Genomic DNA, 446,768 nt, shown 5'->3' on the forward strand with positions numbered 1-446,768 from the left:
GCGGCGTCCATATCCCTGACCAGAAAACCGTTGCGCTCGGCGCCGAACGGGTACGGGATCGGCGTTTTGAAATCGAACACCGAGAAGCTGCCGGCCGGCGTCAGTATCAGCTGGGAGTAAGTTTCGCTGGGGGTGGGCGTGACGTTGACCAGCACGCGTTCGGTACTGGTGCCGCCGAAGGTTTTCAGGATGCTGTCGACAAAGGCGTCCATTTTGCCGCGTTCGACGTAGACATGGGTGGTGTCATATTGCGGCCCCACGGCAAGAGACGCCGTATCGGCCGCCCATGATACGGCAGGGAGCAGCAGCGCAAGGGCCGATATCCTCAGCCGACGAGAAGAAATACCGATAGTATGTTGCATGTTGACCTCCAGGTAGCGGTTATTTTCCTGAGTGAAACGTCATTTCCTATGAGCTTTCCCGTCGGCTGAAAAATAAAAGCTAAAAACGCAACGTGCGCCGTGAAACATTAACGAAGGGCGAACGTCAGACGCCTGAACGAATATCGCGCAGGTGCAGATCATCTATTTTTATGGCGTAAAACGATAGGGCGCCTTTGCCGGCCAAACCCGCTGCCGCTAAGGAATGGCGATGGTCATTAGGCCCGCCTCGCCGCGTGTTGAGGTGAGTCGAGGATAATCCATAACGGTGTTCTCCTTGATGGGATATATCGTATTAGCGCGCTGAAGTTACGTTCTTCATTGCCCTCTAAATATAAATACAGCATTAAAAGAATTGCCGCCCATCAAATTTTTATATGACTTGTTGAGTAAATGCGAATAAGCGGGAAAAGAGAATATCGCAGCGCCTGACAGGGCTCGCCGAAGCAGGCCGTTGAGGAGGCTTACGCCAGGTTTGGGCGATCGTCGTAAGGGTTATTGATGTTCTTAGCAGGAAGGAACAGCGCGAAGATCAGCATTACATAGGGTGTGAAGCAGAACCAGGTCAGGCACCAACCACCGGAGTAACCCGCATCATGCAAACGGCGCACATTGGCCGCTAGCAAAGGCAGCAAAAACGCCGCAAGCGCGAAAATGGAAATCTCATTCATCTTGCTGGCGATAACGGCGAGATAAAGCAGAAACCAAACGTGCTGGCACAAAAGCAGCATTGAATAAGGCCCACGGCTTTCGCGGCCTGAGTAGGTGAAGGTCTTTTTGTAACAGTTGAGTAGACTATTCAGGATTCTCGGTTGTTTAGACATTGCGTTCTGATTGTCCTGACTTGTTGACGAGCCATAGCGACGAACAGGTTAAAACCAGAGAAATAAGCGCTGGGCCAGCAAGGTTAAACTGTTCAAGAGCAATTGCATCCATCGGGATTTTGTTGAGAGGTTCCAGGAACTTGCTCTTAAGTATCAAGATGAAGAGAAGGTAGACGAAGTGGATACCCACCCAAGTGCTATAGATAACGGCATATCGTCCAAGGGATTTTGATTTTTTTGTCAGTACGATCTGCGTCAGGATGATGACACCGCACAAAATGAAAATCCCGGCAGTCTTGAACTGGGTAACGACCGTTGCTGCAACGTCAGAAACAAACAATGCTTTCCCGGCAAAGTAGAGCTTTGCCATTGGGAGGTGCAGAAAATAACCAATAAAACCATAAATGACTATCAGACTAATGAACAGCATCGTTTTCTTCATTTTTTTAGCTCCTTGGCGCTGCTCAAGGATAACATCAAATTTTTCATTTCTAGTTCAGTACGAATCATTATCAGATTCTTGGTCGTCTTGTTGTATTTTGCCATTGCAGTAGGGGCTGATTGTCCACCGTTGCTCATAATGAATGAGACGTCTTTCCTGCCATAGAGCTTCATCTCTGGGATAGGATCTTGGCCATAAATGTAAGGTGTGGGTACGTTAATCTTATAGGATTTCCCTAAAAAGTCGGGAAGGGGTGCTTTTGCTCCATCCAGAGGCGTTACTCTTGTTTCAAATCCGGCGAACTCCAGTGAATAGAGCGTGCTGCCCCCTTGTTTGTCTCTACTGACCAAGTCGTTGCCCATCAGTATCTTAAATTTTTCCCAAATGCCGAGCTGTGTATAGTCGATCTTTCGCCCCTCCCAAAAAACCTCTTGTTCCTTACGCAATTGGTAGACGTAGCGCTGGATTTGTACAGCAGAAGGAGAGAAGTGTCCTATGGACGGGAGTCCATTTTTGCTGAAAATTTGTTCTTTAATGATAAATATTCCTGTTTCTCCGTAAACATTAATATCGTCCATGATTACTCCTATTTAATTGATTTTTAATATTTTTAAATTGTCTTTGTATGCATTTAATCGCCTAAACTATCATGGGGTTATAAATTTTATCAATCAGTTAGTCATTTTTATGTGTTGTGTCGTCGGTTTTTTTACCCTCAAATAAAAAAGCCCGCCGACTTACCGTGGCGGGCTTTGTGCTGTCGCTAAGTTACGCCAGATCGAAGCGATCGAGGTTCATCACTTTGTTCCAGGCGGCGACGAAGTCGTGGGCGAACTTCTCCTGCGCGTCGGCGCTGCCGTAGACCTCGGCCAACGCGCGCAGCTGCGCGTGCGAACCGAACACCAGATCGACGCGGGTGCCGGTCCACTTGACCGCGCCGCTGCGGCGATCGCGGCCTTCGAACAGGCCGTCTTCACCGACCGGGTGCCAGGTGGTGCCCATGTCGAGCAGGTTGACGAAGAAGTCGTTGGTCAGCGCCTGCGGCCGCTGGGTGAACACGCCGTGCTGCGTGCCGCCGACGTTGGCGCCGAGCACGCGCAGCCCGCCGACCAGCACCGTCATTTCCGGCGCGGTCAGGGTCAACAGCTGCGCCTTGTCGACCAGCAGCGTTTCGGCCGGCACGCGGTATTTGCCCTTCAGGAAGTTGCGGAAACCGTCGGCGAGCGGCTCCATCGCCTCGAAGGAGTCCACGTCGGTCTGTTCCTGCGAAGCGTCCATGCGGCCCGGCGCGAACGGCACCGTCAGGGCGAAACCGGCGTTCTTCGCCGCCTGTTCCACGCCCGCCGCGCCGGCCAGCACGATCAGATCCGCCAGCGAGATGCGCTTGCCGCCGGTCTGCGCGTCGTTGAAGGCGCGTTGGATGCTCTCCAGCTTGGCCAGCGTCGCGGCGAGCTGCGCAGGTTGGTTGACCGCCCAGTCCTTTTGCGGCGCCAGGCGAATGCGCGCGCCGTTGGCGCCGCCGCGTTTGTCTGAACCGCGGAAGCTGGAAGCCGAAGCCCAGGCGGTGGAGACCAGCGCGGACACCGACAGGCCGGAAGCCAGCACGGCGTTTTTCAGCGCGGCGATGTCCTGCTCGTCGATCAGCGGATGATCGACGGCCGGGATCGGATCCTGCCAAATCAGCTCTTCCTGCGGCACTTCCGGGCCGAGGTAGCGCGCGCGTGGCCCCATGTCGCGGTGGGTCAGCTTGAACCAGGCGCGGGCGAAGGCGTCGGCCAGTTCCTCCGGGTGTTCATAGAAGCGGCGCGAAATCTTCTCGTAGGCCGGATCGAAACGCAGCGACAGATCGGTGGTCAGCATGGTCGGGCGGCGCTTCTTGTTCGGATCGAAGGCGTCGGGAATGGTTTCACCGATGTCTTTCGCCACCCACTGGTGCGCGCCGGCCGGGCTTTGGCTCAGCTCCCATTCGTATTCGAACAGGTGGCGGAAGAAGTCGTGGTTCCACTGGGTCGGGGTGGTGGTCCAGGTGACCTCCAGGCCGCTGGTGATGGCGTCTTTGCCGACGCCGGTGCCGAAGGTGCTGTGCCAGCCGAGGCCCTGCGCTTCCAGCCCGGCCGCTTCCGGATCGGCGCCGACGTGAGACGCCGGGCCGGCGCCGTGGGTCTTGCCGAAGGTGTGGCCGCCGGCGATCAGCGCCACGGTTTCTTCGTCGTTCATCGCCATGCGGGCGAAAGTTTCACGGATGTCGCGCGCGGCGGCTACCGGATCGGGATTGCCGTCCGGGCCTTCCGGGTTAACATAGATCAGGCCCATCTGCACCGCCGCCAGCGGGTTTTCCAGATCGCGGTCGCCCGAGTAACGGCTGTTCGGCCCGCCGCTCAGTTCCAGCCAGATCTTCTCAGAACCCCAGTAGACGTCGTCCGGCTCCCAGGTGTCGGCGCGGCCACCGGCGTAGCCGAAGGTTTTGAAGCCCATCGATTCCAGCGCCACGTTGCCGGTCAGGATCAGCAGATCGGCCCAGGAGATGTTGCGGCCGTATTTCTGCTTGATTGGCCACAGCAAGCGGCGCGCCTTGTCGAGGCTGACGTTGTCCGGCCAGCTGTTGAGCGGGGCGAAGCGCTGCTGGCCTTCGCCCGCGCCGCCGCGGCCGTCGCCGATGCGGTAGGTGCCGGCGCTGTGCCAGGCCATGCGGATGAATAGGCCGCCGTAGTGGCCGAAGTCCGCCGGCCACCATTCCTGCGAGTCGGTCATCAGGGCGTGCAGATCCTGTTTGACCGCCGCCAGATCGAGGCTGTTGAAGGCATCGGCGTAGTTGAAGTCTTTATCCATCGGATCGGACAGGGGGGAATGCTGATGCAGCGGTTTCAGGCTGAGCTGATTAGGCCACCAATCCTGATTGGTGGGGCCGTTCTGCGGTGCGGGCTGCTTGCCGCCCGAAAACGGGCATTTGCTTTCAGTTGTCATAATGCGCTCTCTGCTTCCGTAAAGATGCTCCAGCCGCCGGGCGTGGAGCGGTTAACAAGGCATGCGGGTAAGGCTTGCGTCGGGTATTGCGCTAAATAACTGAACTCAATCGATTTACGTCATCCTCGCCGCCAACGGGCAAAGGGTGACTCATGGCTAAGCTTAGTCAGCGGCGGCGGAGAGATAAAATAGGAATGAGTGAATATTGTGATAGCTTGCGGCGATTTATGGGTGTGCTATTGATAGTCAACACGCCGCGTTATCGGCGCCGCAGCATGAACGCGAGCACCGCGTCCGCCAGCTTGCCGAACGGCGCGCGCAGCAGGTCGGTAAAGCGCCAGCGGCTCTGGATGAAAACGCCCTTGGCGTGGCTCAGCGCCCGAAATCCCTCTATGCCGTGACAGGCTCCCATGCCGCTGGGGCCGATGCCGCCGAACGGCAGGTCGTCCTGAGCGAAGTGCAGCAGGGTGGCGTTGATGCTGACGTTGCCGGAGGCGGTGCGCGCCAGCAGCCGATCCTGCTGCGCGTCTGCCGGGCCAAAGTAGTACAGCGCCAGCGGGCGCGGCCCGGCGTTGATAATGTCGATCGTTTCATCAAAGGCGGCGTAGGTGCGCACCGGCAGCAGCGGCCCGAAGATCTCTTCTTGCATGATCCGGCTGTCGTCGGGGGCGCCGACGACCAGCGTGGGGGCCAGGGTTTTCGGCCGTTCAGACGCCGAGTCCGGGCGATGGCCGACCGGAATGATTTGCGCGCCTCGCGCCTGGGCATCGGCGAGCAGATCGTGCAAGCGGTGGTAGTGCCTGTCGTTGATGATGGCGCCGTAGTCGTCGCCGGTTGGCCCGTCGGGATAAAAGGTTTTGACCGCCGCGTCGTAGAGCGCCATGAAGCTTGCCAGATCGTCCTGATGGATCAGCAGGTAATCGGGCGCGATGCAGGTTTGGCCCGCGTTCGACAGCTTGCCGAACGCCACGCTCTGGACGTTTCTGGCGTTAACCGCGCCGCGCGCCATGACGGCGGGGCTTTTGCCGCCCAGTTCGAGCGTTAACGGCACCAGATGTTTGCCGGCCGCCTGCATGACCTGACGGCCGATCGCCGTGCTGCCGGTGAACACCAGATGGTCGAACGCCAGCTCGCTGAATCTGGCCCCGACGTCCGGCCCGCCGGTCACGACGGCGACCTCATCGGCGGGAAACCGCGCCGCCAGCATCGTTTCGATGAGCTGGCTGGTATGCGGCGTGAGCTCCGAAGGTTTCAGCATCACGCGGTTGCCGGCGGCCAGGGCGGTGGCCAGCGGGATGAAGGTCAACGATAAAGGGTAGTTCCACGGCGCCATGACGCCAATCACGCCCTTGGGCTGATATTGCACATAGGCGCGCGCGGCCTGATACGGCAGGGCGACGTGGCGGCGCTCCGGCTGCATGAAGCGTTTCAGGTTGCGCAGCAGGTAATCGATCGCCTGCACGGTGACCAGAATCTCCAGAATGTCGGTTTCGTAAGGCGAACGGTGGCCGAAGTCCGCGCTGACGGCCGCCGCCAGCGCGGCGCGCTGGGCCAGAATGGCGCTCCGCAAGCGGCGCAGGGCGGCCTTGCGCTGTTGCATCGTCGGCGCGCCGTCGCGCAGGAAGGCGTGGCGCTGGGCGGCAAGCCGCGGCTCCATCGTCATGAGGATGTCATCTCCCTGCACTTGAATTCTCCTGATGCCGAGTGAAAGCGGGAATGCGGTTTGCCGAATTGGGTTTGACCTTAAAGTGAACTTTAAACCTATACTCGTTAAACGATCAACGCAAGATCGTCGGCCAACCGGGATGAGGGAGCCAGAGATCCCGGCGCCGTGCGCAGTATAAACCTTCTTTTTTAACCAGAGTGTAAATGGGAGAAACGACATGGGTTATGTAACGACCAGCGATGGCGTCGAGATTTTCTACAAGGATTGGGGCCCCAAAAACGGCAAGGTTATCTATTTCCACCACGGCTGGCCGCTGTCGAGCGATGACTGGGATGCCCAGATGCTGTTCTTCGTGAACAAAGGATTCCGCGTGGTTGCGCACGATCGCCGCGGCCACGGCCGCTCCAGCCAGGTATGGGAAGGGCACGACATGGATCACTATGCCGATGACGTCGCCGCGGTGGTAAAACACCTCGGCGTACAGGGCGCCATGCACGTGGGCCACTCGACCGGCGGCGGCGAGGTGGTGCGCTATATCGTGCGCCACGGCGAGGACAAGGTGTCCAAAGCGGTGTTGATCAGCGCGGTGCCGCCGCTGATGGTAAAAACCGACGCCAATCCGCAGGGCACCCCAAAATCGGTATTCGATGATTTCCAGGCGCAGCTGGCCGCCAACCGGGCGCAGTTCTATTACGACGTGCCGGCCGGCCCGTTCTACGGCTATAACCGCCCGGGCGCCAAGCCGTCGGAGGCGATTATCTGGAACTGGTGGCGCCAGGGCATGATGGGCGGCGCCAAGGCGCACTATGACGGCATCGTCGCCTTCTCGCAGACCGATTTCACCGAAGATCTCAAGAAGATCGCCATTCCGGTGCTGGTGATCCACGGCGACGACGATCAGGTGGTGCCTTATCAGGATTCCGGTGTGCTCTCGGCCAAGCTGGTGCAAAACGGCACGCTCCATACCTATAAGGGCGCGCCGCACGGCATCCCGACCACCCATGCCGATCAGGTCAACGCCGATCTGTTGGCGTTCGTGAACAGCTAAGCGCGAAAAAGCACCTTTGCTCCGCCCTGAGTGGGTGGAGCTTTTTTCATTGCGATGAGGAACGCCAATGCAAACGATCCTGGGCGCCAGTGGCCAGATCGCCCAAGAGCTGGCGCGTGAACTGAAGCGCGCGCACACCGATGATTTAAGATTGGTCAGCCGCCACCCGAAGAAGATCAACGACAGCGATACGCTGGTTGCGGCCGACCTGCTCGACGCGCAGCAGACCCTGGCGGCGGTGAAGGGCAGCGAGGTGGTGTATTTCGCCGCCGGCTTGCCGCCGGATTCGGCGCTGTGGGAGCGACAATTTCCGACCATGCTGCAGAATGCGCTGGACGCCAGCCGTACCGCGGGCGTGCCCTTTGTCTATTTCGACAATACCTATATGTATCCGCAGAACGGCGAGACGCAGACGGAATCGACGCCGTTCGCGCCTCGGGGGCGCAAGGGACGGGTGCGCGCTCTGATGACCGAGAAGGTGCTCGACGAGATGAAGCGCAAGCAGATCCCCGTGCTGATCGGCCGTGCGCCCGAGTTTTATGGGCCGGGGAAAACGCAGAGCTTCACCAATGCGTTGATCGTCGACAGGTTGAAAGCGGGGGAAAAACCGCGCGTGCCGGTTCGCGATGACAGGCTGCGCACGCTGATTTGGACGCCCGACGCCAGCCGCGGGTTAGCCCGGCTCGGCAATACGCCCGACGCGTTCGGCCAGACGTGGCATCTCCCGTGCTGCGACGAGCGGCTCACCTATGCGCAGTTCGCCGCGTTGGCCTGCGAGGTGTTTGGGAAGGACATTTCATATTCCGTTATCGGCAAATGGGCGTTGATCGCCGCAGGGCTGTTTTCATCCGGGGCGCGAGAGATGCGCGAGCTGCTGCCGCGCTACGAGCACGATAACCTGTTCGACTCGACCAAGTTCAAACAGCGTTTTCCCGACTTCGCCGTCACGACGTATCGCGCCGGGCTGGAAACGATTTGGCGGGAGTGGAAGAACGCGCAAGCGCGGCGTTAAGATACTCACCGCGCCAGGGCTAGCCATAGCGCGCTACGCTGGGCTGCCGGCCCACTCGAGCCATTAAGCGAGCCTCGCCCCTCACCGGGCGGGGCTTTTTATTGGCTGCGCGAAAGCGGATCACCAGTGATAGCTGATGCCCATATCGAGCTTGTCCGACGCATCGACGCCGGCCGCGTGCTGCGAAAGGTTATTGAATTCATAGTTAATAAACACCTGCATGTTGCTGTTGAGCAACCAGGTCACCCCCAGCTCCTCGTAGTTCAATAAGTCGGTGTTGCGGCCTGCCCGGGCCTGTATTAAACGGGTATAGCCGATGTTGGGCTGAATATGGTCCGTCAGCCGGTATTTGACGAGCGCTTCATAACTTGACGCCGAGCCGCGGTTAGCGGTTTGTTGTGGGCTGATGGCGTTGTCGCTTTGGGTGAACACGGCCGCAAGATAGATTTTTTTCGACGCATAGAGAACCCCTTCGGCCAGCGTATCGATGCGTCGGCGATAGCCGGCGGCGTGTTGCTGCCGCTGCGTGGTTTGAGACGCCGAGGCGGCGGCGATGAGGCTGAGCGTCGGCGTCAACGCATAACGAAAGGAGGCGCCGAAACCGTTGCCGTTTTGTTTACCCGTCGCTTGCCGATCGTCGCCGTCTTTGAATTGATATTGCAACGCGAGGGCGGCGCGCCGCTGAAACAGGCTGAAAGTTTGGCGGTAAGTGAGCAGGTTATGCGCCCGGCCGCGCATAAAGTTATCGATGTAGTTGTACGCTATTTCCCTAAACAGCGGGGAGCGATCGGTCAGGGCGGTCACATCATAAAGCACGCCCCAGTTGCGGCCGATATCGAGGCTGCCCAGGGTGGCGTTTTGCACGCCGATATAGGCGAGCCGGGTGCTGTTTCGGCTCGCGTCGGCGAAGCTGACGGTATATTCCCAGTGGGCGTAAGCCTGCCAGCGCGGCGCGATCTTTTTTTTGCCTATCAGGCCGAAATAGAGGTAGCTGCGGTCGCCGTCGTCGCGTTCGTTTTGGCCGCTGTAGCGTCTGGCGATAATCGTGCCGTAGAAATTCAGGCTGTTTTGCTGCGATCCCATCAACGACACGGCGAAGGCGCCGCGCGGCAACAGGGCCAGCAGCGGGAACAGCATGCCCGCCGAAAAATAACGAGGATTGCGTTTTATCATGATGGCACCGTCCCTGTGCGCGGCAAACCCGTGTGCTTGCCGCCCCGGCGAAGCTTAAGCGTGCGTTTCGCGTTTAAAGTAACTGACGATCCCCTGAGCGATCGCCGTGGCAATTTTATTTCGGAAGGCGGGGGTGCCGAGCAGCCTTTCTTCCTCAGGGTTGGTGATGAAAGAGGTTTCCACCAAGACGGAAGGAATATACGGGGACTTTAAGACCACGAAGGCCGCCTGTTCGGTATTTTTGGCATGCAAATGATGGATGGGCGCAATATGCTGAATCAGGTGCGAGCCCAGCGCCAGGCTCTCTTTGATTGTTTCCGTCTGCTCCAAATCAAACAGTATCTTCTGCAAATAGCGATCTTTCTTGATGACGTTGGGGCCGGCGAGATCGTCCGCCGCGTTTTCACTGTTCGATAAGTATTTCGCCATCGCGCTGCTGGCGCCTTTATTGGAAAGCGCAAAAACCGACGCGCCGCAGGCACTGGGGCAGGTAAAGCCGTCGGCGTGGATGGACATGAAAAGATCGGCGCCATGCCGGTGCGCGATCTCCACCCGATCGTACAGCGGAATAAAAACGTCGCTGTCGCGCGTCAGGCGGGCATCGATGCCGTGTCGATCAAGCTGTGCACGCACATTTCTGGCGATCTCCAGAACGACATGTTTTTCCCGCGAACCGGTGTGGCCAATGGCGCCGGAGTCGATGCCGCCATGACCGGGATCCAACATGACCAGGAATCTTTTTCGCGCCCCCTGAGGGCCGTTCTGCTTTTTGGGACGTGGCAGGCCGTGGGCGTGAGCCAGCGGGGAAACGGCGCCGTTCAGCGCCAGGGCCGCCAACCCTGCCAACATCATTCTGCGGCGAGATAACCGGGTGTTCAAAAGGTCCGTCTTAGCCATAAGGTTAACCAGCATAAAAGGAAAGGGTGTTTTTGTTATAACATAACAATTTCACGCGCCGGCGGGGTTGTCTGTTAGCGGCTGTTACTTTTAATGTCATTCCTTAAATTCACTGGTTTTTTATACTGCATTTATTTTGTTTATTGAATGTTTATATTGATATAAATTTGTTTTGCATTTGTTAATTCTTATTTTGACACACTATTTAATCTAATATTTCAAATGAGATTTATTCTCCTCTTTAATTGATATGTTATAACGTAAATATTAAAACGGATAAAAAGCGGGGTCTTTGCCGCCGGCATGAAGCTACTCACGTTTTTGGAGCGTTAACATGACTTTTAAACACCAGGAAAAAGAGACACTAAATATATTCGCCGTTCTCGCGGTCTCGTTAAGCACGGTCATCGCCATGCTCGACAGTACCATCGCCAACGTGGCATTGCCGGTGATCGCCAAAGATTTCGGCGTTTCCGAATCGGCCTCCATCATGATTATTAATGCCTACCAGTTTGCCGTTGTCGCCTCTTTGATGCCCTTCGCGGCGCTGGGCCGCGCGGTGGGCAATAAAAAGATCTTTATAGCCGGGGTGGTGCTGTTCGCTTTTTCATCCTTGGGCTGCGCGCTGTCCACGACGCTGTCGATGCTGACGGCATTCAGGGTGATACAGGGCTTCGGTGCGGCGGCGGTGCTCAGCGTCAATGCGGCGCTGATCAAGGAGATATACCCGGAAAGGCTGCTGGGGCGCGGCCTGGGGATCAATGTGATGGTGGTGTCGGTTTCCGCCGCCGCCGGGCCGTCCATCGCCTCGGCGATACTTTCTCAGACGAGCTGGAACTGGCTGTTTACCATCAATGTTCCCATCGCCTGCCTGTCGCTGCTGCTGAGCCTGATCTTCCTGGCCCCCCGCGAGCGGCGCAGCGTTGGATTCGACAGCGGGGGGGCTCTGTTGGTGTTTGTGCTGTTTATCGCTTTCTCGCTCAGCACGATGAGCATGACCACCCACCATCTGCCGGCGGCGGCGCTCAGCTTTGCGGTATTCGCCGGGCTGGCCGGGTGGCTGTACATCAATCAGAAAAGAAAGGCCAACGCCGCGCTGATCCCGATCGCGATGCTGCATAACCCGACGCTGTCATTGTCTTTGCTGATGTCGATGCTGTCTTACAGCACCCAGCTTTTGGCTTTTGTATCGCTGCCTTTCTATTTCCACAATGTCCTGCAAAGAAACGTGGTGGACATCGGTCTGCTGCTGACCGCCTGGCCGCTGGCCACCATGGCGTCTTCGCTAATTTCCGGCGATTTGGCCAAGAAATACGATCCCAATCTCGTCGCCCTGTCAGGCCTCGCCTGCTTGTTGGCCGGCATGCTGCTGATGGCCAATTTGCCGAGCGATCCGTCGAATGGGGCGATCGTATGGCGCGTGGCGCTGTGCGGCATCGGTTTCGGCCTGTTTCAATCACCGAACAACCTGCTGATCATGACCTCGGTCTCGCACGAAAACAGCAGCATCGCCAGCGGCCTGTTGGGCAGCTCCCGGTTGATCGGGCAAATCGTCGGTTCGGCGTTAGTGGCGATTTTCTGCAATATGCGCGGCGCGCAAGCGACGAATATCAGTTTAATGGCGGGGGCGGCATTCTCGTTCCTTTCTCTGGTCGTGAGCTATATGCGCTTCAAGTCCGCCGTTACGTTAAAAACCAGCAAATAGAAGCACGAGGTTTCCCATGCGATTTATCCCATTAGTGCCGTTGGTTATCGGGATGGCGGCGTTTTCCCTTGCCGGTTGCACGACCTACCACGACGTGGCGTTGCAACAAAAAGAGGCGGGGCTCAATAGCCCGTATTACCTGCTGCAGCCGCCGGTCTATGTCGGCGACCAGTTGAAATATGGCCTGAAGGACGGCAGCGGCGGCGAGCTGAAGGTGGCGAAGGTGGAACCTAAAGACATCGTCGCCGACAGCGGAAAAATCATTCCCCTGGCAGAGCTTTCTTTCCTGCAACGAAAAGACCTTTCCACGGAAAAAACCGCCGCGTTGGTTGGCGGCGGCGCGGTAGCCACCACGGCAATCGTCTTTGTGGCCGGGATAACCATTATGGCAGCAGGCATCGCCGCGTCGGCCTAATACAGCCCATCGACGCGCGCCGCCGAGCGTGCGCGCAGGAGGCACCATGTGCGTAACAGTGAAATTTATCGCCACCGCGCTGCTGGCCCTATTTGCCTTGCCGACGGTGCCTTGCGCCGGCGCCAGTCTGCCGGCGGCGGCCGAGCCGTTGCAAAGCGCGGCGACGCAAACGCTGCCCGGCAGCTACCCGCGGATCGTCATCACCGGCAACTGCCCCTTCGGCGTGATCCTGGCGAACGAGGCGGCCTATCGGCACGTCGTCGGCGTGGGGCCCTGGGCGTTCATGCATGCCGATAGGCATGTGTTGAAGGACATGAAGCCGGATATCGGCAGGATCACGTCCGATTTCATCAATAAAGACTATCGGGTCAACATGGAGTCGTTAATGAATCTGCGGCCCGACATCATTTATTACTACGGCAAAAGCCAGGACGATCGGCTGGAAAGGGCGGGCGTGATGACGGTCGATCTGGACGCCGGCGGGAAGACCAAATACCAGCCGATGGTCACCCAGGTGTATTGGGAAAATACCTTCGCCGACACCCTCGGCCTGCCGCGTACGCATAAATTCAAAGACGCCTGGGAAAAGACCCTGAAGCAGATCCGCCCCTATGCCGCCGCCATCCGCGCGCAGCACGTCAGGGCGTTATATCTGGAAGAAAGCGACGGCAGGCAGCTGAAGGTGAGCGGCCCGCACACCTACGGCGACACCTATCTGAAAATGGCCGGCATGGACAACGTCGCCGGGGATTTGCCGGTGAAAGGGGATGCCGGCAGGTACATCAACGTTTCGATGGAGCAAATCATGGCCTGGGATCCTGATGTGATTTTCGTGGTGTTCGGCAGCGCCAAAGCGCTGCTGCACGGGGGGATCCCCGGCCAGGCGTGGGAGACGCTCAGGGCGGTGAAAAACGGCAAGGTTTTCTCGACGCCGGTGGGCATTCACAACTGGGGGGGCCTGTCGGCGGAAACGTCACTGCTGCCGCTGTTTATGATCAACCGGTATGCCCCTGAAGACATTAGCGACAAAACGCTGCGGCAGGAGACGCGCCGCTATTATCAGACGATGTTCTCTTATGCGATCCCGGACCGGTTGCTGGATGAGGTGCTGGCACAGCGCTAGTGCCACGGTTGAATAGCGTGAGTTCGTTGGAGGAGCTTGGGGATGCCGGGCAGAGGAAAATATGTGGCGATCATGGCGGGATTGTTTATTTCGCTTTGTGTGGTCGCCTTCGCATCACTGTTTGCCGGCCGCTATGCCTTGTCGGCCCATGACGTGGTGCAGATTTTATGGCGGGGGAACATGCCGGGGGAAAACCAGGCCCGCTATTCGGTGATTTTTAACCTGCGCGCGCCGCGGGTGGTGGCGGTGATGCTGGTGGGCGGCGGGTTGGCGGTTGCCGGCGCGACCTTTCAGGCGGTGCTGAAAAACGCGCTGGCCAGCCCGGACGTGCTGGGCACCTCTTCCGCCTCCGCTTTTGGCGCTGCGCTGGGCATTTTGTTGAGTTTGCCTTTTGCCCTGAGTTCCCTGCTGTCGTTTCTTTTCGGCGTGGTGAGCTTGCTGCTGGTGCTGGGCATCTGCCGCCTCAAACGCCGGCAGGATGCACTCACCACGATTTTGTCCGGCATGATTATCGCGTCGCTGTTTATCGCGTTTGTCTCGGTCATAAAATATGTCGCCGATCCGCAGGATACCTTGCCGGCGATCGTCTTCTGGCTGATGGGCAGTTTCGCTTCGGTAGCGAAAGCGCAGGTTTATTGGCTGATCCCGCTGTTTGCGGCGTGTTACCTGACTATCTACCGGCTCAGGTGGAATATGAACATTCTCTCTCTTGGGGACGACGAGGCGCGCATCGCCGGCCTGAATCCGCCTCGGCTGAAGATCCTGTTGCTGATCGCCGCCTCTCTGCTGGTTTCCGCCTCGGTGAGCTTGGCCGGCGTGGTGGGGTGGGTCGGCTTGGTGATCCCGCATTTGGTGAGAAGCGTGTTGGGGTATAACCACGGCCGCCTGATCCCCGCTTCGGCGCTGAGCGGGGCGCTGTTTTTGCTGGTGATCGACAATATCGCCAGAGGGGCCACCTATGCTGAAATCCCGATCGGCATCCTGACCGCGCTGATCGGCGCGCCGCTTTTCGCTCTCCTTTTTATTACGAGCAGCAAACATGATCACAGTTAACCAGCTGACCCTGGGTTTCAAGGGGCGAGAACCCCTTCTCGACAACGTCAGTTTTCATCTGGCGCGGGGCGAGATCCTCAGCGTGCTCGGGCCGAACGGCGCCGGTAAAACCACGTTGCTGAGACACATCGCGGGCCTGTGCCGGCCCCTGTCTGGCGGGTGCAAGATCGGCCTGGTCGACAATCGGCCCGCCCGGTTGGCCTATGTGCCGCAGGCGAAAACGCCGCATTTCGCTTATGGGGTACTCGATTTTGTCACTTTCGGCTGTGCCCGCCAGGCGGGGTGGTTCGCCAGGCCGCGGCGGCAAGATGTCGCCAAGGCGCAGGCGGTGTTGCATGCGCTGGAGATCGCGCCGCTGGCGCAGAAAAATATCAACCAGATCAGCGGCGGGGAACTGCAGATGTGTTATTTCGCCAAGGCGCTGGCGGCGGATCCCGACGTCATGATCCTCGACGAACCGGAATCGAACCTGGATTTTTACAATCAGGCTAAAATGATCGAGATGCTCTGGCGCCTCGCCAAAGAGCGGCAGATGACGATCGTGCTGAATACGCATTTTCTGCATTATGCCGATCGCATCTCCGACAAGTGCCTGCTGATAAATAAGCGACAGTGCATGTTTGGCGATAAAAACGCCTTGCTGCAAGAGGATATCCTGGAGCGCTACTTCCAGGTACCGGTGAGAAAGTGCCGGTACGAATATGCCGGCGTCAGCGAAGAAACGTTCATTGTCGCGCTACGGCATCATGCTTGAGCGCCGCCAGCGCGAGGGTGATTGAGGGATATCCCTCATTGCGGCCCCGCTGGCGGTTATTTAAGCTGAAAGAGAAATGCAACGGTGAATATGGAGATAATCATGACTGATTCAGTGTCCAACGATCGTAATCCCACCCCGGATGTGGCGGAAGACAACGCGTTCTTCCCATCACCTTACTCCCTCAGCCAGTACACCTCGTCCAAAACCGACTTCACGGGCGCCAGCTACCCGAACGCCTATCGCGGCGGCAAGTGGAAGGTGCTGATGATCGCCTCGCAGGAGCGCTACCTGCTGATGCAAAACGGCAAGTTCTTCTCCACCGGCAACCATCCGGTCGAGATGCTGCTGCCGATGTATCACCTGGATCTGGCCGGTTTCGAGATCGACATCGCCACGCCGTCCGGCGATCCGGTGAAGCTGGAGATGTGGGCGTTCCCGCATGAAGACCCAGCGGTCAAGGCCACCTACGAGAAGTACCGCAGCCAACTCAAGCAGCCGAAAAAGCTGGCGGAAGTGGTGAAGGATCTGGATGGCGGCAACTATCTCGGCGTTTTCATCCCCGGCGGCCACGGCGTGCTCAACGACATCCCGTTCAGCGAAGAGGTGAAAAAGACCTTGCACTGGGCACATGACCACGATCGCTACGTGATTTCGCTGTGTCACGGGCCGGCCGGTTTGCTGGCGGCGGGCATCGGCGAGAGCAAAGACGATTTCCTCTATCGCGGCTATGAGATGTGCGTGTTCCCGGATGCTCTCGATACCGGCGCCAACATCGACATCGGCTATATCCCCGGCCCGATGCCCTGGCTGGTGGGCGAACGCCTGCGTGAGCTGGGCGTGAAGATCGTCAATGCCGACATCACCGGCAAGGTGCATAAAGATCGGCGCCTGCTGACCGGCGACAGCCCGCTGGCTTCCAACAACCTCGGCAAACTGGCGGCGGAGACGCTGCTGGCCGACGTCGCCGCGCGATGAGCGATGAGATCGCGCAGCGCGCTTTCCAGACGGCGTTGGCGATGGACCACGAGCGAACCCTGTCCGCCATTCAGGAACGGGTTCGCGCCTTCGCCGCGCCGTTCGGTTTCGATCGCTTTGTGCTGTATTCCGCTTCCGCCGCGGCGGAGGCGGGGATCGAGCATATCTATTGGGTCGAGGGCGACTGGTTCGGTGAGGGGGAGGCGGTCGATGCGCTGACCTACGTGCGGCACTGCCCGGTGACGCGGCACATGCTGCGGGCTACCGAGCCGTTCTTCTGGACCAAGACCCGGGCGCGCCAAGGCGAGCGCTACAGGATTGTGCGCACGCCGCGCGGCGCGGGCCTGCACGGCGTGCAGATCCCGGTGTTCGGCCCCGCAGGCCTGGAGGGCGCCGTCAGCCTGGGAGGCGAGCGCATCGACGCCTCGCCGCCGGTGCGGTTGGCGCTGTCGCTCGTGGGCTCGGCGGCCTTTCTGGCGGCGCGGCGGCTGTTCGAACCGGCAGCCGGCAAAGAAGAAGGCCGCCTGTCGGCGCGCGAGCGCGAGGTGCTGAGCTGGACCGCCATCGGCCGGCGGCAGGCGGATATCGCCGCGATGCTCGGCCTGTCTGAACGCACGGTGGAAAACCACCTGCGCCGCATTCGCCAGCGTCTCGGCGCCGCCACCACCGCGCAGGCGATCAGCGTAGCGATCCGCCTGGGCGAAATCGCCCCCGAGAGCCGTTAGCCCGCCGCCATTTGCCGCAGCAGCCACGCGCGCAGCGCCATGATATCGGGACGCTGTGCGGTCTCCTCGGTGGTCATCAGATAGTAGTTGGCGCCGGGCAACGACATCTCGAACGGCGCGGCCAGCACGCCGCGCTGCAACAAATCGCGCGCCAGCAGCCGGCTGGCGATCACCACCCCCTGGCCCGCCACCGCCGCCTGCAGCGCATGGGTTTCGTCACTGAAGGTCAGCCCGGCTTCCACGTTCAATCCTTCCGGCCCGTAGCGCCGTCGCCAGTTCTCCCAGGTCGGCGAGTCGGCGGGCACCTGCCGATGCTCCACGTGAAACAGCGTCACCCGCTGTAAATCCTCGATGTGCGCCAGCGCCAGCGCCGGGCTAGCCACCACGATAAAACGATCCTCATGCAGCAGGGTGCAGTGCAGATCGCTTTCCGGCATTTCGCGGTAGCGGATGGCGACGTCCACGGTGCGCTGGCTGAGATCGACGCGCTCGACGCTGGTGTGCAGGCGCAGATCGATGGCGGGAAACTCCGCCTTGAAATCCGCCAGGCGAGGCACCAGCCAGTGGGTGAGAAAGTTGGAGGTGGTGGTGACGGTCAGCGCCGGCGGCTGCCGGGCGCGGGTGATTTGGGCGACGGACTGCGCCAGCGCGGCAAAGGCGCGCTGGGTGCCGGCATACAGGATCTCGCCGGTCTCGGTCAGGCTGACGCCCTGCGCGCTGCGCTCGCACACCCGGCATTCCAGCACCGACTCCAGCAGCTTGATCTGGTGGCTGACTGCCGTCGCGCTGACGCCCAGCTCCTCGGCGGCATGTTTAAAGCTGCGGCAGCCGGCCACGGCGTGGAAAGCGCGCAGCGCGCCCAGCGGCGGCAAACGGGTTTTTCTCATGGCTGAATTATTCTCATCCAAGGCTGAAAACTATGAGTTTGTCTGACCGATTATACAAGAGATAGGCTACTGACATGTGAACAGGGAAATGAATTTATTTCATCATTTCCATCATGTCGGAGTGAACGATGAGCCTCTATATCAACAACGGCGCCCCGGGCGCCATGGAACACCCGGGAACGGCGGCGAGCGCCCTGGCGCTCAGCATGCCGGTCGCGGCGGGCGCTTTGCTGCTGAAGACCGAAAATCTGCTGGGCATCGGCGCGACCCTGATGCTGCTGACGGCATTGGCGCTGGCGTTTCTCGGCGGCGCCGCACTGGTCCGTCTACGGCCGCTGCGGAACCGGCCTGCGCTGGCGATTCTCCGCTACGGCTTTTTACTGGCAGCGGTGGGGTGGCTATTGACGCTGCTGATGCTGTTCGGTGGCCATGATTGGCCGGCCCTGCTGCCGGGCATCGTCCTCGGCGGTCTGGGGCAGGGCGTCGCCTACCGCACGGCAGTGGGGGAGAAAGCGGCGTTCGCTGTGGCGTGCCGGGTGACGACGGTGGTGACTATCGTGGCCGTAGTAGTTGCCGCTTCGCTGGTGCAAACCTATGCCGCACCGGGGATAAAGGGAGCCTGTTTCGCCTTGGCGCTGCTGGTCGATTTGGCCTTGTTGGGGGCGTTGATGGCGCGGATTGCGGAGCGGGATGGGGGCTGAGAAATGGCTGAAGGTTAAAGGCCTGCGTGGGGGACGGTGTAAGTATCCCGGTAACCGTACCATTCATATTAGAGAGTATACAGTAATCCAAGGTCCGCTCCTCGCTCATAGCAGACTTGACTGTTATCCAGTCTGTCCGCTTAGTGCCAAAAGCGGACTCTGGGTTAGTAGGGTGAGATCTGCTCTTCACCCTTATTGGAAACATTCTCAAAGGGTATTGAGTTGACGTTGAATCATCAGTGTCACATAACGTGCAGTAATTATACATGCAGCTTCATGATAACTATCACCCTTATTATTGTCCCCTAAATCAACCACTGCTTTGGCACCAAAGTAAAGAGGTTGGCATAGAGATTGTGCCGCCGCTTCATAAAGAGAATACATCTCCATTTCGAGAGCTGCCATTTTTCTATGTTGCATACCAATTGTTTCCATAATTTTTTCATCGGCGATAACTGCCGAACCAGAGGAAACAGGTGCAAGGATGATTCGCATGGATGATAACTCATCTTTAAAGAGATTTTTCCTTATAAGTTCGCGTATTTCGCTATCCTCCGTAGATTGTTCTAAATCCACTTCTAAGTTGCGTGACAATGGAGATTGATAAGGTTCTTGCTTGAAAGTTCCATCCTTCCATTTACCTGTTTGATATTCCCAGCAAGATTTTCCAATAACTATATCTAAATAGTTTGATTCACCTTTTACGCCAGCACAAATACCACTCATAGACACAATTTTGGGTTGAAATAGCTCAATTGCTTTGGCCGCGATGATTGCCATATTCACCAACCCCATATTATGAGGTTTTATGATAAATCCACTATGATTTCCGATTGATACCTCTAAACAGTTCATGCCGAAAATATTTTTTGGATTTCCTAATTTGCATTCAGTATGCACATAAGCCGTTCTCTCCTTACTCAAAGCACAAAATATCAAAAAATCACATTTAATTTTTTGTGATGCACGGATTACTTTCTGAGTGAGGGCAGAGACCCAATTTGAACTAGAATTAAAGTGCACTACTGTAATGCCAGCACTATTAAAAGACTGAAAGTTATCAATTTCACTGATTTCAAATTGTGTTAGTGCAATTGCTTCTGTTTGATAGTTTTTACTTAATGAAAACTCGGAGATTAATTCTTCCGAGCAGTCTACTTCTTTATCTGAATTGATGTTTAAAGGTAAAAACATATCAAATATTATAAGGTCATAAACTTGCGTTTGTAGATGCCTACGTGCAAAGACCAAGTTTTCAGCATAGGTGTATGAGGGTTTATTGCTACTTTTATAAATCTCTGAGTTAATTACTTTCTCAATTTCACAGCGTTTATCAAAATTATCTTCGATTATCAAAATGTTCATTTTTTTTCCAGAAATTGTTTTGTTACAGCCATCCATTTTGCACCTGGTAAATGCTCGTAATAGCAGGCTTGCACTGATGTAAAACCATATGTATCATTTAAGGCTAAAGCTGACTTTTCAACTGGGATTGAATCTCCCTCTATTTCTATCTCGTGATATTGAGTCAGTATTAAAACAGGTAGAGTATTTAATTTTTTCTTTTTTAGTTCAAATAGGATTTCTATGCCGCCATTGGGCATGGGAACCGGAGTGCCTTGACCAGGAAGAGCTTTATGGCTAGGTAGAGACATATCGAGTACAATCATATCAGGAACAAATTCCAATAAATACCTAACGGCATCACGGACATTATCCACAGTTACTCGCTGTTCCTTAGAAATATGGACCTGATCACAAATATCTAAAATCTGTGAAGATTTATGTTCATCATCTTCAACTATCAAGATCATAATCACCTCGACTATTTAACTCAAATAAATATTCAAAACATAAAGTCAAGTCATTCTCATTGGATATAAATCTAATGTTGCTAATGCTACCTTCCCTCTCTAGTTTTTTCAGTTTTTTGATGCCACTGTTTCCCTCGACTACATGTGCATCATCATCATTTTCATGTAGTAAAGATAATACTCTTTCTTTAGCTTTATTTAAATCATATACACTTGAAACTTCTGTTTTAAGGTTGATTTTCAATGCGTTTCTATCACTGTAAGGTGAAACATGAAAATGAATTTGCCCATTGGGTTTTCCATGAATCGCAGCATTATGAATAAGAACGTATAAAGAATCATAAATAACATAATAAGTACCACCATTTATTGAAAAACTACTCTCGCCTAAATCAACAAATGGGTCAAAATGGCTAACTCTATCTTTTACTTCCGAGACTACAGTGTTGAATAATAGATATATGTCTGTGCTTGGCGAAGCATAGTTCGGTTTGTTAAACCAAGAGGACATTAATCCAAACTTTTGTCCCGTCAACGAGTTTATTTCTTGGGTGAATTTAGAAATTGTTTTCCTCATGTTTTGTGAGTGATTTTTAGCATTAAAATTAAACACTCCATATGTGGATTTTTTCTCACTAAGTAATTTTTTTGTTTTATGTAAATCAGTCTCTGCAAGGCGCCATAGATAGTCAATTATTAAACTGGGTAACCTTAACACACCACTACGTTTAGAGTAAATGGCAAGTATGTTGACAACTAACTGTTTTGCAATAGCAACTTTCACTTGAGAATCAATTTCTGTAGTTATTAACCCCATGGGTTTTTTCTTGCTTTTTATCTGCAAAGAAGTTTTAACTAAATCTTCGATCATTCCTTCGTAACGACTCATCCATTCTTCGAACCTACGTTTGAATTCTTTATCTTCAAAAAGTGATTTATATTCTTCTCTCTTTGGTACATCATATAATTCAGTTATGGCCGTACCTTTGAACGTACCATGGCGAATTCTACGGCCAAGATAAGACGCTATACCAAAAACTCTATTTTCGCAAAACTCACTATAACATATCAGCAGGTTTTCTATTACATCATCACCAATGTTTGCTCCAAGGTTTTTATTGCCCCAGTCAAGTTTCATAGTGGATGAGTTACTTATTAATAGGCTATCTATGGACATTGTAAGCTTGCTTACCATATTATCCTCAAACCATTGTGAAAATTTCAGGGGGTCAACATAAATTCTAGAATCATCAATAGTCCCTCGTTCCTTGTTAATGGCAATATCAATTCGTAAGGTTTTGGCACGGTCTAAATATCGTTCTTCACCAGTGATTTCGCCGAACCAATGTAACATATCAGCTCGTGCCTGCAGGGCATCTACAGGTCTATCCATCAATATAAATAATGTACTTAAAAATGTCTCATTGCAAATTAAAATAAGATGCTCTGTTACAGCTGGTGATACCTCATAAAGATGTTCTAAAAGTTTTATTAGATCACCTTCATAATGAGAAATACAATATTCTTGAATAGTGGAGCGCAGTTGATACTCAGTATAGTGAGACTTGGTATTTATAGTAATAAGGCATTGAACAACTAGCTTTAGCAAGGAATCATTAGCTTCCTCAGAAATAGTCTCTAAATACTCAAATGGACATGCTTCGCCAACATCTCGAGAGTATGTCATTAGTTTTACAAATAGTGTTTGTTCTTTTTCATGAAGTCTTCCCTGTTTCTTACTGATTAAATGGAGTAATGCAGAGGAATTTTCCAACATGCCGCAACTTGAAGAATCATATTCCTTCCAATTTATTTGAACATTATCCATTTTTGAACATTTAAGTTGAGATAAATTGTCCAACCCCTCAAAATATTGATTTATTAATTTTTGAGAGTATTCAGGTAATATACGTTTTGTACTAAAATCTCCATAGTAATGGCCGTGAATAACCAGAAACTTCAAAGCGTTGGATTGCTCCGCAAACAAGAATGATTCACGGAGATAATAATACCCAGTGTCTTCATCTACTTCACTGTATATTACAGATGGGTCAAATTCAATTTGTGAAAATTCATTATAAATCAATTCAATGTCTTTATTGAATTTGAATTTTTTTACATATGGAAGATTTAGATTGCTTACAACTTGATAATATAAAAAAGCATCAATTAAAGATATGGAGTAATAAGAATTTAATGTCTTTATAAAGCTCTCATAGTCACGTGGAATAGGGTTTATAAAAGATTTGGCGATAAAACTAACGTATGAATCATCTTTTAATTCATTAATCCTTTTGCATATAGCTAAGTGCGAGGTTCTTAAATTACTTAATTGAACAACAACACCTTCTAACGAAGGGTTGTTTGAAATTACGATTCTATTCTTAAGGCCGTCAATCTTACCTAGAATTAGCTTATCATCCATATCAAAAATTTGGTATCTATTAGTTATAAACGACACCATTCTGATAATAAAAACTGACGCCCCTCGATTGTCAATCATTTCATCGCAAAATCCCAATGCGTCTTGTAATTTATTTTCACTGAGGCTTTTATATATTTGTATGCAACATTCTATTAGTATGCTTAACTCATTGGCATAGCTATCCATTTTCTTTAAAATATCACCCAATGAATATTCAACACTGTCTAGTAAACCCTTAGGTATTTTTGTGTTGAACAATTGCCCTATATCATTGGCTTCATAATCTGGACTGGCTTTAACATAGTCTACTGCTTTTTTAAAATCATTATATGAGCAGTTTAATTTTATTTTTTTTAAAGCATTATTCACCATGTTGTAGCTTGTTGAATCAACGCCACGTAAATAGTTTCTTGCTTGTTTGGAGTGTATGTCTTTGATCTGCACATACTGAGTGCTGTTACTTCTTGCCATAAGGGTCTGTAGAAACGTGACATCAATACTACTGTACATTATGTAATTCCTTATAAATCAAAGTGCAGCAAAATCTTCCGAAAATCTACAACGACATTAACCGATATGAGGAGTTCACGTAACGTAAAGAGTAACAAAGATATTATCTTCGTCTGTATGATGAGATTCTCCTCGATATGAGGTTAATTTAGCATAAGAAGTAGATGTAGTTACAACTGTAAAATCCTCCGCTGTGGAGATATAAATCTTACTTGATAGTCGCCTTGTCGAGGAGCAGACGGTTGGTTGCAATAACTTTCGTCGCCTAACTGTCGTTGAGCGCCACAAGGCTGGGCGTAAGTATGGTTTCCCCCTAGGAGTGGCAGCGCCTGCTCGGTGCTTATAGGTTTCTGTGGCACCGGCAAGACTAGTCGTAAGATGAAGATCGATAACGTCCTGAAGGATCCTGAGTCGCTTTATATCGTTCATTGAGGAAAACTCTGTTCCGTATGCCGTCATGAATCTCATCCTTTGAAAACAGCGATCGCTTTGCTGATATTGTAGCGCGGAAATATCTATTTTGTCGGAGACGAGCATCTCAATTTATTTACTACATAGTTTGTCAAAGTTAAGTTCAGATGTTCGGAGTGGGGCAAAGCTGAAATATCCGCGCCGTACCAGAAGCGAACACTCTATACCTCAAGGTAGAGTTTGCCAGACCAAATCAGCCTCAGTGCGATGAAACAAATACCGAGGCAGGCTGCGCGGGCGGAATGGCGAAGTGACGCTGCATGCGTTTTATCTCCTCCGCCGGTGGCAGGCCAAACAGACGCTTGAATTCGCGATTAAATTGCGATGGGCTTTCATAGCCAACGGCGTAACTCGCGGCAGCGGCGGTGATTTGTTGGCGCACCATCAGCATCCGTGCCTGGTGCAGGCGTACCGATTTCACATACTGCATCGGCGGCATCTGCGTTATCGCTTTGAAATGGCTATGAAAGGTCGGCACGCTCATGCCGGCCAGCATCGCCAGTTGCGTCAGCGTTAGCGGCTCCGCGTAAGTGGCGTGGATGTGCTGCAACGCTTTACCGATTTTGCCAAACTGGCCCTGTAAGGCTAGCGCGGCACGCATCGCGTTGCCCTGTGCGCCTGTCAGCACGCGGAAATAGAGCTCTCGTACCCGCGCCGGACCGAGGATCGCCGCCTCAAGCGGGTTGGCCAGGACGTCAAGTAAGCGAAGTACGGCCATTTTTACCGTGTCGTCCATGGGGCTCGACATCATGCTTTGCGGCGCGGCGGGAGGATGCGGGGCGCCATGTTGTTCAATCTGCAACATCAGTTCCGCGGCAAGCTGAAAATCCAGATGCATGTAAATCGCCAGCAGCGGATGCGCTGCCGACGCGTCGGTTTCCATCACAAACGGCACTGGCACCGAAACCGCCAGGTAGTGCTGCTCATCATATAAATAGGTCTGTTGACCGAAATAGCCGCGTTTGCTGCCCTGGCAGACAATCACGATCCCCGGATCGTACAGCACCGGCGTTCTGGCAAGCGGGCGATCGGAACGCAAAATTCGCACATCAGGTAGGGCAGTGAGGTTGTATCCCTCTTGCACCGCAAGTCTATTCATCAGGGCAATCATTTCGGACATCCCGACACCTCATAAAATCAGGCAAGAAAAAGAGAAGATACGGCCTAAAAATGCGGCAGAGCAGAGAATACCATGCAACCTTCATGGTTCATGGGAGTTCTTTTTATGGCATCTGCAAAAACGATTTTAATTACCGGCGTCAGCAGTGGCTTTGGTCAGGCGCTGGCGCGGGAAGCCCTCGCCGTGGGGCATCAGGTTATAGGGACGGTGCGCAACAGCGAAGCGCTACAGGCTTTCGGCGCGCTCGATACGCAGCGGGCTTTTGGCTATCTGCTTGATGTCACGGACGTTGAGCGTATTGATGAGGTGGTTGGAGAGATTGAGTCCGCCGTCGGTCCGATAGATGTGCTGGTGAACAATGCCGGTTACGGTCATGAAGGCATTCTGGAAGAATCTCCGCTCGCAGAGCTGCGCCGCCAGTTTGACGTCAATGTGTTTGGCGCGGTGGCGATGATCAAAGCCGCGCTGCCGGGCATGCGCCAGCGCCGTCGCGGCCACATTATCAATATCACCTCAATGGGCAGTTTCATTACCTTGCCCGGTATCAGCTATTACTGCGGCAGCAAATTTGCACTGGAAGGGATATCAGAAGCGTTAAGTCAGGAGCTTACCCCGTTCAACATACGCGTGACCGCAGTGGCGCCCGGTTCGTTTCGAACGGACTGGGCCGGGCGTTCAATGGTACGCAGCCCTCGCCGTCTCCCGGACTATGACGCGTTATTTGAACCTGTTCGTCAGGCGCGCCAGGAAAAAAGCGGCAAGCAACTCGGCGATCCGGTGAAGGCGGCTCACGCCATACTGGCATTGATCGAGAGCCAGACCCCACCCACGCATCTGTTGTTAGGCAGTGACGCATTAAGTTTGGTGCGGCAAAAGCTCGAGGCGTTAGGTCAGGAAATTGAACAATGGGAGAAACTGACCCGTTCAACGGATGGCTGAACGGTGTCGGGTAGGGAGGGTATGACCGCCTGACAGCAAAAAGCCCGCTTAAGTTTCCTTAAGCGGGCTTCTCTAAATATGGCTCCTCTGACTGGACTCGAACCAGTGACATACGGATTAACAGTCCGCCGTTCTACCGACTGAACTACAGAGGAATCGTGTGAACGGGGCGAATAATAGCGAGGCGCCGTCGGCATGTCAAAGGCGGATTACACATTCTGTGACTGTTTGCTTACAGAATGCGCAACCCGTTGAGTTTTTTGGCAGATTTAGCCCTCTGGCGCTCGCTGCAGGCGCAGCTGATAGCGGTAAACGCCGGCGGTGAGCAGGTAATCCCGGTGCACGCTCGGGCTCCAGGAGTCGTCGCCGCCCACTCCCATGTGGAAGCCGTCCAGGTGCAGCCAGGTGCCTGCTTCTGGCTGCAGCAGATGCTGGTGGCTGCAGGCCATCAGCTGTTGCAGGCCGTAACGGCTGAGCGAGAAGTGGAAGCGGCCGTCGATGCGCCAGCCGCCGTAGCGCAGGCTGCGGGTGTCACAGCGCAGGCCGTTCTCGCCGGGGAAAATATACGGCGTATGCAGGTCCGCCAGCGGCAGGCGCCAGCGCCCGTGCTGCGCGGCCAGGCGGCGATCCGGGTAGTTTTCGTGCGGGCCCAGGCCCAGCCATTCCGCCTGCGGCTGCACCGTCGCCAGTTGGCAGTGCAGGCCGATGCGCGCCGGCGGCGGCAGGGCGTCGGCCACCTCGACCTCCACGTTCACGCTCACCGCGCCCAGCGCGTCGAACAGCCACTGTTTGCGGCTGATCAGCAAAATCTCCCCGCCCACGCCGAACTGGTGTTCGCTCACCACCCGCACGCCGTTTTGCAGCGCATCCGCCTGCAGCCGCGTGCAGCGCTCTTCCAGCCGGTACAGGCCTGCCAGCTTCCAGCGTTCGACCCAGGCGTTGGGATCGATATGGTTCGCCTCGCTGACGCCGATGTCGTTATCGATCGGCGCGCGCGCAAAACCGTCGCGCAGCGGCGTCAGCAGCTGCGGCTGCTCATTCTGCCACCACTGCGTCAGATGGCCGCTGCTGCGCTCGAAGCGCCAGCGCTGGTCGCCGTGGGTAAGCGTCAGCCCTTCATCATTTTCAATAAGCGTTGGCGGCACGCCCTGCGCCGGCGGCGGCGCGGGATGCAGCGCGCGCGGCACCCGCCACTGATCCCAGGCGCAGCGGTGGTGCGCTTCAGACCAGTCGGTGGCCTGCGGTTGCACCACCTCCACGTTCAGCCACAGTTCGCCGGGCTGATGCAGCATCGGCAGCCGGTCGAGCAGGGTGAAGCTAGCGCTGCCCTGCGGCGGCAGCGCCAGATCGAGGCTGCCGCTGGCGCGCTCCACGCCGTCCAGCTCCAGCCGCCAGTTGAGCTGCTCGTTGTCGGTGTGGCGGAACAGGTAGTCGCTGGTGACGGTCAGCGTCAGCGAGGCAGCGTCGAAGGCGAAGCGGAACAGCTGCTGCGCCCGCTGCGCTTCGAACAGCGCCGGGTGCGGGGTGCGATCCGCGAACACCAGCCCGTTCAGGCAGAACTGGCGATCGTTGGGGGTGTCGCCGAAGTCGCCGCCGTAGGCCCAAAATTCTTCGCCGCGTTCGTCGCGCCGGATCAGCGCCTGATCGACCCAGTCCCAGACAAAGCCGCCCTGCAGGCGCGGATGTGCGTGGAACGCGCGCCAGTAGCGCTCAAAGCCGCCGAAGCTGTTGCCCATCGCATGGGCGTATTCGCACAGGATCAGCGGGCGCTGTTCCTCCGGCAGGCCGATCCACTTGCCGATCGCCCATTTGGGCACCGCCGGGAACGGCTGATCCTGATCCACCCGCGCATACATCGGGCAGATGATGTCGGTGGCGGCAGTATCGGCGCCGCCGCCTTCATATTGCACCGGGCGGGTCGGATCCTGGCTTTTCACCCAGCGGTACAGCGCGTCGTGGTTTACGCCGTGGCCGGACTCGTTGCCCAGCGACCAGATGATGATGCAAGGGTGGTTGCGATCGCGCTGCACCATGCGGGTGACGCGCTCGCTCATCGCGGGCAGCCACAGCGGATCGTCAGCCAGGCGGTTCATCGGCTGCATGCCGTGGGTCTCGATATTGGCTTCGTCCACCACGTACAGCCCGTAGCGGTCGCACAACCGATACCACAGCGGGTGGTTGGGATAGTGCGAGCAGCGCACCGCGTTGAAGTTGTGCTGCTTCATCAGCAGGATATCGTGGCGCATCGTCGCCTCGTCCATCACCTGGCCGTGGCGCGGATGATGCTCGTGGCGGTTAACGCCGCGGATCAGCAGCGGCTGCCCGTTGAGCTTCAACAGCCCGCCGCTGATTTCCACCTGGCGAAAGCCGACGTCATAGGCTTCCACCTCGATAATCTCCCCTTCGGGCGAGAGCAGGGCGACGGTAGCGCGATACAGCGCGGGCGTTTCGGCGCTCCACAGCGCCGGGCGTTCCACCGGCAGGCGCAGCGTGACGCGATCGTCATAGGCGCCGCGTTCGTCCACGATCTCGCTGCCGAGCGGCTGGGTGCGTTCGGCCACCCGCGCGCCATCGCGCCACAGCTGAACCTGCACCAGCAGCGGGCCGGGCCGGCTGGCGCGCGCCGTCACCACCAGTTCGCCGCGGGTAAAGCCGTCATGCATCGGGGTGGTGATGCGCACATCGCTCAGGTGCGCGGCGGGTTTGTGCAGCAGGCTGACGTCGCGGAAGATGCCGCTCATGCGCCACATGTCCTGATCTTCCAGATAGCTGCCGTCGCACCAGCGCAGCACCATCACCGCCAGCCGATTTTCACCCGGCTGCAGCCACGGGCCGAGATCGAACTCCGCCGGCAGGCGGCTGTCCTGCGAATAGCCGACCCAGTGGCCGTTGCACCATAAATAGAACGCCGAGTTGACGCCGTCGAAGATGACGCGCGTCTGGCCGGCGGCCAGCCAGGCCGGATCGACGTTGAAGGTGCGTGAATAGCAGCCGGTCGGATTGTCTTCCGGCACGCGCGGCGGATCGACCGGGAACGGGTAGCGCACGTTGGTGTAAATCGGCGCGTCGTAGCCGGCGAGCTGCCAGTTGCTCGGCACCGCCAGCGGGGCGGCGTCCGGCAGATCCTGCTGCAGCCAGCACTCCGGCGCCGCCTCTGGGCGCGGGAAATAGCTGAAGCGCCACTCGCCGTTCAGCGACCGGCGGCTGGCGCTGGGGGCGTCATCGCGCGCGTCTTCCACCGTGCGCCAGCTGGCGAACGGCGGGTGAGCGTCCAGTCGGCGGTAGTGGGTGCAGGCCGGGTTTTGCCAGTCACGGCGGGCGAGGATTTCGGTCAGGGAAGCATGGGGCGCAGCAGGCATCGGCGATCGTCCAGTCGTCTAGGTGATGCTCACCAAGATGCTGACCGGCGCATAAAAAGTAAAGCGGTTACACGCAACCTTGCAAGGGCGATCAAATAACCGTTAATGCGGTTCGCCGGCGCGGTAGATCCGCTGTGGGCGGCCGACCTTGCCGTAAATGATCTCGGCGCGCAGCTGCTGTGCGGCGGTGCAAAACTCCAGATAACGGCGCGCGGTGGTGCGGCTGAGCCCCATTTTTTGCGCAACGCTTTCAGCGGTGTGGCGCGCGGCGGGTTCGGCGAACAGCGCGCGGATCTTGCCCAGCGTCAGCTCGTCGATGCCGGCGGGCAGCGCCGCCTGCTGCTCGCCGCGGGCATAGGTGTTGAACATCTCGTCGATGCGGCGCTGGTTGAGGCGCGCTTTGTCCTTCAACGCTTCGCGGCGCTGGCTGAAGCGCTGCAATGTCTGGCTCAGCCGGTCATAGGCCAGCGGTTTGATCAGGTAGTCGAACACGCCGTAGCGCAACGCCTCGGCCACGGTGGCCATGTCGCTGGCGGCGGTGATGAACACGATGCCGCCGCGATACCCGCTCAGCGTCAGTTCGCGCAGCAGGGTGATGCCCTGGCCGTCGGGCAGAAAGTTGTCCAGCAGGATCAGGTCCGGCTTGAAGCGCTCGGTCATGGCGCGCGCCTGCGCCAGGGTGCCGGCCAGCCAAATCTGGCGGCAGCCGCCGTTCTGGCGGATAAACTCCGCGTGCATCTCCGCCAGCGGCGTTTCGTCTTCAACGATAAGGATGTTCAGCCATTCCATAATGAAACCTACTATTGCAATCAAGATGCTAAATGAATGTAAGTAAATTGCGGCGCTAAATAAAGATTATCTCAATAATAAACACCATAAGATTAATTAAGTAAATAAAGAACATTAAATAACTTATTAACCGGGAACGGTTTGTGAAATAGGTCAATAATTGGCGTTTTTTTTCTGTTTACCATTGATTTATCGAACGCGAAACGGCGTTTATCTTCATGGTTTTTAAGGTTTTAATTGCCGTCATTGATGTTAATTAAAATGCCTTTTTGTATTTAACTTGTTGTGTGCCAGTTAACCCAGAGAGCGTGTTATGTTAGGCGATGCCGTATTTAATCGGGTAAAGCGATCGGATCATAAAGCGATTTCGGAAATAAGTGCCTTCTTGCGCAGTAACGATCTGAATATCGACACCACGGTTGAAATATTTATTACTGTTACCCAGCACGACAAATTGGTCGCCTGCGGCGGCATCGCCGACAATATTATCAAATGCGTCGCCATCAGTCCGCTGATGCGCGGCGAAGGGTTGGCGCTGGCGCTGGCGACCGAGCTGGTGAACCTGGCCTACGAGCGCCACCACACCCAGCTGTTTATCTACACCAAGGTGCAGAACGAGCCGCTGTTCCGCCAGTGCGGTTTCTACCCGATCGCCACCGTGCCGGGCATCGTGGTGCTGATGGAAAACAGCCCGTGCCGCCTGAAGCGCTACGCCGCCCAGCTGGCGAGCCAGCGCCGGCCGGGCGAGACCATCGGCAGCATCGTGATGAACGCCAACCCCTTCACACGCGGGCATCAGTATTTAGTGCGTCAGGCGGCCAAACGCTGCGACTGGCTGCACCTGTTTCTGGTGAAGGAAAACACCTCGCGCTTCAGCTATGAAGACCGCCGCCGGCTGGTGCTGGCCGGCACCGCCGACATCCCCAACCTCACGGTACACGAAGGCTCGCAGTACGTGATCTCGCGCGCCACCTTCCCCTGTTACTTCATCAAGGATCAGGGCGTGGCCGACGACTGTTACACCGAAATCGATCTGAAGATCTTCCGCCAGTATCTGGCGCCCGCGCTGGGCATTACCCACCGTTTCGTCGGCAACGAGCCGTTCTGCGCGGTGACCGCGAAATACAACCGCGACATGCGCTACTGGCTGGAAACGCCGGCGCTGCCCAGCCCGCCGATCGCGCTGGTGGAAATCGAGCGTTTGCAATATCAGGGCACGGCGATCTCCGCCTCCTGGGTGCGCAAGCTGCTGGCGGCGGGGGACTTCCACGCCGCCGCGCCGCTGGTGCCGCCGGACACCCTGTACTACCTGCAGGATCTGCAAACGCAGCGCCGGGCCAAGGCGGCCCCGCATCCTTTTGAGTCCGCACAATCAGGTGAATGATGAAAATTATCCGAGAAGCAATGGCCGGCACGCTGGAATCCAGCGATGTCATGGTGCGCATCGCGCCCGCCGAGGGGCCGCAGCACGATCTGTTGATCGCCAGCAGCGTGGAAAAACAGTTCGGCACGGCGATCCGCCGCACCCTGCTGGAGGTGCTGCAGCGTTATGAGGTGGAGCCGGTGCAGGTGATCGTCGACGACAAAGGGGCGCTGGACTGCGTGCTGCGCGCCCGGCTGGAAACCGCGCTGATGCGCGCCTGCGAGAGCGGCCAACTGCCGTGGGAGGCGAAAGATGAAAACGCTGAATAAAACCCGGCTGCGCCGCAGCATGCTGTTCGTTCCCGGCGCCAACGCGGCGATGGTCAGCAACGCCTTTATCTATCAGGCCGATGCGCTGATGTTCGATCTGGAAGACTCGGTGATCCTGCGTGAAAAAGACGCGGCGCGCCGGCTGGTGTACCACGCGCTGCAGCACCCGCTGTACCAGGAGGTGGAAACCATCGTGCGCGTCAATGCGCTCGACTCCGCCTACGGCCTGGCGGACCTGCAGGCGGTGGTGCGCGGCGGCGCGGACATCGTGCGCCTGCCGAAGACCGACAGCGCGCAGGACGTTGTCGACATGGAGCGCGAGATCGCCGCCATCGAGGCGGCCTGCGGCCGGCCGGTCGGCAGCACCGGGCTGCTGGCGGCGATCGAATCGGCGCAGGGCATCACCAACGCGGTGGCGATCGCGCACGCTTCGCCGCGTCTTATCGGCATCGCGCTGGGGGCGGAAGACTATGTGCGCAACCTGCGCACCGAACGCTCGCCGGAGGGCATTGAGCTGCTGTTCGCCCGCTGCTCGCTGCTGCAGGCGGCGCGCGCCGCCGGCATTCAGGCGTTCGACACCGTCTACTCCGACGCCAACAACGAGGCCGGCTTCCTGCAGGAAGCGGCGCTGATCAAACAGCTCGGCTTCGACGGCAAATCGCTGATCAACCCGCGCCAGATTGAGCTGCTGCACAACCTGTACGCGCCGACCGCCAAAGAGGTGGCGCACGCGCAGCGGGTGGTGGACGCCGCCGAGGCGGCGGAGCGGGAAGGGCGCGGCGTGGTGTCGCTCAACGGAAAAATGGTCGACAGCCCGGTGATTGAACGCGCCCGGCTGGTGCTGGAGCGCGCCGCGCTGTCCGGCTTACGGGAAGAACCGGCGCAGCACGGGGAGGAAGCATGATGAACCGCCAACAACGATTGATGACCTTCGCCAACCCGGCGGATCTGCCGGGCTATCAGGACGTGTCCAAAGCCAACCTGCAGGCGCGCAAACCGCGCGATCTCAAGCTGTGCGACTCCTTGCAGGAAGCGGTGCGCCGCAGCGGGCTGCAGGACGGCATGACCATCTCCTTCCACCATGCGTTTCGCGGCGGCGATCTGGCGCTCAATCAGGTGATGGAGACGCTGGCGGCGATGGGGTTCCGCAACCTGACGCTGGCCTCCAGCTCGCTGACCGACTGCCATGCGCCGTTGGTTGAGCATATCCGTCACGGCGTGGTGAGCCGCATTTACACCTCCGGGCTGCGCGGCCCGCTGGCGGACGCCGTTTCGCGCGGCCTGCTGGCGGAGCCGGTGCAAATTCACTCGCACGGCGGCCGGGTCAACCTGATTGAATCCGGCGAGCTGAAGATAGACGTAGCCTTCCTCGGCGTGCCGGCCTGCGATGAGTTCGGCAACGCCAACGGCTACAGCGGTGAAGCCTGCTGCGGCTCGCTCGGCTATGCGCGGGTGGACGCCGAGGCGGCGGGCACCGTGGTGCTGCTGACCGAGCAGCTGGTGCCGTATCCGCATCATCCCGCCAGCCTGGCGCAGGATCGGGTGGATCTGATCGTGCAGCTGGAGCGGGTGGGCGACGCCGACAAGATCGGCGCTGACGCCACGCGCATGACCTCGAACCCGCGCGAGCTGCTGATCGCCCGCCGCGCCGCCGAGGTGATCGCCGGTTCAGGTTACTTCACCGAAGGGTTTTCGCTGCAAACCGGCACCGGCGGCGCCTCGCTGGCGGTGACCCGTTTCCTGGAGGACAAGATGCGCGCCCGCGGCATTCGCGCCGCGTTCGCCCTCGGCGGCATCACCTCGACCATGGTGGATCTGCACGAGAAAGGGTTGATCGGCAAGCTGCTGGACGTGCAGAGCTTCGATCGGGCGGCGGCGACCTCGCTGGCGCGCAACCCGCGCCATATCGAAATCAGCGCCAACCAGTACGCCAACTTCAGCTCCAAGGGCGCGTCGGTCGATCGGCTCGACGTGGTGGTGCTGAGCGCGCTGGAAATCGACACCGGCTTCAACGTTAACGTGCTGACCGGCTCCGACGGCGTGCTGCGCGGCGCGTCCGGCGGCCACTGCGACACCGCCGCCGCCGCGCGGCTGGCGATCATCGTCGCGCCGCTGGTGCGCGGGCGCATCCCGACGCTGGTGGAGCAGGTGACCACCTGCGTCACGCCGGGTTCCAGCATCGACATTCTGGTGACCGACCACGGCATCGCCGTCAACCCGGCGCGGCCGGAGCTGGCGCAGCGCCTGCGGGAGGCCGGGCTCGAGGTGGTGAGCATCGACTGGCTGCGCGCCCGCGCGCTGCAGCTGACCGGCGAACCGCAGCCGATCGCCTTTACCGACAAGGTGGTGGCGGTGGTGCGCTACCGCGACGGCTCGGTGATCGACGTGGTGCATCAGGTGGCGGAGTAACCGATGGCCGCCGTCGATCCTCAACTGGCCGCCGAACGCGCGGTCAGCCTGCCGGAGCTGCTCACCAGCCGCGAATGCCGCCAGGCGCGCCAGCAGGCGTGGCTGGCGCAGCACGAGTGCACGCTGCTGGTGCTGACGCTGGTCGTCCCCGGCCCGGTGAAGGACAGCGCGCTGACGCGCGGCATCTTCAACCTCGGGTGGGCGGCGCTGCTGCGGCTGTGCGCCGAGCAGGGCTGGCCCAGCCCGCAGGCCGAGGCGCTGGCGCTTTCCACCGGCTGCGAAGGGTTTGTGGCGCTGCGCGCCGACGCCCAGCGGGTGAAAGATTGCGCCATGCAGCTGGAGGTGAGTCGCCCGATCGGCCGGCTGTGGGATATCGACGTGCTGGATGCGCAGGGGCGCATTTTGTCGCGCCGCGACATCGGCCTGCCGGAACGGCGCTGCCTGCTGTGCGGCCAACCGGCCAAGATCTGCGCCCGCCAGCGGCGGCATGGCAGCGAGCAGCTGCTGCAAGAAATGGAAAGGATGTTCAACGATGCGATCTCTGCCGATTAATCCACCCGCCCGTCGCACCGAGCCGGCCTGCGACTTCGCCCGCGCCGCTTTCCGCGCGCTGCTGGTGGAGGTCAACCTCACGCCCAAACCGGGGCTGGTGGATCGTCATAACACCGGCGCCCACCGCGACATGGATCTCGGGCACTTCTACCGCAGCGCCCGCGCCATCGGCGTGTGGCTGCCGCGCTTTATCCAACGCGGACGGGAAGACGCGGCTTTGCCGGCAGAGCAGCAGCTGGCGCGGCTGCGGCCGCTCGGCATGGCCTGCGAAAACCAGATGTTTCGCGCCACCGGCGGCATTAACACCCACAAGGGCAGCGTGTTCTCACTCGGGTTGCTGTGCACCGCCTTCGGTCGCCTGCAGCAGCAGGGCCGTGACATCGGCGCGGAGGCGCTGTGCGGCGAGGTAGCGGCGATGTGTCGGGGGCTGGTGGACCGTGAACTGCGGCGCAACAACGCCGGGCAGACCGCCGGCCAGCGCTTGTTCGCTGCGTATGGCCTCAGCGGCGCGCGCGGCGAGGCGGAGTCCGGTTTTCGGTTGGTGCTTGACGGCGCGCTGCCGCTGTATCGGCAACGGCTGGCCGCCGGCGGCGACGAACAGCGGGCGCTGCTGGACAGCCTGCTGTGGCTGATGGCCCACAACGATGACACCAACGTCGCCTCGCGCGGCGGCCTGCGCGGGCTGCGCTGGCTGCGGTGCCGGGCGGCCTGGCTGCTGGCGCAGGGCGGCTCGGCGGGGGAAGCGGGCCTGGCGCGCCTGCGGCGCTTCGATGCCGACTGCATTGCCCGCAACCTCAGCCCCGGCGGCAGCGCCGACTTGTTGATAGTGACCTGGCTGCTGGCGCAGCTGGGTGCCCAAGAATAATAACCAAGCCTTCAGGAGAGTCCCTATGTCACAAACCCAGGAAAAGATCTGGAAAGCGATAGCGCCGCTGGCGGTGCTCGCGATCCTGTTATTGATACCGGTGCCCGACGGCATGCCGCCGCAGGCGTGGCACTATTTTGCCATCTTCGTGGCGATGATCGTCGGCATGATTCTGGAGCCGATCCCGGCCACCGCCATCAGCTTTATCGCGGTGACCGTCAGCGTGCTCAGCGCCAACTGGGTGCTGTTCGGCGCGCAGGAACTGGCGGAGCCAGGCTTCAAGGCCGGTAAAGAGGCGCTGAAATGGGGGCTGGCGGGCTTCTCCAGCACCACCGTCTGGCTGGTGTTCGGCGCCTTTATCTTCGCGCTGGGCTACGAGGCCACCGGGCTGGGGCGGCGCATCGCGCTGTTCCTGGTGAAGTTCATGGGCAAGCGCACGCTGACGCTGGGCTATGCGGTGGTGATCATCGATATTCTGCTGGCGCCATTCACGCCGTCCAACACCGCGCGCACCGGCGGCACGGTGTTCCCGGTGGTGAAAAACCTGCCGCCGCTGTTCGATTCCTTCCCTAACGATCCCTCTTCGCGCCGCATCGGCGGCTACCTGATGTGGATGATGGTGGTCGGCACCAGCATCAGCTCCTCGATGTTCGTCACCGGCGCCGCGCCGAACGTGCTGGGCATCGAGTTCGTCGGCAAGATAGCCGGGGTGCACATCAGCTGGATGCAGTGGTTCCTGGCGTTCCTGCCGGTCGGCCTGCTGCTGCTGATCATCGCGCCGCTGATCTCCTACTATCTGTACAAACCGGGCGTGACCCACAGCAGCGAAGTGGCCGCCTGGGCGAATACCGCGCTGGGGGAAATGGGCAAGCTGACGCGCAAGGAGTACACCCTGATCGGCCTGGTGCTGCTCAGCCTGTGCCTGTGGGTGTTCGGCGGCAAGGTGCTGGACGCCACCGCGGTGTGCCTGTTGGCGGTGTCGCTGATGCTGGCGCTGCACGTGGTGTCGTGGAAAGAGATCACCAAATACTCCAGCGCCTGGAATACGCTGGTTAACCTGGCGACGCTGGTGGTGATGGCCAACGGCCTGACGCGCTCCGGCTTTATCGACTGGTTCGCCCAGACCATGAGCACCCACCTAGACGGCTTCTCGCCGAACATGACGGTGGTGGCGCTGGTGCTGGTGTTCTACTTCGCCCACTACCTGTTCGCCAGCCTGTCGGCGCACACCGCCACCATGCTGCCGGTGATTCTGGCGGTCGGCAAAGGGTTGCCGGGCGTGCCGATGGAGCAGCTGTCGATGCTGCTGGTGCTGTCGATCGGCATCATGGGCGTGCTGACGCCGTACGCCACCGGGCCGGGGGTGATCATCTACGGCTGCGGCTATGTGAAATCGAAAGACTACTGGCGCCTGGGCGGCATTCTCGGCGTGGTGTACATCGCCGCGCTGCTGCTGATCGGCTGGCCGATCATGAGCCTGTGGTACTGAGTTGACGCACAGCGGCCGCCGCCCGGTGGCCGCTGGTACGATCTTTTCCCGTGAACCCTGTCACACACTTGTCACACTAACCCCGCCATCATACGCAGGCAAACGCTAACACCTTAAAAATAATCATTTTCCGGGAGCCTCTGCGGATGAGAAAAAAAACGTTATTGCTGTGCCTGCCCTTGTTATTCACCGGGAACGCGCTGGCGGACGCCGGCGGTTATCAACTGGAACAGGTGCTGGTGATGAGCCGCCATAACCTGCGCGCGCCGCTGGCCAACAACGGCAGCGTGCTGGCGCAGTCCACGCCGAAGGCCTGGCCGGCCTGGGAAACGCCGGGCGGCCAGTTGACCACCAAGGGCGGGGTGCTGGAAGTGTATATGGGGCACTATTTCAACGCCTGGCTGAAGCAGACCGGCCTGTTGCCGCAAGAGGGCTGCCCGACCGCCGGCAGCGTGTACGTCTACGCCAACAGCCTGCAGCGCACGGTGGCCACCGCGCAGTTCTTCAGCAACGGCGCGTTCCCCGGCTGCGACGTCAGCGTGCACCATCAGGACAAGATGGGCGAGATGGATCCGACCTTCAACCCGATCATCACCGATACCAGCGAAGCCTTCAACCAGCAGGCGCTGGCGGCGATGAATGCCGCGCTGGGATCGCTGAAGTTGGACGCCTCTTATCAGCAGTTGGCGAAGATCATCGACTACAAGGATTCCGCCGCCTGCAAGACCGACAAACACTGCGACCTGACCAAAGAAGCCAGCGTGATGAGCGCGGTGCCGGGCAAAGAGCCGGGCGTCTCCGGCCCGCTGCGGGTGGGCAACTCGCTGGTGGACGCCTTTATGCTGCAGTATTACGAAGGTTTCCCGATGAAAGAGGTGGCCTGGGGCAAAATCGTCACCCCGCAGCAGTGGAAGCAGCTGGCGCAGTTGAAAGACGGCTATCAGGATTCGCTGTTCACCTCGCCGGTGGTGGCGCAGAACGTCGCCAAACCGCTGCTGACCTACATCAACAACGCGCTGCTCGGCGAGCGCAAACCGGACGCGCCGAAGCTGACGGTGCTGGTCGGCCACGACTCCAATATCGCCTCGCTGCTGTCGGCCATGCAGTTCCAGCCGTATCAGCTGCCGCAGCAGTACGAGAAAACGCCGATAGGCGGCAAACTGGTGTTCCAGCGCTGGCGCGACGCGCAGAACAGCCGTGAATTGCTGAAGATTGAGTACGTCTATCAGTCGACCGAACAGCTGCGCAAGGCGACGCCGCTGACGCTGCAAACCCCGCCGCAGCGCGTGACGCTGGCGCTGAAAGGCTGCCCGATCGACAAAGACGGTTTCTGCGCCTGGAGCGATTTCGAAAAGACCATGAAAGGCATCTTGTAATGCCCAGCCTCTCTCCCGACCGCGGGGGAGAGGCCTCTCCCCATCCCGGCTAACGTGCCGCCGTACGAGCCTTAACGTCATTTATTTTGCCCAGGGTCATTGTTGCAGGCGGTTTCGGGGGCTAACATCATCAGCCTGCCTGCTTATCATGGATACTGCCGTTGCCCACTTTTATCCGCAATATCGAATTTTTCACGCCGGACGGCTATCCGGGCCAGGTGGCGCGCTGCCAGTTTGCGCTGGCGGAGTATCGCGACGAGAGTTTTCCCGAGGCGGGCTTTGCGCTGCCGGACCATCTGGCGCGCGCGGTGCCGAAACGCCGCGCGGAGTATCTGGCCGGGCGTGTGCTGGCGCGACAGCTGCTGGCGCCGCTCGGTTTCGCCGACTTCACCCTGGCGCGCGGCGAAGATCGCGCGCCGCAGTGGCCGCCGGGCATCGCCGGGGCGCTGAGCCATAATTCGGATACCGCGCTGTGCGCCGTACACCGCGAGAGCGGGCTGGGCGGCGTTGGGTTGGATGTGGAGACGCTGCTCTCCGACGTGCGGGCGGAGGAGCTGTGGGGGGCGATCGTTTCGGCGGGGGAGCGCGAGGCGTTGCTGCGCGAAACGCTGCCGTTCAACGAGCTGCTGACGCTGACGTTTTCCGCCAAAGAGAGCCTGTTCAAGGCGCTTTATCCGCAGGTGCGTTGTTACTTCGATTTTCTCGATGCGCGCATGGTCGCCGTGGATACGCAGCGGCAGACGTTCGTATTAGCGTTGCTTAAGACCTTGACGCCAAATTGCCCCGCCGGCCGCCGGTTCAGCGGGCATTTTTGGCGTGAAGGTGACGACGTCACGACCTTTATTTTTTGCTAAAATACAATAATAACAGTGTGTTATTTCTTGCTGCGCCGTAACGTGGATTTGCCGCAGCGAGCGGAAAGATTCATTCATCGGAGATTGACCCTCGGTGGGGAATCGGTGTAATTTATCCTCCTTTTACAGCTAATGATAATTATTCGCATAAACATTATCATTGGTGAGGCGCAACAAAGGAGTGGTCTGTGGCGACACTGACGACAGAAAACCAAACCTTCCCCGGGTTTGCGTACGCCGAACAATCGACCTTTTTGTACCGGTCCGAATTCCGTTCCCTCTCCGCCAGCGGCGTGTCCGAACGGATTGAGACGCCGGCGTTCGGCGGCGAGCAGGAAGGCAGCGCGCTGGCGCAGCATATTCGCCAGGCGCTGGCGCGAGCCAACGCCGCCGGCCAGGAGACGCCGGTGGTGGTGGGCGCCATTCCGTTCGACACGCGCCGGCCTTCCTGCCTATATGTGCCTGAAAGTTATGAGTTTGTCGCCAACGACAGCTTTACCCGCGCCGCGCGCCCGATGCTGCAACAGCCGCATCGCCTGGCCGCCTGCACCAGCATTCCGGACGAGCCGCGCTTCAAGCACGCGGTGGCGGAAGCGGTCAGCCGCTTTAAACAAGGCAAGCTGGACAAGGCGGTGCTGTCGCGCATCCTCGACATCGAGCTGGAGCAGCCGGTGGCGGGCCACCAGATCCTCAATAACCTGATGGTGCAGAACCCGACCGGTTACCACTTTTCCCTGCCACTGGCCGATGGCGGCGTGTTGATCGGCGCTAGCCCGGAACTGCTGATCCGCAAGCAGGGCGGCGAGATCCACACCAACCCGCTGGCGGGCTCGGCGCGCCGTCAGGACGATCCGCAGCAGGATCGCCTCGGCAGCGAGCGCCTGATGCGCTCGACCAAAGACAAATACGAACACAAGCTGGTGATCGACGACATCCGTCGGCACCTGGCGCCGCTGTGCGCCAGCCTGAGCGTGCCCAGCGGCCCGTCGCTGCTCAGTACCGGCACCATGTGGCATTTGTCCACCCGCATTCGCGGCGAGCTGCTGAACCCGAATCTCAACGTGATGCAGCTGGCCTGCCTGCTGCATCCGACGCCGGCGCTGTGCGGTTTCCCGACCGAGAGCGCCCGCCAGCTGATCGCCGATCTGGAGCCGCACGATCGCGGCCTGTTCAGCGGCATCGTCGGCTGGTGCGACGCCAACGGCGACGGCGAGTGGGCGATCGTCATCCGCAGCGGCCTGCTGCGCGGCAACCGGGTGCGGCTGTTCGCCGGCGCGGGGATCGTCGCCGCCTCGACGCCGCAGTCCGAGTGGCTGGAAACCGCCGCCAAACTGGGCACCATGCTCAACGCTTTCGGCCTGAACAGCGGTGCGCTGTAGGGCCACTTTGCGGCGCAGCGCGCGCCGCATCCTATCCTTTTCGCAGGAGACAATGATGAACAACAACATGACCCGGCTGTGCGCCCGGATGGCGGTGCGCGCATGAGCATTCAGATGGATTTCACCGGCAAACGCGTGTGGGTGACCGGCGCGGCGCGCGGCATCGGCGAGCAGATCGCCCGGCATTTTTTGACGCAGGGCGCCGAGGTGGTGGGGTTTGACCGCGAGTTCGCCAACCCGGATTTGCCTTACCCTTGCGTGACGCTGGACATCAGCCGGCCGGAGCAGGTGGAGGCGGTGTGCCGCCAACAGCTGGCGGAAAACCCGCAACTGGACGTGTTGGTCAACGCCGCCGGCATTCTGCGCATGGGCAATACCGAAGATCTGAGCGTGGATGACTGGCACCAGTGCATCAACGTCAACGCCTCGGGGGCGTTTTACCTGTTCCGCGCCGTGCTGCCGCACTTCAAGGCGCAGCGCAGCGGGGCGATCGTCAGCATCGGTTCCAACGCCGCGCACGTACCGCGCGCGCAGATGGCGGCCTACTGCGCCTCCAAGGCGGCGCTGACCAGCCTGAACCACTGCGTGGGGTTGGAGATGGCGCCGTTCGGCGTGCGGTGCAATCTGGTGTCGCCGGGCTCGACCGACACGCCGATGCAGCGCGGCATGTGGCAGACCGATGATGCGCAGCAACGCACCATCGCCGGCTTCCCCGAGATGTTCAAGTTGGGGATCCCGCTGGGCAAAATCGCTCGCCCGGACGAGATCGCCAACGCGGTGTTGTTCCTGGCCTCCGACTTGGCCAGCCACATCACCATGCAGGACATCGTGATCGACGGCGGCGCGACGCTGGCCGCCTGAGTCAGACCCGCTGGCGGCGCAGCAGGTGCCGCGCGCCTTCCGCCGCCAGCAGCAGCACCGCCAGCCAGATCGCCAGATAGGTCGGCCATTCGCTTTGGCCGATGCTTTCGCCGAGCAGCAGCGCGACGATCACCAGCAGCACCGGTTCCACATAGCTCAGCAGGCCGAACAGGCTGAACGGCAGCAGGCGGCTGGCGAGGATGTAACACACCAATGCCACGGCGCTGATGACGCCGAGCAGCGGAATGCGCCAATACAGCTCGGCATTGATCGGCAGCGCCGCCGCGCCGCCGTCGCCGAAGGCGAACCAGGCCGCCGCCGGCAGCATCAGCGCCAGCTCGCACCACAGCCCGCCGAGATTGTCGGTGCCGAAACGCCGCCGCAAAATAAAGTAGAGCGGATAACCCAGCGCCACCACCAGCGTCGGCCACGACACGCCGCCCGCCTGATACAGCTCATTGCCTACCCCCACCATGGCGCATGCCACCGCCAGCTTTTGCAGCAGCGACAGCCGGTCGCGGTAGATCAAACGGCCCGCCAGCACCATGGTCAGCGGCAGCAGAAAATAGCCGAGCGACACGTCGAGCGCCTTGCCGTGCAGCGGCGCCCACAGGAACAGCCACAGCTGCACCCCCAGCAGCGCCGAGGTGAGCAGCAGGCCCAGCAGACGCGGCGGCCGTTGGCCGATCCCGACCAGCGTGTCGCTCACCTTGCGCCAATCGCCGGACAGCGCCATGAACAGCGTCAGGAACGGCAGCGTCAGCAGCGTGCGCCAGCCGTAGACCTGTTCGCCGTTCAGCGGGGTGAGGGTAGAGGTGAAGTAATACATCGCGCCGAACAAGATGGAGGCGACGACCGAAAGAGTGATGCCCTTAATCACACGCATTCCTGGTGAGTGATTGATTTTATGGCGGCTACTGTAGAGAAATTTGCCGCCAACGACAATGGCGCCGCCGGGCGCTGGACAATCGGCGGCGGCGGGTTACAATGGATACTGTGTATTCATACAGGCTTTGGCGATGACAATCGATCTTTTTGAAGACGCGCTGCCGCCGCCGTGGCGCGAAGAGATCGCCCCCGGCGCGGTGGTGATGCACGGCTTTGTGCGCGATCACGGGCCGGCACTGCTGGCGGCGGTGCAGGGCGTGGTGGCCCAGGTGCCGTGGCGGCATTTGACCACCCCCGGCGGGCACGTGATGTCGGTGGCGATGAGCTGGTGCGGCAACGGCTGGACCAGCGACAGCCGGGGCTACCGCTATTCGGAACGCGACGCGCGCAGCGGCAAACGCTGGCCGGCCATTCCGCCGATCCTGATGGCGCTGGCGGACGAAGCTGCGCAGCAGGCGGGCTTCGGCCCCTTCGTGCCGGATTCCTGTCTGATGAACCGTTACGATCCGGGCAGCAAGCTGTCGCTGCATCAGGATAAAGACGAACACGACTTCGGCGCGCCGATCGTCTCGGTGTCGCTCGGGCTGCCGGCGGTGTTTCAGTTCGGCGGCCTGCAACGCAGCGACCGGGCGCGGCGCATTCCGCTGGCGCACGGCGATGTGGTGGTGTGGGGCGGCCCATCGCGGCTCTGTTTTCACGGCATCCTGCCGGTCAAGGAAGGCTATCACTCGCTGGTGGGGCCGCACCGCATCAACATCACGCTACGCAAGGCGCTTTAACTGCGGCTCCTGCGCCAGGCAGGCGACGAGATAGTCGATAAACACCCGCAGTTTGGGCGGCAGATACTGGTTGGGCGCATAGAGCAGCCACAGGCCGCCGTGATAGCTGCTGAGGAAATCCCATTCTGGCAACACCTGCACGATCTCGCCCTCGTCGAGCGCCTGGCGGGCGGTAAAGTACGGCAGGCTGCCGATGCCGATATGCCGTTTCACCGCGTCCAGCCGCACGCCGGTGTGGTTGGCGGCGTAGCGGCCGCGCACGCTGACCGTCACCGTTTTGCCGCTGCGGCGGAATTTCCATTGCGCGTCGCTCGGCGTTTCTCCCAGATAGATGCAGCTGTGCGCCGCCAGATCGTGCGGGTGCAGCGGCGTGCCGTGTTGCGCCAGGTAGTGCGGCGTGGCGCACAGCAGATGGTCTATTCTCATCAACTGGCGGCCGACCAACCCGGGCGACGGGCGATCGGTAATGCGCAGCGCCAGATCGACCCGATCGTCGATCAAATCCATGTAACGATCTTCCAGCCGCAGCCTCACGTCCACCTTCGGGTAGCGGCGCAGGAACTCCGGCATGTGCGGATGCAGCACGAAGCGGCCCACCGCTTTGGGTACGCTGACGCTGATCAGCCCTTCGGGCTCCGCGGCGCCGCGCCCGCCGATCGCCATGACCGCGTCGGCCGCCGCCAGCAGGGTGCGGCAGTGCGCAAACGCCTCTTCGCCGCTTTCGCTCAGCCGCAGTTTGCGGGTGGTGCGGTGCAGCAGCTGCAGCGCCAGCGCCTGCTCGAGCTTCGCCACGCTGCGGCTGACGGCGGAAGGCGAAGCGCCCAGCTTGCGGGCGGCGGCGGAAAAACTGCCGCTCTCTACCACCTGAACGAAAACGGCCATTTCGGCCAACAGCGCGTAAGAAAGATTTGTGCTCATGACGCAAAGGTCCATTGTGATGGCGGCGGATTATGCTCCGATTATGACATGAATATAATGGCTCTTCGAACCGAGGAGAAAAATGATGACCGAACGACGTTATTACTACAGCGACGATTTACAGGGCCAGGCGCAGGTGTTGAGCTGTGCGCCGGCCGAGGCGGGCGCTTACGCCGTGGAGCTGGACGCCACGCTGTTCCACCCGCAGGGCGGCGGCCAGCCGTCCGATGTGGGTTCGTTAGGCGGCGTCACCGTGCTGCGGGTGCAGCAGCAGGGGGATACCGTGGTGCACTTTACCGCCGCGCCGCTGCCGAACGGGCCGGTTACGATGCAAATCGATGAAGCGCAGCGCCGGCTGCACGCCCGCTGGCACTCCGCTGGGCATCTGATCGGCTGGTTGGGCGAAACCCGGGGCTGGCGGCCGGTCAAGGCGCACCATTGGCCGGGGGAAGGGCGCATCACTTTCGCGCCGGGGCCGGATGCGCAGACGATAGAAGCGGATTTTTTGCAGGCGGAGCTGGCGCGCTTGATCGCCGCCGATCTGCCGCGCCGCCAGCAGGCGGTGGACGGTTTGCGCTAGGTCGGTTTCGGCGAGTTGCCCGCCTACGGCTGTGGCGGCACCCATGTCGCCGCGCTGGGCGAGGTGGGCGCGATCGCGATTACCGGCCTAAAGATGAAGAAAGGGCAGTTGAACGTGCAATATGAGCTGGGTTGAATGAGGGGGGCGGCTCAGCGCCCGGCCTGCCGCAGCTGGGTGCAGAACGCGCATTGGCATCCCGCTACCGGCACCGCCGCGCAACTGCCGATGCTCACCGGCTGGGCGTCCATGGCGTGAAAGCCGTAAAACAGATTCTCGATGTTTTGTTCCGCCGCCCGCGCCTGCTCCGGGCGCGGTTCGGGCACTTTCGACTGAAACGCTGCGGCCTTGCCGGCCAGCAGGCTGAGAAACAACAGCGACAGCTGGATTTTCATCGTCGTCTTCCCTTTACTTGTTTTTTGATACGTTATAACAAAACCAAGGCGCCGCCAAGCGCCGCGCTCGCGCTCGGCGCCCGCCAGCGCGTGAGCCGGTGCGGTGAACGCCCGCGTTTAATCCGCCTTTCTATTTGATTTCATTGAAATTGATGAAATAGTCAGATGCCATCATCCGGGGCATGACAGGGCAGCCAATATTCTAAATACTTAATCGAAGAGGCGCTCGGGGCAGGAGAAGCGCTTTGGGATCGCGCTTTTGCACGGCGCGCCCGCCGTTTTGGCATGGACTGCATTTTTTCAGTGTCGTGGAATGTAAAATGGATTTTTGTAACCGGATTTCCGTGTGTTTATTGACGTTTAATTCATCGCGCTTGCTGCGTGACGTGTTGCAACCTGTGGCGGCGTTCGCCGATGAAATCATCGTGGTGGATTCGGGCAGTACTGACGGCACGTTGGCCATTTGCGACGACTTCAATATCAAGCCTCTTTATCACCCGTTTGAAACCCATGGCCGGCAAATGAATTACGCCATATCCTGCGCGCGGCATGACTGGGTTTTGTGCCTGGACAGCGATGAGATCATGGATGATGAAGCGGTCGACGCGATGCGGCTTTTCAAGCGCACCCCAGGCCCTGACAAAAACAACGCCTATCGCATTCGTCGCGATTGGTTTGTGTTGGGACAGGCGGTCAGAACGCTTTATCCCGTCTCGTCACCGGATTACCCCATTCGCTTTTTTCATCGCCAGGTGGTGAAGTTCAATGATGCGCCGGTAGATGATGCGGCGGAAGGGGGCGCATCCACCTTGATACTGGCCGGGCACGTTAAACACGACACTTTTTTCTCAATCGAGGAAGTGTTTGCCAAGCTGAACAGCTATACGGCGCGCGTGGTGAAATACAAGGCGATAAGGCCATCGATTCTCCGAGGGGTGATTAGCGCCATCGGCGCATTTTTCAAGTGGTACATTTTCAGCGGCGCCTGGAAAGCGGGCCGGGTCGGGGCCGTGACCGGCGTTTACGCGGTGTCCTACAGCTTTTTGAAGTATTTCAAGGCGTGGTACCACAGATAGCCGAAGGCGGGGGGCGAACCGCCTTCATCTCCTTGTTTAAACGCTGTCTTCAGCGATCAGCACCTCAGTGATATCAATGCGATGCAGCAGCTTTCTCTGTTTCTCATGGCTGATTTTCTTCATGCGGCGCAGCCGGTACAGCTCTTCTCTTTCCGCGTGCAACGAGGCTAAGTACAGCTGCTTTTCCAGCCGCTTCAGCGCCACGATATTCTTAACGTCTTCTTTGGTCAGAATTTTACGTTGCAGCACGTCCAGCATCCGCCGCGTCGTTTCTTCAATCAGCTCCGGCGTGGCGTCGTCCGGCGGGGCGACGAGCAGCTTTTCTTTGGTTTCGTTGACGGCCTTGGTCGCCGCGCTCGCCAAGGCTTCTGAAACGGAGAAAGCCTCTTCCTGATCTTCTTCCGGCGGCAGATTGCCGCGCAACAGGAAGGGCAGCGTGACGATGCCGACGACGATCGACAGCAGGATGACCCCCGAGGCGATAAACACCAGTTGATACCGGCCCGGGAATGGCGAACCATCCAATAAAAACAGCGGAATTGACAGCACGCCCGCCAGGGTCACCGCCCCTCGCACCCCGGCAAAGGCGGCGACGAACAGATCGCGCGTGCTGAATTTCGAAAATAACAACGGATCTTTGCGCATCAGGGTCGCGCTGCCGACCTTCATCAGCCACAGCCAAATCAAACGCACGGCGATCAAACTAAAATAGATGATCACCACGTAAGCCAGCAGCGTCTCCAGGCTGATGGAATGATCGATACCGGTTTGCGCCACGGTGAAGTTCAAGATGCCCGGCAGCTGCAGCCCAAGCAGAATAAACACCATGCCGTTAAACACGAACTCGAGCATTTCCCAAATATTATTGGTGCGTAAACGCACCAGCGGCATGCTGCGATTCACTTTGGATTGGCCAATCATCATGCCGGCGCTGACGGCGGCCAGGATGCCGGATACGCCGATTCTTTCCGCAATCAGATAGCAGGAAAAGGGCAGTAACAGCGAGAAAATAATCTGAGTGGCGGAATCGTTATACATCCATTTATGGATGAACTTAACCATTTGATTATAGAGAAAAACAATAATGATGCCGCACAGCACCCCACCAATCGATACCTGCAGAAAGGTCAGAAAGGCACTCTCCAGGGTAAACGCCATCGCGCCGAGCGCGACAGCGATGGAGAAGTTGAGGGAAACCAACCCGGAGGCGTCGTTCATCAACGCCTCCCCTTCGATCACGCTCATCACGGGTTTGGGCATGCGTCCTTTACCGACGATGCCGGACAGCGCCACGGCGTCCGTTGGCGACAGAACGGCGGCCAGGGCGAACGCGGCGGCGAGGGGGATTGACGGGAGCAGGAAGTGAATCAGATAACCCACCCCGACGACCGTGATGATCACCAGCACCAGGGCCAGACAAAGGATTTCTCTGCCGTAATGGATGAACTCTTGCGCCGGCGTTTTCCAACCGTCGGCGAACAGCAGCGGGGGAATAAACAGCATCAAGAAAAGCTCGGGATTGAAGTCGATATGCAACCCAAACTGCGGCCAGGCCAACACGGCGCCAACGATGATTTGCATCAGCGGAAGCGGGATCTGGAAGGGCAAGATGCGCGTCACGACGCCGGACAACGAGACGGTGAGCAATAAGATCAATATGGTGAAGAATGTTTCCATCGTGAACCTTTTGTGGATTTAATTTTTCTCGCCGTTATCAAACGGTTTTTCTGCATGCCGCCCCTCAGGCGGGCTCGTCGGCCAAGGCTGAACAGCGGCCACGGCGGCCGCTGTCGATAAAGAAAGCGCAGTTGAGCAAGGCCGGTCTTCGCCCCGTTTGCCTGTGGGATGGCGCAGTCAAACGGGGCAACGGGTTAAGGCAGCGCAAACGCCATCACGTAATCGCCGGTTTCTGTCGAATGCGCGGCGCCGCCGACCACAATAACGATGTATTGCTTGCCGGTTTTAGGCGAAACGTAGCTCATTGGCGTCGCGCTCGCGCCGACCGGCAGCGCATATTTCCAGACTTCTTTGCCGGTGCTGCTGTCGTAGGCGCGCAGATAATAGTCCTGGAAGCCGGCGAAGAAGACCAGGCCGCCGGCGGTCGTCATGGTGCCCGCGTAGGTGGGCATGCCAACCGGCATCGGCAGGTGCGATCTGATGCCCAGTGGCCCCATTTTTTCGGCGGTGCCGGCCGGTATCTGCCAGGCGATCTTTTTGTTTTTGTAATCGACGGCGGTGATCGTGCCGTAAGGGGGTTGGTTGCAAGGCACTTCGAGCGGCGACATCCACATCAACGTGATCATGCCGTATGGCGTGCCGATCATGGGGGAAGGCCCGTGGCCATCGATCACTTTTTGCGGGTACTGTTTCGCGACGCGTTCATAGCTGTCGCGCGCCACTAACCAAAACACGTTCGGAATGCGCACATCGTTCATGTAAGCCATATGGTTCACAGGATCAATCGACATGCTCCCCCAGTTGAGTCCGCCTAAATTGCCGGGCTGCTCAAGCGTTGGGCGGGTGCCGATCGGGGTCATGTCGCCCTGGTAATTCATCTGTTTGAACAGGATGCGGCAGGCCATCTGGTCAAACAGGGTGGTGCCCCACATTTTTTCTTCGGTCAGGCGTTCGGCGCCAATGGTCGGCATGCCGACGGAGAACGGCTGGGTTGGCGAGAGGCGCTCTTCCTCTGCGGCGCCTTGGGTCGGCACGGCTTTCTCTTCAACCTGCGCCAGCGGTTTGCCGGTCTCCCGGTTCAGGTAGAAAATCTGCCCCCGTTTGGTGCCGAGCAAAAGGGCGGGCACCGGGCGATGTTGCTCATCAAAACCGTCCACCAGCGCGGGTTGGGATGCGAGGTCATAATCCCAGATGTCGTGATGCGTGGTTTGGAACTTCCAGCGCTCACGGCCTGTTTCAATATCAATGGCGACCAGGGCAGAGTTGTACTCATCCGAATTTTCCGGGCGATTCATGCCGTAATAGTCGGGCGTTGCATTGCCAAGCGGCGCATACAACAAGCCTAATTTGTCGTCATAGGCGGCGGTGGTCCACATATTCGGCGTACCGCGCGTATAGGTGCTTCCGGCCGGCGGAGCCTTGGTGATGCCCGGGTTGCCTAAGTCCCACGCCCAGTCCAATTCGCCGGTTTTGGCGTCGAACGCCCTGATGACGCCGGAAGGCTCGCCTTTCATCACGTTATCGATAACCCAGCCGCCGACGATAATCTTCCCTCTGGCGATGGTCGGCGCCGAGGTTTGGAAGTAATAACCCGGTTTCACTTCCCCCATATGCTGACCGAGATTCACCTCACCGTTTTGACCGAAGGCGGGACATTTCTGGCCCGTTTTGGCATCCAGCGCAATGAGGCGGGCATCGATCGTGGTGTGAACGATCGCTTTCTCGCACAGAGCGCCTGGCGCAACATCCTCATTTTTGTAGTAGCCAAGCCCGCGGCAGCGTTGCCAAACGGGGGAGGTGGAATGCGAGTCAAATTTCCAGCGCGCTTTACCCGTATCGGCATCGATAGCGGTGATAAGACCGTTGGGCGTACAGCTATACACCAAATCATCGATCGCGAGCGGGGTATTTTGGTCCACGCCCGGCCGGAAATCGCCGGTGCGATAAACCCAGGCGAGTTTCAGGTCTTTGACGGTTGAACGGTTCACCTGATTGAACGGCGCGTAGCGCGTTCCTTCCGTCGTGCGGCCATAGGCGCTCCAATCGGCTGGCGCATTGTCGCTTTTGCTCTCGATAAACGTCACGTCGCCAGAAGGGGTAATTTCGCCATGGGGAAAGAAGGCGCCGATAAAGAAAGCGACAAATGTCACGGATAATACCGAACCGGCGATGTAAGCCTGCTTTTGACTCTTGGCGCTGTGCAGGTACGAGGGAAGTAAAAACGCGGCGATAATAGAGAGGCCGGCGGGCACCAGCAGGCGAGGGAACAATGCCCAGTAGTTAAGCCCCGACTCCCAAAGCGCCCACGGCACCGTCATCAAAAACAGCAGGCCGGTTAAGTAACAAGCTGATTTGCTGCGCTTGAGGACCAGCACTGCGGCGGCGATGTAGCCTATCCCGGTAATGGCATAGTAGAACGATCCGCCGAGGGCGATAAGCCAAACTCCCCCCACGGTTAACGCGACGCCAGAAAAAACCAGCAAGCAAAAGAACGTAATTATAGCGGTTCTCTTACCAAACGATGTTCTAATCATATGTTTTCCTTTGACTTTTAAATCCACATTGGATCACCATCCCATCGCTGCCAACGCGTGAAAATGCCGGCGCGAAAGGCAAGGCATTTCCCGCCTTGAGACTTTTTATTCTTTAACGCTTTAGGGGCATTGAGTTGTCGTTTTGATATCCATTTCAACAGTGGCCATTGCGGTTTGGATCAGTCGCCGGACCAAGATAAGGGGATTTTATTGGGCGATGACAGAACGCGCGCGATAAAAATAACCATCAATGTTTTTATTTAATACCGGGTTGTAACCGTTTCGCAGAGATACGGTTTTGGGTATGTTGGGCAATCCGATATTCTATTGCAGTGATAAACGCATCGAATGAAAGAGCCTCTCTGGACTAATTATTTAGAGTGATGATGAATGCGGAATCGCTTTTAATCACGAGGTTGCGTAGAGGTTTACCCTGCGTTGAGTTCAGAGTGAAACGTCATTCTTTATCAAGCCGGTGTCGGTAGAAGCGGCGAAAAAAATGATTTAATGCCATTCTTTCTCCATCGACATAGACAATATAACCTTTCCCGCGTTCGCCGACGGTGACTTTTTCAACATTAACATTAGGATAGTGTTTTTTTAGGTTTTTAGACCATAATTGAATACTCATAACTCTATTTTCCTGACGCGCTTTATTCTTGTTTAAGGCATATTGATAGCACCCGTAAAAATAAGTCTCGTGGAAATAAAATATCGTCACTATCTGGGGATGTCTACAAGCGTGCGGGCGGGATAAAGCGAAAAATGTCGGCTGCGCTCAGGCGAGAGATTTAGAAAAAACGAAATAAAAACAATAAGTTATCCAATCGACCGCACAAAAAGTAAATATGGGTAACGTATTGATATTTAAGGTTTTGGTACGTAAGTCATATCGGAGAGAACGCTTGACGGATAAGCGGTTATTCCTTGTGGGAGCGAGAAGATCCCATCTTGGCGCGATTTTCAGGGAGATGTTAATGTGTTTTCCAATTAGATAAGTCTTAAAGTTGGTGCTTTTTGGCGAGTGGATAATGCGTGGTTTTGAGCCTAAACTCATCATAATTATAAATCATTACCATTTTTAATAAATAGCAACGCCGATCGTGACAGGGTTACCGCTCTGGCCCTGGCGCTACCTCTTTCTCTCTGTGTTTGATCGGGAAGACAATGGGGATATAGGTCTTCATCTCTATTCTATCGCCGCCTTTGGGGGTGATAATTTCAATGAGAAAGCGATCGATCATGCCAACTTTATTTATCGGGAATGATTTGGTGTAGATGCTTTGCGTGAATTTTTGCGCCTCATCGCTTGCGCCATCAAAACTGAACTCTGCAAAAAGTTGCATGTCTTTTTTTCCCTGGGCGTCGGCCAGGGAGGCAAGCACGTTGCCAAGACAGTCTTCTTCAGAAATATAGAGGGTCTTCAAATAGATGCTGACGTAATTCTCTTTCCTGATGCTCGCGCCAAAATTGAAAAAATTAATCACGCCGCTATCCGTTTTTTTCATGTTATCAATTGCCGCCAATCGCAGCGCGGAAACCGCAGGATGGAAGTGATATATCTCTGCATCAACGCCATCCCCTGAATCGTCGAAAAATTTTGGCAGGTGCACATAGCGATGCTCGGGAATGCCGTCGAGAAACAGCAATGGGATGGCGGAGGACACGTCCCACGATTTACTTTTTCGATACTGCATCGGCGAGGTTCTGAATTGCTTGCGAAAGGCCCGTTCAAAGGATTGATATGACTGAAAGTTCAGCGCTTTAACGATATCGGAAATAGAGAGGTTCGTCGCTTTCAACATAAATGCGGCGCGAATGAGTTTTCTGCCCCTCACATAGCTTCCGAAAGTCATCCCTGTTTCATCTTTAAACGCTTTTTGGATATGCCCGCGTGAATATCCGCTTTTTTCTGACAGCATCTCAACGGTAAGCTTCTCATTGAACCCACTTTCTTCCACCCAGGCGAGCAGCTCCTCAATGACTTTGGTTATAAACATGCAGGAGCTCCCTTTTAGTTATCTGCCTAATGGTTGCGTTGGGGAAAATAACGCGATATCGGTATTCAGCGATAAGCCCCAATTCATCCGATCTTTTAGGCAATATCCTGAGTATAGAACGCGTGCAATATTAACGCGGTAAATTAAAAAAAATGTACTTAAAAGTGTCATTTATCAAATAGCAGCGTATGGCGAAGAAGTAGAAAGTGTATGGATACATTTTAAGTATATTAATTTGTTGATTTTTATTAATTTATATGAATGAACCAAGCTGATGGGAGCACAATTTTTGCTCATTGATAGATAAAAACACTATATGGCTGCCAATTTATTGACAGTAACATCTTTTCGAATCGAAATAATTAACTATTCTATGTTTAAGAGTAGGGGGGAAGCGGAAAATAGGCCCGGCAGGGGATTGTGAAATTAAATAATGGTTAATTCAAGGGGGTATCAAGGATAATGACATTCAGGGAGGAATATGGGGGGGTACTTTCGCGAAAAATAGTGATTGCTATTTATCTTCTGGCTGTGGCCTGCGTTTTTCTGTCTTGGCGCTCGTGGTTTATCAGCGTTTTTCCACACGACTTCTTTGCGAATCTCATCTTGTGCGAGAGGTGAATCGGCATCTTTCACCCTGGAAATGATTTTTGTGCAACGTGATACGTGGATATATTTGAACGGGTATGGGAATGCCATTCTTCGAAAGAAAGCAAGTCGGACAGCTTTTGATTCTGCAAGAAGAGGGATGCATTCAATAATAAAAATAGCAAGATGACAGGCTTTACTATGGATTGTTCTAACAAGTTCAGACGCAATATTTTAGATGAGATAATCGCTATCATTGAAAAAGCCATTGATACACAAAGCCATGTATCAATAAGGGCGTTATCCATTAAGTCAGGGTATTCCATCGGGCATTTACAACGGATGTTCTATTTGTATGAAGGGATGAAGATAGGGACCTATATCAGAAAGCGCAGACTAAGCCGCTCGACGTTATTGCTGAAATGTACCGATATGAAGATCTATGAAATCGCGTTGCTCTCTGGATTTAGTTCTCAGCAATCATTTAGCCGTGCGTTTTCAAATCAGTTCGGTTGCCCGCCGAGAACATTCAGAACCCTGCGCGATTGGCCTTTTCTCAATTACCAACCGATTATTGGCTTCGATAAAGAGCCTTTCCCCAGCAGCATCGTGTACTTGAATTTGCATGAGTATTACGAGAAAAAAAGGATCGTGCAACTGCTTTCGCCAGTAATCAGCCGGGGGCAGATGAAGGTAAACGTAAAGAATCCAATAACCTGTAGCCTGTACAACGCATCGGCAAAGTACATTGCGATCAGGCGAAAAGAAAAAAAGATGAGTGAAAACGAGTTCATCCTATCGCTCTATGAGGGGGTGTTGGCTTCTCTGGATATCTTCATCACGCAAAGCGTAATCTTTAAAATCCACGATCACTGTCCAGGTGAAAAGGAAAACGTCAGCATGTGGTATTTCATCCCGATAAAATGAGCTTTGTTTATCGCACGCGGCAGAGGGTTGCCTGATTACAACGGAAAGCTTTGGTTATGCCATCGATATTTTGATGGCGTCCACCTGTCAACGCCCCATAAGCCTGCTTCAACCAACGGAACGGTTGGCGAGGAAGAAAAAAAACCGACCGCGAGGGTCGGTAAGCATGGGGTATTCAATAGGTATGACAACACTACAATTAAATAATAGCGCGCGTTGGGGGGGTTATTTACCGAAAAGTGTTATCTCACGGAACAATAGACCCGGCGTGCGCGCATCCTCTCTGGCAATAAGACGGGGGGCCTGCGCAACGCAGGCGTCATAAAATGAAGATAAAAAAAGCCGGCGATTAACGCCGGCCAATGAAACATCGACAATCTCTCTGAGATGCACGACCCCTATACGGGAAATAAGGTCATGCAGTTCCTATGTAACCCTACCTGGCGCGCTTTTGTTTACCAAAAAGCGATATTTTTTGGCCGGTGAGACGGAGAAATAAAAAAGCCGGTCATGACGACCGGCGAATGCGAAAATAACAGGGTAACGTTAATTGAAAGTGCACATAAAATGATAGCGAATTAATCCTAGCACTGACATCGGCGGTATATTTTACCTAAAAATGTCTTTGCGGCATTGGCCTTACCGCTCGGTTCCGGCGGCGGTATGGGGTTGCGTGGAGAGGCGAAAGGGCGGCCGATGCTGCTCCCCCTCGAAGCCAGGCTAAGATCCCCGCGGCCAGACCGCCTCGCGCACGGCGATCGCTCTGGGCAGCAGCCCGAGGGCGTAGAAGCGGTCGGCGATGCTTTGCTGCTGACGGATCACCTGTAAATCCATGGCGCGAACCTCATGGCTGCGGCGCGACAGCGCGAGTTCCAGTGAGGCGCTCGCCAGCCCCAGTTCGTTGGAAAGGTGACGAGCGGCTTCTCTTGGCTGCGCGGCGATGTAACGGCCGGTGTGCTGCAGCGCCTGCATCAGCGGCCGCAACAGATCGTCCGAACGCTCGGCGAAGCCGCGGCGCGCCAGGTAGAATTGCTGATTGAGCACCCGCTGGGTGCCGTCGGCGATCACGCGCAGTTCCCCGTTGCGCTGCGCGTCGCTGAGCAGCGGATCCCACATCATCCAGGCGTCCACCGCCTGCAGGTCGGTCGCCGACAGCGGATACTTCGGCGGCGCGTAGACGATACGCACGTCGTTCAACGTCAATCCCTGTTCGTCCAGCATCTGCAGCAATAAATAGTGCACGTTGGAGCCTTTGTTAAGCGCGATGCGTTTGCCGCGCAGATCGGCGGCGCTGCGTATCGGGCTGTCTTGCGGCACCACCATCGCCACGCTCTGCGGCGCCGGCGGCTCAAAACCGACGTACACCAGCGCATTGCCCTGTGCCTGGGCGAAGATCGGCGGCACTTCGCCGGTGGTGCCGAAGTCTATCTCATCGCCGTCGAGCGCGTGCAGCAGCTGCGGCCCGGCGGGAAACTCGCTCCACAACACGCTGATGCGCTGTGTGGCGAAGAGCTGTTCCAGGCTTTGCCGCGCCTTGAGCACCCCGAGGTTGCCGAACTTTTGATAGCCGATGCGCAGTTCGCGTTCGGGCAGAGACGCTGCGGCGATGGCCGGTGAATGTGCGGGTGCGCCGGCGCTGCGACGGCGCGGTTTGATCAGACCAAGATGTGCCAAATGGGTGCGCAGGGTATTGCGGCTGACGCCGAGCAACGACGCCGCTTGCAGCTGGTTGCCGCCGCTGCGTTCGAAGGCGTTGCGCACCAGCGCATCCAGCACCCGTTGGTAAAGCTGTGCGCTGTCGCCTTGCAACTGCCGCTGCACAAAGCGGTCGATGGCGTCGTCGCCGCCGTCGTTATCCGTCAGGCGATGGGTGAGCTGCAGTTGCTGCGGTGCGATCGCCCCCTCCTGGCTCAGCAAGACCGCATTATGCAGCGTGTTCTCCAGCTCGCGCACGTTGCCAGGCCAAGGGTAGTCCAGCAGCGCCTGCTGCGCTTCCTCCGTCAACCGCGGCAGTGGCCGTTCCAAACGGCGGGCGTACAGCGCAAGAAAATGTCTGGCCAGCACCGGAATATCGTCCGGCCGCTGGCGCAAGGGCGGTAACGTCACCGCCGCCACGTTCAGGCGGTAATAGAGATCTTCACGGAACCGCCGTTGGCGAATCGCGCCGGCCAGATCGACGTGGGTGGCGGCGATGACCCGCACATCGATCTTCAGCGGTTTGCGCGAACCGACGCGGGTGATCTCCCGCTCTTGCAGCACGCGCAGCAGCTTGACCTGCAGCGACAGGTTCAGCTCGCCGATCTCGTCCAGCAGCAGGGTGCCGCCTTCCGCCGCTTCGAACCAGCCCTGATGAGTGCCGACGGCGCCGGTGAAGGCGCCTTTCTCATGGCCGAACAGTTCGGCTTCCGCCAGGCTTTCCGTCAGCGCGCCGCAGTTGACCGCCAGGAAAGGTTGATGGCGGCGCGCGCTGTGGTGGTGCAGATAGCGCGCCACCACTTCTTTGCCGGTGCCGGTTTCACCGACGATCAGCACGGTGGCATCGGTGGGAGCCAGCCGATCGAGCACGCTTTGCAGAGCGAGCGACGCCGGATCGATCAGCACCGGCTTGTCGGCGGCGAACGGTTGGGGATCGTACATGGGCGTCTCCTGTCTACGACGATGGGAAAAAAATCTTATCCCAGCCAATGGGCAGCCGCGAGAGGATAAAAGGCGCACGGTGCTGCATTGGCAACAGCCTTCCGCCGCCGCCTGCTGCCAATGCAGCAGTGTTTTTACGTCGATATCTCATCAATATATTGATATTTATTGGTTTTTTAAAATCTGCAATGTGGCATGCATCCTGCTTTTCTTTTTATAACCAAGCAAAGTTTTTCTATCGATAAATACTGAAAATAGTTATATAGGAAAGGCATAAATGACTGAGTCAGTGAAAGATCGCATCAACGTTTTCTGGTTTCTGCCGACCCACGGCGACGGCCGCTATCTGGGCACGGCGCAGGGCGGGCGCCCGGTGGACCTGCCTTATTTGCAGCAGGTAGCGCTGGCCGCCGACAACCTCGGCTATTACGGCGTGCTGATCCCAACCGGTAAAAGCTGCGAGGATTCCTGGCTGGTGGCGGCGGCGCTGGCGCCGATCACCCGCCGGTTGCGCTACCTGGTGGCGGTGCGCCCCGGTCTGCAGCCGCCGAGCCTGGCGGCGCGCATGGCGGCGACGCTGGATCGGCTGTCGGACGGACGCCTGCTGATCAATGTGGTAACCGGCGGCGATCCGGTGGAAAACAAAGGGGATGGCATCTTCCTCAGCCATGCCGAACGCTACGAGGTGACACAGGAATTTCTCACGGTGTATCAACGGCTGTTGAAAGGAGAGAAGGTGGACTTCAGCGGTAAGCATATTCGCGTCGAAGGCGCCGAATTGCTGTTCCCGCCGGTGCAGGAAAACGGCCCGCCGCTCTATTTCGGCGGCTCATCGCCGGAAGCGATCGATATCGCCGCCGGGCAGATCGACACCTACCTGACCTGGGGCGAGCCGCTGGCTCAGGTGGCGGAAAAGCTGGCGGCGGTGCGCCAGCGCGCCGAGCGGCAGGGGCGTAAACTCAGCTATGGCATTCGCCTGCACGTTATCGTGCGCGAAACTGAAGACGAAGCCTGGGCGGCGGCCGAGCGACTGATCGCGCATCTGGATGACGACACCATCGCGGCGGCGCAGCAGATCTTTGCTCGCATGGACTCCACCGGCCAGCGCCGCATGAGCGAGCTGCACGGCGGCTCGCGCGAGAGTCTGCGCATCGGCCCCAACCTGTGGGCCGGCGTCGGCCTGGTGCGCGGCGGCGCCGGCACCGCATTGGTGGGCAACCCGCAGCAGGTGGCGGCGCGCATACGCGAGTATCAGGCGCTGGGCATCGACAATTTCATCCTTTCCGGCTATCCGCATCTGGAAGAGGCTCACCGCTTCGCCGAGCTGGTGATGCCGCTGCTGCCGCTGGCGCAGTCGGCTCATCAGACGGCTCGCACGATCAATACCGGCCCGTTTGGCGAAACCATCGGCGGCGATCGTCGTCCCGGCCCGGCGCAGCGGGAGGGCTGATGGCGAAGCGTGCCCATATTATCGTTATCGGCGGCGGTTTCACCGGCGCGGCGCTGGCGATCCAGCTGGCGCGCGGAGCGGTGGATGTCACGGTGATCGAACCGCGCGCCGCGCCGGGCTATGGCGTGGCGTATTCGACCACCGAGCCGACTCACCGCATCAACGTCCCGGCCGATAGGATGCAGCTGGCGGATGAACCGGCGGGGGATTTTGACCGCTGGTTCCGCGAGAGCGGCGGGCTGGCGGCCGATCCGCAGGCGTTGTGGCGCGACGGTAAAGCCTATCCGCAGCGCGGCGCCTTCGGCCGCTACGTCGAGGAACGTTTTCATCAGGCGGCGCAGTCGGGCCAGGCCCGCTTGCGGCACCTGCGCGATCGGGCGCAGCACCTGCAGCCGCAGGCGCAGGGCGCGTCCGTCATCACCGCCGGCGGCGAACGGCTGTGGGGCGACTATGTGGTGTTGGCGACCAGCCATCCGCCGCCCGCGCTGCCGCGGCAGATCGCCCCGGAACTGGCGCGCGACGCGCGTTTGATCGCCAATCCCTGGGCGGAGGGGGCGCTGGATGAGATTGAACCCGATGAATCGTTGGCGATCGTCGGCAGCGGGCTGACGATGGCCGATGCGGTGGCGGCGTTGCACCGCCGCGGGCATCGCGGGCCGATTACCGCGTTCTCTCGTCACGGCCTGTTGCCGCGTGCCAATGCCGAAGGGGAGTACCCGACGTGGTCGTTTACCCCGCCATCCGGACTGCGTGACGGGGTGCGGCAGGTGCGCCTTGAGGTGGCGCGCGCCGCTGGGCAACGGGTGCCGTGGCAGGCGGTGTTGGACGCGGTGCGCGCCCAGGGCCAGCGTCTGTGGCAAGCATTGACGCTGACCGAACAGCAGCGCTTTCTGCGGCATCTGCGCGCCTATTGGGACGTGCACCGCTATCGCATTGCGCCGCAGGTGAGCACGCTGCTGGCGGAGCAACAGGCGGCGGGCACGCTGCAGGTATTGGCCGCTCGTCTGCGGCGGGCGGAACCCTCACCGCAGGGCGTGCGCTTGACGATTCTGCCGCGCCAGGGCGCAGAGCGGGCGCTGCAGGCGCAGCGGCTGCTGATCGCTACGGGTCCGGCTCATGCCGGCCTGATCGCCGCCAGCCCGTTGCTCAGCTCGCTGGCTGAGCAGGGGGCGCTGCGCGCCGATCCGCTGGGATTGGGGCTGTGGGTCAATGCCGACAGCCAGGCGATCGGCGGCGACGGCCTTGCCAACCCGCGGCTGCTGGTGGCCGGCCCGGCGGCGCGCGGCCGCTTCGGCGAACTGATGGGGCTGCCGCAGGTGGCGGAACACGCCCAAAGCGTCGCGCAATACCTGTTGGCGCGATGTCCGGCTGCAAACTGATCGTCCATTCCCGTTTTTAACACCCTAAGACCCCCCATCCGGCCCGGCTTCGCCCGTGGCCGGCAGATAATTGTGGAGCTCGCTATGTCATCGCAACGTGAAATTCGTCTTAACGCTTTTGATATGAACAGCGTCGGCCATCAGTCGCCGGGGCTGTGGGCGCACCCGCGCGACCGTTCCTGGCAGTATAAGGATCTCGAATATTGGACCGATCTGGCGCGCCTGCTGGAACGCGGCAAGTTCGATGGATTGTTTATCGCCGACGTGCTGGGGATTTACGACGTGCTTAACGGCAGCGGCGACGCGGCGATCCGCCAGGCGACGCAGGTGCCGGTTAACGATCCGCTGGCGCTGGTGACGCCGATGGCGCTGGTTACCGAACATCTCGGCTTCGGGCTGACCGCCTCGCTGTCATTCGAGCACCCTTATCCTTTCGCCCGCAGATTGTCGACGCTTGATCACCTGACCAAGGGGCGCATCGGTTGGAATATCGTCACCTCTTACCTAGAGAGCGGCGCGCGCAATATTGGCCACCGGGCGCAGACCGATCACGATGCGCGCTACGACTACGCCGATGAATACCTGCAGGTGGTTTACAAGCTGCTGGAGGGCAGTTGGGAAGACGGCGCGATTTTGCGCGATCGTCAGCGGCGCATCTTCAGCGATCCGGCGAAAATTCATCCGATCAACCACAAAGGCGAGTTCTTCCAGGTGCCGGGCATTCACCTGAGCGAGCCTTCGCCGCAGCGCACGCCGGTGCTGTATCAGGCCGGCGCTTCCAGCCGCGGCAAGCAGTTTGCCGCGGAGCACGCCGAATGCGTGTTTGTCGCTTCTCCTTCGAAAACATTGCTGAAAAAAACCGTGGCCGATATCCGCCGCCGCGCCGCCGAGGCCGGGCGCGACCCGCGCAGCATCCTGATCTTCAACCTGCAGACGGTGATCGTCGGTGAAACTGACCGACAGGCGCAGGAAAAATGGCGGGAATACAAATCCTATACCAGCTACGAAGGCGCGCTGGCGCTGGTGTCTGGCTGGACCGGCATCGATTTCGGTCAGTATCAGCCGGATCAGGTGCTGAAGCATCTGCACACCAATGCCATTCAGTCGGCGGTGGAAACTTTCTCCAGCGCCGATCCCAGCCGTGAATGGACCGTACAGGGCATCGCCGAATGGGTCGGCATCGGCGGTTTCGGCCCGCTGTTGGTGGGCGGCCCGCAAACCGTGGCCGACGAACTGCAGGCGTGGGTGGAGGAAACGGATGTTGACGGTTTCAATTTGGCCTACGCCGTTACCCATGAAACCTTCACCGACGTGGTGGAACTGCTTATCCCCGAGCTGCAAAAACGCGGAGCGTACAAGCGCGACTACACGGCAGGCACTCTGCGAGAAAAATTGTTCAATCAGGGGCCGCGCCTGGCGGAGCCGCACCCGGCGGTGGGCTACCGCTGGCCGGCCGGCGCGCCCTTGGCCGATGCACTGAGCGTCAAGTGAGGATGCGATGATAGAGATTGAAGGATTGCACAAGGCTTACCGCGCGCCGGACGGGCGACGGATTGAGGTGCTGAAGGGCGTTTCGCTGCAGGTGCCGGCCGGATCGATTACCGCCGTGGTCGGCCCCAGCGGGGCGGGCAAATCGACGCTGGCGAAATGCATCAGCCTGCTGGAACGGCCGAGCAGCGGCAGTATCCGGGTGAACGGCCAGGACTTGTCGCGGCTTGCGGGCGAGGCGCTGCGCAGGGAGCGGCGGGCGATAGGCACGGTGTTCCAGTCTTCCGCGCTGCTGCAGCGCAAAACCGCCTGGCAGAATGTGGCGCTGCCGTTGACCTATCTGGGCGTGGTGCCGCGCGATATCGACAAGCGGGTAAAGAGCCTGCTGGCGGCGGTGGGGTTGGCGGACAAGGCGGCGTTTTACCCGGCGCAGCTGTCCGGCGGCCAGCGCCAAAGGGTCGGCATCGCCCGCGCGCTGGCGCTGAATCCGTCGGTGCTGCTGGCGGATGAGGCCACCTCCGGGCTGGATCCGGACGCCACCGGGGCCATTCTCAGCCTGCTTAAACAGCTGCGCGATCGGTATGGCCTGTCGATCATCCTGATCACCCACGAGATGGATGCGGTGCGCGACGCCGCCGACGCGGTGGCCGAGATCCGCGACGGCGTGATTGTGCAGCAAGGGCCGGTGCGCGAGCTGTTGGCGGCGCCCGATTCCTCGCTGGGCCGCCGGTTGTTCCCGCTGAAGACGCTGGCGTCCGACGCCGCGCTGCGGCTGCAGGTAACCTATTCCGCCCGTCAGCCGGCGGCCTCCGACTGGATCAGCCGCATCAGCCGCCAACTCGACCTGCAGATCGATCTGCTGGGCGGCCACGTTGAAGTGGTGGGCGGCAGCCTGGCCGGGCGGTTGGAGATTGCGGTGCGTTTTGGCGGCATTTCGCGTTCGGCGGCTGAACTGCAGGGCGAGCTGCGGCGGTTGGGCATTCTTGCCGAGGTGCTGGAACAGCCGGCGGCCTTGCGGGAGGCGGTATGAAAAATCTGTCTGACAGCGTGATGAGCCAGGACACACCCTGGCGCGAGATCCATCGGTTGATGCTGCCGGCCTACGGCGAAACCTGGCTGATGGTCGGCATCGTGATGCTGTTTGTGGTGGCGATCGGCGGCGCCGTCGGCGTGGTGTTGTTCAACACCTCATCGCGCGGCTTGTTTCCGCGCCCGGCGCTGAATCGCGCGCTGAGCTGGTTGGTGAATATGGGCCGTTCGCTGCCGTTTCTGGTGCTGATGGCGGCGATTATTCCGTTCACCTTCTGGTTGACCGGCACCACCATCGGCATTCCGGCGGCGGTGATCCCGATGATCGTCGCCGGCATTCCGTTCTTCGGCCGGCTGGTGGAGAACGCGCTGCGCGAACTGCCGCCGGAGGTGACGGCGGTGGGGCTGGTGTCCGGCGGTTCGATCTGGCAGATAGTCACCCGCGCGCAGCTCAGCGAAGCGCTGCCGGCGATCGTCGCCGCCATCACGCTGAACGTCATCTCGATGATCGAGTATTCGGCCATCGCCGGCACCATTGGCGCGGGCGGCATCGGCTATCTGGCGGTGGTGTACGGCTACCAGCGTTTCGACAATCACATCATGATCGCCACCATTGTGGTGCTGATCGCCACGATTCAACTGATTCAGTTTATTGGTGACCGCTTGGTCGCCGCGTTGCGTCATCATCAGGAAACCTTTTAATCATGCCTAATCACGATTTTGAGATAGTGAAGAAGAAACGCTGGCCGTGGCCGGTGGGTATCGCGGCGGTGGCGATTATCGCCGCCGCGGTTTGGCACTTCAGCGCCCGCCAGCAGCAGACGGTGCAGTTCGGCAGCACGCTGAAAGTGCACTTTGAGCCGGCGATGGCCGGAGAGCAGCGGGTGATCGAGTACGTCGGCGAACATATCGCGCCGGATTACGGCCTCAGGCTGGAGGCGGTTGGCCTGCAGGATCCGGTGCAGGCCGATCGTGCGGTGGCGCAGGGGCAGTACGCCGCCACGATCTACCAGCACCAGTGGTGGCTAAAGCAGGTGGTGGATGCCAACGGTTTTAAGCTGACCCCGACGCTGCCGGTGTTTCAGTGGGCGTTTGGCATTTATTCCGACCGCTATACGTCGATCGCCGAGTTGCCGGACGGCGCGGAGATCGTGGTGCCCAACGACGGCGCCAATCAGGGGCAGGCGTTGTGGCTGCTGCAGCGCATTGGACTGATCGGGCTGGATCCGGCGATCGAGGCGCGCACCGCCAGGCTGAAAGACATTCGCGAGAACAAGCGCCATTTTAACTTCAAGGAGTTGGATTTGCTGACCATGCCGCGCGCGCTGAATTCGGTAGATGCGGCCATTGGCTATGTGTCGCAGTTCGACGCCGGCAAGGTGCCGCGTGAGAAGGGCATCTTGTTCCCACCGGCGCCGAAAACCTTCGCTTCGCAGCTGGTGATTGGCACGCCCTATCTGCAGGACGAAAATATTCGCAAGCTGCAGCGGGCGTTTGCCGATCCCAGGTTGCAGGCGTGGCTGAAAAGCACCGACGACCCGCGGGTGAAAGGCGTGCTGGTGCCGGTCTCGGCAGAATAATCCCCGCCCGAAATGACCGTGATAAAGACCGGATTAACGCGCGTTAATCCGGCGTTTTTGTTACGCCGTAACGGTGTTTAATTTATTGATATTAATGATATTTATAGAAGAAATTGTTGTTTGTCGGCGTAATTTTTTCACCCTATAAACGAGGTGTCACCTGCCAATTACAACGAGGAAGCTATGAGTACCTTAAATATCGATACCGCGCCGCCGTTATCTGCGCCCATCGGCTCGGCCAGCGATGTGGCGCGTTTGATTAACCAGCGCAGCGAGAAAAATACCCATGCGCGCATGATCGTGCTGTTGGCGCTGGGCGGTGTTTTTCTCGATGCCTATGACCTGACCACGCTGTCTTACGGCATCGATGACGTGGTGCGTGAATTCAGCCTCAGCCCGCTGCTGACCGGGGTGGTAACTTCTTCGATCATGGTCGGGACCATTCTCGGCAACCTGGTCGGCGGCTGGTTGACCGATAAGTACGGCCGCTATCAGGTGTTTATGGCCGATATGCTGTTTTTTGTGGTTTCCGCCATCGCCGCCGGGCTGGCGCCCAACGTCTGGGTGCTGATCGGCGCGCGCTTTTTGATGGGTATCGGCGTCGGCATTGATTTGCCGGTGGCGATGGCCTATCTGGCCGAATTCTCCAAATTCACCGGCAAGGCCAACAAGGCGTCGCGCCTGGCGGCCTGGTGCCCGATGTGGTACGCCGCTTCGTCGGTGTGTTTTCTGATCATCTTTGCGCTCTATTTTCTATTGCCGGCCGAATATGCGAACTGGCTGTGGCGCGCCTCGTTGATTTTCGGCGCCGTGCCGGCGTTGCTGATCATCATGGTGCGCAGCAAGTTTATGAACGAGTCGCCGCTGTGGGCCGCTAACCAGGGCGATCTGAAAGAGGCGGCGCGCATCCTGCGCGAGTCATACGGCATTGCCGCCCATGAGGCGGAGCCTGACGCCGCCCAACCGGCGGCGCCGCCGAAGGTCAGCTTCCGCGTGCTGTTCCGCAAGCCGTACCGCGAGCGCACTCTGGTCGCCAGCGTGATGAACGTTTGCATTTCCTTTGAATACACCGCCATCGCCTTCTTTCTGCCGTCGATTCTGGCGCAGTTTCTCGGCGCCGGGGTGTTTGAAACTATCTCCGCTTCGCTTGGGCTGAACGTGCTGTTCGCTTTTACCGGTGGCCTGCTCGGCATGCGTCTGGCATGGAAGTATCCGTCGCGCCACGTGGCGATCGCCGGATTCGCGCTGCAGTTTATCGCGCTGATTGCCCTGGCGTTGATCGGACATCCGCAGGCGGCGTTCGGCGTTGGGCTGGCGATCCTGATGTTGGGCCTATGGCTGTTTGCCGAAGGATTCGGCCCCGGCGCGCAGATGATGATTTACCCGGCGCTCTCTTACCCGACGGCGATCCGCGCCACCGGCGTCGGTTTCGGCCGTTCGCTGTCCGGTATCGGCAGCGCGCTGGCGCTGTTTATTCTGCCGATTTTGCAGGCGCGCTTCGGCACCGACATGTTTTGGATTGTTTCACTGGCGGCGGCGATCCCCATCGTCTTCCTGCTGATCATTCGCTTTGAACCGACGGCGCGCGATATCGACGATCTGGCCGATCGCGCTTAACCACAGAGGACACTGACATGACGCAACACCTGTTATCCACCGGAGCAGACTACGCACAGCTGGCCGCGCGTTTTCGGCCGATCTTCGCAGAAATCGCCGCCGGGGCGGTGGAGCGCGAGCTGTCGCGCACGCTGCCGCATGAACCGATCCGTTGGCTGAAAGAGGCGGGGTTTGGCAAGGTGCGCCTCCCGCGTGAAAAGGGCGGCGACGGCGCTTCGTTGCCGCAGCTGTTCGAACTGCTGGCCGAACTGGCGGAGGCGGACTCTAACCTGCCGCAGGCGCTGCGGGCGCATTTCGCCTTCGTGGAAGATCGGCTGAACGCGCCGGACGGCCCGGAGCGCGATCGCTGGTTCGAACGCTTTCTCGACGGCGAGCTGGTCGGCAGCGGTTGGACCGAGATCGGCGGCGTGAAGCTGGGGCAGGTCAATACCCGGGTAACGCCGCAGGCCGACGGCTGGTCGCTCAACGGCGAGAAATTTTACAGCACCGGCAGTCTGTTTGCCGATTGGATCGACGTGTATGCCGAGCGCAGCGACAGCGGCGGCCCGGTGATCGCTTTGGTGAACGTCGCCCAGCCGGGCGTAGAGCGCGACGACGACTGGGATGGATTTGGCCAACGCACTACCGGCAGCGGCACCACGCGTTTTATTGATGCGCGGGTCGAGCAGGCGCACGTCTATGACTTTGCCGAGCGCTTCCGCTACCAAACTGCGTTCTATCAGCATGTGTTGCTGGCGACGCTGGCGGGGATCGGCCGCGCGGTGCTGCGAGACGTCGGCGAGGGCGTGAGGCAACGTAAAAGGATCTATAGCCACGGCAACGCCGGTTGGGTGAAGGACGACGTGCAGATCCAGCAGGTGGTGGGGCAAATCAGCGCCTGGGCCTATGCGGTTGAGGCGACGGTGCTAAAAGCGACGTCCTCGCTGCAGCAGGCTTACGAGGCGCATCGATCCGGCGATGAAGCGCTGCTGCAGGCGCTTAACGTGACGGCGGAGCTGGACGCCGCCAGGGCGCAGGTCATCGCCGGGGAGTGGGTGCAGCGCGCCGCCGGTGAATTGTTCAATGCGCTCGGCGCTTCAGATACCCGTACCGGCAAGGCGTTGGATCGCCACTGGCGCAATGCGCGCACGCTCTCTTCACATAATCCGGTGATCTACAAGGCGCGCAATATCGGTGACTGGGAAATTAACCGCCATACGCCGACCTTTATCTGGCAAATCGGCAGTGGCGGTTGAGGCCGAGGCTATTCCGTCCAAACCTGCGTGCTGCGCGGGCTGTCCATCTGATAATCCGAGTAGGGGCGGGTGAAGAACTCGCGCCCCAACTCGCGGGCGGCCCGCAGCGGGTTGCGCGGATCGCGGGCGATCTCGCCGCGCTGGTTGCCGGCGCCGTGCACCAGCCCGACGAAGGCGGAATGGGTGTAGCGGCTGAACTCCTGGATCTGATGCACGATGCCCAGCGCCGCGCCGGGATAAGTTTCTTCCGACGCCACCGCCAGCCCGATGCGTTTGCCGCTCATGCGTTGGTGCACCTGTTCCGCCTGAGGGTAGGCGTTGGAATAAAAACTGAACGAGCGATCGAAAAAGGCCTTGGTTTGCGCCGACATGCCGTACCAGTAAATCGGCGTGCAAAATACCGCGCCGTCGGCCGGCAGGAAGTGCTCCAGGAACAGCTCGGCGTAGCGATCGGTCGGCGGCGGCGTATGGCGTTCATCGCTCAGGAAACCGCTCAGGTAATCGTCGAGAAAATGCAGGCTGGCGGAAGTGCCGACTTCGGCGGCGCCCGCCATGATCGCCTGCGCCAGCGTGGCGCTGTTGCCGTCGCGGCGCGGGCTGCCGACCAGCACCACCAGGCGTTTGGATTGATGAGTTGTATTCATGTCATGTTCCTTGGTGTGAAGTGAACTCAGCCTTAATCTAGAGGCAAACGTCCGCAGGCGACAAATGACGGTTTTTCTGCCAGGATGAATTCAACTCATCCCAAGAGGCTTCGCCATGTTCGCCACGCTGCCCGTCAACGCGTTACGCACCTTTGAATCCGCCGCTCGCCTGCGCAGCTTCAAGCTGGCGGCGGTCGAGCTGGCGGTGACGCCGACGGCGATTTCGCACCAAATCAAGGCGCTGGAACAGCAACTGGGCTTTGCGCTGTTCGAGCGGGTGCCGCGCGGCGTGCGGCTGACGGCGAAGGGCGAAACGCTGTTTGCCGGAGTGCATGGCGCGCTGCTGGACGTCGCCGCCACGCTTGAGGGTCTGCGGCCGCAGCCCAGCAGCGGCTCGCTGTGCGTCTCGGTGACGCACTCGTTCGCGGCGCTGTGGTTGGTGCCGCGCCTGGGGCGTTTCTACCAGGCGTACCCGCACTATCTGGTGCGCCTGGAGGCCTGCGCCGAGGTGATCGATCTGCAGCAGGACGCCAGCGTGGATGTGGCGGTGCGTTACAGCCGCGCGCATTATCCCGCGCTGCATCAGGCGGCGCGGCTGGAGGAAAGCTTTGGCGTTTACGCCGCGCCGGGGCTGGCCGCCGCCGAACCGGAAAACCCGGTGCTGATCACCGTCAAGTGGGGGGATTCGGCGCTGTACGACAGCGGCTGGCATGACTGGTGCCGGGCCGCCGGCGTGGACTGGTGGCAGCGCCATGCGGCGATGCGCAGCTATCACGAGGAGCATTACGCCCTGCAGGCGGCGGTGGCCGGGCAGGGATGGGTGCTCGCCAGCTCGGTGATGGTGTCCGAGATGGTGGACAACGGTCTGCTGGTGGCGTACCGGCCGGAGGTGCGCGTACCGGGCGCCGCATACAGCGTGCTGTGCGCGCCGGGGCGCGAGCGGCACCCGCCGGTCAGGGCGTTTCTCGCCTGGCTGCAGCGGGAACTGCCGCAAGGCAATGGCACGAAATAAAAGTTTTACCGTCCTAAGCTGTGGGAATATCAGCGAACTTTTGTTTTTACTTCACTGCGAGAACCTATCATGAGACAGCCAAGAATCTCCGATTACCCGATTGACGCGCAATTTATCGAGCGTTGGTCGCCGCGCGCGATGACCAACGACGCCATCGACGATCAAACGCTGCTGAGCTTCTTTGAAGCGGCGCGCTGGTCGCCTTCGGCCTACAACATTCAGCCGTGGCGCTTTGCCTACAGCAAGCACGGCTCCGACAGCTGGGAGAACTACCTGGAGTTCCTGATCGACTTCAACCGCGGCTGGGCGCAACACGCCTCGGCGCTGGTGGTGATCGTCTCCAAAACCACCAGCCTGAACGGCGAGCGGCTGGTGGACAACCCGACCCATGCGTTCGACACCGGCGCGGCCTGGGCCAACCTGGCGCATCAGGCGCATCTGAAAGGCTGGCTGACCCACTGCATGAGCGGCATTCACCACGACAAGATCAAAGCGGCGTTGCAGCTGCCGGACGACTATGCGGTGCACGCTATGGTGGCGATCGGCAAACCGGGCGACAAAGCCCGCCTGCCGGATTTCCTGCAGGAGAAAGAAGCGCCGTCGGGCCGTCTGCCGCTCGGCAAGACCGTCAGCGAAGGGCTGAATTTCACGCTGTGATTGCCCGCTTTCTCGCAGGCCCGCTTGGCGGGCCTTTTTTATGCGGCGAGTAAAACTTAGGGAGTATGTTCTCGTTCGCTCATTCGATATATATTTTGTTATATAGCGATTGCGTGGTGAGGAGGAACCCGTGGGAGATCATTTTGGCAAAGGGCTGTTGGCGGGGTTAAAGGCGGAGAACCTGAAGCCGGAGGCGGAGCTGTCGCGCTTTTGCTCCGACTACAAGCGCGGCTTCGTGCTCGGCTATGCCCACCATTTGGCGCAGCGCTGCGGCGACGAGAACCGGGCGGCGTTCGAGGCCGGGCAGCTCAGCCGCGCCTATGGCCTCGGCAGCGAGCCGATGAGCGAGTTCTTCTCCGGCGGCGACAGCCGGTTGGCGGAGAAGTTTTTCCACGCCGGCTATAACCAGCCGACGCAGGGGTAGCGCCGGCGAGCCGTCAGGCGGCGCTCAGCACCGCCACCAAATACACGCATGCCTCATCGCTTTGGTTTTCAAAGTGGCAGTCCGCCGGTGGGCCGAGCTCCAGGCAGTCGCCCTCGGCCATTTCATGGCGCGCGTCGCCCTCAAGAAAGACCAGCTCGCCGGATAAAACCCAGATCAGCTGACGCTTGAAGGCGTACACCGACGCCGGCATCGGGATCGCCGCGCCGGCCGGCAGTTCGATGCGCACCAGATCGAGCGGCAGATCGGTGCGCGGCGACACGTGGCGCCGCACGTAGCCGCTCTCAGGATCGACCCACACCGGTTGATCTTCCCGGCGCAGCAGCCGGCCTTCTTGCGTTTCCGCCCGGGCGATCAGTTTGGACATGCTGAGGCCGAACGCCCCCGCCAGTCTGCCCAACAGCATCGCCGTCGGGCTGCTCTCGCCGCGCTCGATCTTATGCACCATCGCCCGTGAGACGCCCGCCCGTTCGGCCAGATCGGACAGCGACCAGTGGCGCGCCTCGCGTTCGATGCGAATGCGCGCGCCGATCAGCTGATTTAGATTGTCTAATTTAATATTCATATCGTAGTATTATAGTGGACAATTGGCCGGGGTAAACCATGATTATACGAAATGCGACGCTCAACGATAGCGCGGCGATTGCCGCTATCTATAACGACGCGGTGTTGAACAGCACCGCCATCTGGAATGAACAAACCGTGGATGCGGCCAACCGTGCGGCGTGGATCGGCGAACGCCAGGCGGCGGGCTACCCGGTGCTGGTGGCGGTGAACGCCGCGGACGAGGCGATCGGCTATGCGTCGTTCGGCGACTGGCGCGCCTGGGATGGCTATCGCCATACCGTGGAACATTCGGTGTATGTTCATCAGGCGCATCGCGGCGCAGGGATTGGCAAGACGTTGCTGCTGGCGCTGATCGCACGGGCGCGGGAAATCGGCAAGCACGTGATGGTGGCCGGCATCGAATCCGGCAATCAGGCCTCGATTGAGCTGCATCTGGCGCTGGGGTTCCGCGAGGTGGGGCGCATGGAACAGGTGGGCGCCAAATTCGGCCAATGGCTGGATCTGACGTTCCTGCAGCTGACGCTCGACGAACGGGCGACGCCGCCCGCGCGCTGATCCCGGGAGACAGGGCGATGAATATGCTGTTACTGCTGATCGCGGCCGGGATGGGGCTGGTGGTGCAGAATCTGCTGATGGTGCGCATTACCGAAAGCGTTTCGACCATCCTCATTACGCTGGTGATCAACTCCAGCGTCGGTTTGTTGTTGCTGGTGGGGTTGCTGCTGGCCAAAAACGGCCTCGGCGCGATGGCGGAAGTGACCGGCGCCGCCAGGTGGTGGATGCTGTTGCCGGGGCTGCTGGGATCGCTGTTCGTGTTCGCCGGCATCCTGGGCTACCAAAAACTGGGCGCGGCGGCCACCATCTCGATCCTGGTCGCCAGCCAGCTGTGCATGGGGCTGTTGGCGGACGTCTACCGCGCCGGCCCGGCGGGGCTGCGCGAGAATCTGCCGGCGCTGGTCGGCGCTCTGCTGCTGGTGGCGGGCGCCTATCTGGTGGCGAAACGCAGCTTTTGACGGCAACTGAAAGGCAAAAAGCCCGCTCGGGTTTCCCTGAGCGGGCTTCTCTAAATATGGCTCCTCTGACTGGACTCGAACCAGTGACATACGGATTAACAGTCCGCCGTTCTACCGACTGAACTACAGAGGAATCGTGTGAACGGGGCGAATAATAGCGGGGCGGTTGCGGCTTGTAAAGCGTGAAGACGTCCGATGCGTTCGTTTGCTGCAAGATTGCCCAACCTGCTGCTTTTTCTCGCTTTTGTCGCTTATCCCGCGCGCAGCGTCGCCGAATTGCCCGTTGATCGGCGCCGTTGCCTGCCGATGGTGCAACGGTTGCCCTGTGCGGTGGCGCGCGCCGCCCGGCGAACGGCCATTTACCGCCTTGTACCCCGCTTCCACGGCCGTTTACCGACTCTGGCCTGGATCTTGCTGTGATTGCATGACCGGATTTCGGCATTCTCAATTTAGCGGCTCGCTGGAGGCACTATGAATTTCAGACGTCTGAAGTACTTCGTGAAAATCGTCGATATCGGCAGCCTGACCCAGGCGGCGGAGGTGTTGCACATCGCCCAACCGGCGCTCAGCCAGCAGTTGGCGACGCTGGAAGGAGAGCTGAAGCAACAGCTGCTGATCCGCACCAAGCGCGGGGTGCAGCCGACCGAGGCCGGCAACATTCTGTATGCCCACGCGCAGACCATTCTGCGCCAGTGCGAGCAGGCGCAGAGCGCGGTCAACAGCGCCGGACAGGCGATGAGCGGTCAGGTGTCGCTCGGGCTGGCGTCGGGCAGCACCGCGGCGCAGCTGGCGCTGCCGCTGTTGCAGACCCTGCGCGATCAGCAGCCGGGCATCTTGCTCAGCCTGCATGAAAACGGCGGCGCGGCGTTGGCCGGGCAGGTGGCTAACCAGACGCTGGACATGGCGATGGTCTACGGCGCCAAAATGCCCGCCGGGCTGCACGCCATCGCATTGATGCGGGAAGATCTTTATCTGGTGGCGACGCGCGCGGTGCCGCATCCCGGCAACAGCGTCGAGCTGCTGGACGTGGCGCGGCTGAACCTGTTCCTGCCGCGCGAGGGCGATGCGGTGCGCAACCAGCTGGAGGAGGCGATGGCGCTGCGCAAGCTGGCTGCCAACGTGGTGGGGGAGATCGAATCCTCGGGCGCGCTGAGCGCCGCGATCGCCAGCGGGTTAGGGGCGACCGTGCTGCCGGAATCGGTGGCGCGCGCGATGATCGGCCCGGCCAAGGCCTGGATGGCGCGCATCAATGCGCCGACGATGTCGGTGCCGCTGTCACTGTGCATGTCGAGCCAACAGGCGCTGTCCGCCCCGGCGCTGCTGGTGAAAGACCTGTTGCTGTCGATCGCCGGCGGCCGCAGCCAGGAGAAGCGCGCGTTGGCGCTGGTGCGTTGAGGAAAAAACGGCCCGCCGCAGCGGGCCTGAGCACCGTTACCGGAACGGCGGTTCGTTGAAGGTGCGCAGCTTGCGCGAGTGCAGACGATCGCCCTCGGCGCGCAACAAATCGATGGCGCAGATGCCGATCTGCAGGTGTTCGGAGATCGCCCCTTCGTAGAAGCGGTTGGCCTGGCCCGGCAGTTTGATCTCGCCGTGCAGCGGTTTGTCGGAGACGCACAGCAGCGTGCCGTACGGCACCCGGAAGCGATAACCCTGAGCGGCGATGGTGGCGCTCTCCATGTCGACCGCCACCGCGCGGCTGAGATTGAAGCGGCGCGCCGAAGCGGAGTAGCGCAGCTCCCAGTTGCGGTCGTCGGTGGTGACCACGGTGCCGGTGCGCAAACGCTGTTTAACCTCTTCGCCGGGCATGCCGCTGACCATCTTGGTGGCGTCGTACAGGGCGCGCTGCACCTCGGCGATGCTCGGGATCGGGATATCCGGCGGCAGCACCGCATCCAGCACGTGATCGTCGCGCAGATAGGCATGGGCCAGCACGTAATCGCCGATCTTCTGGCTTTCGCGCAGGCCGCCGCAGTGGCCGATCATCAGCCAGGCGCTCGGGCGCAGCACCGCCAGGTGATCGCAGATGGTTTTGGCGTTGGACGGGCCGACGCCGATGTTGATCAGCGTGATGCCCTGGCCGGTGCGCGAGATCAGGTGATAGGCCGGCATCTGGTGGTTTTTCCACGCCAGATCGGACACCGCTTGCTCGGGCGCGCTGGTTTCCGGCGTGATGTAGGTGCCGCCGGCGCTGGAGAGCGCGATGTACGGGCTGGCCGGATCGGCGATCTGGGCGCAGGCCCAGCGCACGAACTCATCCACATAGCGGGTGTAGTTGGTGAACAGCACGAACGGCTGGAAATGCTCCACCGGCGTGCCGGTGTAGTGTCGCAGACGCGCCAGCGAGAAATCCGCGCGCAGCGCATCGAAATGCGACAGCGGGAAATGGTTGTCGGTGGCGTGGTACAGGCCGTCGGCGGTCTCGTCACCGATCTGCGCCAGCTCGGTGGTGGGGAAATGCTGCGCGATGCCGGCGCTCATTGAACGATCGAGCGCCAGGCTGGAGCCGTCGATGACATAAGGGAACGGGATCTCCTGCTGCGACGGCGCCACTTCGATATGGGCGGCGTAGTCGTATTCCAGCATCGCCAGCTGTTCGGCCAGATAGTGGCGGAACAGCTGCGGCCGGGTCACGGTGGTGCTGTAGCTGCCGGGATGGGTAAAGCGGCCGAAGGCGCGGGTTTTGCTCGGGCCGGATTGCTGCCCGTCCCAGCTGACGCGCAGTTCGGGATACACGAACAGTCCGGTGGCGCGCGCTTGCGCATCCGGCAGGGTGCCGTGGCTGATAAAGTCACTGACCGCCTGCCGCAGCGCGTCTACCGCGGCGTCATACAGGGCTTCCAGTTGATCGAGTGCCTGATCGGCGCTGAGGCCGCTGCGAGGTGGGGCATAGCTCATACTTTCTCCTTCGATGTCCCGGCTCTGGCGGGATTGGCGGCGTTTCACCGTCACAGGTTAGCCGAAGAAGGGCGTAAAAGCTTGGTCGAAATGACGGGCGCGGCAAAGAAATTACCGCGCCCGTGAAGGCGGGGGGATCAGGAGGCGGGAGCGGCCGCTTCGACCTTCAGCGACACCAGGCCGATGCCCAGCTTCTTCGGCGTGAAGCCGCCGCTGGCGTTCTCTTTCGGCTCGGTCGGCGCCGGCGGGGTAATGCTGATCTTCTGCGCGCCGCGCGGGTTATCGAAGCGCAGGGTGACGGTGCTGTCCTGTTCGCCGAGCGACACGAAGCGCTCTTCGTCGCCGACGCGCACCGAAATCGGTTCGCCGACGTTGTTGCCGTAGGCGCGGGCGCGCAGCACCAGATCGAAGCTTTTCGGCAGCGGGTCGACGTAATCGATGTCGACCGCCGGCGCCAGATTGGCGTCGGACCAGCGGCCCCATTCCTCGACGGCGGAGACGCCGGTGATGGCCTTCACCTGTTCCGGCATGCCGGGCAGCATGAACTCGATGGCGTCCGCCCGGTATTTCACCGCCGCGTCGTCCACCTGCAGGCGGGCGACGGCGTTTTGGTAATCGGCGACGCTGTCCGCCGCCGGGCCGGTGAAGTTCACCTTGCCGTTGAAGCGTTCGCCGCTGGCCTGCGCGATCTGCGGCGGCGAGGCGAGGGTGCCGGAGGCCACGCAGATGTCGGTGCTCAGCGCCAGCTGCGGCGCCCAGACCCGGCCGATCTCGTAGCATTTATCGACCCAGACGAATTTCTCCCCCGCCCCCAGTCCGGCCAGCTGTTTGCGCAGCGGGGTGGAGAGGTAGACGTTGAACATCGGTTCGATGCGGTTATCGCCCACCCGCAGGATGAACGGCACCTTGTAGGTGACGCCGGAGAAGCTGAAGCTGCGCTGGCGCGTGTCCACGCTGTAGTCGCTGATGCGGTTCGGCAGGCCCCACTGGTTGATCACCGCCGGTTTCCAACCGTTGATCTTCTCTTCGATATTCAGGAACACCGTAGACAGCGACGGCGCCGACAGGCTGCTGCGGCCAAGGCCGATGTAATTGTCGCCGCCCATCACGTCCAGCACCGTGGCGCCGTTGTCCAGCGTGCTGCGTTTCTCGTTGCGCTGTTCCGCCAGCGGCCGGGTGCCGTCGATGATGAAGAACAGATTGCGGCGCTTCTGTTTGGTCAGGATGTCGTAGGCGGTGTTGTTCATCGCCAGATGATCGGAGGACACCACGATCACGGTGTTGCTGAAATAGGGCGAGCGTTTGATTTTGTCGATCAGCGCGGCGATGTGTTGCTGGCTGCAGGCTACCGCGCTCAGCGAGCGGTTTTCCTTGTTCTGCCAGGCGTAGCTTTTCTTGCTGCAGCCGGCGGAGATAAAACCGTCCGGGTGATGGGTATCGACGGTCAGGGTGAACAGCGAGAACGGCTGGCGCTGTTTGGACAGCTCGACGAACTTGCCGTACACCACGTCCAGCACGCTGTCGTCGTACCAGCCCCAGTCGTTTTTGTAGCTCGGATCGGCGACCTGTTCGCGCAGCTCTTTGAAGCCGTAAACGTGGTCGAAGCCGTGGGATTTCAGGAAGGTGTCTTTACCGGCGAACGCCAGCTCGGCGCCCTGATAGAAATAGTTGCTGTAGCCGGCGGCCTTCAGCACGTCGCCCAGGCAGACGTTCTCCGGGTAGAAGGTGGAGACCGCGCTGGAGGCGTTGCCGTCGAAGGGCGCGAACAGCGGAATGCCGCACTGTGAGGCGACCATGCCGGCGATGGTGTAGCCGGTGCCCGGCAATTGCTGGGTATTGCTGAAATCGATGCTGTCCGCGCGCAGGGCGTTCAGCTCGTCGGTCAGGCCGGGAAACAGCTCGGTATCGAAGTAGGTGCGTTCCAGGCTCTCGGCATAGATGTACACCAGGTTCGGCCGCTTGCCCTGTACGGTTTTTTTCGGCGCTTTGTAGTAAGTGGTGAAATCGGCGGTATCGCCGACGATCTGGCTCTTGACCAGCAGCGAGATGTCCTGAAATGCCGGGGTGGTGCCGACCGAAAACAGCGCCAGCAGCACGGCGACGAGGCTGTAGGCCACGCTGCTGCCTTTGGCTTTGCGGCGCAGCAGGCTGCGGGCGAGCACCGCGAAGATAAGCCCCAACGCCGCCAGCAGGCCGATGAAAGGCAGCACGTATTTGCTGATGCCCGCGCCTTTGAGGCTGCTGGTGACGGTGTAGATCACCGCATCGGTGATGCCGTCGCCGGTAAAGTAGTTGCTGGCGATCAGGATGACGTTCAGCACCAGATAGCTGCCGAGCAGCGTCAGCAGAATGGCGAACCACCAGCGGTTGGCGGCGGCCCGGGTGCGATAAATCAAAATCGACGCCAAAAAGAGAACAAAAGAAACGACTGCTAAAACCATCCGCCAAACCTTGTCTGATTGGAAAAAACGTTGCTGCCCTGGTCTGCGCCGCCGACCGTGCCGCGGCGCGAAAAGTGAAGGGTATAGCCTATTGCCGGCGGCGGAACAACGCGCGATCTCCCGCTACGGCCGACGAACGGCGGCTATTGTACATTTTTATGACAATAGTGTGACGTTAATCACGCCGACGGCGGCCGCGGCGGCGAAAGCTTGCTGGTCGGAGGTTTCGCTCTACGCTTAATGAGCGCCGGACGGTGCGCCCATCAGCCATTCAGGAGGAAGTATGCAGACAATCCCCGCAGCGGTACTCGACGATCTGGCCCCGCAAGGCGTGTTGCGCGCGGCGATCAACTACGGCAATCCGGTGCTGGCGCAGGCCGGGGCCGGCGGTAAACCGCAAGGCGCTTCGGTGGAGCTGGCCGCCGCGCTGGCTCGCGAACTGGGCGTGGCGCTCGAACTGGTCACCTATGACGCGGCGGGCAAGGTGTTCGCCGACCTGGACAGCGGCGCCTGGAACCTGGCGTTTATGGCTATCGAGCCGGTGCGCGCGGCGCAAATCGCTTTCAGCGAACCCTACGTGATCATCGAGGGGACTTACCTGGTGGCGAACGACGCGCCTTACTTTGAGGCGGCGCAGCTCGACCGGCCGGAGGTGCGCATCGCGGTCGGCCAGGGGGCGGCGTACGATCTGTTTTTATCGCGCACGCTGCAGCAGGCGCAGCTGGTGCGGGCGGCAACCTCCGCCGAGGCGATCGCGCTGTTTTTCGAACGGGGGCTGGAGGCGGCGGCCGGCGTGCGTCAACCGCTGTTGGCCGCCGCGGCCGCCCATCCCGGCTACCGGGTGCTGGACGGGCATTTTACCGCTATCCGCCAGGCGATGGCGGTGCCGCGGCAAAAAACGCAGGGCGCCGCCTACGTGAACGCGTTTATCGAACGCTGCAAGGCCAACGGGTTGGTGAAGGCGGCCTTGCAGCGCAGTGGCCAGGGCGAGGTGACGGTGGCGCCGCCGGCCGCCTCGGCATGATCAGTCGAGCTCCACCGCGTACTGTTCCACCGGGGTGATTTTCTTGATCAGCTTGTTGTCGAACAGGAACTGTTCGTAAGCCTGGTAGCGGGCGCGATCCAACTTGGCCGGATCGCGCGCGAACAGCGGCAGGCTGGCTTGCCACGCCTGTTTGTTCAGCTCGGTATTCAGCTCCGGGTGCGCCTTGGCGAACGCCAGCCAGGTGTCCTGCGGGTGCGCATGCAGGTAGTCGCTGCCTTGCTTCAACGCGGCGAGGAACTTGCGGATTTTCGGCTCGTTCACCGCATCGCGGTTGGCGACGATGATCAGCTCGTCATAGGCCGGCACGCCGTAATCTTCGACGTTGAACACCACCGGCGTCTTGCCCTGCAGCTTCAGCTCCAGCGCTTCGATGTTGCGGTAGCCGCCGATCACCGCATCGACCTGGCCCGCCAGCAGGGCGCTGGTCAGCTGGAAGTTGACGTTGATAAGCTTGATGTCCTGCGGCTTGAGGCGCTCGTGTTCGACCATGGTGGCCAGCGTCGCCTGTTCGATGCCGCTGACCGAGTAACCTACCGTTTTGCCCTTGAGATCCGCCGGCGAGGTGATGTTTTTATCCAGCGCGATCACCGTATTCAACGGCGTGTTGATCAGCGTGCCGACGCGCATCAGCGGCAGGCCCTGATCGACGAAGAAATGCAGCTGCGGTTGATAGGTGATGGCAAGGTCGGCCTGTTTGGCGGCCACCAGCCGCGGCGGCAGCGCCGGATCGGACGGCGGCACGATCTTGATGTCCAGCCCTGCGGCCTTGAAGGCGCCGATCTGCTCGGCCACCATAATCGGCGCGTGATCCGGGTTGATGTACCAGTCGAGCACCAGCGTCAGCTTTTCGGCCGCGCCTGCCTGGCCGGTGATGGCGGCGCCCAGCAGCAGCCCGCAAACGGTTTGTTTGATCATGGTCGTTCCTTTATCCCTGGTTATGGTTGCAATCATCAGTCGTTTTCCGGCGCCCAGGCGATCAGGCGCCGCAGCAGCGCATCCACCGCGGCCCACAGCAGCACGGTCATCAGCACCAAAATAAACAGCGCGGCGAAGCAGACGTCGGTCTGCATGCGCGCGTTGGCGTTCAGCATCACGTAGCCCAGCCCTTCGGCCGAGCCGACCCATTCGCCGATGATGGCGCCGATCGGCGCGACCGCGGCGGCCATGCGCAGGCCGGAGCCGAAGGCCGGCAGCGCCGCCATCAGCCGCACGTGCCGCAGCTGCGCCCAGCGCGAAGCGCGCATCGTGCGCGCCAGATCGAGATAGTCGTTGTTGACCCGGCGCAGCCCGTCGAAAAAGGCCGACACCACCGGGAAGAAAATCACCAGCACCGCCATCGCCACCTTGGCGCTCATGCCGAAGCCGAACCACAGCACCAGCAGTGGCGCCAGGGCGAACACCGGTATCGCCTGGCTGGTGAGCACCAGCGGCATCAGCCAGCGCTGCAGTCGCGGCGAGAAGATCATGCACAGCGCCAGCGCCGCGCCGAGCAGCACGCCCAGCACCAGCCCGCTGACGATCTCCGAAGCCGTGACCAGCGTGTGCCAGGCGAGATAGCCGCGCCCGTCCCACAGCGCCTGCGCCACCGCGCCCGGCGTGGGCAGCAGAAAGGCCGGAATGCCGCTTTGCGCCGCCAGCCACCACAGCAGCAGCAGGCCGGCAAACACCGTCAGCCCACGCCGCAGGCGGGTGAGGCCACGCTCTTTGGCAATCTTCATTGCGCGGCCCTCACCAGCTGTTGCAGCAGCTCGGCCTGGCTTTTCAGCAGGTCGGCGTCATCCGGCGCGCGCGGCGGTTGCCCGCTGATGCGGTGAGTATCGTCGAGGCCCAGCGGCCAGGGCGACAGCACCAGCAGCCGGTGGCTCAGGCGGCAGGCTTCCATCGGGTCGTGGGTGATCAGCAGCACGGTGTTTTGCGCCAGCAGCTCGGCGGCCAGGCTCTGGATCTCGGCGCGGGTGATGGCGTCCAGCGCGGAAAAGGGTTCGTCCATCAGTACGATTGGCTGGCGTTCGTAGAGCGTGCGGGCGATGGCGGCGCGCTGGCGCATGCCGCCGGACAGCGCGGCGGGCAGGCTGTGGCCATGCGCGGCCAGGCCTACGCGCTCCAGCAGATGCGCCACCCACGCCCGGTCCGGCGTCTCGCCGCGCAGCCGCGAGCCGAGGGCGACGTTCTCTTCGACGGTCAGCCACGGGTAGAGCAGGTCTTTTTGCCCCATGTAGGCGATGCGCCCGGCGATCGGCAAACCGTCGCTGCCGATCACCGTACCCGAACTGGCCTGCGCCAGGCCGGCGATGATCTTCAGCAGGCTGGTTTTGCCGGCGCCGCTGGCGCCGAGCAGGGCGACGAAGCTGCCGCCGGCGATGTCGAAGCTCAGCCGGTCGAAGACGATTTGCTGACCGAAATGCAGGCTGAGATCCCGCACCTGGATGCCAGGCGGGAGACGCGGGGAGGTCATGAGGCGTTCAGCCCCATTTGCCAAAATGCCGACTCCAGCTGGGTGGCGGTGGTGAAAATCTGCGCCAGCTCGGTGAAGCGGCCCTGTGCGCCGCGCTGCTGACCAACGGTTTCCAGCAGTTCGATGGCGGCGCGCACGCCGGCCAGATAGCCCTCGTCGCCGTAGTTGCGGATCCAGGAGGCGTAAGGATTGCCCTCCATCTGAGTGGCGGGATCGTGCAGCAGCCGCAGGCCGATTTCGGCATAGCCGGCCACGCAGGGCAGCAGGCCGGCCAGCAGATCGAGGGCGTCGCCGGCATGGCCGATATCCAGCACGTAACGGGTGTAGTTCATGGTTTCCGCCGCTTCCGGCTGGGCGGCGATCTGCGCTTCGTTCAGCCCCCATTCGGCGCAGTAGGCCACGTGCAGCGGCAGTTCGGCGACGATGCCGTTGAGCGAGGCGGTGGCGGCGCGCATCTCCGGCAGGGTGCGCAGCTTGCTGACCAGCAGCGCGTAGGCGCGGGCGAAGTGCAGCAGAAACAGATAGTCCTGGGTCAGGTAGCGGCGAAAAGCGCGTTCAGGCAAGGTGCCGGCGGCCAGCTGCTGCAGAAACGGATGATCGACGTAATCTTGCCAGTGGCTGCCGGCATGGTGGCGCAGCCGGCCGTAAAGACCGCTTTCGAACAGGGTAGTGATGGACATGGGACCTCCTTGAGTCAGTGGAGATCCGGGCACGCTGGGGTATGAACAGGCAACGGGTGATCGCGTTGTTGCCTAACCGTCCCTTCGCTGGCATGACCCAGATCAGGTTCAAAGGGTTCGGCTTGCGCCATCTCAGCCCGTAACAGGACACCCCTCGGAGCTGCTTGTTATACGACATTTGTTTTTTGATTACAATCGCCGGGCGGCGCGGCGGCAATCGGTTCGTTTAGTGCGATCGGGGGCGATTTTGCTGGCGCAGAGCGCGCGGTTTTTGTCACTGTAGGCCCATGTTTTGCCTCTGAGGATGATGCCCGATGAAAAAAATTGGTTTTCTCTCGTTTGGCCACTGGTCGCCTTCCGCCCAGTCCGGCACCCGTTCCGCAGCGGATGCGCTGCTGCAGTCCATCGATCTGGCGGTCGCCGCCGAAGATCTGGGGGCGGACGGCGCCTATTTTCGCGTGCACCACTTCGCGCGCCAGCTGGGATCGCCGTTCCCGCTGTTGGCCGCCATCGGCGCCAAAACCCAACGCATCGAGATCGGCACCGGTGTGATCGACATGCGTTATGAAAACCCGCTGTACATGGTGGAGGACGCCGGCGCGGCGGATCTGATCGCCGGCGGGCGGCTGCAGCTCGGCATCAGCCGCGGTTCGCCGGAGCAGGTGATCGACGGCTGGCGTTATTTCGGCTATGCCCCGGCCGACGGCGAGACCGACGCGGACATGGCCCGCCGCCATACCGAAGTGTTCCTGGAAGCGCTGCGCGGTGAAGGGTTCGCCGAACCCAATCCGCAGCCGATGTTCCCGAATCCGCCTGGGCTGCTGCGGCCGGAGCCGTTTTCCGCCGGGCTGCGCGATCGCATCTGGTGGGGCGCCGGTTCGAACGCCACCGCTGTCTGGGCGGCGAAGCTGGGCATGCATCTGCAAAGCTCGACGCTCAAGAACGACGAGACCGGCGAGCCCTTCCACATCCAGCAGGCCAAGCAGATCCGCGCCTATCGCGCGGCCTGGCAAGAGGCGGGCCATGCGCGCGAGCCGCGGGTTTCCGTGAGCCGCAGCATCTTCGCGCTGGTGGATCAGCGGGATCGCAACTACTTCGGCGGCGGCGGCAAGGAGGGCGATCAGCTGGGGTATATCGACGCGCAGACCCGGGCGATCTTCGGCCGCAGCTATGCCGCTGAGCCGGATGTGCTGATCGAGCAGCTGGCGCAGGACGAGGCCATCGCCGAAGCGGATACCTTGCTGCTGACCGTGCCTAACCAACTGGGCGTGGATTACAACGCGCACGTCATCGAATCGATTTTAACCCATGTCGCGCCGGCGCTCGGCTGGCGCTAAACGGAGGAGTGGCATGTCACGCATTTTCATTACCGGCTCGGTTGACGGGCTGGGCCGCGCCGCCGCGCAAACGCTGTTGGACGAAGGGCATCAGGTGATCCTGCATGCGCGTGAGCCTGGCCGTTTGGCCGCGGTGCGCGATTTGCTGGATCGGGGCGCGCAGGCGGCGATCGGCGATCTGTCCGATGTGCAGCAGATCCGGCAGCTTGCCGAGCAGGTCAATCGCCTCGGCCGCCCGGACGCGGTGATCCACAATGCCGGCATGTTTACCGGGCCGCAGGTGATGCCGGTGAACGTCATGGCGCCCTACCTGCTGACGGCCCTGATCGAACGCCCCAAGCGTGTCGTCTACCTGAGCAGCAGCATGCATTTTGACGGCGTGGCGGAACTGAACGGCGTGGATTGGCTTGGCGGCGCTGGCGGTTCTTATTCGGACAGCAAGCTGTTCGTCACCGCGCTGGCCGCCGCCGTGGCGCGCCTGTGGCCTGACGTGATCAGCAGCGCGGTCGATCCCGGTTGGGTGCCGACCAAAATGGGCGGCGCGGACGCGCCCGACGATCTGGCGCTGGGGCATGTGACGCAGGCGTGGTTGGTGACCAGCGATGAACCGCAGGCCCTGGCGTCCGGCGGCTATTGGCACCACCAGCAGCGGCTTGAACCTCACGCGGCGGTGCACGATGAGGCGTTTCAAACGGCGCTGTTGGCGCAATTGGCGCGCGCCGGCGGGGCGCACCTGCCGCAGGCTTGATGGCCGTTCCTTCCTGGCCCGCCGGTGATTATCGGCGGGCTTTTTTATGCCTGCAGGGTGAACCGACGGGGCTTTTCTTATACAGTGGTCGCCTGGCCTGTTTTGATTGTTATTTATATTATCGCCATGCACTCATTCCTGATTATCGTCCCTGAAGGGGGCATGCTGTTCGAAGCGGCGGGCATCGCCGATATCCTGATGCAGGCTAATCGCCTGAGCCCTGCCGAGACGCCGCTGTATCAGATCGCGGTCGCCACCACGCAATCTCACCGGGTGGTGCACGGCCTGTCCGGGCTGAGCCTGTTGGCCGATCATCGCCTGGCGGATCTCGATCCGGCCCAGCCGCGCGATACCGTGATCGTCGCCGGCAAGGGGGCGACCGAAGAAGAGGGCGCCCTGGTCGCCGATTGGCTGCGTCGCGCGGCGCCGCAGGCGCGCCGTATCGCTTCGGTTTGCGGCGGGGCTCTGCTGCTGGCCGAAGCTGGGTTGCTGGACGGGCGGCGGGCGACCACCCACTGGCGGCTGGCGGAGACGCTGCGGGCGCGCTTCCCGCGAGTGCAGGTCGAAAACGGCCCAATCTACGTGCAGGACGGGCCGATCTGGACCTCCGGCGGCGTCAGCTCCGGCTTCGATCTGACGCTGGCGCTGGTGGAGGATGATTACGGCTTCGTGCAGGCGCGCGAAGTGGCGCAGGATCTGGTGATGTTTCTGCGTCGCCCCGGCGGGCAGGCGCAGTTCAGCCGCTATCCGCTCAACCAGGCCAAATCGCCGGGGCCGATCCGTGACCTGCAATCCTGGATCCTGGAAAACCTCGCCGACGATCTCAGCGTCGATCGGTTGGCCGAGCGCGTGGCGATGAGCCCGCGCAACTTTACCCGGGTGTTCACCCGCGAGACGGGCATTTCTCCCGCCAAATTCGTCGAAGAGGGGCGGTTGCATACCGCCAGGCAGCGCCTCGAACAGAGCGCGGAAGGCATCGAGCAGATTGCCTTAGCCACCGGCTTCGGCAACGGCCTTAACCTGCGGCGGGTGTTTGAACGCAAACTGCAATTGACCCCGAGCGAATACCGCGAGCGCTTTCATGCGCGCAATTTGGCGTAAATTGATTGGTAAACGTCATTTACGCCGTTTCTGGTCGGCGCTAGATTTTAGGCAAAGCCCAAAAACGAGGAGTGCATCATGGTGAGAGTAGGCATTAACGGCTTCGGCAGGATCGGGCGCAACGTGCTGCGCGCGGCGCTGGGGCGCAGCGATTTTGAAGTGGTGGCGATCAACGATCTGACGGACAGCAAGACGCTGGCGCACCTGCTGAAATACGACACGCTTTCCGGCACGCTGGCGGCCAGGGTGGAAGCCGGCGACAACCAGCTGCTGCTGGACGGCCGGCCGATTCAGGTGTTTTCGCAGCGCGATCCCGCCGAGATCCCCTGGCGCAGCGCGGGCGTTGACGTGGTGATCGAAGCGACGGGCTTCTTTACCGACAAGGCCAAGGCGGAAGTGCACATCACGCACGGCGGCGCCAAGCGGGTGATTATCTCGGCGCCGGCCAAGAATGACGACATTACGCTGGTGATGGGGGTTAACGATCACCTCTACGATCCGGCTCTGCATAAGGTGGTCAGCAACGGCAGCTGCACCACCAACGGGCTGGCGCCCGCCGCGCAGGTATTGCATCAGGCGTTCGGCATCGAATACGGGTTGATGAATACCACGCATGCCTATACCAACAGCCAGGCGTTGCACGATCAGCCGGAAAAAGATCTGCGCGGCGCGCGGGCGGCGGCGGAATCGATCGTGCCTTACTCCAGCGGCGCGGCCAAGGCGCTCGGCAAGGTGATCCCCGAACTGGACGGCCGCCTGACCGGTTATTCGCTGCGGGTGCCGGTGCCGGTGGTTTCCATCGTCGATCTGACGGTGACGCTGAAACGCCCGGCTACGGTGGAGGAGATCAACGCCGCTTTCCGCGCGGCGGCGGCGTCCGGCCCGCTGAAAGGGATCCTGGGGTACAGCGATGAACCGCTGGTGTCGAGCGACTATCGGGGCGATGCGCGTTCGTCGATCATCGACGGCCTGTCCACGCTGGTGATCGGCGGCAACCTGGTGAAAGTGCTCGCCTGGTATGACAACGAGTGGGGCTTCTCCAACCGCTTGGTCGATCTGGCGCTGCTGATGGAACAACGCGGGCTGTAAACGCCCAACAGCAAAAAGCCCGCTTAAGTTTCCTTAAGCGGGCTTCTCTAAATATGGCTCCTCTGACTGGACTCGAACCAGTGACATACGGATTAACAGTCCGCCGTTCTACCGACTGAACTACAGAGGAATCGTGTGAACGGGGCGCATGATATCCAGCGGCCCCGGGTGTGTCAACGCTAAATTGCCCCGGGCGGTGCGACTGCTCGGTATCTGAGCAATAAGCTCGTCAATCAGCCCATTGCGCGTCGTTTTCCGCCTGGCCGCGCAGCAGGCGCGCCAGCGGATCCTGGCGGTAGAAGCGGCAAAAGTGCTGATACAGCGCCGGGAAGCGTTCGGCCAGCAGTTCGGGAGCGCTGAAGAAATACTCCGACAGCACGGCGAAGCACTCGGCCGCATCGGTGGCGGCGTAGGCATCCATGCTGGCGGCCTCTTCGCCGACCATGTCGATCTCGTCCTGCAGGCTTTCCATCGCGGCGTGCAGATCATGTTCCCAGGCGGCCACCTCGCGCAGCGGGATCGGCGGCACGCCGGTGGCGACGCCGCCGTTGCGCATATCCAGCTTGTGCACCGCTTCGTGGATCACCAGATTGAAACCGGAAAGGTCGAAAGAGTCCTGCACGTCTTGCCAGTTGAGCACGATCGGCCCCTGTTCCCAGCTTTGGCCCGACTGCACCACCGGCCCCGAGTGCACCAGACCGATCTCGTCCTGCCATTCGTCTTCCACCACGAACGGGGTGGGGTAGAGCAGAATTTCGTTGAAGCCGTCGAGACACTCCGCGCCGAGTTCCAGCACCGGCAAGGCGAACAGCAGGGCGATGCGCGCCTGCATTTGCGAGGTGAGCTGCAGCCCCTGCAGCGGCACGATGCGCTTTTGCTGCAAGATCTGCCCGGCGACGGCCACCAGCCGCTGCCGCTCCTGCTCATTCAGCGGCGAGAGCAGCGGGATCGCCAGCGCGTCCTGCCACTGGGCCTCGATGTCTGCCTGGGGTTGAGAGGGTTGAGTCGCTTTCCACGGCCATTTAATCATCAGGTTGCTCGTAAAGTCGTCACTTGAACGTTCAGCGGTATGCTAATGCTGTAAAAATGCCGCAAAAGCGGGCATGATAGCAAGCGTTGTCAGGAGAGATGCCGGAGCGGCTGAACGGACCAGTCTCGAAAACTGGAGTAGGGGCAACTCTACCGGGGGTTCAAATCCCCCTCTCTCCGCCACTATTCAATCACTTACGAATGAATCTTTCAACGATCCCCATCACAGTAAAATCTCAGCTCTGGCCGTTTGCCGTCTGTTTTCCTCTGTCCTGACTCTTTGCCGACGCTTATCAAAACGTCTTTTCGTCTTACTGTTGTCATGTTGCGAGCGAGAGGGCGGGTTTGACGCCGCCCGTTGGTTATGGGATTTACTCACACTGTAAACCCCGTGTTTGCCTGATATTTCTCATACCGAATTACTTGTCCGGTAGCGCATAAGCGATAATGTAGTCACCGCGCATCGGTGATTGGCGTGCGCCCCCCGCATTGATGACAATGTACTGTTTGCCGGTTTTCGGCGAGAGGTAAGTCATCGGGCCGGATTGGCTACCTACCGGCAAGCGCGACTTCCAAATCTCTTTACCGTTGGCGGTATCAAAGGCGCGTAAATAGAAATCCTGCGTGCCGGCGAAAAACAGGAGACCTGACTGTGTCGACAGCGACGCGCCCAGCGTTGGCATGCCGATAGGGATAGGCATCCGCATGCTGATGCCAAGCGGCCCAGTATCTTCGACTGTCCCTACAGGGACCTGCCACACCAATTTGCCGCTAGTCAGGTCTACGGCGGACATCGTGCCGAACGGCGGTTTCTGGCAGGGGATCCCCAACGGGGAGAGGAACCGTTCTCGCATGGCCCCGAACGGGGTGCCTTCCATCGGGACTATTCCCATTTCTATGCCGCTGGCGTTGGTTGGAACCTTATTCCTCGGCACCAGATAATGTGCCAATCCCAGGCGCATATCATTGACGAACATCAGGTTATTGTGTGGATCCACGGAGACGCTGCCCCAGTTCATCCCCCCCAGAGATCCTGGGTATTGAAGGGCGCGGTCTTCACCCGGTGGGGTGAAAATGCCCTGATAGCGCATTTCTTTAAACTGAATACGGCATAGCAGCAGGTCAATCAGCGTTGCGCCCCACATATCCGACTCTTTCAATTGTTCATTGCCCATCATTGGCATTCCCACTGAGTACGGCTGGGTGGGGGAATAGCGTTCACCCTTGATGATCCCCGCCGGTACAGGGCGTTCCTCAACTTGCGCGACGGGTTCGCCGTTTACACGGTTGAGCATGAAAATCATGCCCTGCTTGCTGGTTTGCACCAGAACCGGCGTAATGCCACCTTTGCCGTTCGGCAAATCGAACAAGAGTGGCTGTGATGGCAGATCGAAGTCCCACAAATCGTGGTGTGTGGTCTGGTAGTGCCAGCGCACTTTACCGGTAGCGGCGTCTATGGCGACAACGGCGGAGCTGTATTTATCGTCCAGTGCGCTACGAGTGCCACCGAAAAAGTCAGGTGTCGCGTTGCCTGTGGGTAAATAGATTAAGTTCAATTGTTTGTCATAGGACATGGCTGACCAGACATTCGGTGTACCGCGAGTATAGGTTTGCCCCTCCGGCGGCAGGCCGCGCAGTTCAGGATTGCCAGGATCCCAGGCCCACACGAGGTTGCCGGAGTGGACATCATAAGCTCGAACAACGCCGGGAGGTTCGTCAGTGGAAAAGTTATCCGCTACGCGTCCCCCCACGACGACGACGTCTCCGGCTACCAGCGGCGTGGAGGTTTGTTGATAATAGCCCGGTTTGATTTCGCCCATGCCACTACCGAGATCGACGGTACCGCGATCGCCAAAGGCGTCGCACAATTTCCCCGTGTCGGCATCAAGGGCGATGAGTCGGGCATCAATCGTGGGCAGGAACAAACGGCGCGAACAGAGCGCGGGTGGGCGACTCGGGGTTGTTACCGCTGGTGTGGCGTGATTCTCGTAGTAACCCAGGCCCCGGCAGCGCTGCCAGTTCGGCGAGGCGGCTTGCGGATCGAAACGCCATTTTTCTTTTCCGTTATCCACATCTAAAGCCAACACTTTACTGTATGGAGTACAGACATACAGCGTGTCGCCGATCTGCAAGGGTGTATTCTGATCTTCCGCACCAGAACCTTTGCTCGCGGGGATATCGCCGGTATGGGCTGTCCAGGCCACCTGCAATCGGGAAACGTTCTGCTTGTTTATTTGGTCAAGTGCGGCGAAGCGATCGCCGTAAGGGGTATTTCCCCAGTGTTCCCAATTCTTCTGTTGCTTGCCGGCGGTTACCGGAAACACGGGGATGGTTTTCGTCGCGCTGACCAGAGGTTGGAAACTGAACATCCATCCGAAGCTGACTCCCAGTCCGATGGCGAGGAACGCCGCTAAACTGAAAGCTGGGCCTTTGTTGATCGAATGACCGGGCATTAATGGCCAGGCGATAGCGCAAAGAAACGCTAAAACACCGAGGGTGAAAAGGCGCGAGAACAGCGGCCAGTAATGCCAGCCGGCATCGGCAATGGCCCAAAACAGGGAGACGGTGAAGGCGAGCGCGTACAGGATTATGCCGCTGCGACGACGGCGAGCAATCAGGCTGGCGGCTATAATCATCGCCAGACCCATCGCCAAGAAATAAAACGTTCCGCCGACGAAGGCCAATCTGGCGCCGAGAAGGCAGATAGCCAGACCGATGATGAACATCAGCCCGGCAAGAAACCACAGGAGGTATTTTTTCCCGTCCCGTGTCCTATGCGCTTTTTGCATATGAACTCCTTAGTGACTTTTCTCTGAGGTTGTCAAATTGGGGGAATGAGGTGGCGTTTTTAGTCAGATGGTAGGGTGTCTTCCGGCTCAGGCGTCGCGCGCTTGCAGCCGGAATGCGTGTGTTTCGAAGAAAGGACGTGAGGGAATGTCATCCTTGCTCTCCTATCTCTCGTTCTTCAAACGCGGCGCTAATCCGTGCGTTCAGCGAATGTCATTTGAACGCGCGTCAAAGCAGGCGGTATATTGATGCTCTGTCGCTTGACGCGCCTGATGACGCCGTTTAGCGACGATCATCGCCACCGTCAGCAGGGCGGGAAGCGCCAGGACGGCGAAAATGGTGCTGAAGCTCCAACCGAGCGCCAGCATTTCAGCCCCGGCCAGCGCGCTTAAGATAGCGCCCAAACGGCCGATGCCGTGCATCCAGCTGGAGCCGGTGGCTCGCGCTTCGGTGGGGTAAAAGCTGGCCGACAACGCGTTCATGCCGGTGTTGGCGCCCCCGATGCAGAACCCGATGGCCATCGCGCAGCCGCCCATCAGGAGGGGGTAACCCATTGCCATCCCCATCAGCAGAGTGAACAGCGCCCCCAACCCATAAATCGACGCCAACGCGCGATGTGGTTCGGATCTGTCCATCACCCACCCGGAAAATAGCGATCCTAATGTCCCGCCCGCCTGAAATAGCGCGGTGATGACCGCCGCTTGCGCGATGTTGAAACCGCTGTCTTTAATCAGCAGTGGCAGCCAACTGCCTAAGGTGTAGTACAGAAACAGCGCGCTAAAATACGCGCCCCACAGCATTAAACTGCCGAAGCGGTACCGTGCGCTCACTACCAGTTTAACCGGATGAGTGCAGACCTGGCCCGGCGGGGGCAGAACAACGGTAGAATGTCGAAAATCGCGATCGGGCGCCAGTTTCGCCAGAATGCGCTGAATGCCGCCCTGATCTGCCCGTTTCGCCACCAGGAAACACACCGATTCGGGTAACGCCGCCATCAGCACGGGCGCGAACAGCAGGGGCAAGATCCCGCCAAGCAGCAGCACGGCATGCCAGCCGAAGCGCGGCATCAGCCAGGACGCGGCGAATCCGCCCAAGGCGGCGCCAAAGGTGAAGCCGCAGAAAACCACGGTAATCAAGAAAGCGCGGCGTCGGGCGGGCGCGAACTCCGCCACCAGGGTGCCGACATTCGGCATGGCGGCGCCGAGCCCCAATCCGGTGAGCAGGCGAAATAACATCATCTGCTCCATATTTTGAGAAAACGCCGTCACCAGCGTCCAAACGCCAAAAAAGAATACGCTGTTGATGATGACGACTTTGCGGCCGAATCTGTCTGACAATGGTCCGGATAGCATCGCGCCCAGCGACAGGCCAATCAGCGCCGCGCTGATCACCAGCCCCAGTTCGCGGTTAGTGATTTGCCAATCCGCCTTAAGCTCTGGCGCAATAAATCCCATGATAACGATATCGAATCCATCCAGAGCAATGATGCAAAAGCCGAGCAGCACGATCATCTTTTGCCATTTGCCTAACGGGCGGTCGTCGATCAGCGCCCGAACATTGATTGCGTTGTTTCCCGACATGGGGGGCTCCCGGTGCAGTAGTTGAGTGTCATCACTATAAGCAGCCCCTGGGCGGACGTTAAACGGCGATAATCGAAAAAATGTGCGTTTATCGGACAATTGAGCCGGCGGTGAGTGACGAGGCAGTGTTAACTTTATGTTATGAAAAGGGATTGCCGTGAGAATGGCAGTGCCGGAGGCCACTGAGAGTGTGAGCGCGATCATTAACCTTTTCAGTAAGATGGAAGAACAGGCGGGCCTTGATGGCCCGCGCGATTAATGCATGGCGGTGAGCCGAACCGGGGCGTTGGCGGCCCCAAAGCCGCGGTAGCCGCCTCGGCGTTCCAGAAGTTCGAAGAAGAAGCGGCCTTTTTCATAGGGCACGGTGTAGACATGCAGCAATTCACCGCCCTGATCGTCTCGATCGTAGAGCACATTGCCCGCTTGCAGCTGTGAGAGGAAAGCGGGGTCGAGATCGAAACGCGCTCTGAGATCGTGATAGTAGTTATCGGGAATACGCAGCGTTTTTAATCCGCGCGCCTGCGCCGCTTTCACCATGCTGAACAGATCCTCGCAGCCAAAGGCGACGTGCTGCAAGCCTGCGCCCTGATAGGCGGTTAGCGCCTGGGCGATTTGCGTTTCCCTGCTCACCGACATATTCAGCGGCAGCCGGATGGCGTCGTTGGGGCTGCGCAAGACGCGGCTGCGAACCAAACCCAGCGGATCGGGCAATTCCCACTCGTTGTCCTGCACAAAACCCGGCACGCTGCGCAGGAACATGATCCAGTTGCCGCTCGATTCATCCGCCAGCGCAATCGCCAGGTGATCGATGCTTTGCAGCGCGGGCGGCGGCCGCGCTGCGATGAGTCAGATGAAAATCAGCGTGATAAATATCGTTCTTGGGATCTTCGTCCGCTTCCACCAGATAAATCAGGCTGCCGTCCGGTGCGCACAGCGCGGGGATTTGCCGCTCGTTGGGGCCGGTTTCTCCTTGCCAGATGGCGTACCCGTAGTCTTGCGCCCGTTGCAGTAAACGCGCTACGCCGCGCACCCGCCACGCCACGGCGCACAGGGAAATGCCGTGCAGGTGATAATAGCCGCTGGCCTGACTTTCCGGCTGGGCATTCAGAATGACATTCACTTTGCCGTTGCGATAGAGGGCGACGCTTTTGGAGCGGTGCTCGCCGGCGTGAACCAATCCCAGCTGCGTCAGCCATTGGCCCATCGCCAGCCCGTCGTTGTGCGAGACGGCAAATTCGATAAACTCCAGCGCCAGCAAGGGCGGATGCGGCTGCGAATGGAATAAGGAACGTTCCATGAGCGAGGCCATGGCGTTGGGCAGCAGAGGCTGTTTGGCCAACCAGTCATAGGTTTGCTCCTCCAGCCACAACAACGATCGGAAACCGTCCTGGGCCGTGGGGAGCACCGGCGAGGCGCGGAAACCATCGTTAAATATCTCCAGCGACCAGGCGCCGCGATAGCCATGCGCGGAAAGTTGGGTCATGAACTGGGTCAGATTCAGCTCCCCTTGGCCGGGGAAGCAGCGGAAATGGCGACTCCAGGCGAGCACATCCATCTTCAACAGCGGGGCGTCCGCCAGTTGGACAAACACGATTTTTTCGGGCGGCACGTCCTCGAGGCCATCGAGGTTATCGCCGCGCGACAGGATATGAAAACTATCGAGAATGATCCCCAACGCCGGATGATCTACGGCCTTCACGCGCGCCCAGGCGTCGCGCCACATATTCACGTGACGTCCCCAGGCCAGCGCTTCATAACCGACAGTAATATCATACTCGGCGGCCAACTCCGCCAACGCGCGCAAATCGCTCACTTGCGTGGCCATGTCTTCGCTGCTGTCGGGCGAGACATTGCTGCAGAGCAGCATGCGAGAACAGCCCAGTTGCTGCATGACTTCGAACTTGCGCGCCGCGCGGGAAAGGTTCTGCGCCAGCGTTTCGCGCGAGCCTCCTTCGAAGTCCCGAAACGGTTGGAACAGTAAAATTTCCAGGCCCAGTTCGGCGCACAACTCACGGATTTCCGCCGGTGAGCCGGGGTAGTAGACCAGATCGTTATCGAAAATTTCGACGCCATCAAAGCCTGCGGCGGCGATAGCCCGCAGTTTTTCCGGCAGCGAACCCGATACCGAGACCGTCGCGATAGAACGTTTCATCATTGCCTCCAGTTAAGCGGTCATGGATGACCTGAAAGCGACCATTCAGCAGCGAGGCGGACCACCGACGGGAATTGAATCATGTTATGGACCAAATGAAATGTTTCGTCAATTCAGAACATTCCATTACCTTTGGTTATATAAAGCGATCGGTTTTCTCACTTTACTTTTACATATTGCGCTTCCTACACTCTGTCGACATGTACCCTCAAATAATAAGGATACCGGGATGAAAAGTGATTGGATGGCGCGAGAACTGGTGCATCGCGATTACAGTCATCACCCGCCGGCGCTGGCGCCGCTGTATAAAACCAGCGTGCTGCGGTCGCCGCGCAATGCATTAATTTCATTGCAAAACTCGCTGTCTGAACTGACCGCCCCCGTCTTCACGCCAACGGATATCGGCCCGCTGGATCACGATCTGATTCTGAATTACGCCAAAGACGGCTTACCGATCGGCGAGCGGATCATCGTGCATGGATTTGTGCGGGATGCCTTCGGGGCGCCGGTGCGCAACGCCCTGGTCGAGGTATGGCAGGCCAATGCGGGAGGGCGCTATCGTCACAAGAAAGATCAGTATCTGGCGCCTATCGATCCCAACTTTGGCGGCTGCGGCAGGATGCTGACCGACGACAACGGGTATTACTGTTTTCGTACGATCAAGCCGGGCCCGTATCCCTGGCGCAATCAGGTCAGCGACTGGCGTCCGGCGCATATTCACTTCTCGCTCTCCGGCGAGGCGTTCGCGCAGCGCTTGATCACGCAGATGTATTTCGAAGGCGATCCGTTGCTCGTTCGCTGCCCCATCTTGCAGTCGGTAGGCAGTGACGATGCGATGCGCACGCTGATTGCCGAGCTGGATATGCACGCCGCCGTGCCGCTGGACAGTCTGGCTTACCGCTTCGATCTGGTGCTGCGAGGCCATCGAGCCACGTGGTTTGAGAACCGTACACAGGGAGCCGCGTGATGAAAAAGTATTTGTCTGAAACGGCCTCGCAAACCGCCGGGCCTTATGTGCACATCGGTTTGGCACCGCATGCCGCCGGCTTTGATATTTTCGAGCGTAATTTTACCCATGTGTTGACGCAACCGGAGACGCGTGGGGAGCGCATCGTGGTGGAAGGGCATGTCTATGACGGTTCCGGCACGCAGGTTCGAGACGCGCTGGTCGAAGTCTGGCAGGCCAATGCCGCCGGGCGATATCAGCACCCCGCCGACGGCCAGTTGGATAAGCCCGACGATCCGGCGTTTCGCGGCTGGGGGCGAACCTGTTCGGATTTCACCAGCGGCCTGTGGCAATTCGAGACGATTAAACCGGGGCGCGTGACGGGGCGCGACGGCCGGTTGATGGCGCCCCATCTCAATCTGTGGATAGTGGCCCGCGGCATCAACATCGGGTTGAACACGCGTCTCTACTTTGCCGACGAACAGGCGGCCAATGCCGAAGATCCGGTGTTGAATCTCATCGAGTGGGAAAAACGGCGCAGCACGTTATTGGCGCAAAGGCGGCAGCGCGGGGATCAGACGGTGTACCATTTCGACATCTGGTTACAGGGCGAGAACGAAACCGTTTTTTTTGATATTTGATCCTCCGCTCGCCCTGACAATGAGCTTGCCGCGCCGGCGGCAAGTTAATACTATAAATCATGAACATGACTTCTCGCTTTAGCCAACGCATCCGCCTTCGTCATCTGCACGCCTTTGTCGCTACCGCGCAACAGGGGACGTTGGTGCGCGCCGCACAGCAATTGGGCATCACGCAGCCCGCGCTCTCTAAAACGCTCAACGAACTGGAAAGCCTGGCCGGCGAGCGCCTTTTTTCGCGCAATCGGCAGGGGGCGGAACTGACCGCCGCCGGAACGCGTTTCCTGCAGGATGCCAGCCGCGTTTTGGATGCGCTGAATGTGTTGGGGCGCACGCTTGCCTCGGACAGCGAGGCGCTGCCGGCGCCGCTGCATATCGGCGCGCTGCCCACCACGCTGGTGAGCCTGGTCGCGCCGGTCGTGGTGGGGTTGCAGCAGCAATCCCCCGGCTGGCGCATGCAGGTTACGACGCTGGCCAACGATGCGCTGATGATGGCGGTGAGATCGGGGCAATTAACGTTAGGCATCGGGCGCATGTCAGACCCCTCCCGCATGGAAGGGCTCAACTTCGAGCTGCTGTATCATGAAACGCTGCGGCTGGTGGTTGCTCCTCATCATCCGCTGTTGCATTCGGATGTCTCGCTGGCGGAGGCGTTGAGCTGGCCATTGGTGCTCTCCCCGCGGGGTACGGTGCCGCGTCAGAATGCGGAGGCGCTCATTGTCAGCCACGGGCTGGCGGTGCCGGAAGGGTGCGTCGAGACGTTGTCGGTTACGCTGGCGCGCTGCCTGACGCTACAGTATGGCTATGTGTGGCTGGTGCCTTACGGCGCGGTGCGTGACGACTTGTTCAGCAATCACCTGCGTGCGCTGCCGTTGCCTACCCAGGGCATGGCCGAGCCGCTGGGCATCATTACCCGGCAAGAGGCGCTCTCGTCCCCTGAGCAGCAGCGCCTGATTGCTGCGCTGCGCCAAAGGGTGCTGGATGTACCGGTATAACCGCGTCTTCTAGTCGTCCGATCGCCGCCCGGCGTCGTGTTCGGCAAAGACGGACTGCGCCAGATGAAAAGCGGCGTTCGAGGCGGGTAAGCCGCAGTAAAGCGCCGCATGCATCAGAACTTCTTTGATCTCTTCACGCGTGACGCCGTTATTGAAGGCGGCCCGGATATGCATTTTCAGCTCAGCTTCGCGATTCAAGGCGATCAGCATCGCGATGGTGATCAGGCTGCGGGTATGGCGCGACAAGCCCGGACGCGTCCATATTTCTCCCCAGGCGTAGCGAGTGATGAAATGCTGAAACTCCTCGTTGAGCGGCGACAGCGCCGCGAGGGTATTATCGACATGCTCATCGCCCAACACCGCTCTGCGCACCGTCAGGCCTTGCTGATAACGTTGCCGCTGCGTGAGCTGCTCATCCAAAAAGGCCCGGAACGCGCGGTTAAATGCCCGCCAGGCTTCGATGCTGGACAGGTGGGCGGCGGGCAGGATGACGCATTGCGCGTCGGGAATGCCTGCCGCCAAGGCTTTTGCATCGTCGACGGTCGTTACCGCATCCTCATGTCCGGCGATAACCAGCGTCGGAACGCGGATGCCTGCCAGCTCGGCGCGTAAATCGGCGGTCGCCAGCGCGTCGCAGCAAGCGGCATAGCCCTCGGGATCGCAGGCGGTGAGCTGTTGCACGACGGTTTGCACCTTGACGGGGGCGGATTGGCAAAATGCCGGGGTGAACCAGCGCGCTGCCGCGCCATCGCTGACGGCGGACATGCCGCACTGGCGCACCTGCGCGGCGCGTTCTCGCCAATGCTCCGTCACCCCGATTTTCGCGGCGCTATTGGCGATCGTCAGCGTCAGCAAGCGATCGGCATGAAAGCGCGCCAGCCATAACCCCGTCAGCCCCCCCATGGAGATGCCGCAGAAATGCACCCGATCAATCGCCAGAGTGTCCAGCAGGGACAGCACCTGTTCGCCCAGTCGCGCCAGCGAGCCGGGCTGTTCATCGGGCGCAGAGTCGCCGTGGCCGGCAACGTCGTAGCGCAGAATGCGATAGTGGGCGATGAACGCGTCGCGCTGCGGCTGCCACATTGCCAATGAGGTGCCCAGCGAGTTGCCAAACAGAATAACCGGGGCGTTTTCAGGCCCCTCAAGGACATAATTCAACATGATTGCTCCCTCTCGGCCATCGCCAGGACTTGTTGAATGAAACGCTGCGTGCTGCCGGTGGCATTGGCCGGATCGAGCAAGGTTTCCAGGGTTTCCCGGCTGAGTCGGGAAGAGACTTCCGCATCGGCGCACAGGAGGGTTAACAGGGGTTGCTGGGTGGCCAGGGCTTGCCGGCAGCACCGTTCTATATGATGGTGCGCCTGTTGACGTCCGAGGGTGGGGGCCAAGGCCAGGGTAACCGATTCAGCCATGATCAGCCCTTGCGTCAGCGCCAGATTGCGCCGCATCGCCGCTTCATGCACCTCCAGACCGTTAATGAGATCCAGGCTTTGCGCCAATGCTGCCCCGCTCAGCACCAGGAGCTGCGGCAGGCTTTGCCACTCGGCCTGCCAGCCGCCCAGCGCGCGTTCGTGCTCCTGCACCAGGCCGGCATACAATCCGGACATCAACGCAGGCAGACGGTTGGCCGCGCTGAGGATGGCGGCGCAGAGCACCGGATTGCGCTTATGCGGCATCGTGGAAGAGCCGCCGCGTCCGGGGGCCGACGGTTCGCTGATTTCAGCGACTTCGGTCTGCATCAACAAAGACATGTCGCGCGCCAGCTTGCCGAGCGAGCCCGTCAGGCCGGCATACCAACTCGCCAGCTCCAACAACCGATCGCGTTGGGTATGCCACGGCGTGGCGCTGCGCGGCAGGGCCAGCGCTTGCGCCAGCGCCCGCTCAACGCGCTCGCCCTGTTCGCCGAGCGAGGCGAGCGTGCCGGCCGCGCCGCCGAATTGCAACGCGAGCACGCGTGGCCGCATTTCAGCCAGACGAGCCCGATAGCGCAGCAAGGCGTCCAGCGTGCCGGCCAGCTTCAGCCCCAGCGTCGTTGGCAAAGCGTGTTGCAGCCAGGTGCGGCCCACCATTAACGTTGCGCTATGGCGCCGGCATTGCGCCGTCAGCGCCGCAATCAGCTGATTGAGCAGCGCGTTGGTTTTATCGAGCGCGCTGCGCAGTTGCAGCACCAGCCCGCTGTCAATCGCATCCTGACTGGTCGCCCCCCAGTGAACGAAACGCGCCGCTTCCGGTGAGGTTTGCGCCACCAACGCCGTCAATTGTTTGACGAGGGGAATGGCTAAATTGCCCGCCAATCCGGCGGACTGCGTCAGCGCGGCGGCGTCGAGCTTTTCCGCCTGGCAGTGGCTGCGTATGATCCGCGCGGACGCGTCATCGGTAATCCCTGCAGACGCCAGGGCCTGCGCCAGACCGGCTTCGAAATCAAGCATGCCCTGCAGCAGCGCCGTGTCGCTGAAGCAGGGCGTTAATGGGGAAGCCATAAACATTGCGCTATAGAGAGACATTCGTTATATCCGTTCCAGAATCAAGGCGACGCCTTGCCCGACACCGACGCACATGGTGCACAGGGCAAAACGCCCGCCGGTGCGCCGCAGTTGATAAGCGGCGGTCATGGCCAACCTGCCGCCGGATGCCCCCAGGGGATGCCCCAGCGCGATAGCGCCGCCGTTAGGGTTGACCTGTTCCGCGTCATCCGGCAGTCCCAGGGCGCGCGTCACGGCCAGCGCCTGGGCGGCAAAGGCTTCATTCAACTCAATGACGTCCATTTGCGCCAGGCTCAAACCGGTTTGCGCCAGCACTTTGCGGACCGCGGGAACCGGCCCGTAACCCATGATGCGCGGCTCTACGCCGCAGGCGGACATGCCGACCACACGCGCCAGCGGGGCGAGTCCATACTGCACCGCCGCGCGTTCGCTGGCAATGAGCAGGGCGCTGGCCCCGTCGTTGATGCCCGAGGCGTTGCCGGCGGTGACGCTCCCCTCGGGGCGCACGACGCCTTTCAGGGCGGACAGCGCGGCCAAAGAGGTGCTGCGGGGATGTTCGTCGCGAACCAGGCTGAGCGGCTCGCCTTTGCGTTGCGGAATGCTGACGGCGATCAGTTCCTCATCAAACAGACCCAGCTCCTGAGCGCGGGCGGTGCGCTGTTGGCTGCGCAATGCAAAGGCGTCTTGATCGGCGCGGCTGACGGCGAAATCGCGAGCCACATTTTCGGCGGTTTCAGGCATGGTTTCGACACCGAACTGCGCGCGCATTTGCGGGTTGATAAAGCGCCATCCCATCGTCGTATCTTCCATTTTCAGCGATCGGCTGAAGGCGCTGTCCGCTTTGCCGGTGACAAAGGGCGCGCGCGACATGCTTTCCACGCCGCCCGCGATGATGACCTCCGCTTCGCCGCATTTAATGGCGCGCGCCGCCATGCCTACCGCGTCCAATCCCGAACCGCACAGGCGATTGAGGGTGGTGCCCGGCACGGTGTGGGGCAACCCGGCCAACAGCAGCGCCATTCGCGCCACGTTGCGGTTGTCTTCACCGGCCTGGTTGGCGCACCCCAGAATAACGTCATCAATGGCGTGGGGATCCAACTGCGGCAGTCGGGCAAGCAGCGCCTTCAGGGGCAGAGCGGCCAAATCGTCGGCGCGCAGCGCGGATAATGCGCCGCCGTAACGGCCGAATGGCGTACGAACGGCATCGCAGATAAAAGCCTGTTGCATGGCGATTTCCTCAAGCGGGGATCAAGTCAGATTGCAGTAAACGTATCGGGGTTAACGCTTGCAGCGCGTCAAAGGTGAGCCCCGGACACAGCTCCCGCACCTGCGGGCCGTCCGGGGTGATATCAATGATTGCCATATCCGAATAAATGCGGCTGACGCAGGCCAATCCGGTCAACGGATAGCTGCACTGTTCCACCAGCTTGCATTCGCCGGTCTTGGTCAGGTAGTCCATCATCACATAGACTTTGCGCGCGCCGATGGCCAGATCCATGGCGCCGCCCACCGCCGGGATCGCGTCTTCGGCGCCGGTGCTCCAGTTGGCCAGATCGCCGGCAGCCGAGACCTGATACGCCCCCATCACGCAGATATCGAGGTGGCCGCCGCGCATCATGGTAAAAGAGTCGGCGTGATGGAAATAACTGCCGCCGGGCAGCAAGGTCACCAGTTCTTTACCGGCGTTGATGAGTTCCGGATCTTCTTCGCCCGGCGCGGGTGACGGCCCCATGCCGAGCAGGCCGTTTTCGCTGTGCAGAATCACCTCTTTGTCGGCGGGCAGGTAGTTAGCGATGCGGGTCGGAAGCCCAATCCCGAGGTTGACGTAGGCGCCTTCCGGAATATCGCGCGCTACCCGTTGGGCTAATTGGTCGCGGGTTAATTTTTGCATGTTATGACTCCTCAGGCAGAGAGGGAAAAGGTCGCGGGGTGCGCCACCGCCACCAGGCGCTGGACGAAGATGCCCGGCGTTATCACGTTTTCCGGATCCAGTGCGCCCAGCGGCACCAATTCAGCGACCTGCGCTATCGTCGTGGCGGCGGCCATCGCCATCACCGGGCCAAAATTACGCGCCGCTTTGCGGTAAACCAGATTGCCCCAGCGGTCACCCCGATGGGCCTTTATCAAGGCGAAATCCGCCTTTAAGGGCGTTTCAAACACGTAATGCCGTCCGTCGATTTCACGCGTTTCTTTGCCTTGCGCCAGCGGCGTGCCAAAGGCGGTTGGGGTGAAAATGCCGCCCAATCCGCTGCCGGCGGCCTGCATGCGGGCGGCAAGGTTGCCCTGAGGCACCAGTTCCAGTTCGATCGCGCCGCGGCGATAAAGGTCGTCAAAGACCCACGAATCGGCCTGGCGCGGGAAGGAACAAATCATCTTTCGCACACAGCCGGTCTTGAGCAGCGCCGCGAGGCCGCTGTCGCCGTTGCCGGCGTTATTGCTGATTACCGTTAGCTCACGGGCACCGCGTTCAATCAGCGCATCGATCAGTTCCAGCGGCTGTCCCGCGGGGCCAAAGCCGCCAATCATGATGCTCGCACCGTCCGGAATGATGGACACGGCGTCTTCCAGAGTGGCCACACTTTTATCGATCATCTGTTGTTCCTTTCATTCGGCGCCCGCCGGGGGAGTGTTTATCGTCAATGGGAAAAGTAGATCGTCCCTTTCGGGCAAACAATACCGATTATCGAAAAAGTGTGCGATTATCGGCTATTCTTTGAGAGGCATTCGCAGGTTGTGATCGTCGGCACACCGATATTTCAGGCAGACAGCGGGGTAACGAGAATGGAAAAAGAACAGGAAATTACGCGCAGCAGCACCGATCCCTGGAAGGGGGATCCCGACTTTATGGCCTCTTTGGCGCGAGGATTGGAGGTCCTGCAGGCTTTTACGCCGCAGCGGCGGCTGATGTCGGTGTCGCAGATTAGCCAGCGTACCGGCATTCCGCGCGCGGCGGTGCGCCGCTGCCTTTACACCCTGAGTAAGCTGGGCTTTGTGTACGCGGAAGACGGTAAGAATTATGAGCTGCGCCCGCGCGTCTTGTCGCTGGGTCACAACTGGCTGGGGGCTTCGCCGTTGGCCAACGCCGCGCAGCCGGTGTTGAGGCAACTCAGCCAGACGCTCAATGAGTCCTGTTCCATGGCCATATTGGACGGCGATGACATTCTTTATATCGCCCGCGCATCAACTTCGCGGATCATGACCATCGATTTGCACGTCGGCAGTCGCTTACCCGCCAGCACGACGTCGATGGGGCGGGTGCTGCTCAGCGGGCTCGCCAGTGAGACGTTGAATGACTATTTGGCGCGATTGACTCAACTGCGTTACACCAGCCATACCCTGGTGAGCGTCAGCGCATTGCGGGAAGAGCTGGCGCGCGTGCGTCAGCAGGGATATGCCATCAACGATCAGGAACTGGAGATTGGCCTGCGTTCACTGGCGGTGCCGCTCACCACGCCGGACGGCCGCATCGCCGCGGCGTTGAACGTCGGCGTGCATGCCGGCCAGGTTTCCGCAGAGCGTTTGCATCAGCACCACCTGCCTTTGTTGCGCTCGGCCGCCGACGAGATATCGCTGCTGTTGCACGACTAACCGTGGGTGATCGCGCCGGGGTGCGTATACGGCCCGATTTTTCCGTATCCTGCAGCGCAATGCGGTGTTGTACTGTTGCCCGCGGGTAAGGTAATTTGCTGAGGGCATGATGACTGACGCAGGGGGCAACGGACATGAATGAAAGGATCGACTACCACATCGAGAAATACCACTTCGCGCCGCTGGATGAAGCCCCGCGGCTCGCGCGCCAGTGGAGCGAGGTGTTGAACGAGTGTCGCCAGACGCAGGCCGGGGCGGAGCAGCGTCTGCGCATTGCGCTGCTCAACGTGGACTATGTGACCAGTTTTGAATTGCCGTTTCGTTTATTGCTGGTGCGGGCGCCGCAGCTGATTGCCGGCCTGCGCGATGAGTTGTCGATCAGTCAAAAAAATGTGGTGTTCAACGGCAAGCGCTTTGGCTGCGTTTACAGCCTGAAAAGCGATTTAAGCGACGTGCCTGAGGCCTTCCAATACGGCCTGTCGACCCGTATTCACCGCACTTCGGCGTCGGGCGTAGACGCGCTGCCTTACCGGGAAATCGCCAAAGCGCTCAAGGCGCCGCGTGAGCGACTTAAGCTGGCGCTGGAGCAGGGGCTGCGGGTCACGGCGTTGGACGGACTGTTCTGGTTCGGCATACAGCGCATTGCCGCCGAGGTGCGCAGGCTAAGAAAAACCGGCATGGCGATCGTGACGGCGGAAACGGAGATCTTCGACACCCTGACCGGCACCACGCGCAAGGTTCCGGTATACCGCCTGGCCGAGAGTTGATGACCGATAGTCGGCGGTTCAGCTTATGAAGCGCGATTCCCGCCGGGCTCCTCTACGGTTCTTTTTTACCCGCATCTCCTTGCCGCTCAGCAAGAAAACCGACGTGACATATTCCTAAAATCTGACCTGTGTTCGTTCTGCCGTAGCACAACGCAAACGACGGGCCACCGCCGATAGCCGGTGCCACGATGGTGTTTCCGGTTGGCGGCGCCGTTTGCCGCCCACCTTTGGCTAACATCGACGAGGGTTTGAAGGAGAAGAGTATGTTGAAACGTTTCGCACTGTTGTGCTGGTGCCTGATCGGCGCCAATGCGCTGGCGGCGGGCCCCAACGCCAATATCAAGTATTACGGCTATGACTGGCTGGACTTTTATGAAACCGCCACGTCGTCTTTCAGCGCCACAGAGGCGCTTAAGGCGATTACCGGCACCGGCTTCAGTATGACCAATCTGAATGTGGTGCACACGTTGGCAAGTCTCAATCTGCCCGTTTGCGCCGGGGGGACTTGCGCCGTGAACATTCAGGCTGGTTCGGGGGCGGTATCGGGCTCGCCGTTTATCGATATCTGCCCTGGGGCGGTCTCGAACAGCAACTGCCAGGCCGCAGGTTCCTGGAACGCCATCTGGACGGTGGTCAAGAAGATCGCCGAAGCCAAATATAAGCCCGGCGCCATTTATTTTATCGATGAGCCGTTCGACGTTCCTGCCTTGCAGACCGGGGGAAAATATGACGCTTACCAATACTCCAGCTATGTTTGCACCCTGCGACAGGCCATGCAGGAGTTCGGGGTCGCGATCCCCGTCTACACCATCTTGTCCTACCGACATGCCAACAACGCCGAATGGATCCGTGAAATACAGCAGGGCGCGCCCGCGACCGCGTGTCCGACCAATGTAAAAAGCACGCCAGATTGGGTTGGAGTGGATAACTACAACTGGTCGGTGGCGGATATGTGGAGTACCTACAATCGCCTGGCGCCGATAAGCGCAGCCGGACAAAAGTGGGTGTTGGTACCGCCTTCTACGGCATCGTTAGGAATGAACGACCAGCAACTGCATGCGCAAATTCAACTGTATTGGGATTTTATTAATCAATATCCGACTGCGCCCGTGGTTTACATCATGAACTGGCGGTTTGATCGCGCGGTCACCGAGAATCGCGCGGCCTTCCCCGAATCGACCGCCTTATTGTCTTTCATGGCGAACACGCTGCTCACCCAACCTTAAGCGTGCAAAAAGGAGGTTCGCCATCAGGAACCTCCTTATGGATTGCACGGCTTACCGATAGGCTTCATTGCGCGCGATCGCGTATTTGCCGCTGCCCAGCAGCAGGATGGCGAGCCCGCCCATAAAGAACACCAGCTCGTTTTCAATGCCCCAGGCGCCGACGTCGGTGACGCTGAACACCTTGCCGGTGCCCACCATCAAAAACGCCACCACCAGCGTAAAGGCGTAAACCAGCGCTGCGGGGCGGGTGAACAGCCCCAAAATGATCAGTATCGGCGCCAGGATCTCCCCCACATACACGCCGTAGGCGATGAAGGCGGGCAGCCCGTGATCCTGCAACGCACCGGCGATCCAACCGACGCCGTGCTGAATCTTCGCCACGCCGTGAAACAGCATCAGCCCGCCGAAGGTCAGCCTGAGCGCCAACTTGCCGGCGTCCGGGCGATCAAAAAGGCGCGTGAATGCCGCATTCAATGACTTAACCATGGCCCTTCCTCCTGAATAGGAATGATTTTTAATCAATATATCTGCAAGATAAATACAAAAGATGTCCTGGATCAGTAAAACGGCGGGCTTTACGCCGAATCACCGGGTGAGGTTTAGCGGACGCTTCGCACGGCAACGCAGGCTGTCCCCGCAACCCAAATCGCGGTAAAATGCAGCAGTTCACCTTATCGCACGTCATCAGGCCGTCGTACTCGCTATGAAAATGCGCAAACCGCGCCGTCCGCCCGGGCGGTGGATCTATTACATCCTGCATGAAGACATGCTGTGGCCCTGCCCGGTCAAATGGGAGTGGGAGAGCGGCTATAACGCCTGGCTGCCATTTTACTATTCCCCCACGCTGGAATTTGTCGCCGGCAACCCCGCCCGCGCCACCAAGGTCAGCAGCGGCCGGCGCTAAGCGTGCTGCCCGCCTTGCCGCCCGGCATCCGCTCACCTAAGATCATTGCATCACCCACAGGTTTCCGGGAGCGTCCATGTCTACTCTGTTTCGCACGTCTCTTTGCGGCGCGGCGGCGTTGCTGCTGCTTGCGGGTTGTCAGCAGACGGCGCATCAACCGGCGCCGCCGCTGCAGGCGCAATTGGATCACATCGCTCTGATGCTGGCCGGCGGGCATTTCCTGCGCGTGGACTGCGGGCGCAGCGACGTGCCGGACGACGTGAAATTGCAACGCACTGCGATGCGTGCAGCGCAGCACCGCGGCTGGGATACGCATGCGGCAGGGTATCGGCAGTTGCCGGCGCTCACCCAGGCGCGTTACCTGACTCTGCAACAGGGTGATCAGCTGCTGACGGACAAATGCGCCACGCTCAGCCGCAGCACCGCGCGCTTTATTGCGGCGGCGCAGGCCGATCAGGAAGACTACATGGAGTAGCGCTACGGTGTGCCTGTCGGGCGCTCGCCACGGGCGCCCAAAAATTCTTTGCAGGATAACGATTTATCGCTCATCATTTGAAATGATGTTTCACTTTTATCCATCGAGCCCACCTTGAACCTGTATGCCGCACTGCGTCAGCGCGTGGAAAATACGCCTTGGTACGCCAAACGGAAAAGCTACCGCGTGCTGTTCTGGCGCGAAATCACGCCGCTGGCGGTGCCGATCTTTCTGGAGAACGCCTGCGTTCTGTTGATGGGGGTGCTGAGCACCTTTCTGGTGAGTTGGCTCGGCAAAGAGGCGATGGCCGGGGTGGGGCTGGCGGACAGCTTCAACATGGTGATCATCGCCTTTTTCGCCGCGGTGGATCTCGGCACCACCGTGGTGGTGGCCTTCAGCCTCGGCAAGCGGGATCGCCGGCGCGCGCGGGCGGCGGCGCGTCAGTCGCTGGTCCTGATGACCGGTGTGGCGTTGCTGTTGGCGGCGGGCATTCATCTGGCGGGTGAGCCTATCATTGATGTGATCGCCGGTGCGGCCTCGCCGGAAGTGAAAGCGCTGGCGCTCTCTTACCTGCAAACCACGGTGTGGAGCTACCCGGCGGCGGCGATTGCGCTGATTGGCAGCGGCGCGTTGCGCGGCGCGGGCAACACCAAGATCCCGCTGCTGATCAACGGCGGCATGAATATCCTCAATATCATCATCAGCAGCATCCTGATTTACGGCATGCTGGGCTGGCACGGGCTGGGCTTCGTCGGCGCCGGGCTGGGGCTGACGATTTCCCGCTATATCGGCGCCATTGCCATCCTCTATGTGTTGGCGATCGGTTTTAATCCGGCGCTGCACATCACGCTGAAAAGCTATTTCACGCCGCTGAAGATGAGCATCCTGTGGGAAGTGCTGGGGATCGGCATTCCCGCCAGCGTCGAATCGGTGCTGTTCAACGGCGGCAAACTGTTGACGCAGATGTTCGTCGCCGGCATGGGCACCAACGTGATCGCCGGTAACTTCATCGCCTTCTCCATCGCTTCCTTGATCAACTTGCCGGGCAACGCGCTGGGGTCGGCTTCGACCATCATCGTCGGCCGGCGGCTCGGCAAAGGCGAGATCGGTCAGGCGGAACGGCAGCTGCGCCATATTTTCTGGCTGTCTACCCTTGGGTTGACCGCTATCGCCTGGGGCACGGCGCCGTTGGCCGGGGTATTCGCCGCGTTTTATACCTCGCAGGATGACGTGAAAACGGTGGTGAAAACCCTGATTTGGCTCAACGCCGCCTTTATGCCGATCTGGGCCGCTTCCTGGGTGTTGCCCGCCGGGCTGAAAGGCGCGCGCGACGCCCGCTTTGCCATGTGGGTGACGATGCTCGGCATGTGGGGCTGCCGCGTGGTGGCGGGCTACGCGCTGGGTATCGAACTGGGCATGGGCGTGGTGGGGGTCTGGTTGGGGATGTTCCTCGATTGGGCGGTGCGCGGCGCCTTGTTCTACTGGCGCATGGTCAGCGGACGCTGGCTGTGGAAATATCCGCGGGCCAAACGCCGGGAGGCCGGGTAACCGGCCGCGGGGCGCCGGCGAGGTGGCCTCAGTATAAAAGCGTCATCGCGCTGAAGAACAACAGCGTCAAGGCGATGATGATGAGGTTTTGCGTGGCTTTGCGCACCAGTTTACTGGCGCTCAGGTGGCTGTCGATGATGTAGAGCAGCGGCACCATCAGCAGCACGTAGGCGAACATCAGCATGGCGGTAAAGGGTTGCAGGTTCATTCTCGCCCCTCCTGTGCGCCATCATGGCCGACCAGGTGCACCAGCACGGCCTTCGGCGGATGGGGCAACGCAATAAAGGGCGGGGTGGCTGGGGAGTCCGCCGCGAACGGCAGACCGGCGCGCCGCGTCCTCACCGCCGCTTGCAGAATTTTCTTTCGATGCTTCCGAGTATGGTCGACCATGCGCCTCCGAATAAGGCCGCCGGCAGGCGGCCGATCGCTGTATTGCAAGGATTACAGGCCGCTGCCGGGGCCATGCATTCATAATATTGCGAATGATAACCATTATCAATAGTGGGGGTGAAAAAATTAAGGGTATTGCAAGGGGGCATCGGGCGGTGGCGTAAAAAGAAAAAGCACGCCTTGCGGCGTGCTTTGCGGGGTACTAACGGTGGTAGTTACTTCTGATCGGGCAGAGCGTAAGCGACCACGTAGTCGCCCAGCTTGGTGCCGAAGGAACCGTGGCCGCCGGCGTAGATCAGCACGTACTGCTTGCCGTTGACCTCATAGGTCATCGGCGTCGCCTGGCCGCCGGCCGGCAAGCGCGCTTCCCACAGTTTTTCACCGTTGGTCACGCTGAAGGCGCGCAGGTAGTTGTCTGCGGTGGCGCCGATGAAGAACACGTTACCGGCGGTGGTCACCGGGCCGCCCAGCATTGGCATGCCCATTTTGAACGGCAGCGGCAACGGTGAGCTGTCGCGCACGGTGCCGATGCGTTTTTTCCACACGATGTCGTTGGTTTTCAGATCCACGGCGGAAATGTAACCCCAGGCCGGCTGTTTGCATGGCAGACCAAACGGTGACAGGAACGGGTTCAGGGTGACGCCGAACGGCACGCCATACTGCGGCTGTACGCCGGATTCGGTGCCGCTGCCGCCTTTGTCGCCTTCCGGCGGCTCAATCGGGTTGCCTGGGCCGCGCGGGATCAGTTTGGAGACGAACGGCAGCGCGATCGGGTTGGCGATGGCGATTTCGCGATCGGTATCGACGGCCAGGCCGCCCCACTCGAACATGCCCAGGTTGCCCGGGAACACCAGCGTGCCCTGCTCGGATGGCGGGGTGAAGGTGCCTTCGTAGCGCAGGCTGTGGAACATCACGCGGCAGACCAGCTGATCATAGATGGTCGCGCCCCACATGTCGGCGCCCGTCAGTTTCTTCTCAGGACGGAAGGTCAGCTCGGAGAACGGCTGGGTCGGTGACAGGCGATCGCCTTTGGCCGGGCCCTGCGGTACCGGTTTCTCCGGCGCCGGCACCACCAGTTCGCCGTTGGTGCGGTTCAGCACGAAGATGTTGCCGGTTTTGGTCGGCACGTAGATGACCGGCACTTTTTTACCGCTCTTGTCGGTAATGTCCGCCAGGGTCGGCTGCGCCGGCACGTCCATATCCCACAGGTCGTGGTGGACGGTCTGATAGAACCAGGCCAGTTTGCCGGTGGAGGCGTTCAGCGCCAACAGGCCGCTGGCGTAGCGTTCCATTTCCGGGGTGCGATCGCCGCCCCAGATGTCCGGAGTGGAAACGCCCATCGGCAGGTAAACGATATCCAGCTTGGCGTCATAGGCGGCAGGCGCCCAGGAGTTCGGCGAGTTCGGCACGAAGTGGTGCTCGTCCGCCGGGATGGCGTTCGGATCTTTCGCGCCCGGATCGAAGGCCCACAGCAGCTTGCCGCTGTTGACGTCGAAGCCGCGGATCACGCCGGAAGGCTCGCGGTTGGAGTAGTTGTCGGTCACGGCACCGGCGACGACGATCACTTTATCGGTGATCACCGGCGGCGAGGTCGGCTCGTAGTGGCCCGGCGTCGCATACGGCATATTGCTCTGCAGGTTCAGCTCACCGTTGTTGGCGAAGTCCGGGCAGGGTTTACCGGTTTCGGCGTCCAGCGCAAACAGGCGGCCGTCGTTGACCGGCAGAATGATGCGGCGTGCGCACATCGCCGGTGCGGCATCGCCGGCGGCGCCTGCGGCTGCGGCGGTTTCGTGGTAAGACACGCCGCGGCAGGTGATGTGCTGGAAGGTCGGGTTGTACTTCAGCTGCGGATCAAATTTCCACTTTTCTTTACCGGTGGCGGCATCCAGCGCAAACAGCTTCTGGTGCGGCGTACACATGTAAAGGGTATCGCGGATTTTGATCGGCGTGACTTCGTTGGTGATCTCACCCGGATCGTTGGCGGTCTTCAGATCGCCGGTCTGGAAGCGCCAGGCTTCTTGCAACTGGCCAACGTTTTTGTCGTTGATCTGGCTCAGCGGCGAGTAACGGGTGCCTTCCTGGGTGCGGCCATAGGCCGGCCAGTCGGACCCGGTGGCGTCTTTCGGCTGTACCTGAGCGGCGTCGAGCGTGCCGTTGATCTCTTGCGGATCGTTGAATACGGCATAGGCCAGCGCGATGACGGTGATCGCCAGCGCCGCGCTCAGCGCGCCGTAGGCGAACTTGCCGTTGGCCACCAGCTTACGGTAGATAAACGGCAGCACCAGCCACAGACCGAAGAAGAAGGTGATGTCCAGGCGCGGCGTCAGCGCCCAGAAGTCCGGGCCCACTTCCCACAGGGCCCAAATGGTGGTGCCCAGCAGGAATACCGCGTACAGCAGCAGCGCGGTGGCGCGGCGGCGGAACAGCAGCCAGGAGGTCGCCAGCAGCACCAGCCCGGCGATGATGTAATACAGCGAACCGCCCAACTTGGCCAGCCAGATGCCGCCGCCGAGCAGATAAAGCCCGCTCAGCGCGGCAAACAGCGCCGTTATGACGATAAGCGGCGATAGTGACGCTTTATTTTGCATAGCAATACCCTTACCAAAAATGAAAGTCCCCGATTTAGAGATTAAGCCAAATCGGAAAAAACACGCGGTTTCTCCCTACTATTTCAGCGAGAAGCCGCTAGGGTGACGTAAAACCCATCCCGTTTTTTAACCTTAAGGTGCTTTGCCTTATTCAAAGCGATAAGACAAGGTGGCGCCGCCACCCCAGTTGCGCCCCGGCGCCGGCTCGAAATAGCGGCCGTTGCCTTCGTTGACGATCACCGAACCGACGTATCGGCGATCGAAAACATTGTCCACCCGGCTGAACACGTCCAGCGCCCAGCGGTCCCAGGTAAAGCGATAGCCGGCGTTTACGCCGGCCACGGTGTAAGCGGGGGCCTGCGCGCTGTTGGCGTCATTGGCCTGAATGTCGCTCATGTAGCGCAGTTCCGCGCCGGCGTGCCAGCCTTCCGGCGGCGCAAACGCCAGCGAGGCGTAGCCCATGTTGCGGGCGATGCCCGGCAGGCGATTGCCGGCGGGGGTGCAGCCGGCTTTGCCGCACATTTCGCTGCGGTAGGTGGCGTCCAGCAGCGTCCAGGCCATATGCAGCCGCCAGTCCAGCGCAAACTCCTGATCCAGCGCCAGCTCCAGGCCGCGCCGCCGGGTTTTGCCGGCGTTGGCGTAGCTGGTGCGTCCGCCGCTGCTTTCCGCCACCACCAGCTCGTTGTCGGTATCGGTCTGGAACAGCGCAGCGCTCACCAGGCCGTTGCCGAGGCGCAGTTTGCTGCCCAGTTCGACGGTGTCGCTGGTGGATGGCTGCAGGCCGATATTAAGGCCCGCCTGGCCGTCGGGGCGGTAGGAGAGTTCGTTGATGGTCGGGGTTTCAAAGCCGCGGCCGGCGGAGAGATAAACGTTCCACGCCGGGTTGATCTTGTAGTTGAGCGAGCCCATCGGCAGCCACTGGTGGTAGCGTTTGCTGCCGCTGTCGTCGCCGTTGCGCGGCGTGATGTAGTAATCGGTCGAGTCGAAGCTGACCGTGCTGTAGCGCAGGCCGGCGTCCAGCGTCCAGTGTGGCGTCAGTTGCCAGGAGGTTTGCAGGTAAGGATCCAGGTTCCAGATGCGGTTCTTCTCGTTGCGCCGCTGGTCGCCTTTCTCGCCGTAGTCCACTGTGCCGTCTCGCAGAATAAAGTTTTCGAACCCCTGGCGGCGTTCGGTCATGGTTTCATAATCCAGACCGCCGATCAGTGTTACCGGTAACGATGCGAGAGTATCCTCATGCTTCCAGCGAGTGTCAATGCCCTGATATTTTCTTTCCAGCACGATCACCCCGCCGGCGTGGGTGGGGTTGAGCTGCGGCCCCATCGGGATCGATTGGTACTGCGTGGTGTGGCGTTCGCCGTGGTAAGCGGTCAGCGTCAGTTCGTCGCGCTCGCTCATCTGGCGCTGATAGCGCAGGCCGGCCTGGGTTTGATCGAGCGATTTGCGGGTGTTGTATTGATCCGCGCGCGGCGCCTGGCGCGGGTTTTCCTTCCATTCCGCTTCGGTCAGGCCGCCCGGATCGCCGGCGTCAATCGAGACGCTGTTGAACATCAGCGTCAGGGTGCTGACGTCGTCTAGCCGCACGCCGAGCTTGCCGTTGCCGAGGTTTTTCCGCGCGGCGCTGTGATCGCGGTAGCCCTGAGTGGTGAAGCGGGTACCCGAAATGGCGTAGTTGACGTCGCCGGCCTGGGTGCCGTCGCCGGTGGCGCCGGTCGCTTTCACCCCGTAGCGCCAGGTGTTGTCGCTGCCAAAATAGCCGCCGGCCTCCAGCGTAGGCGGCTGGGTGCCGGTAATCGTATCAACATTGATCACCCCGCCCGAGGCGTTGCCGTACAGCGCGGAATAGGGGCCGCGCAGCACCTCGATGCGTTCGACGGAATTGATGTCGATGTTGGAGGTTTGTCCCTGGCCGTCGGGCATGGTGGCGGGAATGCCGTCGACGTACATGCGCACGCCGCGCACGCCGAACATCGAACGGCTGCCGAACCCGCGTATCGACAGCTGCAGATCCTGCGCATAGTTTTGCCGGTTTTGAAGCTGCAGGCCCGGCACGCTGCCGAGGTTTTCCGACAGGTTAATCTGCGGGGCGGCGTTGCGCAGGTCCTGGCCGTCGATCACGCTGACGGACACCGGCGATCCCAGCTCGGTCAATCCGGTGGGTTGCGCCATCACCACCAGGGTGTCGCTTTTCTCTTTATTATTTTCTGCCGCCAGCGCCTGGCTGGCAAACATGGGATGTAGCAATAGCATTGCAGCCGGGGTCAGCACGGCGCTTTTCTTATTGGTCATGGGATAAATCTGCCACTGGTATTGAAAGGGAATCGCAGGTCGATTCAGAGTTAGCCATCTGTCGCTCCATCTACATGACGCTAAACGAAAAGGGTAAGGCATCCTGACATCAGTATAGAGTATCTCGGGCAGGAACGTTCCCGCAAAAACGCTGGTCCCAGCAACGGTTAACGGATTCATGAGCCTGGTTCATAAGCTCAAGCGTATTTTGCCCCATAGTCATGGCGGCAGCCGCCTTTTACAGTCACCACACCGGAGCGGCGCCGCGTCAGGCGGAGCCGGTATCATTCAGTGGGAGAGTGAAGATGCAAACACGCAAGTTAGGGCGAGAAGGGCTGGAAGTATCGGCGTTGGGTCTGGGCTGTATGGGGCTGAGTTTTGGCTACGGCCCGGCCACCGACAAACGGCAGGCGATCGATCTGATCCGCGCCGCGGTTGACGAGGGCGTGACGTTCTTCGATACCGCCGAGATTTATGGTCCGTTCACCAACGAGGAATTGTTGGGCGAAGCGCTGGCGCCGGTGCGCGATCGGGTCGTCATCGCCACCAAGTTCGGTTTCGATCTGCCGCAGCCGGCGGGGCAACAGGTGTTGAACAGCCGTCCGGAGCATATTCGCCGGGCGGTGGAAGGTTCGTTGAAGCGCCTGCGGGTAGAGACGATCGATTTGCTGTATCAACATCGCGTCGATCCCGAAGTGCCTATCGAGGAGGTGGCCGGTACGGTGCAGCAACTGATTCGCGAAGGGAAAGTGAAGTACTTCGGCTTGTCGGAAGCCGGAGCGCAAACCATCCGGCGAGCCCATGCGGTGCAGCCGATTACGGCGCTGCAAAGCGAATATTCGCTATGGTGGCGCGAGCCGGAGCGTGAAATCTTGCCGACGCTGGCGGAACTGGGCATCGGTCTGGTGCCGTTCAGCCCGCTCGGCAAGGGCTTTCTCACCGGCGCCATTACCGAAGACACCGCCTTTGACAGCGGCGATTTTCGCAACCTGGTGCCGCGCTTCAGCGCCGAAGCGCGCCGGGCCAATCAGGCGCTGGTGAGCGTGCTGGGGCAGATAGCGCAGCGCAAGGGCGTGACGTCGGCGCAGATCGCCTTGGCCTGGCTGTTGGCGCAACAGCCGTGGATCGTGCCAATCCCGGGAACCACCAAGCGTCATCGGCTGCAAGAGAACCTCGCGGCGGCGTCGGTGGTGTTGGCGGCGGACGAACTGGGCGAGATTGAGCGCGCGCTCTCCGCTATCGACGTGATCGGCGATCGTTACCCGGCGCATCTGCAGAAAAACGTCGGGCGTTAAGCCCCGCGCCGCAACGCCTCAATCAGCAGCGCAAAGGCGGTGGTGTGTTGCCTGCGGCTTGGATAATAGAGGTAATAACCGGGAAACGGCGGGCACCAGTCGTCCAGCGCCATCTGCAACCGCCCGTCGGCCAACGGCTCGGCGACGCTGTCTTCCGGCACAAAGGCGATACCGAGGCCGAGCTGCGCAGCGTCGATCCGCTGGCGCAGGCTGTTGAAGGTCAGTTGCCCCTCCACACGTACTTTGATCTCCCGGCCATCGCGGGCAAATTCCCAGGCGTACAGCCCGCCGAGGGTGGGCAAACGCATGTTGATGCAACGGTGGTTTTGCAATGCCTGCGGCGTGGCGGGGAGGCCGTGACGGGCGAAATAGGCGGGTGAGGCGACGGCCACCATGCGCATGTCCGGCCCGATGCGCACCGCGATCATGTCCTTCGCCACCTGTTCCCCCAGCCGGATGCCGGCGTCGAAACGCCCGACGACGATGTCGGCCAGACTATTGTCGACGGTGATTTCCACGTTGATGTCCGGGTAATCGATGAGGAAAGTGCGCAGCACCGGCCACAGCACCGCATCCACCGCATGTTCGCCGGCGGTAATGCGGATGTTGCCGGCCGGGCGATCGCGCATTTCACCCAGCGCGTTCAGCGCGTTTTCTATCTCCGCAAAGCGCGGACCGATGCTGTTGAGCAGCCGCTCACCGGCCTCGGTAGGGGCGACACTGCGGGTGGTGCGCGTGAGCAAGCGCAGCGCCAGGCGCTCTTCCAGCCCGCGTATAGCGTGGCTGAGCGCCGATTGGGAAACGCCAAGCTGCGCCGCCGCTTTGGTGAAGCTGCGTTCTCTGGCCACCATCAGGAAAGCGATCAGGTCGTTAACGTTTTCTTTCAACATATCGGCACCGAAGAGCAAGGTTAGGGCGCGGCCGCGCGTAGATTTATGAATTTAGCTCATAGCTCCTTGCGCATTTTACCCGCTAGTCGGCGGAAAAGCATGGCGCTATCTTGGCATCACTCACTTATGACTATCAGCGCCGGTTGTGAGAGCCGGCGCGGAGGATAAAACAGATGAAAATACAACGCAGCGGTTCGATCACATCACAGCGCGGTTCGGCGGATTATTTTACCGGGCAGGTGCGCATCGACGCGCCGTTCGCTGGCGAAGCGCCGGCCAGAGTGGGCGGCGCAACCGTCACCTTTGAGCCCGGCGCCCGCACGGCCTGGCATACGCATCCGCTCGGCCAGACGCTGATCGTCACTCAGGGACGCGGTTGGATCCAGATGTGGGGCGAGGCCACGCAGGAAATGCACCCCGGCGATATCGTCTGGATCCCGGCTGGCGTCAAACACTGGCACGGTGCGACGCCGGACACCGCCATGACTCATATCGCCATCGCCGAAGCGCTGGACGGCACTCCGGTGACCTGGCTGGAGCCGGTCAGCGAGGCGGAGTACCGGCAATAACGGCGCTCAGGACCTGCGGTTCTGTTCGCAGAACCGCAGGCGGTTGCCGAACGGATCGGTGAGGTTCAGTTCCTTGCCCCAATCGACAATCTCCAGGCCCGGCCGTGCATAGCGGTAGTTTTTGGCCGTGAGCTCCCGGTGCAGCGCATCGATGTCCTGCATCGGAATGAAAATGGCGGCGCCGGGCGTGCTGTCGCCGTAGTGTTCGCTCAGGTGCAGCGTCAGCCCGGCGCGGGCAATCTGCATGTACAGCGGCAGGTCTTCGCTGAAACGGTGCTCCCATTCCAGCGTGAAACCGAGAAAATCCAGGTAAAACTCTTTGGCCTTGTCGACCGAAAAGATACGCAGGATCGGAATGGCGGGCGAGAAGGCGATCATCGTTGACCTCATTGTCGCGTTAGCGGCAGCCGATGTGGATATCGACCGCGTCGGGGCCGGTATAGGCTTCGAAGTCGGTCAGGAAGCGGCGTTCGATCTCAGGGTGTTGTTCGAAGTAGGCCCAGATGCGCTGCCAGCTTGCGATGACCGCCGCCGGCATCGCGCCACGGGCGGGGAAGACCAGATAGCGGCCGGGTTGGATGTGTAAACCGCTCTGTGCCTCACTGCCGGCGGTGACGTCAAACGGCCCGCTGGCGTCGGAAGCGTAATTGGAATAGACCCCGTATACCGGCAGGGCGGGTGAGGTAGCGAAAAAATCCGACCACAGCGCGGGAATCTTTGCCGTTTCGGCTTGGGTTTCGTTCTGGTTGGTGGTTCTGACTGTTTGGCCGGCGACGTAAAAGCCGGGCAGATGTACCGAGATGGGCCGCATAGAGACAATCCCTTTTAACCGCAGAAAGATGCCTAAAGGTAGCAAACGCCAGGCAGGGCCCCCGCAGGCGCGGGGGCCCCTCACATCAGGCATCCACGCCGCCAAGGCACAGGTATTTGATTTCGAGATAGTCCTCGATGCCGTATTTTGAGCCTTCGCGGCCCAAACCGGAGTGTTTCATGCCGCCGAACGGCGCCACCTCGGTGGAGATCAACCCTTCGTTGATGCCGACGATACCGTACTCCAGCGCTTCGGCCACGCGCATCACCCGGCCGATGTCGCGGCTGTAGAAGTAAGCGGCCAGGCCGAACGGCGTGTCGTTGGCCATCTCGACGGCGTCGGCCTCCTGGCTGAAGCGGATCAGGGGCGCCACCGGGCCGAAGGTTTCCTCGCGGAAGATTTTTGCCGTGCGCGGCACGTCGGTCAGGATGGTCGGGGTGAAGAAATTGCCGCCCAGCGCGTCAGGCTTGCCGCCCAGCAGCACCGAGGCGCCGTGCTCGACGGCGTCGGCGATATGCTCGCGCACTTTCTCCACCGCGTCCGGGTTAATCAACGGGCCGATGGTGACGCCGTCATCCAGGCCGTTGCCGACTTTCAGCTTGGCGACGGCGGCTTTCAGTTTGGCGGCGAAGGCGTCGTACACGCCGTCCTGCACCAGAAAACGGTTGGTGCAGACGCAGGTCTGGCCGGCATTGCGGTATTTCGAGGCGACCGCGCCGGCCACGGCGGCGTCCAGATCGGCGTCGTCGAACACGATAAACGGCGCGTTGCCACCCAGCTCCATGCTGGTTTTCTTGATGGTGGGCGCACACTGGGCCAGCAGCTGCGCGCCGACTTCGGTGCTGCCGGTGAAGGAGAGTTTACGCACGTCCGGGTTGGCGGTGAGCTCGCCGCCGATGCCTTTGCTGGGGCCGGTGATCACGTTGCACACCCCGGCGGGCAGCCCGGCGCGCTCCGCCAGCACGGCGATCGCCAGCGCCGAGAACGGGGTCTGGCTGGCGGGGCGGATCACCCCGGTACAGCCCGCCGCCCAGCCGGGGCCGGCTTTGCGGGTGATCATCGCCGCCGGGAAGTTCCACGGGGTGATGGCGGCGAACACGCCGATCGGCTCTTTTTGCACGATGATGCGACGACCGGCCTGCGGTTGTGGAATGGTGTCGCCGTAGACCCGCTTGCCTTCCTCGGCGAACCATTCGATAAAGGAGGCGGCATAGGCGATCTCACCGCGGCTTTCAGCCAGCGGTTTACCCTGTTCCGCCGTCATGATGCGCGCCAGATCCTCCTGATTTTCCATCATCAGCTCAAACAGCCGCCGCAGTTTGCCGGCGCGCTCTTTGGCGGTCAGCGCACGCCAGGCGGGCAGCGCCTTCTTGGCGGCGGCGATGGCGCGCGCGGTTTCTTCGGCGCCGAAGGCCGGCACATGGCCAACCAGCTCGCCGTTGGCGGGGTTATGGATGGCGATCGCGTGGCCTGCTTTGGCCGGCAACCATTGCCCGTCGATGTAATTGGCCTCGCGGAACAGCGTGGGGTCCTTGAGGGTAGCGCAGATGCTGGTGCTCATGAGTCTCTTCCTTCTTTGCTGAGTTCAACAGAGTGGTCTATCCCATACGGCTACTCTTTACCCTAGCAAATTTTGCCGCCGCCGTTTGCCCGCGCGGCAACAAGATGATCGTTTTCTTTATGCGCACCTTCTGTACAAAAAATATCCTCCGCCGGGCCGATACTGAAAGAGCAGGCATATGACCCTTTTCGATGTAATTAAAAGGAGTGTGCGAATGATGAAATCAGTGGACAGACATCTCGCGGCCTACGGCAGCGAAATGGATTTTTTGGCGTCGAGCATCGCTCTGATGGAATGGCAAGGGCGGCAGATTGACGCCGGGCAGGTGGCCGGCAATATGTCGGAGCAGCAAAGCCGCCTGTTCTTTGCGCGGTTGAATTATTTTCGTCAGCTTTATCAGGCCGCATCGGCGGCCGAACACAGCCTGTAATTTCCGATCCAGCCCCGCCGCAGCGGGGCTTTTCATTTCAGCGCTGCCACACCCCGGTCGCCAGCGTCGCCGGCGAATACTCCAGATTGCGCCCCCGCCACGGCAACGCTGCCGTAAAACGCCAGGCGCGACGAACGTCAAACCGCCAATAGCGTTCTGCGCCTTCAACGGCGGGATGCCCCTCCGCTTGCCAGAGGATTTGTGTTTCCCCCTGCAGATGCAGCACGTCGCCGCGTTCAAAATCGATGAACAGCAGCGCCGCCCGCGGTTCGGCCAGCAGATTGCCCAGCGTGTTCATATAGCGGTTGCCGCGAAAGTCCGGCATCCACAGCGTGTCACCTTCCAGGTGGATAAAGCCGGGGCGGCCGCCGCGATGAGAAATATCGACGCCGCCCTGCGTCAGTGCCAGGTGCGCGCAGCTGGCAACGAAGCTGGTATCCGCGGCGCGGATCAGCGCCTGTGCCGCCGCATCCAGCGAGGCTAAATGCTCAACCGGCTGTGGCCGGCTGTCCACCGGGTAGAGTTCGCGGCGCTGAATGTACTGCGGGCAGTTACCGAAGCTTTGTTGAACGACGATCTCCACCCGGTTTTTGTCGGTGCGGCCGACGGTGCCGTTGGCGCGGTTGCGTCGCCGGTTGCTGAAGTCGAGCCCGAGCGCGCCGATCGGTTTGCCGGGCAGCAACAGCGCCTGGGCGGGATCGTCGCTGCGACGCGGCGCGCTGATGCGTAAATGCGTGTCGTCCGGCGCGCGTAAAAATCCGGGCGGGCCGGTGAACAGGGTGGCGATCGGCCAGCCTTGTTCATCCAGCGTGGCGACGAACAGGTAGGGCAGCGCGGCGAAAAACGCGCGGTGCTGATCCGGCATCGCGGGATAGATGCCGCCGCCTACGCCGCCAAACCCGGCCAGCGTCTGCGCGCGCAGCTCGTCGGGATGGAACAGTTGCGGGATCATGGCGTCAGCTCCCCGCCGGCGCCGGCAGGGCCGGCATGGCGAAGAAACCGGGAAGCGCCGCGATGCGCGCCGTCCAGCGGCGTATCGCAGGGTAAGGCGCCAGCGAAATGCCGCCTTCGGCCGCGACCGCCACGTAGCTGTGGCAGGCCAGATCGGCGATGGTCGGGTGTTCGGTGGCCAGGTAGTCGCGCTCGCTCAGGTGCTGTTCCATCTGCGGCAGGAAACGATCGCTGATCGCCCGCGCCGCCTGATAATCCTCCGGCACGGCGAATTGGGCGATCAGTCGGCAAGAGGCCGGGCCGTAGCGAACTTCACCGGCGGCTTTGGAAAGCCAGGCTTGCACTCGCGCTGCCGCGGCCGGCTGTTCCGGCAGCCAGTGGCTGTCCGGCGCATAGCGTTTCACCAGATAGACCAGAATGGCGTTGCTGTCGGCCAGCGTCAGATCGCCGTCCTGCAAGACCGGGATCTGGCCTAACGGGTTGAGCCGGCGAAAGGCTGCGCTCTGCCGCACCTCCGCCGAGGCTTCGACCCATTCATAGGGCAGCGCCAGCATGCGCAGCAGCAACGCTACGCGGTGAACGTGGCCGGAAAGCGGGGTGCCGTAGAGAGTGATGGCGGACATGGCGTTTCTCCTCAGTGCTTTTTGTCAGCATACTCTTGCGCTGAGTGAGCGGAATACGGCAATGTGGAAATTGATAATTTCACTTTTCGGAAGAATCTATGGATCGGCTAGACGAGTTGGCCATCTTCGTGGCGGTGGTGCAGCAAGGCAGCCTAGCGGCGGCCGGGCGCAAACTGCGGCGTTCGGCGCCGGCGATCACCCGGGCCATCGCCGCGCTGGAACAGCGTTTTGGCACCCGGCTGGTGGAGCGCACCACCCGACGGCTGGCCCCCACCGAAGCGGGTATGCGGCTGTTGGAACGCGCGCAACAGCTGCTGCAGGATTATCAGGCGGTGGTGCAGGATACCGCCGAAGCGCAGCTGAGCGGTTTGCTGCGCGTTACTTCGCCGGTGCAGTTCGGCCGCCGCTACGTGGCGCCGGTGGTGATGGCGTTTCTCGATGACTACCCGCAGATGCAGATCGAAATGGTGTTGAACGATCGCAATCTCGATCTGATTGACGAAGGGTTGGATATCGCGGTGCGCATCGGTCATCTGCAGGACTCTTCCCGCGTGGCGCGGCGGCTGGGGCAGGTCAGCCGGGTGACGGTCGCCAGCCCGGATTACCTGGCGCGCTGCGGTGAACCGCGATCGCCGGCGCAGCTGGCGGAGCACGCCACCATCGTCGGCACCCAGCGGCCGTCGCTGCGCGAATGGCGCTTCGGCCCGCAGGAAAACGGCGAACGGGTGCGATTGGCTCCCCGGCTGTTGCTGAATGATGTGGAAGCGCAGCTGCTGGCGGTGCGCGCCGGCAAGGGCATCGCCCGGTTGCTCTCTTATCAGGTGGCGGACGATTTGGCCGCCGGTACGCTGGTGCGGCTGTTGACGGATCATGAGCCGTTGCCAATGCCGGTACAGCTGGTGGCGCAGCAGGCGCAACGCATGCCGCTGAAGGTGCGCGCCTTTTGGGATTATGCATTTGAACGGCTCAGCGCCTTGCCGCAAATTCAGCCGGACGGGCGGGGGAAATAAACGCAAAAAGTTTCATGGGTTAAACTTTTTCATTATTCTGCAGGTTTTATTTTACCGGGCGCGCATTGCTGGTGCGCCCGTCTTGACAATAATTTTGGCGGTGCTAATAGTTAATTTACATCTTAAATAATAAACGAAGTTTAATATATGAAACCACTTGCGGGGAGTTATGACAACGGCGCCACGGTGGATAATGAAGCGGCTATTTTGACTTCATTTCAAACTCGCAGCGCGGCTGTTTATAAACAGACGCGCCATGAAAATAATATTGCTTATGGCAACGGCGAACGCGAAACATTTGATTGGCTCTATTCTGCAAAGCAGCACCAGGGGACGTTAATTTTTATTCACGGCGGCTATTGGCAATTCTGCGATAAGGCGGATTTTGCCTTTATCGCCGCCGAACCGTTGGCGTTGGGTTTTGACGTGGTGCTGGTGGAATATGCGCTCGCGCCGGCGGTGGATCTTGACGAAATATGCCGACAGATCGGGGTGGCGTTGAATGCCATTCAGCGCCGCCTGCCGCCGCACTATGCCCATCCGGTTTATCTGTGCGGCCATTCCGCCGGCGGGCATCTGGCGGCGTTCTGGCAGCAGCATGCGTTGGTGGATGCTGTCTTTCCCATCAGCGGCCTGTTCGAGCTGGCGCCGCTGCAACAAAGCTATGTCAATCGGGCGCTGCAGCTGAGCGCGCGGCAAATTGAAACGCTCAGCCCGGCGCGCCGCCTGCCGACGCGCGGCAAGCCGCTTACGCTGTATTACGGCGCATTGGAGCTGCCGGAACTGAGAGGTCAGTCGCAACACTATCATGCGGCGCTGCGTCAACGCGGGCTGCCGGCCGACCTGGTCGCGGTACCCGGCGCCAATCATTTTACCATTCTGGATGCGTTGTTCGCCGCCGACGGCGCGCTGCTTCGCCAACTTAACCACCACGGGAACCACTGACATGCGCGAGATCGTAGAAACCGGGCTGCCGGAGATCGGCCAGCCTTTTTCCTGGGCCACCCGGGGCGGCGGCATGCTGTTTACCGCTCACGGCCCGGTGCGGGCGGACGGCAGCATCGACACCGGCGCGCCGGAGCGACAGATTACGCTGACCTTCGATAATCTGGCGCAGACGCTGAAGGCGGCGGGCAGCCACAGCGATAAGGTTCTGCAGGTGATCGTGTATCTCACCGACGTCAATGACGTTAAATTACTCGATGATATTTACCGGAAATACTTTAATTATCCTTATCCCAATCGCTCCACGGTCATTGTCGAAAAATTGGTGGTGCCGGGAATGAAAATAGAAATTACCGTCAGCGCCATCGCCTGATTTAATTTCTTCTTAAGTCAGTCTTAATATTAATTCAATAACGAGTTAAGGATGAGTCATGTTTAAACAGATTACACCTTCCGCCGCCGATCCTATTATGTCGCTCATGGAAGCCTATTTGCAGGATCCCAATCCGAAAAAAGTGAATTTAGGCATTGGGCTGTATTACGACCGACAGGGGAATATTCCGCTGATGCAGGCGGTTGAGGCCGCCGAGCAGCGGTTGCTGGCGCTGCGTCGCCCGCACGGTTATCCGCCGATCGAAGGTTCGCCGCAGTTCGCTCGCCAGGTGCAGACGCTGCTGTTTGGTGAGCAACAGGCGGCCGAGATCGCCACGGTGCAGACCGTCGGCGGCTCCGGCGCGTTGAAGCTGGCGGCGGATTTTTTGCGCCACTTTCTGGCGCGCGGTGAAATTTGGGTGTCCGATCCCACCTGGGCCAATCACTGGGCGATTTTCGAAGGCGCCGGGCTGCGGGTGAATACCTATCCCTACTTTGATGAAGCGGCGGGCGGCCTGCGTTTCGCCGCCATGCTCGACGCGTTGGACAGCCTGCCGCCCGGCAGCGTGGTCCTGTTGCATCCTTGTTGCCATAACCCGACCGGCACCGATCTGACGGCGGAGCAGTGGCGCGCCACGCTCGCCGTGCTGCAGCGACGCAACCTGCTGCCGCTGTTCGACATCGCCTATCAGGGCTTCGGCGACGGGCTGGAGGAGGACTGCTTTGCGTTGCGCGAAGCGCTGAAAACCGATCTGCCATTTTTGGTCTGCAACTCGTTTTCCAAAAACGTCGCGCTGTACGGCCAGCGTCTGGGCGCGCTGTCGGTGCGCTGCGCCGATGCGGAAAACGCCGTCAACGTCAAAGGGGCGTTAAAAACGCTGATCCGCCGCAGCTATTCCTGCCCGCCGACGCACGGCAGCCAGATCGTGGAAACCCTGCTTGGCGATGCCGAACTCGGCGAGCTTTGGCGCGATGAGCTGGCGGAAATGCGCGTGCGCATCAAGCAAATGCGTGAACAGCTGGCCGCCGGCCTGGCGCAGGGCGGTTCTTCGCTGGATCATCGGCGCATACGCGATCAGCGCGGCATGTTCAGCTATACCGGCCTGAATGAAGCGCAGCTGCAGACTCTGCGACAGCGCTACGCCATCTATCTGGTCTCACCCGGCCGCATGTGCTTGCCGGGGCTCAATCCCGGCAACATTGACTACGTGACCGCCGCCATTCTCGACGTCACCCGTACCGCCTAACTCCGCCCGGGAGCACAGCCATGCCACAGATGAATGATTTTGAGCATATCGCCCGCCGCCAGGGCGGGTTGAACAAGCATCTTACCGCCGGACAGATGTCGATGCTGGCGATCGGCGGCGCCATCGGCACCGGGCTGTTTCTTGGCAGCGCCTACGCCATTCAGATGGCGGGGCCGTCGGTATTGTTGAGCTACCTGATCGGCGGCGTCATTGCGCTGCTGCTGATGGGCAGCCTGGCGGAAATGACCTCCGAACACCCGACGCCCGGCTCGTTCGGCGACTATGCCGAATTTTATCTCGGCCCGCTGTTCGGTTTTCTGGTGCGTTATTCTTACTGGTCTTGCGTGGTGCTGGCGGTGGGCACCGAAGTCACCGCCATCGGCATGTACATGCAGTTCTGGTTCCCGGCGACGCCGACCTGGCCGTGGGTGCTGCTGTTCTCGGCGGCGGTGATCGTTGTTAACGTGATCGGCGTGAAATCGTTCGGCCAGGTGGAATACGCGCTGTCCACCGTCAAAGTGACGGCGATCGTGGCGTTTATTCTGATCGGCATCGGCATTTTGGCGTTCTCGGGCAACCCGGCCTACGGCCTGCGCAACCTGACCGCCGGCGGCTTTATGCCGTTTGGCGTCAAGGGCATGTGGTTCGCCGTGATCGTGTCCATCTTCAGCTACCTGAGCATTGAAATGATCGCGGTGGCCGCCGGCGAGGCCAAGAATCCGGTGATTGCGGTGAAGGCGGCGTTCAAGGGCACCATCGTGCGGCTGTTCATCTTCTACATGCTGTCGATCGCCCTGATGCTGGCCATCGTGCCCTGGCGCCAGTCCGGCACCGGCGAAAGCCCGTTCCTGATGGCGATGAACGTGATCCATCTGCCCGCCGCCGCCGGTATTTTCAACTTTATCGTGCTGGTGGCGGCGCTGTCGGCAATGAATAGCCAGCTGTATATCACCACTCGCATGATGTTCTCGCTGTCGCGCGCCGGGCAGGCGCCGGCGGCGTTGGGGCGCATCAGCCGGCGCGGTATTCCGGTCAATGCACTGGCGATGTCGTGCATCGGTATCGTGGTGTCTATCGTGCTGAGCCTGGTGGCGCCGGAAACCTCGTTCGCCGCCATGATGTCTATCTCGGTGTATGGCGCCTGCTTTACCTGGCTGATGATTTTCGTCACCCACCTGTTCTTCCGCCGCCGGCATCGGCAGACCCACCTGAAATTTCGCATGTGGGGCTTTCCCTATACCACCTTGCTGGGCGCCGGGCTGATGGCGGCGTTGATGATCTCGACCGCGTTTACCGAATTTTTCCGCATGACGTTGTGGTTCGGTATTCCGTTCACCCTGTTGCTGGTGGTGGCTTATCACTTCCAGAGCCGCCGCGCGGCTGAGCCGTCGCCGCTCAAGGCGCCGGAAGTGAAGTAATGCGGGGGAGGGGCTGAGGCGCGCCTTCAGCCCTTGTGACTACAGCTGGCTTTTCGGGATCAGGTGGTCGCCGAAACTCAGGCGTTGACGGCCCGGTTCGATTTCGGCCAGCGGCGCCACTTCGTGCAGCGAGGATTTGCAGCGCTGCACCAGATCCTGATACTCGCGGGTGCCGGCGATCTTCCAGGCCAGCTCCTGTTCGGTCAGATCGCGCAGCACGCGCGCCGGGCTGCCGACCACCAGCTTGTTGGCTTCGATCACCGCCGCGGCTTTGACGAACGCCATCGCGCCGACGATGGTGTTCTCGCCGATCTCCGCACCGTCCATCACCACCGCGTTCATGCCCACCATCGCGTTGCGGCGAATGCGGCAGCCGTGCAGGATGGCGCCGTGGCCGATATGGCCGTCTTCTTCCACCACCGTGTCCTGCTGCGGGAAGCCGTGCATCACGCAGTTGTCCTGAATGTTGGCGCCGTCGCAGATCACCAGGCGGCCAAAATCGCCGCGCAGGCTGGCGTTCGGGCCGATATACACGTGCTTGCCGACGATCACGTCGCCGATCAGCACCGCGGTCGGGTGCACGTAACTGCTGGGGTCAACGACCGGCGTCAGGCCGTCAATCTGATACACAGGCATAGCGTGAGTTCCTTAATATGCAGGGTCGCGCGGCAGGCCGCCGAAGCGCCGATAGTAGCCGGCGGCCGGCGCGGGCAGGGCGCCGATGGTGGTCTCCGCCAGCGCGCTGACGTATTCCGTCGCGGCGCGATCGACCTGCTGATAGAGATTGATGCACAGGTTGCGGGCGATCTGGCCCTCCCACTGCGCGGGCAGCAGCGCGTCCGGCAGCAACGGATCTTTCAACACCACGCGACGGAAGAAGTGAATCAATAATAGCTTAATCTGGAAGCAGCGCAGCGGCGTCAGCGCCGCCGGGTCGACTTCGCGCAGCAGCGCCATCAGCGGCCGGAAGGAGACGATAAACTCGTGATAGCCGGCCGCCACGTCGCTGAGCGACCAACAGTCGGCCACCAGTTTCTGCAGGGTTTGCTCGGAGCGGTTATAGGGGTAATCGGCGCGAAAGTAGATCACCTGCTCGCTGGCGTTCAGTTCGCCGAGCAGCGCCGTCACGTCGGTTTGCGCATGGGTGGGGGCGGCCATCAGATTGTTGGCGATTTGCCCGAACCCGAGCCAGCCCAGCTCTTTTTTCAGCCGCGCACGCGCGTTTTTTTCGGCGCATTCCAGCAGCAACAGCTCCCACTTGCCGTCCCAAGCGGGCTGCTCGCGCAGATAGATCTTCGATTCGGCGTGGCGGAACTGGCGCATTCCCTGCTCGGTCACGCGGTAGAAGCTGCGGCGGCCGATTTTCTCCACCGCCAGCCAACCTTCTTTTTGCAGGCGGAACACCGAGGTGCGCACGAAACGATCGCCGAAACCGAAGGCCTCCAGCAGCGCGCTCAGGCTGCCGAGCCACACTTCGCCGCCGCGGTGGCTGAGCGCGTCGCCGTACAGCGAAATGATCAGCGACGTGCCGCTGATCGGCTGGGCGTCGACGGCATGGCGAATGAACTCATCCAGTTTATGTTCCATATTTTTCCATGGGTTAGCCTTCGATGAGCCACAACATTAACATAATTTGGGGCGGCGTCATCCGTGACGCCGTGCGCCTCAGCGCGGCCGCAGATCGACCACGCGCTGCGCCTTGCCTTCCGAGCGCGGAATATCGCCGCAGTTGGCGATGCTGACGTCGGTGCTGACGCCCACGATCGATTTAATGTGATGGCGCAGCTGGTGGCAGATATCGCAACGCTGCTGATGGCTGAGGCTGAGCGCCGATTCTTTCAGCTCGACGCGCACCGCCAGCGTGTCCAGATGCCCGCTGCGGCTGACCTGCAGTTGATAGTGCGGCGACAGCTGCTCGAACTGCATGATCTGTTCTTCCACCTGCGACGGGAAGACGTTGACGCCGCGGATGATCAGCATGTCGTCGGAGCGGCCGGTGATCTTGCCCATGCGGCGCATCTGGCGCGCGTCGCCCGGCAGCAGCCGGGTGAGATCGCGGGTGCGGTAGCGGATCACCGGCAGCGCCTCTTTGGTCAGGGTGGTGAACACCAGTTCGCCGTGTTCGCCGTCCGGCAGGGCGATGCCGGTCTCCGGACAGATGATCTCCGGCAGGAAGTGGTCTTCCCAGATGGTGGGGCCGCCGCCGCTTTCCAGACACTCCATCGCCACGCCCGGCCCCATCACTTCCGACAGGCCGTAAATATCCAGCGCCTTGATGCCCATGCGGGTTTCGATTTCGTGGCGCAGGGCTTCGGTCCAGGGTTCGGCGCCGAACACGCCGAGCCGCAGCGAGCAGCCGCGTGCGTCGCCGCCCATTTTGCGTTCCAGTTCGTCGATCAGCGTCAGGCAATAGGACGGCGTCACCATGATGATGTCGGGTTTGAAGTCGAGGATCAGCTGCGCCTGGCGTTCCGTCTGGCCGCCGGACATCGGGATCACCGTCGCGCCGAGCCGCTCCGCGCCGTAGTGCGCGCCCAGGCCGCCGGTGAACAGGCCGTAGCCGTAGGCGACGTGCACCTTGTCTTTGGCGGTGGCGCCGCCGGCGCGCAGGCAGCGGGCGACGATATCGGCCCAATTATCGATGTCGCGCTGGGTGTAACCGACCACCGTCGGGCGGCCGGTGGTACCCGAGGAGGCGTGGATGCGCACCACCTGCTCCATCGGCACTGCGAAGGTGTCGAACGGGTAGTTGTCGCGCAGATCCTGCTTGGTGGTGTAGGGGAAGCGCGCCAGATCGCTCAGCTGTTTGAGATCGTCGGGGTGTACGCCGGCCTGGTCGAATTTGCGTTTGTACATCGGCACATTGTCGTAGGCGTGGTGCAGCGTCCACTTCAGACGCGCCAACTGCAACGCTTCAATCTCATCGCGCGAGGCGAATTCGATCGTTTCGAGGGGCTGTGGATTTATTGTCATGGTTAGCCTCAGGGGTCAGACACGCTCAATGATCATGGCGATGCCTTGGCCGACGCCGATGCACATGGTGCAAAGCGCATAGCGGCCGGCTCGCCGTTCCAGTTCAAACAGGGCGGCCAGCGCCAGGCGCGCGCCGCTCATGCCCAGCGGGTGCCCCAGAGCGATCGCGCCGCCGTTGGGGTTAACCTGCGGGGCATCGTCCGGCAGGCCAAGCTGGCGCATCACCGCCAACGCCTGGGCGGCGAACGCTTCGTTCAGTTCGATGACGTCCATCTGCGCCAGGCTCAGCCCGGCGATCTCCAGCACCTTGCGGGTGGCCGGCAGCGGGCCGATGCCCATCAGGCGCGGCTCCACGCCGCAGGTGGCGGTGGCAAGGATGCGCGCGCGCGGTGTCAGCCCCTGGCGCGCCGCCATCGCTTCGGAGGCGACGATCAGCGCCGCCGCGCCGTCGTTCAGGCCCGAGGCGTTGCCGGCGGTGACGCTGCCGGGCTGACGGAACGGGGTTTTCAGCGCCTGCAGTTGCTCGAAGGTGGTGTCGGCGCGCGGGTGTTCATCCTGGCTGAACAGGGTGACCGCGCCTTTTTTACCGGTGAGGCTGACCGGGGCTATCTCCTGCGCCAGGTGGCCCAGCGCCTGCGCCCGGGCGGCGCGCTGCTGGCTGCGCAGCGCAAAGGCGTCCTGATCGGCGCGGCTGATATTGAACTGCGCCGCGACGTTTTCGGCGGTCTCCGGCATCGAATCGGTGCCGAACTCGGCCTGCATCCGCGGATTGACGAAGCGCCAGCCGAGGGTGGTGTCGTACAGCTGCGCCTGGCGGCTGAAGGCGCTGTCGGCCTTGCCCATCACCAGCGGCGCGCGGGTCATCGATTCCGCGCCGCCGGCCAGCAGCAGCCCGGCGTCGCCGGCCCTGATGCTGCGCGCCGCCATCGCCAGCGCATCCAGGCCCGAACCGCACAGGCGGTTCACCGTAGTGCCGGAAACGCCGACCGGCAATCCGGCCAGCAGCAGCGCCATGCGCGCCAGATTGCGGTTGTCTTCCCCGGCCTGGTTGGCGCAGCCGAGGATCACATCGTCCAGCTGCGCCCAATCCACCTGTGGATAGCGCTCCAGCAGCACGCGCAGCGGCAGGGCGGCGAGGTCGTCGGCGCGCACCTGGGCCAGCGCGCCGCCATAGCGGCCGATCGGGGTGCGCACGCCGTCGCAGATAAATGCCTGATTCATGCCCGATCTCCTAAAATGCTGTGACCGAGGCGGTGCGCGCGGCCACGGAACCAGGCGACGGTTTTGCCCAGTTGGTTAACGATCTCGACGTCGTACAGCCCGGTGGCTTTGCCCTGGTGGCGCACCGCCGCGCTGGCGGTGAGGCGATCGCCGGCCAGCGCCGGGCGGACGAAGTCGATGCTGCAGCCGGAGGCCACCGCCGCCAACCCCTGGCTGTTGCAGGCGTAGGCGAAGGCGGTGTCCGCCAGGCTGAACAGCTGGCCGCCGTGGCAGGTCTGGTGGCCATTGAGCATCTGCGGGCCGACGGTCATGCTGACCTGAGCGTACCCGGCGTCGACGGCGTCGATATGCATCCCCATCGCCTGAGCGCAGGTATCTTGCTGGAACATCTGTTCGGCGCAGCGCTGAGCCAGCGCGCGCGGCGTATTGGCGTTCATCGTTCGGCTCCTGAGAAAGAGGCGGGGGAAGCGTAGCGGCGCAGCAGCGGCATCGGGCGATAGCGCGCTTCGCCGTAATAGCGTTGCAGGTTTTCCAGCGTTGTCAGAATGTGGCACCAGCCGAGTGCGGCGCCCCAGGCCAGCGGGCCGCGCGGATAGTTGACACCGCGCAGCATCGCCAGATCGGTATCTTCGGCGCCGGCGACGCCTTTGTTCACCACGTCGAGCGCTTCGTTGGCCAGCATGGCCAGAGTGCGCATCGTCAGCAGGCCGGGATAATCCGGCAGTTGAATGACCTGCTTGCCGAGGGACTGCAGCAGGCGAATCGCGTTGGCATTGTGTTGCGCGCCGTTTTGCGCCGCGCAGCTGATGGCGATGGCGGAGGCATGCGCATAGTCGGCACAGAGATCGAACAGCACCACGGGCGTTCCACGTTCGTCGGCCAGTTGGCCGGCGGTTTTACCATTGGTTAACATCAGTGTAACGTCGTCGATCGTGAGGTACGGGCTGGTCTGGCCAGGTTGTTTGATCGCCCCCGCATTTTCGATCAACAGTTCCGCCAAATCGGCCAGCGAAGACCAGTCGCCGTGCAGCGTGACGCGTTGCGGCGGCGCGGCCTGCGCCGGCGGCGCAAAGGCGATCATCTCTGCGGCGGGGCGTTGCGCGTCGTAGCGGTAGAAGCCGCGGCCGGATTTGCGGCCGAGATGTCCGGCGGCCACCAGCTCCTGCTGCACCAGTGAGGGGGTGAAGCGCGGATCCTGGTAGAAGGCCTGATACACCGAGTCGGTCACGGCGTAATTGACGTCCTGGCCGATCAGATCGGTCAACTGCAGCGGGCCCATGGCGAAGCCGCCGGCGTCGCGCATGACTGCATCCAGGGTGGCGGCGTCGGCCACCCGTTCCTCCAGCGCGCGCAGGGTTTCGGCGTAGAATGGCCGCGCCACGCGGTTGACGATGAATCCCGGCGTCGAGCGGCACACGACGCTCTGCTTACCCCAGCGCTGCGCCAGGGCCTGCAGCGCGGCGAGGGTCTCGGCCCCGGTTTCCAGACCGCTGACGATCTCCACCAGCTTCATCAGCGGCGCCGGGTTGAAGAAGTGCAGCCCGGCCATGCGCGCCGGGTGTTGCAAGGCGCCGGCGATGGCGGTGATTGACAGCGAGGAGGTATTGCTGGCGAACAGCGCCGTGGGCGAGCAGACCGCTTCCAGATCGCGGAACAGGCTCTGCTTGATCGCCAGATTTTCCGCCACCGCTTCAATCACCAGCGCGCAGTCGGCCAGTTGCTCGAGCGAGTCGGCGCGTTCGAGGCGCGCCAGCAGCGCCTCGGTGGCGTTTACGTCGGCCTTGCCGCCGTCGACCCGCTGCCGCAGGCGGCGAGCGAGTTCGTCGATCGCGCGCTGGGCGGCGGCGGGCGCGATATCGAACAGCCGTACCGGGTGGCCGGCGGCGGCGGCCACCTGGGCGATGCCGATGCCCATGGTGCCGGCGCCGATCACCGCCACCTGGCCATTAAGAAGGGGCGCGTTCATGGCTATTTCCCGCTGAAATTTGGCGTGCGTTTGGCGAAGAATGCGCTGACGCCTTCGCGATAGTCGTCGCTGCGGCCCCCCAATCGCTGCAGATCGCGTTCCAGATCGAGCTGTTGATCGAGGCTGTTGGTGGCCGAGCTGTAGATGGCTTTCTTGATTAGCCCCAAACCGTAGGTCGGCTGGGTGGCCAGATGGCGCGCCAGCGTTTGCGTGCGGTCGGCCAATTCATCCGCCGGCACCACCTGCCAGATCATGCCCCACTCCAGCGCCTGTTGAGCGCTGATTTTGTCACCCAGCAAGGCCATGCCCATCGCGCGGGCGTGGCCGGCCAGCCGCGGCAGGAACCAACTGCCGCCGGAATCAGGCACCAACCCCAGACGGCAGAACGACTGAATAAAGCCGGCGTTGTCGGCGGCGATGACGATATCGCACGCCAGGGCCAGCGCGGCGCCGGCGCCGGCCGCCACGCCGTTGACTGCGCATACCACCGGTTTCGGCAGGGCGGTCAGGCGGCGGATCAGGGGGTTGTAGAAACGTTCGACCGACAGGCCGAGATCCGGCGCCTGTTGATCGGCGCTGACGTTGCGATCGTTGAGATCCTGCCCGGCGCAGAAACCGCGCCCGGCACCGGCGATCAGCAGGCAGCGCACGCTGTCGTCGCGCTCGGCTTGCGTCAGCGCTTCGCTCAGCTGGCGATGCATCTCGTCGTTAAAGCTGTTGAGCCGATCCGGCCGGTTGAGGGTCAGCGTCAACACGCCGGCGTCGAGATGGCTGAGAATCAATGCGTTATCCATAAATCAGCGCCCCTGATAGTTTGGCGTACGTTTTTCGAAAAAGGCGGCGATGCCTTCGCGGCGATCGTCGGTGGCGGCCAGGGTGACAAATTGCTGACGCTCCATCGCCAGCCCCTGGCTAAGGCCGATTTCCTCGGCCTGTTTCAGCGCCTGTTTGGCGGCGCGCAGCGCCAGCGGCGCCTGGCGGCTGATGCGATCGGCAATCTGCTGCGTGCGCTCCAGCGTCAGGGCATCGACACATACTTCGCTGATCAGGCCGGCCTGCAGCGCGGTGCGGGCGTCGATGGCTTCGCCGGTCAGTACCATCTGGCTGGCGCGCGCCTTGCCGACGCAGCGGATCAGACGCTGGGTGCCCCCGGCGCCCGGCATCAGGCCGAGGGTGATCTCCGGCAGGCCGAAGCGGGCGCTTTCGCCGCCGATGACGATGTCGCAGGCCAGCGCCAGCTCGCAGCCGGCGCCCAGGGCATAACCGTTCACCGCCGCCAGCAGCGGTTTGCTGAACTGCGTCAGCCGTTGCCACAGCTGCGGACGGCGATCCGCCAGCGTGGCCGGCAGATCCTGCTGTTGCAGTTCGCGCAGATCGGCGCCGGCGGCGAAGAAGCGCGCCGCGCCGGCGATCACCACGGCGCCCACGCCGCTGTCGGCGTCGGCCTGCTCCAGCCGGGCAACCAGCTGTTCCAGACACGGCGTGCTCAGGGCATTACGCGCCTCCGGGCGATGCAGCGTCAGCGTGACCACGCGGTGTTGCTGCTGATGCAAAATAAAGGGGGTGTCCATCGCGGCTCCTAGACGTCGAAGTCCAACACCACGCCGTCGCCTTTCGGCCACGACTGGCAGCTCAATACATAGCCCGCCGCCAACTGATCCGGCTCCAGGCTGTAGTTGACGCCCATCTCCACCTGGCCGGCCTTGAGACGGCATTTGCAGGTGGCGCACACGCCGCCTTTGCAGGCGTAGGGCAGATCGGCACCCTGGCGCAGCGCGGCATCGAGAATGCTGTCGTCCTGTTCGCCGACCTCGATATCCAACCGGCGGCCGTCGAGCAGGATCGCCACCCGGGTGGCGTTGCGATCGCCGCTGTGGCGCGGGCGGGTGACCAGGCCGCTGGTGTTGAAGCGTTCGCTGTGGATGTGATTGGCCGGTACGCCGGCCTGCTCCAGCACGGTCTGCGCGTCGTCCATCATCGATTCCGGCCCGCAGATAAAGGCGTGGTCATAGTCGCGGAAATCCAGCAGCGCGCCGCCGATCGCCGCCAGGCGTTCACGGTCTATGCGGCCGCTGAGCAGCGGGCTGTCGAGGCTCTCTTGGCTGAACAGGTACAGCGGCTGAAAACGCTGCGGGTAGCGGTTTTTCAGATCCGACAGCGCCTCTTTGAACATCATCGAACGGCTGTTGCGGTTGCCGTAGATCAGGGTGAACCTGCTGCCCGGTTCGAACTGCAGCGTTGCCTTGATGATCGACAGCATCGGTGTGATGCCGGAGCCGGCGGCGATCGCCAGGTAGTTGCCGCGGCGCTCCGCCTGCGGCTGATAGCCGAAGCGCCCCTGCGGCACCATCACTTCCAGCGCATCGCCGACTTTCAGCATGCGGTTGACGAAGCCGGAGAAACGGCCCTGATCAATCGCTTTTACGCCGATCTGCAGCAGGCCTTCCTGCGGCGAACTGCAGATGGAATAGCAACGCCGCAGTTCTTCGCCGTTGACTAGCGCCTTGAGCGTCAGGTGCTGGCCGGGGGTATAGCGGTATTGGTTTTGCAGCTCTTCGGGCACCCGCAGGGTGATGGCTACGGCGTCCGGCGTTTCGCGCTCGATGGCGGCGACGCTCAGGCGATGAAAGACCGTCATGGTGTCAGCGCTCCTATATGCATTTGAAATAGTCGAACGGTTCCCGGCAGTCGCAACAGCGGTACAGCGCTTTACAGGCGGTGGAGCCGAACTCGCTGATCTTCTCGCTGTGGGTGCTGCCGCAGCGCGGGCAGGCTACCGGGCCGTGGGCATGCGGCCGATCGCAGGTGTGGCCCTGCGGCGGCGCTACGCCGTATTGCCGCAGCCGCTCGCGGGCGTCGGCGTTCATCCAATCAGTGGTCCAGGCCGGGCTGAGACGGATGTCCACCTGCACCGGGCTGAAGCCGGCGGCCGTCAGCCGCTGCTCAATGGCGTTGAGCAGAAATTCGGTGGCCGGGCAGCCGGAATAGGTTGGGGTGAAGGTCACGCGCCAGCCGCTGCCGTCGCGGGCCACGTTGCGCACCATGCCCAAATCGGTGATCGACAGCACCGGCAGCTCGGGATCGCTGATCTGTTGCAGACAGTGCCAAATCTGCGGGATTTCAGCGGGTTGCAAACGAGTGACGTTCATCGCAGCCTCCTACCATTGGCCGTTTGGATAGGCGCGTTGCAGGAACTGCATCTCCGCCAGCAGCGGGCCGAGGTGTTCACTGTGTCGGCCTTGTTTGCCGCCGTGCCGGAACGCCTGCTCGGCGGGCAGCGTCAACGTCGCCTGGCGCAGCGTCTCCTCCACCTGCGCTTGCCAGGGAGCCTGCAGCTGGCGCGGATCGACGGCGATGCCCTGTTCCGCCAGCTCAAGCTCCAGCGCGTCGGCGTGGAACAGCTCGGCGGTGAAGCGCCACAGGTTATCCAGCGACTGCTGGATCTTGCGGTGGCTGATGTCGTTGCCGTCGCCGAGGCGGATCATCCAGCCGCGGCTGAAGCGCAGGTGGTAATCGGCCTCCTTCAATGACTTGGCGGCGATGGCGGCGATCTGCGCATCGCCGCTGCGGCTCAACGCCTGATGCAGCTGCACGTGGTAGACGTCGAGCAGGAACTGGCGCACCAACGTGTCGTTGAAACCGCCGTTCGGCTGTTCCGCCAGCAACAGGTTATGAAACTGGCGTTCGTCGCGGCCGAAGGCCAGGCTGTCTTCGCTGCAGGGCGGCCCGGCCAGTTCGGCGGCGTAGCTCAGGAAGTTGCGCGCCTGGCCGAGCAGATCGAGCCCGATGTTGGCCAACGCCAGATCGATTTCCAGCTCGGGCGCGTGGCCGCACCAGGCGCACAGACGCTGGGCGAGGATCAAAGGCGTGTCGCCCTGGCGGAGCAAATAGCTGATGCGCGGATCGTTAACCGTCATGGTCGCCTCTACATGTTCTTGATGCCGTCGGGAATGGTGTAAAACGTCGGATGACGGTAGATCTTGTCTTCGGACGGATCGAAGAAGGCGCCGCGGTCTTCCGGCTGCGAGGCGATCAGATGGCGGGATTGCACCACCCAAATCGAGCAGCCTTCATTACGGCGCGTGTAGGCGTCGCGGGCGTTTTCCAGCGCCATTTGGTCGTCGGCGGCGTGCAGGCTGCCGACGTGGCGATGCGCCAGCCCTTGTTTGCTGCGGATAAACACTTCATACAGCGGCCATTCAACGTGGCTCATGATTTCGGTTCCTTATGTTGGCTATGCGGCGGAAGCGGCGTTTTTCGCGGCGTGGGCCATGGCGCCGTCACGCACCCAGGCACCGTCTTCCCAGGCGCGGCGTTTGGCCTGCAGGCGTTCGTGGTTGCATTGGCCACGCCCTTTGATCACCTCATGCAGCTCGCTCCAGTCGATCTCGCCGAAGCGATAGTGGCCGGCGGCGGCATCCCAGTGCAGATCCGGATCCGGCGCCGTCATGCCCAGCGCTTCCAGCTGCGGTACGGTGTTGTCGACGAACTTCTGCCGCAGCTCATCGTTGCTGTGGCGTTTGATCTTCCACGCCATGCTCTGGGCGCTGTGGGGGGAGTCGGCGTCGCTCGGGCCGAACATCATCAGCACCGGCCACCAGAAGCGATCGATGGCGTCCTGCAGCATGGCGCGCTGCGTGTCGCTGCCGTTGGCCATCGCCATTACCGCCTCATAGCCCTGGCGCTGGTGGAAGCTTTCCTCTTTGCAGATCTTCACCATCGCCCGCGCATAGGGGCCGTAGGACGCGCGGCACAGCGCCACCTGGTTGACGATGGCGGCGCCGTCGACCAGCCAGCCGATCACGCCGATATCCGCCCAGTTGAGCGTGGGGTAATTGAAGATAGAGGAGTACTTCATCTTGCCGTCGAGCATCTTTTGGTAGATGTCCTGGCGCGAACAGCCGAGGGTCTCGGCGGCGCTGTAGAGGTACAGACCGTGGCCGGCCTCATCCTGCACTTTGGCCAGCAGCACCGCCTTGCGGCGCAGCGTGGGGGCGCGCGTCAGCCAGTTGGCTTCCGGCAGCATGCCGATGACTTCCGAGTGGGCGTGTTGGCCGATTTGCCGAATCAGGTTCTGACGATAGGCGTCCGGCATCCAGTCTTTGGCCTCAATGGCGATATCCGCCGCGATCTTGTCGTCGAAATGCTGCTGATACTGTGCGTCAGTTGTCATGCTTGCCTCTTGGTGATTCGTATTTTTCACATTAAATATAAAAATGTGAATCACTTTAACTAACCATAAGGCTACAAATTGATAACAAAAAGATCAAACGAGATTTATGTGGTTTTGCGAGCTCACTCACAAGTGTTTGTGTTAATTTTTTGATTTTATTTAATAAATAAAAGCAATGACTCCGTATTAACGCCGGAAAATCGGCTTGAAAGCGCTTCTTGTTCTCTTTTTGTTAAAATTGAGTTTGGCGTCGACTAGCATTTATGTGATACGTAATTAAGCTGTATGGTGAAAATTTATGAATTCCGGAGGGCACATGCAGCAGTTACACAGTTATCTTTCTGGCGCCTGGGTGTACGGGCAGGGAGAGGCGCGCGAGATCCGTCACGCCGTGACCGGCGAAGCGTTGTACCAGGTCTGCTCCGACGGCCTGCCGTTAGCGGCGAGCCTGAGCTATGCGCGCAGCCACGGCGGCCCGGCGCTGGCGCACATGACATTCCAGCAGCGCGCCCAGATGCTGAAAGCGGTGGCGAAACACCTGCTGGCGCATAAAGAGGCGCTGTATCAGATTTCCTATCAAACCGGCGCGACGCGCGGCGACGGCTGGGTCGATATCGAAGGCGGCATCGCCACGCTGTTCGCCTATGCCGGCATGGCCGGCCGCGATCTGCCGGATGATACGCTGTGGCCGGAAGATGAGCTGATCCCGCTGTCGAAGCAGGCGCAGTTCGCCGCCCGCCACGTATTGACCTCGCGCCCCGGCGTGGCGCTGCATATCAACGCCTTCAACTTCCCTTGCTGGGGCATGCTGGAAAAACTGGCGCCGACCTGGCTGGCGGGCATGCCGGCCATCATCAAGCCGGCCACCGCCACCGCGCAACTGACGCAGGCGATGGTCAGGCTGATCGTCGACAGCGGGCTGGTGCCGGAAGGGGCGCTGCAGTTGGTATGCGGCGGCGTCGGCGACATGTTTGCGCACCTGGATTACCAGGATGCGGTGACCTTTACCGGCTCGGCGCAGACCGGGCAGCGGCTGCGGGCGCATCCGCGCCTGTTGGAAAAATCGATCGCGTTCACCATGGAGGCGGATTCGCTCAACTGCTGCGTGCTGGCGGAAGACGTGACGCCGGAGATGCCGGAATTTGCGCTGTTTATCAAAGAAGTGTGCCGTGAAATGACTGCCAAGGCGGGGCAGAAATGCACCGCGATCCGCCGCATCATCGTGCCGGCGGCGCAGGTGGCGGCGGTACGTCAGGCCTTGTTGCAGCGTCTGGCGGGAGTGACGGTGGGCGACCCGCAGTTGGAGCAGGTGCGCATGGGGGCGCTGGTCAGCCACGAGCAGCGTGATGATGTGCAAAGCAAGGTGGAGTTCCTGCTGCGCAACGGCTGCGAACCGCTGTGCGGCGCGTCGCTGGATAAGCTGGAAGTCATGGGCGACGGCGCGCGCGGCGGGGCGTTTTATCCGCCGACCCTGCTGTATTGCGCCGATCCGTTCACCCATCAGGCGGTGCACGGCACTGAGGCCTTCGGCCCGGTGGCGACGCTGATGCCGTATGCGGATACCGAGCAGGCGATCGCGTTGGCGTTGCTGGGGCAGGGCAGCCTGGCGGGATCGCTGGTGACCGCCGATCCGGCATTGGCCAAGCGATTCATTCGCGCGGCGGCGTGCGCCCATGGCCGCATGTTGATTTTGGATGAACAGGCGGCGGCGGAGTCCACCGGCCACGGTTCGCCGCTGCCGATGCTGGTGCACGGCGGCCCGGGGCGCGCCGGCGGCGGTGAAGAGCTGGGTGGACTGCGCGCGGTGAAGCACTATATGCAGCGTACGGCGATCCAGGGCAGCCCGGCGATGCTGGCGGCCATCGGCGGCGAATGGGTGCGCGGCGCGCCGGTCGCCGAACACCCGGTGCACCCGTTCCGGAAATACTTCGAGCAGCTGCAGCTGGGCGACAGCCTGTTGACCGCGCGCCGCACCGTGACCGAAGCGGATATCGTCAACTTCGCCTGCCTGAGCGGCGACCACTTTTACGCGCACATGGACAAGATCGGCGCTGCCGATTCGCTGTTCGGCGAGCGGGTGGCGCACGGTTACTTTGTGGTGTCCGCCGCGGCTGGGCTGTTTGTCGACGCCGCCGTCGGGCCGGTGATCGCCAACTATGGCATGGAGAATCTGCGCTTTATCGAACCGGTGAAGATCGGCGACACCATTCAGGTGCGGCTGACCTGCAAAAAGAAAATCCGCAAGCCGCAAAAAACCGCCGAAGATCGGCCGCACGGCGTGGTGGTGTGGGATGTTCAGGTGTTGAATCAGGAACAGCAACCGGTGGCGCTGTACAGCATCCTGACGCTGGTGGCGCGCCAGCAAGGGGACTTCGAGGCATAATGCGCGTTTCGCCGCCGCCGGCATCCCGGCGGCGGCGAGTCATTCAGATCAGCGGCTGCCCGCGCAGCTGTTCCAACACTTTCAGCGGCGAACGCTGCGGATCCTGCATCTTGTTCACCGGCAACAGGAAGGTCTGTTCCAACATAAACTGGCCGCCCATCGCGGCGTGCGGCGTTTGATCCGAGAAGCAAATCCAGCTGCTGCCTGGCGGGAATTCCAGCGCCAGCTGCGGACCCCGTTGCTGATAATCACCGTCGGCCTTCATGGCGTCATGCAACTGCAGCATCAGGTGGTCATAATGGCTGCGCCGGGTTTTGGTGATGCGCACCTGGTGCTGCAGCCAGCTGCTGAAGGCGGAATAGCGCGCGAGGCGCGGCATAAAGCGTTGCGCAAGTTCAGGAAACGGCTCGCCGACGCGCCATTGGCGACGCTCGCCGTGCGGGTTGATGTTGGTGAAAATGCGCAGAATGCGTTCGCCGTAGTTCGGGCGCGACGGGAAAGCGTCAACGTGCAGGCGGCTGTCGTCTTTGCGCCAGGAACTGGTCGCCCGCCAGGCGGAAACCGGGTGCAAACGCAGGCTGCCGGTGGGGTGGTGCAGCGCCTCCTGATACTCGGGCAACAGCCCGGCGATCAGCTGGCGGCAAGATTGATAATAGCGCTCCAGCAGTTGCTGAACCTGTTGCCGGCGTTCCGCGACGGCGACGCCGCTCAGCTTGCCGGACAGCGGTTGATAGCTGATGTTTTTGCGCTTCGGATCGACCAACGTCGGATCCAGCAGCGGCATTTCCTGCTCAGATAGAGTGAAGGCCAGCTCGGGCAGAAACAGCACCTTGCCCTGTTCCAGTTCGCTGACCGCGCTGGATGCTTCCGCTGCCGCCCATTGTCGCAACGGCAGCGTCAGGACGGCCTGTTCACGCATAATATCGCCAGTAGGCATGAGATCTCCTCGCAAATCTATATCGCTTTATTCCCGCTTTCAGGTTGCCGCGTGGTTGGCTGCACTGGCTTGCGCCGTGGCTGGCTGGAGCGGCGTCAACAGGCCGCCCAATTGCAACGTGAAATTTGTGGGTTCTATTATGGATGTATCAGCAGGGCGCAGTGCGCCGAAGCGTGCGATGGCTTCCTGATATAGAGAATAGTCCTGATAAGAGTATCACCGGCAATACCAATGAAAAGTAAACGAGGGCTAAACGGAGCTACGTGTAGGCACGAATAATCAAAAATGGCACGAATTGTCTGCGGAATGGTGAGTTTCTTATCTCATTGAATTTTAATAGAAATAAATATTGCGCTTATTATTGGCGTTATTTTATCCAGAGCGCAGGGTAAACCGGGGAAATAATGTTGCGGAGGGGAATTATTTCATTTGGGTTAGTAATAAATCGGGCCGCCAAATTTTGGTGGCCCGATTAATGATTAAGCGCCGTAAATGCAGTTTTTGCCTTTTTTCTTGGCCTGATACAACGCACTGTCCGCCTCATTGATAAAGCTGATCGGCGTATCGTTATACATATGCGGCACTTTGGCGCAGATACCGATGCTGATGGTGACGATGCCGTGCGGATTACCCTGATGCGGAATTTTCAGATCGCGCACCGCGTTGATGACGCGTTCGGCGAAAATCAGTGCTCCCTGGACGTCGGTATCCGGCAGGATAATCCCCATCTCTTCGCCGCCGTAACGCGCCAGAACGTCGTTGCTGCGGCACGCCAACCCTTTGAGCGTTTGGCCGATCTGCTGCAGGCATTGGTCACCGGCGACGTGGCCATAGCTGTCGTTGTACTGTTTGAAATAGTCGATATCCAGCATCAGCAGCGCCACGCTGCGGTAGTTGCGCGAAGCCCGCGCCAGCTCGTTCTTCAGCGCGATATCAAACTGGCGGCGGTTGGCCAGCCCGGTCAGGCCGTCCAGCAGCGCCAGCTCTTCGAGCATCTGGTTGATGCTGGTCAACTGATCGCGGGTACGCATCAGCTCAGCTTCGGTTTGCATGCTGTGCTTGATTTGCCGCAGCAGCACCATGCCCATCGCCAACAGGATCACCAGCAGCGAGAGGCCGCCGGCGGCGAATAGCCCGGCGTCGGTGCGCCAGTCCGCCAGCGCGTCGCGTTTCGACAGCCCGGCGGCGATCACCAGCGGAAAGCGGTTGACCCGCGAATAGCCGTAGATGCGCTCTACTTTATCGTACAGCGAGGTGATGGTGGCGTTACCGAATTCCGAATGCGGCAAAATTTCGCTGAACAGCACGCCCTTGGCGATGTTTTTACCGATCGACGCCGCCGAGTAAGGGCGGCGGTAAAGGATGGTGCCATCCGCCAGCAGCAGGTTCAGTGAGGCGTCGGTGTTGAGGGCGAAACTGTCGTAAAACTGGCGGAAATAATCGATGTACAACGTCGCCAGCACCACGCCGCCAAAGCTGCCGTCCGGGTTGTTGAAACGCCGCGAAACGGGAATGATCAGATCGCCGGTGGTGCGGCTGCGGATCACCTTGCCGATGTACAGGCCGCCGTCGTCGCGGTTTTGATGGTATATGAAGTAATCGCGATCGGCATTGTTGGCGTTCTTGATGAATTTGCCCGAGGAGGTCGCCAGCCAGCGGCCGCGCGCATCGTAGAGAAACAGCCCATGCAGCTGCGGCAGGTTGCCGACCTGCGTTTGCATCACCCGCTGCAGCCGGGTCAATTGCGAGGGCCCCAATCCGTCGTTCTGGAGACGTTCGGTCAGATCGAGCAGATTGCCGTCCACCTGCATGAAAGTATCGTCGGCATGCTGCGCCAGCGAGCGGGCGAGGTTGGCGGATTCATGCTCGGCGCTGCGCAGATCGCGCTGGTGTGCGTTCCAGATTTGCCAGCTGTTAAAGAGGATCAGCGTGGCGGCAACGATGATGACAAACACGCCGGCCTGAAATAATAATGGGGAGCTTTTAACGCTGCGCGCCGGCACGGCATCCTGTATGGGTTGCTGCTGAGTCATGTCACCCTTGTTGTGTGATTACTATTCAGTTTGAGTTAAGAGCAATCTTATATTTTATGCATAAATGCGCCAGACCTCTAGCCTTTAACGAGGCGATAAGGCGAAAGGTCGATCGCAGCCCGCATCAGCGGCGGTGTGAGCACCTCGGAGTGAAAGAGCAATGTCTGATTACATCATTATCGCTTTACTGACGCTGGCGGTGTATTACCCCCTTACGCTGGGAACGCTGGCGGTGATGATGTACTTCGCCTGGCGCCGCCGCCGGTCGCCCTATTGGCGGTTGGGATTGGCGCTGTTGGCGCTGCTGTTCGTGCTGTTCGCCAAAGCGGCGTATGACTGGCACCGCTACAGCTAGCGGCGCCATGCGGGGTTATTCGACGTTGATCATCCAGTTGACGCCGAATTTGTCGGTCAGCATGCCAAAACCTTTGGCCCAGAAGGTGGCTTGGTAAGGCATCGTCACCTGGCCGCCCTGCGCCAGATTGTCGAACAGTTTGCGTCCTTGTTCCGCATCGCTGGGATTCAGCGACAGCGAGAAACCTTTGTGGGAAGCACCGCCGCTGTCATCTTGCGGACAGCCGTCGGAGGCCATCAGTACGCCGTCGCCGATCAGCAGGCGCGCATGCATGATCGCTTCAGGATTGACGTCCTCCGGCCCGCCTTGGCGGGCTTCTTCGGGCATGTCTTTGAAGCGCATGACCATTTCAATTTTGGCATTCAACTGCTGTACATAGAAGTTAATCGCTTGCTCACAGTTGCCGCTGAAGAACAAATAGGGTTGTACCAGCATGACATTGACCTCGGTTGTGGCCCGACAGGCAACGACCGGCCCTCGGGCGGGAAGAAATGATTGCTGGCGGCAATAATTGCCGTCGGTGACTTATTAGTGTAGTCCCCCTGACGTAGAATGCTCGTGCGAGGTGAGCGCCTTCGCCGCCGGTAGGACGGGCAAAGGCGTGAACGCGGTTAATACAGCGACGGCTCGCCGGGTGGGCGGGTTTTAAAGCGGCGGTGCAACCACATGTATTGATCGGGCGCCAGCAGCACCTGTTCTTCCACCACGCGGTTCATCATGGCCGCCGCGCGCGTTTCATCATCCAGCGGGAAGTCCGTCAACGGCGGCTGCACGATCAGCTCATAGCCCTGAGCGTTTGGCAGGCGGCGCGGCACGAAAGGCACGATCGACGGCCGCCCCATGCGCGCCAGGATAAAGGTGCCGGTGGTCGTGGCGGCATTTTCCACGGCGAAGAACGGTGTGAATACGCTACTTTGCGGCCCATAATCGTGATCCGGCGCGTACCACAGGATTTCGCCCTGTTTCAGGTTGCGGATCATGCCTTTGATATCTTTACGATCGATCATGAATTTATTCGAGCGCAGCCGGCCGCGGGTCTGTACCCATTCCATCAGCTTGTTGTTGTGCGGGCGGTGCACGCCGATGCCGGGGTTTTGCATGCCGAAAATGCGCGCGCCCAGTTCCAGCGTCAGGAAATGCAGACCGATCAGCAGAACGCCTTTGCCGTCCTGACGCGCCAACCGCATGTTTTCCATGCCGCTCACCTTGAACCAGCGGGCGATGCGCCAGTCGGGCCAGAACCAGGCCATGCCGACTTCGAACAGCCCCATGCCGACGGACTCAAAATTTTTGACGATCAGCGCCTCGCGCTCGGCGGCGGGCATCGCGGGGAAGCAGAGTTCTAAATTGCGGCGCGCTATTTTTACCCGGCGTTTCATTAGGCGCATGGCTATTCTGCCAAGGCCGTGTCCGAGCCGATAAATGAGCGGGTAGGGCAGTAATACCAAGAGATAGAGTATTCCCAGTCCTATCCACAACAACCAATAACGAGGGCGCAAGAATTCGCGCTCAAAGCGTTGGTTAGAAAGCATTTTTCCTGTTATTCCTTTTCTTTCCCAATGGGACCTTAACCCAAATTTCCATAAGGAAGATGATAGAATATTTTGTGCTAAACAGGATTTTCCATTAATGCTTTTTTTACGCTTTATTTAAACGCAGGCGAAAAACGAAGCGAAATAGGATTTTTACCGAGGGAGGAGGGGATATTTTCCGCTATTTCAACTGGCTGGCGAAATTGAAAAATAAAGACACAATTAAGCGCATCGCAAAAGTGACAACGGCTATGTAACCTCAATGAAACAGTAACGCCGCGGAACCGTCCCAAGCGGCGGCCAGTGCGTACAGTAGCGCGAGGATCAGGACAACGGGGGCATTGAACATTGGCGTTTCCTCCAGGAGGATGTGTTTAAAGTTTAGCCTTGCAAGATGACAGCGGGATGAAATCAGATCGTTTTTTGTATGGTGAAATTCAGACGGACGGAAATGGGTAAACCGCTGATTTTTTACTATAGTCATAGTGTGAAGTTGTGCGTTTGCCGCCGGACGCCTCCGCATTGAGCGGCAGCGGGCAGATTGCCCAGAGCAAGATCGCGGAGCGGACGGCGCCTGGCGCGAAACATGTGACGAAATTCTCAGAGAGTTGGTCTGTAAGGGTTTGACATGTCATATGAAAATGACGATCTAAACGGTGTTGAGCAACCGAGCGACTACGTGAAAACCACCGCCTGCGAAGTGAGCAGCGGTGTAAAAGCAGCGCTCGAGCAATCATGTGCCTGCCTTAAGGATAACCCTTGGGCGGGGATAGGCGCCGGCGCCGTCGTGGGCCTGGTAATAGGATTTCTGTTAGGCAAAAGGTAATAGGGAGAGTAAAGATGGGCATCATTTCCTGGATCATTTTTGGTTTAATCGCCGGTATCCTGGCCAAGTGGATTATGCCGGGCAAAGACGGCGGCGGCTTTATTGTGACCGTTATATTGGGGATCGTGGGCGCCGTCGTCGGCGGCTATATCAGCACTTTCTTCGGTATGGGCCGCGTTGACGGTTTTAACCTGGGCAGCTTTGTGGTGGCGGTAATCGGTGCTCTGGTGGTGCTTTTTGTCTACAGGAAGATCAAAGGCTAAGCAGCCGTTGCTCAACAGGGTCGCCGCGGCGGCCCTTTTTCGTGAAATCAATCCGGCGGTGCGGCGCGGGCCGTACCCGCTGAAAGGGGAATATCATGGGTCTGTTCGATAGCGTATTGGGTAACATTCTGGGCGGCGGCGCCAACGGTGGTAAAGGTATCGACTACATCGCCATTATGCAGTGGGTCGAGCAACAAGGCGGCCTGCAGGCCATTTTGGACAAGTTCCGTCAGGGGCAGTTCGGCGATATCGTCGGTTCCTGGCTCGGCAATGGCGAAAATCAGTCGATTACCGGCGACCATGTGCAGCAGGCGTTAGGTAGCGACGCCATCAACCAACTGGCTGAAAAGCTGGGCATCGATCCGGCACAGGCGTCCAGCACCATTGCGCAGTTCTTGCCAACGGTCGCGGATGCCGCCTCACCAAACGGTGAAGTTCAGCAAGACAGCAACGAGCTGGGCGATATGGTCGGTAAACTGTTCAAATAATGATTAGGCTCCCGGCGCCTGGCCGGGAGCCTTCACTCCGCTAATTCCCTCGATCGCCGTCAACGCCTGCTGCAGATGCGCCACCCAGGCGCGCACTTTCTCCGGAATAAAACGTAAGGCGGGATAGACCGCGTGCAGCGCCATGGGCGGGTAGCGGTATTCCGGCAAAACGGGCACCAGCGCCCCCGTCGCCAGCTGCTCGGCGATTAACGGCCGTTGGGCGCCGCCGATACCGGCTCCAGCCTCAATGGCGGCCTGCAGCGATAGCGTATTGTTGGCGCGGAACGTGGGCCGCACTGCAACCATCTCGGGGCCGTGCGGCCCGAACAGAGTGAGCGTATCGCCGTCGTTCAAACCGCTGTAACGAATGTGCGCATGTTTAGCCAGCTCCGCCGGCGAACGGGGCGTGCCATGTTTGTCCAGATAGGCCGGTGACGCCACCAGCAGGCGTTGCAGCTCGCCCAAACGTTTCGCCACCATGCCGGGCGCATGCAGTTCACCGAAACGCAGCGCTACGTCGATGCCTTCGCCGATCACGTCGGCGCGACGATCGTCCAGCAGCAGCTCGATGGCGAGGCTCGGATGACGTTGCTGGAAAGCGATGGCCAGCGGCGTGACGTGCAACTGCCCGAACCCGGTCGGGGCATGAATGCGCAGATTGCCCTGTAACTGGTGGCGCTGGCCGCGCAGCGCTTCTTCCGCTTCGTCGACCGCCGCCAGAATCGGTTTGAGGCGCTGATAATAACTGCTGCCGGCATCGGTCAGGGTGACCGCCCGGGTGCTGCGAAACAGCAGTTGGGCCCCGAGTTGCTGCTCCAGGCCGGCGATTTGCTGACTGACCGCCGGCTGCGTCAAACGCAGATCGCGAGCGGCGGCCGACAGGCTGCCCAGCTCCGCCACCCGCATAAAGGTTTTCATGGCGTTCAGCTTATCCATGTCGATCTTGCCTCTAGATTTTTCTTATAAGTGTTAGTGGAAAGTCTCTTCTACCGCAAGCATTACTAATCAATGACACTCAGGGCATCGATAACCCGAGGAGTGACAAGATGAATGCAAAGCGGCAGGCATTGGTGATCGGCGCCAATGGCGTGATTGGGCGCCGATTGATTGAGGAACTGGCCGGACAGGGCTGGCAAGTGGTGGGGGTCTCGCGGCGGGGTGGGCAACCGGCGCCGGGAGTGCGCCACCTTCAGGTTGATCTGCTGGATGCGGCGGCGACGCGCGACGCGCTGCGGCCGCTGAGCGCGATTAGCCACGTTTTCTATGCCGCCTATCAGGATGCGCCGGACTGGGCGGGGCTGGTGGCGCCGAACCTGCAGATGCTGCAACACGTCGTCGAGGAACTGGAGCCGGTCGCGCCGGCGTTGGAACATATCAGCCTGATGCAGGGCTATAAGGTGTATGGCGCGCATTTGGGGCCGTTTAAAACGCCGGCGCGCGAAAGCGACGCCGGGCATATGCCGCCGGAGTTTAACGTGGCGCAGCAGCAGTATCTGGCGCAGCGGCAGGCCGGCAAGCGCTGGCGTTGGAGCGCCATCCGTCCAAGCGTGGTGGGGGGCTTCTCCCTCGGCAATCCGATGAATCTGGCGTTAAGCATCGCGGTTTACGCCTCGATCAGCAAAGCGCTCGGGCTGCCGTTGCGCTTCCCGGGTAAACCGGGCGCTTACCACAGCCTGCTGGAAATGACCGACGCCGGGCTGTTGGCGCGCGCCACGCTGTGGGCGGCGACCGAGCCGGCGGCGGCCAATCAGGCGTTTAATATCAACAACGGCGATCTGTTTCGCTGGAGCGAGATGTGGCCGAAAATCGCCGCTTACTTTGGGCTGGAATGTGCGCCGCCGCTGCCGATGCCGCTGGAGAGCATGATGGCGGACAAAGCGTCGCTGTGGCGGGAGTTGGCGCAGCGGCACCAATTGGCCGAACCGGACTATCGCGCGGTGGCCGGCTGGCGTTTCGCCGATTTCGTCTTTTCCTGGGACTATGACATGTTCGCGGATGGCAGCAAGGCGCGGCGCTTCGGTTTCCACCAGTTTGTCGAAACCGAAGCCATGTTTTTCTCGCTGTTCGATGAGTTCCGCCGCCGCGGCATCATTCCCTGAACGTGGCATTGGTTTCCCCGCAGCACCGGCCGCGGGGAATAGGCTCAGAACGTCAGCATGATCTTGCCGATGTGCTCGCTGGACTCCATCAGCGTATGCGCGGCCGCGGCCTGCTCAAGCGGGAAGGTTTTAAAAATTTGCGGTTTCAGCACGCCGCGCTCCAGCAGCGGCCAAACCTTTTCGCGCAGATCGGCGGCAATCTGCGCTTTGTCCGCCACGCTGCGCGAACGTAACGTCGACCCGGTATGGGTCAGGCGTTTCAGCAGCAGCGGCATCAGATTGAGCTCTTTCACCACGCCGTTTTGCGTGCCGATTTGCACGATGCGGCCTTCCATCGCTGCGGCCTGATAGTTTTTGGCGACATAATCGCCAGCGATCAGATCGACGATGACGTCGGCGCCTTTACCGTTGGTGGCGTCTTTGGTGCGTGCGACAAAGTCTTCGCTGCGGTAATTAATCGCCACGTCGGCGCCCAGCGCCAGGCTGGCCTGACGTTTCTCTTCGGAGCCGACGGTGGTGATCACCTGGGCGCAGAAGGCCTTCGCCAGCATGGTGGCGACCGTGCCGATGCCGGAGGTGCCGCCATGGATCAACACGGTTTCGCCGGCTTTGAGATGACCGCGCTGGAACACGTTGACCCAGACGGTGAAGAAGGTTTCTGGCAGCGCGGCGGCCTCGGTCAGGCTCAGCCCCGTCGGCACCGGCAACGCATTGCTTTCATGCACGGTGCAGTATTCCGCATAGCCACCGCCGGCGATAAGGGCGCAAACCCGATCGCCGAGCGCGAAGTGGGTCACGCCTTCACCGATGGCCACCACTTCGCCGGCAATTTCCAGGCCGGGGATATCCGAGGCGCCGGGCGGCGGGGCATAGTTCCCCTGGCGCTGCAGTACGTCGGGGCGGTTAACGCCGGCGGCGGCGATTTTCACCAGCAGTTCGCCCGCTTGCGGAACGGGCACCGGGCGTTCGGTAACGACCAGAACGTCGGGAGCGCCCGGTTGGCTGATTTCAATCGCTTTCATCGTGTCGGGCAGCGCTGCATTTGTTGACATGGTTACTCTCCTCATCGTGGCGGACGTGATTATCAGGCGAAACGTCCGCAATAAAGTCTGCTGTTAGCTTAGCGAAATCGAATGAGGCGCGCGTGGTTGAATAGAGCGGTTTTGCGAGGAAGGGGCGAAGCCGCCGCGATGGGCGGCAGGGCATTAATCGTTAGGCGGGATGCGGAACCCTTTCAACGAGACGATGAAGTGTTCTTTTCCTTTGGAGATTTTGGCGCCTTTATCGCACCACAGGCTGGCAAGCTGGAAGAAGTCGTCGCTGCCGATATCGTAGGCCAGTTCGATTTTCTTGGCGGTGCCGGCGCGGATGAGTTTTTCTGCTTCCTGATGGTTTGCAGCTTTAATTATGGTCATGGGCGAAATCCTTGGTGTTAAGCCAGAGCGGATAAACGCGAATCATCATATGGCCATAATGTGACAATTTTGTGATGAAAGCATGACAGCCCGCGAAGGCGCGGCGTGCGATGTACCGGGCCTTCGCGGTGAAAGCGCGTTGTCGGTTACCGATCGTGCGGGCGGACGAGTGTGCTTTTTTTCTGAGATTTTAAATGCTTGTAGAGGGCGAAGCCCGCAATGCCGGCCAAGACGGCCAGGAGGGCAAGGGATCCTGTGGCCATGAACGTTACCTCCGAATAAGAATGGCAAGGAGGTGTATTTGTGACATTCATCACTTTGTGGGGCAATGAGAGCAATCTGTAATCGGAAGACGCTTTGAGGGATAGGCCCCAAAAAAAAGCGCCTATAGGGAGGCGCATAAAGATTTGCAACACAGCTTGTTGTGTTCAACACCAGGAGGAGTGGTGAACTGAGGCATATTCTATGCAGCGGCAAAGGAGGCTGATATAGGCATTACTCCGAAAGCGCCACTACCACTCATAGCCCAACTGAATGTTGTAATCGGGATCCTGATTGGTGGAATAAGGATCAGACTGGCGGCGGCGATCGGTTTTCTTCACCGGGCCTTCATACGCGGGATAAGGTTTGGCGCGCGGTTTGCTGCAGCCAGGATGATCGCACTCAATATCGACGCGAAAACCGCTTTTATCTCTCGCCTCTGTCCAGGCGATCGGCGGTTTTCCCGTTTTGGGGGCCGGCTCAGAGGGGGCAGGCGGCTTGGGCGCGGGAGCCATGCTGGGGTCGGGGGCTTGATAATTGAGCTCCAGTGCACTCTGCGGAGCGCTGTAAGCGGCAAAGGCCAGCAGGGCGGCGGTACTGACAGCCGGTAATGTAAGCCATCTCGGCATGGTGAATCTCCCTGAATGATTTCGTCAGGCAACTATAAAACAGCAGAACGAGAATTACTATCATTTGCCTTGGGCGTTACGGGCGAGTCAGGCGGCGGCCCTATCGGCAGACAGGGTCAATTCCTGTGCGTTTAGCCGAGATTAGCGCCCCATTGCGGCGAAAAAGGTTGCTATTGCCGCTCGCTCATGAGTTAATGATGTCGGCCTGTGGTACAGACCTATTTATGCACGACATTTTGAGTAAAGTAGTTCAAATTTAAAGCGTTATCCCGGATAGCCCTTCTCTGACGAATTTCCTTTCCAGTGCCTCCATAAGTAACTGATGACCGGCTACCTCGCCCATGGCGGCTTACATTTATTATTGAAGGAAATTAGACATGTCTAACATGATCAAAGGTCAAGTGAAGTGGTTCAACGAAGCTAAAGGTTTTGGTTTCATCACCCCAGCAGACGGCAGCAAAGACGTATTCGTACACTTCTCTGCTATCCAGGATCAAGGCTTCAAGACCCTGGCTGAAGGCCAGAACGTACAGTTCTCTATCGAGAACGGTGCGAAAGGTCCATCTGCGGCTAACGTTACCGCTATCTAATTGGCGCCTGGCGCTGATTGAGAAAAACCCGCTGCGGCGGGTTTTTTTATGCCTGCAATTCAGCGGTGCGCAAAAAAAAGCCCGCAAGTCTGCGGGCAAAAGTTCCTTGTTACTTCTTCATTTGCGAGCGCTTCTCTGGGGGGGAAACGCCTGAAGACAGGCTACGCGAGACCGACTTAAGATTCTGCGGCTAAACCGTTAAGAAAGTGAAAATCCAGGCGGCTGCTACGCTGATAGCAGAGGCCGGCAGGGCTGGAGCGGTGTCCATCGCCGCCGGTTTTGTAATACACTGACGGCAATCGCAAATAATGGAGAAGGGTATGCAGGTTAACGATCGAGTGACGGTAAAAACAGACGGCGGCCCGCGGCGTGAAGGCGTCATTCTGGCCGTAGAGGTGTTCAACGAAGGCACCATGTATCTGGTTTCTCTTGACGACTACCCGGCGGGCGTCTGGTTTTTTAATGAAATCGACAGCCGTGACGGCACGTTTGTGGAGCCCTGTCGCGATCACGGGCAGTAACTTAGGCTAATCTCATTAATTTGCTAATGAAATTGTCCATTTTGAGATTATTTCATTGCGGTAAGATTTTTTTTATCGACGGCAAAAAAATACCCGTTGCGCTAGCGGGGGATAACGCAGCAGGTATTTTTTTGTGGTTCCAGCGGCGGCTATCCAGATGACATTATCACCGGGTATTTAACGGCTGGTAAAACAGAGCGGGGGCGTTCTCTGTGGTTCAGCGGCTATTGACGAATATTCCACTGGTCAATGTATCGGTCAAACGAACAACGTGATAAATGATCTGCTTGTTGTGCGTTTTTATTTTCCGCTTGATGTTTCCCTTGTGGGAAGAGACCGTTTTGGCCTTTATTTGCATCTGGTCTGATATCTGGATGGTGCCTTGACCGGACATCCACATGCGTAACATGTTTGATTCAGTCTGGCTCAGCGTTACCGGCGTTTGATCCAGAGAGGATTTCTCCGTACGCAGAGACGTTCTCTCGAGATAGTGACTAAGTAGCTGATTCATAGTCTCTGGCTTGATGGATTTTGACGATATGATGACGTTCTTGCGAACATATAAATAATCGTCGAAATGTACGTTGGTAATGGCCATGAAGATGAAGAATAACGTATCCGGGTGCAGTGAAATGACCCGTTTTATTCGCTCGGTGGCGTTTGCTTCGTGGATGAAGCAGTCCTCGTTAATAAACACCAGGCTCGGATTCAACTTGCTGCATTTTTCATGCAGGCTGTCAATGTCCTCGATGGCATTAATATGGCGCTTCTTCACGCCATGCGAAGTCAGATAGTCGGTTAACCCCAATCTGGTATAGCTACATGAATCCATGATAATCGTTGGCATATCGCACCCCCACTTAAATCCGTTTTACTGCGGTAATATGAGAAAAAGCCTAAAAAGCCGAAAGGCAAAATGGAGCAATAATTCAGTGTAGCGAGTGTTCTATCAATAAACACGGCGTCACTCAATGATATTTTCATACTAAACTTATTAATTGCATGAATCTATAAGTTTGGCTTAAGTCAGAGCGATCTGCTGCTCGTCCAGCTTCGGCATGTTGAGCCTGATCTGCGCTTGGCGCCCGTGCCTGTCTGCATTGCTTGCCGCGAATCTGTTCATCATGTCACGAAACAAAATTTTAGTTTGCTAGGAAAAGTCTTAAAAAAAATTCATGTGTCGTTTTTTTGACGTCTTTCAGCGCATTTTTTGAGTGGACAAAAAACGCTCTCCCTGGTGTTTTTGGTTTTTTTTATTTAAAAATCATTAAGTTATGGTGTTTTTCTGCTTTCCATGCTAATGATTAGCACTTCTTTTTTTATCATAACGGCAAACGAAAGTTAACATTATGGCCGGAATGTGTAGCTTATTTGTTGCTATAAATCACCGTTTTACAATGAGTTATCTGGATATTTATTTTACATGAAATAGTTTTCGTGAATGTTTAACGGTGATTCAGTGATTTCTCTAAACTATCATCCTGCGGCCCGATCCGCAGGGGAGGAATGGCAGGTCGGAGTTGTCTCTGGCTCGCGTTGGTTTTAACTTGCCTCTCCACCTTTCAAAAACAGGATGTCGCGGTGAGACGGAATCAGTATGGGCAGCCGATAGGCGAAGCCCTCCCTCATTGGCAGCCGGCAGGCATGCCCGGGCACTCGCCGCTACAAGGGCGGTTTTGCCGCCTCGAACCGCTTAACCTCGCGCGCTGGGGGGAGGCGCTTTATCAGGCTTATCAATCCGCCGAGGACGATCGCGACTGGACTTATCTGTTTTGGGAACGGCCGCAGTCGCGCGCAGATTTCCAGCGTTATCTTCAGGCTCAGGCGTCCAGCGCTGACAGAAACACGATGGTAGTGATCGATCAGTCAAACGGGTGCGCGGTGGGAAGCTGCGCTTTTTTGCGCATCGATCCTGCCAACGGCGTGGCCGAACTGGGCACCATCAACTGGTCGCCGCTGATGAAGCGCAGCGCGCTGGGCAGCGAGGCGATTTTCCTGATGCTGCGGCATCTGTTCGACGATCTTGGCTACCGGCGCTGCGAATGGAAATGCGATAGCCTCAATCTGCCTTCACGCCAGGCCGCCGAGCGCTTGGGTTTCCGCTATGAAGGCACGTTCCGCCAGGCCGTCGTCGTCAAAGGACGCACGCGCGACACCGACTGGCTGTCGATCGTCGACGGGGAATGGCCGGCGCGGCGCGCGGCGTTTGCCGCCTGGCTGTCGCCGGATAACATCGGCGATGACGGGCGGCAAGAACGGCGTTTGCAGGCCTTCCAACTCGGGTAATACGCCGCGCGCGCTAGGCCGTTTCCGCCAGGCAATGGCGCAGCGAGTCCAACGCCAGCCGGATGTCCTGTTCCTCCGTCATCCAGTTGACCAGCGCGGCGCGGATCCCCGGCTGACCGTTATAGCGCGTAGGGGTGCAGCGCACCACGCCGTGCCGGCTCAGGCGCTCGAGAAAGCGATCGCGCGCCGCCTCGCTGTCGCCCAGTGGATGGCTGAGTGCGAAGCACACCACGTTCAAATTCACCGGCGCCAGCAGCTGGAAACTGTCATCGGCTGCCAGCGCCGCCCCCAGCGCCTGCGCCAATCGGACGTTGCGCTCGACGATATCCCGTATGCCGCTGCGGCCATAGGCTTTCAGCGTCAGCCAAAGCGGCAGGGCGCGGAAGCGGCGCGAATTTTCCGGCGTCAGATGCAGATAGTTGTCTGGCCGCAATGTCGGTGCTTCCAGGTAGGCCGAATGGTTCTGAAATACCTGCATTTGCAGATCCAAATGGCGGGTAAATTGGATCGCGCTGTCATAAGGCACGTTCAGCCATTTGTGCGCGTCGACAGTGATGGAATCGGCATGCTGCCAGCCCTCAAGTCTTGGAGCGTAGAGCGGCGAGCAGGCCGCCACGCCGCCAAATGCCGCATCGACATGCAGCCAAAACGGATAACGCTCCCGCAGCGCCAGCAGACGCGGCAGGTCGTCGAAAGCGACGGTGTTGACCGTACCGGCGCTGGCCAGTACCAACGTTGGCTGGCCGGCGCCGGCGGCGAGCTGCCGTTCCAGTGCTTCCATATCCATGGCTTCAGACTCCGGCAGGCTGGCGACGGTCGTCAGCGCCTCGCGGCCGATACCGAGCATGCTGAGCGCCTTCACGCTGCTGGAATGTGGATTGGCCGACAATACCCGGATGGAACCCAGCGCCGCCAGGCCCTGTTGGGCGATATCCACGCCGTGCTGTTGTCCCAGCCACTGCCGGCCAATGGCCAGCCCGGTGAAATTGGCCATGGTCGCGCCGCTGACCAGGCTGCCGCTGAACGTTTCCGGCAGGTCCAGCAGGGATTTCAACTGCGTCACGGCCGCCAGCTCGATCGTGGCTGCGATGGTATCATGGCTGAGCAAGCTATTTTGGTCTGTCACGCTAACCAGCCAGTCCGCTGCGACCGCCGCCGGGGTGCCGCCGCCGGTGACGAAGCCGAAATAACGCGGGCCGGCGCTGGCGGAAATGCCGGCCTGATAACGTTGCCAAAAACGCTCCAGCGCCGCCAGGGCGCCTTCGCCGTTTTCATCTAGTCGATCGTCGCCCGGTTGCAGCTGCTGATGCTCGAGCGGCGGGCAGACCGAGCGTTGCTGCAGCCCGGTCAGGAAATCTTCCGCCAACTGGCGGGTGTGGTCGAGGATCTGCGGAAACTGCGCGAGATCCTGTTGTAAACGTGGGTGCATGGTGGCTCCGAAAGCGTCAGGGATGATGGGGTAAACATAGAACATTTGCCTGCCGGTCAAAATCGATGAAAAATAACCTTTTTGGATAGCCTGGTTAACCAATGATGAATGAACGCATTCCCCTGCATGTCTTGCCGACCTTTGCGATCGCCGCCAGGTTGGAAAATTTGCGCGCTACGGCGGAACAGGTGCATTTGACGCACGGTGCGGTCAGCCAGCAAATTCAGCTGCTGGAGCAGGCGGTCGGCTATCCGCTGTTTGAACGGCGCGGGCGCGGCGTGCGCCTGAATGCGGCCGGGAAAGAGATGCTGGCGGCGGTGGAACCGGCGCTGCAGGCGCTGCAGCAGGGCGTCGCCCGCGCCCGGCGTGCGGCGACAAGCCAGACGCTGCGCATCAGCGTGTTGCCGTCTTTTGCCCATTATTGGCTGTTGCCGCGTCTGCCTGCTTTTCATGAGGCCTGCGCCGATATTGCGCTGGATATCGATGCGTCGCTGGCGCTGCAGGATCTGTCGCAGCGAGGGTTCGATGCGGCGATCCGCATCGGCAGCGGTCAATGGGCGGGGCTGCAGGCGCAGCGTATCGCGTCGGGTGACGTGCTGCCTGTCGCTTCGCCGGATATGGCGCGAGAATGGGGGGCGGCGTTCGAGAACGGTGGCGATATTCCGTTGCTCGAGCACGACGTCAGTCCCTGGCGCGACTGGTTCAACGCGCAGGGGCGGCCGTTATGCGGGCGGCAACAGGCGTTGTTCAACGATGCCGGATTGTTGATTCGCGCGGCGGAGCAAGGGTTTGGCATCGCGTTGGCGAAAAAGCTGCTGGTCCAGGATGCTCTCGACGCGGGGAGACTGGTGGCGTTGGCCGCGCCCCGTCGTCTGAGCGATGACGACGTTTATCTGGTGTGGCCGCAGACCGCCGGGTTGACGCCGGCGGTCACCCGCTTGCTGCAGTGGCTGCAGCAACAGTTGGCGGCGATTTAGCGGCGTAGCCATTCCGGTTGCGAGGTGCCGAGCGTAGTCGCCGGCAGCGCCCATTGCAGCGCCGTGCCCTGCAGGCTTAACGGGGCGCGCAGGCGTTGCGCGGCCCCCCAGTAAGTCAATTCCGTTTCCGGGTTCTCGTCGGCGGTTCCGGCCGGTGCCAGCGGTTCCGGCCGGTAGTCTGCCGAACAGGGATGCGCCAGCAGCAACTGCGCCGTGCGCGCCAGCGACAGCCGCGCGTGGTAGCCGGTGCCGCGGCTCAGGCGCTGCGCCATACCGGTCAGCACCGCCGCCGCCATCAAATAGCCGGTGGCGTGATCCAGCGCCTGTACCGGCAACGGCACCGGCAAACTGGCGCTGCGCCAAACCATGCCCGCCTCCGCCAACCCGCAGCTCATCTGTACCAGGCTGTCGAAACCGCGCCGGGTGCGCCACGGCCCGCTCCAGCCGTAGGCATTTAGGCAGACGTCTATCAGGCCCGGCGCCAGCGCGCGTCTTTCCTCCGCGCCGTAGCCCAACTTCTCCAGCGCACCGGCACGGTAGCCGTGCACGATCACGTCGGTGTTTCTCAGCAGATGTTCAAACGTATGGCGATCGTGCGCATTGGTCAGGTTGAGGCGCGCGCTGCGTTTGCCCAGCATGACTTCATGTTCAACGCCGGGCTCATCCCAACCGTAGGGATCGATGCGCAGCACGTCGGCGCCCAAACCGGCAAGAAAACGCGTGGCGATCGGCCCGGCGAGAATGCGCGTCAGGTCCAGCACCCGCACGCCGTGCAGCGGCCGGGCGACGGGTAGCGCCCAGCACGGCGGTGGCGCTTCCGGCTGCAGCGAGGCGTGGATCAGCGGTTCGAGCGCCACGCTTTTGCCCTGAATATGTTGTCGCCACGCGGCCGCCGAGCGCATTTGGGCCGCGCAGCCGCCGGCCTCGATCACCGCTTCCTCCAGCTCGCTTTTTTTCCAGCCCAGCACGCGTTCCGCCAGCGTGCCTTTATCCGATGCCGAACCCAGCACCTGCTCCACCGCTCGCCGATGGTGCGGCGCATTGGTATGCAGGCGTATCCAGCCATCCGCCGTCGCATAGTCGCCGGCCAGTGCATCCCAGGCCGCAGGCAGCGTCCACCCCAGCGGACGCAGCGTCCAGCCGAACCAGAGCGAGGCCAGGCGTTGATCGATCCAGACCTGCGGCGCGTCGGCCGCCTCGCGGCGAAGCAACTCGGCGCAGGCCAAACCGGCGGCGCCCCAGGCGGCGGTAGCCAATTCGGTCACGGGAAACGCCGAAGGCAATGCGCCGGTGCCGCTTACGGTTAGCCGGTCGGCGGGGGCGGGGCGCTGCCCCAGGCTTTGCCAAATTTCGTCGAGCAGAGTGTGGATCAGAGGCGTCATCGGCCACTCCTTGCGGGTCGTCGGAAATATAGCCTAGCGTAGCCCACTGCCGGCGACCTTGCTAAGGCGCAACGTCGAACGTGCGGCCGTCGGCCAGTGTGGCGCGCAGGCTGTGGGCCGCGATGCCGGCGAAAGGCTGCGCGCTGAAATTGGCGGTCAGCGCTTTGTCCCATAGGGCCTGATGCAGCGGCCGGAAGGCGGCGTCGGCGCCCAATGTCGCCATCTTCTATTTGTGACATCGAAATATCATCGCCGTATTCCAGTTTATTTTTCGTTTAATAAATTAGCCTTTACTTCATTATCCGACGTCACTATACTCAGCCAAAATTTCGGTGGAGAAACCCAATTGGACAGTTGTAGTTGTAATAAAACAAATAAGGCAAGCTGACCAATTCTCTTCTGATTTGTTGCTTGCCGTTATCGGCGGGCAGCACCCCTCTCCAGTTATTTCTGAGCTGTGCATACCCGAGTAATAAACGTTTCCTGATGCCTGACGGTTTCAGGTGAATCGAGTTGGACGTTATTATGGTATTTTGCAGCCACAGCCTTTTCCCTCCAGGCACGACACGCTGATTCGCTGATTTATTTTCAGCGCGCTTTCGCGTGTGCTAAACAGCACATGATTTTATCTCCTGCGGTTATTAAGGGGACAGTCATGGCGATGACTCCTTTCGTTTTAAATTTATTGCTGGCGATGTGCCTGGGCGCGGTCATTGGCGCTGAGCGCCAGTGGCGCCAGCGCATGGCCGGCCTGCGCACCAATGCGCTGGTGGCGACCGGTGCGGCGGTCTTTATTCTCAGCGCCATGTCCACCGATCCGGCCAGCGCCGGCCGGGTGGCCGCGCAGATCGTATCCGGTATCGGTTTCCTCGGCGCCGGCGTTATCATGCGTGAAGGGCTGAACATTCGCGGCCTCAACACCGCCGCCACGCTGTGGTGTTCGGCGGGGATTGGCGTCCTGTGCGGCCTGGGCCAGCATTGGGATGCGGTGGTCGCTACGCTGGTGATCCTGTGCGCCAATATCCTGCTGCGCGAAGCCGCGCAGCGCATCAATCTGCAGCCGCATCAGCAGGCGACCGATCTGGAATTGTGCTACCGCATTCAGGTGACCTGCGGCGAGCAGGACGAAATTTTGGTGCGCACCCTGATCTTGCAGGCGCTGAACGGCGTCGCCTTGCGGCTGCAATCCTTGCGCAGCGCCGATATTTCCAGTCCGGGGCAATTGGAAGTGTGCGCGGAAATTACCGCCACTCCGGCCGCGCAAAAAGAAATCGAAGGTATTGTTTGCCGCGTCAGTCTGGAAAAAAGCGTGAGTGCCGTTCGCTGGCGCGTCGCGTCCGAATTACCGGTCTGAATAATAATATAAATATTGATTAACTTGGTTATATGTTCGGTTTTATTCATGAGCACCTTGAATAACGTGAGGCATTAAGGAGGCGTTATGGACGATGACCCCGGAAGGGAAATGATTCTTGCGTGGCTGACAGGGTAATTCCGCCATTTAGTCACGCTAATTAAAAATTCCATTCTGCGCAGAGTCACCTGTTTATCGGGCGGGATATCCCTGTGCGTAGAAAGAAAATAAGAGAATAGCGTTATGACTCAGATTAATGAAAGAATGCGTCGCCGTGATAAAGATGCGGCGGCCTACGCCATTGCGCAAGAGGCGACCAACAGCATCGCCCAAACGCTGGCGAACCTGAAGTGCAACCGCAACGGCTTGACCCAGGACGACGCCGATGAGCGGCTGGAGCAGTTCGGCGCCAACCAGGTCGCCCACGACAAGGCGCCGCATGCCTTGATTCAGCTGATCAAGGCCTTCAACAACCCGTTTATCTTCGTACTGATGGTGCTGGCTGCGATCAGTTTCTTTACCGATTATTGGCTGCCGCGCCAGAACGGTGAAGAAACTGAACTCACCGGCGTCATTATCATTCTGACCATGGTCACGCTGAGCGGGCTGCTGCGTTTTTGGCAGGAATACCGCACCAACAAAGCGGCGGAAGCGTTGAAGTCGATGGTGCGCACCACCGCCACGGTGCTGCGCCGCAGCAGCTACAGCGCGCATCCGCTGACGCTGGAAGTGCCGATCCGTGAACTGGTGCCGGGGGATATCATTCAGCTCTCCGCCGGTGACATGGTGCCGGCCGACGTGCGTCTTATCGCCTCGCGCGATCTGTTCATCAGCCAGGCGATTTTGACCGGCGAAGCGATCCCGATCGAGAAATACGATGCCATGGGCAACGTGGCGCAGAAGTCGAGCGAAGGGGAAGTATCCAGCGAGAATGCGCTGCTTGAGCTGTCCAATATCTGCCTGATGGGCACCAACGTCGCCAGCGGCACCGCCACGGCGGTGGTGGTGGCGACCGGCGGGCGCACTTACTTCGGCTCGCTGGCCAAGTCGATCGTCGGTTCGCGGGCGCAAACCGCGTTCGATCGCGGGGTGAACAGCGTCAGCTGGCTGCTGATTCGCTTCATGCTGGTGATGGTGCCGGTGGTGTTGCTGATCAACGGTTTCACCAAAGGCGACTGGAGCGAGGCGGCGCTGTTCGCACTGGCGGTGGCGGTCGGTCTGACGCCGGAAATGTTGCCGATGATCGTCAGCTCCAACCTGGCGAAAGGGGCGATCGCCATGTCGCGCCGCAAGGTGGTGGTGAAGCGCCTGAACGCCATTCAGAACTTCGGCGCCATGGACGTGCTCTGCACCGACAAGACCGGCACGCTGACCCAGGATCGCATCATTCTCGATCACCACATCGACGTCACTGGCGCCAGAGATAACGAGGTGCTGCACCTGGCCTGGCTGAACAGCTTCCATCAGAGCGGCATGAAGAACCTGATGGATCAGGCGGTGATCCGCTTTGGCCGCGGCAAACCGGGGATTGAAGCCCTGGGGCGTTTCAGCAAGGTGGATGAGCTGCCGTTCGATTTCGTGCGCCGCCGTTTGTCGATCGTGGTGGCGGACGAAAATGGCAAGCAGCAGCTGATCTGTAAGGGCGCGGTAGAGGAGATGCTTGAGATCGCCACCCACGTGCGCGAAGGCGACAAAACGCTGGAACTGGACGACGCGCGCCGTGCGGCGCTGCAGGCGTTGGCTCGCGATTATAACGAAGACGGTTTCCGCGTGCTGGTGCTGGCGACGCGCGAACTGGATGCGAAGCGCCCGGCCGAACCGTTGAGCGTGGCCGACGAGCGCGACATGGTGGTGCAAGGGCTGCTGACTTTCCTTGACCCGCCGAAGGAGAGCGCGCAGCAGGCGATCGCCGCGCTGCAGGAAAACGGTGTGACGGTGAAGGTGCTGACCGGCGACAACCCGGTGATCACCTGTAAGATTTGCCGCGATGTCGGCCTGGAGCCGGGCGAGCCGCTCTCCGGGCTGCAAATTGAACAGATGGATGACGAAGAGCTGGCGCGCGAAGTGGAACAGCGTACGGTCTTCACCAAGCTAACGCCGCTGCAGAAATCGCGGGTGCTGAAAATGTTGCAGAGCAACGGCCATACCGTCGGCTTCCTCGGCGACGGCATCAACGATGCGCCGGCGCTGCGCGACGCTGACGTCGGCATCTCGGTCGACACCGGCACCGACATCGCCAAGGAATCGGCGGACATCATCCTGTTGGAAAAGAACCTGATGGTGCTGGAAGAGGGGGTGATCAAAGGGCGCGAAACCTTCGGCAATATCATCAAGTACCTGAACATGACCGCCAGCTCCAACTTCGGCAACGTGTTCTCGGTGCTGGTGGCGAGCGCTTTCATCCCGTTCCTGCCGATGCTGGCGATCCACCTGTTGATTCAAAACCTGATGTACGACATTTCCCAGCTGTCGCTGCCGTGGGACAAGATGGACAAAGAGTTCCTGCGCAAGCCGCGCAAGTGGGATTCCAAAAACATCGGGCGCTTTATGCTGTGGATTGGGCCGACCTCGTCGATCTTCGATATTACGACCTATGCGCTGATGTGGTACGTCTTCGCCGCCAACAGCGTAGAACACCAGGCGCTGTTCCAGTCCGGCTGGTTCATTGAGGGGCTGCTGTCGCAAACGCTGGTGGTGCATATGCTGCGCACCCAGAAGATCCCGTTCATTCAGAGCACCGCGGCGCTGCCGGTGTTGCTGACCACCGGGTTGGTGATGGCGCTCGGCATCTACATTCCGTTCTCGCCGCTCGGCGCCCTGGTTGGCCTGCAGCCGCTGCCGTGGGAATACTTCCCGTGGTTGGCCGCTACGCTGGTCAGCTACTGCGTGGTCGCCCAGTTGATGAAGCGTTTCTATATCCGCCGCTTCGGCGAGTGGCTGTAAGCCGCCTCGGCGTTCGCTCCAGGGGCGAAATTCTTCGCCCCTGCACCGCTACAGCAGTTTGTTGACCAGCAGGCCGAGCATGATGGTCAGCGTGAAGGAAAACAACGTGCCGAGCAGCACATACTCGGTACGCATCTTATCGTCGCTCTGGCGCAGATCGCCGAAACGGAAGATAGATTTGGCCGCCAGCAAAAAGCCGATCGCCGGGATTTGCCCCAGCAGCACAAAGGTCAGGATCAGCGTTCTCTCCAGATAGCCAATCTGTTTGCCCGCGCGCAGCAGCGAGTCGTTGTCGGCCTTGGCCGAAGGCGGCATTTGCGGCGTCCAGTGCGCCAGCAGTTGCCCGATCAGCAGGCTCATCGGCAGATAAATCAGGCTGTAGGCCACCAGCACCAGCCCGGTTTGCCAACGCCCCAGCTGCCGCCCCAGCGCGGCGAGCAGTTCACCGGCGTTCGGCGTTAGCCCCAGCCACAGCAAGGCGATCACCGCCAGATGCAATCCCTGATCGAGCAGGAAACTGCGGGCCGGGCTCAGGCGGTTCATCGCGGTGACTTTCAGCAAATCGATCAGGTAGTGGCTGACGGCGATGACCAGCAGGCTGGCCAGCACCTGCAGTGAAGAAAGCCCGCCATGCAGCAGGCCGAAACCGGCCACCGCCCAGGCGGCCAGCACCCCGTGCAGCAACGCGTGCAACACCAGAAAACGCGAACGCGCGCGATGCCGAATTTTATCTTCCACCCAACTCAGCGGCTGCAGCGGAAAATCCGCCAGCAGATGGACGAGCAACAGCCAGGCCAGCAAAGGCGCATAGGTCAGATCCATGGTCAGACGATCCTGTTAATGGCGTGAATAAACCGCATGATTTCCTCGTAGGCCGCGCGTTTCAGCGCGGCGGAGACCGTGGAGGCGGCTTTTTGCAGCTGGTCCGCCACGGCGGCGCCGCTGTCGGCGAACATTCTCGCCTGAACGATGCGCGCTTCGGCCTGTGACAGGCGGCCAATCACATGATCTAACATCGGCAGCAGATCGCTGACAATGGCGTTTGTCCGATCGTTGTCGGTTTTCAGAGCCAGCCGGCAATTTTTTGCCATGGCGTCCAGCGCGCTGCCGGAGTTGATAAAGGCGCTGCCGTAACCGGCGGCGTCGGGCCGTTGGCTGCCCAGCCCGACGGCGATGCGCGCATCCCAGTGCGCGGCGCCCATCGCTCGCAGCGCGAGGCGAATGTACACCGCCAGCAACAGCCCGTCCTCCGGGGCGGCCTGCGCCTGGAAGGCATCGCCGCGAAAGATTTCCACCTGATGCAGCCGCCCGTCACGCCGCAGTCGATCGAGCAGGTTATGCAGCCCATTGAGGTAGTTGACGGTGTCTGATCGGCGGGAATCGACCAGATCGCCGCTGATTACGCTGATTGGCGTCGGCATGGCGCGTTCCATTGTTTGTGGAGAGATAACTATAAATTCGCACCTGGATACGAATATGTCAATAATTCGCCTCTGGGTACGAATTTACGGGGTTTTCGCCTGTGGGGACGAAACGAGGCAGGATGAGGAACGGGGAATGAACGGCCGGGAATGCGCGGGCCTGTCAGGATCGCCACCGGCGGCGTAGAGGGAAAATGGCCGGCAACCGGCTGTTCAGAAGCTTTTAACCAGCACGTCACGCGGCATTTCGCTGCCGTGTTTCAGCAGATGCTCAAACGATCGCTCGCTGCTTTTCAGCTGCTGCAAAAATTCCTGCGGCGACAGATCGTGTTTTTTGCCGCTCATGTAAGCCAGCGCCAGTTCTTTTGCCTGATAGCGGGAGAAGTTGTACATGGTGTCCTCGATACGGTGAATGTCAGTGCTCACGATTGTAGCGAAAGAGCACATAATGAACAGCGGCTTTGGCGTATGGAATCGATAGCCGAAACTTAACTTGCAGGCTGCAACAGCTCATCGCACAGGCGCTTGATCACCTGAGCTTGCGGCAGGCCGTTGTGCAACATCTGGCGGATATGCTCCGAATCGCTGATGCCCTGGCGGACATGGCGCTCGACGGCCTGCAGCAGGGCACGATCCTCCCGTCGCTCGGCAAAACCGCTCAGCGCTTCGAGAGTGTGCAGGATGTGGGCGGTCAGGCTGCTGCGGCGCAGCGTCGCGGGATCGACGTATTCGGCGGCAAAGCCGCTGCGATAGGCGTTGATCTTGTTGTAATTGGTGAAGGCATCGTATTCCGGCGCGATCGGCGAACGGCGCTGCAACAGAAAATCGGCCAGCAGGCGGCAGTAACCGACCAGCAGCACGGCGTGGGAGATCCGCAGCGGCGTATCGCAGATGCGGATCTCCACCGTGCCCAGCTCCGGTTTTGGCCGCGCATCCCAGTAAATATCCTTGACGCTTTCAATCACGCCGGCGGCATTCAACCGTTCGTAGTAGGCGTTGAATTCATGCCAGCTGTAGATGTGTTCCAGGCATCCGTAGTTGGGGAAGGAGTTCTGAGCGCTGAAGCGGGAACTGGCAAAGCGCGTGTCGACGCCCTGATACAGCGGCGACGAGGCGCTGAGCGCGATCAGCTGCGGAAAGTAGGGCGTCAGCGCATGGCACAGGTACATCGCCTCGTCCCCGTCGTTGACGCCGAGGTGAATGTGTTGGCCGAACACGCAGGCCAGCTTGGAGAGATAGCCAAAACGGCTGGCCAGCTGCCTGTAGCGCGCGTTGTCGCTGATGACCTGCTTGCGCCAGTCGTTGCTCAGGTGGCGGCCACCGCCGCAGACGTCACAGCCCAGGCGCTGCGCGCAGCGCCGGACGGTATGGGTCAGGGCGCGCAGCTCGGTGTGCAGCTCATCGAGATCGCGGTGCACCGAGCTGTTCAGCTCCACCATCGATTTGGTGAGCTCATGCTTGACGCGCCGGCGGTCGCCGACCGCGCTGACCACCCGATCGGCTCGATCCGTAAGATCGTAGTGCTCGGCATCGACCAGCTGTAACTCTATTTCGGTGCCGATGGAGAGCCTTTCCGAACGTTTGAATGTGAGCGGCATGGTACCTCCTTCCTGCAAGAACGGCATAAAGATAAGTATATGTCTCGGTGAGGAGGGCAACGTTTTGCATTTTATATTTGTTTTTTCGAATGTGAAGCTGGTATCTTCACGGGCGAGCTGTGATGAAGAGAAAGGTTAACGGGAGTGTGACATGCCGTCATTGACGCCGCTGAAGCTGTTTAAAAACCTGTCTGACGAGACGCGCCTGACCTTGGTGCTGCTGTTGCGCCACGCCGGTGAACTGTGCGTGTGCGAGTTGTCGGGCGCACTGGCGCTGCCGCAACCCAAGATTTCAAGGCATCTGGCGATGCTGCGTGAAAGCGGGCTGCTGCTCGATCGGCGCGATGGTAAATGGATACATTATCGCCTGTCGCCGCATATGCCGGCCTGGGCGGCGGCGATTATTGAGCAGGCTTATCAGTGCCGGCCAGAACAGATGTCGGAGTTAGCGCAACGCGTGGCGAAAGGTTGTCCGTAACGGTAAAAAATTTACGCAAACACATATGAAAAATCGAATATGTAAACTTAAAAGGGCGGAAGGGCAGCGATGATAGTGGCAGGGGCGATCTTTATTCTGACGTTGATCTTGGTCATCTGGCAACCGAAAGGGCTGGGTATTGGCTGGAGTGCGTCGATCGGGGCGGGATTGGCATTATTGAGCGGCGTGGTGCACGTCGGCGACATCCCCGTGGTATGGCAGATAGTCTGGAATGCGACTGCGACCTTTATCTCCGTCATCATCATCAGCCTGTTGCTGGATGAAAGCGGCTTTTTCGCCTGGGCCGCCTTGCACGTCGCGCGCTGGGGCAACGGCAGGGGCCGCTGGCTGTTTACCTATATGCTCCTGTTGGGCGCGGCTGTGGCGGCGCTGTTCGCCAATGATGGCGCCGCGTTAATCCTCACGCCGATCGTGATCGCCATGCTGTCGGCGCTCGGTTTTCGTCCTGCTGCGGTGCTGGCTTTCGTCATGGCGGCGGGCTTTATCGCCGATACCGCCAGCCTGCCGCTGGTGGTGTCCAACCTGGTGAATATCGTTTCGGCGGATTTCTTTCACTTGGGCTTTACGGAGTATGCGGCGGTGATGGTGCCGGTCAACCTCGTCGCCGTGGCGGCGACGCTGGTGATGTTGCATCTGTTCTTCCGCAAGGATATTCCGCCGAGCTATGCGCTGACGCGTTTACCGGCACCGCGGGAAGCGATTCGCGATCGCGCGACGTTTCGAGCCGGTTGGGCGGTATTGGCGCTGTTGCTGATTGGCTTTTTCGCCCTGGAACCGCTCGGCGTGTCGGTGAGTTTGGTCGCCGCCAGCGGCGCGCTGGTGCTGCTGGCGGTTGCGAAACGCGGGCGGGCGATCGATACCGGTAAAGTACTGCGCGGGGCGCCCTGGCAGATCGTGATTTTCTCGCTGGGCATGTATCTGGTGGTCTATGGGCTGCGCAATGCCGGCTTGACCGATCTGCTGTCCGGCGTGCTGGATGCGCTGGCGCGGCAGGGGCTGTGGGCGGCGACGCTCGGCACCGGCTTCCTGAGTGCGTTTCTCTCTTCCGTCATGAATAACATGCCGACGGTGCTGGTGGGGGCGCTGTCGATCGACGGCAGCGGCGCGGAAGGCGTCATCAGGCAGGCGATGATTTACGCTAACGTCATCGGCAGCGATCTCGGCCCTAAAATCACCCCGATCGGCAGCCTGGCCACGTTGCTGTGGCTGCATGTGTTGGCAAGGAAAGACATCGTCATTACCTGGGGCTATTATTTCCGCGCAGGACTGGTGATGACGCTGCCAATTCTGTTCGTCACCCTGGCAGCGCTGGCGCTGCGGCTGTCCGTTTTATCCTAACCGGAGAAACCGTCATGAGCAGTATCAAGATTTATCACAACCCGGCCTGCGGCACGTCGCGCAATACGTTGGCGCTGATCCGCAACAGCGGCGTTGAGCCGGAGGTGATTCTGTATCTGGAAACGCCTCCCAGCCGCGAACGGTTGATTGCGTTGCTGGCCGACATGAACATGCCGCCGCGCGCGTTGTTGCGAAAAAACGTCGAGCCTTACGCCGAGCTGCAGCTGGACGACAGCGCCTGGAGCGACGAACAACTGATCGACTTCATGGTGCAACAGCCGATCCTGATCAATCGCCCCATCGTGGTGACGCCGCTTGGCACGCGCCTATGCCGTCCGTCGGAGGCGGTGTTGGAGATTCTGCCGGATCCGCAGCGCGGCGCCTTCAGCAAAGAAGACGGCGAGCCGGTGATCGACGCGCAGGGCCGCAGGATAACCTAAGGCTGATCGCTGCGGCCCCGCATTTCGGCCAATCAGTGCAATTCGGCGCCGCTGCGATCGGCCAGCGCTTCCAGCAGCGGGGCGGAAGGCACGAAGAACAGGGTGCCGGTCACCGCGCGGCTAAAATCGAGCAGCCGATCGTAGTTGCCGGCCGGGCGGCCGATAAACATGTTTTCCAGCATCTGCTCGATCGGCTGCGGGGAGCGCGCATAGCCGATAAAGTAGGTGCCGAACTCGCGCAGGCCGGGGCGGCCGAACGGCATGTTGTCGCGCAGAATTTTCACCTCGTTGCCTTGCTCGTCGGTGATGGTGGTCAGCGAACTGTGCGACGACGACGGTTTGACCGCTTCATCCAGCTCGATGTTGGACTGCTTATGGCGGCCGATGATCTTCTCCTGCGTTTCCACGCTGAGCGAATTCCAGCCCTGCATGTCGTGCAGGTATTTCTGCACCAGCACATAGCTGCCGCCGCTGAACGCCGCGTCTTCGTCGCCGATCACCGTGTAGTCGAAGGCTTCGTGCCCTTCCGGGTTCTCCGTGCCGTCGACGAAGCCGATCATGGCGCGCTGATCGAAGTAACGGAAGCCGTGCACCTCCTCGATCACCGTCACGGCGTCGCCGAGCTTGGCGGTCAACTGAGAGGCCAGTTCAAAACACAGATCCATTTCATCGGCGCGGATATGCAGCAGGATGTCGCCAGGCGTGGCGACGGCGACGCGTTCCCCGCTGCCGATCGGGCTGAACGGATGCAGCTGGCGAGGGCGCGGTGCGCCGAACAGCGTATCCCAGGCCTCGGAGCCGAAGCCGCAGACGCAGGTGAGGTTGCCCGCCGGCGCGCGTTTGCCGACCGAACGCACCACGGCGGCGATGTCGCCGCACCAGGCGCGCACCGCCGCCAGATGGGCGGGAACGGGCGACAGGGTGGCGACGATAAAGATGGCATGGCGCGTCACCGGCGTGAATACGGCTTGCGGCAGGGGGGGATTTGCATTCATTGCATTCGGCTCCAGTGTGTTCGGGTGAAATAGCTCAGATCAAATTAAAGTGCTCGTCGGGTTTCATCGGCGGCGGCAGCGGGCTTTGGTCATTCATTTCCAGCAGGTTGCGCTCGATGGTGTTGCAGATGGCGTTTAACGGCAGATGGTTGGCCGACACGCCAAACGGATCCTCCAGCTCTTCGGCCAGTGAGTCCCAGGATAAGAAGGTATAGGAAATGAACACCGAAACAAACGGTGTCATGTAATGCAGGTCGGTCACCAGGGCAAAAGGCAACAGGCTGCAGAACAGGTAAACGGTGCGCTGCAGGATCAGGGTATAGGCGAACGGCACCGGCGTGCTGGCGAGCCGTTCGCAGCCGCCGAGGGCGTGGGACAGTTCGCTCAGCTTGTTGTCGAGCAGCTCGAAAGTGATGTCGCTCAGCAGCCCCTGTCGGCGCAGCTTGCCGATCTCCTGGCCCAGCATCAGCAGGATGCGGTTGGTCGGCATCGGGCTGGCGATCACCTCGGCCAGCTCTTTGCTGCTGAGATTGTGGTACAGATCGGCGGTGGGATCGGTGGCGCGCAGTTGATGCTTCAGGCTCCAGCTGAAGGCGATCAGCAGCTTGGCGACCTTTTGCTGCACCGCCGGTTCGTCCGGCAGCAGGCTTTTGATCTGTCGCAGCAGGGATCGCTCGGTAATCAGCAACGAGCCCCACAGGTTGCGCGCTTCGACAAAGCGGCTGTAGCCGGCATTATTGCGAAAGCCGAGAAAAATCGCGATGGCGATGCCCAGCAGGCTGAACGGCGCGATGGTTAAATGCACGCCGAGCTGTTCGTACCATTGGTAGCTGATCACCGCCACTATCGACATCAGCACGTTCAGCGACAGACGAAAGGTGATCTTTGACAGCACGGAACCGTGCCAGGCGAACAGGCGAAAAAACCAGTTCTGGTGCGGGCGAATTATCATGACGTGGATGCTTCCTGGTGTCCTGCTATTGAGAATAGTCGATTCTTATCCGGCGGCGTTAGGCCGCCGTTGTCGATTGCCAGAGCCGCTGCGGGTGCGTATAGACGGTGGCGCGCCCCGGCTTGCTGAAGCCCACCAGCGTCAGGTTGCTGCGCTCGGCCACCTCCACCGCCAGGCGGGTGGCGGCGGAAACGGCGAACAGGATCTCGACGCCGCACATGGCGGATTTTTGCACCATTTCATAGCTGGCGCGGCTCGACACGAGCGCCGCACCCTGCAGCCACGCCTGTTGGCTGCGGTAGCCCAGCAGCTTATCGAGCGCCACGTGGCGGCCGACGTCTTCACATCCGCCGCTGAGCGCGCCGTCCGGCTGGATCCAGGCCGCCGCGTGGGTGCAGCCGGTCAGTTTACCCACCGTTTGCACGTCCTGCAGCTGCGCCAATGCCCGGTCGAGCAGCGCCAAATCGAAACGTTGCGTGAAAGGCAGCGGCGCGATGGGCTGAGCAACCTCCTGCAGCTGTTCCACCCCGCAGACGCCGCAGCCGGTGCGGCCGGCCAGGCTGCGGCGCTTCTCTTTCAGCTGCATAAAGCGGCGGCTCGAGAGTTCCACATGCACTTCAATGCCGTTGCAGGCCGGTTGCTGGCGGATGTCGTAGATGTCGTCGGGGGAGGCGATGATGCCTTCGGACAGCGAAAAACCGATGGCGAAGGCCGCCAGATCTTTTGGCGTCGCCATCATCACCACGTGGGAAATACCGTTGTACACCAGGGCGACCGGCACTTCTTCCGCCAGCCAATCCTGCTGCGCCTGTGCCAGATCGTTGCGCTGCCAGACCGCGTGGCGCGACAGGCATTCCTGTTTGATATCGTCGGTTTCTGCGAAGAGTAGGTGCTTGTTCATAACGTTCTCGTGACCGTCGGTGACGAGGCGCCGACGAGGATGAATTCTTATTAGCAGGTGTGGGGATTATACAGGATTCTGATCCCGCTCGCGTAGGGAATCACGCCCTGCAGGTTATCCACAGTTTTGGTGGATAACGTGTGTGCAAGGGGCAGTGAAACACTTAGCAGGCGTAAAAAAAAATCGCTCAGAAAATTATTATATTACGCGACAAAGCGCGATCCGCAGGGGGATAGGGGGTTGCACGCGTTCGCGTTTTGTTTATGCTTTACTGTATAAATATACAGTTTGGTTATGATTATGCTGAGCAATTCAAGGTTGTATGCTTTTTCACCAGGTGAGCCCCTGACGTTACCGCTGTTTGCCGATCGCGTGGCCTGCGGTTTTCCCTCCCCGGCGCAGGACTATGTCGAGAGCCGGCTGGATATCGGCAAACTGCTGGTGCGGCATCCTAATGCCACTTATTCGTGCGCGCCAGCGGTGAGATGGAGCGAGCAGGATGGATCAGGCACTGAATTTTTCACTCAGCTATGCGCAGCTGATCCGGGAAGCAGAAGATGCGATTAAAAAATGCAATCTGAACCAGGGCGGGATGGGTTACACCCTAGAGTTGGGTAAGGCTTCTGTCATTCTGAGTTTCTGGTACGGTCTGGCGCTGCAGGGCTATCCGGGCACAATAATGGATGAACGTGTTGATGCCGACCGGCTGCGCCTGCATGTCCTCATCTATAAGAGAGAGGAGTGACATCGTGGCAACGGTTAACGTCCGCCGGCCGTCGCCGCTGTAGAGACGGATGCTGATTGTGCTGGCCGAACCTGCGCGCCCCCTGCCTGCTGCTGTGGCGCGCGGACGGAACGTTCATAAAGCTGGAAGGTGACGCGCTGCAGGTCGCCGGCGGGTATCAGGCCGCGTATGATGCCGGACTGCCGGTGCAGATCCAGGTGAATGACGGCCGTATCCGGGCAAAGGAATAGACGCTGGGGTTGGAGCCTGTCCTCATCGGCGCTATGCTGGAGACTGATGCGGAAGTATGCCGCCCCCAAACGGTAACTGATATTTTGCTGGTTGAGCAGATAGACCGCCTGACCCGTCTCAGCAACAGTGACTGGATGACGTTGAAAAAGCAGATTGAGCAGCATGAGTTACGGATTGTCAGCCTGGATGTCCCTACCTCATGGCAGGCGCTGTCAGAGAAAGATCCTTCACAGGCGGACCCGATCACCCGTGCAGTAATAACCGCTATCAATAACATGCTAATCGACCTGATGGCCGCGATGTCACATAAGGACTGGTTGAGTCGCCGCCAACGGCAAAAGCAGGGAATTGAACGGGCGCATACGTTGGGTAGATACCGGGGAAAGCAGGCAGATCAGGAACGACATCAGAAAGTCCTGTACTACCGACAGATTAAGAAACTGAGCATCCGAGAAACAGCAGACGCGACAGGCTACAGTACTTCCCAAGTTTGTCGCATTCAGGCCTTCTATAAAGAAGTTGAGACTGATTAAAAAGCAGCCTTAATGTACAATAATTTTCGATATCCAAACTGACCCCATGAACAATCAATGAGTTAGAGGTGAAAGATGATTTCATACAAAAAAATCATACCTGCTCTTGTCATATTCGCTTTATCTAATGCTGTGGCATATGCGAATGATTTCGACAAATCAAATGAAGCGATGGCAATTTCAGCAATAGGTTTTTCTGGCTCAAATGCTCGTGTTGCACATGATGTTTGTGGGGCAACCAATGAGAAAATTGATAAATATAAAAAACAAATAAAAGACTCATTAACTAGAACATTAAAGTATGAACAGTCAGGATTCGATACGCATTGGGATAATGGTTGGAAAAATGCTGATTTTTTGGTTAAGTCATTAAGTAATGATGAAGCCTATAAAAAAGAATATTGCCGAGAGGTTTTAGATGGAATTAATAATCCGGAAATGAATTAAGGATTATTCCTTATTCGGGGTTCTACGCCGGAACCCCAGATTTTTCCGTCCGCTAAAATTATCCCCGGTTGAGCAGCTTTATACCGTCAGCTCGCAGTGGACCATCAGGGGAAATGTGGCGGTACAGCGTTTGTCGGGTTATCCCAAGCTCCTGGCATAACGTACTGACTTTCGTCTCTGGCCGTCCCATTGATGCCATTGCCAGTCGCAATTTTATTGGCGTCATTTTGTAAGGCCGTCCGCCGTTCCTCCCGTGGGCTCTTGCTGAGGCAAGGCCTGCCGCTGTTCTTTGCGGCGCTGTACGCAGCAGAGACCGACGGCCGCGCGCGACTGGCTCGACACCCGCTTAGTCCCGCCCTCTGGTCAAATGCAGGCTGACGTGTACAGCCTGCAGGCAGAGGATTTCGTCTGGCAACCGGTATCGCCCGCCGTCGGCGCCGTTCGCAATGACAATCCCTCACTCATCCTGCCCATCGATACGCCAACGGTCTGAGTGCCGCATTATCCACAGTTTTGGTGGATATCATGTGTGCAAACACACGTGAAGAACGCCAAAAGCTGCAGGAAAAATCGCTCAGAAAATTATTATATTACGCGGGAAAGCGCGATCCGCAGGGGGATTGGGGGTTGCACGCGTTCGCGTTTTGTTTATGCTTAACTGTATAAATATACAGTTTGGTTATGATTATGCTGAGCAATTCAAGGTTGTATGCTTTTTCACCAGGTGAACCCCTAACGTTACCGCTGTTTGCCGATCGCGTGGCCTGCGGCTTTCCTTCCCCGGCGCAGGACTATGTCGAAGGCCGGCTGGACATCGGCAAGCTGTTGGTGCGGCACCCCAACGCCACCTATTTCGTGCGCGCCAGCGGCGAGTCGATGATCGACGGCAATATTCAGGATGGCGATCTGCTGATTGTCGACAGCGCCCTGACGCCGGAGCATGGCAATATCGTGATCGCCGCGGTGGATGGCGAATTCACCGTCAAAAAACTGCAGCGTCACCCCGACGTGCGGCTGTTGCCGATGAACCCCGCCTACGCGCCGATCGTGTTCGACGACGAAGCACAGCTGGAGATCTTCGGCGTGGTGACCTTTATCGTCTACGCGGCGCGGTAGCCATGTACGCCCTGGTAGACGTCAACAGTTTCTATGCTTCCTGCGAGACCATCTTTCGGCCCGACCTGCGGGGGCGACCGGTGATCGTGCTGTCCAACAACGACGGCTGCGTGATCGCCCGCAGCGCCGAGGCGAAGGCGTTGGGCGTGCCGATGGGCGCGCCTTATTTCAAAATCAAAGAGGAGATGCGCCGTCGCAACGTTGCGGTGTTCTCCTCCAACTACGCGCTGTACGCCGATATGTCCCGCCGGGTGATGGACACGCTGGAGGAGATGGCGCCGGCGGTGGAGATCTACTCGCTGGACGAAGCCTTTCTGCGGCTGGACGGCGTGGCGCATTGCGAAGCGCTGGAGCCGTTCGGCCAGCGGGTGCGCGATCGCATCCGGCGCGAGCTGCATTTGACGGTCGGGGTCGGCATTGCGCCGAGCAAAACGCTGGCCAAGCTGGCCAACTTCGCTGCCAAGAAATGGCGCGGCACCGGCGGCGTGGTGGATTTATCCGATCCGGTGCGCCAGCGTAAACTGCTGGCGCTGCTTCCGGTGGAAGAGGTGTGGGGCGTGGGGCGCCGCCTGACTCGCCAGCTGCAGGCGATGGGTATTCACACCGCGCTACAGCTGGCGGACTGCGATACCCGGCTGGCACGTAAAACCTTCAGCGTAGTGCTGGAGCGCACGATACGCGAGCTGCGCGGCGAATCGTGCCTGCAGTGGGAAGATGAGGCGGCGGCGAAAGAGCAGATCATCTGTTCCCGTTCGTTCGGCCAGCGGTTGACGCATTATCCGCACATGCGCGAGGCGATCTGCAGCTACGCCGAACGCGCCGCCGAAAAGCTGCGGCAGGAAAAGCGCTACTGCCGCAACGTCTCGGTGTTTATCAAAACCAGCCCGCATTCGGCGGGCGAAGGGTATTACAGCAATATGGGCACCGCCCGGCTGCAAACGCCGAGCAACGACAGCCGTGACATCATCGCCATGGCGGTGCGCGCGCTGGAGAGCATCTGGCAGGAAGGGCGGCGTTACCTGAAGGGCGGCGTGGTGCTGGGGGATTTCAGCGCCGCCGCCATGGCGCAGATCGACCTGTTCGACGACTGCCCGCCGCGCCGCAACAGCGAACGGCTGATGGCGACTCTCGATCGCCTGAATCAGGAAGGGCGCGGGCGCGTATGGTTCGCCGGGCAGGGGATCGTCAAGCCGTGGCAAATGAAGCGCGACATGCTGTCGCCGGCCTACACCACCCGGCTGGCGGATATTCCGGTGGCGCGGCTGGGGGAGCGGGCGCCGCGCACCGCTGAATCGAAGGAAGAAAAACGCCGCGGGTGACAACCGGCGGCGTGGGTAGGCAGAGTGTTACTTCACCGTCGCCGGATCCGGCTTATCGGGGGCGATGCCATACAGTACCATGGCGCGATTGACCTCGCTGCGGGCGATACGGCCTTCGTCAGCCAGCAGCTTCAACGCGGCGAGCGCGATGAAATGGCGGTTGACCTCGAAGAACTCACGCAGCGCCTCGCGGGTGTCCGAGCGGCCAAAGCCGTCGGTGCCCAAGGCGATAAAGGCGCGGTCGGGCAAGAACGGTTTGATCTGATCGCCGACGATCTTCATATAGTCCGTTACCACCACCACCGGGCCGGGATGCGCCGCCAGCAGGCTCTGAATATAAGGAACTTTCGGCGGATCTTCCGGATGCAGCAGGTTCCAGCGTTCGGCCGCCATGCCGTTGCGGCGCAGCTCGCTCAGGCTGGTGGCGCTCCAGATATCGCTGGCGACGCCAAAGTCCGCCGCCAACAGCTCCGCCGCCGCCAGCGCCTCGCGCATGATGGCGCCGCTGGCGACCAGTTGAGCGCGCGGGCTCTCTTGGTTTGCCGCTTCGTTCCGTTTGAGCAAATAGGCGCCCTGGATAATCCCGTCCTCCACGCCCGCCGGCATCGACGGCTGCGGGTAGCCCTCGTTGAGCAAGGTGATGTAGTAGTAAATATCCTCTTGTTCAACGAACATTCTGCGCATGCCGCTCTGGACGATCACCGCGAGTTCATAGGCATAGGTCGGATCGTAGGAGACGCAGCTGGGGATCACCGAAGACAGCACGTGGCTGTGGCCGTCGTCATGCTGCAAGCCTTCGCCCATCAGGGTGGTTCTGCCGGAGGTGGCGCCGAGCAGGAAACCCTTGGTGCGCGCGTCGGCCGCCGCCCAGGCGAGATCGCCCACCCGCTGCAGCCCGAACATGGAGTAGAAGATATAGAACGGGATCGTCGCGACATCGTGGTTGCTGTAGGCGGTGCCGGCGGCGATCCAGGTCGATATTGCGCCGGATTCGTTGATGCCTTCCTGCAAAATCTGGCCGTCTTTGGCCTCTTTGTAGTAGCTGAGCTGCCCGGCGTCTTGCGGGGTATACAGCTGGCCGAGCCAGGAATGGATGCCAATCTGGCGGAACAGGCCTTCCATGCCGAACGTGCGCGACTCGTCCGGCACGATGGGCACGATCAGTTTGCCGATGTTGGCGTCTTTGAGCAGCACGCCGAGGATATTGACGAAAGCCATGGTGGTCGACATGTTGCGTTCGCCGCTGCCTTTCAGGAGGCCGTCGAAGCGCGATAGTTCCGGTATCGCCAGCGGAGCGGATTGGCCGAAGCGGGCAGGGATGTAGCCGCCCAGCGCGGTGCGCGTCGCGGTGATGTACTTCGCCGCCGCGCTGTCGGGTTCGGGCTTCAGGTAAGGGATCTCTGCCAGTTGGGCGTCGGAGATGGTCAGCCCTAAACGGTCGCGGAAGGCTTTCACCGCATCCTGGCTCATTTTTTTCAGCTGGTGGTTGATGTTCTGCCCTTCACCGGCTTCCCCCATGCCAAACCCTTTGACGGTTTTGGCCAGCACCACCGTCGGCCTGCCCGTGGTATGTACCGCCTGATGGTAGGCGGCGTACACCTTTTGCGGATCGTGGCCGCCGCGGTGCAGCGCCCAGATCTCATCGTCGCTCAGGTCGGCGACCAGCTCGAGCAATTCCGGGTACTTGCCGAAGAAATGCTCCCGCACATAGGCGCCGCTTTGCGACTTGAAGGTTTGGTAATCACCGTCGACGCACTCCATCATGCGCTGCATCAGCAATCCGGAGCGGTCTTTTTGCAGCAGTTTGTCCCAGCCGCTGCCCCAAATTACCTTGATCACCTGCCAGCCGGCGGCTTTAAAGGTGCCTTCCAGCTCCTGAATAATCTTGCCGTTGCCGCGCACGGGGCCATCCAGCCGTTGCAGGTTGCAGTTCACGACGAAGATCAGGTTATCGAGTTTTTCTCGCCCGCCCAGCGCAATCGCCGCCAGTGATTCCGGCTGATCCATCTCGCCGTCGCCGAGAAACGCCCACACCTTTCTCCCCTGGTGCGGTTTCAGTTCGCGGTATTCCAGATAGCGCATGTAGCGCGCCTGGTAGGCGGCGGTCAGCGGCCCCAGACCCATCGAAACGGTGGGATATTGCCAGAAATCCGGCATCAGCCGCGGGTGCGGGTAGGAGGAGAGGCCGCGGCGTGTGGATTCGCGGCGAAAGTTGTCGAGCAGTTCCTCGTCGATGCGGCCTTCGAGATAGGCGCGGCCATAAATGCCGGGGGCGGAGTGGCCCTGGATATACACCATGTCGCCGGCAAACTCATCGGTGCGCCCGCGGAAAAAGTGCGTGAATCCCACATCGTAAAGCACCGCGGCCGACTGGTAGGTGGCGATATGCCCGCCGACGTTGGAATGTTTGCCGGCGCGCAGCACCATCGCCATGGCGTTCCAGCGAATAAACGCATTGATGCGCGCTTCAGCGGCCAGATCGCCGGGATACGTCGGTTGCTTATAGGCCGGGATCGTATTCACGTAGGGCGTGGTGACCAGGCTGAAGAAATCACCGTGTTTTCGCTGATCGGCTTCGGCCATTCTTTCCAACAAAAAATGCGCGCGTTCACGGCCGTCGATGTCAGTGACACCTTCAAATGCCTCAAGCCATTCAGCCGTCTCCTGTGGGTCAAGATCTGCTTTTACCGCGGGTTGGTTCATAAAGGCTCCAAATGTACTTACCTGATAAGGCGCTGAGCGATACAGGGATTTAGTGAGTTGCAAGTGCAAGAATTGCAAATGCAACAATGGCGAAAGCCACTCTATCCCTTTAAAATTGCAATTGCAACTCACCGGTTTTGACGAGAAAAATGACATGACAGATAAACAACCCGACCTGTGGTTCTCCTTTGTGCGTGCGCATCGGGCGATGATCAGAAAGATAGAGGCGAAGTTGTCGGAAGCGGGGCTGCCGGTTTACGCCTGGTATGACGTGTTATGGGGATTGGAAAGCGGGGAAAACGGCACACGCCGCATGCATGAGCTGGCGGACGTGTTGGTGATTGAGCGTTACAACCTGACCCGCCTGATGGATCGCCTGGAAAAAGAGCGGCTGGTCACGCGTTTTCGATCGGATGACGATCGCCGGGCCTCCTTCGCGACTATCACCGAGGAAGGCAAGGCCCTGCGGAAAAAGATGTGGGAGATCTACCGTTCGGTGGTCAACACCCACTTTCTCAACCAGTTCAGCGAAGAAGAGATCGCACGCTTCTCCGACGCGTTGAACAATGCGATGCAGCTGGCCAGAGAATGATCAGGCATCGGGCGTGATGTGCAGAACGCGCAGCGCATCGGCGATCAGCGCCGAAGGGATTTTCTGCTCGTCGGCCAGCAGTTTGAGGGCGCAGAGCGCAATCCATTCCGCCTGCGGATAGTGAATTTCGCCCCGGGTGCGAGAATCCGAACCCACCGCGGCAAAGCGTGCGGGAATGAACCGCTTGAGCTGGTTGGCGAGCAGATGCGAATAGTCGGTGACGGCGACGACGGGGGCATTCCCGGCGCCCAGACACGTTTTCAGATGGCATTCGCCGCCGCTGTCCTGGCGCTGCATGTCGGCGAGTTCGGCGTCCTGCGCCAACCGCGTGTAGCTGGGGCAGCTCCAGATTTCGGCCGCGATACCCCAATTTTTCAACACCTCAGCCGCCTGCTGAACGCGGGCGAGCGCACGGCCGGCGCCGCACAGGCGAACCTGCAACGGCGAGTCCGCCGCCGCCGCGACACGATACATCCCCTTGAACGCCTGTTCTGCGACAAACGGCTCCCCTGAAGAGAGGGGGCCATTGTCTACGTTGGTCGCGAGATACACCATCTTCCTCGTTCCCTCCAGATAGAGCGCGCGCAGGGCGTGATGGAGTATCGCGCCGGTTTCTCTTGCATTGGCCGGATCGAAAGGCAACCAGCCCGGCATGGCCGTGAGCTGAAGCGGGAACCAGGCCTGAACGCCTTTCGGCAAATCGGCACTGCCGGTATCTGCATCGCTGATGAAAATCCCCTTGCGATTGGTTTCCGGCTCAAGCCCGCGGAGCATGTCCACCGAGGGCGTGTTGACGCAGTAAAACAACGGCTTCTCATAACGCTCTGATTGATGGCCAAACCAGAGCGGCCAGGCGGTGGCATAGCGGGAACTCGGCGGCTCGGCGCGCCTTCTGCCGTCGATAAGCCAGATGTCGCCGCTGGCGTTGAGTTCGCTCAAGGCTTCCGCCGTCCAGGCGGTGGAAGAGGGAAGCGACGCGCCGGCGTTCTGGCTGACGGAGGCCATCTTGCGGATACAGGCTTCGGCTAGAGTTCTGGTCCTGGCGGAGGCGGCAGGCATTGTTATACGTTGAGGCGACATGCGGAGCATTCCCTTTAAGTTGCAAGTGCGATGATTGTAATTGCAATTCACGGCGTGTGCCAATGACTTCTGAACAGGTCGCAGCCATCCAGGCGTGACCCGCGGCGATATATTCAGGTTATGCAGACGCGATCCTATTTGTTTCACCGACCAGACAGCCGCCATCCGTTGTCCTTATTTCTGCGGTTTTTTATAAATGACGGGCAGCTAAAAACGGTTTGCCGATAGGGATAATGCGCGTGTCAATCCGCGTTAAACGAGAATATCGGCATCTTAAAAATAAAACGAAATAAGGATGAAAGCATATGCCTGGATTTAATTATGGTGGTAAAGGAGATGGAACTAACTGGAGTTCTGAACGCGGTACGGGCCCCGAGCCGGGGGGCGGCGATAAAGGCCATTCCGGCGATCGCGATCGCGGCGGCGCCGGCGTTGGCAACAGCCCGGAACAGCAACAGATAGCGGCGATCCAAAACGATCCGGCGCTGCGCATGAAACTGGAGGCGGTGATCAAGGCGGCGCGCAGAATTAACCCGGATGCGAAATTGCATATTGAAAGCGTCAGCCCATCCGGCACGTTGAGCCTTTCCGCCACCGGTTTGACGGCCGATCAGGCGAAGCACATTGGCCTGGGGGGGCTGGTGATGGGGGTCAACGCCAAGGGGGTGACAGTGGCGATCGGGGATATCGAAACCGGCCATGCGCGCAAGCCCTCACCCCCTGGCAAAGGCGGCAACAATGGCCTGAATGCCGGGCAGATCGGCGCCTCTTCCTTAGGCAGTTTCGTGACAGACTCGCATCGCGATCGGCCCGTCAGCGGCTGGCATGGCAACGGCAAAACCGGCGAATTCTCGACGACCCGCACGACCGGGAGTTACTACGGTTTTCATCATTTGAAGGTGGAAAAGCAAGACGGAGTGGCGACCTACAACCTCTACTATAAGGCCAATAAGAACCGGCCCGCGTTTATCGCCGTGGTGAGAGGGGATAACCTGAATGCCATGGAGGTGAAATATGCCAACGGCAAGCCGGTAAAATCGCCCGGCTCGGTAAAAACGATCGTTAAGGAGTTCGTCGAATATCAAAATGCGGAATTAAAAGCCATCAAGGATGGCGTCAGCCTGGCCGCAGGTATCAATAAAGATATCGCGGAAAAGATCGGCGCGAAATACGCCAAACTCGCCAAGGATTTGGAGGCGGGAATTCAAGGAAAATATATCCGCAACGTGCAAGATGCGGAGAAAACCTACGAGCAATTGACGAAGGGCCTGAACAAAAAGCTCAAGGCGCAGGACAAAGCGGCGATTGTCGCCTGGCTGAAAATGATCGATGCGGAACAGTATGCCCGCAATGCGCGGGTATTGGGCAAGGTCTTCACCGGGGTGGACTGGGCGATCAAGGGCGCGGATCTGGTAAACGCCGCGATTGAAGGTTTCTCTACCGGCAACTGGAAAGCGTTCCGCAACCAGCTCGAAGCGCTCGGGTTGTCGATCGGCGCAGGGTATACGCTTTCCGCTATCGCCGCGTTTTTCGCGCCGACGCTGGTGTCGTCGACGGTGGGCATTTTCGCCTTCGCTTACCTGTTTGGCTGGGCCACCAGCTATATCGATGCGGAACGTGCGGGGGAGCTGGAGAAGTGGGTCGCTGACCTGTAACGGCATGAGGGGGCTGGCCCCCTCATTTTACCCCTCACACCCTCTACCTCTTTCACACCACCGGCGCCACCGTCAGCAGCAGGTTGGCGAAACGGCGTTGTTCGCCGGAGGCGATCACCAGCAGCGTCCGATCCGATTTGACCGCGGCGTAAAATGCCTCGCGCGGCAGGTATTCTATCGGGCAATGCTCTGGCAGCAGCTGCCGGTATTCGGCTTCGATGGTGTTGGTGAAGTCCGGCGGGCAGGCCATCAGCGCCGCGCTTTCCACGTTGATGCAGGCCAGCAGTTTTTCCAGGATCGGCGGGGCGGCGAGCGTGCCGGGCGCCAGGTTCAGATAGACCACGGTGGCGTCTTTCGGCGCGTGGGTCACGCAGGCGTAGTTGCCGTCGGCGATCAATACCTGGGTTTTATGCCCGCATTGCGCCAGCGCGGCAAGCAGCGGCGGGTGAGTGATGGCGGATTTGATCATAAAGCGATTCCTGAATGGGCGGGCGGCAAGCGCGCCGCCCGCAGCTGAATTACATGCGGTAGATGCCGCCGTTGATGTCGAGAGTCGCGCCGGAGATGAAGCCGTCGTATTCCGCCGCCAGGAAGGCGATGGCGCGCGCCACGTCGTCCGGTGCGCCTGCGCGGCCCAGCGGGATGGCGCGAACGGTTTCCTCCGCCGATGCCTGGGTAGTGTGGCGATTGTGGAAACGGGTGCCGAGGATCAGGCCGGGCGCGACCGCATTCACCCGGATGCCGTGCTCGCCCAGCTCCGCCGCCAGCGAGCGCGTCCAGGTGAGTACCGCGCCCTTGGTGGCGGAATAGACCAGCGAGCCGGAGTGCCCGCCGGCGCGGCCCGCCTGTGAGGCCAGGTTAACGATGCTGGCGCCGTCCGGCGCCGCTTTCAGATGCGGCAGCGCGCTCTGGGTGACGTTCAGCATGGTGGTCATGTTCACGTCGATCACGGTTTGCCAGAAGGCGCGGTCGATCTCGCCCAGCCATTTGCGCCCGACGATGCCGCCGACGTTATTGATCAGGATATCGATGCCGCCGAGAAACTCGGCGCCGGCCGAGACGCAGCGCTGCGTCTCGTCGGTATCGATGAGATCGGCGTAGCCGTAGGCGGCCTTTTGCCTCAATGAATGGGCCAGCGCCACCAGCGCTTTGGGGCCGCTTTCGTCGCTGTGGTAGTGAAAATAGATGTCGCAACCGGCCTTGATCAGCCGCTCTGCGGTGGCGCGGCCGATGCCCTGTTCCGCCCCGGTGATAAAGACCTTTTTGCCCGCAAGATCGCCCATGATTGACTCCTTATTGGTTCGTTAAGAATTGATGACGCCTTCACGCTGTTTGGCGCAGTAGAAAATGCAGATCAGCCCGGTGGCCAGCAGGCACGAGGCCAGGAAAAACAGCCCCGGCGCGCTGCTGCCGGTCAGATCGTTCAGCACGCCCACCGCATAGGGGGCGACGAAACCGCCGATATTGCCGATGCAGCTGACCACCGCCAGCCCGGCGGCCGCGGCCGCGCCGGTGGAGATATTGGCGGGCATGGATAAAAACGGCGGCACGGCGGTGTAGATGCCGATGGCGGCGATGCACAGGAACGACAGCGCGACGAGCGGGTCGTATTTAAAAAACGTCACCGCCCCCATCAGGCCGATGGCGGCGACCACCATGCTGAGGCCGGCAAACACGCCGAGTTTTTTGGTTTTGCTGGCCCACAGGCTCCACGGATACACCAACAGCGCAGCCAGGCCGTAGGGAATGAGCGCCAGCAGGCTGACGCGGAAGATATCGCCGCCGGAGAGGGCGCTGATGATCGACGGCAGCCAGGTGCCGAAGCCGTAAATGCCGCACACCATGCCGAAGTTGAGCAGCGCGTAGAGCAGGTATTTCTTGTTTTTAATCCCTTTCAGGAAGTCGGCCAGCGTGATTTTAGAGCCGGATTTGGAGCGGCCGGCGTTGCTCATCAGCCAGGCCTTTTCCTCCACGTTCAGATAGCCGACATCTTTGGGCGAGTTCTTGATCAGGAACGGGATCAGCAGGCCGATGACGATCGGCGGCAACCCTTCGAGGATGAACAGCAACTGCCAGGGGGCGAAGCCGAACCAGTCATGCTGAATATTGAGAATAAAGCCGGAAATCGGCGAGCCGACGGCGTTGGACAGCGGCTGGACGATGATAAACATGCCGAGAATTTTAGTGCGGTACTTTTCCGGGAAGAAGACCGTGAAGTAATACACCACCGAGGGAAAGAAACCGGCTTCGCACACGCCCAGCATAAAACGGCAAATATACAGCTCCAGCGGCGTGCGCACAAAACCGAGCAGGGTCGCGAAGATGCCCCAGGAAATTAATATTCTGGCGAACCAGATGCGCGGGCCAAATTTAATGGTGCCGGCGTTGCTGGGTATTTCAAACAGGAAATAGCCGATAAAGAAAATTCCGGAGGCGAAGCCGAAAGCCGAGGCGGTCAATCCCAGATTATCTTCCAACGCTTTGGCGGCGTAGGCCATATTATTGCGGTCGAGAAAGGCCAGGAAATACAACAAGATCATGAGGGGGACAATATGCAGCGTCAATTTCCTGATGGCGCTGCGTTCAATATCCTTTGGCATTGTTTTTTTCATCATGGTTTTTCCCATGTGGTTAATCGGAATAATAGCGGCCCGGCCCAAAGCCATGAGGCGGAGAGCTGAATAACAACGTTGCGTGCATAAAAGCGTCGCGCCGTTTATTTATTGCGACGATTCTATTTTTTCTGCTTTTAGCTGTGGCGATCCGGACGATGCCGACTGCGCATCGTCTGGGAAAGTCGTTTTTACCGTATTAACCGGCGGCTTTGACCGAGCGCCGGCTGATGACCGTCGGCGGAAAGAGAAACTCGCCGGGCGGTTTCGAATCATTGTTGATGCGGCCGATCAGGCGTTCGACCATCAGCTGCGCCATCTCCGCCAGCGGCGGGCCAATCGACGTCAACCCCGGTTCGGCCAGGCCGGCCAGCGCGATATTGTCGATGCCGATCACCGAGATGTCTGCGGGCACCTGGACGCCGGCGGCGCGCAGGCCCACCATCAGGCCGATGCCCAACGCATCGTTAATCGCCACGATGCCGTCCGGGCGCGGTGCCAACGCGAGAACGCGCGGCGCCAGCGTCAGCCCCAATTCGAACATTTCCGTGTCGCCGTAGGCGCTGGTGGCTTTGCCTTCGATCACCCGTTGGCGTTCGCTTAGGCTGTGCCCCAGCGCGCTCAGAAAACCGTCGATCTTGTGGCTGCGCCCGACGGTCAGCGTCGCTTCGGTGGCGAACACGATGTGTCGGCAGCCGCGCTCGAGCAGGTGCTGCGCGGCCAGGCGCCCGGCGGCGATATTGTCCATCGACACGCTGTCGAACAACCGGGTATCGGTGGCCATCGGCTCGGCGAACGGGCTGTCGTAGCTGACAATCTTCATGCCTCGCTCGGCGGCCCGAACAAAATGAGTCTGGCGAATGTCGCTCGCCGCCACGATGATGCCGCGCACGCCGTGCAGGAACATATCGTCGATAAACGCGGCTTCTTCCTGTTCCTGGCGGTAGGCGTTGCCGAGCAAGACGCGGTAACGGTGAGCCCGCGCCGCGCCGTCGACCGCATGCGCCAGCGCCGAAAAGCTCGGGTTGACGATCGACGGCAGCAGCAGGCCGATGATCTTCGCCTGCGGCGCGGGCGCCGCCGCTCGGGCCGGCCGGTATCCCAGGGTTTCCATCGCCCGTTCGATGCGCTCACGGGTCTGCGCGCTCATCTGGTGGCTGCGATTGTTCAGCAGGTTCGACACGCTGCTGATGGACACGCCGGCCAACCGCGCCACATCACGAATATTTGCCATTTGCCGATACCTTGCTGCCTGCCGTTAGCCTGCAATCTATAAGGGAAGCCGGCCGCAGGCAAGCCGCAACCGGGGCGCCGCGCGCATGGGATTGCGCATTTGTGAGAGTCGTCAGGCGGCAGCCGTGTTGTTTACTAAACAACAAAGGGGCAGGGGGCATGTGTTAACGCAGATGAGTGAGATCTGCGAAGCACCTCTCGTTTATCGTCCTTCGGGGCGGCGGGTTCTGTACTATTGTTTTCTCTTTGCGGCACGTTCCAGGCCGATGGGGCGCTGGGCGCAACGGAGATCACAGATGAACAAACGGGACTTAGAAAGCGCGATTGTCACCGATTTTTCCAAACGCATGAGCTATGGCGACTACCTGTGCCTGGACTCGCTGCTGGACTGCCAGCACCCGCTCTCCAACCCGCCGCATCATGACGAAATGCTGTTCGTGATACAGCACCAAACCTCCGAACTGTGGATGAAGCTGATGCTGCACGAGCTGCAGGCGGCGTTGCGGCTGGTGCAGCAGGACAAACTCAGCCACTGTTTCAAAATCCTCGCGCGCGTCAAACAGATCCAGCGGCTGCTGTTCGAGCAGTGGGCGGTGCTGGAAACGCTGACGCCGTCGGAGTACGTCGAGTTTCGCGACGTGCTGGGCAGCTCATCGGGCTTCCAGTCGCACCAATACCGGTCGATCGAGTTCCTGCTCGGCAACAAGAATGCGGCGATGCTGGCGGTGTTCAGCAACGACGCGGAAAAGCACGCCGCGCTGAAGGCAATCCTCGAAGCGCCGAGCCTGTACGACGAATACTTGCTGTACCTGGCGCGCCACGGCCTGCCGATCCCGCAGGAGTGCCTCAAGCGCGACTGGACGCAGCCCTACCAGCGCAACCCGGATCTGCTGCCGGCGTTTAAAGTGATCTACGACAACCCGCAGACCTACTGGGAAGCCTATGAAATGGCGGAGAAGCTGGTGGATATCGAAGAGAGTTTTCACCTGTGGCGTTTCCGCCATATGAAAACGGTGGAGCGGATCATCGGCTTTAAGTCGGGCACCGGCGGTTCCAGCGGCGTCAGCTTCCTGAAAAAGGCGTTGGATCTGACCTTTTTCCCCGAGCTGCTGGATGTGCGCACCGAAATCGGCGCCTGAGATAACGAAAGAGGATAAGGGCGATGAGCGTGAGGATTATCGATAAGGTGGCGGAGAGGGTGGTGGGTGTCAGAGTCGTGGGGCCGTATCCGCAGACGATCCCGCAGGGCTCGCAGCAACTGCTGGCATGGCGGCAGCGCCACGGCGTGCCGTTTGGCAAATGGCTAGTGCTGTATTGGGACGATCCGGCGGAAGTGGCGCCGGAAAAGCTGCGCGCCGACGTGGTGATGAGCGTGGCGGACGATTTCGCGCTGCCGGCGGGCAGCGAGGGCGTTACCGTGCAGACGCTGCCCGCCGGGCAGTACGCGGTCTACCACGTGCGCATCAGCGATGGCGATTTCGAGCGGGTGTGGGGCGAGTTCTATCAGAAGCTGCTGCCGGCCAGCGGCTACCAGCCGGTTGAGGGGGTGAGCTACGAACACTATCTCAACGACTGCGAAGCCGACGGCTATTTCGACCTCGATATTTACCAGACGGTGAAGAAGTGGTGAAGGGGCTAACGGCGCGGTAGCGTATCAAAAGGCTCTTTGGGAGCCTTTTGATGGGGTATTTAAAGACTCATTTAAAAGTGGAAAGGTCATAAGAATAATTATTCCATGTCTATATCATAGAATGTATGTTTAAGGTTTTTTATAAAATCTATTGTTTGCAGTAAGCGAACTTAATAGAGTGCTAGTGAAAAATGAAACCCAGCAACTTTATCTTATATCTTGCTGGTTGTGATTCACCCGTCGCCGTGATTATTGTTATTCTTTTTTTGTGCATGTCCGACTCTACTGGTTGAACATAGATATCCAGATTTTCATTTTTATATGAAGGTATTGGGTCATATGGGTACTCTATGACTTTTATTCCGCTTATTTTTTCTGCGATCGCCTTCCTGATGTTTTCATCTATATCCCATATGGGTATCGCAGAGCTGTTATCATAAAGTACTTTTTCGTTAGAGTTAGGGATGGATACTTCTTTTTTAAATAAGTGAAACTGCTCTTCGTTACCATCAAACAGTTGCTTATCTTTCTTCACGCTAACGTATTTTTCGCTCATAATTCCTCAAATTGGCCGGATTCGGCCTTCTGCAAGAAGTTGACTGATGGATTTGGACAGTTCAAATTGTGTTCCTCCACCAGCTTGGTTAAACCACGGTATAGCAGGCCCCATATCTGCTTGGATTGGTTTAACCACCTCATATACTCGATACGGTTTTTCCAGTGTATCTAACGGTAATGCCCGGCTGCCAAAAGAGGCTCCAGCAGGAGAGACAAAGGTACCTCGGTCGTTGAATACGCCATTATTTGTCCAGCCACCGTATCTATCAATTTTTGCTCCAGGCATAAGAGTAGTAGGCGTTGCTTGTACAAAACCTCTATTGGGAGGCCATGAGCCATGCCCCATGAATTTTTCTAAGGCCGCCCAATCTTGTTTTTTCCACAGATTATAAGCTTTAGATGCCTGGCTTCTGGATGCAAAAACACCTTTCGACTTCGATTGAAAATTATTCCAGGAATTGCCGCAACTCAACCCCAACGGATCCACCCAACCCAGCGAGTTCGGCGCGTATTGGTACAGGTTGATCCCGCCGGCCAAACCTATCGGATCGTGCTGGGTAAATCTGCCGATATCCGGATCGTAATAGCGGAACAAATTGTAGTGCAATCCCGTTTCCCGATCCAGGTATTGACCCTGCAGGCGCAGGTTTTGGGAGTAATCCAGATCTTGCTGATTTTCCTCATACTTTATGCGGCCCCAGGCGCTGCTGTGGCTCTGCCAGCGCAGCGTTCCGTCGCTGTCGGTCAGGCTTTCCGGTTCGCCGTTCGGCGCCGTGTGGAAGTAAAATACTTGGGCCGGCGCGTGGCCGTCGATGCGCGCCAAAGGTTCATAGCTGCCCTGATCGGCATAGACATAGGTGAGGGGCATGCCGTCGCGAGTTTCCTGCAGCAGCCGGAAACCTTCCCACAAAAACGTGGTGGTTTGGCATTTGCCGGCCGGTTGGCGCAGATCCTGACTTTGCTGCCACACCCGCTTTTGCGTGCGCCGCCCGAGCGGATCATAGTGGAACTGCACATGCTGCTGTGCTTCGCTGCGATGCTGGCTGTAGCGCACCACCTCGCAGAGGCGATGATCGGCGTCGTAGAGATATTGCCAACGGTAGTGGCCTTTGCGTTTTTCCACCGTGCGGCCAAAGACATCGTACCGATAATCAACGCCCTGATAATGCAGTACGCGGTTGTGCCGCTGGCGGAATTGCCCCTCATCCAGCAGGTTGGATGCCGGATCGTACCGGTAGCGCTCGGTATCCGGCAGCGTGCCGTCCCGGTTCAGCAATCGACCGGAGGCATCGTACTGATAACGCTGGTAGGAGAACGGGTTGGCGTTGTGTTCTTCGCGCGTCAGGTTGTTTTGATAGTCGTAGGTCCATTGGCGCGAGCTGCTGGCCGGCGCCGGGCGCTGGCGGTTGTCATTGAAGATCTCCCGCCGGTCTTTGCGCCCCAGCCGGTCATAATGCACTCGGCTGGTCAGGCGACCCTGCGTACGGCTCAGCTCGCGGTGCAGATTGTCGCGTTCGAACTCGCTGAGGGTGATATCGTCCAGCGCCAGCTGCAGCAGGTGGCCGCTGCCATAGTACAGCGCGCGCAGCGCGCGTCCGTCGGGCAATGTGGTTTGCGTGCGGTTACCCATCGGATCGTAATCATAGCGCAGCGTACCGTTGGCACCTTGTTCACGGGTTACCCGCCCCAGCAAGTCATAGTCAAAACTGACCTCGCTCTGAGCCGTTGTCGGCTCGTCATGCCATGCGTTGCCGCGGTCACTGGCGGCATGCAGCAGTTGGCCGATCGGGCTGTAGCGGTAGCGGGTTTCTCCATCGGGCGTTTGTTTGCTCACCAGTTGGCCGGCGGCGTCATGGCTGAAATAGTGCGAGAAGGAGGCGGAGGTATTGGCGGCGAAGCGGCGCTCGACGACCCGGCGGCATTCGTCGTAACGATAACGGGTGCTGACGCCGTCCAATCCGATTTCTTCCTGCAACAAGTTGCAGGCCGTCCAATGGAACAGGTAGCTTTCGGCATTCTCGTTGCGCAGCGCCGTTAATCTGCCGCGGGCGTCGTAGTGGCGCACCACCTCGCCATCGAGCGGATTGCGCGTGGCCAGCAGGCGGCCGGCTGCGTCATAGCGATAATGCGTCAGGCGCCCATTGGCCCCCTGATAGCGATCCAACTGGCCCTGCGCGTTCCAGCTCAGCGTCTCTTGCCAGCCCTCGGCGCGCTGCAGCTGTGTCAGGCGACCGGCGGCATCGTAGCGGTAATGAACGCGTTCGCCGGCGGCGTCGGTTACCTCGCTGAGCCAGCCTTGAGCCGTATATTTGTAGAGGGTTTGTTTGCCGGAGCAATCGCGGGCGCGCAATAATTGCCCGTGCTCATCATAAGCGAAATGGCTGATGCCGCCGTTGGCGTCGACGGCTTGCACCACCTGGCCATAGCCATCGCGCAGGTAGCGCTGGGTATGGCCGAGCGCATCGATCTCGGCAATCAAGGCATGGCGCTCGTCGTAGTAGAAATGCTGTGTGGCGCCGTTGGGCTCCTTGACGCTGATCGGCAGCGCGCGCTGCGGTAGCCAACCGGTGAGGCGAATATGGCCGAGCGGATCCTCTTCCTCGACCAGATTGCCGGCTTCATCGTAGCGGAAATGCCAGCCGTGGCCGAGCGGATCGCGCGTGGCGATCAGCATGTCTTCGTCATTCCATTGATAATGCCAGACCTCACCACGCTCGTCGGTATATTCGACGATCAGCCGTTGGGCGTTCCAGCGGTGCTGGTGCCGCAAGCCGTCATACTCGGTGACCGTCGTTAACCCGGTGGCCAAATCGTAGTCGATTGTGCAGCCGCCGCCGGCGCTGTCGCGGTGTTCCACCACGCGCCAGTCGTCGAACATCGCCCAGCGATACTCGAAGCTGGGCCCACCGGCCTGTTGGTGGCGGGTCAACAGATGTTGGGCGTTATAGTGAAATTCACGCGTGACCAAGCCGCCGGCGTCGATCACCTGATGCAGATCGCCGCCGTCGTCATAACGGTAGCGTACGCGTGCTTCGTCGTTATGCCGCAAGGCGGTGACGCGATCGTCGAAGCGCGGATCGCCGTATTCCAGCCGCAATGTCATGGCGCCGGCGCTATCGGTGATACTGCTCAGGCGCTGTCGTTCGTCGTAGTTCAGCAGCAGCGCGTTATCGTACTCATCGCTCAACGACACTAGCCGCAGGCGGGAAGGGTTCTGCGGCAGCGGCACGAACAGGCGCCAGACGCTGCCGTCGGTGTCGGCGATCAGCAGCTGTCCCGCTTCACCGCGGCGGAACATCAGCCCTTCACCGGCGCTGAAGCTCGGCTGGTTCACCTCAGGCAGCGGGAAGCGTAGCTCACGACCGGTTTCATCATGCAGGCAACACTCAACGACGCCGTCCCGGTCGTTAAGATCGACCCAAATTTCAAAAGGCGTGCGCCAGCCGTGGCCAAACAGTCCCTGATAGCCATTGCGGCTGTTGTAATTGCGCTGCCAGACCAGCGGAAAGCGCGCCGGCAGCAACAGGTCCAGATCTTCTTCGCCGTTCAATACCTTGGCGCCGGTGGCGGCATGCACCGGGTTAAAGGCGGCGTGGATCGCTTCGCCGAGGGCGTTAACGCCCGCCGCCGCCAGACCGCCGCCGATCATGCAAGGCAGGTTCTTAACCAGCTTGGCCGGATTACCGAGCAGCAGCGGCAGCACGGTCAGCGCCAAACCGATACCCGGCAGCTTGCCGCTCTTGATGTCGCGTACCACCGCCGTGCCGCCGCCGATCTGCACATTTTTGGAGACGTCGGTCGAGACTTTCGCCTCGCAGGTTGAACGGTCATTGCTGCGTACGGCCGGTTGGCCGTTGATAAATACTTTACGGGAGCCTTCCGCCAGGTATTGCGGAAGCGGGTGTTTGTCGCAGCTGATTTTATCTTCTTCCAGCGGTTGGCTGGGCTGGCTGGGGCCGGCGACACCGGGCTGCCATAGCTGCGAGAGGATATTACCGCCGGCGGCCAGCAGCTCGGCGCCATAATCCCAGAAGCTTTGCGGCGGCTGTGGCGCCGGTAACGCTTTGATCTCTGCGGGCGTGAGTAAGCGACCGGCGGCGCGTGCCGCCGGTTTGGCGTTGGTGAAGACGTTGGGGGAGCCCGTGAGAATGACGCCGGAGACGGAAGGCGGGAAGAGCCAGTTGGCCACGGCGTCGCAGCCGTTGCTGATATGTTCTCCGACGCCGGTCAGGCTGGTGGCAAAACCGACGATTAGCCCGGCGCCGACGCAGCCGGAGGCCGCCGTCGCCGCTGCGCCGAGCACCGCCACCCCTGCCAATGCCGGCGCTGCGGCGGCTGCTGCTGCGGACACGGCGGCGGTCGCTACCGCATATACCGCGACTTCCGCGACGGCGCTGGCGATGTCCGCCAACGCGCTGGTGTGGATCAGTTCGTCATCCTTTCTTGCTGCCCAGATCTCAGCCATGGCTATCGTTCACTGTGTTCGGTCAAGACCAGCGACGCTTTCACCTGCTGCCAGTGAGCGTCATCCTCGGGGGTGAAGGGGCGCATGGCGGCATAGGTGACGATCAGTAACGTCTGGCTCTCGTCCGGCTGCACCGTCAACTGATGCTGATGATGGTGGTGTCCGGCGCGGATAAAGCGACTGGTGACTTCAATCGCCTTGAGATGGCCCTGCGGCCCGGCGCTGATGCGCCGGCGCGGCGACTGTTGCAAATCGCTGATCTGTGGCAGCAGTGCTTGCCACTGCTTCTCGAATTCGTCCTCCAGCGTGGCACCTTGTGGAATGATGCCGCGGGTGATGACCAGCGAGGCGCCGGTTTGCGGGTTTTTGAGAATATTGACCGTGCAGTCCTGCCAGGCGATGGCGGGTAGGGTGAAATAGCCTTCCTGGAAAAGGTAATCCATGGATGTCCTTGCAAGTAATCAGGGGGAAAGGACGCGGCGCAGGGCCGCGTCGGCATCAGGATTTCGGGAACAGCTGATCGACGGCGCTCTGGATTGCCGCCTGATGGCCGCCACCCGGTGCGGCGGTGCGCGCGGCGCCGCCAGGCTGGTTGAGATCCAGCTGGCCGCCGGTGTTGATCTCCCCGTCCTCTTTCACCGTGATATTGAAGCTGGTGCCGGTGATGTTGATTTGGCCGTTCGCCAGTAGCTCGATCACGCTTTCGCCGCACTCCAGCCGCAGCGATTCGCCGGAGCCGAGGGTAAAGGCGTTGACTACGGCGTCGCTGCGCGTTTTGCCGGTCAGCGCGGAGGATTCGCCTTTGACGCCGGTCGCCTGATTGAGCACCACCCGTTTGATCTGGTTACCGCCCACCAGATGCGTGTGGTCGTTAGCGATGGTGTGGCTTTCATCGTTTTTCACCTGGGTGTCCATGTTGCGTTCCGCCTGGATCCACACCTGTTCGGCGCCGGCCTTGTCTTCGAAACGCAGGGCGTTGGCGTTGTCGGCGGTGCCGTCCTTGGTGCGGCTCATAAAGCCCATCTGGGTGGCGGCGGCCGGCAGCGCCCACGGCGGCATGCTGGCTTCGTTATAGACGCGCCCGGTGACGATCGGCCGATCCGGATCGCCGTTGATAAAGTCCACCACCACTTCGTCGTTGACGCGCGGGATCTGCACGCCGCCGTAGCCCTGGCCGGCCCAGGCGCTGGAGACACGCACCCAGCAGGAGCTGCCGTCGTCTTTCGGCCCGAAGCGATCCCAGTGGAATTTCACCTTGATGCGGCCGTATTTATCGGTCCAGATCGATTCGCCGGCCGGACCGACCACCCGGGCGGTCTGCGGCCCGTGGGTTTTCGGCCAGCTGGCCTGCTGCGGCGGGTGCCAGGGCACGTCCGCCGGCAGCACGGTGAAGTCAATGCGGTGTTCACTGCTCTGATCGTCGCCGCTGGCGTAGCGGTTCTCTTTCAGATGGTAGTTGGCCTGCAGCGTCAGGTACTCGCGGTTGTCGTCGGCGTGCGGGGCGTTATACAACGTAAAGGTGCTGCCGGGAGCGATGCCCAGCGCGGTGGCGGTGCCCCGGATCTGCTGATGCTCGGCCTGCCAGGCCTCCTGGCGCACGCGGGCGTAGAACTCCCCCTGCTGATGCTCGGTGTAGCGGCCTGGCCAGTCGTAAACGTCGATCTGCCCCGGCGTGGGGGAGACCGGGTTTTGCCGCGCCTGGAACAGCCAGGCGTTCGGTTTGCGAAAATCGTAGTCGTCCAGGCTGTAGATGCCCGGCGTGACGCGATCGGACAACGTCCACTGGCTGATGCCTTCCTCGCTGGTGCTGCCGCCGGACGGCGTCAGGTGGTAGGGGATCATCTCGTAGCCGGGATAGGGCTGGTGGTGGTGGGGCGCATCCCCGAGCACCAGCGTGTGTTTGCCCATCTCGTGTTTGAAATAGTAATAGATGCCCTCCTGCTCCATCAGGCGGCTGATGAAGTTGAAGCTGCTTTCGTTGTACTGCACGCAGTAGCCCCACAGGCGATAGTCGCCGGTCAGCTGATCTTCCAGCTGCACGTTGTGCTCCGCCAGCAGGGTCTTGACGATCTGCGGCACCGTCTGTTCCTGGAAGATGCGGAAGTTGCGGTCTTTGGTCATCGGCCACAGATCCGGCTGCACGTGCAGGTTATACACCGCGTAGCGCGTGCCGCCGATCTCTTCGCTGCTGACGGCGATGGCGGTGATCTTGCCGTTCAGGTAGCGCGGGGCGCTGAGAAAGCCCTGGGTCGGGATCTCCAGCGTCAGCGGTTGGCCGAGCAGCGCTTTGCGATCGAGCCGCGCGTCGGTGCTCAGCAATTCAATAGAGAAGTCGAAAGGAGTGGAAAGCGCTTCGATGCCGTCCAGCGAGCGGAACAGCAGTTGCTCCTGGCCCAGCGGCGTGTGCGCAATAATGCGATCCAACATGAGAACGTCCTCTGTGATTGACGTCATGCCCTGCATACTCCGGCGTTGCAGCGGCTTTGCCGTGCGGCCAATGAGGATGGGCAGTGGTGCGCCAGTCTCATGAAATAGGGAAAACCCCGCCGCGGCGGCGTTTCAGAACGGGATTAACCGGCGGTGGCCGGGTTGACCAGCCAGGTTCCGGCGGTGTCGATGCTGAGCTGTTGGCGGCGCAGCCGATCGTTGTGGCGGATCTCCAACTGATAACGGCCCGGCGCCAGGTTCAGGCTGGCAAAGCCATTTTCGCCCGCAGTGACCTGCTGCGGCTTGCCGTCGAGGCTGACCTGCTCACCCGGTTGCAGTTTGAAGTACACCAGCGCCACCGGCTGCGGTGGCGGCGCCGCTTTTTCAGGTTCCGCCGCGGCAGGCTGCGCGGCTTGCGGCGCGCTCGGCTGCTCCGTCAGGGTTTTCTGCGCCGGTGACGCCACGGTGTTTTGGGCGACGGCCTGGGCGTCGTCCTTGCCGCCGCTCAGCCAGGCGACGGCGCCGATCACCAGCAGCGCCGCGACGCCTGCGCCGGCCATCATCGGGCGCGAGAATTGGGTGCCGCGCGCGGTAACGGCGCCGGCGGCGGCCGCAGCGGCGGCCGGGTTGGCGGCGACCAACAAGTTCTCCGGCGCGGCGGCCGGGGTGCTGATGATTTCGTTTTCATCGGCGATCGGCAGATGCAACAGCTCGGCCATTTCATCGATGGTCTGCGGGCGGTCTTCCGGCTTCAGCGCCAGCGCGCGATCGACGGTGCGCAACAGCTCCGGCGAGTAGCCGGCGGGGCGGCGCTCGGCCAGCGGCTGGTAGCTGTCTTCGATGCTGCGCACCACGCTGACCGGCGGCGGCGAACCGACGATCAGCGTGTGCAGCACGGCGCCCAGCGCATAGATATCGGTCCACGGCCCCTGTTCGCCGTCGCTGTTCTCGGTGTACTGCTCGATCGGCGCGAAGCCCGGTTTGAGCATGATTTCCGTTTCGTCCGACAGGTTGCCGATCTCTTTGCGCGCCGATCCAAAGTCCAGCAGCACCGGCAGCTGGCTCTCCTGGATCTGGATGTTATCCAGCGAAATGTCGCGGTGCAGATAGCCTTCCTGATGGATGGTGTTGATGGCGCTGAACAGCGGCGGCAGCAGCCGCCGGATCCACGCCTCGTCGATTTTCTCCGGCTGCTGCGCCTGCAGGTTTTTCAGCGTGGTGCCGCTGTAAAACTGGGTGCCCATGTAGGCGGTGCCGTTCTCTTCCCAGAAGCGCAACACGTGCAGCAGGCCGGGATGCGAGAAGCGCGCCAGCAGACGCGCCTCCTGAATAAAGCTGTTCAGCCCGGCCTGGAAGGTTTTGCCGAAGCGCTCGCCGCGCAGCCCGATGCTGAGATCGTCGTTGCGTTTCGCCAGCGAGGTCGGCATGTACTCCTTGATGGCGATGGTGCGTTCCAGTTGGTGATCGTAGGCGCGGTAGACGATGCCGAAGCCGCCTTCGCCGATCGCTTCCTGGATCTCGAATTCGTTGAATCGATAGCCGCTCGGCAGGCTGTTCGAATTCGGTTTGGTTATCCCGGTTCCCGACATAGTGATGACTCTCTGTATTCAAAGGGCCGCCGTCTCGGCGGCCGCGGCGTTATGCCTGAAATTGACAAATGAATTCGTGGTTCTGCAGCGCGATGTGCAGCTGGCGATAGCGCTGGTCGTTGGCGCTGCCGGTCAGCAGGGTGTGGCTGATCTGCGGCAGCAGGGTGTTGGTCAGGATGGCGTCGACCATGCGGCCGCCGGACTCCACTTCGGTGCAGCGGCTGACGATCTGCTCGATGACCGCGTCGTCGAAGGTGCAGACGATGTCGTGATTCTCCGCCAGGCGACGCTGGATGCGGCCCAGCTGCAGGCGCACGATGTTGCCCAGCGTGGCGTCGGTCAGCGGGTAATACGGCACCACCAGCAGACGGCCGAGCAAGGCGGCCGGAAACACCGACAGCAGCGGCTGGCGCAGCGCGCCGCTCAGCGCCTCCGGCTCCGGCAGCAGCTCCGGATCGCTGCACAGCCCGGCGATCAGATCGGTGCCGACGTTGGAGGTCAGGATGATGATGGTGTTGCGGAAATCGATATGGCGGCCTTCGCCGTCCTCCATCCAGCCCTTGTCGAACACCTGGAAGAAGATTTCATGCACGTCCGGGTGCGCCTTCTCGATCTCGTCCAACAGCACCACGCTGTATGGACGGCGGCGCACCGCCTCGGTCAGCACGCCGCCTTCGCCGTAGCCGACATAGCCGGGGGGCGCGCCTTTCAGCGTCGAAACGGTGTGCGACTCCTGGAATTCGCTCATGTTGATGGTGATGACGTTCTGCTCGCCGCCGTACAGGGTTTCCGCCAGCGCCAGCGCGGTTTCGGTCTTGCCGACGCCGGATGGCCCGGCCAGCAGGAACACCCCGACCGGCTTGTTCGGATCGTCCAGCCGCGCCCGCGAAGTGCGCACCCGACGGGCGATCAGATCCAGCGCATGGCGTTGGCCGATCACGCGCTGATTCAGGGTGTCGGAGAGCTGCAGCACCGCTTCAATCTCGTTTTTCACCATGCGGCCCAGCGGGATGCCGGTCCAGTCGGCCACCACCGCCGCCACGATGTTGGCGTCGACGGCGGCGAAGATCAGCGGCGCTTCGCCCTGCAGCGCGCTCAGCTGCTGCTGCAGTTCGCCCAGCTGGGTGCGCAGCGCGTCGGCGTCAGGGGCTGCCTGCGTTTCTTCGCCGGCAGGCTCCGCTTCCTGCCGGTGCAACTGCGCGCGCAGCGTGATGATCTCTTGGATCAGCGCCAGCTCCTGCTGCCAGCGGTCGGTCAGCTGTTCCAACTCCTGGCGCAGCGCGGTCAGCTGGGTTTCAATCTCCTGCGGGCGCAGGGGATCGCCAATGCCGACCTTGGCCTCGCGGCGGGCGATATCCAATTCGATCTGCAGCGCATCGATGCGGTGGCGGCAGTCTTCGACCTGGGCGGGCTCGGCGTGTTGGCTGACCGCCACGCGCGCACAGGCGGTATCCAGCAGCGCTACCGCCTTGTCCGGCAACTGGCGGGCTGGAATATAGCGATGGGACAGCCGCACCGCGGCGTCCACCGCTTCATCCAGCAGCAGCACGCGGTGGTGTTGCTCCAGCGGGCTGACGGTGCTGCGCAGCATCAACAGCGCTTTGTCTTCGCTCGGTTCGTGTACCTGCACCACCTGGAAACGGCGGGTGAGCGCCGGGTCTTTCTCGATGTATTTCTTGTATTCCGACCAGGTGGTGGCGCCAATGGTGCGCAGTTGGCCACGCGCCAGCGCCGGTTTCAGCAGGTTGGCCGCGTCGCCGGTGCCCTGGGCGCCGCCGGCGCCGATCAGGGTGTGAATTTCGTCGATAAATAGGATGATTGGCGTCGGGCTGGACTGCACTTCGTCGATCACCGCCTGCAGCCGTTTTTCAAACTCGCCCTTAACGCCGGCGCCGGCCTGCAGCATGCCGATGTCCAGCAGGCACAGCTTCACGTCGCGCAGCTGCGGCGGCACGTCGCCGGCCACGATGCGCAGCGCCAGGCCTTCCACCACCGCGGTTTTGCCGACGCCGGCCTCGCCGGTCAGCAGCGGGTTGTTCTGGCGGCGGCGCATCAGGATATCGATGATTTGCCGGATCTCCTCATCGCGGCCGGCCACCGGGTCGATCTCGCCGTCGCGCGCTCTGGCGGTCAGATCCTGGGCATACTGCGCCAGCACGCTTTCACCGCTGCGCGCCGCGCCGGAGGCGTTCTCGGCGCGGCTTTCCGCCGGCGCATCCTGGGCGTTTTCCGCCGAGTGAGCGGTAATGGCGGCGAACTGCTCCATCAACAGATCGGCGTTGATGCGCTCGAACTGCGGGGAAATGGCCTTCAGCAGATGGCGCAGGCTGTAGGTTTTCAGAATGCCGAGCAGCAGGTGGCCGCCGCGGATGCGCGACGCGCCGAATTTCAATGAGCCATAGACCCAGGCGCGCTCTACCGCGCTGTCGATGTGCTCGGACAGATCGGAGATGGCGCTGGCGCCGCGCGGCAGGCGATCGAGCGCCTCGACGATGTCGCGCGCCAGCTGCGCCTCGTCCAACGCGAAGTGGCGAACGATCTGCTGCAGATCGCCGTCCGGCGATTGCATCAGCTGATGCAGCCAGTGCGCCAATTCGACGTAGGGGTTACCGCGCAGCTTGCAAAACGCCGTCGCACTTTCCAGAGAGGTGAATAACAGGCTATCCAGTTTGCCAAATAATACCGAGCGGCTGATTTCAGACATGGTTTTCCTCAGGTCTCAGGGTGGCCTGACGCCACGGGGCGTCGGCCGAAATAGGGTCAGAACGGATTTTCCAGCGGTTCAGGGCTGAAGATCAGATCGTCGAGATCGCGCTGTCGCCGATGGTTGGCCAGCCAACTGCTCAGGCCCAATCGCTGCGCGCCGCCGAGCTGGGTGCCGTGCGCCTGTTCCTTCGCCAGGATCAGGCGCACTTCCCAGACGAACTCGATGCCCAGATATTGGCGCACCCAGTCGCGCAGTTGCCGGCACAGGTCTGCGCCCGGCAAGAAACGGTCATAGTCCTGCTGCGGCATCGGCCCCAGCTCGATGCGGAATTTGTGCTGAATATCGCGCACCGCGATGCCGAGAAAGGCCGACTCGCCGAGCCGCGGCGCACCGCGCCCGGCCTTGAGCCGCGCCTGCTCGCGCGGCTCCACCCGCAGCCAGTGCGGCACGTTTTCGACGATGCGCACCGGCACCTTGAAATACTGCTGCAAAATTTTGCTCAGGCCTTCCGGATCGCGGCTGTGGCGAATCAGATGACCGGCCATAAAATGCTTGGCGTGGGCGTTGATGCTGTCGCGCTCCTGCTGCGCCGGCTGGCCGATGCCGATCAGGCTCGACAGGTACTCGTCGAAGCGCCGGTTGTCCGGGCGATCCAGCGATACCGTCGGCTGTGCGTCGGCCCAGGCGCGATAAAACAGCAGCGTCAGGCGGTGATGGAACAGGTTGGTGAACGCCAGCAGGGTGGTGTCCTGATGGTGGTATACCCGTTCGCGCACGTATTCGGTCAGGTGCAGCGGCAGCGGCCCGTTGGGGCCGAACAGGCCGAAACTGAAGATCGAAACGTCGTGCAGCGGGCCGTTGGCGCGTGGCGTCACCTGCGCCAGCGTGGAGGGCGCGAACGACAGCGACGGCTCCTGGCCCAGGCGCAGCATCTCGTGGCGCGGCAGCGGCGCGCGCCCCAGCAGGTAGGGCTGGCCGCCCTGGGCGTCGATGCGGCGCAGCAGCTGAAACAGATCGTGCTTGTAAGGCGCGCTGCGCAGCCGCGGCCAGAAGTCGTCCGGCAGGCGATACAGCGCGTTGATCTGCGGCGGCGCCAGTTCGGTGGCGATCATCTCCGCGCTCATATCAGCGTCCTTTTGCCCATGCGCGCCTGCCAGTGGGCGATCTCGCCGCGCTGCTGGCTGGAGAGCGTCATCTCGGTGAAGGTGTTCATCGCCACCAGGCGCGAGAACAGGCGCTCCAGCACGCTGCCGAGCAGGTAAGGGCTGTTGCCGGAGAACGCCTGCTCATCGACCGTCAGATCGATGGCGATGCCGCGCGCGAATACGATGGGGCCGGGTTCAGGCACTCGCCGATAGACCGGCCGCAGGTTGCAGTGGCGCACGCCCTGGATCTGTTTGGCGATCGCCGGCTCGCTCAGGTTGCCGTACAGCCCCAGCAGCTGGCGCAGGCTGGCGGCGCCCTGTTCCGGATCGCCGTCCATCATGCTGAGGTAATTCAGCTGCAGCTGACTGATCAACCGCCAGGTCATCATCCCTTCGGCCAGCGCCGGGCGTGGCGGGGTGGGGCCTTTGCGCAGCGAGACCTGCTTGATCGGGATCGAATCGGGCATCACGAAGTTGCCCTGATCCTGCTGCAGCAACATCAATGGCAGGTCGCGGCTGGTGCACAGCACGTCGGCGGTGAGGTATTTCAGATCGCTGTGCCACGGCGATTGCCGCTCGTCCACCAGCGATACGAACACTTCCGAACCGGCGTAGCCGGTGCGGGTGCCGTAGCGGCGGGCGTGCTCCGACAGCGTGCGCTGTTCGCGCCGCAGCGAGAAGTAGGCGCCATAGTTGCCGTCGTCCGCGCTCAGGGTGCTGTAAAACGGCCGAAACTCTTGCTCGTAGCGTTTTTCGCTGGCGCTGCCGCCGAGCCGCTGCACTGAAAACACTTCGTAATCCAGCGGCCGGATATTGTCGACCACCAGATGGTATTCGTGGTTTTTTTCGTTGATCGCGATGCGTTCGGCGACCTTCGGAAACAGGTTGATCACCGGCGTGCAGTGCAGCGCCAAATGGGCGGCGTCGACCACCCGTTCCAGCGCGGCGTCGTGTCGATCCAGCAGCACCACGATCTCGAACTGGCGCAGCCCCTTTTTCCCTTCGCGCACGCTCTGCAGCAGCGGACGCAGGCCGTTGACGCTGAAGAACTGGAAGCGCGCCGGGAAGGCGAAATACTCCTGCAGCAGCCGGTAGCCTTCGAAGTTGCGCAGATCGTTGGGCAGCAGCGCCTGATCGGCAGCGAAGCCCTCCTGTCGCAGCCCGTCCAACGCCAGCGCCCGCCGCTGCGGCTGAGCCTCCACCGTTTGGCAGACAAGCCCGACGCTGTGCTGCATCAGCAACTCCAGCAGCTGCTGCGCCTGCATGTCCGGCCCGGCCAGGTAAAACATCAATTGATCCAGCTGCAGATTGTTGAGCGTCACGCTTTCGTAGCACTCAAGACGAATGCGCAGCGCGCTGACGCAGCCGCTGTGCTGCAGCCCCAGCGAGGCCAGCGGGATATCGGCCGGAATGCCGCCCAGCTCGACGCCGGCGATGCGCACCGGCTGCAGCGTGACGTCATGCGCCGTGGTGTAACTGCAGGTGATGCCGCTTTTCTTCAGCGTCTGGCTGTCCATCATGGTACCGCGCGGCACCACGAAGCCGTTGCTGATGTCGCCTTTGCTGCTGTCCGGCTGCAGCTCGGCGATCGCCATCGACGGCGTCGGTGACAGGTAGTTGGGGTAGATGATCTCCAGCAAGCGCTGAGAAAAGCGCGGGAACTCGGCGTCCATTTTCAGCTGCACGCGCGAGGTGAGGAAGGCAAAGCCTTCCATCAGGCGCTCGATATAAGGGTCCGCCACGTCGATGCCGCGCATGCCGAGGCGGCCCGCAACCTTCGGGTACTGTTCGGCGAACTCGGCGCCCATCTCACGCAGATAGGCCAGCTCGCGGTTGTAATAATCTAACAGTTTACTGTCCATCGCCTTACCCTATGTCTTTCAGATCGAAGTGGCCATTTTCCAGATCCACGTCGGTACGGAACAGAAACTCCAGCGGATAGGGCACGCACCACAGGCGGCCCTTGATTTCGATCGACAGCACGTTGTGCAGCTCCAGCGAGCCGGTATCCGAGATGCAGCGCACCTGGAGCCCCTCGGGCAAAATGCGCGGCTCGAAATGGAGAATGGATTCGGTCAGCGCGCGCTGAATGTCGAGCCATTCGATGTCCGACATGCGCTTACCCGCCAGCGAGGCGATGCCGTAATTCAGGGTGGAGCGCCGCACCTGCGGAAAATCGCCGAGATCCAGATTGGATTCGCTGTTGACGCAGTTGAACAGCCACTGCAGATCGCGCAATACCCGGCGGCGCAGCTCGCTGTGCGACACCAGGTTGCGCGCCTGCGCCTCCTGCTTTTTCTGCGGTTCGTCGTCGGTCAGCATATCGAGCAGCACCGGCTGCATTTTGTCGCGCGAGGTCAGGCGTTCGCTGTCCTGACGATAGCGATAGCCCTGGTGGCGCAGATCGCCGCCGTCGTAGTGGGGTGGGCGCTTATCGTTCATGGTCAGGCGCTCGCGTCGAAGCTCAGCTGCCGCAGGCTGTGCAGTGGGAATTCATCGCTTTCGCTGAGCCAGGTTTTCAGGCCCAGCCCCGCATAGTGGGTGCCGTCGCCCAGCGGTTGCCATTCGGTGCGCTTGCCGAGCAGCAGCGCGTCGTCGCTGCCTTCGGGCAGCGGGTAACGGGCGGGCAGTTGGCACACCTGTTCGCGGCCATCGGTCAGGCGCACCAGCGCATGGCTCCACACCAGGTCGATGGCGCTCTGCGGCGCCTGGAACTGGATCGCGGCGATGTCGGCAAACGGCAGCCAGTAGTAAACGCCGTTCAGCGCCAGTTCGCATACCGGCCCGAGGCGGCCGTCACCGTCGGTCAGCCAGTCGAAACGCAGCTGCCGTTCTTGGTCGCCTTCGGCCAGCGTTAACTGCCCGGCGCCGGCCGGGGCGGCCTCCAGCGCTTCATCGCGCAGCGCCTGGGCCTGTTCGGCCGCCCCTTGCGCATCCAGATGCAGCGCCTGCACCATCAGTTTCAGCCAAGGCTGATCCTGCCGCAGCAGCGCCGGTGCGGCCGTGCCGGCAAACACCGCCTGGCGTTGCAGCTCGGCGTCGACCGACTGCATCAGCAGCAGCGTGGTCGGTTGGGCGATCGGTTTCAGCGCCTGCCAGGATTTCAGCTGCGCGTTGGCGCGCGTCCAGTTGCCGCTCAGGCACAGCAGTTGCACCAGCGCGGCGCGCAGGTCGGCATCCGCCGGTTTCGCCTTGATATCGTTTTCGACGGTGGTGATGGCCGCGCCGATCGACTGGCCTTGCAGCATGCTTGCTAATGATTTCACAGGCTTTCCTTATAATCAGTGAGGGGCGCCGTTAACCGACAGGTAGCTGCCGCTGGCAGGATCAACGCGGTCTGTGGCCAGCTTTTCCACCAGCTTGAAAGTCAGCGGGGCGGGGGCGCTCAGCAGCGGCTGCCAGGCGGTTTGCGCCTGCTGCACGCGCTGTTTGATCTTGTTCTCATCGGCGGCGTCGACGCGCGGCATTTCAACGATCGCTTCACCGTTGAACGCCCAGGCGTGCAGCTTCGGTTCGAAGCTCAGCAGCAGGAAGCTGCCCGGCGCCTGCGGGTTGCCGCCCAGAACCAGCCGTTGGGCGTTGGCGCTGACGACGGTCAGCGCGCGATCGCCGCCGTTAACCTGCGCCAGCGGGTAACCTTGCAGGAACCACAGCGTCGGCGAGAGGGTTTGGCCGCCTTGTTGCAACGTGACCGCGCCACGGCCCTGCAGCCAGCCGTCCTCGCCGCAGCGCAGCGCAGCGCCGGCGGGAATGAACAGCGCGCCGCCGTTGGCCTCGTCACTCCAGTAGGTGCGGAAGTGGCAGCCCTGCGGCAGGCTGAAACGCTGAGCCGGCGCGCTGTCCGCCTGCGGAGACGTCACGGCCACCGCCGCAGGGATCGCCGGTTGCGGTGGGGTTTCCGGCGGCTCGGAGGCCTCTTGTTTGACCACCGGTTTCCAGCCGCGCGCTTTGGCGGCTTCGCCGCTGGCCAGTTTCTCTCCGCGCTTGTCGGTCAGCGTCCAGGGCAGGTGGCCGGCTTTCGGGCACTGCTTTTCCAACAGATTGCCGACGCGCGGCAGAAAGTCGTTCAGCACCGCCGGATCCTGGCTTTGCGCCGAGACGATACGCAGCGGGATACTTTTGCCGCACCAGCTTGCCGGATTGCTGTTTTTGACGTCATCGATAAACACTTCCAGCTTCTGGCTGGGGGAGTAAACCAGGCGATAGTTCATCGCCTGCGCGGTCGGCACCGCCATCAGGGCGACGAGCCCCGGCATCCAATATTTCATAGTGAACCTTGCTGTGAATGTGCGCTGCTCAGTCGCGGCTCAGAAACCGCTCCGCATCCGCCAGCGAATGCAGCAGGGTGGTTTCCTGCGGTGAGCCAATCCAGACGGCGATAGCGCTGTAGTTATCGCTGTTATTGTTTTTCTTCCATGCCTGCTGCATCAGGGCGATCCACTCGCTGGGGGAGTTGACCATGTGCAGCGACTGTTCCAGTTCGGTCTGGCTGAAGCTGTGCCAGAAGCCGTCGGTGCACAGCAGGAAAACGTCGCCGTCTTCCAGCTGCAGCACGTCGCTGTAGGTGGCGTCGCGCTCTTCGTTGAGCCCCAGCGCGAAATACAGCAGGTTGCTGTTGATGCCGTTGGTCTGATAGCCGGCGTCCTGCATCTGTTGGATCAGGCTGTGGTCGGTGGTGACGGCATGCAGGTAGCCGCGGCGGAACAGGTACAGGCGGCTGTCGCCGGCGTGCGCCCAGTAGGCCAGCTGGTAATCGCGATCGATAAACAGACTGACCAGCGTGGTGCCCATCTTGCTGTATTCGTCCGACTGCCGCTGCTGCTGGTGGATGGCGGCGTTGGCGCGCGTGATGTGCTGACGAATGCTCTGGGCGTTCAGGTGCTTTTCGCCGTCAAAGTTTTGCAAAATGGTGTCGCGCGCCAGTTTGGCGGCGATATCGCCGCCCGGAAAACCGGCGATGCCGTCGCACACCACGAAGCAGGCGGCGCGGTTGCCGAGCACCTCGCCGGTCTGATCCTGGTTGGAGGCGCGGCCGCCCTGGTTGGAAGTAGAGGCTATGGTGATATTCATTACGCGTCCGGTTTGGTCTGTGAGTCTTTGTATTGATTCACTTCAACGTCATAGGCGTGCAGGAAGGCTTCGCCAAACAGGGTGTGGAAATCGTCCTCGATCTCGCCGGAGGTTTGCTGATAGTTCTTCACGAAGTAGTCCCACAGCGCAGCCTTGCGGTTGGCGGGCAGCGACAGGCGCGGCGCCACGCCTTCCTTGCGCGCTTCCTCTTCGAGGCGCTCCGGGTTGAACGACTGCAGCATGGCGGCGATGATGGCGCGAATACCGGCGATCATCCCCAGCTGGTGCGCCTGCAGGTCGATCAGCGCGTCGCGCACCGCTTGCTCCGGCGGCATAAAGCCCGGCATCTGGCTGCCGAACATCTGCATCAGCACCGTTTTTCCCGAAGGCAGCAGCTTGAACGGGTTGTTGGCTTCGTCGAGGATCATGGTCATCTCGGCCTTCACGCCGCGCTTGAGGATCGAGCGGGATGAGAGCAGGGCGACGGTGCCTTGCGAGAACAGGCTCAGCAGGCGACCGGCCAGGCGGATCTGCTGTTCGTCAAAGTGCGGCTGCGGTTGCAGATCGTCGAGACCGATGCCTTGCAGCAGCGCCGCCAGCAACGGCCCCTCCAATGCGTCGCCACTCGGCGCGGCGGCGTGCTGCCGCTGAGCGGACTGGTAGGCGACCGGATCGATGCCCAGGCGGTTGCCCTGGCGCGGACGCGGCGGCTGCGCAGGCGGTTCCTGCTGGCTGAACTGCGGTGCAGGTTGGGGCTGTGGCTCAGGCGTCTGCACGGGTGGCGGCGTCGGCTGCGGGCGCGGCGCTTGTGGTTGTGCGGCCATCGGTGGCGGAGACGGCGGCGCGGGCGGCTGTACCGGCTCCTCAGGCTGTGCCAGTGGCACGGCGCCGCCCATCAGCAGACCCAGCGGATCGTTGCTGTTTAACGTCTCTGGCGAAGCGGGCGCGGATGAACCGCCGAACAGCGCCAGCGGATCCAACTCCTGCTCCGGTTGCTGCGCATTCCGGGCCGGAGTTGCCGGACGCGGCGGCGCAGCCTGCTCCGCCAGCAGCGCGCTGGGGGTGGTATCGGCCAGAATGTGTTCGCGTTCAAAAGTGGTGTCGGTGTTGAACAGCGCCGCCGGATCGGTTTGTTGCTGTTGCAGCTGGCGCAGATCGACCTCGCCCGCCAGCTGCGCTAGCGGATCGGCCGGGTTCAGCTCGCGAGCGGGGGTGTCCAACAGCGGATGGCTGTCTGGATTGGCGGCCGGCGGCGGCGTGACGGCGGCCGGCGCATTCGGCGTAAATTCTTCCACCAGGCTGTCCCAGATTTCGTTGGGGATTGGCGCGGCGGATTTTTCTTTGGCGGCGGCAGGGGGCACAGCAGAGGCAACAGCCTTGGCCACCGGTTGAGCCTGTGGCGCGGCGTGCTGGTGCAGCGCGCTGACTTCAATCTGGTAATCGTCGATGCCGAGCACGTCGCCGTCCTGCAGTTCAACCTGGCGGCCACGTTCCAGCGGAATGTCATTCAGCAGCACGCGGGTAACGTTGCCGCGGTTGGTGATGCGGCATTCGCCGTCAGCGGAAATATGCACGATCGCCTGCAGGCGGGAAATGGCGCGCTCTTCGTCCGGCAGCACCAGGTTGTTGTCCACGCTGCGGCCGATGGTGCCGCCCGGCGGCAGAAAATCGCAACTGCTCTGCGGCGGAACCTGGCCGCTTTTGTTTTTTACAATGGAAAATCGCATAAGGCATTCCTGCTGATAAGATCTTATGGCTAGACAGTGGAACTCAATAACGGGATGAATTCGACTTTATTTCTTTCCTAAGAGAGATCTTTGAAAGTGAGTGACTAAATTTTTTTTGGTTAACGCATTATATGGTCGAAAACTTCAATGTAATAACGTGAGGCTGTATGTGTCAGGTGATGCCTTTGCTATTGCTATCATTATTCTTACCCTTTTTCTTGTAATAGAGATTAGTCGGTAGTTGAGACAAATAAATCAGGGCGAATATAATACTGGCGTACCATACCTCGTCATAATCTTGGAATTTTATATTGAGCATTGAATCCAGTATCTCAGAACCATAGTTAAATATTAAACCTTGGGTGATGCTTGCAAATAGATTTACTATGGTAACTATCACAAAAAGAGAGTAATATTTTTTATTGTTAACTTTCTGTTTTAGGTGATACAGCCCGACAAAAACTACAACTGACAGGAAAAAGTATAAAAACACAAATGAGTAAGAGTAGGTGGAAAGCGTGACGTCATCGCTCACTGTTTTTTCCTTATCCCAATGCTCTAAAATTCCATATGGTTTGTACTGAGTAATAGAAAGCCAAGGAATATTTTTCCAATGACTGATGATTAATGGTGCTGGTATATTTTCAAGTAATAAATTATAAGTGATAAAATGTAATTAATTTGAGGATGATGGCTGCAAAAAAATGAATTCTATCACTGCGGCTATTACTTTGAGTAACGTTCAAAAATGGTTTCAGCTTCACTGGCGTTCTGCAGTGAAAGACAATCTAAAGTATGGTAAGTCCCTTGAACTGAGCCTTGGCTGTTTTTATTTGCGTACTGTTCAGCCAGTTTTTCACCTTGTTCAAATGCATCCATCGGCAGTTTACTCAATTCTAAATAGGCGGAAGCGGAACGGAAGGCGTCTTGTTTGGTTTTTTCTAAGTCAGTGGACTTCCCAATGCAACGGCTGACTAACCAATTTTTATATAGTGCCTCTTGCGATAAAGCATTGAGCGAGTTTTCAGCAAGGACTACATGGCTTCCGAGCAGCAGAGACATTAAAAAGTACGTGTATCTTCTCATCCGAGATAACCTTTGATATGAGCCGTCGTTTGAGCAACTCTGATATCAGTTGTCGTCTTTCCCTTGGTATTTCTTGATGATAGCTTGCAACGCTTGGCTATGTACAAGATCGATGCACTTGGCCATCGTCATCGGCTCTCCAGACATGCTGTCATAGGGCTTTGCCAGAAATTCTTTTGCCAGCGCCTTGACAGCGGTATGCGCTTCCAGAGAATAATCGCCGAACTCCATGTAACCCCGAGCGGCGGCGGCGGCATCGTTTTTGACTTCTTTTGCTGAGTACCCCTCGGCGATGCAAACGCTAAGCGCGTAGTTTTTGAGGTACTCAGCAGGGGAATACTTTCCGTTGGCGGAAGCTTCAGTATTCAATACCGCCAACATGAGTAGGAACGCAGTTTTAATCGTGTGACGTAAGTGCATCGATTCGTTTTTGCATCGTATCGGCCAGGCAATCTTTGTCATCTCGGCATTTATCCCTTTGCAGTAACCAAGATCTTTGCGTGCTGTTTAAAGAAGCCGCCAGTTTTTTATCCCCTACATCGGTCGCCTGCTTTTTTGCCAACAGCCAAGCTTGGGAAACGCTTTTGTCATAGGCGGATAAATTGAAGTCTGAGCAGATAGTTTTTTCAACAACGCTTGTAGATTTGGCACAGTCGAAAGACGCTGCAGGTTTAGGATCTTTCGGTAACCGTTCTAATTGCAGTAGCGAACCATCGTACCAATTAACCAGCATTTTTTTTGGATTGAGAGCGGCAAAGCTGGAGCCTGCACCATTATCGGATGGGCCGAATGATCCGGAGTGACAAGCGATCTTGAAAAGAGAGACTTCTGCTTGGCCGTTTTCATTCAATGCATAGTTTTTAGCCGAGATGCTTTTATCTCCGCCCATCGACTTACCGATGAATTGATTTAGCGTGCTTCTCTCAATACTTAAGGTTGGCGCTGTGCAGACGTCTTTTTCCGGCAGATTGTTTTCTATTGATTTAGTGGAAATATTGATTACCCTTCCTAGTAATCGAGGGTCGTTAAGTTGATAGCTAAGCGTGCGGGTAGTCTCATTGTCTATGTTGACCTGAGTCACTTGCCATAAGCCATCAATAGTTGATGATGTTGGGGTATTAACGTTTTTTTCTGCTGCACATGCAGTAAGTGAGAAAAATACGCTACTAATTAAAAATGCAGATAATTTCATTGTGGCGAATTCCTTAGCGATAGTTTCCATTTAAATAGAGCTCGACTTCGTAATTTCTTCTGTTTATCAGCCCTTTCATCACTTTTCCACCTGAGGTAATGGCACGTTTTATTTCTGTCATTGCATCAGATATTTTGCTCTGATTAATGAATGCTGCGACGTTGTTGAGTCGACCACCTGGATTATAAGCAAAGGAGACTAACGCATCAAACTCTTGTTGTGTGAGTGGAACAAGAATTTTATTCCTAACAGCTCTTTCATAGGCAGGTACTATAAATTTAAGTAGTTCCGTTTCCTGTGTGTCGGTTAAAACCACTAAATTGTGATTTTCTTTCGCGAAGTCTTTAGCTTGCTGATGATGTAACCCGGCGGCTGCACTGATTTTATCTGCAGTTGCGCTGTCTAATCCAATCGCGATCATGGTATTTTTTATTGATTCTATAGAGCGAGCTTTCATATCATAACCCGGCCCCAGAGTGACCCCGCTTGCACCGCCAGGCCAATGTAGGTGGTTACTTACTCCGCGCCATGCTTCAATATTAAAGATAAACCTTAAACCGCTTTGTGAAATGCCCATAGCTCCGGGACCTTGACGACCTGCACTACCACCGATAGGAGGTTGTGGTGCTCGAGTTTCGACGTGTGAACCCAGGGCTAAGAATGTTTTTCGACCAGCGATGCCGTCAACATGCAGACCTTTTTTACGTTGCACTTTTTTTACTGCTAATTCAGTCTTTAGACCGAATATGCCATCAGAGTTAAGAATAGCCCCCTGTTTATTAAGCAATTCTTGCAATGATTTTACGTGATTTCCTCTGTCACCTTTTCTAATCGCTTTCATCATGATTTCCTTATCTAAAATACATCGCTTGCCAAACCAACCTCCCCATAACGGGGAGGTTGTATAACAATTAAGCTTCGCGGTTTTCCTTGATGTTCCAACCTGCGCTGCTTTCGGCGCCTTTGCCGCCTTTATCGCTCTGCTCCCAGTACTGCTGTTTCACTTTCGCCGCCTGGAAGGAGTAGGTGACGCCCACGGTGTCTTCGCCGCCTGCACCAGTGTACTGCACGGCGGTGACCAGTACGTCGTCCAGGGTGATTTTAACGTACTCAACCTGAGTACCGCCCGCCTTGCAGACAGACAACTCAACCTTGGTCAGGTGCTTACCGCTGGAGCAGTGCTTCAGCAGCGCCGGGGTTGACTTGTCGACCAGCGCGTTGACGTGCAGATCGTTGAAGCACACTTTACCGGCGCCACCGCCGCCGCCAACGCCCATATTGCCCGGTTGAGAAGCGCCCCAGGAGAAAGAAGTAATGTCGGTCCAGCCTTTGTGATTCGAATCTTTAGATTCGCCGCTGGCACCTTCAACTTTCAGGAACATATCAATAGCCATAGTTTCTTCACTCTTTATTAAGGGTTAACAGTAGTATTAACGTTACGTTGAAAAACTCAGGTAATAGCAGCAGGAATTGCAAGTGTGGTAATGCATTACCAATTTATATCCTTGTGCCATGCACCTTCTTAAATACCGAAAACTATCGGTATGGGTTACCGAGCCACTATTAAGTGCTAATGGCTCAATGCTTAATTATTTCGCGTTATCTTGATTCCACGTGCGATCCGGGTTTTCTGCGATAGGCTGACGACGAGGTTGATACATCAGCCAGGCCGCACTACCGCGGCCTGACTTCAGCCCATCAGGACGCGTCGTTTTGTTTCAGCGAAGGCAGCTTCGACACCAGGCGCAGGGAGACGGTCAGGCCTTCCAGCTGGTAGTGCGGGCGCAGGAAGAACTTGGCGCTGTAATAGCCCGGGTTGTCTTCGATCTCTTCCACCTGCACTTCCGCCGCGGCCAGCGGTTTGCGCGACTTGGTTTCCTGCGAGGAGTTGGCCGGATCGCCGTCCACGTAGTTCATGATCCAGTCGTTCAGCCAGCGCTCCATGTCGTCGCGCTCGCGGAAGGAACCAATTTTATCGCGCACGATGCACTTCAGGTAATGCGCGAAGCGGCAGCAGGCGAACAGATACGGCAGGCGCGCGGAAAGCTGGGCGTTGGCGGAGGCGTCGGCGTCGTAGTATTCCGCCGGTTTCTGCAGCGACTGCGCGCCGATAAAGGCGGCGAAGTCGGAGTTTTTGCGGTGCACCAGCGGCATAAAGCCGTTTTTGGCCAGCTCGGCTTCGCGGCGGTCGCTGATGGCGATCTCGGTCGGGCACTTCATGTCCACGCCGCCGTCGTCGCTCGGGAAGGTGTGGCACGGCAGGTTTTCCACCGCGCCGCCGGACTCCACCCCGCGAATGGCGGTGCACCAGCCGAACTCTTTGAACGAACGGTTGATGTTGGCGGCCATGGCGTAGGCGGCGTTGGTCCAGGTGTAGTTGCCGTGGGTCGCGCCGTCGGTGTCTTCTTCGAAGTCAAACTCGTCCACCGGGTTGGTGCGGATGCCGTACGGCAGGCGCGCCAGGAAGCGCGGCATCACCAGCCCCAGGTAGCGCGCGTCTTCCGACTCACGCAGGCTGCGCCAGGCGGCGTACTCGGTGTTCTGGAAAATCTTGGTCAGATCGCGCGGGTTGGAGAGCTCCTGCCAGGACTCCATCTGCATCACGCTCGGCGCGGTGCCGGCGATGAACGGGCAGTGCGAGGCGGCGCCGATCTTGGCCATTTCGCCCAGCAGCTCCACGTCCTGCGGGCTGTGATCGAAGTAGTAGTCGCCCACCAGGCAGCCGAACGGTTCGCCGCCGAACTGGCCATACTCTTCTTCGTAGACTTTCTTGAAGATCGGGCTCTGATCCCAGCCCACACCTTTATAGCGCTTCAGCGTGCGGCCCAGCTCCTGCTTGGAAATGCTCATGAAGCGGATCTTCAGCATCTCGTCGGTTTCAGAGTTGTTGACCAGGTAGTGCAGGCCGTGCCACGCGCCTTCCAGCTTCTGGAAATCGTCGTGGTGAATGATCTGGTTGATCTGCTGCGACAGCTTTTCGTCGATTTCCGCGATCAGCGCCTGGATGGTGCGGTAGGCGTCGGAAGAAACGGTGACGGTATTTTCCAGCGCCTGCTGCGCCAGGGTTTTCACCGCGTTCTCGACTGCTTCTTTGGCCTGGTCGGTCTTTGGCCGGAACTCTTTGTTCAACAGCGCGCTGAATTCATCGCTGGAAAAAGTCTCGGTGGTTTGCAACGCATTCTGTTGCTGAGGCGAGTTGCTCATCGATTAATCCTCACGCTCGTTGTTGTCATCGTTAACCGCCGGCTTCGGCGCGTCGGTCAGGGATTGCAGCAGCGCCGGGTTTTGCAGGATCTTGGAGATCAGCTCTTCGGCGCCGTTCTTGCCGTCCATGTAGGACAGCAGGTTGGAAAGCTGGGTGCGCGCATCCAGCAGATTGTCCAGCGCGTCGACCTTGCGGGCGATAGCGGCGGGGGAGAAGTCTTCCATGCTTTCGAAGGTCAGATCGATGTTCAGCTTGCCTTCGCCGGTCAGGGTGTTGTCAACCTGGTAAGCGACGCGCGGTTTCAGCGACTTCATACGCTCGTCGAAGTTGTCGACGTCGATTTCCATGAACTTGCGTTCTTCCACGCTGGCTTGCGGATCGACCGCTTTCCCCACCAGATCCGCCATCACGCCCATCACGAACGGCAGCTGGATTTTGCGCTCTGCGCCATAAATTTCGACATCGTATTCAATCTGTACGCGCGGCGCGCGGTTGCGGGCGATGAATTTTTGCCCGCTGCGGGATTTCGAGTTTGACATGATTTACTCCATCTAATGGCGATTGGGAACGCGCCTCGTCCGGCTGGGAGAGTCAGGTTCTGATTCGGGTCTGCGCAGGGGCAGACGGTATCGGATGCGTCAAGAGAACAAAGGTCGGCGGCTAGCTGTTCTCCTCGTTGTCGGGGCGACCGAGAATGGTCTCCAGTTGGTTAAGCCCATCGGGCGCCAAATCGCGGACGATTTGCATAAAGTCCAGCGTAATCAACCGCTGAACCCGATCGATCATCAGCGGCGCCGGGTGGCTCGGCTCATGAAGACGAAAATAATTTTTCACCTTATCCAGCATCAACTGGGCATCGTCGCGCGACTGGATCTGCGCGCTGCGCCAGTTGAGCGGGGCAGTGGCGCTCTGTACGGCGGCCGGTTGCTGCATGGCCGCCGTTTCAGGCGTCGCGTCCGCTTCGGCGGCGGCGGGCGCCTCGCTCTGGCCGGCGAGCGCCACCAGAGAAAACACCTTGGTCAGCGCGCTCATTTCCGGCAGCGCGCTTTCCCCCAGATGGCGGGTCACTTCGCTGCGGATGGCGCTCAGGGTGTTGGCGATGCGCGTCACCAAGGCGCCCTCGGGGCGATCCTGCTGCGCCAGTTCATCCTGCAGCCGCGCGCGGCCGCCGGGAAAGTTGGGGCACTCCTGCTTGCTGCCGTCGAGCAAGGCGCCGGCATCGCGCAGCGAGATTTCTCCGGCGGCGCTTTTCAGCAGCGGGGCGGCGCGCACGCTGGCGGCCAGCGCGGCCTTGTCGCCAAGGTCGGCCAGCGCGTTGATGCGAAACAGCGGGTCGGCTTCCCCATCGAACTCCAGCGGCGGCTGCAGGGTGTCCCAGTAACGGGTCATCGACTGGTGGACCAGCGTCAGCCCGTCGGCGTAGCCCGGCAACCCGCGCAGCTGGGTCCAGGCGCGGGTGAGATACAGCATGACGCGCAGGTCTTTGGTGCGCGTCAGCAGCGAGGTCGCGAGGCGTTCGACCTGCACCCAGTCCGGCGCTTCTTCCGGAATGATGGTGCTGCCGAACTGTTGTTCGGCCTTGCCGGTGGCGGCTTGTTCCATCGCCAGAAAGTCGGCGTCGTATTCCAGGTTGTCGCCGCAGGGATTGTCCGCGTCAACCGGGGCCAGCAGGGTATCGGTATCGATAGCCATAAAATTTCCTTCAACGAACGATGTTAATCAAACATTTGCGGGTACTGGCCGCCGCGGCCGGGGCGCGCCCAGCCGTTGGGCTCGAACAGCAGTGAAAACAGCTGCACGGTGAGGTTGCCGCTGTGCACGTGGGTGTAGAGCGGGTGTCCGTCTGCCTGATTGGTCCACCAGAAGCTGGTGTACTGCGCCGGATCGAAGCAGTCGGCGGCCTGTTGCCAGCCGAGGCCCGGCACGTCCGGATGCTGGAAACCGATAATCGACAATATTTCGGAATCCGCTTCCGCCGGCGGGCTGGGCAGCGCCGGGATCGCCTGCAACGCGCGGTCGATCTGCTCGGCGGAGAAACCGTTGCGCACGCCGTTCAGCAGGGTATGACCGAGCTGTTGGTACCAACTCGCCGCCATGTTCAACTGTTGCGATCGCCAATCCTGCTGGCTGAACAGGCGCAGCGCGCAGATCGGGTAGCGCCGCCCGACACGGTCGCGCGCCGGCAACAGGCAGCCCATCTGCACGTACTGGCTGCCGAGCGTGGCGGGGATCACGAAGTTCCACACCGGCGCGTTGCTGAATGGGTGATCGTTAGGCCCTTGCGCATCGCGCTGCAAATTCACCAGCCCGTTATGGAACCAGTGGGCCCAGTTGTTGACCACCGGATCGGGCAAGCGGCGTTGCAGGAAATCGCCGGCGGAGGGGAGTTTGCCGTACCAGCCAATGCTCGTCGGGGCGCTTGAATCAGTGCTCATGGTCATGTCCTTTCGGGGCTACGGGCACGAGAAGGCCGGCAGTTGGAACGGATTGCGGATGCTGTTGGGCGTAAACTCCAGCGTGACGCGGTGGCCGTCGAGATTGAAGGTCGCCTGACGGCCGAGGCCGGCGGTGCCCGACGATTGCGCCATGTCCACCAGACGGTTCAGCGCCCACGGCCCGCTGGTCACCAGACTGGCCGTGGTGCCGTTGGCCAGCGCCAGCTGCAGATGCACCTGGTTGGTATTGCGGGTGCCCGGCCAACTGACCACCAGCGGCACCTGTGGGCCGTGGCTGTATTTGAACAGCTGCCCGTCGATATCCAGCGTCAGGTTGAGGATGTCGTTATCCATCCGCACCGGCCGCACGGTCACGCGGTAAGAGGGCGTCGCGGTGCCGTTGGCGAAAAAGGCGTCGCGGATGCGCTGCGCCTGCTGGAACGAGCGCAGGATACCTTCGCCACCGGGCAGCGTCTTGCCGTCCACGCCGGGGGTGAAACGCCAGTTGGCGCGGGTGGTGTCGACCTTGCCCTGCAGGTTGTCGCGGAAGAAGCTGTCCATCAGCCCGCTGTTCGGTGCGAACATGCGCGCCAGATCGTCCGGCGTCACTTCCTGGCGCGCCCGGGCCACCAGCGGATAACGCCCGGCGATCGCCTGGCGGCAGAAGCTGCCGACCTCGAAGCTGATGCGTTTTTTCACGTTCTCCATCTCTTTGCGCTGGGTGTCGCTGCTGGCGCCGATCGCCAGCGACAGCAGCATCTGTTTGAACGGCACCGGCAAGCGGCCGGACTCGGCCTGCAGGCGCGGGATGATGTCGCTCGGCGGCGCCGACATGCCGCTGTTGGCCGCGCCCTGAACCGCCGTCAGATAGCTGTACAGCTCATCGACCTGCTTCAGCACGCTGTCGAAAGGGATCGCCTTATTGCCTTCGCCCTGGCTTTGCGCCAGCTCCAGCAGCGGCGCGAAGTGCGCCATCACCAGCTGTTCCGGCTGGGCCGACACGTCGCCGTCGGCGTTGGCCGGCCGGTTGGTGAACAGCGCCTCCAGCGTGCGGTTGGCGTTTTGGTTCAGCCTGTCTTCGGTTTTGGCCAGCAGCGAGCGGGAGTCGGCGTCGCTTTTCTCGTCGCGCAGGGTGACGTTTTTGCTGACGTTGACCAGCAGGTTGCGCATCGGCGACGGATTGCCGGACAACAGGCGCGCGCTGCTGATGCGCTGGGTCAGGTTGCCGATGTTGGCCAGTTGGATATCCCCCAGCAGCTCATCCCAGGCGCTGATGAAGTCCTGCATGTACAGCTGGCGGATGGTCTTGGTCAAATCGGCGCTCTTCTGCTCCGGCGTCTGGCTGTTCAACACCCAGACGTCTTCCTTACGCAGGGTGTCGGTCACCGGGTCGATGTTGTCGTTGAACGCTTTCCAGTACCCTTGTGAGGTGAACAGGCCCGGCACGCCGTCGGTGACCGGTTTGCCGCTTTTGCGGCTGAACGCCAGCTCGGTTTGCGGGCCGGCCAAATCGACCAGGCTGACCGGCTTGATGTCGGTCTGTTTCAGCAGCAGGCGCTTGAGGCGGCCATAGACGCGCTGCGACAGCGGCGCCCGGTTGATGGCGGCCTGCGCCTGCGCCACCAGCTGTTCGTCTTTGGCGTAGGGCGAGGCCTGGATCTGCGCATCCAGCAGTTGGCTCAGGTGCCATTCGATCTGTTGCAGCTGTTTTTGGGTGCTGCCCTGCGGCAGGTTGCGCTGCAGGTTGAGCATCACCCAGGCGCGCAGGAATTTGCCGTCGTACTGCTTCGGCAGATACAGCATCTGGTAGGCCTTCAATGCTTCATAGCTGAAGTCCGCGTCGCCGTGGTTATCGTTGCGCAGCGTGGTGGCGATCTGTTGCGCCACCTGCGGCAGCAGCAGCTCTTTCAGCGCTTTTTGGTACAGGGCATTGCCGGCGTCACCGACCTGATCGCCGCGGAACAGCCCCATGCGGTAGGTGAACGGCGGATCGTCCAGCGAAAAGTTCTGGCTGTCCGGCAGGTGCAGCAGGCTGTTGAGGAACGGCAGCAGCGAGAACATGTCGCCGTTGCCCACCTGCGTCAGGCTTTGCCCCTGGCGCTCGACGCCGGGCACCTTGGCGGCCACTTCCGTCAGATAGGCCTTGTTGTTGCCATAGCTGGTGAACCAGAGCATCGCCAGCACCGCCAGGACCACCGCCAGCGCGATGTAACCCGCCCAGTGCAGGGCGCGGTTGCGATATTCCCACCAGCGGTTGCTGCCCGCCAGCCCGGACTCCTGGAAGACCACCGATTCCAGCGTCTCTTTCAGGAAGAAGCTCTGGCCCTTGGCCGCCGGGATTGGCGTTTCTTGGCCCACGCTGTCCCAGGCGGTGTTGGTCTGCGCCCCTGAGTTTGCCGTTGGCAGCTGCAGGTAGCGGTTCAGCTCGCCCATCACTCGGTCGAACGGTAGGCCTTCCTGGGTGCCGCTGGTGAAATAGATGCCGCGCGGGGTAAAGCGGGTTTCAAAACTGGAGGTAGCGAACACCTGATCCAGATAGTGGCTCAGCAGCGGGCGCAGCGCGGCGAATTCTTGCGGGAACAGGTAGCTTTCGGCGCGCTGGCGCGCGTCGTGTTCCATCAGCAGCGTATCCGGCAGCGCCGCGTCCAACCGCTGTTGCAACAGGGCGTAGTGCTGTTCGAAGGCGGCGTTCAGGTTGAAGTCCGGCTGCCGCGAGCGCTCGTAAGGGAAGGTGAACCCCCAGATCTGGTCGCGCTGCGCTTTGTCGAAGCTGCCGAAATAGGCCATAAAGCCGTTGAGCAGGTCGGTTTTGGTCACCAGCACATAGACCGGGAAGTGAATGCCCAGCTGTTCATGCAGTTCGATCAGGCGTTTGCGCAGCGCGCTGGCCTGGGCGGCGCGCGCTTCGGCGCTGTCGCTCAGCAGATCGGCGACGCTGATGGTGACCATCACGCCGTTGATTGGCTGGCGGGTGCGATATTTTTTCAGCAGCGCGACAAAGCTTTGCCATTCGCCGGCGTCTTCTTCGCGCTGGCTTTCCTGGGTGGTGTAGCGGCCGGCGGTGTCGAGCAGCACGGCGTCGTTGGTAAACCACCAGTCGCAGTTGCGGGTGCCGCCCACGCCGCGCAGCGCGGATTTGCCGAAGCGATCCGCCAGCGGGAAGTGCAGGCCGGAATTGACCAGCGCGGTGGTTTTGCCGGCGCCGGGCGCGCCGATGATCACATACCACGGCAGCTGGTAGAGGTATTGGCGGCTAAAGCGGGTCATCCAGCGGTGTTTGCCGTCGCCCTGGCCCGGTGCGAAGCGCGCCTTTTTCAGCAGCTGCGCCGCTTCATCGAAGCGCTGCGCCAGCTGATCGTCTTGTTTAACCTCGGGCTTGCCGTCTTCCGCCGGCACCGTTTCGGCGGTGCGCAGGTTGCTCAGCAGGCGGCTGTTGAACCAGGCGCTGTAGAGGCGCGGGATCAGGCGGCACAGGAACCAGATCAGGTAGATGACGCCAATGGCGATCTGGCGGTTGAGTTCCGGCTCCAGCGGGCGATAGTCGCCGATGGCCACCAGCGGGCCGATCATCCAGATGATGAACGCCAGCGCGGTAATGCCGACAAAGCCCCACAGCAGGCGGCTGGTGATGATGGAGAATAACGTACTGAGCATTACTTTCCGGTTCCTTGCGGCAAGCCGTTGATTTCCGCCTGGGTGTTTTCCGGGGCGACCAACAGCGTAATTTCTACCCGGCGGTTCAACGCGCGGTTCACTTTGTTATCGTTCGGCGCGACGGGGTTGCTCTCGCCGCGGCCCTCGGCCTTGACCCGCTGCGGGTTGGCGAGGTGTTTTTGCAAGCGGGCGCTGACCGCTTCGGCGCGCGCCAGCGACAGCTCCCAGTTGGAGGCGAAACGGGCGCTGCGGATCGGCACGTTGTCGCTGTAGCCGGTGACCAGGATTTTGCCGCTGACGCCGTTCATGGCGGCGGCGATGCGGTCGATGACCGGGATATAGTTGGCGCGCACCGTGGTGGCGGCGGAGTCGAACAGCCCGTCGCCTTTGAGGATCACCACGCTTTGCTGCGCTTCGTCGCGCACCACCACCAATCCTTCGGCGATCTCCTTGCGCAGGAAGCTTTTCAGGCTCAGCGTCGGCGGCGCGGCCGGCGCCGGGTTACCGATCGCCACCTGCGGCAGATTGGTTTGGTAAATCGCCGCCAGCACCGGGCTGGTGTTGTCGCCCAGCCGCCAGTTGAGGGCGATAAACAGCAGCGAAGCCAGGAAGCCGGTCAGCGCCACGCAGGCCCACAGCGGCACCAGCGGGCGCCACAGTTTTTGCTGTACCGGCAGATCCAGCGCATGAGGCGACAGGGGAGGGGCGTAGCCGCCGCGCACCGTCCGGATCAGCTGCAGCAGACGCTGTTTCATGGTTTCCAGCTGAGAACGGCCGTTTTCCATGACCCGATAGCGGCCTTCAAAGCCCAGCAGCAGGCAATAATTGATCAGCTCCAGCAGGTTGATGTGCTCACGCGGGCTCTGCGACAGCTTGGCCAGCAGCTGGAAAAACTTTTCGCCGCCCCAGGTTTCGTTATGGAAGGTCACCAGCAGCCCGCTGCCGGACCACACGCTGTTGCTGCCCCACGGGGTCAGCGCCGCCGCTTCATCCAGCGCGGTGCACAGGCAATAACGCGCGCCGATGATCACTTCGTACGGCAGATTGGCGCGTTGGCCGCGGATCTCGAAGCGGCGCATTTCGTCGATCAGCTGTTGGCGCAGCTGCGCCGGGTTGGCGTGCGTAGCCGACTGGCGGATCTGCGAAATGGCGTTCAGCAGCGGGTTGGCGGCGTCCACCAGCGGATTGGCCGCCGGCGCCATGCTATTTTCCTGAGTCATAGGTTACCGGTCCGTATGGCTGCGAATCGCCCAAAATTCCATGTCCAGCCCCGGGAACTCGCCGGCCAGGTGCAGGGCGAAGGCGCTGGATTTTTCCATCTGTTTCCACAGGTCGCCGCCTTTTTCCAGCTCGAAATAGGTGTAGCCGGCGTGATAGGGGATCTGACGCGGCGCGGCGGGCATGGTGCGCAGGCCGATGCCCGGCAGCTGCAGCTGCACCAGATCGCGGATGCGCGTGACCGGGGCGATCTTCATCTGCGCCGGGAAGTGGGTCAGCAACACCTCGGCGGCCACGTCGGCGCGCACCGCCAACACGAAGCCGAAGTCGCGCATCATTTTGGCGTCCTGCACGGTGGCGACGTTCAGCCCGTGGGATCGTTCGACCAGGGTCAGCTGAATGGCGTTGTCTTCCAGCACCACCGACAATCCTTGACGCAGCAACAGCATCAGCTTGCCGAAGCACAGCGCCAGGTTGTCGTGGTCGTACACCGGCAGGCGGCCTTCCGGGGTGCGCTGCGCCGAGAAGCTGGCGAGCTCGGTGGCGAACTGCAGCCAATCGGCGAACAGGCGCTCCGGGTGCAGATGGTCGAGGTGATAGGCATGGCTCACCTGGCCAAGATGGCGGTTGATCAGCTGCAGCAGCATGAAATCGACCATTTCGGAACTGCCGCCGCGCCCCGGCTGCAGCAGGCGCTGGCTCATCTGCTGGCTGCGCTGTTGCAGCAGGCCCTGCAGATCGTTGATGAAGGTCTTCAGTACCGGGTTGCCCTGGCAGTTCAGCATCGGCGGGATCTGTGCGGTATCGAGACGCAGGCTGTTGTCGCCGCGCTTTTCCAGCACGCGGGTAACGCCGAGCGCCGTCCATTCGGCGTTGAGTTCACTCTCCAGCATCAGCCGCAGGCGCAGGCGGCCAAATTGCAGCGCCGCGCTGCCCACCGAGACGGCATTAAGATCGTCGACTTCGTTCTCGTAAGCCAGATAGCGCGCCAGCGCCTCCGGGCTTTCCTGAAAGATCACGTCTTCACGCCCTGCGCGGTAAGTCGGCAGGGCCAGCACCACGTTTTCACCGGTCTTGTTTTCGGCGATGCTCAGCGGCGCGGGCGCCTGCTGGGCGCCGGCAAAGCGAAACGGCGTGCCGTCCGGCATGATGCCGCTGGCGGCGTTGAGCGCAATCTTGCCCTGGCGCAGCAGCGTTTGGTCCAGATCCAGGGTGAGGAACCCCCAGAAACAGCCGCTGTGGGCCTGACCCCAGTTGCGCATATAGCCTTCGAGATAGTTTTCCGCCTGCTGGAAATGGTGAGGGCGCAAAAACATCCCCTCAGTCCAGACAACCTTATGAGCATCTTTCATCATCACACCTATAGTTACTTCGCTTCAGCGCAGCGGTAGGTCAGTCGACCTTTTTTACGGGACGCAGGCCATTCACGCCCGCGACGATATGCGCTTCCAGCTCATCCGGCGAGAATTGCCATACCTTGTAGAAATTGGTTTCGGTGGGCTCCGGCAGCGGCAGCGAAATGCGCCAGGTCTTGCCGTCCAGGTTTTGATACTCGGCGATTACGCCGATGTAACGTGCGTCCAACGCGCTTTGCCCGCCGAGCGTCTTGCCGGTCTGGCCCGGCGTCAGGAAGAACTGATCGCTGTCCAGCAGGCTATTGCCGAGCACGCTTTTGGCGTCGTTTTGCAGACTGAAGAAGTCGGCATCCATGAATTCCGCATCCGAACGCAGCAGCAGCACGCGAATTTTTATCGGCGCCGGTTGCGCGCCGGCGGCGGCGTTGACCTGGCGATCGGCATCGAACACCAGGCTGTAGCGCGACGGCACGCTTTTGGCGGAAGACATGCAGCCGCCGAGCGCCAACGCGCCCAGCAGCAGAAACAGCATCCCGCACCAGCGGGAAGCGATAGGGGTCGTCATCATGGGAATCTCGTCGCCCGCAGGCGTACTGACTACTGGAGGATCCAGGTGGCTGAGCCGGCGTTTTTACACGCCTTGCTGTCGCCGCCGACTTTGACGCAGTCCTGTTTGGCGGCGCGCGCGCGGCGCGGCAGATCTTTGCGCAGCGTCGATTTGTAGCGCGCTTCCGGCACGCCGGCGTTGGCCTGGATATAACCCACCAGATCGCCGCCGCGGATGGCGGAGATCGCCAGCCAATTGTTTTCCACTTCGCCCAGCGCGTAGAACGCGGCGGCGTTGTCCAGGCTGCCGACGGCGGTGCCGGTATAATCGGGGCTGCTCATGATGCTGGCGGCGTACAGACTGCGGTATTCCTCACCGATCGGTTTGAACTGTTTCGGCGCGCTCACCGCGGCGCGGTGCTTTAGCGTGACGCCATTGACTTCACTGCTGACGATGGCGTCGTTATTGAGCGCCGGCGGCGGTGGCGGCGGGGTAGAGCAACCGGCAAGCGTCAGGGCGGTCAGCAGCGTCAGGGTAATCCGTGTTTTCACAATGTCCTCTTCTTCTTGATTGAATGGCTGTGTAATAAGGCGCCGTCATCAGGGCGCAAGCAGCAACACTTTTAATTGGCTCGGCACGATGCGCATGCCGAGCGCGTTGGTGGAATTCTGCAGGCTGAGGCTGGTCAGCCGGGTGGCCGGGGTGCCTTTGAGCAGCACGGTAAAGGCGCCGGTCAGGTGGCGGGACGGCCCCATCACCGTCCCGGAAGCGACCCCGGTGGCCACGCCGGGGTTGTCGCCGTTGGTCAGCGGCGTCACCGTCGCCATGTTGTGCGCCGGGGTGCCGACGAACAGAATATTGAATGCGTTCGGGATGGCGGTCGGCGCGAGGGCGATATCCGGGTAGGGCACGGGCACCGGCGCCGGGCTTGGCGTCAGACAGACGTCGGGAAACGCCAGGTCCACGCCGATCATTTGGCTGTTGGCAAACATAAAAGGCCTCCGCAGGTTATCCGACGTGGATTTGTTCCGAATCCAGCTTGGTGATGTCTTTCGAGGTAATCAGCGTGTTGCGGGCATGAATGCGGGCGTAATCTTCCGCCTGGTAATCCAGCTGCCCGGCGCGAACGTGCTCGGTTTGGCGCACTTTGCGGAACAGCGAATGGCTGATCTGGCTGACTGAATGCCACAGCGACTCGCAGCGTTTGCCGACCAGGCGGCTGAGGCTGACGAAGGCCGACAGCTCTTCGCCGCTGTATTTCATCTTGTCGACGTGGCAGTCGCCGCTGTTCGCCTGCAGCGTCATGGCGTCGCCGCTCAGGTTCAGCGCCTGCGCGCCGTGCAGCGACAGCGAACCGTTCGGCGTTTCAATCTGCAGATCGCCTGCGACGCAGAGCCGCGCCGCGTTTTGCGGTTCCGCACGTTCGAGGACGGCGATCGCCCACAGCTGGTGGCCGCAGCCGGCGACCAGCACGTTATCGCCGAGGGCCGGCGTCAGCAGGCAGCTCGCCGCCCGGCGGCAATGCCAGCCGCGGCCTTCGCACTCCACCACCAGGCTGCCGTCCGGCAACAGATTGACGATCTGGCCGGCGGCCTGCTGGGGCGGTGCGATGTTGACGGCGCGAGTTGTGTTGGCAACGCTCATGGTGATCCCCTCGTGAAGTGGTCAATGCATTCAGATTCGGCTCTGGCGCTGTGCGCTCCAGGTTTCAGCGGCGTACAGCTCTTCGTCGCTCTCGAGGATCCCGCTGCGATCGCCCCAGCGTGTTTGCTGCTGGTGGGCGCGGTGCATGCGGGTGCGCATAAAACGCGCGCGCCGGAAATCGGCGCCGCCGATGTCGGCGTAACAGAAGTCGGCGTAGGTCAGGTCGCTGTCGCTGAAATCACAGCGCGCCGCGCGGCTGCGCTGGAACACGCATTGATACAGGCGCGCCTGGCTAAAGTTGGCGGCGTCCAGCGTCGCTTCGCTGAAGATCGCCTGATCGAACTGCCCGCTGCGGCACTGTGCGTGGGTCAGATTGGCCTCCAGCCACAGTGACTGCTGCGCTTGCACACCCGTCAGGTTGGCGCGCCGCAGCGAAGCGCCCTTGAAATTGCTCTGGCGCAACGTCGCCTGGCTGAAATCGACGTCGTCCAGTTGGTTATCGGTAAACTGGCAGGCGATGAGGCGCTGCCCGGCGTAACTTTTGCCGCGGTGGTCACATTCGAAAAACGTGACGCGGTCGAAATCAACCCCTTCAAACCTTGTTTCACAGAGATTTAATCGAAAGAATGTGACAAGTGACAGCCTCGTATGGCTTAAATCTGCGCCGTCGAGCGGGCTTTCGTAAAAGGTGGTGCGATCGTGCTGAGTGGCGGAAAAATTCGCGCCGGCCAATTGGCATGACATCCAGTGGCTTTGGTTGAGCGACAGCCGGCTGAAGTCACTCTGTTCAAGCCGGCAGTCGTTGAACATCGTCAGTTCGATATGGCTCTCGCTGAAGCGGCCGCCCGCCATGACGCACTGATTGAAGGCCGTTTGCTTCAGGTTCGCCCGCGCAAATTGAGCGTGTTCGAGCCGGCAATCGCTGAAGACGCTGTCGCGCAGATCGCAATCGGAGAAGTTCACGCCGTTCAGGTTCAGTTCGTTGAACATGCCGCCGGCCAAATCCATACCGGCGAATGACAGGCCGTGCAAATCCTCACCGGCAATCAGCTCGCCGCGTTTCACGCGCTGGCGTATCTGCTCAGGTTTTGACGTCATACTTCCTTCCCGTTATGGCGAGGCAATGTTTTCACCCTGGCGGTATAGGCACCGTCGAGCCGTGTCGCCTGATCCACTTGCGACTGCGACAAATCGGCCCGGAACAGATTGGCGCCCTGCAGGTCGGCGCCTGACAGCACGCATTTTTGCAGGATCGCCGCGATGAAATTGGCGTCGCGCAGGTTGGCCTGGGACAGATCGCAGCGAATGAACAGGCTGTCGCTGCCGTTGGCCTGACGGAAATCGGCCTCGTTCAGCCGGGCTTCCGACAGGTCGCAGTTGTCGAGGCGCGCGCGGTTGAAATTCGCCCGCTGCAACGGCATCTGGCGCAAATTGCACTGGTTCAGCGTCGCGTCGCTGAAATCCGCCTGCGGCAACAGCGTCTTGGCCGCGAAGGCGCAGGCGGTGAGGCGTGCGGCGCGGAAGCTGAGGCTTTGCGTCTCGGTATCAACCCAGGCGCAGCTCTCTAGCCGCGCCCGATCGAAGTTCACCGCCAGCAGCCGGCATTTGACGAAGCTGACTTTGTCGAGCCGGGCGTGGCTGAATGTCAGCTGCTCCAGTTGCAGCTCCATCAGCGTAATGTTGGCCAGCATGGCGCGGTTGAAGTCACACTGCCCGAGCAGGGTTTCGTATCCCAGCAAGTCGCGTAACGACGCCATCGTGAAATCGCAGCGTTGAAACAACGTTTGCTGAATGTTGGTTTCGTGCAACCGCGCGCCGCCGAAATCCGTCGCTTCGCATTTCGCCAGGGCCAAGGAGGCGTGGCTCAAATCGGCCTGCTGTAAGACGGCGCCGCTGAGATCGGCGCGCGCCAACATCGCCTCGCGAAGATCGCAACCCACCAATTGGGTTTGGCGCAGATCGGCGTTTTCCAGCAAAGCGCCGCGCAAGTTAGCCTGGCAGAGATCCATGCCAGACAGATCGGCGCCGGTGAGATCAAGACCGCTGAGATCCTTATCGCGCAGCATGGCGGCGGCGACGCGTTGGCGAATGATTTGCGCCAGATCGCCACGCAAACGCAGTGCAGGGCTTTGCGCCTGCGCCGACATTAAATACATTTGATGCAGCGCGCGCTCGCTTTCCCCACGCTGTTTAGCGCTAAACGCGTCGGGATGGCGGCGCGCCTCCTGGAACAGCAGATCGCGTTGCTGCTGGTAGCTTTCCGCACCGGATGGCGGCACGTGATCCCCACCGGGGTTGAGCGGGTCGATGCCCTCGGCTTGCGTCAGCTTGAGCATGTCCTGATACTGCGCCTCGGCCTGGTTTTCCAGACGCTCGACGAATTCGGCGAGCTGGTCAAGCTTCGGCGGCGCCTCTTGCGACGGGCGCGGGAAAAGTTCATCGATGTCTTGCCCCTCGCGCAGCAGACGCTGGCGATGCTCTTCGCGTTGCTGGTGCTCGTAGGCGGCGATATTTTCCGCCATCGGGCTTTGCTGCGTCGGCGTTTCCGTATCCAGCCAGGCGCCGATGCACGCCTCCGGCAGCAACTCTTGTTCACGAAAAGCGTGCAGAGCACCCCGTTCTTTATCCAGCCGCAGGGCCAACACCTGCCGATAATGCGCGGCGGAGCGGGGCTCGCCTTCGGTTTCCAGGGCCGGCATCAGCTGCATCACGTCGGCGGCATCGTCTTCATTGATGCGTGTGCTGCCCTGATAAATCAGCAGCATCTGTTCCCGATGTGGGAAGAACCAGACGGTGGTGTGGCGCATCGCGATCTCTTCGAAATGCGTTTCGCCGCCGCGCAGCCGGTTGATGAAGCAGCGCGCGCGCCACGGCGGCAAATGCCCTTGCTGCACCGGTTCTGAAGGGTGCATGTTCCAAATCCGATAGGCGGCCCGGGGCGGCAAGCTGTCGCGTTGAGGAAACTGCTGATCGCTTTCCGCCATGTTGAACAGGCGCCAGTCGATATCGTTGGCGAAGCCGGGAAAGCCGTTTTTCAACCAGTCGGCGTCGTAGTTTTTGCCGATGCGGGAGAAGCGGCGCGGCCAGGTGATATCCAACGCGTCAAAGCTTGCCGGTTGCGCGCTTTGCCGAGAAGACGCAAGGCGCCCCTGCAGGGGTTCAACATTGGGTAGGCGATGGATGCGGCCTTGCGGAAATGTTTCTGGGGTGGCGCCGATGCCGTGCGGATTATCGGCGAACTGTGCGCCGCCGTAAGCCCGGCGCCAGTCCAGACGCATCTCTGCAAAAGGGAGGGGAGTAGAGGGGCGATCGTTGATCCAATGGCGATCGCCGAAAACCACCAGCGTTTTTTCCAGCGAATCAAGCTGGATCTTCACGGCGCAAGCGGTTTTGTCTTGTTGATGATGGGTGTAGGCGTTGCCGGTGGCGAGAAACTCCGCGCAGGCTTTTGGGATAGCCAAATCGAGCACGCCGCCGCTCAACGTGAGTTCGTCGGCGGCCAACTGCCACAACTCCGGTTCGGGACGCAGGCGCGGGGCTGCCCCCATGTCGGCCAAGGCCAAAACGGAAACGCCCAGATGGTTTTGCCCTTGCCAAGAGAAGGGTCGATGAAGCGCGCTGAGGCGCAGAGGTTTTACGACTTTCATTGTGTGTGTAAAGCTTCCTGTGGATATCAGCCGGCAGCCAGGCTGCTTGCTCAAAAACAATCCGTTTTTCGGTTTAATAGATATCAGGCTATGTCACAACAGATGAAGAAAACGATGCGGCGTTCAGAGCCGATCGCCAATGCGGGGAGCGCCCCGCTTCGAAATGGATGATCAAGAGGACAGTGCGTTGTCCTTTCCGCTTATTCCACGAGCCAGCAGCACGGCCGCCACGGACAACGCCGCGGCGATCGCCTTGGCGATCAATTGGCCGGCGCTCTCCAGGTGATAGGGCGCAAAGAAGCCGACGTCGGCGGTGCCCAGGATCAGCAGCGCGGCGAGCGCCGCAAAACAGGGCAGCTCTATCGCCAGCGCCAGGCGGCCGGTGGGCGCCGCACCCAGGTAACTCATCAAAAAGCCGGGAAAAATCAGCAATCCGATCAGTTCTGCGGGGGCATTCACCGCAGACATCACCTGCTGGTTGTATTTCAGGAGCGCCAGCATCAGCGCGACAAAGATCAGCAGCCGCAAAGGCAACGTGGCCGCTCGGTTGGCCGACAAGAAGGTTTTGCCGATCGCAGCGAGCAATACGCAGCCAACCAGGATGCCAAAGAAGGTAAACAGGATTTGTCCCCAGAGGCTGTCCTGCGTCGAAAAGGCAATGAACGTGCCCATCGTGACACTTCCTTATGCAAGGTTATTTCGCGAACTGATGAACGATAAGCCGTTTCGGATCGCGTGATTGAAGGGATGCTTTTCGCTCAAAGCCGGGAAAGCTCTTCGATCACCGCTTTTTTGGGATTCTTCGGATCGTACTTTATCGCGATGAAATGGCCCGGCTGATAACGCGGCAGATCCACGACGCTGATCGGGCCTTTCGCCACGGCCGTACGGTTTTTCCCGTCTTGGGCGATGTACTTGACTTCGACTTCGCAGACCGGCCGATTCCCGTCCCACAGGTTGGTCTGGCGAATGCTGACGATTTGCCCTGAGGCGGAAATACCGTTCTCCATCACGCTGAGGGAAGAACCGATATGTTTGAAATAACCCCAGATATCGACCGTGATGAATTTGAAAAAGCCCACCAGGCTGAGAATGGGAGCCAATAAAATCAAACCGATAACGGTGAAAACATTTTTGGCCTTCGACATGGGTGTCCCTTTACAAGAAGATCGCCAGCGCCTTGGTGCTCAATCGTAAGGCACCGTTGGTCACCAGCGCGCCAAGCTGTGTGAACGTCATGGGATCATTACTGAGCTTGAAATTGGTTTTGCTGATCGACAGCGGGTTGTGCGAAATATCGAGCATCGTGTGTTTCAGGCTGGCCCCTGTCAACGCAAGATTTGAACCGTAAAAGGCGAAGTTGGCCCCGGTCGCCACCCATTTCAAGCCGTGGCAGTTGTCTTTCCAGCTCGGTGTTTGCACCGATACGCCGTCGCTGCTGGTGATATTGATCGTTTTCGCTTTGATGGTCAGCGTGCCGGTGATCGTTGTGCTCTGATCGTTTTTGTAGGTCTCGGTGACATTCCCGGTTACGGTGGCGATTTGGCCGCCGCCTTTAATCGTCAATTCCTGCCCGCCGGCGGAGATGGTGGTGTGCTGCCCGCCGGAAGTGATGTTGACCGTTTGCCCTTGTTTGATGGTGCTGGTTTGTTGCCCCTCGGTAATGTCGAGGGTCTGGTTGCCTTTGACCGTGACATGCTGGGTTTGCGTAATGTTTTGCGTCTGCGCGCCGTCGAGCTTGAAGGACTGATTGCCGGTGATGTCGATTTTATCGCCGCCGTCGATAATCGTCAGGTCGCGGCCGCCTTTGATGTTCACCGTCTGATGAGCGTTCAGGTTGGCGGTTTCCAGCCCATTGACCGTCGTGGTGCGTTTCGCTTTGTACAGGAACGTGGCGTCGCCGGTGACGGTGTCGTCCTGCTGGCGACCGATGATGGTGGTGCGACTGCCGTCAATATTGACGTTCTTGTCGTTTTCCACCGTCATGTTCATGTTGCGTTCGGCGTGCATGTCGAAAGATTCGTTGCCGGGCGCATCTTCCAGGAACAGGAAGCTGGCATTGTCGGCGCCGCCGCCTTTACTGCGGCTCATAAAGCCCATTTTGGTGGCGTCGCCGGGCAGATCCCACGGTGGCATGCTGTCTTCGTTGTAAACGCGGCCGGTGATGATAGGGCGATCCGGATCGCCGTTGATAAAGTCGACCACCACTTCCTCACCGACGCGCGGGATCTGGATCCCGCCGTATTTCCAGCCGGCCCAGGCGCTGGAGACGCGCACCCAGCAGGAGCTGGTTTCGTTGCCGCTGCCGTGGCGATCCCAACGGAACTTGAGTTTCACCCGGCCATATTTATCGGTCCAGATGCTTTCGCCTTCCGGGCCCACCACTTCGGCAGTTTGCGGGCCATGGGTTTTCGGCCAGGGCGTGGTGCGCGCCGGGCGCCAATTGATGTCCGCCGGAACGACCTGAAATTCGGTTCGCTGCTCGCCGACGTCGTTATCGTTGCTGGCGTAGCTGTTTTCCTGCATGAAGTAATGCGCGCTGACCACCAGGTAGGCGCGGTTGTCTTCCATACGCGGCGCCTGGGTCAGTTGAAAACGGTAGCCGGGCGCAATGCCCTGCGAATTGCCTTCGCCGCTCATCTGCTCATGCTGCGCTTCGAACTCTTGTTGGCGAACCTTGACGTAAAACTGGCCATGGGCGTGATCGGTATAACGGCCGGGCCAGTCGAACACCTCGGCTTTGTCCTGCGCGAACGAGGCGGGATTTTGCCGGGCTTCCAGCAACCGCGCGCGCGGCTTGCGAAAATCGTAGTCATCCAGGCTATACAGGCTGGGCGTGATGGCGTCAGAAACGCTCCAGCTATTGATGCTGTCTTTGTTTTCCACCAGGCCGCCTTCCGCGAGCTGGTAGGGAATGCTGGCGTAGCCGGCGAGTTCCTGATGCGCCGCCGGCGCGTCAGCCAGCACCAGCGTATGGCCGTCTTGCTGGTGCGTGAAATAGTAATAGATGCCTTCGTGTTCCATCAGACGGCTAATGAAATCGAAATCGCTCTCCTGGTACTGCACGCAGTACCCCCAGATGCGGTAGTCGTAACTCAGGCGGTTATCGATTTTCACCTGATACTGCCCCAGCACCTGAGTCAGGATGTCGGGAACGGTCTTTTCCTGGTAGATGCGAAAATCGCGGTTTTGCGTCAGATACCACAGCGTGGGGCGCAGCACGGCGCGGTAGATATAGTAACGGTTGCCGCCGGCTTCTCGTCCGGAGAGGGTCATGCGCGTGATATTGCCGTTGAGATAACGCGGCGCCAACGGATTGCCCCGCAGCTCCAGCGTGATTTTTTGTCCCAGCAGCGCTTTCAGATCGAGCCGATTGTCGGGGCTGAGCAGCTCGACGTCGAATTCGAACAGGCCGGCCAGTTTTTCCTCACCGGAAAGGCTTCTGAACAACAGCTGATGGGCGGGCAAAGGCGTGTGCGCAATGATAAGACGATCCATACTATTCCCCGGTTTAGGCATAGCTACCGCACGAGAATTGACGCGCGATCCCGATGGCGTATCTGTCACGAATGGAGACAGGAACTGACGAAAGATTTAACAAAGTTTACACAAAGGCACGATTTGTGCAGTCTACAATAGAGCACTGCATTTGCAAAATAGCCTTGTGGATCAATGCTCAATTCGTTAACTTGCTCACGATCTTGTTTTTTATCATTTAAAACATATGGATGCGGGTAGATCATTTTTTATCTCAAATTATTGGGTAATTGGTCATACCAAAAAATAAATGTGTAACACATAAGTCAACGTGCTTATAAAACAACTCTTTTTTTACGTAAAAAAAGTCACTGACTGTTTTTTATCCTTACCATTTGCCAGTTAAAGATGATCAAATATATAAATTTGGCGAATGTTAATTCGGATGATTCCTATTTGGTGGGCGTCCCAGGGCCCGCCGACGGGCCTGGGAACATGCGTTTGAACGGTTGAAAATGCAGCGAATGCCGCCGTTAGCGTGGAGAGGAGGCGAAGGAGAGTTGACCGATCAGCTCGCAGAGCCAGATTAAAGCCGGGTCGCGTTGCGCCTGCCGGCCGGCGATCAGCTCAATGGGGAAAGGCGCGATGGCCAACTCGTCAGGCAGCGGGAGAATGCGTACGCGTTGCGGATCGGAAAAATGCCGGGCCGCGCTGGCGGCCAGCGTGGCGATCAGATCGCTGTCGGCGACCACGGTCGGCAGAGCGGCAATGTGTGAAAAGGTCACGGCAACGCGCCGTTGGCCGCCGATTTCCGCCAGGCGGCGGTCGACCAACCCTCTGGCAGAGCCGTCGTCTGCCGGTGCGTACAGCCCATGCGGCAGGCTGAGGTAGCGCGCCAGATCCCAGCGGCCGTCCGCCAGCTGTGGGTGTGAACGGCTGGCGATACACACCAGATGTTCTTCAAACAACGTGCGCACATAGTGGCTTTCCGCACCGGAAAGGTGCCCTCCCAGCGCGATATCCACCTCGCCGCGATCCAGCTGCCGGTAAATATTGTGGCGATCCAGGCGCGAAACGCGAATATCGATGCCGGGTGCAGTCTGACGCAATCGACTGATGATGGCGGGCAGCAGCAAGATATCGGCATAGTCGCCGGCCGCCAGCGTAAAACGCCGCTGCCCGGCGGTGGCCGGGTCGAAACGGGCAGGGGGCGCCAACGCCAGATGGATCTGTTCAAGCACCCGCTGTATTTGCGGCATCAGCTGGTGGGCGCGCGGCGTGGGCGCCATGGCGCCGCCGCTGCGAATAAACAGCGGATCGTTCAGAAGAATGCGCAGCCGTGCCAATGCATTGCTGACGGAAGGTTGCGCGCGGTTAAGACGCCGGCCTGCGGCGGTGACGTTGCGCGTCTGATACAACGCCTCAAACACCACCAGCAAGTTGAGATCGACGCTGGATAAATTCATTTTATGAATACCCTATATAAAGATAATCCATTTCCAGAATCATACTGCGTTCTTTAGGCTGGAAGTACACGAATTTAGCCTTCAATCAGGGGAAATGATGAACAAAGTCTTGATCACCGGCATTGAGCCGTTCGATGGTGATGCGGTGAATCCTTCCTGGCAGATTGCGCAGGCGTTGGCCGGTGAACATATTGCCGGCGCGGAGATTGTGGTGCTCGAGCTGCCCTGCGTATTGGGCGTGGCCAATCAGCAGTTGATCGCGGCGATTGAGGCATTGCAGCCGCTGGCGGTGATTTGTCTGGGGCTGGCCGGCGGCCGAGCCGAGATATCCCTGGAACGGGTGGCCATCAATCTGATCGATGCCCGCATTCCCGACAATGCCGGTAAACAGCCGATTGACGTGCCGGTGGTGGCCGGCGGGCCGGTGGGCTATTTCAGTACGCTGCCCGTCAAGGCCGCGGTGCAGCAACTGCGCCGGCAGGGGATCCCCGCGGCGGTCTCTTATACGGCAGGCACCTACAACTGCAACCATATTTTTTATGGTCTGCGTCACTATCTGGAGACGCATCATTCGCGGGTCAAGGGCGGGTTCGTGCATATTCCGTACAGCCATGAACTGGCGGCAGCGCACCCGGGCAAGCCGAGCATGGCGCTGGTGACGATGGTGGCAGCGGTGCGCACTGTCGTGCAGGTGACGCTGACGGTAGAGGAAGATGTGCGATTCGGCGATGGTGCCGTACATTAGCCGTACATTAAAAGCAGGGCGTGGCGTACCACGCCCTGCTGCGGGTTATTCGTCGGCGACGCGGATCACCAGTTTGCCGAAATTTTTGCCCTGCAGCAGGCCGATAAACGCCTGCGGCGCCTGCTCCAGCCCGTCGACGATGTCTTCGCGGAACTTGATTTTCCCCTGTTCGACCCAACTGCTCATTTGTTGCAAGAACTCGTCAAAGCGAGCGCCGTAGTCGTCAAAGATGATAAAGCCCTGCATGCGGATGCGTTTGCGCAGGATCAGCCCCTCCAGCAGCGGCAAGCGGTCCGGCCCCGCGGGTAATCCGGTGGCATTGTAATGGGCGATGATGCCGCATACCGGAATGCGCGCTTTGGTGTTCAACAGCGGCAGTACGGCGTCGAACACCGCCCCGCCGACATTCTCGTAATAGATGTCGATACCCTGTGGGCAGACAGCGGCCAACCGTTCGGCAAAGTCTGGGGCGCGGTGATCGATACAGGCGTCGAAACCCAACTCTTCCACCACATAGCGGCATTTTTCCGCACCGCCGGCGACGCCGACGACGCGGCAGCCTTTCAGTTTGCCGATTTGGCCGACCACCGAACCAACCGCACCGCTGGCGGCGGCCACCACCAGCGTTTCACCCGCCTGCGGTTGGCCGATGTCGAGCAGCCCCATGTATGCGGTAAATCCCGGCATGCCGAGCACGCCCAGCAGGCGGGAAGGGTGCGGCAAATGCGGACCGAGGTTGCGCAGGCCGCTGCCGTCGGACAGCGCATATTCCTGCCAGCCGTCATATCCCAACACCCAATCGCCGACGTTGAAATCGGGATGCTGTGAGGCCGCCACGCGCGATACCGTACCGCCCACCATCACCTGACCGATCTCCACCGGCGGCGCATAGGAGGGGGCATCGCTCATGCGTCCGCGCATATAAGGATCCAACGACAGATAGACGGTGCGCAGCAGCAGTTGGCCGGCACCGGGTTGCGGTGCGGGGACGGTATCGAGACGGAAGTTCGCCGCCGTCGGTTCGCCGTGCGGACGCGAGGCCAGCAGGAAGCGGCGGTTCTGTTGAGAAGGGGACATCGAAAGCTCCTTTGTGTTGCGGCAAACAAGGTCCGTTAAGCCTAGTCCAGGGGCGCTAAGGGGACGTGACCGAATGTGCTTAGCTCAGAGCGGAACGATCAGCACGTCGATATGACTGATATTGATAAAGCGGGCGGCGGAACAGGAGACTTTGTTCATCATGCTGTCGCGGTGATTGCCGCAGAGCAGCAGGTCGAACGGCTGACGGCGGCTGGCGAATGCCAGGCTGTCACCCAGCTCGCCATGCACGATCAGCGTATCGGCGATAGGGTAGCCGGCGCGTTGGCGCAGTTCTTCCATAAACAGCCGGGTTTCCTCTTCCATCAGCGAGCGCAAATCGCCCAGCATCGGCCCGGCGAAATTATTGTACATTTCCGGATTGGCGAGGGTGCTTAACAGGGTGATGCTGCCGCCGTAAGGGCGAACGATGGAGACGGCCTTTTCCACCAGGCGGTGGCTGTCAGGGGCAACGGCGACGGTGACCAGAACGTTTTGATACCCCATATCCGACTCCTTGTTGTATCCATCGTGTTTCAGGCTGCCGCATCGGCGGCCTTGGTGGAAGCACTGCGTCGGATAAAGGGTAGAACCTGGTGAGCCTAATAAATGTGTTTCATATCACGCGCGGCAATAAAAGCTGAATTTGCCCCGGTTATATAGCAATAAAAGATAAAACCGTTGCCGCACGTAATTTCACTGAATTAAAGCACCTGTGCCCACAGCGTTTTCGGCACCTTGCCCAGATCGAACAATTTACCGGCAACCAGCTCGGCGCGACGGTGGTCGGCGGCACGGTACATATTGCTCATTTCCGTATCGTTTTCAATGGAGTAGTTCAGTTTGTCGTACACCTTCTCCAGGCTGTCCAAAGAGGAGCATTTACGAAATGTCAGCAGATATTCGAGCGTATCGGTCATGATTAAAATATAGCCTGTTAATAGTTAAAGCCGGGTGAATAACACATGGCGACTCACGGCGACGCCGTCGAGGCAGCGATGTACGACCTGACAAAAATCATTTCAATTAGATAAATTGCACTGGGTAATGATGTCACGCCGCCCGTAGCGGCGCTTTGATAAATCATAATATGCCAGTGCGCCGTCAGCAATCTCAGCCTGCTGATTAATGGAGAAATAGGGAAAGTCTCAGGGCGGTTGACGGCCGACGCGTCGTCATTCGCGCTGTGCACCAGCGCGCGGTGCCGTGCCGGGCCTCTTTTGCGGTGATTTTTTCACCCGGCCGTGGCGCCGTCGCGCCATTGGGCGGTGTTTGTCGCCGCTGCCTGCGTTGAAAAACCGTTTTTTCGATGACGAAATATCAACAGTAAAACAAAACTGCGTTTTATTTTATGACAATGAAGTGATGAAAGCCAAAGCCATGTAAATAATCTGTGGGGTGAGGGGGAATTATCTCGGCGTCAGAAAAAGAAATAAAAAGCATTAAAGTTTTATGAATTGCCGCCGATATAACGTTTTGGGGAAATTTAACTCAAAAAAAGCATTCTTGCATCGTGCTAATACGGAAACATATCGTTACGTCTGTTAGCTTGTTCACTACGCCTGCGAATCATTGATAAGCCATAATCACCTGATGTTGAAAATTAGAACAGCCTCAGGCGGAGGGCTTAAGTCAAATCCGATAGCTAATAACCTTATAGTTTACATTGGTTATTTTTCAGCTTGGATATTTTTTAGTAACTCAAATGGTTATTTATACTGAGTTTGTTGCCTATATGCAGATTTTTGTTCTGTTATTTTGGTTTGGTGATGCTTTTGTTCGAATTGATCTAAAAAAGATAATTTTTTGGCGGATAAACATTGTTTTTAAGACGTTTTTTTACCTATGGCTGTTTTATGAGCAAATTGGCGGTCAATAAATGAACGTATTTGGGTGTATTTGGCTTAATTATTTTTTATTTTTGTGATCCATGTCACATTGTATTTAAAATTGCCTCTCACTTACATTGTGTGTGCTAATGGTTCAGGGGTAGAGTTGCGCTGCTTTAGGAATAATCTTATTAAATTTGTAAAAATAGTTTCATGGTGACTAAACACTATCGAAGCAGAATGCTGTACATCCATACACGTTGGTTTACGCTCGTAGCAAATACTGAACAGTGGTCGAATTTAGCGATTGTCGAAAATTATAGCAGTCGTTTTTGAGAGATTAATTTGCCAACTTTGGGAAACAACCCAAGTCACGGGCGATAAAATTTATCACCCAGCGTATGTTTTTAAACATAGTCTGTCGGGATGGGGAATATGGGTACGTCTGAATTACTTAAGCATATTTATGACATCAATCTGTCATATTTACTTTTAGCACAGCGTTTGATCAACGATGAAAAAGCGTCCGCAATGTTTCGCCTGGGTATTGATGAAACCATGGCCGATGCGCTGGCGCAGCTGACTTTGCCGCAAATGGTTAAACTGGCCGAGACCAACCAGCTGGTTTGCCACTTCCGCTTTAACGAAAGCCAGACCATCGAGCGCCTGACCAAAGAGTCGCGCGTCGACGATCTGCAACAAATCCATACCGGCATTTTGCTATCAAGCCATTTACTGCAAGAGCTATCGAGTAAAGACGCTAGCCCGACGAAGAAAAGAGCCTGATGATGGTTGAGAAAAGTATCGTTCAAGAAGCCAAGGACATTCAGCTCGCCATGGAGCTGATTTCGCTGGGAGCCCGATTGCAGATGCTGGAGAGTGAAACCCAGCTTAGCCGCGGGCGCTTGATTAAACTTTACAAGGAGTTACGCGGCAGCCCGCCGCCAAAAGGAATGTTACCGTTCTCAACCGACTGGTTTATGACCTGGGAACAAAATATTCACTCGTCGATGTTTTACAACGCTTACCTGTTTTTGATGAAAAGCGGGCAGTGCAGCGGAGTGGAGGCGGTGATCAAAGCCTATCGCCTCTATCTCGAGCAGTGTCCGCAGCAGGCCGGCGAGGCGCCGTTGCTGGCGCTGACCCGTGCCTGGACGCTGGTGCGCTTCGTCGATAGCGGCATGTTGCAGCTTTCCGCCTGCAGCTGCTGCGGCGGCGCATTTATCACCCACGCGCACCAGCCGCTGAATGGTTTCATCTGCAGTTTATGCCAACCCCCATCCCGCGCCGTAAAAAGACGTAAACTTTCGCCGCAACTGGCCGATATTATTCCTCAACTGCTGGACGAGCAGGTCAAACGCGCCATTTGAGCCGCCACATTGCCGGCTCTCGGCAATGAATACCGACGTGTGATACGCAGGGGCGGCATGCCGCCCCCAGACATGCAGCCTGGTCTGTCGCGCCAGGGCGCGTTTGCCCCACCTTCCATCCACATTGTTAATTTAAGGAATGCGTGTGCTAGTTATTTTGGGTTATCTCGTGGTATTGGGCGCGGTGTTTGGCGGCTACCTGATCGTGGGCGGTCATCTCGGTGCGCTATATCAGCCGGCGGAGTTTCTGATTATCGGCGGGGCGGGGGTCGGCGCTTTCATCGTCGGCAACAACGGCAAAGCGATCAAAGCCACGCTGCGCGCCCTGCCGCGCCTGATGCGCCGTTCCAAATACAACAAAGATCTGTATATGGATCTGATGGCGTTGCTGTTCCGTCTGCTGGCCAAATCGCGTCAGCAGGGCATGCTGTCGCTCGAGTTCGATATCGATAATCCGCAAGAAAGTGAAATTTTCTCTAATTATCCGCGCATCCTTGCCGATAACACCCTGGTGGAGTTCATTACCGACTATTTACGGCTGATGGTGAGCGGCAATATGAATGCGTTCGAGATCGAAGCGCTGATGGACGAAGAGATCGAAACCTACGAGCAGGAAAGCGAAGTGCCCGCCGGCAGTCTGGCGATGGTGGGCGACTCCTTGCCGGCGTTCGGCATCGTCGCGGCGGTGATGGGGGTGGTGCACGCCCTGGCTTCGGCTGACCGTCCGGCCGCTGAACTGGGCGCGCTGATCGCTAACGCCATGGTCGGTACTTTCCTCGGCATTTTGTTGGCCTACGGCTTCATCTCGCCGCTGGCGACGTTGCTGCGCCAGAAGAGCGCCGAAAACGTCAAGATGATGCAATGCATCAAGGTCACGCTGTTGTCGAGTCTGAACGGTTACGCGCCGCAGATCGCAGTCGAGTTTGGCCGCAAAACGCTGTATACCACCGAACGTCCTTCTTTCGTTGAGCTGGAAGAACACGTGCGCCGCGTGAAAGCGCCGGCGCAGCAGGCGACGGAAGAAGAAGAAGCATGAAACAGAATCATCCGGTCGTTCTGGTCAGAAAGCGCAAATCGCATCATGCCGCTCATCACGGCGGCTCCTGGAAGATCGCTTATGCCGACTTTATGACGGCGATGATGGCGTTCTTCCTGGTGATGTGGCTGCTGGCGATCGCCAGCCCGCAGGAGCTGACGCAAATCGCCGAATATTTCCGTACGCCGCTCAAGGTCGCCCTGACCAGCGGCGACAAGAGCAGCTCCGAGAGCAGCCCAATCCCGGGCGGCGGCGACGATCCCACGCAGCAGCACGGCCTGGTGAGAAAACAGGTCGATTCGCCGGACGCGCGCGCCGAAGAGCTGCGCCTGAACAAGCTGCGCGAAAAGCTGGATGAGTTGATTGAGTCCGATCCGCGCCTGAAGGCGCTGCGCCCGCATCTGCTGATCAACATGATGGACGAGGGGTTGCGCATTCAGATTATCGATAGCCAAAACCGGCCGATGTTCAAAACCGGCAGCGCGCAGGTCGAGAGCTATATGCGCGATATTCTGCGGGCGATAGCGCCGATCCTCAACGACTTGCCGAACAAGATCAGCCTGTCCGGTCACACCGATGATATCCCTTACGCTACCGGCGAGCGCGGCTACAGCAACTGGGAACTGTCGGCCGATCGCGCCAACGCCTCCCGACGCGAGCTGATCGCCGGCGGCCTGGCGGAAGGCAAGGTGCTGCGGGTGGTGGGCATGGCGGCCACCATGAGCCTGAAACAGCATGGCGCCGATGACGCGATTAACCGACGCATCACCGTGTTGGTGCTGAACAAGCAAACGCAAGAGGGCATCGAGCACGAAAATGCCGAAAGCAACGCGCTGGATATCGCCCAACCGGACAGTCTGAAGCAGCTGGCGCCGTCGGCGACCGCACCGGCCAGCCAAACGCCGGAACCCTCGGCGACAGCCCCGGAACCGGTGGCGCCAACGCCAAGCGCTCCACCGCAGGCATCCCCGGCGATAGCACCGGCCGATCAGGCGCCGGAACAACCGGCTTCCGCACCCGCACCGACTAACCGCGACTCACAGCCAGAGGTGACCCCGTGAGCATGGACATTAGCGATTTTTATCAGACCTTCTTTGATGAGGCAGACGAGTTGCTGGCCGACATGGAGCAACACCTGCTGGAGCTGGATCCGCTGGCCCCCGATATCGAGCCGTTGAACGCCATCTTCCGCGCGGCGCATTCGATCAAGGGCGGCGCGGCGACCTTTGGTTTTTCGGTGCTGCAGGAAACCACCCACCTGCTGGAGAACCTGCTGGACGGTGCAAGACGCCAGGAAATGAGCCTGAGCACCGAGATTATCAACCTGTTTCTGGAAACCAAAGACATTATGCAGGAGCAACTGGACGCCTATAAAACCTCGCAACAGCCTGACGCTGAAAGCTTTGAATACATTTGTCAGGCGCTGCGCCAGCTGGCGTTGGAAGCGCAACAGCAGCAGGAGGCGCCTGCGGCTCAACCGGCCGTTCAGCAGCCTGTCGTTAAGCCATCGGCCGCGCCGGCGGCGATCGAGGGCGGCATGCGCATCAGCCTGAACGGGCTGAAAGCCAGTGAAATCCCCTTGATGTTGGAAGAGCTGGGCAACCTCGGCGAGGTTAAAGATCCGCATCAAACGGAACACAGTCTGGACGTGACGTTGCTCACCTCCGCCAGCGAAGACGACATCAGCGCCGTGTTGTGCTTCGTGCTGGAACCGGAACAAATCAGCTTCTCGACGCCGCCCCAGAGCGAACCGGCCATCGCAGAAGCGAGCTTACCGGAAGCGGTCGACGTGCCGGAGCCTGCGCCTGCGGCGGTCGCGAACGCCGCGCCGCCTGCCGCCAAACCGGCCGCCGCAGCGGCCGAAGCGCCAAAAGCGCGCGCCAAGGCGAGCGAGTCCACCAGCATTCGCGTGGCGGTGGAAAAGGTGGATCAGCTGATCAACCTGGTGGGCGAGCTGGTGATCACCCAGTCGATGCTGGCGCAACGCTCCGGCACGCTCGATCCGGTGAACCACGGCGATCTGCTGAACAGCATGAGCCAGCTGGAGCGTAACGCGCGCGATCTGCAGGAGTCGGTGATGTCGATCCGCATGATGCCGATGGAATACGTCTTCAGCCGCTATCCGCGCCTGGTGCGCGATCTGGCCGGCAAGCTGAACAAGCAGGTGGAGTTGACGCTGCAAGGCAGTTCCACCGAACTGGACAAGAGCCTGATCGAACGCATTATCGATCCGTTGACCCACCTGGTGCGCAACAGCCTCGATCACGGCATCGAAGAGCCGGCCACCCGCATCGCCGCCGGCAAGTCGGCGGTGGGCAATCTGGTGCTGTCGGCCGAACACCAGGGCGGCAACATTTGTATTGAAGTCATCGACGACGGCGCCGGCCTGAACCGCGAAAAAATTCTCGCCAAGGCGGCTTCGCAAGGGCTGGCGGTCAGCGACAGCATGAGCGACGAAGAGGTCGGCATGCTGATCTTTGCGCCGGGCTTCTCTACCGCCGAACAGGTGACCGACGTTTCCGGCCGCGGCGTCGGCATGGACGTGGTGAAAAGGAATATTCAGGAGATGGGGGGCCACGTCGAGATCCGTTCGCAGGCCGGTAAAGGCACCACCATCCGCATCCTGTTGCCGCTGACGCTGGCGATCCTCGACGGCATGTCGGTCAAGGTGAACGACGAAGTCTTTATCCTGCCGCTGAACGCGGTGATGGAATCGCTGCAGCCGCAGGCGGAAGATCTGCATCCGTTGGCCGGGGGCGAACGCGTGCTGCAGGTGCGCGGCGAATACCTGCCGCTGGTGGAGCTGTATCGGGTATTCGAAGTGGACGGCGCCAAAACCGACGCCACGCAGGGCATCGTGGTGATCCTGCAAAGCGCCGGCCGCCGCTATGCGTTGCTGGTAGATCAACTGATTGGCCAGCATCAGGTGGTGGTGAAGAACCTGGAAAGCAACTACCGCAAAGTGCCGGGCATCTCCGCCGCGACCATTCTGGGCGACGGCAGCGTGGCCTTGATCGTCGATGTCTCGGCGTTGCAAACCTTGAACCGTGAAAAGCGTCTGACGGACGCCGCCGCATAATAATGAGTTTATTGATTTAAAAGGTGAATGATATGGCAGGATTGGCAGCCGTCAGCAAATTGGCTGGCGAAACGGTAGGGCAAGAGTTTCTGATTTTTACCCTGGGCAACGAGGAGTATGGCATCGATATCCTCAAGGTGCAGGAAATTCGCGGCTACGATCAGGTGACCCGCATCGCCAACACCCCGGCGTTCATCAAGGGCGTCACCAACCTGCGCGGCGTGATTGTTCCCATCATCGATCTGCGGGTGAAGTTTTCGCAGCAGAGTGTTTCCTACGATGAGAACACCGTGGTGATCGTGTTGAACTTTGGCCAGCGCGTGGTGGGCATCGTGGTTGACGGCGTCTCCGACGTGCTGTCGCTCACCGCCGATCAGATCCGTCCGGCGCCGGAGTTCGCGGTGACGCTGGCGACCGAATATCTCACCGGCCTCGGTTCGCTGGGCGAGCGCATGCTGATCCTGGTGGATATCGAAAAGCTGCTGAGCAGCGAAGAGATGTCGCTGGTCGACAGCGTGGCGAAAAGCGTCTGATTTCAGACTCAAGGGGCGGGGCGCCGCCCCCTTTAACCTTCACTTTCCCTGATCTGTCGCGATGGCTTCAGCCGCGCCCGGAACCCCCACTAAAAATAGTTACTTTCCCGCATAAAGTTTTGCCGCACGGCGCCGATAACTCTCACATTCAACGTCATCAGAGCCTGTCAGCGCGGGCTTCAACAAGGGAAATCATGTTAAATCGTATGAAGGTGGTCACCAGCCTGTTGCTGGTGTTGGTGCTGTTTGGCGCCTTGCAGTTGATTTCGGGCGGACTGTTTTTCTCCTCGCTGAAAAGCGATAAGGAAAACTTTACCGTCCTGCAAACGATCCGCCAGCAGCAGCTGCAGCTGAGTGAAAGCCGCGTTGACCTGCTGCAGGCGCGTAACTCCCTGAACCGCGCCGGTATTCGCTACATGATGGATACCAACAAGATCGGCAGCGGCGCCACCATTGATGAACTGCTGGCCAAAGCGAAGGAAGAGCTGGGTGAAGCGGAAAGACACTACGCCGCGTACGAGAAAATTCCTCAGGACCCGCGCCAGGATCCTCAGTCGGCGGAACGCCTCAAGCAGCAGTACGATGTGCTGTACGGCGCGCTCTCCGAGCTGATCCAACTGCTGGGCGAAGGCAAAATCAACGCTTTCTTCGATCAGCCTACGCAGAGTTACCAGGACAACTTTGAGCAGAGCTACAACGTTTATCTGGAGCAAAACGGCAAGCTGTACCAAATCGCGGTCGACGGCAGCAACAGCTCCTACAACTCGGCCATTTGGACGCTGATCGTGGTGCTGGTGGTGGTGCTGGCGGTGATCGTACTGGTCTGGACCGGTATCCATCACATCCTGGTGCGCCCGCTGAACCGCATGATCGACCACATCAAACAGATCGCCGCCGGCGACCTGACTCAGCAGATCGTCGTCAACAGCCGCAACGAAATGGGCGTGCTGGCGGCCAGCCTGAAACACATGCAAAGCGAACTGATCGAAACCGTCAGCGGCGTGCGTCAGGGCGCGGACGCCATCTACAGCGGCGCGTCAGAAATCGCCGCGGGCAACAACGATCTCTCCTCCCGCACCGAGCAGCAGGCCGCGTCGCTGGAAGAGACCGCCGCCAGCATGGAACAGCTGACCGCGACGGTGAAACAGAACGCCGAAAACGCCCGTCAGGCTTCACAGCTGGCGCTGAGCGCCTCCGAAACCGCGCAGAAAGGCGGCAAGGTGGTGGCCAACGTGGTGCAGACCATGCACGACATCGCCGGCAGTTCGCAGAAGATCGCCGATATTACCGGCGTGATCGACGGCATCGCCTTCCAGACCAACATCCTGGCGTTGAACGCCGCAGTGGAAGCGGCGCGCGCCGGCGAACAGGGCCGCGGCTTCGCGGTGGTGGCCGGTGAAGTGCGCAACCTGGCGCAGCGCAGCGCACAGGCGGCGAAAGAGATCAAAGGCCTGATCGAAGACTCGGTCAGCCGCGTCGATATGGGCTCCGTGCTGGTGGAAAGCGCCGGGGAAACCATGGGCGACATCGTCAACGCCGTCACCCGCGTGACCGACATCATGGGCGAAATCGCCTCGGCTTCGGACGAGCAGAGCCGCGGCATCGATCAGGTTGGCCAGGCGGTAGCGGAAATGGACCGCGTCACCCAGCAGAACGCCTCGTTGGTGGAAGAATCCGCCTCGGCGGCGGCGGCGCTGGAAGAACAGGCCAGCATGCTGACCCAGTCGGTAGCGGTATTCCGCTTGAGGTCGGAAGGCCAGGAAGAGTTTAAGGCGCCTGTCACCAGCAAGGCGCCGGTAACACCGGTAATCAATCATAAGAAAATGAACGCCAGCGATCTGCAGGATAACTGGGAAACGTTCTGACCGGTATCGGGCCTCTCTCGCAGAGGCCCTTTTCCCTACGTAGGCCGGTCGCCGGCCGGCTGCAAGGAGGTTCACAGTGTTTAACCGAATCCGTATCTCTACCAGCTTGTTCCTGTTGTTGATGACCTTCTGCGTTCTGCAGTTGGCCAGCAGCGGCCTGTCGTATTCCGCGTTTCGCTCCGATAACCACAACCTCGACATCATCACCCTCGGCAGCCAGCAGCGCGATTCGCTCAGCCTGAGCTGGGTGTCGCTGTTGCAGGCCCGCAATACGCTGAACCGCGCCGGCACCCGCGCGGCGCTGAAACTGCCGCAGGAGCAGGTGAACGAATTGATGAGCAGCGCCCGCAGTTCGCTGCAGAAGGCCGACCTCTATTTCAATCAGTTCATGGCGGTTGAACGCAGCAGTGAACAGCAGAACCAGCAGACGGCCACCACCAAGGCCAGCTACGAGCGGCTGCGCGGCGCGCTGCGTGAACTGATCGGTTTCCTGGAAAAGGGCGAGCTGCAGGCGTTTATGGATCAGCCGACGCAGAAAACCCAGGACCTGTTTGAGGCTGACTTCGTGCAGTATTTGCAGTTGGTCAATGGCGACATCAGCGAGGCTCGAGACGCCAACCAATTCTCCTTCACGCTGGCGGGCCTGATGCTGGCGGGGGCGGTCTTGATGCTGATCGTGGTGACCGGCAGCGCCATGTGGTGGTTGCGCACCATGTTGGTACAGCCGCTGAACCAAATCCGCAGCCACTTTGAACGCATCGCCGCCGGCGATTTGGCGACGCCGATTCAAGTGTATGGCCGCAATGAAATCAGCATGTTGTTCGCCAGCCTGCAACGCACGCAGCAGTCGCTGATCGGTACCGTCGGCGCGGTGCGCGACGGTGCGGAGTCGATTCTGATCGGCCTGCAGGAGATCGCCGAAGGCAATAACGATCTCTCTTCCCGTACCGAGCAGCAGGCCGCTTCGCTGGAAGAAACCGCCGCCAGCATGGAACAGCTGACCGCGACGGTGAAGCAGAACGCCGACAATGCGCGGCAGGCCTCTCAGCTGGCGCGCGACGCTTCGGCCACCGCGGCCAAGGGCGGCGAACTGGCCGGGGACGTGGTCACCACCATGCACGATATCGCCAACAGTTCGCAGAAAATCGGCGCCATCACCAGCGTGATCGACGGCATCGCCTTCCAGACCAACATTCTGGCGCTCAATGCGGCGGTGGAAGCGGCGCGCGCCGGCGAACAGGGGCGGGGTTTCGCCGTGGTCGCCGGCGAGGTGCGCAACCTGGCGAGCCGCAGCGCGCAGGCGGCGAAAGAGATCAAGGTGCTGATCGACGAATCGGTCAGCCGCGTCAAACACGGCTCGGTGCTGGTGGAAAATTCCGGCGCCACCATGCAGGACATCGTGCGTTCGGTGACGCGCGTAACCGACATCATGGGCGAGATCGCCTCGGCATCGGATGAACAGAGCCGCGGCATCGAGCAGGTGACGCAGGCGGTGACCCAGATGGATCAGGTCACCCAGCAGAACGCCGCGCTGGTGGAAGAATCCGCTTCTGCCGCCACCGCGCTGGAAGAGCAGGCCATTACCCTGGCCGACGCGGTCGCGGTATTCCGTCTGGCGGACGATAACGTCGTCGCGTCAGGTAACAGCAGCAACGCAGTTTCACCCGTGGTAAAGGAAGCCCAAGATTGTTAAACCGCATAAGCAGCACGTTTTTCTCCGGTGAGGCGGCATGAAACAGGCGCCGTCAACTTCTAACCGGGATACAGCGTCGATGTTGACGCAAATGGTGCAGCGTCTGCCGCTGTCGGACGTGCATTTTCGCCGTATCAGCCAGTTGATTTATCAACGCGCCGGCATCGTGCTGGCGGAGCATAAGCGCGAGATGGTTTACAACCGCCTGGTGCGCCGGCTGCGGCTGTTGGGATTGCACGATTTCGGCGACTACCTGGCGCTGCTGGAAAGCGATCCGAACAGCGCGGAATGGCAGGCGTTCATCAACGCGCTGACCACCAACCTGACGGCATTTTTCCGCGAGGCGCATCACTTCCCGATCCTGGCGGAACATGCGCGCTCGCGGCCGAACGGCTACAGCGTCTGGAGCACCGCAGCCTCGACCGGCGAAGAGCCGTATTCGATCGCCATCACGCTGAGCGATGCATTGGGTCAGCGGGCCGGCAGTTGCCAGGTCTGGGCCAGCGACATCGATACGCAGGTGCTGGAAAAAGCGGAGGCGGGCGTTTACCGCCAGGAAGATCTGCGCACCCTGACGCCGACCCAAATGCAGCGCTATTTTCTGCGCGGCACCGGGCCGCATCAGGGGTTGGTGCGCGTGCGGCCGGAGTTGGCGGCGCGAGTGAACTTTCAGCCGCTGAATCTGCTGGCGCCGGAGTGGGCACTGCCGGGGCAATTCGACGCCATTTTTTGCCGCAACGTCATGATCTATTTCGATAAGGCGACGCAGGAGCGCATCCTGCGCCGCTTCGTTCCCTTGCTTAAGCCGGGGGGGCTGATGTTCGCCGGCCACTCCGAGAATTTCAGCCAGATCAGCCGGGATTTCTACTTGCGTGGGCAGACCGTGTATGGGCTGACCAAGGAGAGGTAATGAGTAAAATCAGAGTGTTATGCGTAGACGATTCGGCACTGATGCGCCAGCTGATGACGGAAATCGTGAACGGCCATGCCGACATGGAAATGGTGGCGACCGCGCCGGATCCGCTGGTGGCGCGCGATCTGATCAAAAAATTTAATCCTCAGGTGCTGACGCTGGACGTCGAGATGCCGCGCATGGATGGGCTGGATTTCCTCGAGAAGCTGATGCGCCTGCGGCCGATGCCGGTGGTGATGGTCTCTTCGCTGACCGGCAAAGGCTCGGAAATCACGCTGCGCGCGCTGGAGCTGGGCGCGGTGGACTTCGTCACCAAACCGCAGCTCGGCATTCGCGAGGGCATGTTGGCCTACAGCGAGCTGATTGCCGAGAAGATCCGCACCGCTGCCAGAGCGCGCCTGCCGCAGCGCTCCAGCAGCCCGGCGCCGGCGATCCTCAGCCATGCGCCGCTGCTGAGCAGTGAAAAACTGATCGCCATCGGCGCTTCCACCGGCGGCACCGAAGCGATTCGCCAAGTGCTGCAGCCGCTGCCGGCCACCAGCCCGGCGCTGTTGATCACTCAACACATGCCGCCGGGATTCACCCGTTCGTTCGCCGAGCGGCTGAACAAGCTGTGCCAGATCACGGTGAAAGAAGCGGAGGACGGCGAGCGCGTGCTGCCGGGCCACGCTTACATCGCCCCGGGGGATCGCCACCTGGAGCTGGCGCGCAGCGGCGCCAACTATCAGGTGAAGCTGCATGACGGCCCGGCGGTTAACCGCCATCGTCCGTCGGTCGACGTGCTGTTCCGCTCGGTGGCGCAATACGCCGGCCGCAATGCGGTGGGGGTGATCCTCACCGGCATGGGCAACGACGGGGCGGCGGGGATGCTGGAGATGCACCGCGCCGGGGCCTATACCCTGGCGCAGAACGAGGCGAGCTGCGTGGTGTTCGGCATGCCGCGCGAGGCGATCGCCAGCGGCGGCGTCAGCGAAGTGGTCGAGCTGGACAGAATGAGCCAGCGCATGCTGGCGCAGATCGCCGGCGGCCAGGCATTGCGCATTTGATTTTAGTCCGCAGGGTCTACCCGGCGGCGATATGACCCAGGTTCTCCGCGCGGTGGCCTGCGGTGTTGCATCATTAAACGGTTAACTATTTCAGGAGTAATAATGGCAGACAAAAACCTCAGATTTCTGGTTGTGGACGACTTCTCCACCATGCGCCGCATCGTCAGAAATCTGCTCAAAGAGTTGGGCTTCAACAACGTCGAAGAGGCCGAAGACGGCGCGGATGCGCTGAACAAGCTGCGCGCCGGCGGTTTCGACTTCGTGGTGTCCGATTGGAACATGCCGAACATGGACGGACTTGAGCTGTTGCAAACCATCCGCGCCGACAGCGCGCTGGCCGCGATGCCGGTACTGATGGTGACGGCGGAAGCCAAGAAAGAAAATATCATCGCGGCGGCGCAGGCCGGCGCCAGCGGTTATGTAGTGAAACCATTTACGGCGGCGACGCTGGAAGAAAAGCTCAACAAGATTTTTGAAAAATTGGGCATGTAAGGAGAGGGCGATGAGAGACATTCCAATGCCTGCCAGCGATGCAGCGACCGCGGGAGAGATCATCTCCCGCATCGGCCAACTGACCCGAATGCTGCGCGACAGCATGCGCGAACTGGGGCTCGATCAGGCGATCGCCCAGGCGGCAGAGGCGATCCCGGATGCGCGCGACCGTCTTGACTATGTCGTAACCATGACGGCGCAGGCGGCGGAACGGGCGTTGAACTGCGTGGAGGCGGCGCAACCGCGCCAGGCGGAGCTGGAATCCGGCGCCAACGCGTTGAAAAGGCGCTGGGACGAGTGGTTCGCCAATCCCATCGAACTGGACGACGCGCGTTCTCTGGTCAACGACACGCGTCAGTATCTGGATCAGGTGCCGGGCCATACGGCCTTCACCAACGCCCAGCTGCTGGAAATCATGATGGCGCAGGACTTCCAAGATCTGACCGGTCAGGTGATCAAGCGCATGATGGACGTGGTGCAGGAGATCGAAAAGCAGCTGCTGATGGTGCTGATGGAAAACATGCCGGAGCAGCCGGTGAAGGAAAAACGGCCGAACGACAGCCTGCTGAACGGCCCGCAGCTCGACCAGAACGGCGTCGGCGTGATCGCCAACCAGGCGCAGGTCGACGATCTGCTCGACAGCCTCGGTTTCTGAGGCCTTTCGGGGCGCGCGACGGCGCGCCCCGACAACAAGCCACGCAGTTTTCGTCTCATCCCCTAAATAACCCGCCTTTTTCCCCGTTGTTCCGCCAATGACATCGCCAATTTTTTGGCATGCTGACCGCCATTCTTTACCCTCCCGATACAGGAACGGCGTTTCGTGGCTGAAGACAGCGATCTGGAAAAAAGCGAGGCCCCCACGCCCCACAGGCTGGAGAAGGCGCGTGAAGACGGCCAGATCCCGCGCTCCCGCGAGCTGACCTCGGTACTGATGCTGCTCTCCGGCCTGGCGATTATCCTGATGTCCGGCAGCAACATGGCGCAACAGCTGGCGGCGATGCTCACGCAAGGTCTGAACTTTGACCACGGCATGGTCAGTAACGACAAGCAGATGCTTCGCCAACTGGGCATGTTGCTGCGTCAGGCGGTGCTGGCGCTGCTGCCGATCATGGCGGGGCTGGTGCTGGTAGCGCTCGCCGCGCCAATGCTGTTGGGGGGCATTCTGTTCAGCGGCAAGTCGATTAAATTCGACGTGAAGCGGCTGAACCCGCTGTCCGGGTTGAAGCGCATCTTTTCCAGCCAGGTGTTGGCCGAGCTGCTGAAAGGGATCCTGAAAGCGACGTTGGTCGGCTGGGTGACCGGCCTCTATCTGTGGCACAACTGGGCGGCGATGCTGCATCTGATGACCCAGCAGCCGCTCGATGCGTTGGGCAATGCGCTGCAGATGATCCTGTTCTGCGGTTTTCTGGTGGTGCTGGGGCTGACGCCGATGGTGGCGTTCGACGTGTTCTATCAGCTGTGGAGCCACTTCAAAAAGCTGAAGATGACCAAGCAGGATATCCGCGACGAATTCAAGGATCAGGAAGGGGACCCGCACGTCAAGGGACGCATTCGCCAGCAGCAGCGGGCGATCGCCCGGCGCCGCATGATGGCCGACGTGCCCAAGGCGGACGTGATCGTCACCAACCCGACTCACTACGCCGTCGCGTTGCAGTACAACGACAAAAAAATGAGTGCGCCGAAGGTGCTGGCCAAAGGGGCCGGTGAAATCGCGCTGCGCATTCGCGAGCTCGGTGCGGAGCACCGCATCCCGATGCTGGAAGCGCCGCCGCTGGCGCGTGCGCTGTATCGGCACAGCGAGATCGGCCAGCATATTCCGGCCACCCTGTATGCCGCGGTCGCCGAAGTGTTGGCCTGGGTATACCAGCTGCGCCGCTGGCGGCGCGAGGGCGGCCTGATCCCGAAAAAACCTGAACGTTTACCGGTGCCGGAAGCACTGGATTTTGCAAGAGAGAGTGACTCTGATGGCTAATTTGGCCTCCCTGCTTCGTTTGCCGGGCAATTTTAAAGATACGCAGTGGCAGGTGCTGGCCGGCCCGGTGCTGATCCTGCTGATTCTGTCGATGATGGTGTTGCCGTTGCCGGCGTTTATCCTCGACCTGCTGTTTACCTTCAACATTGCGCTGTCGATCATGGTGCTGCTGGTGGCGATGTTCACCCAGCGCACGCTCGAATTCGCCGCTTTCCCGACCATCCTGCTGTTCTCCACGTTGCTGCGTTTGTCGCTCAACGTCGCGTCGACGCGCATCATCTTGCTGGAGGGGCATACCGGTTCCGCCGCCGCCGGCCGCGTGGTGGAAGCCTTCGGCCACTTCCTGGTGGGCGGCAACTTCGCCATCGGCATCGTGGTGTTCATCATCCTGGTGTTAATCAACTTCATGGTGATCACCAAGGGGGCGGGGCGTATCGCCGAAGTGGGCGCGCGTTTCGTCCTGGACGGCATGCCGGGTAAACAGATGGCGATCGACGCCGATCTGAACGCCGGCCTGATCGGTGAAGACGAAGCGAAGAAACGCCGTGCCGAAGTGACCCAGGAGGCCGACTTTTACGGCTCGATGGACGGCGCCAGTAAATTCGTGCGCGGCGACGCCATCGCCGGCCTGATGATCATGGTGCTGAACGTGGTTGGCGGCCTGTTGGTCGGCGTCGTGCAACACGGCATGGAACTGGGGGCGGCGGCGGAAAGCTATACGCTGCTGACCATTGGTGACGGCCTGGTGGCGCAGATCCCGGCATTGGTGATCTCCACCGCCGCCGGTGTCATCGTCACCCGCGTCGCGACCGATCAGGATGTCGGCGAGCAGATGGTGGGCCAGCTGTTCAATAATCCGCGCGTGATGCTGCTGAGCGCTGGGGTGCTGGGGCTGCTGGGCCTGGTGCCGGGCATGCCGAATCTGGTGTTCCTGCTGTTTACCGCGGCTCTGCTGGGCCTGGCCTGGTGGCTGCGCGGCCGTGAGCAACAGGCGCCGAAAACGGTGGAGGATCCGGTGATGCCTGAGAATCCGCAGGCCGCCGAGGCCAGCTGGGCCGACGTGCAGTTGGAAGATCCGCTGGGGATGGAAGTGGGCTACCGGTTGATTCCGATGGTCGACTTTCAACAGAACGGCGAGCTGCTGGGGCGTATCCGTGGGATCCGCAAGAAATTTGCCCAGGACATGGGTTATCTGCCGCCGGTGGTGCACATTCGCGACAACCTGGAACTGCCGCCAGCCAGCTATCGCATCCTGATGAAAGGCGTCGAGATCGGCAGTGGTGAAGCGCAGCCGGGCCGCTGGCTGGCGATCAACCCCGGCAATGCCGTGGGCGAGCTGGCGGGAGACAAAACCGTCGATCCCGCCTTCGGGCTGGAAGCGGTGTGGATAGACAGCGCCTTGCGGGAGCAGGCGCAAATCCTGGGCTTTACCGTGGTGGAAGCCAGCACCGTGGTGGCGACGCACCTCAATCACCTGATTGGCCAGTTCGCCAGCGAGCTGTTCGGCCGCCAGGAGACCCAACAGCTGTTGGATCGCGTGTCGCAGGAGATGCCGAAGCTGACCGAAGACTTCGTGCCGGGCGTGGTGTCACTGACGACGCTGCACAAGGTGCTGCAAAACCTGCTGGCCGAACGCGTCTCTATCCGCGATATGCGCACTATCGTCGAAACGCTGGCGGAACATGCCCCGGCGCAGAGCGATCCTTATGAGCTGACGACCGTGGTGCGGGTGGCGCTGGGCCGGGCGATCACGCAGCAGTGGTTCCCGGGCAACGGCGAGATTCAGGTTATCGGGCTGGATACCCAGTTGGAGCGCCTGTTGCTGCAGGCGTTGCAGGGCGGCGGCGGCCTGGAGCCGGGGCTGGCCGATCGCTTGCTGGATCAGGCGCGCCAGGCGCTGCAGCGGCAAGAGATGCTCAGCGCGCCGCCGGTGCTGCTGGTTAACCATGCGCTGCGTCCTTTACTGGCGCGCTTCCTGCGTCGCAGCCTGCCGCAGCTCGTGGTGCTGTCCAACCTGGAGATTAACGACGATCGCCAGATTCGCATGACCTCGACCATTGGAGCCGCCTGATGAAACGCTGTCTGTTCGTATTTTGTTTGCTGGCGCCGCTCGCCGCCTATGCGGTGTCCGGCTCCTGGGTGGCCGAAGGGGCGGGCGTGACGCTGGAACAGGGCGGCATGCGTGATGAATCCGCCGCTTTGCGGCCGCCGAACGCGCTGCCGGATGCCCATGCGCGCATCACCAGCGTCAGCTGGCGCTACCGTTTGCTGGGGCCAGAGCCCGTGGGGCTGCAGGCGCAGCTCTGCACGGTGAACCGCTGCATTCCACTGGGCGGCGGCAGCGGCAGCAGTGACGGTCTGCAGGGCGAGCCGGCCAATGCGGAATTGCGCTTTATCTATTACGTGCAGTCGCAAGGCGGGTTGAACCCGCCGCTGCGGGTGATTGGCAATCAGGTGATCGTCAATTATCAGTAACATCAGGCCAGAATTTGCAGGCCGTTGCGTTCCACCAGCGTCAGCAGTTTCATCGCGGCGGAGTTCGGTTGCGCTTCGCCGCGCTCCCATTTCTGCACCGCCTTTTTGCTGACGTTGAGATACAGCGCAAACACCGGCTGACTGACGTTTTCCCGTTCGCGCAGCGCGCGGATCTCGGCCGGCCCGAACTGCTTCACCGGCCGCAGGCACAGCATGTCGAAGGTGCGCATGGTCACGTCGTCGACGAAACCGGCACGGTGCAGCCCCTGAACTTCCTGGTGGATCTCGGCAAGAATTTTACTCATCGCTTAGCCTCCGTAACTCCCTGTTGTTCAGCTGGTAGAGTCTGAATGGCGAATAATCCAGATACAGCGCAGCCAGATGTTTCAATCCCTGTAACTCATCCGTACTGATGTTTTCTCTCTCACTTTTGGCAAAGCCGCGCATAAAAAACAGGCGTTCTTCATCGCGAAAAACGATCAGTACCCGATAGCCGCCACGTTTGCCCGCACCAGCCCGAGCGATGCGCTTTTTGTATACGCAACCGCCAAGATTGGCGTCGTACAGCTGATGTTGCATCTTTCGCGCCGCTTTCACTATCCTGGCGTCGCTAATGCGCTCGCGTGCGGCAAAACCCTGAAAGGTTTTGGTGAGATATGAGATAAATGTCGACCATTCGCTCTCCCTGCGAATCTATACCCGTTAAGGGTATATTTCAAGTGGTTTAAAAATAACCACAGGGTGACAAGCGGCCAAAGGGAAAGAAACAGCCAAATTCACGCCATGCGCAGCCTGGCGCAAAGTCTTAAGTGAATTCAAAGAGTGATAGGGAGAAAATGCGACGGGATGCGCAGAAGCCGGTTAACGCATGCCCGGTGATAGGCTCACCGGGCGAAATGAGTCAGGTCAGACGCCGATTTTTCTGCCGAGCAGGCTGCCGGCGTGCGACTGGCCATCTGGGCCATACAGCGATTTGTTGTTTTTGCTGAGGATGGCCAGCGCCTGCGCGTTATGGTCGATCTGCTGATTGAGCAGCAGACCGTTGTGCTGGTTCTTTTCGCGCAGCGTTTGGCTCAGCAACTGAACGCGCTGCCAACGATCGGCCAGGGGGGCGTGGCTGGCATAGGGGGCGCGTTGCCCGCAGGTTTTTTCCTGCCCCAGGCGCTGTTGCTCGAGGTAAGCGACCGTCGCCAGCAGTTGGCTTTTGGCATCGGTGACGCGTTGCAAGGCCACGCCCGGCAACTGGCCGGAACACAGCAAGTCGTGCTCTTCCTCCAGCACGCCGTTGAGAGCCTGCAGCGTTTCCAACAGTTTGTCCAGCAGTTGTGCCAGGTTTTCCATAGTAATGACTTATCCTTTACCGCTACTCGCCGCGCGCTGTCAGTCGCGTCCGGCGATCCATTGAACATCGCTCTGCGCGTCTTGCAGCAGCGCATCGGCGATTTTGCCGGCGTCCATCTTCAGTTCGCCGTTGCGGATCGCCTGCTTGATGGCCTCGACCCGACCCATATCGATATCCTGGGTGCCCGGCTGCATCAGGCGCGCCTGCGCCTCGCTCAGTTTGACCTGCGTGCCGCTGACGGCGGTTTCCGCCACGGCGGCCTTGCGCGATTGGAGCGGGTTGTCGGCCGGGGTTTCTCGCGGTTGCACAGTGGAAACCGGCTGTAACCGCTGGGTGCGATCGATACTCATGGTCCATCTCCGTTTACGCCGTGACCGCTCGCGGGCGACGACGCTGCAATGAAAGTTTTGCGGCCCTGGTGGCCAATAAAATGCTGCTTGATTTGTCTTATCGGCAAGGTTTGCGGAACCTTTACTTTTTTATAACGTAATGCGGATCGCGCCGTCGTCCCCGACCACGCCGCTGACGATCTGCCCGGAGGCCATGCGCACCCGCACGCTGTCTTCGGCGGCGGCGTTGTTCATCGCCTTGCCCGCACCGCTGATGCTGAATCCTTCGCCCTGTGCGTTGACCTGCACCGGTTGCCCTGCCTTGATAATCCAGGCGCGGCGCAGCATGGCGAGGGTCAACGGCTGACCGGGGCTGATGTTGCGCAGGCTGACGGCGCCCACCGCTTTGCCCGCTTCGGTCAGCGCGCGCGGCGGCAGGGTATCGAGCCGGCCTGCTTTCAACGCCAGATCCGCCGCCGTCAACCGGCTGCCGGCGCTGATGCCGCGCGCCGAAACGAGATAGCGGCCGAACACCTGCACCTGCGTCTGGATAAAACGCCGCTCCTGCCCACAGCGCGCCGAAATGCTGACGTTGCCGCCGATCCGCGCGTTGGGTGGCAGCGACAGCTGCGGCAGTTCGCAAGCGGGCCATTGGTTCGGCGGCGTGCGCACCCGCACTTTTACCTGTACCGGTTCACCGCTGAACTTGCCCTGGATGAAGCTTTCGATTTGCGTCGCCAGATCGTCGGCGCGCGCGTTCAGACTGCACAGCAGGCCGATAAGCAGCAGCATTTTACCTTTCATCGTCATCTTCTCAAGCTTCATCGGGATACGCGTAAGTGTACCCGCAGCGCGCGCAGGCTAAGCAGATAAATAGCGCCCCATTTTGCGTTTATTCCCGCGATAGGGTGGCGCAGGGGGCGTTTATGCTGTCGACTCCAAATTCTAACCTCGCGGAGGGAGCATGCTCGACAAACTGGACGCGGCTCTGCGCTTTGGCCAAGAGGCGCTGAACTTGCGCGCCCAGCGGCAGGAAATTCTGGCCGCCAACATCGCCAACGCAGACACGCCGGGTTATCAGGCGCGGGATATCGATTTCGCCAGCCAATTGAACAAGGTGCTGGAGCAGGGGCGCGTCAGCGGCAACGGCATGGCGCTCAACCTGACGGCGGCGCGCCACATCCCGGCGCAGACCCTGCAGCCGCCACAGCTCGATCTGCTGTTCCGAGTGCCGGACCAGCCGTCGATGGACGGCAACACGGTGGACATGGATCGCGAACGCACCAACTTTGCCGATAACAGCCTGAAATATCAGACCGACCTGACGCTGCTCAATGGGCAGATCAAAGGGATGATGTCCGTGCTGCAACAAGGATAAGGCGCATGTCTTTACTGAATATTTTTGATATCTCCGGCTCGGCGTTATCGGCGCAATCCCAGCGCATGAACGTCAGCGCCAGCAACATGGCCAACGCCGACAGCGTGACCGGCCCGGACGGCGAACCTTACCGCGCCAAGCAGGTGGTGTTCCAGGTCGCGGCGGCGCCGGGGCAACCGACCGGCGGCGTGCGCGTCGCCCAGGTGGTGGACGATCCGGCGCCCGAGCGTCTGGTGTATCAGCCGGGCAACCCGCTGGCGGACGCCAAGGGGTATGTGCGCATGCCGAATGTCGACGTGGTAGGGGAAATGGTCAACACCATCTCCGCTTCCCGCAGCTACCAGGCCAACGTCGAGGTGCTCAACACCACCAAGTCGATGATGATGAAGACCCTGACGCTGGGTCAGTAACCGGAGCTTCCCATGGCTATTGCCGCAACCACCAACGAGTCGTTGGATAACACCGTCATCGGTAACAACAGCAAAAATACCAACAGCCAGGATCTGCACAACAGCTTCCTGACGCTGCTGGTGGCGCAGTTGAAAAACCAGGATCCGACCAATCCGATGCAGAACAACGAGCTGACGTCGCAGCTGGCGCAGATCAACACCGTTCAGGGTATCGAAAAGCTTAACACCACGCTGGGGTCGATCTCCGGCCAGATCAACAGCAACCAGTCGTTGCAAGCCACCGCGCTGATCGGTCATGGCGTGATGGTGCCAGGCAACAACATTCTGGTCGGCAGCAAGGATGGCAAGGTCAGCACCACGCCGTTCGGCGTGGAACTGGAGCGCGCCGCCGATCAGGTGACCGCCACCATCACCAACGCCAGCGGGCAGGTGGTGCGCACCATTGAAATCGGCGGCCTGACCGCCGGCGTGCACGCCTTCACCTGGGACGGCTCGCTGGATGACGGCTCCACCGCGCCCGACGGCGCCTACAAAGTGGCGATTAACGCCAAAGGCAACGGCGAGCAACTGGTGGCGCGCAGCCTGCACTTCGGGCTGGTGAACGGCGTGATCCGCGACGGCAACGGCGCCAAGCTGGATCTCGGCCTGGCGGGCAACGCCACCCTGGAAGACGTGCGACAGATCTTATAACCCCAAGCATCAGGCTCAATCGGACGATAGCCTGACCACTATTCGGAGAATAACATGGCCTTTTCTCAGGCAGTCAGCGGCTTGAACGCGGCAGCAACCAACCTGGACGTGATCGGTAACAACATCGCCAACTCCGCGACTGCGGGCTTCAAATCCGGCAGCGTCTCCTTCGCCGACATGTTCGCCGGTTCGCAGGTCGGGCTGGGCGTCAAAGTGTCCGGCATCACCCAGAACTTCAAGGGCGGCACCACCACCGGCACCAGCCGCGCGCTGGATGTGGCCATCAACGGCAACGGCTTTTTCCGCATGCAGGATAAAGATGGCGGCATCTTCTATACCCGCAACGGCCAGTTCAAGCTGGACGAGAACCGCAACCTGACCAACATGCAGGGTCTGCAGCTGACCGGCTACCCGGCGGCCGGCTCTCCGCCGACCATCCAGCAGGGCGCCAACCCGGTGCCGCTGAGCATTCCTGAAGGCATGATGAACGCCAAGGCGTCCACCTCCGGCGAGATGGTGGCCAACCTGAAGTCCACCCATAAAGTGCCGGAGAACAAGACCTTCGATCCGACCAAACAGGACAGCTACAACTACGTCAACACCATCACCGCCTACGACTCGCTGGGCAACGCGCACAACATCAACGCCTACTTCGTGAAGACCGAAGACAACAAGTGGCAGGTCTACACCCAGGACGGCAGCGCGGCTCCGGTGGATGCTGGCACCATGGAGTTCAGCACCAGCGGCAACCTGGTCAAAACCACCAGCACCAACGGCGCGCCGGGCGAGTTCAGCATGGTGATCCCGATGGCCGCCAAAGACGGCGCGCCGGCGCAAAACTTCACCCTGAGCTTCGCCGGCAGCATGCAGCAGAACGTGGGCAGCGACTCGGTGAGCAAAGTGGCGCAGGACGGCTATGCCGCCGGTGAATACACCAACTTCCAGATCAACAACGACGGCACAGTGGTGGGCATCTATTCCAACCAGCAGACTCAAGTGCTGGGCCAGATCGTCATGGCCAACTTCTCCAACCCGGAAGGGCTGGCGTCGCAGGGCGATAACGTGTGGCAGGAAACCGGCGCGTCCGGTCAGCCGCGCGTCGGTCTGTCGGGCGGCGGCGGCTTCGGTAAGCTGACCAGCGGCGCGCTGGAGTCTTCCAACGTCGATCTGAGCCAGGAGCTGGTGAACATGATCGTCGCACAGCGTAACTACCAGTCCAACGCCCAGACCATCAAGACGCAGGACTCCATCCTGCAGACGCTGGTTAGCCTGCGCTGATAGGGCCGAGTTATGGATCACGCGATTTATACCGCGATGGGCGCGGCGCGCCAAACGCTGGAACAGCAGTCCATTACCGCCAACAACCTGGCCAATGCGTCGACGCCGGGCTTTCGCGCCCAGCTCGCCGCATTGCGCGCGGTGCCGGTCGACGGGCCGAGCCTGGCGACACGCACATTGGTAACCGCGTCGACGCCGGGCGCCGACATGAGCCAGGGGGCGCTGAACTACACGGCGCGCCCGCTGGACGTGGCGCTGCAGCAGGACGGTTTCCTGGCGGTGAGCCTGCCGGGCGGCGGTGAGGCCTATACCCGCAACGGCAACATTCAGATTTCCTCCACCGGGCAGTTGACGGTGCAGGGGATGCCGGTGATGGGCGACGGCGGCCCAATCGAGGTGCCGCCGTCGGCGGAGATCACCATCGCGGCCGACGGCACCATTTCGGCGCTGAACGCCGGCGATCCGCCGAACACCATCGCGCAGATCGGCCGCCTGAAGCTGGTGAAGGCCGATGCGCGCGAAGTGATGCGCGGTGACGACGGACTGTTCCGCCTGACGCCGGAAACCCAACAGCAGCGCGGCAATCAGTTGCAAAACGATCCGCAGGTGCGGGTGATGCCCGGGGTGCTGGAAGGCAGCAACGTCAAGCCGATGGAGACCATGGTCGACATGATCGCCAACGCCCGCCGTTTTGAAATGCAAATGAAGGTCATCCACAGCGTGGATGAAAACGAACAGCGTGCCAACTCACTGCTCTCAGTGAGCTAAGCAGCAAGGAAATAACCGATGATTCCATCCTTATGGATTGCCAAAACCGGTCTGGACGCGCAGCAGACCAACATGGACGTGATCGCCAACAACCTGGCGAACGTCAGCACCAACGGCTTCAAGCGCCAGCGTGCGGTATTTGAAGATCTGCTGTACCAGACCATGCGTCAGCCGGGCGCGCAGTCCTCCGAGCAGACTACGCTGCCTTCCGGTCTGCAGATCGGCACCGGCGTGCGTCCGGTGGCGACCGAGCGGCTGCACAGCCAGGGCAACCTGTCGCAGACCAACAACAGCAAAGACGTCGCCATCAAGGGGCAGGGTTTCTTCCAGGTGATGCTGCCGGATGGCACCCAGGCCTACACCCGCGACGGGTCGTTCCAGATCGATCAGAACGGCCAGCTGGTCACCTCCAGCGGTTTCCAGGTGCAGCCGGCGATCACCATTCCGGCGAACGCGCTGTCCATCACCGTCGGCCGCGACGGCATCGTCAGCGTCACCCAGCAGGGGCAAACCACCGCCCAGCAGGTGGGCCAACTGACGCTGACGACCTTTGTCAACGACAGCGGTCTGGAGAGCGTGGGCGAGAATCTGTATCAGGAAACCGAAAGCTCGGGCGCGCCGAACGAGAGCACGCCGGGGCTGAACGGCGCCGGTCTGCTGTATCAGGGCTACGTGGAAACCTCCAACGTCAACGTGGCGGAAGAGCTGGTCAACATGATCCAGACTCAGCGCGCTTATGAGATCAACAGCAAAGCGGTATCGACCTCCGATCAGATGCTGCAAAAGCTGACGCAACTGTAATCTGTCCTTGACGGGCCCGGCATGCCGCGCCCGTCATTCTCTTTCGTGAAACAAAGGCGATACCCGTGGTAACCACATATTCGATGGCAATCCTGCCGCGGCAGGGACAACGCTGGCTGGCGGGAATGGTGATGCTGACGCTGAGCGGCTGCGCTTATATTCCGCATAAACCGCTGGTGGACGGTGCGACCACGGCGCAGCCCGCGCCGGCCAGCGCGCCGATGCCGAACGGCTCGATCTTCCAGACGGTGCAGCCGATGAACTACGGCTATCAGCCGCTGTTCGAAGACCGCCGTCCGCGCAACGTCGGCGACACCCTGACCATCGTGCTGCAGGAAAACGTCAGCGCCAGCAAGAGCTCCTCCGCCAATGCCAGCCGCAACGGCGCCAGCAAGTTCGGCGTCGCCACCTCGCCGCGTTACCTTGACGGCCTGTTGGGCAATGCGCGCGCCGATATGGACATTTCCGGCGACAGCACCTTCGGCGGCAAGGGCGGCGCCAACGCCAACAACACCTTCAACGGCACCATTACGGTGACGGTCAACCAGGTGCTGGCCAACGGCAACCTGCACGTGGTGGGGGAAAAGCAGATCGCCATCAACCAGGGCACCGAATTCATTCGTTTCTCCGGCGTCGTCAACCCGCGCACCATCAGCGGCAACAACTCGGTCACCTCGACGCAGGTGGCGGACGCGCGGATCGAATACGTCGGCAATGGCTATATCAACGAAGCGCAGACCATGGGCTGGCTGCAGCGCTTCTTCTTAAATGTTTCACCGTTCTAAGGATTGACTGATGCTGAAAAAATGGTTTATCGCGCTGTGCGTCGGGCTGGTGTGCTTGCCGGCGGCGGCGGAGCGCATCCGCGATCTGGTGACGGTGCAGGGCGTGCGAGACAACGCCCTGATCGGCTACGGCCTGGTGGTGGGGCTGGACGGCTCCGGCGACCAGACCATGCAGACGCCGTTCACCACCCAAAGCCTGAGCAACATGCTGTCGCAGCTGGGCATCACCGTGCCGCCGGGCACCAACATGCAGCTGAAAAACGTGGCGGCGGTGATGGTGACCGCCAAACTGCCGCCGTTCTCGCGCGCCGGGCAGAACATCGACGTGGTGGTCTCATCAATGGGCAACGCCAAGAGCCTGCGCGGCGGCACCTTGCTGATGACGCCGCTGAAAGGCGTGGATAACCAGGTCTATGCGCTGGCGCAGGGCAACGTGCTGGTCGGCGGCGCGGGCGCGGCGGCCGGCGGCAGCAGCGTGCAGGTCAACCAGCTGGCGGGCGGGCGCATCAGCAACGGCGCCACCATCGAGCGCGAGCTGCCGACCACCTTCGGCAGCGGCGGCGTACTCAACCTGCAGCTGAACGACGAGGATTTCACGCTGGCGCAGCAGATCAGCGACGCCATCAACCGCCAACGCGGCGGCGGCACCGCGACGCCGCTCGACGCCCGCACGATCCAGGTGCTGGTGCCGCAGGGCAACAGCTCTCAGGTGCGCTTCCTGGCGGAGATTCAAAACATCACCGTCAACGTCGGGGCGATGGACGCCAAAGTGATCATCAACTCGCGCACCGGGTCGGTGGTGATGAACCGCGATGTGATCCTCGATTCTTGCGCCGTCGCCCAGGGCAATCTGTCGGTGGTGGTCGATCGGCAGAACACCGTCAGCCAACCGACGACGCCGTTCGGCGGCGGCCAGACGGTGGTGACGCCTAACACCCAGATCTCGGTGCAACAGCAGGGCGGATCGCTGCAGAAAGTGAACGCCAGCGCCAACCTGAACAACGTGATCCGGGCGCTGAACGCGCTGGGCGCCACGCCGATCGATCTGATGTCGATCTTGCAGGCGATGCAGAGCGCCGGCTGCCTGCGCGCCAAGCTGGAAATCATCTGATGGCCGGCGATCTGATGGCGATGTCGGGCGCGGCCTATGACGCCCAGGCGCTGAACGGCCTGAAGCGCGACGCGGCGGCCGACCCGCAGGGCAACCTCAAGCAGGTGGCGCAGCAGGTAGAAGGCATGTTCGTGCAGATGATGCTGAAAAGCATGCGTTCCGCCTTGCCGCAGGACGGGGTGTTGAGCAGCGACCAAACGCGGCTGTATACCTCGATGTACGACCAGCAAATCGCCCAGCAGATGTCGCAAAAAGGGCTGGGGCTGGCCGACATGATGGTCAAGCAGATGAGCAACGCCAACGCGGTGCCGAGCGAAACGGCGGGCCTGTCGCCGATGGCGCTGGACAACGAGGTGCTGCAAACGCTGCCGAACCAGGCGCTGGAGCAAATGGTGCGCCGGGCGATGCCGAAGGCCCCGCCGGCCGCCGCGCCGCTGTCGCTCAACAACGGCAACTTCGTCGCTCGCCTGTCGATACCGGCGAAGGTCGCCAGCCAGCAGAGCGGCATTCCGCATCAGCTGATCGTCGCGCAGGCGGCGCTGGAGTCCGGTTGGGGGCAGCGCGAGATCCCGACATCAGACGGCACGCCGAGCTACAACCTGTTCGGCATCAAGGCCGGCGGCAGCTGGAGCGGGCCGGTGACGGAGATCACCACCACCGAGTTCGAACAGGGTGCGGCGAAGAAGGTGAAGGCGAAGTTCCGCGTCTACGGTTCCTATGTGGAAGCGATCGCCGATTACGTCAAGCTGTTGACCAACAACCCGCGCTACGCCGATGTGGCCGCTGCGCGCAGCCCGGAGCAGGCGGCGCATGCGCTGCAACGCGCCGGGTACGCCACCGACCCGCAGTACGCCAGCAAACTGGTCAGCGTGATTCAGCAGATGAAGAACGCGGGGGAGCAGGCGGTGAAAGCCTATACCCACGATCTGAACGATTTGTTCTAAATCCCCGTCATTCTTGACGCCGCAGCGGCGTTGATTGCACAAGCTCGCCCCGGTCACTTGGCTTAACCAAGCTCCCGGGGTCTCCCTTGCTTGTCGTCTTGCTGCAGCGCCAATTATTTAGGGGATAGGCGGTAATGGAGGCTCGCTGGATGCTGACCGCATTGCCGCTTTTTTTCCTCAAGTTCTTCTCATTTTTGCCGATAACCGAAACAGGCTGAGCGAACAGGCTCAGCAGCTCAATTAAGAACCCTGTGGGCCACCGGCGCCGCAGCATAAGGAATTCCGATGTCCAATAGCTTAATCAATACCGCGATGAGCGGGCTGAATGCGGCTCAGGTGGCGCTCAGTACCGTCAGCAACAACATCTCCAACTACAACGTGGCGGGCTACAACCGCCAGACCGCGATCCTGGCGCAGAATGGCGGCATGGCCACCATGAGCGGCTTTATCGGCAACGGCGTGACCGTCACCAGCGTCAACCGCGAATACAACCAGTTCATCACCAACCAGCTGCGCGGCGCACAAAGCGCGTTCGGGGCGCAAAACGCCTATTACGAGAAGATTTCACAGATCGACAACCTGTTGGCGAGCAAGACCAACCCGCTGTCGACCAACATGCAGGACTTCTTCACCAACCTGCAGAACCTGGTGAGCAACGCCGGTGACGACGCCGCGCGCCAGACGGTGCTGGGCAAGGCTAACGGCCTGGTGAACCAGTTCAACAACACCGATAAATTCCTGCGTGACATGGATAACGGCGTTAATCAGCAGATCAGCGATACGGCGCAGCAGATCAACAGCTACGGCCAACAGATCGCCAAGCTGAACGACGAGATCACCCGTTTGCGCGGCAGCGCCGCCGGCGAGCCGAATGCGTTGCTGGATCAGCGCGATCAGCTGGTCACAGAATTGAACCAGCTGGTGGGCGTACAGGTCACGCAGCAGGACGGCGACGCCTATACCGTCTCCTTCGCCAACGGCTTGACGCTGGTGCAGGGCAGCAACACCTATCAGGTGGAAGCCGTGCCTTCCAGCAGCGATCCTTCCCGTCTGACCATCGGCTATAACCGCGGCAACGGCGCCAGCGAAGTGCCGGAAGGCCAGATCACCAGCGGCACGCTGAGCGGCGTGCTGAAATTCCGCAGCGAAACGCTGGACGGCGTGCGCAATCAACTGGGCCAGTTGGCGCTGGCGATGGCGGACAGCTTTAACCAACAGCATCGCGCCGGCTTCGATCTGAACGGCGATGCGGGCGGCGACTTCTTCAGCTTCAGCGGCGGCCGGGTGGTGGATAACACCCGCAACACCGGCGACGCGTCGCTGTCGGTCGCTTACACCGATACCGGCAAGGTGAAAGCCAACGATTATCGCGTCGAGTTCGACGGCAGCAACTGGCAGGTCAGCCGCCTGCCGGACAACGTGAAAGTCAACGCGACGCCGGGCACCAGCGCTGACGGCAAACCGACGCTGAACTTCGACGGGTTGGAAGTGAGCATCGACGGCAATGCGCAAGCCAAAGACAGCTTCACCGTGAAGCCGGTCAGCGACGTGGCGGGCAACCTGAAAGTGGCCATCACCGATTCGTCCAAGATCGCCGCCGCCGGTAAAGACGACAGCGGGCGCGGCGATAACGAAAACGCCAAGAAGCTGCTGGATCTGCAGACCAAAAACCTGGTGGACGGCAAGGCGACCCTGAGCGGCGCTTACGCCGGCATCGTCAGCGGCGTCGGCAACCAGACCGCTGCCGCCAAGGCCATCGCCACGTCGCAGGCCAAGATCGTCACGCAACTGGGCGCGCAACAGCAGTCGATGTCCGGCGTCAACCTTGACGAAGAGTATGGCGAGCTGCTGCGTTTCCAGCAGTACTACATGGCCAACGCGCAGGTGATTCAGACCGCCAGCTCGCTGTTCGACGCGCTGCTGAATATTCGTTGATTTCATTGTTAATCGGCGCCGATAACGGCGCCGGTCGCTCAGAGTAAGGAACCCACAGCATGCGCATGAGCACCAGCATGATGTACCAACAGAACATGAACGGCATCACGGGCAACCAGTCGCTGTTCATGAAGGCGGCCGAGCAGCTTTCTTCGGGCAAGCGGGTGATCAACCCGTCCGACGATCCGCTGGCGGCGTCGCGCGCGGTGATGTTGTCGCAATCGCAGGCGGAAAACAGCCAGTACACGCTGGCGCGCACCTTCGCTCGTCAGAACGTGTCGATGGAAGAAACGGTATTGGCCGGCGCGACCTCCACCATCGCGGACATGAAGGCGCTGATCGTCAACGCTGGCGGCACCGAAAGCGATAACGATCGCCAGTCGCTGGCCACCCAGCTGCAGGGGCTGAAAGATCAGCTGCTGAATCAGGCCAACAGCACCGACGGCAACGGCCGCTATATGTTCGGCGGGTATGTGAACGACAAGGCGCCGTTCGTCGATAACGGCGGCACCGTCAGCTATCAGGGCGGCGACAAGACGGTTCAGCAGAAAGTGGACGCCAACCGCACCATGACCATCGGCCATACCGGCAACGCGGTGTTCATGTCGTTGACCAGCAACCCTAAGCCCGAGCCGGACGGCAGCGCGCCGGTCAGCAACGTATTCGAGAGCATCGATATCGCGCTGAACGCGCTGAAAACTCCGCTGCAGGGCGCCGACGAGGCCACCAAGCAGCAGGTGAACGATGCGCTGGCGAAAGCCAACCGCGGCCTGGACAACTCCTACAACAACGTGCTGAGCGTGCGCGCCGAGCTGGGCAGCCAGCTGCAGGAGATGGATCAGCTGGACAGCATCGGTAAAGAGCGTGACATGACCAACCAGATCCAGATGAGCGCGTTGACGGATGCCGACCTGGCCGAGTCTATCTCGTCTTATTTCATGCAGCAGGCGGCGCTGCAGGCGTCGTATAAAACCTTCAGCGATATGCAGGGCATGTCGCTGTTCCAGATGAATCGTTAAGAGCAATACCCCGTTGCCTGACCGCGACGGGTTTCCCTTTAGTGCGCTTAGAAAACGCCTTCTCCGCCCCGCGGGGAGGGAGGCTTCTTGAAACCGGGCGCACTCGTTTGGCGCGTCACTCGTTCTCCCACTACTGACTGAGTGACGCGCCTTTTTTTCATCAGGAAAGTAATAATAAGATTGTCACCCCTGTTTAATGCGTAACGGCATTATTGAAATCAGTGGCGGAAAAATCGCGATAGATATTATTTCCCTGACGATAAATAGCGCTGCTATTTCTTTTTCTTCTCCACTTTCCATTTTCCGCCGTCGTCCGTCTCGGTAAACGAAACTCTAAACTTGTTGCTTTTCCAGTGGGTCAAACCAAATAACCGGCGTGCTTTTCGGTTGCTTTTCGCTTTAATCATGAACTCGCTCCTGTGGTTAGCAAAGGTCGATGCTGCGCCCTGCAGCCGGCGGGCGCCGGACGCATTTATTCAGGGTGTAAGTTATCTGTCGCGCATTTAACCCTGCGTGACTGCGTTATTTTTTATTTTCACTTGGGAGTCAACGTTTTTATCGCCGCTGATGGCTAGCGTGGTACAAGCGATATTTCTGTTGCCGGGTCTATTCTAGGTCGGGGTTTTATTTATTCAAGCCGCCGGAGACATTTGAACCTTAATCCGGATAAAAGCCGTTTCTCAGGCTTTTGTCCCAAGAAAGCGTTTTTATTGCCATTTTGTCTTAGGCGGAAGAGGGGGAAGGAAGGGGCCGCCGGATTCAGAAGGTCATGCCGCCGATCACCGCCGCCAATCGATCGAACACTTCGCCGAACAGGTGTTCGCAGAACGGCGCCAGCATCGGCATCATCATGCCCAGCGTCATGATGCCGAAGGTCATGGTGACCGGGAAGCCGATCACGAAGACCGACAGCTGCGGCGTCATGCGGTTGAGCAGGCCGAGCGCCATGTTGAGCGTCAGCAGCAGGCAGATCAGCGGCAACGCCAGCATCATGCCGTTGATGAAGATCAGCGAGCCGACCTGAGTCAACACCAGGAAGCCGTTGCCGTTTAGCGGCTGCGTTTGGATCGGCAGGGTATGGAAGCTGTCCGCCAGCAGCGAAATCAGCCACAGATGGCCGTCAAAGCTGAGGAACAGCAGCATCGCCAGCAGGTTGAGCAGGCGCGCCAGCACCGGCATGTTCGGGCCGCCGCTGGGATCGAAGAAAGTGGCGAACGACAGGCCCATCTGCATGCCGATCACTTCGCCCGCCAGGCGCACCGCCGCGAAGGCGAACTGCATGGTCAATCCCAGCGCCACGCCGATCAGAATCTGTTGGATCGCCAGCCACAGGCCGGCGGCGGAGAAGATCGGGATGTTGCTGGCGGGCAGCGTCGGCGCGATCAGGATGACGATCAGCCCGCCAAGGCCGATTTTGACCTTTTTGCTGATCTGCTTTTCGCTGAATATCGGCGCGGTGCCGATCAGCGCCAGAATGCGCAGCAGCGGCCAAAAATAGTGGCTGAGCCAAACGGTGAGTTGGGCGCTGTCGAAGGCGAGCACGGTCAGCCGATCAGGGTTGGCAGGTTGCTGAACAGGGTGCGCATGTAGTCCAGCAGCAGGTTCAACATCCAGGGGCCGGCGATGATGATGGTGGCCACCACCGCCAGAATTTTAGGGATGAACGACAGCGTCATTTCGTTGATCTGGGTGGCGGCCTGCAGCAGGCTGACGACCAGGCCGCTGATCAGCGCCGCCAGCAGCAGCGGGGCGGCCAGCGCCAGCGCGACTTTCATCGCCTCGGTGCCGAGCGCCATAACCGATTCAGGTGTCATCTCGCGTTCTCCGGTCAGGGGTTACGAATAGAAACTCTGCGCCAGCGAGCCGAGCAGCAGTTGCCAGCCATCGACCAGCACGAACAGCATCAGCTTGAACGGCAGCGAGATAGTGGCCGGCGGCACCATCATCATCCCCAGCGCCATCAGCACGCTGGCGACCACCAGGTCGATGATCAGGAACGGAATAAACACCGTAAAGCCGATCTGGAAGGCGGTTTTCAGTTCACTGGTGACGTAGGCGGGCAGCAGGATGCGCATCGGCACCGCTTCCGGGCCGGCCAGCGGCGGCTGATTGGCCAGTCTGGCGTACAGCGCGAGATCGGTTTCGCGCGTTTGCCGCAGCATGAATTCGCGCAGCGGCTGCGCGCCTTTATCCAGTGCGACCTCCAGCCCGATCTTGTCCTGGCTGAACGGCAGATAGGCGTCCTGATAAACCTTGTCGAACACCGGCGACATGATGAAGAAGGTCAGGAACAGCGCCAGCCCCAGCATCACCTGGTTCGGCGGCGCCGAAGGCGTGCCCAGCGCGTTGCGCAGCAGGCCGAGCACGATGATGATGCGGGTGAAGCTGGTCATCATCAGCAGCATGGCCGGCAGGAAGGTCAGTGAAGTCAACAGCACCAGCGTCTGCACCGGCAGCGACCAGCTTTGGCCGCCATTGGCCAGCGGTTGGCTGATCAGCCCCGGCAGTTGTGCAAAAGCCGCCGGGCTGATCAGCAGCAGGGCGGCGGGGAGCCAAACCGCCGGGCGGCGGACGAGGGTATGAAGAGTCGAGGTCATGCCGATTTTTCCGGGCGTTTCATAACTTTTTGCATCAGTTGACGGAAGTCCGCCGGTGTCGCCGCGTCGGCCGCGCCCTCGTCTTTCGGCGGGGCGGGCAGGGTGTGCAGCGGGGTGATCTGCTGGGCGGTGACGCCCAATACCAGCAAGGTGTCGTCGACTTCCACCACCACCACGCGTTCACGCTGCCCGACCTGGCAACTGGCGCGCAGGTTGAGCAGTTTGTTGTTGCGCGCCTGCGGGGCGAAACCCAGCCGACGGAACAGCCAACCGGCCAGCAGGATCAGCAGCAGAATGCCGCCGAGCGCGCTGCTGACCTGCATCAACACCGAACCGGCCGGCAAGGCCGGCGCGGCGGGGGGTTGGGTGCTTTGGACGGTAACGGGCGCCGCGGCGGTCATCAGCGGCTCAGTCGACGCATGCGTTCGGAGGGGGTGATGATGTCGGTGATGCGCACGCCGAACTTGTCGGCCACCACCACCACTTCACCTTGCGCGATCAGGTAACCGTTGATCAGGATATCCAGCGGTTCGCCGGCCAGGCCGTCCAGCGCCACCACCGAGCCTTGCGACAGGCGCAGCAGCTCTTTGATGGTCATCTTGGTGCGCCCCAGTTCCACGGTCAGCTTGACCGGAATATCCAGGATCAGGTCGATATCCTGCAGGCTGCCGAGCGCATCCTGAGCTTCCAGCGACTTGAACACCCCTTCGGTGCTCGCGCCGGATTTCTCTGAAGACTGCTGCTCGTTAAACGCATCAGCCCACAGATCGTCTACGGATTCCTTTCCTTCGCCAGACGGTTGCTTAGGATCACTCATTGGGCTGTTCCTCACTCAGAGCATTCAAAATAGGGTTAATCAAATGTTCAACACGCAGGGCGTATTGCCCGTTCAACGTGCCGTATTGGCTGGTCAGAACCGGTACGCCGTCCACATGGGCGATCAGGCGTTCCGGCTTGTCTATCGGTAATACATCGCCCGGTTGCAGCTTCAGGACTTTCGACAGCCGCATCGGGATATCGACGAAGTTGGCGATCAGTTCCAGTTCGGAATGCTGCACCTGCTTCACCAGGGTTTCGCGCCAGTGGCTGTCTTCCTGCCGCGAGTTTTCCAGCGGCGGGTTGGTCAACAGCTCGCGCAGCGGTTCGATCATCGCGAACGGAATGCAGATGTTGAACTCGCCGGTCAGCGCGCCGATCTCCACCTGGAACGGCGTGGTGACCACGATGTCGTTCGGCGAGGTGGTGATGTTGGTGAACTTCACCTGCATTTCGGCGCGCACGTATTCCACATCGATTTTGTAGATGGCGCTCCAGGCGTCGCCATAGGCGTCCAGCGCCAGGCGCAGCATGCGTTTGATCACCCGCTGTTCGGTCGGAGTGAATTCGCGGCCTTCGACCTTGGTCGGGAAGCGGCCGTCGCCGCCGAACAGGTTGTCGACGGCGATGAACACCAGACTCGGCGCGAACACGAACAGAGCAGTGCCGCGCAGCGGATTCAGATGCACCAGGTTCAGGTTGGTCGGCACCGGCAGGTTGCGGGCGAACTCGTGATACGGCTGGATTTTGATCGGGCCGACGGTAATGTCCGGGCTGCGGCGCAGCAGGTTGAACAACCCCATGCGGAACTGCCGGGCAAAACGTTCGTTGATGATTTCCAGCGCGTGCAGACGCTCGCGCACCACGCGGCGCTGGGTGTTCGGATCGTAAGGCTTGACCTCGCTCTCTTTGCCGACCACCGCCTCGGGTTCATCACCCGCGCTGTCGCCGTTGAGCAAGGCGTCGATCTCTGCCTGTGAAAGAATGCTATCGCCCATAGTGATTACCGCAGTATGAAGGCGGTGAACAGCACGTCGCTGACCACCTGCTTCGGTTGTCCCTTAACCAGCGGCGGGCTGAGCACGTCCTTAATCTGCGCCACCAGCTGTTGCTTCCCTTGTTCATTGGCCAACTGGCTCGCTTCCTGGCGGGAGAGCAGCATCAGCAAGCGGCTGCGCACTTCCGGCAGAAAATCGTTCAGCTGACGGCGGGTACTTTCGTCCGGCAGACGCAGCGTGAGGCCGATGTACAGCACGCGATCCGGGTTGTTGTCCGGCGTCACCAGGTTGACGGTAAAGGTGTCGAGCGGCATGAACACCGGCGCGGCCGGCGGTTGCTGTTTGGCGGCGGCCGGTTCGGCGCCGTTTTTATGCTGTTGCAGCAGCCACCAGCTGTAGCCCGCGGCGCCACAGGCGACGACGCTGATCAACACCAGCAGGATGACCAGAAGGGAGCGTTTCGGTGCTGCCGGAAGGGTGTTCTGAGACATAGCCAAATCTAATTCCTGTTGTTCCACCCGCGGCCGGCGAGGCGGCGGGCATGGCGCGCGGCAAAGCCGCACGCATGACATGTAAAGGTATTATCGCGTCTATCGCGGCGTGCAATAGCCTGAATAGACGCGCAAATGGGTGCCAGCTTGGGCGTTTGCGGCGGCTCAGGCGAAAATATCGACGCCGTTGACCGCGCTGGCCATGCGCTGCAGCGCCATCGGCGCGCTGACGCCATCGGCGGCCGCAGCCTCATCGCCAGGGTGTTCAGCATAGCTGGAACGCCCCTGGCTGTTGGAGGCCTGCTGCTGCGCCTGTTGCCATTGTGGCGTGGACTCGCCGCCCACGCTGCTCTGCCCCAGGTTGATGCCGCTCTCCGCCAGCGCGTGGCGCAGCTGCGGCATCGCCGCTTCCACCGCCGCGCGCACCTGGCCGTGAGCGGAGGCGATGTGCAGTTGCGCCTGCTGATCGTCCAGTTTCAACGTGATCTGCAAGGCGCCCAGCTCCTGCGGATGCAGACGCAGCTCGGCGCTTTGCTGGCCGTTGCGATGGAACATCAGCACCTGTTGGTTCAACGCCTGCTGCCATTCCGGGCTACCCAACTGCGCGTTTAACTGCGGCGTAGGCGGCGCCGTCACCAGTGAGCCGGCCGGGGCGGCCGTTTGCGTTGGGCTGGCGGCGGCCAGGGCGACGGCGTGATTGAGCGTCGGCTGCTGCTGGGTATCGCCCGCCGGCAGCGGCTGTGCGGCACTTGCGCGCTCGCCGCTGGTCGATTGCGGGAGCGCCGCCGTGGCGTTATCGTCATCGGCTGCAGGCGTTTTCGTGCCTGTTCCTGTCGGAGCAGGGGATGCCGATGAACGCGCGGCGGTGTTATCACCGGCCGCCGCAATGTTCAGCAGGCCATTGCCGGTCTGCAGCGCGGCCGCATCGTCAGCGTTTTCCACCGGCAGCGGCCGTTGGCCATCGGCTGGCTGAGGCTGGGCGACGATCGCGGCCGGCAGCATGGCATACAGCGCCTGCAGCGTCGCGGCATCCAGCTCTTTGGCGGCGGCGATCGGCGGCTGCGCCGGTTTATCGCCGGCCACGAGCGTCTCGCTCTCGGCGCCTTCAGGTGAAAGCGCGTCGGCTGGGGTTGCCAGACCCGGCAGCAGGCCGCCGCGCTCGCCGAAGGTGGCCAGCAGTTGATTGAGCTGATTGCGGCTCAGGGCCGGGGCGCGTTCATCGTCCGCGCTCAGCGCGACCGGCGGCTGTTTGCCGTCGGCGGCGGGCGCAAAACGTGCGCCGAGCAGTTGGGCGAAAGCGGATGACAGCTGGCTCTCATCCAGCGCCGACGTCAGTTCGGCCAGACCGCCGGCATCGCCGGGTAAGGCCAGGCCGGGCAGGGCGTTCAGATTCATGGGTTGATATTCCTTTGTGCACTGCGTTGAGCGAACTCATCCATCAGTTTTTGATCCCGTTTATTCTCCTGCTGCTGCTCCGCATTTATGGCGCGGGTATGCAGAGTCTCGAAAGCGTTCAGCCGCTGTTGTTTGTCTTGCCATTGCTTCACCGCATGATCCACTTTCTGCCCCCACTGCAGCAGCTGCTGGCGGTGCTGGTCGATGGCCTGTTCCAGCGTGCCGATAAACTGCTGGTAGTTTTGCCAGCGAGAGCTGTCCATGCCGTCGCAAAGCGTATGATTCAGCTTCTGGCGATATTCGTCCTGATAGTTGAGCAGCATCGACAGCTGTTGCTCCGCCGCCTGCTGCGCCTGCCGCACCTGGCCAAGCTGTTGCGCGGCCTGTTCCACCGCATCCTGCGCCAGATCGCGCAGGGTAATCAGGGGGGATTGTGATTTCATCGCTGTGCGCCTCTGGTGACGTTAAACAATCAACTGCTGCAGCTGTTGACAGGCTTCATCGTAGCCGCTGCGTTCAAAGATGCCCTGTTGCAGGTAAGCTTCCATCTGCGGGTACAGCGTCATCGCTTTGTCCAGCAACGGATCGCTGCCCGCCGCGTAGGCGCCGACGCTGATCAGATCGCGGTTGCGCTGATAGCTGGCCAGCATCTGCTTGAAGGTGCGTACCCGGCGGTAATGCTCTTCGTCGATCAGCGATGTCATGGCGCGGCTGATTGACGCTTCGATGTCGATCGCCGGGTAGTGGCCGGCCTCCGCCAGCCGCCGCGACAGCACCACGTGGCCGTCGAGGATGGCGCGCGCCGAGTCGGCGATCGGATCTTGCTGATCGTCCCCTTCGGTCAACACGGTGTAGAAGGCGGTGATGGAGCCGCCGCCGCTGATGCCGTTGCCCGCGCGTTCCACCAGCGCAGGCAGCTTGGCGAAGACTGAAGGCGGATAGCCTTTGGTCGCCGGCGGTTCGCCGATGGCCAGGGCGATCTCACGCTGCGCCATGGCGTAGCGGGTAAGGGAGTCCATGATCAGCAACACGTGCTGCCCGCGATCGCGGAAATCTTCGGCGATGCGGGTGGCGTAGGCCGCCCCCTGCATGCGCAGCAGCGGCGACACGTCCGCCGGCGCAGCGATCACCACCGAGCGCGCCCGGCCTTCGGCGCCGAGAATGTTCTCGATAAAGTCTTTGACCTCGCGGCCGCGCTCGCCGATCAGGCCAACGACGATCACATCCGCCTGGGTATAACGGGCCATCATGCCGAGCAACACGCTCTTGCCGACGCCGGAGCCGGCGAACAGGCCCATGCGCTGGCCGCGACCGACGGTCAGCAGACCGTTGATGGTGCGCACCCCCACGTCCAGCACCTGCTCGATCGGCGTGCGCTGCAAGGGGTTGAACGGCGCGGTGATCAGCGGCGCGCGGTAACCGGTTTCCGGCGAAGGCAGGCCGTCGAGCGGTTTGGCGCTGCCGTCCAGCACGCGCCCCAGCAGCGCCGGGCCGAGCGGCAGCTGTTTGCCGGCGCTTTGGCCTTCCGGCGCGATGCGGGCGTAAACCCGCGCGCCCGGCACGATACCTTCGACTTCTTCCAGCGGCATCAGGAACAGCCGTTGGCCGTTGAAGCCGACCACTTCGCTTTCCACTTCCTGCACCTCACCGGCGTCGTGCCGTTCGATGAGGCAGGTCGCCCCGAGCGGCAGCTGCAGGCCGGTAGCCTCCAGCACCAACCCGGTGGCGCGGGTCAGGCGACCGTAGCGGCGCACCGTCGGCGCGCGGGCGATGCGTTTTTCCAGCGTATCCAGAGAACTCAGCCAGCGGCCGAGACGCGCGGTCATCAGACTTCTCCCGGTGCCGCCAGGCGGCACAGTTCATGCCAGCGCGTCGCCAGGCTGGCGTCAAGATCGCCTTCCTCGGCGCTGACCTTGCAGCCGCCCGGATGCAGTTCGCCGTCCGCCAACAGGCGCCAGCCGTGCAGGCTGAGGGTAACCCCCAACTGCTGCTCGACGCGTGGATAGTCGTCCGGGTGGACCCGCAGCTGCGGCTTGCCGTTGAACATCGGCTCCTGTTGAATCAGCTGTTGGATCTGCGCGAGCAGGGCGGTGCCGTCGCACACCGGCGGCTGGCCCAGCACCTGTTTGGCGGCGGTCAATGCCAGTTGCATCAGCCGCGAAGCGATCACGCTGTCGAGCGCGTCCAGCGTGTGCTGGAATTCAGTAACCAACTGCTGCCAGTGGGCGGTCAGCGGCTGTTGCTGCTGTTGCGCTTCCAACAGCCCTTGCTGACGGCCTTCTTCCAGACCGGACTGAAAACCGGCTTCATAGCCTTTTTGCTGGCCGTCGGCATAGCCCAACTGCTGGCCCTGTTGCTCGGCCTGCAGCCGCAGCGTCGCCAACTGCTGCTGCAATTCGGCCTGCGCGTCCGGCGACGGATCGCTTTGTTCGAGATCCGGCAGCGGCGGCAGTTCGAACGCCGGTTTCTGTTCGCCCAAATCGTTGAGCGACCAGGGCTGCCAGGGCAGGGTGTTAATGCGATCAGACATAGGTGTCCTCGCCGCCGCCGATGATCATTTCGCCGGTTTCCGCCAGGCGTCTTACCACCAACAGGATGGCTTTCTGCTCGTTCTCCACCTGCGACATGCGCACCGGCCCACGGTTGGCCAGATCGTCGCGCAGGATGTCGGCGGCGCGTTGCGACATGTTCTTGAGGAACTTCTCGCGCAGCGGCTGTTCGGCGCCTTTCAACGCGATCAGCAGCGACTCGCCTTCCACTTCCTGCAGCAGGCGCTGGATGCTGCGATCGTCGACTTCCACCAGGTTTTCGAACAGGAACATCTCGTCGATGATCTTCTGCGCCAGCTCGCCGTCGTATTCGCGCATCGCGTCGATGACCGCTTCTTCCTGCTGGGTTTTCATCAGGTTGATGATCTCGGCGGCGGTGCGCACCCCGCCCATTTTGCTGCGCTTGAGGTTCTGGCCGTCGAGCAGGTTGTTCAGCACTTCGGTCAGCTCTGCCAACGCCGCCGGCTGCACGCCGCCGAAGGTGGCGATACGCAGCATCACGTCGTTGCGCAGGCGCTCGTCGAACAGGGCCAGGATGTCCGCCGCCTGGCCGCGTTTGAGGTGCACCAAAATAGTGGCGATGATCTGCGGGTGTTCGTCGCGGATCAGATCGGCGGCGCTCTGCGGCTCCATAAAGTTGAGCGTTTCCATGCCGGTGGTGGTCTCGCGCGATTCGAGAATGTCTTCCAGCAGGCTGGCGGCGCGCTCTTCGCCCAGCGCCTTGACCAGCACCGAGCGCAGGTAGTCGCTGGCGTTGACGCTCAGCGCCGCGTATTGCTCGGCGTCGTCTTCAAACTCGGTCAGTATTTCGCCGAGCTGTTTGTGTGAAACCTGGCTCATGCCGGCCATGGTGCCGCTCAGCAGCTGTACTTCGCGCGAGGAGAGGTGTTTGAACACCTCCGCCGCGCGATCTTCACCCAGCGTCATCAGCAAGATGGCGCTTTTGTCGGTTCCGGTCAGGCTCATATCTCGTTACTCATCCATTGGCGGATTACCAGAGCGACCACGCGCGGGTCTTTGTCAGCCAGATCGCGGATCCGCTGGCTCTGGACTTCTGCGCTGACGCGCTGCTGCGATTTGCGACGCTGCGCCAGCTCCTCGTTGCTCGGTTTGTTGCTGTCGACCGCTTTGGCGGCAGGGGCGTTGGCGGCGGCGATGGCGGCCTGTTGCGCAGCCTGGCGCTGTTGCAGCTGCGGCCGCACCAGTTTGCGCCACAGCAGCCAGGCCACCAGCAGCACCAGCAGATAGCGGCCCGCGTCGATCAGGCGATCGATAAACGACTGGCTTTGCCAGAACGGCAGTTCGCCACCGGTCACCTGAGTGTCGGTAAACGGCGTATTGACCACGTTCAGGGTATCGCCACGGCTGCTGGAGTAGCCCATCGCTTCACGCACCAGCGCTTCGATCTGCGCCAACTGCTCTTTGCCCATCGGCTGCGGTTTGCCGTCTTTACCGGTGCCCAGGTAGTTGACCACCACGGCGACCGACAGACGCTGCACGGTGCCGGCTTTGTGCTGGGTATGGCGGATGGTGCGATCGAGCTCGTAGTTGGTGGTCGCGTCGCGTCGGGTATTTTGCGGCACGCCGCTGGCCGCCGCGCTGCGGGTGGTTGCGGCGTTTTGCGCGGTGGCGTTGGCATTGTTGCCTGCCGCGGGCTTGGCGGTTTCAATCGGCGCGGTGGCCGGCGCGCTCGGTTGGTTGGACAGCGCGCCTGGCACGCCACCCACCTGCGGCCCGCCGATCTGTTCGCTCAGGCTGGTTTGCTGGGAGCGGATAGCGGCTTTGTCCGGCTGCTGGTTCGGCTGGTATTGTTCATCGGTTTGCTCGCGCGTGGCGAAGTCGATCTGCGCTGTGACCTGCGCACGCACGTTGGCGCTGCCGACCACCGGAGCGAGGATCGCTTCGATGCGGCGCTGGAAGCCGTTTTCCACTTCGTTGGCGTATTTCAGCTGCGAAGCGTTGAGATCGCGCCCGGTGCCGTCGGACTGGGTCAGCAGGCGGCCGGCCTGATCGACCACGGTCACGTTGCCCGGCGGCAGGCCGGCGACACTGCTCGACACCATATAAACGATGGCGTTGATCTGGCCGTCGTCCAGCGCACGGCCGGGTTGCAGGGTGAGCGTTACCGAGGCGGAAGGGGATTTCTGTTCGCGCACGAACAGCGAAGGTTTAGGCAGCGCCAGGTGAACGCGGGCGTTTTGCACCGGCCCCAGCGATTCGATGGTGCGCGACAGCTCGCCCTCGAGGGCGCGCTGATAGTTAATCTGCTCGCTGAACTGGCTGATGCCGAATTTTTCCTGGTCCAGCAGTTCGAAGCCGACGGCGCCGCCTTTCGGCAGCCCTTGCTGCGCCAGACGCAGACGGGTTTCATGCACCTTTTCCGCCGGGATCAGCAGCGCCGCGCCATTCTCGGCAAAGCGGTAAGGGATGTTCATCTGCGTCAGTTGGGTGACGATGGCGCCGCCGTCGCGGTCGTTCAGATTGCTGTACAGCACGCGGTAGTCGGGGCTTTTCACCCACAACAGCAGCGCGACGACGATCGCGATCGCGGCGGAAGCGGCGACCAGCAACGGAATTTTCGGGTTGGCGCGCAGACGGTTCCAGATGGCTTGCAGGCCGTTGTCGCGGCTTTCGCCGGCGGTTATCGAAGCACTCATTTTAGGTCTCGTCCTTCAATGGCGCTCACGATCCCGTACGGGCCGCTGAGCAGCTCCCTGCCAGGCTGATGAACGGTATGGTTAGCGTTGTGTGACAAAACAGACTCCCTGATACACATATCTTCTAAATAGCGGCGCTCCCATTTCTGGGCAGGCCATTATTCGCCTTATCAGACAATTCCGATTGCCCGATAAGCCGGGTTTTTTGCAGTTAATTAACCGCTTTAGGTCCGAAAACGCTGTGCTAGGGTGTGCATCATTGGAGAAGTGCAGGGTGAAAACGTCACCCGGCGAGACGAGATGATTGAGGACCAGATGGCGATTCAGGGCATTGAAGGGGTGCTGCAGCAGATGCAGACCATGGCGGTTCAGGCCGGCAAGATGGGGCAGAATGCGGCGCCACAGGGCGTCAGCTTCGCCAGCGAACTGACTGCGGCGCTCGGCAAGATCAGCGAGACCCAGCAAACGGCGCGCAAGCAGGCGCAGGATTTCGAGCTGGGCGCGCCAGGCATCAGCCTGAACGATGTGATGGTCGATCTGCAGAAATCGTCGGTGTCTTTGCAGCTGGGCGTGCAGGTGCGCAACAAGCTGGTGGCGGCCTACCAGGATATTATGAATATGCCGGTGTGATTGATTAAATTCGTTGATTTAAAAGGAGAATGTCACTCGTTAATGGCGGCGTGGGGCACTGATGGGGCAAACTCCGTTAATTTCTGGTTCAACAGGTTGATCTGGTCATGGTTGTTTTCAGCCATCCATGAGCCATAAACCTGGTAAACCATCTGGGCGGATGCATGCCCCATTTGCTGAGCAATGAAGTTTGGGTTTGCGCCAGCAGCCAGTGACCAGCAAGCGTAAGTGTGCCGTGATTGGTAGGCCTTTCTATGCCTTATCCCAGCTCGTCGTAATGCAGAGTCCCAGCTTTGCCCGATTGTTCCTTCTGAATAATGATGTCCGCTCCTGCCATTTGTGGCTGTCATGCTTGGATTAAAAACAAACGTACATTTGTGGCTTGCCGTTTTACCGTATTCGCGAAGGGATACGGTGATGTCATGTGCTCTGCCAAGCCGAGTTAGTTCAGCCTGATCTCGCAGAGCGTCGATTGCTGGTTGAACAAGTTGGACAATGCGATCTGTTCCTGCTGCCGTCTTTGGCAACTTGAACTGACCATTCTTTATGAGGTTTCTGCGAACGGTGATACTTCCTGCATGAAGATCTATATCCTCCCAGCTGAGCGCGCATAGTTCGCCATGGCGAAGCCCAGTGTATATAGCTACTGACCAAAGGTTGCGAGTCTGGCGAATCTTTATCGCATCCATCATGCGTATAAACTCTTCGCGTGAAAGAGGATCAGGTAGCGACTTAGACTTTGTTAGCGGGGAAATGTTAGCGGTTGGATCAGAAGCAACATATCCATTTGCAAGGGCAAAGCGAAACATTGATACAAGGCAGCCGATATAGCCGTTAACTGTCGATACTGACCGGCCTCTCTTGGCGCTCTTATGCCCATGCCCAATAGCTTGAAATCCGGTAAGCATCTCTTTCCTGGCGACCAAGATGTCTTCTTGCCTGACTGATGATGCTAGCCTGTTTACACCGATGAATGGCAGGGTATTGGCTATCTTTGACTCATACTTACCCTTTGTGCTTGTAGCTAATTCCATTTCCTTAATAGATAGCCACTTTTCAGCAAGCTGATTTAAGGTTATTTCATTCCTTTCTATCCCAAACTTCGCCAGGTTATGTGAGTTAGGGAACCTTTCTGCATAGTCAAATCGTCCCGTCTTTATGTCGTAACAAATCGACGCTCTTAGATCACCCGCTATCCTCCTGTTTTTTGCAGTATCAGGAGCGCCAAGCGCCTCCCTAACTCGCTTGCCTTTATACATGAACCAAATGCGCAAGAACCCTCCGTGGTTCTCTACGCCAGTTGGATATGCAGCCATAGAATTCTCCTTTCTGTTGTCGGATGGATATTTAAGCAGATTTGCGTCTCTTGGTCGCCGGAGGCTGCCTCTCTATCCAGCGATCTACTTCTTCTCGGTTATAGAAGCATGGGCTGTTGTCGCGTGGCTGGCTGTCTGGCGCTACATGTCGATACTCCCTACCTTCCATCCAGGAGTTTTCTCGCGCAGTTTTTATTGTGTTCTTTTTCAGGCCAGTTACAGCCATCAGCACCGATTCAGACACCCATTTGTTTGGCATCAGGTTGATTACTTCGCTCATGGTTATTCCTGAAATATTATTGGATGGTGATATTGGCAGGGGTGTTATATTCGTGAGATGACTGTTCGGCGATCAGCTTCACACCTGGCTTAACGATCTGCTCGAGAATCGCCATCTTACCGGCATACTCTTCATCATCAGCTGCACCGAGATAGATGGTTATCATGCGTCCACCAAAGATGAGAAGGGCGCTTTGTTTTGTTCACATGCGACACCTCTCTGCCTGTCTGCTTTTTTCCGGCGTTCGTAGTCTTCAGCGCAGCTATCGCCAAAGCAGAAATTACCTTTGCTGATAGTTTCTCCACACCAATAACAGCGGCCAGTAAACACCATTGACGGCTTAGGCCGGTTGGATAATGCGGAGAGGATAATCAGCTCTTCTTGCTCTTGTGCGTTGTCGATGATGTCAGCCATGTTTAACTCCTAATCCTAAAATGTTCTCGACATCATCAGCGCCACAGCCGGATGCCATGATTGCTTGACCTTCATGCAAGAAGACTCGAACAGGAGCAGGCATAACGCCGGTGCGCTCCCACAGTGCTTGATGAAGTTTCTGCTGCAATGCATCCGTGCTAACGCGCCCGTCCGTGAAGTAGGCGCGGGGAATCCTGACGCTGATAGTGTCCATGGTTGTTACTCCGATTGGAGATAGGGCAACAAAAAACCCGCCGAAGCGGGTTCATGTCAGTTAGTTGGATTTACTTCTTGCCGTTTGCCTCTGCCATCTGCTGATAGCGGTGGTCATTCGGTCCTGGGAATTTGTGGCTCTGGCCACGGTAATGCTGAAGTCGTTCACGGAAGTATTCGCGCAGATGTGAAGGCTGCTCTTCTTCAACTTGCGCAGGCACAATCGGCATATTCATGCGCTCTTTGTAAGCTACGCCTGAAGCAGCTAAGTCAACGTTAACCTTCTCGCGCTCTTCCGGTGATTTATCCGCTATGTTGTATGACATTGCCCAATCCTATATCAGCTCAAAGTCATCATCGAACGTTGCAAAGTTTAGCTCTGCAGCGCGCATCTCGAGGATAAATTTGATACCGTCATGTAGTGAAGTGGGCCGATCATACTCCAGAACGAAGCGATCGTGATAGGTGCGTCCTAGCCAGTAACCTCCGCCGTATTCCTTCAAACGCTGGAAGAACACCCAGCCACCTTCTTTGGGATACTCCAGCATCTCGCCGCGGTAAACTACCTGATAGCCGCTGTCGTTTTTCGTAGTCATAACTCACACCATAAAAATACTGTTCATGCATACAGTATAATTATAGTGGTCTGTGAGTCAATTCCCACCCTCCGGCGCTGCTGCCAGCATTAGACGGTACGCTGAGCGTATGGAGAAAGCTCCAGATGCTAACGCTGCATTTATCATTTCCGCTGTCGGCTCAATAGGAACCAGCTTCCAGCCCTCCGGCAACGTGTAATCCTGGCTTACAGGTTGAGCCAGCATTGCGGCGCGGCAGGCGTCGGCATATTGTGTCAGGGTGTCAATTCCGTACTCGTTTTTCTCAGCCATCCATCCTGGGTAATGCGTCCAGATTTCCATGCCGAAATGCCGGTAGTCTGGATCACCGCCAGGGGGTACTGGTGCATCGAAGCCAGCTATTCCAAGAATTCGTATGCGGGCGCTACCCAACATGGCTCGCCAACGCTCAGCGTCCCGTCGCACGTCATCCGGCACTGCTGGCGCTGGCGGAGTGGTGTAGAGCTTGGTGCCGTCCGGGAAATTGTCCCAATCCGCTTGCTCATGTAGGCATATGACGCGAGCCGACGGGAAGCAACCAACATCATCCTGTTGCCCTAATCTTACTTCACCAATTGCCACCGGCTGCGCCTCCCGGTTAGCCAACTTGCGGATATCCATTTCAATTTCATCAGCCCATTCCTGCCACTCCTGCGGCAAACCGCCTTTCGCACCGGCGATGTGATTAGCTAAGCCATACAGTTCTTCTTTCATGCATCCCCCTTAACCTGCTGTAGATTCGACGTTGGCCGGAAAAGTTATTTCGCCTAGCACCGCACCAAACTGCTCTGCGGTAGGAATGAAGTCGCCCGTTCCGACGCTAAAAATGTGGTCTTCAATAGCCTGCGAGAATGCGGTATCGTAAACAGCGATATTTCTGTCACCCATCGTGGCAAATCCCAGGCGCTTTGACGGGCAGCGGTTAAGTACCCTCTGGACATCATTTAGCCATTTACGTTCTGCTGCTGTTAGCTCAGTCATCCTACTCATCCCCCTCTACCCATCCACGCCCTGTACTGCGAATAAGGCCTTTCTTGCGCAGCGCTTGAAGCCTGCGATCAAGAACACGGAATGCCTCATCGCTATCTTTTCCCTCGGCCCCGGCGATTGACGTGCAGTAACCGCGAACACACCCGCTATACAGCTCGACAAACTTAGTTGGCTCCGCATCAATCCGCCGCAAAATTGCCGCGTCCAGATTTTCGTATTTGCTCACTGGTCATCCCCCTCTACGGTGAAGCCAGCGGCGCGAACGGCATCGGCGCAATAATCAACGGCAGCATTAAATCCATCACCGGCAAAAGGCACGTTGCTGGAATCGACCTTTTTCAACCGCACCGGCGTAGCCAGTCGCTGCTCAAGCTCGGCGATGCGCTTATCCTTCGCTTCTAGCTCTGCCAGCAGGGCGAGAACGGCAACAGGGTTAGCAACTGCAATGAATATGGCATCGCGTTTTTCGCTGGCGCCTGCCACGTGAGGCTTATTTCCTTGAGTGATGAATGTTTCCTCTGTGGTGATGCCGTTGAACTGCACGCTGGAACGGAACCACGGACCCGGGGTTGCGGCCATTGCGGCCGCTTTCAGTTCGCTCAGCTTATTTTCCATGACTGTAGTCCTTCAGGTAGTCCAGAAGCTTCAGGATTGCCCAGCAGTAGAGGCTGAACAGTAATCCTGCAAGGAAGTACGAACCGAACCCAGTTGCGGTTACTGTAACTACCTTGATCTGCAGGATTGCCACCACCAAAATCAGAATGCGAATTACGCCGATTAACGTGCTCATAATGCTTTCTCCAGTGCCACAGCGCCTTCTTCCGGATACTCAGCATCGTGAGCGATCAGGCCGTGATAGTCAGGTTCGCCATGTTCGCCCGCGATAGTTCCCTCACCGATCCACACTTCAGTTTCCAGTTGACCGGCATCAGGCTGTTCGTAGTTGATTCCCATCAGGTCGCAGATATCGCAAATTTGTTGGATTGTCAGATTCATAATGCTTTCTCCTGGGCCTCGGCCCGCTGGACTGGTTCTTGCTGTTTGTATGAGTGGCCATAAATAATGGATTCAATAGTTGATGTGCTTACCAGGAATTGAGCCGCCAAGTCCTTCACCTTCTTGCCTCCACTCCTTAGGCTTCTTATCTTCTGCGCCTGCTCATCAGTAAGCTTTGAGCCTGGGTGATTTCCGCCTATTTGATATGTTCCATGTTTCTTTCTGTCATCCGCATTCTCCTTGGCTGTGCCATATTTCAGATTTGACGGACGATTGTCTTTTGGATCTCCATTCAGGTGCCTTACTTGCAGTCCGGCTGGGCATGGCCCATGGAAAGCATCTGCGACAAGTTGATGAACTCCAACTGAGCGAGATTTACCTGATTCAAAAGAGATGCTGACATTCAAATAGCCCTTATTTTTCTTGCATTGCTTCAGGTAATAACTGAACGCAGGGTCAATGCTCGAAACAGATCCACGATTTTTGCCTGTTCCGCGTCGGCGGTGAGAAACAATCCTGCAATCATCTGTCGCCGAGTAACCCGGGTAAGAGGGGCATGGTTTAATCATTTAACCCTCCGGAACGATATCGCCCACACCCAGGGGTTGGCGCCCCAGCTTTCTTCGCCGTAGATGGACTGCCACAATTTCAGGAACCCAACGCGATATAGCGCTTCTGGCGGCGTGATGATGTGTTGCGATGGCGCCACGCCCTCAGCCTTGGCGTCCTCTTCGCTGATATCGTTCAGGCGCTCAACACGTACTGCGGTGATTTCCAGCAGGATGCGGCAGGCGTCACGTGGCATGTGAATTGATGGCACCCAGCGCTTAACCTGGCTTGCCGCTCCATCTTCAGTGGCGGCGCGATATACGAGTCGATTACCGCAATCGCCGAACGTCTCCCGCACCCACAGCCGATCGCCTACCGCTCCGAACGGACACGCATAACCCTCATCTTCACCTGCAACGCCGAAAACCTGACCCGTAGCCGGTTGCAGATAGCCGTCTTTATCGACGACGCCGGGGGTATACCAGCGAGCGGAATAATCCAATTCAAGGGACATATTCATAGGGTGGAAATGCTCAGATGGCTGAACCTTCATAACCCGCCGCGTCTGGGTCTTGCGTCCGTCGAGAATTGCGCGAACCATTTCTCCGTTGAAAATCACTGGGCGCTCTTTCATTTGGCCTCCTGCTGCTTTTCGTCGCCTTCGAATTTAGTCCCGCAGAGAGGGCAGTAGCTCATCATGCAGAGGTGGTCTACTTTGGTCTGGTTGGCAGCCAGCCCGCCGCCTTTGCGCTTGCGGTAGTAGCGGAATTTAAAATTCATCGCTACCGGGGAATGATCGCCGCCGCTGAAGTTGTAGAGTGAGTGCTCGAACCCAGCCTCATCAATCTCGCCAAGGGCATCGCCGACCTTTTCAGAAATGCGTTCCTTGAACAGCGCAGCTGTTTTTTCAAAGCAATTACAGGCCATGTTATTTCCCCTCCCGCAGCTCGGTGGCTTTAAGTTCCGCGACCGTAGCGCTGATAAGCTGGCAGTCACACAGATGCTTGAGGGCTCGCGCGGTAGCCTCATTCCGGATAGCTGCAAGTGCTGCGGAGGTGGCCGGGGTTTTCGGGTCATGTTCAGCAATAAATGAATCAAGCAAACCAATAGGCCATGACGCCTGTTGCTCGTTTATCAATTTTCTGTTCGAATCCTTCAGCGCCTGATTCTCCACAGCCAGCGCATCGCGCTCAGCCTTCAGTGCTGAGATATATCCGTCACGCACTCGAATCAGGGCGTTGAAAAACTCCTTTGCCGCCTCATCTGCGTTTCCTGTGAACGTTAACGGGCTTCCATCTGCTGGGATTTTTAACCATGGCTTTTGATTGGTGAGAAAAGAGAAATCTGAGTTATTAAGCTTTATATTTTTTGACTCTTGCTGATTGTTCATTGCTCATCCTCAGCCCGCACCACAGCATCAACTGGCAGGCATTCGTAATAAGAGGGGAGGTTTTGCGCGGCGATGTCAGCAGTACAGTTCTGGTAATCCGGGTAGATATAGCCAGCAGATTGATAGCTGCAGATATCCGCGCCGCTAGTGCAGATGAGAAGAAATAGTCCGAACATGATGCATCCTATTCAGTTTCGCTAAAGCGCCATTTCTGCCGACGATCAAGCACCATTCCGAGTTGCTTGGCCTTTTTGTCAGCCTTAAGAAAATCAGGAATTCTCTGGCCGTCGGGAAACTCCCAGCAGCTTCCGACGATGCGAACTACCGATATGGTTTTGGTGTTTTTATCCATCTTCGTTTTCTCACTGGAAGGCCGAAGTTCAGGCAATAAAAAAGCCGCGTTTTTCGCGGATGTATTGGTCATCATTTTGTTGGCGCGTTCGTGGGTTTCACCGCGCTTTAGGGCGTCAAAAGCCGCAAGGCATCCCGCGACTATTTCCGCGTATTGTTCTTTCATGAGTGGTTACCTGCGGCTTTGTAGGCTGCTCAGAATGGCGGTTCGTCATCCCAGCCAGATTGATTGCTTTGCTGATTCGAATGCTGATCGGAGTTTTTTTGCGGCTTACCCTGATTTGATACTGACTGCACAAAGCCAATCCTGGCATTTTGAAGCTCAAGCGTGATGGCTTGCCCGTTTTGCCCGTCATACACATCAACGCGGATAGTTTCACCGCTGATTTCAACTACAGATCCCTCAACCAGAACACTACGATAGTAATCAGCTTGCGGGCCCGGCTTGGCAAATACAGCAGCGCTGTAATTCGTCCATTCCTTCTGCTTTTTCTGCCGGTCGTAGTACTGAACACCCGCGCGGATGTTAAAGCCAATGCTATCTCCTGCTTGAAACTCCCGAGCGGATTTGTTGAGTCGTACAGTGATGCTGTGCATTAAATTGGTAACTCCAAGTCAGTTTTTTGGATGTTGTAGACCTCAGTGGCTTTGCTAAGAAGATCATTGTTTCCAGCTAGATTTGCCTTTGTCCATGCAAATGCCTTTTCTAGACCGGCAATATCAAGTGTCGAGGCAGCTGCGGTAAACTTATTGAGCACTTGCTGAGGTGTGGGTTTTTGTTTTTGCGGTTCAGGCTTTGCGGCATTCTCTTGCTTTCGATGCTCATCAGTGTCAGCGTCCTTAGCATCGTCAATGCCGAACAGGCCATTTAAGCAGTATTTGCGGGCATAGGAGCTTGTTGCTCCAGTTACCTGCGCATCATCCATGCCTTTCTTTGTAAGGGCTTCACGAGCCATTGCGGAAGCAGAATGGCTATGCGCACCATCCGTGATTGTTGCCGTCGCTTTCACATAGAATCGGTCGCCAATCTGAACTATCTCATCGCTAATGGAGAGAAAAAGATCGCCAAGCAGTGGCTTAACACCCTCAAGGATGTCCTCGCAGCTTCGATAGTTATAGTTGCCGAACGAGTTACGTTGGTTTTTTGGAGCATTAAGTTCTCGCTGGATTACAGCCAGCTTTTGAATAAATTCTTTACTCATAGCCTATCCCCATCTGTTGAGCCTGACGCTCTGACATAAAGTCGGCAATGGCTTCAATTGCCGCCTGCTCATCAGTCATTTCCTCGACAATCTCCGCAAGCATGTGAGAAACAAACAATCCATCGTCTGCTAGTAATTCCTGGCTCATGCAACCGCCTTATTTTCTGTGACCGTATATCCATTCTCTGCAAGCCACTCAAACACGGCTTTGATATCGAGCTGAGGCATGATCTGTTTCTCATCAACATGACCGAACAAAGCGACACCGTCCGCCTCAATGCGAACCTCACCTTGTCGCTGTCCAGCCTTGGCGTGATATTCGGTGCATACGAATGTCATTTTCATTTCATCCCCCGATAGAAAAGAGAGTTAGCAAGCTGGAATAGGGTGTCGTCGTTCTTCTCTTTGGCGAGCAAGGCGAGAAGCTGCAGTGTTCTTGTCATGTCCATTAGGGCTCACCTCTTTGATTAAGAGTGTCTTTCAACCATCGGCCAATGCAGCGCATCCGGCGGGTGATGATTTCGAGTAATGTTTCAGATTGAGCGCCCATGAGCGGGCACCCAGCGTAAGCAAGTTGCTGCATGGGTAACTCCTGATTGATAGGTATTCATTGCTGAACCAACTCGTAAATTGGCTTAGCGATGGTAATAAGAAAGCCGCACTTAGGCGGCTTCGATCGTTACCTTTAGGAAGGTGGCGTTAATCAGTCTTATTGTTGATAAAACTTCGTATATCATCGATTCGTCACCACTATATGACCCATAAGTCATTTCCATATTTAAATCGCTATCTTTGTTGTATGAGTATTCTCCGCCTTTATATCCGTAAAAAGGTCCGTCATTCACTAATCTCTCAAGATAAGGAATGAATTCAGATAAGGTTGAAGTTCCATTTTCAACAAATATACAAGGCTCTGCGTAAACCCCTCTCCAGCTTCCGCAGTCGTGAGGCCTAAAATCTAGCTGAAGATCTTTATTGCTTGCACAGAAATACATGAACTGGGCAATGCTTGGCTTTTCCATTCTAATCTCCGGGTAAAAAAATGGCCGCACAATGGCGGCCTAAGTGACGATAAGAGGGGTTATGTCTTCTTACTGATACATCATCAAGCCCACTGTGAAATGAGCTTTGTGATGGTCAGTCATTACGAGCTTTCAGCATGGCATCAGCTACTTCATAGGCGTACTCAGCATATTCAGTTGGATCCCATTCATTTAAGTTTGGCCCAGATTGAACTCCAGACATGACCATAGAAGCGAAGTAATCGCGCAATGAAAGCCCTTCTGCTCCATCATCTACCCTGTCCGCTGGTCGCGGGAATGCTGGCCCACCTGTTTCTTTGCTCATCACGTTCTCTCCATCAATCCAATAACCACGCCACACCAGAAGAGGGCGCATGAAACCAACATCCAAAACCAAACCTTTCCTCTGAAGCTCATGCTTACCTCGACTTTTAGGCGTAAAAAAAGCCGCTAGGCGGCGGTATAAATTGCATGCATAAATGGATTTTTTTTACTTAAAACCAAATCAGTTCTATCGCAGTCCAAAAGGCACAAATCATGAATGAGGACCAAAATGGCCCATATACGATCGCTACCGCATACTTTGACCTCCAAGCCCATGGCGTATAAAAAGCACATAATCCAAAAAGCAGTGAAATGCAGAAGTATGTCCCAAGTATTTTATGGATTAGATCCATCGTGTAACCCTCTGCTGTTAACGTGCGGTGATTTTGTTTGATTTGCGATGCCCGGCTGCGAACATCGCTACCTCGGGCAAGCACATCGCTCCGCCTTCAGCTGACTCACGAACTGGCCGAGGGCATGCTTTGTATTCAGTGAGTGAAAGCGCCTTGGCAACTCGCGCATTTCCAACCAGTGCTGAGGCCACATTGCGAGCCAGGATGATGTCTTTGTTGCGCTCTGCCCGATGTGCGATTGCCCGAGCCAGCTTTTTACGTTCTTTGCTGTTCATATGGATTTCTCCGTTAGTTAGCTTTGGTGTCGCCGTCGCCTTGCGTGGGCGACATAAGACGCCTGCTGCCTAGCTTCCGTGTCCGAACTAACGCTTGTCGGAAACAGCGACCCAAAGCCAACTTCTCTTTGGTGAGACCGAATCAGTCTCAATCTGGATTGTTAAAGAGCGGTGCCAAGCTTCCGTTTGGCTGGTCAGCGTCCTGCTGTGAGTTAAAGATACAGATAAAACTGTAATGCAGTCAACAGATAAAACTGTATTATTTGGTGGTAAATACATATGTACCTGTATTTGGTGTGAATTTAATTTTCATAAGGCGAAAAAAAACCGCCATTAGGCGGTTTGTAGGGCAGGGAGTTGCTACCTTTTTCTGCGGTAGATGCGATGTTCAACCATCGTTCCGATGATTGCTATATCCTGCGCTGTGCTGTCCATCTTGGCATAGTCGCTATTGAGTGGGATCAGTTCAAAACAATCATACCCAAACCTTCCAATACCTAATGGCCTGTATTTTTTAAATGTGGCCTCATGGTTTCCATTCTTTGCTACCACAAACTCGCCTGGTGAAGGCTCAACTTCAGGGTCAATGATAATTACATCACCCTCTTTGAAATCAGGTTCCATTGAGTCGCCAACAATACGCAATGCAAAGCTATGCGCTGATAGATCCATGTCGGTCATTACATACTCAAATTCGCCTTCGATATCCTCTATAGGTCTATTCTCCGCTAGCGCCCCAGCCTGCACGTAGCTGATCAGCGGGACTCTCCTGGCATTTAATTCAGAAACAGGCTTGAATGCGCCCCCTTGCAAAAGCCAAGCAGGGTCGCAATCTAACGCCTTAGCAATACCTATAATGTTTCGTGGTTTTTGTGTTTTACCATCTTCTATAGCTTGCCACGATTGTTGTTTTATCCCGGCCTTTTCTGCCGCTCCCGTTTGTGTCAGACCCAATTCTTCGCGCCTGGTTTTTACTCTGTCTGCAAGGCTCATATATGCCCTCCCTTTGCACCGATCCTCACAGTTAATCCTGTCATTGACAAACAGAAGTATCTGTCGCAAAATACAGATAAAACTGTGGAGGTGAGAAATGGAAACTATATCTCAACGCCTCAAACAGAAGCGCGAGGAACTGAAAATGACCCAGGCGCAATTGGCGGCAAAGGCAGGCATGAAACAGCAGTCCTTGCAGCAAATTGAAGCTGGTACAACCAAACGCCCTCGTTTTTTGTTTGAGCTTGCCAGTGCTCTCCAGTGCGATCCGCATTGGTTGCAATACGGCAAAGAGAACGGCAATAACGCCGCATAAGTATCAACGCTCTTTAAACAACTTAACCGCGACTGTTTCGGTCGCACAAACCAAAGTGGCAATCCCCACGGATGCCGCACGTAACTATTTAAACCACAAAGGAAGTATTACGCATGGAAACTGCAAGCACACGCAAGACGGCGATGAAGATTCATTCGTCGCTTCTGAACAAAATCGCAGTAATGGGTCAGCGCAAGTTTGCTGATGCTATGGGTGTTCATGAGTCCCAGGTTAGCCGGTGGAAATCAGGCTTGCTGGAGACTATGAGCATGGCGCTTGCTGTCCTGAACTATGGGATAGCAGACGAAGAAATGGCGGAGTTGGCTAAGCGCCTGGCTGGATATCTGTCACCAAAAGAAAACGCCCCGGAAGTTGCAGCTTTCGAGGCGTGATAGTGATGTTTGGAGAAAACCACTGGAGGAAATTATGGCAAAAAATCGCCGAATTTACAAGACAGAAGAGGAACGACGGCATCCTGATTCACCGGAAGGAATCGTTGTTGCAGCCGCCAATAACCGGAGCTTTGCTGCTCGGTTCATTGGTGAATATCGGATTGCACTGGCAGGGGTGAAGAAGAATGGGCGTCGTTAGAAAATTATCCGACTACCGTAAACCTCATCAAGAGGTCATGGAGCAACGCGTGGCTGATACCGATGATGGGTATACCCGCATAGCTAACGAGCTGCTCGATTCCATTATGTCTAACAACTTTACCGCTCGGCAGATGAAGCTCCTGCTGGCTGTAATCCGTAAAACATACGGATTTAACAAGAAGTTTGATTGGATTAGCGGAGAGCAATTCTCAGAAATGACGGGGATGCCAAGAACAAGGTGTAGTTCGACGAAAACCGAGTTATTGAACATGAAGGTATTGATTACCGATGGAAGGAAAGTCGGTATCAACAAGGTTATTTCTGACTGGTGCGTCGAGCGCCCAGAGCGACGCAGAGAGTATGGTTCTACGAAGCATAAGGCTGGCTACATTTACGTGTTTGCTGAAGATGAAAATGGCCCGGTTAAAGTGGGATTTACCTCGCGAGATGCAGAGGAAAGGCTTAAAGAGGTCAAGTACTACTTCGAAGGTGGCAACCCTAAAGTCTTTTATGTTTCTCCATTTAACCTCCATGCAGGTGCCGTAGAGCCATTGGTTCACCAAGCCATGAAAGGACAGATGATCCGCGGAGAGATGTTTGAAGCAACAGTCACTCAGGCCGTAAATGAGATTAATGCCGTGATTGAAAGTTTTACACCGTATGTAACAGATATTGTCACACCGTCGGTAAATCATGATTTACACCATGAGGGACACACAAAAGACAATATTCAAAAGAAAGAAATAAACATTACCCAAACCCACGCAGTGGGATTGCCGTTGGAAGAAAAATTAACCCCACGGCAGAATGGCACCAATCCGCGAGCCAGAGGAACAAATCCTCGCTCTGCAATGCCAGCTTTCGATCGCGAAAGACTGCGCGACACCTGGAACTGCAAAGCCGATAAACATGGGCTACCAAAAATTCGCAATGTATCGACCACAGTCGAGAGTGGATTGAAGCGTCTCTGGCAGTCCTACCTGAAGCAGTGCAAGGAGATTGGCAGCCAGCCAACAGAGATCAACACGTTCCTGAATGGCTATCTCGCCCATGGCTACACGCCAACGAAGTGGGCTTGTGGCGACAATCCTGAAGGCAAGCGATACGGCATTGAGACCGCACTTCGCCAAGAGAAGATTGACGAAATTCTTTCCCGGGAGGACTGATGGAAAGTTACGAGTTTGAAGAGCAGTTGGTCGGCTCAATGATGATCAAGGGCGACCACATTGACTGCCGTGAAGTCGCCGGAAAGTTACCTGCAGAAGCCTTTGAAAATTTCCACCTCCGCCAGATGTATCAAGTAATCGTCACCCTCCTGAATCAGGCCGAACCAATCGACCAGTTTACCGTTCAAGATAGTCTTTCCGATTCAAGCAAGGACTTAGTGTTGAGCGTGGCGGCGCGCTGTAAGTCTGCAGCCAACATCCGAGCATGGGCAAAACGCGTCCGTCAATGCTGGATGATCCGTAAAGGCATTAGCGATCTGCAGCAAGCAATCTCAATTCTGCAAAGCGTCGGAGCTCATGATATCAACGAGCGAACCGCAGAAGTGGCTAGCGTCCTGTCAAAGGTGCAATTCGAGACCAACGACAAGCTTCCTCGCCGCATCGGTGATTTGCTTCCTGACTACATGGACGTGCTTGAAAAGCGAATGCAGGGCGCTGATTCCGGGATGTACCTGAAAACGGGAATCGACCCGCTGGATGATGAATATGGCGGATTCGACCGCACAGACTTAATTATCATCGCTGGCCGCCCTGGCATGGGCAAGACGGAGCTGGCAATCAACATTGCTAACTCGATTGGTCGGCAGAAGGGTAAGGGCTTGCTGGTGTCGATGGAAATGTCGGACATGCAGGTGGTAGAGCGCCATGTCGCGGATCGCGCAGGATTATCTATCAGCACGCTACGCAACCCGCTGAACATGATTCAAGAGCAATACACGAAGCTCACCGGCGCTACCGGCACGCTAATGGACGAAAACAACTACGTCATTGATGGAGCGTTCACTGCTGATGCAGCTATCGCTCATGCAGAGCGGATGAACATGGACGGCGGCTTAAGCTTCCTAGCAATCGATTATCTCGGACTTATCACAAAGCCAAAAGCAGAGCGTAACGACATTGCCATCGGGGAAATGACACGCAAGCTGAAGCAGTTCTGTTTGCGCAGTAAGGTTCCCGTAATTCTCTTGGCGCAGCTTAACCGCGGCCCAGAAAACCGGGCAGACAAACGACCAAGCATGGCAGACCTGAAGGACTCAAGCTCAATTGAGCAGGACGCAGACGTGATTATCTTCCCGTACCGCGACGAGGTTTACGATGAGCACAGCAACATGAAAGGAATTGCTGAAATCATCATCGGGAAATATCGCTCCGGCCAACCAAAGACGTTTTATATGGGCTGGAAGAATGGTCACTTCGTCAACATCGACCAGGAAGAAGCCGCGATGCGTTATGCGCAGAACGAACAACAAACCAAAGAAGCATCTGGCTGGCGCTAACCTGCCAAGCAAAGGAGATATCCATGGATAAGCAATTAACAAAGATTTTCGTTACCAAATACGCGCTGACAGTCGGCGTTTACTCGGCAATGGCTGAATGCAATTGCGGAAGCGATATGGCCGTGATTCCTGGCGATAGAGCCAAAGGTTATTTTGACGCGTATATGCATAAAGGGGATTTTCATTTCACAGAAAGTGACGCACTTCAGAAGGCCGAAGAAATGCGACAGAAGAAAATCATCAGCCTGAAAAAGCAGATTGCAAAAATCGGAAATCTCAAATTCGAGGTGAAGCATGGATAAGCTACGAGAAGAGTTTGAACAGTGGTGGCAACAAGAAGACTACGATAATCAGCTAAGCAACATCCAAGGCGTGATGTTTAACCGCATCAAACGAGGGATGTTTGCAGCATGGCAGGCCAGCCGAGCAAGCATCGTGGTTGATTTTGATGAGCTGGATTCCTATATGACGGCTGAAGGAACGAGGCTGGCATATAAGGATTACATCCGCTCTATCGGCCTATCAATCAAAGGGAAGTGAAGATGAATAACGAACCAAAATTTCCTGAACTTCCAGTCGAGCTTCAGGTTGCGTTGGTAACTGCTGCAACCGCGATGGCGACGGAAAAAATTAGAGCTATTGGTAGCAATTACAATGAGAGATGTAACTTCTTCGATCGCGAGTACAAGTTGATTTGCGACTCGCTCTACAAAGAGAATCGGGGGAGAAATGACTAAACAGGTCTTCTACCTAAGAAGCCCACAGATACGCCAGAACCTGAAAAACTTCATCGACAGCCTACCACTAAATCCGGACAAACCACTCGCAGTAACCATCCAAGAGCCAACCAGAAGCCTAGACCAGAACGCCAAGCTCTGGGCAACCCTGCGCGACATCAGCGAGCAGGTCGTTTGGTATGGGAGAAAGATGGGCTCTGAGAGCTGGAAGTGTGTTTTCACTGCTGCGCTGAAGAAGCAAGAAACGGTTCCTGGCATAGACGGCGGCTTCGTCGTTCTGGGGCAATCAACAAGCAAGATGACCGTCGGAGAAATGCGCGACCTCATCGAGCTTATAAACGCGTTTGGTGCTGAGCATGGCGTCAAGTTCAGCGATGAATCCCGGCTCGCTATCGAGTGGGCTAATCGATATGGCGATAAGAGAAAGGTGGCGTGATGAGCGACTATACAGGAAGCAATACACCGGTTGAGATACGCGATCTATGGCGAACCCCGCTAGAGCTGTATGCGGCACTGGATGCTGAGTTCAATTTTGTGGGAGATGTGGCTGCAAGCCATCTCAATCATCTTCATCCGGCGTTCCTGGCCAAGGAGGATGACGCATTGTCAGCAGACTGGTTTGATTCTTTCGGCGCTGGCTATCTGTGGTGTAATCCGCCATATAGCGATATCACTCCATGGGTTAACAAGGCCGTTGAAGCCGCTTTTAATGGTAATGGAGTGGTCATGCTGGTGCCAGCTGACCCATCTGTGGGCTGGTTCAAACTTGCCAGAGAGCACGCGACAGAAATCAGGTTCATTACTGGCGGACGCATATCGTTTGTAAGGGCGGATACCGGCTTAGCGGTGAACGGAAATAACAAAGGGTCGATGTTAATCATCTTCAATCACATGCGTCTCGGCGCCGGGCTGACAAGTTTTGTCGATCGCGATGAGTTAATTATCTATGGTGCGTCATCCATAAAATTGGGGATGGCATCATGACACGAAGGCGAAAATCAGCCTGGGATAGGCTGGAAGAAAATCTGATATTCAAGACATCAACCAAAACACCCCGCAAGAAAAAACCAGATCCTGCAGAAGTTAAAACCCTAAATTACACCGCGACATTAGCCGACAGCATGTGGCTGCGTCGTCGCGCCAGGAGAAAGCCATGATAGCGATATTAATTCTTATCGGAGTAATAGCCGCCTGCGCTTACTGCTTCATCGCTGGCCGCAGCTTCGAGTTCTTCTGCAAATACGAGCCAACCCTATCAACCACAAAGATGCTGTTACTCAGCCTCGCATGGCCGGGTAATGCCGTTCTGTTTCTGCTGATGAGGTGCGTACGATGAACGCCATAACCATTACGGAAATTATGAAAGTGCCGAAGAAGTACGGCATAGATATCTGCTGCAGCTGCCTTTCAAAATTGTCAGAGGACGAGTGCTATATCTGCCAGCATTGCAACGACGAGATAGACCGTCAGGCGGATGAGGTTATCGGAAACGCGGAGGATGAAGATGGCTAAAGGCATCAAGCCGCCGAAGCCGAAGAAATGCAGAATATGCCCCACAAAGTTCACTCCTCGAAACTCCCTTCAAATCGTCTGTAGCACTCCATGTGCAATCCAACACGCAAAGCAGCAATCAGAGCGCAAGCAAAAGCAATCTGAGGCATCTGCACGCCGTGAGTGGAACAAGCGCAAGGCTGACGCGAAGCCCTTGAGTCATTGGATATCCATGACCCAGCGAGCCTTCAACGACTACATACGAGCCAGGGATGAGGGAAGTGGCTGCATTAGCTGCGGCAGTACAACGGCAACGGAATATCACGCGGGTCACTTCAGAACGACAGCTGCGGCCGGTCAGCTCCGGTTCAACGAAGATAACTGCCATCTGCAGTGCGCATCCTGCAATGTCCATCACTCCGGCGCAATCACTCAATACCGAATCAGTCTCATCACGAAAATCGGCGCTGGTCGAGTCATGGCGCTTGAAAACAACAACAACCCACACCGATACACCCGAGAAGAGCTTGACGCGATTAGAGCGCATTACAGAGCGAAATTGCGGGAACTGAAAAAACTCCAGGAGGCAGCCTGATGTTCACAAGCATACCTGCAGCAATCGAAGAGGCGAGATTCCTCCGCGCGCTAACCGGCAGATGTCACGGAGTAGTTCAGCGTCCCGGCGGGAACATGGTCGTTAAGGTTATCGACCGGCGAGGAATGCATACGTTGTTCACCACAAAACAAGACCGGCACGGAACGGTTAAGACGGAGGGCATATCGTGAACATCAGCAAATTTGAGCTGGATGATGATCAGCACCAGTGGGTAAACGGCTGGCTTGAGTTGTGGGGTGCATGGGTTTACTCCGGCCGACTCGAGCGACGCATGAGCAACATGATCGCCAAGTTCATGGAAAGCGTAGAGCCAAGCAAGAATCCAAGTAGGACGATGTGCAATGACGATGATGGAATGTTGATTTCTCAGGTCGTAGATTCCGTCATGTTTATCGACAAGAAGGCCTTTGGCATCCTGCTCAGCTACTACGCTCATGGTTCATCCAAGCGAGCCATTGCATCTTACTATCACGCGACTGCAAAACCCCGCAAGATTCACCGCGGTCGATTAGGGGAGGGGTGGCGCAAGCCGTCAGAGGAAACATGCCGGAAAGAAGTGGCTGAAATCCTCAAGGCGAGCTTATATATGCTCTACGCTCCGATGGTAAATGCGTTCAACAGTCGCAAACGTGTAGAGAAAATTAAGCATGTTGCATAGATAATGCTTGACTTTGTTTTACCTATTTACCCATAATAGTGACATAAGCTGCCGTTAGTGACTCTTAAGTTGCTGCGGCAGTTTTGCTATGGCTAGATTGGCCAATCGAAAAGCGGTATCGTCACCGCCTGCCATAGCGAATATTGACGAGCAACTAGACGAGGTTGTTATGAAAATACCATTGGTCGGTGGACCTTATGATGCCAATGTTTACGAAATCAATGTAGACATAAATGGAGCGCCCGAGCTTGAGGTACTAAACATGCCGCGCAAGCAGACCCTTGAAGAAGGGCACATTGAACTTCTAGCTAACGCTCCAATGGCACCAGAAAAGTTTTTGCGCTACCGATTAGTCAGGGTTAATGTGAAAGAATGGATTGATGGTCGCCTTTGCGATTCTCCAGCTAAATGGCGCTGGGAGTATCACTATGAGGCCTGATGATTGGATTAATGTTGATATTCGTCTTCCGGAAAACCAGAAAGATAAATGGTCGAAAGACGTTATTGCACTAAGTGATTCAGGAGATGTATTCAGGCTGGCCTGCATGGGTGGGTACTGGCAAAGAACCAAGGCGTTTATAGAATCAGGCTCAACCAAGATAACTCACTGGATGCCACTGGTATATCCAGATTAAGAATAGGTCGCTAACGCGGCCTTTTTTGATCACAACAGGTAAGAGCATTGACTTGGCAATCCAGGATAGTTCCGGCTGGTCAATGGGGTTAGTGCTCTTTCCGATGTGGTGAATGAGCTAGATGGTGGGGTAAAAGCCTACCATGGCGACGACTGCTAGCCGGGGATCAGCGCCGGACACCACACAACATTTTAGCCTCGCCACCGTGCGGGGTTTTTGCATTTCATCCCCAGCCAACAGCGACACACTCCGTGGCATCCTCTTAGTAGCTGATCGTCTACGGCTGCGGGCTGAACCTTTGACTACAGCATAGCAATGTAAGGAACCCACCATGCTCAAATTACCTGAGCTCGTCCGGGCTGGTTTCGTGAGTTCGTCTCCTTGGTTGCTGGGCTTAATTCTCCTTTCTTATCTCGCTGCAGAGGTTAATTCGAGGATTAACTCGGCGGCCTACGCGTACCCGCGATCTGTCGTTTCATATGGCCTCGCAAGCGCAAAGACCGATGATGAAGTTATCTCCACTGTTGAACTGTGGAAGAAGGATGCATGGGGCGCTCAAATCGGCGCTCTCCGTGTTCTCTGTGATAACGACCGTGCATTCGTTGACTCGCTCGGCGGGGAGAGTGTAGGGGCTAGAGTATGCAGGATCGTCAAATGAATGAACGCGATGCAGGATTCTGGGTCGACGTTCTGAACGGCCTTAAAAACTCATGGCCGCAAATTCTTGGTTCAATGATGGCCGGGTTAATTTGCTATGGCCGATTAATTTACGATGGTGTAGAGCGAAAGAATCGCTGGATTGAGGGCGTCCTATGTGGCGCCCTTACTCTTTGCATTTCCAGTGCTCTCGATGTTGTTGGCCTCCCGATAAGCCTATCACCTTTCATTGGCGGGATGGTTGGGTGCATGGGGGTAGATAAGATCCGGAGTATCGCAATCAGCGCCATCAGCAAGCGAGTAGGTGCTAGTGATGAAAATCAGCAATAACGGTATCGACTTCCTGAAGCGCCAAGAGGGTGAAAAGCTCTCCGCATACAAAGATACGCGCGGGATCCCCACGATTGGCGTCGGTCATACTGGCTTGGTTGATGGAAAGCCTGTTGCAATGGGTATGACTATCTCGAAAGAGAAATCATCCGACCTGCTTCGCTTTGACCTGCAGTGGACTGAGCGAGCTATCAATTCGGCGAATGTCGCGCTGAACCAGAATCAATACGACGCGTTATGCAGTCTGGTGTTCAACATCGGCGCATCAGCATTCAACGGTTCAACACTGCTACGCAAGCTTAAGGTTGGAGATTATGCCGGTGCTGCAGATCAGTTCCTGCCATGGAAACGAGCAGGTAACGATCCGGATATTCTTCTTCCTCGCAGGCAGCGGGAACGTTCGCTGTTTCTGTCATGAACAGGCTAACAGCAATCGCTATTGGCCTTATCACTTGCCTGATAGTTTCGCTGGGATGGGCGGTTAACCATTACCGAGATAATGCCACCAAATACAAGCGTCAGCGCGATGAGAAAACTAATGCGCTGAATCAGGCCTCCGCCACCATCACTGATATGGAAACCAGGCGGCGCGATGTTGCTGCGCTGGATGCCAAATACACCCAGGAGTTAGCAGATGCAAAAGCTAAAAATGATGCTCTGCAGCGCAAGCTTGATAATGGTGGTCGGGTGCTCGTCAAAGGCAAGTGTTCTGTGCCCGCCACAACCGAAACCGCCAGCTCCTCCGGCATGGGCAATGATGGCGCCGTCGAACTCTCTTCAACTGCTGGACGAAACGTTCTCGGTATCAGATCCGGGATCGTCAGCGACCAAACAGCACTAAAAGCGCTGCAGGAATATATCAACACGCAGTGTTTGAAATGAATTCCCCCGACAAGGAATAAGACTGTGTTACCTAGCAGGAGGTGATCACGTCTTGGCAGCCGGAAAGACGGAAGTGGCGAGGCAACTCCGAGAGGTGTGGCTGATGCTGCGACTAACCCAATAGAAGAACTAGGAGAAAGAAAATGTTCGCACTGAAAATCATCACTGCCAACGGGAATGAAATCATTCACGCTGTTCAGGACCCAATCTTCCACCAAGCCAGTAACACGATCACGTTTCAGGGCTACGACAAACTAAGTAATTCAGTAACGCTTGGCGACGGACTAACAAGCGCGGGCGGGGACGTAGCTTATCTTATGAGCGACACCGGTTCTACATTAGCCACTTGGAGATTCAAAGCGCCTCATGGAGTTGCTGGCCAATGTGGATCATCGCTACAACCGATGCAATGTTAATCATTACAGAAGCCATTCCCGAGTGGCTTCGATAATGGCTTTTACCAAACAACTGGAGCCAATCATGGCGGATATTGTAGGAATGACTGACGTGCAAGCCATGAACCTTGAGCTTCTTCGGCTTGTTATGGGTGACACCACCGCAGCAGGAAAAGCAATCTCCTTTGTCGGCGGGGAAAGACTGAAGTACGAGCTATTCCGTGATGGATATTCGAACGCGACGAGCGATTCAGGCGTTGTATCTCGTACTGAGATAGCAATCAGAAAAGCCACAGAGGCTTTAGATTTATTCCCGACAGGAGTTTGAGATGCCACTGAAGAAAGGTAAGTCGAAAAAGGTCATCAGCGAGAACATCGCTACCGAAATTAAAGCAGGCAAGCCACAAGACCAGGCTATCGCCATTGCTATGAGCAAAGCCGGTAAAGGCAAGAAGAAATCAAAGAAAGGGGCTAAGTAATGGCAATCACATCCATGCAGACGGCAACCGCCGGTTCGGTAGCAAACCTAATTCCAGTGGTTAAGTCGCATATCGCAGCATCACGCTTTCCTCAAGGCGGTTTGGTTGGCGTTCATGCCACTCCTACCAAGACTGAATATTTCCAGGTTGTCGCAGCTGGCGGCACTACAGCAACTGACTACGACATCGTGGTTAGCTCTGACCGCGCTGACTTCACCATTAAGTGCAACGCTAAGATCGCCGCTGGCTTCCTGCCGCTGGGCGACATGAGCGTTATCCAGTTAACCCCTGGCCGTATGGTTGAATACGCTCAGGCATTCACTAAGGCGTAATTATGGCTCGCCCAACAAAGTATCAAGAGGCGTATGCCGAGCAGGCTCGCAAATTGTGCTTGCTGGGCTATACCGACGCCGAACTTGCTAGCTTCTTCGAGGTTAGCGAGGCAACGATCAACAACTGGAAGCTCGAACACCCTGAGTTTTTAGAGTCCATAAAAAAGGGAAAGGCTGTAGCTGATGGGGAAGTGGCAAGCACCCTGTTTAATAGGGCAATTGGCTACACGGCAAAAGAAAAGCGAGAAGAGAAAACCGCGGACGGGTTCAAAGAGGTGGATGCAGAGAAGCATGTACCTGGCGATGTCACGGCGATGATCTTCTGGCTTAAGAACAGACAGAAAGACAAGTGGAGAGAGAAGCAGGATGTTAACCATACATCCGATGACGGCTCCATGACACCAAAAGCGCCGGTGTATAACGTGGTGAAAAGCGAGACGCAATGACAGATCAATGCAGCATTCCTGAAGCGTTTGAGGAATACCTGCAGCCAGCCAGATTTAAAGTTGCTCATGGCGGCCGAGGTTCCGCCAAGACGCGAACGTTCATAACAATCCTCCTCAATAACGTCATCTATCACGGATGGAAGCTTATCTGTTTTCGCGAGTACATGAAGTCCATTAAGGAATCATGCTATGCGGAAATCGTTGAAGAGATCAATCGCCGAAACCTGCACTCACTGGTGACGGTTAATAAGACTGAAATATTCGCCAATAGCGGTGGGCGTATCAGCTTCGACTTCCTTCGGCTTAACGTGGAAAACATCAAGGGTTACGCAAACTTCGATGCCGCGCTTGTAGAGGAAGCTGAGAACGTATCCAAGGACTCATGGGAAACGCTTATCCCAACGGTACGTAAAGAGTATTACAGCGTTGAGTATGGGCGGATAGTTGAGTCAGAGATATGGGTGGCATACAACCCGAAAAACAGGCTCAGTGATACTCATCAGCGATTTGTTACCAATCGTATCTATCCAGACTATGACGAAAACGGGAATCGCTACTGCATCGTTAAGCAGATCAACTACACAGCCAATCCATGGTTCCCGGAAACTCTCCGCAGGGATATGGAGATTATGAAGAAGGCTAATCATGAGCTTTACCGGCATGTGTACCTCGGTGAGCCCGTGGGAGCGTCAGAGATGGCAATTATCAAGTTTGAATGGTTAGAGGCTGCAACTGACGCGCATATCAAACTCGGATGGAAAGCAAAAGGCGCGGTGATTGTTGCGCATGACCCATCAGATACGGGTCCAGACGCTAAGGGCTATGCGATGCGACATGGTTCAGTCGTTAAGCGCATTCAGGAAGGTATCCATATGGATATCAACGAAGGTGCGGACTGGGCTGCTGATTTGGCTATTAGTGACAACGCAGATCACTTCCTCTGGGATGGTGACGGCCTAGGCGCTGGATTGCGTCGCCAGGTTACTGACTCATTCGCCGGGAAGAAGATCACCGCGACCATGTTCAAGGGGAGCGAATCCCCTTTCGATGAGGATGCGCCGTATCAGTCCGGGGCGTGGGCTGATGAAGTGGTTCAGGGCGACAATATCCGCACAATCGGTGACGTGTTCCGCAACAAGCGTGCTCAGTTCTACTACACCCTGGCTGACAGGCTCTATCTGACGTACCGCGCCGTTGTTCACGGTGATTATGCAGACCCTGACAGCATGCTGAGCTTCGACAAGGAAGCTATCGGCGAGAAGATGCTGGAGAAGGCATTCGCTGAACTCACGCAGATCCAGCGCAAATTTAACGGTAACGGAAAGCTTGAGCTCATGACCAAGGTCGAGATGAAGCAGAAGCTCGGCATCCCGTCACCTAACCTGGCCGACTCCCTGATGATGTGCATGCATTGTCCGGCGATGGTGCCAGAAGAAACGGAAATCTACGTTCCCTCATCCTCCGGTTGGTAAACATGGCAGAGACATTAGAGAAAAAACATGAGCGCGTCATGCTCAGGTTTGACCGCGCCTATACGCCGCAGCAAGACGTGCGCGAAAAGTGCATCGAAGCTACGCGATTCGCTCGTGTCCCTGGCGGTCAATGGGAAGGAGCGACAGCAGCGGGAACCAAGCTTGACGACCAGTTCGAGAAATACCCGAAGTTCGAAATCAACAAAGTGGCCACTGAGCTTAACCGCATCATTGCCGAATATCGGAACAACCGCATCACTGTGAAGTTTCGCCCTGGCGATCGCGAAGCAAGCGAAGAGCTGGCAAACAAGCTGAATGGCCTGTTCCGCGCTGACTACGAGGAAACCGACGGCGGCGAGGCTTGCGATAACGCATTTGATGATGCTGCTACCGGTGGGTTTGGCTGCTTCCGCCTGACGTCGATGCTGGTCAATGAATACGACCCGATGGACGATCGCCAGCGCATTGCTATTGAGCCGATATACGACCCATCGCGCTCAGTGTGGTTTGACCCTGACGCGAAGAAGTACGACAAGTCTGATGCGCTGTGGGCGTTCTGCATGTATTCGCTCTCGCCAGAGAAGTACGAGGCTGAATACGGCAAGACTCCGCCGGCGTCACTAGATGTAACGACGATCTCCTCTTGGGAGTTTGACTGGTTCGAGCCAGAAGTCGTTTATATCGCCAAGTATTACGAAGTGCGCAAGGAATCGGTTGATGTTATCAGCTACCAGCAGCCGCTGACTGGGGAAATCGCTACTTACGACAGCGATCAAATCGAAGACATCGAGGATGAGCTTGCTGAGGCTGGATTCGTAGAGGTTGCGCGCCGTTCCGTGAAGCGTCGTCGCGTCTATGTGTCAGTGGTCGACGGTCAAAACTTCCTTGAGAAGCCGCGCCGCATTCCTGGTGAGCATATCCCGTTAATCCCGGTATATGGCAAGCGCTGGTTTATTGACGATATTGAGCGTGTCGAGGGACACATTGCCAAGGCTATGGACCCACAACGACTCTACAACCTGCAGGTATCGATGCTGGCCGACACTGCAGCTCAAGACCCAGGCCAGATTCCAATCGTCGGCATGGAGCAAATCAGAGGGCTCGAAAAGTACTGGGAAGCGCGCAACAAGAAGCGGCCAGCGTTCCTTCCTCTGCGCGAGATAAAGGATAAGGCAGGCAATATCATCGCCGGTGCTACGCCAGCAGGGTACACGCAACCAGCAGTGATGAACCAGGCATTGGCAGCGCTACTGCAGCAGACCAGCGCTGACATTCAGGAAGTGACCGGCGGAAGCCAGGCAATGCAGCAGATGCCGAGCAACGTAGCCCAGGAAACTGTTAACAACCTGATGAACCGCGCCGACATGGCGTCGTTCATCTACCTGGACAACATGGCCAAGAGCCTGAAGCGCGCCGGTGAAGTATGGCTGTCTATGGCTCGAGAGGTTTACGGCTCAGAGCGTGAAGTTCGCGTGGTTAACGAAGACGGCACCGATGACATCGCGCTGATGAATGCCCAGGTTGTTGATCGTCAAACTGGTCGGGTGGTTGCACTGAATGACCTATCGACTGGCCGCTATGACGTTACTGTTGATGTCGGTCCAAGCTATACGGCAAGACGTGATGCTACGGTGTCTGTGCTGACCAACGTCCTCAACTCCATGTTGCCAACCGACCCGATGAGACCAGCTATCCAAGGAATCATCATGGATAACCTGGACGGTGAAGGGCTGGAAGACTTCAAAGAGTTCAACCGCAAACAGCTTCTGACCTCTGGTATCGCCAAGCCGCGAAACCAGGAAGAGCAGCAGATTGTCCAGCAAGCGCAGATGGCAGCTCAGAGCCAGCCTAATCCTGAAATGGTCCTGGCACAGGCTCAAATGGTTGCAGCTGAGGCCGAGAACAAGAAGGCTGATAACGCAACTCGTGAAACCTTTATTAAAGCGTTCACAGCTCAGCAGGATGCCCAGGAAAGTCAGGCTAACGTTGTCTACAAGCTTTCCCAGGCACAGAACATCAACAAGAAAGGGGTTATGGATGCAATTCAGCTCCTGAACGACCTTCTTAAATCCCAGCAAGAACAAATCCCCACATCACCACAGTCACCGGCAGACTCAATGCCGAGTTAACCAGGAGTAATCAATGGAAAGCGAACTGATCATCGACGGTCAGGTTATTGACCTGTCTGAAAAACAGGAAGAAGCCGAAGAAGTAGTCACTGAAGCAAAGGAAAACCCTGAGGAGAAATCACAGGAAGAACCTGAGCAGAAAGAGAAAAAGGCCGAAAGTGAACAGCCCGAAGAGCAGCCAGAGGATTACTCACTGCAAATCGGTGATGAGGAAATTAGCCTCAACCCTGAAGAAGACGATCACATCGATGGGCAGCCAGCTCCTCAATGGGTGAAAGAGCTTCGCAAGGGCTTCAAAGAAACACAGAAAGAAAACCGGGAGCTACGCCGCCAGCTTGAGCAGATTCAATCCAAGCCAGCAGAAGCGCAGCAACCACATTCAGACGTTATCCCTCCAAAGCCGACCCTTGAGTCGTGCGAGTACGACGAAGCAGCGTTTGAGCAGGCGATGACTGATTGGCATGAGAAGAAAGGCCGTGCTGAGCAGGTTAAACAACAGCAGCAACGTCAGCAGCAGGAATTGCAGCAACGACTAACAGAGCGCCTTACGAAGCATCAGGAGCGAGCAGCAAAGCTTCCGGTGAAAGACTATCGCGAGATGGAAGATATCGTTCGCCAGGAGATTCCGGTTATCCAACAGGAAATCCTGATTCATGCCGCCGACGAAGGTTCTGAGCTCGTTGCTTATGCATTGGGCAAGAACCAACAACTACGCCAGCGTGTAGCCGCTGAGACAGACCCAATTCGCGCAGCATTCCTCTTAGGCCAGATTAGCCAGCAAGTGAAGTTGGCACCGAAGCCTAAGAAAGCCATCAAGCCAGAGCCGGAGGTTCGTGGTGGCGGCGCTGATGCGAAACAAGATGATTTCAACAAACTCTGCCCCGGCGCTAAAATCGAATAAGGAACAGCTAAATGGCTACCAATGATTTAAACAGTAACGTCAGTCAAATCGTCCTGAAAAAATTCCTGCCTAGTTTCATGTCCGACCTGGTATTGGCAAAAACCGTAGATCGCCAATTGCTGGCTGGAGAAATCAACTCCAACACCGGCGATAGCGTAAGCTTCAAACGCCCGCATCAGTTCTCATCGCTGCGCACTCCTACCGGCGACATCTCCGGTCAATCGAAGAACAACCTGATCTCCGGCAAAGCAACTGGCCGCGTTGGCAACTACATCACTGTTGCCGTCGAGTATCAGCAACTGGAAGAAGCTATCAAGCTGAACCAGCTGGAAGAAATCCTGGCTCCGGTTAGACAGCGCATCGTAACTGACCTGGAGACTGAGCTGGCCAAGTTCATGATGAACAACGGCGCACTGGCTCTGGGCAGCCCCAACACCCCGATCAACAAATGGTCTGATGTGGCTCAAACCGCATCCTTCCTGAAGGATTTGGGTGTGGTTGAGGGTGAGAACTATGCGGTAATGGATCCGTGGTCTGCCCAACGACTGGCAGACGCGCAATCTGGTCTGCACGCAGCCGACCAACTGGTTCGCACCGCCTGGGAAAATGCGCAGATCTCCACTAACTTCGGCGGCATCCGCGCGCTGATGTCTAACGGCCTGGCATCCCGTACGCAAGGTGCATTCGGTGGCACGCTGACAGTGCAAACCGCTCCGACCGTGACCTATAACGCGGTGAAAGACACCTACCAGTTCCAGGTGACATTGACCGGCGCTACCGCATCTGTAACCGGCTTCCTGAAAGCTGGCGACCAGATTAAGTTCACCAACACCTACTGGCTGCAGCAGCAGAGCAAGCAAGTGCTTTATAACGGCTCTGCACCTATCAGCTTCACTGCAACCGTTCTGGCCGATGCAAACTCCACCGCCGGTGGCGCGGTTACGGTTACGCTGTCCGGCGTGCCGATTTACGACACCACCAATCCACAATACAACGCAGTTAACCGCCAGGTTGCCGCGGGTGATGCGGTGACTGTAATCGGTACTGCAAGCCAGACCATGAAGCCGAACCTGTTCTACAACAAGTTCTTCTGCGGCCTGGGCACCATTCCTCTGCCAAAACTGAACAGCATCGACTCTGCAGTAGCAACTTACGAAGGCTTCTCTATCCGTGTACACAAATACTCGGACGGCGACGCCAACGTGCAGAAAATGCGTTTCGACCTACTGCCAGCCTACGTGTGCTTCAACCCACACATGGGTGGCCAGTTCTTCGGCAATCCGTAATCAAGAGGGGCTTCGGCCCCTTTATTTTTTGGAGGCGAAATGGATCGCATGAGCATCTTTATGGCTGCCGATAACGACGCTGGCCATGTTCAGGCTGTAATCGCAGAGAAAGACTTCCCAATTTACGAAAAGCTCGGCTTTGTGGCTTCCGTTGACGACATCAAGCCGGTTGTTAAACGTGGGCGTAAGGCGGCTGACAATGGCAACGACTCTGACAAAGGGTGAGATCGTCTTATTCGCTCTCAGAAAACCCGCAGTAGCTTCAAACGCAACTCTGACTGATGTAGAGCCTCAATCTGTCGAGGATGCCATTCATGATCTCGAAGACATGATGGCCGAGTGGATGATCAATCCCGGCAACGTCGGTTACTTGTTCGCGGCGGATGGCGAGGAGCCGTTACCAGACGATGACTCTGGACTGCCGCGCAAATACAAGCATGCAGTTGGCTATCAGCTAATACTTCGCATGCTGTCTGATTATGGTGTAGAGCCATCTCCTCAAGTTCTGACTAATGCTCAGCGCTCATATGATGCGTTGCTGACCGACACGCTTGTTGTTCCATCAATGCATCGTCGTGGGGATTTCCCGCTTGGGCAGGGCAACAAATACGACGTGTTTACCATCGACAGATATTACCCTGGCGATCTTCCGCCGATTGACGGCGACATTCCCAATCAGTAGGTGACTCATGCCAATCCAACAGCTTCCATTAGCCAAAGGCCTTGGCAAAGACTACCGCAATTCTGATTACGTCGATTTGCTGCCTGTAAATATGCTGGCGACGCCGAAAGAAGTCTTGAATGCATCTGGATACCTTCGATCTTTCCCCGGCTTAGAAAAGCGCTCAGACGTTGCTGGAGTGTCTCGCGGGGCCGAATTCAATACGGTCAACAGCAGCGTTTATCGAGTTGCCGGTGAGCGCATTTACAAAGCTGGCGTAGAAGTAGGGAGTGTTACTGGTAGCTCACGGGTGAGCATGGCTCATAGCTCTACAAGCCAGGCTGTAGCGGCTAATGGCGTACTGACCATGTATCGCTATGACGGAACAGTTAAAACGCTTCAGAACTGGCCTGAAGAGGTTATCACGCCACCTAAAAGCAACCCCGTTAAAGACTGGGTATCAACAAGCGGAACAGCGGCAAATAACAAATTTAGTGTCACTGCAGAAAACGCAGTTGGGACATTCCTGATAAAGGTCACTCCAAAAACCTCGACCGGCGTCTCGGGGGCTCTGATGCAAATCACCGAGGATATGTGGTCAGCTGACCAGTCTCAGCCTGTATCAACTACCGCGCCATATATCACCAATCTAAAGGTTACTGGCGTACCGAATGCAGGGACGGATGTCACTATCGAGTACACGCTCAATATTCCTGTTGGGGTGGCAGGGACAAACGCAAGTGAATTTGTTGCAACTCAGGAAATTGGTGAGGTAGTCACAAAATACCCACAATACGATATCGGCAGCGTTCGTGATGCATGCCGGGCGCGAGGTCGATATATCTGGGTTAAGGATGGGACTCAGACATTCGGAGTTACCGATCTCGAAGACGAATCACACCCAGACAGATTTCGGCCATTTTACACCGCTGAAAGCCAGCCTGATGGAATCATAGGGTGCGGAATCTGGCGTGACTTTGTCGTTATGTTCGGCTCATCAACCATCGAGTTCTTCTCTCTTACCGGCTCCGCCGAGACAACAGCAGCAATCTACATTGCCCAGCCTTCACTCATGGTTAATAAGGGGATCGCCGGTACATATTGCAAGACTGAATTTGGCGATTCATTTGCATTCATCAGTAGCCAGGCTACCGGAGCGCCATCGATTTACATGGTTAGCAACGGCCAGGCATCTCCAATAGCCTCGGCTACCGTTGAGAAGGTATTGCGCGGATACACGGCCGACGAGCTTTCAACGGGTGTGCTAGAGGCAACCAGATTCGATGGTCATGAGATTCTAATCGTCCATCTTCCAAGGCACGTTATGTGCTATGACGCAGCGGCCGCACAGAATGGGGCTCAGTGGTGCATCCTCAAGACAGGGCTGTCAGACATGGTTCATCGTTCCATCGATTATATGTTCGAAGGTAACGAGATAACTGTTGGTGACAAGATATCCGCAATCACCGGGAGGCTTATTTTTGATGCCTCATCGCAATATGGCTCACAAGCAGAGCACCTGCTTTACACCCCCATGTTTAAGGCTGATGGCGCGAGAGTTTTTGATTTTGAGCTGGAAGCGTCAACCGGCGTTTCTCAAGTAGCAGAGAGGCTATTCATCTCCGCAACTGCCGACGGAATTAATTACGGCAGAGAGCAAATGGTAGGCAGCAATGCTCCATTCATCTACGACAAGCGAGTCATCTGGCGAAGAATTGGCCGCATCAGAAAGAATATCGGCTTCAAGGTTAGGGTTGTTACCAAATCACCTGTGACTCTGAGCGGATGCTCGATAAGGCTGGAATAATGGCTGACGATAACCTAAAAAACCCGGTAGTCATCCAGGCTACACGCATCGACGCAACTCTACTTCCGCGCAACATATTCTCTCAACCCTACCTGCTGTATGTAATTCAGCAGGGCATGGACTTCGGCCTTGTTGCCAATAAGGCCAATGAGGCTGGGCAGGGAGCTTATGATGCCCAGAAAAAGAATGATGAGCAGGATGCGATGCTGGAAGATCACGAAGTTCGCATTACTGCTGCAGAAGAGAAACTGGTTGACCATGAACAGCGAATCACTGCAGCAGAAGCGAAACTCGTCAACCATGAAATTCGCATTACGGCAGCCGAGGAAACTCTTGTTAACCATGAATCAAGGATAACGGCCAACGAAGCTGAGCTTGCCGATCATGAAACGCGAATAACGCAGAACACGACAAACATCTCCGGCCTAACCGTTCGCATGGTGACAGCAGAGAACAACATCACATCACTGCAGACCAATGTTGCATCACTTACTACCCGCGTTACGACTGCAGAGGGGAATATAACTACTCTGCAGGGCAAGGTTTCGACCATTGAAACCAACTATGTTTCCAAAGCCGTCTCAACCAGCCAGTCAGTGCAAGCGTCCGGCGGTTCGTTCCTCGTAGGCAATGTCGCAACACCAACCACCGACAAGTTGCAAGTGGGCGGCAGTGTGAACGCAGTTTCGTACAAGGTAGCAGGCATTCAGGTTGTCGGAGCTCAGCGAACAGGATGGACGGCTGCAACCGGCACGGCTTATCGCGGAGCCTTCGACGCCAACCAGGCATGGACGATTGGAATTCTCGACGTCGTTCAGATTCAGCAGATCGCCAACTCACTTACGCAGGCACGTCAGCGCATTAAGGCGCTCGAGGATGATCTGAGAGCACACGGGTTGATTAACTAATGATTGAGTTCAAACCAACGAGAAACATCGACCTGATTGAGGCCGTAGGAAACCATTCCGACATCATCGCTGGCAGTAACAACGGTGACGGATTCGATTATCAGCCCGGACATCGTTATTTCGAGGTGCATGTGCATGGCCAGTTCGGCGGCATCATCTACTTTCACGAAATTCAGCCGATGACCTTCGACTGCCACGCGATGTATCTGAAAGAGGCGCGAGGATTCAGCCAGAAAATAGGGTTGGCATTCTGGCGTTTCATCCTGGCGAACTTCAACGTGCAATGCGTTACCTCATTCGCCGCGCGCAAATTCCGGCATGGTCAGATTTACTGCACGATGCTCGGCCTCAAGCGCGTTGGCACTATCAAGAAATACTTCAAAGGCGTTGATGACGTCACTTTCTATTCCGCTACTCGCGACGAGCTGACGGAGTTCCTGGAACAGCACTCCAAATAGGAATAACGCTATGTTTGATGTTTTTGAAAACAGCCGCTGCGGAAACTCCAAGCGGATGAAAGAAAGCCGTATGCGCAAAGGCGGCAAAGGTGGCGGCGGCGGCGATGGCGGCGCTGGCGCACAAGCCGATGCAATCAATAAGCAAACTGAACTTCAGCGAGAACAATGGCAAACGGTAATGAACAACCTTGCGCCATTTACGCCGATGGCGATGAAGTATGTAACAGGACTTCAAAATCTATCATCTCTTGAAGGTCAGCAATCCGCGCTGAACGATTACTACAACTCTGGCCAATACAAAGACCTCGCCAATCAGGCTCGATACCAGCAACTGGCGTCAGCGGAAGCAACAGGCGGACTTGGCAGCACGGCTACCAGCAACGGATTAGCAACGATCGCCCCTACGCTGGGGCAGAACTGGCTTTCAGGCCAGATGAATAACTATCAGAACCTGGCAAACATTGGCCTCGGTGCGCTGCAGGGGCAGGCTAATGCAGGGCAAACCTATGCGAATAACATGGGCGGTCTATATCAGCAACAGGCAGCCCTGGCTGCAGCACAAGCAAACAGACCATCTGGCGCTCAGCAGGCCATTGGCGGTCTGGCTGGAGGCGGCATTCTTGGTGGAGGAATCGCCAGCGCATTAGGAACTTCAACACCGTGGGGAGCTGGCATTGGTGCCGGGCTTGGGCTGATCGGGTCATTATTCTAAGGAGGCATCATGGCTACCTGGCAACAGGGTATAAACGCTGGAGGGTTTCTCGGCGGAATTGGCAGGGAAAACACCAACGCACCGCAAGCTAGCGATGTAAACACTGCGCTTGGTCTGATCCGAGACAACAATGACATCGCCAGATCAGGCGCGAATAACGTTGCTCTTACAGGCCTGCGCGGGCTAGCGGGCGTAGCTGACATCTACAGCCAACAGAAGCAACAAGAAGCCCAGAATTCCTTTAATCAAGCGCATGCAGAGGCATGGAAAACTGGCGACATATCTTTGCTTCGTGATTTCGCAGCAGCAAACCCGGCATTTGTTGCGCAGGCTCAGCAAGCTTTCTCCGGAATTAAGGATCAGCAACGTAATGAACTAGGTGATTTGGCCATGCGGGCAAACGTAGCCTTGTCACAAGGGCCAGAGGTCTACAGTAAATTCGTCTCAGATAACAAAAGCAGTCTTCAGGCGGTGGGTGCTAATCCTGACTGGATGATCCAGACCGGAGTGCAAAACCCAGACCAACTATCACACATGCTTACAACCATGAGTATGGGAGCATTGGGTCCGGAGAAGGCTTTTGATGTGATGGATAAGCAAGAAGGTCGCAGGCTTGAGCAGGGCCGACTGGATGAAAGCGTGCGCAGCAATCAGGCTAGCGAAGCCAATACGATTCGTGGGCAGAACATCACGATGCGTGGTCAGGATATTAGCGCGCAGAACTCAATGCGCAGCGCCGGCGGCGCAGTTCCAGCCAGCGTTAGAGAATATCAGTACTTCAACAGCCTTTCCCCTGAGCAGCAGCAAACATATCTGCGAGTCAGGGGACGGCCGGGTGGTGGTGCTGACAACACAGTCCAGTTATCGGATGGCAGAACCGTAACCGTGTCAGGGAAGTTACACGGCCAAGGTGCCAATGCATTCTATGAAGGCAAGGATGATAACGGGAATATGGTTCGAGTACCTGCCAGCGCCATCTCAGCCCCGCCGACATCTGCAGCAAGCGCGCAAAACTACGCGATGCGTAAGGATATTGATGCGATCGCCAATGCAGATTCTAGTCAGCTTGACTTCATGACTGGCGTTACTGGCGGAGCAGGAACCCCATCGGTTGATGCAGAATTAAGGAGCAGGCTTCCAGGAAATAAAGATCAGCGACAACTTTATAATGCATCAAGACGGATTCAGGGTCGCATGCAGAACCAAGGCGTAGCGGCGGCAAGGGACATGGGGGCGAGTGGGATTAATACCGTCGCAGAGGCGAAAATGTACTTCCAGGGAATGCCACAGGTTGACTACTCAAGCCCTGCATCTATGCAACAGTCTCTGCGAGATATCCAAGAATATACAGACAACTACAATCAGCAATACCAAGTAAATGTTGGCGGTAAACGTCAGCCATCAAGTCAACAGGCAGCAACAACTCCTGCAGGAACTCACACCACTAAATCAGGCATTCAGTTCAAGGTGGAATGATGAAAGTTACGGCAAATGGGAAGACGTTTACCTTTCCTGACGGCACCAGCACTGAAGATATCGGATCCGCTATTGATGAGTACTTTGCTGGCCAAACAACTCCTGCGCAACAGAGCTCGACACTAGAAACGCCTGCCGCTCAACCGACTAATCCAGTAAATAATGCCCCTTCAATGCTGGATAACGCAGAGCAAGCGGCGCGTGGCTTGGTAAATATCCCATTCGACGTTCTGCAGGGTGGCGCAAGCCTAATTAACGCTATCAGCCAAGGGCTAGGAGGGCCTAAGGTTCTTGATGATGTTTACCGGCCTGTAGATCGCCCAACCGATCCATATGCGCAAGCCGGTGAGGCCATTGGCGGCTATTTAACCCCAGGTCTGGGGATGGCAGGCAACATGGCACTTGGTTCGCTAGCAGAAGCTGGCAATCAAGATGGCGATTTTGCTCAAAATGCTGCTACCAATGCAGCAGTTAACCTTGGCGCGCAAGGCTTATTGTCTGCGGCAGCGAAGGGCATTGGCCGAGGAATTACCGCCGTTAGAGGCGATATTGCTCCGGAGGCAAGGCAGATCATCGATAGCGCCGAGAGTATGGGGGTAACCCCTATGACTTCCGATGTGGCAAGGCCTGTTGGTGAGATGGGGGCGTTAGGTAAAGGGCTTGTCCAGGGCGGAGAGGGCGCTTTGCTCGGAACTGGGTCACAAAGGGCTCAGCAGTATGCCAGCCGTAGCAATCTCGTCAGGAACTACCTTGACCGATTCGGCGAGTATAACCCTGATGATGTTGTTAACTCGCTTACTTCAACCCTACGCAGTAGGAAGGATGCTGCAGGTTCGGCGATTAATAACATCACGCAGAAGATGGGTAGCGCCCCAGTTGATACCACCAATACCATCAATGCGCTGAACACGGCCATTGCTCGTCAGGAGAGGCTGGGGACTTCTGCAAATCAAGGGCTACTTAACTCCCTGAAAAACCTAAGAGGGGAAGTAGAAGGCGGTAACGTTGATTTTGACTTACTAAGGCAGCATCGGACAGCATTTAGATCAAACGTCCAAGGCGATGCAATGGTCTTCCCAAACCAAGCTAAAGCAGCTACCAATATGGTAGAAAATGCAATGAGTCGCGATCTGCGCAAAGCCGTTGGTAATTCACTCGGTGCGCAGGATGCGGTTTCATACGTGAAAGCCAACTCCGACTATGCCAATGTATTTAATAAGGTGCTTAATAAACGGATTGCTAACACCCTGAACCAGGCCAGCAGAGATGCCACACCTGAGCTGATAAACTCTGTTGTCTATAGTCGCAAGCCGTCAGATATTCAGCGTATATGGGGAGCTCTTGACCAGAAGGGCAAAGACGCTATGCGTGCTGCATATATCAGCAAGATTTCTGAGAAGGTAGGTGATTCTCCGGCGAAATTTATCACGGAGGTTAATAAGCTGAAGTCTCAGTCTGGCGGCGAAATATACGGCACAATTTTCAGCGGAAGGCATATGAAAGAGCTTGATGCCCTTCACGATGTTTTGCGGGCTACATCTCGCGCAGACGCGGCTAATGTAGTTACGCAAACAGGGCAGTCACTGGCAAATCCAATCAGGATAGGTGCTGCACTTCCATCGATGGGAACATCGCTGGCCGCAGAAGCGGGTTATGGCCTAATGACCAGGGTTTATGAGAGCAAGCCAGTGCGCAATATGTTATTGCGCCTGGCTGCCACTAAGGCAGGAACTCCTGCATATGAAAAAGCTTTAAACCAGGCGGCAGTGGCTGTTAGGCCATTGTTATCTAACCAAGCGACTCAACAGTAGTACTAAGGAGCCATGAATGGTTTATCTGAACTTGTTCCACGGCCCCCCGGAATATGATTTGTTTTCACATTGAACTCCGGCAACCATCCCATCATTCAAGTAAGCAGATGCATAGCTACATATTTCTCCAGCCACATGATGGAAATTTATACTTCCGTGCATGTCAGTAGTTGTGGAGTATACTGAGTAATCTTCGCCAACTTTTATGATCGCATGCTGGTCAGTATCCCCGATAAACCATAGGCTTAACTTGCTCTCTTTCCCAAAGTCATCTCTAGTGTAAATCCATGGGGTGTGTGATGATGCAAATGGGATCGCCTTGTCAAATATTTCCGCCTCTCTTGACTGCTTGTCGAAATTATTTTTCACAACATCAATGGTGAGCCAACCCAACGAAAGAATAAAAATAGCTATTATTGAAAAAGCAATCCATTTCAAAACTCTTTTTATATCTTTGTAGATTAAATTTTGTTGCTGATCGCTCACGTAATCCTCCTGTTTTTCACTAAGCATAGCATGGGGGTTATTCGTCTTTTCGATAAATCGTGGTTAACGTTTCGACCACAACCCTTTTGAACTGCTCGGCGTGTTCATGCGCCAAGCGTTCTGCATCATCGCGAAATCCCTTTATCTTGGCTGGTTTCGCTAGTTCTCTCTCGATTATCAGCACGATTTCTGCATTTAGCGATCGGCAATTAGATTTTGCTCTCTGCTTTATCTTGCTGTGTATTTCTTTTGGCAGCCTCAGATGAAATTGCCTTTCTAACTTCTCCATGCGAACCCCTTTCCGATGGGCGGATCGGGATCGTATTGGTATAGCCCAAGACCATCAATAGTACCACTTTGGTGCTGAGACTCACACAACCAAACTACCGCAAGCCTTGCCTTGTGGGGATTACTCACGCCTGGAGAAAATAAATGGCTAATCCCGTTATCCCAACTGCAGTAGTCGCGCTGCCGTATACCCCATTTACTGCAGCTCGAAAGTTTGCTGCGGTTGCAAACGGTAAAGTGTATCTGGGGAAGGTGGATACCGACCCGACCATCCCAGAAAACCAGATCCCCGTGTTCCTGGAAAACGAAGACGGCTCGTTTGTCCCAGCTGCTCAGCCGTTAAAGCTGAATGCTGGCGGATTCCTGGTAAACAATGATCAGATCGCCAAGTTTGTTGTAACAGAGCGCCATGCGATCGCCGTATATGACACTTTCGGCGTGCAACAATTTTACATTCCAGATGCGACGAGATACACCGAAGGCAGCGGCGGGGATACCTCTATTTTCGGCAGAACGCTGCGAGTTCCAGAGCCATTCATTCCTGTATTGCCACCGGCCGCGTCGAGAGCCAACAAGGTTATGGGGTTTGATAGCCTTGGCAATCCCATTGGCGTCCTTCCTCAAACTGGCAGTGGCACGGAACTGGCCATCGACCTGGCAAACAAAAGCGACCCATTCAAGGGCGCGGCTATGGTCGGATATAAAAAGACTACGGTAGCGGCTGTTCTCGATACAATTTCAAGCGTGAAGATCTCGCAGACGACCAGTAATGGCATGTATTCGGCATGGCCGCAAGGGAAGGTGTTCAGCCACAACAACCAGGCATACTGCCTTTTCAACGTTGGCGCCTCTCACAGTAGTTCGCCGCTAAGTGTTTATCAGCAGATTTCACAGGACGGAGTTACATGGACGCGCTTAGCTCCTAGAATCTCAGCATCAAATACAGATCTGGCTACGTGGCCGCAAGGCGTATCTGCGTGGGGTGCTGGTTCAGATGGCACTAATATATGGTGTGCGGCACGATTCCGCCGTGTATCAGATGAGTCGCAATCCAAGTGTGTGCTTTATAAGAGCGTCAACAATGGATCGGTATATACACCTGTTTTAGACCCAATACCTTTATACGATTCTAACGGCTGGGCACCGGTTTTGATTCACTCCTTTGCCGTTTTACCTAATGGCAAGCTAGCTTTCGGATACCACATGTATGACTCGGAAGTCGGTATTGCTACGATCGACCCGGTTACCCTGGAGGTAGTAAAAAACGCTATTTTCTCCAAGGAGAATATCGGCGGAACTCCGATGCTGGTAGAACCGACGATCCGTGTATATGGCACTCGTACAGTGGGGTTCTTGCGCACCCAGAATAACTCAGTTCGCAAAGCCGTGATGTGGTACAGCGATGACAACTGCCAGACGTTCACGACACGAGAAGTAGATGGGGTTCCAAACCAATCCCCGGTATCACTGATTAGCTACCAAGGTAATACATACATCTTCTACTGCGGGCGCTATCGCAATGGCAATAGCAACAGTGCATTGACAGATAGTCCGTTGCTCACGATGCGCGTAGGTACTGACAACGACGCTGTGAACATGGCATGGGAAAACTTTGTTGAGATTCCCGTCGCTGCAGTTCCGGCTATGTACAACGATGCTGGCCCATCAGGCACTGGCGTGCAGGATGTATGCGTGCGCGGATCTAAGATTGTAGTTTGCTTATCGGCAAACATGGGTGCAAACGTTGATCAGGCTGAGATTTTCTCAGTCACATTCGACATGAGTGATCGCAGGAAAAGCAACTTCTTCCTTTCTGAAGAGTCCTTTACAAACTCAAACAGAGCCACCGATTTTTCTGCCAACTACCTTTATGGGAATGTAAACATTATCACCGTTGGCAGCGTCGCTGGCACTCTGCGCATGAACGGCCAAGTAGTTATTCAGGATCAGGATACAGCGGTGCGCTGGGGTTCAGTAAGTGGGGCTGCAAGCAAGACACATGCGTTTAACAATGGTCCTATGCCTGCGTATCTAACAGTTGGGGCGAGTAGCTCTGATGTATTGTTATGGGGGAGCTCAGGTGTAACAGAAATACGGGCAGGGACTGCTTTAGCCAATGCATCTATTAAGATGGATGTTGCAACAAAACGAATCACCATAACCAACCCTAACAACGTAAATGGCGTGGCTCTGGAGGCGAATGGCACGATAACGTTCAGCGCTAACTGGCAGCATCCGATCAAGATAGATGGCGGCTCTCAACAGACATACGAGTGGGTATCTGGGACAGGAAATAAGATGTACAAGAAAGGAACTCCGCCGACATCTGACAGCGACGGAACCATTTTGTATTGATGTTCAGATTAACTTCCGTTAGCGGCTTGGAAGCTGCCGGCGGAAGTTATCTTGGACAGAATTTAGACATGGATGTTTTACATCTATTGATACGGGTTTCATAACTTCTTCGTCATGGGGCATGCATGGGGCAAAAAATTACCGCAAAGCAACTCAGAGCACCCTAATGCTGCGAATCAGTTTGCGGTAATGCATTGCTAAAAGCCTAGAAACTACTTACATCAACTAGCTGCCTGTTTCTATCTCCTCATATTATGAATATGCCGGTGTGATACTACGCGACATCAGCGTGGTTTCACCTGCTGAAAGCGGCCTGACTGGGAGGTGGTAGGCCGCTTTATGGCTTTAACCCTTTCTTATCTGTGCTTACACCTCTCTGTATATAGCGATATAGCGCTCCCCATTTTTATCGTAAACACCCATTATTCGGTCAATAGCGGATTTCCCCGTTTGGCAGCGGTCCTGTAGTACCTGAAACAGCGGTCATAACTCTGTGACTCTGAGAATTCTTGATACGTTCATAATACGGCACGCTGCCGTAGTCTGCGCTCGTTATTTCCATTCTTCTGAATCTACACCGAGGTGTTTATGAATAATTTAAGTGCCGCTGCCACCGTAATTAATGATACTGATGTAACTTCGCAATTAGGCAGCATTAATAATGGCTATACCAATGTGCATGCGCAACTTGGCGTGACGCTATCGCGATTCGGAGCCGATCCTACGGGCAATACCGATTGTCGTGAAATATTTCAGCAGGCATTGGATTATGCGGCGACAACGCAGCATAAAACCGTCTGGATCGATGGAACCTTTCTTATTACCGGCGATGTTTCGTTAAAAGTGCCTGTTGGGGTCACCGTCAGAGGTTATCGAACTGGGCGAAATCAAAGCATAATGACAGCTGGTTTTAATCCTAAAGCTGAACCTTCGGTGTTGTTAGTGCGTACAAAGCCAGCAACACAGGGGGAACCAGGAACCAATCTATTCGAATGTACAATCAGTCCTTCATTTGATGGCTTCGTGATCTATTACGATGAACAGCCAAAGAATATCACCGATCCGGCAATGTTTATTCAGTATGGTTATACTTTTCACACCGTAGGGCGTTCATGTTCAGTTACTAACATTCTATATGCTGGTGCCTGGAATTTTTTCTCGCAGCAAGGTGAGGCGCCGTTCTGCCAAAACATTTATGGTTTTGCTTATGGCATCGATTTTCATGTGGAGAAGTGCGCCGATGTAGGGGTTTTTGATAATATTCATTGCAATCCGAATGTTGTTCGGCCTAATTTTAGTACTATCACCGCAGCGGCTAAGCTGGAAACAAGCATTATGTTTGATTTTTCAGAGCATGACGGCATGATGCTGAGCAATATTCATGGTTTTGGTAAAGGAGTTGTGTTCAATAATGATCAAAAAGGGACCACGCGGCTAATGACCCTGTCAGGTAGCAATTTTCTTTTTGATAAATGTGGCACTCTCGTGAATTCGAATGCTTCTGGTGCAAGAATTGTGGACTTCTTTGGCGGAACATTCATTCATGACTATGCACGCTTAAAGGGCATGATGACGCTAAGTAACTCGACCCAAACACAGATAGCGCAATATTATCTCAATGGATGGAAATTCCAACTGGGTTCTCCCTTACTGGGGGAAAGCACTGACACCTTCTTTTACTTTGCTGACCCTGCGGGTTGCAGCTTGATTCTGAACTCAGCGATTTTGCCATCAAAGGGAACATTAGAATTAAATAACCCATTAAAAAGCAATATGATGAATGGTGACATTACCATCGGAAGTCGGCGGATTAATCTTGAAAGAACCTATGGTAATTATATTCCCAATTCCCGCTTGCTGACTGTTGACCAGAATAACGGGATGCCTGTGGGTTTTAATATTTCCGGTAACGGTGTTAAGGTTGTTGCGCAAGAGGTGACAAGCAGTAATACTGCGACGTCCTATTATTCCGGATTATTAAATAGGACCTTTGATGTCAACCAGACCGGTACGATGACCGTTATGGCTTATGCAACTGCTATCGGCGATTCTCCGGGTATCCGGGTGACGGCAACCGATGATAACTATACTGAGGCGACAAAAATAGAGAAGAAAATCCCGTGGACGATTGAAGGTGGCTATTATGTGGCGCGTATTACCATTGAAAGCACCCCTCTTTATTCTATTTGGGATATCTGCTGTGCAGCGCCATCGATATCGGGCGGCGCATTGCGGATGCATAGTGTGTCGTTGATACCTTCACCGGTATTTAACTACTCGTCTGAATTGAGAGAGCCGCCTTTATTAAAGTCACAGGTGGGTAGTATGGCAACAACGATGTTGCTTCAAGTGAACACGCCTACGATGCTTCAACGTTCAGTGTGGGGGAAAACAAGTGGAGTAGCCAGAGTTTATTTAAAAACTGACACCACGGTTGCGATATTTACATTATATAAATTGAAAGATAGTGAACCTGTCACTGTCGTTAAAGATGTTTACTATCAAGGTGGTGATGATGTTTTAAATCTTACGTGGCCCACTGGCGGCCGCTTAACACTTTCAAGCAGCGCCGGTGGGAATATACAAATACGCATTGATGGCGCTTAGGAAAATAAATTAGGCAATGGACTGCCTTCATCCTATTGATATTTTTGCGTCAGCCCACTAACTCCACGATCCGCTGGTGGGCATTCGCCAGCCCCTGCGCGAGGCCGTGCGGTCTCATATCCAGCCCTTCGGCATAGATAAATTGCACGTCGCCGATCCCCATCAACCCCAGCACCGAACGCAGGTAGGGCGTTACGGCATCGGTCGGATGCCCGGCGTGCATGCCGCCGCGTGAACTGAATACCAGCGCATTGACGCCTTCCACCAGCCCCACCGGGTAGGTGGCGGTATAGTTGAAGGTCATCCGGGCGCGGGCCACCAGATCGAACCAGTTTTTCAGCTGGGTCGGGACGTTGAGGTTGTACATTGGCGCGCCGAGCAGCAGCAGATCGCTCTCTTTCAGTTCGGCAATCAGCCGGTCGGAGAGCGCCACCGCCGCTTTGGCGCGTGGGCTGATGTTTTCCGCGCCGCGCAGCGCACCGAACAGCTCGCCGTCCAATACCGGCAGAGCCAACGCCGTCAGATCGTGTTCGACGATCCGATCTTCGTGTCCTTTCGCCTTACGCGCCGCCAGATAGCGGTCAATCAGGTTATTGGTCTGCGAGTCATTTCCCATAATGCTGGATTTGAGTACCAGTATTTTTTTCATGCTGTTGTCCTCTGACGGTCATCTGTGGTTTTCACCGGGGATTCGGAATGACTGCAGGTTATCATTGCTTGATGTTCACCAGTGGTGATAGGTTTTCACTAAATTGATTCCAATTTGGATGCATTAAGATGAAAAGCGATCTCAGCGCACTGCCGGCGTTTGTCGCCGTGGCGGAAGGCGGCAGTTTCGCCGCCGCCGCAGAGAAACTGCATTTGACGCGCTCTGCGGTCAGCAAAATCGTATCGCGTCTCGAGGCTCGGCTTGGCGTGATGTTGTTTATGCGCACCACGCGCAGCCTGAGCCTGACGGATGAAGGGGCGCTGTACTATGAGCACTGCCGGCAGGCGTTGGCAAACGTTCAGGCGGCGGAAAACCAGCTCGACAGCGGCAAGATGCAGGTCAGCGGCCGGCTCAGAGTCTCGGTGCCGGTGCTGTTCGGCCATTTGTGCATTGCGCCCGTGTTGACGGCGCTGGCGAATGAACATCCCTTGCTGACGCTGGAAATTTCATTCAGCGACCGCAGGATCGATCTGATCGACGAGGGGTTCGATCTGGCGGTTCGCATTGGCGAGCTGGCGGACAGCGGCAGCCTGGTTGCCCGGCGCTTGGGCGAACACGGCATGCTGCTGTGCGCCTCGCCCGATTATCTGCAGCGCTGCGGCGAGCCGAGAACGGTAGAGGCGTTAAGCCGACATCAGGCGGTGGGGTATCTGCACGCCGGCGCCGTGCTGCCCTGGCAGCTTCGCGGCGAAAACGGCGAGCTGCGGCCTTTCAGGCCACCGGCCAAGATGATGATGGATGACATGCAGGGGATCGTCGATGCGGTGTCCGCCGGCGCCGGTATTGCCTGGCTGCCGGAGTGGCTGGTGCGCGAGCGCTTGATGGCGGGGACGTTGGTGGAGATCATGCGCGGTGAGTCCAGCCTCAGTTTCCCGGTGAACGTCGTGTGGCCCTATATGCCTTACCAGCCGCTCAAGGTGCGGCTGGCGGTAGACAAACTGGTGGCGGAGTTGCCTGGCAGGCTGACGCGGTTCGCGTCGGCCTGAGCGTGTATGTGGTGGCAAGCGGTCCAAGGGACGCTTGCCGATGTCAGAGCGCGCGCTGTTGCGTTGATCGTGGCATTGACGGCTGTGTTTTCCCTGTCAACAGGCAACTGAAAATAAGAACCCAAATGAACCCGTAAGAGTAATCGGGGTTGGCGGCGCAGGAGCCCAAAAATGCGGAGAAAAGCATAAATTTAAGCATGGAATGGGCTTCGTTGCCGGCGACGTTATATTGCGAACGAATAAGCTTGGATACGATAAAACCGACTAACAGTATCGTCCCCAATATTCCGAAGTTAGCAAGTAGGGACAGAGGCAGAGAAGATATTCTTGCGCTACCGATACCGACGCCCAAGCCAAAGGTATTATACATAATTTCAAGGGCATTGTAGTTGGAGGCGGAGCGCACGAGGTGAGAGATCGTTTGCGCTTTTTTATCCGCGTAATCGGTTATTTTCTCCAGGAAAAAGATGAATGTGAGCTTTGATACGATGACCAAAGCCAGAGAAAATAGAGCTTTTTGTATCAGGCTAAAACGCGTACTGAAAATGAATGTGCCGCACAGCGACGTAAGCAGGGTAAAATAGCCCGATGTAGAGCCGTTTTTAACCAAGAGCAGCACCATCAATAGAGCCACTAGCTTCAGTCGCAACCCCTTGGCAACCAAAAGAGGCACGATGGTTGCGCCGATAAAGATACCGGCGAATGACGGTTCACCGAAGGTACCGCTCAGTCTGGATTCAAAAATGGCATTGGCGTTATGCATGCTGTTATACATCAAAATCTGAATCGCATTCGCCAGCGGCCTGGCAAGGAGCCAAATCAGACAGTAAGCGGAGAAAACCAGCGTCGTGAAAATGATGGTTTTCAGTGCGTATTCAGGCGTGATTTCACGCCGCTTGACGTAAATGACATACAGCGTTATCAGGTTCAGCGTGATTAGAATCAGTTGCTTGATGTTGTTATTGCCCCACACAAGCGAGATACCTTTTTTGGCGTAATTATTTTCAAAGCTATAAGCCGGTGAATAAACTCTTACTCCTTCAAATAGGTGGGTTAACGCATAGGTGAAGAACCAAAAAAGAACAATTATTACCAGCGATTGCAGTAATACCCGGTGTTTTAAGTTCCAGACGGATGTGCTGTTTTTTGAAGTGAAAAAAAACCGGGTTATTAAAACCAGTTCGATAAAGTAAAATATAGGTAGGCTATTACTCCCTGTGTTAATAATAGCGCTTGATTGAAAGATGGATGCGAGAATCAACAGGGCGAAAATGGTTCTGTGGTGTAGGAAAAAAGTGGCGAAAGCAAGAGCCAGCCAAACAAAACTTAATATATTCACATTATATTCCCTAAGTTACTTATCCTATATGGCATCGTCTGGCTTCAGATTAAAGTAGTTATAAAAACCAGCGTATTTCCGCGCGCTATCATACAATAAGAAGGTGGGACGGTCTAGCTGCAAGGGTAGTATATTCAGGGGGTTATAGAATTAGACTGCAAGTATATGCCATTCTTATAATTAACGAGCTAATCAAGTCGCGCGGGTTTTGCGCTTGGGATAGTGACGATTGGCCCTCGGAATTTGCCGTGGCAGCAGGAAACAGGCCACCGGTGCAATTAATTCAGTAATAAAATAAATAAATAAAATTAATTAAAAATCACCGAGGAGCAACGACCATTGCAATGCGTAATAAAGCAGCAACAAGAGACAGCTGGCAAGCACCAGCTTTTCACCAGCTTGCTTAAGCTTGGCTTTAACGTTGTTCCTTTGTCGCATTTTTACGTTCTCGCTTTAGACAGTCAGATAGAAAAGCAGTATAGCAAGCAAATTTTAGGCGTCGGTCAAAATAGGAAAATACTTAATGCTTTGGTGGAGAACCGAGCAGTGGGTTGTGCGGGATAAATAGCCAGCGGCAAGAAGAGAACAACCAGGAAAAGGTGCCAGCGGTCGCTGGCGGATACGTCAAGATAGGTTGCTCGGCACGCCCACATCATGGCGATGCCATCGTTTATCCGGGCTAAATTGCCGTGTTTGCCGCCATTGATTAGCCGGAACCGTAATGCTGTTCAAAGGCAGGTTCCATTATTCTCTGATGACCGCGAATGGCGGTAGGGGCGAAACCGAAGCGTTTGCGAAAACGTTCGGCGAAACGCGAGGCGCTTTCATAACCCACATGTTGCGCGATGGCGGAGATCGGCCAGTCGGTCGACTGCAGCAGGGCCAGCGCGCTACTCATGCGCACGTCAATCATCAGGTTGCGCAACGCGGTGTTTTCCATCGACAGTTTGCGGCGCAACATCACTTCACTCATCGACAGGCTCTCCGCGACTTTGGCCGCCGTCCAAATGCTGTGCGGATCGGTCGCCAGGCAGCGGCGCACGCGCTGCGTCAGATCCTTGGCTTCGTTGTGAATAAAGCGAATGCCGAATTGGGCCAGCCACAACAGAATTTCCAGCATTTTGTGCCGCACGATGATGGTAGGAAAGCGTTGCCGCAGCGTCAGCGCCAGGCCGGTGGTTTCAAAGCTGTGCTTTAGGGCGCAGGGCAGGTTGCGCAGCGCCAGGACGGCATCGAACGGCATCGGCGCCGGCGTTTCCTCGGCCGGAGGTTGGACGGTGAGCAACAGGGGATCGCAGGTCAGCAGTTGGCAACTGAATACGCCGTCTTCGGACGGGCCGTTAATAATGTCCACCGTTTGCCCGCCATCGATAATCAACAGCTCGCCGGGATGAGCGACCACTTCGTGTTGTTGCCAGCGTACGCGCTTATGGCCTTGTTGTATCAGATACAGATGTGGTTGCTCAAAATAGACTGAAGGGAATAATAATTCAGTATACTGAATGATGTGCGCTGAGGCGCCAATTCCAGGACAGAGATTAATTGTACGTTCCATCGATATTCATTTCGCAGCCATTATCTGGGAATATCTTTACGCTTTGATCCGCGCTGGAGCAACATTTTTCCATGGGCCGTGAAACACAGCGGCGAGTTTTATCTATCAAAAATCAATTTCCTGCTGAACAGAAAACGTCCGTGTCGGGATGATGTTTATCCATTAAAGTGAGAGCCAGGCTCGAAGCGCGCATTTTACCAATTACCCATAAGCTGAATAATTCAAATGCCATAGATTAATATCCTAACGTAACCCGAGAGTAATAGCGCATAGTGCTATTTAATCCATTTTCGTCAGTATTGTCGATCTTATCGGACCTGTGGTTCCCCCAGCAACAGCGCACGATCATGAAACTGGCCGTAGGCATTGTTGACCACGTTCTGGCGCGTGGACTGTTCGATCAACATTTTCAGCTCATCCATACGCTGCTGTAACAGACGTTTGAGTTCGGTTTCGTTGTCGAGGATCTGTTGCAGCTTATTGCGCAACATCTCCTGCAGCGCCATGGACGGGCCGGCTTGCCCGGTAAAGGCGGCGGTTTTTTCCACCGCCGTCACGTAAGCGAATTCGAGCTCGACGAGCTCCTCCCAGCGCCCGGTTTGCGCCAGCGCGATCATCTGGCTGCTCAGGCTGTAAATTTGTTGATAAGCGGCTAACAGCTGCTGTTGACGTTCCATTACACGGCGTCCTGCGAAGGTTGGTAGTTGGGGCCAATCTGGCGCCAGGCGTCGGCGATGTTTTCCAGCAGTTTAACCACTTCGGCGATCGCCGCTTCGTCGTTGTGCAAGTTGGCCTGCATCAGCCGACGCTTCATGTAGTCGTACAATGCCGCCAGATTTTCGGCGATCTCGCCGCCCTGTTGAAGGTCGAGGCCGCTTTTCAGGCCGTTGTCGATGATATTGATGGCTTTGGACAGCGCCATGCCTTTGCCGGCGATATCGCCCTGGTTCATCAGGATGCGTGCGCGAAGCAGGGCGCTGAGCGCCCCGTCGAACAACATCACGATTAACTGGTGCGGGCTGGCGCTCATGGCGCCGCTTTCCAGACTGACCTGTGCATAGGCCTGAGTGCCGCTACGGTTATACATGCTGTTTTCTTTACCTTGTTAAAGGGTTACTTGAACTGTTGAGCCAAATAGTTACTGGTGCCGTTCATTTTCGACATCATGGTATCCAGCTGAACGAACTGTTGTTTATAACGATCGATGGTGTTCTGAATGCTGGCGGTGACCGTCGTGATCTGGCTGTTCAGGCGATCGAGGTTGGTGTTGATGCTTTTGGTCGAGTTTTCGATGATGCCGCCGGATTTGATGTAGCTCTGGATCTCGTTGTGGATCTCGGTGGCCATGCCGGTGTCTTTGCCGTTACCGACGAAGAAGTTGCTGACTTGATCCGGCTTCTCATCCATCGCTTTCTTCAGCTTGGCGCTGTCGATTTCCAACTTGCCGGTTTTGGTGTTGGTGGAAATGCCGAGGTTGCCCAGGCCTTTCAACTCCGGGTTGTCTTGGGCGGCGCTCAGCGCGCTTTTGATCGACGACTGAACGCCGCGCAGGGTGTTGTCGCCCAGCAGCGGGCCGTTGGTTGGGTTTGGCGCTTCGCCGGTTTTCACCGGGGTGAACTTGGACAGCGAGTTGAAGGTGTCCAGCAGCGAGTTATAGCTGTCGACCCACTCTTTGATCTTGTCGGTGGTGCCGGCGGTGTTGGTGCTGATCACCAGGTGTTGCGGTTCATCGGTTTTGGTTTTGGTTTTCAGATCGATGGTGACGCCCTGCAGGGCATCGCTGATCGAGTTGGTGCTGCGTTTGATGGCCGTGCCGTTCACCATCAGCTCCGCATCCTGCGGCGCGACCGTCTGCTTCATGGCGGTGGAGGTGCCGCGCGTGGCGTTGTAGTTCAGGATATCGCCCAGTTTGTCGTCATTGTCGACTTGGAGGGAAATCTTGTTGTTTTCGCCGGTGGTGGAGGAACTGACCGCCAATTGATAATCGTTGTCGCCAACGCGCATGATGCTGGCGGTGACGCCGGCTTTGGCGCCGTTGATGGCGTCACGCAGCTCAACCAGCGAGGTTTGATCGTCGCTGAGCGGGATTTTGGTTTCTTTCGGCGGGTTGCCGGCGGTGATGGTCAGGGAACGGTCGGTGACGCCTTCAGCGCCTAATTTAGCGCCTTGATCGCTGACTTTCGCCTGCGTGGTCAGCGTTTGCGCCTGCGCCAGGTTTTTCACTTCCACCACGTAGTTGCCCGGTACCGCCTTGGCGTTGGTGGTGATCTTGAAGGCGTCGTGTTCGGTGGCGGTGGTGGCCTTGAAGAAATCTTCTTTCGCCATCTCTTTGCTGAGATTGTCGAATTTTTCCAGCGCGCCTTTCAACGTGCCGTAACCGGTCAGCTGGGCGTTGTAGCTGGATTGCTTGGTGGTGTAAGGGGTCAGACGCTGTTGTTCCGCTTTGGTCAGCTTATCCAGCAAGCCATTGAGGTCGAGCCCTGAGCCGAGACCTAATGAACTGATCGTTGCCATGAGTAATTCTCCTTGATGATGACTTTATTCGCTTTACGCGTTATCGGCCCAGTGGTGAAAAAGTTTACCGAAAAAAACAAAAAAACGATGGCGCAATAGAGGAGGGAAAAACCGCGTTATTTCCGCCATTGCAGCGGGCGCAAAAAATTTTAAAAAATTGCTAAAGGTTGTTAGGGGAGGGCCGATACCTGAGGGGACGGTGGTTGACGCCGTGGGCAAACAAGCCCGAACCTTTTAACCGTGTTGCGAAGAACGCAACTGACTCGTAAGGAAAGCAAACAATGGCACAAGTAATCAACACTAACAGCCTGTCTCTGATGGCGCAGAACAACCTGAACAAATCTCAGTCTTCTCTGGGCACTGCGATTGAGCGTCTGTCTTCCGGTCTGCGTATCAACAGCGCGAAAGACGATGCTGCGGGTCAGGCGATCTCCAACCGTTTCACCGCTAACATCAAAGGCCTGACTCAGGCTTCCCGCAACGCCAACGACGGTATCTCTCTGGCGCAGACCACTGAAGGCGCACTGAACGAAGTTAACGACAACCTGCAGAACATCCGTCGTCTGACCGTACAGGCGCAGAACGGTTCCAACTCCACCAGCGACCTGAAATCCATCCAGGACGAAATCACTCAGCGTCTGTCTGAAATCAACCGTATCTCCGAGCAGACTGACTTCAACGGCGTGAAAGTGCTGAGCAGCGATCAGAAACTGACTATCCAGGTTGGTGCTAACGACGGCGAAACCATCGATATCGACCTGAAAAAAATCGACTCCAAGCAACTGGGTCTGGACACTTTCAACGTGACTGACAAAGGTCCTTCAGTGGGTGCTGCTGTTACCGACGGCACTATGGTGAAGGGCGCTACTAAAGATGTGGCTTATAACGCAGCAGCATCTGGCTTGGATGCAACCAAAGGCGAAGCGCTGGTTTCTGGTAAAGACAAAGACGGCAACGCAGTTAACTATGTGCAGACTACCGCTGCTGACGGCACCAAAACTTACAAAGCCGCTACTATTGCTGATGACGGCAAAGTAACTGCAGGCGCCGATGTTACCATCAAAAACCCACTGGATACCCTGGACAAAGCGCTGGCACAGGTTGACGGCCTGCGTTCTTCCCTGGGTGCGGTACAGAACCGTTTCGATTCTGTTATCAACAACCTGAACAGCACCGTGAACAACCTGTCCGCTTCTCAGTCCCGTATCCAGGATGCTGACTACGCGACCGAAGTGTCCAACATGAGCCGTGCCAACATCCTGCAACAGGCTGGCACCTCTGTTCTGGCACAGGCTAACCAGTCTACTCAGAACGTTCTGTCCCTGCTGCGTTAATCGTCTCTCCCGATTAACTGTCGCAAAGAAACCCCGCTTCGGCGGGGTTTTTTTTATGCTCGCGCACCGCGCGGTTATTACATGGCGCAAATAAAGCCCGTTTTGTGCGACTGTTCTGCCGATTGGCATTTCGCCCCCTACGCATAATAGCGCTGACTCTCTTATCCGCAGGTTTAAGACATAGTGAGCGATCTGTATACCGCCGAAGGCGTGATGGACAAAAATTCTCTCTGGTTGCGCTACGTGCCGTTAGTGCGCCACGAGGCGTTGCGCCTGCAGGTCAGGCTGCCCGCCAGCGTGGAGCTTGACGACCTGCTGCAGGCCGGGGGAATCGGGCTATTAAACGCCGTTGAGCGTTATGACGCCCTACAGGGAACCGCCTTTACCACCTATGCGGTGCAGCGCATTCGCGGCGCGATGCTCGACGAGTTGCGCAGCCGCGACTGGGTGCCGCGCAGCGTGCGGCGCCACGCGCGCGAGGTCGCGCAGGTGATGCGGCAACTGGAACAGCGTTACGGCCGCCCGGCGAGCGAAACGGAAGTGGCGCAGACGCTGAACATCTCGCTGGATGAGTACCGTCAAATTCTGTTGGACACCAATAACAGCCAGCTTTTCTCCTACGACGAATGGCGCGAGGAGCATGGCGAGAGCGCGGAACCGATGCTGGAAGGGCATGAGGAGGCCAACCCGCTGCATCACCTGTTGGAAGGCAGCCTGCGCCAGCGGGTGATCGACGCCATCGAGGCGTTGCCGGAGCGCGAAAAAATGGTGCTGACGCTGTATTACCAGGAAGAGTTGAATCTCAAAGAGATCGGCGCCGTGCTGGACGTCGGGGAATCCCGCGTCAGCCAACTGCACAGTCAGGCGATCAAACGGCTGCGTGCGCGGCTGGCGAACGATACCTGACGGCGGAGCGCCGCCCCCAACTCGATGACTCATGCGACAATCGGACTGCCCCTTATGCCAGGAATACTGTTGAAGAAACGGCCGCTTAGCCGTTACCTGAAAGATTACAAGCACAGCCAGACCCATTGCTCCCAGTGCGGCAAACTGTTGGACCGCATGGCGCTGGTGTTTCGCGGCAAGATAATCAATAAAGAAGCCATCGCGCGCATGGATCAGCCGATCGACGATGCGGTCTGGCAAAACGTGCAGCACGAGCTGACCGCGCTGTGCCGCTTTTGCAGCGAGATTTCCTGCAACAGCCACCCGAGTTATTTCGACATTATGGCGTTCAAGCAGTATCTGTTCGAACAGACCGAGATGAGCCACAGCACCATTCGCGAGTATGTGGTGCGGTTGCGCCGTCTGGACGAAATGCTGGTGGCGCGGAATTACCCGGCGGACAAATTCGCCAACAGCGCCAGTCATCAGCGCATCATCGACGATCTGCCTACCGCGGCGCACAACAACTACCGGATTGCGCTGCGCAAGTACGATCAGTATCTCGCCTGGCAGCGCAGCTACTGAGATTTTCCCCGGCCGCTGGGCCGGGGTCTGCCGTATCCCCCCGTGATAAAGGATGATTATTCAGTTCACATCTGCTAAATCTATCGGTTATCAGATGTTGATATTCGATTCCCTGGGGGGAAGTAGTGAACCTGCAACAACAACTGGCGCAATTTCCGCGTCTGGATCTGGTTGGCGTCGCCACACCGCTGGAAAAACTGTCCCGTCTCTCCGATTACCTCGGCCGTGAAATTTACCTTAAACGTGACGATGTCACGCCTATGGCGATGGGCGGCAACAAGCTGAGAAAGCTTGAGTTTTTGGCCGCCGATGCGCTGCGACAAGGCGCCGATACGCTGGTCACCGCCGGCGCCATTCAATCCAACCACGTGCGCCAGACGGCGGCGGTGGCGGCGAAACTGGGCCTGCACTGCGTCGCGCTGCTGGAAAACCCCATCGATACCCGTGCGGAAAACTACCTGACCAACGGCAACCGCCTGTTGCTCGGCCTGTTCAACGCCGAGGTGGTGATGTGCGAAGCGCTGCACGATCCGCAGCAGCAACTGGCGGAACTGGCGACGCGCCTCGAGGCGCAGGGCTTCCGGCCTTACGTGGTGCCGGTGGGCGGCTCCAATGCCCTGGGCGCGCTGGGATACGTGCAGTGCGCATTGGAAATCGCCGAACAGAGCCGGCGCAGCAACGTGGCGTTCAGTTCGGTGGTGGTGGCGTCCGGCAGCGCCGGCACTCACGCTGGGCTGGCGGTGGGGCTGCAACAGCTGCTGCCGGAAACCGAGCTGATTGGCGTGACGGTCTCGCGCACCGTGATCGATCAACTGCCGAAGGTGGAGCAGATCCAGAAAGCCCTGGCCTGTTCGCTGAATATCGACGAACTGGCGCCGATCGCGCTGTGGGACGATTATTTCGCGCCGCAGTACGGCATGCCGAACGAAGAGGGCATGGCGGCGGTGCAGCTGCTGGCGCAGCAGGAGGGCGTGTTGCTGGATCCGGTATACACCGGCAAAGCGATGGCCGGTTTGATCGACGGCATTGCCCAGCGGCGTTTCCGCGACGAAGGGCCCATCCTGTTCGTTCACACCGGCGGTGCGCCGGCGCTGTTCGCCTACCATCCGCAGGTGTAAATACCGCTTGTTATTCCATTTTGAACTATATTTATAAGGTTATATTCCTTTATGCGGGCGGTTGCACTGTTAAAGTGCTGATATCAAAAAAGATAAACAACATACAGGGGTGTTTATGATGTTTGCAAAAGTTCGTCGCCAATGGTTGTTGGGCGTGGTGGGCGTTGCGTTGGCCGCCGGTTTGACGACTCAAACCTACGCCGCCGACAATCTGCTGCAGCAGGTGAAGCAGCGCGGCACGCTGATCGTCGGGCTGGAAGGCACCTATCCGCCGTTCAGTTTCCAGGGGGAAGACGGCAAATTGACCGGTTTCGAAGTGGATTTCGCCAACGCGCTGGCGGAACATCTGGGCGTGAAAGCCAAGCTGAACCCGACCAAGTGGGACGGTATGCTGGCTTCGCTGGATTCGAAGCGCATCGACGTGGTCATCAATCAGGTGACGCTCTCCGATGAGCGCAAGAAGAAATATGACTTCTCCACCCCTTACACCGTTTCCGGTATTCAGGCGCTGGTGAAAAAAGGCAACGAAGGCACCATTACCAAGCCGGAAGACCTGAAGGGCAAAAAGGTCGGCGTTGGCCTGGGCACCAACTATGAGCAATGGCTGCGCGAGAATGTGCAGGGCGTGGACGTGCGTACCTACGACGACGACCCGACAAAGTATCAGGATCTGCGCGTCGGCCGCATCAACGCCATCCTGGTGGATCGCCTGGCGGCGTTGGATCTGGTGAAGAAAACCGGCGATACGCTGGCGGTGGCCGGCCCGGCATTCTCCCGCCAGGAGTCCGGTGTGGCGCTGCGCAAAAATAACCCAGAACTGCTGGCCGCGATTGACCAGGCGATCGCCGAGATGCAAAAAGACGGCACGCTGGCGAAGATTTCCGAAAAATGGTTTGGCGCGGACGTAACTAAATAATGCACGAAAGTATTCAACTGGCGCTGGATTCAGCGCCATTTTTATTGAAGGGCGCCATACTGACGCTGCAGCTTAGCCTGGGCGGTATGGCGCTAGGCTTGTTGCTCGGTTTTCTGTTGGCGCTGATGCGCCTTTCGCCGCTGTGGCCGCTGTCGTGGCTGTCGCGCATTTACGTGTCGCTGTTCCGCGGCACGCCGTTGATCGCCCAGCTGTTTATGATCTACTACGGTCTGCCGCAGTTCGGCGTTGAATTCGATCCCTTCCCGGCGGCGCTGATTGGCCTGTCGCTCAATACCGCCGCCTACACCTCAGAAACGCTGCGCGCGGCGATTTCGTCGATCGACAAAGGGCAGTGGGAAGCCGCCGCCAGCATCGGCATGACCCGTTGGCAAACCCTGCGCCGGGTGATCCTGCCGCAGGCGGCGCGCACCGCCTTGCCGCCGCTGGGCAACAGTTTTATCGGCCTGGTGAAGGACACCTCGCTGGCCGCCACCATTCAGGTGCCGGAACTGTTCCGCCAGGCGCAGCTCATCACCTCGCGCACGCTGGAAGTGTTCACCATGTACCTGGCGGCATCGCTGATTTACTGGGTGATGGCGACCCTGCTTTCCGCACTGCAAAACCGTCTGGAAGCCCACGTTAATCGCCAGGATCAGGAGTAACGCATGAGTGCCATTGAAGTTAAGCAATTGACCAAGCAGTTCAAAGGTCAGACGGTGCTGCATGGGATCGATCTGGCGGTGGACGCCGGTGAAGTGGTGGCGATCATCGGCCCGAGCGGCTCAGGGAAAACCACCTTGTTGCGCTGCATCAACCTGCTGGAGGAGCCGGATTCCGGCACCATTCGCGTCGGCGATATCCTGATCGACGGCAGCAAGCCGCTGAGCAAACAGAAAAATCAGGTGCGCGCGCTGCGCCAGCAGGTCGGTTTCGTGTTCCAGAACTTCAACCTGTTTCCGCACCGTTCGGTGCTGGAAAACATCATCGAAGGGCCGGTTATCGTTAAAGGCGAGGCGAAAGCCAGCGCCGAACAGCGCGCTCGTGCGTTGCTGGCCAAGGTGGGGCTGAGCGGCAAAGAGGCGGCTTATCCGCGTCGGCTGTCCGGCGGGCAGCAGCAGCGGGTGGCGATCGCGCGCGCGCTGGCGATGCAGCCGGAGGTGATTTTGTTCGATGAGCCGACGTCGGCGCTCGATCCCGAGCTGGTGGGGGAAGTGCTCAATACCATGCGTTCACTGGCGGAAGAGAAACGCACCATGGTGATCGTCACCCATGAGATGAGCTTCGCTCGCGACGTGGCCGATCGGGTTATCTTTATGGATCACGGCCGCATCGTCGAACAGGGCCCGGCCAAAGCGCTGTTCGCCAATCCGCAGCATCAGCGTACCCAGCAATTCCTCGATAAGTTCCGGAATCAATAAGGCGTCGGGGGCGTTTCCCCCGACCGCATTCACTGTGCTTTCAACAATTCATTGCGCGCGGCGGCGGCGAGAAATCCGCTGCGGCTGCCGTATCCCGGATATTACCGAACCCGAAAGTCAATGCGTCTCGTAGCGCTCTGACGCGGCTTTCAAGCAGAGTAATCCGTCTATGATGTTATCGTCCATGAGCGACGCCCCACCCTGTAAGGAGAATAAGGCGCTAACGGCAGGTCGGCCTGCGGACAATAAAAAACCCTGCACTCGTGCAGGGTTTGCGTAGCGGTAAGCCCATCAGGCTGCAACGCGTGCAGCCTTGAGGATGCGTTAACCGATGGTCATCAGGCTGGCGTTACCGCCGGCGGCGGCGGTGTTGACGCTCAGCGAACGTTCGATCAGCAGGCGTTCCAACAGAATGTTGGTTTCACCGTGGGCGAAGCCCTGCACCGAGACGATGGCGCCGCCGCGCTGCGCGATCTGCTCGCACAGGGTGCGCAACTGGTCGGCATCGCCGTGGTAGATGGCGGCATCGAACTCGATCTTGTCCTGCTGCCAGTCTTTGCTGAAGGCGATGCGCGCCTGCACATCGTTCGGCAAGCGGCGGAACAGGTCGCGTTGCAGTTCCGCTTCCGGCCACAGCGCGCAGCTGCCAACCGCCAGCACGGCGGCCAGCTGGATCAGCGCGTCGGCTTCGTTATCCGCCAGGCACAGCACGCGTTCACGCGGCAGCAGGGCATAGGTATTGCGCTCGCCGGTCGGGCCCGGCAGCGGGCGTACGGTGCCGCCCTGGCCCAGTTCCGCATAGCGCTGCGCCAATGCCGCCAGTTCGCCGTGCTGGCTGGTGACCGCCCATTTCTCCAGCGATTGCAGCGCCCCCAACAGTTGCGGCCGCGCGGTGGCTTCCATCGGACGCTCTTCGTCCTGACGGTGCAGCGTACGTTGCAGCGCGTCGTCCGGACGGTTGGCCAGCAGACGGTACAGGTACAGCGGGCCGCCGGCTTTCGGGCCGGTGCCCGACAGGCCTTCGCCGCCGAACGGCTGCACGCCGACCACTGCGCCGACCATGTTGCGGTTGACGTACAGGTTGCCGACCTTGGCGCGTTCGGTCACCCGGGCGATGGTTTCATCGATACGGGTGTGAATGCCCAGCGTCAGGCCATAACCGGCGGCGTTGATCTGATCGACCAGCGCGTCCAGATTGTTGCGCTGGAAGCGCACCACGTGCAGCACCGGGCCGAAGATCTCTTTCTGCAGCTCGTCGAAGCTGTCGAGTTCGATCAGCGTCGGCTTGATGAAGGTGCCGCGCGCCCACTCTTTCTCATCCTGCGCGCTGCCTTTGGCGGCCTGGTACACCTTGCGGCCTTTGGCGCGCATCGCCTGGATGTGGCGTTCGATGCCGGTTTTGGCTTCGGCGTCGATCACCGGGCCCACGTCGGTGGAAAGGCGCTCCGGGTTGCCCATGCGGCATTCGGCCATCGCGCCGCGCAGCATTTGCAGCGTGTGCTCGGCCACGTCTTCCTGAATGCACAGGATACGCAGCGCGGAGCAACGCTGCCCGGCGCTGTCGAAGGCGGAAGCCACCACATCGGTCACCACCTGTTCGGTCAGGGCGGAAGAGTCGACGATCATGGCGTTCAGGCCGCCGGTTTCGGCGATCAGCGGCGTCGGCCGGCCTTGCGGATCGAGACGACCGGCGATGCTGCGCTGCAGAATGCCGGCGACGTCGGTGGAGCCGGTGAACATCACGCCGCGGACGCGGGCGTCGTTGACCAGCGTCGAGCCGACGGTTTCACCCTGGCCCGGCAGCAGCTGCAGCACGCCTTGCGGAATGCCGGACTCCAGCAGGATGCGCACCGCCTGCGCGGCCACCAGCGGCGTTTGCTCGGCCGGTTTGGCCAGCACGCTGTTGCCCGCCGCCAGCGCGGCGGCGATTTGGCCGGTGAAGATCGCCAGCGGGAAGTTCCACGGGCTGATGCAGACCACCGGGCCCAGCGGGCGGTGGCTGTCGTTGGCGAAGTCGTCGCGCACCTGGCCGGCGTAGTAGTGCAGGAAGTCGACCGCTTCACGCACTTCGGCGATGGCGTTGTTGAAGGTTTTACCCGCTTCACGCACCAGAATGCCCAGCAGGCTTTGCAGCTGGCTTTCCATCAGTTCGGCGGCGCGTTCGAGGATCGCGGCGCGTTCCGTCGGCGGCGTAGCGAACCAAATTGGGCCGGCGGCCGCGGCGGCGTCGAGCGCGCGGCTGACTTCGCTTTCGGTGGCTTCACGCACGTAGCCGACCACATCGCCCGGCTCGGCCGGGTTGATCACCGGCTGCTCCACGCCCTGATCCAATTCGGCGTCGATAATCGGTTCCGCGCGCCACGGATGGCTGGCGCTGGTGAGCAGGGCGCTGGAGAGCGAGGCCAGACGCTGTTCGTTGGACAGATCCAGACCGCTGGAGTTAACGCGTTTCTCGCCGTACAGCTCGCGCGGCAGCGGGATGCGCGGATGCGGCAGGCCAATCTGGCCTTCGTTGGCCGCCAGCGCTTCCACGGCGCTGACAGGATCGGCCACCAGTTCGTCGAGCGGCAGGGTGGCGTCGGCGATGCGGTTGACGAACGAGGTGTTGGCGCCGTTTTCCAGCAGGCGGCGCACCAGGTAAGCCAGCAGCGTTTCATGGGTGCCGACCGGTGCGTAGATGCGGCAAGGGCGGTTCAGTTTGCCGTCGGCCACTTTACCCACCACCTGTTCGTACAACGGCTCACCCATGCCGTGCAGGCACTGGAATTCATACTGGCCAGGGTAGTAGTTGTTGCCGGCCAGGTGATAGATGGCGCTCAGGGTATGGGCGTTGTGGGTCGCGAACTGCGGATAGATCAGGTTCGGCACCGACAGCAGTTTGCGGGCGCAGGCCAGGTAGGAAACGTCGGTGTACACCTTGCGGGTGTAAACCGGATAACCTTCCAGGCCGTCCATCTGGGCGCGTTTGATTTCGCTGTCCCAGTAGGCGCCTTTCACCAGACGGATCATCAGGCGGCGGCGGCTGCGTTGCGCCATGTCGATCACCGCGTCGATGGCGAACGGGCAACGTTTCTGATAGGCCTGGATCACGAAGCCGATGCCGTTCCAGCCGGCCAACTGCGGCTCGAAGCACAGCTTCTCCAGCAGATCGAGCGAGATTTCCAGGCGGTCGGCCTCTTCGGCGTCGATGTTGATGCCGATATCATACTGACGTGCTTGCAGGGTCAGCGACAGCAGGCGCGGATAAAGCTCTTCCATCACGCGTTCGTACTGCGCGCGGCTGTAGCGCGGGTGCAGGGCGGACAGCTTGATGGAGATGCCGGGGCCTTCATAGATGCCGCGGCCGTTGGAGGCTTTGCCGATGGCGTGGATCGCCTGCTGGTAGGAAACCAGGTAGGCCTGCGCGTCGGCTTCGGTCAGGGCGGCTTCGCCCAGCATGTCGTAGGAATAGCGGAAACCTTTTTCTTCCAGCTTGCGCGCGTTGGCCAGCGCTTCGGCGATGGTTTCGCCGGTCACGAACTGCTCGCCCATCAGGCGCATCGCCATGTCCACGCCTTTGCGGATCAGCGGTTCGCCGCTCTTGCTGATAATGCGGTTCAGCGAACGGGACAGATTGGCTTCGTTATGCGTGGACACCAGCTTGCCGGTAAACAGCAGACCCCAGGTCGCGGCGTTGACGAACAGCGACGGGCTGCGCCCCAGGTGCGAATGCCAGTTGCCGTTGCTGATCTTGTCGCGGATCAGGGCATCGCGGGTCGGTTTGTCCGGAATGCGCAGCAGCGCTTCCGCCAGGCACATCAGCGCCACGCCTTCCTGCGAGGAGAGGGAGAACTCTTGCAGCAGGCCTTGCACCATGCCGGCGCGGCCGTTTGCACTTTTTTGGTTACGCAATTTCTCGGCGATGCCATAGGCCATTTTGTGAGTGGCCTGCGCAAGATCGGCGGGTAATCGCGCCTGTTCGAGCAACATCGGCACCGCTTCGGTCTCTGGGCGGCGATAGGCGGCGGTGATGGCGGCGCGGGTCACCGACTGAGGCAGAATTTGTTCGGCGAAATCGAGGAATGGCTGGTGTGACTCTTCCTGCGCTTGCGGCATAATGTCGTCCGCTTCAGGCTGGCCCGCTGCGGCCAGCGCTGGAATTTCAGGAATATCGGTACCGCTCTCGAGACGCTCGAGGTAATTAAAGATGGCCTGCTTGATGAGCCAGTGCGGCGTGCGATCGATGCGCTGCGCGGCGCTCTTGATCCGGTCGCGTGTTGCCTCGTCGAGTTTCACGCCCATTGTGGTAGTGCCCATGCCTGTCCAACTCCTGTGTTTAGAACCTATCCCATCAGGCTAGACAAACAGCAGGCCGGAAAGCCTGTTGGGATAGGTTCGTGAGATGTGTGGGTTAAGAATGCAGACAATATCCTGCATGTTGCAACTTTGTGCAACCTTGTTAAATCAGGCTGATGAGCGAAGTGTGAGTTTCATCGATTTTTTAACACGGGCAGTTGGCATGAATGTTGCGTTATTGAGCGAATGCGGCGGGGTTTATGATGCCGCAGGCGCTTTACCTTGCGGTATATAAGGGTAATGGCAAGGTGCAACTCATTTTGCTTGTCGTGAGTGCAACCTTTGAGCCCGGTAAATGTGACGCAGGGTAAACTTTGTGTAACTTTGTTGTTAAATATCTTGTTGGTTGATGAAAGGCTCATCTAGGATAACCGACGGTCAACAATTACGGGCAGAAACTATTTTACCTGCACTTGCTCGCAGGCTGCGCCACGTTCCGGCGCGGCGGCCAGTGAAATGCATTGCGCGTGGGTTTACCGGCGCCGGCATGGCCGGAGCGAAACGCGAATAATAATGAAAGTGGAGAATTAAATGACAATGAGCACACCTATGCTGGTGACCTTCCTGGTGTACATTTTCGGGATGGTGCTGATCGGCCTGCTTGCCTACCGGGCAACCAATAACTTTGATGACTATATTCTCGGCGGCCGCAGTTTGGGCAGCGTGGTGACCGCGCTGTCCGCCGGCGCTTCCGACATGAGCGGCTGGTTGCTGATGGGCCTTCCGGGCGCCATCTTCCTCTCCGGCATCTCTGAAAGCTGGATCGCCATCGGCCTGACCATCGGCGCTTACCTGAACTGGAAGCTGGTGGCAGGAAGGCTGCGCGTGCATACCGAAGCCAACAATAACGCCCTGACGCTGCCGGACTATTTCACCAGCCGTTTTGAAGACAACAGCAAGCTGCTGCGGGTGATCTCGGCCATCGTCATTCTGGTGTTCTTCACCATTTACTGCGCCTCCGGCATCGTGGCCGGCGCGCGCCTGTTCGAAAGCACCTTCGGCATGAGCTACGAAACCGCCCTGTGGGCCGGCGCCGCGGCGACCATCCTGTATACCTTTATCGGCGGTTTCCTGGCGGTGAGCTGGACCGACACCGTACAGGCCAGCCTGATGATTTTCGCGCTGATCCTGACGCCGGTGATCGTGATCTTCGCCGTCGGCGGCATCGATACGTCGATGCTGGTGATCCAGGCGAAGAACCCGGCCAACCTCGATATGCTGAAGGGGCTGAACTTCGTCGCCATCCTGTCGCTGCTGGGTTGGGGCCTGGGCTACTTCGGCCAGCCGCACATCCTGGCGCGCTTCATGGCGGCGGATTCTCACCGCACCATCCGCAGCGCGCGCCGCATCAGCATGACCTGGATGATCCTGTGTCTGGCCGGGACCATCGCCGTCGGTTTCTTCGGCATCGCTTACTTCGCCAATAACCCGGATCAGGCCGGCAACGTGTCGCAGAACGGCGAACGCGTGTTCATCGAACTGGCGATGTTGCTGTTCAACCCATGGGTGGCGGGCGTGCTGCTGTCGGCGATTCTGGCGGCGGTCATGAGCACCCTGAGCTGCCAACTGCTGGTGTGCTCCAGCGCGATCACCGAAGACCTGTACAAGGCGTTCCTGCGCAAGGGCGCCAGCCAGCGTGAGCTGGTGTGGGTCGGCCGCGTGATGGTGCTGGTGGTGGCGTTGATCGCCATCGCCTTGGCGGCCAACCCGGAGAACCGCGTACTGGGCCTGGTGAGCTATGCCTGGGCCGGTTTCGGCGCCGCCTTCGGCCCGGTTGTGCTGATCTCGGTAATGTGGTCGCGCATGACCCGCAACGGCGCGTTGGCCGGTATGCTGGTCGGTGCGGTGACGGTGATCGTCTGGAAACAGTACGAATGGTTGGGCCTGTACGAAATCATCCCTGGCTTCATCCTGGGTTGCCTGGCCATCGTGGTGGTGAGCCTGATGGGCCGCCAGCCATCCTCAACCATGACCGAACGTTTCGATCAGGCGGAAGCCGAATACAAAACGGTATAACGCCGTTCGATGTCAGTCGGCAAGGGGCGCGCAGAGCGCCCCTTCTTTTTGCCTGTTTGCCCGTCATTCAGCTGTAACACCTGGCGACATTTGATTAGAAAAAATCACGCTTGCGCCTCTTGTATTTCTTTTTGCCAGAATGATAATCACTCTCGTTGTATTTTACGTTTCTTTACATACTCGCCGCGGCTCATTTCGAGCCGGTTTGCTCTGCCGCCGCGGTCTTTTCAGGGGTGATTAGTTATGTTCGTTCCCTTTCTTATCATGTTCCGTGAGGGGCTGGAGGCCGCGCTGATCGTCAGCCTGATCGCCAGCTACCTGAAGCGCACGCAGCGCAGCCAATGGCTGGGCGCGGTGTGGATCGGCGTAATTGTCGCTGCGGCGCTGTGTCTGGCGCTCGGCATCTTCATCAATGAAACCACCGGCGAGTTCCCGCAGAAGCAGCAGGAGCTGTTCGAAGGCATCGTGGCGGTGGTGGCGGTGCTGATCCTCACCTATATGGTGTTCTGGATGCGTAAGGTGTCCAAATCGGTCAAGGTGCATCTGGAAGGGGCTATCGATCAGGCGCTCAGCGCCGGTAAAGGGCAGGGATGGGCGCTGGTGGCGATGGTGTTCTTCGCCGTGGCGCGCGAAGGGCTGGAGTCGGTGTTCTTCCTGCTGGCGGCGTTTCAGCAAGACGTGGGCGCCGCGGCGCCGATCGGCGCGGTGCTCGGCCTGGTGGCCGCCATCGTGCTGGGCATGATGATTTACTGGGGCGGGGTGAAGCTGCACCTGGCCAAATTCTTCAAATGGACCAGCCTGTTCATTCTGTTCGTCGCCGCCGGCTTGGCCGCCGGGGCGATCCGCGCCTTCCACGAAGCCGGTCTATGGAACCACTTCCAGGACATCGCCTTCGATTTCAGCAGCACCCTGTCGACCCATTCGCTGTTCGGCACCCTGCTGGAAGGCATTCTCGGTTACCAGGAAGCGCCGACGGTCAGCGAAGTGGCGGTCTACTTCCTGTATCTGATCCCGGCGCTGATTTTCTTTTTCCTGCCGCAGCGCGCGGAGCCGGCAGCGGCTCCGGCGCAACGTAAAATCAATCATTAATGTTTAATAGGGAATCTCGTATGTCTACTCCGTTATTTCGCCGCAAGGCGTTGCACGCAGCATTACTGGCTATCCCGGCGTTTGCGCTGAGCCTCGACGCCTTGGCCGCGGACGTGCCGCAGGTCAAGGTTACGGTTAACGACAAGCAGTGCGAACCGATGCAGCTGACGGTCCCGGCCGGCAAGACGCAGTTTGTGGTGCACAACACCAGCCAGAAAAACGTCGAATGGGAAATCCTGAAAGGGGTGATGGTGGTGGAAGAGCGCGAGAACATCGCGCCGGGCTTTACCCAGAAAATGACCGCCACGCTGGAAGCGGGCGAATATGACATGACCTGCGGGCTGCTGAGCAATCCGAAAGGCAAACTGATCGTCACCGCAGCGGCCAACGGCGCCACCGACGGCAAGCCGAACGCGCTGGACTTGGTTGGCCCGATCGCCGAATACAAGGTTTACGTCACCAAAGAAGTCGATGGGTTGGTGAAACAGACCAAGCTGTTTACCGACGCGGTGAAGGCCGGCAACGTGGAGCAGGCGCGCAAGCTGTATGCGCCGACCCGCCAGCACTATGAGCGCATCGAGCCGATCGCCGAGCTGTTCTCCGATCTGGACGGCAGCATCGACGCCCGCGAAGACGACTACGAGAAGAAAGCGGCGGACCCGAACTTCACCGGCTTCCACCGTCTGGAGAAGGCGCTGTTTGCCGACAACTCGACCAAAGACATGGGCAAATATGCCGATCGTCTGTATCACGACACCGTTGAGCTGCAAAAACGCGTGAGTGAACTGACCTTCCCGCCGAGCAAGGTGGTGGGCGGCGCAGCCGGGCTGATCGAAGAAGTGGCGGCCAGCAAGATCAGCGGTGAAGAAGACCGTTACAGCCGCACCGATTTGTGGGACTTCCAGGCCAACGTCGACGGCGCGCAAAAGATAGTCAATCTGCTGCGCCCGCTGCTGGTTAAGGCCAATAAGCCGCTGCTGGACAAGATCGACGCCAACTTCAAAACCGTGGACACCATTTTGGCGAAGTACCAAACCAAAGAGGGTTATGAGTCCTATGAGAAGCTGACCGATGCCGATCGCAATGCGTTGAAAGGGCCGATCACCACGCTGGCGGAAGATCTTTCCCAGCTGCGCGGCGTATTGGGTCTGGACTGAGGCATACGGTTATGAGCAACAAGGCAGGCCCGCATAACGGGCCGCATCCGCAATCGCAGGGGGCGGCATCGCCTTCGCGACGCCGTTTGCTGCAAGGGCTGGGGCTGGGCGCGCTGGCGCTGGGCGGCAGCCGCCTGGCGCAGGCGGCGGGCAACGCGGCGGAGCCGTTGGCGACGCCGCAGGATGAGCGCTGGCAGAAACAGCCGTTTTATGGCCGCCATCAGGCTGGGGTGCTGACGCCGCAACAGGCGGCGATGATGCTGGTGGCGTTCGATGTGCTGGCGACCGACAAAGCGGGGCTGGAGCGCCTGTTCCGGCTGCTGACCGATCGCATCGCCTTCCTGACTCACGGTGGCAAGGCGCCGGAGGTGGACGCCAAGCTGCCGCCGCTCGATTCCGGCATCATGGGGCCGGAGATTTACCCGGACAACCTGACCATCACCGTGTCGGTCGGCGCATCGCTGTTTGATGAACGCTTTGGTCTGCAGGCGCAAAAACCGCTGCGGTTGCAGAAAATGACCCGCTTCCCCAACGATGCGTTGGACGCCGCGCTTTGCCACGGCGACCTGCTGCTGCAGATCTGCGCCAACACCAACGAAACGGTGATTCACGCGCTGCGCGACATCATTAAGCATTCGCCGGATCTGCTCAGCGTGCGCTGGAAGCGGGAGGGGTTCATCTCCGCGCACGCGGCGCGCAGCAAAGGCAAAGAGACGCCGATCAACCTGTTGGGTTTCAAAGACGGCACCGCCAACCCGAAAACCGACGACAAACCGCTGATGGATAAGGTGGTGTGGGTCGGCGACAACGTCGGCGAGCCGGCGTGGACGGCCGGCGGCAGCTATCAGGCGGCGCGCATTATTCGTTTTCGCGTCGAGTTTTGGGATCGCACGCCGCTGCAGGAGCAGGAAACCATCTTCGGCCGCGAGAAGCACAGCGGGGCGCCGCTGGGCATGCAGCATGAACATGACGAGCCGGACTACGCGAACGATCCCGACGGCAAGGTGATCCCGATGGATGCGCACATCCGGCTGGCTAACCCTCGCACGCCGGAAAGCCAAAGCAACCTGATGCTGCGGCGCGGCTACAGTTATTCCCTTGGCGTCTCCAATGCCGGGCAGCTGGAAATGGGGCTTCTGTTCGTCTGCTATCAGGCCGATCTGGAGAAAGGCTTCCTGACGGTGCAAAAAAGGCTGAACGGCGAAGCGCTGGAGGAATACATCAAGCCGATTGGCGGCGGGTATTTCTTCGTGTTGCCGGGCGTGAAAGAGGGCGGCGATTATCTGGCCAGCGGCCTGCTCAAGGCCTGAAGCAGGAATGACGAGGCGGGATCTTCCGCCTCGTTTTACGTTTGTCTTACCCGCTGCAGGGGGCAGTGAACGATGAAACGCAATTCAATGCTTTGCCGGCAGATTAAAAAACACGCAGTCATGCTGTTTTTGATTGCGCAAAATTTAATCGGGAAACTAAAGTGTCATTCGCGGGTTTTAATTGTAATGCATTGATATTTATTGATTATAATTTTCTATGGAATGACGTCTTGGGCGTGATATAGTGTTTTAGCGTTAACTGAAAACAAAAAATATTAAATTTTTTTACATTTTAGTAACGCCGTGGGATTGAATGTCATTATACTGTAATCATCTGGCGGTAGTTTTCACACGGTGCACAGCTTGAAGCTGTAAATATCACTGCGGGGATCGCTAATGGTAAAGTCCTTGGTTGGGCTGGAAAGAAAAAATAACACATCTCCCCTGATTTCTCGTTGTAACGAGGGTTCTCTCTCCGACTCTCTTTTACCGGCAACTCCGCACTCTTATCGCTACCGAATCTCATCGCTTTTTACTCCACGTTTATTGATGCAGTCCGCGTTGTCCCGTGAAGACACGGCGCTTAAGCGTTGCCGTCGATTCACTTTGTCCCTTGGCTCTTATTGGCTCGGAGGAGGCCAAAACCTAATACGTGTGTGAAACATAATCGCGCGGCCTGGCCGTTGCGGTAGGTGAAACAAACTGTAAGGTGCCACTATGGGTAGACAGAAAGCAGTGATCAAAGCACGTCGTGAAGCGAAACGCGTTATTCGTCGTGACGCTCGTAGTCATCGCCAGCTGGAAGAAGAGTCTGTGACCTCGCTGGTGCAAATGGGGGGAGTCGAGTCTATCGGCATGGCGCGAGACAAGCGCGATAGCTCACCCATCGAGGCTAGAACCGAAGCTCAGGGTCATTACTTATCAGCCATAGAGAATAAGCAGCTGATCTTCGCCACTGGCGAAGCCGGCTGCGGCAAAACATTTATCAGCGCCGCCAAGGCGGCGGAGGCGCTGATCCATAAAGAGGTGGATCGGATTATCGTTACCCGTCCTGTTTTGCAGGCGGATGAAGACCTCGGTTTCTTGCCGGGGGATATCTCCGAGAAGTTCGCGCCTTATTTCCGCCCGGTGTATGACATTCTGGTGCGCCGTTTAGGATCTTCCTTTATGCAGTACTGCCTGCGCCCGGAAATCGGCAAGGTAGAGATTGCGCCGTTCGCTTACATGCGCGGGCGCACCTTCGAAAATGCGGTCGTTATCCTGGATGAAGCCCAGAACGTGACCGCCAGCCAGATGAAAATGTTCCTGACCCGCCTGGGGGAAAACGTGACGGTTATCGTTAACGGCGACGTGACCCAGTGTGACCTGCCGCGCGGCGTGAAATCCGGCCTCAGCGATGCCCTGGAACGCTTCGAAGAGGACGAGATGATCGGCGTTATCCGCTTTGAAAAACAGGACTGCGTGCGTTCCGCTCTGTGCCAGCGCACGCTCAACGCTTACAGTTAACCTATCCGCTAATGGAAAGGCCGCTTCGGCGGCCTTTTTTATCTCCGCAATTTCCCCTCTCGTTTAACCTTTGTGTAAATTATTGTGGTTTTCTGTATAGATTTTCGTTGAGTTAGCGTTAATGATTAATGGGTTCCAGATTGGCGCGCAATTTGCCTGTGCCGCCAAAAGGACATTATCTGGGGTGTGCGCCGCGCGGCGCATAGCGTGTGGGTTCCTTGATGCGATTCAAACATGAAATACATCATTCTGCTTTTGCTTATTTTATGCGTCGTCTATGTGCATTACCGCGGGCGGGTGCGCTACAACGTGTGGCGTCAGCTGTCTGACCATTCCACCTTTACCGCACCGCTGAACGTCTTCATGTATCTGTTTTCCCGTGTGCCGACTACGCCGTACCTGAAGCCGGAGCAGTTCCCTGAGCTGGCGGTACTGCGGGAGAACTGGGAGACCATCCGCGACGAAGGACAGAAGCTGATGGAGATCCAGCAGATCAAAGCGTCCGATCAATTCAACGACGCCGGCTTCAACTCGTTTTTCAAGACCGGTTGGAAACGCTTTTATCTGAAATGGTATGAAGACAGCCATCCCTCCGCCATGACCCTGTGCCCGCAGACCACGGAACTGCTGCGCAGCCTGCCTTCGGTCAAGGCGGCGATGTTCGCCGAACTGCCGGACGGCAGCCGGTTGCCGCGTCACCGTGACCCTTACGCCGGTTCGCTGCGTTATCACCTGGGGTTGATTACCCCCAATGATGACCGCTGCTTCATTGAGGTGGACGGTGAGCGCTACAGCTGGCGCGACGGTGAAGGCGTGATGTTCGATGAAACCTATCTGCACTACGCGGAAAATCAGAGCGGGCAGAATCGTCTGATCCTGTTCTGCGACATCGAACGGCCGATGCGCTACCGCTGGGCGCAGGCGGTTAACCACTGGCTGGGGCGCAACCTGATGAGCGCCGCCACCGCGCCGAATGAAGAGGGCGATCGCACCGGCGGCGTCAACAAGATGTTCAAATACATCTATGCGATACGCCGGGTGGGGAAACGCCTGAAGGCCTGGAATCGCACCGGCTATTACATCATCAAGTGGATTTTGTTCGGGGGGATCGCCGCGGCGATATTCTTCTCGGTATAACGCAGGCAGGGGCGCACAGAGTGCGCCCCTTTTTGATCAGGCGAAGATCGTCATCATGTAGGCGGCGAACAGCGCCAGGTGAGCGGTGCCGTTCAGCACGTTGGTGCGGCCGGTCGAGAACGACAGCTGGCACAGCAGCAACACCGTCAGCATCACCACGATATGCGGCGTTTGCAGGCCGAAGATCAGCGTCTGCCCGGTCAGGGTAGCGATGATGGTGACCGCCGGCACCGTCAGGGAGATGGTCGCCAGCACCGAACCGAAGAACAGGTTCATGGCGCGTTGCACCTGGTTGTTCAACACGGCGCGCAGCGCGCCCAGGCCTTCCGGCGACAGGATCAGCAGCGCCACTAGGAAGCCGGTGAACTGCGCCGGCGCATTCATCTTGGTCAGCAGGCCTTCCAGCGGATTGGCATTGAACTTGGTGACGGCGATAACCGCGATCAGGTGCACGATGAGCCAGGCGGCGTGCCAGGCGCTGCTGTGCGAAGAAGGCTTGCCGTGGTGCGGGTCGCCATCGTCGTCTTCATGCTCGTACACGAACAGGCTCTGGTGGGTTTTGGTCTGGATCACCAGGAACACGCCATACATGGCGGCGGAAATCAGCGCCACCAGCAGCGCTTGCCCGGTGCTGAAGTTGCCGCCCGGCAGCGCGCTCGGGAACACCAGCACGATCACCGCCAGCGGGAAAATCGCCATCAGATACTGCTTTATGCCGCCCAGGTTGACGTACTGGGTGGCGAACTTGCGCCCGCCGAGCAGCAGCGCGAAGCCGACCAGGCCGGCGGAAACGATCATGATGATGGAGTACAGCGTGTCGCGCATCAGCGCCGGCGCGGCGTCGCCGGTGGCCATCAACGCCGAGATCAGGCTGACTTCGAGGATCACCACCGACAGGCTGAGGATCAGCGAGCCGTAGGGTTCGCCCAATCGGTGGGCCAGCACGTCGGCGTGGCGCACCACGCTGAAGGCGCTGCTGAGGATCCCCACCAGCGCGAGAATATTGATGCCGACAATCAGCGGAAAGTTAGCGGTGCTGCCCCATAAATTCAACACCACCAGCGCGGCGATGGGGAAGATCAGCGAGTATTCGGTGTGGCGAGACTTGGTGGATCGGCCAGGATCGTGTTGCGACTTCATGAGGGTGGCACTCCTTCTCAAACAGCGTAGCCCGTCAGCGCCGGTCGCCGTGATGCGGCAACTCTGCGTTTCCAGTAGGTATTTTATATTAGGATACACCCGCGGCGCCGGTGTGATGTTGTTTTTATCTGAGAAAGCAATTGCTTGCTTTATGTGATCAGGGTAACAAAAAAACCGCACGGGGTGCGGTTTTATTTACTTACTTTTACGCAATAACGCTAATTTTTAACGTTAGATTTGAGAAAAGTCGTGTTTACTTGTTTACTGCTCGGTTAATCAAGGAGAATGAGACGGTCAGTCGTCAATATTATCCATGATTTCATGCCGTTTATTGTGGTAACCCTCTTCATTTAGCCCCTCACGCCAGTAAGGCACGGCATAAAGACGATTACGATCGCATTGACGTTCGCGCCGCAGGTAACGGCGCAACTCTACTACCAGGCGATCTTCACCGGCGAGCCAGAAATGCGCTTCACCCTGCGGCACGGACTGCGCGCGGAACCGAGCGACCAATTCGTCGGTTTTCTCTGTGCCGCCGACGACCCAATTCACCTCAACGCCGGCAGGCTTTTTCAGGTCAATCACGTCGGCAGTGCTATCGACGCGGACGAAAGCGCGCCCGGCGCCGTGCGGCGGCAGGTTTTCCAGCAGCGCGGCCAACGCCGGCAGCGAAGAAGGATCGCCCGCCAGGCAGTAGAAGTCGGCGGCCGGCAGCATCGGTTTGGGGCCGCCTGGATTGCTGATGCCGATTTTATCGCCGATTTTCGCCTGGCGCGCGAAGTCGACCGCCGGTCCCTGGTGATCGTGAATGGCGAATTCGATGTCCACTTCCGCCTGTTCCGGGCGCACGGCGCGAATGGAATAGGTGCGCACGATCGGGCGCACGGCATCGGCAGCCCAGCGCGGGCCGTTTTCGGTCAGCGTCGGCAGATCCGGCTGCGTTTGGCCGGCGAGCGGCAAAAAGACCTTGATGTGCGCGGCGGCGGCGTTGGCCGGATAGTAGCGCAGATCGGGCGCGGTAAAGGTGATGCGGCGCAGGTGCGGCGTAATGTCCTGTACGGCGCTGACGGCGATCAGGTAGGGGGCGCGTGAGCGAGGGGATTCGGTAGTCACGGGGATCTCCTTATAGGTCGTTTGGCGGTGAGTATACCATGCCGTTTGATAATGAGAATTGTTTGCTCATTGAGGCGTAACCGCGTGTGGGCTAGGCTTAAGGTTCACGCAATACGCACGGGAGGATGTGATGCCATACCAAGACACGAACGACTTGCCGGACAATGTGAAGCATGTGCTGCCGGAACATGCGCAGGCGATCTATAAAGAAGCGTTTAACAGCGCCTGGCAACAATACCGGGATCCCGACGATCGGCGCGGTGACGACAGCCGGGAGGAGACGGCGCATAAAGTGGCCTGGGCGGCGGTCAAGCAAAGCTATCGCAAGGGCGACGACGAACGCTGGCATAAAAAGTAACGCCTCTATGCCCCGGTAAGAATCGCGCAGATGTTATGCTGACCTCGGCAATTAATATTGTTGCTGCTCAGTACAAATACTTTTCCACGTTAACGCCGCTTTGCAACTTGATTGCGCGGCGGGAAAAGAATATGGTCATTATTAATCGGCGCGGTTATTGAATTAATAAAATTCCGCACCAAAAAATAAAATTGCAAAGGTTCAGTAGTGGCGAGGGAGGACGAGAAATCGTATTCCCGGGAGGTTGTAACAGTGTTAACGCGAGATTTTCTGCAAAAAGCGGATTGCAAAACCGCCTTTGGCGCTATTGAGGAGTCGCTGTTGCTGACGCCTGAACAGCGCGCAGCCTCGTTGGAATGCACGCTATCGCGCCGGCCGGATCACAGCCCGGTATGGGTATTCGGTTACGGTTCGCTGATGTGGAATCCGGTTTTCGAATCTGAAGAAGTGCGGCCCGCCATGCTGCAGGGCTGGCATCGGGCGTTCTGCATGCGTTTGACCGCCGGGCGCGGCACGCTGCATCAGCCGGGGCGCATGCTGGCGCTGAAAGAGGGCGGCCAGACCACCGGATTGGCGTTTCGTCTGCCGGAAGGCAAGCTGCGAGAAGAGCTGGAGCTGCTTTGGAAGCGCGAAATGGTGACCGATTGCTACGTGCCGACCTGGTGTGAACTGCAGTTGGATGGCGGAGAGACCGTCACGGCGCTGGTGTTCGTGATGAACGCGCAGCACCCGCTGTTTGAAGCAGACACCAGCCACCAGGTGATCGCGCCATTGATCGCCAGCGCCAGCGGCCCGCTGGGCACCAACGCGCAATACCTGTTTGCGTTGGATAACGAGCTGAAGCACCACGGCATGCAGGATGATTGCATCGGCGATCTGGTGCGCTATGTACAGCAATGGTTGCAGCAGAACCGCACCGGCGGCATCGGCAGCGAGGCCACCGCCTGAGGCTGCTGCGGGAATGCGAACGGTGAGGGGCTCAGCATGCTGGGCCCTTTTTTATATCTAATGCCTCTATTTAATAACTTTATTCTGCATGATGACTTAAGTTGCTTTATTTGTGTGGTTATTTATCTCTTTATTTTTAAAGCCATTCATCATTTTCCCCCGTCCTCATCCCCCGAGAGCCACGATAAATAATTCACTTAGTATTAAATTGCATAAGTAAAGGTTATTTCTTATTTGTTCAGCCCCGCAGGACTCCGTATCAATATGGCAGACGCTACTGCAAGAAACAGGGAGACGGGGATGAACTTTCAACAATTAAAAATTATTCGCGAATCGGCGCGCTGCAACTACAACCTGACCGAGGTCGCCAATACCTTATTTACTTCGCAGTCCGGCGTTAGCCGGCATATTCGCGAGCTGGAAGAAGAGCTGGGCATCGAAATATTCATTCGCCGCGGCAAACGGCTGCTGGGCATGACCGAGCCCGGCAAAGAGCTGCTGGTGGTGGCGGAGCGCATTCTTAACGACGCGAACAACATCCGTCGCCTGGCGGATGTCTTCAGCAGCAACGATTCGGGGCAGCTGCATATCGCGACGACGCACACCCAGGCGCGCTATAGCCTGCCGGGGGTGATCAAAGAGTTTCGCGCGCTTTACCCACGGGTGCGGGTGGTGCTCAATCAGGGCAGCCCGGAGGAGATCGTCTCGATGCTGGCCGCCGGTGAAGCCGATATCGGCATTGCCAGCGAACGGCTGATGAGCGACGAGTCGCTGGCGGCGTTCCCTTACTACCGCTGGCATCACACCATTCTGGTGCCGGAAGGGCACGAGTTGACGCGGCAGCCGCAGGTGACGCTGGAGATGCTCAGCACCTTGCCGCTGATCACTTACCGCCAGGGCATTACCGGCCGCGCGAAGCTGGATGCGGCGTTCAAATCGGCGGGCCTGACGCCGGACATCGCGCTCAGCGCGCAAGATTCCGACGTGATTAAAACCTATGTCGAGCTGGGGTTGGGCGTGGGCGTGCTGGCGGACATGTCGTATGAAAAAGAGCGCGATCGCGGCTTGGTCAGCCTCAACGCCGAGCATTTGTTTGAACCCAATACGGTCTGGCTGGGCCTGAAACGCAGCCAGCTGCAGCGCAACTATGCCTGGCGCTTTATTCAGCTGTGCAACCCGACGTTGTCGCTGACCGAAATCAAAGACAAGGTCTTCTCGTCGCAGCTGGATGCGGTGATTGACTACCAGATTTAATCGATAGCGGCAGGCAATGCCTGCCGCACATGCTGCATCGCCTGCCTAATAATCAAAATCCCATCTATATACATAAAAAGAATATCTATAGTGATTTAAGTACCTTCAGCTGCCGATCGTGCTCGCATACACTCGCAAAATTATTATAAATTCCATCCGCTTGGAGAGTTTCAGATGAAAGCGCTCGTTCCTTCTTTGCTGTTTTTGGCCGTGGCGGCCAGCGTAAACGCACAGGCGGCGACGCCGGCCAACACGCTGGTGATCGCGCAATCTATCGATGACGTGGTCAGCTTTGACCCGGCCCAGGGATTTGAGTTAACCACGGTGCAGTCGTTCAACAGCCTGTATCAACGTCTGATCCAGTCAGATCCGCACAATCCCATCGATCTTAAACCAACCCTGGCCAGCAGCTGGCAGGCCGGCGCCGACGACCGCAGCCTGACTTTCAGCCTGCGCCCGGACGCCACGTTCGCCAGCGGCAATCCGCTGCGGCCGGAAGACGTGATCTTCTCGCTTTCACGGGTGGTTAAACTCAATCTCGAACCGTCGTTTATCCTGACGCAGCTGGGCTGGAACGCGAAGAACGTGGAGCAACACCTGAGCAAGGTGGACGAGCACACGGTAAAAATCAGCTGGAGTGAGAACGTCAGCCCGGCTTTCGTGCTCAGCCTGCTGTCGGCGCCGGTATCCTCGATCGTCGACGCTAAAGAGGCGCTGGCGCACCAGCAGGGCGACGATCTGGGGCACCAATGGTTGAACAGCCACTCCGCCGGCAGCGGCCCTTACAAAATCCGCACCTATGTGCCGCATGAAGTGGTGGTGCTGGACGCCAATCCCGGCTCGCCGGAAGGGGCGCCGACGCTGAAAACCATCCTGATCAAAAACGTGCCCGATCCGGCGGCGCGGCGTTTGCTGATCGAGCAGGGCGATGCCGATATCGCCCGCAACCTGGGGGCGGACCAGATGGCGGCCCTGAAGGGCAAGCCGGGCGTCAAACCGTTGGCCATTCCTTACGCCTCGCTTTATTTCCTGCAGTTCAACGCCAAGGCGTCACCGGCGCTCGGCAATCCGGCGTTCTGGGAGGCGGCGCGCTGGCTGTTCGATTACCAAGGCATCGCTGACGATCTGCTGAAAGGGCAATTCCAGAGCCATCAGGCATTCCTGCCGGACGGTTATCTGGGCGCGCTCAAGGATCAGCCGTACAGCTTCAATCCGCAGAAAGCCAAAGAAATACTGGCCAAAGCGGGGCTGAGCAACGTCAGTTTCCGCCTGGACGTCAACAACCAGCCGCCGTATCTGGATATCGCCCAGGCGCTGCAGGCCAGTTTTGCCCAGGGCGGCGTGAAGGTCGAACTGGTGCCGGGCATCAGTTCGCAGGTCTCCACCAAGGTGAAAGCGCTTAACTACGATGCGACGCTGACCTCCTGGGGGCCGGATTACTTCGACCCTAACACCAACGCCGCCGCCTTCGCCTACAACCCGGAAGACGGCAGCAAGACGCTGGCCTGGCGCGCCAACTGGCAGATCCCGGCGCTGAGCAAGCTGACGCTGGCCGCCACCGCGGAAAATGACACCGCCAAACGGGTGGCAGACTACCAGCAACTGCAAAAACAGGTGCAGCAAAGCTCGCCGTTTGTCATCGGCCTGCAGGCGCGCAGCCTGATTGCGGTGCGTGACAACCTCAAGGGCTATGTGCAGGGCATCAACCCTGACATGGTGTTCTACAGCAAGGTCAGCAAGTAATGGCCGCTGACCTGTCCGCCGGGGCGGCCCGGCGGTATTGGCGCTGGGGCGGGCGGCTGCTCGGCGGCGCGCTGTCTCTGGCGCTGACGTTGCTTGGCCTGCTGCTGTTCACCTTCATGCTGTCGCACCTGGCGCCGATCGATCCGGCGCTGCAGGTGGCGGGCGATCACGCCAGCGAAGCCACCTATGCGCAGGTGCGGCACGAGCTGGGGTTGGATCAGCCGCTGCCGGTGCAATTTTGGCGTTACCTGGTGCACCTGGCGCACGGCGATTTGGGCATTTCGCGTATTACCGCGCAGCCGGTGTTGAGCGATCTGTTGCGCACCTTCCCGGCGACGGTGGAGCTGGCCACCTGCGCCATTATCCTCGGCGCCCTCGGCGGCATTACGCTGGCGTTTCTGGCGGTGCTCAAACCGGGCAGCTGGCTGGATAACGCGGCGCGTCTGCTGTCGCTGATCGGTTATTCGGTGCCGATTTTCTGGCTGAGCCTGCTCGGGCTGTTGCTGTTCTACGCCACGCTGCATTGGTCGGCGGGGCCGGGGCGGCTGGACGACATTTACTTGTACAGCATGGAGCCGCGCAGCGGTTTCGTGTTGATCGACAGCTGGCTGTCCGGCGATCGTGAAATGTTCTACAACGCCATCGGCCACCTGTGGCTGCCGGTGGTGGCGTTGGCGCTGCTGTCGATGGCGGGCATCACCCGGCTGCTGCGGGCGGCGATGCTGGAAGAGTGCAACAAGGAATACGTGACGCTGGCGCGTTCCAAGGGCGCCGGCCGCCTGCGCATTCTGCTGCGCCATGTGTTCCCCAACGTGTTGGGCACGCTGATCACCGTACTGTCTCTCTCCTACGCCAGCCTGCTGGAGGGCGCGGTATTGACCGAAACGGTGTTCGCCTGGCCCGGCGTCGGGCGTTACCTGACCTCGGCGCTGTTTGCCGCCGACACGCCGGCGATCCTCGGCGCCACGCTGCTGATCGGCACCTGTTTCGTGCTGTTGAATGCGCTGGCCGACGCCTTGACCTATTTAGTGGATCCGCGAACCCGATGAGCCAATATCTCTCTGAACACGAACCGCAAAGCGAGCCGGCCGTCGGTTACCGCCGCGGTCGACGTCTGACCACGCTGACGCTGGGCGCGGCGCTGGTGGCGATCCTGATCGTCACCGCGCTGCTGGCTCCGTGGCTGGCGCCTTTCGATCCCAATCTGCAGCATATCGAGCTGCGGTTACTGCCGCCTTCGGCTGCACATTGGCTGGGCACCGACGGCTTTGGCCGCGATTTGCTCTCCCGCGTGATTTACGGCGCGCGGCCGACGCTGATCCTGGTGTCGCTGATTCTGGTGTTGACCATTCCCATCGGCCTGCTGGTCGGCATTTGCGCCGGTTACCTCGGCGGCTGGGTCGAGCGCATTTTGATGCGTCTGACCGACATTTTCCTGTCGCTGCCGAGTCTGGTGATCGCGCTGGCATTCGTGGCGGTCATGGGACCGGGGCTAATGAACGGCGCGCTGGCGCTGGCATTGACCAGCTGGCCGGCCTTTGCCCGCCAGGCGCGGGCCGAAACCCTGGCGCTGCGCCGCAGTGACTACCTGGCGGCGGCGCGCATGCAGGGCATCAACGGGTTGCGGCTGATGGTCGGCCACATTTTGCCTTTATGCTTGCCGAGCGCGGTGGTGCGTGCGGCGCTGAGCCTGGGCGGCATCATCCTGTCCGCCGCCGGTCTGGGGTTCCTCGGCATGGGCGTCGCGCCGCCGACCGCCGAATGGGGGTCGATGGTGGCCGAAGGCAGTAAAGTGATTTTCGACCAATGGTGGGTCGCCGCCGCACCAGGCGGGGCGATCCTGTTCGCCAGCCTGGCGTTTAACCTGCTGGGCGATGGCCTGCGCGACAAAATGGATCCTCGTCATGGGCACTGATAACACGTTATTGACCGTTGAACGGCTGGCGATCGGCGTGCCGGGGCCGCAGCCGGCGGCGCTGGTGAAGAATATCTCGTTCAGCATGGGGCGGGAGCGGCTGGCGCTGGTCGGCGAGTCCGGCTCCGGCAAATCGTTGACCGCGCGCGCGCTGATGGGGCTATTGCCGCCGCCGTTGCAGCTGCAGGCGCAGCGCCTGACGCTGGGCGACGACGACTTGACGCGCCTGAGCGAGCGCCAGTGGAGCCGCCTGCGCGGCGACCGGGTGGCGATGGTGATGCAAGATCCCAAGCATGCGTTGAATCCCAATCAGCCGATCGGCCGTCAGGTGGAGGAACCGCTGGTGTTGCATGCCAAGCTGAGCCGCGCCGAGCGGCGTGAAAAAGTGCTGGAGATGCTGGCGGCGGTGGGATTGCCCGATCCGGCGGCGCTGTGCGGCCGTTATCCGCATCAGCTCTCCGGCGGCATGGGGCAGCGGGTGATGCTGGCCATTGCGTTGATCAACGATCCGCAGCTGTTGATTGCCGATGAACCGACTTCGGCGCTGGATCACCAAATGCGCGATCAGGTGCTGCAACTGATAGACAATCTGGTGGCGCAACGCAACATGGGGCTGATCCTGATCAGCCACGATTTGCAGCAGGTGGCGCACCACTGCGAGCGGGTGCTGGTGATGTACAAAGGCGAGCTGTTGGATCAACTGCCGGCAGCAGAGCTGGCGCAGGCCACGCATCCTTATACTCGCACGCTGTGGGCGTGCCGGCCGAGCCGCGAGACGCGCGGCAAACCGCTGCCGGTGCTGGACCGCGCGCTGTTGGAGACGTTGAAATGAGCGTAATTGCACTGGAGAACCTGAGCGTCAGTCACCGCCAGGGCTACGAGCTGCGCACCGTGGTGCATGAGGTTAACCTGCACATCGAACCGGGTGAGTGTTTCGGGCTGGTGGGGCCTTCCGGCTGCGGCAAGTCCTCGTTGCTGTGGGTGCTGGCCGGGCTGAATGGCAGCTGGCAGGGCGGTTTTGAGCTGCTGGGGCGGCGGCTGCAACCGGGGCAGGCATTTACCGGCGAGCTGCGGCGCGAGGTGCAGATGGTGTTTCAGGATCCCTATGCTTCGCTACACCCCAAGCACCGGCTGTTGCGTACGCTGTCGGAACCGCTCAAATTGATGCAGGAAAGCGACATCGAACGCAAGATCAGCGCGGGCTTTCGCCAGGTGGGGTTGGATCCGCGCCTGCTGGATCGCTACCCGCATCAGCTGTCGGGCGGCCAGCGGCAGCGCGTGGCGATCGTGCGCGCCTTGCTGTTGCGGCCGAAGCTGCTGCTGCTGGATGAGCCGACCTCGGCATTGGACATGTCGGTGCAGGCGGAGATCCTCAATCTGCTCAACGAGCTGAAACAGGCGGGCGATCTGACTATGGTGCTGGTCAGCCACGATGCGGATGTGATTGACCACATGTGCGATCGTTCGGTGGCAATGGCGCACGGCCGCATCATCGTTTGACCCAATGCCCGTCAATGCGGCGGGCATATCCATCTTGGTAATAAATAAAGCAATTTATCGTCGTTCTTCTGTTAATTCTTACCCCCTACACTCGAAAAACAACGCAACCGCGTGATTATGGAGAGTGTATCGATGAAACGGTTAATCCCAACCTTATTGTATGGCGCGCTGGCGGCCGCTTTCGGTGCGCAGGCTGCCACCCCGCAGGATACCTTGGTGGTGGTCAGTTCGTTGGAGGGCATTATCAGCCTCGATCCGGCGGAGAGCTTTGAAACCGTCAGCTCGGCCAATCTGGTCAACCTCTATCAGCGCCTGGTGGCGCCGGATCGCGCCGCGCCGCAAAAGCTGGCGCCGGACGCCGCAGGCAGTTGGCAAGCGGGCGCCGATGGCCGCAGCCTGACCTTTACCCTGAAACCGCAGCAGCGTTTCGCTTCCGGCAATCCGCTGCGGCCAGAAGATGTGATTTTTTCGCTGGTTCGCGCGGTGAAGCTGAACAAGGCGCCGTCGTTTATTCTCGGCGAGTTTGGCTGGACGCCGGATAACGTTGAGCAGCAGTTGAAGAAGGTGGGAGATAACCAGGTGCAACTCAGTTGGCCCGCCAACATCGGCAGCGAATTGGCGCTGCGGCTGCTGACGGCGAATGTGGCTTCGATCGTGGATGAAAAGCTGTTGAACGAGCACGCGCAGCAGGGGGACTACGGTAACGCTTGGCTGCGCAGCCATTCCGCCGGCGGCGGCCCGTATCGGGTGAATAACTATGTGCCGCATGAAGCGCTGCTGTTTGGCCGCAATGAGTACGCCCCGTCGCCGGCAAGGTTGAAAACGGTGTTGTTCAAGAACGTCAGCGACGCCGGCACCCGCCGTTTGCTGTTGCTGAAAGGGGATGCCGACGTGGCCTACGATCTGGGCGCCGACCAGTTCGACTCACTGCGCAACGCGTCTGGCGTGCGCATCGAGCAGGCCGATGCGCCCCGGATCTATTACCTCGGTTTCAACACCGGCAGCAAAGACAATCCGGCGCTGGGCAATCCGGCGTTGTGGCAGGCGGCGCGCTGGCTGGTCGATTATCAGAGCATCGCCGAGCAACTGCTGAAAGGGCAATATCGCGTGCATCAGGCCTTCTTGCCACAGGGATTGGACGGGGCACTCGACGATCGGCCGTTTAAGCTCGACGTGGACAAAGCCAAACAGATCCTGCGCGATGCCGGCATCGCTGAAGGTACGCGCATCGATCTTATCGTCATCAACCAACCGCCGTATACCGACATCGCGCAGGCGCTGCAGGCCAGTTTTGCGCAGGCCGGGCTGCGGTTGGATATCCATCCGGTGGTAGAAAGCGATCTGTGGGGCAAGATGCGCGGCCGCGATTTTCAGGCGATCTTCACCTACTGGGGCGCCGACTACCTGGATCCGAACACCAACGCCAGCGCCTTTGCCTATAACGTGCCCGGTGGGCCGAAAACCCTGGCCTGGCGCACCCAGTGGGGCATTCCCGCCATCAGCGCGGAAACGCGCGCCGCGGCTGCGGAGGGGAACAGCGCCGCGCGCAGCGCACGTTACGTCACGTTGCAACGGGAATTGCAGGCCAGCTCGCCCTATGTGGTGGCGCTGCAGGGGCAAACGCTGGTGGCATTGCGGGACAACGTCGAAGGTGCCCGGCTGGATATCGCCAACAGCATGCTGTATCTGGATCGGGTCAGCAAGTAGCGGCAACGCCGCGCGCCTGGCCGAGCTTTCTGTCGCACCAAAGGCCAACAGCGAGTGAAATCGCTTGCTGTTGCCACCTCGAATCGCGAGATGTTGTGTCAGGGTGAAATAAAATGAAATTTCATAACGCGCTCATATGACGGTGATAGATTGGCACTGAAAGGCGGCGTTGTTTACGCCTTTCACCGCGGTCGTCCGCAATGATGCGGACACATCACGTCAGGAGATATTATGGACAATAACGAAAACGTTTCAGGAGCGCGCGCAGCAAGCTTGCTCGCCACCGGTGAGGTTGTTACGCCGGAACAGTTTTATCAGGACAGCGACGGAAGCAACTGGGGGCCGGCGATCAACAAAGCGGCGGCGGCGGCGCTGCAAGCCGGCGGTACGCTGTCCCTGGGGAAGCGGGTGTATACGGTCGCCGGACACGTACTCATTCAGACGACAACGGACATCTACGGCGGCATCGGTTTGCGGGTGGTCGGATTGGGGCGGGCGACCAAAATTGTCAAGACTGCGGACAGCAGTTACACCAACGAACAGGGCGAAACGAAGAAAGCGGTGATCGTGGTGAAAGGCTTCGCCAATCTGACGCTGCACGGCTTGACGCTGCGGGATGATACCGGCGTAGATGACACCCACGGCGTGTGGTTCAGCGATCGCAACATGACGAAGTTTGATATTCGCGACATCTACACCAAGGTCGGCGGTTATTCGCTGTTTGTCTCGGGCGACATGTTCATTAACTGGCTGGTGAACGTGCAGATGGAGGCAAACGCCAATCGCCCGGGCGATGGGGTGCTGTGGATGGACAAGTCCGGCACCACCAATTTTATAGACGGCCTCTACGCCGCTCGCGCCAAGGGGACTGCGTTCAGAATTTCAGGGTTTTACTCTACTATCGGCTCGTTGGCTGCGGATGACTGCATCGGCGATATCTACTCTTTCAAAGATTTTAACGGCACGATCAATTCGTTGGGTTGCGAGAACCGCAATACGCAGCGCGCCGCCAATGTCAGCGTGTTGTCCACCAACTTTGCTCAGGGCACGATAGGCAATATCAATATCCAGGACGCGCAGAATGTGGAGAGCGGGGGCGTGTTGTGCCGATTCATCAACGAATCTCGTTGGGATATCGGTCAGTTGACTCTTTACAGCGGTTCTAAGACGCCTTTCCCGGCGGCGATCGCCGCCTGCAGCAACAATACCGAGGTAACCTTCAGTAACGTATACAACGGCGGCGTCCCGGTAGCCGGCAAAAGCACCGTCGATGTGACGTCGTTTTTAAGCGGGGTCGAAGCGATGTACAGTCTGGGCGAGCGGGGAATTGCCCCTTCCGCCACCAGCAACCATTTGCCGCGCAATATCTCGAAACAGCAATCGTGGACTTTTTTAGGCACCCTGACCGCGCCGGATCGGCAACCTACAACGCGCATTACTCTTCAACAGGGCGTAAGCACCAAGGTGCTGGCGTGCGATTTATATATCACGTTCGATCTGTCTTCGCAGGCGACCGCCTTTGTCGTCAATAAAGGCAGCTATAGCGCGAAAGGCGCCTTTATGTTGCGGCGCACCGGGCCGTTGAGCTGCGAAATATATTACCGCGTCGAGAAAGATTTCGGCTTTGGCAGTTATCAGGTGCAGACTACGCGCGGCAGTTACTGGCGGCCGGACGGCGTTTCATTGAGCACGCCCCCCTCCGATGCGTTGGAAATCCGCAGCGATGAGGTGTTATCCACGACCAGGCTCGCGGTGATCCAGCCACTGGCCAATCCGACAACAGCCAGCACGGCGGAAGTGGCCGGATTGCTCAATCGGCTGATCGAGACACTGAAGAACTAACCGAATAACGCCGGCGCGTTCTGGCCGGCGTCCATCAAGAGCAACAGCCAGCCGGCTGCCGCCAAGGCGATGCCGAAAGGTTGCCGCGTTCGCCAGGCGCGGCGGTTGCGTCGGCCGCGGGTCAATGCCATGCCTAATCCGAACATGGCCGCCAGACAGACCAACAGCGGCAGCATCGTCCAACCGAGCCAGGCGCCCAGCGCCGCCAGCAGTTTGAAATCACCCTGGCCGATGCCGTCACGCCGCCGCACTTTCCGATAAAGCGCGTTGAGCAGCCACAAACCCCCGTAGCCGGCGGCGGCGCCGATAACCGCGTCGCTCAGCGTCGCCCAGCGAGCGTCAAGATTGCACAGCATCCCGCCCCACAGCAGCGGCTGGGTCAACCGGTCCGGCAGCCACCGGTGGCGCCCGTCTAGCCAGGCCAGGGCGATCAGCAGCGCCGCGGCCGGCGGCAACCACAGCCGGTGCGCTGCCGGCAGGTCGAAGGGCAGCGCCGTCAACGCCAAACCGAAGGCCGTCAGCAGCAGGCTGCGGCGGCGCAATCTCGGTGGGCTGGCGCGCACGGCCGCCGTTCGCTCCAACCGGGTGATGAGCGCGAAGGCGACCATACCTGCCGACAGCAGCGCGGTGAAAAACAGCGCGGGCCACAGTAAGGAAAGAAACATCGAGACTCCATCAGTCGTGAAATAGATGTTTAAAATAACGGCAAAATGCGTATTTCATCGGGGTGAAATGCGGTGAGTGGTGAGAAATGCGCAGTCGTACGCATCGCCACTTCACGTATTGCAGAGTGATGCAATGTCATGCGCGGAGGCGCGCAACAGTGGGGTGTTGCGTTGTTTATCGGCAAAATCGGCGCTGAAATAGTGTGAATTCACCTGGCGGCCGGAATGGATCGGTAAATGGCGTAAGTGACGGCGTCACTGGGGAGTGATTGGGGTTTATCCTATTGTTTCTGTTCGTCAAGCCGTTAGGCTTTAAGGGAGAGGCGCCCCGGCCTTGATGGGGCGTAGGGTATCCAGATCTGCCGCGGGAAAGGCGACAGCAAAGCAGTGGGTTGGCATGCTCCAGGAGGGAGGGTGGCCAACGGTGCCATGAAAGACGAAATTCAGGCGGGACTCATCAAAACCAAAAAACGACTCTGGCACAGCCGCCAGACGGTGTGGCTGACCGGGACGCTGGTGTGGCTGGCCGGCGCGGCGCCCGCATGCGCCGAATCCCCGCCGGCGCCGGCGAGCGTTGTCTCTTCCGAACCGGCCGCCGCAGATCCGGCCGCGAATTTGCCCGAACTGGGCGGCGCGCCCGATGACGCCGCGCGCGAGAAGCAGTGGGCCGAGATGGCCAAGCAGTTCGGCGAAAAAGATCTGAATAACGTTTCCCGTCAGCAGATGCGCAGCCGCGCCGAGGATTATCTGCTGGGCCAGGCGACCGGCGCGCTGCAACAGCAGGCGCAGGCGCTGTTGTCGCCGCTGGGCACCGCCCGGTTATCGCTGAAGATGACCGGTGAGGGGGACTTTACCGGCAGCAACGGGCAGTTATTCAGCCCGCTGTACGACGTCGACGGATTGCTGACCTATAGCCAGATCGGCTGGTTGCAGCAAAGCGCCGGGGCGCTCGGTAATTTCGCGCTGGGGCAACGCTGGATCGCCGGTGACTGGCTGCTGGGGTACAACACGGCGCTCGACAGCGATTTCGCCCGGCAGCGCAATCGCGGCAGCGTCGGCGCGGAGGCCTGGGGAGACTACCTGCGTTTCTCCACCAACTATTACTACCCGCTGTCGGCGCTGGCGCAACAGCCTGGCGATGGCGTGTTTTTCAGCCGCCCGGCGCGCGGTTACGACATCACGACGCAAGGCTATCTGCCGTTTTATCGCCAGATCGGCGGTTCGCTCAGCTATGAACAGTATCTCGGCGATAATGTCGATCTGTTCGGCAGCGGCAAAAAACAAAACGATCCGCGCGCGATGCAGCTGGGGCTCAATTACACCCCGGTGCCGCTGGTGACGATGAAGGCGCTGCATAAGATTGGCGCGGGCGGGCAGAGCCAGGATCAGATCGAGCTGGCGCTGAGCTATCGGCTCGGGGTGCCGTTGGTGAAGCAGATTTCGCCGGAGTATGTGGCGCAGGCCAAGTCGCTGCGCGGCAGCCGCTACGATCCTATCGAACGCAAGAACGTGCCGGTGCTGGAGTTCCGCCAGCGCAAAACGCTGCAGGTGTTCCTGGCCACGCCGCCGTGGAGCCTGCAGGCGGGGGAAACCGTGCCGCTGGTGTTGGAAATCAAGGCGCTGAACGGCATCGCTCACGTCAGTTGGCAGGGGGATACGCAGGCGCTGAGCCTGACGCCGCCGCACAACGCCAACGATCCGCAGGGCTGGACGGCGATCGTGCCGCCGTGGGACGACGCGCCGGGCGCCGCCAACAGCTACCGGCTATCGGTCACGCTGGAGGACGATAAACAGCAGCGCGTGACGTCCAACTGGATAGAGCTGAAAGTGGCGCCGCCGCTGACGGCGACCGCCGGTGATGACGCGGGCCTGCCGCCGATCAAAACCCTGACGCCGCCGCCGATCCCGGCGCAAACCGGGCCGCTGTACGGCGGCGATTAACCGTTTTTACCCTGCAGCACCCACACGGCGGCCTCGACGCGGGATTTGAGCTTCATCTTTTTCAGCAGGTGTTTGACGTGCACCTTGACGGTGCTTTCGGTGATGGTCAGGCGGCGGGCGATCAGCTTGTTCGGCAGCCCTTGGGCGATCAGCTTCAGGATATCCCGTTCGCGCGGCGTCAATTGCTGAATATCGCGATCGGCGCTGGGGCGGTTTTCCCGCAGGCTGGCGGCGAGGATCGGCGTCAGCGTTTCGCTGAGCACCATCTGCCCGGCCGCCGCCTGATGCAGCGCCTTCAGCAGATCCTCCGGCTCCATGTCTTTCAACAGATAGCCGTCGGCGCCGCGTTTGAGCGCGCTGACGACGTCGTCTTCATGGTTGGATACGCTGAACACCACAACGCGCCCCGACAGGTCGGTCTGGCGCAGGCGATCCAGCGTTTCCAGCCCGTTGATGCCGGGCATGTTGAGGTCGAGCAGGATCAGATCCGGATCGTGCTGCTCCGCCAGCGTGACCCCTTGTTCTCCGTTGCTGGCTTCGGCGATGACCTGCAGGCGAGCGTCCATGCCAATCAGCTGTTTTACGCCGTTGCGCAGCATCGGGTGGTCGTCGATCAGTAAGATTGTGGCGGCGGTTTCTGTCGTCATGGTGTCTCCGTTAGTCGATGGCGTGGTTATCCGGCGTGAAGCTGACCCGCACCTCGGTGCCGCCGCCGCTGCGCGGTAAAATGTCGCAACGGCCGTGCAGGCTCTTGGCGCGATCGCGCATGATGATCAAGCCGTAATGGTCGGGGCGGGATGTTTCGGCCGGCAGGCCGCGTCCGTTGTCGCATACGCTCAGGGTCACTTCGCCCCGTTTGTTGATGACCTGAATGCTCACCTCGCTGGCTGCGGCATGCTTAAGGATGTTACTGAGCGCCTCGCGGGCGATCTGCAGCAGATGAATGGCCTGATAGGCGGGCACCGTGCGCGGCCCCAGTTGGTAATCGAGGCTGATGTTCAGGCCCAGTTTGGGATTGAACTCCTCTACCGTCGATTGCAGCGCCGCCAGCAGGCCCGGTTCGGTCAGCTGCAGGCGGAAGGTGGTCAGCAGCTCGCGCAGCTGGCGATAGGCGCCGTTCAGCTCTTCGCGCATCTGCTGCACCAGCGCCTGGCTGGCGGGCGAGAGCGTTTCGCCCTGCATCTGCAGGCAGGCGATCTGCATTTTCAGGCAGGAGAGCGATTGGGCGATGGAGTCGTGCAGCTCGCGGGCGATCGCCGCCCGTTCTTCCATCAACATCAGCTGCTGCTGGTGGTCTACCTGACGTTCGATGGCCAGCACGCTGGTCAGTTGCTCCACCAGAGTGTTGACCAGCTGGCGGTGCTCATCGTTCAGCGGCTGTTGCGGCGCATGTTGCGCCACGATCACGCCGTAGTCGCCAAGCTTGTCGCTCAGGCTCCAGCTCAGCGACGGGCTGTCGGGATGCTGGCGGTCGCTGTCGTGCAGGCAGGCGCTGCACACCGGATTATGGCAATGCTCCGGCCGCAACGGCAGGTTGCCGCTCAGCTGCAGCAGCGGCTCCCGGCTGTCGTTTTCATACAGCCGCACCTGAATGGCGCGCAGCGGCGTCAGGATTTGCAGTTGGTTGAGCAGCGGCGTCAGGCGGCTGCACAGCGGCTCGCTGGCGTGCAGCAGGCGGCTGGCGCGATAGAGAAAACTCAGCATCTGATTTTTTTGCTGCAGGTCCGCGGTCTTCTCGGCCACGCGCTGCTCCAGCCCGCTGTAGGTGGCCGACAGTTCGTCGGACATGGTGTTCAACGCGCCGCCGAGCGACGCCATTTCATCCTGATGGCCGCGCTGCGCGAAGCGGCGGCTAAAGTCGCCGCGGCCCACCGCCAACGCCATTTCCACCAGCTGTCGCCACGGATGCAGCAACCGGCGGCGCAGGTAGCAGGTGGTGCCGATCAGCAGCAGCAGGGTCAGCGCGATAAAGCCGGCCTGCACCAGCGTCACCATCAGCAGGCGGCGCTCGGTTTGCCTGTCGATATCCGACACCAGCTTATCCAACAGCTGCACGAAGTGCGCCACCTGCGGCGCGGCGTCGGCCGGGCGCTGCGCGCTGCGCAGGCGAGGTTGCAGGGTCTGTTGCCAGTAGTCGCGCAAGGCGTCGAAAGGTTGCGTCAACCCTTCCTGTTCCACCGAACGCTGCAGGTCGGGGCTGTTTTCGTCGCGCTCCAGTTCGCGGATCAACGCTTCATGCCGTTCATCCAGCGGCACCTGCGCCAGCAGACGGTAGCTTTGCATACGCAGCGAGCCGGCCTTGTTGATGGCATGCGCGTTGCCCTGAATGCTTTGCGACATCCAGGCGGAAATCCCCATGCCGGCCACGCCCAGAATGCCCGACAGCAACATCAGCAGGGCGACCTGATTCACGATCGAAAGCGGGGCCAACAGGCGTTTCATAAGCGCGGGTTCCTGGCATTTGGCGCCGCTGAAGCTCAGGGGCGAAGGCGGCGACGGGGTAAACAAGTAACGATTCAGCCGTATTTTTGATTATCCCTGAGCATAACCCCATACCTCGAATGAAGTACCCATTAGTTTCCAGGGGGGCGGAGAAGCGGTGAGGATGACGAAGCGCTTCATTCTAATTTATTGATTGTAAAAGATTTAATTTTTATGCAGAACGTACCCCTAAGGGGATGAAGGCGCTATTTGTGCCGCCAACTACTTGCATTCGGGTTGATATACATCAACTTTGCCGCCGGGACCGCCCCCTAGGGTGTCGGAATAATCCCCCGTGTCTGAGGTTTTTATGTCGCAACTTGCAACGCCTTCATCAAAGAAAACCGGTGCGCTGATTCAGGATTGGCATCCTGAAGACAGCGCCTTTTGGCTGCAGCGTGGCCATCGCATCGCCACCCGCAACCTGTGGATTTCCATTCCCTGTCTGCTGCTGGCCTTCTGCGTCTGGATGCTGTTCAGCGCCGTGGCGGTCAACCTGAACAAGGTTGGCTTCAACTTTTCCACTGACCAATTGTTCCTGTTGACAGCGCTGCCGTCGGTCTCGGGCGCTATTTTACGCGTGCCGTATTCCTTCGTGATCCCGCTGTTTGGCGGCCGTCGCTGGACCGCTATCAGCACCTGCTTCCTGCTGGTGCCGTGCCTGTGGCTGGGATTCGCGGTGCAGGACAGCAGCACGCCGTACAGTGTATTCGTCATCATTTCCCTGCTATGCGGTTTTGCGGGCGCCAACTTTGCCTCCAGCATGGCCAATATCAGCTTCTTCTTCCCGAAAGCGCGTCAGGGTGGCGCGTTGGGTCTCAACGGCGGGTTGGGGAATCTGGGCGTCAGCGTCATGCAACTGGTCGCGCCGTTGGCGATCTCTTTCAGCCTGTTTGGTCTGTTTGGCGGCACGGCGCAAGATCAGGCAGAAGGGGGACAGCTGTGGCTGGAAAATGCCGCCTGGATCTGGGTACCGTTCCTGCTGGTCGCCACCTTGGCGGCCTGGTTCGGCATGAACGATCTGGCGGCGGCCAAGGCATCGCTGCGCCAGCAACTGCCAGTGCTCAAACGTGGGCATTTGTGGATGCTGAGTTTGCTGTACCTCGCGACCTTCGGTTCTTTCATCGGTTTCTCCGCCGGTTTCGCCATGCTGTCGAAGACGCAATTTCCGGAGGTCGTGATCCTGCATTACGCTTTCTTCGGGCCGTTCCTCGGTGCGCTGGCACGGCCGGTCGGCGGCGCGCTGTCTGACCGTTTCGGCGGCGTGCGGGTGACGTTGATCAACTTTGTGGTGATGGCCGTGTTCGCCGCGCTGTTGTTCCTGACCTTGCCGGCAGCGGGCGAGGGCGGTTCGTTTATCGCCTTCTACGGCATCTTTATGGTGTTGTTCCTCACGGCGGGGCTGGGCAGCGGATCGACTTTCCAAATGATCGCCGTCATTTTCCGTAAAATCACTGTCGATCGCGTGAAAGCGGCCGGCGGCAGTGACGAGAGCGCACAGCGTGAAGCGGTGACGGACTCCGCCGCCGCATTGGGCTTTATCTCGGCGATCGGCGCCGCAGGCGGTTTCTTTATTCCCCAGGCATTCGGCACCTCGCTGGCGCTGACCGGTTCGCCGGCGGGGGCAATGAAAGTATTCCTGGTGTTCTATATCTTGTGTGTGGTCATCACCTGGGCGGTGTATGGCCGCAAGAAAAAGGCCTGAGTATCAAACCGCTTTCTCAATCCCTCCCGACAGGGGAGGGATATTTCTCTCATTCCGAGTCATCTCTCCTCGCCTCCTCAGTGAAATTTTCTGCCTTTAGGTAAAATTCTCATCTTCGCTTGCCGTTTTTTTCTTTTTTTATAGCACTATCTCTCAATGTGGGAATATTTTCGCCAAAACGGATTATATTATTTGCACGTTTTTTTCGTTTTATTGAGAGTATTCTTACATTAAGACGTTAATGTCTTTTCGCAGATTAAATGAAATTTCCGGGAGGGGAAGGCATAATTAGTGCGATTGTTATAAAATCAGTAATAGGGTTTTGTCTTAGATGCTGCACACGCCGAGTGGAATGTGTGACGGGGTTAAATCAGATAACTCTCATTCTGTTTTTTTCGGCTTTTTGTAGTCTATCTGACAATCAGATTAGGTGGGAAAACACAATGAATTCACGGATAGGAATGAAATTTCACAATTTCATTCGATTAACAATCGAACAACATGGTTAGTTTTTCCTTTTTAAATCAATGAGGTGTTCATTTGAATTTTACGGTGACCATGAAAGAAATCCATGTTGCCAGCAGGGAAAAAGAGTCATTTGGATAAACGGAACATCCTTAATATGGCCTAATGTAAAAAATGAAATCAGAAAATTTTTATAAAGGCCAATATCCGATGAATGCAACCTGTTGAGTTTACATTTAATTTCTTGAACATTTTTTGATATTTCTATACAAAGTGTGCAGGACAGGCACGCTAAGGAAATTAAAAGTGAATCTTGATAAAAGAATAAAGATTAGGAATCTCGATGTTCTGACTCCTGCCGGGGAGAAATTTCGTCTGCGTTGGAAGGAGTATCAAATTCTTTCGCTGCTTGTCGCCAGATCACCAGAACTGGTTACCCGAACGGAAATTATAGAAAATATCTGGAAAGGAACCTATTGCTCAGATTCAACGATAAATCAAACAATTAAATCTATTCGCCAAAAGATTAGCGACACGGAACACACGCTTATCAGAACCATTCCTCGTTTGGGTTACAAGGTGGAAAATCAAGCGGCTTTTCACTTTATATCCGAGGATGAAGACTACGCTGATGATGATATATTAAATGGCGGTGAAGATATTGGTGTTGATATTCAAGCGGAACTTTCTGAAAGTGAAAGTGAGTCGTCTGAAACAAACGATGAAAAAATAGATAAGCCGCATAAATCGACGCTGGTTGCTGCGCCTGTTGCAACGGTGGAGTCATCCAAAGAACCGGTGCGTGAAAAAAAGTCGGCGGCGGTGCGTCGCTTTTTCAGCATACCCGCCAGCCGTGTAGTGAAATACCTGACGGTATTCGCCTCTTTGCTGGTTATTTCACATTTTTCATATGTGCTCGGCAACCAAACCCGCCCCCCGGTGATCAATGATATTCAGAACAACACGCGCGTGGTGTTGACGCTGACGCTGAATAACCCCCATACCAACAGCCCGCAAACTCTGCTCTGCCTTTACCAGGGAGAGAACATGGATCAAGCCACCATCGAATGTGTCGATCCTAAGCAAGGGCAGCTTAAATTGCCGGTAAAATATGAGACCTCTTCGACGCCCGGCAAAGGTCGGATTAATCTCATATTGCCGAATAAAACCTTGCAATATCAAGTTGCTTACGATGTTAAAAATTAGCGCTGAATGAGGTTTTATCTTTAGCGATAATTTTACATTTGATGAAATCTTTTATTTCATTATTTGTTATTTGAAAGCCAGGTTCGATTTGTCCAGTCTGGAACTCATTACCTAACGCGTATTAGCGTCCTGTCCCAATGGGGCGACAGGAATAATGAGAACCTGCTGAGTGACAAATTATGGATAAGCGTAAAGTAGCTATTATCGGGGGTTCCGGTTTTATCGGAACACGCCTGGCGAAACGTCTCAGTGCGCGCGATGATCTGACGTTGGTCATCGTGGATAAGCAACCCAGCGCACATTTTCCCGCGCTCTATCAGTATGGCGATGTGACGCAACCTCAGACTTTGCAAGAACCGCTGACGGGCTGCGACGCCATCATTAATCTGGCGGCGGAACATCAGGACAACGTCGATCCCATTTCGCTCTATTATCAGGTCAATGTCGAAGGCGCGCGGCATGTCTGCATGACAGCCTCCGCCCTGAATATCCGCCAAATCATTTTCACCTCCTCCGTCGCTGTTTACGGCTTCGTCAAACAGGAAACCGGCGAAGAAGGAAGTTTCGAGCCTTTCAACCATTACGGCAAGTCCAAGCTCGAGGCGGAATACGTTTATGAAGCCTGGCGCAAGGCCGATGTGGAAAATCGGTTGACTATCATCCGTCCAACGGTGGTATTCGGCGAAGGCAACCGCGGCAACGTGTATAACCTGTTCCGTCAGATCGCCAGCGGACGTTTCGTGATGATTGGCAGCGGCAATAATATGAAGTCGATGGCCTACGTTGAAAATATTGCCGCGCGGCTGGAACATGCGCTGGATCAACAGTCAAGTTATCAGGTCAGCAACTACGTCGATAAACCGGACTTTACGATGAATCAATTGGTCGACGTCATTTCCTCTTCATTGGGGAGAAAAAATAAGACAATTCGCATTCCTTATGCCGTAGGCATATGCGGCGCAACCGCATTGGATGTTGTGAGTAAAATAAGTCGAAAGAAATTCCCAATAAGCCGCGTCAGAGTACAGAAATTCTGCGCCAGAACGCAGTTTAAAAGTAATGTGCAAAATAATTTCGTGGCGCCTGTTGAACTTGATTCGGCAATCGAAAGAACCATTAAACATGAGTTTTCTGATAGATAACTTAACCGCACGCTGACGTTATTTACTTATTTCCGCCGACAAGCGGATAAATCTGTATTTTTCAGGATTAATTCATGCTGACTTATATCCTGGCAGGATCAATTTTGTTTTTGTTAATAGCGCATTGGGAGCTGTAACTCAAGGGCGGTAGCGTGCTTATTCGCTGGAGGAACGATGTTATATCAACTGAGCGTGATATTTGTGCTGGCGGTCGCGTGGATCCTTATTGCCCGCCGGGTCGCCTTGACGGTGGGATTAGTGGATAAGCCCAATGCGCGCAAGCAACATCTGGGACATATTCCGTTGGTCGGCGGCATCGCCGTGTACCTGACGCTGATGCTGATGGCGCTGTGGCAACCCGCCTGGCTGCCCGACAGCACCGTCTATCTGCTGTGCATTACGGCGCTGGTGGTGTTGGGCGTGCTGGATGACCGCTTTGATCTGCCCGTGGCGCCACGCGTCATGGTGCAGGGAGGGATCGCGCTGGCGATGATGCTGGCGGCAGGGATGGAGCTTTCCTCATTGGGCCATGCCTGGGGCCATCAGGAAGTGATGCTCGGTTATGGCGCGTTGCTGCTCACGCCGCTGGCGGTATGGGGGGCGATCAACGCCTACAACATGGTGGATGGCATCGACGGGCAACTGGGCGCCTTGTCCTGCGTGACCTTCGTTGCGCTGGCCATCGTGTTCGGACTGGGTGGCCGGGGAGATCTGGCGCTGTGGTGCCTGGGCCTGATCGTCGCGCTGGCGGCTTATCTGCTGTTCAACCTGAGCCTGTTCGGCGCGCGTAACAAAATCTTTATGGGGGACGCCGGCAGCATGGTGATCGGCTTCAGCGTGCTGTGGCTGGTGTTGCTGGCGACGCAGGGGCAGCAGGCGGTAATGCGCCCGGTCACCGCGCTGTGGCTGATCGCCATTCCGCTGATGGACATGGTGACCGTGATGGTGCGCCGCCTGTTGCGCCGCCAAAGCCCCTTCAAAGCGGGCCGCGATCATTTGCACCATATTCTGATGCGTCGCGGACTCAATGCGCGCCAGGCACTGGCGATGAGCACCATGCTGGCGGTGACGCTGGCCTGCATCGGCATTTGCAGTGAAGTGTTGCAACTGCAGGAAAGCCTGATGCTGGTGGCGTTTCTGTTCTGTTTTTGCGGTTATTTCGCCATGTTGCGCGAACCGCGTCAGGCGACGATGCTCAGCGATAATCCAACCGTCGGGCGTTAATCCTCTCACGGGCTGCGGCAGCAGCCCGTTTATCACGGTACTTCCATGAATTTTCATTTGCCTCTTTTGATGCCGTTGGCCTTCACCTCCGCGTTATTGAGCGGTTGTACGGTGGTTCCCGGCTCACATTTACCGACCAGCGGAAAAGCCATCGTCGTGCAACAAGACGACGATTTCGATTTGAACAGCCAGGTACAGGTCTACCGCATGTCACCGATGCTGCTGCAGAAAATGCGGCGCGTTGAACCGGTCGCCCAGCCGAATCCGGCGCTGGACCAGCGGTTGCAGAGCTACCAATACCGTATCGGCGTCGGCGACGTGTTGAACGTCACCGTCTGGGATCACCCCGAGTTGACCACGCCGGCCGGGCAATATCGCAGCGCCAGCGACACCGGTAACTGGGTGCATGCGGATGGCACGATCTTTTACCCCTATATCGGGCGCGTGGCGGTGGTGGGTAAAACCGTCACCGAAGTGCGCAGCCTGATCGCCGGCCGTCTGGCGCAGTATGTGGAAAGCCCGCAGGTGGATGTCAGCATCGCCGCGTTCCGCTCGCAGAAGGCTTATGTGACCGGTGAGGTGAAAACCTCCGGTCAGCAGGCGATCACCAACGTGCCGCTGACCATTCTGGATGCGATCAACGCCGCCGGCGGCCTGACGGACAATGCCGACTGGCGCAACGTGGTGCTGACGCATCAGGGCAAAGAGCGGGCCATCTCGCTGCAGGCGCTGATGCAGCGTGGCGACATCAGCCAGAACGCGCTGCTGCAGCCGGGCGACATCCTCTACATTCCGCGCAATGACAACTTGAAAGTGTTCGTGATGGGCGAGGTGGGCAAGCAAGCGACGCTGAAGATGGATCGCAGCGGCATGACCCTGACCGAAGCCCTCGGATCTTCCGAAGGGATCAGCCAGACGGTGGCGGATGCGACCGGGGTGTTCGTGATCCGGCCGAGCGGCGGCAACCCCCCGCAGCGGCTGGCGACGCTGTATCAGTTCGATCTCTCCGACGCCAGCGCGCTGGCGATGGGCGCTGAATTTCAGCTGCACCCTTACGACGTCGTGTACGTCACCGCGGCGCCTATCGCGCGCTGGAACCGTTTGATCAGCCAGCTGGTGCCGACCATCAGCAGTTTTAACGATCTCAGCGAGGCTACCTTGCGCGTGCGCAACTGGTAACTCCGCAGGGTGAATAAGGAACAGAAGATGAAAAACAATGCGCTGTCCGTGATGGTGGCCGAACAAGATGAAAAGCTGGAGTGGGAGCGTCTGGTAGGGCCGCTGTGGGATAACCGCTGGCGGATCGCCGTCGTGACCGGTGTGGCCGGTGCGCTGGGCGTCGCCTACGCCCTGTTGGCTACCCCGGTGTATCAGGCCACGGCGGTGGTGCAGGTGGAGAATCAGCTGTCCGGCGATTCGCTGCTGCGTGAAACGCTGGACAGTTCGCTGGGGCAAAATTCGACGACGCAGGATGAGGTGACGCTGGTCAAGTCGCGCTACGTGCTCGGCAAAACGGTGGATGCCCTCGGCCTGACGGTGCGCGTCGAACCGGACTATTTCCCGGTATTCGGTAAAGGTTTCGCCCGACTGAGCGGTGAAAAGACGCCGGTATTGGACATCGGTACGCTGACAACGCCGGCGGACATGCAGGGCGAAGCGCTGACGCTGACGGTGCGCGATGGGCAACATTACGAGCTGAGCCATGACGGCGCCAAATTGTTCAGCGGCGTGGTTGGGCAACCGGTGGCGCAGGGCGAGTGGAGCATGACCGTTTCGGCGCTGGATGCGGCGCCGGGCACCAGTTTCACCGTGGTTAAAGTCGCGCGTCAAGAAGCGGTGGACGATCTGCGTAAATACCTGGGCGTAGTGCCGAGCGGTAAGGACAGCGGCATCATGACGTTTACGCTGCCGAGTGAAGATCCGCAGCGTGCCGAGGCGGTGCTGAAGAACATCACCGATAACTACCTGCAGCAGAACGTGGATCGCAAAACGGAAGAGGCGCAGAGAATGCTGGCCTTCCTGCAGGAGCAGCTGCCGCAAACGCAAACCTCGTTGAACAACGCCGAAAACCAGCTCAACCAGTTCCGCCAGCAAAACGATTCGGTGGATCTGTCGCTGGAAGCCAAGTCGGTGCTGGACACTCAGGTGCAGCTCGAAGCCCAGCTCAACGAGCTGACCTTCAAGGAGGCGGAGATTTCCAAGCTTTATACCCGCGTGCACCCGGCTTACCGGGCGCTGATGGAAAAGCGCGCCACGCTGGAGGCGGAAAAGGCGCGGCTCGGCAAACAGGTACAGACGCTGCCGAAAATGCAGCAGGAGATCCTGCGTCTCACCCGCGACGTGCAGGTGGATCAGCAGGTTTACATGCAACTGATGAACAAACAGCAGGAGCTGAGCATCAGCAAGGCCGGCACGGTGGGCAATATTCGCATCGTCGACGAGGCGGAAACCGCTATCCGACCGATTCAGCCGCAAAAGATGCTAATCGTGTTGTTGGCGTTGATACTGGGCGCTGCGGGCACCGCGGCCGTGGTGCTGCTGCGCACGGCCTTCCATCGCGGCATCAATGATATCGATACGCTGGAGAAGCGAGGCATCAACGTCTACGCCACCGTGCCGCTGTCGCCATGGCAGGCGAAACGCAATCGCGAACAACGCCTGCTGTTGCCCAAATCCGGCGGTCGTCGCCTGCCGATCTTGGCGGTGGTCGAGCCGGCGGATCTGTCGGTGGAGGCCATTCGCAGCCTGCGCACCAGCCTGCATTTCGCCATGCTGGAGGCCAAAAACAACATTTTGATGGTCTCCGGCGCCAGTCCGGAAAGCGGCAAGAGTTTTACCAGCACCAACCTGGCGGTGGTGGTGGCGCAGGCCGGGCAGCGGGTGCTGTTGATCGACGCGGATATGCGTAAAGGATTTTTGCATCGTTGGTTATCGGACGACGCTCATCAAGGGCTGTCCGACATGCTGGTGGGCAAAGTGATGACGGAACAGGCGGTGCGGAAAACCGCCATCGCCAATCTGGACTTCGTGCCACGTGGTCAGGTGCCGCCGAACCCGTCCGAGCTGCTGATGCATCGCCGTTTCGCCGATTTCCTGCGCTGGGCCGGGCAAAACTACGATCTGGTGCTGATCGATACGCCGCCGATTCTGGCGGTGACGGACGCGGCCATCGTCGGCAACCACGCCGGTACGTCACTGTTGGTGGTGCGTTTTGAGGTGAACACCGTCAAGCAGATCGAAACCAGCATGCGCCGTTTCGAACAAAATGGCGTGGCGATCAGAGGCGTAATCCTCAACGGCATCGTGAAAAGGGCGGCGACCGACATGAGCTATTACAACTTCGCCTATCCAAGCCATCGGGAAGATCAGCGGCAGGCAGAGGAATAAGCGGGTGAAGGCCATTATCACCAATGCCCTGTGGCTGATGCTGGAACGCGTTTCGCTTAGCCTGTCCGGCATCTTCGTCTCCATTTACGTTGCGCGCTATCTGGGGCCCGCCCAGTTTGGCGCTCTCAACTATCTGTTGGCGACGATCGCCATCGTGGTGCCGCTGGTGCAGCTGGGCGCCGACAGCATCATTTTCAACCGCGTCGCCCGCCGCCCGCCGAGCGGCATTCGCCTGATGTTGGCTTCGATGCGTTTGCGCCGCCGGCTGTTCCTGGTGGTGGCGCTGCCGATGCTGATATGGAGCTATTTCAGCCAGCCGCCAGCCGGTCAACTGATGACGCTGTTGCTGCTTATCAGCGCCTATTTCTCGATTCAGGACGTGTACAAAATTTATTACGATGCCCGCCTGCAGTCGAAACGCAATACGCTGATCAACAACCTGGCGCTGCTGTTGTCGATCGGACTGCGGCTGGCGCTGGTGAGCGCCGCTCTGCCGCTGGTGTGGTTCGCGGTACCCTACATCCTCAGCAGCGCCGTACCTTATCTGGTGCGCCTCTGGCTATTTCGTGGGGAAGCTGCGGCCTCGCCGCGGGTTACGCCGCGCCAGGCCGGGCGCTATGGCCGTTATTTGCTGAAAGTGGGCCTGCCGTTGGCCATCTCCAGTCTGGCGATAGTGATTTATACCCGCATCGATCAAATCATGCTGGGCAATCTGGTCGGCGAGCAGGCGGTGGGCTGGTTCAGCGCCGCGACCACCCTCAGCCAGGGGTGGGTTTTTGTGCCGATGGCGCTGATCACCTCGTTGATGCCGGGTATTGCCAACTGTCGCGACCCGTTGGAGCAGGAGTACCGCATCCGGGTGCTTTATCTGGTGGTATTGGGCCTGTCGTTGCCGGTGCTGCTGGGTCTGTGGTGGTTCGCCCACCCGGCTATTGCGCTGCTGTATGGCGCCGCTTTTCAACCGGCTGCCGACATCCTGGCTATTTGTACGCTGACCTCGCTGTTCTCAGTGATGGGGACGGTTTCGTATCGCAGCATCGTGCTGTTCGCCGGTTATCGCTTTATCGCCATCAAGATGCCGTTGGTGGCTCTGCTGAACGTGGCGATGAATCTGCTGCTGATCCCGCGTTACGGCCTGACCGGCGCTGCGGTGTCTACGCTACTGGCGGAATTCATTTCGTTCTTCGTTCTGAACAGTTTATTCCGTGGCGGGAAAATTACCCGACTGCAGCTGACCTGTTTTTACTGCCTGCCGCGTCTTGTCAGCAAATTAAGGAGAGAGCATGTTAAACACCCTGGTTAAAAGCATTTCCAAGCGCCTGCCCGATGCCTGGCACCATCAGGTTAAATACGCGCTCTATTTCAAAAAATTGCCGCACCTGTCAAAACCGACCGGCTTCAGCGAAAAGATCATGCGCCGCAAAATTTATCCGCGCAGCATCTACACCACCTTGTCGGACAAATACAAGGTCCGCGAATTTATTGCCGGCCTGTGGGGCGAAGAGTATCTGGTGGAGCTGTATGCGCATGGCACTGAACTCAGCTACGACACGTTCAGGCAGTTGCCAGACGCCTTCGTGCTGAAGGCCAACCATGGCAGCGGCTATAACCGGTTGGTGTTCGACAAGCAACAGGTTAGCTACGCGGAATTGTACGATCTCAGCAGTTCGTGGATGCGCAGCAACTTTTACGAGCAGAGTCGCGAAAAGCATTATCTGGACATCGAACCCTGCATCATGGTGGAACGCATGTTGCTGGATGGTGAGCAGGTGCCGAACGATATCAAGTTTCATTGTTTCAACGACAACCATGAAATTCGCATGTTTATCCAGGTGGATTACCAGCGTTTCGGCACCCATCGGCGCGATATTTTTGATCTCGACTGGAACCGTACCGAAATCCGCATCAACTTGCCGAATGCCGACGAACCGATGCCGCGACCTACGCGGCTGGAAGAAATGACGCGTTTGGCTCGCCAGGTTGCGCAGCAGTTCTCTTATGTCCGCGTGGATTTCTACCAGGTCGGTGAGAAGGTCTATTTCGGTGAATTGACGTTTACGCCTGGTGCGGGATTAAGCAAGCTTAAGCCGGAAAACATCGAGCAGGAATGGGGCAGTTATTTTACTGAGTAAACGCTTATGCAGAGAGTCGCCTCCAATTTTCACATGCATGCCAATGTTGGTTATAATCAGTCGCGGGATTTGGTCAATCAATCAATCATATTGACCTTCCTGTTGATCTTTTTCGTGAAAACTTTCCTGACCTCGGGATCGTTCAACAGCGAGCTGATTAATAAAACCGTGATGGGGCTCAATGCCCTGATGTTGCTCTATGTCGGCTATGCATTTTTCATCGCTACGATGGCGGAAAAAGCGGTTGCGGGTTTTTTGGTTCTGCTGTTTCTGGTTAATATCGCCACCGGACATGGCGATTACCTTTTTGGCGCGGTATTCAGCTCTGCGGTGATAATTTTATTCCGCCGCATCGAGATGGTGCGCGGCGCTGAAATGTTCGCTATCGCTTTTGTGGTTGCCGGGCTGTTGATGGTTATCCCTTATACCTTTTACACCAATGGATTTGTTTACCTTGATGAGCGCTATGGCAACAGATTAACGCTGGGTTTCGATAACCCGAATACCTTGGCGTATTATTCTTTTGCCTTGTTCGCCATGCTGCTGTGCCTGATCGACCATGCGAAATTAACGCGTGGAATGAAAAATATCGCCTCACTGGCGGTGTCGGCGTTAATTATCCCGGTGCTGATGTATTCCTATTCCCGCACCTGTTTTATGTTGGCACTGTTGATGTTGTTGCTGTTTTGGCTGGCGCCGCTGTTGCGTTTTACCCCCAATAGAAAAGTCTGCATTGCGCTGACGTTGGCCATCGTAGGCTTCCAGTTCGCCAGCGTTATACGCTGGGGGAGCAATCCGGCATTGGATGCGCTGTTGAACCAGGCGTTGACCGGGCGCATCTGGTTCTCCTGGCAGATGTTTCAGGCGGTGGGGCTACCCAATCCGCTGTTCGGCATGAATATCGAACCCTATAAGCCGGTCGATTTCTTCTTCATCGCCATGTTTTATTCGGCTGGTGGGATCGCCTCTGTTGTCATGCTTTTTTGTTATTTTCACCTGTTGGGTAATATGCGCAGGCTGAGTCGATTCATGCGCTGGGTGGTGGTTGTTTTCCTGCTGACAACTTTTACGGAAACCTATTTTTTGGTCCCGGTATTTAACGTGTCGTTATTGCTGCTTTGCCGTGGAAAAGAAATGATAAATTCTAAGTTGGAGGGTTAAGAAATGGATTTCTCGATCGTGATCCCTATTTATAATAGTGCGCGTTACCTGCCTAAAACTCTGAAGCGGATTTTCAGCGCTTGCCAAGGGTTCGACTATCAGGTGATTTTGGTTGATGATTGCTCTGACGAGGATGATATCAAATATATTCGCCAGATAGCGGCGACTAATAGCAACGTGATGCTACATGAGAAAAAACAGAAGAGCAATGCGGCGGTATCGCGCAACCTGGGCGCCAATTTAGCGCAATCGGAGATCGTGTTTTTTCTCGATTCGGATGATTACTTTACTACCAACTATATTATTCGCCGCATGAAGAAGCATGAAGATCGCCATATTGATATTATCTTCGGTAATTATGCAGAGGTGAGCGGCGATTCGGTACGCGACTTCAACTTTCACTACAAATCCGGTTCTTCCGGCGAGGATTTTCTTTTTCTGGAAATGGGCGATATTCGGTCATCCACCATCAGCATGCGTAAAAAAAGCGATCGCCGCTTTTTATTTCCCGAGTTTCTCAACAAGCATCAGGATTGGGGCTTTCTGGTCAACGCCACCAATTTGGGCGCGCAAGTGGCGTATGACGCCGGTGGCGGGGTGTTTCTCGACGTGGGGCGTTACGGACGCATGACGGCGAAGCTTAATCTGGAGGCCAGCGACCGCTTTATCAATACCTTCCTCAGCCCCAGCGATCGCCATATCAGCGGATTCGCCTGCAAGCACCTGCTGGCCTCGCTGTATTCGGAAAACGCCCAGGCGTTCAATTATTACTCGTCGCGCATCGTGCGGCACAGCCTGAGCGGCAAGTTCAAGATGATCAAATGGTATGGCGATTGTCTGACGCGGCTGGGGTTGTTCTCGGTTGGCGGCCGGCTGTTGCGCAATGTGCGCCAGGGATTCAGGAGATGATATGCAAGCACGCAAGGTAATCATCGTCATCGAAAATATGGCGGGCAAGGGCGGCACTGAACGGGTCGCCAGCGGTTTGGCCAATGCGCTGGCGCGTCTGCCGAATTACGAGGTGGCGGTGTTTTCGCTGTGTGGCGAGCGGAGCTTCTTTCCGCTGGCGAGCGACGTCCGGCTACGCTGTGGCGGCGGCGATTCGCTGTTCTGGCCATGGCGGCTGGCGTTCGCACTGCGGCGTGAACGCGCGGACGCGATCATTACCGTTTCCATGGGAAAACTGTCGGTGGTGATGACGCCTTTTCTACGTTTGTTCTGTGCCCGCAGCCGGCTGTTATTGAGCGAGCACGTCAGCTTTCACCAGTATCCGCGCGTATTTAAATGGCTGAAGTTGTTGGTTTACCGGTTGGGCGATCGCGTGATTTTCCTGACGCGGCAAGATCGCGACGCCATCGCTCGCTGGGTGGGCGCCGGGAAATGCCGGGTGATCGAGAACGTTTCGCCGTTCGGCGCACAGGCGCCGACGCCGGCGCTGCAGGAAAAGGTGGCGCTGGCGGTGGGGCGGTTGAGCAATCAGAAAGGCTTCGATCGTCTGATCGCGCTGTGGCGCGGGGTGGCGGCGCAAATGCCGGATTGGCGGCTGTTGATTATTGGCGACGGCCCTGAGCGTGACGCACTGCGGCGGCAGATTAAAGGCGCCGGGCTGGAGCGGCAGGTGAGCCTGCTGCCGGCCACCGCCGACGTGGCGGCCTATTATCGCCAGGCCAGTCTGTATTTGATGACGTCGCGCTATGAGGGGTTGCCGATGGTGCTGATCGAAGCCATGAGTTTCGGCCTGCCGTTGGTGGCCTACGATTGCAAGACCGGCCCGGCCGAGCTGATAGACAACGGCGTCAACGGCTATCTGGTGCCCGATGACGATGCCGCCGCCTTCAGCGAAGGCGTGCTCGAACTGATGCGCGACCCGGACCTGCGCGATCGCTTTTCTGTCGCCGCGCTAGATAAGTCTCGCCGTTTTTCTCCCGAACGTATTTATCCCCAGTGGCAACAGCTCATTGAGTGAGGACAGAATGGAAAAGATATCCGTGATAATGCCCGCCTACAACGCGGCAAACTCCATCAAAGAATCGATCCTTGGCGTGCTGAATCAGCAATTTACCGACTATCACCTGTATGTGATCGATGATGCGTCCACCGACAACACCGCCGAGGTGGTGCGGCCGTTTATCCACGATCGCCTCACCTATATACGCAATGAGCATAACCAGGGCGTGGCGGAAACGCGCAACATCGGCATTGAGGCGGCGAGCGGGGACTATATCGCCTTCTGCGACAGTGATGACGTATGGCTCCCCAACAAGCTGTCACGCCAGGCGAGCATTTTGCAAACCCGCCGCTATGACGTGGTGTGTTCCCATTATTACACCTTCGAAGACGACCTGAAATTGATCAAAAACACCCGTGGTGCGGATGAGCTTATCGGCTATCAGGACATGTTGAAAAGCAACTGGATCGGCAATCTCACCGGCATCTATAACCAGAAGCGCATCGGTAAGGTATATCAGCAAAAAGTGGGGCATGAGGACTACTTGATGTGGCTGGCGGTGCTGCAGAAGGCGCGTAACGGCCTGGCCTACTGCATTCCCGAACCGCTGGCCTGTTACCGGTTGTCTACCCATTCGCTGTCGGGCAACAAAATCCGCGCTGCGGACTGGCAATGGCGGATTTACCGTCAGCATTTGGGGCTGTCTTACCAGAAATCCTGCTATTTGTTCGCCACCTATCTGTTCAATGCCGTGGTGAAAAGGAAATGACCATGAGGGGGATGTATCAGCGGGCGGCTCTGGGCTGTTGCGCCTTGTGGGGCGCAGCGGCTCTGGCGCAGAACTGCCAACCCAATCTGTTGACCAACCCCGGCTTTGAGCAGGGGCTCAGCGGCTGGCGAGCGCAGGGCGCGCAGGCCGACGGCGATACGCACAGTGGCAGGGGGAGTCTGCGTTATGACAATGCAGATATAGCGCGATACCGTACCTTCAACCAGGCGCTGCAGGTTGAGCCCGGACAGACGATAGATTTCGGCGTCTGGCTCAAGACCCGCGGCGTGCGCGGGCAAAGCCGCGACGGCGGGGCTGGGGTTTATCTGCAGAGCTTTGATGCGCAGGGGCGCTTTCTGGAAGGCAGTTATCCGGCTGGGGTGACCGGCGACAGCGGCTGGCGGCAGGTGAACGCCAGCTATACCGTGCCGCCGCAGGCGGCGCGAATCACTTTTGGCGTTTATCTGCGTAAGGGGAGCACCGGTACCGCCTGGTTTGACGACGCCTATGCGTGTGCTCGCGCGTCTATGCCGGCGTTGTATCAGCTCGGCGCGTCGGCGCAGGGAAAGGTCGACACGTTGGTCGTCACTGCGCAGCCGCAGCATTTGCAGGTCGACAGCGAATTGCTCAATGCCGAGGGGCAGGTTGTTCACCGTAGCCGCGACCGTTATCAGGTTGAAGGGCAGCGCCGTATCGAATACCAACCGCCGGCCGGCCTGGCACAGGGGGAATACCGCCTGCGTCAGCAGGTCACCGGTCAGCAATCCCAGCCGGCACAGGGCAGCGAGCTGTCTTTTCGCGTCGGGCAGCCTGCGGCCAAAGTCGCGATCGACAGCGAAGGCTTTACCCTGCGCGATGGTCAACGGCTTTTCCCGTTGGGCATTTACGCCAACGTGGCTACCGATGAGCATTTGGCGCGCATCGCCTCGGCGGGATTCAACACGGTGCTGAATTATGATTATGGGGAAAAGAAAGATCCTTACGCCTTTTTCCGCAACGCAGGCAAGCGCGGGCTGCTGGTTATTTACTCCGTCAAAGATCAGTACCGCGGCAGCCGCTTCGCGCCGGCCGCGCGCGGTGGCGACTACGCGGCGATGACGGCCTGGTACGTGCAGCGCTTGCGCTCTCAGCCCAACCTGCTCGCCTGGTACATCAACGATGAACTGGGGCCGGAATATCTCGATAAGATCGAGGAAAAAAACCTGCAAATAAAGCGGCTTGACGGCGATCATCCCACCTTCCAGGTGTTGAACAAAACCGGGGAGTTGGACGCCTACTTTAACAGCAGCGACATTTTGGCGACCGACCCTTACCCTGTGGGGAACGATCGCGATCTGACGCGCACGACGCGTTATACCGAACTGACGGTGCAGGCCGCCCGCCAGGCACGCGGGGCCTGGGTGGTGATGCAAATCATGGATCACGCCGCTTATGACGCCCGCCGCAAGCCACATCCGCCGTCAGAGGCGGAAATTCGCAATCAGGCCTGGCAGGCGCTGATCGGCGGCGCCAAGGGGCTGTTGTTTTATTCTTATACCGATCTGTTTTATAAGCGTAAAACCGGCCGCTTCGACCAACGGGAGTTTGACGCCACCTGGCGTGGCGTGGCTGCCGTGTCGCAGCAAATCGCCGCCTTCACCCCTTATCTGCTGACGGGAAAATCGACGCCGCTGGCGGGAAGCGACCCGCAAATGCCGGCGCGGATGTTTATTCTGGGCGATCGCGCCTTGCTGCTGGTAGCCAATCCTTACTATCGAGAGGGAAGCACCCGCTTGCGCCTTCCGGCGGGTTGGCGGCAGCAGGGAGAGGGCACGGAGGTCAAGCTGACGTTGCCCGCCGTGGGTACCGCGACGCTGTGGCTTCAACGCTGAAAGCGACGAGTCAGCATCACGCGGGAGGTTTCTCCCGCGTCCTACCCCCAAATACCCCGCCTTGCCTCCCAGCTGTCCGCCTTCATCTTGATATTCTCCTTTATTCATTTTAATTCAATTAATTAACCTAATTTATCGCACCTATACTTTGGTGGTATTTCACCCCCGACGCGCGCGTCGCCTCCCGCTTTCTCTTGATCGCAATCAATTTGCCGCCGGTTGGCCGTCAGTAGGCTGGCGGCAGATTGAGCATGTCTTCTTATAACGACAAGAGCCTTCAGGAGCATTCCGGATGAGCAAATTTTTAGACCGTTTCCGCTATTTTAAGCAGTTGGCGGAGCCTTTTTCTGGCGAGCACGGCCAGACCTTGAACACTAACCGCGACTGGGAAGACGGCTACCGCAGCCGTTGGCAGCACGACAAAGTGGTGCGTTCCACCCACGGCGTGAACTGCACCGGTTCCTGCAGTTGGAAAATCTACGTGAAGAATGGTCTGGTGACCTGGGAAACCCAGCAAACCGACTATCCGCGCACCCGTCCCGATCTGCCCAACCATGAACCGCGCGGCTGCCCGCGCGGCGCCAGTTACTCCTGGTACCTGTACAGCGCCAACCGGCTGAAATACCCGCTGATGCGCAAGCGTCTGCTCAAACTGTGGCGCGAAGCGAAAGCGCAGCACAGCGATCCGGTCACGGCCTGGGGCTCTATCGTCGGCGATGCGGAAAAAGCCAAAAGTTACAAGGTGGCGCGCGGCCGCGGCGGTTTCGTCCGCTCCAGCTGGCAAGAGGTCAATGAACTGATCGCCGCCGCCAACGTCTATACCGCTAAAACCTTCGGCCCTGACCGCATTATCGGCTTCTCGCCGATCCCGGCGATGTCGATGGTGTCCTACGCCGCCGGCGCCCGCTACCTGTCGCTGATCGGCGGCGCCTGCCTGAGCTTCTACGACTGGTATTGCGATCTGCCGCCGGCCTCGCCGATGACCTGGGGCGAGCAGACCGACGTGCCGGAATCCGCCGACTGGTACAACTCCTCCTACATTATCGCCTGGGGCTCCAACGTACCGCAGACGCGCACCCCGGACGCCCACTTCTTTACCGAAGTGCGTTACAAGGGCACCAAAACCGTGGCGGTGACGCCGGACTATGCCGAAGTCGCCAAGCTGTGCGACCACTGGTTGAATCCGAAGCAGGGCACCGACAGCGCGATGGCGCTGGCGATGGGGCACGTGATGCTGAAAGAGTTCCATCTCGATCGCGAAGTCGGCTACTTCCGCGACTATGTGCGCCGTTATACCGACATGCCGATGCTGGTGCTGCTGGAGCCGCGTGAAGGCGGCCACTACGCCGCCGGCCGCCTGCTGCGCGCCGCCGATCTGGTGGACGGATTGGGCCAGGAAAACAACCCCGAGTGGAAAACCGTCGCTATCGACAGCCGCAGCGGCGATCTGGTGGCGCCGCAGGGCTCCATCGGTTTCCGCTGGGGCGAGAAGGGCAAGTGGAACCTGGAACAGCGTGAAGGCAAGGCGCAACAGGAAGTCGAGCTGCAGCTCAGCCTGTTGGGCATGCATGACGACGTCGCCGAGGTGGGTTTCCCGTACTTCGGCGGCGCCGACAGCGAGCATTTCAACAGCGTGGCGCTGGACGAGATCCTGCTGCACAAGCTGCCGGTGAAACGCCTGCGGCTGGCGGACGGCAGCGAAGCGCTGGTGACCAGCGTGTACGATCTGACGCTGGCCAATTACGGCCTGGAACGCGGGTTGGGCGACGCCAACTGCGCAGCCGACTATGACGAGGTCAAGGCTTACAGCCCGGCCTGGGCCGAGCAGATCACCGGCGTATCGCGCCACAACATCATCCGCATTGCCCGCGAGTTCGCGGAAAACGCCGAGAAGACCCACGGCCGTTCGATGATCATCGTCGGCGCCGGCGTCAACCACTGGTATCACATGGACATGACCTACCGCGGCCTGATCAATATGCTGATCTTCTGCGGTTGCGTCGGCCAGAGCGGCGGCGGCTGGGCGCACTACGTCGGCCAGGAAAAACTGCGGCCGCAAACCGGCTGGCTGCCGCTGGCGTTCGGCCTCGACTGGCAGCGCCCGCCGCGCCACATGAACAGCACCTCGTTCTTCTACAACCATTCCAGTCAATGGCGCTATGAAACCGTCGGCACCGACGAGCTGCTGTCGCCGCTGGCGGACAAGTCGCGCTTCGGCGGCAGCCTGATCGACTTTAACGTGCGCGCCGAACGCATGGGCTGGCTGCCGTCTGCGCCGCAGCTGGGCGCTAACCCGCTGCGCCTGGCGGAGCAGGCACGCGCGGCCGGCCAATCGCCGGTCGAATTTACCGTCGACAGCCTGAAGAACGGCTCGCTGGGCTTCGCCGCCGAGCAGCCGGACAATCCGCAGAACTTCCCGCGTAACCTGTTCGTCTGGCGATCCAACCTGCTGGGCTCCTCCGGCAAGGGTCATGAGTACATGCTCAAATACCTGTTGGGCACCGAAAATGGCATCCAGGGGAAAGATCTCGGCCAGCAGGGCGGCGTGATGCCGCAGGAAGTGGAATGGCGCGAGCAGGGCGGCGAAGGCAAGCTGGATCTGGTGGTGACGCTCGATTTCCGCATGTCGAGCACCTGCCTGTACTCCGACGTGGTGCTGCCGACCGCCACCTGGTACGAAAAAGACGACATGAACACCTCCGATATGCACCCGTTCATTCATCCGCTGTCGGCGGCGGTCGATCCGGCCTGGGACTCGAAGAGCGACTGGGAAATCTACAAGGGCATCGCCAAGGCCTTCTCCGAGGTGTGCGTCGGCCATCTGGGCCAGGAAACCGACGTGGTGACCCTGCCTATCCAGCACGACTCCGCCGCCGAGCTGGCGCAGCCTTACGGCGTACAGGACTGGAAGAAGGGCGAGTGCGATCTGATCCCCGGTAAAACCGCGCCGCACATCATCGCGGTGGAGCGTGATTACCCGGCCACCTACGAGCGCTTTACCTCACTGGGGCCGCTGCTGGACAAACTGGGCAACGGCGGCAAGGGCATCAGTTGGAACACCCAAACCGAGGTCGACTTCCTCAAGCAGCTTAACTACGTCAAGGCCGACGGCCCGGCGGCGGGGCGGCCGAAGATCGAGAGCGCGATAGACGCGGCGGAAGTGATCCTGTCGCTGGCGCCGGAAACCAACGGCCAGGTGGCGGTGAAAGCCTGGGAAGCCCTGAGCAACGTCACCGGCCGCGATCACCGGCATCTGGCGCTGAACAAGGAAGACGAGAAAATTCGCTTCCGCGACATTCAGGCGCAGCCGCGCAAAATCATCTCCAGCCCGACCTGGTCCGGTCTGGAGGACGAACACGTTTCCTATAACGCCTGCTACACCAACGTGCACGAGCTGATCCCGTGGCGCACCCTCAGCGGCCGTCAACAGCTGTATCAGGACCATGAGTGGATGCGCGCCTTCGGTGAAAGCCTGCTGGTATACCGGCCGCCGATCGACACCCGCGCCGCGCAGCCGCTGCTGAACAGCAAGCCGAACGGCAACAAGGAGAAGGCGCTGAACTTCCTGACGCCGCACCAGAAGTGGGGCATTCACTCCACCTACAGCGACAACCTGCTGATGCTGACGCTGTCGCGCGGCGGCCCGATCGTCTGGCTGAGCGAAGACGACGCCAAAGATCTGGGCATTGCGGACAACGACTGGATCGAGGCCTTCAACGCCAACGGCGCGCTGACGGCGCGCGCGGTGGTGAGCCAGCGTATCCCGGCCGGCATGACCATGATGTACCACGCACAGGAGCGCATTGTGAATCTGCCGGGCTCGGAGATCACTCGCCAACGCGGCGGCATCCACAACTCGGTGACTCGCGCCTGTCCGAAGCCGACCCACATGATCGGCGGCTATGCGCAGTTGGCCTACGGCTTCAACTACTACGGCACCGTCGGTTCCAACCGCGACGAGTTCGTGGTGGTGCGCAAGATGAACCGCATTGATTGGTTGGACGACGAAGGCAACGACTACGCGCAGGGCAGTCAGCAGGAGAACAGCAAATGAAAATTCGTTCGCAAGTCGGCATGGTGCTGAATCTGGACAAGTGCATCGGTTGCCACACCTGTTCGGTCACCTGCAAAAACGTCTGGACCAGCCGCGAGGGTATGGAGTACGCCTGGTTCAATAACGTGGAAAGCAAGCCCGGCGTCGGGTATCCGCACGCCTGGGAAGATCAGGAAAAATGGAAGGGCGGCTGGATCCGTAAAATCAACGGCAAGCTGGAGCCGCGCATGGGCAGCCGCGTCGGCGTATTGTCGAAAATCTTCGCCAACCCGGACGTGCCGGCGCTGGACGACTACTACGAGCCGTTCGATTACGACTACCAGCATCTGCACACCGCCAAACAGGGCAAGCACCAGCCGGTGGCGCGCCCGCGCTCGCTGATCACCGGGCAGCGCATGAACAAGATCGAAAGCGGCCCGAACTGGGAAGAGATCCTCGGCGGGGAGTTCGAAAAACGTTCGCAGGACAAGAACTTCGACAACCTGCAGAAGGCGATGTACGGCCAGTTCGAAAACACCTTCATGATGTATCTGCCGCGCCTGTGCGAACACTGCCTCAACCCGGCCTGCGTCGCCACCTGCCCGAGCGGGGCGATCTACAAGCGCGGCGAAGACGGCATCGTGCTGATCGACCAGGACAAGTGCCGCGGCTGGCGCATGTGCCTGACTGGCTGCCCGTACAAGAAAATCTATTTCAACTGGAAAAGCGGCAAGTCCGAGAAGTGCATCTTCTGTTATCCGCGTATCGAAGCCGGCCAGCCGACGGTTTGTTCGGAGACCTGCGTGGGCCGCATCCGCTATCTCGGCGTGCTGCTGTACGACGCCGATCGCATCGAGCAGGCGGCGGCGGTGGAGAACGACAAGGATCTGTACCAGAGTCAGCTCGATATTTTCCTCGATCCGCATGATCCGAAGGTGATTGCTCAGGCGCTGGCGGACGGCGTGCCGCAGGGCGTCATTGAAGCCGCTCAGCAGTCGCCGGTGTACAAAATGGCGATGGACTGGAAGCTGGCGCTGCCGCTGCACCCGGAATACCGCACGTTGCCGATGGTGTGGTACGTGCCGCCGTTGTCACCGATTCAATCGGCCGCCGACGCCGGCGAGCTGGCGCACAGCGGCGTATTGCCGGACGTCGAGAGCCTGCGCATCCCGGTGCAGTATCTGGCGAACCTGTTGACCGCCGGCGATACCGAGCCGGTGCTGCTGGCGCTGAAACGCATGCTGGCGATGCGCCACTACAAGCGGGCGGAAACCGTCGACGGCGTGGTGGACACCAGCGCGCTGGAGCAGGTCGGTCTGAGTGAAGCGCAGGCGCAGGAGATGTATCGCTACCTGGCGATCGCCAACTATGAAGATCGCTTCGTGGTGCCGTCGAGCCACCGCGAGCTGGCGCGCGAAGCCTTCCCGGAAAGCAAGGGGTGCGGCTTCAGCTTCGGCGACGGCTGCCACGGCAGCGATGGCAAGTTCAATCTGTTCAACAGCCGCCGTATCGATGCCATCGACGTGACCGCGAAAACCGCGCGGCCGGAGGATGCCTCATGATCAGCCTGAAAGTGATCGCCCGCCTGCTGGATTACCCGGAGCAGGCGCTGTTTGACCATCAGCAGGCGCTGATCGAAGCGCTGGAGCCGGCCAGCGAGCTGGATCTGCACCACAGCGCGCAGCTGATTCTGTTTATCCGCCGCCTGTGCGCGCGCCCGTTGCTGGACGCGCAGGCTGACTATTGCGAACTGTTCGATCGCGGCCGCGCCACCTCGCTGCTGCTGTTTGAGCATGTGCACGGCGAGTCGCGCGATCGCGGCCAGGCGATGGTTGACCTGATGGCGCAGTACCGCGCCGCCGGGCTGGAGATCGACAGCCGTGAGCTGCCGGACTTCCTGCCGCTGTACCTGGAGTATTTGGCCAGCCGCAGCGCGGCGCAGGCGCGGGAAGGGCTGCGGGACATCGCGCCGATCCTGGCGCTGCTGGGCGCGCGTCTGCAGCAGCGCGAAAGCCCGTACGCGGTGCTGTTTGATCTGCTGCTGGCGCTGTCCGGCAGCGAGGTGCAGGCCCAGGCGCTGGAGATGCAGGTGGCGCAAGAGGCGCGCGACGATACGCCGCAGGCGCTGGATGCGGTGTGGGAAGAGGAGCAGATCAAGTTTCTCGGCGAACAAGGCTGCGCCTCCGCCCAGCAGACGGCGCACCAGCGGCGCTTCGCCGGCGCGGTGGCGCCACAGTATCTGGACCTGACGGATGCGTTAACCGGAACCAAAGGACGCTAATCATGCAATTTTTGAATCAGTTCTTCTTCGATATCTACCCTTATCTGGCCGGCGCGGTGTTCCTGATCGGCAGCTGGCTGCGTTACGACTACGGGCAGTACAGCTGGCGCGCCGGCTCCAGCCAGATGCTGGATAAAAAGGGCATGCGGCTGGCGTCCAACCTGTTCCACATTGGCATTATCGGCATCTTCGCGGGCCACTTCCTCGGCATGCTGACGCCGCACTGGATGTATGAGGCCTTCCTGCCGATCGACGTGAAGCAGAAGCTGGCGATGATCGCCGGCGGCGCCTGTGGCCTGATGACGCTGATCGGCGGCGCGCTGTTGCTGAAGCGCCGGTTGACCAACCCGCGGGTACGCGCCACCAGCAGCTTCGCCGACATCATGATCCTGACGTTGTTGGTGGTGCAGGTGTGTCTGGGGCTGCTGACCATTCCGTTCTCCGCCCAGCATATGGACGGCAGCGAAATGATGAAGCTGGTGGCCTGGGCGCAGGCGGTAGTGACCTTCCACGCCGGCGCCTCTGCGCACCTGGCAGGGGTGGCGCTGATCTTCAAACTGCACATGGTGCTGGGGATGACGCTGTTCGTGCTGTTCCCGTTCTGCCGCCTGGTGCATATCTGGAGCGCGCCGGTAGAGTACCTGACCCGCCGTTATCAGCTGGTGCGCAACCGCCGCTGAGCCTGACCCCGCCGCCGCCGATCGCCAGCGGCGGCGCTATTCCGATAATTCCCCCGCCGTCTGCCCATTCTCGCCGCCTTGTCGTAAACTCACTATCTCAGTTATGTTACGCTTATGCTTCCGCCGACGGACGTCGGCCCGTGGTAGTCGATAACAAGAGATACCGCCTTGATGAAAGGCATTTTGGGACATAAAAACCGGGGATGATCCGCGTGGCCTTCGTGCCGTGCGGGAGAATCGCTTTATGGATAGTCAGGTTAATCAATAACAATAATGACCACACAATGTCGCTCACCCGAGCTGTTGCCTCTGAAAATCATCGCCACCGGGGCCGCATTGCCGCCCAACCGCGTGGCCTCCTCTACGCTCGACGCTCGCTTGGGGAAACCGGCCGGTTACGTTGAAAAACGCTCGGGCATCGTTTACCGCTATCACGCCGCCGACGACGCCAGCCAGGCCGAGCTCGCCGCCGCTGCGCTGCAAGATGCGCTGGCTCGCCGCGCCATTCCGGCAGACTCGATCGATCTGCTGATCTCCGCCTCGGCGATTTCGGTGCAGGCATTGCCGTGCACCGCCGCGCATATTCTCAAGGTGGCGGGGCTGGCGGCGGGCACGCCAGGCTTCGACATCAACAGCAGCTGCGTCAGCTTTATCTCTGCGCTGCAGGTGGCGGCGGGGCTGCTGAACGCCGGAACGTATCGGCGTATTGCCATCGTCTCAGCGGATCTCGCTTCACGCGGCATCGACTGGCAGCATGAAGAGTCGTCGCTGATCTTCGGCGACGGCGCCGCCTGCGCTATCGTAGAGCGCGGCGACGGCGCCAGCGGCATCCTCGCCAGCCTGGTGGAAACCTACCCCGGCGGCAGCGAACTTTGCGAGATCCGCGCCGGCGGCACGCGCCGCAACCCGCGCGCCGGCATGTGCGAGCAAGACTTCCTGTTTCATATGCAGGGCAAGCCGCTGTTCCGTCAGGCGTCGGCGCTGATTGAGGGCTACCTCGATCGGCTGCTGAGCGCCAGCGGCTTGACCCTGGCGCAGATCGCCACCGTGGTGCCACACCAGGCCAGCCATTTGTCGCTCGAACACATGCGCAAGCGGCTGCACGTTTCGAGCGAGGCGCTGGTAGATATCTACCGCCACCACGGCAACCAGGTGGCGGCGTCCATCCCGACGGCGCTGCATGCCGCCGTGACCACCGGGCGCTTCAACCCCGGCCAGCCGGTGATGCTGATCGGCACCGCCGCGGGGCTGGCGTTGGCCGGCATGGTGTTGCTGCCATGAGGGTGCTGGTCACCGGGGCGACCAGCGGGCTGGGGCGCAACGCGGCGCAGTGGCTGCTGGAAGCCGGACATCAGGTGCGCGCCACCGGCCGCGATGAACGGGCCGGCGAAGCGTTGCGTCAGCTGGGCGCCGAGTTTTGTGCGCTCGATCTGGCGCAGGCGACGCCGCAGCAGTGCCGGCAGCTGGTGACCGACTGCGAGTGGGTGTGGCACTGCGCGGCCAAGTCTTCCCCCTGGGGCGGCAAAGCGGAGTTTCACCGCATCAACGCCGCGGCGACGGAGAAGCTGGCGGAGGCGGCGGGGCGCTGCGGCGTGCGGCGCTTCGTGCATATCTCCACGCCGGCAATCTACTTCGATTTTCAGCCGCATTACGATCTTGACGAGGGTTACCGCGCCCGGCGCTTCGCCAATCACTATGCCGCCAGCAAGCACGCCGCCGAACAACGCCTGTTGGCGCAGGCGAAGATCTATCCGCAAACCACCTACATTATGCTGCGGCCACGCGGCCTGTTTGGCCCGCACGATCGGGTGATCGTGCCGCGGCTGTTGCAGCAGCTTGAACGCGATCGCGGCGTATTGCGATTGCCCGGCGGCGGACAAGCGCTGCTGGATCTGACCTTTGCCCCCAACGTGGTGCACGCGATGGATCTGGCCAGTCGGCAGCGCGGATTGCCGTCCGGCGCCGTGTACAACATCACCAACCACCAACCGCAGCGGCTGGCGGAGATGCTGGATGCGCTGCTGCGTCAGGAGCTGGGGCTGAGTTACCGGCTGCAGGCCGTGCCCTATCCGCTGCTGCATACGCTGGCCGGCGGCATGGAGCTGTGGGCGACGCTGAGCGGCAAGGAACCGCTGCTGACGCGCTACAGCGTGGCGGCGGTGCATTTTGACATGACGCTGAACCAGACTCGTGCGATCGAAGAGTTGGGCTATCGGCCGCGTTATTCGATGGAAGAGGGCATTCGTCTGACCGGCGAGTGGCTGCGGCGGCAAGGAGGCGGACAGCATGGCTAAGGTCACCGTTTTTGAAGTGGGCTATTGCACGCATATCGGCTGCATGGCGCTGCGCGGCGCCGGGTTCCGGGTATGCAAATTCCCGGCGCGCGCCTATCTGCTGGAGGTGGGGGAGCGCCGCTGGCTGTGGGATACCGGCTACGCGCGTTATTTTCAGCAGCACACGCAGTCGGGGGTGTTCAGCCTTTATCGCCGCATGACGCCGGTCTATTTCGATCCCGCCGAGTCGCTGGCGCACCAACTGCGCGAAGCCGGTTACGCCGAGGGCGATATTCAGGCGCTGATCGTCTCGCATTTTCACGCGGACCACATCGCCGGGCTGCAGGATTTCAGCCAACTCGACTTTATTTGCTCCGGCGAAGGCTGGCGGCAAACCCGTGGATTGCGCGGTTTCGCGGCGCTGAAGCGCGCCTTTATTCCCGGCCTGATCCCGGCGGATTTCGAGAGCCGCCTGCAGTTTATGGAGGCTTTTCCCTCGGTGGCGTTGCCCGCGCTGCTGGCGCCGTTCGATCGCGGTTACGCGCTGCCGGGCAGCGAAGGGCAGATCGTGTTGGTGCCGCTGCCGGGGCATGCGGCCGGCCATATCGGCGCCTTTATTCTCACCGACGCCGGCTGGACGCTGCTGGCCAGCGACGCGGCTTGGTCGCCGCAGAGTTACCAGACGCTGCGCGGGCCTTCGCGCCTGGCCAATCTGGTGATGGACGATGCGGCGGCGTACACCCGCACGCTGGAGCGGCTCAACCAGCTGTGGGCGGGCGGGCAGGTCAACATTTTGCTGTGCCACGAGGGGGATCTGTGATCCCTTTCATGACCCTTTGGCACTATTTCCGCGCCCGGCGCCTGCGCTTTGGCGATCGTGCGGCGCTGGAGGCGCATCAGGCCCGGCAGCTTGAGAGCTTTGCCCGCCGGGTGCTGAGCAAGAGCCCCTATTTTCAGCGTTTCAGCCGCCGGCCGTTCGCCGAATGGCCGCAGATGGACAAGGCGCTGATGATGGCGCAGTTCGACCGGATGAACACCGCCGGGCTGCAGCGCGATGCGGTGCTGGCCTGCGCGCAGCGCAGCGAGGCGGATCGCGATTTCACGCCGAAGATCGGGCGCTACAGCGTCGGATTGTCGTCCGGTACCTCCGGGCAGCGCGGCGTGTTTGTCGTCAGCCCGCGCGAGCAGCAGGTGTGGGCCGGCGGCATGCTGGCGAAGATGCTGCCGGACGGGCTGTTGGCCGGCGAGCGCGTTGCGCTGTTTCTGCGGGCGGACAATAATCTCTATCACAGCGTGAACAACCGTTGGCTGAGCCTGGCGTTTTACGATCTGCTTGCGCCGTTCAGCGAGCATTTGCCCGCATTGGAACGGCAGGCGCCCAGCATCATCGTGGCCCCGGCGCAGGTGCTGCGCGCCTTGGCGCTGGCGGTGCTGGCCGGGCAGGTGAAATTGCCGGTCAAAAAAGCGATCTCGGTGGCCGAGGTGTTGGAAGAGCAGGACCGCCGCCTGCTGCTGCAGGTATTTCCGGCGGTCGGCGAAGTGTATCAGGCCACCGAAGGATTTCTTGCCGCAACCTGCGCGCACGGTACGCTGCATCTGAACGAAGAGTTTTTGCATATCGAACCGCAGTGGATCGACGAACGGCGTTTTACGCCGTTGATCACCGACTTTACCCGCAGCACGCAGCCGATCGTGCGTTATCGGCTGGACGATGTACTGGTGCTGCGCAAGGAACCCTGCCCGTGCGGGCAACCGACGCGGGCGATCGCCCGTATCGAGGGGCGGCGCGACGATCAACTGATGCTGCCCGATGCGCAGCGGCAACCGCAGGCGGTGTTCGCCGATGCCTGCAGCCGAACGATCGCCAATGCGCTGCCGCTGACCAGCGATTACCGCCTGATCCAGCGCGGCGAACGGCGGTTGGAATTGATTGCCGATTGCAGCCCGGCGGCGTTGGCGCATTGTCAGGCGCAGCTGATCGCGCTGTTCGCTCGCCAGGGCATCGCCACTGAGCGCCTCGAATGGCGGCTGACGGCGCAGACGGTACTGCCGCAGTTCGATCGCAAGCGGCGGCGCATCGTTCGCCAGGCGGAGGAAACATGAAAAATACGCTGTTCAGACTAGGACACATGTTGCTCGGCTGGGGCACGGTCGGGGTGGTGTATAGCCTGACCGATCGCTTGCAGGGAGCGGGAACCTTGCTGCCGCCGTCGGCGCTTGACCGGGCGATCCCGTTCAGCCCCACGGCCATCTGGCTCTATCTCTCTTTCTTCCTCATCGTTCCGGCGGGTTATCTGCTGGCGCCGCTGCAGCGGGTCACATGGCTGACGCGGGCGATGCAGCTCACCGCGCTGGGCGCCGGGGCGGTTTATCTGCTGTGGCCGACCACCATGGCTTATCCGCAGAACGATGGCGTCGGGATCAGCGCGCAACTGCTGGCGGCGTTAACCCAGGTGGACTCGCCGCAGAACTGCCTGCCTTCGCTGCATATGGCGCTGACGGTGCTGGCGGTGTGGGCGCTGAGCGACGGCGAGCGCAAAGTGCGCACGGCGCTGTGGATGCTGTGGGGCGTGGCGATCGCGTTCTCGATTCTGCAACTGCGCCGGCATTTGTTTGTCGATTTGGCCGGCGGCGCGCTGCTGGCGCTGTTCGCCGGCTGGCTGGCCCTGCGCATGAACACCCTGCGCCGGCGCGCGGTTAAAGGAGAAGTGGGATGAGCGATCTGGCATTGCCGATAGTGTTCATGCTGTTCATCGTGGTGGCCGAGGCGGTGGCGCTGCAGTGGGGGCGTCGCGAGCCGGTCAACTGGCACGATCTGGTGTTCAACCTGAACTCCGGCCATATCATGCTGTGGCTGTTCCGCGGGCTGGAGATCACCTGCTACGGCTACGTGGCCGCGCATTTCAGCCTGGGGCTGCTGGACGCCTGGCCGCCGCTGTTGATGTGGCTGTTTGCTTTGCTGGCGTGGGACTTCGGTTTCTACTGGCTGCACCGTCTGCATCATCGTTTCCGCCTGCTGTGGGCGGTGCATGTGGTGCACCATCAGGGCGAGCATTTCAATCTGTCGCTGGGGGTGCGCAACTCCTGGTATTCGTCACTGACGTCGATCCCGTTCTTTTTGCTGCTGGCGCTGGCGGGCGTGCCATTGCCGGTGTTCGTCGCGGTCTCGATTTTTCACTACAGCATTCAGCTGTTCAACCACAACGCGCTGACGCCGAAGCTTGGCGTGCTGGAGAAAGTCCTGGTCACGCCGGCGCATCACCGAGTGCATCACGTCAAGGACATGGCCTATTCCAATAAGAATTTCGGCGGCAGCTTTATCTTCTGGGACAAGCTGTTCGGCACCTTCTGCCCGGCATTGCCGACCACGCCGTTCAGCTACGGCGTCAGCGGCGACAGGCCATCCGCCAACCCGTTCTGGGCGAGCAATCTGCCGTTCCTGCGCTATTTCCGTATGGCATGGCGCCCGGCGCCGGGCCGGCTACGCGACCGCCGTTCGGCGCTCAGCGTATTCAGCGGCGCCATGCTGCTGTTCTCGCTGGTGGTCGGTTACGTCTACCAATACGGTTACGGCTACGGCGACATCAGCTGGCCGCAAATGGCGCTGCTGGTGCTGCTGGCGTTGGGCTCGGTGGCGCTGGGCGGCATGACGGAAGGGCGATCTTGGGCGAGCGCCGTCTGGTTGCTGGTCGCGTTGGGCATGCCGCTGCTGTTTATCGGCTACCTCGGCTGGCCGCAGCGTTATTGGCATATCGCCATGGCCGCCGTGGCGTTGCATGCCCTGTGCGTCGCGCTGGGCTGGGGACGGGGGGCCGCACCGGCCGCCGTGGAGGAACCGCATGGCTGAAACATTGCCGCCGCTGCGTTTTCCCGCCGATGGCGAACAGGCATTCCACCGCGATCTCAAGCGCGCGGCGCACGCCTGCCTGGCGGGCGATCATCGCTATGCCGATGCCGCGCGATTGGCCAAGGCTGTGCTGTTGCTGGCGCTGTGTGCCGGGTTTTACGCGCTGAGCCTGCTGCAGCATCAGCCCTGGGCGTTTTTCCTCTGCTATTTCCTGTTCGTGGCCATGGGCATGCTGCTCAACGTCAACGTCAACCACGATGCTTCGCATAACGCCTTCTTGCGCGCGCCCTGGGCGAATCGCCTGGTGGGGCGACTGGTGACGCTGCCGCTGGGCGTCGATCCGGACTATTGGCGCACGCGGCACGTGGATTACCACCACGTCTACGCCAACGTCGAACACTACGATCTGGACACCGAAGAGAATGGCTTTTTCCGCCAGACGCCGTTCCAGCGCTGGCGACCGCATATGCGCTATCAGCATCTGTACTGGCCGCTGATCGCCGCGCTCTCCTTGCCTTACATCGCGTGGATTTTCGATTGGTCCGATCGGCTCGATAAAACGCCGCTGCGGGAAAAACGCGTGCTGGCGGGACGCGGCGGTTGGGCGTTGTTCGTGCTGAGCAAGTTGCTTCATGTGGCGCTGGTGCTGGTGGTGCCGCTGATCGTGGGCCACCAGCACGGCATCGGTTGGGGCTGGGTGTTGCTGGCCTATGCGGTCGGCCAGATGTGCGCCTCGCTGCTGGTGGTGTTCCTGCTGCTGGGCACCCACTGGGCGCAGGCCGAGTTTTACCCGGTGCCGACGGGTGACAGCATGCCGCAAGGCTGGTACCGGCACAATTTCGCCACCGCCTGCGACTGGCAACCCGAGCCGCACTGGCTGGAGCACCTGACCGGCGGGCTGAACTATCACCTGACGCATCACCTGTTCCCCGGCTGGAATCACCGCCACTACCCGGCGTTGGCCGCGGCGCTGGCAGAGGTGGCGCAGCGGCACGGCATGGCGTATCGCTGCATCGGCTATCGTGAATTGCTGGCGCAACAACAGCGCTTTTTGCGCCGGATGGGGCAGCCGTGAAACCGCTGCGTCCGTTAGCCTATCGGCGCGACGACAGCGGGTTGCACCGCGCGCTGATGCAGGCCGCCCAGCACTATCTGGCGGCCAACGGCGATCACCGTTTCGCCGACGGCGGCATGTTGGCGAAGGTGGCGCTGCTGCTGGCGCTGTGTGGCCTGTGTTACGGGCTGGGCCTGCAGCAGCAGAACGGCTGGGCATTTTTCGCCTGCTATTTCGGTTTTATCTTTATCGGCATGTTCCTGACGGTGAACGTGGTGCACGACGCCTCGCACAACGCGTTTTTCCGTCGGCCCTGGGCCAACCGCGGGCTGAACGCCCTGGTGAGCGTGCCGCTGGGGCTGGATCCCGACTGCTGGCGCGTGCGGCACGTGCTGTTCCATCATGCCCATAACAACATCGAACATTACGATCCCGACATCGACGCCAATGGCGTGCTGCGGCAAACGCCGTTCCAGCGCTGGCGGCCCTTTATGCGCGCGCAGCGTTACTATTGGCCGCTGGTGGCGGCGCTGACGTTCCCGTACTACATCTGGCTGTTCGATTGGCTGGACAGGGCGGGCCGCACCCGCGTGGCGGCGCGCATGGCGCAGCAGGGCGCGCGCGGCTGGTGCGCGTTTCTGGCGGGTAAGGCGGCGCACCTGCTGCTGGCGCTGGCGATCCCGTGCTGGCTGCTGCCGCCGGCTATCGGCATCGGGCAAATTCTGCTGGTCTACTTGCTGAGCCAGATGCTTTCTTCCTTGCTGTTCGTGATGTTGATCATCGGCACCCACTGGGCCAAGGCCAACTTTTATCAGGCGCCGGCGCAGGGCGCGATGCCGCACGGCTGGTATCACCACGTGTTCGCCACCACCTTCGACTGGCTGACCCGGCCGCGCTGGCTGGGATACTGGCTCGGCGGAGCGAACCTGCATTTGACGCATCATCTGTTTCCGCACTGGAGCCACCGCCATTACCCGGCGCTGAGCCGCATCATCGGCGAGGTGGCGCCGCGTTTCGGCATCGACTACCGCCTGCTGGAACTGGAGGAGCTGCTGCGCCTGCAGCAACGTTTCCTCAGCGCGATGGGGCGCAAGCCGCAATAGCGTTGCATGCGGATTGTGCGAGGCGTTACGCAGTTCACTAATTGAACGATATTTGGCGTTCCAGTAGACTTTCCCTCGGTGAATCAACGACCACAGGAGGTGGAGTATGCGCAGCTTGCCGATTCGGTTATCGAATAAAATTGATGATGATCTGAACGATATTGCCCGGCGTCACGGGATGGAAAAAACCGAGGTAATTAAAATGGCGTTTGCACTGATCGCCATTGCCGATAAGTACTGGATGAAACAGGATGGCACTTCTCTTGGCATTGTACGGGAGAATGGTGAACAGCTTGAAGCGGTGGGGCGGGTCGTGGAGATCTTCCCATGAACATCGAAAGCCGTAATCTGCGCGATGAGGCCAGCCAGGTTTATCTGGAGCAGGTCTTGGTCTTCGACGAAATGGAGCGGCTGCGCCTGGCGCGCCAGGTACTGTGCGGGATATTCGCCGTCAGCGTGGGCGTATTCGCCGCCCACGCCTATTGGGACAAAAACGAAGCGCTCGGTCAAGTGTTCGAACTGGTCAAGATCGGCGCCTTGCCGCTGGTCACGCTGGTGGTCTCTTTTTACTTTCCCAACAGCGCGTCCAGATAAGGCGCCGCGTCAATGCGACTTCATGCCCGCCGCGGTCATCAGCAGGCGGAACAGCGAGGCGACCACGAACAGCCCCAGCACGCTGGCGCTCCAGATGATCACCAGCCAACCGATGCGTTTCCACCAGGGCGCCGGAGCGGCTGCCGCCGTTTTATCTTGCATAGCGTCCTCCCTCCTCAGTGATAGCCATGCTCATGGCTGATCTTGCCGCGGAACACGTAGTAGCTCCAGAAGGTGTAGACCAGAATGATCGGGATGATGAACAGCGCGCCCACCAGCATAAAGCCGAGGCTCTGCGGCGGCGCGGCGGCGTCCCACAGGCTGATGGCCGGCGGGATCAGGTGCGGCCAGATGCTGATGCCAAGCCCGCTCAGGCCGAGGAACACCAGCAGCAGCGTCAGCATGAACGGCGAGTAGTGCGCGCCGCGTTTCACCCCGCGGTGAATGCCCCAGGCGCTGAGCAGCACCAGCAGCGGCACCGGCAGCAGCCAGAACAGGTTCGGCAGCGTAAACCAGCGGGCGGCGATTTCCGGATGGGCGATCGGCGTCCAGACACTGACCGCAGCCAGCACCAGCAACAGGATCGCCAGCAGCGGCGTCGCCAGGTGATACATGCGCGCCTGCAGATCACCGGCGGTTTTCATCACCAGCCAGGTGCAACCGAGCAGGGCGTAGGTCACCACCAGCCCCAGCCCGCAGAACAGCGCGAACGGCGTCAGCCAGTCCAGCGCGCCGCCGGCGTAGGTGCGGCCTTCGACCGGGAAGCCGTTGATCACGGCGCCCACCACCACACCCTGGCTGAAGGTGGCGAACAGTGAGCCCCAGATAAACGCCTTGTCCCAGATATGGCGCTTCTCCGGCGTCGCCTTGAAGCGAAACTCGAAGGCCACGCCGCGGAAAATCAGCCCAATCAGCATCAGCGTCAGCGGGATCGCCAGCGCGTCGAGGATCACCGAATAGGCCAGCGGGAAGGCGCCGAACAGCGCCGCGCCGCCCAGCACCAGCCAGGTCTCATTGCCGTCCCACACCGGGGCGACGGTGTTCATCATCAGATCGCGGTCGCCGCTCTCTTTCACCCACGGAAACAGGATGCCGATGCCCAGGTCGAAACCGTCCATCACCACATACATCATGGTGCTGAACACGATGATGACAAACCAAATCAGCGGAAGATCGATACCCATGTTCAGCTCCTGTCGTCCAGAGTGTCGTTGACCGCGGACAGCGGACGCGCCGGGCGGCCCTCGGTATTGTCTTCTTGGTGTTCATGCGGCTGCGGCCCTTTGCGGATCAGGCGCATCATGTAGGAATACCCCACGCCGAACACCGAGCAGTAGACGATAATGAACGCCAGCAGGCTGATGCTCATGTGCAGATCGCCGTGCGCGGAGACCGCATCCTTGGTGCGCAGCAGGCCATACACCACCCACGGCTGGCGGCCTATCTCGGTGGTGAACCAGCCCGCCAGCAGCGCCAGCAGTCCGGATGGACCCATCCACAAAATGAAGTACAGGAACGGGCGCGACTGATACAGCCCGCCGCGCCAGCGCAGCCACAGGCTCCACACCCCGGCCAGAATCATCAGCATGCCCAGCCCGACCATGATGCGGAACGACCAGAACACCACGGTGGAGTTGGGGCGGTCCTCCGGCGGGAAGGATTTGAGCGCCGGCACCTGCTCGGTCAGGCTGTGCGTCAGGATCAGGCTGCCGAGGTAGGGCACCTCCAGCTTGAAGCGGGTCTCTTCACGCTGCATGTCCGGCCAACCGACCAGGATCAGCGGCGTGGCTTCGCCCGGCGGGTTTTCCCAGTGGCCTTCGATGGCGGCGATCTTCGCCGGCTGATGTTTCAGCGTATTCAGGCCGTGCGCATCGCCGATCATCGCCTGCACCGGCGCGACGATCAGCGCCATCCACATCGCCATCGACAGCATTTTGCGCATCGCCGGGGTATCGCGGCCGCGCAGCAGATGCCAGGCGGCAGAGGCGCCGACGAAGAACGCCGAGGAGAGGAAGGCGGCGGTGGACATGTGCAACAGGCGGTACGGGAAGGACGGGTTGAAGATCACCTTCAGCCAGTCGACCGGCACCACCTGGCCATTGATGATTTCATGCCCCTGCGGCGTCTGCATCCAGCTGTTGGAGGCCAGGATCCAGAAGGTGGAGATCAGTGTGCCGAGCGCGACCATGCAGGTGGCGAAGAAGTGCAGCCCTGGGCCGACGCGGTTCCAGCCGAACAACATCACGCCGAGGAAACCGGCTTCGAGGAAGAAGGCGGTCAGCACTTCATAAGTCAGCAGCGGCCCAGTAATGCTGCCGGCAAACTCGGAGAAGAAGCTCCAGTTGGTGCCGAACTGATAGGCCATCACCAGCCCGGACACCACGCCCATGCCGAAGTTAACGGCGAAAATCTTTGACCAGAAATGGTAAAGCTCACGGTAGGCTTCATTGTGCGTTTTCAACCATAATCCTTCCAGCACCGCCAGATAGCTGGCTAAACCGATGGTGATGGCGGGGAAAATGATATGGAAAGACACGGTGAAGGCGAACTGTATTCTGGCGAGTTCCAGTGCATCAAGACCCAGCATGGCGCCTCCTAGGGTTGAACATAAATTAACCTCTTGAGTATAGCTGTCATTTTTATGTGAAAAGCTTGGCGTTAAGTTAATCACGAAGTACAGTGACTATAATAGTGACAGTTATTTTACTTTTTCATATAACAGTTAATGGTTATGACCCGATACGAGCAGCTTGCGCAGCAGATTAGAGAACAGATCCAGAACCGGGTGTGGCGGGCGGGCGACAAGCTGCCTTCGCTGCGCGAGAGCGGCAAACGCGCCGGATTGAGCCTGATGACGGTGGTGCAGTCTTATCAACTGCTGGAGAGCCAGGGGTGGATCGTCGCCCGGCCGCAGTCGGGCTACTATGTGGCGGCGCGTCCGCAGCCGCTGCCTCAGCCTTCGCGCGGCGAGAAACTGCTGCTGAGCGAGCAGGTGGACATCAACGCCTTTATTTTCGACGTGCTGCAGGCCTGCAAGGATCCGGACATCGTGCCTTTCGGTTCGGCGTTTCCCGACGCCACGCTGTTCGCCCAGCCGAAGCTGGCGCGGGCGCTGAGCAGCGTAGCGCGCAAGTTCACGCCGCACAGTTCGCTGGCCAACCTGCCGCCGGGCAACGACGCGCTGCGGCGGCACATTGCCCAACGTTATGCGCTGAGCGGCATGCAGGTTGCGCCGGACGAAATTGTCATCACCGCCGGGGCGATGGAGTCGCTCAGCCTCAGCCTGCAGGCGGTGACCCAACCGGGCGACTATGTGGCGATCGAGTCGCCGGCGTTTTACGGCGCGTTGCAGGCGCTGGAACGGCTGCGGTTGAAGGCGGTGGCGATCGCCACCCATCCGCAGGACGGCATCGATCTGGACGCGCTGCAGCAGGCGGTGGAACAGTATCCGATCAAAGCCTGCTGGTTGATGACCCACTTCCAGAACCCGCAGGGCGCCACCCTGCCGGAAGCTAACAAACAGCGTCTGGTGGCGCTGCTGCGCGAACGGCAGATCTCGCTGATCGAAGACGATGTCTACGGCGAGCTGTACTTCAGCGCCGAACGGCCGTTGCCGGCCAAGGCGCTCGACAGCGGCGGCCAAATTCTGCACTGTTCGTCGTTTTCCAAATGCCTGGCGCCGGGCTTTCGCGTCGGCTGGGTGGCGGCGGGGCGTTATGCGCAGCAGATCCAGCGTTTGCAGCTGATGAGCACCGTTTCCACCAGCGTGCCGACCCAGATGGCGCTGGCGGATTATCTGCTGCACGGCGGCTACGACACCCACCTGCGGCGGTTGCGCCGCTTGCTGGCCCAGCGCCAAAGCGCGATGCGTCAGGCGATCGCCCACCATTTCCCGCCGACGGTGAAGGTCAGCCAACCCGACGGCGGTTACTTCCTGTGGCTGGAGCTCGATCCGGCGCTGTCGTCGATGGAGCTGTACCGGCGGGCCCTTTCCCGGGGCATCAGCATCGCGCCGGGGCGCATGTTCACCACCGGCGACCATTTCAACCACTGCTTCCGTCTCAACGCCTCTTTTGAATGGAATGACCGCTTTGAAGAGGCGATAAAAACCTTAGCCAAACTTATCCGGGGGCTGGCGGCGGCCGGCTGAACCGCATTTTTCCCGCCGCTTCGCCCCAGAAAAATTCATAATGCTTTTTTCGGCAATGGAATGCCGGTTTCGTTGTTAGACAGCCCTCCAGCCGCCCATTACTCTGCGATAAATTTTGTCACATTTTTATCAACGGGTAGACGAGGGGCAGTGGGTGAGTAGAATAAAAAACAAGCTAAACAAACTGTTGCGTTATCGGTTGACGCCGCTGGCGTTGATCTGCGCGCTGGGATTGAGCGCCGGCGCGCAGGCGGAAACGCTGGCCGAAGGCATCACGCCGGCCAGCGACGTCAGCCGGGTGCCGGCCGCCGCCAAGCTGCGCAAAGACACCGTGGTGGCGGGCATCTCGGAACCGCAGGGGATTTTCAACCCGTATCTGTTCACCAACGGCTGGGACGAGAACGTGACCGACGTGATCTTCAGCCGCCTGATCGGCCTGGACAGCCAGGGCAAGCCGGAAGGGCGCCTGGCGGAATCCTGGCAGGTCAGCCCCGATAATCTGACCTATACCATCAAGCTGCGGCCGAATCTGGTCTACAGCGACGGCTCGCCGCTGAAAGCCGACGATATCGCCTTTACCCTGACGCTGCTGCACGATCCGGCCTATGACGGCGACACCGATATCACGCCGGCGCACATCCAGGGCGGCGCCGAGTATAAAAACGGTACCGCCGCCGGCATCAGCGGGCTGAAGGTGATCGACGATCGCACCATTCAGATCGTCACCACCCAACCGGGCGCGACCACGTTGCAACTGATTGGCGGGCCGGTATTGTCGCGGGCTTACTACGGCAAAGACTATCAGCGCGGCAAGCTCGACAGCGTGCGCGCTTTCAACGGCAAGCCGCTCGGCAACGGCCCCTATATTTACGACAAGTACGTGCCGGGGCAGGAGATCCGCTTCCACGCCAACCCGAACTTCTACCTCGGCCCGCCGCCGATGGCGCGCTTTATCTACCGCGTCACCAACCCGGCCACCAACTTCCAGCTGTTCCAGACCGGTGAGACCGACTACGACGCCTTTACCGCCAAGCCGGACGATATCGAACAGCTCAAGCTGCTCGGCTTCGCCAATATCAACCTTTACAGCTCAAGCGATTACAGCCGCGTTGATTTCAACCTCAGACGCCCGGCGCTGCAGGACAAGCGGGTGCGTCAGGCGCTGATTTACGGCCTGGATCGGCAAAAATTGATCGCCGTGGTGTACCAAGGGTATGGCAAGGTCGCCAACCAGCCGATTTCGCCGATTTCCTGGGCTTACGACGCCAACGGCATCAATCCTTACGCTTACGATCTCGATAAGGCCAAAAAGCTGTTGGACGAGGCTGGCTGGCAGGTGGGCGCTGACGGCATCCGGCAGAAAGACGGTAAAAAGCTGGAGCTGACGCTGCTGGTGACCAAAAAGCTGATCAACGACGCGCTGGTGCCGATCGCCAAGGATAACTACCGCCGGCTCGGTGTGGTGCTGAAACCGCAGGTATTGGATTTCAACGCGCTGCTGGCGCAGCGCAAGGCGGGCAATTACGACCTGGCGTCCCTCAGCACCAGTACGCTGAACGATCCGCACGACGGCGTGCGCGATTTCATCAGCCGCGAGAGCGAGACCGGCTACCATAACCCACAGGTGGATGCGCTGATCGCCAGGGCCAACGCCACGCTGGATATCGCCCAGCGCAAGCCGCTGTACCACCAGTTGTATCAGGCGCTGTCGGACGATCCGCCGGTGATCCTGCTCGGCAACCGCGAGATTTTGAGCGCCAGCAGCGCGCGCGTCACCGGCTTTAAACCGGATATCTATAACGGATTGGTCGGCAGCCTGCCGAACGTCAAACCGGCGCCGTAACGCCCTGACGCCGCCGCGCCATTCCGGGCGGCGGCGATGGAACCCGCGATGAGAAACTTTATCTTGCGCCGTCTGTTGCAGACTATCCCGATGCTGTTGTTGGCTTCCTTGCTGATTTTTTGCATTTTCGCCCTGGCGCCCGGCGACTTTATCGACGGCAACATCAACCTGACCGCGCAACGCGCCGCCGAGCTGCGGGCGCTGTACGGGCTGGATCAGCCGTTGTTCAGCCGCTATCTGCACTGGCTTGGCCGGCTGCTGCAGGGCGACCTCGGCTTTTCACTGCAGTACCAGATCCCGGTCAGCACGCTGCTGAACCAATACATCTGGAACTCGTTCCTGCTGGCGGCGGTGGCGATGGTGTTGTATTGGGGCATCGCGCTGGCGGTGGGGGTGATCTCGGCGATGAAACCCTATTCACTGTTCGATCATCTGATCACCGTGGCGGTGTTCGCCGCCATGTCGTTTCCGACGTTCTTCCTGTGCCTGTTGCTGATCAAATGGTTCGCCGTCGATCTGCACTGGCTGCCGGCGGGCGGCATGCTGCGCACCGGCAGCGAGGCGAGCGGGCTGGCCTGGGCGCTGGAGGTGGCGGCGCACCTGCTGTTGCCGGTGCTGGCGCTGGTGATGCTGCAGGCCGGCAGCCTGACGCGCTATTTCCGCGCCAGCATGCTGGAGGTGATCCGCATGGACTATATTCGCACCGCGCGCGCCAAAGGGCTCAGGGAGAAAACGGTGATCCTCAAACACGCGCTGCGCAATGCGCTGTTGCCGATCATCACCCTGCTGGGGTTCGAGCTGCCGGGATTGTTCTCCGGCGCGCTGATCACCGAAAAAATCTTCAACTGGCCGGGCGCCGGACATATCCATATCGATTCGCTGGCGGCGCGTGATTACCCGGTATTGATGGGGTTCACGCTGTTTCTGGCTGCCTTGACCATTCTCGGCAATCTGCTGGCGGACATTCTGTACGCCTACGCCGATCCACGCATTCGCTTGAGGTAACACGATGTTGGCTACGTTGTTTTTCGGCCGCCGTCGCCGCTGGCGCCAGGCGCAACTGCCGGCGCTGGCGCAACTGTCGCCACCGCCCGCGGCGCAGGCCTGGCGACGGCTGCGCCGCCACCGGCCGGCGATGATTTCGCTGGCGTTGCTGGTGCTGTTGGCGTTGCTGTGCCTGATTGGGCCGTCGTTGTCGCCGTGGCGCGACGATGCCGGCGATGTGCTGAATATCAATCAGGCGCCCAGCGGCGCGCACTGGTTGGGCACCGACTTTCTCGGCCGCGATATCTGCACCCGGCTGCTGCTGGCGGGGCGGATATCGCTGACCATCGGCCTGGTGTCGATGCTGCTGTCGGTGACGCTGGGCTACGTGCTGGGGGCGCTTTCCGGTTATCTGGGCGGCGTGGCGGATCGGCTGATCATGCGCTTCGCCGATCTGCTGATGACCATTCCCGGCCTGCCGCTGTTGATCATCATGGGCGCGATGCTGACCGAACTCGATGTGCCGCCGGACTACCGCATCTACATGGTGATGATCATGCTGAGCCTGCTGGGCTGGCCGTCACTGGCGCGGCTGGTGCGCGGCCAGATCCTGTCGCTGCGCGAGCGGGATTTCATGTTGGCCACCGAAGTGCTGGGGCTCTCCACCCGGCGGCGCCTCTTCGGCCATCTGTTGCCCAATACCGTGCCGATTTTGGTGGTGGTCGCCACCATGGCGGTGGCCAACGCCATCCTCAGCGAGTCGGCGTTGAGCTACCTTGGGCTGGGCGTGGTGCCGCCGACGCCGTCGTGGGGCAACATGATGGACGCCGCCAACAGCCTGATCGACTTTCAGCGCCGCCCTTGGCTGTGGATGCCGCCGGGGCTGGCGATCTTCGTCACCGTGGTGGCGATCAATATCTTGGGCGACGGCCTGCGGGACGCGCTCGATCCGAAAATGAGCGGGGTAAAACGATGAGTCAACCGCTGGTGGCGTTCGACCGACTGTCGGTGTCGTTTCAGGGCGAGCAGGGGCCGGTGCGGGCGGTGCAGCAGGTCAGCCTGGAACTGCAGGCCGGGCAAACGCTGGGGATCGTCGGCGAATCGGGCTGCGGCAAAAGCGTGACCGCCATGGCGCTGATGGGGCTGTTGCCGCAGCCGCTGGCGCAGGTAGACGGCGGTGAGATTCGCTTTGAAGGGCAAAACCTGCTGTCGCTACGGGCATCCAAGATGGCGGATCTGCGCGGCAAGCGGCTGGCGATGATTTTTCAAGAGCCGATGAGCGCGCTTAATCCGGTGTTGACCCTCGGCGAACAACTGGTGGAGCCGCTGATCAGGCACTTGCTTCTGTCGCCGAAAGCGGCCTGGCGTCAGGCGGTGCAACGGTTGGAGGAGGTGGGGTTGGCGCGCGCGGAGGCGCTGATGCGCTGCTACCCGCACCAGCTTTCCGGCGGCATGCTGCAGCGCGTGATGATCGCCATGGCGATAGGGTGCCGGCCGGCGCTGCTGATCGCCGATGAACCGACCACGGCGCTCGACGTCACGGTACAGGCGCAAATTCTGGCGTTACTGCGCGAGCAGAGCCGGCGACACAATATGGCGATGATCTTGATCACCCACGATCTGGGGGTGATCGCACAAATGGCGGATCGGCTGGCGGTGATGTACGCCGGGCGCGTCGTCGAGCAGGGCACGACGCGGGAAGTACTGGCCGAACCGCGGCACCCTTATACTCAAGGGCTGATCGCCTCGCGGCCGGTGCCGGGACAGCGGCGTCGCCGTTTGTACTCCATTCCCGGCCAGGTGCCGGATCTGGCGCGGCTGCCTGAACACTGCGCGTTTGCCGAGCGCTGCGCGCAGGCCACCGCGCGCTGCCGCGATGGCATTCCGCCGCTGTACGGGACTCAGCAGCGCCAATCCGCCTGCTTCCTCAACGCCGGAGGGCGCCCGCATGTCGACTGAACCCTTGGTGGAAGTGAAAGGGTTAAAGAAATATTTCCCGCTGCGCGACGGGCTGTTCGGGCGCACCACCGGCCAACTGAAGGCGGTGGACGACGTCAGCTTCAGCATCCGCAAGGGCCGCGTTTTCGGACTGGTGGGCGAGTCCGGCAGCGGCAAAACCACCGTCGGCCGCACGCTGCTCGGCCTGCACGATAAAACCGCCGGCGAGGTGCTGTTCAAAGGGCAGGCGCTGGATAGCCTCAACAAAGACGCGCTGCGCGCCCTGCGGCCGAAAATGCAGCTGGTGTTTCAGGATCCGTACAGCTCGCTGAACCCGCGTCTGCGCGTGGGCGACGCCATCGGCGAAGCGCTGTTGCAGCACGGCCTGGCAAGCAAGGCGGAACTGCGCGAACGGGTGCTCGATACCCTGGCGATCTGCGGGCTGTCGCCGCAGCATTACGGGCGGTTTCCACATGAGTTTTCCGGCGGCCAGCGGCAGCGCATCGGCATCGCGCGCGCGCTGATCCTGCAACCGGAATTTATCGTCGCCGATGAACCGATATCGGCGCTCGACGTGTCGATCCAGGCGCAGATCATCAATCTGTTTTCCGATTTGCAGGAACGGCAGGGGGTGACGCTGCTGTTTATTTCGCACGATCTCGGCGTGGTGGAGCATCTGTGCCAGGACGTGGCGGTGATGTATCTGGGGCAGATCGTCGAGAGCGCCGACCGCGATTCGCTGTTTCGCCAGCCGCTGCATCCCTACACGCAGGCCTTGTTGGCGGCGGTGCCGACGTTGGATGCGCAACGTTCGCCGGCGTGGGCGGCCGGCGGCGAGCCGCCGAACCCCGCCAACCCGCCGCGCGGTTGCCGTTTCCATCCCCGCTGCCCGCTGGCCACGGCGCAATGCCGTGAACAGGCGCCGCATCTGCGTAGCGTGGCTCCCGGCCATCAGGTGGCTTGCCACGTGGTTGGCTAGCGTCAGGACAGATAGTGCTTCAACGCGCGCCCGGCCTGGTGGATCGCCGAATGCACCGCCGGGACGTGGGCGAGCGGATTCAACAGGCCGTAATCGTGGATCAGGCCGTTGTAGCGGGTGGCGGTAACCTCGACGCCGGCGGCGTCAAGCAGACGCGCGTAAGCTTCCCCTTCATCGCGCAACACGTCCAGCTCGGCGGTTTGCACCAGCGCCGGCGGCAAGCCCCGCAGCTGTTCCGACGTGGCGTTGAGCGGCGAGGCGTAGATGTTTTTGCGCTGCGCCTTATCGGGCGCATAGCTGTCCCAAAACCACTTCATCATGTTGCGGGTCAGGAAATGGCCTTCGGCGAACTGATGATAGGAATCGGTATCAAAATGGGCGTGCGTGACGGGCCACAGCAGGATCTGGCAACGCAGCGCCGGTATGCCTTTCTCTTTGGCCATCAGGCTGACCACCGCCGCCATATTGCCGCCGACGCTGTTGCCGACCACCGCCAGCCGTGACCCATCGACGTTGATTTTTTCGCCGTACTCGGCCACCCATTCCGTGGCGGCATAGGCCAGATTGATCGCCTGTGGGTAATGCGCTTCCGGGGAACGGGGGTAGTTGACGAACACCGCCGCCGCGCCGGAGCTGTAAACCAGATCGCGCACCAGCCGTTCATGGGTGGGAAAATCGCCCAGCACCCAGCCGCCGCCGTGAAAGAACATGAATACCGGCAACGCCTCCTTGACCCTGGCCGGTCGCACCAGATGCAGCAGAATATCCTGGCCCTCAACGTGGATGGTTTTCTCGCTGATTTCCACCTCGCGCAGCGGCACCTCGACGCTGCGTTGCGCGTCCTCCAAAACCCTGCGCGCCTCTTTGGGCTTCATCTGCTCCATGGGTTTACCGCCGGCGGCATTCAGCGCGTCGAGAAACGCGCGGATGTCGTGTTGGGCGTGCGGCTGGCTGAGATCGACGGTTTTCTTGGGCATGGTGGCTCCTTGTGCGCAGAAGAGAAGGGGCGGTCAGGATCACAGTGTAGTCGCTGGCGTACAAAGCAGGAACCGCGGTCAACGCGGCTCCTTTTGCGCGAGCATAGCGGGTGGCGTCGCTGCCGCGTTGCACCATGCTGGCGCGCCGCCGCACCCGATGGGGGCAAAAAGTGTGATAGCGAGCAAATTGGGTGAAATTATTTTTGCGAGCCCGATCAGAAATCCTGAAGTTTTTCGTAATTGAATAGGATTTCGCACGCAATGATGATTTTAGGCCTTATTTTTTAATTTATGCATTACCAATGCATAGAAAATGAATAAATATTCACTATAAGCCGTTGTTTTAACGTAAAAAATAGCAAAATCCGGCAAAAATCCCGTTTTGGCACGATAGCTGCTCTACACTCTTTATCAAACGACATGTATTTTAACTGCTCGTTAACATTTACTCCCCGCTCAGGGACCGGATATACGCCATAAATAGTGAAAAACCGATTTTATGTAACAGATTTGTTTCTAAATCAGCGGTGAGGGACAGCATTTTCTCCGCCGCGAAAGTCGGTTTTGAACAACGGTTTTTTTGCATTGTGGCGGTCTAACCGGGCTTGAGCGGCCCTTACAGTCAAAATTCAGCCTTTGCTGAGATTATGAGGTCACTATGGAACAGCCAATCGCAGTTACCCGCCAGTCTTTCGATGACTGGATGGTCCCGGTTTATGCCCCTGCCGATTTTATTCTGGTGCGTGGCGAAGGATCGCAGGTGTGGGATCAGCAGGGTAAGTCTTACATCGATTTCGCCGGCGGCATCGCGGTTAACGCGTTGGGCCATGCGCACCCGGCGGTCAAGGCGGCGCTGGTGGAGCAGGCGGGCAAACTGTGGCATCTGGGCAATGGTTATACCAACGAACCGGTACTGCGTCTGGCCAAAAAACTGATCGACGCCACGTTCGCCGACAAGGTGTTTTTCTGTAATTCGGGTGCAGAAGCCAACGAAGCGGCGCTGAAACTGGCGCGCAAGCATGCGCACGACCAGCACGGCGCCGGTAAAGATCAGATTGTGGCGTTCAACAACGCGTTCCACGGCCGTACGCTGTTCACCGTTTCCGCCGGCGGCCAGCCGAAATATTCGCAGGATTTTGCGCCGCTGCCGGGCGGCATCACCCATACGCCGTATAACGATCTGGCCGCAGCGGCCGAGCTTATCAACGATCGCACCTGCGCGGTGATCGTCGAGCCGATCCAGGGCGAGGGCGGCGTGCTGCCGGCGGAGGCCAGTTTCCTGCAGGGGCTGCGTGAACTGTGCGATCGTCATAACGCGCTGCTGATCTTCGACGAAGTGCAGACCGGCGTCGGCCGCACCGGCCACCTGTATGCCTACATGCAGTACGGCGTGGTGCCGGACGTGCTGACGACCGCCAAAGCGCTGGGCGGCGGCTTCCCGATCGGCGCGATGCTGACCACCGATGCGCTGGCGAAAACGCTGGGCGTCGGCACCCACGGCACCACCTACGGCGGCAACCCGCTGGCGACGGCGGTGGCGGGGGAAGTGTTCTCCATCATCAACACGCCGGAAGTGCTGGAAGGCGTCAAGCAACGTCACCAGTGGTTCATCGACGGGTTGAACGACATCAACCGCCAGTACCCGATCTTCGCCGAGATCCGCGGGGGCGGTTTGCTGATCGGCTGCCAATTGAAGAAAGATTATGCCGGCAAAGCGAAGCAGATCACCCAACTGGCCAACGAAGAAGGCGTTATCGCGCTGATCGCCGGCCCGGACGTGGTGCGTTTCACTCCGTCGCTGATCATCCCTGAGCAGGATGTGAAAGAGGGGCTGGCGCGATTCGCGCGCGCCGTGGCGCGCATTTGCAGCTAATCAGCGGGCTGCGCCTTCACCGGCGCAGCCTGATTCAGAAGAGGTTCGCATTATGATGATTATTCGCCCTATAGAGCGTCGCGATCTGGCGGATTTACTGACGCTTGCCGGTAAATCCGGCATCGGTCTCACTTCACTGCCGCAGAATGAAGATACCTTGTCGGCACGCATTGAGCGGGCGTTAAAAACCTGGCAAGGCGAACTTCCGCAAAGTGACCAGTGTTATTTGTTCGTGTTGGAAGACAGCGAGCGCCGGCAGGCGGTGGGGGTCTGCGCGATCGAAGTGGCCGTCGGCCTGGCGGAACCCTGGTACAGCTTCCGCGTCGGCACGCAGGTGCACGCTTCCAAACAGCTGAACGTCTATAAATCGGTGCCGACGCTGTTCCTCAGCAACGACCATACCGGACATTCGGAACTGTGCACGCTGTTCCTCGATCCGGATTATCGCCACGGCGAGAACGGCAAACTGCTGTCGAAGGTGCGTTTCCTGTTTATCGCCGCGTTCCGTGAACGCTTCTCCCGCCGTCTGATCGCCGAGATGCGCGGTTTCTCCGATGAAAACGGCCGTTCGCCGTTCTGGGAGAGCGTCGGCCACCGTTTCTTCTCCATCGAGTTCGCCAAGGCGGACTACCTGAGCGGCACCGGGCAAAAGGCGTTTATCGCCGAGCTGATGCCGAAACACCCGTTGTATGTCGATTTTCTGGCCGAAGATGCGCAGAAAGTGATTGGCGAAGTGCACCCGCAAACCCTGCCGGCGCGCCGGTTGCTGGAGGCGGAAGGCCTGAGCTATCAGGGCTACGTCGATATCTTCGACGGCGGTCCGACGCTGGAAGCGGAGATCGACCATATCCGCGCGGTCAAGCAGAGCCGCCTGGTGAAAGTGGTGCTGGATGACACGCCGATGCGCGCCGATGCGCCGGTGCATCTGGTGGCCAACGACAACTATCAGAATTACCGCGCACTGTTGGTCAATGCCGATCTGTATGACGACCGCCTGCATATCAATGCCGCCACCGCTGCGGCGCTGGGCGTCGAACAGGGCAGCCCGGTGCGGGTGCTCCCCCTTATTGCACAGGAGAAAGCATGATGTCCCATCCTGCTCTGTTGATTAACGGCGTCTGGCGGCAGGGCCGCGGCGCCGAGTTCGGCAAGGCCGATCCGGTCGGCAACCAGCCGCTGTGGCGCGCTAACGCCGCCGACGCCGACGACGTCGCCGCCGCCTGCGAAGCCGCGCGCGCCGCGTTCCCCGCTTGGGCGCGCACGCCGTTCGAGCAGCGCGAACAGCTGGTGAAACGCTTCGCCGCCTTGCTGGAAGAACACAAGCAGTCGCTGGCGGAAACCATCAGCCGCGAGACAGGCAAGCCGCGTTGGGAAACGCTGACCGAAATTCAGGCGATGATCGGCAAAGTGGGCATTTCGCTGCAGGCCTATCAGACGCGCACCGGTTTTAGCCAGACGGCGATGGCCGACGGCGCTTCGGTGCTGCGCCACCGTCCGCACGGCGTGCTGGCGGTGTTTGGGCCTTACAATTTCCCCGGCCATCTGCCGAACGGCCATATCGTGCCGGCGCTGTTGGCCGGTAACTGCGTGGTATTCAAACCGAGCGAGCTGACGCCGTTGACCGCCGAGGAGACCCTGAAACTGTGGCTGCGGGCCGGTCTGCCGGACGGGGTGATCAATCTGGTGCAAGGCGGCCGCGAAACCGGCGAAGCGTTGGCGGCCAGTGCGGATATCGACGGTCTGCTGTTCACCGGCAGCGCCGGCACCGGCTATCACCTGCATCGCCAATTGGCGGGGCAGCCGGAGAAGATCCTGGCGCTGGAGATGGGCGGCAACAATGCGCTGATCGTCGACGGCTTCGAGGATCGCGACGCGGCGGTCAACCTGGCTATCCAGTCGGCGTTTATCTCCGCCGGCCAACGCTGCACCTGTTCGCGTCGCATTCTGGTGAAGCAAGGGGCGGAAGGCGACGCTTTTATCGCGCGTTTGGTTCAGGTGGCGGGCGAACTGCGCGTCGGCCGTTGGGATGCAGAACCGCAGCCGTTCATGGGCGGGGTGGTGTCGGCGGCCGCGGCGGAAAACATGCTGAAAGCGCAGCAACGCTTGCTGGCGCTGGGCGGCAAATCGCTGCTGAGCATGCGTCTGCTGGAGCCGGGCAGTTCGCTGCTCAGCCCGGGCATCGTCGATCTGACCGGCGTGGCCGGCGTACCGGACGAAGAGTATTTCGGGCCGTTGACCACCATCGTGCGTTATCGCGATTTTGACGAGGCGCTGCAGCTCGCCAACCGGACGCGCTACGGCCTGTCGGTGGGGCTGGTATCGCCGCAGCGCGAGCTGTTCGAGCGGCTGTTGCTGGAAGCGCGCGCCGGCATCGTCAACTGGAACAAGCCGCTGACCGGGGCGTCCAGCGCGGCGCCGTTCGGTGGCGTGGGGGCCTCCGGCAACCATCGCCCAAGCGCCTTCTATGCGGCGGACTATTGCGCCTGGCCGATGGCTTCGCTGGAAAGCGAAAGCCTGTCGCTGCCGGCCACGCTCTCGCCGGGCTTGTCGTTCCGTTAATCGTCTGCGGCGGCGCGATGGTGCTGCCGCACGCTATCCCCAGGGGATAAACATGTCAGGATATGAAGTCAATTTCGACGGTTTGGTGGGGCCGACGCACCACTATGCCGGGCTGTCGTTCGGCAACGAGGCGTCAACGCTGCATCAAAACAGCGTATCGAACCCGAAGCTGGCGGCGAAACAAGGTTTGCTGAAAATGAAGGCGCTGGCCGATCTCGGTTTCCAGCAAGGGGTCTTGCCGCCGCAGGAGCGGCCGCATTTGCCGATGCTGCGTCGCCTGGGTTTCAGCGGCAGCGATGAGGCGGTGCTGGCGCAGGCGATGCGTCAGTCGCCGCGCCTGCTGTCGGCGCTCAGCTCGGCGTCGTGCATGTGGACCGCCAATGCGGCCACCGTGTCGCCTTCGGCGGACAGCGCCGACGGCAAGGTGCACTTCACCGCCGCCAACCTGAACAACAAATTCCACCGCGCCATCGAAGCGGAGACCACCACCGCCGTATTGCGGGCGATGTTCAGCGACGATCGGCATTTCGCCCACCACGAGGCGCTGCCGCAGGTGGCGTTGTTCGGCGACGAAGGGGCGGCCAACCATAACCGTTTGGGCGGTGATTACGCCAAGCGCAGCGTGCAGGTGTTCGTCTATGGTCGTCAGGAATTCGGCGGCGAAACGGCGCCGGCGCGTTATCCGGCGCGCCAGACGCGCGAAGCCGGCGAGGCGATCGCTCGCCTGCACCAATTGGATGAACAGCATACGGTCTTCGTGCAGCAAAACCCGGCGGTGATCGATCAGGGCGTGTTCCATAACGACGTGATTGCGGTCAGCAACCAGAACGTGCTGTTCCATCATCAGCAGGCGTTTTACCGCCAGCAACAGGCGCTGGATGAAGTGCGCCGCAAGATGGCGACGCTGGACAGCGAGCTGGTGGCGATCGAAGTGCCGACAGAGCGCGTCTCGGTAGCGGACGCGGTGGCGACCTATCTGTTCAACAGCCAAATTCTTACCAAACCGAACGGCAAGATGATGATCGTCGTGCCGGAGGAGTCGCGTCAGCACGCCGGCGTGTGGCGTTATCTCAACGACATGGTCGGCAGCGGCGGCCCGATCGATGAAATCCGCGTGTTCGACCTGCGTGAAAGCATGCGCAACGGCGGCGGCCCTGCCTGCCTGCGGTTGCGGGTGGCGCTCAACGAACAAGAGCTGAGAGCGGTCAATCCGCGCGTGATGATGAACGATCGGCTGTTCGCAACATTGAACGAGTGGGTCGATCGTCATTACCGCGACCGCCTGACGCAGGATGACCTGGCCGATCCGCTGCTGCTGCGCGAAGGGCGCGAGGCGCTGGATGCGTTGACGTCGATCCTCGGTCTCGGCGCCATTTATCCGTTCCAACGCTAAGGGAGGCCGCATGATCGATCTACTGCCCCTGACGCTGGAAGGGAACGAACCCGTCGAATGGCAAGGTGAAACACCGCAGCTGCGGTGGCGCTGGCAGGGGGAAGGGGTGCTGGAGCTTACGCCGCGACAGCCTTACCGCCAGGCGATGGTGATGTCGGCGGGCGTGCACGGCAATGAAACCGCGCCGATTGAACTGCTCAATCAACTGGTCGGCGATCTCCTTGCCGGCCGGTTGCCGCTGACGGTGCGACTGTTGGTGGTGCTGGGCAACCCGGCGGCGATGCGGGCCGGCAAGCGTTATCTGCACAGCGATATGAACCGCATGTTCGGCGGCCGCTACCGCAACTTCGCCGCCAGCGGCGAAACCGTGCGCGCGCAGCAGTTGGAGCGTGCGCTCGCCGCCTTTTTCGATGGGGAGCAGGCGGCGCGTTTCCATTACGATTTGCACACCGCCATCCGCGAATCGCGTTTGCCGCGTTTCGGCATTCTGCCCTTTCAGAAACGCCCGTACAGTGAGCCGATGTTGAAGCTGCTGGATGCCGCCGATCTGGATGCGTTGGTGGTACACAGTGCGCCGGGCGGGACGTTTAGCCATTACTCCAGCGAACATCTCAATGCGGCGAGCTGTACGCTCGAGCTGGGCAAGGCGCGGCCGTTCGGCAGCAACGATCTGCAGCAGTTCGCCGCCATCGATCGCGCTCTGCGGGCGGCGGTCAGCGAAGGGGCGCTGCCGGCGCGTGCGGGCGCCGAGATTCGGGTTTTCCGTGTGATGCACTCGTTGATCAAGCACAGCGAAGATTTCAAACTGCATCTGGACGATGACACGGCCAACTTCACCGAGCTGGAACCGGGCATGTTGCTGTGCGAGCAGCCGCAGGAGGACTATCGCGTCGGCCAGGAGGGGGCGTGGATACTGTTCCCTAACCCCAGCGTGGCGTTGGGCCTGCGTGCCGGCATGTTGTTGAGCGAAGTTTCCCGCTCTACGCTGTATTGATTTATCCACGGTGGCGCCGTCAGCGCGCCGCCGTTATTCCTTTCATTATTTTAATCTGCTATTTCCCGCTATTTTTATTCCCGTAAGGCGAGTTTTATTCGTCACGAATCCGTGTCTTTATGCGAATGAATAGAAGGCAGTGTCAGGTCGTTATCTGAAAGCCTTAATTGCCTGATGAATTTGTTAAGATAAAAATGTGAAATAAGTAACGTTTTTAATAACCATGCTAATTTTGTTGTTACTTTTGAATCGCGCAGAAAGCACGCAAAACGAAACTGAATTGCACTATGATGGTGCATTGCACCGTTTTGGTTATAACTTATGTGATAAAAAATTCTTATATTCAATGGGTTGAGTGATTTCTTTTTTGTAATATTTGGTTACACATAAACATGCTTTCTCCTCGTTGTTTCATGAACTTTTTGATTTTAAGTTTTGATTCATGATGCTAATGTCACATCACCCCGGCATTAGGGGTGCTCATAAAATACCAAAAGATAAAATCACAGCCCAAATTATAAATTGGGCGTGACGGGCAGGGTTCTAATTATAATATCTAGGAAAATAAATGATGAAACGCAGTGTATTAGCCTTAGCTGTCGCCCTCGGGGCGATCACCTCCTTTGCCAACGCGGCTGAAATCTACAATAAGGATGGCAATAAACTCGACCTGTACGGCCGCGTTAACGCCAAGCATTATTTCAGCGACAGTAAGTCCAACGACGGTGATATGACCTATGTTCGCCTGGGCTTCAAAGGCGAAACGCAAATCAATGAACAGTTGACCGGCTACGGCCAGTGGGAATACAACGTCCAGGCCAATCACGACGAAGCGCAGGGCACCGCCGGCACCAAAACGCGTCTGGGCTTCGCGGGGCTGAAATTCGGCAACTACGGTTCTTTCGACTACGGCCGTAACTACGGCGTGGTGTATGACGCCGAGGCTTACACCGACATGCTGCCGGAATTCGGCGGCGACTCCTACAGCTATACCGATAACTTTATGACCGCCCGTTCCAACGGTTTGGCCACCTACCGCAACCGTGATTTCTTCGGTTTGGTGGAAGGCCTGAACCTGGCGGTGCAGTATCAGGGTAAAAACGACGGTGACGGCCGCAGCGTGACCAAGCAAAACGGCGACGGTTACGGCCTGTCTCTGGACTATCAGGACATCGGCGGCAGCGGCATCGGCGTAGCGGCGGCGTTCTCTGATTCCAACCGCACCAGCAAGCAAAAAGAGCTGCAGTATGGCAAGGGTGACAGCGCTACCGCCTGGACCACCGCGGTGAAATACGACGCCAACCAGGTTTACCTGGCCGCGATGTATGCCGAAACCCGTAACATGACGCCGATCAGCGTCAACGGCACTTCCGGCTTCGCCAATAAAACGCAAAACTTCGAAGTGGTGGCTCAGTATCAATTTGAGAACGGCCTGCGTCCTTCCGTGGCTTACGTGCAGTCCAAAGGCAAGGATATCGAAGGGATCGGTGATGCCGACCTGGTGAAATACGTGGAAGTGGGGGCGACTTACTACTTCAACAAAAATATGTACACCTACGTCGATTATCAAATCAACCAGCTGAGCGACGATAACAAACTGAAACTGGCCAACGATGATATCGTTGCCGTCAGCCTGACGTATCGTTTCTAATTCTGCAATTTCATTACCTTCATCCTGTGTCGGGATTGGTAATCAGGCAGGGCGCAAGCCCTGCCTTTGTTTTATCGGGAGCTCAGCCTTTAGGCGCCAACCCGACCAGCTCAATGGCGGAACGCAGCGCGGCGAAACGTTGCTGATCCTGCTCCCGCTCTATTTCGGTCACCAGCTGTGAAAGAATATTGCCGCCGGATACCTTTTTATGGTTTTTGATTAACTGCAACACTGCGTCGCCTAACGCCAGGCTGACGTCGCGCAGCAGAGTTTCATATTGCTCGTTGGAATGAGCCGATGCTGGCATGACCTTTCTCTGTCTCTCTCTTCTTCGGGAGCCGCAATTTAGCAAAACAGCGGCCTTATGCCTCGGAGGAAGACGAAGTTTCCGATGAAATCAGAAATTCCTCAGCATCGCGCGGGGAGGAGGTTAAAAATCGGAATATTCGCTGGCTGGCAACCAGAAGCCGTCGATAAACTCTTCCATGGGATAACAGCCGGCGTGTCGCAAGTTCTGTTCCTTCATCGCGACCAGGCATTGCGGCTCGTCGCGCAATATATCGACCACCATTTCACTGCAGCCGCCATCCAGATAACAGACAAACATCACCAATGCGTACATCGTTGCACGCCTCCTTCGTCGAGTTACCTTGTCTGCAACAGTGTAGGTAGAAAAGCGCGATTTTTCAGCATCATTGCGCGATTAATCGCCATGGAAACGCCGCTGACGACACTTTCGGAATACTCTACCCATTTCTGACACCGTAAGCGGATGGCATATCCTTTTGTCGATGCTAAGCTTAACAAGCCTTACTTAAACGCATTACTGCAACCATCAAAAGGAGTGAATATGGGCTTGTTTAACTTCGTCAAAGAAGCGGGCGAAAAACTGTGGGATACAGTCACCGGCAATGCCTCCGCCGAAGATCAAAGCGCCAAACTCAAGGAACATCTCGATAAGAGCGGCCTGCCGGGCACCGACAAAGTTGATGTGCAGGTGGTCGATGGTAAAGCCGTAGTGACCGGCGACGCCGTCAGCCAGGAGTTAAAAGAGAAGATCCTGGTGGCTATCGGCAACGTGGCGGGGATCAGCGGCGTGGAAGACAAGGTGGCGGTAGCGCAATCCGACGCCGAGAGCCGCTTCTATACCGTGAAGAAGGGCGATACGCTGAGCGCGATCTCTAAAGAGATGTACGGCAACGCCAATCTGTACAACAAGATTTTCGAAGCCAACAAGCCGATGCTGTCGAGCCCGGACAAGATTTATCCGGGGCAGGTGTTGCGTATCCCGCAATAACGCATCGGTCTACCCAGGCCCGGTTACGTACCGGGCTTTTTTTTGTCCTCTGCAATAGGCGTCTCTTATTTCCCTGCGATCTCCATTCCAGTTACATCTCCCCTGTGTACCTGCTCGCTCGCCGGCAGGCGCGGTGTTGACCCTGATGGGGAAAATTGATAGCGTCATCCCCCGGTTGAGGCCGGAGCGACCAAGTCAGCGACGTTGGCGCCTTATTCTGAGGGGATGTTTTGCCCCGTCAAACAGCAATGCAGCAGTTGAACGAGTGAAAACCGATTTAGTGAAACAACAGCGTAACGCCTCAACGGATAAAAATTATCGAGAAACCTTGGGTGATGCGCAATTTGCGATCGTCGTGTTGGCGGTGGCGTCCTGCTCACTGATTATCTTTACGCTGGCGGTCACGCTGTGGGTGACCTGACGCGATTAACTAGGGGAGATAAAATGGAGCCTAATCTCCATGATGAAACCAAACTGCTGGCGATCATCGGCCTGTTGGTGTCCGTGCTGCTGGTGGTATCAATTCTCTTTGGCGTGACCTATTTCTCCGATCTCAGGCACGCGCATGACGATATAGACATCAAGAGCTGCTATATCAAAGCACCCTGAACCGCGCGGACGTGCCTGCACGTCGTCGCTCTGCGGGGGAGCTGTCCTGTGTTAAGCTTGGGCGGTTACCCTTGGCGAATCGGCGCCATTCAGGAGGTCTTTGCGATGAGTCAGCCACGTCCTACGCTCTCTTCACCTTCACGCGAGTGCCCCGTCGTTGACGGCGTGCGCCAGATACAACGTATTGCCGTGCGTAACGCCGAAGTGGGGGGCATTCCGATCAACCGCGCGTTGCCAACCCGGGAGCGGCGCACCGTCGGCGCCTGGTGTTTTCTCGATCACGCCGGGCCGACGGTATTCAACGGCACTTCGCCGGGCATGGATGTGGGGCCGCATCCGCACACCGGGCTGCAAACGTTCACCTGGATGATAGAGGGGGAGGTGCTGCACCGAGACAGCCTCGGCAGTGAGCAGGTGATTCGCCCGGGGCAGGTTAACCTGATGACCGCGGGGCACGGCATTGCGCATACGGAACAGTCGGTGGGCGAGCAGCGGCGGTTGCATGCTGCGCAATTATGGATCGCGCTGCCGGCCGAACATGCCGATATGGCGCCACGCTTCGATCATTATCCTGACTTGCCGCAATGGCAGAATAACGGCGTGAATCATCGTTTGTTGGTCGGGGAATTTGGCGCTTATCGTTCACCGGTGTTTACTCTTTCGCCATTAATCGCCATTGATCTGGAATGGGAAGAAGCGGCAAGAATCGAATTGCCGTTGCGCGATGATTATGAAATCGGCTTTTTGCCCCTTATTGGTGCATTTGAACTTAATGGTGAAATCTTTTCACCTGATGAATTCGCCTATTTGGGCATGAAGAATAACTCTATTGGGTTAAATGCACAGAAGGGGAGCCGGGGATTACTCATCGGTGGGGCGCCATTAAACGAAGAGATCCTTATCTGGTGGAATTTCGTTGGCCATACCAAGGCTGAAATTACTCGGGCTCAGCATGATTGGGAACAAGGCGCGCCGCGTTTCCCGACGGTTAGCGGTTATTCTGGTGAGCGCATGACCGCACCACGCCTGCCTTGGAACGATGTTTGATAGCGTTAGGATATAATCGCCGCGATTATTCGGCTTATTTCGCTCTAATAAGGCGTAATTAATGTGATCGCGGCTCCAGCTTTACGACAATATAAGGGTTCTCGGCGGAAAAGTGATCTGGCGCATATAACGACAGTGGGAAGAAGTTTAGGATAATCCTCAGGAAGTCAGGTTGTCTCCCGTTAGTCAGATGTCAGTGAGGTCATTATGAGCCAAGTACTTTATCGTGCAAGATTGTCCCATGTCGTGGTTGCCACGGCGCTGTTTTGGGTCTCTGTCGCGGCATTGTTGGTCGCCGTATTAAACTAACCTCAAAAAATGACTCCTGCATAAACCCGCTTCGGCGGGTTTTTTTATCTCCGCCGATGGGATGGTGAGCGAAGGAGTTTATAATTGATGACATCTTCAATAAACGACTGGAACCACCATGAAGTTCTTTGCCGATATTTTGCTGCTGCTCATCGCAGCGCTCCATCTTTATATCCTGGTGCTGGAAATGTTCCTGTGGCGTACGCCACTCGGCAGGCGCGCATTCGGCACAACGGCGGATTTCGCCGCAGCCACGCGGGTGTTAGCCGCCAATCAGGGGCTGTACAACGGCTTTCTGGCCTTGGGGTTGGCATGGAGCTACTGGCGTGAGGATATGGCACTGCAGCTGTTCTTTCTCGGGTGTGTGCTGGCGGCCGGGGTGTTCGGCGGGTTGAGCGCCAGCCGCAAAATTCTGTGGGTGCAGGCGCTGCCGGCCGCGATCGCGATGCTGGCGGTCTGGGGGGCGCGTTAACCCGCCGATTTGCGGCGGGCTTCAGGCGGATTTTTGGTGAATGACGTGCAGCGGCGGATCGATGTGCAGATCAACGCTCAAATCCTGGCGGAAATCATAGGGTGTGATATTAAAACGCTTTCTGAACATGTAGGTGAAGTGGGACTGAGAACCGAAGCCAAAGTCCAGGGCGATGTCGAAGATCGACGCTTCACTGCTGCGCAGTTGATAGACCGCGCCGGCCAGACGGCGTTCGCGAATGTATTTACCGAGCGAAATCCCTGTCGCTTCTTTGAACAGCTTCTGCATGTGCCACAGCGAGTAGCCGGAGTACTCGGCCAGCTCTTCGAGATGGATCACTCGTCCGAGGTGAGTTTCGACCCATTTGCTGAGGGCGCAGACCAACGAGAGGTGGTGTTCTTGTATCATCAGTGCGTCAGTGTGAGACCTACATAGCGGTGAAGTATACACAACTTGCCGCCGTGGACAAAAATGCCGCCCGTGACGGGGGGCAATTATTCGGAAAAACCGTTTGACCGCCGCTTGTCAGCCGAAAGGAAAAACGGCTAATCTGGGACTGTCGCCGCCGCGGTGGGGGACGCAAAGAAAGCCGCAGCAAGAACCGCCAAAACAGAGTCAGCCGTAACAACTCAACGTTGATGGGGTGATCGCATGTTAATGACAGTGATTATTACTCTGGTTGTAATCGTGGGCGTCGGCGCTTTTATGGCGACGCCGGTGATGAGCATGAAAAATGCGGAAGGTGTGGGAGGTGAAGAACCGTGAGAGCAAGAGACATGCACGCCGCTGAGCGGGGCGAGCGCTAATCGGGAAAGCCTGGGTCAGAAACCCGGGCTTTTTGTTGCGTAACCGCTCAAACGTTTTTCCGCTCGACGGTTTCCTCTCCCCAATAAAGCTGGTCGGCGGTGGTTTTGGCAAAGGCCTTCTCCAGCGCCTCATCACTGCCTTCTTCCCAGATTTTCTGCGCCAACACTTCATCGTTCCCTGCCAGCTCAAAAATGGCTTCGGCGATTTCCACCGAAGTTTCACGCACTGTCGCCCAGGATTTCACATTGTGATTCGCCATAACTTTCTCCTGTTGGTTGTGGCTTGCGGGTGGTTTTTACCACCGCCATGCAGCAAGTATAGGCCAATCCGCCGCGGGCTTTTGCCCGCCGGTGCGCAGAATGGGGAAAAAGACGGGGAGAGCGGGCAATGGCGCGGACGCCATGCTATTCTGTGCGGCGTTTGAATCAAGAAGGAAATTTATTATGTCTGACATGCTGAGCAACGAGCAGGAACTGGCTTCCGATCTGGTCGCTTGCCAACTGGTCATCAAACAGATTCTGGACGTTATCGACGTGATTGCGCCGACCGAAGTGCGCGACAAGATGGCGGGTCAGCTCAAAAGCATCGATTTCTCCACGCATCCTGCCGGCGCCGATCCGGTGACCCGCCGAGCGATTGACAAGGCGATTGCGCTGATCGAGATGAAGTTTACCCGCAACTGAGGCGGGGCCGCCGCAGAGCGGCGGCGTCGGGCGGTGGCGGTTAATCCACCACCGTTTCGATTTTCTTGAACAGCGGGCAGTCGGATACGCCGATGAAACCGTTGTCGCCATTCACGTACTGGGCGATCGCCACGTTGCGCGCCGTCAGGTATTTGCATTGCAATCCCAACCCGCCAACGTTTTTGTTGCTGCCGATCAGCACGCCGTAGCCCGAGATCAAAAAGCCGCCGTAAATGACCGCCAACACCAATACCCACTTAATCAATTTGCTCATCGTATTTCCTCGTTATCCCTGAGGGTTCATCTAGCCACGGCGCCTATGCGAGGGCAAGGGTAACAGTCTGAAAACCGGGCGATAGCCAGAAATCTAAACGGAAAGTTAAACTTCGTTTAACTTCGCTGTGATAACATGCGCGATAGATTACCAAGATAACAATGAGGCTGCTAAATTTGTTGCGAAAAAAAATCCTCGTGATAATGACGGCCGTCGCTGCCTGCCTGTTTTTCTACCTGCTGGCGCTGGACAGCTATTGCGACGATGGTGGAAATTTTGCGTTGGGCATCTGTTCGGTGACCCGCTTCGTGCCCTGGTAAGCAATTTTTGGCAGGGATGTTCGCACGGCCGCCGCGAGTGTTAAGATGGCGGCCTGAATTTCGCAGTAGATAGGGTTGTCCATGTACGATTTAGGTTTTGGCCAGAACGGCCTGTTGTCGCTGGCCCTCGCCGCCGTGGCGTTGCTGGCCGGGCTGTGGGTCTGGTTCCTGGTGAACCGCGCCAGCGTGCGCGCCAACGAGCAGATTCGCCTGCTGCAGGAGATTGCCGAGCAACAACGTCAGCAAACGGCGCTGTTGAAGCGTATGGCGCACCGCGCCGGCGCAGACGGCGCCGCTGCTGACGACGATCTCAACCCCGCGCTGGATTTCAAAGGTTTCATCCCCGAACGTTGAGCATGATGCCCCGGCCGACGGCTGCGTCGCCGGGGCGCCTCAGTAAAACACCATGCCCTGATACGGCTTTTCCCGGCATGCCGCCAGGCGGCTGGCCAAATCGCCGGCATGGATCTCCAATTGATGCCCATCGGGATCGAGAAAATAGAGTGATTCGCCTTCGCTGCGATTGCTTTTCCACTCTTCGACGCCGGCCTGGCGCAACCGCTCGCTGACCTGCTCAATGTGTTCCGGCGCGACGCTGAAGGCGTAATGGGTGTAATCGCGCTCGCGTTGTTGCATGCGCGTTTCATCCAGCGACAGGCATAGCCACAACGGCCCTAACGAAAGATAGGCGCCGCCTTGCCAGCGGGCGTGCGGGATAAATCCCAACAGATGACGATAAAAATCGAAGCTGCGATCGAGATTGCTGACGGCGAGCGTCAGATGGTTAAGGCCGGTCAACATGCATGCGTTCTCTGGGCGCTGAACAGGGAGAAAAGTTTACGTAGGCGCTAAGGAAAGATAAAGGGGACAAAGCATTAGTAGAGATAATGTGAAAACCGGCGGCGCTGTCATAAAACTGTCGTACAGACATCGTAATGTAGCGCGAACCTTACGAAAGATGGATGAAGCCGATGATTAAATGGTACGAAGAAAGCGATGCCGAAGTGAACCGCAGCATTGCGCTGCTGACCGGAGAGAACCCGGACAAGTGGTATCCCTACGGTGGTGTGAAAGGTAAAGATTACTGCAAGAATCCCTCCGATGCCTGGCCGATCATTTGCGCCAACAAAATCAGTCTGAACCCCGACAACCAAAGCGACAGCCCGCAGTGGCAGGCGCGCATGAGCACTCAGGGCGGTGAATGGCAGGCGGACAGCGCCAGCCCGCTGCGCGCGGCGATGATCTGCTTCCTGATGAGCCGACAGGTTAACTGAGTCGAACAATACCGGTGATTGGTAAGAGTTTCTCCTTTTTCTAATAACAGAGCTGTCGTTGGCGGAGGCTGTTTATGAAGCGCATTATCAAAGGTGATAAAAACTTGTCTCATCTGGTGATTGCCCATGCGGCGATCGATCGTCATGCCGAAAGCTTCGGCCAGCGCCGTCAGGGCTGGCCCTCGACCTACCTGATAAAATATCAAAACGATCGCGTGGCGGTGGAAGTGGTCACGCGTAGCCAATCTTATGTCGCCACGCTGATGATCGGCGCGCGCAATCTGACCAAACTGTGCGGTATGCCTGGCTGAACGCTGCCGTTATCCGCTTTCTCGCGGTAAAAAAATCGCGCTCCGGCCTGCCGTCTCGGGGCGCTTCTCCTTGATGCTCACGGGGTTAAGTGTTAAAAAGCCGCCCGCAGATACATTTATTGATTGGTGAAATCTTGGCCGATAGCGGCAAGGGTATACGCCATATGAGGATAAGATGGGCGGTCAGCATCAGGATACTCCGCTAAAACGCGGTTTAAAAAACAGACACATACAGCTTATTGCCCTCGGGGGCGCCATTGGTACCGGTTTATTTCTCGGCATTGCGCAAACCATTAAAATGGCCGGCCCCGCCGTGCTGCTGGGCTACGCCATCGGCGGTTTTATCGCATTTTTGATCATGCGCCAGCTGGGCGAAATGGTGGTGGAGGAGCCGGTCGCCGGCTCTTTCAGTCACTTTGCCTATAAATACTGGGGCGATTTCGCCGGCTTCCTTTCCGGCTGGAACTACTGGGCAATGTTCATTCTGGTCGGCATGGCGGAATTGACCGCCGTCGGCATCTACATTCAGTACTGGTGGCCGGAGATCCCCACCTGGGCCTCCGCCGCGCTGTTTTTCGTGCTGATCAATCTGATTAATCTGGTGAACGTGCGCCTGTACGGCGAAACCGAGTTCTGGTTCGCCATCATCAAGGTGGTGGCGATTGTCGGCATGATCGTCTTCGGCGCCTGGCTGTTGGCCAGCGGTAACGGCGGGCCGCAGGCCAGCATCACCAACCTGTGGCAGCAGGGCGGCTTTATGCCGCACGGCTTCTCGGGGCTGGTGATGGCGATGGCGGTGATCATGTTCTCGTTTGGCGGCCTGGAAATGGTCGGCATCACCGCGGCGGAAGCCGCCGATCCGCGTCGCAGCATTCCCAAAGCCACCAATCAGGTGGTGTACCGCATCCTGATCTTCTATATCGGCTCGCTGACTGTGCTGCTGTCGCTCTATCCGTGGGGGCAAGTGGTGGAGGGCGGCAGCCCGTTCGTGCTGATCTTCCATGCGCTGAACAGCAATCTGGTGGCAACGGTGCTCAACGTAGTGGTATTGACCGCCGCGCTGTCGGTCTACAACAGCGGCGTTTATGCCAACAGCCGCATGCTGTTCGGGCTGGCCAGCCAGGGCAATGCGCCGAAGGCGCTGACGCGCGTGAATAAACGCGGCGTGCCGGTGCTGTCCATCGCGCTGTCGGCGTTGATTACTTCGATCGGCGTGCTGATCAACTACCTGATGCCCGGCAAGGCGTTTGAGCTGCTGATGGCGCTGGTGGTTTCAACGTTGGTGATCAACTGGGTGATGATCTGCCTGGCGCACTTGAAATTCCGCGCCGCCAAGAACCGCCAGGGCGTCATTCCCAGCTTTAAGGCGCTGTGGTATCCGTTCGGCAACTACCTGTGTCTGGCGTTCCTCGGCCTGATTCTGGTGATCATGTATTTCAGCGAAGGGATCCGCATTTCGGTGTTGCTGATGCCGGTGTGGGTTGCGGTGCTGTGGTGCGGGTTTATGCTGACGCGCCGCAAAGGCGGCAAGCGTTAATCCGTGTGCTGCGGAGGCGTATGGCACGCCTCCGCTCCTTTTCTCGTTAGCCGCGCGGCATAAAGGCGCGGCCCTCACCGTGACCCCGCCCCAGCAGTTTCCGGCACAGCAGCAGCAGAGTGCTGATCACGTCGATGGCGACTACGCTGAGCATCAGCAGAGTCAACATGAAGAATCCAAGCAGCGAACCGCCCAGCAGCACCAACGGTGCAGGCACGCGCAGCCGGCGGAACTTCATGGCGAAATACATTTTCCAGTATTGCTTCTGCGCCAGCAGCGCGCTGCGAATACGGCGCCCCAGGCTTGAGCCTGATTTGCGGGATGTAGAACGACTCATAACTTCTCCTTTTCTGTATGCCCTACAAGTCAATCACAAAGATCTTAAGAGAGTCTTAACGGGCTCTTGGCGGCCCTGGCTTTCCACCGGAGTGAGACAACAGCATACGGCAAAAGGTCCCGAGATGCAGCGCACGGCTGACAAAGTGCGAGCTTCATCGGGTTTGTTACACTGAAAGTCATGCCCGCGCAGGGCGCAGTGGTCGGGAGAAAAGGCAGGATGAAAAGAATCAACCGTTATTACGACGCGGCCAAGGCGCATCATACGCCGGAGGGATTTCGCAACCTGGAACCTTCGCGGCGTCAGGAGGGCGATCTTCAGCGTTGGCAGGATGAACGCAAGCGGCAGGGGCTGCCCAGACCGCCGCAGCAGGGCTATGCACAATTTACCGAACGCTGGTGGCAACCTGCCGATCTCAGCGGCAGCGACGACTGCGTTTGGTGGTTGGGGCATGCCTCGATGCTGCTGCGGTTGAGCGGGCGTTATATCCTGATCGATCCGGTGTTGTCCGAACGCGCATCGCCACTGAGCTTTTACGGCCCGAAGCGCAGAACGCCGCCGCCGCTGACGGTGGAGCAGCTGCCGGCGGTGGATGCGGTGCTGATCTCCCATAACCATTATGACCACCTTGACAGGCGCACGGTGCGGCAATTGGCGCGGCGTTTCCCTCAGGCCGAGTTCATCGTGCCGCTTGGCTTGAAGCGCTGGTTCCGCCGTTATCGGCTGAAGGCGCATGAGCTGGACTGGTGGCAGAGTCTGCCGTTGGGCGAGCTGACGGTCTACGCCACGCCGGCGCGGCACTGGAGCATGCGCACGCTGTGGGATCGCAATCGCTCGCTGTGGTGCGGGTGGGTGATCCACCATCCGGCGCTGCGGTTTTATTTTTCCGGCGACAGCGGTTATTCGGAACGGCTGGCGGAGATCGGTCAACGGCTGGGGCCGTTCGACGTGGCTGCGCTGCCGATTGGCGCCTATGCGCCGCGCTGGTTTATGCAGGAGCAGCATATGGATCCGCAGCAGTCGGTGGCGCTGTATCGCGAGCTGAATCAGCCGCGCGCCATTCCCATCCATTGGGGGGTATTCGAACTGGCGGATGAATCGCTGGACGAACCGCCGCAGCAGTTGAACCTGGCCCTGAGCGAGGCGGGGTTGGAGCAGCATCAATTCCTCCCGCTGAAGATTGGCGAGCGCATCGCGTTGCAGGATGCTCAGCAAGCGTTGTCTCTTCGCCCTGCGGTACAGAGGAAAGAATAAGAGCAACGGTTTGAAAGCGCGGCAGTAATTAGCAAAATTGATAAGATCGGGTGGTGATTCAAATAACCACCCGATCTTCAGGATTTAATTCAACGCCACACTTTTGCTATTCATAAGATTATTCCGGCTATTGGGGATAATGACCTTCGGATTATTTATGATGGAACCGCAGGCAAGCGGGATATGTGCCGGCGCTTTGCATGCTTATGCATCCGTTGCGCAGGGCGGAGACGTCGCCGCCGACCCGCGCGCCGTTGTCGCCCGCGCCGTTTGGCGGCAGGGCTGAAAGCCGATGATGAATGGGCTTTCCGGCGGTAAATGGTCGGAGGAGCGATGAATAAATTGGCCCCCGTTCATCGATATTCAGATGTTGCATATCAAATTCCATAAAGATTCAAATTTTTTAACGCTATAAGCGGCCAAAAAGCGGAAATGATGAGACGGAAAGGCGTCAATACGATGAAAGTTTTGTTAAAACTCCAGCAGAATGCGGGGTCTGGCGCAGTGATTTTGGCAAGCAGAAAATAGCCGATGCTTCAACATCTTTTGGCCTATTTAAGCAAATGTGGCGCTCGACCGTTTCAAATATGTGCGACATGTCGTTCAGTGATTAAAAATGGCTTGCCATCGCATACAGAGTATGTGATAACGCATCTGGGTAAAACGAGGTACAGTTCTGTATATGTGTGGCATTTTCAGTAAAGAAGTTCTGAGTAAAGACGTTAGCGTTGAATACCGCTTCTCTGCCGATCCTTATCTTAGTGCCTCAAGCAGTAACGACTCTAGTTTGTCTATGTAACGCCCTCGGGCGGTTTAAACAATCCAAAGGAAATACTCAAGATGGCAAAGATCAAAGGTCAAGTTAAGTGGTTCAACGAGTCTAAAGGTTTCGGTTTCATCACCCCGGCTGACGGCAGCAAAGACGTGTTCGTACACTTCTCTGCAATCCAGGGTAACGGCTTCAAAACCCTGGCTGAAGGCCAGAACGTTGAGTTCGAAATCCAAGATGGCCAGAAAGGCCCATCTGCAGTAAACGTTACTGCTATCTAATCAGCGTCAGCTGTACAAAAAGCCCGCCTTCGCGCGGGCTTTTTCGTTTCCGTCATCCGGCGGCGATGATGATGCCGGCGTACTGGTTGCGGCCTTTGATCCCCGGATGCGTCGGATCCTGCGCGCGCCGGTGGCTGTTGCGGCGATAGCTGGTGTATTTGAAGCGCTGCGGCCGCTGCGGGTCGACGTCCGGCGTGCAGATGGTGCAACTGCCGGCGCGGTCAACGGCGGCGAAGCCGAGCGCCGCCAGCTTGTATTCGGCAATTGCGGCCAGATCCAGATGCCGGTAATGCGGGCTGATCAGCGTGGCGGGCAGCGGCAGGCGCTGTTTAAAACTCTCCACCAGCGCTTCATCGACTTCGTAGCAGCACGGGCCGGCGGCAGGGCCGATGGAGACGACCCAATCGGCGGTGTCGCCGTCCTGGCGAATGCGCGCTGCCATCTGTTCCAGAATGCCGTCAAGCAGTCCGCGCCAGCCGGCGTGAACCGCTGCGATGGCGCCGCCGTCACGGCGGCTGAACAGCACCGGCAGGCAATCCGCCGTCAGTACGCTGAGCAGAATGCCGGGCTGGCGAGTGTAGAAACCATCGGCCTCGCCGCACGCCTGCGCCGGCTGCAGCACGTCGACGATGCGGGTGCCGTGCACCTGTTTTTTTTCCGGCAGCGTGGCGCTGTAGGGCAGCAGGTACCCGGGCAGCAGCGCGAGTTTGCTGCCGAAGCCGTGCTGAATATGGGGCACCGCATCGAGCAGCGCGGAACGATCGCTCATAAGTTATGTTCACCTGCGTGAGAAAACAGACTCTCAGTGTAGCCAGCTTTTTCCCCGCTTGGCCAGGTGTTGTTGGCGGCGAAAGCGAGCGGGGATGCGCCTTGCATCAAGCCGACGCCTTCTTTAGACTAGCCGCGCCCTGTCTTTCTGGAAGCCCATTCATGTCTTATCAATGCCCTCTGTGTCATCAACCGCTGTATTTTTCATCACAACACTGGCGTTGTGACGGCAATCATCAGTTCGATCAAGCCAAAGAAGGCTACGTGAATCTGCTGCCGGTGCAGCACAAACGATCGAAGCAGCCGGGAGACAGCGCGGAAATGATGCAGGCGCGGCGCGCGTTTCTCGACGGTGGATATTATCAGCCGTTGCAAGCGCAGGTGGCCGAGTGGCTGGATTTGGCGCTGGCGGCCGATGCAGGCACGTTATTGGACATCGGCTGTGGGGAAGGGTATTACACCGCCGCCGTGGCCGCCAGACTGGCGCAGGAGCGCACTATGGCGGTCTATGGGCTGGATGTCGCCAAGGTGGCGATCCGCTATGCCGCTAAACGTTATCCGGCGGTCTCGTTCTGCGTTGCCTCCAGTCACCGTTTGCCGTTCGCCGACGGGGCGCTGGATGCGGTCTTGCGCATTTATGCACCCTGCAAGGCGGAGGAGCTGGCGCGAGTAGTGAAGCCGGGCGGCGTGGTGCTGACGGTGTCGCCGGGCCCGCGTCATCTGTACCAGCTGAAAGAGCAGGTGTACCAGCAGGTGCAGCTGCATGCCGAACAGGATGAACAGTTCGACGGATTCGACTGCGAGCGCAAAGAGGCGCTGGCCTATACGATGACCCTACCGGGCGCGCAGGCCGCCAATCTGCTGCAGATGACGCCGTTCGCCTGGCGCGCTACGCCGGAGGTGCAACAGCGGTTGGCCGAGGGCGGCGAGTTTGTGTGCGAGACGGATTTCGTGCTGGCGTTGTACCGACGTCGCGCTTAAGGGGCCTTGAACTCAGAAACAAAAAAACCTGCCGCGGCAGGTTTTTTTGCAGTTCAGTCACCTCAGGCCAGGTAGCCGAGGTGCTCCAGCAGGATGTTGACGCCGATACCGATCAACACCACGCCGCCGAGGATTTCGGCGCGTTTGCCCAGCAGCGGGCCGATAAAGCGGCCGATCATCATGCCCAGGGTCGCCATGATCATGGTGGCGCAGCCGATGGCCATCGCGGTGTGCACGATGTTCACCTGCAGGAAGGCCAGACCGACGCCGATCGCCATGGCGTCGAGGCTGGTGGCGATGGCGGTGGCCACCAGCAACCAGAAACCATGACGTTTGACCTTCTCTTCTTCGTCGGGCCTGTTGCGCACCCCTTCGACGATCATGCGCATGCCGAGAATAAACAGCAGCGAGAAGGCGACCCAGTGATCCCATTCCATGATGTATTGGCTGGCGAACAGGCCGATGGCCCAACCGATGAGCGGGGTGATCGCTTCGACCACGCCGAAGATCAGGCCGGTGCGGATCGCTTCGCGAAAGCGCGGTTGATGCAGACTGGCACCTTTGCCGATCGAAGCGGCGAAAGCATCCATGGACATGCCGAAAGCGAGAATAAGCGTTGCTGAAAGGTTCATGTGAAATAGCCTCGGCCGGGTGGCTCCATATACACGTAACCCACCCCCAACCAAACGACGGAGTTACGTGTCTATGGTCTCGCCAACCTTACCTGGCTGCCCGCACCACGTTTCATACGGCGAAACGAGTATGTTGATACGGGCGTTTCTGGTTTTTATTCTCCAGAAACCGGCTACTCCCCAATGACGGCGCAACCATACCATATTATTTCCTGTGCCGACAACTTTATTCTGGCGTGGTTTTTGTTCTTAATTGAGACTCGTTTTCATTAATCTGAGTTCATGGGGGAATATAATGTAGGCGCGGGTAACAATGTTGCGGAAATAATAGTCAGAAAGGAAATGGCGCTGCCGATTAATTATCCACAAGCAGCGCAAGGTTTGAGCGAAAGTAAAATGAGTTTTTCTTTATTTATTGATTATCAATGAAAAAGTGGTAAATCTTCTCCAGGTCGTCCAAGTGCGTCACCTGAACCAACAGCCGGCGCTGTTCCAGGTCGACGGCCAGAATGCCGTCCTCCGATAAATTCATGGCTTTAATGCGGTTATATTCGACAAACACATTGGCGAAGAAAAATCCGTGCGCTTTAAACACCATCTTGGGCGCGCGAATATAAGAAACATAGATAGCGAGCAGCGCCAAAGAAATAAGCAGATAGGTGGTTAATACCGCGCCGTTGTCGGTGACATTGCGGTAAATCAGAATGGCGATCAGGCCGACGAAAATCAGGCTGTCGAGGCGGTTACGGCGTTTGAGCGGCACTTTGAGCCGCGTTTTGCCTTTCAGCAGATCCATGCCGAATTCGTCATACAGCGAATACAGCAACAGCAGGGCGATAAACAGCATCAGTACGGCGTCGGTCAGTGACATCTCTTGCTCCACACATAAAAAAGCCGGGGGTTGCCCCCCGGCCGTTTCGAACGATTACAGGCCCAGCAGGCCAATCCAATAGCCAAAGATGCCAATGACGAAGAAGCCGATAATGATCCACAGCGCGTTGACTTTCTTGCGCAGCAGCCACATACAGGCGAAGGTCAGCAGCAACGGCACCAGGCCCGGCATCAACTGATCGAGGATGGTCTGCACCGTGGTGACGTTGGTATGCCCGGTCTGGTCGGTTATCTTGGACACCACCAGCGGGATATTCACGTGCGTCCACTTGTTGACCAGCGCCCCCATGACAAACAGGCCGAGAATGGACGCTCCTTCCGTCAGTTTCTGCAGGAAGCCGCCGCCCATGTCGTTGACGATATCGACCCCTTTGCGGTAACCGTAGGCCACGCCGTAGTAGCGGGTCAGCAGGCGCACCAGGTTGAACAGCACGAAGAACAGGATCGGTCCAAGCAGGCTGCCGCTCATGGCGATGCCCGCCCCAAGCGCGGCGAATACCGGCCGCACGGTGCCCCAGAAGATCGGGTCACCGACGCCCGCTAGAGGCCCCATCAAACCGACCTTGATGCCGTTGATTGCGGCGTCGTCGATCGGCGCGCCGTTGGCGCGTTGCTCTTCCATCGCCATGGTCACGCCGAGCACCGGCGCCGCCACGTAAGGGTGGGTGTTGAAGAACTCCAGGTGACGCTTGATCGCCTGTTTGCGATCGTCATTGTTTTCCGGATACAGGCGACGGATCACCGGCACCATCGAGAAACAAAAACCCAGCGCCTGCATGCGTTCGAAGTTCCATGAACCCTGGAACAGGTTCGAACGCAGGAATACGCCGCGAATATCGGCCGGCGTGAGTTTCTTTTGAGCAGTCGTATCAACCATTTCTCTCACCTATTCCTAGTCGAGTTCGTTATCGAGATCGTTCGCGTTAGCCGGGCCGGCCTGGACAACCTGAGACTTGTTGTATTTCGGGCTGAGCTGGATATACAGCACGGCCATCACCACGCCGATGACGCCGAGCGCCACCAGGTTGAAGTTGGTGAAGGCGGCGGTAACGAAACCGAGATAGAAGAACGGCATCAGGTAGCCGGCGCGCATCATGTTAATCACCATTGCGTAACCGACCACCACGATCATGCCACCGGCGATGTTCAGGCCGCTGGTGACCACTTCCGGGATCGAGTTGAGCAGGGCGTGCACCCCAGCGGTGCCCACCGAGATGGCGACGATGACCGCCGGGATGGCGATACGCATCGCCTGCAGCAGCAGGGCACCGACATGGATCCAGCTAATGGCGCGCAGGCTGCCGCGCTCCGCCGCGCTGTCCGCTGCGTGCTGGAAGGCCACGGTGAGGGTTCGCACGATGATGGTTAATACCTGGCCGGCCGCCGCCAGCGGAATGGCCAGGGCGATACCGGCGCCGACGCTTTGCCCACCGGCAATGACCAGGATGGTCGAGATGATGGACGCCAGGGCGGCATCCGGCGCGACCGCCGCGCCGATGTTCATCCAGCCGAGCGCGATCATTTCCAGCGTACCGCCGATGATGATGCCGGTTTTCATATCGCCGAGAATGAAGCCGATCAGGGTACAGGCGACCAGCGGACGGTGGAACTGGAACTCGTCGAGGACGGAACCCATCCCGGCGATACAGGCAACGATAAATATCAGCACAATCTGAAGAGTGGTGATCTCCATTGCACTTCTCCTATGACCAAAAAAGCTCTGAGTAAAATAATCAGCGGCTGGCGCCACTAATTGAGTTTGTTAATCAGGTCCATCATTTTTAGCCGGCTGTCGGACGAGACCTTACGCACCTCCAGCTCGATACCGCGATCGTTCAGTTTCTTAAACGCTTCGATATCTTTTTCATCGACGGAAACGGCGTTGTTCACCTGGGTTTTCCCCTGGCGGAACGCCATGCCGCCGATATTGACGGATTGAATATCCACGCCGCCCTCCACCAGACGCCAGACGTCGGTCGGATTGGTAAACAACAGCATCACGCGGTCGTTGGCGTATTTGGGGTTGTTCCAGACGCGGATAGCCTTCGCCACGTCCACCACGTGGGCGGTGACGCCCGGCGGGGCAACCTGAGTCAGCAGGGTTTTGCGCACATGGTCGGCGGCGACTTCATCGCTGACGACGATAATACGGCTGACGTTGGTCTCTTTGGTCCAGCGGGTAGCGACCTGGCCGTGGATTAAGCGATCATCGATGCGCGCCAGGCCGATTTTCATGTGGTCGTTCGGCCCCAACGGCGCCTGAGGGGCAGCGGCTTTGGCGACGGGCGCTGCGGGTTTTGCGGGTTCTTCCTGCGGTTTTTTCAGCGCTTTCACGCCTTCTCGGCCGGTTTCCAACGCCAGCGCCACCAGTTCATCGAAAGCGGGGTTGTCGTCCCGCGCCATGAAGGTTTCCACCAGCATCGGGATGTTGACCCCGGTGACGACCTCATAGTTTTCTTTGTCGACCGCAATGCGGCTGGCGGCGTTGAACGGGCTGCCGCCCCAGGTATCCACCAGGAACAGCACGCCGCCGCTGGTATCCAATCCACTGATTTTCTCGTTGTACTTGACGATTAACGTTTCGGCATTCTCACCGGGAACGAAGTCTATAAAGGCGACGTTGTCCTGCTCGCCCAATAGCATCTCCGCCGTTTTCAGCAGTTGTTCCGCTGCAGCCCCGTGTGTGCCGATGATAATAGCTATTGCCACTCGCTACCTCCTCGTTGAACTCCAGACGCGGTTTGTGTCGTTTCTCCGCGCCGTCTTGGCAGTCACTTCCGCGGTTCAGATACATTATGGTAGAAAAAAAGAAACGCACGCCTAACATTTCTCACGCAGTTTCAAATGCCTGTGCGTGATACTTCACGAACGCGAGATTTATTTTAGTGAGTGAAAAAATATTTTTTGTGACGCTGCTCCGCTATTGAATGCTCGGAGAAATCTTAGCTGTCGCAGACGATATGGCGTGGCGTCACCCTAAACCGCCGTTGAAAAAGCCGCTTTGTCCCCCAGAAAAATCCTGATACAGTAATTTCCTCTTTCATCACTAAGGAGTGAAGGGCCTCAGCCCTCCCTATGGACTGTCACCGAAGTAACTGTTTTTCCAGGTTTCACCCGCCACCTGCTGGCGTTGCATATGCTGTTCGGCCCTTCGGCCATCTCCCGGTAATCCCATCCCGTCACTTTGCTATTGTCGACTGCGCCCATGCAGCGGCGGCATCGTCACGTTTGAGCGGCGTGCGCTCATTCCCACTTTTCTCTGGAGTCTGATATGGAATTTTTAATGGACCCCTCTATTTGGGCGGGGTTGCTTACGCTGGTGGTGCTGGAAATCGTGTTGGGCATCGACAACCTGGTATTCATCGCCATTTTGGCCGACAAACTGCCGCCTAAGCAGCGCGATAAGGCGCGCGTCATCGGTCTGTCGCTGGCGTTGCTGATGCGTTTGGGCCTGCTGTCGGTGATCTCCTGGATGGTAACCCTGACCACGCCGCTGTTCAGCGTCGGCGATTTCAGCTTCTCCGGCCGCGATCTTATCCTGCTGTTCGGCGGGGTATTCCTGCTGTTCAAGGCCACCATGGAGCTGCATGAACGGCTGGAAGGGCAGACGCACCAGGATGGCGCCAACCGCGGTTACGCCAAGTTCTGGGCGGTGGTGGTGCAAATCGTGATCCTGGACGCGGTGTTTTCGCTCGATGCGGTGATTACCGCCGTAGGCATGGTGAACGATCTGCCGGTGATGATGGCGGCGGTGGTGATCGCGATGGCGGTGATGCTGCTGGCGTCCAAACCGTTGACCAACTTCGTCAACGCGCACCCGACCATTGTGGTGCTGTGCCTGAGCTTCCTGTTGATGATCGGTCTGAGCCTGATCGCCGAAGGCTTCGGCTTGCATATTCCTAAAGGCTATCTGTACGCCGCGATCGGCTTCTCGATCCTGATTGAATTGTTCAATCAGATCGCGCGTCGCAACTTCATCAAGCATCAGGCGCGTCGCCCGATGCGCGAGCGCACCGCGGAAGCGATCATGCGCCTGATGGGGCAGCAGCGCGCGCAGCAGGCGGACGATGAGGTCGCCTTGCCGCGGGATGAAACCTTTGCGGCGGAAGAGCGTTATATGATCAGCGGCGTGCTGACGCTGGCCTCGCGCTCATTGCGCAGCGTGATGACGCCGCGCACGGATATCTCCTGGGTCGACTGCGAGCGCTCCCGTGAGGAGGTGCGCGCACAGTTGCTGGATACGCCGCACAGCCTGTTCCCGGTGTGTCGCGACTCGGTGGATGAGATCGTCGGCGTGGTACGCGCCAAGGATCTGCTGGTGGCGCTGGAGCAAGGGGAAGATATCGCCGAGTTTGCCGCGCGCACGCCGCCGATCGTGGTGCCGGAAACCATGGATGTCATCAAGCTGCTGGCGGTGCTGCGCCGCGCCAAAGGGCGCCTGGTGGTGGTCACCAACGAGTTCGGCGTGGTGCAGGGGCTGGTGACGCCGCTGGACGTGCTGGAAGCGATCGCCGGCGAGTTTCCGGACGAAGATGAAACGCCGGACATCGTGGCGGAAGGCGACGGCTGGCTGGTCAAGGGCGGGACCGACCTGCACTCGCTGGAACAGGCGCTGGCCTGTGACGACCTGGTCAGCCCAACCGCAGACTACGCCACTCTGGCGGGGCTGCTGTTAGCCCACTACGGCCAGATGCCAGTGGTGGGGGACACCATTGAACTGAACCACCTGCGTTTCGATATTGTCGAGGTCTCCGACTATCGCATCGAGTTGGTGCGTGTCACCCGCGCCGTCTTCGACGAACCGGCGCATTCGTAACCCACCCGTCGGAGGCTCAGGCCTCCGGCGGATGCTCTTCCGTTTTCCTCACGCGCGATTCGTACTGCTGCAACCACAGCGGGAAAACGTGGATCGGCATCGGCTTGGCGAAATAATACCCCTGCAGGGCATTGACCTCGCGTGAGCGCAGATAGTCGGCCTGTTCCGCCGTTTCTACCCCCTCAGCCACCAGCTTCAGTTTCAGCCGCTGCGCCAGCGTAATGATGGTATCGGTCACCGTGGCGTTGACCGCGTCGGTGCCGATGGCCGCGGTAAACCCGCGGTCGATCTTTAACACGTCCGGGCTAAGGTTCTTCAGGTAGCTCAGCGAGCTGTGGCCGGTGCCGAAATCGTCGATGGCCAGCATGATCCCCATGTCTTTCAGCGTCCGGATCTGGTCATGCTGGATCGCCGACAGCGCGGTGCGCTCGGTCAGCTCCAGCATCAGTGACGGCATCGGATGCGCCGGCAGCCAAATCCGGCGGATATCGTCGATGATGTTGAGCGTTTTAAAGTGTTCGGCGGCGACGTTGATGCTGATGTAGAACGACGGTCGCGGCGGGAACAGCTGCAGATTTTCCGTCACGGTGTTCATCAGATAACGGGTCAGCGGAATGATCAGCTCATGCTGCTCGGCCAGCGGAATAAACACGTCGGGGGAGATCCACCCTTGACGCTTCTTTTTCCAGCGCAGCAGCATTTCGACGCCGGCGCAGCGCCCGGTGTCGCTATGAATGATGGGCTGGCAATAGACGCGGAACTCGCGATGGGTGATGGCATGGCCGATGTGATAAGACAGGCTCATACGGTTAGCGGTGAGCAGATAGACCACATAGGCGGCCAACAGGCTGATCAGCAGCGCCAGCGGGATATGGCGCGGCAGTGCGGAAAGCGCCAGCATGCCGATCTGCGGGCCGAACAGCGAAATCGAGAACGGGTATAGCGCAGAGCCGGCGGTGTAGCGCAGATCGTTGGTCAGGGTGTCGCGGCTCAGGATTTCGCGTCGGCCGTATTCCAGGCTGCTGTCAGCCACGTTCAGCACCACGCGCTGAACGTAAGGCTCCTGCGGCTCGAGTAAAAAGTTGGACAACAGCTCGATATTAAACACGTGCAGCACGCCACTGGTTTTATCGCGTGGGGATGGCGTCCACATCACCAGCGTGGGCAGGCCTTTGCTCACCGCCAGCGAGGGGCGCAGCGCCAGCCTGGCGTTGCTGTTGACGAAGGTAGGCATGACCGCGGCCAGCTGATAATGACGGGAACCAAACAGGCTGGAGCAGTAAATAATGCCGTTTTTTACCAGCAACATGGCGCGTAGCGCCTGATTCTGCGCGGCGCGAAAGCGCAGGGTCGACGAAACGTTCTCGCAGGGCTGGTCCAGCATGTCCATGCTGCGCTCCGCCTGCAGCTGAGCCGGTGTCAGCAACTGGTTGAGCTTGCCGACGGTGCGGGTGGCCAATGTCTGTTGGCTCAGCTCGATACTTTTGACCTCTTGATAATAACGGGTATACAGCGATACCAACAGAATAGCCGCGCCCACCGCTCCGGCCAGCAGCCAACGGTAATAACGATATCGGGACGCGGCGAGGTGGGTCATCAACATCCGGTAAATCCTTGTTCGGTAATCCAGCCCCGAGTCACGGTCAGGTCATAGATCCTTAAGTTGCGCTCGGCTAATTCTAGCCTGAGGTTATACAAGATTGATGGTAACTCAGTAAATTATTTCGATTTGGCAAAACAGAAGGTCAATTTGCAGGCTAACCGCCGGATCGATGAGAGAAATGCAGGATTTTTTCTGGTGACATTGTCACAAAAAGCGGCCAATGAATTGATTACCCATAAAAAACCCCGCCGGATGGCGGGGTTGTCTGTCAGTCGCATTGCACCTTGATTGCCAGGCCGCCGCGTGACGTTTCGCGGTACTTGGCGTTCATGTCTTTGCCGGTTTCGTACATGGTCTCGATCACCTTATCCAGCGAAACGCGCGGCTCGCTGGTGCGGCGCAGGGCCATGCGGGCGGCGTTGATCGCCTTGACCGAGGCGATGGCGTTGCGCTCGATGCACGGCACCTGCACCTGGCCGGCGACCGGGTCACAGGTCAGACCCAGGTTGTGTTCCATGCCGATCTCCGCCGCCACACAGACCTGCTCAGGGCTGCCGCCCAGCAGTTCGGCCAGACCGGCCGCCGCCATGGAGCAGGCAACGCCGACTTCACCCTGGCAACCGACTTCGGCGCCGGAAATGGAGGCGTTCATCTTGTACAACGCGCCGATGGCGCCCGCCGCCATAAAGTAGCGGATGTAGATATCCGGGCTGACGGACTCGATGAAGTGATCGTAGTAAGCCAGCACCGCAGGCACGATGCCGCAGGCGCCGTTGGTCGGCGCAGTGACCACGCGGCCGCCGGCGGCGTTTTCTTCGTTAACCGCCAGCGCGAACATATTGACCCAGTCGATCACGTTCATCGGATCGCTGGACAGTTTGTCCGACGCCACCAGCATGCGGCGCAGCGCGGAGGCACGGCGCGGTACGCGCAGCGGCCCCGGCAGTACGCCTTCGGTGTTCAGACCGCGATCGATACAGGCGCGCATGGTTTGCCACACGTTGCCGAAGTAGGTCTCGATCTCTTGCTTGCTGTGCAGCGCCAGTTCGTTCTGCATCACCATGCCGGACAGCGACAGGCCGGTCTCGCGGCAGTGGTCGAGCATTTCGCGCGCGGAGTTGAACGGATATGGCATTTGCAGTTCTTGCTCGGCGGCCTTGCCGAAATTCTCCTCGTCGACGATGAAACCGCCGCCGATAGAGTAATAGGTCTTGCTGTACACTTCTTTATCGCCGGCGAAGGCGTGGATCTGCATGCCGTTTTCGTGCAGCGGCAGGTTGTCGCTGCGGAAGACCATGCCGCCGTCGCGAGGGAAATCGACTTCATGCAGGCCGTTGGCCAGCATCAGGCGTTGACGTTGTTCTACATCGCGAATAAAACCCGGAATGCTATCGATATCGACGGTGTCCGGCATGTTGCCGGCCAGGCCGAGAATGATGGCGATATCGGTATGGTGACCTTTGCCGGTCAATGAGAGTGAGCCGTAAACGTCTACGGCAACACGCGTGATAGAAGGCATCAGGCCTTTATTTACCAGATCGTCGACAAACTGTTTGCCGGCTTTCATCGGTCCAACCGTATGAGAGCTGGACGGGCCGATGCCGATCTTAAACATGTCGAAAACGCTAATCACGCTAAAACTCCTTAAAGAGACGTATTGTTATGGCTGCGGCGGTCAAAAACCGCGCAGGGAACAGCGATATTGTAAAAGGGCCGTGCGGGTTCAGCTGCCTTTTTCGCATGAAATTAAATAATCCTTGGTGTCGCTTTTTTTACTGATTACCCGGGGCGAACCCTTGTGCGGGGTATCCGCTTTCGCCCAAGCTCCATTAACGGTAATCGCGCCAGCTTTCCGTGCTGAACGCCGCCGGCTTAATCCCTGTTTCTACAGTGGTTTATCTCGGACGGTGGTATTTTACAGGTATTTCGTAAGGTTTAAGAGAGGGTTTACAGTTTTTTTAAAACCATTCAAACGGAACGGTAGTTGAAAAAGCGATCAAATGAAGTGATATCGATCGCTTTACCCGCCGCGGAGGCCGGCAACCGTGCCAGATTGCGAGTCAGATCACGTAATGCGGGCTAAATACTGACCTGTTGCGCCAGGCGCCGAATGATGGCGGCGGTCAGCCCCCAGATAAACTGGCTGTGATACCAGGAGAGGTAGATGCGGTGGGTATGGCCGGCGCGATGAATATCCAGCGGATAGTAACGCGACAGGGTCAGCGCTTCCCGCAGGGGCATCTCGAACACGTCCGCCACTTCGCCTTCATTGGCGTGGAACTGCACGTCCGGCGGGATGAGGCCGACGATAGGGGTAACCTGAAATCCGGTGCTGCTGTCGAGCGGCGCCATTTGGCCGAGGACAGTCACCGCTTGCGGCGGTATCGCCACTTCTTCCTGCGCTTCTCGCAGCGCCGTGACGATCGCCGATCCGTCTTCGGCGTCGGTTTTTCCGCCGGGGAAGGCCACTTGACCGGCATGTTTGCGCAGCGAGTCGGCACGGCGGGTCAACAGCAGCGTCGGCTCGGCGCGGCAGACGATCGGGATCAGCACCGCCGCCGGGCGCACATTGTGCGAAATCTGCGTCGCCTGCGGCAGCTGCAGTTGAAAGCGGCTGATAAAGGCGCGCAGTGAGTTCGATGGGATCACGACAGGGCATACTCCCCTAGCTGCGGCAAAATGCGGCCAACCTTGTCGAAGGTCTCCTGGTATTCCGCCTGCTCCTGGCTGTCCGCCACGATGCCGCCGCCGGCGGAGCAGTGGATGCGACCGTTTTCGGTGACGAGCGTGCGAATGGTGATATTGGTGTCCATGGTGCCGCAGGCGCTCAGGTAACCGATGCTGCCGCAATAGGCGTTGCGGCGCTGCGGCTCCAGCTCTTCGATGATTTCCATCGCTCGCACCTTGGGCGCGCCGGTGATCGAACCCCCGGGGAAGCAGGCGCGCAGCAGTTCGGCCGCCGAGGTATGGTTTGGCAGGGTCGCGGTGATGGTGCTCACCAGGTGATGCACAGCGGGGAATGGCTCCACGGCGAACAGTTCCGGCACCCGTACGCTGCCTGGTTGGGCGACGCGGCCGATATCGTTGCGCAGCAGATCGACGATCATCAGATTTTCAGCGCGATCCTTGGGGGAATCGGCCAAACGGCGAGCCTGCGCGGCGTCCTGTTCCGCGTCCGCCAACCGCGGCAGCGTGCCCTTGATCGGGCGGGTTTGGATGCGTTGCTGCTCCAGCCACAGGAAGCGCTCGGGAGAGACGCTCAGTACGCTGTTGTGCGGCAAGCGCAGGAAGGCCGAGAATGGCGCGCGGTTGCAGGCGCTCAGGCGGCAGAACGCCTGCCATTCATCCCCCAGATAGTCGGCGGAGAACCGTTGTGCCAGATTGATTTGGTAACAGTCGCCGCTGCGCAGGTAGTGCTGAATACGTTGGAACTTCTCGCCGTATTGCCGCCGGCTCATATTGGCGCGCCAGTCGCTCAGCAGCGTGAAAGGGCGTTCTGTAGGCGCAGTTTGGCTATTGAGCCAGCGCCAGCGCTGCTCGACATCGCCATAGCTGAGCAGCGTCAGGGTTTGCAATTGGTGGTCGGCGATCACTGCCCAGTCATAAATGCCCACTGCCATATCCGGCAAGGCGAGGTCGGCTTCGGCCAACTGCGGCAGGGTTTCCACCCGGCGCCCGAGATCGTAGCCGAACAGCCCCAGAGCTCCGCCCTGAAACGGCAGGTCCGGATTAAACGCCGGCTGCCAGCCTTGCGCCGCCAGTTGCTGCTGCAGCAGGGAGAACGGATCTTCCTGCGACTGAATGGTGACACTGTCACTTTCAATTGTCGTGCCGGCACCGTGGGTGGTGAGTGTAACGCGCGGCTGTGCGACCAGGATATCGAAACGGTTATGCGAATGGTCGGCGAAGCCCGAATGCAGCAGCATCGCCCAAGGTTGCGATGAAAGCGGGGCGAAAAGCGTCATCAGGGCACGGCGGCTGTAGGGCAAAGATTTTATGTTTGGGGCGGTTACGCTCATGAACGTCAATAAACCTGGCTGTGAGGACGGCGATATCTGGCGGCTAGTGTGCCATAGACGGTCACGTCATGCATGTTTTGCCATGCGCGACATGCAGCACAGTTCACATAAACGGCAGTTCAATAAACCTGAAATAAGGCATTTTTTGCGCCATTGATTATACTTCGATATGTTAAAAATTTAACATCAAATGCACTGGAAGCCTATTTATCGAGGGCGCAATACCCGAGAAATATAAAAAAAGATTTGTTAATTTCATAAATTTATTATTTCTGCTTGTTATTAGAAGCGGGAGGGATGTTGTTATGCCCGATTTTAGCCAACGTCGCCGCCCTTTGGAATTAATGGCTTAATTACTCAGCGCTTTTCTGGCGCTGGTTTGAGAAAGAAAGGCCGGTTCGGTCCCATTAGTCACCGCGGGAATTTGCAGGTTTCACGCCTATCCCAAGCGTACGCTGACCGAATGAGTCTTTTAGAAAAATAAAATTATTATTTTGTTACATTATCATTGAAGAGCTGACTATGTCGTTAATGCTGAGCGTGATCGTCCCGATGCACAATGCGGGGGAGTTATTGGAGCCTTTCCTGGCCTCGCTGCTGGCCCAGCGTGAGCAACGGTTGGAGGTGATCATCGTCAATGATGGTTCCACTGACGGTTCGGGAGAGATCGCACACCGTTACGCGGCGGTACATCCGCATATTCGTGTGATCGATCAGGCCAATGCCGGTGTTTCTAACGCGCGTAATGCCGGGCTTGCCGTTGCCCAAGGCAAATATGTGGCGTTTCCCGATGCCGACGACTTGCTGGCGCCGGAGATGTATTCCACGCTGCTGGAACAGGCGGAACAACATCAATTAGACGTGATGCAATGTAATGGCGAACGCTATTTTACCAGCCAAGATGAATTGCAGCTGATTTTTCCTGAGGCGCGTTTGCGCACCACCGACGTTATCACCGGCGTGCAGTGGTTTGAACGTGCGCTGAAATCGAGAAAGTTTATTCACGTTGTATGGCTGGCAATATATCGCCTCGACTTTATTCGCCAGCATCGGCTTTATTTCGAGCCGGGATTACATCACCAGGATATTCCCTGGACGACGGAAGTCATGTTTAATGCCAAACGGGTCAAATATTTAAGTACGCCGCTGTACCGTCAACGGGTGCACGACAAGTCGATCAGTAACCGTCGCCGCATCGGTAAGGCGAACGTGGAGTATCAACGCCACTATATGAAAATCGTCGAAATGCTGGAGCGGCTCAACCAGCGCTATGCGGGCACTGTCGCCATTCGTCCGGCTTTCCATTGGCAAATCACCCGCGAAGCGCTGGGCATTTGCCACAGCATTCGTCGTGAGCCGGAACCGGCCGCTCAGAGTCAGATCACCGAAGAGTTCTATCAGCGCGGCATCGACAGTGCGATGTTCGCCAATGCGCGCGGCCTGAAGCAGGGGTGGCATGTCATGCTGTGGCGGCATCGCCTGAAGCAGTGGCGCAACGATAACGGCTGTTCGCAACCGGCCTGAGGCACCAGACGTTGGGATCCGCCGCGTTAGCGCGTATACTCCTTCTCCCTTTTGCCGGAGAGAACGACACATGCATGCAGGTATGCCATTACTGAATCACGCGGAGCAGCAGGAAGCGGCGGATCGCATCCATCAACTGATGGAGCAGGGCATGAGCAGCGGTGAGGCCATTGCTCGCGTTGCGCAGGAAATTCGCGAGAAGCATCAGGGCGCTCAGGTTGCGGTACTGTTCGATGATGAAGACGAGCAGCATGAGGCCGCACCGGAGGCGTCGCGGGATGACGATGCTGAAGAAGACGAAGACTATTGACGTTATCGGGGCCGCGCATGCGGCCCCGTGAGTATCAGCCGTTGACCGCCACGGCGGCGGCGGCTTGTTTCGCTTGCTCCACCGCCAGTTCCGTCGTGCTCGCCGTCGCCAGCGCCACGCCCAGGCGACGCTGCCCGGCGATCTCCGGTTTGCCGAACAGACGCAGCTGGTTGTGCCCGCGCAGCGCATTTTCCAGGCTGCTGAAACGCACATCGCTGCTGGTGAGCTGCGGCAGGATCACCGCTGAAGCGGAAGGGCCGAACTGGCGGATGGCGCCAATCGGCAACCCGAGAAACGCGCGAACGTGCAGGGCGAACTCGGACAGATCCTGTGAGATCAACGTAACCATGCCGGTATCGTGCGGCCGCGGAGACACTTCGCTGAAGATCACGTCGTCGCCGCAGACGAACAGCTCCACGCCGAACAGTCCGAACCCGCCCAGGGCTTTCACCACCTTCTCCGCGATAGCCTGAGCACGGCTCAACGCCGTAGCTGACATGCGCTGCGGTTGCCAGGATTCGCGATAATCTCCGTCTTCCTGACGATGGCCGATCGGCTCGCAGAAATGTACGCCGTCCACGGCGCTGATGGTCAGCAACGTAATTTCAAAATCAAATCTTACCAACCCTTCGACGATCACCCGGCCGCCGCCGGCGCGTCCGCCCTGTTGCGCGTAATCCCAGGCGCTTTGCAGCTGCTCAGGCGTGCGGATCAGGCTTTGTCCTTTGCCGGAAGAACTCATCACCGGTTTGACGATGCACGGGTAGCCGATGTGCTCGACCGCTTGCCGGAAAGTCGCTTCGCTGTCGGCAAAGCGGTAGCTGGAGGTGGGCAGGCCAAGTTCTTCCGCCGCCAGACGGCGGATGCCTTCGCGGTTCATGGTCAGGCGCGTGGCTTCGGCGCAGGGCACCACGCGGTGGCCCTGACGTTCAAGTTCGACCAGCATGGCGGTGGCGATCGCTTCGATTTCGGGAACGATATAGTCCGGCCGCTCTTGTTCGATAACGGCTTTCAGCGCGTCACCGTCCAGCATATTGATGACGTGACTGCGGTGCGCCACATGCATGGCGGGGGCGTCGGCATAGCGATCGACGGCGATCACTTCCAGACCGAGGCGCTGGCATTCAATGGCGACTTCTTTACCCAGCTCCCCGGAGCCGAGCAACATGACGCGGGTGGCGGAAGGACGCAGGGCGGTTCCAATCGTTAACATAGTTTCGTACCTGGATCGGTGAAAGTAAGCGGATTGATGATCGGCGGGCAGTATATACGAAAACGATTGCGTTCACAGCCGCCACGCCAGGTTTGTTGCTAACTTACTGTTTTTATAACAAGCAGAAATATTTGCCCTGCCTGGGCGATTGTGCGTTAATAAGCGACGGCGAAAGAAGGCCTATATATAGCAAGGTTTTCGCGTCTCGTGCCGTCAAGGCAGGTTTATCAAGTAAAGGAAACACAAATGAGCAAGATCACTGGTCACGTTAAATGGTTCAACGAAAGCAAAGGCTTCGGCTTCATTACGCCTGCCGACGGTTCTAAAGACGTTTTCGTTCATTTTTCCGCTATCGTTAGCGATGGTTTCAAGACCCTGGCTGAAGGCCAGCAGGTTGAATTCTCCATCCAGGACAGCCAACGTGGCCCTGCCGCAGCCAACGTCGTTGCGATTTAACGACTGCGTTGCCAAGAAACCCGCCGCCGGCGGGTTTTTTTATGCCCGCAGCCCGTAACGCCGCCCATCTCTGTTATCATTTACCGCTGATTCGGCGCCAACCTGCGGGCGCGCCGCCATTCCATTCGTCATATAAGAGTTATCGCCGTGAGCACAGTTTCTTTTTCTTCCCTGCCGCTGCCAGCCGAACAGTTGGCCAACCTCAACGAACTGGGGTACGCCGAAATGACGCCGGTGCAGGCCGCCGCGTTGCCCGCTATCCTGCAAGGGCGAGACGTGCGCGCCAAGGCGAAAACCGGCAGCGGCAAAACGGCGGCATTTGGCATTGGCTTGCTGAATAACATCGTCGTTACTCAGGTTGCCACACAGGCGCTGGTGCTCTGTCCCACCCGCGAGTTGGCCGATCAGGTGAGCAAAGAGCTGCGTCGCTTGGCGCGTTTCACGCAAAACATCAAAATTCTGACGCTGTGCGGCGGCCAACCGATGGGGCCGCAGCTCGATTCGCTGGTGCATGCGCCGCACATCGTGGTGGGGACGCCGGGCCGTATCCAGGAACACCTGCGCAAGAAAACGCTGCAGCTGGACGAGCTGAAGGTGCTGGTGCTGGATGAGGCCGATCGCATGCTGGACATGGGGTTCGCCGACGACATCGACGATGTGATCAGCTATACGCCGCCGCAACGTCAGACGTTGCTGTTTTCCGCCACGTACCCGGCAGGCATCGAGCGCATCAGCGCGCGCGTTCAACGCCAGCCGCTAAGCGTCGAGGTGGACGATGGCGAAGCGCAGACCTCCATTGAACAACGCTTTTATGAGACTACGCGCGATCAGCGCCCAGCGCTGCTGGTGTCGGCCATTCGCTATCATCAACCTGCGTCTTGCGTGGTGTTCTGCAATACCAAACGCGACTGTCAGACGGTGCTTGAGGCCCTGGAGGCCCGCGGCATCAGCGCGCTGGCGCTGCATGGCGATCTGGAACAGCGCGACCGCGACCAGGTGTTGGTGCGTTTCGCCAACCGCAGTTGCCGGGTATTGGTGGCGACCGACGTCGCCGCACGCGGGCTGGATATTAAAGAGCTGGAGCTGGTGGTCAACTACGAACTGGCGTTCGATCCCGAAGTGCATGTGCACCGTATCGGCCGCACCGGCCGCGCCGGCATGAGCGGGCTGGCGATCAGCCTGTGCACGCCGCAGGAAATGGCGCGTGCGCACGCGATTGAAGACTATCTGCAGATGAGCGTCGACTGGTCGCCGGTGTCCGAGCTGAGCGGGGCGGCCAACGGCTCGCTGGAGGCGGAAATGGTGACGCTGTGCATCGACGGCGGCCGCAAGGCGAAGATTCGTCCCGGCGATATCCTTGGCGCGCTGACCGGCGACGCCGGGCTGACGGCGGCGGAAGTGGGCAAGATAGACATGTTCCCGGTGCATGCCTACGTCGCGATCCGCAAAGCCAGCGCGCGCAAGGCGCTGCAACAGTTGCAGCAGGGCAAAATCAAAGGCAAAAGCTGCAAGGTGCGGCTGCTGAAATAAGCCGAAGGCGGGCGGCGGTTTGCCTTCCCGCCACGATCTATTTATGCTGTACATAATTACAGTGATTTGAGTATTTGAGGACGCACGCATGGCGGTTGAAGTTAAATATGTGGTGGTGAGAAACGGTGAGGAAAAAATGACTTTCGCGAGCAAGAAGGAAGCCGACGCCTACGACAAAATGCTGGATCTGGCGGACAACCTTGGGGAGTGGCTGCTGCAGGCGCCGCTGAACCTGGATGACGAACAGCGCGAAGGGCTGAGCTTCTTCCTGGCGGAAAATAAAGATGCGCTGGGTCTGATTCTGCGCGGCGCATCGCCGGCGGAAACCCTCAAGAAACCGGCGGAAAGCAAAGCGAAAAAAGCGGCCTCTAACCCAAAAGAGGGATCTGCGTCAGAAAAGCAGGCGGCATAATGACTTATGTTGCGGTGTTGTGATGAAAAAGGATCTAAAATGAGCCGTGAAATAACTTTCTTCAGCCGCTTTGAGCAAGACATTCTGGCCGGGCGCAAAACCATCACCATTCGGGATGCCAGTGAGTCGCACTTCGAACCGGGCGAGGTATTGCGCGTCAGTCGCAATGAGGACGGCGTATTTTTCTGCTTTATCGAAGTGCTGTCGGTAACGCCGGTGCGCCTGGATGCGCTGACCGAACGCCACGCGCAGCAGGAGAACATGTCGCTCGGCGAACTGAAGCAGGTGATCAAGGAAATCTATCCGGGCCTGGATGCGCTGTTTGTCATTGAGTTCGTCAAACGGTAACCCTTTGCCGACGCCCTGTTGTGAGCCAGGGATGGGCGCCCGGATAGCGCTAATCACAACGGGAGGACATATGAAAAAAACGGGTTTGGCTATCGCCTTGTTGGCCATGATGGGAGCATCGACGGCGGTGTGGGCGCAGGATCACGAACAGCGCGCCGCCAAGGTAGGCCAGTGTGCGGGTCTGCAACCGGCGGATATCGCCGCCCAGGTTAAGCGCGACTTCTTGCAGAACCGCATTACGCGCTGGGAGTCGGACAAAAAGCTGCTGGGCACCGCAACGCCGATCGCCTGGGTTAGCCCGGATGCCATCAGCGGCAAGGATCAGATATGGCAGGTGCCGTTGACGGTGCGTGGCACCAAGGCAGATAAAACCTACAACGTGACGCTCAACTGCAACACCGGTGAAATCGCCTACAGCGCCCCGCAGTAACGCTTTCCCGGCAATAAAAAGCCCGCCGAGCGGCGGGCTTGATGTCCTCGGACGGCGTCAGTCGCTGAATGGGATCACCAATTCACCCGGTTTCACTTCCAACCCTTTCGCCAGTTTTTTCGCCAGCGCTTCGGTTTTGCTGTTGTCAGGATTCAGCACATAAGCCGGCTTTTGGTCGAAGTAGGATTTCAGCGACTGGTTCAGATACGGCGTCAGCGCTTTCATTACCGTCTGCATTTTTTCCGGCTGCACGCTGTAATCGGTCAGCTCCATGTCCTTCAGGAAAATGGCGCCCTGCGCCCGGTCGTAGACCGGCTGCGCCTTCAGCGTCAGCTTCAGATCCGCGGTCTGCGGGCCGAGAATCGACGTGATGTTGACCTTGGCGTCGCCGGAAAGGGTGACTTTACCCGGTTCGCTGCGGCCGATTTGGCTTTGCAACTGAGTCAGCACGATGTTGGCGTCCAGCAGGCCGGGCACGCCGATCTGCTTCTGGTAGTCATTATGTTTCTGCAGGTAATCATTCACTTCCTGCTCGCTCAGGGTGTACTGGGTCAGTTGATTGCAACCGGCCAATACGCCGGCGAACAGCAGGGCGGCTGCGCCCATCAGGATCTTCTTCATTAATGCCTCATTGCGACTGCTGGCGAAAAGTGCTGCAGATAATTGATTAATCATTATAAACGTTCCGCCTGCGCGTGAAAACGGCAGGCGGCGATGTGCAGAGGATAGTGCGCGCAAAAGCGGGCGACACCTATCGGATAACGCCGAAAGCGTCAGCGCCGCAATCGCAGCGCCAAGAGGATCACGCCGGCCAGGCAGGCCGCTCCCCCCAACAGCGGGAACAGCGGAATGCCCCACAGCTGCAGTGAGGAGTGCATCAGATAAGGCGCCAGGCCCAGGGCAAAAGCGGCGGTGACAATGGCGATAGCCAGGGTGACGGCGGCGCGTTCCAACGCCTTGCTCAACTGGCCGAGATTACTGACGTTGATATCGGCATTGAGCTGCCCGCGTTTTAGGCGGCGCACCAACAGCCGCAGGGTTTGCGGCAGTTCTTCCCCGGCGTCGAGCGCTTCCCCGCCCAGGGCCAACAACCGCTGGCGCACGGCGTCAGGGGCATAGCGTTGCAGCACCGTTTGTTGCAGCATCGGTTTGAGGGTGGCGACGATGTCGAAGGCCGGATCCAATCGGTGCAGCACGCCGTCGGCGGTGATTAACGCCTTGAACAGCAGCACCAGATCGGGCGGCAGCGCCAACTGGTGTTCACGCGCCATCACCAGCAGGTCGGTCAGAGCCTTGCCCAACGTCAGGGTGGTGGCGGCCTGTTTGTCGAGAAAGTTTTGCGCCGCCAGCTCCAGATCCATCAGATCCAGCGGCTCGCTGTCCGACCAGGCGATCAGCGTGTTGACGATGCCTTCGGACTGACGATCGGCAATGGCCTGCAGCAGCAGGAGCAGCTGGTTGCGCCGCCGTTCGGACAGCTGGCCCACCATGCCGAAGTCGATGAAGCCGACGCGGTCGCCGCTCAGCGCCATCACGTTGCCGGGGTGCGGATCGGCGTGATACAGCCGGTGCTCCAGCACCATGCTCATAAAGGCGCGGGCGCCGCGCTGCGCCAGCAGCGGGCCGTCAAAGCCCGCTTCCGCCAACTGCCGGGGGTTCTCCGGCGCGGTGCCGGGCAAGTACTCCTGCACTAACAGACGCGGGGAAGACCATTGCCAATAGATTTTTGGCACGACCACGTCGGGTTCACGCGCGAACATGCCGGCGACGCGATCGCAGTTATGCCCTTCATGGGTCAAATCCAGTTCATGATTGAGCGCCGTCGCTAGCGCTCTGACCATCTGCCGTGGTCGATAGCGCGCCAGCGCCTGACTCTGCTGCTCTACGGTTTCCGCCAGCGAGGCCAGCAGCCGCAAATCGGCGTGAATGGTTTTCGCCAGGCCGGGCCGCAGCACTTTCACCACCACTTGTTCGCCGCTGTGCAGGCGCGCGCGGTAGATTTGCGCCATCGACGCCGCCGCCAGCGGTGTGCGATCGAATTCGGCAAACAGTTGCTCGGGATCATCGCCGAGATCGGCAACGATCTGCGGCGCCAGCGTTTCCCATGGCAGCACCGCCGCCTGGCTGTGCAGGCGATCCAGTTCGTCGGTCCAGGCCGGATCCAACAGGTCAGAACGCGTGGCCAGGATCTGGCCGAATTTGACGAAGGTTGGGCCTAGCGCCTCGAGCGCTTCGCGCAGCCGCTCGGGCAGGGTTTGGGCGTCCAATTGGGCGGGTTCAGCGCGGGCGCCGCGCAGCAAAGCCCCCAGGCCCAGCAGACGCAGAACGTCTTGCAGGCCGTAACGAATCAGAACGGAGGTAATTTCCTTCAGCCGCGCCCGATCGCGAGCGGTGGCGAGCACCATTTTCAGCATCAGTACGCCATATCCTTTGGGTTATTCAAACGTTATTGTTCCATGTCCAGCAGCAACGGCACTTCGCTGCGTTGCGCCATGCGGTTGCGGTAGGTTTCCACGTTGTCCGGCAGCGCAACCCCGGCGACGATCGACAACGAGCGCAGCAGCGGGAACAGGTGGATATCGTCCTCGGACAGCTCGCCGTTTACCGCTTCGGCGGAGACGATCAGCGGTGACAGGGTTTGCAGATCGGCCTCCAGCTGGGCGATCAGATCGGCGCTGTTGGCGAGATGCTCGGCGAAATCACCGATTGACGCCTGCTTTTTATCGATAAAATAACGGCGGGCGCTGTCGGTGGCGAACTCTTCGAAATCGGCATGCGCAATACGCGGCAACAGCAATTTTGCGCTGTACTCGCCGACCCGCTGCAGCCACTCGGCAATGGCGGGGTTGGTGCAGCCGGTCAGCACCGGCTTGCCGTCCAGGTTATCGACATAGCGTACGATATCCAGGCTTTCCGGCATCGCTTCGCCGTTGTCTTTGACCAGGATAGGCACCATTTTTTGGCCGATCAGGTTGAGCGGGGTCGTCTCATCGTCGTTGAGCAACGTGACCAGGCGAATCGGCAGACGTTTCAGGCCGAAAATCATGCGGGCTTTAACGCAGAATGGGCAATGATCGTAAATGAACAGTTTCATGCTTGCTCCGGGTTGTCAGGTTTTAACAGCAATAGTTACCACAGCTTATCGAGGCTGTCTTGACGTGCGTGTTTTGGATGGTGCGTTATTGCGATATTGCCCGCGCACCGGCGCGGGCTAGGGGGCGTTATTTCTTGGCCGGTACCGAGTTGAGCACATCGATCAGGTGAATGCGAGCTTCTTCCAAGTCGATTTTGTCACGTTCGTTGGTGGCGGTGACGACCTGCAGCTGTTTGATAATATCGTTTTTCAGGCCGGCGTCGCTGGCGAGGATATGGGCCAGGGCTTTTTCCACCAGGGTGGAACGCGCATAAATCATGCGCAAGTTCAGTATCATATGTTCGAGTAGTTGCGGTAATTTTGCTTCTTCGTTCATGCCGACGGGCTCCTGTGGGTGTTTTTACTAACAGGATAGCAGCTGTTGCCGATTCGGCCGGATTTCTATGGCGTTAACCGCCACGCAGCATCATCGATGCACTGCGCCGCGGGCTGAACTGCCAGTACAGCGCCAGCAACGTAGCGAAGCCCACGGCTCCAAGCAGCAACCAGGGTAACTCCGGCATGTTCATCGTCCGTCCGGTATCGTACATCCAGCCGCCGCCGGTGTAACCTAACGCGCCACCCAGCGCCAGACCAAGGCGGCTGAAGCCCATATAGCTGCCACGCGCACGTGGATCGGCCAGTGAAGCGCTCAGCGTCTCGCGCGCCGGTTCGGCGATGATCGATCCCAGATAGAAGCAGCAGATCAGCGTGAACACGCCCTGCAAGCTGGTGGCGAGACCGATCGGCAACAGGCTGAGCGTCATCAGCAACAGGCCCGCCATCAGGCGCTGCTCAAGCCGGAAGTGTTTTTCTCCCCAACGCGCCAGCGGATAGAGCAGCGACAACGACAGCGCCGCTTCAATCGCATACATCCATTTCACCGCCGC

The 446,768-nt window shown here is 58.9% G+C and carries 452 protein-coding genes, 4 tRNA genes, 6 pseudogenes and 2 riboswitches (2 of these 464 cut by a window edge); of the genes and pseudogenes, 244 read left to right on the forward strand and 218 right to left on the reverse strand.

Annotated features, from left to right (window positions below):
* From ACJ8KE_RS01890 to ACJ8KE_RS01915, 6 genes are all read right to left on the reverse strand, one after another.
* On the reverse strand, positions 1–260 hold the beginning of the coding sequence (locus tag ACJ8KE_RS01890; protein ID WP_162835078.1) for a VOC family protein. It extends 538 nt beyond the left edge of the window; only the first 260 of its 798 coding nucleotides appear in the window; its start codon is at positions 258–260; its stop codon lies beyond the left edge, outside the window.
* Positions 261–844: 584 nt separating this feature from the next.
* Complete coding sequence (locus ACJ8KE_RS01895; RefSeq protein WP_071525925.1) at positions 845–1,204, reverse strand: DUF805 domain-containing protein; 360 nt, start codon at positions 1,202–1,204, stop codon at positions 845–847.
* On the reverse strand, positions 1,197–1,646 hold the full coding sequence (locus ACJ8KE_RS01900) for a hypothetical protein (protein ID WP_016927057.1): 450 nt from the start codon (positions 1,644–1,646) through the stop codon (positions 1,197–1,199). The genes ACJ8KE_RS01895 and ACJ8KE_RS01900 overlap by 8 nt, the downstream gene beginning before the upstream one ends.
* Positions 1,643–2,224 carry a hypothetical protein gene (locus tag ACJ8KE_RS01905; RefSeq protein ID WP_016927058.1) on the reverse strand — a complete coding sequence of 194 codons (582 nt, stop codon included), beginning with the start codon at positions 2,222–2,224 and terminating at the stop codon, positions 1,643–1,645. Before ACJ8KE_RS01905 ends, ACJ8KE_RS01900 begins: the two co-directional genes overlap by 4 nt.
* A gap of 190 nt (positions 2,225–2,414) precedes the next feature.
* Complete coding sequence (gene katG, locus ACJ8KE_RS01910) at positions 2,415–4,610, reverse strand: catalase/peroxidase HPI (RefSeq protein WP_016927059.1); 2,196 nt, start codon at positions 4,608–4,610, stop codon at positions 2,415–2,417.
* A 259-nt stretch (positions 4,611–4,869) separates the two neighbouring features.
* Complete coding sequence (locus ACJ8KE_RS01915; RefSeq protein WP_284065276.1) at positions 4,870–6,273, reverse strand: coniferyl aldehyde dehydrogenase; 1,404 nt, start codon at positions 6,271–6,273, stop codon at positions 4,870–4,872.
* 220 nt (positions 6,274–6,493) lie between these two features.
* Between ACJ8KE_RS01915 and ACJ8KE_RS01920 the strand changes: the two genes are divergently transcribed.
* The gene (locus ACJ8KE_RS01920) at positions 6,494–7,324 is read left to right on the forward strand and encodes an alpha/beta fold hydrolase (protein WP_025303474.1); all 831 of its coding nucleotides are present in this window, start codon (positions 6,494–6,496) and stop codon (positions 7,322–7,324) included.
* A 67-nt stretch (positions 7,325–7,391) separates the two neighbouring features.
* Positions 7,392–8,336, forward strand: a complete 945-nt coding sequence (locus tag ACJ8KE_RS01925; protein ID WP_234212967.1) for an NAD-dependent epimerase/dehydratase family protein — start codon at positions 7,392–7,394, stop codon at positions 8,334–8,336.
* Positions 8,337–8,456: 120 nt separating this feature from the next.
* Here ACJ8KE_RS01925 and ACJ8KE_RS01930 read toward each other — a convergent pair whose 3' ends face one another.
* Both ACJ8KE_RS01930 and amiA read right to left on the reverse strand, forming a co-directional pair.
* Positions 8,457–9,509 (reverse strand): porin, encoded by a 1,053-nt coding sequence (locus tag ACJ8KE_RS01930; protein WP_016927063.1) that lies wholly within the window; start codon positions 9,507–9,509, stop codon positions 8,457–8,459.
* 54 nt (positions 9,510–9,563) lie between these two features.
* Positions 9,564–10,406, reverse strand: a complete 843-nt coding sequence (amiA, locus tag ACJ8KE_RS01935) for an N-acetylmuramoyl-L-alanine amidase AmiA (RefSeq protein WP_442517070.1) — start codon at positions 10,404–10,406, stop codon at positions 9,564–9,566.
* A gap of 334 nt (positions 10,407–10,740) precedes the next feature.
* Here amiA and ACJ8KE_RS01940 point away from each other — a divergent pair, with 334 nt between their 5' ends.
* The 7 genes from ACJ8KE_RS01940 to ACJ8KE_RS01970 all read left to right on the forward strand — a co-directional run bounded on the left by ACJ8KE_RS01940 (position 10,741) and on the right by ACJ8KE_RS01970 (position 17,159).
* Positions 10,741–12,111 carry an MFS transporter gene (locus tag ACJ8KE_RS01940; protein WP_079449929.1) on the forward strand — a complete coding sequence of 457 codons (1,371 nt, stop codon included), beginning with the start codon at positions 10,741–10,743 and terminating at the stop codon, positions 12,109–12,111.
* A gap of 52 nt (positions 12,112–12,163) precedes the next feature.
* Positions 12,164–12,526 (forward strand): hypothetical protein, encoded by a 363-nt coding sequence (locus ACJ8KE_RS01945; protein WP_442517071.1) that lies wholly within the window; start codon positions 12,164–12,166, stop codon positions 12,524–12,526.
* Between the two features lie 46 nt (positions 12,527–12,572).
* Positions 12,573–13,649, forward strand: a complete 1,077-nt coding sequence (locus ACJ8KE_RS01950; protein ID WP_233504950.1) for an ABC transporter substrate-binding protein — start codon at positions 12,573–12,575, stop codon at positions 13,647–13,649.
* A gap of 42 nt (positions 13,650–13,691) precedes the next feature.
* Positions 13,692–14,702 carry a FecCD family ABC transporter permease gene (locus ACJ8KE_RS01955; RefSeq protein WP_016927068.1) on the forward strand — a complete coding sequence of 337 codons (1,011 nt, stop codon included), beginning with the start codon at positions 13,692–13,694 and terminating at the stop codon, positions 14,700–14,702.
* A complete protein-coding gene (locus ACJ8KE_RS01960) occupies positions 14,689–15,456 on the forward strand; it encodes an ABC transporter ATP-binding protein (RefSeq protein ID WP_079449926.1) in 768 nt (255 codons plus the stop codon). Before ACJ8KE_RS01955 ends, ACJ8KE_RS01960 begins: the two co-directional genes overlap by 14 nt.
* A 102-nt stretch (positions 15,457–15,558) precedes the next feature.
* Positions 15,559–16,434, forward strand: coding sequence for a glyoxalase III HchA (gene hchA, locus ACJ8KE_RS01965; RefSeq protein ID WP_442517072.1), 876 nt, complete (start codon positions 15,559–15,561; stop codon positions 16,432–16,434).
* Positions 16,431–17,159 (forward strand): PA1136 family autoinducer-binding transcriptional regulator, encoded by a 729-nt coding sequence (locus ACJ8KE_RS01970; RefSeq protein WP_117286664.1) that lies wholly within the window; start codon positions 16,431–16,433, stop codon positions 17,157–17,159. The genes hchA and ACJ8KE_RS01970 overlap by 4 nt, the downstream gene beginning before the upstream one ends.
* On the opposite strand, the gene ACJ8KE_RS01975 is transcribed toward ACJ8KE_RS01970, so the two are convergent.
* On the reverse strand, positions 17,156–18,046 hold the full coding sequence (locus ACJ8KE_RS01975; RefSeq protein WP_442517073.1) for a LysR substrate-binding domain-containing protein: 891 nt from the start codon (positions 18,044–18,046) through the stop codon (positions 17,156–17,158). The genes ACJ8KE_RS01970 and ACJ8KE_RS01975 overlap by 4 nt on opposite strands.
* A gap of 128 nt (positions 18,047–18,174) precedes the next feature.
* On the opposite strand from ACJ8KE_RS01975, the gene ACJ8KE_RS01980 reads away from it, so the two are divergent.
* Complete coding sequence (locus tag ACJ8KE_RS01980) at positions 18,175–18,747, forward strand: hypothetical protein (protein ID WP_442517074.1); 573 nt, start codon at positions 18,175–18,177, stop codon at positions 18,745–18,747.
* A 207-nt stretch (positions 18,748–18,954) separates the two neighbouring features.
* Here ACJ8KE_RS01980 and ACJ8KE_RS01985 read toward each other — a convergent pair whose 3' ends face one another.
* From ACJ8KE_RS01985 to ACJ8KE_RS02000, 4 genes are all read right to left on the reverse strand, one after another.
* Positions 18,955–20,112, reverse strand: a complete 1,158-nt coding sequence (locus ACJ8KE_RS01985) for a phosphorylase family protein (protein ID WP_442517075.1) — start codon at positions 20,110–20,112, stop codon at positions 18,955–18,957.
* Complete coding sequence (locus ACJ8KE_RS01990; RefSeq protein ID WP_172837470.1) at positions 20,109–20,555, reverse strand: hypothetical protein; 447 nt, start codon at positions 20,553–20,555, stop codon at positions 20,109–20,111. The genes ACJ8KE_RS01985 and ACJ8KE_RS01990 overlap by 4 nt, the downstream gene beginning before the upstream one ends.
* Positions 20,545–23,496 carry a hypothetical protein gene (locus ACJ8KE_RS01995; protein WP_442517076.1) on the reverse strand — a complete coding sequence of 984 codons (2,952 nt, stop codon included), beginning with the start codon at positions 23,494–23,496 and terminating at the stop codon, positions 20,545–20,547. Before ACJ8KE_RS01995 ends, ACJ8KE_RS01990 begins: the two co-directional genes overlap by 11 nt.
* Before the next feature lie 670 nt (positions 23,497–24,166).
* Positions 24,167–25,087: an AraC family transcriptional regulator gene (locus tag ACJ8KE_RS02000; protein WP_442517077.1), complete on the reverse strand. Its 921-nt coding sequence runs from the start codon at positions 25,085–25,087 to the stop codon at positions 24,167–24,169.
* A gap of 105 nt (positions 25,088–25,192) precedes the next feature.
* Here ACJ8KE_RS02000 and ACJ8KE_RS02005 point away from each other — a divergent pair, with 105 nt between their 5' ends.
* On the forward strand, positions 25,193–26,026 hold the full coding sequence (locus ACJ8KE_RS02005) for an oxidoreductase (protein WP_442517274.1): 834 nt from the start codon (positions 25,193–25,195) through the stop codon (positions 26,024–26,026).
* Positions 26,027–26,105: 79 nt separating this feature from the next.
* On the opposite strand, the gene ACJ8KE_RS02010 is transcribed toward ACJ8KE_RS02005, so the two are convergent.
* The 3 genes from ACJ8KE_RS02010 to dpiA form a co-directional block, all read right to left on the reverse strand.
* A tRNA-Asn gene (locus tag ACJ8KE_RS02010) sits at positions 26,106–26,181 on the reverse strand.
* A gap of 114 nt (positions 26,182–26,295) precedes the next feature.
* A complete protein-coding gene (locus ACJ8KE_RS02015; RefSeq protein ID WP_442517078.1) occupies positions 26,296–29,385 on the reverse strand; it encodes a beta-galactosidase in 3,090 nt (1,029 codons plus the stop codon).
* A gap of 102 nt (positions 29,386–29,487) precedes the next feature.
* Positions 29,488–30,174 carry a two-component response regulator DpiA gene (gene dpiA, locus ACJ8KE_RS02020; protein ID WP_004940807.1) on the reverse strand — a complete coding sequence of 229 codons (687 nt, stop codon included), beginning with the start codon at positions 30,172–30,174 and terminating at the stop codon, positions 29,488–29,490.
* 313 nt (positions 30,175–30,487) lie between these two features.
* Here dpiA and citC point away from each other — a divergent pair, with 313 nt between their 5' ends.
* From citC to dhbA, 11 genes are all read left to right on the forward strand, one after another.
* On the forward strand, positions 30,488–31,558 hold the full coding sequence (gene citC / locus ACJ8KE_RS02025) for a [citrate (pro-3S)-lyase] ligase (RefSeq protein WP_028127715.1): 1,071 nt from the start codon (positions 30,488–30,490) through the stop codon (positions 31,556–31,558).
* Positions 31,558–31,866 carry a citrate lyase acyl carrier protein gene (gene citD, locus ACJ8KE_RS02030; RefSeq protein ID WP_016927084.1) on the forward strand — a complete coding sequence of 103 codons (309 nt, stop codon included), beginning with the start codon at positions 31,558–31,560 and terminating at the stop codon, positions 31,864–31,866. The genes citC and citD overlap by 1 nt, the downstream gene beginning before the upstream one ends.
* Positions 31,850–32,770, forward strand: coding sequence for a citrate (pro-3S)-lyase subunit beta (gene citE / locus ACJ8KE_RS02035; RefSeq protein WP_016927085.1), 921 nt, complete (start codon positions 31,850–31,852; stop codon positions 32,768–32,770). The genes citD and citE overlap by 17 nt, the downstream gene beginning before the upstream one ends.
* Entirely contained in the window at positions 32,770–34,275 is a 1,506-nt protein-coding gene (citF, locus tag ACJ8KE_RS02040) for a citrate lyase subunit alpha (RefSeq protein WP_028130661.1), read from the forward strand. The genes citE and citF overlap by 1 nt, the downstream gene beginning before the upstream one ends.
* A 3-nt stretch (positions 34,276–34,278) precedes the next feature.
* Positions 34,279–34,827 (forward strand): citrate lyase holo-[acyl-carrier protein] synthase, encoded by a 549-nt coding sequence (gene citX / locus ACJ8KE_RS02045; RefSeq protein ID WP_033639902.1) that lies wholly within the window; start codon positions 34,279–34,281, stop codon positions 34,825–34,827.
* Entirely contained in the window at positions 34,808–35,692 is an 885-nt protein-coding gene (gene citG, locus ACJ8KE_RS02050) for a triphosphoribosyl-dephospho-CoA synthase CitG (protein ID WP_239442244.1), read from the forward strand. The genes citX and citG overlap by 20 nt, the downstream gene beginning before the upstream one ends.
* Before the next feature lie 25 nt (positions 35,693–35,717).
* On the forward strand, positions 35,718–37,181 hold the full coding sequence (locus tag ACJ8KE_RS02055) for an anion permease (RefSeq protein WP_016927089.1): 1,464 nt from the start codon (positions 35,718–35,720) through the stop codon (positions 37,179–37,181).
* 146 nt (positions 37,182–37,327) lie between these two features.
* On the forward strand, positions 37,328–38,557 hold the full coding sequence (agp, locus tag ACJ8KE_RS02060) for a bifunctional glucose-1-phosphatase/inositol phosphatase (RefSeq protein WP_016927090.1): 1,230 nt from the start codon (positions 37,328–37,330) through the stop codon (positions 38,555–38,557).
* 161 nt (positions 38,558–38,718) lie between these two features.
* Positions 38,719–39,411: a 4'-phosphopantetheinyl transferase family protein gene (locus tag ACJ8KE_RS02065; protein WP_016927091.1), complete on the forward strand. Its 693-nt coding sequence runs from the start codon at positions 38,719–38,721 to the stop codon at positions 39,409–39,411.
* Between the two features lie 188 nt (positions 39,412–39,599).
* On the forward strand, positions 39,600–40,790 hold the full coding sequence (locus ACJ8KE_RS02070) for an isochorismate synthase (RefSeq protein ID WP_016927092.1): 1,191 nt from the start codon (positions 39,600–39,602) through the stop codon (positions 40,788–40,790).
* Between the two features lie 102 nt (positions 40,791–40,892).
* On the forward strand, positions 40,893–41,651 hold the full coding sequence (gene dhbA, locus ACJ8KE_RS02075; RefSeq protein ID WP_025303452.1) for a 2,3-dihydro-2,3-dihydroxybenzoate dehydrogenase: 759 nt from the start codon (positions 40,893–40,895) through the stop codon (positions 41,649–41,651).
* A gap of 1 nt (position 41,652) precedes the next feature.
* On the opposite strand, the gene rarD is transcribed toward dhbA, so the two are convergent.
* Positions 41,653–42,531 (reverse strand): EamA family transporter RarD, encoded by an 879-nt coding sequence (gene rarD / locus ACJ8KE_RS02080; protein WP_079449914.1) that lies wholly within the window; start codon positions 42,529–42,531, stop codon positions 41,653–41,655.
* 139 nt (positions 42,532–42,670) lie between these two features.
* Here rarD and alkB point away from each other — a divergent pair, with 139 nt between their 5' ends.
* Positions 42,671–43,318 carry a DNA oxidative demethylase AlkB gene (alkB, locus tag ACJ8KE_RS02085; protein WP_016927095.1) on the forward strand — a complete coding sequence of 216 codons (648 nt, stop codon included), beginning with the start codon at positions 42,671–42,673 and terminating at the stop codon, positions 43,316–43,318.
* On the opposite strand, the gene ACJ8KE_RS02090 is transcribed toward alkB, so the two are convergent.
* Entirely contained in the window at positions 43,301–44,236 is a 936-nt protein-coding gene (locus tag ACJ8KE_RS02090) for a LysR family transcriptional regulator (protein WP_079449913.1), read from the reverse strand. The genes alkB and ACJ8KE_RS02090 overlap by 18 nt on opposite strands.
* Positions 44,237–44,321: 85 nt before the next feature.
* Here ACJ8KE_RS02090 and ACJ8KE_RS02095 point away from each other — a divergent pair.
* Positions 44,322–44,951: pseudogene (locus ACJ8KE_RS02095) on the forward strand (alanyl-tRNA editing protein).
* Positions 44,952–44,965: 14 nt separating this feature from the next.
* On the opposite strand, the gene ACJ8KE_RS02100 reads toward ACJ8KE_RS02095, so the two are convergent.
* Positions 44,966–45,208: a hypothetical protein gene (locus ACJ8KE_RS02100; RefSeq protein ID WP_016927098.1), complete on the reverse strand. Its 243-nt coding sequence runs from the start codon at positions 45,206–45,208 to the stop codon at positions 44,966–44,968.
* 320 nt (positions 45,209–45,528) lie between these two features.
* On the opposite strand from ACJ8KE_RS02100, the gene ACJ8KE_RS02105 reads away from it, so the two are divergent.
* Positions 45,529–46,284, forward strand: a complete 756-nt coding sequence (locus tag ACJ8KE_RS02105; RefSeq protein WP_016927099.1) for a glycosyltransferase family 2 protein — start codon at positions 45,529–45,531, stop codon at positions 46,282–46,284.
* 36 nt (positions 46,285–46,320) lie between these two features.
* On the opposite strand, the gene ACJ8KE_RS02110 is transcribed toward ACJ8KE_RS02105, so the two are convergent.
* The 4 genes from ACJ8KE_RS02110 to ACJ8KE_RS02125 all read right to left on the reverse strand — a co-directional run bounded on the left by ACJ8KE_RS02110 (position 46,321) and on the right by ACJ8KE_RS02125 (position 52,495).
* Entirely contained in the window at positions 46,321–47,961 is a 1,641-nt protein-coding gene (locus ACJ8KE_RS02110; protein ID WP_016927100.1) for a Na+/H+ antiporter, read from the reverse strand.
* A 194-nt stretch (positions 47,962–48,155) separates the two neighbouring features.
* Positions 48,156–50,495: a membrane-bound PQQ-dependent dehydrogenase, glucose/quinate/shikimate family gene (locus tag ACJ8KE_RS02115; protein WP_274984980.1), complete on the reverse strand. Its 2,340-nt coding sequence runs from the start codon at positions 50,493–50,495 to the stop codon at positions 48,156–48,158.
* 457 nt (positions 50,496–50,952) lie between these two features.
* Positions 50,953–51,126: a hypothetical protein gene (locus tag ACJ8KE_RS02120; RefSeq protein ID WP_153297017.1), complete on the reverse strand. Its 174-nt coding sequence runs from the start codon at positions 51,124–51,126 to the stop codon at positions 50,953–50,955.
* Positions 51,127–51,607: 481 nt separating this feature from the next.
* Positions 51,608–52,495 carry a helix-turn-helix domain-containing protein gene (locus tag ACJ8KE_RS02125; RefSeq protein ID WP_079449911.1) on the reverse strand — a complete coding sequence of 296 codons (888 nt, stop codon included), beginning with the start codon at positions 52,493–52,495 and terminating at the stop codon, positions 51,608–51,610.
* Between the two features lie 774 nt (positions 52,496–53,269).
* On the opposite strand from ACJ8KE_RS02125, the gene ACJ8KE_RS02130 reads away from it, so the two are divergent.
* A complete protein-coding gene (locus ACJ8KE_RS02130) occupies positions 53,270–54,010 on the forward strand; it encodes a helix-turn-helix domain-containing protein (RefSeq protein ID WP_233504947.1) in 741 nt (246 codons plus the stop codon).
* 720 nt (positions 54,011–54,730) lie between these two features.
* Here the strand turns inward: ACJ8KE_RS02130 and ACJ8KE_RS02135 are convergent.
* Positions 54,731–56,647 (reverse strand): aliphatic sulfonate ABC transporter substrate-binding protein, encoded by a 1,917-nt coding sequence (locus ACJ8KE_RS02135; RefSeq protein WP_123867431.1) that lies wholly within the window; start codon positions 56,645–56,647, stop codon positions 54,731–54,733.
* 277 nt (positions 56,648–56,924) lie between these two features.
* Between ACJ8KE_RS02135 and ssuD the strand changes: the two genes are divergently transcribed.
* The 8 genes from ssuD to ACJ8KE_RS02175 all read left to right on the forward strand — a co-directional run bounded on the left by ssuD (position 56,925) and on the right by ACJ8KE_RS02175 (position 66,425).
* On the forward strand, positions 56,925–58,097 hold the full coding sequence (ssuD, locus tag ACJ8KE_RS02140; protein WP_274872051.1) for an FMNH2-dependent alkanesulfonate monooxygenase: 1,173 nt from the start codon (positions 56,925–56,927) through the stop codon (positions 58,095–58,097).
* A complete protein-coding gene (locus ACJ8KE_RS02145; protein WP_274872052.1) occupies positions 58,097–59,476 on the forward strand; it encodes an FAD/NAD(P)-binding protein in 1,380 nt (459 codons plus the stop codon). Before ssuD ends, ACJ8KE_RS02145 begins: the two co-directional genes overlap by 1 nt.
* A gap of 84 nt (positions 59,477–59,560) precedes the next feature.
* Positions 59,561–60,967 carry an LLM class flavin-dependent oxidoreductase gene (locus ACJ8KE_RS02150; protein ID WP_442517079.1) on the forward strand — a complete coding sequence of 469 codons (1,407 nt, stop codon included), beginning with the start codon at positions 59,561–59,563 and terminating at the stop codon, positions 60,965–60,967.
* Positions 60,968–60,974: 7 nt separating this feature from the next.
* Positions 60,975–61,994: a methionine ABC transporter ATP-binding protein gene (locus ACJ8KE_RS02155; protein ID WP_110147160.1), complete on the forward strand. Its 1,020-nt coding sequence runs from the start codon at positions 60,975–60,977 to the stop codon at positions 61,992–61,994.
* Complete coding sequence (locus tag ACJ8KE_RS02160; protein ID WP_016927110.1) at positions 61,991–62,695, forward strand: methionine ABC transporter permease; 705 nt, start codon at positions 61,991–61,993, stop codon at positions 62,693–62,695. The genes ACJ8KE_RS02155 and ACJ8KE_RS02160 overlap by 4 nt, the downstream gene beginning before the upstream one ends.
* A 2-nt stretch (positions 62,696–62,697) precedes the next feature.
* Positions 62,698–63,573 (forward strand): MetQ/NlpA family ABC transporter substrate-binding protein, encoded by an 876-nt coding sequence (locus tag ACJ8KE_RS02165; protein ID WP_079449906.1) that lies wholly within the window; start codon positions 62,698–62,700, stop codon positions 63,571–63,573.
* A gap of 183 nt (positions 63,574–63,756) precedes the next feature.
* Positions 63,757–65,190 (forward strand): MFS transporter, encoded by a 1,434-nt coding sequence (locus ACJ8KE_RS02170; protein WP_016927112.1) that lies wholly within the window; start codon positions 63,757–63,759, stop codon positions 65,188–65,190.
* A 17-nt stretch (positions 65,191–65,207) separates the two neighbouring features.
* Complete coding sequence (locus ACJ8KE_RS02175) at positions 65,208–66,425, forward strand: acyl-CoA dehydrogenase family protein (protein WP_197765287.1); 1,218 nt, start codon at positions 65,208–65,210, stop codon at positions 66,423–66,425.
* A gap of 8 nt (positions 66,426–66,433) precedes the next feature.
* Here the strand turns inward: ACJ8KE_RS02175 and ACJ8KE_RS02180 are convergent, their stop codons facing one another.
* Positions 66,434–67,069: a flavodoxin family protein gene (locus ACJ8KE_RS02180; RefSeq protein ID WP_243810364.1), complete on the reverse strand. Its 636-nt coding sequence runs from the start codon at positions 67,067–67,069 to the stop codon at positions 66,434–66,436.
* A 115-nt stretch (positions 67,070–67,184) separates the two neighbouring features.
* On the opposite strand from ACJ8KE_RS02180, the gene ACJ8KE_RS02185 reads away from it, so the two are divergent.
* From ACJ8KE_RS02185 to ACJ8KE_RS02195, 3 genes are all read left to right on the forward strand, one after another.
* Positions 67,185–68,081 carry a LysR substrate-binding domain-containing protein gene (locus ACJ8KE_RS02185; protein WP_442517080.1) on the forward strand — a complete coding sequence of 299 codons (897 nt, stop codon included), beginning with the start codon at positions 67,185–67,187 and terminating at the stop codon, positions 68,079–68,081.
* A 69-nt stretch (positions 68,082–68,150) separates the two neighbouring features.
* On the forward strand, positions 68,151–68,738 hold the full coding sequence (locus ACJ8KE_RS02190; protein ID WP_261104761.1) for a nitroreductase family protein: 588 nt from the start codon (positions 68,151–68,153) through the stop codon (positions 68,736–68,738).
* A gap of 130 nt (positions 68,739–68,868) precedes the next feature.
* On the forward strand, positions 68,869–69,162 hold the full coding sequence (locus tag ACJ8KE_RS02195; RefSeq protein WP_016927116.1) for a DUF2623 family protein: 294 nt from the start codon (positions 68,869–68,871) through the stop codon (positions 69,160–69,162).
* Positions 69,163–69,175: 13 nt separating this feature from the next.
* Here the strand turns inward: ACJ8KE_RS02195 and ACJ8KE_RS02200 are convergent, their stop codons facing one another.
* Positions 69,176–69,745 (reverse strand): helix-turn-helix domain-containing protein, encoded by a 570-nt coding sequence (locus tag ACJ8KE_RS02200; RefSeq protein ID WP_442517081.1) that lies wholly within the window; start codon positions 69,743–69,745, stop codon positions 69,176–69,178.
* 38 nt (positions 69,746–69,783) lie between these two features.
* Between ACJ8KE_RS02200 and ACJ8KE_RS02205 the strand changes: the two genes are divergently transcribed.
* The gene (locus ACJ8KE_RS02205) at positions 69,784–70,302 is read left to right on the forward strand and encodes a GNAT family N-acetyltransferase (protein WP_016927117.1); all 519 of its coding nucleotides are present in this window, start codon (positions 69,784–69,786) and stop codon (positions 70,300–70,302) included.
* Positions 70,303–70,319: 17 nt separating this feature from the next.
* Positions 70,320–70,760 carry a DMT family transporter gene (locus ACJ8KE_RS02210; RefSeq protein ID WP_442517082.1) on the forward strand — a complete coding sequence of 147 codons (441 nt, stop codon included), beginning with the start codon at positions 70,320–70,322 and terminating at the stop codon, positions 70,758–70,760.
* Positions 70,761–70,817: 57 nt separating this feature from the next.
* Here the strand turns inward: ACJ8KE_RS02210 and ACJ8KE_RS02215 are convergent.
* Positions 70,818–70,893 (reverse strand) — tRNA-Asn (locus tag ACJ8KE_RS02215).
* Positions 70,894–70,955: 62 nt separating this feature from the next.
* Here ACJ8KE_RS02215 and ACJ8KE_RS02220 point away from each other — a divergent pair.
* Both ACJ8KE_RS02220 and nac read left to right on the forward strand, forming a co-directional pair.
* A complete protein-coding gene (locus ACJ8KE_RS02220; RefSeq protein ID WP_126186879.1) occupies positions 70,956–71,180 on the forward strand; it encodes a hypothetical protein in 225 nt (74 codons plus the stop codon).
* Positions 71,181–71,231: 51 nt separating this feature from the next.
* Positions 71,232–72,155, forward strand: a complete 924-nt coding sequence (gene nac / locus ACJ8KE_RS02225; protein ID WP_016927119.1) for a nitrogen assimilation transcriptional regulator NAC — start codon at positions 71,232–71,234, stop codon at positions 72,153–72,155.
* 36 nt (positions 72,156–72,191) lie between these two features.
* Here the strand turns inward: nac and ACJ8KE_RS02230 are convergent, their stop codons facing one another.
* Together ACJ8KE_RS02230 and opgB are read right to left on the reverse strand one after the other, a co-directional pair.
* Positions 72,192–73,655, reverse strand: coding sequence for an AMP nucleosidase (locus ACJ8KE_RS02230; RefSeq protein ID WP_261419373.1), 1,464 nt, complete (start codon positions 73,653–73,655; stop codon positions 72,192–72,194).
* A gap of 137 nt (positions 73,656–73,792) precedes the next feature.
* The gene (gene opgB, locus ACJ8KE_RS02235; RefSeq protein WP_079449900.1) at positions 73,793–76,096 is read right to left on the reverse strand and encodes a phosphatidylglycerol--membrane-oligosaccharide glycerophosphotransferase; all 2,304 of its coding nucleotides are present in this window, start codon (positions 76,094–76,096) and stop codon (positions 73,793–73,795) included.
* Between the two features lie 283 nt (positions 76,097–76,379).
* Here opgB and ACJ8KE_RS02240 point away from each other — a divergent pair, with 283 nt between their 5' ends.
* Entirely contained in the window at positions 76,380–77,120 is a 741-nt protein-coding gene (locus tag ACJ8KE_RS02240) for a transporter substrate-binding domain-containing protein (protein ID WP_016927121.1), read from the forward strand.
* Here the strand turns inward: ACJ8KE_RS02240 and ACJ8KE_RS02245 are convergent, their stop codons facing one another.
* The 4 genes from ACJ8KE_RS02245 to ACJ8KE_RS02260 are packed head-to-tail and all read right to left on the reverse strand — an operon-like array spanning position 77,121 to position 80,276.
* Positions 77,121–78,056, reverse strand: coding sequence for an ABC transporter substrate-binding protein (locus tag ACJ8KE_RS02245; protein WP_442517083.1), 936 nt, complete (start codon positions 78,054–78,056; stop codon positions 77,121–77,123).
* Positions 78,057–78,091: 35 nt separating this feature from the next.
* The gene (locus ACJ8KE_RS02250) at positions 78,092–78,859 is read right to left on the reverse strand and encodes an ABC transporter permease (protein ID WP_079449898.1); all 768 of its coding nucleotides are present in this window, start codon (positions 78,857–78,859) and stop codon (positions 78,092–78,094) included.
* Entirely contained in the window at positions 78,856–79,596 is a 741-nt protein-coding gene (locus tag ACJ8KE_RS02255) for an ABC transporter ATP-binding protein (protein WP_274872184.1), read from the reverse strand. The genes ACJ8KE_RS02250 and ACJ8KE_RS02255 overlap by 4 nt, the downstream gene beginning before the upstream one ends.
* The gene (locus ACJ8KE_RS02260; RefSeq protein ID WP_016927125.1) at positions 79,593–80,276 is read right to left on the reverse strand and encodes a TenA family protein; all 684 of its coding nucleotides are present in this window, start codon (positions 80,274–80,276) and stop codon (positions 79,593–79,595) included. Before ACJ8KE_RS02260 ends, ACJ8KE_RS02255 begins: the two co-directional genes overlap by 4 nt.
* Before the next feature lie 62 nt (positions 80,277–80,338).
* Positions 80,339–80,441, reverse strand: a riboswitch (TPP riboswitch).
* A gap of 149 nt (positions 80,442–80,590) precedes the next feature.
* Between ACJ8KE_RS02260 and ACJ8KE_RS02265 the strand changes: the two genes are divergently transcribed.
* The 4 genes from ACJ8KE_RS02265 (at position 80,591) to gap (ending at position 84,551) form a co-directional block, all read left to right on the forward strand.
* Positions 80,591–81,613 carry an LLM class flavin-dependent oxidoreductase gene (locus ACJ8KE_RS02265; RefSeq protein WP_016927126.1) on the forward strand — a complete coding sequence of 341 codons (1,023 nt, stop codon included), beginning with the start codon at positions 80,591–80,593 and terminating at the stop codon, positions 81,611–81,613.
* 13 nt (positions 81,614–81,626) lie between these two features.
* Positions 81,627–82,361 carry an SDR family NAD(P)-dependent oxidoreductase gene (locus ACJ8KE_RS02270; protein WP_079449896.1) on the forward strand — a complete coding sequence of 245 codons (735 nt, stop codon included), beginning with the start codon at positions 81,627–81,629 and terminating at the stop codon, positions 82,359–82,361.
* Positions 82,362–82,487: 126 nt separating this feature from the next.
* A complete protein-coding gene (locus tag ACJ8KE_RS02275) occupies positions 82,488–83,462 on the forward strand; it encodes a GlxA family transcriptional regulator (protein WP_115436733.1) in 975 nt (324 codons plus the stop codon).
* A gap of 78 nt (positions 83,463–83,540) precedes the next feature.
* Positions 83,541–84,551: a type I glyceraldehyde-3-phosphate dehydrogenase gene (gene gap, locus ACJ8KE_RS02280; protein ID WP_016927129.1), complete on the forward strand. Its 1,011-nt coding sequence runs from the start codon at positions 83,541–83,543 to the stop codon at positions 84,549–84,551.
* A gap of 54 nt (positions 84,552–84,605) precedes the next feature.
* Here gap and ACJ8KE_RS02285 read toward each other — a convergent pair.
* Together ACJ8KE_RS02285 and mtfA are read right to left on the reverse strand one after the other, a co-directional pair.
* Positions 84,606–84,681, reverse strand: a tRNA-Asn gene (locus tag ACJ8KE_RS02285).
* Between the two features lie 99 nt (positions 84,682–84,780).
* Positions 84,781–85,581, reverse strand: coding sequence for a DgsA anti-repressor MtfA (gene mtfA, locus ACJ8KE_RS02290; protein WP_048795162.1), 801 nt, complete (start codon positions 85,579–85,581; stop codon positions 84,781–84,783).
* Between the two features lie 92 nt (positions 85,582–85,673).
* Here mtfA and ACJ8KE_RS02295 point away from each other — a divergent pair.
* Positions 85,674–85,763: transfer RNA gene (locus ACJ8KE_RS02295), tRNA-Ser, on the forward strand.
* A gap of 236 nt (positions 85,764–85,999) precedes the next feature.
* Here the strand turns inward: ACJ8KE_RS02295 and ACJ8KE_RS02300 are convergent.
* The 3 genes and pseudogenes from ACJ8KE_RS02300 to ACJ8KE_RS02310 form a co-directional block, all read right to left on the reverse strand.
* Positions 86,000–88,369 (reverse strand): membrane-bound PQQ-dependent dehydrogenase, glucose/quinate/shikimate family, encoded by a 2,370-nt coding sequence (locus ACJ8KE_RS02300; RefSeq protein ID WP_282676948.1) that lies wholly within the window; start codon positions 88,367–88,369, stop codon positions 86,000–86,002.
* 201 nt (positions 88,370–88,570) lie between these two features.
* Entirely contained in the window at positions 88,571–89,947 is a 1,377-nt protein-coding gene (locus ACJ8KE_RS02305) for an MFS transporter (protein ID WP_079451545.1), read from the reverse strand.
* Positions 89,948–90,202: 255 nt separating this feature from the next.
* Positions 90,203–92,099 (reverse strand): annotated as a pseudogene (locus tag ACJ8KE_RS02310) (bifunctional sugar phosphate isomerase/epimerase/4-hydroxyphenylpyruvate dioxygenase family protein).
* A gap of 229 nt (positions 92,100–92,328) precedes the next feature.
* On the opposite strand from ACJ8KE_RS02310, the gene pcaH reads away from it, so the two are divergent.
* The 3 genes from pcaH to ACJ8KE_RS02325 are packed head-to-tail and all read left to right on the forward strand — an operon-like array spanning position 92,329 to position 94,678.
* Positions 92,329–93,066 carry a protocatechuate 3,4-dioxygenase subunit beta gene (gene pcaH / locus ACJ8KE_RS02315; protein ID WP_016927158.1) on the forward strand — a complete coding sequence of 246 codons (738 nt, stop codon included), beginning with the start codon at positions 92,329–92,331 and terminating at the stop codon, positions 93,064–93,066.
* Positions 93,066–93,686: a protocatechuate 3,4-dioxygenase subunit alpha gene (gene pcaG / locus ACJ8KE_RS02320; RefSeq protein WP_079451544.1), complete on the forward strand. Its 621-nt coding sequence runs from the start codon at positions 93,066–93,068 to the stop codon at positions 93,684–93,686. Before pcaH ends, pcaG begins: the two co-directional genes overlap by 1 nt.
* Positions 93,687–93,745: 59 nt before the next feature.
* Positions 93,746–94,678, forward strand: coding sequence for a LysR substrate-binding domain-containing protein (locus ACJ8KE_RS02325; protein WP_028128141.1), 933 nt, complete (start codon positions 93,746–93,748; stop codon positions 94,676–94,678).
* Between the two features lie 9 nt (positions 94,679–94,687).
* On the opposite strand, the gene pcaDC is transcribed toward ACJ8KE_RS02325, so the two are convergent.
* From pcaDC to ACJ8KE_RS02350, 5 genes are read right to left on the reverse strand one after another with little or no spacing between them, the layout of a single operon-like run.
* The gene (gene pcaDC / locus ACJ8KE_RS02330; RefSeq protein WP_060660887.1) at positions 94,688–95,842 is read right to left on the reverse strand and encodes a bifunctional 3-oxoadipate enol-lactonase/4-carboxymuconolactone decarboxylase PcaDC; all 1,155 of its coding nucleotides are present in this window, start codon (positions 95,840–95,842) and stop codon (positions 94,688–94,690) included.
* On the reverse strand, positions 95,833–97,182 hold the full coding sequence (locus tag ACJ8KE_RS02335; RefSeq protein ID WP_284065289.1) for a 3-carboxy-cis,cis-muconate cycloisomerase: 1,350 nt from the start codon (positions 97,180–97,182) through the stop codon (positions 95,833–95,835). The genes pcaDC and ACJ8KE_RS02335 overlap by 10 nt, the downstream gene beginning before the upstream one ends.
* Positions 97,183–97,185: 3 nt before the next feature.
* On the reverse strand, positions 97,186–98,388 hold the full coding sequence (pcaF, locus tag ACJ8KE_RS02340) for a 3-oxoadipyl-CoA thiolase (protein ID WP_016927163.1): 1,203 nt from the start codon (positions 98,386–98,388) through the stop codon (positions 97,186–97,188).
* 10 nt (positions 98,389–98,398) lie between these two features.
* Entirely contained in the window at positions 98,399–99,052 is a 654-nt protein-coding gene (locus ACJ8KE_RS02345; protein ID WP_016927164.1) for a 3-oxoacid CoA-transferase subunit B, read from the reverse strand.
* An 11-nt stretch (positions 99,053–99,063) separates the two neighbouring features.
* The gene (locus ACJ8KE_RS02350) at positions 99,064–99,753 is read right to left on the reverse strand and encodes a 3-oxoacid CoA-transferase subunit A (protein ID WP_016927165.1); all 690 of its coding nucleotides are present in this window, start codon (positions 99,751–99,753) and stop codon (positions 99,064–99,066) included.
* A gap of 189 nt (positions 99,754–99,942) precedes the next feature.
* On the opposite strand from ACJ8KE_RS02350, the gene ACJ8KE_RS02355 reads away from it, so the two are divergent.
* The 3 genes from ACJ8KE_RS02355 (at position 99,943) to ACJ8KE_RS02365 (ending at position 102,742) form a co-directional block, all read left to right on the forward strand.
* Positions 99,943–100,749 carry an IclR family transcriptional regulator domain-containing protein gene (locus ACJ8KE_RS02355; RefSeq protein ID WP_016927166.1) on the forward strand — a complete coding sequence of 269 codons (807 nt, stop codon included), beginning with the start codon at positions 99,943–99,945 and terminating at the stop codon, positions 100,747–100,749.
* Between the two features lie 134 nt (positions 100,750–100,883).
* Entirely contained in the window at positions 100,884–101,516 is a 633-nt protein-coding gene (locus tag ACJ8KE_RS02360) for a helix-turn-helix domain-containing protein (RefSeq protein ID WP_016927167.1), read from the forward strand.
* Between the two features lie 263 nt (positions 101,517–101,779).
* Positions 101,780–102,742, forward strand: coding sequence for a hypothetical protein (locus ACJ8KE_RS02365; RefSeq protein WP_318669780.1), 963 nt, complete (start codon positions 101,780–101,782; stop codon positions 102,740–102,742).
* 51 nt (positions 102,743–102,793) lie between these two features.
* Here the strand turns inward: ACJ8KE_RS02365 and ACJ8KE_RS02370 are convergent, their stop codons facing one another.
* The gene (locus ACJ8KE_RS02370; protein WP_016927169.1) at positions 102,794–103,228 is read right to left on the reverse strand and encodes a DoxX family protein; all 435 of its coding nucleotides are present in this window, start codon (positions 103,226–103,228) and stop codon (positions 102,794–102,796) included.
* A 217-nt stretch (positions 103,229–103,445) separates the two neighbouring features.
* On the opposite strand from ACJ8KE_RS02370, the gene ACJ8KE_RS02375 reads away from it, so the two are divergent.
* The 3 genes from ACJ8KE_RS02375 to ACJ8KE_RS02385 all read left to right on the forward strand — a co-directional run bounded on the left by ACJ8KE_RS02375 (position 103,446) and on the right by ACJ8KE_RS02385 (position 105,669).
* The gene (locus ACJ8KE_RS02375) at positions 103,446–103,646 is read left to right on the forward strand and encodes a hypothetical protein (RefSeq protein ID WP_016927170.1); all 201 of its coding nucleotides are present in this window, start codon (positions 103,446–103,448) and stop codon (positions 103,644–103,646) included.
* 76 nt (positions 103,647–103,722) lie between these two features.
* Positions 103,723–104,121, forward strand: coding sequence for a type II secretion system pilot lipoprotein GspS (gene gspS, locus ACJ8KE_RS02380; protein WP_016927171.1), 399 nt, complete (start codon positions 103,723–103,725; stop codon positions 104,119–104,121).
* Positions 104,122–104,235: 114 nt separating this feature from the next.
* The gene (locus ACJ8KE_RS02385) at positions 104,236–105,669 is read left to right on the forward strand and encodes an EmmdR/YeeO family multidrug/toxin efflux MATE transporter (protein WP_004935263.1); all 1,434 of its coding nucleotides are present in this window, start codon (positions 104,236–104,238) and stop codon (positions 105,667–105,669) included.
* Between the two features lie 28 nt (positions 105,670–105,697).
* Here the strand turns inward: ACJ8KE_RS02385 and ACJ8KE_RS02390 are convergent, their stop codons facing one another.
* The 3 genes from ACJ8KE_RS02390 to pqqU all read right to left on the reverse strand — a co-directional run bounded on the left by ACJ8KE_RS02390 (position 105,698) and on the right by pqqU (position 110,933).
* Positions 105,698–105,877 (reverse strand): hypothetical protein, encoded by a 180-nt coding sequence (locus ACJ8KE_RS02390; protein ID WP_442517084.1) that lies wholly within the window; start codon positions 105,875–105,877, stop codon positions 105,698–105,700.
* 397 nt (positions 105,878–106,274) lie between these two features.
* The gene (locus tag ACJ8KE_RS02395; RefSeq protein ID WP_240293614.1) at positions 106,275–108,647 is read right to left on the reverse strand and encodes a glucose/quinate/shikimate family membrane-bound PQQ-dependent dehydrogenase; all 2,373 of its coding nucleotides are present in this window, start codon (positions 108,645–108,647) and stop codon (positions 106,275–106,277) included.
* Between the two features lie 147 nt (positions 108,648–108,794).
* On the reverse strand, positions 108,795–110,933 hold the full coding sequence (gene pqqU / locus ACJ8KE_RS02400; protein ID WP_172962810.1) for a TonB-dependent receptor PqqU: 2,139 nt from the start codon (positions 110,931–110,933) through the stop codon (positions 108,795–108,797).
* A gap of 305 nt (positions 110,934–111,238) precedes the next feature.
* Here pqqU and ACJ8KE_RS02405 point away from each other — a divergent pair, with 305 nt between their 5' ends.
* Entirely contained in the window at positions 111,239–112,228 is a 990-nt protein-coding gene (locus ACJ8KE_RS02405) for an aldo/keto reductase (protein WP_015378370.1), read from the forward strand.
* Here ACJ8KE_RS02405 and ACJ8KE_RS02410 read toward each other — a convergent pair.
* The gene (locus ACJ8KE_RS02410) at positions 112,225–113,118 is read right to left on the reverse strand and encodes a LysR family transcriptional regulator (RefSeq protein ID WP_016927175.1); all 894 of its coding nucleotides are present in this window, start codon (positions 113,116–113,118) and stop codon (positions 112,225–112,227) included. The genes ACJ8KE_RS02405 and ACJ8KE_RS02410 overlap by 4 nt on opposite strands.
* 173 nt (positions 113,119–113,291) lie before the next feature.
* Between ACJ8KE_RS02410 and ACJ8KE_RS02415 the strand changes: the two genes are divergently transcribed.
* Entirely contained in the window at positions 113,292–113,687 is a 396-nt protein-coding gene (locus tag ACJ8KE_RS02415) for a (R)-mandelonitrile lyase (protein WP_317006364.1), read from the forward strand.
* Between the two features lie 6 nt (positions 113,688–113,693).
* On the opposite strand, the gene ACJ8KE_RS02420 is transcribed toward ACJ8KE_RS02415, so the two are convergent.
* From ACJ8KE_RS02420 to gabD, 3 genes are all read right to left on the reverse strand, one after another.
* Positions 113,694–114,062: a glyoxalase/bleomycin resistance/extradiol dioxygenase family protein gene (locus ACJ8KE_RS02420; RefSeq protein ID WP_025159860.1), complete on the reverse strand. Its 369-nt coding sequence runs from the start codon at positions 114,060–114,062 to the stop codon at positions 113,694–113,696.
* A 22-nt stretch (positions 114,063–114,084) separates the two neighbouring features.
* Entirely contained in the window at positions 114,085–114,498 is a 414-nt protein-coding gene (locus ACJ8KE_RS02425; RefSeq protein ID WP_016927177.1) for a GyrI-like domain-containing protein, read from the reverse strand.
* Positions 114,499–114,583: 85 nt separating this feature from the next.
* A complete protein-coding gene (gene gabD / locus ACJ8KE_RS02430) occupies positions 114,584–116,059 on the reverse strand; it encodes an NADP-dependent succinate-semialdehyde dehydrogenase (protein WP_110147143.1) in 1,476 nt (491 codons plus the stop codon).
* 214 nt (positions 116,060–116,273) lie between these two features.
* Between gabD and ACJ8KE_RS02435 the strand changes: the two genes are divergently transcribed.
* Entirely contained in the window at positions 116,274–116,489 is a 216-nt protein-coding gene (locus ACJ8KE_RS02435; RefSeq protein WP_004935234.1) for a glycogen synthase, read from the forward strand.
* 37 nt (positions 116,490–116,526) lie between these two features.
* Here the strand turns inward: ACJ8KE_RS02435 and ACJ8KE_RS02440 are convergent, their stop codons facing one another.
* Both ACJ8KE_RS02440 and ACJ8KE_RS02445 read right to left on the reverse strand, forming a co-directional pair.
* Positions 116,527–117,441: a pyridoxamine 5'-phosphate oxidase family protein gene (locus tag ACJ8KE_RS02440; RefSeq protein WP_016927179.1), complete on the reverse strand. Its 915-nt coding sequence runs from the start codon at positions 117,439–117,441 to the stop codon at positions 116,527–116,529.
* A 4-nt stretch (positions 117,442–117,445) separates the two neighbouring features.
* Positions 117,446–118,063, reverse strand: a complete 618-nt coding sequence (locus tag ACJ8KE_RS02445) for a glutathione S-transferase family protein (RefSeq protein WP_143778272.1) — start codon at positions 118,061–118,063, stop codon at positions 117,446–117,448.
* Between the two features lie 98 nt (positions 118,064–118,161).
* On the opposite strand from ACJ8KE_RS02445, the gene ACJ8KE_RS02450 reads away from it, so the two are divergent.
* The 5 genes from ACJ8KE_RS02450 (at position 118,162) to ACJ8KE_RS02470 (ending at position 123,055) form a co-directional block, all read left to right on the forward strand.
* The gene (locus ACJ8KE_RS02450) at positions 118,162–119,073 is read left to right on the forward strand and encodes a LysR family transcriptional regulator (protein ID WP_079449881.1); all 912 of its coding nucleotides are present in this window, start codon (positions 118,162–118,164) and stop codon (positions 119,071–119,073) included.
* A gap of 147 nt (positions 119,074–119,220) precedes the next feature.
* Positions 119,221–120,018, forward strand: a complete 798-nt coding sequence (locus ACJ8KE_RS02455; protein WP_110147142.1) for an alpha/beta hydrolase — start codon at positions 119,221–119,223, stop codon at positions 120,016–120,018.
* A 1-nt stretch (position 120,019) separates the two neighbouring features.
* On the forward strand, positions 120,020–120,391 hold the full coding sequence (locus tag ACJ8KE_RS02460; RefSeq protein WP_033639957.1) for a RidA family protein: 372 nt from the start codon (positions 120,020–120,022) through the stop codon (positions 120,389–120,391).
* A gap of 58 nt (positions 120,392–120,449) precedes the next feature.
* Positions 120,450–121,637: an amino acid aminotransferase gene (locus ACJ8KE_RS02465; protein WP_110147141.1), complete on the forward strand. Its 1,188-nt coding sequence runs from the start codon at positions 120,450–120,452 to the stop codon at positions 121,635–121,637.
* Between the two features lie 20 nt (positions 121,638–121,657).
* Positions 121,658–123,055, forward strand: coding sequence for an amino acid permease (locus tag ACJ8KE_RS02470; RefSeq protein ID WP_123867495.1), 1,398 nt, complete (start codon positions 121,658–121,660; stop codon positions 123,053–123,055).
* Positions 123,056–123,094: 39 nt separating this feature from the next.
* Here the strand turns inward: ACJ8KE_RS02470 and paaY are convergent, their stop codons facing one another.
* The 13 genes from paaY to paaA form a co-directional block, all read right to left on the reverse strand.
* Positions 123,095–123,691, reverse strand: a complete 597-nt coding sequence (gene paaY, locus ACJ8KE_RS02475; RefSeq protein WP_016927186.1) for a phenylacetic acid degradation protein PaaY — start codon at positions 123,689–123,691, stop codon at positions 123,095–123,097.
* Positions 123,692–123,703: 12 nt separating this feature from the next.
* On the reverse strand, positions 123,704–124,642 hold the full coding sequence (gene paaX, locus ACJ8KE_RS02480) for a phenylacetic acid degradation operon negative regulatory protein PaaX (protein WP_097101775.1): 939 nt from the start codon (positions 124,640–124,642) through the stop codon (positions 123,704–123,706).
* Between the two features lie 78 nt (positions 124,643–124,720).
* Positions 124,721–126,028, reverse strand: a complete 1,308-nt coding sequence (gene paaK / locus ACJ8KE_RS02485; RefSeq protein ID WP_016927188.1) for a phenylacetate--CoA ligase PaaK — start codon at positions 126,026–126,028, stop codon at positions 124,721–124,723.
* A gap of 15 nt (positions 126,029–126,043) precedes the next feature.
* A complete protein-coding gene (pcaF, locus tag ACJ8KE_RS02490) occupies positions 126,044–127,249 on the reverse strand; it encodes a 3-oxoadipyl-CoA thiolase (protein WP_097101777.1) in 1,206 nt (401 codons plus the stop codon).
* Positions 127,246–127,686, reverse strand: a complete 441-nt coding sequence (gene paaI / locus ACJ8KE_RS02495; protein ID WP_079449876.1) for a hydroxyphenylacetyl-CoA thioesterase PaaI — start codon at positions 127,684–127,686, stop codon at positions 127,246–127,248. The genes pcaF (ACJ8KE_RS02490) and paaI overlap by 4 nt, the downstream gene beginning before the upstream one ends.
* Positions 127,683–129,215 carry a 3-hydroxyacyl-CoA dehydrogenase gene (locus ACJ8KE_RS02500; protein ID WP_261104788.1) on the reverse strand — a complete coding sequence of 511 codons (1,533 nt, stop codon included), beginning with the start codon at positions 129,213–129,215 and terminating at the stop codon, positions 127,683–127,685. Before ACJ8KE_RS02500 ends, paaI begins: the two co-directional genes overlap by 4 nt.
* Positions 129,216–129,217: 2 nt before the next feature.
* Positions 129,218–130,009 (reverse strand): 2-(1,2-epoxy-1,2-dihydrophenyl)acetyl-CoA isomerase PaaG, encoded by a 792-nt coding sequence (paaG, locus tag ACJ8KE_RS02505; RefSeq protein WP_015378353.1) that lies wholly within the window; start codon positions 130,007–130,009, stop codon positions 129,218–129,220.
* A gap of 3 nt (positions 130,010–130,012) precedes the next feature.
* Entirely contained in the window at positions 130,013–130,786 is a 774-nt protein-coding gene (gene paaF, locus ACJ8KE_RS02510; RefSeq protein WP_016927192.1) for a 2,3-dehydroadipyl-CoA hydratase PaaF, read from the reverse strand.
* 8 nt (positions 130,787–130,794) lie between these two features.
* Positions 130,795–131,853 (reverse strand): 1,2-phenylacetyl-CoA epoxidase subunit PaaE, encoded by a 1,059-nt coding sequence (paaE, locus tag ACJ8KE_RS02515; RefSeq protein ID WP_016927193.1) that lies wholly within the window; start codon positions 131,851–131,853, stop codon positions 130,795–130,797.
* Positions 131,854–131,866: 13 nt separating this feature from the next.
* Positions 131,867–132,364, reverse strand: a complete 498-nt coding sequence (gene paaD / locus ACJ8KE_RS02520; RefSeq protein WP_016927194.1) for a 1,2-phenylacetyl-CoA epoxidase subunit PaaD — start codon at positions 132,362–132,364, stop codon at positions 131,867–131,869.
* 9 nt (positions 132,365–132,373) lie between these two features.
* Positions 132,374–133,132, reverse strand: a complete 759-nt coding sequence (gene paaC, locus ACJ8KE_RS02525) for a 1,2-phenylacetyl-CoA epoxidase subunit PaaC (RefSeq protein WP_016927195.1) — start codon at positions 133,130–133,132, stop codon at positions 132,374–132,376.
* An 8-nt stretch (positions 133,133–133,140) separates the two neighbouring features.
* Positions 133,141–133,428, reverse strand: a complete 288-nt coding sequence (paaB, locus tag ACJ8KE_RS02530) for a 1,2-phenylacetyl-CoA epoxidase subunit PaaB (RefSeq protein ID WP_004935173.1) — start codon at positions 133,426–133,428, stop codon at positions 133,141–133,143.
* Positions 133,429–133,449: 21 nt separating this feature from the next.
* Positions 133,450–134,388, reverse strand: a complete 939-nt coding sequence (gene paaA / locus ACJ8KE_RS02535) for a 1,2-phenylacetyl-CoA epoxidase subunit PaaA (RefSeq protein WP_015378348.1) — start codon at positions 134,386–134,388, stop codon at positions 133,450–133,452.
* 316 nt (positions 134,389–134,704) lie between these two features.
* Between paaA and paaZ the strand changes: the two genes are divergently transcribed.
* Entirely contained in the window at positions 134,705–136,771 is a 2,067-nt protein-coding gene (gene paaZ / locus ACJ8KE_RS02540; RefSeq protein ID WP_016927196.1) for a phenylacetic acid degradation bifunctional protein PaaZ, read from the forward strand.
* A gap of 43 nt (positions 136,772–136,814) precedes the next feature.
* Here paaZ and ACJ8KE_RS02545 read toward each other — a convergent pair whose 3' ends face one another.
* Entirely contained in the window at positions 136,815–137,708 is an 894-nt protein-coding gene (locus tag ACJ8KE_RS02545; protein ID WP_028128136.1) for a Kdo hydroxylase family protein, read from the reverse strand.
* Between the two features lie 479 nt (positions 137,709–138,187).
* On the reverse strand, positions 138,188–139,741 hold the full coding sequence (locus ACJ8KE_RS02550) for a sensor domain-containing diguanylate cyclase (protein WP_033639975.1): 1,554 nt from the start codon (positions 139,739–139,741) through the stop codon (positions 138,188–138,190).
* Between the two features lie 160 nt (positions 139,742–139,901).
* Here ACJ8KE_RS02550 and ACJ8KE_RS02555 point away from each other — a divergent pair, with 160 nt between their 5' ends.
* Positions 139,902–140,096, forward strand: a complete 195-nt coding sequence (locus ACJ8KE_RS02555) for a hypothetical protein (protein WP_049240706.1) — start codon at positions 139,902–139,904, stop codon at positions 140,094–140,096.
* A 15-nt stretch (positions 140,097–140,111) separates the two neighbouring features.
* Here the strand turns inward: ACJ8KE_RS02555 and yjdN are convergent, their stop codons facing one another.
* Positions 140,112–140,531 carry a VOC family metalloprotein YjdN gene (gene yjdN / locus ACJ8KE_RS02560; protein ID WP_016927200.1) on the reverse strand — a complete coding sequence of 140 codons (420 nt, stop codon included), beginning with the start codon at positions 140,529–140,531 and terminating at the stop codon, positions 140,112–140,114.
* Between the two features lie 176 nt (positions 140,532–140,707).
* On the reverse strand, positions 140,708–141,628 hold the full coding sequence (locus ACJ8KE_RS02565) for a Kdo(2)-lipid IV(A) acyltransferase (protein ID WP_028128135.1): 921 nt from the start codon (positions 141,626–141,628) through the stop codon (positions 140,708–140,710).
* Between the two features lie 628 nt (positions 141,629–142,256).
* Between ACJ8KE_RS02565 and ACJ8KE_RS02570 the strand changes: the two genes are divergently transcribed.
* The 3 genes from ACJ8KE_RS02570 to ACJ8KE_RS02580 all read left to right on the forward strand — a co-directional run bounded on the left by ACJ8KE_RS02570 (position 142,257) and on the right by ACJ8KE_RS02580 (position 143,205).
* A complete protein-coding gene (locus ACJ8KE_RS02570; protein ID WP_004935148.1) occupies positions 142,257–142,454 on the forward strand; it encodes a glycine zipper domain-containing protein in 198 nt (65 codons plus the stop codon).
* A 14-nt stretch (positions 142,455–142,468) separates the two neighbouring features.
* The gene (locus ACJ8KE_RS02575; protein WP_004935146.1) at positions 142,469–142,717 is read left to right on the forward strand and encodes a GlsB/YeaQ/YmgE family stress response membrane protein; all 249 of its coding nucleotides are present in this window, start codon (positions 142,469–142,471) and stop codon (positions 142,715–142,717) included.
* A 95-nt stretch (positions 142,718–142,812) separates the two neighbouring features.
* Positions 142,813–143,205 carry a YidB family protein gene (locus tag ACJ8KE_RS02580; RefSeq protein ID WP_016927203.1) on the forward strand — a complete coding sequence of 131 codons (393 nt, stop codon included), beginning with the start codon at positions 142,813–142,815 and terminating at the stop codon, positions 143,203–143,205.
* Positions 143,206–143,208: 3 nt separating this feature from the next.
* On the opposite strand, the gene ACJ8KE_RS02585 is transcribed toward ACJ8KE_RS02580, so the two are convergent.
* Complete coding sequence (locus tag ACJ8KE_RS02585) at positions 143,209–144,141, reverse strand: LysR family transcriptional regulator (protein ID WP_421085804.1); 933 nt, start codon at positions 144,139–144,141, stop codon at positions 143,209–143,211.
* A 110-nt stretch (positions 144,142–144,251) separates the two neighbouring features.
* Here ACJ8KE_RS02585 and ACJ8KE_RS02590 point away from each other — a divergent pair, with 110 nt between their 5' ends.
* Positions 144,252–145,304 carry an SDR family oxidoreductase gene (locus ACJ8KE_RS02590; RefSeq protein WP_049300287.1) on the forward strand — a complete coding sequence of 351 codons (1,053 nt, stop codon included), beginning with the start codon at positions 144,252–144,254 and terminating at the stop codon, positions 145,302–145,304.
* A 44-nt stretch (positions 145,305–145,348) separates the two neighbouring features.
* On the opposite strand, the gene ACJ8KE_RS02595 is transcribed toward ACJ8KE_RS02590, so the two are convergent.
* From ACJ8KE_RS02595 to ACJ8KE_RS02605, 3 genes are all read right to left on the reverse strand, one after another.
* Positions 145,349–146,356 carry an NAD(P)H-quinone oxidoreductase gene (locus ACJ8KE_RS02595; RefSeq protein ID WP_079451538.1) on the reverse strand — a complete coding sequence of 336 codons (1,008 nt, stop codon included), beginning with the start codon at positions 146,354–146,356 and terminating at the stop codon, positions 145,349–145,351.
* A gap of 153 nt (positions 146,357–146,509) precedes the next feature.
* Positions 146,510–146,719 carry a hypothetical protein gene (locus tag ACJ8KE_RS02600; RefSeq protein ID WP_004935132.1) on the reverse strand — a complete coding sequence of 70 codons (210 nt, stop codon included), beginning with the start codon at positions 146,717–146,719 and terminating at the stop codon, positions 146,510–146,512.
* Between the two features lie 512 nt (positions 146,720–147,231).
* Entirely contained in the window at positions 147,232–147,609 is a 378-nt protein-coding gene (locus ACJ8KE_RS02605; RefSeq protein ID WP_028128133.1) for a hypothetical protein, read from the reverse strand.
* Between the two features lie 377 nt (positions 147,610–147,986).
* On the opposite strand from ACJ8KE_RS02605, the gene cspE (ACJ8KE_RS02610) reads away from it, so the two are divergent.
* On the forward strand, positions 147,987–148,199 hold the full coding sequence (gene cspE, locus ACJ8KE_RS02610) for a transcription antiterminator/RNA stability regulator CspE (protein ID WP_004935122.1): 213 nt from the start codon (positions 147,987–147,989) through the stop codon (positions 148,197–148,199).
* 320 nt (positions 148,200–148,519) lie between these two features.
* Positions 148,520–148,720, forward strand: coding sequence for a protein DsrB (gene dsrB, locus ACJ8KE_RS02615; protein WP_110147133.1), 201 nt, complete (start codon positions 148,520–148,522; stop codon positions 148,718–148,720).
* 217 nt (positions 148,721–148,937) lie between these two features.
* On the opposite strand, the gene rcsA is transcribed toward dsrB, so the two are convergent.
* The gene (gene rcsA, locus ACJ8KE_RS02620) at positions 148,938–149,567 is read right to left on the reverse strand and encodes a transcriptional regulator RcsA (protein ID WP_004935115.1); all 630 of its coding nucleotides are present in this window, start codon (positions 149,565–149,567) and stop codon (positions 148,938–148,940) included.
* A 797-nt stretch (positions 149,568–150,364) separates the two neighbouring features.
* Between rcsA and ACJ8KE_RS02625 the strand changes: the two genes are divergently transcribed.
* Positions 150,365–151,006: a GNAT family N-acetyltransferase gene (locus tag ACJ8KE_RS02625; RefSeq protein WP_016927209.1), complete on the forward strand. Its 642-nt coding sequence runs from the start codon at positions 150,365–150,367 to the stop codon at positions 151,004–151,006.
* 13 nt (positions 151,007–151,019) lie between these two features.
* On the opposite strand, the gene ACJ8KE_RS02630 is transcribed toward ACJ8KE_RS02625, so the two are convergent.
* Entirely contained in the window at positions 151,020–152,435 is a 1,416-nt protein-coding gene (locus ACJ8KE_RS02630; protein WP_442517085.1) for a pyridoxal phosphate-dependent decarboxylase family protein, read from the reverse strand.
* 101 nt (positions 152,436–152,536) lie between these two features.
* Between ACJ8KE_RS02630 and ACJ8KE_RS02635 the strand changes: the two genes are divergently transcribed.
* The gene (locus tag ACJ8KE_RS02635; RefSeq protein ID WP_016927211.1) at positions 152,537–153,412 is read left to right on the forward strand and encodes a LysR substrate-binding domain-containing protein; all 876 of its coding nucleotides are present in this window, start codon (positions 152,537–152,539) and stop codon (positions 153,410–153,412) included.
* On the opposite strand, the gene ACJ8KE_RS02640 is transcribed toward ACJ8KE_RS02635, so the two are convergent.
* Both ACJ8KE_RS02640 and ACJ8KE_RS02645 read right to left on the reverse strand, forming a co-directional pair.
* Positions 153,409–154,794: a CoA transferase gene (locus tag ACJ8KE_RS02640; RefSeq protein WP_197789201.1), complete on the reverse strand. Its 1,386-nt coding sequence runs from the start codon at positions 154,792–154,794 to the stop codon at positions 153,409–153,411. The genes ACJ8KE_RS02635 and ACJ8KE_RS02640 overlap by 4 nt on opposite strands.
* Before the next feature lie 61 nt (positions 154,795–154,855).
* Positions 154,856–155,017, reverse strand: coding sequence for a hypothetical protein (locus ACJ8KE_RS02645; RefSeq protein ID WP_162883457.1), 162 nt, complete (start codon positions 155,015–155,017; stop codon positions 154,856–154,858).
* Between the two features lie 432 nt (positions 155,018–155,449).
* On the opposite strand from ACJ8KE_RS02645, the gene ACJ8KE_RS02650 reads away from it, so the two are divergent.
* Positions 155,450–156,148 carry an MgtC family protein gene (locus ACJ8KE_RS02650; RefSeq protein WP_028128127.1) on the forward strand — a complete coding sequence of 233 codons (699 nt, stop codon included), beginning with the start codon at positions 155,450–155,452 and terminating at the stop codon, positions 156,146–156,148.
* 243 nt (positions 156,149–156,391) lie between these two features.
* The gene (mgtA, locus tag ACJ8KE_RS02655) at positions 156,392–159,091 is read left to right on the forward strand and encodes a magnesium-translocating P-type ATPase (RefSeq protein ID WP_442517086.1); all 2,700 of its coding nucleotides are present in this window, start codon (positions 156,392–156,394) and stop codon (positions 159,089–159,091) included.
* Positions 159,092–159,139: 48 nt separating this feature from the next.
* Here mgtA and ACJ8KE_RS02660 read toward each other — a convergent pair whose 3' ends face one another.
* From ACJ8KE_RS02660 to ACJ8KE_RS02675, 4 genes are all read right to left on the reverse strand, one after another.
* A complete protein-coding gene (locus ACJ8KE_RS02660) occupies positions 159,140–159,913 on the reverse strand; it encodes a DUF3307 domain-containing protein (protein ID WP_016927216.1) in 774 nt (257 codons plus the stop codon).
* A 2-nt stretch (positions 159,914–159,915) separates the two neighbouring features.
* Positions 159,916–160,512 carry a hypothetical protein gene (locus ACJ8KE_RS02665; RefSeq protein WP_015378329.1) on the reverse strand — a complete coding sequence of 199 codons (597 nt, stop codon included), beginning with the start codon at positions 160,510–160,512 and terminating at the stop codon, positions 159,916–159,918.
* A 213-nt stretch (positions 160,513–160,725) separates the two neighbouring features.
* Positions 160,726–160,905 carry a hypothetical protein gene (locus ACJ8KE_RS02670; protein WP_004935085.1) on the reverse strand — a complete coding sequence of 60 codons (180 nt, stop codon included), beginning with the start codon at positions 160,903–160,905 and terminating at the stop codon, positions 160,726–160,728.
* A 95-nt stretch (positions 160,906–161,000) separates the two neighbouring features.
* Complete coding sequence (locus ACJ8KE_RS02675) at positions 161,001–162,110, reverse strand: YbdK family carboxylate-amine ligase (protein WP_016927218.1); 1,110 nt, start codon at positions 162,108–162,110, stop codon at positions 161,001–161,003.
* Between the two features lie 151 nt (positions 162,111–162,261).
* Between ACJ8KE_RS02675 and ACJ8KE_RS02680 the strand changes: the two genes are divergently transcribed.
* The 3 genes from ACJ8KE_RS02680 to arsC all read left to right on the forward strand — a co-directional run bounded on the left by ACJ8KE_RS02680 (position 162,262) and on the right by arsC (position 164,387).
* Entirely contained in the window at positions 162,262–162,588 is a 327-nt protein-coding gene (locus tag ACJ8KE_RS02680; protein ID WP_016927219.1) for a metalloregulator ArsR/SmtB family transcription factor, read from the forward strand.
* A gap of 69 nt (positions 162,589–162,657) precedes the next feature.
* Positions 162,658–163,947 (forward strand): arsenic transporter, encoded by a 1,290-nt coding sequence (locus ACJ8KE_RS02685; RefSeq protein ID WP_442517087.1) that lies wholly within the window; start codon positions 162,658–162,660, stop codon positions 163,945–163,947.
* 14 nt (positions 163,948–163,961) lie between these two features.
* The gene (gene arsC, locus ACJ8KE_RS02690) at positions 163,962–164,387 is read left to right on the forward strand and encodes a glutaredoxin-dependent arsenate reductase (RefSeq protein ID WP_016927221.1); all 426 of its coding nucleotides are present in this window, start codon (positions 163,962–163,964) and stop codon (positions 164,385–164,387) included.
* Positions 164,388–164,419: 32 nt separating this feature from the next.
* On the opposite strand, the gene ACJ8KE_RS02695 is transcribed toward arsC, so the two are convergent.
* Genes ACJ8KE_RS02695 through fdhD form a run of 3 tightly spaced genes read right to left on the reverse strand, consistent with a single transcriptional unit; the run spans position 164,420 to position 167,235 of the window.
* On the reverse strand, positions 164,420–165,382 hold the full coding sequence (locus tag ACJ8KE_RS02695) for a Dyp-type peroxidase (protein ID WP_126186541.1): 963 nt from the start codon (positions 165,380–165,382) through the stop codon (positions 164,420–164,422).
* A gap of 34 nt (positions 165,383–165,416) precedes the next feature.
* Positions 165,417–166,334 carry a bestrophin family protein gene (locus ACJ8KE_RS02700; protein ID WP_016927223.1) on the reverse strand — a complete coding sequence of 306 codons (918 nt, stop codon included), beginning with the start codon at positions 166,332–166,334 and terminating at the stop codon, positions 165,417–165,419.
* Between the two features lie 58 nt (positions 166,335–166,392).
* Positions 166,393–167,235 carry a formate dehydrogenase accessory sulfurtransferase FdhD gene (gene fdhD, locus ACJ8KE_RS02705; protein ID WP_097101800.1) on the reverse strand — a complete coding sequence of 281 codons (843 nt, stop codon included), beginning with the start codon at positions 167,233–167,235 and terminating at the stop codon, positions 166,393–166,395.
* Positions 167,236–167,529: 294 nt separating this feature from the next.
* Between fdhD and ACJ8KE_RS02710 the strand changes: the two are divergent.
* From ACJ8KE_RS02710 to umuC, 8 genes and pseudogenes are all read left to right on the forward strand, one after another.
* Positions 167,530–167,700, forward strand: a pseudogene (locus ACJ8KE_RS02710) (DNA polymerase V); the annotation flags it as partial.
* A 34-nt stretch (positions 167,701–167,734) separates the two neighbouring features.
* The gene (locus ACJ8KE_RS02715) at positions 167,735–167,980 is read left to right on the forward strand and encodes a hypothetical protein (protein WP_016927225.1); all 246 of its coding nucleotides are present in this window, start codon (positions 167,735–167,737) and stop codon (positions 167,978–167,980) included.
* Between the two features lie 56 nt (positions 167,981–168,036).
* Positions 168,037–168,210, forward strand: coding sequence for a hypothetical protein (locus tag ACJ8KE_RS02720; protein WP_016927226.1), 174 nt, complete (start codon positions 168,037–168,039; stop codon positions 168,208–168,210).
* A gap of 33 nt (positions 168,211–168,243) precedes the next feature.
* A complete protein-coding gene (locus ACJ8KE_RS02725) occupies positions 168,244–168,744 on the forward strand; it encodes a recombinase family protein (protein WP_079449959.1) in 501 nt (166 codons plus the stop codon).
* A gap of 75 nt (positions 168,745–168,819) precedes the next feature.
* Positions 168,820–169,191 carry a hypothetical protein gene (locus ACJ8KE_RS02730; protein WP_126502249.1) on the forward strand — a complete coding sequence of 124 codons (372 nt, stop codon included), beginning with the start codon at positions 168,820–168,822 and terminating at the stop codon, positions 169,189–169,191.
* A gap of 313 nt (positions 169,192–169,504) precedes the next feature.
* A pseudogene (locus tag ACJ8KE_RS02735) lies at positions 169,505–169,684 on the forward strand (SOS response-associated peptidase family protein); the annotation flags it as partial.
* Positions 169,685–169,872: 188 nt separating this feature from the next.
* Positions 169,873–170,307: a translesion error-prone DNA polymerase V autoproteolytic subunit gene (umuD, locus tag ACJ8KE_RS02740; RefSeq protein WP_197752065.1), complete on the forward strand. Its 435-nt coding sequence runs from the start codon at positions 169,873–169,875 to the stop codon at positions 170,305–170,307.
* Between the two features lie 2 nt (positions 170,308–170,309).
* Positions 170,310–171,626 carry a translesion error-prone DNA polymerase V subunit UmuC gene (umuC, locus tag ACJ8KE_RS02745; protein WP_079449866.1) on the forward strand — a complete coding sequence of 439 codons (1,317 nt, stop codon included), beginning with the start codon at positions 170,310–170,312 and terminating at the stop codon, positions 171,624–171,626.
* 27 nt (positions 171,627–171,653) lie between these two features.
* On the opposite strand, the gene aceE is transcribed toward umuC, so the two are convergent.
* On the reverse strand, positions 171,654–174,329 hold the full coding sequence (gene aceE / locus ACJ8KE_RS02750; protein ID WP_123867505.1) for a pyruvate dehydrogenase (acetyl-transferring), homodimeric type: 2,676 nt from the start codon (positions 174,327–174,329) through the stop codon (positions 171,654–171,656).
* A gap of 154 nt (positions 174,330–174,483) precedes the next feature.
* Between aceE and ACJ8KE_RS02755 the strand changes: the two genes are divergently transcribed.
* Positions 174,484–174,921 carry a MarR family winged helix-turn-helix transcriptional regulator gene (locus tag ACJ8KE_RS02755; protein ID WP_028128123.1) on the forward strand — a complete coding sequence of 146 codons (438 nt, stop codon included), beginning with the start codon at positions 174,484–174,486 and terminating at the stop codon, positions 174,919–174,921.
* Here the strand turns inward: ACJ8KE_RS02755 and ACJ8KE_RS02760 are convergent, their stop codons facing one another.
* A complete protein-coding gene (locus tag ACJ8KE_RS02760) occupies positions 174,922–176,001 on the reverse strand; it encodes a transketolase-like TK C-terminal-containing protein (protein ID WP_306376850.1) in 1,080 nt (359 codons plus the stop codon).
* 305 nt (positions 176,002–176,306) lie between these two features.
* Here ACJ8KE_RS02760 and ACJ8KE_RS02765 point away from each other — a divergent pair, with 305 nt between their 5' ends.
* Positions 176,307–177,656: a colicin-like pore-forming protein gene (locus tag ACJ8KE_RS02765; protein WP_016927233.1), complete on the forward strand. Its 1,350-nt coding sequence runs from the start codon at positions 176,307–176,309 to the stop codon at positions 177,654–177,656.
* Positions 177,657–177,708: 52 nt separating this feature from the next.
* Here the strand turns inward: ACJ8KE_RS02765 and ACJ8KE_RS02770 are convergent, their stop codons facing one another.
* From ACJ8KE_RS02770 to ACJ8KE_RS02785, 4 genes are all read right to left on the reverse strand, one after another.
* On the reverse strand, positions 177,709–178,125 hold the full coding sequence (locus ACJ8KE_RS02770; RefSeq protein ID WP_016927234.1) for an RbsD/FucU domain-containing protein: 417 nt from the start codon (positions 178,123–178,125) through the stop codon (positions 177,709–177,711).
* 49 nt (positions 178,126–178,174) lie between these two features.
* A complete protein-coding gene (locus ACJ8KE_RS02775; protein ID WP_239441976.1) occupies positions 178,175–178,939 on the reverse strand; it encodes an SDR family NAD(P)-dependent oxidoreductase in 765 nt (254 codons plus the stop codon).
* 21 nt (positions 178,940–178,960) lie between these two features.
* A complete protein-coding gene (locus tag ACJ8KE_RS02780; RefSeq protein ID WP_170913135.1) occupies positions 178,961–180,256 on the reverse strand; it encodes an MFS transporter in 1,296 nt (431 codons plus the stop codon).
* Between the two features lie 211 nt (positions 180,257–180,467).
* Positions 180,468–181,502, reverse strand: coding sequence for a LacI family DNA-binding transcriptional regulator (locus ACJ8KE_RS02785; RefSeq protein WP_016927238.1), 1,035 nt, complete (start codon positions 181,500–181,502; stop codon positions 180,468–180,470).
* 295 nt (positions 181,503–181,797) lie between these two features.
* Here ACJ8KE_RS02785 and kynA point away from each other — a divergent pair, with 295 nt between their 5' ends.
* A complete protein-coding gene (kynA, locus tag ACJ8KE_RS02790) occupies positions 181,798–182,640 on the forward strand; it encodes a tryptophan 2,3-dioxygenase (protein WP_016927239.1) in 843 nt (280 codons plus the stop codon).
* A gap of 23 nt (positions 182,641–182,663) precedes the next feature.
* A complete protein-coding gene (sbmC, locus tag ACJ8KE_RS02795) occupies positions 182,664–183,131 on the forward strand; it encodes a DNA gyrase inhibitor SbmC (protein WP_306376849.1) in 468 nt (155 codons plus the stop codon).
* A 181-nt stretch (positions 183,132–183,312) separates the two neighbouring features.
* Here the strand turns inward: sbmC and ACJ8KE_RS02800 are convergent, their stop codons facing one another.
* From ACJ8KE_RS02800 to ACJ8KE_RS02975, 36 genes are all read right to left on the reverse strand, one after another.
* The gene (locus tag ACJ8KE_RS02800) at positions 183,313–183,687 is read right to left on the reverse strand and encodes a hypothetical protein (protein ID WP_079449861.1); all 375 of its coding nucleotides are present in this window, start codon (positions 183,685–183,687) and stop codon (positions 183,313–183,315) included.
* A gap of 6 nt (positions 183,688–183,693) precedes the next feature.
* On the reverse strand, positions 183,694–188,154 hold the full coding sequence (locus ACJ8KE_RS02805) for a glycohydrolase toxin TNT-related protein (RefSeq protein ID WP_176167130.1): 4,461 nt from the start codon (positions 188,152–188,154) through the stop codon (positions 183,694–183,696).
* 2 nt (positions 188,155–188,156) lie between these two features.
* A complete protein-coding gene (locus ACJ8KE_RS02810) occupies positions 188,157–188,597 on the reverse strand; it encodes a DcrB-related protein (protein ID WP_016927243.1) in 441 nt (146 codons plus the stop codon).
* 55 nt (positions 188,598–188,652) lie between these two features.
* The gene (locus tag ACJ8KE_RS02815; RefSeq protein ID WP_197754841.1) at positions 188,653–190,581 is read right to left on the reverse strand and encodes a type VI secretion system Vgr family protein; all 1,929 of its coding nucleotides are present in this window, start codon (positions 190,579–190,581) and stop codon (positions 188,653–188,655) included.
* Between the two features lie 143 nt (positions 190,582–190,724).
* Complete coding sequence (locus ACJ8KE_RS02820) at positions 190,725–192,170, reverse strand: serine/threonine protein kinase (RefSeq protein ID WP_028130691.1); 1,446 nt, start codon at positions 192,168–192,170, stop codon at positions 190,725–190,727.
* A gap of 49 nt (positions 192,171–192,219) precedes the next feature.
* Positions 192,220–194,874 carry a type VI secretion system ATPase TssH gene (gene tssH, locus ACJ8KE_RS02825; RefSeq protein WP_240293603.1) on the reverse strand — a complete coding sequence of 885 codons (2,655 nt, stop codon included), beginning with the start codon at positions 194,872–194,874 and terminating at the stop codon, positions 192,220–192,222.
* A 56-nt stretch (positions 194,875–194,930) separates the two neighbouring features.
* Complete coding sequence (gene tssG / locus ACJ8KE_RS02830) at positions 194,931–196,001, reverse strand: type VI secretion system baseplate subunit TssG (RefSeq protein WP_016927247.1); 1,071 nt, start codon at positions 195,999–196,001, stop codon at positions 194,931–194,933.
* Complete coding sequence (gene tssF / locus ACJ8KE_RS02835; protein WP_079451524.1) at positions 195,998–197,884, reverse strand: type VI secretion system baseplate subunit TssF; 1,887 nt, start codon at positions 197,882–197,884, stop codon at positions 195,998–196,000. Before tssF ends, tssG begins: the two co-directional genes overlap by 4 nt.
* 4 nt (positions 197,885–197,888) lie before the next feature.
* On the reverse strand, positions 197,889–198,464 hold the full coding sequence (locus ACJ8KE_RS02840; protein WP_016927249.1) for a type VI secretion system baseplate subunit TssE: 576 nt from the start codon (positions 198,462–198,464) through the stop codon (positions 197,889–197,891).
* Between the two features lie 2 nt (positions 198,465–198,466).
* Complete coding sequence (locus tag ACJ8KE_RS02845) at positions 198,467–199,288, reverse strand: type VI secretion system accessory protein TagJ (protein ID WP_028128345.1); 822 nt, start codon at positions 199,286–199,288, stop codon at positions 198,467–198,469.
* Between the two features lie 15 nt (positions 199,289–199,303).
* Positions 199,304–200,290 (reverse strand): hypothetical protein, encoded by a 987-nt coding sequence (locus ACJ8KE_RS02850; protein WP_016927251.1) that lies wholly within the window; start codon positions 200,288–200,290, stop codon positions 199,304–199,306.
* Between the two features lie 28 nt (positions 200,291–200,318).
* The gene (locus ACJ8KE_RS02855) at positions 200,319–201,092 is read right to left on the reverse strand and encodes a PP2C family protein-serine/threonine phosphatase (protein ID WP_016927252.1); all 774 of its coding nucleotides are present in this window, start codon (positions 201,090–201,092) and stop codon (positions 200,319–200,321) included.
* Positions 201,092–202,819 (reverse strand): type VI secretion system-associated FHA domain protein TagH, encoded by a 1,728-nt coding sequence (gene tagH / locus ACJ8KE_RS02860; RefSeq protein WP_261419353.1) that lies wholly within the window; start codon positions 202,817–202,819, stop codon positions 201,092–201,094. Before tagH ends, ACJ8KE_RS02855 begins: the two co-directional genes overlap by 1 nt.
* A 172-nt stretch (positions 202,820–202,991) precedes the next feature.
* A complete protein-coding gene (locus ACJ8KE_RS02865) occupies positions 202,992–203,354 on the reverse strand; it encodes a hypothetical protein (protein WP_261419352.1) in 363 nt (120 codons plus the stop codon).
* A 191-nt stretch (positions 203,355–203,545) separates the two neighbouring features.
* On the reverse strand, positions 203,546–203,881 hold the full coding sequence (locus ACJ8KE_RS02870; RefSeq protein WP_230328916.1) for a T6SS amidase immunity protein Tai4 family protein: 336 nt from the start codon (positions 203,879–203,881) through the stop codon (positions 203,546–203,548).
* 69 nt (positions 203,882–203,950) lie between these two features.
* The gene (locus ACJ8KE_RS02875) at positions 203,951–204,286 is read right to left on the reverse strand and encodes a type VI secretion system amidase immunity protein Tai4 (RefSeq protein ID WP_261419351.1); all 336 of its coding nucleotides are present in this window, start codon (positions 204,284–204,286) and stop codon (positions 203,951–203,953) included.
* Between the two features lie 16 nt (positions 204,287–204,302).
* On the reverse strand, positions 204,303–205,097 hold the full coding sequence (locus tag ACJ8KE_RS02880) for a lysozyme inhibitor LprI family protein (RefSeq protein ID WP_075201885.1): 795 nt from the start codon (positions 205,095–205,097) through the stop codon (positions 204,303–204,305).
* A gap of 13 nt (positions 205,098–205,110) precedes the next feature.
* Complete coding sequence (locus tag ACJ8KE_RS02885; protein ID WP_227818391.1) at positions 205,111–205,941, reverse strand: pesticin C-terminus-like muramidase; 831 nt, start codon at positions 205,939–205,941, stop codon at positions 205,111–205,113.
* Between the two features lie 67 nt (positions 205,942–206,008).
* Positions 206,009–206,491 (reverse strand): Hcp family type VI secretion system effector, encoded by a 483-nt coding sequence (locus ACJ8KE_RS02890; protein ID WP_004961372.1) that lies wholly within the window; start codon positions 206,489–206,491, stop codon positions 206,009–206,011.
* 304 nt (positions 206,492–206,795) lie between these two features.
* Entirely contained in the window at positions 206,796–208,301 is a 1,506-nt protein-coding gene (tssC, locus tag ACJ8KE_RS02895; protein WP_016927259.1) for a type VI secretion system contractile sheath large subunit, read from the reverse strand.
* A 3-nt stretch (positions 208,302–208,304) separates the two neighbouring features.
* Positions 208,305–208,841 carry a type VI secretion system contractile sheath small subunit gene (tssB, locus tag ACJ8KE_RS02900; RefSeq protein WP_016927260.1) on the reverse strand — a complete coding sequence of 179 codons (537 nt, stop codon included), beginning with the start codon at positions 208,839–208,841 and terminating at the stop codon, positions 208,305–208,307.
* 121 nt (positions 208,842–208,962) lie between these two features.
* Positions 208,963–209,994, reverse strand: coding sequence for a type VI secretion system protein TssA (tssA, locus tag ACJ8KE_RS02905; protein WP_049299100.1), 1,032 nt, complete (start codon positions 209,992–209,994; stop codon positions 208,963–208,965).
* A 23-nt stretch (positions 209,995–210,017) separates the two neighbouring features.
* Positions 210,018–210,737, reverse strand: a complete 720-nt coding sequence (gene tagF / locus ACJ8KE_RS02910) for a type VI secretion system-associated protein TagF (RefSeq protein ID WP_028128112.1) — start codon at positions 210,735–210,737, stop codon at positions 210,018–210,020.
* An 18-nt stretch (positions 210,738–210,755) separates the two neighbouring features.
* On the reverse strand, positions 210,756–214,391 hold the full coding sequence (gene tssM, locus ACJ8KE_RS02915) for a type VI secretion system membrane subunit TssM (RefSeq protein ID WP_261419349.1): 3,636 nt from the start codon (positions 214,389–214,391) through the stop codon (positions 210,756–210,758).
* Positions 214,391–215,593: a DotU family type VI secretion system protein gene (locus ACJ8KE_RS02920; RefSeq protein ID WP_016927264.1), complete on the reverse strand. Its 1,203-nt coding sequence runs from the start codon at positions 215,591–215,593 to the stop codon at positions 214,391–214,393. Before ACJ8KE_RS02920 ends, tssM begins: the two co-directional genes overlap by 1 nt.
* Before the next feature lie 21 nt (positions 215,594–215,614).
* Positions 215,615–216,961 carry a type VI secretion system baseplate subunit TssK gene (tssK, locus tag ACJ8KE_RS02925; RefSeq protein ID WP_028128110.1) on the reverse strand — a complete coding sequence of 449 codons (1,347 nt, stop codon included), beginning with the start codon at positions 216,959–216,961 and terminating at the stop codon, positions 215,615–215,617.
* A 40-nt stretch (positions 216,962–217,001) separates the two neighbouring features.
* Positions 217,002–217,532 (reverse strand): type VI secretion system lipoprotein TssJ, encoded by a 531-nt coding sequence (gene tssJ, locus ACJ8KE_RS02930; protein ID WP_042705419.1) that lies wholly within the window; start codon positions 217,530–217,532, stop codon positions 217,002–217,004.
* Positions 217,533–217,561: 29 nt separating this feature from the next.
* The gene (gene tagV / locus ACJ8KE_RS02935) at positions 217,562–218,062 is read right to left on the reverse strand and encodes a type VI secretion system accessory protein TagV (RefSeq protein WP_033632731.1); all 501 of its coding nucleotides are present in this window, start codon (positions 218,060–218,062) and stop codon (positions 217,562–217,564) included.
* A gap of 48 nt (positions 218,063–218,110) precedes the next feature.
* Complete coding sequence (locus ACJ8KE_RS02940; protein ID WP_004934933.1) at positions 218,111–218,503, reverse strand: DUF4150 domain-containing protein; 393 nt, start codon at positions 218,501–218,503, stop codon at positions 218,111–218,113.
* 16 nt (positions 218,504–218,519) lie between these two features.
* Complete coding sequence (locus tag ACJ8KE_RS02945; protein WP_016927268.1) at positions 218,520–219,155, reverse strand: DUF3540 domain-containing protein; 636 nt, start codon at positions 219,153–219,155, stop codon at positions 218,520–218,522.
* 30 nt (positions 219,156–219,185) lie between these two features.
* Complete coding sequence (locus ACJ8KE_RS02950) at positions 219,186–220,253, reverse strand: pentapeptide repeat-containing protein (protein WP_079449850.1); 1,068 nt, start codon at positions 220,251–220,253, stop codon at positions 219,186–219,188.
* Positions 220,250–222,802: a DUF2169 family type VI secretion system accessory protein gene (locus tag ACJ8KE_RS02955; protein WP_306376844.1), complete on the reverse strand. Its 2,553-nt coding sequence runs from the start codon at positions 222,800–222,802 to the stop codon at positions 220,250–220,252. The genes ACJ8KE_RS02950 and ACJ8KE_RS02955 overlap by 4 nt, the downstream gene beginning before the upstream one ends.
* A 171-nt stretch (positions 222,803–222,973) precedes the next feature.
* The gene (locus ACJ8KE_RS02960; RefSeq protein ID WP_016927271.1) at positions 222,974–223,474 is read right to left on the reverse strand and encodes a hypothetical protein; all 501 of its coding nucleotides are present in this window, start codon (positions 223,472–223,474) and stop codon (positions 222,974–222,976) included.
* 86 nt (positions 223,475–223,560) lie between these two features.
* On the reverse strand, positions 223,561–223,950 hold the full coding sequence (locus tag ACJ8KE_RS02965; protein ID WP_016927272.1) for a DUF3592 domain-containing protein: 390 nt from the start codon (positions 223,948–223,950) through the stop codon (positions 223,561–223,563).
* A gap of 10 nt (positions 223,951–223,960) precedes the next feature.
* A complete protein-coding gene (locus ACJ8KE_RS02970; RefSeq protein ID WP_442517088.1) occupies positions 223,961–226,300 on the reverse strand; it encodes a type VI secretion system Vgr family protein in 2,340 nt (779 codons plus the stop codon).
* Between the two features lie 512 nt (positions 226,301–226,812).
* Positions 226,813–227,745, reverse strand: coding sequence for a LysR family transcriptional regulator (locus tag ACJ8KE_RS02975; RefSeq protein WP_016927275.1), 933 nt, complete (start codon positions 227,743–227,745; stop codon positions 226,813–226,815).
* Between the two features lie 97 nt (positions 227,746–227,842).
* Between ACJ8KE_RS02975 and pcp the strand changes: the two genes are divergently transcribed.
* Positions 227,843–228,490 (forward strand): pyroglutamyl-peptidase I, encoded by a 648-nt coding sequence (gene pcp / locus ACJ8KE_RS02980; RefSeq protein ID WP_442517275.1) that lies wholly within the window; start codon positions 227,843–227,845, stop codon positions 228,488–228,490.
* A 45-nt stretch (positions 228,491–228,535) separates the two neighbouring features.
* Here the strand turns inward: pcp and ACJ8KE_RS02985 are convergent, their stop codons facing one another.
* From ACJ8KE_RS02985 to ydgT, 3 genes are all read right to left on the reverse strand, one after another.
* Complete coding sequence (locus ACJ8KE_RS02985) at positions 228,536–229,567, reverse strand: NADP-dependent oxidoreductase (protein WP_016927277.1); 1,032 nt, start codon at positions 229,565–229,567, stop codon at positions 228,536–228,538.
* Between the two features lie 84 nt (positions 229,568–229,651).
* Positions 229,652–230,071 carry a universal stress protein UspC gene (gene uspC, locus ACJ8KE_RS02990; RefSeq protein ID WP_016927278.1) on the reverse strand — a complete coding sequence of 140 codons (420 nt, stop codon included), beginning with the start codon at positions 230,069–230,071 and terminating at the stop codon, positions 229,652–229,654.
* Positions 230,072–230,268: 197 nt separating this feature from the next.
* Complete coding sequence (ydgT, locus tag ACJ8KE_RS02995; RefSeq protein ID WP_004934895.1) at positions 230,269–230,484, reverse strand: transcription modulator YdgT; 216 nt, start codon at positions 230,482–230,484, stop codon at positions 230,269–230,271.
* 1,344 nt (positions 230,485–231,828) lie between these two features.
* Between ydgT and flhD the strand changes: the two genes are divergently transcribed.
* The 15 genes from flhD (at position 231,829) to ACJ8KE_RS03070 (ending at position 247,867) form a co-directional block, all read left to right on the forward strand.
* Positions 231,829–232,179 (forward strand): flagellar transcriptional regulator FlhD, encoded by a 351-nt coding sequence (gene flhD, locus ACJ8KE_RS03000; RefSeq protein WP_004934891.1) that lies wholly within the window; start codon positions 231,829–231,831, stop codon positions 232,177–232,179.
* Positions 232,179–232,763 carry a flagellar transcriptional regulator FlhC gene (gene flhC, locus ACJ8KE_RS03005; RefSeq protein WP_016927281.1) on the forward strand — a complete coding sequence of 195 codons (585 nt, stop codon included), beginning with the start codon at positions 232,179–232,181 and terminating at the stop codon, positions 232,761–232,763. The genes flhD and flhC overlap by 1 nt, the downstream gene beginning before the upstream one ends.
* A 145-nt stretch (positions 232,764–232,908) precedes the next feature.
* Entirely contained in the window at positions 232,909–233,799 is an 891-nt protein-coding gene (gene motA, locus ACJ8KE_RS03010; RefSeq protein ID WP_015378266.1) for a flagellar motor stator protein MotA, read from the forward strand.
* The gene (gene motB, locus ACJ8KE_RS03015; RefSeq protein ID WP_016927283.1) at positions 233,796–234,860 is read left to right on the forward strand and encodes a flagellar motor protein MotB; all 1,065 of its coding nucleotides are present in this window, start codon (positions 233,796–233,798) and stop codon (positions 234,858–234,860) included. Before motA ends, motB begins: the two co-directional genes overlap by 4 nt.
* Complete coding sequence (gene cheA / locus ACJ8KE_RS03020) at positions 234,857–236,878, forward strand: chemotaxis protein CheA (protein ID WP_016927284.1); 2,022 nt, start codon at positions 234,857–234,859, stop codon at positions 236,876–236,878. Before motB ends, cheA begins: the two co-directional genes overlap by 4 nt.
* Before the next feature lie 32 nt (positions 236,879–236,910).
* Positions 236,911–237,411 carry a chemotaxis protein CheW gene (gene cheW / locus ACJ8KE_RS03025; RefSeq protein ID WP_004934876.1) on the forward strand — a complete coding sequence of 167 codons (501 nt, stop codon included), beginning with the start codon at positions 236,911–236,913 and terminating at the stop codon, positions 237,409–237,411.
* A 194-nt stretch (positions 237,412–237,605) separates the two neighbouring features.
* The gene (locus ACJ8KE_RS03030) at positions 237,606–239,276 is read left to right on the forward strand and encodes a methyl-accepting chemotaxis protein (RefSeq protein WP_004934873.1); all 1,671 of its coding nucleotides are present in this window, start codon (positions 237,606–237,608) and stop codon (positions 239,274–239,276) included.
* Between the two features lie 76 nt (positions 239,277–239,352).
* Positions 239,353–240,969, forward strand: coding sequence for a methyl-accepting chemotaxis protein (locus ACJ8KE_RS03035; protein ID WP_016927287.1), 1,617 nt, complete (start codon positions 239,353–239,355; stop codon positions 240,967–240,969).
* Positions 240,970–241,006: 37 nt separating this feature from the next.
* Positions 241,007–241,879: a protein-glutamate O-methyltransferase CheR gene (gene cheR / locus ACJ8KE_RS03040; RefSeq protein WP_025159837.1), complete on the forward strand. Its 873-nt coding sequence runs from the start codon at positions 241,007–241,009 to the stop codon at positions 241,877–241,879.
* Entirely contained in the window at positions 241,879–242,928 is a 1,050-nt protein-coding gene (locus ACJ8KE_RS03045) for a protein-glutamate methylesterase/protein-glutamine glutaminase (protein WP_016927288.1), read from the forward strand. The genes cheR and ACJ8KE_RS03045 overlap by 1 nt, the downstream gene beginning before the upstream one ends.
* 102 nt (positions 242,929–243,030) lie before the next feature.
* A complete protein-coding gene (cheY, locus tag ACJ8KE_RS03050; protein ID WP_004934862.1) occupies positions 243,031–243,420 on the forward strand; it encodes a chemotaxis response regulator CheY in 390 nt (129 codons plus the stop codon).
* A 10-nt stretch (positions 243,421–243,430) separates the two neighbouring features.
* On the forward strand, positions 243,431–244,075 hold the full coding sequence (gene cheZ / locus ACJ8KE_RS03055; protein WP_028128107.1) for a protein phosphatase CheZ: 645 nt from the start codon (positions 243,431–243,433) through the stop codon (positions 244,073–244,075).
* A 165-nt stretch (positions 244,076–244,240) separates the two neighbouring features.
* Positions 244,241–245,392, forward strand: a complete 1,152-nt coding sequence (flhB, locus tag ACJ8KE_RS03060) for a flagellar biosynthesis protein FlhB (RefSeq protein ID WP_016927290.1) — start codon at positions 244,241–244,243, stop codon at positions 245,390–245,392.
* Entirely contained in the window at positions 245,385–247,463 is a 2,079-nt protein-coding gene (flhA, locus tag ACJ8KE_RS03065) for a flagellar biosynthesis protein FlhA (protein WP_442517089.1), read from the forward strand. Before flhB ends, flhA begins: the two co-directional genes overlap by 8 nt.
* Entirely contained in the window at positions 247,463–247,867 is a 405-nt protein-coding gene (locus ACJ8KE_RS03070) for a flagellar protein FlhE (RefSeq protein ID WP_016927292.1), read from the forward strand. The genes flhA and ACJ8KE_RS03070 overlap by 1 nt, the downstream gene beginning before the upstream one ends.
* 2 nt (positions 247,868–247,869) lie before the next feature.
* Here the strand turns inward: ACJ8KE_RS03070 and ACJ8KE_RS03075 are convergent, their stop codons facing one another.
* The 5 genes from ACJ8KE_RS03075 to flgA all read right to left on the reverse strand — a co-directional run bounded on the left by ACJ8KE_RS03075 (position 247,870) and on the right by flgA (position 250,342).
* Positions 247,870–248,172 carry a helix-turn-helix domain-containing protein gene (locus ACJ8KE_RS03075; protein ID WP_015378258.1) on the reverse strand — a complete coding sequence of 101 codons (303 nt, stop codon included), beginning with the start codon at positions 248,170–248,172 and terminating at the stop codon, positions 247,870–247,872.
* Positions 248,165–248,464, reverse strand: coding sequence for a type II toxin-antitoxin system RelE/ParE family toxin (locus tag ACJ8KE_RS03080; protein WP_394853034.1), 300 nt, complete (start codon positions 248,462–248,464; stop codon positions 248,165–248,167). The genes ACJ8KE_RS03075 and ACJ8KE_RS03080 overlap by 8 nt, the downstream gene beginning before the upstream one ends.
* 309 nt (positions 248,465–248,773) lie before the next feature.
* Positions 248,774–249,208 carry a flagella synthesis protein FlgN gene (locus ACJ8KE_RS03085; protein WP_079451517.1) on the reverse strand — a complete coding sequence of 145 codons (435 nt, stop codon included), beginning with the start codon at positions 249,206–249,208 and terminating at the stop codon, positions 248,774–248,776.
* 39 nt (positions 249,209–249,247) lie between these two features.
* Positions 249,248–249,559 (reverse strand): flagellar biosynthesis anti-sigma factor FlgM, encoded by a 312-nt coding sequence (flgM, locus tag ACJ8KE_RS03090; protein WP_016927295.1) that lies wholly within the window; start codon positions 249,557–249,559, stop codon positions 249,248–249,250.
* 129 nt (positions 249,560–249,688) lie between these two features.
* The gene (gene flgA / locus ACJ8KE_RS03095; RefSeq protein ID WP_049299124.1) at positions 249,689–250,342 is read right to left on the reverse strand and encodes a flagellar basal body P-ring formation chaperone FlgA; all 654 of its coding nucleotides are present in this window, start codon (positions 250,340–250,342) and stop codon (positions 249,689–249,691) included.
* A 160-nt stretch (positions 250,343–250,502) separates the two neighbouring features.
* Here flgA and flgB point away from each other — a divergent pair, with 160 nt between their 5' ends.
* The 11 genes from flgB to flgL all read left to right on the forward strand — a co-directional run bounded on the left by flgB (position 250,503) and on the right by flgL (position 260,657).
* Positions 250,503–250,916 carry a flagellar basal body rod protein FlgB gene (gene flgB, locus ACJ8KE_RS03100; protein WP_015378256.1) on the forward strand — a complete coding sequence of 138 codons (414 nt, stop codon included), beginning with the start codon at positions 250,503–250,505 and terminating at the stop codon, positions 250,914–250,916.
* Between the two features lie 5 nt (positions 250,917–250,921).
* Positions 250,922–251,326 (forward strand): flagellar basal body rod protein FlgC, encoded by a 405-nt coding sequence (flgC, locus tag ACJ8KE_RS03105; protein WP_004934826.1) that lies wholly within the window; start codon positions 250,922–250,924, stop codon positions 251,324–251,326.
* Between the two features lie 12 nt (positions 251,327–251,338).
* Entirely contained in the window at positions 251,339–252,016 is a 678-nt protein-coding gene (flgD, locus tag ACJ8KE_RS03110; RefSeq protein ID WP_016927297.1) for a flagellar hook assembly protein FlgD, read from the forward strand.
* Between the two features lie 54 nt (positions 252,017–252,070).
* Positions 252,071–253,294, forward strand: a complete 1,224-nt coding sequence (gene flgE / locus ACJ8KE_RS03115) for a flagellar hook protein FlgE (protein WP_016927298.1) — start codon at positions 252,071–252,073, stop codon at positions 253,292–253,294.
* Between the two features lie 12 nt (positions 253,295–253,306).
* Positions 253,307–254,062 (forward strand): flagellar basal body rod protein FlgF, encoded by a 756-nt coding sequence (locus tag ACJ8KE_RS03120; RefSeq protein WP_016927299.1) that lies wholly within the window; start codon positions 253,307–253,309, stop codon positions 254,060–254,062.
* Positions 254,063–254,080: 18 nt separating this feature from the next.
* Positions 254,081–254,863: a flagellar basal-body rod protein FlgG gene (gene flgG / locus ACJ8KE_RS03125; protein ID WP_049299126.1), complete on the forward strand. Its 783-nt coding sequence runs from the start codon at positions 254,081–254,083 to the stop codon at positions 254,861–254,863.
* A gap of 83 nt (positions 254,864–254,946) precedes the next feature.
* Positions 254,947–255,648, forward strand: coding sequence for a flagellar basal body L-ring protein FlgH (gene flgH, locus ACJ8KE_RS03130; protein ID WP_004934817.1), 702 nt, complete (start codon positions 254,947–254,949; stop codon positions 255,646–255,648).
* Positions 255,649–255,658: 10 nt separating this feature from the next.
* The gene (locus ACJ8KE_RS03135; RefSeq protein WP_004934816.1) at positions 255,659–256,759 is read left to right on the forward strand and encodes a flagellar basal body P-ring protein FlgI; all 1,101 of its coding nucleotides are present in this window, start codon (positions 255,659–255,661) and stop codon (positions 256,757–256,759) included.
* A complete protein-coding gene (gene flgJ, locus ACJ8KE_RS03140; RefSeq protein WP_049299127.1) occupies positions 256,759–257,703 on the forward strand; it encodes a flagellar assembly peptidoglycan hydrolase FlgJ in 945 nt (314 codons plus the stop codon). The genes ACJ8KE_RS03135 and flgJ overlap by 1 nt, the downstream gene beginning before the upstream one ends.
* 285 nt (positions 257,704–257,988) lie before the next feature.
* Entirely contained in the window at positions 257,989–259,638 is a 1,650-nt protein-coding gene (gene flgK, locus ACJ8KE_RS03145; RefSeq protein ID WP_016927301.1) for a flagellar hook-associated protein FlgK, read from the forward strand.
* 59 nt (positions 259,639–259,697) lie between these two features.
* A complete protein-coding gene (gene flgL / locus ACJ8KE_RS03150; RefSeq protein WP_016927302.1) occupies positions 259,698–260,657 on the forward strand; it encodes a flagellar hook-associated protein FlgL in 960 nt (319 codons plus the stop codon).
* A 272-nt stretch (positions 260,658–260,929) separates the two neighbouring features.
* Here flgL and sra read toward each other — a convergent pair whose 3' ends face one another.
* From sra to fliF, 14 genes are all read right to left on the reverse strand, one after another.
* Complete coding sequence (gene sra / locus ACJ8KE_RS03155; RefSeq protein ID WP_016927303.1) at positions 260,930–261,064, reverse strand: stationary-phase-induced ribosome-associated protein; 135 nt, start codon at positions 261,062–261,064, stop codon at positions 260,930–260,932.
* Positions 261,065–261,416: 352 nt separating this feature from the next.
* Positions 261,417–262,199, reverse strand: a complete 783-nt coding sequence (gene fliR, locus ACJ8KE_RS03160; protein ID WP_016927304.1) for a flagellar biosynthetic protein FliR — start codon at positions 262,197–262,199, stop codon at positions 261,417–261,419.
* A gap of 2 nt (positions 262,200–262,201) precedes the next feature.
* A complete protein-coding gene (gene fliQ / locus ACJ8KE_RS03165; RefSeq protein ID WP_004934803.1) occupies positions 262,202–262,471 on the reverse strand; it encodes a flagellar biosynthesis protein FliQ in 270 nt (89 codons plus the stop codon).
* Positions 262,472–262,492: 21 nt separating this feature from the next.
* On the reverse strand, positions 262,493–263,254 hold the full coding sequence (gene fliP / locus ACJ8KE_RS03170) for a flagellar type III secretion system pore protein FliP (protein WP_004934802.1): 762 nt from the start codon (positions 263,252–263,254) through the stop codon (positions 262,493–262,495).
* Entirely contained in the window at positions 263,251–263,655 is a 405-nt protein-coding gene (gene fliO, locus ACJ8KE_RS03175; protein ID WP_049299130.1) for a flagellar biosynthetic protein FliO, read from the reverse strand. The genes fliP and fliO overlap by 4 nt, the downstream gene beginning before the upstream one ends.
* Positions 263,655–264,071: a flagellar motor switch protein FliN gene (gene fliN / locus ACJ8KE_RS03180; RefSeq protein ID WP_004934799.1), complete on the reverse strand. Its 417-nt coding sequence runs from the start codon at positions 264,069–264,071 to the stop codon at positions 263,655–263,657. The genes fliO and fliN overlap by 1 nt, the downstream gene beginning before the upstream one ends.
* The gene (fliM, locus tag ACJ8KE_RS03185; RefSeq protein ID WP_004934798.1) at positions 264,064–265,068 is read right to left on the reverse strand and encodes a flagellar motor switch protein FliM; all 1,005 of its coding nucleotides are present in this window, start codon (positions 265,066–265,068) and stop codon (positions 264,064–264,066) included. The genes fliN and fliM overlap by 8 nt, the downstream gene beginning before the upstream one ends.
* A gap of 5 nt (positions 265,069–265,073) precedes the next feature.
* Positions 265,074–265,559 carry a flagellar basal body-associated protein FliL gene (gene fliL / locus ACJ8KE_RS03190; protein ID WP_016927307.1) on the reverse strand — a complete coding sequence of 162 codons (486 nt, stop codon included), beginning with the start codon at positions 265,557–265,559 and terminating at the stop codon, positions 265,074–265,076.
* 165 nt (positions 265,560–265,724) lie between these two features.
* Positions 265,725–266,954: a flagellar hook-length control protein FliK gene (locus ACJ8KE_RS03195; RefSeq protein ID WP_234212912.1), complete on the reverse strand. Its 1,230-nt coding sequence runs from the start codon at positions 266,952–266,954 to the stop codon at positions 265,725–265,727.
* Positions 266,951–267,397: a flagellar export protein FliJ gene (gene fliJ, locus ACJ8KE_RS03200; protein ID WP_016927309.1), complete on the reverse strand. Its 447-nt coding sequence runs from the start codon at positions 267,395–267,397 to the stop codon at positions 266,951–266,953. Before fliJ ends, ACJ8KE_RS03195 begins: the two co-directional genes overlap by 4 nt.
* A 21-nt stretch (positions 267,398–267,418) precedes the next feature.
* On the reverse strand, positions 267,419–268,780 hold the full coding sequence (fliI, locus tag ACJ8KE_RS03205; protein WP_004934781.1) for a flagellar protein export ATPase FliI: 1,362 nt from the start codon (positions 268,778–268,780) through the stop codon (positions 267,419–267,421).
* Positions 268,780–269,484, reverse strand: a complete 705-nt coding sequence (fliH, locus tag ACJ8KE_RS03210; protein ID WP_016927310.1) for a flagellar assembly protein FliH — start codon at positions 269,482–269,484, stop codon at positions 268,780–268,782. Before fliH ends, fliI begins: the two co-directional genes overlap by 1 nt.
* Positions 269,477–270,469: a flagellar motor switch protein FliG gene (gene fliG, locus ACJ8KE_RS03215; RefSeq protein WP_004934775.1), complete on the reverse strand. Its 993-nt coding sequence runs from the start codon at positions 270,467–270,469 to the stop codon at positions 269,477–269,479. The genes fliH and fliG overlap by 8 nt, the downstream gene beginning before the upstream one ends.
* Entirely contained in the window at positions 270,466–272,160 is a 1,695-nt protein-coding gene (gene fliF / locus ACJ8KE_RS03220) for a flagellar basal-body MS-ring/collar protein FliF (protein ID WP_048794699.1), read from the reverse strand. The genes fliG and fliF overlap by 4 nt, the downstream gene beginning before the upstream one ends.
* A 315-nt stretch (positions 272,161–272,475) precedes the next feature.
* Here fliF and fliE point away from each other — a divergent pair, with 315 nt between their 5' ends.
* Positions 272,476–272,790: a flagellar hook-basal body complex protein FliE gene (gene fliE / locus ACJ8KE_RS03225; RefSeq protein WP_004934773.1), complete on the forward strand. Its 315-nt coding sequence runs from the start codon at positions 272,476–272,478 to the stop codon at positions 272,788–272,790.
* 32 nt (positions 272,791–272,822) lie between these two features.
* Here fliE and ACJ8KE_RS03230 read toward each other — a convergent pair whose 3' ends face one another.
* From ACJ8KE_RS03230 to ACJ8KE_RS03360, 27 genes are all read right to left on the reverse strand, one after another.
* Positions 272,823–274,106 (reverse strand): tyrosine-type recombinase/integrase, encoded by a 1,284-nt coding sequence (locus ACJ8KE_RS03230; protein ID WP_442517090.1) that lies wholly within the window; start codon positions 274,104–274,106, stop codon positions 272,823–272,825.
* Positions 274,107–274,137: 31 nt separating this feature from the next.
* On the reverse strand, positions 274,138–274,386 hold the full coding sequence (locus ACJ8KE_RS03235; protein WP_442517091.1) for an excisionase family protein: 249 nt from the start codon (positions 274,384–274,386) through the stop codon (positions 274,138–274,140).
* Between the two features lie 16 nt (positions 274,387–274,402).
* On the reverse strand, positions 274,403–274,552 hold the full coding sequence (locus tag ACJ8KE_RS03240) for a hypothetical protein (RefSeq protein ID WP_442517092.1): 150 nt from the start codon (positions 274,550–274,552) through the stop codon (positions 274,403–274,405).
* Positions 274,549–274,800: a hypothetical protein gene (locus ACJ8KE_RS03245; RefSeq protein ID WP_442517093.1), complete on the reverse strand. Its 252-nt coding sequence runs from the start codon at positions 274,798–274,800 to the stop codon at positions 274,549–274,551. Before ACJ8KE_RS03245 ends, ACJ8KE_RS03240 begins: the two co-directional genes overlap by 4 nt.
* Positions 274,793–275,014: a hypothetical protein gene (locus ACJ8KE_RS03250; RefSeq protein WP_060437150.1), complete on the reverse strand. Its 222-nt coding sequence runs from the start codon at positions 275,012–275,014 to the stop codon at positions 274,793–274,795. Before ACJ8KE_RS03250 ends, ACJ8KE_RS03245 begins: the two co-directional genes overlap by 8 nt.
* Before the next feature lie 70 nt (positions 275,015–275,084).
* Positions 275,085–275,339 carry a DNA polymerase III subunit theta gene (locus ACJ8KE_RS03255; RefSeq protein ID WP_442517094.1) on the reverse strand — a complete coding sequence of 85 codons (255 nt, stop codon included), beginning with the start codon at positions 275,337–275,339 and terminating at the stop codon, positions 275,085–275,087.
* 9 nt (positions 275,340–275,348) lie between these two features.
* Positions 275,349–275,609 carry a hypothetical protein gene (locus tag ACJ8KE_RS03260; protein ID WP_438807886.1) on the reverse strand — a complete coding sequence of 87 codons (261 nt, stop codon included), beginning with the start codon at positions 275,607–275,609 and terminating at the stop codon, positions 275,349–275,351.
* A 57-nt stretch (positions 275,610–275,666) separates the two neighbouring features.
* On the reverse strand, positions 275,667–276,341 hold the full coding sequence (locus tag ACJ8KE_RS03265; RefSeq protein WP_442517095.1) for a hypothetical protein: 675 nt from the start codon (positions 276,339–276,341) through the stop codon (positions 275,667–275,669).
* Between the two features lie 9 nt (positions 276,342–276,350).
* Complete coding sequence (locus ACJ8KE_RS03270; protein ID WP_442517096.1) at positions 276,351–276,608, reverse strand: hypothetical protein; 258 nt, start codon at positions 276,606–276,608, stop codon at positions 276,351–276,353.
* A 231-nt stretch (positions 276,609–276,839) separates the two neighbouring features.
* Positions 276,840–277,232, reverse strand: coding sequence for an ead/Ea22-like family protein (locus ACJ8KE_RS03275; RefSeq protein WP_442517097.1), 393 nt, complete (start codon positions 277,230–277,232; stop codon positions 276,840–276,842).
* A complete protein-coding gene (locus tag ACJ8KE_RS03280) occupies positions 277,222–277,407 on the reverse strand; it encodes a hypothetical protein (RefSeq protein ID WP_442517098.1) in 186 nt (61 codons plus the stop codon). Before ACJ8KE_RS03280 ends, ACJ8KE_RS03275 begins: the two co-directional genes overlap by 11 nt.
* Positions 277,404–277,613, reverse strand: a complete 210-nt coding sequence (locus ACJ8KE_RS03285; protein ID WP_318431341.1) for a hypothetical protein — start codon at positions 277,611–277,613, stop codon at positions 277,404–277,406. Before ACJ8KE_RS03285 ends, ACJ8KE_RS03280 begins: the two co-directional genes overlap by 4 nt.
* Positions 277,610–278,182 (reverse strand): HNH endonuclease, encoded by a 573-nt coding sequence (locus tag ACJ8KE_RS03290; protein ID WP_442517099.1) that lies wholly within the window; start codon positions 278,180–278,182, stop codon positions 277,610–277,612. Before ACJ8KE_RS03290 ends, ACJ8KE_RS03285 begins: the two co-directional genes overlap by 4 nt.
* On the reverse strand, positions 278,179–278,796 hold the full coding sequence (locus ACJ8KE_RS03295; protein WP_442517100.1) for a hypothetical protein: 618 nt from the start codon (positions 278,794–278,796) through the stop codon (positions 278,179–278,181). The genes ACJ8KE_RS03290 and ACJ8KE_RS03295 overlap by 4 nt, the downstream gene beginning before the upstream one ends.
* Positions 278,793–279,089, reverse strand: coding sequence for a hypothetical protein (locus ACJ8KE_RS03300; protein ID WP_442517101.1), 297 nt, complete (start codon positions 279,087–279,089; stop codon positions 278,793–278,795). Before ACJ8KE_RS03300 ends, ACJ8KE_RS03295 begins: the two co-directional genes overlap by 4 nt.
* 1 nt (position 279,090) lies before the next feature.
* A complete protein-coding gene (locus tag ACJ8KE_RS03305) occupies positions 279,091–279,552 on the reverse strand; it encodes a hypothetical protein (protein WP_442517102.1) in 462 nt (153 codons plus the stop codon).
* Complete coding sequence (locus ACJ8KE_RS03310) at positions 279,549–279,728, reverse strand: hypothetical protein (protein ID WP_442517103.1); 180 nt, start codon at positions 279,726–279,728, stop codon at positions 279,549–279,551. The genes ACJ8KE_RS03305 and ACJ8KE_RS03310 overlap by 4 nt, the downstream gene beginning before the upstream one ends.
* Before the next feature lie 8 nt (positions 279,729–279,736).
* Positions 279,737–280,069, reverse strand: coding sequence for a hypothetical protein (locus ACJ8KE_RS03315; protein WP_442517104.1), 333 nt, complete (start codon positions 280,067–280,069; stop codon positions 279,737–279,739).
* A gap of 29 nt (positions 280,070–280,098) precedes the next feature.
* Positions 280,099–280,500 carry a hypothetical protein gene (locus tag ACJ8KE_RS03320; protein WP_442517105.1) on the reverse strand — a complete coding sequence of 134 codons (402 nt, stop codon included), beginning with the start codon at positions 280,498–280,500 and terminating at the stop codon, positions 280,099–280,101.
* A complete protein-coding gene (locus tag ACJ8KE_RS03325; RefSeq protein WP_442517106.1) occupies positions 280,500–281,105 on the reverse strand; it encodes an ERF family protein in 606 nt (201 codons plus the stop codon). Before ACJ8KE_RS03325 ends, ACJ8KE_RS03320 begins: the two co-directional genes overlap by 1 nt.
* Positions 281,098–281,253 carry a hypothetical protein gene (locus ACJ8KE_RS03330; protein ID WP_442517107.1) on the reverse strand — a complete coding sequence of 52 codons (156 nt, stop codon included), beginning with the start codon at positions 281,251–281,253 and terminating at the stop codon, positions 281,098–281,100. The genes ACJ8KE_RS03325 and ACJ8KE_RS03330 overlap by 8 nt, the downstream gene beginning before the upstream one ends.
* Positions 281,250–281,450, reverse strand: coding sequence for a hypothetical protein (locus tag ACJ8KE_RS03335; protein WP_042784842.1), 201 nt, complete (start codon positions 281,448–281,450; stop codon positions 281,250–281,252). Before ACJ8KE_RS03335 ends, ACJ8KE_RS03330 begins: the two co-directional genes overlap by 4 nt.
* A 103-nt stretch (positions 281,451–281,553) precedes the next feature.
* A complete protein-coding gene (locus ACJ8KE_RS03340) occupies positions 281,554–281,688 on the reverse strand; it encodes a protease FtsH-inhibitory lysogeny factor CIII (RefSeq protein WP_020827381.1) in 135 nt (44 codons plus the stop codon).
* Between the two features lie 79 nt (positions 281,689–281,767).
* A complete protein-coding gene (locus ACJ8KE_RS03345; protein ID WP_442517108.1) occupies positions 281,768–282,127 on the reverse strand; it encodes a hypothetical protein in 360 nt (119 codons plus the stop codon).
* 115 nt (positions 282,128–282,242) lie between these two features.
* Positions 282,243–282,455: a hypothetical protein gene (locus ACJ8KE_RS03350; RefSeq protein ID WP_442517109.1), complete on the reverse strand. Its 213-nt coding sequence runs from the start codon at positions 282,453–282,455 to the stop codon at positions 282,243–282,245.
* Positions 282,456–282,821: 366 nt separating this feature from the next.
* Positions 282,822–283,079 (reverse strand): transcriptional antitermination N peptide, encoded by a 258-nt coding sequence (locus ACJ8KE_RS03355; RefSeq protein WP_442517110.1) that lies wholly within the window; start codon positions 283,077–283,079, stop codon positions 282,822–282,824.
* 360 nt (positions 283,080–283,439) lie between these two features.
* Complete coding sequence (locus ACJ8KE_RS03360; RefSeq protein WP_442517111.1) at positions 283,440–284,072, reverse strand: helix-turn-helix domain-containing protein; 633 nt, start codon at positions 284,070–284,072, stop codon at positions 283,440–283,442.
* Positions 284,073–284,169: 97 nt separating this feature from the next.
* Here ACJ8KE_RS03360 and ACJ8KE_RS03365 point away from each other — a divergent pair, with 97 nt between their 5' ends.
* The 36 genes and pseudogenes from ACJ8KE_RS03365 (at position 284,170) to ACJ8KE_RS03540 (ending at position 308,763) form a co-directional block, all read left to right on the forward strand.
* On the forward strand, positions 284,170–284,388 hold the full coding sequence (locus ACJ8KE_RS03365) for a helix-turn-helix domain-containing protein (protein WP_197801385.1): 219 nt from the start codon (positions 284,170–284,172) through the stop codon (positions 284,386–284,388).
* 113 nt (positions 284,389–284,501) lie between these two features.
* On the forward strand, positions 284,502–284,780 hold the full coding sequence (locus tag ACJ8KE_RS03370; RefSeq protein WP_038876083.1) for a CII family transcriptional regulator: 279 nt from the start codon (positions 284,502–284,504) through the stop codon (positions 284,778–284,780).
* A 34-nt stretch (positions 284,781–284,814) separates the two neighbouring features.
* A complete protein-coding gene (locus ACJ8KE_RS03375; RefSeq protein ID WP_165877134.1) occupies positions 284,815–284,979 on the forward strand; it encodes a hypothetical protein in 165 nt (54 codons plus the stop codon).
* A gap of 49 nt (positions 284,980–285,028) precedes the next feature.
* A complete protein-coding gene (locus ACJ8KE_RS03380; protein WP_442517112.1) occupies positions 285,029–286,147 on the forward strand; it encodes a replication protein in 1,119 nt (372 codons plus the stop codon).
* Complete coding sequence (locus tag ACJ8KE_RS03385) at positions 286,147–287,484, forward strand: replicative DNA helicase (protein WP_442517113.1); 1,338 nt, start codon at positions 286,147–286,149, stop codon at positions 287,482–287,484. Before ACJ8KE_RS03380 ends, ACJ8KE_RS03385 begins: the two co-directional genes overlap by 1 nt.
* Before the next feature lie 23 nt (positions 287,485–287,507).
* Positions 287,508–287,786 carry a hypothetical protein gene (locus ACJ8KE_RS03390; protein ID WP_442517114.1) on the forward strand — a complete coding sequence of 93 codons (279 nt, stop codon included), beginning with the start codon at positions 287,508–287,510 and terminating at the stop codon, positions 287,784–287,786.
* Positions 287,779–288,024, forward strand: coding sequence for a hypothetical protein (locus ACJ8KE_RS03395; RefSeq protein WP_442517115.1), 246 nt, complete (start codon positions 287,779–287,781; stop codon positions 288,022–288,024). Before ACJ8KE_RS03390 ends, ACJ8KE_RS03395 begins: the two co-directional genes overlap by 8 nt.
* Before the next feature lie 2 nt (positions 288,025–288,026).
* Complete coding sequence (locus ACJ8KE_RS03400) at positions 288,027–288,221, forward strand: hypothetical protein (protein WP_442517116.1); 195 nt, start codon at positions 288,027–288,029, stop codon at positions 288,219–288,221.
* Complete coding sequence (locus ACJ8KE_RS03405) at positions 288,214–288,657, forward strand: recombination protein NinB (protein WP_442517117.1); 444 nt, start codon at positions 288,214–288,216, stop codon at positions 288,655–288,657. The genes ACJ8KE_RS03400 and ACJ8KE_RS03405 overlap by 8 nt, the downstream gene beginning before the upstream one ends.
* Positions 288,657–289,205: a phage N-6-adenine-methyltransferase gene (locus ACJ8KE_RS03410; RefSeq protein ID WP_442517118.1), complete on the forward strand. Its 549-nt coding sequence runs from the start codon at positions 288,657–288,659 to the stop codon at positions 289,203–289,205. Before ACJ8KE_RS03405 ends, ACJ8KE_RS03410 begins: the two co-directional genes overlap by 1 nt.
* Positions 289,202–289,378, forward strand: coding sequence for a NinE family protein (locus tag ACJ8KE_RS03415; RefSeq protein WP_442517119.1), 177 nt, complete (start codon positions 289,202–289,204; stop codon positions 289,376–289,378). The genes ACJ8KE_RS03410 and ACJ8KE_RS03415 overlap by 4 nt, the downstream gene beginning before the upstream one ends.
* Before the next feature lie 175 nt (positions 289,379–289,553).
* On the forward strand, positions 289,554–289,733 hold the full coding sequence (locus ACJ8KE_RS03420) for a hypothetical protein (RefSeq protein ID WP_442517120.1): 180 nt from the start codon (positions 289,554–289,556) through the stop codon (positions 289,731–289,733).
* Entirely contained in the window at positions 289,726–290,307 is a 582-nt protein-coding gene (locus ACJ8KE_RS03425; protein WP_442517121.1) for a recombination protein NinG, read from the forward strand. The genes ACJ8KE_RS03420 and ACJ8KE_RS03425 overlap by 8 nt, the downstream gene beginning before the upstream one ends.
* Before the next feature lie 187 nt (positions 290,308–290,494).
* Positions 290,495–290,986, forward strand: coding sequence for an antiterminator Q family protein (locus ACJ8KE_RS03430; protein WP_442517122.1), 492 nt, complete (start codon positions 290,495–290,497; stop codon positions 290,984–290,986).
* 169 nt (positions 290,987–291,155) lie between these two features.
* Complete coding sequence (locus ACJ8KE_RS03435) at positions 291,156–291,425, forward strand: hypothetical protein (protein WP_442517123.1); 270 nt, start codon at positions 291,156–291,158, stop codon at positions 291,423–291,425.
* Positions 291,415–291,621 carry a DUF551 domain-containing protein gene (locus tag ACJ8KE_RS03440; protein ID WP_442517124.1) on the forward strand — a complete coding sequence of 69 codons (207 nt, stop codon included), beginning with the start codon at positions 291,415–291,417 and terminating at the stop codon, positions 291,619–291,621. The genes ACJ8KE_RS03435 and ACJ8KE_RS03440 overlap by 11 nt, the downstream gene beginning before the upstream one ends.
* Before the next feature lie 654 nt (positions 291,622–292,275).
* Positions 292,276–292,608 (forward strand): phage holin, lambda family, encoded by a 333-nt coding sequence (locus ACJ8KE_RS03445; protein WP_442517125.1) that lies wholly within the window; start codon positions 292,276–292,278, stop codon positions 292,606–292,608.
* Entirely contained in the window at positions 292,592–293,026 is a 435-nt protein-coding gene (locus ACJ8KE_RS03450; protein WP_442517126.1) for a lysozyme, read from the forward strand. Before ACJ8KE_RS03445 ends, ACJ8KE_RS03450 begins: the two co-directional genes overlap by 17 nt.
* A complete protein-coding gene (locus tag ACJ8KE_RS03455; RefSeq protein ID WP_442517127.1) occupies positions 293,023–293,490 on the forward strand; it encodes a lysis protein in 468 nt (155 codons plus the stop codon). The genes ACJ8KE_RS03450 and ACJ8KE_RS03455 overlap by 4 nt, the downstream gene beginning before the upstream one ends.
* 450 nt (positions 293,491–293,940) lie before the next feature.
* Positions 293,941–294,213 (forward strand): DUF2560 family protein, encoded by a 273-nt coding sequence (locus ACJ8KE_RS03460; RefSeq protein WP_282676877.1) that lies wholly within the window; start codon positions 293,941–293,943, stop codon positions 294,211–294,213.
* A 1-nt stretch (position 294,214) separates the two neighbouring features.
* Positions 294,215–294,364 carry a hypothetical protein gene (locus ACJ8KE_RS03465; RefSeq protein WP_442517128.1) on the forward strand — a complete coding sequence of 50 codons (150 nt, stop codon included), beginning with the start codon at positions 294,215–294,217 and terminating at the stop codon, positions 294,362–294,364.
* Positions 294,364–294,696: a DUF1737 domain-containing protein gene (locus tag ACJ8KE_RS03470; protein WP_060441910.1), complete on the forward strand. Its 333-nt coding sequence runs from the start codon at positions 294,364–294,366 to the stop codon at positions 294,694–294,696. Before ACJ8KE_RS03465 ends, ACJ8KE_RS03470 begins: the two co-directional genes overlap by 1 nt.
* Positions 294,697–294,698: 2 nt before the next feature.
* Positions 294,699–295,142 carry a hypothetical protein gene (locus tag ACJ8KE_RS03475; protein WP_060451870.1) on the forward strand — a complete coding sequence of 148 codons (444 nt, stop codon included), beginning with the start codon at positions 294,699–294,701 and terminating at the stop codon, positions 295,140–295,142.
* Positions 295,139–296,614, forward strand: a complete 1,476-nt coding sequence (locus ACJ8KE_RS03480; protein ID WP_442517129.1) for a PBSX family phage terminase large subunit — start codon at positions 295,139–295,141, stop codon at positions 296,612–296,614. The genes ACJ8KE_RS03475 and ACJ8KE_RS03480 overlap by 4 nt, the downstream gene beginning before the upstream one ends.
* Before the next feature lie 2 nt (positions 296,615–296,616).
* A complete protein-coding gene (locus ACJ8KE_RS03485; RefSeq protein WP_442517130.1) occupies positions 296,617–298,743 on the forward strand; it encodes a portal protein in 2,127 nt (708 codons plus the stop codon).
* Between the two features lie 13 nt (positions 298,744–298,756).
* Positions 298,757–299,644, forward strand: a complete 888-nt coding sequence (locus ACJ8KE_RS03490; protein WP_442517131.1) for a phage capsid protein — start codon at positions 298,757–298,759, stop codon at positions 299,642–299,644.
* Between the two features lie 11 nt (positions 299,645–299,655).
* Positions 299,656–300,930, forward strand: a complete 1,275-nt coding sequence (locus ACJ8KE_RS03495; protein ID WP_442517132.1) for a P22 phage major capsid protein family protein — start codon at positions 299,656–299,658, stop codon at positions 300,928–300,930.
* Between the two features lie 39 nt (positions 300,931–300,969).
* On the forward strand, positions 300,970–301,155 hold the full coding sequence (locus ACJ8KE_RS03500; protein WP_060446553.1) for a hypothetical protein: 186 nt from the start codon (positions 300,970–300,972) through the stop codon (positions 301,153–301,155).
* Positions 301,130–301,612: a packaged DNA stabilization gp4 family protein gene (locus ACJ8KE_RS03505; protein ID WP_442517133.1), complete on the forward strand. Its 483-nt coding sequence runs from the start codon at positions 301,130–301,132 to the stop codon at positions 301,610–301,612. The genes ACJ8KE_RS03500 and ACJ8KE_RS03505 overlap by 26 nt, the downstream gene beginning before the upstream one ends.
* A 7-nt stretch (positions 301,613–301,619) precedes the next feature.
* Positions 301,620–302,009: pseudogene (locus ACJ8KE_RS03510) on the forward strand (packaged DNA stabilization protein); the annotation flags it as partial.
* A 366-nt stretch (positions 302,010–302,375) separates the two neighbouring features.
* Positions 302,376–303,398, forward strand: a pseudogene (locus ACJ8KE_RS03515) (packaged DNA stabilization protein); the annotation flags it as partial.
* On the forward strand, positions 303,398–304,306 hold the full coding sequence (locus tag ACJ8KE_RS03520; protein ID WP_442517134.1) for a phage tail protein: 909 nt from the start codon (positions 303,398–303,400) through the stop codon (positions 304,304–304,306). The pseudogene ACJ8KE_RS03515 and the gene ACJ8KE_RS03520, both read left to right, overlap by 1 nt.
* Entirely contained in the window at positions 304,306–304,764 is a 459-nt protein-coding gene (locus ACJ8KE_RS03525; protein ID WP_442517135.1) for a DUF2824 family protein, read from the forward strand. Before ACJ8KE_RS03520 ends, ACJ8KE_RS03525 begins: the two co-directional genes overlap by 1 nt.
* A gap of 55 nt (positions 304,765–304,819) precedes the next feature.
* Positions 304,820–305,476, forward strand: coding sequence for a DNA transfer protein (locus tag ACJ8KE_RS03530; protein ID WP_442517276.1), 657 nt, complete (start codon positions 304,820–304,822; stop codon positions 305,474–305,476).
* 9 nt (positions 305,477–305,485) lie between these two features.
* Positions 305,486–306,952 carry a phage DNA ejection protein gene (locus ACJ8KE_RS03535; RefSeq protein WP_442517136.1) on the forward strand — a complete coding sequence of 489 codons (1,467 nt, stop codon included), beginning with the start codon at positions 305,486–305,488 and terminating at the stop codon, positions 306,950–306,952.
* Positions 306,952–308,763 (forward strand): DNA transfer protein, encoded by a 1,812-nt coding sequence (locus tag ACJ8KE_RS03540; protein ID WP_442517277.1) that lies wholly within the window; start codon positions 306,952–306,954, stop codon positions 308,761–308,763. Before ACJ8KE_RS03535 ends, ACJ8KE_RS03540 begins: the two co-directional genes overlap by 1 nt.
* A gap of 21 nt (positions 308,764–308,784) precedes the next feature.
* Here the strand turns inward: ACJ8KE_RS03540 and ACJ8KE_RS03545 are convergent, their stop codons facing one another.
* Both ACJ8KE_RS03545 and ACJ8KE_RS03550 read right to left on the reverse strand, forming a co-directional pair.
* Positions 308,785–309,249, reverse strand: a complete 465-nt coding sequence (locus tag ACJ8KE_RS03545; protein ID WP_060429368.1) for a hypothetical protein — start codon at positions 309,247–309,249, stop codon at positions 308,785–308,787.
* 37 nt (positions 309,250–309,286) lie between these two features.
* Complete coding sequence (locus ACJ8KE_RS03550; protein ID WP_060429367.1) at positions 309,287–309,538, reverse strand: Arc family DNA-binding protein; 252 nt, start codon at positions 309,536–309,538, stop codon at positions 309,287–309,289.
* Between the two features lie 143 nt (positions 309,539–309,681).
* Between ACJ8KE_RS03550 and ACJ8KE_RS03555 the strand changes: the two genes are divergently transcribed.
* Both ACJ8KE_RS03555 and ACJ8KE_RS03560 read left to right on the forward strand, forming a co-directional pair.
* Positions 309,682–311,892, forward strand: a complete 2,211-nt coding sequence (locus ACJ8KE_RS03555) for a phage tailspike protein (protein WP_442517137.1) — start codon at positions 309,682–309,684, stop codon at positions 311,890–311,892.
* A gap of 588 nt (positions 311,893–312,480) precedes the next feature.
* Entirely contained in the window at positions 312,481–314,499 is a 2,019-nt protein-coding gene (locus ACJ8KE_RS03560; protein ID WP_442517138.1) for a hypothetical protein, read from the forward strand.
* 49 nt (positions 314,500–314,548) lie between these two features.
* On the opposite strand, the gene ACJ8KE_RS03565 is transcribed toward ACJ8KE_RS03560, so the two are convergent.
* On the reverse strand, positions 314,549–315,148 hold the full coding sequence (locus ACJ8KE_RS03565; RefSeq protein WP_097101836.1) for an FMN-dependent NADH-azoreductase: 600 nt from the start codon (positions 315,146–315,148) through the stop codon (positions 314,549–314,551).
* A gap of 128 nt (positions 315,149–315,276) precedes the next feature.
* On the opposite strand from ACJ8KE_RS03565, the gene ACJ8KE_RS03570 reads away from it, so the two are divergent.
* The gene (locus tag ACJ8KE_RS03570) at positions 315,277–316,194 is read left to right on the forward strand and encodes a LysR family transcriptional regulator (RefSeq protein WP_079449840.1); all 918 of its coding nucleotides are present in this window, start codon (positions 315,277–315,279) and stop codon (positions 316,192–316,194) included.
* Positions 316,195–316,237: 43 nt separating this feature from the next.
* On the opposite strand, the gene ACJ8KE_RS03575 is transcribed toward ACJ8KE_RS03570, so the two are convergent.
* From ACJ8KE_RS03575 to fliD, 5 genes are all read right to left on the reverse strand, one after another.
* Positions 316,238–317,533 carry a hypothetical protein gene (locus ACJ8KE_RS03575; protein ID WP_016927316.1) on the reverse strand — a complete coding sequence of 432 codons (1,296 nt, stop codon included), beginning with the start codon at positions 317,531–317,533 and terminating at the stop codon, positions 316,238–316,240.
* 706 nt (positions 317,534–318,239) lie between these two features.
* On the reverse strand, positions 318,240–319,088 hold the full coding sequence (locus tag ACJ8KE_RS03580) for a helix-turn-helix transcriptional regulator (RefSeq protein WP_028128106.1): 849 nt from the start codon (positions 319,086–319,088) through the stop codon (positions 318,240–318,242).
* A 308-nt stretch (positions 319,089–319,396) separates the two neighbouring features.
* A complete protein-coding gene (gene fliT, locus ACJ8KE_RS03585; protein WP_016927319.1) occupies positions 319,397–319,765 on the reverse strand; it encodes a flagella biosynthesis regulatory protein FliT in 369 nt (122 codons plus the stop codon).
* Positions 319,765–320,175, reverse strand: coding sequence for a flagellar export chaperone FliS (fliS, locus tag ACJ8KE_RS03590; protein ID WP_239441944.1), 411 nt, complete (start codon positions 320,173–320,175; stop codon positions 319,765–319,767). The genes fliT and fliS overlap by 1 nt, the downstream gene beginning before the upstream one ends.
* Positions 320,176–320,201: 26 nt before the next feature.
* Entirely contained in the window at positions 320,202–321,602 is a 1,401-nt protein-coding gene (gene fliD / locus ACJ8KE_RS03595) for a flagellar filament capping protein FliD (RefSeq protein ID WP_239441942.1), read from the reverse strand.
* 281 nt (positions 321,603–321,883) lie between these two features.
* On the opposite strand from fliD, the gene ACJ8KE_RS03600 reads away from it, so the two are divergent.
* From ACJ8KE_RS03600 to tcyN, 7 genes are all read left to right on the forward strand, one after another.
* The gene (locus tag ACJ8KE_RS03600; protein ID WP_147880014.1) at positions 321,884–322,936 is read left to right on the forward strand and encodes a flagellin N-terminal helical domain-containing protein; all 1,053 of its coding nucleotides are present in this window, start codon (positions 321,884–321,886) and stop codon (positions 322,934–322,936) included.
* Positions 322,937–323,119: 183 nt separating this feature from the next.
* Positions 323,120–323,842: an RNA polymerase sigma factor FliA gene (locus tag ACJ8KE_RS03605; protein ID WP_016927322.1), complete on the forward strand. Its 723-nt coding sequence runs from the start codon at positions 323,120–323,122 to the stop codon at positions 323,840–323,842.
* 54 nt (positions 323,843–323,896) lie between these two features.
* Entirely contained in the window at positions 323,897–324,406 is a 510-nt protein-coding gene (gene fliZ / locus ACJ8KE_RS03610; RefSeq protein ID WP_004934751.1) for a flagella biosynthesis regulatory protein FliZ, read from the forward strand.
* A 125-nt stretch (positions 324,407–324,531) separates the two neighbouring features.
* Positions 324,532–325,524: a D-cysteine desulfhydrase gene (locus tag ACJ8KE_RS03615; protein ID WP_016927324.1), complete on the forward strand. Its 993-nt coding sequence runs from the start codon at positions 324,532–324,534 to the stop codon at positions 325,522–325,524.
* A gap of 115 nt (positions 325,525–325,639) precedes the next feature.
* Complete coding sequence (tcyJ, locus tag ACJ8KE_RS03620) at positions 325,640–326,440, forward strand: cystine ABC transporter substrate-binding protein (protein WP_016927325.1); 801 nt, start codon at positions 325,640–325,642, stop codon at positions 326,438–326,440.
* Positions 326,440–327,102, forward strand: coding sequence for a cystine ABC transporter permease (gene tcyL, locus ACJ8KE_RS03625; RefSeq protein ID WP_016927326.1), 663 nt, complete (start codon positions 326,440–326,442; stop codon positions 327,100–327,102). The genes tcyJ and tcyL overlap by 1 nt, the downstream gene beginning before the upstream one ends.
* A 3-nt stretch (positions 327,103–327,105) precedes the next feature.
* A complete protein-coding gene (gene tcyN, locus ACJ8KE_RS03630; RefSeq protein WP_015378232.1) occupies positions 327,106–327,858 on the forward strand; it encodes an L-cystine ABC transporter ATP-binding protein TcyN in 753 nt (250 codons plus the stop codon).
* Positions 327,859–328,182: 324 nt separating this feature from the next.
* On the opposite strand, the gene putA is transcribed toward tcyN, so the two are convergent.
* The gene (putA, locus tag ACJ8KE_RS03635) at positions 328,183–332,154 is read right to left on the reverse strand and encodes a trifunctional transcriptional regulator/proline dehydrogenase/L-glutamate gamma-semialdehyde dehydrogenase (RefSeq protein ID WP_442517139.1); all 3,972 of its coding nucleotides are present in this window, start codon (positions 332,152–332,154) and stop codon (positions 328,183–328,185) included.
* 570 nt (positions 332,155–332,724) lie between these two features.
* Between putA and putP the strand changes: the two genes are divergently transcribed.
* The 6 genes from putP to lpxO all read left to right on the forward strand — a co-directional run bounded on the left by putP (position 332,725) and on the right by lpxO (position 340,408).
* Entirely contained in the window at positions 332,725–334,209 is a 1,485-nt protein-coding gene (gene putP, locus ACJ8KE_RS03640) for a sodium/proline symporter PutP (RefSeq protein WP_015378228.1), read from the forward strand.
* Between the two features lie 243 nt (positions 334,210–334,452).
* Entirely contained in the window at positions 334,453–335,298 is an 846-nt protein-coding gene (efeU, locus tag ACJ8KE_RS03645) for an iron uptake transporter permease EfeU (RefSeq protein WP_016927330.1), read from the forward strand.
* Positions 335,299–335,318: 20 nt separating this feature from the next.
* A complete protein-coding gene (gene efeO / locus ACJ8KE_RS03650) occupies positions 335,319–336,455 on the forward strand; it encodes an iron uptake system protein EfeO (RefSeq protein WP_016927331.1) in 1,137 nt (378 codons plus the stop codon).
* A gap of 11 nt (positions 336,456–336,466) precedes the next feature.
* Entirely contained in the window at positions 336,467–337,765 is a 1,299-nt protein-coding gene (gene efeB / locus ACJ8KE_RS03655; RefSeq protein WP_016927332.1) for an iron uptake transporter deferrochelatase/peroxidase subunit, read from the forward strand.
* 717 nt (positions 337,766–338,482) lie between these two features.
* Complete coding sequence (gene phoH, locus ACJ8KE_RS03660) at positions 338,483–339,271, forward strand: phosphate starvation-inducible protein PhoH (protein WP_015378226.1); 789 nt, start codon at positions 338,483–338,485, stop codon at positions 339,269–339,271.
* A 234-nt stretch (positions 339,272–339,505) separates the two neighbouring features.
* Positions 339,506–340,408 (forward strand): lipid A hydroxylase LpxO, encoded by a 903-nt coding sequence (gene lpxO / locus ACJ8KE_RS03665; protein WP_015378219.1) that lies wholly within the window; start codon positions 339,506–339,508, stop codon positions 340,406–340,408.
* Positions 340,409–340,444: 36 nt separating this feature from the next.
* Here lpxO and chaA read toward each other — a convergent pair whose 3' ends face one another.
* Positions 340,445–341,548 (reverse strand): sodium-potassium/proton antiporter ChaA, encoded by a 1,104-nt coding sequence (gene chaA / locus ACJ8KE_RS03670; RefSeq protein ID WP_004934723.1) that lies wholly within the window; start codon positions 341,546–341,548, stop codon positions 340,445–340,447.
* Positions 341,549–341,842: 294 nt separating this feature from the next.
* The gene (locus ACJ8KE_RS03675; RefSeq protein WP_016927334.1) at positions 341,843–342,661 is read right to left on the reverse strand and encodes a siderophore-interacting protein; all 819 of its coding nucleotides are present in this window, start codon (positions 342,659–342,661) and stop codon (positions 341,843–341,845) included.
* 130 nt (positions 342,662–342,791) lie between these two features.
* Here ACJ8KE_RS03675 and chaB point away from each other — a divergent pair, with 130 nt between their 5' ends.
* The 10 genes from chaB (at position 342,792) to ACJ8KE_RS03725 (ending at position 353,928) form a co-directional block, all read left to right on the forward strand.
* Positions 342,792–343,019 carry a putative cation transport regulator ChaB gene (gene chaB, locus ACJ8KE_RS03680; protein ID WP_016927335.1) on the forward strand — a complete coding sequence of 76 codons (228 nt, stop codon included), beginning with the start codon at positions 342,792–342,794 and terminating at the stop codon, positions 343,017–343,019.
* Positions 343,020–343,271: 252 nt separating this feature from the next.
* Positions 343,272–343,967, forward strand: a complete 696-nt coding sequence (locus tag ACJ8KE_RS03685) for a gamma-glutamylcyclotransferase (protein WP_016927336.1) — start codon at positions 343,272–343,274, stop codon at positions 343,965–343,967.
* Between the two features lie 300 nt (positions 343,968–344,267).
* Positions 344,268–345,221, forward strand: coding sequence for an HTH-type transcriptional regulator Cbl (cbl, locus tag ACJ8KE_RS03690; protein WP_004934716.1), 954 nt, complete (start codon positions 344,268–344,270; stop codon positions 345,219–345,221).
* Between the two features lie 174 nt (positions 345,222–345,395).
* Positions 345,396–346,964, forward strand: coding sequence for an ABC transporter substrate-binding protein (locus tag ACJ8KE_RS03695; protein WP_016927337.1), 1,569 nt, complete (start codon positions 345,396–345,398; stop codon positions 346,962–346,964).
* Positions 346,964–348,013, forward strand: coding sequence for an ABC transporter permease (locus ACJ8KE_RS03700; RefSeq protein WP_016927338.1), 1,050 nt, complete (start codon positions 346,964–346,966; stop codon positions 348,011–348,013). The genes ACJ8KE_RS03695 and ACJ8KE_RS03700 overlap by 1 nt, the downstream gene beginning before the upstream one ends.
* Positions 348,010–348,879 carry an ABC transporter permease gene (locus ACJ8KE_RS03705; RefSeq protein ID WP_016927339.1) on the forward strand — a complete coding sequence of 290 codons (870 nt, stop codon included), beginning with the start codon at positions 348,010–348,012 and terminating at the stop codon, positions 348,877–348,879. Before ACJ8KE_RS03700 ends, ACJ8KE_RS03705 begins: the two co-directional genes overlap by 4 nt.
* Positions 348,869–349,711, forward strand: a complete 843-nt coding sequence (locus ACJ8KE_RS03710; protein ID WP_079451509.1) for an ABC transporter ATP-binding protein — start codon at positions 348,869–348,871, stop codon at positions 349,709–349,711. The genes ACJ8KE_RS03705 and ACJ8KE_RS03710 overlap by 11 nt, the downstream gene beginning before the upstream one ends.
* The gene (locus tag ACJ8KE_RS03715) at positions 349,708–350,379 is read left to right on the forward strand and encodes an ABC transporter ATP-binding protein (protein ID WP_016927341.1); all 672 of its coding nucleotides are present in this window, start codon (positions 349,708–349,710) and stop codon (positions 350,377–350,379) included. The genes ACJ8KE_RS03710 and ACJ8KE_RS03715 overlap by 4 nt, the downstream gene beginning before the upstream one ends.
* 132 nt (positions 350,380–350,511) lie before the next feature.
* A complete protein-coding gene (locus ACJ8KE_RS03720) occupies positions 350,512–352,086 on the forward strand; it encodes an ABC transporter substrate-binding protein (RefSeq protein WP_079451508.1) in 1,575 nt (524 codons plus the stop codon).
* A gap of 231 nt (positions 352,087–352,317) precedes the next feature.
* Positions 352,318–353,928, forward strand: a complete 1,611-nt coding sequence (locus ACJ8KE_RS03725; RefSeq protein WP_117286719.1) for a hypothetical protein — start codon at positions 352,318–352,320, stop codon at positions 353,926–353,928.
* Here ACJ8KE_RS03725 and ACJ8KE_RS03730 read toward each other — a convergent pair.
* Positions 353,925–354,593 carry a prepilin peptidase gene (locus ACJ8KE_RS03730; RefSeq protein WP_097101852.1) on the reverse strand — a complete coding sequence of 223 codons (669 nt, stop codon included), beginning with the start codon at positions 354,591–354,593 and terminating at the stop codon, positions 353,925–353,927. The two genes, ACJ8KE_RS03725 and ACJ8KE_RS03730, sit on opposite strands and share 4 nt — an antisense overlap.
* A 429-nt stretch (positions 354,594–355,022) precedes the next feature.
* Between ACJ8KE_RS03730 and ACJ8KE_RS03735 the strand changes: the two genes are divergently transcribed.
* Positions 355,023–356,534: a YchO/YchP family invasin gene (locus ACJ8KE_RS03735; RefSeq protein WP_115436728.1), complete on the forward strand. Its 1,512-nt coding sequence runs from the start codon at positions 355,023–355,025 to the stop codon at positions 356,532–356,534.
* On the opposite strand, the gene narL is transcribed toward ACJ8KE_RS03735, so the two are convergent.
* Both narL and narX read right to left on the reverse strand, forming a co-directional pair.
* Positions 356,531–357,181 carry a two-component system response regulator NarL gene (narL, locus tag ACJ8KE_RS03740; protein ID WP_016927346.1) on the reverse strand — a complete coding sequence of 217 codons (651 nt, stop codon included), beginning with the start codon at positions 357,179–357,181 and terminating at the stop codon, positions 356,531–356,533. The genes ACJ8KE_RS03735 and narL overlap by 4 nt on opposite strands.
* A gap of 10 nt (positions 357,182–357,191) precedes the next feature.
* Complete coding sequence (gene narX, locus ACJ8KE_RS03745; RefSeq protein ID WP_442517140.1) at positions 357,192–358,976, reverse strand: nitrate/nitrite two-component system sensor histidine kinase NarX; 1,785 nt, start codon at positions 358,974–358,976, stop codon at positions 357,192–357,194.
* A gap of 349 nt (positions 358,977–359,325) precedes the next feature.
* Here narX and ACJ8KE_RS03750 point away from each other — a divergent pair, with 349 nt between their 5' ends.
* From ACJ8KE_RS03750 to ACJ8KE_RS03880, 27 genes are all read left to right on the forward strand, one after another.
* Entirely contained in the window at positions 359,326–360,720 is a 1,395-nt protein-coding gene (locus ACJ8KE_RS03750; protein ID WP_016927348.1) for a NarK family nitrate/nitrite MFS transporter, read from the forward strand.
* Between the two features lie 771 nt (positions 360,721–361,491).
* On the forward strand, positions 361,492–362,391 hold the full coding sequence (locus ACJ8KE_RS03755) for a winged helix-turn-helix domain-containing protein (protein WP_028127498.1): 900 nt from the start codon (positions 361,492–361,494) through the stop codon (positions 362,389–362,391).
* 179 nt (positions 362,392–362,570) lie between these two features.
* Positions 362,571–363,533 (forward strand): NAD-dependent epimerase/dehydratase family protein, encoded by a 963-nt coding sequence (locus ACJ8KE_RS03760; protein WP_016927350.1) that lies wholly within the window; start codon positions 362,571–362,573, stop codon positions 363,531–363,533.
* A gap of 174 nt (positions 363,534–363,707) precedes the next feature.
* The gene (wecA, locus tag ACJ8KE_RS03765; RefSeq protein ID WP_442517141.1) at positions 363,708–364,757 is read left to right on the forward strand and encodes a UDP-N-acetylglucosamine--undecaprenyl-phosphate N-acetylglucosaminephosphotransferase; all 1,050 of its coding nucleotides are present in this window, start codon (positions 363,708–363,710) and stop codon (positions 364,755–364,757) included.
* A 45-nt stretch (positions 364,758–364,802) separates the two neighbouring features.
* Complete coding sequence (locus ACJ8KE_RS03770; protein WP_049299147.1) at positions 364,803–365,936, forward strand: polysaccharide export protein; 1,134 nt, start codon at positions 364,803–364,805, stop codon at positions 365,934–365,936.
* A gap of 27 nt (positions 365,937–365,963) precedes the next feature.
* Positions 365,964–368,144 (forward strand): polysaccharide biosynthesis tyrosine autokinase, encoded by a 2,181-nt coding sequence (locus ACJ8KE_RS03775; protein ID WP_049299148.1) that lies wholly within the window; start codon positions 365,964–365,966, stop codon positions 368,142–368,144.
* Positions 368,145–368,148: 4 nt separating this feature from the next.
* Positions 368,149–369,447 (forward strand): flippase, encoded by a 1,299-nt coding sequence (locus tag ACJ8KE_RS03780; RefSeq protein WP_048795031.1) that lies wholly within the window; start codon positions 368,149–368,151, stop codon positions 369,445–369,447.
* Positions 369,428–370,276 (forward strand): ATP-grasp fold amidoligase family protein, encoded by an 849-nt coding sequence (locus ACJ8KE_RS03785; RefSeq protein WP_028127496.1) that lies wholly within the window; start codon positions 369,428–369,430, stop codon positions 370,274–370,276. The genes ACJ8KE_RS03780 and ACJ8KE_RS03785 overlap by 20 nt, the downstream gene beginning before the upstream one ends.
* 6 nt (positions 370,277–370,282) lie before the next feature.
* On the forward strand, positions 370,283–371,437 hold the full coding sequence (locus ACJ8KE_RS03790) for a hypothetical protein (RefSeq protein WP_028127495.1): 1,155 nt from the start codon (positions 370,283–370,285) through the stop codon (positions 371,435–371,437).
* Positions 371,438–371,440: 3 nt separating this feature from the next.
* The gene (locus ACJ8KE_RS03795; RefSeq protein WP_033640053.1) at positions 371,441–372,346 is read left to right on the forward strand and encodes a glycosyltransferase family 2 protein; all 906 of its coding nucleotides are present in this window, start codon (positions 371,441–371,443) and stop codon (positions 372,344–372,346) included.
* Position 372,347: 1 nt separating this feature from the next.
* Entirely contained in the window at positions 372,348–373,403 is a 1,056-nt protein-coding gene (locus tag ACJ8KE_RS03800; RefSeq protein WP_079449830.1) for a glycosyltransferase family 4 protein, read from the forward strand.
* A gap of 7 nt (positions 373,404–373,410) precedes the next feature.
* A complete protein-coding gene (locus ACJ8KE_RS03805; protein WP_015378195.1) occupies positions 373,411–374,154 on the forward strand; it encodes a glycosyltransferase family 2 protein in 744 nt (247 codons plus the stop codon).
* Positions 374,155–374,165: 11 nt separating this feature from the next.
* Complete coding sequence (locus ACJ8KE_RS03810; protein ID WP_033640055.1) at positions 374,166–376,025, forward strand: carbohydrate-binding protein; 1,860 nt, start codon at positions 374,166–374,168, stop codon at positions 376,023–376,025.
* Positions 376,026–376,317: 292 nt separating this feature from the next.
* Positions 376,318–380,079: a nitrate reductase subunit alpha gene (locus tag ACJ8KE_RS03815; RefSeq protein ID WP_079451503.1), complete on the forward strand. Its 3,762-nt coding sequence runs from the start codon at positions 376,318–376,320 to the stop codon at positions 380,077–380,079.
* The gene (gene narH, locus ACJ8KE_RS03820; protein ID WP_016927361.1) at positions 380,076–381,620 is read left to right on the forward strand and encodes a nitrate reductase subunit beta; all 1,545 of its coding nucleotides are present in this window, start codon (positions 380,076–380,078) and stop codon (positions 381,618–381,620) included. Before ACJ8KE_RS03815 ends, narH begins: the two co-directional genes overlap by 4 nt.
* Positions 381,617–382,339, forward strand: coding sequence for a nitrate reductase molybdenum cofactor assembly chaperone (narJ, locus tag ACJ8KE_RS03825; protein WP_079451502.1), 723 nt, complete (start codon positions 381,617–381,619; stop codon positions 382,337–382,339). Before narH ends, narJ begins: the two co-directional genes overlap by 4 nt.
* A gap of 2 nt (positions 382,340–382,341) precedes the next feature.
* Positions 382,342–383,019, forward strand: coding sequence for a respiratory nitrate reductase subunit gamma (gene narI / locus ACJ8KE_RS03830; protein ID WP_016927363.1), 678 nt, complete (start codon positions 382,342–382,344; stop codon positions 383,017–383,019).
* Positions 383,020–383,292: 273 nt separating this feature from the next.
* Complete coding sequence (locus ACJ8KE_RS03835) at positions 383,293–384,300, forward strand: 3-oxoacyl-[acyl-carrier-protein] synthase III C-terminal domain-containing protein (protein WP_016927364.1); 1,008 nt, start codon at positions 383,293–383,295, stop codon at positions 384,298–384,300.
* Entirely contained in the window at positions 384,297–385,313 is a 1,017-nt protein-coding gene (locus ACJ8KE_RS03840; RefSeq protein ID WP_016927365.1) for an NAD-dependent epimerase/dehydratase family protein, read from the forward strand. Before ACJ8KE_RS03835 ends, ACJ8KE_RS03840 begins: the two co-directional genes overlap by 4 nt.
* Positions 385,306–386,112, forward strand: a complete 807-nt coding sequence (locus tag ACJ8KE_RS03845) for an MBL fold metallo-hydrolase (RefSeq protein ID WP_016927366.1) — start codon at positions 385,306–385,308, stop codon at positions 386,110–386,112. The genes ACJ8KE_RS03840 and ACJ8KE_RS03845 overlap by 8 nt, the downstream gene beginning before the upstream one ends.
* Positions 386,109–387,395 (forward strand): F390 synthetase-related protein, encoded by a 1,287-nt coding sequence (locus tag ACJ8KE_RS03850; protein WP_033640061.1) that lies wholly within the window; start codon positions 386,109–386,111, stop codon positions 387,393–387,395. The genes ACJ8KE_RS03845 and ACJ8KE_RS03850 overlap by 4 nt, the downstream gene beginning before the upstream one ends.
* Entirely contained in the window at positions 387,392–388,009 is a 618-nt protein-coding gene (locus ACJ8KE_RS03855) for a phosphatase PAP2 family protein (protein ID WP_049299154.1), read from the forward strand. The genes ACJ8KE_RS03850 and ACJ8KE_RS03855 overlap by 4 nt, the downstream gene beginning before the upstream one ends.
* Positions 388,006–389,139, forward strand: a complete 1,134-nt coding sequence (locus ACJ8KE_RS03860; protein WP_016927369.1) for a sterol desaturase family protein — start codon at positions 388,006–388,008, stop codon at positions 389,137–389,139. Before ACJ8KE_RS03855 ends, ACJ8KE_RS03860 begins: the two co-directional genes overlap by 4 nt.
* Complete coding sequence (locus ACJ8KE_RS03865) at positions 389,132–390,214, forward strand: fatty acid desaturase family protein (RefSeq protein WP_116403552.1); 1,083 nt, start codon at positions 389,132–389,134, stop codon at positions 390,212–390,214. Before ACJ8KE_RS03860 ends, ACJ8KE_RS03865 begins: the two co-directional genes overlap by 8 nt.
* Positions 390,211–391,296 (forward strand): acyl-CoA desaturase, encoded by a 1,086-nt coding sequence (locus tag ACJ8KE_RS03870; RefSeq protein WP_049299155.1) that lies wholly within the window; start codon positions 390,211–390,213, stop codon positions 391,294–391,296. Before ACJ8KE_RS03865 ends, ACJ8KE_RS03870 begins: the two co-directional genes overlap by 4 nt.
* Positions 391,297–391,402: 106 nt before the next feature.
* Positions 391,403–391,627: a hypothetical protein gene (locus ACJ8KE_RS03875; protein ID WP_016927372.1), complete on the forward strand. Its 225-nt coding sequence runs from the start codon at positions 391,403–391,405 to the stop codon at positions 391,625–391,627.
* Positions 391,624–391,890 carry a hypothetical protein gene (locus tag ACJ8KE_RS03880; protein WP_033650914.1) on the forward strand — a complete coding sequence of 89 codons (267 nt, stop codon included), beginning with the start codon at positions 391,624–391,626 and terminating at the stop codon, positions 391,888–391,890. Before ACJ8KE_RS03875 ends, ACJ8KE_RS03880 begins: the two co-directional genes overlap by 4 nt.
* Positions 391,891–391,899: 9 nt before the next feature.
* Here ACJ8KE_RS03880 and ACJ8KE_RS03885 read toward each other — a convergent pair whose 3' ends face one another.
* The 3 genes from ACJ8KE_RS03885 to ACJ8KE_RS03895 are packed head-to-tail and all read right to left on the reverse strand — an operon-like array spanning position 391,900 to position 394,477.
* The gene (locus ACJ8KE_RS03885; RefSeq protein WP_004934619.1) at positions 391,900–392,052 is read right to left on the reverse strand and encodes a DUF2474 domain-containing protein; all 153 of its coding nucleotides are present in this window, start codon (positions 392,050–392,052) and stop codon (positions 391,900–391,902) included.
* Between the two features lie 14 nt (positions 392,053–392,066).
* Entirely contained in the window at positions 392,067–393,074 is a 1,008-nt protein-coding gene (cydB, locus tag ACJ8KE_RS03890) for a cytochrome d ubiquinol oxidase subunit II (RefSeq protein WP_016927375.1), read from the reverse strand.
* A gap of 2 nt (positions 393,075–393,076) precedes the next feature.
* On the reverse strand, positions 393,077–394,477 hold the full coding sequence (locus ACJ8KE_RS03895) for a cytochrome ubiquinol oxidase subunit I (protein WP_016927376.1): 1,401 nt from the start codon (positions 394,475–394,477) through the stop codon (positions 393,077–393,079).
* Positions 394,478–394,621: 144 nt separating this feature from the next.
* On the opposite strand from ACJ8KE_RS03895, the gene ACJ8KE_RS03900 reads away from it, so the two are divergent.
* The 6 genes from ACJ8KE_RS03900 to ACJ8KE_RS03925 all read left to right on the forward strand — a co-directional run bounded on the left by ACJ8KE_RS03900 (position 394,622) and on the right by ACJ8KE_RS03925 (position 401,784).
* Positions 394,622–396,040 (forward strand): aminotransferase-like domain-containing protein, encoded by a 1,419-nt coding sequence (locus ACJ8KE_RS03900; protein WP_004934613.1) that lies wholly within the window; start codon positions 394,622–394,624, stop codon positions 396,038–396,040.
* Between the two features lie 187 nt (positions 396,041–396,227).
* The gene (locus ACJ8KE_RS03905; RefSeq protein ID WP_016927378.1) at positions 396,228–397,883 is read left to right on the forward strand and encodes an ABC transporter substrate-binding protein; all 1,656 of its coding nucleotides are present in this window, start codon (positions 396,228–396,230) and stop codon (positions 397,881–397,883) included.
* Positions 397,884–397,931: 48 nt separating this feature from the next.
* Positions 397,932–398,888: an ABC transporter permease gene (locus ACJ8KE_RS03910; protein WP_004934604.1), complete on the forward strand. Its 957-nt coding sequence runs from the start codon at positions 397,932–397,934 to the stop codon at positions 398,886–398,888.
* A 4-nt stretch (positions 398,889–398,892) separates the two neighbouring features.
* The gene (gene opp4C, locus ACJ8KE_RS03915) at positions 398,893–399,843 is read left to right on the forward strand and encodes an oligopeptide ABC transporter permease (protein WP_079449820.1); all 951 of its coding nucleotides are present in this window, start codon (positions 398,893–398,895) and stop codon (positions 399,841–399,843) included.
* A complete protein-coding gene (locus tag ACJ8KE_RS03920; RefSeq protein WP_305178652.1) occupies positions 399,840–400,826 on the forward strand; it encodes an ABC transporter ATP-binding protein in 987 nt (328 codons plus the stop codon). The genes opp4C and ACJ8KE_RS03920 overlap by 4 nt, the downstream gene beginning before the upstream one ends.
* Positions 400,816–401,784 (forward strand): ABC transporter ATP-binding protein, encoded by a 969-nt coding sequence (locus ACJ8KE_RS03925; RefSeq protein WP_016927381.1) that lies wholly within the window; start codon positions 400,816–400,818, stop codon positions 401,782–401,784. Before ACJ8KE_RS03920 ends, ACJ8KE_RS03925 begins: the two co-directional genes overlap by 11 nt.
* Positions 401,785–401,786: 2 nt before the next feature.
* Here the strand turns inward: ACJ8KE_RS03925 and ACJ8KE_RS03930 are convergent, their stop codons facing one another.
* A complete protein-coding gene (locus ACJ8KE_RS03930; RefSeq protein WP_016927382.1) occupies positions 401,787–402,761 on the reverse strand; it encodes an alpha/beta hydrolase in 975 nt (324 codons plus the stop codon).
* Positions 402,762–403,419: 658 nt separating this feature from the next.
* Between ACJ8KE_RS03930 and ACJ8KE_RS03935 the strand changes: the two genes are divergently transcribed.
* From ACJ8KE_RS03935 to ACJ8KE_RS03960, 6 genes are all read left to right on the forward strand, one after another.
* Positions 403,420–404,634 (forward strand): aspartate aminotransferase family protein, encoded by a 1,215-nt coding sequence (locus ACJ8KE_RS03935; protein ID WP_015378175.1) that lies wholly within the window; start codon positions 403,420–403,422, stop codon positions 404,632–404,634.
* A gap of 52 nt (positions 404,635–404,686) precedes the next feature.
* The gene (astA, locus tag ACJ8KE_RS03940) at positions 404,687–405,721 is read left to right on the forward strand and encodes an arginine N-succinyltransferase (protein WP_004934585.1); all 1,035 of its coding nucleotides are present in this window, start codon (positions 404,687–404,689) and stop codon (positions 405,719–405,721) included.
* Positions 405,721–407,193, forward strand: a complete 1,473-nt coding sequence (gene astD / locus ACJ8KE_RS03945; RefSeq protein ID WP_049299188.1) for a succinylglutamate-semialdehyde dehydrogenase — start codon at positions 405,721–405,723, stop codon at positions 407,191–407,193. The genes astA and astD overlap by 1 nt, the downstream gene beginning before the upstream one ends.
* A gap of 52 nt (positions 407,194–407,245) precedes the next feature.
* Positions 407,246–408,586 carry an N-succinylarginine dihydrolase gene (gene astB, locus ACJ8KE_RS03950; RefSeq protein ID WP_049299161.1) on the forward strand — a complete coding sequence of 447 codons (1,341 nt, stop codon included), beginning with the start codon at positions 407,246–407,248 and terminating at the stop codon, positions 408,584–408,586.
* 10 nt (positions 408,587–408,596) lie between these two features.
* The gene (gene astE / locus ACJ8KE_RS03955) at positions 408,597–409,580 is read left to right on the forward strand and encodes a succinylglutamate desuccinylase (protein WP_116403557.1); all 984 of its coding nucleotides are present in this window, start codon (positions 408,597–408,599) and stop codon (positions 409,578–409,580) included.
* Positions 409,581–410,148: 568 nt separating this feature from the next.
* Positions 410,149–411,231, forward strand: coding sequence for a porin (locus ACJ8KE_RS03960; RefSeq protein ID WP_284065314.1), 1,083 nt, complete (start codon positions 410,149–410,151; stop codon positions 411,229–411,231).
* Between the two features lie 82 nt (positions 411,232–411,313).
* Here ACJ8KE_RS03960 and ACJ8KE_RS03965 read toward each other — a convergent pair whose 3' ends face one another.
* Positions 411,314–411,538 (reverse strand): biofilm development regulator YmgB/AriR family protein, encoded by a 225-nt coding sequence (locus ACJ8KE_RS03965; protein WP_016927388.1) that lies wholly within the window; start codon positions 411,536–411,538, stop codon positions 411,314–411,316.
* 123 nt (positions 411,539–411,661) lie between these two features.
* Positions 411,662–411,853, reverse strand: coding sequence for a YebW family protein (locus ACJ8KE_RS03970; protein WP_004934567.1), 192 nt, complete (start codon positions 411,851–411,853; stop codon positions 411,662–411,664).
* A 228-nt stretch (positions 411,854–412,081) separates the two neighbouring features.
* Between ACJ8KE_RS03970 and lysM the strand changes: the two genes are divergently transcribed.
* From lysM to ACJ8KE_RS03995, 5 genes are all read left to right on the forward strand, one after another.
* A complete protein-coding gene (gene lysM, locus ACJ8KE_RS03975; protein WP_016927389.1) occupies positions 412,082–412,528 on the forward strand; it encodes a peptidoglycan-binding protein LysM in 447 nt (148 codons plus the stop codon).
* Positions 412,529–412,793: 265 nt separating this feature from the next.
* A complete protein-coding gene (locus tag ACJ8KE_RS03980) occupies positions 412,794–412,949 on the forward strand; it encodes a hypothetical protein (protein ID WP_016927390.1) in 156 nt (51 codons plus the stop codon).
* Positions 412,950–412,972: 23 nt separating this feature from the next.
* On the forward strand, positions 412,973–413,137 hold the full coding sequence (locus ACJ8KE_RS03985) for a hypothetical protein (RefSeq protein ID WP_004934557.1): 165 nt from the start codon (positions 412,973–412,975) through the stop codon (positions 413,135–413,137).
* Between the two features lie 105 nt (positions 413,138–413,242).
* A complete protein-coding gene (locus ACJ8KE_RS03990; protein ID WP_079449818.1) occupies positions 413,243–414,184 on the forward strand; it encodes a pirin family protein in 942 nt (313 codons plus the stop codon).
* A gap of 427 nt (positions 414,185–414,611) precedes the next feature.
* Positions 414,612–414,965: a DUF1304 domain-containing protein gene (locus ACJ8KE_RS03995; RefSeq protein WP_016927392.1), complete on the forward strand. Its 354-nt coding sequence runs from the start codon at positions 414,612–414,614 to the stop codon at positions 414,963–414,965.
* A gap of 21 nt (positions 414,966–414,986) precedes the next feature.
* Here the strand turns inward: ACJ8KE_RS03995 and ACJ8KE_RS04000 are convergent, their stop codons facing one another.
* The gene (locus ACJ8KE_RS04000) at positions 414,987–415,373 is read right to left on the reverse strand and encodes a helix-turn-helix domain-containing protein (protein ID WP_004927697.1); all 387 of its coding nucleotides are present in this window, start codon (positions 415,371–415,373) and stop codon (positions 414,987–414,989) included.
* 445 nt (positions 415,374–415,818) lie between these two features.
* Positions 415,819–416,031 carry a YccJ family protein gene (locus tag ACJ8KE_RS04005; protein ID WP_004927694.1) on the reverse strand — a complete coding sequence of 71 codons (213 nt, stop codon included), beginning with the start codon at positions 416,029–416,031 and terminating at the stop codon, positions 415,819–415,821.
* A gap of 184 nt (positions 416,032–416,215) precedes the next feature.
* Between ACJ8KE_RS04005 and ACJ8KE_RS04010 the strand changes: the two genes are divergently transcribed.
* Entirely contained in the window at positions 416,216–416,455 is a 240-nt protein-coding gene (locus tag ACJ8KE_RS04010) for a DUF2766 family protein (RefSeq protein WP_004927692.1), read from the forward strand.
* A gap of 40 nt (positions 416,456–416,495) precedes the next feature.
* Here the strand turns inward: ACJ8KE_RS04010 and ACJ8KE_RS04015 are convergent, their stop codons facing one another.
* On the reverse strand, positions 416,496–416,729 hold the full coding sequence (locus ACJ8KE_RS04015) for a YobH family protein (protein ID WP_016927394.1): 234 nt from the start codon (positions 416,727–416,729) through the stop codon (positions 416,496–416,498).
* Positions 416,730–416,890: 161 nt separating this feature from the next.
* On the opposite strand from ACJ8KE_RS04015, the gene ACJ8KE_RS04020 reads away from it, so the two are divergent.
* Complete coding sequence (locus ACJ8KE_RS04020; RefSeq protein WP_004927688.1) at positions 416,891–417,049, forward strand: PhoP/PhoQ regulator MgrB; 159 nt, start codon at positions 416,891–416,893, stop codon at positions 417,047–417,049.
* 81 nt (positions 417,050–417,130) lie between these two features.
* The gene (locus tag ACJ8KE_RS04025; RefSeq protein ID WP_016927396.1) at positions 417,131–417,403 is read left to right on the forward strand and encodes a YebO family protein; all 273 of its coding nucleotides are present in this window, start codon (positions 417,131–417,133) and stop codon (positions 417,401–417,403) included.
* A gap of 39 nt (positions 417,404–417,442) precedes the next feature.
* On the opposite strand, the gene fos is transcribed toward ACJ8KE_RS04025, so the two are convergent.
* Complete coding sequence (gene fos / locus ACJ8KE_RS04030) at positions 417,443–417,850, reverse strand: fosfomycin resistance glutathione transferase (RefSeq protein WP_015378164.1); 408 nt, start codon at positions 417,848–417,850, stop codon at positions 417,443–417,445.
* Positions 417,851–418,020: 170 nt separating this feature from the next.
* On the opposite strand from fos, the gene ACJ8KE_RS04035 reads away from it, so the two are divergent.
* The 3 genes from ACJ8KE_RS04035 (at position 418,021) to ACJ8KE_RS04045 (ending at position 420,171) form a co-directional block, all read left to right on the forward strand.
* Positions 418,021–418,323, forward strand: coding sequence for a phage protein NinX family protein (locus tag ACJ8KE_RS04035; protein WP_016927397.1), 303 nt, complete (start codon positions 418,021–418,023; stop codon positions 418,321–418,323).
* 74 nt (positions 418,324–418,397) lie between these two features.
* Entirely contained in the window at positions 418,398–418,634 is a 237-nt protein-coding gene (locus ACJ8KE_RS04040) for a DUF4060 family protein (RefSeq protein WP_004927680.1), read from the forward strand.
* A 175-nt stretch (positions 418,635–418,809) separates the two neighbouring features.
* Complete coding sequence (locus tag ACJ8KE_RS04045; RefSeq protein WP_016927398.1) at positions 418,810–420,171, forward strand: amino acid permease; 1,362 nt, start codon at positions 418,810–418,812, stop codon at positions 420,169–420,171.
* A gap of 46 nt (positions 420,172–420,217) precedes the next feature.
* On the opposite strand, the gene ACJ8KE_RS04050 is transcribed toward ACJ8KE_RS04045, so the two are convergent.
* Positions 420,218–420,508: a hypothetical protein gene (locus ACJ8KE_RS04050; protein WP_016927399.1), complete on the reverse strand. Its 291-nt coding sequence runs from the start codon at positions 420,506–420,508 to the stop codon at positions 420,218–420,220.
* A 219-nt stretch (positions 420,509–420,727) separates the two neighbouring features.
* On the opposite strand from ACJ8KE_RS04050, the gene ACJ8KE_RS04055 reads away from it, so the two are divergent.
* On the forward strand, positions 420,728–421,762 hold the full coding sequence (locus tag ACJ8KE_RS04055; protein WP_016927400.1) for an MBL fold metallo-hydrolase: 1,035 nt from the start codon (positions 420,728–420,730) through the stop codon (positions 421,760–421,762).
* Positions 421,763–421,913: 151 nt separating this feature from the next.
* On the opposite strand, the gene ACJ8KE_RS04060 is transcribed toward ACJ8KE_RS04055, so the two are convergent.
* Positions 421,914–422,138 (reverse strand): hypothetical protein, encoded by a 225-nt coding sequence (locus ACJ8KE_RS04060; RefSeq protein ID WP_131818046.1) that lies wholly within the window; start codon positions 422,136–422,138, stop codon positions 421,914–421,916.
* Between the two features lie 306 nt (positions 422,139–422,444).
* Here ACJ8KE_RS04060 and ACJ8KE_RS04065 point away from each other — a divergent pair, with 306 nt between their 5' ends.
* Complete coding sequence (locus tag ACJ8KE_RS04065; protein WP_002211058.1) at positions 422,445–422,561, forward strand: DUF2627 domain-containing protein; 117 nt, start codon at positions 422,445–422,447, stop codon at positions 422,559–422,561.
* A 41-nt stretch (positions 422,562–422,602) separates the two neighbouring features.
* Positions 422,603–422,812, forward strand: coding sequence for a transcription antiterminator/RNA stability regulator CspE (gene cspE, locus ACJ8KE_RS04070; RefSeq protein WP_002221949.1), 210 nt, complete (start codon positions 422,603–422,605; stop codon positions 422,810–422,812).
* Between the two features lie 52 nt (positions 422,813–422,864).
* Here cspE (ACJ8KE_RS04070) and pgeF read toward each other — a convergent pair whose 3' ends face one another.
* Complete coding sequence (gene pgeF, locus ACJ8KE_RS04075) at positions 422,865–423,581, reverse strand: peptidoglycan editing factor PgeF (RefSeq protein ID WP_442517142.1); 717 nt, start codon at positions 423,579–423,581, stop codon at positions 422,865–422,867.
* Between the two features lie 161 nt (positions 423,582–423,742).
* On the opposite strand from pgeF, the gene rlmA reads away from it, so the two are divergent.
* Entirely contained in the window at positions 423,743–424,561 is an 819-nt protein-coding gene (rlmA, locus tag ACJ8KE_RS04080) for a 23S rRNA (guanine(745)-N(1))-methyltransferase (protein WP_033640078.1), read from the forward strand.
* 62 nt (positions 424,562–424,623) lie between these two features.
* Here rlmA and mntP read toward each other — a convergent pair whose 3' ends face one another.
* The 5 genes from mntP to manX all read right to left on the reverse strand — a co-directional run bounded on the left by mntP (position 424,624) and on the right by manX (position 428,793).
* Positions 424,624–425,193: a manganese efflux pump MntP gene (mntP, locus tag ACJ8KE_RS04085; protein WP_025159822.1), complete on the reverse strand. Its 570-nt coding sequence runs from the start codon at positions 425,191–425,193 to the stop codon at positions 424,624–424,626.
* Between the two features lie 11 nt (positions 425,194–425,204).
* A riboswitch (yybP-ykoY riboswitch) is annotated at positions 425,205–425,387 on the reverse strand.
* Positions 425,388–425,605: 218 nt separating this feature from the next.
* Complete coding sequence (locus ACJ8KE_RS04090; protein ID WP_016927403.1) at positions 425,606–426,064, reverse strand: DUF986 family protein; 459 nt, start codon at positions 426,062–426,064, stop codon at positions 425,606–425,608.
* Between the two features lie 54 nt (positions 426,065–426,118).
* Positions 426,119–426,961, reverse strand: a complete 843-nt coding sequence (locus tag ACJ8KE_RS04095) for a PTS mannose transporter subunit IID (protein ID WP_015378157.1) — start codon at positions 426,959–426,961, stop codon at positions 426,119–426,121.
* A gap of 15 nt (positions 426,962–426,976) precedes the next feature.
* Entirely contained in the window at positions 426,977–427,777 is an 801-nt protein-coding gene (locus ACJ8KE_RS04100; protein WP_015378156.1) for a PTS mannose/fructose/sorbose transporter subunit IIC, read from the reverse strand.
* Positions 427,778–427,833: 56 nt separating this feature from the next.
* The gene (gene manX, locus ACJ8KE_RS04105; protein WP_004927601.1) at positions 427,834–428,793 is read right to left on the reverse strand and encodes a PTS mannose transporter subunit IIAB; all 960 of its coding nucleotides are present in this window, start codon (positions 428,791–428,793) and stop codon (positions 427,834–427,836) included.
* Positions 428,794–429,355: 562 nt separating this feature from the next.
* Between manX and ACJ8KE_RS04110 the strand changes: the two genes are divergently transcribed.
* Positions 429,356–430,900: a TerC family protein gene (locus tag ACJ8KE_RS04110; RefSeq protein WP_016927405.1), complete on the forward strand. Its 1,545-nt coding sequence runs from the start codon at positions 429,356–429,358 to the stop codon at positions 430,898–430,900.
* 16 nt (positions 430,901–430,916) lie between these two features.
* On the opposite strand, the gene ACJ8KE_RS04115 is transcribed toward ACJ8KE_RS04110, so the two are convergent.
* From ACJ8KE_RS04115 to pabB, 4 genes are all read right to left on the reverse strand, one after another.
* Positions 430,917–432,503 (reverse strand): EAL domain-containing protein, encoded by a 1,587-nt coding sequence (locus ACJ8KE_RS04115; RefSeq protein WP_048796580.1) that lies wholly within the window; start codon positions 432,501–432,503, stop codon positions 430,917–430,919.
* A gap of 268 nt (positions 432,504–432,771) precedes the next feature.
* Positions 432,772–434,136 (reverse strand): L-serine ammonia-lyase, encoded by a 1,365-nt coding sequence (sdaA, locus tag ACJ8KE_RS04120; protein ID WP_004927589.1) that lies wholly within the window; start codon positions 434,134–434,136, stop codon positions 432,772–432,774.
* Positions 434,137–434,582: 446 nt separating this feature from the next.
* On the reverse strand, positions 434,583–435,152 hold the full coding sequence (locus ACJ8KE_RS04125; protein WP_274984946.1) for a CoA pyrophosphatase: 570 nt from the start codon (positions 435,150–435,152) through the stop codon (positions 434,583–434,585).
* Positions 435,149–436,522: an aminodeoxychorismate synthase component 1 gene (gene pabB / locus ACJ8KE_RS04130; RefSeq protein WP_049299170.1), complete on the reverse strand. Its 1,374-nt coding sequence runs from the start codon at positions 436,520–436,522 to the stop codon at positions 435,149–435,151. The genes ACJ8KE_RS04125 and pabB overlap by 4 nt, the downstream gene beginning before the upstream one ends.
* Before the next feature lie 522 nt (positions 436,523–437,044).
* On the opposite strand from pabB, the gene ACJ8KE_RS04135 reads away from it, so the two are divergent.
* Both ACJ8KE_RS04135 and ACJ8KE_RS04140 read left to right on the forward strand, forming a co-directional pair.
* Positions 437,045–438,046 (forward strand): glycosyltransferase, encoded by a 1,002-nt coding sequence (locus tag ACJ8KE_RS04135; protein WP_317006335.1) that lies wholly within the window; start codon positions 437,045–437,047, stop codon positions 438,044–438,046.
* A gap of 70 nt (positions 438,047–438,116) precedes the next feature.
* Positions 438,117–438,356, forward strand: a complete 240-nt coding sequence (locus ACJ8KE_RS04140) for a YoaH family protein (RefSeq protein WP_015378151.1) — start codon at positions 438,117–438,119, stop codon at positions 438,354–438,356.
* Positions 438,357–438,390: 34 nt separating this feature from the next.
* Here the strand turns inward: ACJ8KE_RS04140 and purT are convergent, their stop codons facing one another.
* On the reverse strand, positions 438,391–439,569 hold the full coding sequence (gene purT / locus ACJ8KE_RS04145; protein ID WP_049299172.1) for a formate-dependent phosphoribosylglycinamide formyltransferase: 1,179 nt from the start codon (positions 439,567–439,569) through the stop codon (positions 438,391–438,393).
* Between the two features lie 246 nt (positions 439,570–439,815).
* Between purT and cspE (ACJ8KE_RS04150) the strand changes: the two genes are divergently transcribed.
* The 5 genes from cspE (ACJ8KE_RS04150) to yebF all read left to right on the forward strand — a co-directional run bounded on the left by cspE (ACJ8KE_RS04150) (position 439,816) and on the right by yebF (position 442,745).
* Positions 439,816–440,025, forward strand: coding sequence for a transcription antiterminator/RNA stability regulator CspE (gene cspE, locus ACJ8KE_RS04150; protein ID WP_004927572.1), 210 nt, complete (start codon positions 439,816–439,818; stop codon positions 440,023–440,025).
* Positions 440,026–440,172: 147 nt separating this feature from the next.
* Positions 440,173–441,555 carry an ATP-dependent RNA helicase DbpA gene (gene dbpA / locus ACJ8KE_RS04155; protein WP_028127486.1) on the forward strand — a complete coding sequence of 461 codons (1,383 nt, stop codon included), beginning with the start codon at positions 440,173–440,175 and terminating at the stop codon, positions 441,553–441,555.
* Positions 441,556–441,643: 88 nt separating this feature from the next.
* Positions 441,644–441,967, forward strand: a complete 324-nt coding sequence (locus tag ACJ8KE_RS04160) for a YebG family protein (RefSeq protein ID WP_016927414.1) — start codon at positions 441,644–441,646, stop codon at positions 441,965–441,967.
* Positions 441,968–442,006: 39 nt separating this feature from the next.
* The gene (gene yqfB / locus ACJ8KE_RS04165) at positions 442,007–442,315 is read left to right on the forward strand and encodes a N(4)-acetylcytidine aminohydrolase (protein WP_004927562.1); all 309 of its coding nucleotides are present in this window, start codon (positions 442,007–442,009) and stop codon (positions 442,313–442,315) included.
* A 70-nt stretch (positions 442,316–442,385) separates the two neighbouring features.
* Positions 442,386–442,745 (forward strand): protein YebF, encoded by a 360-nt coding sequence (yebF, locus tag ACJ8KE_RS04170; protein ID WP_016927415.1) that lies wholly within the window; start codon positions 442,386–442,388, stop codon positions 442,743–442,745.
* 57 nt (positions 442,746–442,802) lie between these two features.
* On the opposite strand, the gene ACJ8KE_RS04175 is transcribed toward yebF, so the two are convergent.
* The 5 genes from ACJ8KE_RS04175 to mdtH form a co-directional block, all read right to left on the reverse strand.
* The gene (locus tag ACJ8KE_RS04175; protein ID WP_016927416.1) at positions 442,803–443,366 is read right to left on the reverse strand and encodes a lipoprotein; all 564 of its coding nucleotides are present in this window, start codon (positions 443,364–443,366) and stop codon (positions 442,803–442,805) included.
* A gap of 152 nt (positions 443,367–443,518) precedes the next feature.
* Positions 443,519–445,159 carry an ABC1 kinase family protein gene (locus tag ACJ8KE_RS04180; protein WP_048794911.1) on the reverse strand — a complete coding sequence of 547 codons (1,641 nt, stop codon included), beginning with the start codon at positions 445,157–445,159 and terminating at the stop codon, positions 443,519–443,521.
* A 32-nt stretch (positions 445,160–445,191) separates the two neighbouring features.
* On the reverse strand, positions 445,192–445,839 hold the full coding sequence (gene grxB, locus ACJ8KE_RS04185) for a glutaredoxin 2 (protein WP_097101882.1): 648 nt from the start codon (positions 445,837–445,839) through the stop codon (positions 445,192–445,194).
* Between the two features lie 127 nt (positions 445,840–445,966).
* Positions 445,967–446,215, reverse strand: a complete 249-nt coding sequence (locus tag ACJ8KE_RS04190; RefSeq protein ID WP_016927419.1) for a hypothetical protein — start codon at positions 446,213–446,215, stop codon at positions 445,967–445,969.
* Positions 446,216–446,288: 73 nt separating this feature from the next.
* On the reverse strand, positions 446,289–446,768 hold the end of the coding sequence (mdtH, locus tag ACJ8KE_RS04195; RefSeq protein WP_016927420.1) for a multidrug efflux MFS transporter MdtH. Its footprint extends 726 nt past the window's final position; 480 of the gene's 1,206 nt are visible here — the last part of the coding sequence; the start codon falls outside the window, past its right edge — the gene reads right to left on this strand; it ends in the stop codon at positions 446,289–446,291.

The sequence above is a fragment of the Serratia sp. CY56464 genome, assembly GCF_052168435.1.
Lineage (GTDB): Bacteria > Pseudomonadota > Gammaproteobacteria > Enterobacterales > Enterobacteriaceae > Serratia > Serratia marcescens.

Excerpts from the sequence above, each read along its gene's own strand:
- ACJ8KE_RS01895 (WP_071525925.1), bottom strand. The coding sequence starts at position 1,204 with ATGTCTAAACAACCGAGAATCCTGAATAGTCTACTCAACTGTTACAAA.
- ACJ8KE_RS01900 (WP_016927057.1), bottom strand. The coding sequence starts at position 1,646 with ATGAAGAAAACGATGCTGTTCATTAGTCTGATAGTCATTTATGGTTTT.
- ACJ8KE_RS01905 (WP_016927058.1), bottom strand. The coding sequence starts at position 2,224 with ATGGACGATATTAATGTTTACGGAGAAACAGGAATATTTATCATTAAA.
- katG (WP_016927059.1), bottom strand. The coding sequence starts at position 4,610 with ATGACAACTGAAAGCAAATGCCCGTTTTCGGGCGGCAAGCAGCCCGCA.
- ACJ8KE_RS01915 (WP_284065276.1), bottom strand. The coding sequence starts at position 6,273 with ATGACGATGGAGCCGCGGCTTGCCGCCCAGCGCCACGCCTTCCTGCGC.
- ACJ8KE_RS01920 (WP_025303474.1), top strand. The coding sequence starts at position 6,494 with ATGGGTTATGTAACGACCAGCGATGGCGTCGAGATTTTCTACAAGGAT.
- ACJ8KE_RS01925 (WP_234212967.1), top strand. The coding sequence starts at position 7,392 with ATGCAAACGATCCTGGGCGCCAGTGGCCAGATCGCCCAAGAGCTGGCG.
- ACJ8KE_RS01930 (WP_016927063.1), bottom strand. The coding sequence starts at position 9,509 with ATGATAAAACGCAATCCTCGTTATTTTTCGGCGGGCATGCTGTTCCCG.
- amiA (WP_442517070.1), bottom strand. The coding sequence starts at position 10,406 with ATGGCTAAGACGGACCTTTTGAACACCCGGTTATCTCGCCGCAGAATG.
- ACJ8KE_RS01940 (WP_079449929.1), top strand. The coding sequence starts at position 10,741 with ATGACTTTTAAACACCAGGAAAAAGAGACACTAAATATATTCGCCGTT.
- ACJ8KE_RS01945 (WP_442517071.1), top strand. The coding sequence starts at position 12,164 with ATGGCGGCGTTTTCCCTTGCCGGTTGCACGACCTACCACGACGTGGCG.
- ACJ8KE_RS01950 (WP_233504950.1), top strand. The coding sequence starts at position 12,573 with ATGTGCGTAACAGTGAAATTTATCGCCACCGCGCTGCTGGCCCTATTT.
- ACJ8KE_RS01955 (WP_016927068.1), top strand. The coding sequence starts at position 13,692 with ATGCCGGGCAGAGGAAAATATGTGGCGATCATGGCGGGATTGTTTATT.
- ACJ8KE_RS01960 (WP_079449926.1), top strand. The coding sequence starts at position 14,689 with ATGATCACAGTTAACCAGCTGACCCTGGGTTTCAAGGGGCGAGAACCC.
- hchA (WP_442517072.1), top strand. The coding sequence starts at position 15,559 with ATGACTGATTCAGTGTCCAACGATCGTAATCCCACCCCGGATGTGGCG.
- ACJ8KE_RS01970 (WP_117286664.1), top strand. The coding sequence starts at position 16,431 with ATGAGCGATGAGATCGCGCAGCGCGCTTTCCAGACGGCGTTGGCGATG.
- ACJ8KE_RS01975 (WP_442517073.1), bottom strand. The coding sequence starts at position 18,046 with ATGAGAAAAACCCGTTTGCCGCCGCTGGGCGCGCTGCGCGCTTTCCAC.
- ACJ8KE_RS01980 (WP_442517074.1), top strand. The coding sequence starts at position 18,175 with ATGAGCCTCTATATCAACAACGGCGCCCCGGGCGCCATGGAACACCCG.
- ACJ8KE_RS01985 (WP_442517075.1), bottom strand. The coding sequence starts at position 20,112 with ATGAACATTTTGATAATCGAAGATAATTTTGATAAACGCTGTGAAATT.
- ACJ8KE_RS01995 (WP_442517076.1), bottom strand. The coding sequence starts at position 23,496 with ATGTACAGTAGTATTGATGTCACGTTTCTACAGACCCTTATGGCAAGA.
- ACJ8KE_RS02000 (WP_442517077.1), bottom strand. The coding sequence starts at position 25,087 with ATGTCCGAAATGATTGCCCTGATGAATAGACTTGCGGTGCAAGAGGGA.
- ACJ8KE_RS02005 (WP_442517274.1), top strand. The coding sequence starts at position 25,193 with ATGGCATCTGCAAAAACGATTTTAATTACCGGCGTCAGCAGTGGCTTT.
- ACJ8KE_RS02015 (WP_442517078.1), bottom strand. The coding sequence starts at position 29,385 with ATGCCTGCTGCGCCCCATGCTTCCCTGACCGAAATCCTCGCCCGCCGT.
- dpiA (WP_004940807.1), bottom strand. The coding sequence starts at position 30,174 with ATGGAATGGCTGAACATCCTTATCGTTGAAGACGAAACGCCGCTGGCG.
- citC (WP_028127715.1), top strand. The coding sequence starts at position 30,488 with ATGTTAGGCGATGCCGTATTTAATCGGGTAAAGCGATCGGATCATAAA.
- citD (WP_016927084.1), top strand. The coding sequence starts at position 31,558 with ATGAAAATTATCCGAGAAGCAATGGCCGGCACGCTGGAATCCAGCGAT.
- citE (WP_016927085.1), top strand. The coding sequence starts at position 31,850 with ATGAAAACGCTGAATAAAACCCGGCTGCGCCGCAGCATGCTGTTCGTT.
- citF (WP_028130661.1), top strand. The coding sequence starts at position 32,770 with ATGAACCGCCAACAACGATTGATGACCTTCGCCAACCCGGCGGATCTG.
- citX (WP_033639902.1), top strand. The coding sequence starts at position 34,279 with ATGGCCGCCGTCGATCCTCAACTGGCCGCCGAACGCGCGGTCAGCCTG.
- citG (WP_239442244.1), top strand. The coding sequence starts at position 34,808 with ATGCGATCTCTGCCGATTAATCCACCCGCCCGTCGCACCGAGCCGGCC.
- ACJ8KE_RS02055 (WP_016927089.1), top strand. The coding sequence starts at position 35,718 with ATGTCACAAACCCAGGAAAAGATCTGGAAAGCGATAGCGCCGCTGGCG.
- agp (WP_016927090.1), top strand. The coding sequence starts at position 37,328 with ATGAGAAAAAAAACGTTATTGCTGTGCCTGCCCTTGTTATTCACCGGG.
- dhbA (WP_025303452.1), top strand. The coding sequence starts at position 40,893 with ATGAGCATTCAGATGGATTTCACCGGCAAACGCGTGTGGGTGACCGGC.
- alkB (WP_016927095.1), top strand. The coding sequence starts at position 42,671 with ATGACAATCGATCTTTTTGAAGACGCGCTGCCGCCGCCGTGGCGCGAA.
- ACJ8KE_RS02090 (WP_079449913.1), bottom strand. The coding sequence starts at position 44,236 with ATGAGCACAAATCTTTCTTACGCGCTGTTGGCCGAAATGGCCGTTTTC.
- ACJ8KE_RS02100 (WP_016927098.1), bottom strand. The coding sequence starts at position 45,208 with ATGAAAATCCAGCTGTCGCTGTTGTTTCTCAGCCTGCTGGCCGGCAAG.
- ACJ8KE_RS02105 (WP_016927099.1), top strand. The coding sequence starts at position 45,529 with ATGGATTTTTGTAACCGGATTTCCGTGTGTTTATTGACGTTTAATTCA.
- ACJ8KE_RS02110 (WP_016927100.1), bottom strand. The coding sequence starts at position 47,961 with ATGGAAACATTCTTCACCATATTGATCTTATTGCTCACCGTCTCGTTG.
- ACJ8KE_RS02115 (WP_274984980.1), bottom strand. The coding sequence starts at position 50,495 with ATGATTAGAACATCGTTTGGTAAGAGAACCGCTATAATTACGTTCTTT.
- ACJ8KE_RS02120 (WP_153297017.1), bottom strand. The coding sequence starts at position 51,126 with ATGAGTATTCAATTATGGTCTAAAAACCTAAAAAAACACTATCCTAAT.
- ACJ8KE_RS02125 (WP_079449911.1), bottom strand. The coding sequence starts at position 52,495 with ATGTTTATAACCAAAGTCATTGAGGAGCTGCTCGCCTGGGTGGAAGAA.
- ACJ8KE_RS02130 (WP_233504947.1), top strand. The coding sequence starts at position 53,270 with ATGACAGGCTTTACTATGGATTGTTCTAACAAGTTCAGACGCAATATT.
- ACJ8KE_RS02135 (WP_123867431.1), bottom strand. The coding sequence starts at position 56,647 with ATGTACGATCCCCAACCGTTCGCCGCCGACAAGCCGGTGCTGATCGAT.
- ssuD (WP_274872051.1), top strand. The coding sequence starts at position 56,925 with ATGACTGAGTCAGTGAAAGATCGCATCAACGTTTTCTGGTTTCTGCCG.
- ACJ8KE_RS02145 (WP_274872052.1), top strand. The coding sequence starts at position 58,097 with ATGGCGAAGCGTGCCCATATTATCGTTATCGGCGGCGGTTTCACCGGC.
- ACJ8KE_RS02150 (WP_442517079.1), top strand. The coding sequence starts at position 59,561 with ATGTCATCGCAACGTGAAATTCGTCTTAACGCTTTTGATATGAACAGC.
- ACJ8KE_RS02155 (WP_110147160.1), top strand. The coding sequence starts at position 60,975 with ATGATAGAGATTGAAGGATTGCACAAGGCTTACCGCGCGCCGGACGGG.
- ACJ8KE_RS02160 (WP_016927110.1), top strand. The coding sequence starts at position 61,991 with ATGAAAAATCTGTCTGACAGCGTGATGAGCCAGGACACACCCTGGCGC.
- ACJ8KE_RS02165 (WP_079449906.1), top strand. The coding sequence starts at position 62,698 with ATGCCTAATCACGATTTTGAGATAGTGAAGAAGAAACGCTGGCCGTGG.
- ACJ8KE_RS02170 (WP_016927112.1), top strand. The coding sequence starts at position 63,757 with ATGAGTACCTTAAATATCGATACCGCGCCGCCGTTATCTGCGCCCATC.
- ACJ8KE_RS02175 (WP_197765287.1), top strand. The coding sequence starts at position 65,208 with ATGACGCAACACCTGTTATCCACCGGAGCAGACTACGCACAGCTGGCC.
- ACJ8KE_RS02180 (WP_243810364.1), bottom strand. The coding sequence starts at position 67,069 with ATGAATACAACTCATCAATCCAAACGCCTGGTGGTGCTGGTCGGCAGC.
- ACJ8KE_RS02185 (WP_442517080.1), top strand. The coding sequence starts at position 67,185 with ATGTTCGCCACGCTGCCCGTCAACGCGTTACGCACCTTTGAATCCGCC.
- ACJ8KE_RS02190 (WP_261104761.1), top strand. The coding sequence starts at position 68,151 with ATGAGACAGCCAAGAATCTCCGATTACCCGATTGACGCGCAATTTATC.
- ACJ8KE_RS02200 (WP_442517081.1), bottom strand. The coding sequence starts at position 69,745 with ATGAATATTAAATTAGACAATCTAAATCAGCTGATCGGCGCGCGCATT.
- ACJ8KE_RS02205 (WP_016927117.1), top strand. The coding sequence starts at position 69,784 with ATGATTATACGAAATGCGACGCTCAACGATAGCGCGGCGATTGCCGCT.
- ACJ8KE_RS02210 (WP_442517082.1), top strand. The coding sequence starts at position 70,320 with ATGAATATGCTGTTACTGCTGATCGCGGCCGGGATGGGGCTGGTGGTG.
- ACJ8KE_RS02220 (WP_126186879.1), top strand. The coding sequence starts at position 70,956 with ATGCGTTCGTTTGCTGCAAGATTGCCCAACCTGCTGCTTTTTCTCGCT.
- nac (WP_016927119.1), top strand. The coding sequence starts at position 71,232 with ATGAATTTCAGACGTCTGAAGTACTTCGTGAAAATCGTCGATATCGGC.
- ACJ8KE_RS02230 (WP_261419373.1), bottom strand. The coding sequence starts at position 73,655 with ATGAGCTATGCCCCACCTCGCAGCGGCCTCAGCGCCGATCAGGCACTC.
- opgB (WP_079449900.1), bottom strand. The coding sequence starts at position 76,096 with ATGGTTTTAGCAGTCGTTTCTTTTGTTCTCTTTTTGGCGTCGATTTTG.
- ACJ8KE_RS02240 (WP_016927121.1), top strand. The coding sequence starts at position 76,380 with ATGCAGACAATCCCCGCAGCGGTACTCGACGATCTGGCCCCGCAAGGC.
- ACJ8KE_RS02245 (WP_442517083.1), bottom strand. The coding sequence starts at position 78,056 with ATGATCAAACAAACCGTTTGCGGGCTGCTGCTGGGCGCCGCCATCACC.
- ACJ8KE_RS02250 (WP_079449898.1), bottom strand. The coding sequence starts at position 78,859 with ATGAAGATTGCCAAAGAGCGTGGCCTCACCCGCCTGCGGCGTGGGCTG.
- ACJ8KE_RS02255 (WP_274872184.1), bottom strand. The coding sequence starts at position 79,596 with ATGACCTCCCCGCGTCTCCCGCCTGGCATCCAGGTGCGGGATCTCAGC.
- ACJ8KE_RS02260 (WP_016927125.1), bottom strand. The coding sequence starts at position 80,276 with ATGTCCATCACTACCCTGTTCGAAAGCGGTCTTTACGGCCGGCTGCGC.
- ACJ8KE_RS02265 (WP_016927126.1), top strand. The coding sequence starts at position 80,591 with ATGAAAAAAATTGGTTTTCTCTCGTTTGGCCACTGGTCGCCTTCCGCC.
- ACJ8KE_RS02270 (WP_079449896.1), top strand. The coding sequence starts at position 81,627 with ATGTCACGCATTTTCATTACCGGCTCGGTTGACGGGCTGGGCCGCGCC.
- ACJ8KE_RS02275 (WP_115436733.1), top strand. The coding sequence starts at position 82,488 with ATGCACTCATTCCTGATTATCGTCCCTGAAGGGGGCATGCTGTTCGAA.
- gap (WP_016927129.1), top strand. The coding sequence starts at position 83,541 with ATGGTGAGAGTAGGCATTAACGGCTTCGGCAGGATCGGGCGCAACGTG.
- mtfA (WP_048795162.1), bottom strand. The coding sequence starts at position 85,581 with ATGATTAAATGGCCGTGGAAAGCGACTCAACCCTCTCAACCCCAGGCA.
- ACJ8KE_RS02300 (WP_282676948.1), bottom strand. The coding sequence starts at position 88,369 with ATGCAAAAAGCGCATAGGACACGGGACGGGAAAAAATACCTCCTGTGG.
- ACJ8KE_RS02305 (WP_079451545.1), bottom strand. The coding sequence starts at position 89,947 with ATGTCGGGAAACAACGCAATCAATGTTCGGGCGCTGATCGACGACCGC.
- pcaH (WP_016927158.1), top strand. The coding sequence starts at position 92,329 with ATGAAAAGTGATTGGATGGCGCGAGAACTGGTGCATCGCGATTACAGT.
- pcaG (WP_079451544.1), top strand. The coding sequence starts at position 93,066 with ATGAAAAAGTATTTGTCTGAAACGGCCTCGCAAACCGCCGGGCCTTAT.
- ACJ8KE_RS02325 (WP_028128141.1), top strand. The coding sequence starts at position 93,746 with ATGAACATGACTTCTCGCTTTAGCCAACGCATCCGCCTTCGTCATCTG.
- ACJ8KE_RS02335 (WP_284065289.1), bottom strand. The coding sequence starts at position 97,182 with ATGTCTCTCTATAGCGCAATGTTTATGGCTTCCCCATTAACGCCCTGC.
- pcaF (WP_016927163.1), bottom strand. The coding sequence starts at position 98,388 with ATGCAACAGGCTTTTATCTGCGATGCCGTTCGTACGCCATTCGGCCGT.
- ACJ8KE_RS02345 (WP_016927164.1), bottom strand. The coding sequence starts at position 99,052 with ATGCAAAAATTAACCCGCGACCAATTAGCCCAACGGGTAGCGCGCGAT.
- ACJ8KE_RS02350 (WP_016927165.1), bottom strand. The coding sequence starts at position 99,753 with ATGATCGATAAAAGTGTGGCCACTCTGGAAGACGCCGTGTCCATCATT.
- ACJ8KE_RS02355 (WP_016927166.1), top strand. The coding sequence starts at position 99,943 with ATGGAAAAAGAACAGGAAATTACGCGCAGCAGCACCGATCCCTGGAAG.
- ACJ8KE_RS02360 (WP_016927167.1), top strand. The coding sequence starts at position 100,884 with ATGAATGAAAGGATCGACTACCACATCGAGAAATACCACTTCGCGCCG.
- ACJ8KE_RS02365 (WP_318669780.1), top strand. The coding sequence starts at position 101,780 with ATGTTGAAACGTTTCGCACTGTTGTGCTGGTGCCTGATCGGCGCCAAT.
- ACJ8KE_RS02370 (WP_016927169.1), bottom strand. The coding sequence starts at position 103,228 with ATGGTTAAGTCATTGAATGCGGCATTCACGCGCCTTTTTGATCGCCCG.
- ACJ8KE_RS02375 (WP_016927170.1), top strand. The coding sequence starts at position 103,446 with ATGAAAATGCGCAAACCGCGCCGTCCGCCCGGGCGGTGGATCTATTAC.
- gspS (WP_016927171.1), top strand. The coding sequence starts at position 103,723 with ATGTCTACTCTGTTTCGCACGTCTCTTTGCGGCGCGGCGGCGTTGCTG.
- ACJ8KE_RS02390 (WP_442517084.1), bottom strand. The coding sequence starts at position 105,877 with ATGAACCTGCAACCCTTTACCGCCATGCTGATGTTCGCCTACGTGCTG.
- ACJ8KE_RS02395 (WP_240293614.1), bottom strand. The coding sequence starts at position 108,647 with ATGCAAAATAAAGCGTCACTATCGCCGCTTATCGTCATAACGGCGCTG.
- pqqU (WP_172962810.1), bottom strand. The coding sequence starts at position 110,933 with ATGACCAATAAGAAAAGCGCCGTGCTGACCCCGGCTGCAATGCTATTG.
- ACJ8KE_RS02405 (WP_015378370.1), top strand. The coding sequence starts at position 111,239 with ATGCAAACACGCAAGTTAGGGCGAGAAGGGCTGGAAGTATCGGCGTTG.
- ACJ8KE_RS02410 (WP_016927175.1), bottom strand. The coding sequence starts at position 113,118 with ATGTTGAAAGAAAACGTTAACGACCTGATCGCTTTCCTGATGGTGGCC.
- ACJ8KE_RS02415 (WP_317006364.1), top strand. The coding sequence starts at position 113,292 with ATGAAAATACAACGCAGCGGTTCGATCACATCACAGCGCGGTTCGGCG.
- ACJ8KE_RS02425 (WP_016927177.1), bottom strand. The coding sequence starts at position 114,498 with ATGCGGCCCATCTCGGTACATCTGCCCGGCTTTTACGTCGCCGGCCAA.
- gabD (WP_110147143.1), bottom strand. The coding sequence starts at position 116,059 with ATGAGCACCAGCATCTGCGCTACCCTCAAGGACCCCACGCTGTTCCGC.
- ACJ8KE_RS02435 (WP_004935234.1), top strand. The coding sequence starts at position 116,274 with ATGATGAAATCAGTGGACAGACATCTCGCGGCCTACGGCAGCGAAATG.
- ACJ8KE_RS02440 (WP_016927179.1), bottom strand. The coding sequence starts at position 117,441 with ATGATCCCGCAACTGTTCCATCCCGACGAGCTGCGCGCGCAGACGCTG.
- ACJ8KE_RS02445 (WP_143778272.1), bottom strand. The coding sequence starts at position 118,063 with ATGTCCGCCATCACTCTCTACGGCACCCCGCTTTCCGGCCACGTTCAC.
- ACJ8KE_RS02450 (WP_079449881.1), top strand. The coding sequence starts at position 118,162 with ATGGATCGGCTAGACGAGTTGGCCATCTTCGTGGCGGTGGTGCAGCAA.
- ACJ8KE_RS02455 (WP_110147142.1), top strand. The coding sequence starts at position 119,221 with ATGAAACCACTTGCGGGGAGTTATGACAACGGCGCCACGGTGGATAAT.
- ACJ8KE_RS02460 (WP_033639957.1), top strand. The coding sequence starts at position 120,020 with ATGCGCGAGATCGTAGAAACCGGGCTGCCGGAGATCGGCCAGCCTTTT.
- ACJ8KE_RS02465 (WP_110147141.1), top strand. The coding sequence starts at position 120,450 with ATGTTTAAACAGATTACACCTTCCGCCGCCGATCCTATTATGTCGCTC.
- ACJ8KE_RS02470 (WP_123867495.1), top strand. The coding sequence starts at position 121,658 with ATGCCACAGATGAATGATTTTGAGCATATCGCCCGCCGCCAGGGCGGG.
- paaY (WP_016927186.1), bottom strand. The coding sequence starts at position 123,691 with ATGCCTGTGTATCAGATTGACGGCCTGACGCCGGTCGTTGACCCCAGC.
- paaX (WP_097101775.1), bottom strand. The coding sequence starts at position 124,642 with ATGGAACATAAACTGGATGAGTTCATTCGCCATGCCGTCGACGCCCAG.
- paaK (WP_016927188.1), bottom strand. The coding sequence starts at position 126,028 with ATGACAATAAATCCACAGCCCCTCGAAACGATCGAATTCGCCTCGCGC.
- pcaF (WP_097101777.1), bottom strand. The coding sequence starts at position 127,249 with ATGAATCAGGCATTTATCTGCGACGGCGTGCGCACCCCGATCGGCCGC.
- paaI (WP_079449876.1), bottom strand. The coding sequence starts at position 127,686 with ATGAACGCCAATACGCCGCGCGCGCTGGCTCAGCGCTGCGCCGAACAG.
- ACJ8KE_RS02500 (WP_261104788.1), bottom strand. The coding sequence starts at position 129,215 with ATGAACGCGCCCCTTCTTAATGGCCAGGTGGCGGTGATCGGCGCCGGC.
- paaG (WP_015378353.1), bottom strand. The coding sequence starts at position 130,009 with ATGGATAACGCATTGATTCTCAGCCATCTCGACGCCGGCGTGTTGACG.
- paaF (WP_016927192.1), bottom strand. The coding sequence starts at position 130,786 with ATGGACACCCCCTTTATTTTGCATCAGCAGCAACACCGCGTGGTCACG.
- paaE (WP_016927193.1), bottom strand. The coding sequence starts at position 131,853 with ATGACGGTCTTTCATCGCCTGAGCGTCGCCGCCATCGAGCGCGAAACG.
- paaD (WP_016927194.1), bottom strand. The coding sequence starts at position 132,364 with ATGAACGTCACTCGTTTGCAACCCGCTGAAATCCCGCAGATTTGGCAC.
- paaC (WP_016927195.1), bottom strand. The coding sequence starts at position 133,132 with ATGACGGTTAACGATCCGCGCATCAGCTATTTGCTCCGCCAGGGCGAC.
- paaB (WP_004935173.1), bottom strand. The coding sequence starts at position 133,428 with ATGAGCCACGTTGAATGGCCGCTGTATGAAGTGTTTATCCGCAGCAAA.
- paaA (WP_015378348.1), bottom strand. The coding sequence starts at position 134,388 with ATGACAACTGACGCACAGTATCAGCAGCATTTCGACGACAAGATCGCG.
- paaZ (WP_016927196.1), top strand. The coding sequence starts at position 134,705 with ATGCAGCAGTTACACAGTTATCTTTCTGGCGCCTGGGTGTACGGGCAG.
- ACJ8KE_RS02545 (WP_028128136.1), bottom strand. The coding sequence starts at position 137,708 with ATGCCTACTGGCGATATTATGCGTGAACAGGCCGTCCTGACGCTGCCG.
- ACJ8KE_RS02550 (WP_033639975.1), bottom strand. The coding sequence starts at position 139,741 with ATGACTCAGCAGCAACCCATACAGGATGCCGTGCCGGCGCGCAGCGTT.
- ACJ8KE_RS02555 (WP_049240706.1), top strand. The coding sequence starts at position 139,902 with ATGTCTGATTACATCATTATCGCTTTACTGACGCTGGCGGTGTATTAC.
- yjdN (WP_016927200.1), bottom strand. The coding sequence starts at position 140,531 with ATGCTGGTACAACCCTATTTGTTCTTCAGCGGCAACTGTGAGCAAGCG.
- ACJ8KE_RS02565 (WP_028128135.1), bottom strand. The coding sequence starts at position 141,628 with ATGCTTTCTAACCAACGCTTTGAGCGCGAATTCTTGCGCCCTCGTTAT.
- ACJ8KE_RS02570 (WP_004935148.1), top strand. The coding sequence starts at position 142,257 with ATGTCATATGAAAATGACGATCTAAACGGTGTTGAGCAACCGAGCGAC.
- ACJ8KE_RS02575 (WP_004935146.1), top strand. The coding sequence starts at position 142,469 with ATGGGCATCATTTCCTGGATCATTTTTGGTTTAATCGCCGGTATCCTG.
- ACJ8KE_RS02580 (WP_016927203.1), top strand. The coding sequence starts at position 142,813 with ATGGGTCTGTTCGATAGCGTATTGGGTAACATTCTGGGCGGCGGCGCC.
- ACJ8KE_RS02585 (WP_421085804.1), bottom strand. The coding sequence starts at position 144,141 with ATGGATAAGCTGAACGCCATGAAAACCTTTATGCGGGTGGCGGAGCTG.
- ACJ8KE_RS02590 (WP_049300287.1), top strand. The coding sequence starts at position 144,252 with ATGAATGCAAAGCGGCAGGCATTGGTGATCGGCGCCAATGGCGTGATT.
- ACJ8KE_RS02595 (WP_079451538.1), bottom strand. The coding sequence starts at position 146,356 with ATGTCAACAAATGCAGCGCTGCCCGACACGATGAAAGCGATTGAAATC.
- ACJ8KE_RS02600 (WP_004935132.1), bottom strand. The coding sequence starts at position 146,719 with ATGACCATAATTAAAGCTGCAAACCATCAGGAAGCAGAAAAACTCATC.
- ACJ8KE_RS02605 (WP_028128133.1), bottom strand. The coding sequence starts at position 147,609 with ATGCCGAGATGGCTTACATTACCGGCTGTCAGTACCGCCGCCCTGCTG.
- cspE (WP_004935122.1), top strand. The coding sequence starts at position 147,987 with ATGTCTAACATGATCAAAGGTCAAGTGAAGTGGTTCAACGAAGCTAAA.
- dsrB (WP_110147133.1), top strand. The coding sequence starts at position 148,520 with ATGCAGGTTAACGATCGAGTGACGGTAAAAACAGACGGCGGCCCGCGG.
- rcsA (WP_004935115.1), bottom strand. The coding sequence starts at position 149,567 with ATGCCAACGATTATCATGGATTCATGTAGCTATACCAGATTGGGGTTA.
- ACJ8KE_RS02625 (WP_016927209.1), top strand. The coding sequence starts at position 150,365 with ATGCCCGGGCACTCGCCGCTACAAGGGCGGTTTTGCCGCCTCGAACCG.
- ACJ8KE_RS02630 (WP_442517085.1), bottom strand. The coding sequence starts at position 152,435 with ATGCACCCACGTTTACAACAGGATCTCGCGCAGTTTCCGCAGATCCTC.
- ACJ8KE_RS02635 (WP_016927211.1), top strand. The coding sequence starts at position 152,537 with ATGATGAATGAACGCATTCCCCTGCATGTCTTGCCGACCTTTGCGATC.
- ACJ8KE_RS02640 (WP_197789201.1), bottom strand. The coding sequence starts at position 154,794 with ATGACGCCTCTGATCCACACTCTGCTCGACGAAATTTGGCAAAGCCTG.
- ACJ8KE_RS02645 (WP_162883457.1), bottom strand. The coding sequence starts at position 155,017 with ATGGCGACATTGGGCGCCGACGCCGCCTTCCGGCCGCTGCATCAGGCC.
- ACJ8KE_RS02650 (WP_028128127.1), top strand. The coding sequence starts at position 155,450 with ATGGCGATGACTCCTTTCGTTTTAAATTTATTGCTGGCGATGTGCCTG.
- mgtA (WP_442517086.1), top strand. The coding sequence starts at position 156,392 with ATGACTCAGATTAATGAAAGAATGCGTCGCCGTGATAAAGATGCGGCG.
- ACJ8KE_RS02660 (WP_016927216.1), bottom strand. The coding sequence starts at position 159,913 with ATGGATCTGACCTATGCGCCTTTGCTGGCCTGGCTGTTGCTCGTCCAT.
- ACJ8KE_RS02665 (WP_015378329.1), bottom strand. The coding sequence starts at position 160,512 with ATGCCGACGCCAATCAGCGTAATCAGCGGCGATCTGGTCGATTCCCGC.
- ACJ8KE_RS02670 (WP_004935085.1), bottom strand. The coding sequence starts at position 160,905 with ATGTACAACTTCTCCCGCTATCAGGCAAAAGAACTGGCGCTGGCTTAC.
- ACJ8KE_RS02675 (WP_016927218.1), bottom strand. The coding sequence starts at position 162,110 with ATGCCGCTCACATTCAAACGTTCGGAAAGGCTCTCCATCGGCACCGAA.
- ACJ8KE_RS02680 (WP_016927219.1), top strand. The coding sequence starts at position 162,262 with ATGCCGTCATTGACGCCGCTGAAGCTGTTTAAAAACCTGTCTGACGAG.
- ACJ8KE_RS02685 (WP_442517087.1), top strand. The coding sequence starts at position 162,658 with ATGATAGTGGCAGGGGCGATCTTTATTCTGACGTTGATCTTGGTCATC.
- arsC (WP_016927221.1), top strand. The coding sequence starts at position 163,962 with ATGAGCAGTATCAAGATTTATCACAACCCGGCCTGCGGCACGTCGCGC.
- ACJ8KE_RS02695 (WP_126186541.1), bottom strand. The coding sequence starts at position 165,382 with ATGAATGCAAATCCCCCCCTGCCGCAAGCCGTATTCACGCCGGTGACG.
- ACJ8KE_RS02700 (WP_016927223.1), bottom strand. The coding sequence starts at position 166,334 with ATGATAATTCGCCCGCACCAGAACTGGTTTTTTCGCCTGTTCGCCTGG.
- fdhD (WP_097101800.1), bottom strand. The coding sequence starts at position 167,235 with ATGAACAAGCACCTACTCTTCGCAGAAACCGACGATATCAAACAGGAA.
- ACJ8KE_RS02715 (WP_016927225.1), top strand. The coding sequence starts at position 167,735 with ATGGATCAGGCACTGAATTTTTCACTCAGCTATGCGCAGCTGATCCGG.
- ACJ8KE_RS02725 (WP_079449959.1), top strand. The coding sequence starts at position 168,244 with ATGCTGGAGACTGATGCGGAAGTATGCCGCCCCCAAACGGTAACTGAT.
- ACJ8KE_RS02730 (WP_126502249.1), top strand. The coding sequence starts at position 168,820 with ATGATTTCATACAAAAAAATCATACCTGCTCTTGTCATATTCGCTTTA.
- umuD (WP_197752065.1), top strand. The coding sequence starts at position 169,873 with ATGATTATGCTGAGCAATTCAAGGTTGTATGCTTTTTCACCAGGTGAA.
- umuC (WP_079449866.1), top strand. The coding sequence starts at position 170,310 with ATGTACGCCCTGGTAGACGTCAACAGTTTCTATGCTTCCTGCGAGACC.
- aceE (WP_123867505.1), bottom strand. The coding sequence starts at position 174,329 with ATGAACCAACCCGCGGTAAAAGCAGATCTTGACCCACAGGAGACGGCT.
- ACJ8KE_RS02755 (WP_028128123.1), top strand. The coding sequence starts at position 174,484 with ATGACAGATAAACAACCCGACCTGTGGTTCTCCTTTGTGCGTGCGCAT.
- ACJ8KE_RS02760 (WP_306376850.1), bottom strand. The coding sequence starts at position 176,001 with ATGTCGCCTCAACGTATAACAATGCCTGCCGCCTCCGCCAGGACCAGA.
- ACJ8KE_RS02765 (WP_016927233.1), top strand. The coding sequence starts at position 176,307 with ATGCCTGGATTTAATTATGGTGGTAAAGGAGATGGAACTAACTGGAGT.
- ACJ8KE_RS02770 (WP_016927234.1), bottom strand. The coding sequence starts at position 178,125 with ATGATCAAATCCGCCATCACTCACCCGCCGCTGCTTGCCGCGCTGGCG.
- ACJ8KE_RS02775 (WP_239441976.1), bottom strand. The coding sequence starts at position 178,939 with ATGGGCGATCTTGCGGGCAAAAAGGTCTTTATCACCGGGGCGGAACAG.
- ACJ8KE_RS02780 (WP_170913135.1), bottom strand. The coding sequence starts at position 180,256 with ATGCCAAAGGATATTGAACGCAGCGCCATCAGGAAATTGACGCTGCAT.
- ACJ8KE_RS02785 (WP_016927238.1), bottom strand. The coding sequence starts at position 181,502 with ATGGCAAATATTCGTGATGTGGCGCGGTTGGCCGGCGTGTCCATCAGC.
- kynA (WP_016927239.1), top strand. The coding sequence starts at position 181,798 with ATGAACAAACGGGACTTAGAAAGCGCGATTGTCACCGATTTTTCCAAA.
- sbmC (WP_306376849.1), top strand. The coding sequence starts at position 182,664 with ATGAGCGTGAGGATTATCGATAAGGTGGCGGAGAGGGTGGTGGGTGTC.
- ACJ8KE_RS02800 (WP_079449861.1), bottom strand. The coding sequence starts at position 183,687 with ATGAGCGAAAAATACGTTAGCGTGAAGAAAGATAAGCAACTGTTTGAT.
- ACJ8KE_RS02805 (WP_176167130.1), bottom strand. The coding sequence starts at position 188,154 with ATGGCTGAGATCTGGGCAGCAAGAAAGGATGACGAACTGATCCACACC.
- ACJ8KE_RS02810 (WP_016927243.1), bottom strand. The coding sequence starts at position 188,597 with ATGGATTACCTTTTCCAGGAAGGCTATTTCACCCTACCCGCCATCGCC.
- ACJ8KE_RS02815 (WP_197754841.1), bottom strand. The coding sequence starts at position 190,581 with ATGTTGGATCGCATTATTGCGCACACGCCGCTGGGCCAGGAGCAACTG.
- ACJ8KE_RS02820 (WP_028130691.1), bottom strand. The coding sequence starts at position 192,170 with ATGTCGGGAACCGGGATAACCAAACCGAATTCGAACAGCCTGCCGAGC.
- tssH (WP_240293603.1), bottom strand. The coding sequence starts at position 194,874 with ATGTCTGAAATCAGCCGCTCGGTATTATTTGGCAAACTGGATAGCCTG.
- tssG (WP_016927247.1), bottom strand. The coding sequence starts at position 196,001 with ATGAGCGCGGAGATGATCGCCACCGAACTGGCGCCGCCGCAGATCAAC.
- tssF (WP_079451524.1), bottom strand. The coding sequence starts at position 197,884 with ATGGACAGTAAACTGTTAGATTATTACAACCGCGAGCTGGCCTATCTG.
- ACJ8KE_RS02840 (WP_016927249.1), bottom strand. The coding sequence starts at position 198,464 with ATGAACGATAAGCGCCCACCCCACTACGACGGCGGCGATCTGCGCCAC.
- ACJ8KE_RS02850 (WP_016927251.1), bottom strand. The coding sequence starts at position 200,290 with ATGAAATATTGGATGCCGGGGCTCGTCGCCCTGATGGCGGTGCCGACC.
- ACJ8KE_RS02855 (WP_016927252.1), bottom strand. The coding sequence starts at position 201,092 with ATGAATATCACCATAGCCTCTACTTCCAACCAGGGCGGCCGCGCCTCC.
- tagH (WP_261419353.1), bottom strand. The coding sequence starts at position 202,819 with ATGCGATTTTCCATTGTAAAAAACAAAAGCGGCCAGGTTCCGCCGCAG.
- ACJ8KE_RS02870 (WP_230328916.1), bottom strand. The coding sequence starts at position 203,881 with ATGTCTCTGCTGCTCGGAAGCCATGTAGTCCTTGCTGAAAACTCGCTC.
- ACJ8KE_RS02875 (WP_261419351.1), bottom strand. The coding sequence starts at position 204,286 with ATGTTGGCGGTATTGAATACTGAAGCTTCCGCCAACGGAAAGTATTCC.
- ACJ8KE_RS02880 (WP_075201885.1), bottom strand. The coding sequence starts at position 205,097 with ATGAAATTATCTGCATTTTTAATTAGTAGCGTATTTTTCTCACTTACT.
- ACJ8KE_RS02885 (WP_227818391.1), bottom strand. The coding sequence starts at position 205,941 with ATGATGAAAGCGATTAGAAAAGGTGACAGAGGAAATCACGTAAAATCA.
- ACJ8KE_RS02890 (WP_004961372.1), bottom strand. The coding sequence starts at position 206,491 with ATGGCTATTGATATGTTCCTGAAAGTTGAAGGTGCCAGCGGCGAATCT.
- tssC (WP_016927259.1), bottom strand. The coding sequence starts at position 208,301 with ATGAGCAACTCGCCTCAGCAACAGAATGCGTTGCAAACCACCGAGACT.
- tssB (WP_016927260.1), bottom strand. The coding sequence starts at position 208,841 with ATGTCAAACTCGAAATCCCGCAGCGGGCAAAAATTCATCGCCCGCAAC.
- tssA (WP_049299100.1), bottom strand. The coding sequence starts at position 209,994 with ATGGCTATCGATACCGATACCCTGCTGGCCCCGGTTGACGCGGACAAT.
- tagF (WP_028128112.1), bottom strand. The coding sequence starts at position 210,737 with ATGAGCACTGATTCAAGCGCCCCGACGAGCATTGGCTGGTACGGCAAA.
- tssM (WP_261419349.1), bottom strand. The coding sequence starts at position 214,391 with ATGCTCAGTACGTTATTCTCCATCATCACCAGCCGCCTGCTGTGGGGC.
- ACJ8KE_RS02920 (WP_016927264.1), bottom strand. The coding sequence starts at position 215,593 with ATGGCGCCGGCGGCCAATCCGCTGGTGGACGCCGCCAACCCGCTGCTG.
- tssK (WP_028128110.1), bottom strand. The coding sequence starts at position 216,961 with ATGAAAGATGCTCATAAGGTTGTCTGGACTGAGGGGATGTTTTTGCGC.
- tssJ (WP_042705419.1), bottom strand. The coding sequence starts at position 217,532 with ATGATGACGACCCCTATCGCTTCCCGCTGGTGCGGGATGCTGTTTCTG.
- ACJ8KE_RS02940 (WP_004934933.1), bottom strand. The coding sequence starts at position 218,503 with ATGTTTGCCAACAGCCAAATGATCGGCGTGGACCTGGCGTTTCCCGAC.
- ACJ8KE_RS02945 (WP_016927268.1), bottom strand. The coding sequence starts at position 219,155 with ATGAGCGTTGCCAACACAACTCGCGCCGTCAACATCGCACCGCCCCAG.
- ACJ8KE_RS02950 (WP_079449850.1), bottom strand. The coding sequence starts at position 220,253 with ATGACGTCAAAACCTGAGCAGATACGCCAGCGCGTGAAACGCGGCGAG.
- ACJ8KE_RS02955 (WP_306376844.1), bottom strand. The coding sequence starts at position 222,802 with ATGAAAGTCGTAAAACCTCTGCGCCTCAGCGCGCTTCATCGACCCTTC.
- ACJ8KE_RS02960 (WP_016927271.1), bottom strand. The coding sequence starts at position 223,474 with ATGGGCACGTTCATTGCCTTTTCGACGCAGGACAGCCTCTGGGGACAA.
- ACJ8KE_RS02965 (WP_016927272.1), bottom strand. The coding sequence starts at position 223,950 with ATGTCGAAGGCCAAAAATGTTTTCACCGTTATCGGTTTGATTTTATTG.
- ACJ8KE_RS02970 (WP_442517088.1), bottom strand. The coding sequence starts at position 226,300 with ATGGATCGTCTTATCATTGCGCACACGCCTTTGCCCGCCCATCAGCTG.
- ACJ8KE_RS02975 (WP_016927275.1), bottom strand. The coding sequence starts at position 227,745 with ATGAATTTATCCAGCGTCGATCTCAACTTGCTGGTGGTGTTTGAGGCG.
- pcp (WP_442517275.1), top strand. The coding sequence starts at position 227,843 with ATGAACAAAGTCTTGATCACCGGCATTGAGCCGTTCGATGGTGATGCG.
- ACJ8KE_RS02985 (WP_016927277.1), bottom strand. The coding sequence starts at position 229,567 with ATGTCCCCTTCTCAACAGAACCGCCGCTTCCTGCTGGCCTCGCGTCCG.
- uspC (WP_016927278.1), bottom strand. The coding sequence starts at position 230,071 with ATGGGGTATCAAAACGTTCTGGTCACCGTCGCCGTTGCCCCTGACAGC.
- ydgT (WP_004934895.1), bottom strand. The coding sequence starts at position 230,484 with ATGACCGATACGCTCGAATATCTGCTGACATTTCGTAAATGCTCCTCT.
- flhD (WP_004934891.1), top strand. The coding sequence starts at position 231,829 with ATGGGTACGTCTGAATTACTTAAGCATATTTATGACATCAATCTGTCA.
- flhC (WP_016927281.1), top strand. The coding sequence starts at position 232,179 with ATGATGGTTGAGAAAAGTATCGTTCAAGAAGCCAAGGACATTCAGCTC.
- motB (WP_016927283.1), top strand. The coding sequence starts at position 233,796 with ATGAAACAGAATCATCCGGTCGTTCTGGTCAGAAAGCGCAAATCGCAT.
- cheW (WP_004934876.1), top strand. The coding sequence starts at position 236,911 with ATGGCAGGATTGGCAGCCGTCAGCAAATTGGCTGGCGAAACGGTAGGG.
- ACJ8KE_RS03030 (WP_004934873.1), top strand. The coding sequence starts at position 237,606 with ATGTTAAATCGTATGAAGGTGGTCACCAGCCTGTTGCTGGTGTTGGTG.
- cheR (WP_025159837.1), top strand. The coding sequence starts at position 241,007 with ATGAAACAGGCGCCGTCAACTTCTAACCGGGATACAGCGTCGATGTTG.
- ACJ8KE_RS03045 (WP_016927288.1), top strand. The coding sequence starts at position 241,879 with ATGAGTAAAATCAGAGTGTTATGCGTAGACGATTCGGCACTGATGCGC.
- cheY (WP_004934862.1), top strand. The coding sequence starts at position 243,031 with ATGGCAGACAAAAACCTCAGATTTCTGGTTGTGGACGACTTCTCCACC.
- cheZ (WP_028128107.1), top strand. The coding sequence starts at position 243,431 with ATGAGAGACATTCCAATGCCTGCCAGCGATGCAGCGACCGCGGGAGAG.
- flhA (WP_442517089.1), top strand. The coding sequence starts at position 245,385 with ATGGCTAATTTGGCCTCCCTGCTTCGTTTGCCGGGCAATTTTAAAGAT.
- ACJ8KE_RS03070 (WP_016927292.1), top strand. The coding sequence starts at position 247,463 with ATGAAACGCTGTCTGTTCGTATTTTGTTTGCTGGCGCCGCTCGCCGCC.
- ACJ8KE_RS03075 (WP_015378258.1), bottom strand. The coding sequence starts at position 248,172 with ATGAGTAAAATTCTTGCCGAGATCCACCAGGAAGTTCAGGGGCTGCAC.
- ACJ8KE_RS03085 (WP_079451517.1), bottom strand. The coding sequence starts at position 249,208 with ATGGAAAACCTGGCACAACTGCTGGACAAACTGTTGGAAACGCTGCAG.
- flgM (WP_016927295.1), bottom strand. The coding sequence starts at position 249,559 with ATGAGTATCGATCGCACCCAGCGGTTACAGCCGGTTTCCACTGTGCAA.
- flgA (WP_049299124.1), bottom strand. The coding sequence starts at position 250,342 with ATGAAAGGTAAAATGCTGCTGCTTATCGGCCTGCTGTGCAGTCTGAAC.
- flgB (WP_015378256.1), top strand. The coding sequence starts at position 250,503 with ATGCTCGACAAACTGGACGCGGCTCTGCGCTTTGGCCAAGAGGCGCTG.
- flgC (WP_004934826.1), top strand. The coding sequence starts at position 250,922 with ATGTCTTTACTGAATATTTTTGATATCTCCGGCTCGGCGTTATCGGCG.
- flgD (WP_016927297.1), top strand. The coding sequence starts at position 251,339 with ATGGCTATTGCCGCAACCACCAACGAGTCGTTGGATAACACCGTCATC.
- flgE (WP_016927298.1), top strand. The coding sequence starts at position 252,071 with ATGGCCTTTTCTCAGGCAGTCAGCGGCTTGAACGCGGCAGCAACCAAC.
- ACJ8KE_RS03120 (WP_016927299.1), top strand. The coding sequence starts at position 253,307 with ATGGATCACGCGATTTATACCGCGATGGGCGCGGCGCGCCAAACGCTG.
- flgG (WP_049299126.1), top strand. The coding sequence starts at position 254,081 with ATGATTCCATCCTTATGGATTGCCAAAACCGGTCTGGACGCGCAGCAG.
- flgH (WP_004934817.1), top strand. The coding sequence starts at position 254,947 with ATGGCAATCCTGCCGCGGCAGGGACAACGCTGGCTGGCGGGAATGGTG.
- ACJ8KE_RS03135 (WP_004934816.1), top strand. The coding sequence starts at position 255,659 with ATGCTGAAAAAATGGTTTATCGCGCTGTGCGTCGGGCTGGTGTGCTTG.
- flgJ (WP_049299127.1), top strand. The coding sequence starts at position 256,759 with ATGGCCGGCGATCTGATGGCGATGTCGGGCGCGGCCTATGACGCCCAG.
- flgK (WP_016927301.1), top strand. The coding sequence starts at position 257,989 with ATGTCCAATAGCTTAATCAATACCGCGATGAGCGGGCTGAATGCGGCT.
- flgL (WP_016927302.1), top strand. The coding sequence starts at position 259,698 with ATGCGCATGAGCACCAGCATGATGTACCAACAGAACATGAACGGCATC.
- sra (WP_016927303.1), bottom strand. The coding sequence starts at position 261,064 with ATGATTAAAGCGAAAAGCAACCGAAAAGCACGCCGGTTATTTGGTTTG.
- fliQ (WP_004934803.1), bottom strand. The coding sequence starts at position 262,471 with ATGACACCTGAATCGGTTATGGCGCTCGGCACCGAGGCGATGAAAGTC.
- fliP (WP_004934802.1), bottom strand. The coding sequence starts at position 263,254 with ATGACCTCGACTCTTCATACCCTCGTCCGCCGCCCGGCGGTTTGGCTC.
- fliO (WP_049299130.1), bottom strand. The coding sequence starts at position 263,655 with ATGACCGCCGCGGCGCCCGTTACCGTCCAAAGCACCCAACCCCCCGCC.
- fliN (WP_004934799.1), bottom strand. The coding sequence starts at position 264,071 with ATGAGTGATCCTAAGCAACCGTCTGGCGAAGGAAAGGAATCCGTAGAC.
- fliM (WP_004934798.1), bottom strand. The coding sequence starts at position 265,068 with ATGGGCGATAGCATTCTTTCACAGGCAGAGATCGACGCCTTGCTCAAC.
- fliL (WP_016927307.1), bottom strand. The coding sequence starts at position 265,559 with ATGTCTCAGAACACCCTTCCGGCAGCACCGAAACGCTCCCTTCTGGTC.
- ACJ8KE_RS03195 (WP_234212912.1), bottom strand. The coding sequence starts at position 266,954 with ATGAATCTGAACGCCCTGCCCGGCCTGGCCTTACCCGGCGATGCCGGC.
- fliJ (WP_016927309.1), bottom strand. The coding sequence starts at position 267,397 with ATGAAATCACAATCCCCCCTGATTACCCTGCGCGATCTGGCGCAGGAT.
- fliI (WP_004934781.1), bottom strand. The coding sequence starts at position 268,780 with ATGACCGCGCGTCTCGGCCGCTGGCTGAGTTCTCTGGATACGCTGGAA.
- fliH (WP_016927310.1), bottom strand. The coding sequence starts at position 269,484 with ATGTCTGATCGCATTAACACCCTGCCCTGGCAGCCCTGGTCGCTCAAC.
- fliG (WP_004934775.1), bottom strand. The coding sequence starts at position 270,469 with ATGAGCCTGACCGGAACCGACAAAAGCGCCATCTTGCTGATGACGCTG.
- fliF (WP_048794699.1), bottom strand. The coding sequence starts at position 272,160 with ATGAGTGCTTCGATAACCGCCGGCGAAAGCCGCGACAACGGCCTGCAA.
- fliE (WP_004934773.1), top strand. The coding sequence starts at position 272,476 with ATGGCGATTCAGGGCATTGAAGGGGTGCTGCAGCAGATGCAGACCATG.
- ACJ8KE_RS03230 (WP_442517090.1), bottom strand. The coding sequence starts at position 274,106 with ATGGCTGCATATCCAACTGGCGTAGAGAACCACGGAGGGTTCTTGCGC.
- ACJ8KE_RS03235 (WP_442517091.1), bottom strand. The coding sequence starts at position 274,386 with ATGAGCGAAGTAATCAACCTGATGCCAAACAAATGGGTGTCTGAATCG.
- ACJ8KE_RS03240 (WP_442517092.1), bottom strand. The coding sequence starts at position 274,552 with ATGATAACCATCTATCTCGGTGCAGCTGATGATGAAGAGTATGCCGGT.
- ACJ8KE_RS03245 (WP_442517093.1), bottom strand. The coding sequence starts at position 274,800 with ATGGCTGACATCATCGACAACGCACAAGAGCAAGAAGAGCTGATTATC.
- ACJ8KE_RS03250 (WP_060437150.1), bottom strand. The coding sequence starts at position 275,014 with ATGGACACTATCAGCGTCAGGATTCCCCGCGCCTACTTCACGGACGGG.
- ACJ8KE_RS03255 (WP_442517094.1), bottom strand. The coding sequence starts at position 275,339 with ATGTCATACAACATAGCGGATAAATCACCGGAAGAGCGCGAGAAGGTT.
- ACJ8KE_RS03260 (WP_438807886.1), bottom strand. The coding sequence starts at position 275,609 with ATGACTACGAAAAACGACAGCGGCTATCAGGTAGTTTACCGCGGCGAG.
- ACJ8KE_RS03265 (WP_442517095.1), bottom strand. The coding sequence starts at position 276,341 with ATGAAAGAAGAACTGTATGGCTTAGCTAATCACATCGCCGGTGCGAAA.
- ACJ8KE_RS03270 (WP_442517096.1), bottom strand. The coding sequence starts at position 276,608 with ATGACTGAGCTAACAGCAGCAGAACGTAAATGGCTAAATGATGTCCAG.
- ACJ8KE_RS03275 (WP_442517097.1), bottom strand. The coding sequence starts at position 277,232 with ATGGAAAATAAGCTGAGCGAACTGAAAGCGGCCGCAATGGCCGCAACC.
- ACJ8KE_RS03280 (WP_442517098.1), bottom strand. The coding sequence starts at position 277,407 with ATGAGCACGTTAATCGGCGTAATTCGCATTCTGATTTTGGTGGTGGCA.
- ACJ8KE_RS03285 (WP_318431341.1), bottom strand. The coding sequence starts at position 277,613 with ATGAATCTGACAATCCAACAAATTTGCGATATCTGCGACCTGATGGGA.
- ACJ8KE_RS03290 (WP_442517099.1), bottom strand. The coding sequence starts at position 278,182 with ATGATTAAACCATGCCCCTCTTACCCGGGTTACTCGGCGACAGATGAT.
- ACJ8KE_RS03295 (WP_442517100.1), bottom strand. The coding sequence starts at position 278,796 with ATGAAAGAGCGCCCAGTGATTTTCAACGGAGAAATGGTTCGCGCAATT.
- ACJ8KE_RS03300 (WP_442517101.1), bottom strand. The coding sequence starts at position 279,089 with ATGGCCTGTAATTGCTTTGAAAAAACAGCTGCGCTGTTCAAGGAACGC.
- ACJ8KE_RS03305 (WP_442517102.1), bottom strand. The coding sequence starts at position 279,552 with ATGAACAATCAGCAAGAGTCAAAAAATATAAAGCTTAATAACTCAGAT.
- ACJ8KE_RS03310 (WP_442517103.1), bottom strand. The coding sequence starts at position 279,728 with ATGTTCGGACTATTTCTTCTCATCTGCACTAGCGGCGCGGATATCTGC.
- ACJ8KE_RS03315 (WP_442517104.1), bottom strand. The coding sequence starts at position 280,069 with ATGAAAGAACAATACGCGGAAATAGTCGCGGGATGCCTTGCGGCTTTT.
- ACJ8KE_RS03320 (WP_442517105.1), bottom strand. The coding sequence starts at position 280,500 with ATGCACAGCATCACTGTACGACTCAACAAATCCGCTCGGGAGTTTCAA.
- ACJ8KE_RS03325 (WP_442517106.1), bottom strand. The coding sequence starts at position 281,105 with ATGAGTAAAGAATTTATTCAAAAGCTGGCTGTAATCCAGCGAGAACTT.
- ACJ8KE_RS03330 (WP_442517107.1), bottom strand. The coding sequence starts at position 281,253 with ATGAGCCAGGAATTACTAGCAGACGATGGATTGTTTGTTTCTCACATG.
- ACJ8KE_RS03335 (WP_042784842.1), bottom strand. The coding sequence starts at position 281,450 with ATGAAAATGACATTCGTATGCACCGAATATCACGCCAAGGCTGGACAG.
- ACJ8KE_RS03340 (WP_020827381.1), bottom strand. The coding sequence starts at position 281,688 with ATGCAGCAACTTGCTTACGCTGGGTGCCCGCTCATGGGCGCTCAATCT.
- ACJ8KE_RS03345 (WP_442517108.1), bottom strand. The coding sequence starts at position 282,127 with ATGGAAAAGCCAAGCATTGCCCAGTTCATGTATTTCTGTGCAAGCAAT.
- ACJ8KE_RS03355 (WP_442517110.1), bottom strand. The coding sequence starts at position 283,079 with ATGAACAGCAAAGAACGTAAAAAGCTGGCTCGGGCAATCGCACATCGG.
- ACJ8KE_RS03360 (WP_442517111.1), bottom strand. The coding sequence starts at position 284,072 with ATGAGCCTTGCAGACAGAGTAAAAACCAGGCGCGAAGAATTGGGTCTG.
- ACJ8KE_RS03365 (WP_197801385.1), top strand. The coding sequence starts at position 284,170 with ATGGAAACTATATCTCAACGCCTCAAACAGAAGCGCGAGGAACTGAAA.
- ACJ8KE_RS03370 (WP_038876083.1), top strand. The coding sequence starts at position 284,502 with ATGGAAACTGCAAGCACACGCAAGACGGCGATGAAGATTCATTCGTCG.
- ACJ8KE_RS03375 (WP_165877134.1), top strand. The coding sequence starts at position 284,815 with ATGGCAAAAAATCGCCGAATTTACAAGACAGAAGAGGAACGACGGCAT.
- ACJ8KE_RS03385 (WP_442517113.1), top strand. The coding sequence starts at position 286,147 with ATGGAAAGTTACGAGTTTGAAGAGCAGTTGGTCGGCTCAATGATGATC.
- ACJ8KE_RS03390 (WP_442517114.1), top strand. The coding sequence starts at position 287,508 with ATGGATAAGCAATTAACAAAGATTTTCGTTACCAAATACGCGCTGACA.
- ACJ8KE_RS03395 (WP_442517115.1), top strand. The coding sequence starts at position 287,779 with ATGGATAAGCTACGAGAAGAGTTTGAACAGTGGTGGCAACAAGAAGAC.
- ACJ8KE_RS03400 (WP_442517116.1), top strand. The coding sequence starts at position 288,027 with ATGAATAACGAACCAAAATTTCCTGAACTTCCAGTCGAGCTTCAGGTT.
- ACJ8KE_RS03405 (WP_442517117.1), top strand. The coding sequence starts at position 288,214 with ATGACTAAACAGGTCTTCTACCTAAGAAGCCCACAGATACGCCAGAAC.
- ACJ8KE_RS03410 (WP_442517118.1), top strand. The coding sequence starts at position 288,657 with ATGAGCGACTATACAGGAAGCAATACACCGGTTGAGATACGCGATCTA.
- ACJ8KE_RS03415 (WP_442517119.1), top strand. The coding sequence starts at position 289,202 with ATGACACGAAGGCGAAAATCAGCCTGGGATAGGCTGGAAGAAAATCTG.
- ACJ8KE_RS03420 (WP_442517120.1), top strand. The coding sequence starts at position 289,554 with ATGAACGCCATAACCATTACGGAAATTATGAAAGTGCCGAAGAAGTAC.
- ACJ8KE_RS03425 (WP_442517121.1), top strand. The coding sequence starts at position 289,726 with ATGGCTAAAGGCATCAAGCCGCCGAAGCCGAAGAAATGCAGAATATGC.
- ACJ8KE_RS03435 (WP_442517123.1), top strand. The coding sequence starts at position 291,156 with ATGAAAATACCATTGGTCGGTGGACCTTATGATGCCAATGTTTACGAA.
- ACJ8KE_RS03440 (WP_442517124.1), top strand. The coding sequence starts at position 291,415 with ATGAGGCCTGATGATTGGATTAATGTTGATATTCGTCTTCCGGAAAAC.
- ACJ8KE_RS03445 (WP_442517125.1), top strand. The coding sequence starts at position 292,276 with ATGAATGAACGCGATGCAGGATTCTGGGTCGACGTTCTGAACGGCCTT.
- ACJ8KE_RS03450 (WP_442517126.1), top strand. The coding sequence starts at position 292,592 with ATGAAAATCAGCAATAACGGTATCGACTTCCTGAAGCGCCAAGAGGGT.
- ACJ8KE_RS03455 (WP_442517127.1), top strand. The coding sequence starts at position 293,023 with ATGAACAGGCTAACAGCAATCGCTATTGGCCTTATCACTTGCCTGATA.
- ACJ8KE_RS03460 (WP_282676877.1), top strand. The coding sequence starts at position 293,941 with ATGGCTTTTACCAAACAACTGGAGCCAATCATGGCGGATATTGTAGGA.
- ACJ8KE_RS03465 (WP_442517128.1), top strand. The coding sequence starts at position 294,215 with ATGCCACTGAAGAAAGGTAAGTCGAAAAAGGTCATCAGCGAGAACATC.
- ACJ8KE_RS03470 (WP_060441910.1), top strand. The coding sequence starts at position 294,364 with ATGGCAATCACATCCATGCAGACGGCAACCGCCGGTTCGGTAGCAAAC.
- ACJ8KE_RS03475 (WP_060451870.1), top strand. The coding sequence starts at position 294,699 with ATGGCTCGCCCAACAAAGTATCAAGAGGCGTATGCCGAGCAGGCTCGC.
- ACJ8KE_RS03480 (WP_442517129.1), top strand. The coding sequence starts at position 295,139 with ATGACAGATCAATGCAGCATTCCTGAAGCGTTTGAGGAATACCTGCAG.
- ACJ8KE_RS03485 (WP_442517130.1), top strand. The coding sequence starts at position 296,617 with ATGGCAGAGACATTAGAGAAAAAACATGAGCGCGTCATGCTCAGGTTT.
- ACJ8KE_RS03490 (WP_442517131.1), top strand. The coding sequence starts at position 298,757 with ATGGAAAGCGAACTGATCATCGACGGTCAGGTTATTGACCTGTCTGAA.
- ACJ8KE_RS03495 (WP_442517132.1), top strand. The coding sequence starts at position 299,656 with ATGGCTACCAATGATTTAAACAGTAACGTCAGTCAAATCGTCCTGAAA.
- ACJ8KE_RS03500 (WP_060446553.1), top strand. The coding sequence starts at position 300,970 with ATGGATCGCATGAGCATCTTTATGGCTGCCGATAACGACGCTGGCCAT.
- ACJ8KE_RS03505 (WP_442517133.1), top strand. The coding sequence starts at position 301,130 with ATGGCAACGACTCTGACAAAGGGTGAGATCGTCTTATTCGCTCTCAGA.
- ACJ8KE_RS03520 (WP_442517134.1), top strand. The coding sequence starts at position 303,398 with ATGGCTGACGATAACCTAAAAAACCCGGTAGTCATCCAGGCTACACGC.
- ACJ8KE_RS03525 (WP_442517135.1), top strand. The coding sequence starts at position 304,306 with ATGATTGAGTTCAAACCAACGAGAAACATCGACCTGATTGAGGCCGTA.
- ACJ8KE_RS03530 (WP_442517276.1), top strand. The coding sequence starts at position 304,820 with ATGAAAGAAAGCCGTATGCGCAAAGGCGGCAAAGGTGGCGGCGGCGGC.
- ACJ8KE_RS03535 (WP_442517136.1), top strand. The coding sequence starts at position 305,486 with ATGGCTACCTGGCAACAGGGTATAAACGCTGGAGGGTTTCTCGGCGGA.
- ACJ8KE_RS03540 (WP_442517277.1), top strand. The coding sequence starts at position 306,952 with ATGAAAGTTACGGCAAATGGGAAGACGTTTACCTTTCCTGACGGCACC.
- ACJ8KE_RS03550 (WP_060429367.1), bottom strand. The coding sequence starts at position 309,538 with ATGGAGAAGTTAGAAAGGCAATTTCATCTGAGGCTGCCAAAAGAAATA.
- ACJ8KE_RS03555 (WP_442517137.1), top strand. The coding sequence starts at position 309,682 with ATGGCTAATCCCGTTATCCCAACTGCAGTAGTCGCGCTGCCGTATACC.
- ACJ8KE_RS03560 (WP_442517138.1), top strand. The coding sequence starts at position 312,481 with ATGAATAATTTAAGTGCCGCTGCCACCGTAATTAATGATACTGATGTA.
- ACJ8KE_RS03565 (WP_097101836.1), bottom strand. The coding sequence starts at position 315,148 with ATGAAAAAAATACTGGTACTCAAATCCAGCATTATGGGAAATGACTCG.
- ACJ8KE_RS03570 (WP_079449840.1), top strand. The coding sequence starts at position 315,277 with ATGAAAAGCGATCTCAGCGCACTGCCGGCGTTTGTCGCCGTGGCGGAA.
- ACJ8KE_RS03580 (WP_028128106.1), bottom strand. The coding sequence starts at position 319,088 with ATGGAACGTACAATTAATCTCTGTCCTGGAATTGGCGCCTCAGCGCAC.
- fliT (WP_016927319.1), bottom strand. The coding sequence starts at position 319,765 with ATGGAACGTCAACAGCAGCTGTTAGCCGCTTATCAACAAATTTACAGC.
- fliS (WP_239441944.1), bottom strand. The coding sequence starts at position 320,175 with ATGTATAACCGTAGCGGCACTCAGGCCTATGCACAGGTCAGTCTGGAA.
- fliD (WP_239441942.1), bottom strand. The coding sequence starts at position 321,602 with ATGGCAACGATCAGTTCATTAGGTCTCGGCTCAGGGCTCGACCTCAAT.
- ACJ8KE_RS03600 (WP_147880014.1), top strand. The coding sequence starts at position 321,884 with ATGGCACAAGTAATCAACACTAACAGCCTGTCTCTGATGGCGCAGAAC.
- fliZ (WP_004934751.1), top strand. The coding sequence starts at position 323,897 with ATGCCAGGAATACTGTTGAAGAAACGGCCGCTTAGCCGTTACCTGAAA.
- tcyJ (WP_016927325.1), top strand. The coding sequence starts at position 325,640 with ATGATGTTTGCAAAAGTTCGTCGCCAATGGTTGTTGGGCGTGGTGGGC.
- tcyL (WP_016927326.1), top strand. The coding sequence starts at position 326,440 with ATGCACGAAAGTATTCAACTGGCGCTGGATTCAGCGCCATTTTTATTG.
- tcyN (WP_015378232.1), top strand. The coding sequence starts at position 327,106 with ATGAGTGCCATTGAAGTTAAGCAATTGACCAAGCAGTTCAAAGGTCAG.
- putA (WP_442517139.1), bottom strand. The coding sequence starts at position 332,154 with ATGGGCACTACCACAATGGGCGTGAAACTCGACGAGGCAACACGCGAC.
- putP (WP_015378228.1), top strand. The coding sequence starts at position 332,725 with ATGACAATGAGCACACCTATGCTGGTGACCTTCCTGGTGTACATTTTC.
- efeU (WP_016927330.1), top strand. The coding sequence starts at position 334,453 with ATGTTCGTTCCCTTTCTTATCATGTTCCGTGAGGGGCTGGAGGCCGCG.
- efeO (WP_016927331.1), top strand. The coding sequence starts at position 335,319 with ATGTCTACTCCGTTATTTCGCCGCAAGGCGTTGCACGCAGCATTACTG.
- efeB (WP_016927332.1), top strand. The coding sequence starts at position 336,467 with ATGAGCAACAAGGCAGGCCCGCATAACGGGCCGCATCCGCAATCGCAG.
- phoH (WP_015378226.1), top strand. The coding sequence starts at position 338,483 with ATGGGTAGACAGAAAGCAGTGATCAAAGCACGTCGTGAAGCGAAACGC.
- lpxO (WP_015378219.1), top strand. The coding sequence starts at position 339,506 with ATGAAATACATCATTCTGCTTTTGCTTATTTTATGCGTCGTCTATGTG.
- chaA (WP_004934723.1), bottom strand. The coding sequence starts at position 341,548 with ATGAAGTCGCAACACGATCCTGGCCGATCCACCAAGTCTCGCCACACC.
- chaB (WP_016927335.1), top strand. The coding sequence starts at position 342,792 with ATGCCATACCAAGACACGAACGACTTGCCGGACAATGTGAAGCATGTG.
- cbl (WP_004934716.1), top strand. The coding sequence starts at position 344,268 with ATGAACTTTCAACAATTAAAAATTATTCGCGAATCGGCGCGCTGCAAC.
- ACJ8KE_RS03695 (WP_016927337.1), top strand. The coding sequence starts at position 345,396 with ATGAAAGCGCTCGTTCCTTCTTTGCTGTTTTTGGCCGTGGCGGCCAGC.
- ACJ8KE_RS03700 (WP_016927338.1), top strand. The coding sequence starts at position 346,964 with ATGGCCGCTGACCTGTCCGCCGGGGCGGCCCGGCGGTATTGGCGCTGG.
- ACJ8KE_RS03705 (WP_016927339.1), top strand. The coding sequence starts at position 348,010 with ATGAGCCAATATCTCTCTGAACACGAACCGCAAAGCGAGCCGGCCGTC.
- ACJ8KE_RS03710 (WP_079451509.1), top strand. The coding sequence starts at position 348,869 with ATGGGCACTGATAACACGTTATTGACCGTTGAACGGCTGGCGATCGGC.
- ACJ8KE_RS03715 (WP_016927341.1), top strand. The coding sequence starts at position 349,708 with ATGAGCGTAATTGCACTGGAGAACCTGAGCGTCAGTCACCGCCAGGGC.
- ACJ8KE_RS03720 (WP_079451508.1), top strand. The coding sequence starts at position 350,512 with ATGAAACGGTTAATCCCAACCTTATTGTATGGCGCGCTGGCGGCCGCT.
- ACJ8KE_RS03725 (WP_117286719.1), top strand. The coding sequence starts at position 352,318 with ATGGACAATAACGAAAACGTTTCAGGAGCGCGCGCAGCAAGCTTGCTC.
- ACJ8KE_RS03730 (WP_097101852.1), bottom strand. The coding sequence starts at position 354,593 with ATGTTTCTTTCCTTACTGTGGCCCGCGCTGTTTTTCACCGCGCTGCTG.
- ACJ8KE_RS03735 (WP_115436728.1), top strand. The coding sequence starts at position 355,023 with ATGAAAGACGAAATTCAGGCGGGACTCATCAAAACCAAAAAACGACTC.
- narL (WP_016927346.1), bottom strand. The coding sequence starts at position 357,181 with ATGACGACAGAAACCGCCGCCACAATCTTACTGATCGACGACCACCCG.
- narX (WP_442517140.1), bottom strand. The coding sequence starts at position 358,976 with ATGAAACGCCTGTTGGCCCCGCTTTCGATCGTGAATCAGGTCGCCCTG.
- ACJ8KE_RS03750 (WP_016927348.1), top strand. The coding sequence starts at position 359,326 with ATGTCGCAACTTGCAACGCCTTCATCAAAGAAAACCGGTGCGCTGATT.
- ACJ8KE_RS03760 (WP_016927350.1), top strand. The coding sequence starts at position 362,571 with ATGGATAAGCGTAAAGTAGCTATTATCGGGGGTTCCGGTTTTATCGGA.
- wecA (WP_442517141.1), top strand. The coding sequence starts at position 363,708 with ATGTTATATCAACTGAGCGTGATATTTGTGCTGGCGGTCGCGTGGATC.
- ACJ8KE_RS03770 (WP_049299147.1), top strand. The coding sequence starts at position 364,803 with ATGAATTTTCATTTGCCTCTTTTGATGCCGTTGGCCTTCACCTCCGCG.
- ACJ8KE_RS03775 (WP_049299148.1), top strand. The coding sequence starts at position 365,964 with ATGAAAAACAATGCGCTGTCCGTGATGGTGGCCGAACAAGATGAAAAG.
- ACJ8KE_RS03785 (WP_028127496.1), top strand. The coding sequence starts at position 369,428 with ATGTTAAACACCCTGGTTAAAAGCATTTCCAAGCGCCTGCCCGATGCC.
- ACJ8KE_RS03790 (WP_028127495.1), top strand. The coding sequence starts at position 370,283 with ATGCAGAGAGTCGCCTCCAATTTTCACATGCATGCCAATGTTGGTTAT.
- ACJ8KE_RS03795 (WP_033640053.1), top strand. The coding sequence starts at position 371,441 with ATGGATTTCTCGATCGTGATCCCTATTTATAATAGTGCGCGTTACCTG.
- ACJ8KE_RS03800 (WP_079449830.1), top strand. The coding sequence starts at position 372,348 with ATGCAAGCACGCAAGGTAATCATCGTCATCGAAAATATGGCGGGCAAG.
- ACJ8KE_RS03805 (WP_015378195.1), top strand. The coding sequence starts at position 373,411 with ATGGAAAAGATATCCGTGATAATGCCCGCCTACAACGCGGCAAACTCC.
- ACJ8KE_RS03810 (WP_033640055.1), top strand. The coding sequence starts at position 374,166 with ATGTATCAGCGGGCGGCTCTGGGCTGTTGCGCCTTGTGGGGCGCAGCG.
- ACJ8KE_RS03815 (WP_079451503.1), top strand. The coding sequence starts at position 376,318 with ATGAGCAAATTTTTAGACCGTTTCCGCTATTTTAAGCAGTTGGCGGAG.
- narH (WP_016927361.1), top strand. The coding sequence starts at position 380,076 with ATGAAAATTCGTTCGCAAGTCGGCATGGTGCTGAATCTGGACAAGTGC.
- narJ (WP_079451502.1), top strand. The coding sequence starts at position 381,617 with ATGATCAGCCTGAAAGTGATCGCCCGCCTGCTGGATTACCCGGAGCAG.
- narI (WP_016927363.1), top strand. The coding sequence starts at position 382,342 with ATGCAATTTTTGAATCAGTTCTTCTTCGATATCTACCCTTATCTGGCC.
- ACJ8KE_RS03835 (WP_016927364.1), top strand. The coding sequence starts at position 383,293 with ATGACCACACAATGTCGCTCACCCGAGCTGTTGCCTCTGAAAATCATC.
- ACJ8KE_RS03840 (WP_016927365.1), top strand. The coding sequence starts at position 384,297 with ATGAGGGTGCTGGTCACCGGGGCGACCAGCGGGCTGGGGCGCAACGCG.
- ACJ8KE_RS03845 (WP_016927366.1), top strand. The coding sequence starts at position 385,306 with ATGGCTAAGGTCACCGTTTTTGAAGTGGGCTATTGCACGCATATCGGC.
- ACJ8KE_RS03855 (WP_049299154.1), top strand. The coding sequence starts at position 387,392 with ATGAAAAATACGCTGTTCAGACTAGGACACATGTTGCTCGGCTGGGGC.
- ACJ8KE_RS03860 (WP_016927369.1), top strand. The coding sequence starts at position 388,006 with ATGAGCGATCTGGCATTGCCGATAGTGTTCATGCTGTTCATCGTGGTG.
- ACJ8KE_RS03865 (WP_116403552.1), top strand. The coding sequence starts at position 389,132 with ATGGCTGAAACATTGCCGCCGCTGCGTTTTCCCGCCGATGGCGAACAG.
- ACJ8KE_RS03875 (WP_016927372.1), top strand. The coding sequence starts at position 391,403 with ATGCGCAGCTTGCCGATTCGGTTATCGAATAAAATTGATGATGATCTG.
- ACJ8KE_RS03880 (WP_033650914.1), top strand. The coding sequence starts at position 391,624 with ATGAACATCGAAAGCCGTAATCTGCGCGATGAGGCCAGCCAGGTTTAT.
- ACJ8KE_RS03885 (WP_004934619.1), bottom strand. The coding sequence starts at position 392,052 with ATGCAAGATAAAACGGCGGCAGCCGCTCCGGCGCCCTGGTGGAAACGC.
- cydB (WP_016927375.1), bottom strand. The coding sequence starts at position 393,074 with ATGGGTATCGATCTTCCGCTGATTTGGTTTGTCATCATCGTGTTCAGC.
- ACJ8KE_RS03895 (WP_016927376.1), bottom strand. The coding sequence starts at position 394,477 with ATGCTGGGTCTTGATGCACTGGAACTCGCCAGAATACAGTTCGCCTTC.
- ACJ8KE_RS03900 (WP_004934613.1), top strand. The coding sequence starts at position 394,622 with ATGACCCGATACGAGCAGCTTGCGCAGCAGATTAGAGAACAGATCCAG.
- ACJ8KE_RS03910 (WP_004934604.1), top strand. The coding sequence starts at position 397,932 with ATGAGAAACTTTATCTTGCGCCGTCTGTTGCAGACTATCCCGATGCTG.
- opp4C (WP_079449820.1), top strand. The coding sequence starts at position 398,893 with ATGTTGGCTACGTTGTTTTTCGGCCGCCGTCGCCGCTGGCGCCAGGCG.
- ACJ8KE_RS03920 (WP_305178652.1), top strand. The coding sequence starts at position 399,840 with ATGAGTCAACCGCTGGTGGCGTTCGACCGACTGTCGGTGTCGTTTCAG.
- ACJ8KE_RS03925 (WP_016927381.1), top strand. The coding sequence starts at position 400,816 with ATGTCGACTGAACCCTTGGTGGAAGTGAAAGGGTTAAAGAAATATTTC.
- ACJ8KE_RS03930 (WP_016927382.1), bottom strand. The coding sequence starts at position 402,761 with ATGCCCAAGAAAACCGTCGATCTCAGCCAGCCGCACGCCCAACACGAC.
- ACJ8KE_RS03935 (WP_015378175.1), top strand. The coding sequence starts at position 403,420 with ATGGAACAGCCAATCGCAGTTACCCGCCAGTCTTTCGATGACTGGATG.
- astA (WP_004934585.1), top strand. The coding sequence starts at position 404,687 with ATGATGATTATTCGCCCTATAGAGCGTCGCGATCTGGCGGATTTACTG.
- astD (WP_049299188.1), top strand. The coding sequence starts at position 405,721 with ATGTCCCATCCTGCTCTGTTGATTAACGGCGTCTGGCGGCAGGGCCGC.
- astB (WP_049299161.1), top strand. The coding sequence starts at position 407,246 with ATGTCAGGATATGAAGTCAATTTCGACGGTTTGGTGGGGCCGACGCAC.
- astE (WP_116403557.1), top strand. The coding sequence starts at position 408,597 with ATGATCGATCTACTGCCCCTGACGCTGGAAGGGAACGAACCCGTCGAA.
- ACJ8KE_RS03960 (WP_284065314.1), top strand. The coding sequence starts at position 410,149 with ATGATGAAACGCAGTGTATTAGCCTTAGCTGTCGCCCTCGGGGCGATC.
- ACJ8KE_RS03965 (WP_016927388.1), bottom strand. The coding sequence starts at position 411,538 with ATGCCAGCATCGGCTCATTCCAACGAGCAATATGAAACTCTGCTGCGC.
- ACJ8KE_RS03970 (WP_004934567.1), bottom strand. The coding sequence starts at position 411,853 with ATGTACGCATTGGTGATGTTTGTCTGTTATCTGGATGGCGGCTGCAGT.
- lysM (WP_016927389.1), top strand. The coding sequence starts at position 412,082 with ATGGGCTTGTTTAACTTCGTCAAAGAAGCGGGCGAAAAACTGTGGGAT.
- ACJ8KE_RS03985 (WP_004934557.1), top strand. The coding sequence starts at position 412,973 with ATGGAGCCTAATCTCCATGATGAAACCAAACTGCTGGCGATCATCGGC.
- ACJ8KE_RS03990 (WP_079449818.1), top strand. The coding sequence starts at position 413,243 with ATGAGTCAGCCACGTCCTACGCTCTCTTCACCTTCACGCGAGTGCCCC.
- ACJ8KE_RS03995 (WP_016927392.1), top strand. The coding sequence starts at position 414,612 with ATGAAGTTCTTTGCCGATATTTTGCTGCTGCTCATCGCAGCGCTCCAT.
- ACJ8KE_RS04000 (WP_004927697.1), bottom strand. The coding sequence starts at position 415,373 with ATGATACAAGAACACCACCTCTCGTTGGTCTGCGCCCTCAGCAAATGG.
- ACJ8KE_RS04005 (WP_004927694.1), bottom strand. The coding sequence starts at position 416,031 with ATGGCGAATCACAATGTGAAATCCTGGGCGACAGTGCGTGAAACTTCG.
- ACJ8KE_RS04010 (WP_004927692.1), top strand. The coding sequence starts at position 416,216 with ATGTCTGACATGCTGAGCAACGAGCAGGAACTGGCTTCCGATCTGGTC.
- ACJ8KE_RS04015 (WP_016927394.1), bottom strand. The coding sequence starts at position 416,729 with ATGAGCAAATTGATTAAGTGGGTATTGGTGTTGGCGGTCATTTACGGC.
- ACJ8KE_RS04020 (WP_004927688.1), top strand. The coding sequence starts at position 416,891 with ATGAGGCTGCTAAATTTGTTGCGAAAAAAAATCCTCGTGATAATGACG.
- ACJ8KE_RS04025 (WP_016927396.1), top strand. The coding sequence starts at position 417,131 with ATGTACGATTTAGGTTTTGGCCAGAACGGCCTGTTGTCGCTGGCCCTC.
- fos (WP_015378164.1), bottom strand. The coding sequence starts at position 417,850 with ATGTTGACCGGCCTTAACCATCTGACGCTCGCCGTCAGCAATCTCGAT.
- ACJ8KE_RS04035 (WP_016927397.1), top strand. The coding sequence starts at position 418,021 with ATGATTAAATGGTACGAAGAAAGCGATGCCGAAGTGAACCGCAGCATT.
- ACJ8KE_RS04040 (WP_004927680.1), top strand. The coding sequence starts at position 418,398 with ATGAAGCGCATTATCAAAGGTGATAAAAACTTGTCTCATCTGGTGATT.
- ACJ8KE_RS04045 (WP_016927398.1), top strand. The coding sequence starts at position 418,810 with ATGGGCGGTCAGCATCAGGATACTCCGCTAAAACGCGGTTTAAAAAAC.
- ACJ8KE_RS04050 (WP_016927399.1), bottom strand. The coding sequence starts at position 420,508 with ATGAGTCGTTCTACATCCCGCAAATCAGGCTCAAGCCTGGGGCGCCGT.
- ACJ8KE_RS04055 (WP_016927400.1), top strand. The coding sequence starts at position 420,728 with ATGAAAAGAATCAACCGTTATTACGACGCGGCCAAGGCGCATCATACG.
- ACJ8KE_RS04060 (WP_131818046.1), bottom strand. The coding sequence starts at position 422,138 with ATGCAACATCTGAATATCGATGAACGGGGGCCAATTTATTCATCGCTC.
- ACJ8KE_RS04065 (WP_002211058.1), top strand. The coding sequence starts at position 422,445 with ATGTGTGGCATTTTCAGTAAAGAAGTTCTGAGTAAAGACGTTAGCGTT.
- cspE (WP_002221949.1), top strand. The coding sequence starts at position 422,603 with ATGGCAAAGATCAAAGGTCAAGTTAAGTGGTTCAACGAGTCTAAAGGT.
- pgeF (WP_442517142.1), bottom strand. The coding sequence starts at position 423,581 with ATGAGCGATCGTTCCGCGCTGCTCGATGCGGTGCCCCATATTCAGCAC.
- rlmA (WP_033640078.1), top strand. The coding sequence starts at position 423,743 with ATGTCTTATCAATGCCCTCTGTGTCATCAACCGCTGTATTTTTCATCA.
- mntP (WP_025159822.1), bottom strand. The coding sequence starts at position 425,193 with ATGAACCTTTCAGCAACGCTTATTCTCGCTTTCGGCATGTCCATGGAT.
- ACJ8KE_RS04090 (WP_016927403.1), bottom strand. The coding sequence starts at position 426,064 with ATGTCACTGACCGACGCCGTACTGATGCTGTTTATCGCCCTGCTGTTG.
- ACJ8KE_RS04095 (WP_015378157.1), bottom strand. The coding sequence starts at position 426,961 with ATGGTTGATACGACTGCTCAAAAGAAACTCACGCCGGCCGATATTCGC.
- ACJ8KE_RS04100 (WP_015378156.1), bottom strand. The coding sequence starts at position 427,777 with ATGGAGATCACCACTCTTCAGATTGTGCTGATATTTATCGTTGCCTGT.
- ACJ8KE_RS04110 (WP_016927405.1), top strand. The coding sequence starts at position 429,356 with ATGGAATTTTTAATGGACCCCTCTATTTGGGCGGGGTTGCTTACGCTG.
- ACJ8KE_RS04115 (WP_048796580.1), bottom strand. The coding sequence starts at position 432,503 with ATGTTGATGACCCACCTCGCCGCGTCCCGATATCGTTATTACCGTTGG.
- pabB (WP_049299170.1), bottom strand. The coding sequence starts at position 436,522 with ATGAGCGTAACCGCCCCAAACATAAAATCTTTGCCCTACAGCCGCCGT.
- ACJ8KE_RS04135 (WP_317006335.1), top strand. The coding sequence starts at position 437,045 with ATGTCGTTAATGCTGAGCGTGATCGTCCCGATGCACAATGCGGGGGAG.
- ACJ8KE_RS04140 (WP_015378151.1), top strand. The coding sequence starts at position 438,117 with ATGCATGCAGGTATGCCATTACTGAATCACGCGGAGCAGCAGGAAGCG.
- purT (WP_049299172.1), bottom strand. The coding sequence starts at position 439,569 with ATGTTAACGATTGGAACCGCCCTGCGTCCTTCCGCCACCCGCGTCATG.
- cspE (WP_004927572.1), top strand. The coding sequence starts at position 439,816 with ATGAGCAAGATCACTGGTCACGTTAAATGGTTCAACGAAAGCAAAGGC.
- ACJ8KE_RS04160 (WP_016927414.1), top strand. The coding sequence starts at position 441,644 with ATGGCGGTTGAAGTTAAATATGTGGTGGTGAGAAACGGTGAGGAAAAA.
- yqfB (WP_004927562.1), top strand. The coding sequence starts at position 442,007 with ATGAGCCGTGAAATAACTTTCTTCAGCCGCTTTGAGCAAGACATTCTG.
- yebF (WP_016927415.1), top strand. The coding sequence starts at position 442,386 with ATGAAAAAAACGGGTTTGGCTATCGCCTTGTTGGCCATGATGGGAGCA.
- ACJ8KE_RS04175 (WP_016927416.1), bottom strand. The coding sequence starts at position 443,366 with ATGAAGAAGATCCTGATGGGCGCAGCCGCCCTGCTGTTCGCCGGCGTA.
- ACJ8KE_RS04180 (WP_048794911.1), bottom strand. The coding sequence starts at position 445,159 with ATGCTGAAAATGGTGCTCGCCACCGCTCGCGATCGGGCGCGGCTGAAG.
- grxB (WP_097101882.1), bottom strand. The coding sequence starts at position 445,839 with ATGAAACTGTTCATTTACGATCATTGCCCATTCTGCGTTAAAGCCCGC.
- ACJ8KE_RS04190 (WP_016927419.1), bottom strand. The coding sequence starts at position 446,215 with ATGAACGAAGAAGCAAAATTACCGCAACTACTCGAACATATGATACTG.